A 453721-nucleotide genomic window follows, 5' to 3' on the forward strand; every position below is an offset into this window, starting at 1 on the left:
GTGTCCGACCACCAGGCCGATCTGGGCCGAGTGTGGGAACAGGTCGTGCAGGAGCTGGCGGCCAGCACGCTGTCCCCGCAGCAACGCGCCTGGATGCGCGTGACCCGTCCCATCGGCCTGCTCGACGGCACGGCCCTGCTCGCCGCCCCGTCCGACTTCGCGAAGGAAGCGATCGAACGGGCCCTGCGCGAGCCGATCACCGCAGCCCTGTCCCGCCGCCTGGGCCGAGCCGTGTCCCTGGCCGTGAAGGTCGACTCGCCGGAACCGGTCAACGGCCCCCCGACGACCCCGATCCCCGTACCCGGCGTCAAGCCGATGCCGCTGCCCACGAACGGCGTGCCGCCGGAACTGACCGTGGTCGGCGAGGAGACGGAGACCGACGAAGAGGTCGACGAGGAAGGCGACGCGCTGGCCGCCGTCACCGAGATCTGGCCGACGTTCAGCGGCGGCGCGTCACCGAGCGGAACCCCGTTCACCCGCCCGGCGAACCCGGCGTCGTCGCAAACCAGGCTCAACGAGAAGTACAACTTCGACACCTTCGTGATCGGCGCGTCGAACCGCTTCGCCCACGCAGCCGCGGTAGCGGTAGCCGAAGCCCCGGCCCGCGCCTACAACCCGCTGTTCATCTGGGGCGAGTCGGGCCTGGGCAAGACCCACCTGCTGCACGCGGTCGGCCACTACGCGCAGCGACTGTTCCCCGGCATGCGGGTGCGGTACGTGTCCACGGAAGAGTTCACGAACGACTTCATCAACTCCCTGCGCGACGACCGCAAGGTGGCGTTCCAGCGCCGCTACCGGGACATCGACGTGCTGCTGGTGGACGACATCCAGTTCCTGGAGGGCAAGGAAGGAACGCAGGAAGAGTTCTTCCACACGTTCAACACCCTGCACAACTCGAACAAGCAGATCGTCGTCTCCTCGGACCGCCCCCCGAAGCGCCTGGAGACCCTGGAAGACCGCCTGCGGACCAGGTTCGAGTGGGGCCTGATCACCGACATCCAGCCGCCGGAACTGGAAACCCGCATCGCGATCCTGCGGAAGAAGGCCGCCCAGGACCGCCTGGCGGCCCCGGCGGAGGTGCTGGAGTTCATCGCGGCGAGGATCGAACGCAACATCCGAGAGCTGGAGGGAGCACTCATCCGGGTGACGGCGTTCGCGTCCCTCAACCGCCAACCGGTGGACGTGCAGCTAGCGGAGATAGTGCTCCGCGACCTGATCCCGGACTCCCACGCACCGGAGATCACGGCCCCGACCATCATGGCCGTGACAGCGGAGTTCTTCAGCGTGAGCATCGACGACCTCTGCGGCCCCGGCAAGACGAAGGTGCTGGCCCAGGCGAGGCAGATCTCGATGTACCTGTGCCGAGAACTGACCGACCTGTCACTCCCGAAGATCGGCCAAACCTTCGGCGGCCGAGACCACACCACGGTCATGCACGCGGACAAGAAGATCCGCAAGGAAATGGCCGAACGCCGCCGCGTCTACGAGCAGGTGCAGGAACTGACCTCCCGCATCAAGCAACGAGCCCGCCACACCCCCTGACACACCACCACGCGGGCAACGCACAGCTACTGCCGTGTCACTGTCGGCTGCCCGCACACCCCCGGCTGGGCTGCGTGTCATCCCGTACCGCCTGCCCAGCGGCGAGCGACGCTTTGAGCAGTTCGACTCCAGCCGCTGAGGGGCACGACAGTTCCAGCGCATCAAGCTGAGAGCCCCACCCCACACCCGGGCGTCAGCCCCTCACACCCGGGCGCAACGCGGCACCCAGACATCCACCTCCGCACCCGGGTGCCGCGCGCCCCACGCCCGGCCGGCACCGCCACACACCCGGGCGCAACCACCACACCACCACCCCACCCCACCCCACCCGAAGATTCCCGCTGAACCCCCACCGACAACCTGTCCACAGCCCGAGAAAAGACGCCGTTCGAGGGAGATCCAGGCCACGATCACCCTGTGCAGCACCCGGGTACAACCCGGCCCACACCCGGGGATACACCCGGGGACAACTCGGCCGACCTGTGGACCGAACGGAGCACGCCGGGAGTTCTCCCCGGGTGCGCCGATCTGTCCCCGGGTGCCACCCCGTACCAGTCCACAGCCCCAACCAGCCGATCACCTGCCAAAACGGCTGTTGTCCACACTGTCCACAGCCCCTACTGCTGTTGCTGTTGTCTTCCCTTGAAGAGAAGAACAAAGAAAAAACAGGCGGGGGTCGGTCCCGGGGACAGGGCTCCGCCCCGGGTGGAACCCGGGTGTGGCCCCGAGGTGACGAAGTGCTCCCCGACGCTCTACGGTGGAGCCTCCGCGCCGAGGGTCGGAACCGTCGACAGCGATCCGGCGAGGGACGCGGCTCCCCAACCCCACCGCAACGCTTGCTGTTGTGGGTCATGCCGACTTGAGGAACTTGAGAGAGGACGCCTCATGAAGATCCGCGTCGAGCGCGACGGCCTGGCCGACGCCGTCGCCTGGGTCGCGCGCAGCCTGCCGTCCCGGCCGCCGGTGCCGGTGCTCGGTGGGGTCCTGCTCGATGCCGGGGCGGAGGACGGGTCCGGTGAGGCGCTCACCGTGTCCGGCTTCGACTACGAGGTGTCCGCCCAGTGCGGTGTCCCGGCCACGATCGCGGACGGCGGCAAGGCGCTCGTCAGTGGCCGGCTGCTGGCCGACATCACCAAGGCGCTGCCGAACCACCCGGTCGAGATCGCGGTGGACGGGGCCCGGATGACGATTAGCTGCGGGTCCGCCCGGTTCTCGCTGCCGACCATGCCGGTCGAGGACTACCCGCAGCTCCCGTCCATGCCGCAGCTCGCGGGGCAGTTGCCCGGCGAGGTGTTCGGCGAGGCCGTCTCGCAGGTCGCCGTCGCCGCCGGCAAGGACGACACGCTGCCGATGCTGACCGGGGTCCGGCTGGAGATCGGCGAGGGCAAGCTGACGCTCGTCGCGACCGACCGGTTCCGGCTGGCGATGCGGGAGTTCCCGTGGGAGCCGGACGAGTCGCTCGGCGAGGTCGCCGTGCTCGTCCCGGCCAAGACGCTCAACGACTCCGCGAAGACGCTCGGCGCGTCCGGCGCGAAGATCGAGCTGTCGCTCGCCGCGAACGACGGCCTGCTCGGCCTGTCCGGCACCGGCCGCCGCACCACCACCCGGCTGCTCGACGCCGACTTCCCGAAGTACCGCCAGCTCCTGCCGACCGAGCACTCGGCCGCCGCCGTGATCGAGGTCGACTCGCTCCTCCAGGCGATCAAGCGCGTGTCGCTGGTCGCCGAGCGCGGCACGCAGGTCCGGCTGGAGTTCGTGGACTCGGTCCTGCGGCTGTCGGCCGGCGGGGACGACGAGGGCAGCGCGGAGGAGGAGCTGCCGGTCGACTACACCGGCGAGGCCGTCACGATCGCGTTCAACCCGACCTACCTGCACGACGGCCTCCAGGCGGTGCGCACCCCCAAGGCGCACCTGTCCTTCACCACCCCGAGCCGCCCGGCGCTGCTGAAGCCGGTCGACGAGGATGGGAACGTGGCGCCGGGCTACCTCTACCTGCTCATGCCCGTGCGCCTGCCCGGCTGACCAACCACCACACCCCAGGGGAGAGAACGACCGTGCAGCTCGGACTCGTCGGCCTCGGCAAGATGGGCTTCAACATGCGCGAGCGGATCCGCCGCGCGGGTCACGAAGTGGTCGGCTACGACCGCAACCCCGAAGTGACCGACGCCGACTCGCTCGCCGACATGGTGGGCAGGCTGGACGCGCCGCGCGTGGTGTGGGTGATGGTCCCGGCCGGCGACATCACCCGGCAGACGATCACCGAGCTGGGCGACCTGCTCAGCGCGGGTGACCTCGTCATCGACGGCGGGAACTCGCGGTTCACCGACGACTCGAAGAACGCGGAAGCCTTGGACGCCAAGGGGATCGCGTACGTCGACGCCGGGGTGTCCGGTGGCGTGTGGGGCCTGGAGAACGGCTACGGGCTGATGGTCGGCGGCGACGCCGAGCACGTCGGGCGCGCCATGCCGATCTTCGACGCGCTGCGGCCGGAAGGTCCACGCGAGGAGGGCTTCGCGCACGCCGGCCGGGTCGGTGCGGGCCACTTCGCGAAGATGGTGCACAACGGCATCGAGTACGGCCTGATGCAGGCCTACGCCGAGGGCTTCGAGCTGCTGGAGGCCTCCGCGCTGGTGGAGGACGTGCCGGCGACGATCAAGGCGTGGCAGCGCGGCACGGTGGTCCGGTCCTGGCTGCTGGACCTGCTGGTCCGCGCGCTGGAGTCGGACCCGGAGCTGGACGACCTGCGCGGCCACGTGGAGGACTCGGGCGAGGGCCGGTGGACCGTCGAGGAGGCGATCAACCACGCCGTGCCGGCGCCGGTGATCTCGGCCGCGCTGTTCGCCCGGTTCGCCTCCCGGCAGGACGACTCGCCTGCCATGCGCGCGGTCGCCGCGTTGCGCAACCAGTTCGGCGGGCACGCCGTGCAGGCTGCCGGTCCCTCTTCCGGTTCCGGCTCCACGCAGAGCTGAGCGTTGTACGTCCGGCACCTGCAAGTCGCGGACTTCAGGTCGTGGGAACAGGCGGACCTGGCGTTCGAGCCGGGGGTGAGCGTGCTGGTGGGGCGCAACGGGCAGGGCAAGACGAACCTGGTCGAGGCGCTCGGCTACGTGGCCACCCTCGGTTCGCACCGGGTCGCCACGGACGCGCCGCTGATCCGGCACGGGGCGGCGCGCGCGGTGGTGCGGACCGCGGTGGTCAACGAGGGCCGCGAGCTGCTGGTGGAGCTGGAGATCACGGCGGGCAAGGCGAACCGGGCGCGGATCAACCGCGGTCCGGTGCCGCGTCCGCGCGACGTGCTGGGAATCCTGCGGACGGTGCTGTTCGCGCCGGAGGACCTGGCGCTGGTGCGGGGCGACCCGGGTGAGCGGCGGCGGTTCCTGGACGAGTTGCTGACCAGCCGGTCCCCCCGGTACGCGGGGGTGCGCGCGGACTACGAGCGGGTGCTGAAGCAGCGCGGCGCGCTGTTGAAGAGCATCCGGTCGGTGCGGTCGGCGGACGTGGGCACGCTCGACGTGTGGGACGGGCACCTCGCCCGGCACGGCGCGGAACTGCTGGCGGGCCGGCTGGACCTGGTGGCGGACATCGCGCCGCACGTCGGCCGGTCGTACGCGGAGGTGGCGCCCGAGTCGCGACCGGCTCGAATCGCGTACCGGTCGAGCCTGGGCGATGCTTTCCCGGACACGCACGACCCGGAGGTGCTGGAGGACGCGTTGCTGGCGGAGCTGCACCGACTGCGCGGGCAGGAGGTCGAGCGGGGCGTGTGCCTCGTCGGTCCGCACCGGGACGACCTCGACCTGGCGCTCGGCGACCTGCCCGCGAAGGGCTACGCCAGTCACGGAGAGTCATGGTCGTTCGCGCTCGCCCTGCGGCTCGGCGGGTACGAACTGCTGCGCGCGGACGGCGCCGAGCCGGTGCTCGTGCTGGACGACGTGTTCGCCGAACTCGACCGGGACCGGCGGCGGCAGCTCGCCAAGGTGGCGGCTGCGGCGGAGCAGGTGTTGATCACCGCGGCGGTCGCGGAGGACCTGCCCGAGGAACTCGAAGGGGCGCGGTTCGAGGTATCCCACGGGGAGGTTCGCCGTGTCTGAGGAGCTGCGCCAAACGGGTGTGAGCGGCAACACAACTGGGGACAACCCTGTGGATGGTGTGGATAACTCGGCCACCGATGGGCACATATCCACACCTGAAGTCCCACATGTGGGTGGATTGAAGGGTTCGGACCTCGCTCGCGCCGCACTGGAGGCGGCTCGGGCGTCCGCGAAGGAACGCGGTTCGCGGGTCGCCCGGAGGGGTGTGCCGGGCGCCGCGGCACGTCGCCGCCGGCGGCGGCGCTGGTCCGGCGCCGGGCCCGACGACCGCGACCCCCAGCCGCTGGGCAGGCTCGCCTCCCGGATCGCCGCGGACAGGGGGTGGACCGAGCGCCTGGCGGGCGGCCAGGTGTTCGCGCGATGGGGCAAACTGGTCGGTGAGGACGTGGCCGAGCACGCCAAACCGGTCGCGTTCAGTGACGGTGAGTTGACGGTCCAGGCCGACTCGACGGCGTGGGCCACCCAGCTCAGGCTGTTGCAGCGGGAGCTGCTCAAGCGCATCGCGGCGGGCGTCGGCCACGGGGTCGTGAAGAACTTGAAGGTGCAGGGCCCGGCGGCGCCGAGCTGGCGGTACGGCCCCAGGCACGCCCCAGGGCGCGGACCACGTGACACCTACGGGTGAGCCTCGCCAGGGCGTCAGCGGCCATCCTGTGGCGCAGTGAGCGCCCACCAGCCGATTCGCACCCCTCGAACCGCCGGCGGACCATATCCGCCTTCACTTACGGCCGTCTGTGAGCAAACCAGAGGTGTCCTTGGTGGGTTTCTGGACGTCTCGCCCAGTAGGATCGAGGGGTATAGCGTGACCGCAGCGTCGCACCCTCCGGTGGCGAGTCGCTTGACGTCCGAGGAGACACCAGGCCCGTGGCAGCCAAGAAGAATGACTACAGCGCGTCCTCGATCACCGTCCTGGAAGGTCTGGACGCGGTCCGCAAGCGGCCCGGCATGTACATCGGGTCCACCGGCGAGCGCGGACTGCACCACCTGATCCAGGAGGTCGTGGACAACTCCGTGGACGAGGCGATGGCGGGGTACGCGTCCCTCGTGGACGTGACGCTGCTGGCCAACGGCGGTGTCCGGGTCATCGACGACGGCCGGGGCATCCCGATCGACATGCACCCCGTGGAGCAGCGGCCCGCGCTCGAAGTGGTGATGACGACGCTGCACGCGGGCGGCAAGTTCGACAGCGACTCCTACGCGGTGTCCGGCGGTCTGCACGGCGTCGGCATCTCCGTGGTGAACGCGCTGTCGACGGCCGTCGACGTGGAGGTCAAGACCCAGGGTTTCACGTGGAACCAGCGCTTCGAGGGCAGCAAGCCCGCCCACAGCCTGCGCAAGGGCGAGCCCACCGAGGAGACCGGCACGACCATCACGTACTGGGCGGACCCGGACATCTTCGAGACCACCGAGTACAACATCGAGACCATCGCCCGCCGCCTCCAGGAGATGGCGTTCCTCAACAAGGGCCTGACCATCGTCCTGCGTGACGAGCGCGTGCAGGAGACGGACGAGGAGGCCGACGCCGAGGGGCACGTGGCGGCGGTGCGCGAGCGCCGGTTCCACTACCCCGGCGGCCTGGAGGACTTCGTCCGCCACATCAACCACACCCGCGAGGCCGTGCACGAGAAGGTCATCTCGTTCGAGGCCAAGGGCGAGGACCTCGAAGTCGAGGTCGCGATGCAGTGGAACACCGGCTACACGCCGTCGGTCTACACGTTCGCCAACACGATCAACACGCACGAGGGCGGCACCCACGAGGAGGGCTTCCGCGCCGCGCTGACCCGGGTGGTCAACGAGTACGCGCGCGAGAAGAAGCTGCTCAAGGAGAAGGACACCAACCTCACCGGCGACGACATCCGCGAAGGGCTCGCGGCGATCATCTCGGTGAAGCTCAAGGAACCCCAGTTCGAGGGGCAGACCAAGACCAAGCTGGGCAACAGCGAGGCCAAGTCGTTCGTGCAGAAGTCCACCAACGAGCACCTGGCCGACTGGTTCGAGCGGCACCCGAACGAGACCAGGACCATCGTCACCAAGGCGGTGTCCTCCGCGCAGGCCCGCATCGCCGCGCGCAAGGCCCGCGAGCTGGTGCGCCGCAAGGGCGCCCTGGACATCGGCGGGCTGCCCGGCAAGCTCAAGGACTGCCGCTCCACCAACCCCGAGGACTGCGAGATCTACGTCGTGGAGGGCGACTCCGCGGGCGGCTCGGCCAAGGAGGGCCGGGACTCCATGTTCCAGGCGATCCTGCCGATCCGGGGCAAGATCATCAACGTGGAGAAGGCGCGCATCGACCGCGTGCTGAAGAACAACGAGGTCCAGTCGCTGATCACGGCCTTCGGCACGGGCATCCACGAGGACTTCGACCTGACGAAGCTGCGGTACCACAAGATCGTGCTGATGGCCGACGCCGACGTGGACGGCCAGCACATCCGCACCCTGCTGCTCACCCTGCTGTTCCGCTTCATGCGCCCGCTGATCGAGCACGGCCACGTGTACCTCGCGCAGCCGCCGCTCTACAAGATCAAGTGGCTGCGCCAGGACCCGGAGTACGCCTACTCCGACCGCGAGCGCGACGGCCTGATCCAGCAGGGCCTGGCGGCCGGCAAGAAGATCGGCAAGGAAGACAACATCCAGCGCTACAAGGGCCTCGGCGAGATGAACGCCGCGGAGCTGTGGGAAACCACCATGGACCCGGCCAACCGGGTGCTGCTGCAGGTCACGATGGACGACGCGGCGACGGCCGACGAGCTGTTCAGCGTGCTGATGGGCGAGGACGTGGAAGCGCGCCGCTCGTTCATCACCCGCAACGCCAAGGGCGTCCGCTTCCTCGACGTCTGAGTCCGGACCCACCGCCCGCAGCCCGCCGCAGGAGAAGGAAAGAAGAACCGTGACCGAGACGACCCTGCCCCCGGAGGGCGACCGCACCGAGCCGCGCGACATCCAGCAGGAGATGCAGAACTCGTACATCGACTACGCGATGAGCGTGATCGTGGGACGAGCCCTGCCGGACGTGCGCGACGGCCTCAAGCCGGTCCACGTCCGCGTCCTGTACTCGATGTACGACTCCGGCTTCCGCCCGGACCGCAGCTACAACAAGTGCGCCCGCGTGGTCGGCGACGTGATGGGCAACTACCACCCGCACGGCGACTCGGCGATCTACGACGCGCTGGTCCGCCTCGCCCAGCCGTGGTCGATGCGCTACCCGCTGATCGACGGCCAGGGCAACTTCGGCTCCCAGGGCAACGACCCGGCAGCCGCGATGCGCTACTGCGTCGTGCCGGAGACCCGGGTCCGGCTGGCGGACGGCTCGACGCCGCGCATCGGCGACATCGTGCCGGGAGCGCTGCCGAACAGCGACCACCCGATCGACCTCAAGGTGCTCGACCGCAACGGCGACCCGGTGCGCGCCGACATGCTGTTCCACTCCGGCGAGCACCCGACGCTGAAGCTGCGCACCCGCAACGGGTACGAGCTGACCGGCACCCACAACCACCCGGTGCTCTGCCTGGTGAACCTGCTCGGCGTGCCGACCCTGCTGTGGAAGCTGCTGGAGGAGATCAAGCCGGGTGACCGCGTGGTCCTGCAGCGCACGCCGCAGGACGAGGCGACGACGCTGACGCCCGAGCAGCGAGGTGCGGCCCTGCTCGCCGGTGCGTTCGTGAGCGAGGGGTTCGTCTCCGAGAGCCGTGCGGGCTTCAACAACCTCGACGCGGACTACTTCGAGCTCGTGGTCGCGGCGTACGACCTCGTCGTGGGCGGGCAGCGCTACGTCTACTCCCGCACGATCAAATCCGGTTCGCTCCTGCACGAGCTGGATGTGCAGAACCTCACCGCGCTCCGGCAGAGCGTGCTCGGCACGATGGTCGGTGAGCGCAGTGCGGCCAAGCGGGTGCCCGAGTTCGTCTGGCAGGGCGGGTCCGCGGCCAAGCGGGTGTTCCTCGCTTCGCTGTTCACCGGTGACGGCTCGGCGTCGGCGCTGCCGCGCAACACCGTGCAGGTCTCGTACTCGACGCGGAGCACCCGACTCGCCCGCGAGGTGCAACAGCTCCTGCTGGAGTTCGGTGTCGTCAGCACGCTGGTGAACTACGAGAACGGCGAGGTCAAGGTCGTCATCACCAACCGGCGTGACGCCCGGCTGTTCGCCCGCAACGTCGGGTTCCTCGGCGCGAAGCAGGACAAGCTGGCGGCGATCCTGGCGGCCGTGCCGGCGCAGAGCCGGGCGATGAGCAGCGACCACGTGCCGTTCGTCGGCGACTACATCCGCGCGCACGGCGCGGCGCGGTGGACCGAGCGCGACTGGCTGCGCAGGCACAACGTCGACCGCGTGGAGCGGTGGGAGCGCGACTACGACGAGATCGCCGCGCGGATCACCGACCGCGAGGTGCTGGGCGTGGTCGAGCCCCTGGTGGACGGCCGCTTCTACTACGCGGCGGTCGAATCCGTCACGGACGCGGGCGTCCAGCCGGTGTACAGCCTGCGGGTCGACACCGACGACCACGCGTTCATCACCGACGGCTTCGTCAGCCACAACACCGAGTGCCGGCTCACGCCGCTGGCCATGCAGATGCTGGCCGACATCGAGGAAGAGACCGTCGACTTCCGCGACAACTACGACGGTCGCATCCAGGAGCCGACGGTCCTGCCGTCGCGCATCCCGAACCTGCTGATCAACGGCAGCTCCGGCATCGCGGTCGGGATGGCCACCAACATCCCGCCGCACAACCTGCGCGAGGTCGCGGCCGGGGTGGTGTGGGCGCTGGACAACCCCGAGGCGTCCGACGAGGAGACGCTCGACGCGATGATCGAGCGGATCAAGGGGCCGGACTTCCCGACGTACGGCCAGATCCTCGGCACGGCCGGCATCGAGGACGCGTACCGCACCGGGCGCGGCTCGGTGAAGATGCGCGCGGTCGTGGAGATCGACGAGGACGCCAAGGGGCGCACCATCCTGGTCGTCACCGAGCTGCCCTACCAGGTGAACCCGGACAACCTGGTGGAGAACATCGCGACGCTGGTCCGCGACCAGAAGCTCACCGGCATCGCGAACATCGCCGACGAGTCGAACCGGCGCAGCGGCATGCGCATCGTCGTCACGCTCAAGCGGGACGCGGTCGCCAAGGTGGTGCTGAACAACCTCTACAAGCACACCCAGCTCCAGTACTCGTTCGGCGTGAACATGCTGGCCCTGGTCGACGGCGTGCCGCGCACGCTGCGGCTGGACCAGATGATCCGGCACTACGTGAAGCACCAGATCGAGGTCATCGTCCGGCGCACGCGGTACCGGCTGCGCAAGGCCGAGGAGCGGGCCCACATCCTGCGCGGCCTGGTCAAGGCGCTGGACCACCTGGACGAGGTGATCGCGCTGATCCGCCGGTCGGACACGCCCGACGTGGCGCGCACCGGCCTGATGCAGCTCCTGGACGTCGACGAGATCCAGGCGAACGCGATCCTGGAGATGCAGCTCCGCCGCCTGGCGGCCCTGGAACGGCAGAAGATCATCGACCAGCTCGCCGAGATCGAGCTGGAGATCGCCGACCTCAAGGACATCCTGGAGAAGCCGGAGCGGCAGCGCGCCATCGTGCGCGAAGAGCTGATGGCGATCGTGGACAAGCACGGCGACGACCGGCGGACGCACATCGTGCCGTTCGACGGCGACGTGTCGATGGAAGACCTGATCGCGGTCGAGGACGTCGTCGTCACGATCACCCGGACGGGGTACGCGAAGCGCACCAAGACCGACCTGTACCGCTCGCAGAAGCGCGGCGGCAAGGGCGTGCAGGGCGCGCAGCTCAAGCAGGACGACATCGTGCAGCACTTCTTCGTGTGCTCCACGCACGACTGGATCCTGTTCTTCACCAACAAGGGGCGGGTGTACCGGGCCAAGGCCTACGAGCTGCCCGAGGCCAACCGCAACGCGCGCGGCCAGCACGTGGCGAACCTGCTGGCGTTCCAGCCGGACGAGGAGATCGCCCAGGTCATCCAGATCAAGAACTACGGGGTCACGCCCTACCTGGTGCTGGCCACCAAGAAGGGGCTGGTCAAGAAGTCGAAGCTGTCCGACTTCGATTCCAACCGATCGGGTGGTCTGATCGGCATCAACCTGCGGGACGACGACGAGCTGGTGGGCGCGGTGCTCTGCTCGGCGGAGGACGACCTGCTCCTGGTGTCGGCCGACGGCCAGTCCATCCGGTTCCGCGCCGGCGACGAGGCGCTGCGGCCGATGGGCCGGGCCACGTCCGGCGTGCTCGGGATGCGTTTCAACAGCGGTGACGAGCTGTTGTCGATGGGTGTGGTCCAAGAGGGTCTGTTTGTTTTGGTGGCCACCGATGGTGGGTACGCCAAGCGCACGCCGATCGAGGACTACCCCGTCCAGGGTCGCGGTGGGAAGGGTGTGCTGACGATCCAGCACGACCGGAGGCGTGGGAGGCTTGTCGGCGCGCTCATCGTCGACGTCGACGACGAGCTGTACGCGATCACCTCTTCCGGCGGGGTCATCCGGACCAGCGCCGTGGAGGTGCGCAAAGCGGGCAGGCAGACGAAGGGCGTCCGGTTGATGAACCTGGGCGAAGGGACCACTCTCATCGCGGTGGCACGCAACGCCGACGAGACCGGAGACGTCCCCAATGGTGACGGCGGGGACCAGGCGGAGCCTGCCAACTAGCGCGAACGAGAGGTTGAGGACAGCTCGTGACTTCACCCGAGAAGCCAGAGGACAAGACCACGGTGATCACCCGGCCCGGCGCCGAGGCGACACCTGAGCAGCCGAAGGCGCAGACTTCGTCGGGTGCCGACACGGCCGCCGAGCAGGAGGCGCCCGTCACGCCGCCGCCCTGGCAGCGGGTCACGAGCGACGCGCGGTACGGCGAGGCGCGGCAGGTCGGGCCGGGCGACCCGGCGCCGGAGCAGCCGACGGTGGAGGTCGGGCAGCAGCCCTCGTACCCGGCCTCCGACCCGGACACGGTGGCGGTGGCCCGGCCGGTGATCACCGGGACGGCCGCGCCGCACGGCGCGCCACCCGGCGCGGCCCGGACGTCGGTCAACCTGGGCGCCGCGAACGGGCGGCCGGCGGCGTCCGGGTCTGCCTCGCGGCGGCCCGGCCGGGGACCTCGCCGGGCGAGCCTCCAGGTCAAGCGGGTCGACCCGTGGTCGGTGCTGAAGCTGGCGCTGGTGCTGGGTGTGGCGCTGTTCTTCGTGTGGCTGGTCGCGGTGGGCGTGCTGTACGGCGTGCTGAACGGCATGGGCGTGTGGGACAAGATCAACAACACCGCCAACGACCTGTTGCAGGGCAACGAGCCGTCCGGCGACCCGTTGATCAGCGCCGGGCGCGTGTTCGGTGTCGCGGCGATCGTCGGCGCGGTCAACATCGTGCTGTTCACGGCGCTGGCCACGGTCGGCGCGTTCGTCTACAACGTGTCGGCGGACCTCGCCGGCGGGCTCGAAGTGACCTTGTCCGAACGGGAGTGACCCGGTTTGGGGCGACGACTGGGGATCGTGTACTGTTGCCGTCGTTGCCCCGAGGGCCTATAGCTCAGGCGGTTAGAGCGCTTCACTGATAATGAAGAGGTCGGAGGTTCAAGTCCTCCTAGGCCCACCGGATGTTCGCAGGATTGCAGAGGGGAAACTGCTGTGAAGAAGATCATCGCACTTGTCGCCGTCGCCGGTGCGGTCCTGTTCTTCGTCAAGCGCAGCCGCTCGGCCAAGGCCGACGCGGACCTGTGGCGCGAGGCCACCGCTCCGACCGACTGAACCCGCGAAGGGCGGATTTCTGCCGCTCCTCGCGAGGGGACGTAGCTCAATTGGCAGAGCACCGCCTTTGCAAGGCGGGGGTTAGGGGTTCGATTCCCCTCGTCTCCACGGGCTCGGGCGACCCGTGTTCGCGGAATGCGCTCACCTGGTCGCCCGTCCTCCTTGTGGGGGTGCAACCCCCACGCCCCGCCCGGCGGGCTTCGCCCCCGGACCCCCGATGTGGTGGTCCGGTTGCGTTGTCTGGTGCCGGGTGCGGTGGGTGTACGTACTTTAAGGTCCGCGCGATGCGCGGACCTTTTTCGTGCGTGGTGGTGGGGGAACGAGACTTGGGTTGGGAGGCTGGGGCCGGCCGTGGTCCCTGGGTTGTCGGGCGGGAGCACGGCCGGCCGGTTGGCTGGTGGTTAGGCGTTGGCCAGGGACGTTGACGTGTTGTGTTGTTTGCGGCCGGCGATCACTCGGTCCAGGGCCCAGGCGCCTGGGCCGGTGAAGACCAGGAGCAGGAAGACCCAGGAGTACACGGCGGCTAGTTCTCCGTGGTTCTGGATCGGCAGCAGGCCGTCCGGCTGGTGCACCACGAAGTACGCGTACGCCATCGCACCCGACGAGATGAGGGCGGCGACGCGTGTCCCCAGGCCGACGACGATCAGCGCGCCGCCGACGAGTTCGATCAGTCCCGCCGGGCCTGCCGGCCAGGACGTGATGGACACCGCACCCTTCGCACCCAGCACACCGAACAGCTTCTGTGCCCCGTGGCACACGAACAACACGCCGACGACGATCCGGAACAGCGCAAGGGCGTGATCACGACCGCGGTCTAAGACGTTCATCTTGGGTTCAGTCCTCACATCGCAGGGCGGCCTGGCAGGGTAAGGACAACCTAACCCCCATGACGTTGCGTGCCTAGGTCGTCACCCTGTCGATTAGCTGTTGGGATTCTGATTGACTTGCCACCCTATGAACCGAGCGCTGCGCAATGCCCTGCCGTCCCTGCTGGTCCTCGGCGCGCTGACCGCGTGCGGCACCGCCGACCCGACCGTCACGCCGACCGCGACGTCGCCGACCGTCGCGCGAAGCACCCCGGCCGCCACCGCGCCGGCCGGACCGCCGCCCGTGCCGGAGCCGACCGCTGATGGGACGTGTCCCTATTTGGCGTCGACGGTCGTCGCCGAGTCCAACGGACAACTGGTGCGGAATGTCCGGCTGTCCGCCGACCAGCCCGATCCCGCCTGTTTCTTCTACGCGAACGCCACTGACGTGCAGTTGTCGGTGTGGGTATTCCACGGTGACGCGAAAACGGCGAAAGCCGTGGTCGACCGGGCCACCCCGGTCGCCGAGTCCAGCCCGGCGAGCGCGCCCGAGGGGTGGGCCGGCGGGTCGCTGGCGGCCGGCGAGGGCGCGGTCTACGCGGTCGCCAAGGACGGCGACGCGGTGGTCGTGACCAGCAACCAGAAGCAGACCATCAAGGCGCGGCGGATCGCCGAGACCGTGATCGGCAACCTGGGCCTGTGAGGCTGGGACTGTGAGGCTGGGCCGGTCGAGGCCGGCCGGTGGAGAACCGCGTGCTTCGCGCCCGCCCCGGAATCCGGCGGCGGGCGCGAAGGGTGGTGCGGGCTAGCTCCGGTCGGTGACGCTCTGGTCGGCGACACGGCCGTTGCGGGCGGCTGTGTCACCGGGCACGGCGTCCGGAGTCGGCTCGACGACCTCCTCCTCGACGTCCTCCAAGTGCACTTCCTGCGGCCGGCGGGTGAGCGCCACGTAGCCGGCGACCACGCCCGCCACGAGGATGCCGAGCACCCACGGCCACTTGCGGCTCTTGGGCCGCTGCGACGCCGCGTAGTCCTTCCGGGCCTGCTTGGCGGCCTTGCGCACGTCCTTGGCGCGCGACCCGGCCTCCTTGCGGGCCCGTTCGGCGGCCTTCGCGACGTCCTTGCGGACGCCCTTGGCCTTCTTGGCGAGCCGCTTGCGCGTCTTGCGGGTCGACTTCTCGACCTCCTCGGCCTTCTCGACCAGCAGGCCCGCGCGGTCCGCGACCACACCACGCAGGTGCTCGGCCGTGACGCCCCGCTCGGCGAGCTTGCCCTCGGCCCGTTCCGCCCACGTGACCGCCGTGTCCGCGCCCGCTTGACCAGCGCGGACAGCGTTACGACGGACGGCGCGCAGACCCGTGCCGACGGCCTTGCCAACCGACTCCCCGGCTCGGGTCATGGCAGCTACCTCATCCATATCGCGCTCCACAAGCTGTCGGTCAGTCACGCTTCGGCTATACCCATCGTGCCCCTTCCCCAACCCTCCCGCCCACGGATGGCACGATGGTGGGTGTGGCAGACAGCAACGACTCGCTCGTCGGGACCAAGGTGACGGCGACCCTGCACACCTCGCAGGGCGACATCCGCATCACCCTCTTCCCCGACCACGCTCCCAAGACGGTGGCGAACTTCGTCGGTTTGGCGGAGGGGACCAAGGACTACTCCGAGGCCAACGCTCGCGGGGAGGCCACCGGTCCGTTCTACGACGGTGCGGTCTTCCACCGCGTCATCGCGGGCTTCATGCTCCAGGGCGGCGACCCGACCGGCACCGGCCGCGGCGGCCCCGGCTACAAGTTCGCCGACGAGTTCCACCCGGAACTCCAGTTCAACAAGCCCTACCTGTTGGCGATGGCGAACTCCGGGCCCAACTCGAACGGCTCGCAGTTCTTCATCACGGTCGCGCCGACCACGTGGCTGAACTTCAAGCACACCATCTTCGGCGAGGTCGCCGACCAGGACTCGATCAACGTGGTGAACACGATCGGCAACCTGCCGACCGGAGCCGGCGACCGCCCGGTCACCGACGTGGTGATCGAGAAGGTCTCGATCGAGCGCGCCTGAGAGCCCGTGAACCCGCCTGTCGCCCCCGGTGACCCGGTCGGCACGCCCACCTGCGTGCGGCACCCCGACCGGGCCACCGGGCTGCGGTGCACCCGGTGCGAACGCCCGGCGTGCCCCGAGTGCCTGCGCGACGCCTCCGTCGGCTACCAGTGCGTGGACTGCGTGTCCGAGGGCCGGCGCACCGCGCGCCGGTCCCGCACCTTCGTCGGGGCGGAGTTCTCGTCGCGCCTGGTCGTGACGCCCGTGCTGATCGCGCTGAACGTGCTGCTGTTCGCGGTGACCGCGGCGCAGGCGGGCAGCGTGGTGAGCAACGAGCGCTCGCCGTTGTTCGCGGACTTCTTCCTGTGGCCGGTCGGGATCTACCTGGGCGAGTGGTGGCGGCTGGTCACCTCGGGGTTCCTGCACTTCGGGCCCGCGCACCTGGCGCTGAACATGATCGCCCTGTACGTGCTGGGGCGTGACCTGGAACCGGTGTTCGGCAAGGTCCGGTTCCTCGCCGTCTACCTGGTGTCGCTGCTGGGCGGCGGGGTCGCGGTGTACCTGTTCGGCGGGGTGAACACACCGGTCGCGGGCGCTTCCGGCGCGGTCTACGGCCTGATGGGCGCGATGCTGGTGGCCGTGCTGCGGCTGAAGCTCAACCCGGGTTCGGCGCTGGGCGTCATCGGCTTGAACCTCGTGCTGAGCTTCACCCTGCCGGGGATCTCGCTGCTCGGGCACCTCGGCGGCCTGGTCGTCGGCGCGGCGGTGACCGCCGGCCTGGTCTACGCGCCGCCCGCCCGCCGTGACGTGTGGCAGACGGGCGCGGTGGTCGGGGCGTTCGTGCTGTTGGTCGTGATGGCGTTCGTGCGGACCGGCCAGCTCGGCTAGGGCTTCAGGGGCGCAGCGCGTGCAGGACGTCGGCCACGTCCTCCGGGTCGGTGCCCAGGTCCATCGGGGTGAGGACGAACAACTGCTCGTCCTCGCCCTGCCGCCAGTCCAGCTCCAGGGTGGCCACCTCGCGGCCCAGCCGGCGGGTGCGGACGAGTTTCACCTTCACCTGGTGCCAGGGCAGGTGGCGGGCGCCGGTGAGGGTGCGGACGGTCAGGCCGTCGCCGTCCGCGGTGAGCTTGGGGCGCACGAACGTGCTGTAGGCGGCCAGCGCCAGCAGCATCGCCGTCGCCGTGCCCAGCATGACCCTCGCGGTGGCCTCGGGGCCGAGGATCGTGGCCACGAGGGCCACCGCGGCGAGTGCCCAGGCCAGGGCGGCTACGGCCGGTTTGGGGGACCAGGAGCGGGGTGGCATCACGCGTTCGAGTGTCCCCTATGTGGACAACTGGAGGGCTCTACCGGCCCTTGTGCAATTTGGCGCAAAGTTGTCCACAGGAGTTGTCCCCATTGGGGATGAGTTACATCTCTGTGCTTCGGTGACCGAAAGGTGAACTGGGTGAACCAACGGCTAACGTGCGACGGCCCGGACGCGTGAACCGTCCGGGCCGTCCGCCACGTGGCGTAGCGCGTGGTCAGCGCCACCGCATGGTCATGAGCAACCCAATGATCATCAGGGCGAACCCGATACCGAAGTTCCAGCTCCCGAGGTCCATCATCACCGGGACCTTCTCGCCCGCGATGTAGTTGACCACCAGCCACGCCAGGCCGAGCAGCATCATGCCGAGCATCACGGCGATGTAGACCGGGTGCGACGGACCGGCCGCCTTCACCTTCACCGGGGTGCGGCGATCGGCCGGCGCCGTGTAGACGGCCTTCTTGCGGACCTTGGACTTGGGCATTCTGTCCTCGCCTGACGGGTGGATGAGCCTCCAGTGGCGCGAGTTTACGTCCACTGCTGGATGAACACGTTAACGTAACCGGGCAGGTCCCTGAAGCACCGTGTAGTTCTGGAACGTTCGGCCCGGGAGGTTTTTCGGTGAGCTACGACCCGCCCCCGCCGCGAGGCGGCCCGTCGGGCCCGCCGCCGGGACGACCGCTTCGTCCCAGGCCAGGGCCCCAACGCCCGACGCCGCCACCGCCACCGGCGCCCGAAGAGGTCACGCGGATCGCGCCGGGAGCGTGGGACGAGCCTTCGGTCCGGCCGCCCACACCACCTCAAGGACACCCCCGTTCGAGCGACCCGCGCCACGCCGAGGGCCGCCACAGCGACTCGTCCGCGCCCCGCCCCTACGCCCCGCATCGCGCTCCGGATCGCGCTCCGGATCGCACCTCGGGCGGTCGCCGCGCGCTGCCGGACGCCGGGGTCGACGCGGGCCCGGGGTTCGGCGGCCCGGATTCCTGGTCGGGCCGGCTCAGTCCTGACACGGGGCCGAACGGGTTCCGCCGTCCTGGCACCCCTGACCTGAACGGCGAGCCCGAACTGCTGACACCCGGTCGCAGGCCCCGGCCCGGACCGCCGCCACCGCTGTCGCCACCGCCGTTGGCACCGTCAGCACCGCCGTTGGCACCGCCGGCACCGTCAGCCGCGCCGGCCGACGCCACCCGCTACACGAACGCGTTCTCCGGCAGCCTCCCGCCGCCGCCCGCGTCGCCCCAGGCCGGTCCACTCCGGACCGCACGCCCGCGACCTCGACCCGTCGACCCGCCCACCGAGATCATCGAACCGGTCGAAGACGAGTACGTAGACGACTACGACGACTACGACGACGACTACGTGGACGACTACGACGACGACCCACCTCCGCCCCCGGACAGCACGGCGCGCAAAACCGTCCGCACGGTCGGCGAGCTGCTGATCACCGCGGGCCTGGTGATCCTGCTCTTCGTCGTCTACGAGGTCTACGTCACCGACCTCATCTCCGCCGGCAAGCAGGACGACGCGACCAGCGCCCTGGACGAGCAGTGGAACGCCAACACCGTCGAACCCGCCGACCCGCAGCGCGAGCTCAAGTACGACCTGATCGAGGGCCAGGCGTTCGCCAAGATGTACATCCCGGTGTTCGGCCCGGACTACAAGTTCTCCGTCGTCGAGGGCACCACCGACAAGCACCTCGAAATCGGTCCCGGCCACTACGTGAACACCGCGCTGCCCGGCAACCCCGGCAACTTCGCGGTCGCCGGGCACCGGGTCGGCAAGGGCGCGCCGTTCAACGACCTGGACCTGCTCAACTCGTGTGACGCGATCATCGTGGAGACGCAGACGCACTGGTTCGTCTACCGGATGCTGCCCAAGGCGGGCGAGGTCGCGGGCTGGGCGCAGAACGAGAAGTCGAAGAGCAAGCAGTGCGCGAAGGTGTCGCCGCTGGGCGGCTCCTACGACAAGACGGTCGGCCAGGAGATCGTGCTGCCCACGCAGGGCGAGGTCATCAACGAGGTGCCGCACTTCACCGGCGCGGCTCCCCCCGAGGCGCAGCAGGTGGCGCTGATGACGCTGACCACCTGCCACCCCCGGTTCTCCGACAAGCAGCGGCTGATCGTGCACGCGGTGCTGGACCAGGGTTATCCCAAGGCGCCGGGGTTCGTGCCCGAAGAGCTCAAGGAGCAGTGATGTACGGCTGGATCTGGCGCCACCTCCCCGGGCCGCTGCCGGTGCGCGTGATCGAGGCACTGGTGCTGGTGGCCGGGGTGGTGGCGTTGCTGATGTTCGTCGTGTTCCCGTGGGCCGAGCCGAAGCTGCCGTTCAACAACGTGACGACCGCCCAGTGACGCCCAGGGCCGGGCGAGTCGCGCGATAGGCGCTGTGCGGACCGGGCGAGCCGTCCGGCAGGCGCTCAGGGCAGGGAGACCGCCGTCATCGTCTCCCGGTCCACGACCTTGATCCGCGCACGGCCCCGCTCCTCACCCAGCGCGATCTCGTGGGCGTCGAGCCTGCGCCAGCCGTCGACCGTGGTGAACGGCACGGCGCGCTGCTCCAAGAACCGCACCACGGCGTCCGGGTCGGCGACCGGGGCACCGGGCAGCGCCGGGGCGTCCGCGAGCAGGCTGGTCACGGTCTCCAGCGCGTCGCCCTTGGTGTGGCCGATGAGCCCGATGGGGCCGCGCTTGATCCAGCCGGTGACGTAGACGCCGGTGATGGCCTGGTCGTCCAGGTCGAGCACGCGGCCCGCCTGGTGCGGCACGGTGCCCGAGGTGTGGTCGAACGGCAGGTCGGGCAGGTGCGTGGACAGGTAGCCGACCGCCCGGTACACGGCCTGGACGGGCCAGTCGGTGAACTCGCCGGTGCCCGCCACGCTGCCGTCGCCGACCAGCTTCATCCGCTCGGTGCGCAGGCCGGCGACCCTGCCGTCGGCGCCGAGCACCTCGACCGGCGCTTCCAGGAAGTGCAGGTGCAGCTTGCGCGGGCGGTCGCCGACGTCGCGGATCGCCCACTCCTGGAGCGTCTTCACGACCATCTCGACCTGCTTGTTGGACCGGATCGACGCCATGCTGGCCGCGCAGAAGTCGATGCCCTCCGGGTGCACGACCACCTCGACGTTCGGCGAGTGGTCGAGTTCGCGCAGCTCCAGCGGCGTGAACTTGGCCTGGGCCGGACCACGCCTGCCGAACACGTGCACGTCGGTGACCGGGCTGGCCGCCAGGCCCCGGTGGACGTTGTCCGGGATCTCGGTGTTGAGCAGCTCGTCGGCGGTCTTGGCGAGGATGCGGGCGACGTCCAGCGCCACGTTGCCGACGCCGAGCACGGCGACCTGCGAGGCGTCCAGCGGCCAGTCGCGCGGCACGTCGGGGTGGCCGTCGTACCAGGACACGAAGTCGGCCGCGCCGTAGGAGCCGGCCAGGTCGATGCCGGGGATGTCCAGCGGCCGGTCCCTCTCCGCCCCGGTGGAGAAGATGACGGCGTCGTAGAACTGGCGCAGGTCGTCCAGCTTCAGGTCCACGCCGTACTCGACGTTGCCGAAGAACCGGATCTCCGGCCGGTCCAGCACGCGCTGGAGGGCGGTCACGATGCCCTTGATGCGCGGGTGGTCCGGCGCGACGCCGTACCTGATCAGGCCGTACGGGGCGGGCATCCGCTCGAACAGGTCGATGCTGACGTCCGCGTCCGACTTGGTCAGGGTGTCGGCGGCGTAGATGCCCGCGGGGCCCGCGCCGACGACGGCGACGCGCAGTGGACGTGTCATACCTATAGGTTAGGAGAGCCTAAGCTCACTTCTGACGAGAGGTTGGTCACGGCTACGCTGGCGGCCATGCGCGTGCTCGTGGTCGACAACTACGACAGCTTCGTCTACAACCTCGTCCAGTACCTGGCCCAGCTCGGGGTCGAGTGCGTGGTGCGGCGCAACGACGCCGTCGACCTGGATGAGATCACCGGGGTCGGCGGTGTGCTGGTCAGCCCCGGCCCCAGCACGCCCGACAAGGCGGGCCGAAGCATGGACGTGATCCGCCGGTGCGCGGACAGCGGCGTCCCGGTGTTCGGGGTGTGCCTCGGCCACCAGGCGATCGGCGCGGTGTGGGGCGGCACCGTCGACCTCGCGCCGGAGCTGCTGCACGGCAAGACCAGCGTCGTGCACCACAGCGGGGCCGGCGTGCTGGCCGGCGTGCCCAGCCCGTTCACGGCCACCCGGTACCACTCGCTGACCGTGCTGCCGGACACCATCCCCGCCGAGTTCGAGGTCACCGGCCGCACCGAGAGCGGTGTGGTGATGGCGATGCGGCACCGGGAGCTGCCGGTCGAGGGCGTGCAGTTCCACCCGGAGTCCGTGCTCACCGAGGGCGGGCACCGGATGCTCGCCAACTGGCTCCGGGTGTGCGGCTTCGAGGTGCCCGAGAGCACCGTGGCGCAGCTTGAGAACGGCATGCGCCAGCTCGCGGCGGCGGCCGGCCAGGTCTGATCCGACCGCGACCGGGCCGACCGCGACCGGGCCGGCTGAACGAGGCCAGACCATGACGAAGGCCCCCGACTCCGGCGCGGAGTCGGGGGCCTTCGTCGTCACCGCTACCTGGTCGGCCCGGTCGACCCGATCCTGAACTCGAACACGATCACCGTGATCCGCGCGTTCTTCGCGACCGCCGCGTCCGGCTTGATCTCCGTGTCCGCGATCTTCTTGTCCTGCGCCAGGTCGTTGGTCGGCGTCTTGGACGCCACGTTCAGATCACCGGTCCACCCGAGCGAGTTCAGCTTCGCCCGCGCCTGGCTCTCGGTCATCCCGGTCAGGTCGGGCATCAGGAACTGGTTGCCCTTCGACACGCTCAGCGTGACGAAGCTGCCCTTCTCGGCACGGCCGGGGCCCGGGTTCTGCGCGACCACCTCGCCCTGGTCCTTCGGGCTGTCCACGTCCTTGATCTGCACCTTGAAGCCGTTGCCCTCCAGCGTCTCCCGCGCCCGCTGCTGGGTCTGGCCAGTCACGTCGGGAAGCTGCACGGTGTCCGGGCCCTTGCCGATGAACACGGTGATGGTGCTGCCGCGGGCCGCCTTCGTGCCGGAGCCGGGGTTCTGGTCGGCGACCTTGCCGACCAGCCTGGGGTCCTCCACCTCGACCTGCTCGGTGGACTGCTTGAACACCCACTTGTCGGTTTCGAGCTTCTTCTGCGCGTCGACCGGCGACAGGCCCTTCACGTCGGGCACCTCGACCTGCTCGGCCGCCGCGCCCACGACGAGCGTGACCTTGGTGTTGTACTTGTCGACCTCGCGGCCCGTCGGCGGGTCGGTCTCCAGGACCTTGTTGATGTCGTCGGTGGTGCACTCGATCGGCGCGCCCGGCTGGCACGGCTGCGGCGACAGGATGTACTGGAGGCCGAGCTTCTGCAGCTCGTCCTGGGCCGCCGTCGCCGTCTGCCCCTTCAGGTCCGGGACCTTCACCTTGTTCGAGTCGGCGCTGTTGCCCTTGTCGCCCAGCAGCGACGTGGTAATCCACGCGGCGAGGGCGAGGACCGCGACGCACAGCAGGACGACCAGCGTGATCATGATCGTCTTCTTGCGCCGGGCCCGCCGCTCCGCCTCTTCCTCCGCCACCGGGTCGTAGTCGTCCGGCTCCTCGCGGGACGCGGCCGGGCGGTGTCTGCCGCCGGCGGCCACCTCGGTGCGCGGCGACTGGTTGAGCACCGCCGTGCGATCCTCGGGCGTCATCACGGCGGGCGCGGACGGGCGTTGGCCGGACAGCACGCGCACCAGGTCCGCGCGCATCTCGGCGGCCGACTGGTAGCGGTTCGCCGGGCCCTTCGCCATCGCCTTCAGCACGATCGCGTCCAGCGCGGGCGTCACCTTCGGGTTCAGCGACGACGGCGGCTTCGGGTCCTCCCGCACGTGCTGGTAGGCCACCGCCACGGGCGAGTCGCCGGTGAACGGCGGCTCGCCGGTCAGCAGCTCGAACAGCACGCAGCCCGACGCGTACACGTCCGACCGGGCGTCGACGGCCTCGCCGCGCGCCTGCTCCGGCGACAGGTACTGGGCGGTGCCGATCACGGCCGCCGTCTGGGTCACCGCCGCCTGGCCGTCGTGCACGGCCCGCGCGATGCCGAAGTCCATCACCTTGACCGCGCCCGACCGGGTGATCATCACGTTCGCGGGCTTCACGTCCCGGTGCACGATCCCGTGCCGGTGGCTGAAGTCCAGCGCGGCCGACACGTCGGCCATGATCTCCATCGCGCGCTTGCCGGTCAGCGGTCCCTGCGTCTTCACGATGTCGCGCAGCGTCCGACCGTCGACGTATTCCATGACGATGTAAGGCAGCGGGCCGTACTCGGTGTTCGTCTCACCGGTGTCGTAGACGGCGACGATGGCGGGGTGGTTCAGCGCCGCGGAGTTCTGGGCCTCCCGCCGGAACCGCTCCTGGAACTGGGTGTCGCGGGCGAGGTCGGCGCGGAGCACCTTGATCGCCACGTCCCGGCCGAGCCGCACGTCGCGGCCCTTGTGGACCTCCGACATACCGCCGTAGCCGAGGGTCTCACCCAGTTCGTAGCGGTTGGAGAGCAGTCGCGGAGTGCTCATCAGTGCTTCGTCCCGCTCCTCGTCAACGGTCCTGCCATCGCTTGCGTCCGCCTTCGTACCGTTCGGTCGTCACGTCGGTACACACGTCACCGTCACCCGTGAGCCGATCGCAACCTCGCCGCTCGGGCTCAGATCCGACACCAGGCACCGCTTCTGGTCCCGCGGCGCGCCACCCTGGTCGGTGTGCACCTCGGCCTCCAGGCCGTACCCGGACAGCTTCTTCGAGACCTCGTCGGCCGGGCGGTCGACGAAGTCCGACTTCGTGATCGTGACCGTCGGTGTGCCGGGGATCCGATCGGTCGAGTCGTCCAGTGGGGAAGGGCGGGCGCTTGTGGTGCCTCGCTGGCTAGTCCCACCGGGTACCTCTTCGTCCTTGCCCATCCCGCGCAGAATGACCACGCCGAGAACCAACAGCACAGCCACCAGCACAGCGACCATAACCCACAGCACGGCCCGGTTGCGCCCCGGTGGCCGTGGCGGCGGCGGCAACGGTCCGAAAGCGCCCGTGCGCGGAGTGTTCACCTGCGGCGGCGCCGGCTGGAGGCCCGGTCGGGAGCCCGGGTGGGTCACCGGGACGCCGGGAGGGGTGAGCTGCGCCATAGGGGCGAGGGGCGCCGGCCCGACCGCCATGGCCAGTCCGGTCGGCGTGGGCAGCGGCTGCCCGGAGCGCACCGCGCCCACCGCCGCCGCGAACTCGCCGCCGTTGCGGTAGCGCTGGCGCGGGTCCTTGACCAGGGTCGCCTCGATCAGCGCGCGCGGGCCCGGCGGCACGTCCGGCGGCAGCGGCGGGGCGATGTCCCGGATGTGCATCATGGCCACGGTCACCGCGTTCTCCGACAGGAACGGCCGGTGCCCGGTGAGGCACTCGTAGCCGCACACGGCCAGCGCGTACACGTCGCTCGCGGGTTCGGCGGCGTGACCCAGGGCCTGCTCGGGCGCGATGTAGTGGGCGGTGCCCATCACCATGCCGGTGTGCGTCACCGGTGCCGCGTCCGCCGCCTTCGCGATGCCGAAGTCGGTGATCTTCACCTGGCCGGTCGGGGTGACCAGGATGTTGCCCGGCTTCACGTCCCGGTGCACCAGCCCGCGCTCGTGCGCGGCCTGCAACGCGTTGCCCGCCTGCTCCAGCAGGTCCAGCGTGCGGTCCGCGCCCAGCCTGCCGCGCGCGATGATCGCCGCCAGCGGCTCGCCCTCCACCAGCTCCATCACCAGGTACGCGGTGTCCTCCGGCCCGTCCGGCACGGACGCCGTCTCGCCGTAGTCGTGCACCGCCGCGATGCCGGGGTGGTTCAGCGACGCCGTCGTCCGCGCCTCGATGCGGAACCGGTTGAGGAACTCCGAGTCGCCGGACAGCTCCGCCTTGAGCACCTTCACCGCGACCTTGCGGTCCAGCCGGGTGTCGGCCGCCTCCCAGACCTCGCCCATGCCGCCCACCGCGATCCGCCTGCTCAGGCGGTACCGCTCGGCGAGCAACTGGCCGGAGGTCAGCATCAGCGGCTCCCGAGGTAGGCGCCGATGACCGCGCGCCCGATCGGCGCGGCGACCCGGCCGCCGGTCGCGGCCAGGCCCGCGTCACCACCGTTCTCCACGATCACCGCGATCGCGATCTCGGGCTTCTCGGCCGGCGCGAACGCCACGTACCAGGCGTGCGGCTTGGTGCTCTTGACGTCCTCGCCGTGCTCGGCGGTGCCGGTCTTCGACGCGATGGTGACGCCGGAGAGCTGGCCGCCCTTGAAGGTGTTCTTCTCCGACTCGATCATCATGTCGCGCAGCGCGCGGGCCTCGTCGGCCTCCATCGCGTCCGCGACCTCGTCGCCCTTGTCCTCGCTGATCACCTGGAGGTCGGGCGCGAGGATCTTCTGCACCAGGTGCGGGCGCATCCGCACGCCGCCGTTGGCGATGGTCGCGGCCACGACCGCGTTCTCCAGCGGCGTCACCAACACGTCCCGCTGGCCGATGCCGGTCTGGAACACCGACGGCTCGTCCGGCATCGGGCCCAGCGTGGACGTCTCGACCGCGAGCGGGATCCTCAGGTCGTCGTCGTCGAAACCGAACTTCGCCGCCGCCTTGCGCAGCTTGTCCTTGCCCAGTTCGTTGGCCAGCACCGCGAACGCGGTGTTGCACGACTTCGCCAGCGCCTCCTGGAGGGTGGCGGTCACGCCGTCGCCGCAGTTGGAGTCGTTGAAGTTGGGCAGCGGGGTCACGGTGCCCGGCAGCGTGATCACCGGCCGGCCGTCGACCTTGCTCTCCTTGGTCCGGCCGTCGGCCAGCGCGGCGGCGGCCACGATCAGCTTGAACGTCGAACCGGGCGCGTACAGCCCGGCCACCGGGCGGTTGAGCATCGGCAGGTCGCCGCCCGGCACGTTCAACTCCTTCCACGCCGCCTGCTGCTCCTCCACGTCGTGGCTGGCCAGCCGGTTCGGGTCGTAGGACGGCGTGCCCACCATGGCCAGGATCTCGCCGGTCTGCGGCCGGATCGCCACCACCGAGCCGTTGACGCCCTGGAGCTTCTCGTACGCGACCTCCTGGAGCGCCGCGTCGATGGTGAGCTGGAGGCTGCCGCCCTTCGGGTCGCGGCCGGTGATCAGGGCCGACACCCGGCGCGCGAACAGCCGGTCGTCCGAGCCGTTGAGCAGGTCGTCCTCGGTCCGCTCCAGCCCGCTCGCGCCGTACACGGTGGAGAAGTAGCCGGTCACCGGGGCGAACGCCGGGCCCGCGTACTTGCGCAGGTAGCGCAACCGGTCCGTGGTCTTCTCCACGGTCGCCAGCGGCTCGCCGCCGGCGGCGATGATCTGGCCGCGCTCGCGCGAGTACTGGTCCAGCACGACCCGCCGGTTCAGCGGGTCCTTGCGGTAGTCGTCGGCCTTGATGACCTGCACGTAGGTGGCGTTGCCGAGGAGCAGCAGCATCATCGCCATCATGGCCAGGCCGACGCGGCGGAGCGGTGTGTTCATTTGGGACGCTCCACCATGACTGTGAACTGGTCGGCGATCGCGGGCTGCTGCGGGCGCGGCTTGGGCGTCGTCTTCGGCCCGCGCGCCGCGTCCGAGATGCGCAGCAGCAGCGCCACGAGGATGTAGTTCGCCAGCAGCGACGAACCGCCGTAGGACAGGAACGGGGCGGTGATGCCGGTCATCGGGATCAGCTTGGTGACACCGCCGACGACGATGAAGATCTGGAACGCCACCGCGAACGCCAGACCGCCGCCGAGCAGCTTGCCGAACGTGTCGCGCACCGCGAGCGCGCCCCGCAGGCCGCGCATCGCGAACACGGTGTAGATCAGCAGCACCGCGCCCAGGCCGACGAAGCCCAGCTCCTCGCCGATCACGGCGGTGATGAAGTCGGTGTTGGCCTCCGGGATCTGGTCCGGCCGCCCGCCGCCCAGCCCCGCGCCGAACAGGCCTCCGGTGCCGAGGCCGAACAGCGACTGGACGATCTGGTAGCCCTTGTTGGTCGCGTCGGCGAACGGGTCCAGCCAGTTCTGCACGCGGATCTGCACGTGGCCGAACAGCTTCCACGCCACCACCGCGCCGACGCAGAACATCAGCACGCCGAGCACCACCCACGCCGCGCGTTCGGTCGCCACGTAGAGGAGTACGAGCACGATGCCGAAGAAGAGCAGCGACGAGCCCAGGTCCTTCTGGAGGACCATGATGCTCACGCCGACCGCCCACGCGGCGACCAGCGGGCCCAGGTCGCGGGCGCGCGGCAGGTCCAGGCCCAGCACGCGCCGGCCGGCCGTGGTGAACAGCTCGCGCTTGGACACCAGGAACGCCGCGAAGAACACCATCAGCAGGATCTTCGCGAACTCGCCCGGCTGGATGGAGAACGCGCCGAAGCTCAGCCAGATCTTCGCGCCGTTGATCTCCGGCGCGATGAAGCTCGGCAGCACACCCGGCAGCACCAGCGCCACCAGGCCCAGGAAGCCGAACGTGTAGCCGTAGCGGGCCAGCGTCCGGTGGTCGGACAGCACCTTCAGCGCGGTGCAGAACAGCACCAGCGCGATCGCCGTCCACAGCACCTGCTTGGGCGCGGCGGGCGACCACACGGCGTTGTTCGGCAGCTTCACGTCCGCCATCGCCAGGTCGATCCGGTGGATCATCACCAGCCCGAGGCCGTTCAGCAGCGCCACGCACGGCAGGATCACCGGGTCCGCGTACGGGGCCCACCTGCGCACCGCGAGGTGCGCCACGGACAGCAGCCCCAGGTACGCCAAGCCCAGCCACACGATGCGCATGGTCAGTTCCTGCTCCTGGTTGGCCTCCACCAGGATCAGCGCGATCGTCACCAGCAGGGCGGCGAACGCGAGCAGGGAGAGTTCGCTGCCGCGCCTGGTGGGCGGCTTCAACCCCGGCGACGTGCTGCTTGCCGCCGCGCGCGGCGCGTTGCCCGCCGCCGCGGGCGGCGCGCCCTCCGCGCCGGGGACCGGCGAACCCATGTGTCTACTGACCCTTCCGGCAATCCGTGCCCGGCTTCTGCACGGGCGAGGGCACCGGTGTGCCCTCCAGCGTGGTGGACGTCGTCGGCACCGCGGAGGTTGCCGCCGGGTCCACGGTGGTGGTCGTCGTCGGGGCCGGGCTGGTCGTCTGCTCCTTCGGGCAGAACGGCAGCGTCTGCTCGGTGCGCAGCCGGCGGATGGCCTCCCGCGCTCCCTCCAGGCCGTCCACGTCGGTGATGCCGTTGCGCACCACGTCCCTGGTGGCCACCTTCAGATCATCCACGGTGATCGGCTCGCACGCCTGCGCGCCGGGCGGGCAGGAGCCCTCCACCAACGTGTGCAGGTCGAACCCGAAGACGCTGCCGGTGACACCGCGGAACACCGACACCTGGCCGTCCGGCGCCGCGCCCACGTAGTACTGGCGCAGCACGTACCAGCGGGTGCCCAGACCGGCCGCCACCAGCAGCAGGAGCAGGAACACCACCAGCCCGAGCGCCTTGAGCCGGTTGCCGCGCGCCCGGCGCGGGTCCACCGGCGGCTGCGGCGGCTCGGCCCGCTGCGGGATCGGCCGGGGCCCCGTTATCGAACTCGCCCGCGAGGCGGGCGAGTCGGGGGGAGGCGGGTCCTCGCTGCCGTCACCGGCCGCGCCGCCCACTATCGGGGCGTCCTCCCCGAAGTCCACGTCGACCACGTCGGCGACCACGACCGTCACGTTGTCCGGCCCGCCGCCCTTGAGCGCCAGCTCGATCATCCGGTCCGCGCACGCCTGCGGGTCCGGGATGCGGATGGCCTCCTCCAGCGTCTCCTGGCTGACCACGCCGGACAGGCCGTCCGAGCACAGCAGGTAGCGGTCGCCCGGCCGGGCCTCCCGCACCATCAGCCGCGGCTCCACCTCGTGGCCGGTCAGCGCGCGGAGCAGCAGCGAGCGCTGCGGGTGCGTCGCCGCCTCCTCCTCGGTGATCCGGCCCTCGTCGATCAGCGACTGCACGAACGTGTCGTCGTGCGTGATCTGCGTGAAGGAGCCGTTGCGGGCCATGTACGCCCGCGAGTCGCCGATGTGCACCATGCCCAGCCGGGTGCCCGCGAACAGCACGGCGGTGAGCGTCGTGCCCATGCCGTCCAGGTCGGGGTCGGACTGCACCAGCTCGGAGATCGCGCCGTTGCCCGCGATCACCGCCTCGCGGAGCTGGCCGAGCAGGTCGTCGCCCGGCTCGTCGTCGTCGAGCGGGGCCAGGGCGGCGATGACCACCTTGCTGGCCACCTCGCCCGCGGCGTGGCCGCCCATGCCGTCGGCGAGCGCGAGCAGGCGTGGGCCCGCGTAGACGGAGTCCTGGTTGTTGGAACGCACCAGGCCCCGGTCGCTGCGGGCCGCGTATCGAAGAACGAGGGTCATGAGCGCAGCTCGATCACCGTTTTGCCGATTCGGATCGGGGAGCCGAGCGAGACCCGGAGTGGGGCCGTGACCTTCGCCCGGTCGAGATAGGTGCCGTTCGTGGAGCCCAGGTCCTCCACGTACCAGTCGGTTCCGCGCATGGAGAGGCGCGCGTGCCTGGTCGACGCGAAATCGTCGTCCAGCACGAGCGTCGAGTCGTCCGCGCGGCCGATCAGGATCGGCCTGCCGTCCAGGGAGATGCGGGTGCCCGCCAGCGCGCCGTGCGTGACGACGAGCTGCCGGGGCGCCTTGTTGCCCTTCGCGGCCTTCTTGGCGCCTCTACGCAGGCCCGGCGTCGGAACGCGCAGTCCCGACGCCGCGTACAGGTCGGACCGGACCACCCTCAGCGCAGCCAACACGAACAACCAGAGCAGGACGAGGAAACCCGCTCTGGTTAGCTGCATCACCAGCTCTGGCACCGGTTGTAACCGCTCCTGCCTTGAGTGCCGTCACGCCTTCGCCCGTCTCGACCGCTAGCCCTGGGTGCGGAAAACCAGTGAAGAGTGGCCGATGCGGACGACGTCGCCTTCCGCGAGCTGCCAAGTCTGCACCGGAGTGCCGTTCACCGTGGTCCCGTTTGTCGAACCGAGATCAGCGAGCATGGCACTGTGCCCGTCCCACGTGATCTCCAGGTGCCTCCTGGACACGCCGGTGTCGGGCAGCCGGAAGTCGGCCTCCTGGCCGCGACCGACCACGTTGCCGCCCTGCTTGAGGTTGTAGGTGCGGTTCGAGCCGTCGTCCAGGTGCAGCGTCGCGTTCAGCGTGCGCGGGCCCGACTGGACCGCCGGCGGGGCGTAGCCCTGCGACGGGTCCTGGTAGCCGGCCTGGCCGTAGCCCTGGTCGTAGCCGGGCTGCTGGCCGTAGCCGGGCTGCTGGCCGTAGCCCTGGTCATAGCCCTGCTGGCCGTAACCCTGGTCGTAGCCCTGCTGCTGTTGCTGGCCGTAGCCCTGGTCGTAGCCGGGCTGGCCGTAGCCGGGCTGCTGGCCGTAGCCCTGGTCGTAACCCTGCTGGCCGTAGCCCTGCTCGTAGCCCTGCTGCTGTTGCTGCCCGTAGCCCTGGTCGTAGCCGGGCTGCTGGCCGTAGTTCTGGTCGTAGCCCTGCTGCTGCTGTTGTTGGCCATAGCCCTGGTCGTAGCCCTGCTGCTGGCCGTAGCCGCCCTGCGCATAGGGGTCGTAGCCGGGCTGGCCCTGTCCTTGTCCGTAGCCGGGAGGCTGGCTCATGGATCCGTCTCCTGCAGTGCGAGGTGGTGCTGACCGTCGGCTGGCAACTTTCACGTCGGGGTCGACGGACGAGCTGGTTCGGAACTGTCCCGTGTGCAGCGCGTCGGAGCGCTCCAGGGAGACTACGACGTCACCATAGGTATCCCATCCGCTCTCTTCGAGGTGCTCCCGGATGGAGTCACCGAGAAGCTGGGTGATGCGTAGTTCATCCTGACCGTCACCGGCAAGCCGATCGTGGTCCTGGGGACCTAGCAGGACCGTGAAGTGGTTCGGCGCCAGCAGCCTGCCACCCGCGAGTTCGCGGATGTTGACCTCGGCTTCCCGGGCAAGGGCCTGCGCCACTTCCTGCGGGACCACGTTGCCGCCGAACACCCGCGCGAACGTGTTGCCGACGATGCCTTCGAGACGGCGCTCGAAGCGCTGTACGAGGCCCACGGCAACCCTCCGACTCGGTCGACTTCTGACCCCGATCGTATCCGGGGTGACGTGCCGGTACACGGGGCAATTGGTAACCCGGACGAGCGCCGTGCTAGTGTTCCTCCCGTCGCTCCGGGCGAGTGGCGGAATGGCAGACGCGCACGGTTCAGGTCCGTGTGTCCGAAAGGACGTGGGGGTTCAACTCCCCCCTCGCCCACTTCAGGGCTGATGGTTCTCTCAGCCCGCTCGAACCGGCGGTTCGAGGATCGCAGCCGAGCAGTAGTCACTGAGGCCCCGCAGCCGCGGGGCCTCAGTGCTGTTCCGGGTCTTGTCGGGTCAGTGGCCCATACCACTCGTTCGGACTAGCGGATCGGCTTCGTCGATACCTCCATTCGGTGAGCGCCGGGTCGGGTGTCGTCTCGGTCTTCGTCGGCCATGTGGTTGCGGTGTGTGATATCCGTTACGCCACTCGGGGGCGGTGTGGGGCAGGGCCGCCTGCGCTGAACGCGTCCGGCACTGCCTCGTGGGGCATCGGCGTTGCCCGAGGAGTGCCCCTGAAGACCTGTTCCGCGGTGACCGGTGCGGAAAAGCATGGAGTGCTCTTCTGCACCTCGCGTGGACGGAGACGCCATGCACATCCAGAACAGGCCGGAGCGGGAGCGGCCACCGGCGGCCGTTCCCCGGCGTGTGCGCGGGGTGGCGGTGGCGGACCGGCTGGACCCGGCCGGTGTGACGCCGGCCTCGCTGCTGGCGTTGCAACGCACGGTCGGCAACGGCGCCGTGGCGCGGATGATGGCCGGCGGACCGGTCACCACCGGGGCGCTGCCCGGCCGGCGTGCCGGGATGGGCGACGAGGTGTCCTCGGCCGGCCGGGTCCGTGCCGGGCGGCGCGGTGCGGCCACCACGGCGGACCGCATCCCGCTGCAACGGACCATCGGCGACGGCCACGACCTCGACGGCAGCCGGTTCAAGGGCAACGTGGTGCTGGAAGCCGTCTACGACAACGAATACCGACTCCGCGCGGGCGAGGCCGGCCTGCACGTCACGATCGTCCAGCAGGCCCTGGCCGACCTCGGGTACGGCGTGGATGTCGTGGGCCGGTACCTGCCGGACACGGTGGAGGCCGTGGCCTCGTTCCAGGACGCCGCGAGCCTCACGGTCACCGGCGAGGTCGACGGGGCGACGATCGAGGCGCTCGACGAAGACTTCGCCGGCCACGCCCCGGAACGGGACATCGCGACGGACCCGGATCGGTCGCTGTACGAGGGCACCCGCGTCCTCGGTCCCGATGACCGGGAGGCGTTGCGCGCCGCGTTGACCACCGAGCCGCGAACCGCGGGAGGGGAGCCGCCCGTGTTCCGCCGGACGATCGCCCAGGACGTGCCCCCGTACGAGGAACGCGTCCACGACGCGCTCGACGCGGAGATCACCTGGGCGCACCGGGACGTCGTCGAGCCCCTGCCGCCGCGCGAGCCCGCCAACCTGATGGGCGGGGACGAGATCGACCACGTGGCGGCCAGTGCCAAGAGAGCGACGGACGCCGTCTTCGGCCGCTACGCGACCGGTCCGGCGCTGGCGTTCGGCGTCAACATCCTGGACCGGTACGAGGCCGGTCACGACGCGCTGGCCGCCTCGCCCGCGGCGGCGGCGGGCGCGGTCCAGTGGCGGGTCGACAAGCTGCTCGCCACCGGGAACCTGGTCAGCCAGATCGACCACGAGCACGGCGCGGTGCAGAGCCGGTCCGAGGAGAGGGCGCTGCTCGGGCCGGTGAGGGAGCGGGTCATGCGGGACCGGTGGGACGACCTGGTGCGGATCCACCTCAACTGGCCCGGGGCGGCAGAGGGCGGGCGGATCGTCCTCCAGCGCCACCGTGGCCCGACCGCGGCGGCCAACCGGGACGTCCGCTACACGATGTTCGCCACCGTGATCCACGAGTACCTGCACACCCTCGAACACCCCGAGCACCGGGCGTACCACTCCGCCCTGCCGGAACAACGCGGCGGGGTCGCGCTCCGCGAGGGCATGACGGACTACTTCGCGAAGATGGTGTGGGACGGGCTGACCTTCGACGCCGACCTGCGTGCCGAGATCGAGGGCCGGTTCCGCGATCCCCACGACCCGACGGGCCACCCGATCCCGATGCCCGATCCTTACGACGAGTGGGAGAACGCCGGACGGGCCGTCGGGGTCATCGGGATCCGCAACGCCATGGCGGCGTACTTCGGCGGTCGCACCGACCTGGTCCGGCTGCCCTGACCTGCGCGTGCCCTGACCTGCGTGTGCTTCGACCTGCGCGGGTTCTGACCCGCGCGGGTTCTGACCTGCGTGTGCTCCGGCCTGCGCGGGTTCTGACCTGCGCGGCTTCCGATGTGCGCGGGTCTCGATGCGCGCGGCGAGGCGGGACCGCCCGAACGCCACCCCCCTGAGTCGAACGTTCGGGCGGTGGGCGCTGGAAGCAGACCCCCGTCCCGCCGTCCCGCCGCAGCCAATACCCTGCTCCGCGGATCGGGGGAAAACCTGCGGGAAACCTGCGCTCGGCGGGACACCGCTGGTCAGGACGGCTCCAGGGGTCGCCGGCTGCCGAAGGGGATGTCCGCGATGGCGGTGGAGTTCCGCGTGTTGGGCGCGGTCGAGGCGTGGATCGCCGGCCGGCCGGTCGACCTGGGGCACACCCGGCAGCGGAGCGTGCTGGCGGTGTTGCTGATCGAGGCCAACCAGAGCCTGCCGGCCGATCAGCTCCTGGACCGCGTCTGGGGAGAACGGGTGCCGCGCGGCGGCCGGGCCACGCTCTACGGGTACCTGTCCCGCCTGCGCCGGGCCCTGGACGCGACCGACGAGGTGGCCATCCTGCGCAGGCCCGGCGGGTACGAGCTGGTCGTCGACGAGGACGCGGTGGACGTGCACCGGTTCCGCCGGCTGGTCGCGGAGGCCCGTGCCGCGGACGACGACCGCGCGCCGGAGCTGTTCGCGCAGGCGTTGGGGCTGTGGCGGGGCGAGGTGTGCGCCGGCCAGTCGACCCCGTGGATCGACACCGTGCGCGCCGACCTGGAGCGGCAGCGGTTCGCCGCCGAGCTGGACCACATCGACGTGCGGCTGCGCACCGGGCGGCACACCGGGCTGTCCGCCGACCTCGCCGCGCTGGCCGCCGCGCACCCGTTGGACGAGCGGGTGGCCGGGCAGTTCATGCTGGCGCTGTACCGCAGCGGCCGGCAGGCGGACGCCTTGGAGCACTACCGCCGGCTGCGCGCCCGGCTGGCCGAGGACCTCGGCGCCGACCCCGGCCCGCCCCTCCAGCGGCTGCACCGGCGGATCCTCACCGCCGACGCCTGCCTGCCCGATCCCACGGCGGTGCCGCGGTCGCCGGCGCGGTCGCCGGTGGTGCCCCGCCAACTGCCGGCCGTGCCCAGGCTGTTCACCGGCCGCGCCACCGAGCTGGCCGAACTGGACCGCACCCTGACCGTCATCCCGACTGCCGCCGACCCGGTCGCCGCAGCCGCCGCTTCGACCACCGATGCCCTGGCCGCCGCCCCGATCGCCGCCGGCCAGTCCGCAGAAGCCGCGAGTTCCCATACTGCAAACTCCGATACCGCAACCACCGCCGGCCCGGCCGAGGTGTCCGGGCACTCGCCGGCGACGGTGGTGATCTCGGCGATCGGCGGTGCGGGCGGGGTCGGGAAGACGTGGCTCGCGTTGGCCTGGGCGAACCGCCACGTCGAGCGGTTCCCCGACGGTCAGCTATTCGTGGACCTGCGGGGGTTCAGCCCGGCCGGGCGGCCGATGGCGCCGGACGAGGCGGTGCGGGGGTTCCTCGACGCGCTCGGGGTCGATCCCGGTCGCCTGCCCGCCGAGCCGGACGCACGGGCCGCGCTGTACCGGAGCCTGGTCGCCGGCCGGCGGATGCTGATCGTGCTGGACAACGCCGCCACCGGCGAACAGGTCGCGCCGCTGCTGCCCGGCAGCGCGACCTGCACCGTGCTGGTGACCAGCCGCAGCCGGCTGCCCGCCCTGGTCGCGCGCCACGGCGCCCGGCCGCTGTCGCTGGACGTCCTCACCGACGCCGAGTCCCGCGCCCTGCTGGTGGCGTCGCTGGGCGCGAAACGCGTGGCGGCCGAGGAGCCGGCGGTGACCGAGCTGATCGCGTTGTGCGGCGGGTTCCCGCTGGCCCTCGGGCTGATCGCGGCCCGCGCGTGGGGCCGGCTGCCGCTGGGCGAGATCGTCGCCGAACTCCACGAGTTCGGCCTGGACGCGCTGGACGACAGCGACCCCGCCGCGAGCCTGCCCGCCGTCCTGTCCTGGTCCCTGTGCCGGCTCACCGAGCGGCAGCGGACCGTGTTCGCGCTGCTGGGCATCGCGCCCGGTCCCGACATCGGCCTGGCCGCCGCCGCCGACCTCACCGGCCTGTCCGCGCGGGAGACCCGCACCGCCCTGCGCGACCTGGTCGACGCCTCCCTGCTCGACCGCGCGCCCAGCGGTCGCTACGCCCTGCACGACCTGGTCCGCGCCTACGCCACCACGCACGCCCACGACCACCTGCCCGAACCGGTGCGGCGGGCGGCGCTGGAACGGGTGGTCGACTTCTACCTGCACACCGCCCACACGGCGCACCGCCTCCTGGACCCCCACGCCGCGGTGATCCTGCCGGAGCCACCCGCGCCCGGCGTGCACCCGCACCCGCTGCCCGACCAGCAGGCGGCGATGGCCTGGCTGGACGCCGAACACCCCCACCTGCTCGCCGCCCAGCACACCGCCGCCGCCCACCACCGCCACCACGCCGTCTGGCACCTCGCCTGGAACCTGACCACCTACCACCAGCGCCGGGGCCACCGCCACGACGAGGTCACCGTGTGGCAGGCCGCGCTCGAAGCCGCCGAACACCTGCCCGACCCCACCACCCGCATCCGCACCCACCGCCACCTCGGCCGCGCCCACGCCCTGCTCGACCGGCACGAGGAGGCCACCCGGCACCTGCACCAGGGGCTCGCGCTGGCCGAACACCACGACGACATCCCCCACCAGACCCTCCTCCACCACTCCCTCGCGGCGGCGTGGGACCGGTGGGGCGACGACCGCAGGGCCCTGGGCCACGCCCGGCGGGCGCTGGACCTCTGCCGCGTGCTCGGCGACTCGGTGCGGGAGGGCTACGCGCTCAACGGGGTGGGCTGGCTCGCCGCCCGCATGGGCGAGTACGACACCGGCCGGGAGCACTGCGAGGCCGCCCTCGCCCTGTTCCGGCAGCACGGCGACCGCGACGGGGAGGCGGCCACCCTGGACAGCCTGGGCTTCATCGACCACCGCACCGGCCGCCACCAGCAGGCCGTCCACCACTACGAGCAGGCGCTCACCCTGTTCCGCGCCCTCGGCGACACCTACGAGGTCGCCACCACCCTGGACAACCTCGGCCACCCGCACTCCGCGCTCGGGCAGCACGACCAGGCCCGCGCGGCGTGGGAGGAGGCGCTGGAGCTGTACCGGCGGCAAGACCGCGACACCGACGCCGAACGCCTCCGGAAGCAGCTCGACGGCCTCGACCCCGCCACCGATCCGGACGACACCCGCTGATCCCGCGGGCACGCCGTGCCTTCGCGCCGGGCCACACCGAGCCTTTCCGCCGGGGCGCCGAGCCTTCGCGCCGGGGCACACCGAGCCTTCCCGTCGGCCTTTCCGCCGGTCTGCTCCGTGTGGTCGATGGGCGGTCGGTCGTTTTCGGTCGGTGAGCGGTCGGTCCGGTGGGGGGCCGTGCGGTGGCGTGGGTCACTTCCGTGGCCGGCGCAGGCGTCCGCTGTGCACGCTGAGCACGTTTTTCGGAGGCATCAGGCCCGACATGTCACCCGGACGGCAGCATCGCCGGGCCGAACTCCTCTCTGGCGGTATCGACCGGTCACCGATCGGTCCGCGCCGTCGATCGCAGGCACCCGCTGAGCCGCGGGGTCGCGGGGTGGCCGGGTGGTAGGCCTTATGCAGAGCACGAGTCGAAACGCGGCGGCGTCCACCGCCGTGGTTGCCGAGGAGGCCCTGGCGTGAGCAGCACACCAGCACGGATCGCGATCACCGGCGACGCACGGGCGCTGTCGGCCACCGCGATCCCGGTTCCGGAACTGCCCGGCTCCGTGGAGGAGCTGGCTGCCGCCGCGGCCGTGCGCCTCGGCTGGCACGGTGTGGTGCTGCCGGAGATGGTGCTGATGGGCCGCAAGGTCATCGTCGTCGCCGAGCTGCTCGCCGACGCGCACGCCGAGCGGGTGTGCCTGGGCGCCGGCCCCGAGTCGGACCGCACCACCGTGTCCACCTGGGTGTGGCCGGAGATGGACGGCCGGGTGCCGCCGACGGCGGTGCGGATCATCGGCGTGCTGGCGGTGGCCCGGCACTGGCGGACCGCGCTCGCGTCGGCCGTGCCGTTCGCCCGGTTCGGCAACGCGGCGGCGGTGCTGCCGTCCTCGGTCGCGCTCACCCACGACTACCTGGCGAACTGCCTGCCCCGGGTGCGGCGGTACGGCGTGTCCGTGCTGCTGGCCGACGAGGAGTGCGACCTGTCGACGGATGTCGCCGGCCGCAACGAGACCGTGCCGGTGGAGGACACCGCGACCACCCGTTGGGTGAACGAGCTGGTCTACGAGCGGCTGCTGACGGCCGTGTCCTGATCTACTGTCGGTGCCATGCACCTTGTGATCGCGGGCGGGCACGGCAAGATCGCGCTGTTGGTGGCCGGGCTGTTGACCGGTCGGGGTGATTCGGTCACCGCGCTGGTGCGCAACCCCGACCACTTCGACGACGTCCGCGCGGCGGGGGCCGACCCCGTGCTGTGCGACTTGGAGCGGGCGGACGCGGCCTCCGTCGCGGCGACCCTGACCGGGGCCGACGCCGCGCTGTTCGCGGCCGGCGCCGGGCCGGGCAGCGGGCTGGGGCGCAAGGACACCGTGGACCGCGGGGCGTCGGCGTTGTTCGCCGACGGTGCGGAAGCGGCCGGGGTGTCGCGGTTCGTGCAGATCAGCACGACCGGCATCGGCCAGGTGACCGGTGACGAGGCGTTCGACGCGTACCTCGTCGCCAAGGGCGCGGCCGAGGACGACCTGCGGGAGCGGTCGTTGGACTGGACGATCCTGCGGCCGGGGCGGCTCGTCGACACGCCGGGGACCGGGCTGGTCTCGTTGGCGGAGACGACGTTGCGCGGGTCGGTGCCCCGGGCCGACGTGGCGGCCGTGGTGGTGGCGCTGCTGGACCGGCCGGGCACCGTTCGGCGCACCTACGAGCTGATCTCCGGGTCGACGCCGATCGCGGAGGCGTTCTAGCCGAGCACCCGGTCGAGGTAGTCGTTGGTGAACTTGCCGGTCGGGTCCAGTTCGGCGCGCAGCTTGCGGAAGTCCGCGAAGCGCGGGTAGGCCGGGGCCAGCGTCTCGGCGGTCAAGCTGTGCAGCTTGCCCCAGTGCGGTCGGCCGCCGACGGCGCCCGCGATCTGCTCGAACGCGTCGAAGTACTGCCGGTACGGCATCCCGAGGAACTGGTGCACGGCGACGTAAGCCGTGTCGCGGCCGTGCGCGGTGGAGAGCCAGATGTCGTCGCCCTGCGCGACCCGCACCTCCACCGGGACGATGACGCCGTGGTCCAGCCGGCCGACGGCGGCGCGCAGCTCGCGGAGCACGTCGTGCAGGGCGGCGCGCGGGACGGCGTACTCGGACTCGACGAACCGGACGCGGCGGGGCGTGACGAAGACCTTGTGCGAGACGTCCTGGTAGACGCGTTCGGAGACGAGGCTGCCGCAGACCCGGTTGAGGGCCTTCGTGGTGCGCGGGACGGCTCGGGCGATGCGGCAGACGAGGCCGAACGCGCCGTTCTCCATCACCTCGTACTCGTAGAAGTGACGGAGGCGGGACAGCGGCGCGGGCTTCTCGTCCACCCGGTTGTTGCGCTTGACGATGACGTTGTCGCTGTGCGGGAACCAGTGGAACTCGACGTGGTCCTCCACGGCGGTGAGGTGGTCGAACTCCTCCAGCACCTGGTCCAGCCGACCGGGCGTCTCCCGGGCGTGCAGCACGAACGCCGGCACGCAGCGCAGGGTCACGGTGCTGATGACGCCGAGCGCGCCCAGGCCCACGCGGGCGGCGTCGAAGAGGTCGGGGCGCTCCTCGGGCGAGCACCGGACCTGCTCGCCGTTCGCCAGGACCAGTTCCATGGCCGCGATCTGCGTGGACAGGCCGCCGAGCTTGGCCCCGGTGCCGTGGGTGCCGGTGGAGGTCGCGCCGGCAATCGTTTGCGCGTCGATGTCGCCGAGGTTCGGCAGGGCCAGGCCCAGGCCGTCGAGCAGGGCGTTCAGTTGGCGCAGGGTGGTGCCGGAGCGGACCGTGACGAGGCTGCCGGAAACCTCGGCGATGCCGGTCCACGCGTCCAGGTCGATGGCGACCTCCGGCGCGGCGGCGATGGCGGTGAACGAGTGGCCGCTGCCTCGCGGGCGCACGCCGCGCGCGGCGACCACCGCCTCGGCGATCGCGTCCGCGCTGCCCGGGTGCTCGACCCGGTGTGGAGTCGCGGACGCGGTGCGCGCCCAGTTCGTCCACGGCGTCGCCATGCCCACCTCCGGTGTGACCTGATCCACGAACCGTAGGTGAAACGGATTCACCTTTCAAGTACCGTGAGCCCATGCACCCCCGTACCCGCCTCGACGGCGCGACGAAGGAACTCGATCCTCCGTTCGCGATCGTCGACCTGGACGCGTTCGAGCACAACGCGGCCGACCTCGTGCGCCGGGCGAGCGGGAAACCGGTGCGGGTGGCGAGCAAGTCGGTGCGGGTCCGCTGGCTGCTGGACCAGGCGCTGGCGCGGCCCGGCTACGGCGGGGTGATGTGCTACTCGCTCGCCGAGGCGCTGTGGCTGTCGTCGCACGACGTGTCCGACGACCTGCTGGTCGCCTACCCGACGGTGGATCAGGAGGCGCTGCGCGCGCTGGCGTCGGACGAGCGGGCGCGGCGGCGGGTCACGATCATGGTCGACTCGGTGGAGCACCTGGACCTGGTGTCCGCCGCGGTGGGCAGCGGGCACCAGGAGATCCGGGTCTGTCTGGAACTGGACGTGTCCTGGCGGCCCGCGCCCGGTCTGCACATCGGGCCCCGCCGGTCACCGGTGCACAGTGCCCGGGATGCCCGGGTGCTGGCGGAGAGGATCGCCGCGCGGCCGGGGTTCCGGCTGGTCGGCGTGATGGCGTACGAGGGACAGATCGCCGGGCTGGGTGACGCGCCGCCCGGCAAGCCGGTGCTCGGGGCGGCGTTGCGGTGGATGCAGCGGCGGTCGGCGGCGGAACTGGTCGAGCGGCGGGGCGCGGCGATCGCGGCCGTGCGGCGGGCGGCCGACCTGGAGTTCGTCAACGGCGGCGGCACCGGGAGCGTGGAGGTGACCGCGGCCGACACCGCGGTCACCGAGGTCGCCGCCGGGTCCGGGCTGATCGGGCCGACGCTGTTCGACGGCTATCGCGGCTTCCGGCCACGGCCCGCCGTCGTGTTCGCGCTGCCGGTGGTGCGGCGGCCGAAGCGGCACGTGGCGACGCTGTTCTCCGGCGGGTACATCGCTTCGGGCCCGGTCGCCGCGGACCGGCAGCCGACGCCCTACCTGCCGGCGGGCCTGAAGCTGCTGCCGCTGGAAGGCGCGGGCGAGGTGCAGACGCCCGTGGTGGGGAAGGCCGCGGATTCGCTGGTGCTGGGTGACCGGGTGTGGCTGCGCCACGCCAAGGCCGGCGAACTCGCTGAGCGGTTCACGCACTACCACGTCGTCAAGGGGGACGTGGTAGTGCGGACCGTGCCCACGTATCGGGGTGAAGGACGCTCGTTCGGGTAGGTGGCTGGGTCAATCTCTCAGCGCGGCAGGCGGGTGGACAAGTAGCCCCTTACCAGAGCTTTTGCCTCGTCCAGGATTCGCTGGTCGCCGGCCGGATCTCTGCGGAACGCCAGGTTGAGGACGCTGTCCGCCGCCTCCACCGCGATCGAGATCGGCAGTCGCAGCTCGTCCAGCGGGATCTCGAACTTGGCCGAGATCATCTCCGCGATCCGGTCCGAGATCACGGTGTTGTTGTCCCGCCGGTCGTCCAGCAGGCGCATGTCCACGACGTCGCCGAAGTGCAGCTTGCTGAACGCGGGCACCTCGCGGTGCATGGAGACGTACACGTCGAAGATCGAGTCGACGGCGTCCCACCAGTGCTCCAGGGTCGTGGACGTGAACCGGCCGTCCACGGTGTGCATGAACTTCTCCAGGTTGCGCAAGGTCAGCGCCTGCACGACGGCCCGCTTGTCCGGGAAGAACTGGTACAGCGACCCGACCGCGACCCCGGCCCGTTCCGCGATCAGGGTTGTTGTCACCCCGTCGTAGCCGACCTCCTCGATGAGCGAGGCACAGGCTTCGAGCATCCGCTCGACGCGCTTGGCGCTGCGCTGCTGCACCGGCTGCCGGCGCAGTGGGGTCGTACTCGTCACGGCGACTCCAACTCGATGGGTTGCGGGGTTCCATAGTGCCCGCTCGCGGGCGTCTCCACTTCCGGATAAGGCGCAACACGCCTACGATCCGAATGACTTTCACGTTCTGGGAGGCTCACGTGACCTTGCCCGACGGGTTCCTCTGGGGTGTCTCGACCTCCGCCTTCCAGATCGAAGGGGCGTTCCACGAGGACGGGCGGGCGCCGTCCGTGTGGGACGGGTTCCCGGCGTTCGAAGGGCAGGACGCGTCGGTGGCGTGCGACCACTACCACCGGTACCGCGAGGACATCGCCCTGATGAGTGACCTCGGGGTGGGCGCGTACCGGTTCTCGGTGGCCTGGCCCCGGCTGGCCGACCTCGGTTTCTACGACCGCCTCGTGGACGGGTTGCTGGAGGCCGGCATCGCGCCGGTCGCGACGCTGTACCACTGGGACACGCCGGCCTCGGTGGAGGACGGGGGCGGGTGGCTCCGGCGGGACACCGCCCACCGGTTCGCCGAGTACGCGTCCGTCGTGGGAGAGCTGTTGGCCGACCGGGTCGCGATGTGGATCCCGGTCAACGAGCCCGCGATGGTGACGCTGCTCGGGTACGCGATCGGGCAGCACGCGCCGGGGAAGACGTTGCTGTACGACGCGTTGCCGGTCGCCCACCACCTGAACCTGGCGCACGGGCTGGCGGTGTCGGCGTTGCGCGCGGCCGGCGCCCGTGCGGTGGGGACCGCCAACAACCACACGCCCGCGTGGCCCGAGAGCGCCGCGGACGTCGCTGCGGCCACCGCTTATTCATCGCTGCACAACTGGCTGTTCGCCGACCCGATGCTGGTCGGGAGCTATCCGGCGGAGCTGGCCGACCGCTTGCCGATCGTGGACGGCGACCTGGCGATCGTGTCCCCGCCGCTCGACTTCTACGGGGTCAACTACTACAACCCGACCCGGCTGCGGTCGCCGTCGGAGGGCAACCCGCTGCCGTTCGAACTGGTCGACGTCGACGAGTACCCGAAGACGGAGTTCGACTGGCCCGTGGTGCCGGCCGGGTTGACCGAGATGATCGCCGCCCTGCGCGCGCGGTACCCGGGGCTGCCGCCGGTCTACGTGACCGAGAGCGGGTGCAGTTACGAAGCGCTGGACGACACCGACCGGATCGCCTACCTGGACGGGCACATCGCGGCGGCGGTCGAGGCCGGGGTGAGCGGGTACTTCGTGTGGTCGCTGATGGACAACTTCGAGTGGGACTCGGGGTACTCGCAGCGGTTCGGGCTGGTGCACGTGGACTACCCGACGCAGCGGCGCACGCCTCGTGCCTCGTTCGGGTGGTATCGGGATCGGATCCGGCGGTGACCGCTGTCGACCCGTTGGCCGAGCCCGTCGTGCCGGTCCGGCGGTCGTGGATGGGACTGCTGTTCCTGGCGAACCTCGGGTTGTGGCTGGGCATCTACGCGCCGATCCAGGTGCTGCTGCCGCAGCAGGCCGCGTTGTTGGCCGGCACGTCGAAAGAGGCGGTGTTCGGGCTGGTCACCGGGGTGGGCGCGGCGGTGGCGCTGGTCGCCAACCCGATGATCGGCGTGTCGTCGGACCGGACCACCTCGCGGTTCGGGCGACGGCACCCGTGGACGTTGGCGGGCGCCCTGGTCGGGGCGCTCGGGCTGGTCGTGCTGTCGTCGGCCTCGTCGGTGTTCGTGATGGTCGTCGGCTGGTGCCTGGTGCAGGCCGGGCTGAACGGGATGCTGGCCGCGTTGACGTCCGCCGTGCCGGACCGGGTGCCGGTGCGGCAGCGGGCCAGGGTCGGCGGGCTGGTCGGGATCAGCCAGATGCTCGGGACGGTGCTCGGCGCGGTCGTGGTGACCGTGCTGGTGTCCGGGGTGGCGGCCGGCTACCTGGCCTGCGCGCTGGTGGTGGTGCTGGGCGCGCTGGCGTTCGTGCTGCTCACGCCTGACGTGCGGTTGGCGGTGCGGCCGGGGTTCCGGTGGCGTTCGCTGTGGGTCTCACCTCGGCGGCACCCCGACTTCGCCTGGGCCTGGTGCGCGCACTTCATGATCAATCTGGGGAACGCGTTCGGGACGCTCTACCTGCTGTACTTCCTGGGCGACGTGGTGCGGCACCCCTCGCCGGAGGACGGGTTGCTGGTGCTGATGCTGCTGTACGGGGTGGCGTTGGCGGGTGGGGCCGCGTTGTTCGGGGCGTCGTCGGACCGGACCGGGCGGCGCAAGCCGTACGTGCTGGTGGCGGCCGGTGTCATGGCGTTCGCCGCGTTGGTGCTGGTGGTGTGGCCTACGTGGGAGGCGGCGCTGGTGGCGGCGCCGTTGCTGGGGCTCGGGTTCGGCGGGTACTGGGCGGTGGCGTTGGCGCTGTTGACGCAGGTGCTGCCGGCTGCTTCGGACCGGGCCAAGGACCTCGGGGTGCTGAACATCGCCAACTCGTTGCCGCAGGTGGTGGCCCCGTTGCTGACGTCCTTCGTGTTGGCGGGGTTGGGTGGGTATCGGGGGTTGTTCCTCGTGTCGGCGGTGGCGACGTTGTGCGCCGCCGGGTTGGTGGTCCGGGTTCGGTCCGTGGCGTGAGCCGTTCAGGGTGTGAGGGAGTGTGTCGGGTGCGGTTGGCGGGGCGGGTTGTGGTGGTCACCGGGGCTTCGCAGGGGATCGGTGCGGCGGCTGCGGTGACGTTCGCGCGGCGTGGGGCGGTTGTCGTGCTGGTGGCCCGCAGCGCCGAAGCGCTCGGATCGGTCGTCGAGCGGATCTCGGGTTTTGGTGGGCGTGCGGTGGCGATGCCCGCGGATCTGTCGGACGTCGAGCAGATCCGCGCGTTGGGCGAGCGGGTCCTGGCCGAGGTCGGGGTGCCTGATGTGGTGGTCAACAACGCCGGGGCCGGGCGGTGGTTGTTCCTGGACGACACCCCGGCCGCGGAGCTGGTGGGGATGACCGCGTTGCCGTTCGGCGCCGCGTTGCACCTGACCAGGGAGTTCCTGCCGGGGATGAGGGCTCGCGGGTCCGGGTGGATCGTCAACGTCAACTCGCCGGTGTCGCGGTTGCCCATCCCCGGGGCTACCGGGTACGCGGCTGCCCGGTATGCGTTGCGGGGGTTGACGGCCGCGTTGCGGTTGGACTTGCGGGGCGCGGGCATCGGGGTCAGTGAGGTGGTGCCGGGGAAGGTCAGTTCCCGGTACTTCGCCAACAATCCCGGTGCCGAGGAGCGGATTCCCGGGGTGGCCCGGCTGATCCCCACGGTGTCCCCGGAGCGGGTGGCCCGGGAGATCGTCTCGGTGGTGGAGCGGGAACGGGCCGAGCGCGTGTTCCCCTGGCAGCTCAAGGCGTTCGACTTGGTGGGGCGGGTGTTCCCGGCCGTGCCCGCCTACCTGACCTGGCGCACCGGGGTGCGCCGCTGACGGTCTCGCCCGGTCCTGCCCCGGAGTCCTGCCCCGGAAGTGGAAACGGCCTCCGATGCCTGCGCGGGAGGGGCAGGCATCGGAGGCCGGGGTGGTGCCCGCGGACCAGTGCCGGTCGGGGAGGGAAGGTGCACAGCACCGGCCCGCGGATGTCTTGGGGTGTCGCGTGTTCAGTTGTTAGCTGGCCGGCGGTCCGTTCGTCGCGGTCGGGGGTTCGCACGTCCCGGACCGCCGGCCAGTAGGCGGGTGCTCGACCTTGTCGCGTCGGGGGAACGACAGGTCGGGGCCGCCCGTCTAGTGGGCTCGGAGCACCGCTGCTCGTCTCGTCCTGGTGACCGCCTGGGTCACCGGGGCCGAGCGCAGGTGTCGAGCCGGGCGCGGGGCGAGGCCGCCCGCGACCAGGTGTTCGTACGCGGCGCGCCACACCGAGCAAGGGCTCTTCTGCTGGCGCCACCGGCCCGAGCACTCCGGGCAGTTGCCCTTCTCGTCCGGTTCGTGCGCGGCCAGCAGCGCCCGCCATCCCTCGGTCAGCCGCGGCAGCTCGGAGCGGGCCACCGACAGGAGGGACGGGGCGTCGGCCTCGTTGGCCAGTTCGGTCAGGAGGTCCAGCCTCTCCCACACCGCGTTGCGAAGAACTTGTCCGAGGATCTCGTCCACCGAAACGTCACCGTCACCTTTCCGCCTGCTCGGCGGCCTCACGTAGCGCGGCCCTGAGCTGTACGAGTTGGTCGGCCGACAGCACCGCCGTCTCACCCGGCGGGCCGACCAGGACCACGCGGCCCTGGTCGACCAGCACGGTGAGGCAGCGTTCCCGGTCGACCACGTCGCTGCAGCGAATCCGCCACCAGCGCCGTTGCCCGGTCTTGCCGCGCCATCCGGAGTCGAGGTCGGTCGACTCCCGGACGGTCGTGGGAGCAGGAGAGGAGGCCGTGGCGACGGCGCGCGTTGCCGACCCACCTGTGGTGGTCACCGCCCGCTCGATCAGGTCCACTGCCGGGTTCCTCTCCGTGCTCACTCGCTTACCGGAACTTAGATTGCGATGATTCAACCCGGATCGGGACGTCACAGCGCTGGCCGGTGTCCGTTCCACGGTAAGCGGTCAGCGGAGTTCGGCAGGGCCGATCAGCCTCGCCGATCGACACTTCCTGCGGTTGGGGGAGTGCCCCTACTCTGCCGTTGACGCCCGAAGGACTGTGAGGGGGCGCAATTGAACACCATCGGTTCGTCAAGCTCTCCTGTTACGCCAGACGTCTGGGACCAGCAGGAGATGCGGGACGCTCTTGCCCGGCGGGAGATCAGCGCGGTCTACCGGCTGCTCCGACGGCATGGCGTGTCGCAGCGCCAGATCGCGGCGCTCACGGGCCAGTCGCAGTCCGAAGTCTCGGAGATCCTCAAGGGTCGTCAGGTCATGGCCTACGACGTCCTCGCGAGGATCGCCCAGGGCTTGGGTGTCCCCAGGGGATACATGGGCCTCGCCTACGACGAGGCCACGGCAGTGCGGGTGGCCGCGACCGCGGAGGCACCCCAGTCTGAGGAGGACGAGTCGGTGAAGCGAAGGAAGTTCCTCGCGCACGCCGCCGCCATCACCGTCGGCGCGGCCGTGTTCGGTACGGACTCCGGGTCTTGGGCTTCGTCGCCCGCGCAGACTCCGGCTCCCGGTCGCATCGGCATGACCGACGTCCGACAAGTCGAAGCGGCCACGAGGGCGCTGCGCACCCTGGACTACCAGTACGGCGGCGGCTCGTGCCGCGACGCCGTGGTCGCGCAGCTCTCGTGGGGACAGCAGATGCTCGGCGCGAACGCGACCGACCTGGTGAAGGAGCGCCTCTACGTCGCCCTCGCCGACCTGCACAACCTCGCCGGGTGGACGTCGTTCGACACCGGCCTGTACGACTCGGCGCGCAACCACTTCGGGCAGGCGCTGGGGCTCGCGAAGCAGGGCCGCAAGGAAGAGCTGGTGGCGAACATCCTGTACCGGATGGGCCGCGTCTACCTGCACCAGAACGCGCCGGACGACGCGTTGAAGGTGTTCCAGCTCGGGCAGCTCGCGGCGCAGAACTCGGGCTCGGAGCTGGCGGTCGGCATCCTGTGCGCGAACGAGGCCTGGGCCTACGCGAAGATGGGCTCCGACGACCAGGCGATGAAGCTGCTCGGCCGGGCGCGGGACGAGTTCGCGCGGGCCAACATCAGCGAGGCGCCGGCGTGGGCGAAGTTCTTCGACGCGAACGACCTGTCGGCGATGATCGGCACCGTGCACACCGAACTCGCGCAGACCGTGGACGCCAAGTACACCCGGCTCGCGATCCCGGCGCTGTCCAAGGCCATCAACGGCTACGGCGAGGACATGAGCCGCAGCCGGTCGTTCAACCTCACGTCGCTGTCGATCAACCACCTGCTGGAGGGCGACATCGACCACGGCGCGCGGATCGGCCGGCAGGCGATCGACCTGTCCGAGGGCCTGAAGTCGGTCCGCACCAAGGACCGCATGAAGCCGTTGCAGTACGAGGCGGAGAAGCGCCGCAACAACCCCGACGCACGTGAACTGGCCGAGCGGGTCGCCAGGTTCACCGGCAACGACAGCGCGGCCTGACCCTGGAAGTCGGGCTGGACGGCAGGTTCACCCCCGCCGCGCTGACCGCGGTGCTGGAGCGGCTGTGTTCCCCGCTGGGCTTGACCCACCGCGACGCCCGGCTGGTGAAGTTCACCTCCAACGCCGTGTTCGAGCTGCCGGCGGACGGGGTGGTGGTGCGGATCGTCGGGTCGATGGCGTTGGGCCACCGGGCCGAGAAGGTGGTCCGGGTCGCCCGGTGGCTGGCGACGCACGACGTGCCCGCGGTGCGCCTGGTCGAGGAGTTCCCGCAGCCGCTGGCGGCGGGCGGTCACCTGGCGACGATCTGGCACACCGTGGCGTCCGACGGCCCCCCGGTCGACGGCCGTGACCTGGGCCTGCTGCTGCGCCGCATCCACGAGCTGCCCGCGCCGCCGTTCGACCTGCCGCGCTGGTCGCCGCTGGACGACGTGCGCAAGCGCATCGCGGACGCCGAGGAACTGTCCACCCCGGACCGCGAGTTCCTGGAGGAGCGGGTGGCGCTGCTGGAGACGCGGCTGACCGACCTGCCGACCGTGCTGCCGGAAGGCGTGGTGCACGGCGACGCGCACCTGGGCAACCTGATCCCGAGCCCCGCCGGGCCGGTGATCTGCGACTTCGACTCGACCAGCGTCGGACCCCGCGAGTGGGACCTGAGCACCCTGCCGGTCGGCGTGGCGAGGTTCGGCCACCCGTCCCGCTGGTACCGCCAACTGGCCCGCGTGTACGGGTTCGACGTCACCGGGTGGCCGGGTTTCGCGGTGCTGCGGGACGTGCGGGAACTCAAGCTCACCACCAGCGTGCTGCCCATCCTGCGCAGCCACCCGGACGTGCGCGGTGAGTTGCGCCGACGCCTCCAAGCCCTGCGCGACGGCGATACCACGACCCCGTGGACGCCTTACCGTTGAACTCGCGGACGTGGGGGAACGAACGGGTAACGCTCCGGCCGTGGTTTCCGACTCACGCATCGACGGGGCTGCGTGACTTGCGGTGAGGTGCGCGTGATCGGAGAGCTGGTGGGTACTCGGCTGGTGGGTACTCGGCGCTGGCGGACGAAGCGCGCGCTGAAGGCCGCGCGGATGCTCGACCAGGTCGTGGACACCCAACTGCCCCTCTTGGCGTCGTTCGACGAGGAGCGGCGCCGGCGCTCCGCCGACTACCTGGCCGAGTTGGTCACCCTCGCCCAAGACTACCGCTACTACGCCAACGGCTGGATCGACGCGAAGGAACTGGACCGCCGAGGCCACCAGACGATGGCCAAGCTGACCAAGCTCCGCGAAGACCCCACGGCGCGGCTGATCACCGACTAAGCCCGACTCGTCGCCGACTCAGGCGCGGCTGATCACCGATTAGGCGCGACTGATCACCGACTAGCCCGCTCGGCGCAGCTCACCGCACCGAACGGCCCATTCACCGACGAGCCACCATCCACTTGTCCCCCCGCGGAGTGCTTCCTGCCAGGCCACGGCGTGTCGGCCAACGCAGACTCCGGCCGGCTGTGGTGCGGTCGCCGGCCCGCTGCCCGCACTTCTGCCGGCCGTGCGGCGTTGTCGGCAGGGCGGCGTTGTCGGCCGGGCGGGCGTTGTCGGTCTCGTGCCGTTCGTTGTCGCGCTCCTTTCGGCTGTCCAGTGCTGCTATCGGACCCCCGTCCACACCCGCGCGGCGTAGTCGGCGAAGTCGATCGGGGGCCGGCCGGTCACCGTGGCCACGGTGTCGGTGGTCGGCTCGACCTTCTGCCGCGCGCCGCCCGGGTGGCCGAGTCCGGTCAGTTGTCGGTAGGCGATCACCTCCTGTTCGGTCTGCTCCTCGGGCATGCCCAGCGCCGCCTGCTGTGCCCGGTACTCGTCGGCCGAGCCGCGGAACGTCAGCCGCCGGCCCGACGCCTCGCCGATGATGTCCAAGGCCTCCCCGAAGGTCAGCCCACGCGGCCCGGTCACCTCGTAGGTCTTCCCCTCGTGGCCGGCCTCCGTCAACGCGGCCACCGCCACGGCCGCGATGTCGTCCGCGTCCACGAACCCCTGCCTCGTGTCCCCGACCGGCACCGCCAGTTCGCCGGCTTCGATCGCCGGGCGGAAGAAGCCCTCGTCGAAGTTCTGGTTGAACCAGTCCGCCCGCACGACCGTCCACTCGACGCCCGACTCCCGGACGGTCGACTCGGCGGCCAGCAGCCGTTCGTCACCCATCTCCTCGACGGCCCGGCTGGACAGCAGGACAAGCCGCCGCACACCCTGGCCGACGGCCTCCCGCACGAACGCCGGCTCGACCGGCAGCTCATGCGGCGCCATCAGGTACACACTTCGGACACCGGCCAGCGCCGGCCGCCACGTGCCCGCGTCCGACCAGTCGAACCGCACGACACCGTGCCGGGACGCGCCGCGCACGACGTGCCCGCGCGCCGCGAGCCGGGCGGCCACCCGGCGGCCCGTCGTGCCGGTGGCGCCGAGTACCAGGATCGGTTGTTCGGTCATGCTCCGATTAGAGCAGGGGGGTACGACATTTTTGCGGTGGCGATTCCCGGGTGATCGGTTATGCATCAGTTCGAGTGGGGGGAGGCGGCCATCGTCGGTCTGGAGAGCGGGGCGCTGAAGCTCGGCACGACCATCGCCACGCACGCCGCGCGGTTCTGGTTGCGGCGGCGGAGGGTCGGGTTCGAGCGCGGCGCGAGCCTCGCGGCGTTGGCGCAGGCGGAGCTGAAAGGCCCGTTGCAGCAACGGAAGTTGGAGAACCTGGTCGAGCGCATCGGCCAACAGGTGGCCGAGCAGTTGGCCCCGGTGTTGGCACAGCGGTTCGGCGGTTTGCCCGACAACGAGGCCGAGGCCGCCATCCGTGCCGTGGTCGACGTCCTAGAAGACGTCGACCTGTCCGACGAAGCGCTATTGGCCGCCGACGCCGATGCTGAGGTGCTCGCCAAACGCATCCGTGCACAATGCCCCCGACGTGCCGCTCTCCTGTCCGAAAAGGCCGAGCAGTTGCACGAACTCGCCTTGGACCAGGCCTGCCGGCACCTCGTGCAGGTGATCCGCTATCTGCCGTCTTTCCAGCCGACGGCATTGGCGGAGGTGCTGAGCCGCCTGACCGCCCAGTCCGAACAGTTGGAGTTGCTGCTCTCCCGCATTCCCACGACCACTCTCTACGCCCCGCTCGGGGTGGATCGCGACGAGGCGTTCCAGGCCGAATACCTCGGCAAGCTGGCCGCGACCCTGGACCGGCTGGAACTCCTCGGGCTCCCCGGTGACGAACAGCCGACCTTGGCGCTGACCGTGGCCTACCTGAGCCTCAGCGTGTCGGGCACGGCCGATGGCGCGCGAATCCGGCGGGGCGGCCGGGTGCAGCCCGAGAACTGGTTCGACCCGCTGGCGAAACCGGTGTCCGAGGACGCCGAGGGCGTTCCGGTGGAATCCGCGATCGGCGCGGAATCACGCGTCCTGCTGCGCGGTGACGCTGGTTCCGGTAAGACGACGCTGCTCAACTGGCTGGCGGTGCGTGCCGCGCGGGGCGAACTCGGCGGGGAGTTGGCCGATTGGAACGACTGCGTCCCATTCGTCGTTCGCCTGCGCACGTTCGCCGAAGGAGACCTGCCGAATCCGGAGGATTTCGTCTCGCAGTGCACGCCGATGATCGCCGAGGTCATGCCGGAAGGCTGGGTGCACCGGTTGTTGAAGGCCGGTCGGGCGATGTTGTTGATCGACGGCGTGGACGAGGTGCCGGCGACCCGGCGGCGGCTGGTGAAATCGTGGCTGCGGCAACTCCTGTTGACCTTTCCCGAGACCCGGATCGTCGTGACCGCCCGAACGGCCGCCGCGGACAGCCGTTGGCTGGCCGACGAGGATTTCAGCGCGGTCACCCTGGAGCCGCTGAACCCGACGAACATCCTGGACTTCGTGGCACGCTGGCACCGGGCGGCCGAGTTGTCCGGTGCGGAAGTCGCCGACGACGAGCGTCGATTGCGCGCCCAGTTGGAACGGCCCCACCTGCGACAACTCGCCGCGAGCCCGTTGCTGTGCGCGATGTTGTGCGCGTTGAACCTCTCGCACCGGTCGGAATTGCCCCGCAACCGCATGGACCTGTACGCGAAGGCATTGGCGATGCTGCTCCACCTGCGGGACGCGGAGCGGGGTATTCCGGGCCTGCTGGGTGACACGGAGAAGCGGGTGCTGCTGCGTGATCTAGCGTGGCGGCTCACGTTGGCCAACAAAGTCGAGTTCTCGACGGCGGACGCACTAGGCCACATCGCGCGCAAACTGCCGGGTATGCCGAATGTCGTGATAGAGCCCAAGCCGATCTTCGACCACCTGCTGGAACGCAGTGGGGTGTTACGGGAACCGGTTCCGGGACGAGTCGATTTCGTGCACCGCACGTTCCTGGAATACCTTGCCGCCGACGAGGCGATTCAACAGCACCACGTCGACACCTTGATCGCTCACGCGCATCTCGACACGTGGTGGGAAACCGTGGTGATGGCCTGTGGCCACGCCACCGCAAAACAGGCGAGCGAGCTGCTGACCGGCATCATGGACCGCAGCGAGAACGAGCCGGCGAAAGCCCGACACCTCAGGTTGCTGGCCGCCGCGTGCCTGGAGACTGTGCGGGACGTCGCGCCCGAGGTGAGCGCCCGGGTCGACACGATGGTCGAACGAAAACTGGTCCCGCCGCGCGGCCTGTCGGAGACCGCCTCGCTCGCCTCGATCGGCCACCGCGTACTGCGCTACCTGCCGAAAAGTCTGGACGAGCTGTCCGAGGCGAAGGCCGTCGCGACCGTCCGGGCCGCGGCCCTCACCGGCACGGTCGACGCGCTGCCGCTGCTCGCCGGGTACGCCCGCGATCCCCGGAGCACGGTGCAGATGGAATTAGGCCGGGCATGGCACTACTTCGACCCGGAGCGTTTCGCGGAGGACGTCCTGGCGAACTCGCCATTGAACAACGGCCGATTGACGATCACGTCCCGGAGATTGGTCCCCTATGCTGTGCTACTACCTTCATTGACTTCGCTCACGGTGCGCCTGGATTCGCACGAGACTATCGGCGACCTGGCGTGCTTCACCGGGGTTCCGGCGTTAGCGGAACTGCATGTGTGGGTGGACCCGAGTCGATCGCATGATCTTCAGGTGCTCGGCGAGCACCATAGCTTGACGCACTTGCGGATCATCGGCCTGGACAGTACGGGGGACCTTTCACCCATCGCCGACCTGCCCGACCTCGGACACGTCTCCCTGCTCGGGTATATGGATGACGGCCTGGCCGGTGTCGGTCTCCTAAAAAAGGTTCGTTCGGTGGACTTGCTCAGTGTGCTGAACGATTCAGGTCCGACCAATGCGCTGAGGGTTTTCGGACGGGCGACCTTCATGAACCTGTCCGGATTCACCATGGAAAGCGTCGCGCCCATCGTGCGGGTGGCCGGGTTGAAGGGTCTGGCCTTCTTCAACAACGTTCTTCTCGACTACGACCTCAGTTCGTTGGCAGCGCTCGATCTGGACATCCTACTGATCGACGGGCACATGAAGTACTCGGGGTTGTCGGAACTGGAGCCGAAGGTAGAAATATTACGCCACTGAAAGGCGTCAGGAGACCGGGGCGCGGGAGAGGACTACCGCCAGGCCGAAGGCGATGCCCATGATGGTCAGCTCGACCGCCGCCCACCCGACGATCGCCGTCGTCTTGTGCTGGGCGATGTGCGGGAGCATTCGCCAGCGGATATTGGCTCCCAGCACTGCCAATAGCGCGGCACAGACGATCTTGCCCACTAGGACAAGCCCGTAGGACGTGGTGAAAAGCGACCCAGGCAAACCGACCACCGGGTTCAGCGCCAGTTCCAGCAGCCCGTTGAACAACCCGGTCACCGACACCAGGATCAAACTAATAGTTGCCAGCTTCGAGAACTTCGGCAACGCCTCCGCGAGCAGCCCCCGGCGATGCGCCACCAGCACGATCAAAGCGCCCAACCCACCGGTCCACGCCGCCGCACCAAGAACATGCAACTCCATCGAAATCATGGAGTAGTCGTGGTACTTCCAGTTCGACGCGTGACCGGTCACCGGCAGCGGGAGCAAACCGAACATGCTGATCAAAATGCGCAATTCGGCGGGCACGGATTCGCCCTTGCGCACCGCCAGAAGGCCGATCCACAAATAGATCAAGGCGCACACCGCGCTGAACAGCAACCCCTGACCCGCGCCCACCCGCTGCACGTAGTCGACCACCGTATCGATCGTGACGGTGATATCGGGACGGGTTTCGTAAGCCCGGATCACGATCGACAGCAAAGCGGTGAGAACCCACACCGCCGCCGCGACAACCGCACCCGGACGCGCGACGCGCATGACCGGCTCGGTCAGGTTGGGCCGGCTGAATCCCAACAGCTTCGGCAGCAAACTCAACCCGACCACCGCGGTCGCGGAAAGGTCCAGCAGGGTTCTGATCAGGGGATGCGCGAACCGGACCACCGCCCCCGGCTCGGCCACGCCCACCGTTTCCGGCGTGGTCGACAGGCCCAGGCCGAGGAACACGCCGACCGCTCCGCCTGCGAGCAGTCCGCCTATCACCCAGTACCTGGTCGTGGGGGTGGTGGTCCGGTGCACGGTCATCGTCCGGCGTCCTCCTTGGCACCGCCGCGGAGCGCGAAGTACACGCCTCCGCCGAGGAGGATCACGGCCCCCGCGATCCAGACCCAGATCGGCACACCGCCGCCGCTGCCGCCGTCGTCGGACGCCGACGCCTCAGTGGTGGACACAGCCGGGGCCGGGGTGCCGTTCCCCGCCTTCGTCGTGCTGAACTTCAGCGAGCCGGTCACCGGGTGGCCGTCCGCCGACAGGATGCGGTAGCCGACGTTGTACTCGGCGGCCGGGCCCAGCGGCCGGAGCTTGAAGGTCACCGAGTTGTTCCGCACCGTCGGTTCGCCGTCGGCCTGCCAGTTGGTGTCCTCCGGGCCTTTCACGGTGATCGTGTTGAACTTGTCGCCCGCCGTGACGGGCTGGTCGAACGTCAGCGTGATCTCCGCCGGGCCCGTTTCCAACGCCTGGCCGTCTTTCGGGTCGCTGCTGATCAGCACGTTGTGCGCGAGCGCCGGACCGGCCGTGACCAGGGCCACGCCGCCCGCCACCAGGCAGGCCAGCAGCAACGAGAGTGCGCGCCTCATGCTGACGGCTTACCCGCTGCCCGCCGCGACCGCAGCACGGCGCCCGCGCCGAAGCCCAGGCCCAGCGCGCCCACGGCCAGCCCCGCGCCGCCGAGCCAGCGGGCGGTGTTGTCGGTCGTGGTCGACGTGGCGTGCCCGTCTTCGTCCTTGGCCGCCGCGTTCGTCGCCTGGCCGTGCCCGTCGCCGCCCTTCTTGGCGACCAGGTTCACCACCGGCGCGGGGCGCTCCGGCTCCTCCGCGCCCTCGGCGGGCGGCGGGGCGTTCCAGTCCACGACCTCGCCGTTGTCGTAGGTCTGCTTGGTCGGCAGGATCAGCTTGTCCGTGTTCTCCGGCAGCGGGCCGATGGACAGGTCGAACTCGTTGAACTGGTTCGGCTCGATGCGGACGCCGGGGTCGGCCGTCCACGTGACCGTCCGGACGGCCTCGGTGATCTCGCGGCCGTGGTTCTTCACCGGCGTGTCGAGCTTGGCCTTGACCGTCTCGACCTTCCAGCCCGGCGTCGGCTTGGTGCCGACCGACGCCAGCGGGTACTCGGCGGGCAGGGTCAGTTCGAGCTTCACGGTGCCGTTGTTGGGCCGCTCGTTGGGCACCCGCAGGGTGACCTTGGTGTAGCTGCCCTGCACGGCGTCCTTCGGGGTGGACGCGGTGACGTGCGCGGACGCCAGGCCTGCCGTGCCGAGCGCGAGGAACGCGGCGGTCGCGAGCACGGCGCCGCCCTTGGCGAGCGTGCGCACGCCAAAACGATTTGTCGACATGAAGTTGTCGCTCCTGATTACCAGAGGGTGTGTTGGCTGACTCGGGTGATCAGGAGTACGGGTGGGCCCCGGCGCCCGTTCACGCGCCGCAGCAGCACGGCGGTGAACGTGTCCGGTCCCGTCGGCGTCGGCGGCAGGCTCGTCCGGTGCGCGGTGGGGACGAACGCGCACCGGACCGGCACCAGGCGGGACACGGCGGTCGCCAGCGTCGCCAGCGCGCTGTCGGCACGGGCCAGCAGCAGGCCGGTGAGCAGCGCCGCCACGACGTGCGCGGCGGTCATGGCCACCGGGCTGAAGCCCAGCCCCGGCCCGTCCGCCACGTGGTGCCCCAGGTTGAGCAGCGCGTGCTGCCCGACCTGCGCCACGCCGAGCGTCGCGAGGATCGTCCACGGGCGGCGGCCCCGTTCGGCGAGCGCCGTGCCCGCGAACGCGACCAGCACGGTGAGCGGCAGCGCGGGCGCGAACTCGGTCACGTCGCCACCGCCCGCCCCGTGCGCGGCGACGCTCAGTGCGGCAGAAGTCACGGCCAGTAGAGCTGCCCGCGCGAGGCGGGACGAGGCCGGACTTCTGGTCATGCACTGAGCGTAGGAGAACTCCGCTCGAAGGTGTGAGCCGCTACCGTTGACGCAAGGTTTGCGTTAGACCGAACGGGGGTACGGGCTAGGGCGTGAAGACCCCGGAGCAGCCCGTCGAACAGCCCGTGCCCGGCGAGCCGGCAGCCGACCGCCCCGCCCGCACGGACCCGGTGGTCTTCGGTGTCGCGGCCGGCGTCACGCTCGCCTTCGTGGCGTGGGGCGTGTTCGGCACGGGCACCCTCGCCGCCGCCTCGAAGAAGGCGCTGACCTGGATCACCGGCCACCTGGGTTGGGCGTTCGTGCTGGTCGCGTCCGGTTTCGTGCTGTTCGCGCTGTGGCTCGCGGTGAGCCGCTACGGCCGGCTCCCGCTCGGCCGGGAGGGCGAGCGGCCCGAGTTCAGGACGGTGTCGTGGGTCGCGATGATGTTCAGCGCGGGCATGGGCATCGGACTGATGTTCTACGGCGTCAACGAGCCGCTGTCCCACTTCGTGAAACCACCGCCGGGCACCGTGGCGGGCGGCACCGACGAGGCGCTCCAGACCGCGATGGCCACCACGCTGTTCCACTGGACCGTGCACCCCTGGGCGATCTACGCCGTCGTCGGCCTCGCCATCGCGTACGGCAGCTTCCGGCGCGGTCGCAGCCAGTTGGTCAGCGCCGCGTTCGGCCCGCTGCTCGGCCGCCACGCCGCCGGCCCGGCCGGGCGGGCGATCGACGTGCTGGCGATCTTCGCGACCCTGTTCGGCTCGGCCGCGTCGCTCGGGCTGGGCGCGCTGCAGATCGGCAGCGGCCTCGCGGTCGCGGGCTGGAGCGTCGGCAACGCCGTGGTGGTGGGCATCATCGCGGTGCTGACGGTGGTGTTCGTGGCGTCCGCCGTGTCCGGCGTGGCCAAGGGCATCCAGTGGCTGTCGAACACGAACATGGTGCTGGCCGTGGCGCTGGCGGCGTTCGTGTTCGTGGTCGGGCCGACGGTGTTCGTGCTGAACCTCGTGCCCGCCGCGATCGGCGACTACTTCCGCGACCTGGCGGCCATGGCGGGGCGGACGGCGGCGTCCGGCGGTGACGCGACCGAGGCGTGGCTGTCCGGGTGGACGATCTTCTACTGGGCGTGGTGGATCTCGTGGACGCCGTTCGTCGGCGTGTTCATCGCCCGGATCAGCCGCGGTCGCACGATCCGGCAGTTCGTGGCGGGCGTGATCGGCGTGCCCAGCGCGGTGAGCCTGGTGTGGTTCTGCGTGTTCGGCGGCACGGCGATCTTCCTGCAACGCGGCGGAGCGGACCTCGCGGGCGCGTCCTCGCCGGAGAGCCAGCTCTTCGCGATGCTCGGCCGGCTGCCGCTCGCGGGCGTCGCCGGCGTGGTGGTGATCCTGCTGGTGTCGATCTTCTTCGTGTCCGGCGCGGACGCCGCGTCGGTGGTGATGGGCACGCTGTCGCAGCGCGGGTCCATCCGGCCGGCGAAGGGCGTCGTCGTGTTCTGGGGCGTGCTGACCGGGGCGGTCGCGGCGGTGATGCTGCTGGTGGGCGGCTCGAACGCGCTGACCGGGTTGCAGAACCTGACGATCATCGTCGCCCTGCCGTTCGCGGTGGTGATGGTCGGCCTCTGCGTGTCCCTGGTCCGCGACCTGCGCGGCGACCCGCTCTTCGACCAGCCGGCCGCCGAGCCGACGCCGTCCCCGGAAGCCACCCGGTCGCGTCGGTAGGCCGTGATCTACACGCCCAGCCGCCTCAGAAGGTCGGCTTCCAAGGCGTCCAGATCCGTGCTGACGGCGCGGTGGGCGGCCCGGCGGCGGGACGTCGGCATCCGCTCGGAAGCCCGCACCGCCGCCAGGAGCTGCGCCAGGCGGGACTCGGTGGACTCCACGTACGGGCGGTCCTCGGCGCGCAGCTCCTCCAGGGCCTGCGCGAACCCGGCGATGCGGGCGTGCAGCCTCGCGCCCCGGCCCGAGTACCGCGTCAGCTCGCCCACCGGGACGCCGAGCCGGCGCGCCCGGTAGTGGTCGTAGCGGTCGCCCAGCAGCGCCGCCGCGCGGGCCGCCAGCGGCGCGACCACGGGGATCAGCGCGGGCGCGACGACCTTGGCCACCCCGACCAGGTTCTTCGCCCTGCCCGGCGTGAAGCCCTTGCTCCGTACGCGTGCCATCGCCGCACCTCCTGACCGAACCCTAGAGGTCGGGCGGGGCCGGTGCACAAAAGATCGATTCCGGTCCATGAGGTTGCTCGTACAAGCGTCACTTCGGCGGCATACCCTTCAGCCGTGACTTCCCAGGTGCTGCTGGACGCCGGCGTGGTCACTCGTTGCCGGCGGCGGGTGCACCTCGAACACGATCCAGCCATGCGAGACGCGCCCAAGGCCGCGCCGGACCCGACCGGCCGGCTGCGCAAAGCCGACGCGACGGAACACCGGCGCGCGGTGGCGGAGACGCTGGGGCGGTTCGTCGGGTCCGAGCTGATGGAGATCCCGCCGGACGTGCCGAGCGCCGACCGGGAACGCGTCACCGCCGAGGCGATGCGGGCGGGCGTGCGCTACATCTCGGGCGCGGCGCTGCCCCGGGACCTGCGCGGCGGGCGGCGCGGCGGGATCGACCTGCTGGTCAAGAGCGACACCGGGTACGTGCCGGTGCTGGTGGTGCGGCACAAGGTCAGCGATCCGGGCGCCGGGGCGCGGACGTCGCCGCTGTCCCACCCGCTGCCCGGCGGCGCGCGGGTGGACCCGCTGCGCAAGGTGCGCCCGCAGCCGCGCGACCAGTTGCGGCTGGCCCACGCCCAGCGCCAGTTGCAGGCGGCCGGGTTCGCCGCCGCGGGCCGGGCGTACGGCGGTGTCGTCGGCATGGACGGCGACGTGGTGGTGTGGCACGACCTGGAAGCGCCCACCTGGCCCGGCGGGCGGACGGCGCTGGCCGAGTACGACTCGCGGTTCGCCGACCGGCTGGCGGTGGCGTCCGCGGCGGCGACCGGCGCGGAGCCGCTGGCCCGGCCGTCCCGGATCGTCGAGTGCCGTAGCTGCCCGTGGTGGCCGGTGTGCGAGGTGAACCTGAAGTCGTCGCGGGACGTCAGCCTGGTGGTGCGCGGCGAGGACGCGGCGGCGCTGCGCAAGGTCGGCGTGTCCACCGTGGACGACCTGGCGGCACTGGACCCGGTCGGGGAGCAGGTCACCCCGTTGGTGGGAATGCTGTACTCCGATGCGGTGATCTTGGCGCGGGCGTGGCTGCGGGACCTGTCGGTCGTGCGGCGGGTGCCGTACATGGACGTGCCGCGGGCCGACGTCGAGGTCGACGTCGACATGGAGAGCTTCGGCGACCTCGGCGCGTACATGTGGGGCTGCTGGCTGTCCGGGGCGGACGTCGGCGAGGAGCCCGGCTACCGGGCGTTCGCGACCTGGGATCCGCTGCCGTGCGACGACGAGGCGCGGTCGTTCGCCGAGTTCTGGGGCTGGCTGAGCGGGATCCGGCTGCGGGCGCGGGCGCGCGGCCTGACGTTCCGGGCGTACTGCTACAACGAGCTGGCGGAGAACCGGTGGCTGCTCGGGTCGGCGGAGCGGTTCCGGGGGCAGCCGGGCATCCCGACCGTGACGCAGGTGCGGGAGTTCATCTCGTCCGACTCGTGGGTGGACCTGTTCGGGATCGTGCAGGACCAGTTCCTGTGCGCCCACGGCAAGGGGCTGAAGACGATCGCCCCGGTGGCCGGGTTCGCGTGGCGCGACCCGGAGGCGGGCGGCGAGAACTCGATGCGCTGGTACCGCGACGCGGTGGGCATGGACAGCGCGCCGCCCGACCCGGCGCAGCGGCGGCGGCTGCTGGAGTACAACGAGGACGACGTCCGGGCCACCCACGCGCTGCGCGAGTGGATGACCTCGGACGCCATGGCCGGCCTGCCGTTCGCCGGCGACCTCTAGCCGTCCGGTCAGCTCAGCGAGGGGCCATCCGCAGCGCGCCGTCCATGCGGATCACCTCGCCGTTCAGGTAATCGTGCTCGACGATGGCCACGGCCAGCCGCGCGTACTCCTCGGGCAGCGCCAGCCGCTTCGGGAACGGCACGCCCGCCGCCAGCCCGGCCCGGAACTCCTCGGACACGGTCGCCAGCATCGGCGTGTCCACGATGCCCGGCGCGATGGTCATCACCCGCACGCCCACCGACGACAGGTCGCGCGCGGCCGGCAGCGTCATCCCCACGACCGCCGCCTTGGACGACGCGTAGGCGACCTGCCCGATCTGCCCGTCGTACGCCGCGATCGACGCCGTGTTGATCACGATGCCGCGCTGCCCGTGCTCCAGCGGCTCGGTCTTGCCCATGGCCGCCGCCGCCAGCCGCAGGACGTTGAAGGTGCCCACCAGGTTGACTTCGACGACCTTGCGGTAGAGGTCGAGCGGGTGCGGGCCGGTCTTGCCGACGGTCCGGGTGGACGGGCCGATGCCCGCGCAGTTCACCACGACGCGCAGCGGGCGGCCGGAGCCGGCGGCGGTGTCGACGGCGGCCTGCACGTCCTCTTCCGACGTCACGTCGGCGGCCAGGTAGGTCACACCGGCCACGGGTTCCGCGTCGTCCACCTTGATGTCCAGCGCGAACACCGCCGCGCCCGCGGCGGCCAGCGCCCGCGCGGTCGCGTTGCCCAGGCCGGACGCGCCACCGGTGACGATCGCCGCGGTTCCCTCGATCTTCATGCTGCACCCTCCATCGACCGGCGACTCTGCCGGAGGTGGAGGTTAACCGCCGTTCAGCTACTTGTGGTCGGAGAAGTGCAGCAGTGCGACCAACGGCACGGCGGCGAGCAGCGCCAGCCCCGCGAACAGCAGCGTGATCAGCACGAGTTCCATACCTGCACCCTGCCCTTGCGCAGGCTGGTTCCGCGTCCGCCGCCAGGGGGGTTCGGCCTACACCCGGGGGACTACCTACCTCACTCTCCGCATACAACTCGTGTTTGACCCACGGCCAACTTCGGCTGCGACCGTCTGGAATATGTTCGTCCGACGGATCGCGGTCGTGGGAACGGGTTACGTGGGCCTGACGACGGGAGCCTGCCTGGCGTCCCTCGGTCACCGGGTCGTGTGCGCCGACGTGGACGCGCTCAAGATCGCCCGGCTGCGCGCCGGGCAGGTCGACATCCTCGAACCCGGCCTGACCGAACTGGTCGACGAGGGCCAGGCGGCCGGGCGGCTGGCGTTCGTGGACGGCGCGCGGGCGGCGGTGGCGGACGCGGAAGTCGTGTTCCTGTGCCTGCCGACGCCGATGGGCGCGGGCGGGGCGGCCGACCTGTCCGCGGTCGAGTCCGTGGCCCGTGACCTGCGCGAAGTCCTCCCGTACGGGACGGTCGTGGTGTGCAAGTCGACCGTGCCGGTGGGCACCTCGACCCGGGTGGCGGACCTGCTCGGGCGCGAGGACGTCGCCGTGGTGTCCAACCCCGAGTTCCTGCGCGAGGGCAGCGCGGTGCGCGACTTCCTGCACCCGGACCGGATCGTGGTCGGCTCCGACTCGCCGCAGGCCGCCGAACGGGTCGCGGCGCTGTTCGCGAAGCTGGGCGCGCCGACCGTGCTGATGGACGCGGCCAGCGCCGAGATGGTCAAGTACGCGGCCAACTGCTTCCTCGCGATGAAGCTGTCCTACGTCAACGCCATCGCCGAGCTGTGCGAACTGGTGGGCGCGGACGTGTCGTCGGTGACCGGCGGCATGGGCTACGACCGGCGGATCGGCCAGTCGTTCCTCCAGCCGGGACCGGGCTGGGGAGGGTCGTGCCTGCCCAAGGACACGCAGGCCATGGTGCGGATCGCGGAGTCGGTCGGCGTCGACTTCACACTGGTCCGGTCGACCATCGAGACCAACCGGCGGCAGCAGCAGCGGGTCGTGGACAAGGTGCGGGACGCGGTCGGCGGGGCGCTCGCGGGCGCGCGGATCGGCATCCTCGGCCTGGCGTTCAAGGCCGGGACGAACGACCTGCGCGACTCGCCCGCGCTGGCCGTGGCCGAACTGCTGGCGTTCGAGGGGGCGGAGCTGGTCGCCCACGACCCGGAGATCCGGCAGCCGCTGGTCGGCATGACCGTGGTGGACGACCCGTACACGGCGGTGCGGGACGCCGACGCGGTGGTGCTGCTCACCGAGTGGCCCGGGTTCCGGACCCTGGACTGGGCCCGGGTGGCGGCCCTGATGAACGGCGTGATGGTGCTCGACACGCGCAACCACCTCGACGCGGACGCCCTGCACCGGGCCGGTCTGGTGCGCCACGGGCTGGGACGCAGGCAACCCGCCGCCGCGGGTTGAGCCGGTCGGCCGAGCCGGCCCCGCCAACAGGACACAATTTAGTTAGCCGGGTTAACCAAAGGCTTGTTGTCCACGTAGGTTGTCGGCGTGTTCACTACCCGCCCGGAACTCGTCGGCACCCACGGCATGGTCGCGTCCACGCACTGGCTCGCCTCCAGCGCGGGCATGGCGGTGCTGGAGGACGGCGGCAACGCGTTCGACGCCGCCGCCGCGGTCGGCTTCGTGCTGCAAGTGGTCGAACCACACCTGAACGGACCGGGCGGCGAGGTGCCGGCGGTGTTCGCGGCAGCCGGCGAAACCACGCCGCGCGTGCTGTGCGGGCAAGGCGTCGCGCCCGCCGCGGCGACCATCGGACACTTCCGCGACCTCGGCCTGGACCTGGTGCCCGGCAGCGGACTGCTGGCGGCGACCGTGCCCGGCGCGTGGGACGGCTGGCTGACCCTGCTGCGCGACTACGGGACCAAGTCGCTGCGGGACGTGCTCGGCTACGCCATCGGGTACGCGCGCGACGGCTTCCCGCTGCTGGCACGGGCGTCCGCGGCCATCGAGGCGGTCGCCGACCTGTTCCGCGAGCACTGGACGTCGTCGGCGGCGCTGTGGCTGCCGGGCGGTCAGCCGCCCCGGCCGGGCGAGCGGTTCCGCAACCCCAAGCTCGCCGACACGTGGGAGTGGCTGCTGGCGGCCGGCGAAGCCGCCGGGTCGGGCCGCGAGGCGCAGATCGAGGCCGCGCGGCGGGCGTGGTCGCAGGGCTTCGTGGCGGCGCAGGTCGAGGAGTTCTGCCGGACCCCGTACCGGGACGACTCGGGCCGCGCCCACGCGGGACTGCTGACCGGTGAGGACCTGGCCGGGTGGCAGGCGTCCTACGAGGACGCGGTGACCGTCGACTTCGGCGACTGGACGGTGGCCAAGGTCGGGGCCTGGTCGCAGGGGCCGGTGCTGTTGCAGCAGTTGCTGCTGCTGGAGGGGTTCGCGGACCGGCTGTCCTATGTGGACGGGGTGCCGACCGCCGAGACCGTGCACCTGGCGGTGGAGTGCGCGAAGCTGGCGTTCGCGGACCGGGAAGCTTGGTACGGCGACAGCGGCTCGGTGCCGTTGAAGACCTTGCTGTCGCGGGAGTATGCGCAGGTCAGGCGTGCTTTGGTGGGTGAGACGGCGTCCTTGGAGCTGCGACCTGGATCACCTGATGGGCTGAATGCGACGCTTCCCGGGCACGTATTGGGCGGCGGTTTCGTTGCCGGTAGAGAAGGTGGCGGCGGCGGGGGGCAAGGAGGCGCGATCGGCGAGCCCACGGTGTCGCGCACGGGCGCGGTCAGGGGCGACACGGTGCACGTCGACGTGGTGGACCGCTGGGGCAACCTGGTGTCGGCGACCCCGTCGGGCGGCTGGCTGCAGTCGTCGCCGACCATCCCGTCGCTCGGGTTCTGCCTGGGCAGCCGGGCGCAGATGTTCTGGCTGGAGGAGGGCCTGCCCAACTCGCTGGCCCCGGGCAAGCGGCCCCGGATCACGCTGTCGCCGTCCCTGGCGCTGCGGGACGGCCTGCCCACACTCGCCTTCGGCACCCCCGGCGGCGACCAGCAGGACCAGTGGCAGCTCGGGTTCTGGCTCGCGCACACCGTCGGCGGCCTGAACCTGCAGGAGGCCATCGACTCGCCGATGTGGCACTCCAACGCGTTCCCCAGCTCGTTCTACCCGCGTGGCTGGACACCCGGCGAGCTGGTCGTGGAGTCGCGCCTGGGTGAGGCTTCGATGGCGTCACTGCGCGACCGGGGGCACATCGTGCTGGACTCCGGGCCGTGGACGCTGGGCCGGATGTCGGCCGTGGCGCGGGACGCGTGGGACGGCCTGCTGCGCGGCGCGGCGAACCCGCGCGGGAACCAGGGCTACGCGGTCGGCCGCTGACTCGGCCGCTGACGTAGAGCGGTGGTGCCGTCGGCTCGTCAAGCGGGTGTGCCCTGCCAAGCGGTGTGCAGTGGTCAAGCGGCGTGCAGCGGTCAACGTGCAGTGGTCAAGCGGCGTGCAGCGGCGGGCTGGACGCCGGCCCGTCATGCGGTGGGGGCGGGGAGATGTGGGTTGGAACGGCCCCGGCCCGAGGGGGAGGGGGCCGGGACCGTTCCGGCTTCGTGGGGCGCGGCGGTCGGTTGTCCGCGCCGGACCACCGCTGTCACGCGGGTTCGACGACCGCCTGGAAGTCCGGGAGCCGGACGGTGCCGGCCAGGTCGTTCGTGTCGACGTAGGCGACGTCCCGCACACCGCCGACCTTGCCCAGGTCGGTGTCCAGATCCGGCGTGGCCTGCAAGTCCAGCCCGGTGGCGCTCGCGGTCCCGCCCAGGCCGAGCATGACGGCGGCGCTGCCGAGGGCGACGGCAGCCCCCGCGACGGTCTTCCTGAAGTCCATGGGGCGGAAAATTTCGTACTCGGGGGTGTCGGATCAAGCTCGCTACTACGTCCGAGTGGACTTCTTCACCCGGTGCGGTGGCGTGCGACGCCCGCAACCCCGCCGGCGTGCGACCGCAACCCCGCCGGCATACGACCGGCATACGACCGCTGACGTAGCCGGAAGGCGCGCCCGGCGGCCGATGTCCCGGCTGGTCGTGCTCCCGTACGGTCGACGGCGTGGCCTGGCTGGCGTGGGTGTGGTTCGCGGCGACGTTCGCGCCGCTGTACTGGCGTCGCCGCTACCCGATCGCGGTCATCGCGGTCACCGGGATGTCCACGTGGCTCTACTACGTGACCGGGCATTGGGGGCCGCTGATCGCCGCCCCGGCGATCGCGGTGGTGTCCCTGCGGCGGGTGCGCGTCGCCGAGCGGCGGGATCGGCAAGTGGAAGAGGAACGGCTGCGGATCGCCCGTGAGGTGCACGATGTCGTCGCTCACAGCCTCGCGATGATCAACGTCCAGGCCGGGGTCGCCGCGCACGTCGCGGACCGGCGGCCCGAGGAAGCCGTGAAGGCGCTCAAGGCCATCAAAGAGGCCTCCGGGCACGCGCTGGACGACCTGCGGGCGACCCTGGGCGTCCTGCGCACGGGCGAGGGGACCACGCCGGTCCCCTCGCTGAGCAGGCTGGACGAGCTGGTCGGCCCGGTGCCGAAGGCGCGCGTGGTGGGCGACCCGGGCGAGGTGCCGGCGCCGGTCGACGCGGCGGCCTACCGGGTGATCCAGGAGTCGCTGACCAACGCCCTGCGCTACGCCGAGGACGCCACGGCCGTCACGATCACCTTCGTCCGCACCGAGACCGCCCTGGAGCTGACCGTCCAGGACGACGGGGCGGGCACCTCCGCCCCCCAGGGCGCGGGCACCGGCCTGCGCGGGATGCGGGAACGGGTGGAAGCGCTCGGCGGCGAGCTGCGGGCGGGGCCGCGCGACGGGGGCGGGTTCGAGGTCAAGGCGGTTCTGCCGTGGGAGGTGGCGCGTGATCAGGGTGGTGCTGGCCGACGACCAGGTGCTGGTGCGGGCGGGTTTCCGGCTGCTGCTGGACACCGAGGACGGGTTCGAGGTGGTCGGCGAGGCGGGCGACGGTTCGGAGGCGCTCCTCCTGGCCCGTGAGCACCGGCCGGACGTCGTCGTGATGGACATCCGGATGCCGGGCACCGACGGGCTGGCCGGCACCCGGCGGATCTGCGCCGAGCTGCCGGACGTGAAGGTCCTCGTGCTGACGACGTTCAACGTGGACGAGTACGTGTTCGAGGCGTTGCGCGCGGGCGCGTCGGGCTTCCTGCTCAAGGACACCGACCCGGTGGAGCTGCTGCACGCCCTGCGCGTCGTGGCCCGGGGGGACGCCCTGCTCGCGCCGAGCGTGACGCGGCGGCTGATCGAGGAGTTCGCGGCCCGCCCCGAGCACCGCCGGCCCGACCCGAAGGCGCTGCGCGAGCTGACCGCGCGGGAGCGGGAGATCCTGGCGCTGGTCGCGGGCGGCCTCTCCAACGACGAGATCGCCGGGCACCTCGTCATCAGCCCGGCCACTTCCCGCACTCACGTGAGCCGCGTGATGACGAAACTGGGCGCGCGCGACCGCGCTCAACTCGTGGTGCTCGCGTACGAATCCGGTTTGGTGAGTCCTCGCAGGCCATAACCCGATCGTATGAGGAATTGTTATAGCCTTCGTAACCCACGGTATTGGTCGTATTGGTCGGCATTTTTTTCGAGCGCCCGGACAAGGGTGCATATTCCCGTCACGCACCGCGAGCATATCGTGGAGCTAATTACTCTGAGTAACCACAACGACAAGCCCCGCGTTGTTCACGCGGGGCTCGGGATGGTCCGGGAAGGTCAGGCGATAGCGCCGGGAGGCAGCTTCAGCTTGAACGGGAGCGTCGTCACGACGGCCAGATCGGAGGCCGTCCGCTTCATCAGCGTAGGCGCGTTGCGGGCACCCGGCTCCGGCAGATCGAGCAGTCGGTCGACCGCCTCGACGAGCGGGCCCTCGTAGATCCAGACCGCCTGGGCGGCCCGGGTGCTGTCTCGCACCGCAGGTAGACGGCCTGCGCGGGCCTCTGTCTCCGACCAGAACAGGATCGAGTCGATGAAGCCTCTGCGCTGCTTGAAGGCCATGATGCGATCGAGCTGCCCCTCCTCGTCCCGGAGGTGGAGGAACTGGAAACCGCTCTCGCGCAGCTCGATGACCTTGCTCAGTGCGAGATCCATGACGCACCTACCTCTGTTGTGAGGTCCCCTAGCAGGTACAGGTCTGGTGACCTGGAAAAGATCGTACGGCAAGCGCACAATCCTCCATAGGGCCTAGGTCGACGGTGATGTCTCAATGGGAGGACGATCCCGTTCGGTTTTCGATACGGACCGCAACACCCGAACGGTGCGCACGGAAAATGCGAGCGCTCCCAAAGTGACCAGGCTCACAGCCAGCCACATGTTGGTCTCCGGGTCGGTAGGGGTTTCCACTCATCACAACAGACGTCGCGCATGGCGGCTGGGTTGCCTGCCGACGCCACCACCAACCCCTGCCTCGGCAGACTTGCCGGATCGGGTGAGGGACGCGCCGGGGCCGCCGCTATCCTGGCGCCGTGGCGCGTGCATTGATCACCGGTATCACCGGACAGGACGGCCGGTATCTGGCCGAACTCCTGAACAGCAAAGGGTACGAGGTCTTCGGCCTGGTCAAGGGCCAGAACAACCCTCGGGCCGAGTTGGTGCAGCAGGAGCTGCCGTTCGTGGAGATCGTGTCCGCGGACCTCCAGGACCTGACCAGCCTGATCGCGGCCGTCGAGCAGACGCAGCCGGACGAGGTGTACAACCTCGCGGCCATCTCGTTCGTGGCGCTCAGCTTCAAGCAGGCCGAGCTGACCGCGAACGTCACCGGCCTGGGCGTGCTCCGGATGCTGGAGGCCATCCGCATGGCGGGCGGCAGCACCAACAACCCCATCCGGTTCTACCAGGCGTCCAGCTCCGAGATGTTCGGCAAGGTCCGGGAGACGCCGCAGCGCGAGACGACCCCGTTCTACCCGCGCTCGCCGTACGGCGTGGCGAAGGTCTTCGGCCACGACATCACGGTCAACTACCGCGACAGCTACGGCCTCTACGCCTGCTCCGGCATCCTGTTCAACCACGAGTCGCCCCGGCGCGGCCTGGAGTTCGTCACCCGCAAGATCACCAACGCGGTGGCGCGGATCAAGCTCGGCCTCCAGGACAGCCTGGTGCTCGGCGACCTGGAGCCCCGCCGCGACTGGGGCTTCGCCGGCGACTACGTGCAGGCCATGTGGCAGATGCTCCAGCAGGACCAGCCGGACGACTACGTCATCGCGACCGGCCAGACGCACAAGGTGCGCGACTTCGTGGCCGCCGCGTTCACCCACGCGGGCATCGAAGACTGGGAGAAGCACGTCACCCAGGACCCGCGCTTCTTCCGCCCGGCCGAGGTCGACCTGCTGGTCGGCGACGCGTCCAAGGCGCACGACGAGCTGGGCTGGAAGCCGGAGGTCGACTTCGCCGGCCTCGTCGCGATGATGGTCGACAACGACCTTGAGGTGGAGGCGCGCAAGGCCGGTCTGTCGTGATCTCGTACGCGCAGAACGGGGAGGACGTCGTGCTGGCCCGCCTGTTCCACGGGCGGACCACCGGTCGGTACGTCGACGTCGGCGCGGCCGACGCCGTCGAGGACTCGGTGACCAAGCACTTCTACGACCTGGGCTGGCGCGGGATCAACATCGAGCCGATCCCGGCTCAGGCCGAACGGCTGCGCGCGGCCAGGCCCGGCGACGTGACCCTGGCCGTCGCGCTCGGCGCCGCCACCGGCGTCGCCACGCTGCACCTGGTCGCCGACCGGTCCGGGTGGTCCACGCTCGACTCCTCACTCGCCGCGGCCTACCGGTCTGAGCTGGCGGTGGAGGAGGTCGAGGTCGAGCTGCGGACCCTCGCGGACGTCCTCGACGAGCACCCCGGACCGGTCGACTTCCTGAAGATCGACGTCGAAGGCGCCGAGCAGGTCGTCCTCGAAGGCGCGGACTGGAGCCGCCACCGGCCGCGCGTGGTCGTGGTCGAGGCCACCGAACCGGGCTCCCCGACCCCCAACCACGAGGGCTGGGAGCCGCTGATGCTGGCGGCCGGCTACCGGTGCGCGTTGTTCGACGGGCTCAACCGGTTCTACGCGGCGGCGGACGACACCGAGGCGCTGACCGTGCTGTCGTCACCCGCGAACGTGTTCGACAAGTACGTGCGGGCCGAGTTCGTCGACCAGCGCGCGGCCCGCGTGGGGGAGATCGGGTACATCCGCCGGCTGGAGAACGCCGTGCACGAGGCCCAGGAGGCCCGTGCGAAGGACGCGACCCACATCGAGGACCTGCGGGTCGCGCTGCGGGAGGCGGAGGACCGCCTGGTCAAGGCGAACCGCCGGCTGGCCGCGCTGGAGTCCCGCCTGGTCGAATTAGAGACCACCTGACCGGCGGCGAGTCGGAAGCCACCCGGACGGGCCACGCCCATCGCGTGGCCCGTCCTCGGCTCATTTCCGGTGGATGCCGAGGTCCCGGTGGACACCGCCGAGGTGCAGCCCGTCCCGGTAGATGCGGTGCACCCGCTCGCGCATCACGGCGCCGACCGCGTCCGCACCGCTGTGCGCGCGGATCGCGGCACGGGCCCGCGTGCCCATCCGCGCCCGCAGCCCCGGGCTGTCGGCGAGCCGGCGCAACCACGCGGCGGCCTGCGCGACGTCCGGCTCGGCCCAGAGCTGCCCCGGCCGGTACCAGTCGGCGAACCGGTTGTCGTACCGGTGGTCCTTCTCGGTGATCGGGCGGATGTCGTAGCCGACCGTCGCGGCGGAGCCGGGCGGCATGAAGTCGGTGTTGCCGCCGTAGCCGGTCGCGACGACCGGCTTGCCGAGCATCATCGCCTCCGCCATGCCCAGGCCGTAGCCCTCGGAACGGTGCAGCGACGCGTAGACGTCGCACGACGCGAGCAGCGAGTCCATCTCCGGCCGGCTGAGGTCGTCGGCGATGAGCGTGCCGCCGACGCTCGCCACCGCGTCCGCCAGCGCCGCCGCCATCAGCGGGAAGATGTCCAGGTCGATCGCCTTGATCACGAGGTGCGCCCTGGTGCCGCGCTCGTCCGGCGGGAACGCCCGGCGGAACGCGTCGATCACGCCCCACGGGTTCTTCCGGGCGTCGCTGGACGACGAGCTGAACGTGAACAGGACGACGAACGCGTCCTCGGCCAACCCGAACCGCGCGCGGTCCGGCGTGGCGTCGACCTCGGGGATCACGTTCGGCACCACGGTGATCGGGATGTCGGTGACGGTCCGGAACGCGTCCCCGACGAACGACGACACCACCCACAGCTCGTCCAGCCGGGGGAGCTGGACCAGGGTGTAGTCCAGGATCTCGGGCAGCTCCCACGCCCACAGCGCGATGGTGTACCGGTCGAGCGAGCTGTCCGGGATGAGCTGGAACTCGTTGAGGTTCACCATCCACAGGTCGACCGGGTAGTCCTTGCCGCCGCGCAGCTCGGACATCCCGCGGGGCACCGGGACCGTGCGGACCGGCGCGCGCGAGTTGAACTCCGTGTAGGTGAGGCCGACGTCGGTGGCGGACAACGCCAGGCCGGCCCGCCGGAACGACTCGGACAACCCGGTGGTGGCCCGCAGGTCGGCGAACAGGTTCACGCCCGGCTCCGCCGACCGCTCGACGATCCGCACATTGCTCATCGCCTGCCCGACCGGATTTCCGGATCGTTCGGCGATCTCAGGCGCGTAGGCCTCGGGCGCGGCGGACTCCAGAGCCTCCCGGTACTGACGCGCGACCGCCGGCCACGAGGCGGCCTGCGCCACCCAGTCCCGCGCGAGCTTGCCGGCCGACCGGGCGCGTTCGGGCTCGGTGACCACGTTCTCCAGCAGCGCCGCCAACCCCTCGGCCTCGGCCCGCGACCCGGTCGGCACCCGCCAGCAGAACTCCTCGTCGTAGTGCCGGTTCTGCGGCAGGTCGCTGGTGATCACCACCCGGCCCGCGCCGAACGCCCGCATCATCACCGCGCTGGTCTCGCCCGCCGTCGGCCAGCGCAGGTTCACCACCGCGTCCGTCGCGCCGATCAGGCCCTCGAAGTCGTCCTTCGCCGGGCTCAGCTCCATCCGGACGGCGTCCGCCAGCCCGTACTGGTCCAGCGCCCGCACCACGTCGGCGTGCACCTCCGGGTAGTCCACGTGCCCCGCGATCAGCAGCCGGGCGTGCGGCCACCGCCGCCGCACCTGCGCGAACGCCAGCACCACCACCAAAATCCGCTTGATCCGGTTGAACCCGCCGAACACCCCGAACACCACGTGCTCGTCGGTCCACCCGAACCGCGACCGCACGGCCGCCCGGTCGGCGTCGTCCCGGACCGGCGCGCCGGAGTTCACCACGGACACCGGCAGTCCCGGGTACCGCGCGCGCAGCCGGTCCGCCGAGTACGGGTCGTGCACGATGACGCCCCGGCTGGCGGACACCAGCCGCCGTTCCATGGTCATCGTCATGGCGTCCAGGTAGCGCGGTCCGTCCGCCTCCACCGCCGGCCACCCGTTCAGCAGCGCCGGGTCCTGCGGGTCGCCCCAGATCGGGCCGTGCGCGAACGCCACCTCGTCCCGGAACCCGCGCGTGCCGACCCCGCCGTGGTAGCCCTGGTTGAAGTCCAGCAGCGACGTGTCGTGCAGCACCACCACGCCCGGCACGGCCAGCGCCTGCCGGTAGATCCACGAGTGGACGCCCGCGTGGTTGCCCATCTGGTACACCGGCAGCCCGGTCGCCTCGGCCGGCGTCACGAGCGGGACCGGCGCGGACGCGTCCGCCGACCGGGTCACCGCCGTCACGGCCACCTCGCCGGCCAGCGGTCCGAGCAGTTCGTAGGTGTAGTCCGCGATCCCGCTGCGCTCGGGCGGCAGCGGGCTCCACATGCCGACCCGCATCGTCACGTCCACGCGAGCAGGCAGTACCGGCCGGCGCGGGCCTGGTCCGGGGCCGCCGTCGCGGGCCAGCCGTCCAGCGGGCCGCTGTCCGGGTACCGGACCTCGATCCGGGAGAACCCGGCCACCTCGGCGAGAAACCGCAGGAACGTCGGGTGCACCGGCCGCTGGGCGAACGGGTCGACGTGGAAGTCGGCCAGGCCCGGCCCGTCCGGGTTGGGCGTCTCCAGCAGCAGCACGCCGCCCGGCTTGAGCGCCTGCCCGGCCAGGTCGAAGAACCGGGACAGCGTCGCCGCGTCCCGCCGCTCGACGAACCGGAACGCCGTCACCGCGCCCAGCGAGCGCTTCGCGGTGCGCGCCAGCACGTCCAGCGGGTCCGCCTCCTCGACGGGGAACCCCAGCTCACCGCAGTGCTTCACGACGAACCGGTTGGCCGACGCCCCGGTCGCGGGCACGTCCGCCGACCGCAGCACCTCCAGCCACTCGCCCCGGCTCGGCGACACGTCCAGCACCGGCCCGTGCGCGGCCGTCACGACCGGCAGGTACGCGGCGCGCGCCGCGCGGGTCCGGTCCACCGGCCCGTCGAGCAGGTGCGCCACCGGCAGTTCCAGCGCCGCCGACCGGTCCGGCGCGACGGACACCTCCACCTGCGGCGCGGTGGCCCGTGCCTGGTCCAGGAAGAGGTCGAGCTGGGCGTGCCGCAGCCGGGTGTCCAGCGCGGCCGAGTCCAGCTCGGCGAGCCGCCGCTCGATCCGCTCCAGCCGCGCGCCGACGTCGTCGGCCGCGGTCTCCCGGTCCACCAACTGGAGCCGCAGGTCGGTCACCTCGGTGCGGATGCCGCCGATCGCCGCGTACAGCCGCTGGTTGAGGCCCGCCATGATGTTCTGGTCGGCGTTGCGCAGCTTCTCGACCTCGGCGGCCAGGTCCTCGCTCGCCGCCGCGCGCCCGCCGCCCTGGCTGAGGGCGTCGACGGCGTCGCGCACGGCGAGGTTGAAGTCGACCTGCCACTTGAGCTGCCGCTTCCACAGCAGGCGGAGCAGGAGCCTGCCGAACAGGTCCCGCGAGCGCAGCGGCAGGTTGAGGTTCCGGTGCTTCTCCAGACGGACGATGGCGTCCGCCAGGCGTGCGTGCGACATGGACCGTCCAACGAAGGCGAAGGCGAGGGGGCCGACGAGAATCGGCTGGCCCGCAGTCTAGGACAGCCGCCGCGCCGGCAGAGACCGATCGTCGCAACCGTGCGCACCGCCACCCCGACCCGAGCCGACACCGCCACCCCGACCCGGGCGACCCCGCCACCCCAGCCCAGCGACTCGCCACCGCGACCCGGCGACTCGTCACCCCAGCCCCGGCGACTCCACCGCCGCGCCCCGGGCTCCGGTCAGCGGATGGGCTTGGCCTTCAGCTCCTTCACCACGTTGTCCGCGATCACCGGGTTGAGCAGGGCCAGCGCCCCGGACACCAGGCTGCGCTCGGCGACCTCGACCACCACCGTGGACGTGTCGGCGAGCATCCTCCCGGCCGCCTCGCCGCGGTCGTCCGCCAGCCCGCCGTGGTGCATGATCGTCAGGTCGCCGAACACGCTGCCCAGGTACTTGGTGGTGCGGATGGTGAACGAGTCGCTGAGCATCCCCACCCGGTAGCCGTACGTGCCGGACCCGGTGGCGGTGTTCAGCCGCACCGGGGTCGTGAACTCGCGCGGGGCGCTGTCCCGCGTCTGGTTCGTCTTGCCGTCCGGGCGGATCAGGTACGACAGGCCGGTGGTGGTGCCGGTCCGGCCGAGCAGCGGCGGCAGGTCGGCCGCCGCCTGCCACGCCGGCCCCTCGTCCACCCGCCACTGCGCGCTGATGCCGGGCCGCAGCTCCTCGGCGATCCGGCGGGCCATCACGACGCCGCCCTCCTCGCCCCAGTGCGCGTCGACCGGCCCGTACACCGGGGTGCCGAGCCGCTCGCCCCAGTCCTTCAGGTCCTTGCGCACGTCGAGCACGTAGTCCTCGCGCGACACGGCTCCCCAGAACTCGTCCACCACCTCGCGGTGGCACTCCCGGCCGGGCAGGTCGGCCGGCAGGTTCTCCGGGTACAGCGTCGCCTTGTCCGGCGCGACCACCAGGACGAACCGCCGCCCGGACGCGGTCACCCCGTCCCGCAGGGTCCGCAGCCGCTGGACGATCTCGTCCGTGGCGAGCGCCTGCGAGCAGTGGCTGGCCAGCTCGTCACCCAGGTACAGCCAGCCGTTCGTGCCCTCCACGACGTTCGGGAACGCCACCGGCGGGCGCTTCGGCTTCGCCGGCTTGGACGTCTCGGTCGGGATCGGCGGCCCGCCGGTGTCCGACTTCGGCCGCGCGGGCGGCTCGCCGAACACGCCCCGGCTGACGGCGTCGTAGAACCCGATCGCCTGCTCGCGCAACGGCAGGTGGTCGGACGCCCACCCCTGGAGTCGCGAGATCTCCGTGATGCCGGGGAACCCGGTCAGCGCCCGGTTCTCGAACTCCCTCGGCCGCACGCCCAGCACGAACGCGACGGCGGGCAGCGTGAGGAACACGACCGCGCAGATCAGCGACAGGCGCTGGGTGGCGCCGTGCCGGGGGCGGTGCAGGGCGTGTTCGGTGGGCAGCAGCGACTCGTGCACCGGCGGCAGCACGAACTTCGCCTCGGCACGGCCCTCTTTGTGCGCGGTCATCGCCGGTCCAGCCCGACACGGGCCTGTTCGTGCGCGGTCATCGCCGGTCCAGTTCGGAGCGGGCCTCGTCGTGAGCGGTCATCGCCGGTCCAGTATGGCTTCCACCCGGCCCAGCGCGTGGCGGATCGGGCCGGCGGCGGGTCCGAGCACCCGACGCGCGGCCCGCACGAGCGGCGGCCGACGCGGCGGCGCCGTGCGGGCGAGCCAGGTGCGGTGGGCGGCGTCGAGCTGGGTCCGCAGCCACCCGGCGGCGGCGTCGAACGACCGCGTGCGCAGCAGGTGGTCCCGGGCCGCGAGCCCCCGGCGGTGGGCTTCGTCCGGGTCGTCGGCGATCTCCCGCAGGGCGCGCGCGGCGGCGTCCAGGTCGGGCTCGGCCCAGCGGGCCGCCGGCTGGTACGGCGGCCAGCCCGGACCGACCTCGGTCATGGTGTGCGGCACGGGCCAGCCGACGGCGGCGGTCACGAACTCGCTCGTGCCGCCGTAGTCCGTGGACACCACCGCGAGGCCCCGCATCATCGCCTCGGCGACGGTCAGCCCGAAGCCCTCGCTGCGGTGCAGCGACACGTAGGCGTGGCTGGTCGCGTACAGCTCGGCCAGCTCGCCCGCGCTCAGGTAGCGCTCGACCAGCGTGACGCGCGGGTCGTCGGCGGTCATCAGCCGCAGCCGCTCGGCCGCACCCGGGTGGAGATGGGCATTTGTCGACTTGATGACCAGCTTGACGTCGGTCCGGCCGGGGAACGCCCGCTGGAACGCCGTCACCACACCCCACGGGTTCTTGCGCCCCGCGGTGCTGTTGAAGTCGAACGCGAACAGGAACCCGGTGGTCTCACCCGGCCGCCGGGGCCGCTCCCGCACCAGACCGCGTTCCACCACGGGGATCGGCACGGTCTTCACCGGCACCGGCGAGTGCGGCTCGACGGCCCGGCGCACGAAGTCGCTGACCGTCCACACCTCGTCCACGAACCCGAAGTGGTGCATGGACGGCGGGAACTCCGCCAGCTCCCACGCCCACAGCCCGATCCGGTACCGGCCGTGGCCCACCTCCGGGTCGGCCTCCAGCAGCGCGCGGGTGAAGTCGCCGTTCACCGTGATCAGGCTGAGCGGGTACGTGGGCCGCCCCACCGAGTCGGGCGCGGCCACCCCGGTGCGCGCGGTGCCGAGGACGGAGTGCTCGTCCACCACCGACACGTGCGGGATGCCGGCGGCCTCCACCACGTTCAGGATGACCCGGCCCATCTCGCCGATCCCCAGCTCGGCGGTGTGGTAGCCGGCGACGTTGACGCCGAACGCCGCGGTCGGCTCCGCGACCTCGCGGGGCGGGGCGGGCAGCGCCCAGGTCGGGACGCCTTCGTGCACGCCGTGCCGGGTGCACCAGTCGCGGAAGCCGGGGTCGAGCGCGTCCAGCGGGCGGGGGAACGCGGCCCGCAGGTCGATCCGGGACTGCCACACGCCGTAGAGCAGCCGGTTCATGCCGGACGCGCGTTGGGCGGGCGTGGCCGGGGAGGTGAGCCAGTCCTTGAACGCACTGCCGTCGCCGTCGAACGCGTGCGGCGGCAGGGCTTTCGGGCGGGCGCCCAGCGGGTCCGGCTCTTTGGCGGCGCGCAACGCCTCTTTGAACACCTCGCGCATCACCGGCGTGATCGGTTCCGCGGTAATCGGTTCCGGGGTGGTCGGCTCGGCGGTGATCGGTTCGCCGGCTCCGAACGTGTCGAACCGCGAGGCGGCGGTCGTCTTCCGGGGGGCCAGGTCGTAGACGGGACGCCACTCGGGGTGTTCGGAGAGCAACACCCGGTCCTGACCCACCGCGGCCAGCCAGGGCTGCCCGGGGTCGTGCCCGGTGAAGTCGATCAGGCGGGCGGCGGCAGGCTCGCGCTCGTGCAGGTTCCAGGCGGCCACGCCGAGGCCCGGATCACGCGCCACCTCGTGCGCGAACAGCGCGGCGGCGTCGGCGGCCCAGCCTCCGGGGGTCTCGGCGAGCAGGTCGGAGCGGGTCCGGTCGGCCCAGAAGTCGAGGAACGCCTTGGCCTCCCGGCCGACCGCGACGAAGTTCTCGGTGAACCCGCCGACGTGCCGCGGTCGCCGGCCGTCGTCGGGCAGGGGGTTGAGCAGCTTCGGGACGAGGGTGAGGCCGTCGCCGAAGTCGGGCAGCGGGGCGAGGACGACGGTGTCCGGCGCGAGGTGGACGACCAGGTCGTGGGTGTCCAGCAGTCGGCGCGCGAGGAGCGGCGCGGCGGCCTGGGCGAGTTCGGCGGACGTGCCGCAGGTCGCCATCCTCAGGTACTCGTCGGCCGGCACCCCGAGATCACGCGCCGCCAACACGGTCACCGCGCCCTGTCCGGGCGCTGCGTCGGGGCGGGCCGCTGCGTTGGGGTCGGCCGCTGCGTTGGGGTCGGCCGCCTCACCCGGGTCGGCCGCCGCGTTGGTGTCGGTCACCGCGTTCGGCGGCAGGTCCCAGGTGTCCGCCACCAGGATCACGAACGAGTGGCCGGGGTGGTGCCGCAAGTAGGAGCGGGCCAGGACGCTCGCCGCGTCCGGCCCGCCACCTGCTACTACCGTGCTGCCCGCGGTCCGCCGGTCAGGCATCCGCGGGGAGTTGTTCGAGCTGGGCGAGGATGATCTCGTCGAAGTTCTTCGAGACCTCCGCCATGTCCTTGCCCGCCACCTGCACGCGGACCACGACGTCCTTCGCCACGTAGTGCGCGCGCACCGCGCCCAGGCTCTCGCCGGCCGGCGCCACCTGGAAGGCGGTCACACCCGTCGGCAGGGTGCCGGTGTACGGCTGCATCGCGTACTTCGCCTGGAGCACGCCCAGCGCGTCGCGAGCGGTCTTGGCCTCGGCCGCGCCGTTCGTCCGCACGGTCAGGATCTGCGTGTACAGCGTGCCGCCCGACACGACCGAGCCGGCGAGCCGGCAGCGCCCGCCGCCCGCCGCCAGGTAGGCCTGGTTCTCCTCCTCGGTGAGCAGCTTGCCGGACACCACGTCGGCGAAGTTCCGCACACCCGACTGGTCCTGCGCGACGCCCGGCAGCTCGGCGACCTCCAGGCCGTCCTTCGGCTTGGTCGTCGTCGTGGTCGGGGCCGTCGACTCGGTCGTCGGGCCACCGGTCTGGGCGGTCTCGCCACCGGGCCGGGAGGCGAAGAACCAGATGCCGCCGCCGATCAGGGCCAGCACCACGACGATGCCGACGATCGCCAGCCACTTCTTGCCGCCGCCGCCACCGCCCTCGTCGAACACCTCGGGGCCCTGCGCGATCCAGCTCGGCGTCTGCTCGCCGACCACGCCGAAGCCCTGGTCGTTGCCCCACGGCGGGGTGTTCACCGGCGCGCCGCCGCCCCAGCCGCCCTGCTGCGGCGGCTGCTGCTGCGGGGGGAGCTGGTTCGGCGGTGGCGCGACCGGCCGCACGTACTGCGTGCGGTCGGCGTCGGCCGGGCGCTGGCCGGTGACCACCTGGGTGGCGTCCGGGTTCGGGTGCGCCGGCGGCTGGCCGGTGTTCACGACCTGCGTGGCGTCCGGGTTCGGCTGTGACGCTTCCCACCGGAACGGCGCGCCGAACGGTCCGTTGCCCGGCTGGGCGGGCTGTTGCTGCTGCGGGCCGGCGCCCGAGGCGGAAGCCAGGAGCTCGTCACGACGCCTGCGGTACTCGTCGGCGCTGATCCGACCCTCCGCCAACGTCCTGTCCAGCTCCGCCAGGTCCTCTTGCCAGGCCATCCGCCCCTCCAAAGTCGTGCGCGGTCGCCATTGTGTCCTATGCGTCCACGCGGCTTCCCGGCATCCGGCACTTGTGATCCGGTCGTTGCCGTCGATGAGCGGACCTCATTGTGCGCGGGGCCGGTCCGGCGGTTCACCCGACCGTGCCGAACGGGCTTCGGTCAGGGCATTAGCGCTGGTCGGGAACGGGTATCGTGCCGCACCGCAGCGTCGGCCGTCCGGCGCCATCCGGCCCGGAGGGAATGTTGATCACCGAATCAGTCGCCGAGAGCCCGGCCGTGCCCGCACGGCGGGGCCTCGGCTTCCGCACGCGGTGGATCAGCCGGGAGGCCACCCTGGTCGTCTTCTTCGGGTTCGCGCTCTCCGTGGTGTTCAACCTGCCGTTGCTCCGCAACCCCAAGTCGGTGGTCGCCGGCGACCTCGGCGACCCGCTGCTGCAGACGTGGGAACTCGCGTGGCACCGCCGCTTCCTCACCGAGGGCGGCGATTTCTGGACGACGAACATGTTCTTCCCGTCGGAGGACAATTTCGCGTTCTCCGACTCCCTGCTCGGCTACTTCCCGCTGGCGTTGTTCGGCGACGGCCAGTACGCGGCGGTGCTGCGGTACAACGTCGCTTTCGTCATCGCGTTCACGCTGGCGTTCGCCGGGGCCTATTTCCTGGCGCGCCAGCTCGGCGGCAACTGGCAGGCGGCGGCGCTGGCGGGCGCGGTGTTCGCGTGGGCGCCGTGGCGGCTGCCGCACAGCAGCCACCTGAACATCCTGTCGTCCGGCGGGATCGCGCTGGCGCTGTACGCGCTGGCGCGTGGCCACGGGTACTCGTTCCGGTCCGGTGCGCGGCCCGAACCGGCCCGGCCCGGCTGGGTGGTGGCGGGGTGGCTGTTCGCGGCGTGGCAGATCACCATCGGATTCGCGACCGGCATCCCGTTCTTCTACCTGATGGCCGGGGTCGGGGTGGTGACGCTGGTCGTCGTGCTGCGGCGGCGGGCGGAATTCGGCCGGCGCGTGGTGATCGCGAACGGCGTCGGCGGGGCGATTTTCGTCGCCGTGACGCTGTTGATGGCGATTCCCTATCTCCAGGTCGTGGAACGCTACGGCTTCACGCGCGCGTGGAAGGAAATCGTCGAGCTGTCCGCGCCGCCGGCCGGGCTGGTCACGGTGTGGGACATGTCGTGGCTGTGGAACGGGTCGATCTTCGACCACGCCGCGAACGTGCCGATGCCCGCGCCGTGGGAGAAGGTGCTGTTCCCCGGGCTGGCGCTGGTCGTACTGGCGGTGCTCGGGCTGTTCGTCAGCGTGTGGTCGAAGCGGCTGCGGACGTGGCTGGCGGTGGCGGCGGTCGTGGTGACCGTGCTGGCGCTGGGCGCGGGCTTCTTCGACGGTGCGGTCACCTACCGGCCGCTGTGGGAGTTCCTGCCGGGCTGGAACTCGATGCGCGCGCCGGGCCGGCTGATCATGTGGACGGTGCTGCTGCTGTCGCTGCTCGCGGTCGGCGCGCTGACGCGGCTGGGGCTGCTGCTGGCGGAGCGCTTCCCGGCCCGCCGGCGGCTGGTCGCGGCGGCACTGCTCGTGCCCGCGGTGTTCGCGCTGCTGGAAGGCCTGCCGGTGCGCGAGTACCCGCAGGTGCCGGGCATCCCGCCGGGGCTGAAGACGGTGTTCGAGCAGGTGCGGGAGCCGATGGTGATCGTGCCGATGGACACGTTCAGCGAGTTCCGGTACCTGCTGTGGTCGACCGAGGGCTGGCCGACGATGGCCAACGGCAACTCCGGCAACTTCCCGCTGCCGTACGTGGAGCTGTTCGAGGTGACCAGGAACTTCCCCAGCTCGCACACCATCGACGTGCTGGACAAGCACGGCATCCGCGCGGTCGTGGTGATGAAGGCCACGGTGGCGGACACCCCGTGGGCCGACATCCTGACCCGGCCGACCGCCGGCTATCCGGTGACCCGGACGGAGTCGGCCGACGTGGTGCTGTTCACCATCAAGTGATCGGCGCGCTTGGATCCGGTGCCATGGCGTGGTCCGGACGTGCCAAGACGTCTACGTCGGCGGTCCATGACCCAGGTTACTGGGAGCTACGATTGAGCACGTAGAGTGGGATAGGGTCTCCGATGCCTGCTGAAGGTGGCACCGTGGTGGGGCGAGGGCGCATGGAGAGGCTGCCCAGCCCGGGGGACCGGGTTCGCGTCCCGTTCGGGTTCCACAAACTCGAAGGCGAAGTGCTGCGCACGTCCGACTTCGGCATCGGCCCCCTGGTGACGGTCGCCGTCGAGGTCGATGGGGCCGATGAGCCGGTTCGGGCGACCTATGAACTCGACGCGGTCGAGGTGGCGTCCGCTGCGTGAAGCGGCAGGGCGAAACCGCTTCCGTTGAACCTGGCGGACCGAAGCCCGATAACCCGATGCCCCGACCCTCGCGGCGACTGCGCGATCGGCGGATGTCCGAGCCCGCGGTCGCCCGGTTCGAGCCGGTCGTCCGGCTGGCTCCACGGACATCCGCCGCCTGATCGCGGTGCGGGGGGCGGCCCCGGTGTGGGGCCGCCTTTCAGCTCCTCTTGGTGAGGATGGTGGGTCCGACGATCCGTCGGGCGATGCGGCGGAGTTTGCTGCGGGGCGTGGTGGGCGCAGGTTCGGCGGGTGCGGTCCGGCCGGGGGGTGCGTCGGCGGTTGGGGCGGTCGCGGTGTCGTCTGCTGGACCGGGTGGTGCGGTGGTCGGTGCCGGTGGTGCGGCTGAAGCCGGCGAGGTGGTGGTTGCGGCAGGCGCGGCGGGTGCTGAGCTTGTGGCAGGTGCGGCAGGTGCGGCAGGTACGGCGGTTGCCGCAGGTGCCGCCGGTGCGGCAGGTGCCGCAGGTGCTGCGGGTGGCGGGCTGGGGCGGCGTTGCGGCAAGGCCGTCCGGGTCGGGGTGGTGGCGGTGGCCAGGACTCCCGACATGGGCGCGGGCTTGGTGGCGGCGCCCGGGGTGATGCCCGGCGTGGTGGTCAGCACCGGCATGGCCGCGGTGGTCAGGATGCCGGTCAAAGCGGCCTGTTTCGTGGTGGTCGAGGCGATCACCGGCGGTGCGACGGGCGGGGTGCGGAGGGTGGGTGCGTCGTTGCTCGGCTGGAACTTGCTCTGCGGGGGCTGGTCAGGCTCCTGGCTGAACGTCACGCGGTGATTTTGCCAAATCACGCTGTGTGCAGGCCCGGCAGGGGAATCAGCAGAAGATCAAACCGCACGGCCGCGTGGTGGTCGTGGTCGTCGTCGTGCGGCTGGTCGTCGTGGTCGGCCTCGTCGTCGTGGTGGTCGGCCTCGGCCTGGTGGTCGTGGTCGTCGTCACCGCTGTCGTCGTCGTGGTCGTGTCCGCGGTGGTGGTCGTGGTCGTCGGCGTCGTCGTGGAAGTCGTCGTGCCCGAGCCCGAAGTCGTCGCCGCCGTCGAAGTGACCGTCGTCGACGTGCGGCCGGGCTGGGCGGCTCCGGTCACCACCACCACGTCCGCGCCGCCCGCCGGCTGGATCGCCTGGGGCGCTTCGGCCATCGTCCCGTGGACGAACAGGGCGGAGAAGACGGCGCCGATCAAGGCGCCCACGGCGAGTCGCGCCGGACCACCCGCTGCGGTGAGCATTGACACTGACTACCGGCCTCACCCGGCAGGGTCAAATCGTTCCGAGGAGTTGGTACCGGCTCGGTACGGATGGTACCGAACCGGTGCCTTTTCTACTCCGCCGCGAGTCCCGCTCCCTACTCCGCCGCGAGTTCCGCGGTGAGGGTGATGGTCGTGCCCGCGAGCGCCTGGCTGACCGGGCAGTTCCGCTTCGCGTTCTCGGCGGCCTCGGCGAAGCCGGCGTCGTCCAGACCGGGCACGGCCGCGCGCACGGTCAGGTGGATGCCGGTGATACCGGTCCCCGGCTGGAACGTGACCTCGGCCGACGTGTCGACCCGCGTCGGCGGGGTGCCCGCCGACGCCAGGCCGTGCGAGAGCGCCATCGAGTAGCACGACGAGTGCGCCGCCGCGATCAGCTCCTCCGGGCTGGTCTTGCCGTTCGCCTCTTCGGCCCGGGACGGCCAGGACACCGCGTACGAGCCGATGCCGGACGACTCCAGCGTCACGGTGCCGCTGCCCTGGAGCAGGTTGCCTTCCCAGTGCGTGGTCGCCTTGCGGGTGGTGGCCATGTGCGAAATCTCCATGTCGACGTGGGATCCCTGACATGCGAAAAGGCCCCGGTGTACACCGAGGCCTTCTCACCGAGCGGATGACGAGACTCGAACTCGCGACCCTCACCTTGGCAAGGTGATGCGCTACCAACTGCGCTACATCCGCCTGACACGCACCACTATAGACGACCGCTCAAACCGCATTCCGATCGGGGGGTGGCGACTCCGCCAACAACCGGTCGACCTCGGACAACCGTTCCGCCGGCCACCGCCACTCCCACAGCGGGCGCACCTTCGCCACCACTTCGGCCGGCAGCCACCGGGCGACCTCGTCGCGCAACTCCCACTCGTCGAACACGTGCTCGTAGAAGCTGACCACCGACGCGTTCGACAGGAACTGCTCCGGCTGCTGGAAGCACCAGTGCGCGAACCCGTAGACCCGGCGCAGCACGTCGCCGTCGCCGTCCCGGTGCGCTTCCGCCGCGAGCTGCCACAGCTCCGACAAGAACACGTGACACGACCAGGATTCGCGCTCGACGACCGCGCTCAACTCGGGAAGAAGGGCGGAAGCCCTTGTGCGCCAATCGCCCACGCGGCAGGACACTACCCGCCGAACGGGCCGGCCCGGCGGGGCCGTCCACCACCTGACGCCTACCCGTAACCACGGCGTCACCGCCTGCTAGCAGCCGGTGGTGCGGTACCCGGAGTGGCGCCGTGCTCCGAACGGCCCACGCCGTCCGTCGGGTCTTCGGTATCGGGTCGCTATCGCTTCGGGGCGCTTCGATCCAGCTATGGCATCTTGACCTCGGACCACAGAGCAGGGCGGGAGGTGCCGGGCGGGATGGCCGGAGATGCCGATTTCGACCGGGAACTGCTCGCCAGGGTCAGGTCCGGCGACGACACCGCGTTCGGTGAACTCTTCTCCCGGCACGCGGACGCCGTCCGGCGGTTCGCCCTCCGCCACGTCCGTGAACACGCCGAGGCCGACGACCTGACCGCCGAGGCGTTCTTCCGCGTCCTCCAGGCGATCCGCCGCGGCACCGGCCCGACCGACCACGTGCGCACCTACCTGCTGACCGTCGCCCGCCGGGTGGCGTGGGAGTGGAGCGGGCGGCGGCGGGACGTGCCGGTGGAGGACGAGGAGCTGTCGCGCCGGGTCGAGCCGTTCCCGGACGTCACCGCCTCGCGCCCCGAACACGCGTTGATCTCGCGGGCGTTCACCAGCCTCCCGGAGCGCTGGCGCACCGTGCTGTGGCAGGTCGAGGTGGAGGGCGAGCGGCCCGCCGCCGTCGCGCCCAGCTTCGGCCTGAGCCCGAACGCGATGGCCGCCCTCGCCCGCCGCGCCCGCGAAGGCCTGCGGGCCGCCTACCTCCAGGCGCACCTGGCGGAGGACGTCGGGCCGCGCGCGTGCAATTCCGTCGTGGCCAAGCTCGGCACCTACACCGCGGGCGGCGTGCAGGGCGCGGAGCACCGGCGCATCCGCAAGCACCTCCAGGCCTGCTCGTCCTGCAACGCCCTGCACGCCGAACTCACCGAGGTCTGCTCGACGCTGCGGGCGCACGCCGCGAGCATCGCCGTGCCGGTGGCCGCCGCCGCCCTGTTCGGGCCGGTGGTGCTGGGCAAGGCCGCGTGGCTCACCGGAAGGGTCAAGCTGGTGCTCGCCGCCACCGCGTCCGCCGCCGCCGTGGGCCTGTTCGGGGTGCTGGCGGGCCAGTTCACCGGTGCGCCGGGGCCCGCGCTGATCCAGCCCGACCCGAACTCGCCGCACGGCAACACCGTGCTGGCGCTGCGCTCCACCGGCGCGACCGTCATCGGCACGGCGACCAGCGAGACGTCGCCGACCGCGCCGCCCGCGCGGCACGGCCACCCCACCAGGACGGAGACCCGCGCGGCCCCGCGGCCCGGCGAGACGGTCGCCCTGACGTCGTCCCCGTCGCCCGCGCCGGACGCGCCGCCCGGCGAGATCACGCCGACCGGCGAGTACCGGCTGTTCCACGACCCCTCCGGCAGCCCGGCCGGCACCACCACGACGACCGCCGAGCCGACCAAGACGGCCCTGCTGACGACCACGACCACACCGCCGATCCACACCGTCACGCCCACCACGGTGACCCTGCACCCGACGCTGTCCGGCATGGCACCCGCCTGATCACCGATCGCCACCGCCGGGTTCACCCACTGGATGCAGGGGTTTGCCGGTAGCGTTGGGGTCACGGGGTGATCACTCGACGTCTTGAGGAGACGGTGATGACGCGGCTGGTGCGCGGCGCGGACGGCCGGATGTGGACGGTGCGCAGCCAGATCGAGTGGCGCAACCCGTCGGCCGACGCCGACTTCGAGCACGACGTGAGCGGCGGCCACGGCCCGGCCGTGCTGATGCTCGCGCTGGTCATCGTGATGGCGGTGATCCTGGTCGCCTGGACGCCCGAGCAGGTCGTGGTGCCCGGCTGGCTGCTCTTCGCCCTCGTCCTGGTGTTCCTGTTCTTCCCGGTCCGGTGGGCGCTGCGGCGGCCGTGGCTGGTGGCGGCCGAGTCGAAGAAGACCGACGAGCTGCCGCCGGAGCGGTGGGTCGGCTCGGTGCGCGGGTTCCTCACCGTGCGCAACGAGGTGTCCAACGTGGCGCGCAAGATCGAGATGTACTCGCTGCCGGACCTGGACGGGCCGTTGCAGCCGGTGGACTGACCGCGTTCCGGACCTGGCTGATCGGCGTTGTCGGTCGACTCTCGGCGTTCCGCGGGTGACACTGGTCGGGTGCCGGAACTACCCGAGGTCGAGGCGCTGGCCGAGCACCTGCGCGAACACGCGGTCGGACGCGTCGTGCACCGGCTCGACGTGGCGTCGTTGCAGGTCCTGAAGACGTTCACCCCGCCGTGGACCGACCTGCAAGGCCGTCCGGTGACGGCCGCGGGCCGGTTCGGCAAGCACCTGGACCTGGACTGCGACGGGCTGCACCTGATCGTGCACCTCGCGCGGGCGGGGTGGCTGCGCTGGTCGGACACGCTGTCCGCCGCGCCGCTCAAACCCGGCAAGGGTCCGCTGGCGCTGCGCGTCCACCTCGGCCCGCCGGGGCAGGGCCCGGGGTTCGACCTGACCGAGGCGGGCACCAAGAAGGGGCTCGCGGCGTGGATCGTGACGGACCCGACGGCCGTGCCGGGGATCGCCCGGCTGGGTCCGGACGCGCTGTCGGTGTCGCGGGCGCGGCTCGGCGAGCTGTTCGCGGGGCGCACGGAGCGGCTGAAGACGGCGCTGACCGACCAGACGCTGATGGCGGGCGTCGGGAACGCGTACTCGGACGAGATCATGCACACCGCCCGGCTGTCGCCCTACGCGACCGCCGGGAAGCTGTCGGACGAGGCCCTGGACCGGCTGCACGAGGCGTTGATCGGCGTGCTGACGGACGCGGTGGCGCGGTCGGTGGGCCAGTCGGCGGCGCGGCTCAAGGGCGAGAAGCGGTCCGGTCTGCGCGTGCACGCCCGCACCGGCCTGCCGTGCCCGGTGTGCGGTGACACGGTGCGCGAGGTGTCGTTCGCGGACAAGGCGTTCCAGTACTGCCCGACCTGCCAGACCGGTGGGAAGCCGCTGGCCGACCGCCGGATGTCCCGGCTGCTCAAGTAGTTCCCCAGGCGGTCACGCGGCTCCCCGGACGATCACGACGACCAGCGTGCGCGGGCCGTGCACGCCCTCCACGCGGTCCAGTTCGATGTCGCTGGTGGCCGACGGGCCGCTGATGAACGTCAGCGGGCGGGTCGGTTCCAGACGGGCCAGGGCTTCCGGCACGGTGCCCGCGATCCGGTCCTCGCGCACCACGCACACGTGGTAGTCCGGCAGGAGGGTCAGCGCGCGCCGGCCCTGGGCCTCCCCGGCGTCCAGCACGATGGTCCCGGTCTGCGCGATCGCCACCGCGCACCCGGTGAGCACGCCGTCCGCCTCGTCCAACCGCTCCAGCGTCAGCGGCGGGTCGTCCCGCAGCCACACCACGCCCGGCACGTCCCACGGCAGGTCGGTCGGCGCGACGATCCGCTTGCCCGCCAACAGGTTCCCGAGCAGCGAGGTGAGGCCGTCCGGTGCGACGACGTGCACCTCGGCCCGGTAGTGCGCGACCCGCTCGGCCAGCAGCTCCACCGACGCGTCACCGGTCCGGCGGTAGTCGCGCGGCACGGGCGGCGTCGGCGGGCGGTCCCGCAGCGCCGAGCGGATGCCGGCGAGGATGTCCGCACGGGCGTCAGCCACGGTTCTTCCTCCACCACTCGCGGAACGACTCGCGGGCGGGCACCGGGGCGTCGCGGGACGACGTCCACGCCGCGCCGGGGCCGGGCAGCCACGAGATCCGGCCGTCCCGGGCCAGGAAACGGGCCAGGGAGCCGATCCTCTGGGCGCTCTCGTAGCGCTTCGGGGAGGCGAAGACCCACGCGGCGGCGGCCATCGCGACCGATTCGGCGGTGCGGCCCTTCGCCGCCACGACTTCCGCGCGCAGGTGCGTGAGGACTTCCGGGATGTCGATCCGCACCGGGCACACCTCGAAGCACGCCCCGCACAGCGACGAGGCGTAGGGCAGGGACGCGGCCTGCTCGTCGTGCGGGTCGCCGACGAGCTGCGGGGTGAGGATCGCGCCGATCGGGCCGGGGTAGACCGAGCCGTAGGACTTGCCGCCGGTGCGCTCGTAGACCGGGCAGACGTTCAGGCAGGCCGAGCAGCGGATGCAGCGGAGCGCCTGCCGGCCGACCGGGTCGGCGAGGGTCCTGGTGCGGCCGTTGTCCAGCAGGACGAGGTGGAACTCCTGCGGGCCGTCGCCCGGCGTGACGCCCGTCCAGACCGACGTGTAGGGGTTCATGCGCTCCGCGGTGGACGAGCGGGGCAGCAGTTGCAGGAAGACCTCCAGGTCCTGCCAGGTGGGCACGACCTTTTCGAGGCCCATCACGGTGATGAGCTTTTTGGGCAGGGTCAGGCACATCCGGCCGTTGCCCTCGGATTCCAGCACCACGACGGAGCCGGTGTCGGCCACGGCGAAGTTCGCGCCGGAGATCGCCACGTCACAGGACAGGAACTTGCGGCGCAGGTGGGCGCGGGCGGCTTCGGCGAGCACCCGGGGCTCGTCGCTCTCGGCGTCCAGGCCCGCCGTGCGGAAGATGTCGCGGATCTCGGCGCGGTTGCGGTGGATCGCGGGCACCAGGATGTGCGACGGGCGGTCGTCGCCGAGCTGCACGATCAGCTCGGCCAGGTCGGTCTCGACGGCGTGGACGCCGGCGGCTTCGAGGGCTTCGTTGAGGCCGATCTCGGCGGTGGCCATGGACTTGACCTTCACGACCTCCCGGGCGTCGCCGACGAGGTCCCGGACGATCGCGTTGGCCTCCGCGGCGTCCCGCGCCCAGTGCACCGTGCCGCCGCGCGCCGTGACCGAGGCTTCGAGCTGTTCGAGGTAGCTGTCGAGGTGGTGCAGCACCCGGTCCTTGATCGCCTCGCCGGCCAGGCGCAGCTCCTCCCAGTCGGGCAGCTCGCCGACGACCTCGGCGCGGCGGCCCCGGATCGTGGTGGTCGCGTTGCGCAGGTTGCGGCGGAGCTGGGTGTCCGCGAGGGCGGCGCGGGCCGCCTCCGGGAAGGTCGGGCTGCCGAGCCACGTCACCGGGTTGCGGGCGCCCAAGGCTCCTCCTCCGTGCTCGCCAGGATTTCCGCCAGGTGCACCGGCCGGACGCCGGCGCGCAGCCGGGACAACCCGCCACCGATGTGCATCAGGCACGAATTGTCGCTCGCGGTGAGGACTTCCGCGCCGGTGTCGAGCACGGAGCGCATCTTGTCGGCGAGCATCGCGGTGGACGTGTCCGCGTTCTTGACGGCGAACGTGCCCCCGAAACCGCAGCACTCGGCGGCTTTCGGCAGCTCGACGAGGTCCAGTCCGCGCACGGCGCGGAGCAGGCGCAACGGCTTCTCGCCGACACCCAACATGCGCAGAGAGTGACAGGTCGGATGGTAAGTCACCCGATGGGGGAAGTATGCACCCACATCGGTGACATCCAGGACGTCCACGAGGAACTCGGACAGCTCGTAAGTGCGAGGCGTGCCGGCCCCGAGCTTCGGGTGGACGTCCCGCACCATGCCCGCGCACGACCCCGAAGGAGTGACCACCGCGTCGTAGCCGTCGAACGTGTGTTGGAACCGTTTCGCCAGGCCCGTGGCGTGGTCGCGGTAGCCGGTGTTGAAGTGCAACTGCCCGCAGCAGGTCTGACCGAGCGGGAAGTCGACGCCGCACCCCAGGCGCTCCAACAGCCGGACGGTCGCGCGCGCCGTGGCCGGGTAGAGCGTGTCCGTCAGGCACGTAGCGAACAACGCGACCTTCTCCACGAGGCCCACTCTGACCGCAAATTCATCGGATGTCTACTCGATCCAGTGGATGCCCCCTTGCCCAATGACCACCGCACGGCACAGCATGGACGCCGTGGGGCACCTCCTGACCCAGCGAGCGGCGCTCGGCGTCATCGCGACCATGGCCGTGCTCGGCCTCTTCGTGATGCTGTGCCGCGCCCGCCGGGTGAGCACGTCGGTCGAGGACGCCGTGATGGACATGCTGCACCGGATGTCCAAGGCATCAGCCGACCTGCGGGAAGGACTCACCCAGGACGCGGCGGACAAGGCCACGCCCCACCTGCGCGAGATGCTGAGGTGCGTCGCGGTGGGCATCACCGACGACGACGGGACACTGCTGTCCTGGGACGGCGGGGCCAACGACCACTACGAGTTCCTGCGCCCGTACATCGAGCGGGCGATCGGCGAGTGCCACAAGGAACACGTCGAACACCGGAAGCTGGACTGCGAACTGCCGAGCCCGTGCTCCCTGCACTCGGCGGTCATCGTCCCGCTGATCGTGGAGTCCGAAGTCGCCGGGACGCTGATCGTGGTCAGCGGCGTCGCGAACAAGCGCCAGATCCGGATGGCCGAGGAGACGGCGCGGTTCGTCTCGACGCAGTTGGAGCTGGAGGTGCTGCAGAAGTCCCGGCAGGCGTTGGCGCAGGCCGAGGTGCGGGCGCTGCGGGCGCAGATCTCGCCGCACTTCGTGTACAACGCGCTGAACACGATCTCGTCCCTGATCCGGACCGATCCGTCGCACGCGCGGGAACTCCTCCAGGAATTCGCGGAGTTCACCCGGTACTCGTTCCGGACGGACGGTTTCTTCACGACCCTGGCCGACGAGCTGACCAACATCCACCGCTACCTGACCATCGAGCAGGCGCGCTACGGACCCCGGTTGAACGTGCGGCTGAAGATCGCGCCCGAAGTGCTCCAGGTCGTGCTGCCGTTCCTGGTGTTGCAGCCGTTGGTGGAGAACGCGGTGCGGCACGGTCTGGCGAAGAAGCCGGGCGGCGGCCTGCTGACGATCATCGCGGAGGACAACGGGGCCGAGGCGCTGATCTCGGTGGAGGACGACGGGGTGGGGATGGACCCGGACAGGCTGTTCGAGGACCTGAAGGACGCCCACCAGACCGGCGCGCACGTGGGCCTGGGCAACATCAACCACCGGATGAGGGCGGTCTTCGGCGACGACTACGCCCTGGTGGTGGAGACGGCGCCGGACGCGGGCATGAAGATCATCCTCAAGGTGCCCAAGTACTCGCCGGGCGTACGCACCAACCTGCCGCTGGTACCCCCTAAACTGGAAGAGACGGCAGAACAACCCGTGGTCCGCGCCTGACCGCTCAAGCCGCCCGGCCCTACGATCGCCCGCCGCGCGCTGATGATCACCCGATCGAGCGATGGGATTCCGGGCACTATCCAGGCGAAAATTTCGTTGCCGTAAACGTAAGGAAGCGGCCCCCACGGCGAAGCACTACCCGGCGGGCAGGGCTCAAGGCGCAGCCATGCCATGTCCAAGGTCGCCACCAGTGGTTCGGGTCGGAGCGGTCCGGATCGAGGCCGCCAGCGGAGTGGGTCCGCCGGTGTGATCTCCAGGTCGGTCGGGATACGCGTCAAAGCGCGCAGTGCCGGCGATGCCAGGGGTAAGGGCGTGCAGAGCCCGAGGCGTGCAGGGCCCGAAGCGCGGGGATGTCAGGCGGCGGCCACGGCCAGGACGGTCACCACCATCACCGCGCAGACGGACCAGATGATCCACATCCAGTAGATGTGCATGGAGGTCGGGCCGTCCGCGTTCTGCCGGCCTCGGTCGTCCCACCACTCGACGTAGCGTTCGAGCCACCGAATCGGGTTGAACGTCACCGCTCGATGTTAGCTCCGCCACCCCTGTCCCGGGGCGCCACGTAAGGTCGACGCATGAGCGTGACGGACAAGATCGCGGCCCGCCTGCCCAAGATCGTCACTGACCGCGCCGAGCGCGGGCCGGTGGTGGCGGCGGTTCGGTTGCATGGCGTGATCACGCCCTCGCCTGCGCCGATGGCTCGCAACACGATCAACATGCAGACCGTCGAGAGTGCCCTGACGCGGGCCTTTGATCACGACCGCCTCGTTGCCGTCGCCCTGCTGGTCAACTCGCCGGGGGGTGCGCCGACGCAGTCCGCGCTGGTCGCCGAGCGGGTTCGGGAGCTTGCCGCCAAGAAGAAGGTGCCGGTGCTCGCCTTCTGCGAGGACCTCGCCGCGTCCGGCGGCTACTGGCTGGCCTGCGCGGCCGACGAGATCTACGCCCACGGCACCTCGCTGGTCGGCTCGATCGGGGTCGTCAGCGCCGGGTTCGGGTTGAACGGGCTGCTGGAGCGCCACGGGGTCGAGCGCCGCGTCTACACCGCCGGCGAGCACAAGGTGCGCCTCGACCCGTTCCGCCCCGAGAAGCCCGAGGACGTCGAGTGGCTCAAGGGTCTCCACACCGACCTGCACGCGCAGTTCGTCGCCTGGGTGAAGGAGCGGCGCGGGTCCAAGCTGCGGGCCGACGACGACGCCTTGTTCTCCGGTGAGGTCTGGACCGGGGCCAGGGCCAGGGAACTCGGCCTGGTCGACGGCATCGGCACGCTCCGGTCCGTGGTCGCCAAGCGCTACCCGGACGCGGACATCGCCATCGCCGAGCCCCGTCGTCCGCTGCTCGCCCGGCTCGGGCTGGCAGGCGGCGCGGGCGCGAGCGCAGGCGTGGGCGCAGGTACGGGCGGTACCACCCGATCGGGCGACTTCCTGGCCGCCGCGCTCGCGACGCTGGAGGAGCGGGCGCGCTGGTCGCGATTCGGCTTGTGACCCCTGGCCTCAGGTCACGGTCGCGTCGACTCCGGGGAGCCCACGTAGACACAGGCCCGCGTAAATGGGCAAGATGCGCGGCACAGTGAGTACCCAGGACAACACCGGCCTCCTCGTTCTGGCGGTGGACGACGAGGCGCCCGGTTTGAGCGAGATCAAGTACCTGCTCGAGAGCAGCCCGCACATTCGGCGCGTGCTCACGGCCTTCGACGCCGCCGAAGCCCTGAGAATCCTCCGAGGGGATTACGACGCCGAGGTGATGGACCGCACCGGCGCGGGGCTGCCGCCGGTGGACGCCGTGTTCGCCGACATCAACATGCCCGGCCTCTCCGGCACCGACCTCGCGCGGGTGCTGGGCGCCTTCCGCGCGCCGCCCGCGCTGGTCTTCGTCACGGGTGTCGAGCACGCCGAGGCCGTGGTGGCGTTCGAGGTCGGCGCGCTGGACTTCGTGACCAAGCCGATCAACGAGGACCGCATCAACAAGGCGATCTCCCGCGTCGTCGAACGGGTGGCCGCCACGCCCGCCGTCGTGCCGGAGCCCGTCCCGCAGGAGCCGACCGACGACGAGGTCATCCCGGTCGAGTTGGGTGGCACCATCAAGCTCGTGCCCCGAGCCACCGTCCGGTACGTCGAAGCGCAGGGCGACTACGCGCGCCTGCACACCAGCGACGGCCAGAGCCACCTCGTGCGCATACCGCTCGCCCAGCTAGAGGAGCGTTGGGGCAACGCCGGTTTCGTGCGCATCCACCGCTCGTTCCTGGTCGCGCTGCCCCTGGTGACCGAGCTGCGGATGACCTCGAACGGCTATGCGGTGGTGATCGGCTCGGGTGACGGCGCGAAGGAGCTGCCGGTGAGCCGGCGGCACACGCGCGAGCTGAAGGAACGGATCGTCCGGCCCCCCAAGAGTAGCTGGGGATGAGCAAGCACTCCGGCCCGCCGGGGCAGCCGGACCAGCCGCAGCCAGGTGAGCGTGATGCCTGGCTGCCGGTGTCGGGGCGCAAGAACCGCCGCCGGCGGGTGGTGCTGGCCGACCCGCGCGGCCGGGGCCGGGTCATGCGCACGATCATCGAGCTGGAGGAGCAGACCAGCGTCGGGGAGAAGCTGATCCGCGACCTGATCAGGCAGCAGCTCAAGACGGCGTTCCTGCTCGGCGGCGGCACGCTCACCCTGCTCGCCCTGCTGCCGCTGGTGTTCTTCCTGGCGCCCGGACTGGCCGAGGTCGAGCTGGCGGGCGTGCGGCTGCCGTGGCTGCTGCTGGGCATCCTGCCGTTCCCGCTGTGCTACGGCGTGGGCTACGCGTACCGAAGACTCGCGGAGAGCCACGAGCACGACTTCGTCAGCTCGGTGGACCGGTGAGCCAGAACCTCTGGAGCCTGGGCCTGGTCGCGGTCGTCGCGGCGATCACGTTCCTGCTGGGCTACGTGGGTTCGCGGCGCGCCAACACGACGCCGGACTTCCTGGTGGCGCGGCGGGCGATCCCGGCGACCCGCAACGCGGCGGCGATCTCCGGCGAGTACCTGTCGGCCGCGTCCTTTCTCGGTGTCGCGGGCCTGGTGCTCAAGGACGGCATCGACGCACTCTGGTATCCGATCGGCTTCACCGCCGGATATCTGGCATTGATGTTGTTCGTGGCCGCGCCGTTGCGCCGGTCGGGCGCGTACACGTTGCCGGACTTCGCCGAGGCACGGCTGGGGTCCACGAACCTGCGCAGGTTCTGCACATTTTTCGTGATATGTATCGGCGTGCTGTACCTGGTGCCGCAGTTGCAATCCGCCGGCCTGACGCTGAACACGATCACCGGCCTGCCCGCGTGGCTGGGCGGCGCGCTGGTGACGGCGATCGTCGTGGTGAACGTGCTGGGCGGCGGGATGCGGGCGATCACGCTGGTCCAGGCGTTCCAGTACTGGGGCAAGCTGTTCGCGATCGCCGCGCCGACGTTCGTGCTGTTCACGGTCTTCCTGGCGAGTCCGGGCAACGGCGCGCCGGCGGTGGACGAGTCGGGCGTGCTGCGGTTCCACAAGGACGCGACGGTGACGATCGTCGACGAGGTGCGGGTCCAGGTCGTGGTGCCGATGGAGCTGTCGGCGTACGGCGAGGTGAACGGCGGGCGCGCGGACGGCGAGGTGTACTGGAGTCCCGGCACGTACACCGTCGGCGAGGGCAGCGAGCTGGTCTTCGAGAAGGGTTCGCCGGTGCCGGTGGTGGAGAACTCGCCGACGGACAACGAGCACTGGCTGAAACCGCAGACCGGTGGGCTGGGCGGCCTGTTCGAGACGTACTCGCTGATCTTCGCGACGTTCCTGGGCACGATGGGCCTGCCGCACGTGCTGGTGCGGTTCTACACGAACCCGGACGGGAAGGCGGCGCGCCGCACGGCGCTGCACGTGCTGTACCTGCTGGGGCTGTTCTACATCTTCCCGACGGTGCTGGGCGTGATCTCCCGCCAGTACCTGCCGTCGCTGCTGGTGAACGGCAAGACGGACGCGGCGGTGCTGCTGCTGCCGGGCACGATGCAGCCGAACCTGCTCGGTCAGGTGCTGGGCGCGATCGTGGCGGCGGGTGCGTTCGCGGCGTTCCTGTCCACGTCGTCGGGGCTGGTGGTGAGCGTCGCCGGGGTGGTGTCGACGGACATCCTGCCGGGGAAGGTGCGGGACTTCCGCTGGGCGACGGTGCTCACCGGCGCGGTGGCGATCGGCTTGGCGCTGCTGCTGCCCCGGTCGGACGCGTCGCTGACGGTCGCCATGTCGTTCGCGCTGGCGGCGTCGACGTTCTGCCCGCTGCTGGTGCTCGGGATCTGGTGGCGCGGGCTGACCTGGATGGGCGCGATCTGCGGGCTGGTGGTGGGCGGCGGGCTGGTGATCGGGTCGCAGGCGGTGACCGTGGTCAGCTTCCACACCGGCGGGTGGGCGCCTTCGGTGTTCTCGCAGCCCGCGCTGGTGACGGTGCCGGCGGCGTTCCTGACCATGGTCATGATCAGCAAGCTGACCAGCCGGCAGCGGCCGGAGGACGTGAACCAGATCCTGCTGCGCTTCCACGCCCCCGACCCGCTCGGGTTCATGCGGGACCGGGACGTGCAGCGGTTCGGCACGGCCGAGGAGAAGGCCCGCCTGGGTGAGCGCCGGGACGCGCCCCGGCCGTGGAGCTAGCACTCCCGACGCGTGGAGCCAGGGCTGTCGCCGCAGGTCTGTTCGTCTCAGCATTCCTACCGCTCATCGCATCACTCGACAGTTGAGCGCAAGTCCACCGTCGGGGTCTTTCAGGCGTGACCCACGTCTCCTTACGGTGCAGCGCGTATCGGAACGCACCAGGAGGGGTCACGTGGCGTTCACACCGTCGACAAGTGCGAGGAGGGGATCGTGAGCACCACCGACAACGCTTCCGAGGGCTCTTCCCCCGCCGGGGCGACCCACGACTGGGTCGAAGTGCAGGCCGCCCCCGATTTCGTGGAACTCCGGCGCAGGCTGCGCACCTTCGTGTTCCCGATGGCCGGCCTGTTCCTGGCCTGGTACCTGCTCTACGTGCTGCTCGCCGACTACGCCCACGGCTTCATGTCGACCAAGGTGATCGGCAACATCAACATCGGCCTCATCCTGGGGCTGCTCCAGTTCGTGTCGACGTTCGTGATCACGACCCTCTACGTGCGGCACGCCAACAAGCACCTCGACCCCCGTGCGGAAGCGATCCGCGAGAAGCTCGAAGGGGGCAAGGCGTGAACAGCAACGCCCTCCTCAACGTCGGCATCTTCGGCATCTTCGTCGTCGCCACCCTGTTCGTGGTGGTGCGCGCGAGCCGGAACACCAAGACCGCCGCCGACTACCTGGCGGCCGGCCGGGCGTTCACCGGGCCGCAGAACGGCATCGCGATCGCGGGCGACTACCTGTCGGCCGCGTCGTTCCTCGGCATCGCGGGCGCGATCGCGGTCAACGGCTACGACGGCTTCCTGTACTCGATCGGCTTCCTGGTCGCCTGGCTGGTGGCGTTGCTGCTGGTCGCCGAGCTGTTGCGGAACACCGGCAAGTACACGATGGGCGACGTGCTGAGCTTCCGGATGCGGCAGCGCCCGGTGCGCGCGGCGGCGGCCACGTCCACCATGGTCGTGTCGTTCTTCTACCTGCTGGCGCAGATGGCGGGCGCGGGCGGCCTGGTGGCGCTGCTACTGGGCATCACCGACGGCCGTGGCCAGGCGGCGGTGATCGCCGTGGTCGGCGCGCTGATGATCGCGTACGTGCTGATCGGCGGCATGAAGGGCACCACCTGGGTGCAGATCATCAAGGCCGTGCTGCTGATCATCGGCGCGGGCGTGATGACGCTGTGGGTGCTCGCCAAGTTCGGCCTCAACATCTCCGGGCTGCTCGGCGCGGCCGTGGACAACGCGCCGAAGGCGGGCGAGAAGCTGCTCGGCCCGGGGCTCCAGTACGGCAAGACCGCCACCACGCAGCTCGACTTCCTGTCGCTCGCGCTGGCCCTGGTGCTCGGCACCGCCGGCCTGCCGCACATCCTGATGCGCTTCTACACCGTGCCCACGGCCAAGGAGGCCCGCCGCTCGGTGGTCTGGGCGATCTGGCTGATCGGCCTGTTCTACCTGTTCACGCTGGTCCTGGGGTACGGCGCGGCGGCGCTGGTCGGCCCGGACCGGATCAACGGGGCGCCCGGCGGTGTGAACTCGGCGGCGCCGCTGCTGGCCGAGGCGCTCGGCGGGCCGCTGCTGCTGGGCCTGATCGCGGCGGTCGCGTTCGCCACGATCCTCGCCGTGGTGGCGGGGCTGACCATCACCGCGTCGGCGTCGTTCGCGCACGACATCTACGCCAACATCATCAAGAAGGGCGCGGCGGACGACAAGGACGCCGAGGTCAAGGTGGCGCGGCGGACCGCGATCGTGATCGGCGTCGTGTCGATCCTCGGCGGCATCGCGGCGAACGGGCAGAACATCGCGTTCCTGGTGGCGCTGGCGTTCGCGGTGGCGGCGTCGGCGAATCTGCCGACCATCCTGTACTCGCTGTTCTGGAAGCGCTTCAACACCGCCGGCGCGCTGTGGAGCATCTACGGCGGCCTGGCCGTGACGATCACGCTGATCGTGCTGTCGCCCGCCGTGTCCGGCAACGCGAAGGCGATGTTCCCGAACGCCGACTTCGACCTGTTCCCGCTGTCCAACCCCGGCATCGTGTCGATCCCGGTGGCGTTCGCCCTCGGCTGGCTGGGCACCGTGCTGTCGAAGGAGCACGACAAGGAGAAGTACGCCGAGATGGAGGTCCGCGCGCTCACCGGCGTGGGCGCGGAGAAGGCCGTCCCGCACTAGCGGCTGATCCGGCTGGGCCGCCTCCCGGTTTCCCGGGGGCGGCCCGGCCTTATCCCCCGCTTACCAGGCCGCATGGCAGCATTGGCCCCGTGACCGTGCCAAGCGTTGAAGTGTCCTCGGTGCCCGCCGAGCTGCCCGCCGGGAAAGTCCTGCTCGACGTGCGCGAAGCCGACGAGTGGGCGGCGGGCCACGCCCCCGGCGCGCTGCACATCCCGATGAGCGAGCTGGCGCAGCGGCTGGGCGAGCTGCCCGGCGACAGCGAGTTCTACGTGGTGTGCCGGGCGGGCGGGCGTTCCGCGCGGGTGACGCAGTACCTCAACGCCAACGGCTGGGACGCGACGAACGTGGACGGCGGCATGCAGGTGTGGGCCGCGGCCGGCCGGCCGCTGGTCGGTGAGATCGACGGCACGGAGCCGGAGGTCATCTGACATGGCGCTCCAGCCGATGCGCGTGGACTGGGTGGCGACCCCGCCACCCGGCGCGTACCCGCGCCGTCAGCTCGGAGCACCGGCCCGCCCGTACGCGGGTCCGCCGTCCTACCCCGTGCCGCCGAGGTGGGGTTTCCCGCTGCTGGCGTGGCGCTGGCCGACGTCCGTGGCGACGGACGGCCCGCCGGTCGACTCGGTGGACCAGGTCCAGCGCCTGGCCCGCACCGCGTCGCACGCCCTCGGGCTGGCCGGGCTGACGGCGCTGTGGGCGGCGGGCAGCGAGGTCTGGCGGTACGTCCTGCTGCTGCTCAGCCGGTACGGGGCGCTGTCGGCGACCACCGTGGACGTCTCGGACGCCATGGTCCGGTCCTCGTCGCTGGTCGCGGTCGTGGCCGGGGTCGCGGGGCTGCTGTTCACCCTGCTCTGGCTGCGCCGGGCGCGGAACGCGGCGGCGTCCGCCGCGGGCTACGGGCCGTCCCGCTCGGACACCGAGGTCCTGGTGGGCGTGCTGGTGCCGGGGCTGAACCTGGTGGTGCCCGGGTCGGTGGCGGCCGAGTTGGAGCACGCCGCACTGCGGCTGCCCGCGACCGCCCGGCCCAACCCGTCGCGCCTGGTGCGGTGGTGGTGGGGTTTGTGGGCGTTCACCGGGCTGTTCGTGGTTTTCACCGTCGTGTGGTCGTTCCGATCCAGTGTGCAGGCATTGGCCGACGGGGTTTTGTTCCACGCCATTTCGGATTTGCTGGCGGCGGCTGTGGCTATCCTGACGGCGGTGCTGGTCCGGCGGATCACGTCATTGCTGCTGCCGGTGTCCACGGCGGCATTGCGGCGGATGCGGGTGGTGGACGTGAAAGACGCCCCCGAGCCCGTTCTCCGCGCGGTGCGGGCCGGCGGTTCCCGGCGTTGATTCTTCTGAGGTGATCGTTCCGCTGTGACGGGAACCCCCGGCGGTGGCCGCCGGGGGTTCCGGTGTCGTTACGGCTTCGTCGTGGTCTGGCCGACGGTCGGGCTGGTGGTGACGCTGGTGCTGCTCTCGGGCTTCGTCGTGGTGCTCCACGTGGCGGGCGGTTCGGTCGCGCTGCTGCTCGGCTCGCGGTCCGGGCTGGTGGTGGTGCTGACCGGGCTGGTCGTGGTGGTGCTGACCGGGCTGGTCGTGGTGGAGCTGACCGGGCTGGTGGTGGTCGAACTGACCGGTGACTGCGTGGACGTGCTGGTGGGCGGCGGCGCGGTGGGGGACGGGTCGGCGATCGCCGTCATCGTGATGCCGCCGGTGGTCAGGACGCCGATGGCGGCGGCGGCAGCGACGATCGCGCGGCGGGACCGCAGCGCGGTGGGGAAACGCATGGGAAGTCCTCCTCGTTGGCGCACACCGGATCGGCCGGTGTTTCTCACGCTCTTCCCATGCGGCTCGACGTCGATTTGTTGCATTGGCGCTCGGGAATTCAGTTTCCCGCCCCGGAGGTGACGGTCCGCGTGCTGCTGACCGAGGACGACGGGGAGGTGGTGGTCGTCGTGGTAGTCGTGGATTCCGGTTTGGTGGTGCTCGACCGCACCGGCGGCGTGGTCGTCGTCACCGTGGACGTCGGGGTGACCGGGACGAGGGACGGGGCGCGGCCGGGATCGGACGTGGTCGGGCCGTGCGGGATCAGGAACAGGCTCACCGTGACCACCGCCAGCACCGCGGCGGCCGAGATCAGGGGCGCGAACCGGCGCAGCGTGCCGCGGCGCGGGCCGGCGGAGAGCAGCGCCGCGAACCGGCGCGGACGGGTGGCGGCGCGGGCCCGGATCGCCGGGCCGGACAGGTGCGAGTGGACCTGGTCGGCGCGTCTCGTGAGCATGCGCCGCAGCTCTTCCTCGGTGTCAGTCATGGCTCCTCCACGCGCGTTCCGGCATACCGATCGCCGACCTCAGGGCGGCCAGCCCGCGACTGACGTGGGACCGCACGGTCGGCAGCCGGCAGTTCAGGATTTCGGCGATCTCGGCGTCGGTGAGGTCCTCGTAGTAGCGCAGCACCACCGCCGCCCGCTGCTGCCGCGGCAGTTCCCGCAGCAGCCGCCACAGCCGCTCGTCGTGCTCGTCCCGAGGCCGGTCGAGGTGCTCGCCCTCGGGCAGTTCCGCGACCGTCCGGATGTGCCGGGTGCTCCACCGCCGCCGCCACGACAGGTACTCGTTGGTGACGGCCCGCCGGACGTAGGCGTACGGCGACCCGGTGGACCCGTCCAACTCGGCCCACCGCTGGTAGATCCGCACCAGCACCTCCTGGACCAGGTCCTCCGCGTCGGCCCTGCTGCCGGACAGCAGCACCGCGTACCGGACCAGGGCCAACTGGTGCTCGTGGACGAACTGGTCGAACGACGCCGTGTCGCCCAATACCGCTCTCCGCTCGTTGTCGTGCGTGCGCGCACTCACTAGACGCGGCCGACCGGCGTCCTGTTGCTCATGTGAGCGCCGCCACGTCGTCGCCTTCGAACTCCCAGACCAGCAGCAGCGGCACCCGCCGACCCCACCGCCGCAGGGCGGCCTCGGCCGAGTCGTGCTGCCCGACGAAGCCGCGACCGGTGGCGGGGTCGCGCCGGTAGATGACGGCGGCGCTGCGCTCGTCGTCCACGATTTCCATGCCCCAGGCGAAGACGAGCGTCGGGTCGGCCTCGGACACCAGGGAGAAGAGATTCGCTTCCATGCCGCCCACTGTGCGGGCGGGACATACACACTTTGAGGTGATCAACCCCGGAAATTCCACATCCGGGTTTTTCGCCGGCATACTGATGTTGTGACCTCGCAACCACCGTTCCGTCGACGCCGCCTGGGGCGGAAGCTGGCGCGGATGCGCGCCGATGCGGGCTTCACCCTGGACTCCGCGGCCCAGGCGTTGTTCAAGACCAGGTCCGCCCTCCACCGGATGGAGAAGGGCGAGACCCTGGTCGACGTGCACCTGGTCAAGTCGATGATGGATCTTTATGACCGCTTCGACCCCGACCTGATCGAGCAGACCATCAGAGCAAGGGAGAAGGGTTGGTGGACGACTTTCGGGATAGAGAATCAGGGTTACATCGACGTGGAGACCGAAGCGACCGATGTCCACGACCTGTCGCCGCTGCTCATTCCCGGCCTGCTCCAGACGGCCGGGTACATGCGCGCGATGTTCGAGGCACACCGGCTCAAGCGGACGACGCGCTGGCTGGAGAACGACATCGAGGTGAGGCGGATACGGCAACTGCGGCTCGTCGAACCGGACAATCCCTTGCGACTGCACGGGATTATCCATGAGGCCGCACTGCGGACGGTCGTGGGCAATGCGGACGTGGCGCGAGAGCAACTGCGACATCTCCGCCAGATGGTCGAGCTGCCCAATGTGACCTTGCAGGTGGTGCCCGCCGGGGCGGGAGTCCCGGATGGCATGGCCTCCGGCTTCACGCTGCTGAGCTTCTCCCAGGTGCGCGAGCCCGACGTGCTCTACATCGAGTACGCGACCGGGGCGCTGCACATCGAGGACGAGCCGGAGGCCCGAGAGGCTAGACTGATGTTCGAACACGTGGCCTCGCAGGCGCTGCACAGCGCCGAGTCGGTGGCCTTGATCGAACGGGTTCTGGCCGAGTGAAAGAGGCGATGGCTGTGTCCATTGTGGACGTTTCCGGCGCGGTGTGGCGCAAGAGCAGCCGTAGCAACGGGGCGAGCAACGCCAATTGCGTCGAGGTGGCGGTTGCCGGGCCTGCGGTGGCGGTGCGGGACTCGAAGAACCCTGCCGCCGGCATCCTGGCGTTCCCGGCGGACCGGTGGGCGTTCTTCCTGCGCGGCTTGGGTTCCTGACCTCGGGCTGCCGGCTGTTCAACTCGCGTACGCCTGATGGGTCTTGGGACCGAAGACCACGTCTGACACGTTGGACGCCATGCGGGCACTCGTCGTGGCAGTCGTGCTGTCGTTGCTGGTACCGGGGGTAGCGGACGCGCATCCGAAGCGGAAGTTCGACCTCCAGGCCCATCGGGGCGGGATCGGGCTGACGGTGGAGAGCACGTTGGCCGCGTTCGCCAAGGCGCTCGAAGTGGGCGTGACCACGCTCGAACTGGACGTCCAGATCACCAAGGACGGCCGCGAGGTCGTCACCCACGACCGCAGGACCAACCCGGCGAAGTGCGTCGACACGGCACCGGCCACCCCCGGCGACCCGGCCTTCCCGTACGCGGGCAAGTACGTGAAGGACCTGACGTTCGCGCAGGTCCGGACGTTGGACTGCGGGTCGCGCCGGTGGGCGCAGTACCCGGACCAGGAGCTGTCCCCCGGCGCGCGGATGCCGACGCTCGCCGAGGTCTTCGCGCTGGTCCGGAAGTACCGCGCGCACCACGTGAAGTTCAACATCGAGACCAAGGTCGAGGCCGCCGCCCCGCACGAGACCGCGCCCCGCGAGCAGTTCGTGGAGATCACCGCCCGGGAGATCCGCAGGTCCGGGTTCCAGCGCAACGTCACCATCCAGTCGTTCGACTGGGGCACGCTCATGCTGTGGCGCAAGGAGGAGCCGCGCCTGCCGCTGGTCGCGCTCACCCAGCCCGAGTTCCTGCGCCCCGGCTCGCCGTGGACGGGCGGGCTGGAGCTGGCGGACTTCGGCGGCAGCCTCGTGAAGGCGGTCAAGAGCTTCGGCGCGTCGGCCCTGTCCCCGGTGCACGGCAACCCGCAGAACGGCAAGGTCGGCGACCCGGACTACATCCCGTTCACCACCAAGGCCCTGGTGGACGAGGCGCACGCGCACGGCCTGAAGGTCGTGCCGTGGACGATCAACGACCCGGCGACCATGCACAAGCTCATCGACGACGGCGTGGACGGGATCATCACCGACTACCCGGACCGGCTGCGGACCGTGCTGGCCGAGCGCGGCTTCAAGCTGCCCAAGCAGTACAAGCGCCGGTAACGAGGGCCGCCGCGCAGTCCGAGCGCCGGTAACGGGGTCCGCCGCGCGGCGGATACCCGAGGCGTGGCACAGGAGACTCCCGCCGACGTCATCGAGCAGCTTCGGCAGGCGCTGCCGTTCTCCGTGCCGTCGTGGGCGGTCACCACCCTGCTCCTGTTGGCGCTGCTCGGCGCGCTCGGTTCGCTGGCGAGTAGCTGGCTGCCACTGGTTCGGCTCGGTGCAAGGCTGTTCTTCCGGCTCATCGATCGCGGTGACCGGCGGCGGGCCCGTCGCCGCGCCTTGTTCGCCGACCACGTCGAGAGCGGGCTCCGGCGGCTGGCCGAGCGGGAGGAGTGGCGGGACAGCCGCTACGCCGAGCTGGAAGCCGAGCTGGAGGTGTTCACCCCGGCGCGGTTCCTGCCGTTCCGCCGGGTCGCGCGCGGACTGCGCCGGGTGCCGTCGCTGTCCGAAGCCCTGCGGCGCAGTGACGAACGCGTCCTGCTGCTGGAAGGCGACCCCGGCGCGGGCAAGAGCGTCGCGCTGCGGCACCTCGCCCAGCGGATGGCCGCCGAGGCCATGCGCGGCCCCACCGAGCGCGGCACGATCCCGGTCTACGTCGACCTGAAGACCTTCGCGCCGACACACCCGCCGACCTCGGAGGACGTCCGCGAGTTCGTGTTCGCCTCCCTCAACCGGGCGCGGGACCGGGACGTCGAGCAGTTCCTCTCGGAGGAGTTCCCGCGCGGCTTGGAGCAGGGCACGTGGCTGTTCCTGTTCGACTCGTTCGACGAGATCCCGGCGGTGCTGGGCGCGGCCGACGCGGACGAGGCCATCGTCGCGTACGCGGACGCGATCCACGCGTTCCTGCACGCCTCCACCCGGTGCCGGGGCGTGGTGGCGAGCCGCGAGTTCCGGGGTCCGGGGCGGGCGGCGTGGCCGATGCTGCGGATCGTGCCGCTGACGGAACGGCGCAAGCACGACCTCATCCAACGGGTCGACCTGCCGCTGTCCGTGGAGCGGATGCTGGTGTACGGCCTGGCCGACGCCGACGAGGCCGTGCGGCAGTTGTCGGACAGCCCGCTGTTCCTGAGCCTGCTGTGCGAGTACGCGCGGGAAACCGGGGCGCTGCCGCCCAACGCGCACGTCGTGCTGGAGAGCTACGTCGACCACCGTCTGCGCCGGGACGTCCGACCGGACGGCGACGTCGGCCCGTCGGTGGTGCGGGAGGTCGCCGAGGAGTTGGCGTTCACCATGGCCGTGAGCGGGCTGTCGGTCGTCCGGAGCGAGGCGGTGGACGTGATCGCGGCCCGCCTCGGCCGGCCCGCCGCCGACGTGCGCCGGGCGGTGGACGCGCTGGTGTACACGAAACTCGCCCGCGCCGAGGACGGCCGGCTGACGTTCGCGCACCGCCGGATGCAGGAGTACTTCGCCACCTGCGCGGTGTTGCGGCGTCCCGACCGGGTCGACAGCCGCACCCTGCTCACCGACGGCCGGTGGCGCGAGGTGGCCGTCACCCTCTTCCAGACGCAGGAGCCGACCCGGCACGCCGGCCTGCTCGCGGAAGCGGCGGCGCTGCTGCCCGAGCGGTCGCGGCAGCGGTGGCCGCCCGGCGTGCTCTACCTGCTGAGGCTGCTCGCCGACGGCCTGGGCCGGCCGGGGCACGGGATCGCCGAGCGCGTCGGCGACCTGCTGCGCGTGGCATGGCTGGACGGGGTGCGCTACGACCGGAAGTGGGCGCTGGAGGTGGTCGCCGCGGCCGACCGGGACACCGCCGCGTGGCTGCTGAAGTTCGGGTTCGCGAGCGAGAGCGAGTGGCTGCGGCAGGAGGCGTACCGGCAGGTGCGGCGGGTGCCGGACGTGGCGGGCGAGCTGGCCGGGCAGGTGCGGCAGACGCTGCTGGACCTGAGCGTGGGCGGGCGGCTGCGCCGGGACTTCCGGTCGACGCTGAGCCGGCTGGGGCGGCTGCCGAACGCGGGTGACTTCGTGCCGCACCTGTGGCGGCTGCGGCTCGCGCCGTACGTCCACCTGCTCGGGGTCGGCGGTGTCGGCATGGTGTACCGGGGCGGTGACGGCGGGTGGGTGCTGTTCGCCGGGACGGCGGGGTTCTTCTGCTTCCGGGCCGCGTGCGCTTCGTCGTCGGTGCGGCGGACGCGGCCGGCGGTGGTGCGGTGGATGTCGCGGGTCGTCGGGGACGAGGTGGCGGCCGTCGTGCTCGGTGCGGCGGCAGGGGTCGGCTATCTGGCGCTCGCGGTGGCCTTGGTGGGCTCGCTGTGGGTGGCGCCGAGTGTGGCGGGTCTGGTGGTGGGTGCGGTCGCGGTGGGGTGCCTGGCGTTCGCGAGCTGGTCGGTGCGGGGATCGGTGACGCCGCGACCGGGTCGGAAGCTGCTGCGTGGCGCATCAGTGATGCCGGGACCGGGTCGGAAGCTGCTGCTTGAAGTGGTGCCGAGACCCGGCTGGAAGCTGCTGCTCGTGGCGGCCGTGGTCGGCGGTGCGGTGGCGGTGGACCGGTTCGTGCCGTGGAGCGGCGCGGTGGTGGGCGGGCTGCTGCTCGTGGTGCCCCTGGTGCTGTCCGCCGCCGGGTTCGCGCGCGGGTTCCGGGAAGGTGTCCGGGTGCGGCGGTTCCTGCGCGACCGGGACGTCGAAGCGGTCACGTCGAGCGAGATCGGCGGCCTGCTGCTGGGCCTGGACACCGAGGGCGCGGTGCTGCGCCTGCTGGCGGTGGTGAGCAGGCGGGACGCCCCGCTGGACGCCGGCTGGGAGGAGCTGCTCAGCCGGGTGGCCGCGTCCTGGACGTGGAGTTCGGCGGTGCTGGACGAGGTCCACGTCCTGCTGGACCGGGCCCTGCGCCGGGCCGCGCTGGAGTTCAGCCTGCCGTGAGCGGCAGTTCGCGCAGGCCCCGGATGACGAACTCGGCCCGGCGGCGCGGTTCGGCGGCGAGGCGGGCGGTGGGGAGCTTGCGGGTCAGCGCGGACAGCGCGGCCTGCACCTCGATGCGGGCCAGCGGCGCGCCCAGGCAGTAGTGGATGCCCGCGCCGAAGCCCAGGTGGGCGTTCGGGGTCCGGCTCACGTCCAGGGTGTCCGGGTCGGCGAACACCTCCGGGTCGCGGGCCGCCGCGCCCAGCAGGGCGGCGATCTTCTGCCCTGGTTCCACGTGGAACCCCGCGATCTCCACCGGGGCGGTCGCGGTGCGCTCGAAGAGCTGCAAGGGGGAGTCGTAGCGGATCAGTTCCTCGACCGCCGTGGAGAGGAGGGACTGATCCGCTACGAGGCGTTGCCACTGCTCCCGGTGGGTCATGAGGGCGTTCACGCCGTTGCCGATGACGTTCACCGTCGCCTCGTGACCGGCCATGAGCAGGAGGACCGCGGTGGCGACCAGCTCGTCCTCGGTGAGCTTCGCGCCGTCCGTGTCGGTGACGGCGACCAGGTCCGACACCAGGTCGTCGCCGGGGTTCTTGCGCCGCAGCGCCGCCAGGTCGCGCAGGTAGGCGACGAACTCGCCGGCCGCCCGCTCGGCCGCCGCCCGCAGGTCCGGCGGGAGGCCGTACTCGTACATCTTCACGATCGCGTTGGACCACGGCTGGAGCAGCGGGCGGTCCGCGGCGGGCACGCCGAGCAGTTCGGCGATGACCTCCACCGGCAGCGGCGCGGCCACGTGGGACAGCAGGTCGGCCCGCCCGTCCGCGGCGATCTCCGCGACCAGGCCGTCCACCAGCCGGTCGGCCAGGTCCGCGATCCACGGGCGCAGGCGTTCCACGTGCCCGCGGCCGAACGCCGCCGCGACCAGGCGGCGCAGCCGGGTGTGGGTGGGCGGCTCGTTCTCCAGCAGGGAGTTGCGGTGCAGGAGGTTGAAGCCGGTGAACTGCTCGACGGGTTTCGCGTCGGTCCAGAGGCGGCCCAGCGACCGGTGCCTGAGCACGGCGGAGGCCGCCGCGTGCGAGACCGCCAGGGCGATGCCCATCTCCTCGTGCCAGTGCACCTCGGCCCGCGCCCGGATCGCCGCGAAGGTCGGGTACGGATCCGCGATGAAGGCCGGATCACGCTGGTCGAAGGGGGTCACGGTGACGGACGGTAGGTCTTGAGTCCCGTTCACGTCCATTGGAGTGTGGTTGTTCTTTCAAATATTCAGGGATCTGTGACCAGAAGTAGCCGAGTTGACCCATTCGGTACTCCACCAGGAGCATTCCTCTTCGTGCCGCTTGAACTCGTCGCTCACCGTGGGGCTTCCCGCGCCCGTCCCGAACACACCTCCGCCGCGTACGAACTGGCGATCGCGGAAGGCGCGGACGGGGTGGAGTGCGACGTCCGGCTGACCAAGGACGGCGAGCTGGTGTGCGTCCACGACCGGACCATCGACCGCACCAGCGACGGGACCGGGGTGGTCAGCGAGCTGACGCTGGAGGAGTTGCGGCGGCACGACTTCGGGAGCTGGCACGGCGGGGAGCCGGCCCCGGTGCTGACGTTCGAGGAGCTGCTCGGGCTGGTGGCCGACAGCGGGGTGCGGCTGTTCGTGGAGACCAAGCACCCCGTGCGGTACCGCGGCGAGGTGGAGCGGCGGCTGGCCTCGGTGCTCGACGGGCACCGGGTGGACGCCGTGATGATGTCGTTCTCGGTGACGGCGGTCCGGCGGTTCAAGGCGTTGTCGCCCGCGACGCCCACGGTGTTGTTGTTCGGGCGCGCGTGGCCCGAGAAGCTGCCTTCGTTCGCGGACATCGCCGGGCCGGGGCTGCGGCTGCTGAAGCGGCACCAGGAACGCGGGGCCGGCAGCTACTGCTGGACGGTGGACGAGGCGGACGACATCGCGCTGTGCGTCGAGCGCGGTGTGCGGTACCTGGCGACGAACAACCCGGCGCAGACCCGCGGGGTGCTGGGGGCTAACTTGACGCCCGACCAGCCCTGAACCGGACCAGCCCGGAACCAGCCTCGACCCGGGCTGGTCCTGAACCGGGCCGGCCCTGACCCGAAGGAGGCGGCGGTGGCGAAGCGGACGGCCGTGAAGAGCAAGCCCGCCGACGGCATCAACCCGCGCCAGCCGTGCCCGTGTGGCTCCGGCAAGCGCTACAAGGCCTGCCACGGCGCCGCCGGCGGTGCGGCGGACGTCATCGTCGCCCGGCCGTTCCAGGGACTCGCGGCGGAGACGGAGCTGATCGCGCTGCGCGAGTTCGTGCCCTCCGCGACGGTCCGGCTGCCGTTGAAGGATGCCGACGCCCGCGAGGTGATCCTCGCTTCGGTGCTGCCGATGGCCGCCGCGGCGCTGGTCCGGGCCGACGGCACGGCGTTCGTCGGGCTCCAGGTGCAGACCCGGTCGGGTGACCTGAGCCGCGACCTGGCTCGGGCGGTGCAGTGGGTGCTGACCGCGGAGACCGGCGACGCGCTGCCCGTGGTGGGGCCGGACGACAACACCAACCCGGGTCGGTTGCAGGACCTGCTGGACGTCGAGGCGTCGGTGAAGCCCGAGCTGCACGCCGACTTCTCGTGGTGGATGCCGCCGGACAACGAGCCGACCGGGGACGTGGCGCTGTCGCTGGAGCGCGCCAACGCCGCGATCCTGCCCACCGAGCGGGTGGACGCGCCGGGTGTGCACGCCGCGTACTGGGTGGACGCCGGGGACAAGGCCCACCTGCGGTGGGTGCGGCCCGAGGCGGAGGAGACGCTGCTGGCCGCGTTGGCCCGGCTGTCCGTGCGCGGTGAGCTGGACCTGGGTTCGGGTTCCCGGTACGCGGGGTCCTTCCGGGCCCATGGGCTGCTGGTGCCGGTCTGGGACCTCGACCGGGAGATGCACTCCAGTGAGTGGGCCTCGCCGGCGGAGGCGTTGGGCGCGCGGCTGCTCACCGCGCTGGAGAGCCTGGACGCCGAGCCGTTGACCGAGGCCGAGCGGCGTGCCCGGGACGGGCTGCGGGGGCGGCAGATCACGCTCCGCTGAGTTGTCCACAGGCAGTTGTCCACAGGGGTTCCAGGGGTTGTCCACAGGAGGTTGTGGATAGATGTTGCTGCGGATCGCGTCCAGGGAAGAGTGGGCGCGGGCCCGGGACTCGGGCGCCATCCCGCTCGATCCGGACGGGTTCGTGCACTGCTCGGACCCAGGGACCGTGCACCTGCCGGCCAACCGGCTGTATCGCGGGCGGCACGACCTGGTGGTGCTGATGATCGACCCTGTGGGGTTGCCGGTGCTGTGGGAACCGGGGGATGGCGATGAGGCCGGGCCCTGGTTCCCGCACGTCTACGGGGCGGTGCCGGCGGATGCCGTGGTCGGGGTGCAGGAGTTCACCCCCGACGGCGATGGGGCGTTCCGGCCGTTGCCCGTGCTGTGATCCGGGTTCGTGACCCCGGTTCGTGACCTGGATTTGTGACCCCGCGATTTTGTGACCTGGATTCGTGACCCGGAGCGGGCAACCTCCGGGCCGCTTCGAGCGTGCTCCCACCGACGGCGTCCGGGGAGGTCGTCGGAAAGGGGAGCGAGGTGACCGCGGTCTTGCCGGCTGACCGGGCGCGGGTGGGGGCCGACTTCGGGGAGTTCGTCCGGATGTCGCTGCCCGGTCTGCTGCGGTACGGCCACGCGCTGACCGGCAACCCGCATGACGCGGCCGATCTCGTCCAGTCCGTCCTGGAGAAGGTCGGCGCCCGGTGGGGGTCGTTGACGCGCAGGGACGTCGAGCCGATCGCGTATGCGCGGCGGGCGATGGCCAATGCGCACATCAGCCGGTGGCGGCGGTATCGCCGGGAACACCTCGTCGCCGATCTGCCGGACGTCGTCGCCGCTTCCGGCGTGGATCGGTGGGAGCACGAGCCGTTGTGGCAGGCGTTGCGGGAGTTGCCGCCTCGGCAGCGGGCCGTGGTGGTGCTGCGGTTCTACGACGGGTTGTCGGAAGCGGAGATCGCTGCGGCGTTGGGGGTTTCCGCTGGGACGGTGAAGAGCCAGAACAGCAAGGCGATGGCTTCGTTGCGGCGGCGGTTGGGTGTTGCGGGGGCTGGGGTTCCGGAATCGACCGTGGCCGGGGCTCGGCGGCGGGTTCGGGTCGGGGTGACCGGGGTGGTTGCCGCTGTGGTGGTGGGCGGGGGTGCGTTCGGGGTTGCCGGGATGCGCGATCTCGGGTCTTCGGTGGGGGCTTTGCCCGTTCAGACGGTGACGGTGTTGCCCCAGGCGTTGGAGCCGCCTGCTTATGGCAAGTTCCGGTTGGGGATGACCGATGCCGAGGCTCGGGCTACTTCGGCGTTGGTTCTGCCTGGGCGTGAAGGTGTGTGTGTCTCGTACTCGACCTCGTCGGTCGGTGGGGATGCCGTGGTCGTTTCGCGGCGGGAGGGGGTTGTGCGGATCACCTTGCCGCCGTTGGGGTTCACGCCTGCCGGGGTGGGGGTTGGGGATTCCTTGGAGCGGGTTCGGGCGGCTTATTCGGGTGTTGTGGTGGAGGGGGGGCGTGCTGTGGTTTCCCAGGGGGAATGGCGGTATGTGTTCTTGTTGTCCGAGGGGGTTGTTTCGGTGGTTCGGATTGAGCGGGTGGTGAGTGAGTGCGAGCTTGGGTAGTGGTTCTTCTGCTGTTGGCTGGGTGTGGGGTGGGGGAGGTCGAGGGCCGGCCGCGTGGGTCGGCGGTGGTTTCGACGGTGGTGGACGATGTTCCGGTGTTGCGGCCTGCCGGGTTCGGGCGGGTGTTGTTGGGGATGACGTTGGAGCAGCTTCAGGCTTCTGGGGAGGTCGGGGCTGTGGTCGATGAGCCGGTGGCTTCTTGTCCGGTTTATTCGTTGTTGCGGGCTCGGGGGTGGGTCGGGGTGGACGGGGTGGCTGTCGAGATTCGGATCGAGGGTGGGGCCCGTACTGTGGACGGGTTGCGGTTGGGGGATTCCCGGGATCGGCTGCGGGCGGTTTATCCTGGGGTGGAGGTTAATCCTCACGGGTTTGTGGTGGGGATGGGGGATTCGCAGTACAACTTTCATTTTATGGATGCTGGGGATACGTTGACCAGTATGGGGGTTAGTCGGCCTGATCGTGGGTGCCTGGTGTGAATGGGATCGCCGGGGAGGGTCGAAGTGCTTTCAAGCGTCGCTCGCCGCTGGGCAGGCCGCCAAGGATGATCACAAAAGCAGGACTTGGGCGTCGTGCCATCCCCGTATGGCCTGGTCAAAGACCACCACACTTGTCAAGGAGGTGCAAGCGAAGAGCGTGCTTGCACCTCCTTGACAAGCGCGGTTCCCTGCGGGCAGGCCATACGGGGATGACACGCAGCCCGGCTCGGGGTGTGCGCTGACGCGCAGTTGTGCGCGTGGTGTTGCGTTTAGAGTGCGCCGCCTGCGGTGCGCGGGGCGGTTGGGTCCGTGTGTTCTTCCGTGTGCTCTCGGGTCAGGAAGGTTTCCACGTGGAAGAGGTTGCCGTCTGCTCGGTCGATTACCGCCAGCAGGGTGTTCATCTTGGCTACTTCTTCCACCTGTTCCTTGAGGAACCACTGGAGGAATTGTTCGCCCGGGTAGTCGTCCTCTTCCCTGGCCGTCTTCGCCAGGGTGACGATCTGTTCGGTGACCGTCTTCTCCTGGGCCAGTGCCAGTTCTACCGGCTCGCGGGCCGTGGTGAAGTCGTTTTTGACCTCGGCTACCCCTGGGATGGTGACCTTCAGGTCGCTGTCCATGAGGTACTGGACGATCATCATGGCGTGGTTTCGTTCTTCCAGGGCCTGCTGGTAGAAGTACGACGCCAGGCGGGGGAGGTCGTGGTGGTCGAACCACACCGCGATGGCCACGTACTGCTGGGACGCGGTGAACTCGTTGCCGACCTGGGCCTGGAGCAGGTCGTGCAGCTTCGTGGTGCGGGTGGGGAGCTTCTTGAGGTTGAGGGCCATGAGGTGACGATAACCGAGTGTTCTGTTTTGTGCATTGCAGGTAAGGCTAATGTTGGTTTGGGTTGGCTAAGCTTTGTTCGGCCGACCTCTCCTCTTTTATGCCAACGCAGCGCGATCGATCGGGCACGACATGCAGCGGGGGCCGCCTCGGCCTGAGCCCAGTTCCGAGCCGCTGATGCGCAGCACCTCTACGCCGGCGTCTTCCAGGCGGGCGTTGGTTTCCACGTTCCGTTCGTACGCGACCACCAGGCCTGGGCCTACCGCGAGGGTGTTGTTGCCGTCGTCCCACTGTTCGCGTTCCGCTGTCACGGGGTCGAGGCCGGTGTCGATCACTCGTAGCTTGGTGATGCCCATGGCGTCCGCGGCGGCGTCCAGGAACGGGGTGCGGTCCTCCACCGCCACGCCGCCGTTGCCGTCGGAGCGGACCGGGTAGGCGAAGAGGTTGTCGCGTACTGCCGGGTACATGACCACTGCGTCCTGGTCGACCATCGTGCACACCGTGTCCAGGTGCATCGTGGCGCGTTCCTGGGTGATCGGCACCGCCAGCACGGTGTGGGCCAGGCCGTCGGTGAGGGCCGAGCGCGCGAACGACTCCGCGCCGGCCGGTGTCGTGCGTTCGCCCACGCCGATCGCCAGCACGCCGGGGGCCAGCAGGAGGACGTCGCCGCCTTCCACCGGGGCCGAGTGGGCTCCGTAGGCCCTCCCGGTCTTCCGGAACCTCGGGTGGTACGCGTAGATGAGGTCCGTCAGGGCCGTCTCGCGGTCCCTTGCCGGCAGGGCGAGGGACGTGATGGCCACCCGGTCGCCCACCCAGACCGACGAGTCCCGGGTGAACAGCAGGTTGGGGAGCGGGTCCACCGCGAAGTCGATCGGGTGGTGCATCTTGCGCACCAGGGACGCTCCCTCGGCGGCCGGCAGTTCCTCGAACGTCATGCCGGTCATCAGCGCCGTCGCCAGGTGGTCCGGGCCGATCGACGACAGGTGCGACCGCAGCGCGTCCGCCAGGTCGATGCCCAGGCGTCGCTCGTTGACCGCGCTGTGGATGCCCGCGATCCGCGCCCGGTCGTCGTGCAGGGCCGCCACCAGCAGGTCCGACAGGAGCAGGACCTCCACGCCTCGGCCGCGCAGCACTTCGGCGAACGCGTCGTGCTCCTCCTGCGCCCGGTCCACCCACGGCACGCCGTCGAACAGCAACTGGTCGTTGTTGCGCGGCGTCAGGCGCTTCAGTTCGGCTCCCGGACGGTGCAGGAGCACCGTGCGCAAGGGTCCTACCTCGCTGTCCACGCGGGGGGCCGGGTTCGGTGTGCCGTCGACGGACTCCGTCTGGGTGATGTGCGCAGTCACGTAGCGAGGGTAACCCGATGGTGGCGAAACATGCAGCTCTGAGTGGCCTAGATCAGCCGAACTCGATCGTATGAACGGCTGAACGCAGTGATTTGTTAAGCACAAGATGGGTGTAAGTGGGTGAACGTTGCGTGGTCGGGTGTACTGGACCCTGGCATGATCGTGTCCTACCGGGGAGGGTTCCTTGTTGCACTTGACGGTCGACGCGCCGGGCACTGCCGCGTCCGCGACGAACATGCTGCTGGAGGAGTTGCTGCGGGCTGCGCGGGTGGATATCCGGCACGCGCCCGCGACGCTGCCGGACGGCGCCAAGAGCGGTGCCGGCATGGCGATGTCCGAGTTGCTGCTGAACGGGGCGGTGCCGGCCGCCGTGGCCGCCGCGGTCGCGTCCGTGGTCACCGCGTTCGTGCAGCGGGGCAGCGCGCGGAAGGTGGTGATCAAGTCCGGTGACGACTCGATCACCGTGCAGGGCGGGGACGCCCGGACCCAGCGGACGCTGGTGGAGGACTGGCTGAGGAAGCACGGCTCGCCGGAGGTCGAGGGCTGAGGTGGGCCGGTACGCGTTGCTGGTCGCGACCGGGGAGTACGCCGACGTCCGGCTGAGCCGGCTGCGCGCGCCGTCGCAGGACGTGGAGCGGCTCGCCGCGCTGCTGGAGGACCCGGAGGTCGGCGGGTTCGCCGGGGTTCGGGTGCTGCGGGACGCGGCCGACCACGAGATCCGCCGTGCGGTGGAGGACGTGCTCGCCTCGCGGACGCCGGACGACCTGGTGCTGCTCTACTTCTCGTGCCACGGCTTGACCACGGCCGCGCGGCGGCTGTACTTCGCGGCGGCCAACACCGTGCAGGACCGGCCCGCCGGGACCGCGATACCCCGCTCGTTCCTCAACGAGCAGTTGGAGGACTGCCGGGCCGCCGGGCGGATACTGATGCTGGACTGCTGTTTCAGCGGGGCCTACGTGGAGGGGTTCAAGGACGCGTCCTCGACGGTGCTGGAGGACGGCGGCGAGGGGTACGTGGTGCTGACCGCGTCCAACGCCTACGAGTACGCGTTCGAAGAGGACACGCTGTCGTTGGAGGCGCCTCGGGCCTCCCTGTTCACCGACGTGGTGATCGAGGGGTTGTCCAGCGGGGCAGCCGATCTCGACGGCGACGGGTGGATCGACGTCAACGAGCTGTTCTCGTACGCGTTCCGGGAGGTGCGCGGGCGGCGTCCGGACCAGACGCCGCAGTTCTTCGCGCAGTCAGCCGGGCCTCCTCTCCGGGTCGCGCGGGCCGGCGGGGTGCCGGTGGCGGTGCGGCGGTCGGCGTCCTACACGTCCGGGCAGTTGTTGGTGGCCCGCGGTTTCCGGGCGGCGGCCGAGCCGGTGTGCCGGACGTTGGGGCCGTTGGGGCGGCGGTCGGTGGTGTTCGTGGACGGGCGGCCGGTGGAACTGGCGGACGCGGCTGCGATCGCCGCCGCGTTCCAGCCCGACGATCCCCGGGACTCGTTGGGCGCTTCGTACGTGCGTGAGCTGATCTCCGAGGTGCACCTGGCCTGCGGGGATGGCGGGGCTTCGGCGGTGGCGGTGGCGTCCGGGGCCCTGTCGCGGCTCATCGAGGCCATGCGGGACGGGCACAACCCGGTCCGGCTGATGCGCGGGGTGGAGGCGGCGGCTGCTCTGGCGGACCGGCTGATCGACTCGGTGGCGGTTCCGCTGGCTCTCGGCGATGTGGAGCGGTTGGCTTGGGCTGCTTCGGGGAGCCGGTATATCGGGGGGATCGTCGACCATGTGGTCGGGATGACCGGGCCTGGTGGGGCGGTGGTGGTCGATGAGGGTATTCGGCCCGCTATCGACTACGAGATCACTTCTGGACTGCGGTTCGACCGGGGATATGTATCCGCGTTGTTCGTGACGGATGTCGGTCGGCGGGAGGCGGTGCTGGAGCACGCCCGGGTGCTGCTGTTCGCCGGGGAGTTCACGCAGCGGGCGGAGCACCTGCCGTCCCTGGCGCAGGATTCGCCCCTGTTGCTGGTGTGCGAGCGGTTGTCGGATCTCGTGCTGTCCCGTTTGTTGCGGCTTGACGGGCAGGTGGTCGTGGTGACGGCGGACAGCGGCTTGTTGTCCCGGTTGCAGGCCGTGGTGGGTGGTTCGGTGCTGGATCCGGATCTGATGATCACGGCGACGGAGCATTCGCTCGGGCGTGCGGCCAAGGTGGTGGTGTCGGAGCGGGACACCGTGGTGGCGGGAGGTTCGATGCCCGCCGGCTCCGACGTGGCGGCGTGGATCCGGGCTGGTGCGGAGGATGTCCGGCGGATCTCGCGGGCCGTGCGGGCGGTGCGCAGTGCCGCGTTCGACGGTGTGTTGCGTGGTGGCGGTGTCGGGTTGCGGGAGATCGGGTCGCGGCTCGCGGATCAGGCGGCCGGGGCTCCTGCCGAGGCGGCCGGGTGGCGGGCGCTGGCCGGTGCGCTGGCGGAGCCTTCGCGGCGGATCGCGGAGAACTCCGCCGTGGAGGTGGACGAGCTGGACCCGACGTTGATCGATTCCGCCGGCACGGCGCATGCCGTGGTGGCCGCCGCGGCGCGCACCGCCGCCCGGTTCCTGCTGGTGGCGTGATCTGCCGGCGTGCTAGCTCGTCGCGGCCGGGACGATCACGGCCACCATCACGGCGGACAGGGCGGCTTGGACCTGTTCGATGGCCTTCCTCGTCGCGTCGGCCGCCCACTCGCCTTCGGAGATGGCCTTGAGCCTGGCCTTCACCCGGTCGCGGGGCTGGTCCGCGAAGACTTTCCGGTCGAACTGCACGGCCTTGATCAACGCGCACAGGGCCGCCGTGCGGGGGTCGACCGGCTGGTCGGTCGCGATGGCGGCGGTGAGGCGTCGGCGCACCTCGGTCTCCAGGGGTGGTTCCACGCCGTCCGGGGACGGGAAGCGGGTCCTCGGGAAGACCCAGAGGATCCTGTCCTGTTCCCGGCGCAGGACGCCGGCGTCGGCCAGGCCGTCCAGGACCTGGTCGGTCAGGCCCTTGGCCAGCTTCTCCACCCAGTCCTTGGGTTTGCGCAGCCTGTCGTCGGCGATCGTGGTCAGCGCCCCGTCCAGGACCTCGTGGCCGATGGGCGCGGTGCTCAGGGCCGCCACTCGTTTGTCGACCACGTCGATCCGGCCCGCGATGGCGAGTTCCACCAGCACCGCGCCGGCCAGGCCGTAGCCCAGGGAGGGCTGGCTCAGCCGGCGCGTGCCGTCGTCGTCGTAGGCCAGCAGGGCCAGTTCGTCGGCGAGGGTCAACATGCTTCCACCATAGGCGGATCGCAGGTCAGGCGATGAACCTCGTGTCCGGGTGGCGCTTCGGGCCGTGGTCGAACGGGTGGCCGTGGCGGCGCTTCAGGTGCAGGTCGAAGAAACCCGCGAAGTAGTCGTGCTGGGCGGCCAGCGAGCGGTTCGCGTCGACCTCGCCGACCAGTTCCTCCTTCTTCCCCGGCTTGAGCAGGTTCTCCAGTTGCGGCGCGATGAACTGGAGGTCGGTGAAGCTGTAGTGCGTGGCGCGGTCGAAGTGGAGGTCGCGCTTCCAGGCCCGCTGGTTCGCCCAGAACTGCCCCCACGACGGGTCGATCCTCGGGTCGACGTGGGAGTGCTCCAGCCGCTCACCCGTCGCCGGGTCCACGAAGTCGGCGCCCACCAGCAGGAACGGGCGGTCCAGGCCGTGCTTCACGACCTCGCCCACGCCGTCGCCCTCGCCCCAGGCCATCGAGCCGTCGACGTTGACGCCCGCGTCGATCCGGCGGTCGTGGTGCATCGTCTCGCCCGCCGTGTAGCCGCCGTAGGAGTGGCCGAACATGCCGACCTTCGACAGGTCGAGCGAGCCCGCCAGGCCGCGTGGCAGCGGATCGCGCTCGGCGTCCGGATTGTCGCCCCGGTCCAGCCTGGTGAGCTGGTCCAGCACGAACCGCGAGTCGGCCACCCGGGTGTCGATCGCGGTCTTGCGGGCGGCCGGGTCGACCTGGTCGACGGTGCCCGTGACGAGGCGTCCGTCGGGGAACTCGACGGCGGCGGCCTCGTGGGTGTGCGAGATGGACGCCACCACGTAGCCCCGGCTGGCGAGGTCGTCGGTCAGACCCGCGTTGAGTTCCTTGGCCGAGCCGAAGCCGTGCGAGAACAACACCACCGGCCAGTCGCCGTGCGAGCGCTCGGCGGTGGCGTTGTCGCGGGCCTGGCGCTTGGCCGAACCCCAGTCGACCGAGCCGGGCGGCAGGTCGAGCAGGTACGGGCCGGCCGCGACCTCGTCCACCACCTTGGCGACGCCCGGCGTCATCCAGGTGGCGCGGTCGCCGTTGCGGTGCGCGGGATAGGTGACGGTGACCATCAGCTCGCGCCGGTCGGCCGGCCGCCACGGGTCCGGACGGGTGTCCACCAGGTGCAGGTCGGTGGTGCCGACCGGGTAGCGACCGCTCAGCGGCGGGGTGGTGAGCTTCGCCCCGGCGGTCTCGGCGGAGGCCGGTGGCGCGAGCAGGGTCGCGGCGACCGCGATGCCGGCGGCCAGCGCTAGCGCGCGTTTGTGCGTTGTGGACACTGGATGACGTCCCCTCGTTGGCGGATGTGCCGGGCTTATGCTGGCAAGGGTCGGTTTCCGCGCGCGTCAGCCTGCCGGCTGAGCCGGTCTACTCCGCTGGAGTGATCTCGGCGTCGTCTCGGCGTCGTCTCAGGGGCGGCGTGGTCTCAGGGCAGCCAGGAGACGTTCCCGCGCAACAACGTGTAGCCGACGAACGCCACCACGTCGAGCAGGGTGTGCGCGGCGATCAGCACCCACAGCCGGTTGGTGCGCTGCCACACCTTGCCGAACACCAGGCCCATCACGACGTTGCCGATGAACCCGCCGAAGCCCTGGTACAGGTGGTAGGAACCGCGCAGGATCGAGCTGGCCAGCAATGCCGTGTTGTCGCGCCAGCCGAGCTGCTTGAGGCGCGTGATGAGGTAGCCGACAACCAGCACTTCCTCGGCCCACGCGTTGCCTGCCGCCGCGAGGAGCAGCACGACGCCGCGCCACCACGATTCGTCCAAAGTGGACGGTTGCACGGCGAGGTTGAGGCCGAGCTGCCACGCGACCAGGTAGAACACCAGGCCGGGGATGCCGATGAGGGCCGCCAGGCCGAGGCTGCCCAGCGCGTCCGGGCCGATCCGCGTGCGGTCCAGGCCGAGTGCCTTGAGCCGGGTGCCGCCGCGCCACAGCAGGTACAGGCCGAGCCCGCCCCACGCCGCGAGCTGGACCACGCCGAGTAGCTGCGCGAGCAGGTCCAGCAGGTCGAACCTGGCCTGCGGCACGTTGATCGCGACCGACTGCTGGTTCAGCGGCTGCGGCTTGAGCAGGCTGTCCAGCAGCCGCACCAGGCTGCGCAGCCCGGACAGGCCGAGCGTGACGGCGAAGACCAGCGCGATCTCGACCTGGTAGGCGCGCCGTTCGACGTGTTCCTCGATCACCCGCGCAGGTTAGCCGCGCTGCGCGAGGAAGGGGCAGCCCATCAGCCTGCGCAGCTCGACGGCCAGCTCGTTCGGCGTCGCCACCGGCTGGGAGAACGCGATCCGCACGTCGTGGTCCTCGGCCTCGGTCTCGACCCGCAGCCGCAGACCGAGCCGGTCCACGCCGAGCGGGCGGATGTGGCCGCCGCGCAGCTCGTCCGGCAGGTGCCTGCCGAGCAGGCCGACGACGTCCCGGTGGGACAGCTCCAGGTGCCGCAGCCAGTGGTCCTCGTGCTGGTGGAACGGGTCGGGGTCGGCCTGCGCGAACAGCTCGGGGCGCAGCGACGTGGTGCCCTCGGCGTCGGCCACCACCAGTGAGGCCGGCGACAGCCGCAGCACGGACGCGCCGTGGCCCACGTCCAGCAGGCGCGGGTCGGGCCGGTGGTCGGCGACCTCCAGGCTGGCGGCGCGGGCCTGCCGCGCGTCCAGCGTGCGCAGCCAGCCGGTGATCCAGAGCAGGCCGCGCACCGGCTCCCGCAACTGCACGGCCGCGTGGTCGGCGATCTCCAGCATGGCGGTGACCTCGGCGCCGCTCGCCGCCCTGGTCAGCGGGTGCTCGTCGGGCAGCACGAGGGTGGCCTCGCCGGACGCGTGCACGTGGTGCAGCACCGGGACCACCCGGTGCTCCGTGCCGTCCGACGGCAACAGGGCCGCACGCCCGCCCCTGGCGGCGATGGTGCGCGCCCGCTCCGCCGGGTGCGGGGCAGGCGGTCGACGGTTCTGGGTCACCGCTCACCTCCAACTTAGGCGAGCCTAACTTGTAGGGGGTGTGGGGGGAAGTCCCCGATCGGTTGATCATTTCGCGGTCGCCCACGGGTTGATCGCTTCGCGCCGGCTCGCGGGGTGATCGCTTCGTGATTGCCCGCAGACGGCGGAGGGGTGGTGGCCTTAGCCTGGGCACGCCCTGGCGGAGGTGGCCGTGGTCGTGCCGAACAAGCCGTCCACCGAAGGTGCGGCGCTCGATGACCGGTGGACCCGGCACTGCCTGGAGATCGCGAGTCGACGGGCGTTCTGCTGGGTCGTCCTCGGCGTGCTCGCGTTCGGCGGGCAGTTGGCGCTGGTGCTCGTGGCCGACGTGACGTCCGAGTTGCCGGTCGTGCTGCTGGGGTTCTCGGTGGTCGTGCTGGGGTTGGCGCTGACCCGGCGGCAGCCGCCGGCCCGCGTGATGGCGGAGCACGGCTGGCAGTACGCGCGGGTGCACTGGCGCAACGGGCTGCTCGTCGTGCACGGCGACCGGCCGATCGTGCTGGACGTGAGCGCGGGGCCGCTGGCGCGCGGGCGGATCAGGCGGCACCGACGGGCGTGGCTGGTGCCGCCGGACCGCGCGGGCAACACGGTGGTCACGTTCCGCGGCGTGCCCCGGCTGTTCCCGGCGCGGGTGCGGCGGCGGTGAGCTATGTCTCGGCGTTTGGATGATCATCATTTCGGCTATCCCGGCCGGTGACGGGTATTTCTGGTTGGGTGGGAGCAGTGGTGGGCGAGGAGTGGACGAAGCGGTGCCTGACGCGCGCGGACCGGCGTGCGGTCGGGTTCATCGGGCTCGCGCTGCTGTCGGTCTTCGTCCTGTGGCTGGTGTCGGTCTGGATCGGGTCGGGCTGGGTGTTCGTGCTGACGCCGCTGTGCGTGGAGGTCGCCGTGCCGGGCCTGCGCCACTTCTTCAGCCGCCGCACGATGCGACGACTCGCCGACGGGTTCCCCTGGCACCAGGTGGCGGTGTCGTTCGTGCCGGGACGGGCGCGGGTGGGCCGGCAGGCGTACCTGGAGACCGCCGGGTCGGACCGGACGTTCCTGCGGCTGCCCGAGATGCCGGAACGGGTCCGCGAACAGGTGCGGAGCACCGGCCGGCTGTGGCTGGCCGGCCCGGACGACCGCGGCCGAACCGCCGTGCTGACCCGAGGCACGCCGTTCCTGACGCTGGGCCGCGTCGTGATCCGCTAGCTTCTGGCCGCGCCCTGACTCGCGTCGTCTTCTGCTAGCGGCCGACCGGGATGTCGTTCTGCTCCGCCCAGGCGGCCACGTCCTCCTTCCGCAAGGCGGTGGCCAGCAGGTCCGGGAACCGGTCCGGCGTGCACGCGAATGCCGGCGCGCCCAGGTCCGACAGCTTCGCCGCCAGCTCGTGGTCGTAGGCCGGGGTGCCGCTGTCCGACAGCGCCAGCAGCACCACGACCGTGACCCCGCTCTGCACCAGCTCCCGGACCCGGCGTTGCAGCTCCCGCGCCACGCCGCCCTCGTACAGGTCGCTGATCAGCACCATCACCGTGTCGGTCGGGCGGCGCACCAGCGACTGCCCGTACGCGACCGCCCGGTTGATGTCCGTGCCGCCGCCGAGTTGGGTGGCGAACAGCAGGTCGACCGGGTCCTTCAGGTCGTCGGTCAGGTCGACCACCTCGGTGTCGAAGACGACCAGCCTGGTGTCGATCGCGCGCAGCGAGGCGAGGCTCGCGCCGAGCACCGCCGAGTAGACCACCGACTCGGCCATCGACCCGGACTGGTCGACCAGCAGGATCACGTCCTTGAGCGCGGCGGCGCGGCTGCGGCGCGTGTGGCCGACCAGGTCCTGGACGACGACCGTGCGCTGGTCCGGTTGGTAGTGCCGGAGGTTGGCGCGGATCGTGCGGGACCAGTCGACGTCGGTCAGGCGCGGCCGGCTGGTGCGCTTGGAGTGGTCGATCGCGCCGTGCACGGCGGCCAGGAGGCGGTCGGCGAGCCGGCGCTCGATGTCGTCGACGACCTTGCGGACCACCGCGCGGGCCGTTTCCCTGGTGCGGGCCGGGATGGCGGAGGACAGCGAGACCAGCGTGCCGACCAGGCTGACGTCGGGCTCGACGCCGGCCAGCAGTTCGGGTTCCAGGAGGAGTTGGCGCAGCCCGAGGCGGTCGACCGCGTCCCGCTGCATGACCTGCACCACGGACGACGGGAAGTACGTGCGGATGTCGCCCAGCCACCGGTGCAGCACCGGCGACGATCCGCCGAGGCCCGCGCTCCGCTTGCCGCCCGTGTCGGGCGCGTCGGTGGGCGCGCCGCCGCCGCCGTAGAGGCCGGTGAGCGCCCCGTCGCGGCGGCGGTCGTCCTCGCCCAGCGCGCTCAGGTCGCCGGCCGCGCCGCCGAGCAGGAGCCGCCACCTGCGGAGGCGTTCGAGGTCTTCGGTCATCGCGTCTCCTCGGGCGGGCTCACGGTGTGAGTGCGCGGTGCGGGTGCGAAGTGCAGGCGCGCGGCGCGGGCGCGGGTGCGGTGCGGGTGCGCGGGCGGGGTCACGGGGCGGCTCCCGCGAGCAGGCTTCGGACGTGGGCGGCCAGTCGGGCGGCGAGGTCCTCGTCCCAGTCGGCGTTCGCGGCGGCGGTGCGGGTGGTGCCCTTGACGCGGTCGCCGAGCATCCGGCGTTCCGCCGGGCTGAACTCGGCGATCGCCCGGCGCAGCAGCGGCAGCGCGGCCTCGAAGTCCGCGGTGGTCAGGCCGGACAGCCAGTCGTCCACCACGCCGAACAGCCTCGGGTCGGCGGTGAGCAGCGCCGCCGAACCCCGCAGGAAGCCCGCCACGAACGCGGTCGCGCCGGCCGTGAGGGAGACCGCCCGGTGCAGTCTGGCCGCCACGGCGTCGGAGTCCAGCGCCCCGGTCTCCCAGAGCAGCCTGGTCGCGCGGCCGGTGGGCAGGCCGTGCGCGTCCGGCATCGCCACCAGCGACCGCAGGGCCCGCTGCCAGCTCTCCTTGTGGTCCTCGTCGGCCGCCAGGCGCACGGCGTCGTCCGCGCCGTCCACGGCGGCGATGGCGCGTTCCGCCGTGTCGTCGTCCACTCCCCGGCACGCCAGCGGCAGACCGACCGCGCCCCGCGCCAGCAGGCCGTGCAGGGCCACCCGCAGGAGTTCGGGGTCGGTGCCGCGGACCGACCCGTAGCGGACGGTCGTCGCCAGGTCCGGGAGGGCCGCCAGGAGTTCCAGGGCGTCCGTCGCCGCCGCCGCGCAGCGGTCCAGGGCGGTGCGGGACGCCGCCACGGCGGACGGGATCTCGCAGCCGACCGACCGGCTGAGCGTTTCGGCCGCGTCCACCACGCGGGTCGCGCCGGCGGCTCGGCCGGTCAGGACCTGGTCGGCGGCGGCCTCCACGGTGGTGCCGTGGCGGGCGGCGGTGGCGAGCGCCACCGCGAACTCGGGTTTCCAGTGCAACTGCCAGGCTTCCGCGAACGTGCCGAGGGTGCGGGTGGTGTCCGGCGTGCCCCAGGGAACGTCCAGGACTTCCAGGCGGCGCAGGAGTTTCGAGCGTTCGCGGTCGGTGTCCTTGCGGAGGTCCAGGCGTAGTTGCTTCGGGGTCGCGTCGAGGGGCAGGCGCAGGCGCTTGGTGAGGCGGTTCAGGTCGGCGGCGAGCGGGGACGTGGGGACGCCCTCGCCGACCTCGCCGAGGCGTTCGCCGACCACCAGCCGGTCGTGGACGAGGTCGAGCGGCACCTGGTCGCCGTTGCACAGCACGGCTTTGGCGGCCTCCATGACCTCGGACAGGCCGGGGGACGGCCGGCCGCGCAGGGCGGCGAGGGTGTCCGCGAGGCGCACGGCCTCCACGGCGCTCGCGGTGGACGCCGGGAGGTCTTCGGCGCGGAGCACGGTGCAGGCGCGGGCGAACCAGCGGGCGATCGTGTCACCCCTCGGCGCGCACTCCCACAGGTGCGCGTACCAGCCGGGCGAGTCGATGCCCGCGCCGTAGCCGGAGGCGGTGGCCAGTTTGCCGTGGCTCCACGGCACCCAGGTGCCGGAGATCTTCTTCTTCGGCAGGCCTTTCAGCAGCGCCGCGTCCGATGCGGCGGGTGGCAGCGTGCGCAGGGCGGGCACGTGCCACGCGCCGCAGACGACCGCGATCGGGCCGTCGGTGTCCTTCAGGGCCCGGCGCAGGTTCCGGCGCATCGCGGCCTCGCGGCGCAGGGTCCGGTCGTCCACCTCGTCGGCGAACTCCTCGCGCAGCGCCGTCATCGCCTCCGCGACCGCCTCCGCCAGGTCGGCCGGGTCGGTGTGGTGCTCGACCACGTCCTCCCACCAGCGTTCCGGGTCGTCGAAGCCGGCCGCCTCGGCGAGCGTGCCCAGCGGGTCCAGGGACGCCTTGCGGCCCTCGGCGGGCTCCTCGGCCAGCGACGCGGCGGCGGCCAGGTCGAAGAACCGCACCGGCACCCCACCGGCGCTCGCCCACACCAGCGCCCGCCACTCCGGGGAGAACGCCGCGAACGGCCAGAACGCCGCGCTCGCGGGCTCCGCCTCGTCGTGCAGCAGCAGCGCCACCGGCGGGACGAGGTCGGGCACGTGGCCCAGCAGCGCGTCACCCTCCGGAGGGCCCTCGATGAGGACGATCTCCGGCCGGACGCGTTCCAGCGCCGCTTCGACCATGCGGGCCGAGCCGGGGCCGTGGTGGCGGATGCCGAGCAGCGTCACGCGCCCGGGCAGGTCTTCGGCCATCAGCGGTCCTGGCACGCCCGGTAGAGGTCGCGCCACTCGGCGCGCTCCTTGACGACGGCCTCCAGGTACTCGTGCCACGCGGCGGAGTCCGAGACCCGGTCCTTGACGACCGCCCCGAGCAGGCCGGACGCCAGCTCGTCGGCGGTGATCGTGCCGTCGCCGAAGTGGCCCGCGAGCGCCATGCCGCTGGTCACCACCGAGATCGCCTCGGCGGTGGACAGGCTGCCGCTGGGCCGTTTCAACTGGGTGCGTCCGTCCACTGTGGACCCGTTGCGCAGCTCGCGGAAGATCCGCACCACCCGGCGCACCTCCTCCAGCGCGGGCGGCTCGGCGGGCAGCTCCAGGGCGCGGCCGAGCTGCGCGGCGCGGGCCGAGACGATCCGCACCTCGTCGTCCTCGCTCGCGGGCGGCGGCAGGACGACCGTGTTGAAGCGGCGGGCGAGGGCGGACGACATCTGGTTGACGCCCCGGTCGCGGTCGTTGGCGGTCGCGATCACCGTGAAGCCGGGCACCGCCTGCACCTGGAGGCCGAGTTCCGGCACCGGCAGCGTCTTCTCGGACAGGATCGTGATGAACGAGTCCTGCACCTCGGCGGGCATCCGGGTCAGCTCCTCGATGCGCGCCACCGCGCCGAGCCGCATCGCCGTCATCACCGGGCTCGGGACGATCGCCGCCTCGCTCGGGCCCTCCGCGATGAGGCGGGCGTAGTTCCAGCCGTAGCGGACGGCGTCCTCCCCGGTGCCCGCCGTGCCCTGGACGACCCGGGTCGAGTCGCCGCTCACCGCCGCCGCGATGTGCTCGGACAGCCACGACTTCGCGGTGCCCGGCACGCCCACCAGCAGCAGCGCGCGGTCCGTCACCAGGGTGCCGACGGCGATCTCCACCAGGCGGCGGTCGCCCACGTACTTGGGGGTGATCACGGTGCCGTCCGGCAGCGTGCCGCCCAGCACGTACCGGACCACCGCCTGCGGCGACATGCGCCAGCGCGGCGGGCGCGGCCGGTCGTCGGCCTTCGCCAGCGCGTCCAGCTCGGCGGCGTACTGCTGCTCCGCCGACGGGCGCAGCACGGTCTCGGTGGTCACGGTCGAGGTCCTTCCGGTCGGGTGGCGAACGCTTCGCGGAGCCGCATCCGCAGGTGGAGCACGTCGAGGTCGGTGGTGTGCTCGGGCCAGCGCTCGGTGATGCGGTCCCGCTGCGCGCCCAGCACCTCGGCGTCGCCGCGCGCGAGCAGCACGGCCGGCGGCCGGCCCGCCCGCCACCTCGGGTCGCGGGTCTGCGCGTAGCGGTCGAGCAGGGCTTCGGTGGCCTGCGGCGACCACGGGCCGGGTAGCTGCGAGCAGGCGTGGTCGAGCAGGTCGTAGTTCCAGTTCCGGGAGACCTCGGCGATGGTCCGCGCGGCCAGCTCCGGCGGCAGGGTGGCCAGCATCTCCAACTGCTCCATGCCGGTCAGCGTCCGGGTCGCCGCCACCGCCCACGGCCCGGCGTCCGCCGCCAGCCGCAGGCGCTGCGCCACGCCCCGCAGCAGGGCCGCCGCCCACGGGCCGCGTTCCAGCTCACGGGCCGCGCCCCGGTCGTCGACGCCCAGCCGGCTCGTCCAGTGGCTCGGCGGCACGCTCGCCGCCGCACCCCGCAGCCGGCCCGCCACGCCCGTCTCGGAGCCGTCGCGCAGCAGGTCGCGGGCCTCGTCCGGCTCCGGTTCGAGTTCGGTCCACAGCTCGTCGCTCTGCACGTCGAAGCCGTCGGCGGTGAGCCACAGGCCCCGGTGGAGGCGTTCGGCGGCACGGCCGGCGAGGTCGGACGCCGGCAGCGCGCGGAGCAGCCGCAGGGCCTCGTCGTGGACGCCGATCGCGCGGTCGTCCAGGGCTTGTTCGAGCAGCGGCTCGTCGGCCGGGGACAGGCCCGCTTCGAGGGCGGCGACCAGCGCCTGGCGGTCGGTGGCCCGGCGTTGCCGGGTGAACTGCTCCGCGAGGAACGCCCTGGTCGCGTCCGGCTCCGCGATCCGGGCGCGGCGCAGGGCGGTCAGCCGGGCCGTGCCGGGCAGGTCCAGCGCTTCGAGCAGGTCGACGGCCTCGGTGGCGGCCGGGTCGGTGGCCCACTTCCAGCCGGGGCGCACGGACGCCAGCCAGCGGCCACGGCCGCCGAGGACCTTCGCGACGGCCTGGCGCAGACCGGGGTGGGCGGTGGCGAGGCCGAGCAGGGCCGGCAGCTCCTTGGCGGCGGCGACCACGTTCGTGCGGGCGGCCATGCCACACCACTCGGTGAGCAGGATCTGGTCGTCCAGGGCGAGGATCTGGGCCAGCACGGCACGGGCCGGGCCGTCCGCCACGCGGTCCGCCGAGGCGGGGGCGGGCGCGAGGGGCGGTGTGTCGAGCACGGGCGGCAGTTGGGCGGCATGCGCGGCCACGCCCAGGGCGGCGCAGCGGTCCAGCAGTTCGGCCGGCGTGGTGCCCGCCCGGTGGGCGCCCAGGAGCAGCGCTTGGACGGTCTCGTCCCAGGCGGCCTTGGTGCTCGCCGCGCTACCCGACGACGCCGTCGTGCTCGCCGCGTCGGCCGAGGACGCGTCGGCGCTTGTCTCGCGGCCTGAGGGCGATGTGGTGCTCGCCGTGCCGCGTGAGAAGGCGTCGGCGTTCGCCGTGTCGCCCGTGAAGGCTTCGGTGTTCATCCCACCACCTCCGGAGCCCCGCCGGGCTCGGCGACCGCGCCCAGGCGCAACTCACGGCCGTTCCACAAGCCCCAGGCGTCGAACGGCTCACCGCCGGTGACCGCGACGGCCTGGTCCAGCGCGAGATCACTCCGCACCGGCACGCCCCGGCCCGTCACGTCCAACAGGTGCCTGGTGTCGGCGGTCAGCCGCACCCCGGCGCACCCCAGCGGGTGCAGCCGCAGCCACGGATCGGCGACCAGGTACTCCTCCAGCCCCGCCAACGCCTCCCGCCACCCGGCGGCCACGGGCACCGGCGAAGCCGGCCGTTCGGCCACCACCTCGCCCAGCGCCACCCGCCGGGGCGCGGCCCCCGGATAAGGGTGCAGCACCCCCTCCACCTCCACCCCGTGCGGCAGCAGCGGAACCGGCCGCGCGCCGCCGCCCGCGTGCCGGATCGCGGTGACCCAGCCGTGCTCCCGGCCCCACACCCACTGCCGGACGGTGCGCACCAGGCCGTCGTCCGACTCCAGCCGCAGCAGCGGCAGCCAGCGGTCCGCCCAGGCCTCGCCGGCCCGCACCTCCTCCTCGGCGACGGAGAACCCGAGCCGCCGCCGCACCACCTCCGACGGCTCGCCGGCCAGCCGCACCAGCAGGTGCATCCCGCCCAGCCGGTCGGCCGCCTCGTGCGCCCACGCCGGACCGCCCGCCGCGACCGCCGTCCGCAGCCCGTCCACAGCCGACGCCAGGCCCTTCGCCTGCGCGTCCACCATCCGCGCCCCGACCGCGTGCCACCACGCCGCGTCCCGCGCGGGCAGCCCCGCGATGCCCGACCGCGCCACGTCGGCCAGCCAGTCGCCCAGCCCGGCCACGCCGCCGCGCACCGCCTCGGCCCGGTTGCGGGCGGTCTTCTCCTTGGCGCGGGCCCGCCGCTGCGCGGCCTCCGGCGACGTGTCGACCGGCGCCGCGACCTGCTGCCGCCGGTCCAGCCACTCGGCCACCCAGTCGGGCGGCTCCGCGGGCGCCAGCGGCTCGCGCGCGTCCCGCAGTTGCAGCGCCAGCGCGTGCTTGCAGGGGAACTTCCGGGACGGGCACGAGCACTTGCTCGCCCGGTCCGCCAGGTCGACGCACACCCGGTACGGCGTCCTGCCGCTACCCGCGCACAGCCCCCACAGCGCCTCGGTGCTGCGGCCGGACCCGGTCCAGCCGGACGACCCCGCCAGCCGGGTGGCGCTGCTCGCCACCTGGCTGTCCGGGGCCAGTTCCAGAACCGATCGCACGTCCATGGTTGCCGAAGGTAGCGGCGACCACCGACAAAAAGACGATCACCCCAGGTCGGGCCCCCGGCGGGCCCAGGACCAGGCGTACTTCCGGTCCTCCGAGGCCAGCGCCGCCTCGCCCAGGTCCAGCGGGCGGAAGGTGTCGACCATGACCGCCGTCTCGTCGAAGAACTCCGCGCCCAGCGACGCCTCCACCGCGCCCGGCTGCGGGCCGTGCGTGCAGCCCGACGGGTGCAGGGACAGCGACCCGACTCCGATGCCGGAGCCCTTGCGGGCCTCGTAGTTGCCGCCGACGTAGAACATCAGCTCGTCGGAGTCGACGTTGGCGTGGTTGTACGGCACCGGGATCGCCAGCGGGTGGTAGTCGACCTTGCGCGGCATGAACGAGCACACCACGAAGTTCGGCCCCTCGAACGTCTGGTGCACGGGCGGCGGCTGGTGCACGCGGCCGGTGATCGGCTCGAAGTCGCGGATGTGGAACACCCACGGGTACAGGCAGCCGTCCCAGCCCACGACGTCGAACGGGTGGTTGGCGTAGGTGAACTTCGTCAGGCCCGCGCGGTGGCGCACGAGGACCTCCACGTCCTCGCCGTCGACCAGCAGCGGCTCCGAGGGCCCGCGGATGTCCCGTTCGCAGTACGGCGAGTGCTCCAGGAACTGGCCCTTGGCCGACAGGTACCGCTTCGGGGGCCCGATGTGACCGGTGGCCTCCAGCACGAGGATGTTCATCGGCCGGTTCGGCACCACGCGGTACGTGCACGACGTCGGCAGCACCACGTAGTCGCCCTCGCCGACCGTGAGAGCGCCGTAGATGGTCTCCACGACCCCTTCGCCGGTCTGCACGTAGAGCAGCTCGTCACCGGCGGCGTTGCGGTACAGCGGGCTGGGGGCGTTCGCGCTGACGAAGCCGATCGTCACGTCCGTGTTGCCGAACAGCCGGCGGCGGCCGGTGACCGCGTCGACGTCTCCCGACCAGGTCAGATCCTGGGTCTTGAAGGCGCGCGGCTTGAGCGGGAGGTTCGGGCTCAGCTCGCCCGTCCGGTAGTCCGCGGCGGTCTCGACGGTCTCCGCGTTCACGATCGCGGTCGGCAGGTGGCGGTGGTAGAGCAGCGCCGAATCGGCCGAAAAGCCCTCGACCCCCATCAGCTCTTCCGCGTACAGCCCGCCCTCCGGTGTGCGGAACTGCGTGTGGCGCTTTCGGGGTATCTCACCCACCTGGCGGTAGTACGCCATTCGTTCACTCCGGGCGTTCGGTAGTCGGACATCTTTGTTCATTGACCGGTACGCCACTAGCGTGTCAGCCGTGTCAAGCGCCTTCGAACTCCGTGCGCCCGGTCCACGCGGCACTCCGCCCCTGCTCGCGAGGCTCGTCGACGACGCCGCGCTGTTCCCGCCGGGCAACGCGACGATGCCCGACGCGGTACGCGGCCACCTCGACGCCCGCGTCGGGGACTGGGCGGGTGCGGTGGGACTCTTCCTGTGTCCCGCGTCACGTCTCGCCGAGCTGATCACCGAGTTGATCAAGGTGAAGCCGGTCAAGCCGATCGCCCTCTCGCTGGTCATCGACACGGGCCTGGGCGGTGTGCCCAAAGCCGTGTCGATCGTCGAATCCCGCAGCGAGCTGCTCGCGCTGCGCATGGTCGAGATGCCCGCGCCGTCCGACGTGGACGAGGTGTGGCTGGAACGCGTCTCCGAGTTCGTGCCCGAGGACGTGATCCGAGTCGTAGAGCCGCGTCGGGGCGGCTCCGAGTGGCTGGACGGCGTCCGCCGGGTCATCGAGCACGGCAGTTGGCCCAAGCTGCGCTGCGGGGGTCTCTCCAAGGAGAACTTCCCGAGCGTGGACGAGGTCGCCGACTTCCTGTCGGTGGTCTCGGGCGGCGGCGTCGCGTTCAAGGCCACGGCCGGGCTCCACCACGCCGTCCGCTACACGGACGGCGAGACCGGGTTCACCCACCACGGGTTCCTGAACCTGCTCGTGGCCACGGCGCGCGCGCTGTCCGGCGGTGACGTGCGCGAGGCGCTGTCGTCGTCGGACGCCGAGGCGCTCGCGGCCGAGGCGGGCGGGCTTACCGACCAGGGCGCGCACGCCGTGCGCGGGGTGTTCGCCTCCTACGGCTCGTGCTCCCTGGACGACCCCATCACCGACCTGGAAGAACTGGGCCTCTTGTGACCTGGATCGAAGACCCGGCGTTCACCGCCGACGAGCCCTTCGGGCCGCAGACCCTGCCTTACGGCGTGCTGCCCACCGGAATCGCCGTGCGGGTGGGCGACCAGGCGCTGCCGCTGCGGCCCATCGCGGACCACTTCGGCCGCCTGGCGGACCTGGTGTCGGCGTCGTCGCTGAACCCGCTGCTGGCCGCCGGGCGGACCGCGTGGAGCGAGCTGCGGGCCCGGCTGACGGAACTCGTGACGGCCTCCTCGGCGCCTCGTGGGGCCACCCTGGTGCCGTTGGACGGTGCGGTGCTGCCGTTCGACGTCGCGGACTACGTGGACTTCTACTCGTCGCGCAACCACGCGGAGAACGTCGGCCGCATCTTCCGCCCCGACGGCGAGCCGCTGCTGCCGAACTGGACCCACATCCCGATCGGCTACCACGGCCGGGCGGGCACGGTCGTCGTCTCCGGCACGCCCATCGTGCGCCCGCACGGGCAGCGGCGGACGTCGGACGGGCCGGTGTTCGGGCCGACCGGGCGGCTGGACATCGAGGCCGAGGTCGGCTTCGTGTGCGGCGGGCCGGTCGCGTCCCGGCTGACCCCGTCGCAGGCGGTGGACCACGTGTTCGGCGTGGCGCTGGTCAACGACTGGTCGGCGCGGGACGTCCAGGCGTGGGAGTACCAGCCGCTGGGCCCGTTCCTGGGCAAGTCGTTCGCGACGTCCGTGTCGGCCTGGGTCACGCCGCTGGAGGCGTTCGCGGTGGCCCGGGTGACCCCGCCGCCGCTGGGCAACGACGTGCTGCCCTACCTGGTCGAGGAGCGCCCGTGGGGCCTCGACATCCGGCTGGAGGTGGAGTGGAACGGCGACCTCGTGTCGAAACCGCCCTTCCGGGCAATGTCCTGGACTTTCGCGCAACAACTCGCGCACCTCTCGGCGAACGGCGCTACCGTTCGGCCAGGTGACTTGATCGCGTCGGGCACGGTGTCCGGCCCGGCCCGCGACGAGCGCGGTTCCTTCCTGGAGCTGAGCTGGGGCGGGCGGGAGCCGGTCCGGGTGGCCGGTGAGGAGCGGACGTTCCTGGAGGACGGCGACACGGTGCGCATCACCGCGACCGCCCCCGGAGAGCACGGCTCACTCGTCGGACTGGCCGAAGTGGTCGGCACGATCACTCCCGCGGACGTTTGAGAGGTAGGAATGCCGGTGGCCAGACCTGACCCGCGGACCCGGCTCCCGCTGCCCGCCGGGTCGAAGGAGAGCTCGCTGACCCTGGAGCGGGGGCTGGCCCTGCTCCAGGCGGTGGCGGACGCCGAGTCTGAGGCGCCGTCGATCAGCGAGCTGGCCGCGGCGATCGGCGCCTCCCGGGCCGCCGTCTACCGGCTCCTGGTGCCGTTGCAGTCCCGTGGGCTGGTGCGGCGCGAGGGGTCGAAGGTCCGGCTGGGGCTGGGCGTGCTGCGGCTCGCGTCGAACGTGCTGCCGCAGCTTCGGCTGGCCGCCCAGCCCGCGTTGCGGGCGTTGGCGGAACACGTCGGGGCGACCGCGCACCTGACCGTCGCGGACGGGACCGAGGCGCAGGCCGTGGCCGTGGTCGAGCCGTCCTGGACGGCGTACCACGTGGCCTACCGGGTCGGATCCCGCCATCCCGTGCACCGCGGGGCGGCGGGGAAGGCCATCGGGCTGTCGCTGGAGGGCCGGCAGTGGGTGCACTCGACCGGCGAGTTGCAGCCCGGCGCTTACGGCATCGCCTCGCCGGTGCGTGGCGTGTCCGGGTTGCGGGCCAGCGTGGGCGTGGTGGCCCTGGAGAAGCTCGACGGCGACGTCGTGGGGCCGCAGGTGGTGCGGGCGGCTCAGGAGGTCGCTGACGCCCTGCGGTGAGGGTGGATCCCGATGCCGCCCTCGTCCGGGACGACGTGCCGGCCCGGTCCGGCGATCCTCAGCCCACCACCGCCTGCCACACCGCGACCACGGCGAACACCGCGAAGATCACCCCGCTGACCCGCTGGATCAGGTGCGTCGGAATACGACCCGCGATCCTGCGCCCCACGAGCACCGCGATCCCGGCGACGGCCACCAGCGCCAGGAACGCGCCCAGCCCCACGAAAACCGGGGCGCCGTAACGGGCCGACAAAGCGGCCGTGGCGAGCTGCGACGCGTCACCCCATTCGGCGGCGAACAGGACCCCGAAAGAAGTCAGCGCGGCACGCCGAAAAGACACCGCCGGCGCCGCCGACGAAGAGGACTCCTCCTCGTCGTCCCGCGCGAAGCTCTCCTTCAACAGCAGGAACGAGCCCACGCCGAACAGCACGGCCACCACACCGGCCACCAGGCGGTCCGGCAGGAGGGTGAGCACGCCGCCGAAGGTCGCCGCCACCACGCACTGCACGGCGAACGCGGCGGTGACCCCCGCGAACACCGGCCAGGCCCGGTAGCGGGTGGTCAGGACGAGCGTGGCCACCATGGTCTTGTCCGGCAGTTCGGCCAGGAAGATGATGCCGAAGGCCGTTGCCAGGGCGATGAGTTCCGGTGCCACGAGGTACCTCCACGTCCGTGATCCCGGACGGAGGCAGCACGACCCCGACCGGGCGTGTCGCACTGCCCGGCCGGAGGTCTCGTTCGCCCGTCCGAAGACGGGTGAGGGACCGGATCCGCTCTGGGCGGACCAGTATGTCGATCACCTCGCCGGACCGCTCGGGCGTGACGCGGTCGCGGGAACTACTCCCCTCTGGCGCGTCCAGCCTAGTTCACGGGTCCGCGCGGGTCGACGTGACGCCGACCGCACCCACTGGGGGGACCTTGGTCCCGGGCCCGACGGGACCGTCGTACCTGATCGACACCCGGTCCCCCGACCTACCGTCGTGGCCGTGGACGTCCTCGACCTGGCGCGGTGGCAGTTCGGCATCACCACCGTCTACCACTTCCTGATGGTGCCGCTGACGATCGGCCTGTCGCTGCTCGTCGCCACGATGCAGACGGCCTGGGTGCGCACGGGTGACCGCAAGTACCTGGCGATGACGAAGTTCTGGGGCAAGCTGCTGCTGATCAACTTCGCCATGGGCGTGGTCACCGGCATCGTGCAGGAGTTCCAGTTCGGCATGACCTGGAGCGCGTACTCGCGGTTCGTCGGGGACGTGTTCGGCGCGCCGCTCGCGATGGAGGGCCTGGTCGCGTTCTTCGTCGAGTCGACGTTCCTCGGGCTGTGGATCTTCGGGTGGGACCGGCTGCCGCGCAAGGCGCACCTGGCGTGCGTGTGGGCGTTCTCGCTGGCGTCCATCGCGTCCGCGTACTTCATCCTGGCCGCCAACTCGTGGATGCAGCACCCGGTGGGCGTCGAGATGGTCGACGGCCGGCCGCGGCTCACCTCGATCTGGGAAGTGCTGGGCAACAACACCGTGCTGGCCGCGTTCCCGCACACGATCTTCGGCGCGTTCGCGGTGGCCGCCGCGTTCCTGGTGGGCGTCGCGGCGTGGCAGTTGTGGCGTCGCAACGCCGACGAGCCGGTGTGGCGGTCGTCGGTCAAGCTCGGCACGTGGGTCGGCGTGGTGGCGTTCGCGGGCCTGTCGGTCACCGGGGATCTCCAGAGCAAGCTGATGTTCGAGCAGCAGCCGATGAAGATGGCCGCCGCCGAAGCCCTGTGCCACACCGAGTCGCCGGCGGGGTTCTCGGTGTTCGCGGTGGGCGACGTGTCGCGGCCCGACTGCGAGAACGTCAAGAGCATCACCGTGCCCGCGCTGCTGTCGTTCCTCGCGCACGGCGACTTCACCACCGAGGTCAAGGGCGTGCAGGAGCTGGTCCCGCTGTACCAGGAGAAGTACGGCGCGAACTACCCGGTGGACGAGCGGCTGGGCGAGCTGTCGGGCCGGCCGATCGACTACGTGCCGATGCTCCCGGTCACCTACTGGGGCTTCCGGCTGATGATCGGGTTCGGCGCGATCTCGGCCGGCGTGGGCCTGCTGGTGCTGTGGCTGACCCGGGGCGGGCGGACGCCGCGCGGGACGTGGTTCAAGTGGCTCGCGCTGGGCAGCATCGCGACGCCCTTCCTGGGCAACAGCTTCGGCTGGATCTTCACCGAGATGGGACGGCAGCCGTTCGTCGTGGTGCCGAATCCGACCGGCGTCGACGGGGTGTGGATGTTCACCGCGCGGGCCGTGTCGAACTCGACGCCGGGCGAGGTGCTGACGTCGTTGGTCGCCTTGACGCTCGTCTACGGGGTGCTGGCGTGCGTCGAGGTGTTCCTGATCCGGCGGTACGTCCGCGGCGGTGTCGCGGGCGTGCTGCCGGATCCGAAACCGGACGGGCCGGCCGGGCGGCCAGGTCCGGAGCCCGGGTCGAAGTCGGACGACGACGTCCTGACGTTCGCGTACTGAGGGGGAGCCGTGGAGACGTTCTGGTTCTGCGTGATCGCCCTGCTGTGGCTGGGCTACCTGTTCCTGGAGGGGTTCGACTTCGGCGTCGGCATGCTGCTGCCGGTGCTCGGCCGTGACGAGACCGAGCGCCGGGTGCTGATCAACACGATCGGGCCGGTGTGGGACGGCAACGAGGTGTGGCTGCTGGTCGCGGCCGGCGCCACGTTCGCGGCGTTCCCGGGTTGGTACGCCTCGCTGTTCAGCTCCGTCTACCTGCCGCTGACGTTGATCCTGCTGGCGCTGATCGGGCGCGGGGTGGCGTTCGAGTACCGGGGCAAGGTGGACACGGCGCGGTGGCGGCGGGTGTGGGACGCGGTGATCGTCCTCGGGTCGTGGATCGCGCCGCTGGGTGTCGGGTTGTTGTTGACCGCCAACGTTTTCGGCCTGCCGCTGGACGCCGCCGGGGACCGCGTGGGGTCGCCGTTCGCGGCGATCAGCCTGACGACTTTGTTGGGGGCGCTGGCGATCGCCGGGTACGCGCTCGTGCACGGCGCGGTGTTCCTGTCGTTGAAGACCGAGGGCGAGGTGCGGGAACGGGCCCGTGCGCTGGCGTTGCGGGTCGCGCCGTTCGCGTTGGCGCCGTTGGTGGTCCTGCTCCTGTTGGTGCAGTTGCGGTTCGGGTCGGTGTGGACTTACGCGGCGGCGATCGGTGTGGCTCTGGCGGCGTTCGGCGCGATGGCGCGGCTGGCACTACGGCGTGAGGGGCAGGCTTTCGCTTTGATGGGTGTCGCGGTGGCTTGTGCGGTGGTGGCCCTCTTCGGTGCTCTGTACCCGAATGTTCTACCGTCCACTTTGGACCCTGCTTTTACGCTCACCATCGAGAACACTGCGTCGAGCCCGTACACGTTGACCGTGATGACGTGGGTGGCGGCGTTCGGCACGCCCGCTGTGCTGGTGTACCAGGGGTGGACGTACTGGGTGTTCCGCAAGCGCATCGGCACCCGGCACATTCCGTCGGTGCACGTTCCCTGACGGGTCGCGCGTTTCGGCCGGGTGGACCATCCACCCGGCCTTTTCGCGTGCCCGGAGGTTCTTTCACACACCCGGATGGCCGACGGGGGGACGGGACCTAGGTCCTGCCGTGGACGGGACCGTCGTACCTGAGCGGCGCCTGCTTCCGGCGCATACGGTCGTCTCGTGAACGTCCCCGGAGCCCCTTCCGCCAAGAAGCCGGGGAAGGGTCCGCTCGGCGCGCTGCCTGTCCTTTCGCCTTCGGCGCGCCGAGCGCTGACCCTGTGCGGCGGTCTGGCCGTCCTGTCGGCCGGCGCGTTGGTGTGGCAGGCCGTCGCTCTGGCGTCCGCGCTGGTGGCCGGTGGGTCGTTGTGGGCGTTGGCGTTCGCGGTGTGCGCGCGTGCCGTGCTGGCCTGGGCCACCGAGACGGTCGCGGCGCGTGCGGCGGCCGGAGCGAAAGAGGAGTTGCGCGCCGCCCTGCTCGACCGTGCGATGGGGTTGGGCCCGGCGTGGATCGTTTCGCGCGGTCCGGCGGAGCTGGCGGTGTTGGCGACCAAGGGGCTGGACGCCCTGGACGCCTATTTCACGCGTTATCTGCCCGCGCTGGTGACCACGGCGGTCGTGCCGGTGCTGGTGGGGGCGTGGATCTTCGCCACCGACCCGACCTCGGCCGTGCTGATCGCGGTGACGTTGCCGCTGATCCCGGTGTTCGCGGTGCTGATCGGGAAGTTCACGTCGGCGCGGGTCGCGGCGGCTGCTTCGGCGTTGGAACGGCTCTCCGGGCGGCTCGCGGAGCTGGTGCGCGCGTTGCCGGTGCTGACCGCGTTCGGGCGGGCGGCGGCGCAGGCGTCGGCGGTGCGGGAGGTCGGGGAGCGGTATCGCAAAGCCACCATGGGGACGCTGCGGGTGGCGTTCCTGTCGGCGTTGGTGCTGGAGATCGCGGCGTCGTTGTCCGTGGCGCTGATCGCGGTGGGCATCGGTCTGCGGCTGGTGTCCGGCGAGCTGACGTTGCTGACCGGCTTGGTCGTGTTGATCCTCGCGCCCGAGTGCTACCTGCCGCTGCGGGCGGCGGGCGCGGCGCACCACGCGTCCGAGGACGGCATGGAGGCCGTGCGGCGGGTCGCGGAGGTGCCGGAACCCGTGCCGACCGTTGGCGCGCAGACAGTTCATCGGCAGACCATTGGCGCACGAACGATTGGCCGGCTGACCATTGGCCGGCGAACCGAGGGAACCTTCGGTGGACCGATCGTCGGTCCGTCAACGATCGACGGCGAGATGGTCGGCATCGAGGTGCGCAACCTCCGCGTGCGGCGGCGCGGTCGCTACGCCCCGGACGGCGTCAGCTTCATCGTGCGGCCGGGCGAGGTGCACCGGCTCGACGCGCCCAGCGGCGCCGGCAAGTCGACCCTCTTCGACGTGCTGCTCGGGTTCGTGGAGCCGGACGGCGGCGAGGTCGTGGTGGATCGCGGGGCCGTCGCGTGGGTGCCGCAGCGTCCCGCGTTCGCCGGTCGGACCGTCGCCGACGAACTCGAACTCACCACCGGACGGGTCGATGCCGACGTGCTGGCCGAGGTCGCCGCCGACCACCTGACCCACCGCCCCATCGCGGAACTGTCCACGGGCGAACGCCAGCGGGTGGCCATCGCCCGCGCGCTCACCCGCGTGCGGGACGGGTCGACGGTCCTCCTGCTGGACGAGCCGACCGCGCACCTGGACCCGACCACCGCGGCCAAGGTCATGGCCGCCGTGCAGCGGGCCGCCGACCGGGGCGCAACCGTTCTGTTGGCCACCCATCGGGTCGTCCACCACTCCGACACCGCGGTCACCGCGGTGCCCGTAGACCACGAAGTCGGCCGGCCGTCCGCGCCACGGACGCCACGGCCGACCACCCGAATGCTGGCCGGGGCGGCGCTGGGGGTAGCCGCCTCGGCCAGCGGGGTCGCGCTGACCGCGCTGGCCGCGTACCTGATCGCGAAGGCCGCCACCCAGCCGCCGATCCTGACGCTGTCGGTGCTGGTGGTCGGGGTGAGGACGTTCGCGCTGGCGAAGGGAGTGCTCCGCTACCTGGAACGACTCGTGTCGCACGACGCGGCGTTCCGGTTCGCGGAGAACCTCCGGGTCCGCCTGTGGCGGAGCCTCCGCCCCGGCCGCGCCGAGCTGACCCGCCTGGTGGACGACGTCGACACGGTCCGGGACCTCGTGCCCCGGGTCCTCCAGCCGCCGCTGGTGGCGGCCGGGGTGAGCGCGGCGGCGGTGGTGCTGTTCGCGCTCATCTCGCCGATGGCGGGGCTGGCGCTGGGCGTGGCGGTCGCAGTGGGCGGAACGCTCGCGCCACTGGTCGCGGTGCTCGCCGAACGCCGGGCGAGCACCGTCCTGGCCCGAGGCCGGCGACAGGTGTCGGAGGACGTGCTGACCCTGCTGACCGCCGCGCCGGACCTGATCGCGTTCCGCGCGGACCGGAAGGTGCGGGCGTCGTTGGCGGCCCATGACGCCGAGTTGGCCAAGCTGGCGCGACGGCAAGCGTTTGGCACCGGCGCGGCGACCGGTGTCGTGCACCTGGCGCTGGGCATGGCGGTCGTGGTGTGCACCGCCCTGGCCACCGGCGTCGACCCGCTGCTGGCCCCCGTACTCGGACTCGTGCCGCTGGCGTTGGCGGAGGTGCTGGGTGCGCTACCGACGGCGGCCCAGCACTGGCGACCGCTGCGGGAGTCGTACGGCAGGATTGTCGAACAACCCGAGGCTCACCCGCAGGACCTGCCGACTCGCCCGCAGGATCTACCGACCGATCCGCAGGACCGCCCGACCGGCTCAAGAGCCCGCCCGACCGACGCTCAAGACCGCCTGACCGGGCCTGTGCACCGCCTGACCGGGCGCGCGCACCGCCTGACCGGGCCTGGGGATCCCCCGATTCAATCCAAGCACGAGGCACCGACAATTCCGGGCGCTCGTGCTGAGAGCGAGGTGCCGGCGGCGGGCTGGTCGGCCGCGGCGGTGGTGTTCGAGCACGTCACGGTCGGGTGGCCGGGGGCTGGGGGCCCGGTGTTGACCGATGTCAGCTATCGGATCCCGGCCGGGGCCAAGGTTGCCGTCGTGGGGCCGTCGGGGGCCGGCAAGTCGACGTTGTTCGCCTTGCTGTTGGGGTTCGTAGAGCCGTCCGCCGGGGTGGTTCGGCGGCCTGAGCGGGTGGCGTGGTGTCCGCAGGAGCCGATGTTGGTGTCGACGTCGTTGCGCGAGAACCTGCGCATCGGCGATCCGCGCGCCACCGACGCCGAGTTGCGCGACGTCCTCTCGCGGGTCGGGCTGCGCGTCGACCTGGACACCGTGGTCGGGCCGTCGTTGCTCTCCGGTGGGGAAGCGCAGCGGGTGGCGTTGGCGCGTGCCCTGCTGTTCGACGCGGACGTCCTGCTGCTGGACGAGCCGACCGCCCACCTCGACGAAGCGTCCGCCCGCGACCTGCTCGACCTGGTCGACGGGCTCGACCGGACCGTCGTGCACATCACCCACCGGCCCGACGAGGCCGCTCGCGCCGATCTCGTGGTGGAGGTGTCCCAAGGCCGGGTCGGGGTCGGGGCCTACCGTTGACGGCCGTGGACCCCGCCCTGGTGCTTGCCGCGTCGACCGAGATCACCACCGCCGCGTTGGCCGGCGACGACCCGGACGCCGTGCTGCCGCTCGTCGTGCGTCGGGCCGTCGAGTTGGCGGAGGCCGACCTCGGGCTGGCGATGGTCACCGGGGACGACGGGACGCTGACCGTCGAGGCGTCCTCCGGCGACGACGATCCGGTGGGAATCGTGTTGTCCGACCGCTCGTCCGCCGCTCGTGCCGCCCGGACCGGGATTCCGGTGGTCGCCGACGATTTCACGACAGACCCTCGTACGGCGCCGTTCGTGCCGAAGGCGTTGCGCGGGTACGGGCCGTTCGCGGTCGCGCCGTTCGGCACCAAGGAGCGGCGGATCGGCGCGCTTGCCGTGTACCGGCGGAAGGGCGCCGCGCCGTTCAGCACGGACACCGTCGACGTGCTGACGGCGTTCGCGGCGCAGGCCGGGCTGGCCGTGGTGCTCGCCGAGGGGTTCACCGCGCGGCAGCGGGTCGCCGTGTACCAGGAGCGGGAGCGGATCGCGCGCGACCTGCACGACGTGATCATCCAGCGGTTGTACGCGACCGGGGTGCAGCTCGACCTGCTCGATCGGCGGCTCAAGCTGGACGGGCGGGAGGCCAAGCGGCTCGCCGACGCCGTGGACCAGCTCGACCAGACCATGGCCGAGGTGCGGGCTACCGTCCGGGCGTTGCGCAGCGCCGATCCCGGCAAGCCCGGGGACGCGGATCTGCGGGCGTCGGTGCTGGCCGAGGCGCACACGGCGGGGGAGCTGCTGGGGTTCGAGCCCGAGGTGCGGATCGACGGTGATCTCGGGCAGGTGCCGCCCGAGTTGGCCGATCACGCCCGGGCGGCGTTGCGGGAGGCGTTGTCCAACGTGGTGCGGCACTCCGGGGCGCGGCACGTCGAGATCGGGTTGGCGAAGGACGCCGCGCGGCTGGTGCTGCGGGTCGCGGACGACGGGTGCGGGATTCCGCGCGGGGTGGCTCGGCGGGGGCTGCGGCACCTGGAGGAGCGGGCGTTGGCGGCGGGGGGCGGGTGCGAGGTGGCTTCGTCGCCGCGCACGGGCACGACGATCACGTGGCACGTGCCGTTGCGCTGACCCGCGCGGTGCCGCGGCCGGGCGAGTGCCGGCGCTGTCGGCGCATCGTCTGTCGGCAGACAGACTGTCGATAGACCTACTATCGGGACCGTCGGCGGATCCACTGTTGGTTGGTCAACTGTCGGCCGGTCTACTGTCGGTTCGCCACGTGCGCGGTCAGCGTGAGCGGCGGGCTACCCAGGCCGCGGCCTGGGTGCGGCGTTCCATGCCGAGTTTCGCGAGCACCGACGTGACGTAGTTCTTGACCGTCTTCTCCGCCAGGAAGAGCCGTTCCGCGATCTGGCGGTTCGTCATGCCCTCGCCGATCAGGTCCAGCACGCGCCGCTCCTGCTCGGTCAGCGCGTCCAGCACGTCCACCTCCGGCGGGCGGCGCATGCGGTCCAGGACACGGGCCGTCGTCTGCGAGTCGAGCAGTGAGCGGCCGGCCGCCACCTCGCGCACCGCGACCACCAGGTCCTGCCCCCGGACCTGCTTGAGCAGGTAGCCCGACGCGCCCGCCACGATCGCGCCGACCAGCGCCTCCTCGTCGTCGAACGCGGTCAGCACCAGGCACCGGACATCCAGGTCCCGCAGCCGCCGGCACAGCTCCACACCCGTCCCATCCGGCAGGCGGACGTCCACCACCGCCACATCGGGCCTGGTGGCAGTGGCGCGGACGAAGGCCTCATCCACCCCGCCCGCCTCGGCGACCACGGTGATGTCGTCCTCGTCGTCCAACAGCTCACGCAGTCCCCTGCGGACCACCTCGTGGTCGTCGACCAGCAACACGCGCACGGGCACGAACCAACCATAGGTCGAATGCCGGTACCGGCCGCACTCGGTCGCCAACACAGTGCAGGCATGCTCGTACGCGTGATCGAGGAAGCGGACCGGATCGTCGTCGGCCGACTGGTTTTGGAGCTGTGGGGTGCGCACACCGCAGTCGCCCACGGCCAAGTGTTCTTCCCGGCCAGCCTCCCCGGCTTCCTGGTGGAGCACCAGGACCAGATCGTCGGCCTCCTCACCTACGCGTCCGCCGACGGGCAACTGGAGATCGTCACCATCAACGCGCTGCGAAGAGGCAGAGGCGTCGGCAGCTCACTGGTCGACGCCGCCGTGCAGCGCGCCCGGCAGCTCGGCTTCTCCCGAGTCCGCCTGACCACGACCAACGACAACCTCGACGCGCTGCGCTTCTACCAGCGGCGCGGGTTCCGGCTCACCGCGCTGCGGCCCGACGCCGTCCGCGAGTCACGCCGGCTCAAGCCGGAGATCCCCTCCGTCGGGGAGTACGGCATCCCCATCACGGACGAGCTCGACCTGGAGCGATGGATCGCGCCGAGGTAGTTGTCCACAGGCTCTGCCCAGGTTGTCCACAGAGTTGTGCACAAGCTGTGTGACCTGACCGACAACCGTTCCACGCGCTGGACGCCGAACCCGTCACCTCCTGGGCAGCGAGCTGAACACCTCGTCCCACGCAGCGGCCACCTGACGGGCGCACGTCTCCGGCGCGACCCCGCCCACACCCGTCCCCAAACCCGGCATCGCCACCGTGCGGACCACCTCGCGCAGCGGACGCCCGTCCTCCAACCGCCCGTCCCGCCACAGCCGCAGCACGGCGCGAGCCGCGAGGTACGGGTGCACGGTGTCCGACGGCAGGTGCTCCGCGGGCCGGCGCATGGTCGGCGCGCTGATCAGCCACTCCGGCTCGACCTCGCCGGTGGGCACCACCAGCGCCTCGCCGACCGGCAACTCGCCGCCGTGCAGAGCCAGGATCGCACTGCGCACGTGCGCCTCGACGTGGGGAAAAGCGCGGGCGTACACGGCGTCGATCCCGCCGCGCATCCAACCCGAGGAATTCGCCGGGCTCACCACGGCCTCGGCCACGATGTCGAGCACCGAACCCCGGTGCACCTCGACACCGTCCCGGCCGTCGGCGACACCCGACCACGCTGTCGCGAGCGACTCGTCGACAGCGCAGAGCACCAGACGGGGAACAGCTACCGGAGCGGTGCTCTCACTCTCCGTATCGGCGGACACATCCGCAAGCATTCCAGGAGTAAGGGGTACGGCGGAACGGGGGCGGGCACCCGACGGGCGGGTGATCCTCGCCTCAACGACGATCACCGGACGCCCGACTCGTATCGTTGCGGCGTGCTCGCCTACTTCGGACCGCAGGGAACATTCACCGAGCAGGCCGCGCGCGCCTTCTCCGCCGACCCCGCGGAGGACGGCCTCGTCCCGCTCGACGGCCTCCTCCCGTTCGACACCGTGCCCGCCGCCCTGGCCGCGACCAGGAACGGCGAGACCGACGCGTCGTGCGTGCCGGTGGAGAACTCGGTGGAGGGCGCGGTGCCCGCCACGATGGACGCGCTGACCGAAGGCGACCCCCTGGTGGCGGTCGCCGAGACGGTGCTGCCGGTGCGGTTCAGCGTGCTGGCGCGCCCCGGCGTGACCGACCCGAAGACCATCGCCAGCCACCCGCACGCACTGGCCCAGGTGCGGCACTGGATCGCCGCGAACCTGCCGTCCGCGACCGCCGTCGCCACGACGTCGACCGCCGCCGCCGCACGGGCCGTGCTGGCCGGCGAGTTCGACGCGGCCGTGAGCGCACCCGTCGCCGTGCACCACTACCCGCTGGACGTGCTGGCGACCGACGTGGCCGACGTGCGCGACGCCAAGACCCGCTTCCTGCTGGTGCGCCGCCCCGGCAGGCTGCCCGCGCCGACCGGACACGACCGGACGTCCGTCGTGGTGACGGCGACCGACCAGGTGGGCGCGCTGTCCGAGCTGCTGACCGAACTCGCGCTGCGGAGGATCAACCTGACCCGCATCGAGTCGCGGCCGACCAAGGGACGGCTCGGCGAGTACCGGTTCTACATCGACCTGGACGGGCACGTCGCCGAACCGCGGGTGGGCGACGCGCTGGCGGCGCTGCGGCGACACTGCCCGGACACCCGGTTCCTGGGGTCGTACCCCAAGGCGGAGGCGGGCGGCGCGCCCGCGGGGAACGAGGAGTTCGTGGCCGCCGCCGAGTGGGTGGCGTCGGTGCGGGAAGGGCTGGGGGCGTGAAGCTGATCCTGGTGCGACACGGCGAGACCGCGTCGAACCTGAAAATGGCACTCGACTCGCTGCCACCGGGGCCGCCGCTGACCGAGGCGGGCGTGGCGCAGGCGGCGGCGCTGGCCTCGGCGTTGGAGCCGGAGTCGGTGGTCGCGGTGTACGCGAGCACCGCCTTACGAGCGCAGCAGACCGCCGCTCCGGTGGCCACCGCGTTCGGGCTCGACGTCGAGGTGCTGGACGGGGTGCAGGAGATCTTCTGCGGCGACCTGGAGGGGCGGCACGACCGGGAGGCGTTCGAGATCTTCCTGGCGACGGTGCGGTCGTGGGCGGAGGGCGACCTGGACGTGGCGATCCCCGGCGGGGAGAGCGGGCGTCAGGTGATCGACCGGTTCGTCAGGGCGGTGGACAAGGTGGCCGCCCGGCATGCAGCGGATGAGACGTTCGTGCTGGTCAGCCATGGCGGGGCGGTGCGGATGGCGGCGCTGGCGCTGGCGACGAATGTCCAGCCGGCGCTGGCCGAGGCGGGGCTGTTGCCGAACACCGGGCGGGTCGTGCTGGAGGACTCCGGTGGCGGTTGGGTGTGCACTTCGTGGACCGGGGTGGACACGATCGTCTAGCGCTGCGCGATCGTCCGGGCCCGGCGCTGCGCGGTCTTCCGGTGGCACCAGGGCGGGCTTTGGCCTCGGTCCTCGCGGTCCCGGTCTGGGGCGTCGCGAAGTGCTGGGCGTCGCGAAGTGCTGGACGTCGCCAGGTGCTGGAGGCCCAGGGCTGGGTTGTGCCGGGGTCCTCGCTGGACAGCTCCGGGGCCCGGACAGCTCCGGGGCCTGTGCGGCTCCGGGGGGCCTGTGCGGCTCCGGGGCCTGTGCGGCTCGACCTTGGTGTCCGGGGTGGGCCTGGGGTGCTGAGGGCAGGGTTGGACCGCGCCTCGGCTGCCTCGGCGGCCTGGTTTGCTCGCCGCCGCGCCTCCTCTTCGTTCACGGCAACGAACGGCGGGTCGGAAAGGTGCCCGGGATCGCCGTAGTTCACGACTTGAGGCGAAATCCGGGGTGGGTGACAACCTAATCGGCTGCCGACTGCATGTGTACTGGTCAGCCCCAGCCCAACTCGTGCAGTTTGGCGTCGTCTATCCCGAAGTGGTGCGCTATCTCATGGATAACTGTGATGGCGACTTCCTCCACCACATCATCCTCCGTGTGACAGATGTCCAGAATGGCCTCGCGGTAGATCGTCACCCGATCGGGCAGCACCCCGCCGTAGTCCGAGGTCCGCCGGGTCAGCGCGATGCCCTGGTACAACCCCAACAACCCCGGCTCCTCGGGATGTCGGTCCTCCACCAGCACCACCACGTTGTTCATCGCCGCCGCGAATTCCGGCGGGATCAGGTCCAGCGCCTCGCCGACCAGTTCCTCGAATCGCTGTCTGGTCATCTCGGCCGGCACGTGGTCACCTCGTGGGCGAAGGCTCGGTCGTCGTCGACGGTTTGTCCGCCGACGACGTGACGACCGAGGACGTGGTGGAATTGGGCGCGGAACTCGAGTGCAGGGGTGCGCCGGTCGGTTCGTCCTGTTGTACGGCGGTCGTTTGGGGCGGGTTGGCGGTTGTCAGTGGCGGGGCGTTCGGGTTCCTGATGCTGCCTTCCCACGCCGTCAGACCCGTGTTGTCCGGCGTCGGGGTGGCGCCCACCTTGCAGTTCGCCCGCTGGGAGCCGGCCGCCCAACTCTCGGCCGCCCTGTTGTCCCACGTCACGATCAGGCCCTTCGCCCGGAAGTCGATGCCGCCGCTGTACTCGGCCGCGATCCGGGCGCACTCGCCGGACATGATCTTGTCCTGCTTGTCCAGGGACGGGAAGTCGCCCGCCGGCAGCGTCACCACGCCGACGATCTCGAACGCGTGCGGCTTCACGCAGTCCACCGGGTCGGCCACGCCGCGTGCCTCGGTGATGCCCAGGCACACGCCCGGGTCGTACACGTCGGACTGGTCCTGGGTGCGGGCGGTGCCGTAGGCCGGTAGGAGGCCGCCTGCCGGGCCTGCCACCTGCAAGCCGCAGCGCACGCCCCGCTGGCCTTCCGCCCACAGGCGTTCGCCCGGGTTGAGCGGGCCGACCGTGTACTTGCCGAACGGGTCGAACTTGCCGCCCAGGTAGTCCAGCGACGGCTTCGCGCAGTGCTCCTCGCTGATCTTCTGCCACTGCTCGTCCGACGGGAACGGGGCCTGCGGGCCGTACGCCGACCCGATGTCGGCCACGCCGGTCACCTCGAACATGTGCTGGGCCGCACAGTCGACCTTCGTCACATCCGACAGGTTGCGCTTCGTCCAGTTCAGGCAGTCGCCCGCCTGGGACGCGTACACCGGGTTCACGGCCTCCGTGCCACTCTGCCCGGAAGGGCCGGCGCCGACCGGCCACGACGTGAAGGTGCTCAGGCCGAGCAGTGTGAACGCGCCGAAGAACGCGCCGAGCATGACCAGGTGGTCACCTCGGCGAAACCAGCGGGCGCTCATCGACATCTACTCCATGATGCCTGGGCCGACACCGAAACCGATCGGGCGGGTGGAGTGTGTTGCTTTTGGGACACTCGTCACCCATTTGGCGGCCGATCTCTGTACCGTCCCCGCCGGGAGTGGCTGATGACTGAGAACGACCGAAACGACCGCGACGACCGGGCCGGCGGTGGAGCCGTGCCCGGTGGACCGACACCGCCGGCGGGTGGGGGTGCGTCCCCGCCTCCGTACGTGCCGCCGTCGCCGACGCCGCAGACCCCGGCGCAGGGCGTCCAAGGGCCGAGCGCGCAGGGGCCGAACTCACCGGGGCCGGGCACGCCTCCGCAGGGCACGCCTCCGCAGGGCACGCCGCAGCCCGGTGGGCAGCCGGGCCGGTCGCCCGCACCGGGCGGACAGTCAGGGCAGCCCGGTGGACAGCCGGGACAGCCCGGTGAACAGGCTGGGCAGGCAGGCCAGGCGGGTGGCAAGCGTGGCCAGATCCGGCAGCAGCAGCCGGGTGTCACGCAGGCCCGCCCGCCGACGCTCGCCGAGCAGCGGGCGCGGGCGCAGGCCATCCAGCAGGAGCGTGAGGCCGAGCAGGCGTTCGAGGCCGAGCAGGCGCGCAAGAAGAAGCTCCGCAAGAGGCTGCTGATCGGTGGCGGTGTCGCCGTGGGCGTCGCGGGCGTGGTGGCCATCTGGTACGCCGCCTCCAGCCCGGACGACGTCGAAGCGCAGTGCACGCAGGACGGCGTGGTGGTCGAGGACCAGTACTGCGACGACGACTACGCCCGTTCCCACGGCGGGTACGTCAGCGGCGGGTTCATCTACCTCGGCGGCAGCTCCTACCGCTACCACTACGGCGGCTCCAGCGTGCCGGTCGGGCAGAAGGTCAGCGGCGGCAGCTACACCATCCCCAAGGGCGCGAACGTCGCCACCAAGTCCGGCAAGTCGATCCAGCGCGGCGGGTTCGGCGTGTCCGGCGGCAGCAAGAGCGGGGGGAGCTGAGTGCGTCGGGAGTCTTCCGCGCCCCGGCCGAACTGGCAGCGCACGGTGTCCGAGCAGGGGCTCGTGTTCGGCGCGCCGGCCAAGGCCGTCGACGGCAGCCCCCGCCCGTACTGGGACGAGTCGGCGCACTACGTCTTCGAGATGAGCGACGTCCTCTCGCTTGAGGCGGACGTCGAGCTGCTGCACAGCATGTGCCTCGAAGCGGTCGACAACGTGGTGCTCACCGAGCGGTTCCGGGACTTCGGGGTCCAGGAGTGGCTGTGGCCCGCGATCGCCGAGTCGTGGAAGCGCCGCGATCCGCACGTCTACGGGCGCTTCGACCTGCGTTACGACGGGCGCGGCCCGGCGAAGATGCTGGAGTACAACGCGGACACCCCCACGTCGCTGCTGGAGGCGTCGGTCGTCCAGTGGAACTGGAAGACCGACGTGTACCCGGACGACGACCAGTGGAACTCGATCCACGAGAAGCTGGTCGAGCGGTGGACGGAACTCCGCGACCGGCTGCCGTCCAACGAGCTGCATTTCACCTGGTCCGGGGCCGATCCGTCGGGTGAGGACCACGTCACGGTGGCCTACCTCCAGGAGACGGCCGCCGAGGCGGGCATGGACACGGTCGGCCTGGCGATCGAGGAGATCGGCTGGGACGCGTTGCTCAAGCGGTTCGTGGACCTCGAAGAGGCGCCGATGGGCACGGTCGTGAAGCTGTACCCCTGGGAGTGGGTGGTCGACGAGGAGTTCGGCCGCTTCGCGGTGGAGAGCCTGCCGGGCACGCTGTGGGTCGAGCCGCTGTGGAAGATGCTGCTCTCCAACAAGGCGCTGCTCGCCGTGCTGTGGGAGATGTACCCCGGTCACCCGAACCTCCTGCCCGCGTTCCTGGACGAGCCCGGCCTGCTCACGGAGTACGTGCGCAAGCCCCGGTTGGGTCGGGAGGGCGCGAACATCCAGATCGTGGCGCCGGGCTACGAGACGCAGACCGGCGGCGTGTACGGCAAGGAAGGCTTCGTCTACCAGTTGTTCGACCCGCTGCCCGAGTTCGACGGTTACCGGCCCGCGCTGGGCGCGTGGGTGGTCGGCGACACGGCGGCCGGGCTCGGCATCCGCGAGACGGTCGGCCTGGTGACCGACGATGGCGCGGCGTTCGTCCCGCATCGGATTGTCGAATGAATGGAGTGGCAGTGATCAGCGAACTCGCGTTGGACCCGGGCTTCGGCTCCGCGATCGGCCGGGGCGTCGGCGCGATCGCCCTGTACGCGGTCGTCGGCCTCGTGCTGATGGTCGTCGGCTTCTACGCCATCGACTGGACGACGCCCGGCAAGCTGTCGAGCCTGGTGCGGGCCGGTGCGCCGAACGCGGTGATCGTGACGTCGGCGGGTCTGGTGAGCATGGCGCTGATCGTCGTGGTGGCCATCTACAGCGCGGCGGGCAAGCTGGACGAGGGCCTGCTGTCCGCGCTGATCTTCGGTTTCGTCGGCATCGTCGTGCAGGTGCTCGCGGTGCGGCTGCTGGAGTGGGTGACCCGGTTGGACATCGGCTCGCTGATCGAGTCGGACCGGTTCGCGCCGGCCAGCGTCGTGGTGGCCAGCGCCCACGTCGCGCTCGGTCTGGTGGTCGCGGTGGCGATCTCCTGATTTGTGATTCGCGGCACACGGCCGCCTGCTCCGAATGGAGTGGGCGGCCGGTCCGCGTTGTCGGCGCGCCATTCCGGAGCCAGGCGAATAAAGGATGACGCCGAGGCAGCCGATGGCCCTCCGCCGGTGAGCGATTCGTCACGGCCGCGTAGGCTGTGCGACGCTAACCAGGTCCAGGGGGCGTTCCCCGGACGGGTGGCTGGGGGGCAGCCCGGTCGCAGCGGTTCCGCAGTGTCGGAACGAGCCAAATCGTAGTCCCACCAAGGGGAGCACGCGCAGTATGACTCTGTCGAACCAGTCTTCGGACATTTCGTCCGGGACGCGCACGGGTGTGCTGGAGTTGTCGATCGTCCTGCCGTGCCTCAACGAGGCCGAGACGCTGGAGACCTGCGTCCGCAAGGCGAAGCGCTCCCTGGAGGAATTGGGCGTCGTCGGCGAGGTGATCGTGGCCGACAACGGCTCCACCGACGGCTCGCAGGACATCGCCCGCGCCAACGGCGCCCGCGTGGTGGACGTGCCGCGTCGTGGCTACGGCGCCGCCCTGATGGCGGGCATCGAGGCCGCCAAGGGCGAGTACGTGCTGATGGCCGACGCCGACGACAGCTACGCGCTGGAGGACATCGGCGCCTTCGTCTCCTCGCTGCGCGAGGGCAACGACCTGGTGATGGGCAACCGGTTCCAGGGCGGCATCGCGCCCGGCGCCATGCCGTTCCTGCACCGCTACCTGGGCAACCCGGTGCTGTCCCGGCTGGGCAAGCTGTTCTTCCGCATCCCGGTCGGCGACTTCCACTGCGGTATGCGCGCGTTCCGCCGCGACCGGATGCTGGAACTCGGGCTGCGCACCTCCGGCATGGAGTTCGCCAGCGAGATGGTGGTGCGCTCGGCGCTCAACCACCGCAAGATCGCCGAGGTGCCGACCACGCTGCGGCCGGACGGCCGCAGCCGGGCACCGCACCTGCGCACCTGGCGGGACGGGTGGCGGCACCTGCGGTTCCTGCTCGCGTTCAGCCCGCGCTGGCTGCTCTACTACCCGTCCGTGCTGCTGCTGGGCGTCGGTCTGCTCGGTCTGCTCTGGCTGTCGTTCGGTCCGCAGGAGGTCGGCGGCGTCGGCTTCGGCCTCCAGAGCATGCTCGGGTTCGCGACCATGTTCGTGGTCGGCCTGCAAGGCGTCGGGCTGGCGGTCATCGCCCGTTCCTACGCCTCCCACCTGGGGCTGCTGCCGCCCCCTTCGGGGCGGGCCATCCTGCGGGTGGCGCGGGCGTCCCTGGAACGGGGTCTGTGGATCGGCGGACTGCTGATCCTGATCGGCGTAGGGTGCTTCGTCGGAGCGCTGCTGAGCTGGGGCGCGACCGGATTCGGGGCGCTGGACGTCGTGGACACCGTGCGCGTGCCCATCCTGGGGATGGTGTTCATCGTGTCCGGCTTCCAGATGATCAGCGTCAGCTTCACCCTGAGCCTCACCAAGATCGGCGAAGACTAGTTCCCCTCCAAAGCTTTCGCGAAGAATGGTGTTAAGTGTGGGTTACCACGAGTGGCACGCGAAACCCGGTTACTACAACGACGTCGTGAGGCACTTCCGGCCCGGCTCGCGCATTCTCGACGTGGGGTGCGGCACGGCCTGGCTCTCGGAGTTCTTCCCCGACTACGTCGGGCTGGACAACTTCCAGTCGACCGTCGACAAGGCGAAGGAACAGGGGATCGACGTCCGCCTCGCGGACTTGGAGGAAGAACTGCCGGTCGGTGACCGCGAGTTCGACGGCGTGGTGCTCAAGGACGTGTTGGAACACCTGCTCGACCCGGTGTCCTTGGTGAAGGAGGTGCACCGGGTGCTCAAGCCGGGCGGCCGGGTGTTCGCGTCCTCCCCGGACGCCCAGCGCTGGTCGTGGAACGACTACACGCACCGCCGGCCGTGGACCCGGATCTCGATGCGCCGGCTGTTCGAGGACCAGGGCTTCGACGTCAAGACGGTGTCCTACGAGTCGGTGATGCCGGGATCCAGCATCATCTCCGGCCTGCTCCCGGCCAAGCGCCGGCCCGCCCCGCTGGTGGCGGCGACGTGGCTGCCCGGCTGGCGGCGCAACGTGTGGATCCTGGCCGTGCGGCCGAACTCCTGAGCCGAGCCGCCCGCCCCGAACGCGACGCGGGAAACGCCCCGACGGCCACGGCCGTCGGGGCGTTTCCCGCGCTCCGGGCGACCGCCGTGGTCAGCCGGTCGACGTGGTGGTGGCGGCGGGGATGTCGCGGCCGGCTCTGCGGGCGTTGAGCACCATGCGCAGCACGCCGTCGCCGGACAGGAACTCGATGGCCAGCACGGCGCTGCCGATGGCGATGGCGGACGCGACGACGATGTGCTGCGCCGAGTCGTGCAGGAACGCCAGCAGCGCCCAGTGCACGACCGCCGTCCCCACCAGGCCGACGACCATCCGGGTGCTCTTCTTGGCGATGGCGAACATCAGGTGCACCCACAGCACCGCCGCCGCCGTCATCACCAGCGCCAGCGGCGCGAGCAGCGGCTTCGACTCGGCGTAGGCGGGGCCGAACGTGCCGGTCAGCAGGGCCGTGGGCACCAGCCACAGGCCGAGCGCCACGGCGAGTCCGCTCGCGGCGGTCATCGCCATCGTCTTGAGCACCAGGCTGTCCGCGCGTTCGCCGCGTTCCAGCGCCGCCGCCGCCCTCGGCAGCAGCACCATCGCCAGCGCGGACGGCGCGAACAGCGCCACCTTGCCGAGCAGCACGGCTCCCGCGTAGTGGGCGCGTTCGACCTCCGGCAGCATCGCCTGCGCCACCAGCAGGTCGACGTTGGTGAGCGACGAGAACGCCAGCAGGCCGATCATCGTCACGATGGTGCTGGGCATCGGCGGCGGCGCGACCGGCGGAACCCGCATGTCCCGCACCACCGGCGGCGCCATCACGGCCAGCCCGACCAGGGTGGCCGCGAGCATCGCGACCATGCTCCCCGACATGCCCGCGACCAGCACGAACACCGGCAGCAGGACGGGCCGCAGCGCGCCCAGCGGACCGGCCAGGGCGAACGCCACGTACCGGAACCGCTCGGTGCCCTGCGCGACGCCGGTGATCACCAGCAGCAGAGCGGTCGTCGCGACCCACACCGCGGCGAACACCACCGGCTGCGCCGCGCCGATGTTGAGCCGGTCGGCCAGCAACGGCGCCAGACCGGACAGCACGACCGCGATCGCCAGGCTGACCAGGCCCATCCGGCGACCCAGCTTGCGCAGGTAGCCGGACAGCTCGGCCGGGGTGCCGGAGGTGCGCAGCACCGCGACATCGCGCGCGGCGGCGACCTGGATGCCGTTGACGGCCATCGACACGATGGTGCCGAACGCGATCAGCGCCGAGATGGCGGCGAACTCCGGCGGCGTCACCATCCGCGCGGCGATCAGGTAGAACAGGTAGTTGCCCGCGTGGCCCGCGAAGCTGGCGACGAGGACGATCAGGCCCTCGCGGCGGGCGCCCGAACTCATCGGTTCCGGGCCATCGCGCGGTACACCTCGGCGTGCGCGTCGGCGGTGCGCTGCCAGGTGAACAGGGAGGCGCGCTTGAGGCCCGCCGCGGACAGCGACTCGCGCAGCGCCTGGTCCGAGACGACCCTGCGCACGGCGTCCGCGATGGATCGGGTGTCGTACGGGTCGATGTAGACCATGTCGTCGCCGCCGACCTCGCGCAGCACCGGCAGGTCGGAACCGATCACCGGGCAGCCGCGCACCATGGCCTCCACCACGGGCAGGCCGAAGCCCTCGAACAGGGTCGGGAACGCGAACGCGCTCGCGCCCTCGTACAGGTCGGCCAGTTCCTCGGCGGTGACCCAGCCGCGCAGCTCGACGTCGTCCTCCAGCCCGAGCCGCCGCAGCAGCGGCGTGAGCGGGTCGTCGCCGTGACTGCCGGTGACGACCAGCCTGGGGCGCTCGGCCTCCGGGATGAGCGCCCACGCCTCCAACAGCCGCGCGTGGTTCTTGTGCGGCATCCGGTTGCCGCCGGCGAGCACGTAGGGACGGCCGGTGCGCTCCCCGCGGAGCGGCGCGTCGACCGGGTCGGCGCCCAGGTAGATCATGTCGATGTCGGACCGGGGACGGCCGAGCAGCTCGACGATGTCGTCGGCGGAGGCCTCGCTGATGGTGTGGATGCGGGTCGCGGCCCGTGCGGTGGCGCGGCTGAGGAGCTGCACACCGCGGGCGCGACCGCCGGGCACCCACTCCGGGTGCTTGATCGGCAGCACGTCCAGGATCGACACCAGGGTCGGCAGCAGCTTCACCGAGGGGCCGAAGTTCGACGGGCAGTGCAGCAGGTCCGCCTTGATCCGGCGGGCCTGGACGGCCACCGCGAACGCCTCGGCCAGCGCCCAGGTCACCCGGTTCTCGCCGGACACCGGCAACGGCACGATCTCGCCGGGGAACCAGTCCGGCGGGTTCTCCGCCAGCTCCCGGTTGCCGATGCCGACGAACCGGAGGTCGTCGTGCGCGGCGGCCATGGCCGGGAACATGCCGCGCACGTAGCTTTCCGAGCCGCCCTTGCGTCCGGTGAAGAAGACCAGGTCGACGGCGATGTGGAGAGGCACGCCGCCCATGGTAGGTCCGTCACTCCCGGTTACCGTGCCGCCTCCGCCAGCCGAGCCAGGACCTGCCGGGCGGTGGCCTGCACGGTGTTGGTCCTGCTCACCCGGGCGTACCACTCGTGGGTGGTCTTGCGCAGCGGATCGCCCGCCGACACGACCTCGGCGATGGTGCCGCCGAGCTGCTCGGGCGCGGTGGACGCGGCGAGCCGGCCGTTCACCCCGTCCTCCACCAGTTCGACGGCCGCGTTGTCGTCGCCGTCGACCAGCACGGCCGGCGTGCCGGCGGCGGCCGACTCGACCACGACCAGGCCGTAGCCCTCCCGGGCGGACGGGTTGACCAGGCACGCGGCGTTGCGGATGCCGGCGTCCAGCTCCTCCTGGCCGACGAAGCCGGGGGTGCGGATCACGTCCCGCAGGCCCAGCCGGTCGATCTCGGCGAGGACGGCGTCGCGGGACGGGCCTTCGCCGAAGATGGTCGCGGTCAGGTCGGGGACCAGGGTGCGCGCGTGGGCGATCGCGGCGGGCAGCGACTCGACGCGCTTGTCCGGGATGTGCCGGCCGACGTAGACCACGTTCGGCGGCGAGCCGGCCTCCAGCACCGGCTCCACCTCGCCCACCGGGTCGATCAGGCCGGGGCTGACCAGCGCCCGCGTGCGCAGCCCGCCCGCGTGCAGCCGGCGGGCGGTGAGCTGGGAGTGGCAGGTGGACAGCGGGCTCAGCCGGGCGGCGACCCACTGGAGGGTGCTCGCGACCCGGCCGACCACCGGTCCGGAGTACTGCCGCCACTGGTCCGGCCGCCACACCTCCAGCCAGTCCGTGCCGACCGCGACCTTCGCGCCGACCAGCGCGGCGCGCACGGCCAGCAGGTTGGTGGAGGGCAGCGCCGAGACGAACACCGCGTCGTACGCGCGGCGGTTGCGGACCAGGTGGGTGAACAGGCCCTTGCCGTACTTCAGCGCCGGGCCGAGGGTGCGCGCGCCGTTCGCGTCGTACAGCTCGCGGTCGGTGCTGAGCACCTTGATCTCGATGCCGTCCAGCGTCGGGGGGTCGCCGTCCCACTGCTGCCGGGTCAGGTAGGTGACCTCGTGGCCGGCGGCGGCCCACTCCTCGGCGAACCTGCGGTACAGCCGTTCACCGCCGCCCTTCGACCAGGGGAAGAGACAGTCATAGGCGATGGCGATGCGCACTTGCGGTCCTCCAAGGCTTGGCCGCACGGGAATGCCGGCGATGGTAGCGGGTATATACGTGCGATCGGTTTCCGGCCGAGGGCTACCCTTTGCCCTCGTGATTGACCTCAAGGCGTTGCGCGAGAACCCGGAAGCCGTCCGCGCGTCACAGCGTGCGCGTGGCGAGGACGAGGCCGTGGTCGACGCGCTGCTGTCCGCCGACGAGCGGCGCCGGGCGGCGATCGCGCGGGCGGACGCGTTGCGGGGCGAGCAGAAGACGTTCGGCAAGCAGGTCGGCAAGGCTCGTGGCGAGGAGCGGGACGCGCTGCTGGCCAAGGGCAAGGAGCTGGCCGCCGAGGTCAAGGCCGCCGAGGCCGAGCAGGCGCAGGCCGAGAACGAGCTGGCCGAGCTGCACCGGGCCGTGCCGAACGTGGTGCACCCCGACGCGCCGCACGGCGGCGAGGACGACTTCGCGGTGCTCAAGCACGTGGGCGAGCCGCGCGAGTTCGACTTCGAGCCGGCGGACCACCTGGACCTGGGCACCCGGCTGGGCGGCATCGACATGGAGCGCGGCGCGAAGGTGTCGGGCTCGCGGTTCTACTTCCTGACCGGTGTGCTGGCGCAGCTCGAACTGGCGCTGCTGAACATGGCGGTCGCGCAGGCCACCCGCGCCGGGTTCACGCTGATGATCACGCCGACCCTGGTCCGCCCGGAGATCATGGCGGGCACCGGGTTCCTGGGCGCGCACGCGAGCGAGGTGTACCGGCTCAAGGACGACGACCTGTACCTGGTCGGCACGTCGGAGGTGCCGCTGGCGGGCTACCACGCGGACGAGATCCTGGACGGCGAGCGCCGGTACGCGGGCTGGTCGTCGTGCTACCGCCGCGAGGCCGGGTCGTACGGCAAGGACACCCGCGGCATCATCCGGGTCCACCAGTTCAACAAGGTGGAGATGTTCTCCTACGTCCGCCCGGAGGACGCCGAGGCCGAGCACGCGAGGCTGCTGGCCTGGGAAGAGGAGATGCTGGCCAAGATCGGGGTGCCGTACCGGGTGATCGACACCGCGGCGGGCGACCTGGGCACGAGCGCGGCCCGCAAGTTCGACTGCGAGGCGTGGATCCCGAGCCAGCGGGCGTACCGGGAGCTGACGTCGACCTCGAACTGCACCACGTTCCAGGCGCGCCGGCTGAACGTGCGGTACCGGGACGACAACGGCCGGCCGCAGACCGCCGCCACCCTCAACGGCACGCTGGCCACGACCCGCTGGATCGTCGCGATCCTGGAGAACCACCAGCGGGCGGACGGGTCGGTCGTCGTCCCGGAGGCCCTGCGGCCGTTCCTGGGGCTCGACGTGCTCACGGCCGGGTGAGTCCGCCTCCGGTACAGTGGTGCACCGACCCCCGCCCGGCGTAACCGCTGGTGACGTGGGTGACACCCATCATCCACGGGGCAGGGACAGCAGGTGGCGAACCGCATTCACCCGACCGCGATCATCGGCGCGGAGGTCGACCTCGGCGACGACAACGTGATCGGCCCGTACACGGTGATCGCCGGTCCCTGCCGGATCGGCGACGGCAACTACATCGGTCCGCACGTGAGCCTCGGCGGCCCGGCCGAGTACCTGGGCGCGGACCACCTGGCGGGCTGGGACGGCGAGACCGGCGGCCCCGGCGTGGTGATCGGCGACCGCAACCGGATCCGCGAGTTCGTCACGGTCAACCAGGGCGTGACCGAGCCGACCACGGTCGGCGACGACTGCTACCTGATGGGCCGCGCGCACGTCGCCCACGACTGCCGGCTGGACGACGGCGTGATCGTCACCAGCGCGGTGCAGATCGCGGGCCACTGCCACGTGTGGTCGGGCGCGAACCTCGGCCTCGGCACGGTCGTGCACCAGCGGGTCCGGATCGGTCCGGGCGCGATGGTCGGCATGGGCTCCGCGGTGCGCAAGGAGGTGGGCGCGTTCACCATCACGGTGGGCAACCCGGCCCGCACGACCGGCGTCAACACCATCGGCCTCCAGCGGCGCGGCTGCTCCGAGGAATCGATCGCGGCCCTCACGGGTTTCCTCACGGGGAACGACGCGGAGCCCGCCGCCGCCGACCTGCCCGAGGAACTGGCCGCCCTGCTCAAGGCGTGGGCGGACCGCGGCCCCCAGCACTGACCACGGTTTTCAGCCGAGAGAGTGAGAGCAGCACAGCATGTCGCTCAACGACCGCCTCCGTGCCGTCTTCGTCGAAGCCCTCCAGCTCGACGGCGACGTGGACGTGGCGAACCTCAAGTACCGCGACATCGACGCCTGGGACTCGGTCGGCCACATGGCGCTGGTCGCGGCGATCGAGGACGAGTTCGACGTGCAGTTCGAGACCGAGCAGGTCATCGACATGAGCAGCTTCAAGGTCGCGGGCGACATGCTGCGGGGCTTCGGCGTCGGTGAGTAGCGCCGGTGAGTAGCTTCGACGGCAAGGTCGCGGTGGTGACCGGCGGAACCCGCGGCATCGGGTTCGCCACGGCCGCCGCGCTGGCCGACGCGGGCGCGACGGTGGTGGTCACCGGGCGCGACGCGGACGTGGCCGCCGAGCGGGCCGCCGAGCTGGGGCCGCGGGTGTCCGGGGTCGCGCTGGACGTGACGGACTCGGCGGCGGTGAAGGACGTGTTCAAGGCCGTCGCGAAGGAGCACGGCCGGATCGACGTGCTGGTGGCGAGCGCGGGCGTGCTCGAAGGCGGCCTGATCGGGATGCTCACCGACGAGCACGTCGGCGTCACGCTGGCCACGAACGTCGCCGGGACCATCGCGTGCGTCCAGGCGGCGGCGCGGGCCATGATGCGCAAGCGGTCCGGGTCGATCGTGCTGCTCGGGTCCATCGTCGGCGAGCGCGGCAACGCGGGCCAGACGGTGTACGCGGCGTCCAAGGCGGCGCTGTCCGCGACCGCGAAGTCGGCGGCCAAGGAGCTGGGGCGGCACGGGATCAGGGTCAACGCGGTCGCGCCGGGCGTGATCCGGACCGATCTGATCTCATCGCAGTCGGACGAGGTGTTGGCGAAGGTCCAGGACGACACCGCGCTGGGCCGGCTGGGCACGCCCGAGGAGGTGGCCGCGGTGATCCGGTTCCTCGCGGGCGACGAGGCGTCCTTCGTCACCGGGCAGGTGCTGGGCATCGACGGAGGTCTGGTGCTGTGATGCTGCACCCCACGGCACGGCTGCGGGACGCCGCTTCGGGCGAGCTGATCGGCGGTGCCGAGCTGGCCGAACGGGTCGCGGAGACGGCCCGGTCGTTCGACCGGCTGGCGCCCGGTGTGGTGTTCCTGCGGATCGGGTGGGACCTGCCGGGCGTGCTGCGGTACCTGGGCGCGCTGGAGGCCGGGCGCGCGGTGGCGTTGCTCGATCCGGCGCAGGACCGGGCCGTGCTGGACGACCTGGTGGCGCGGTTCCGGCCGGCGGCCGTGTTCGGGGTGTCTCCCGACGAGGAGCCCGCGCCCGGCTACCGGGTCGCCGAGGGCCACGACGCCGCCTCGGAGCTGATCGCCGGCTCGGGGCAGGGCGCGGACTCGGGGCAGGGCGCTTCGGAGCACGGGTGGGTGCGTGCCGGTGCGGACGGTGTCGTGCCGCATCCCGATCTGGCCGTGCTGCTGCCCACCAGCGGGTCGACCGGGAATCCCAAGTTCGTGCGGCTGTCCCGGCAGGCGCTGCTGGCCAACGCGTCGGCCATCGCCGACGTGCTGGAGATCGGGCCGGACGAGGTCGCGCCGACCAGCCTGCCGCTGCACTACAGCTACGGCATGTCCGTGCTGAACAGCCACCTGCTGCGCGGCGCCACCGTGCTGCTGGAGGGCTCCGGCGTGGTCGCGCGGCCGTTCTGGGACGCGGTCGCCGAGTACGGCGTGACGTCGCTGGCGGGCGTGCCGTACCACTACGAGATGCTGCGGCGGCTGCGGTTCGACCCGGCCAAGTACCCGACCCTGCGGACGTTGACGCAGGCCGGCGGCAAGCTGCGCACCGAGCTGGTGGCGGAGTTCAACGACAGGATGACGGCCGTGGGCGGCCGGATGTTCGTGATGTACGGGCAGACCGAGGCGTCGCCCCGGATGGCCACCGTGCCCGCCGGGCGGCTGGCGGAGAAGCTGGGGTCGGCCGGTCCGGCGCTGCCCGGCGGCGCGTTCTCGATCCGGCTGGACGACGGCTCGGAGACGGTCGAGCCCGAGGCCGTCGGCGAAGTCCTCTACCGCGGGCCGAACGTGATGATGGGGTACGCCGAGTCCGAGGCGGAGCTGGCGTCGGGTGACGACGTCGGCGGTGTGCTGGCCACCGGCGACCTGGGGTACCTCGACGCGGACGGGTACCTGTTCCTCACCGGGCGGCTCAAGCGGATCGGCAAGGTGTTCGGCAACCGGGTCAACCTGGACGACCTGGAGCAGCTCGTGAAGGGCTTCGGCCCGGCGGCGGCCGTCGCGGCGGGCGACAAGGTCGTGGTGTGGCTGGACGGCGTCGCGCCGGACCAGTGCAAACCGGCGGCGAAGGCGCTGGCCGACGCGCTGCACCTGCACGTGACGGGCTTCGACGTGCGGCCTGCCGACGGGTTCCCGCTGCTGCCCAGCGGGAAGATCGACTACCGGTCCCTGGAGGCACAGGTATGAGCGTCTTCGCCCGACCCCAGGCAGAGCGGGAGACCGAGCTGCTGGCGTCGCTGACCGAGCTGACCGCGCACCACCGAGAGCGGTGCGCGCCGTACGACCGGATCCTGTCGTCGCTGGGCGCCCCCACGTCGTTCGACTCGGTGGCGGACCTGCCGTGGCTGCCGGTGCGGATGTTCAAGACGCACGACCTGAAGAGCATCCCGGACGACGAGGTGTTCAAGGTGCTGACGTCGTCCGGGACCACGGGCGCGGGCGCGTCGCGGATCTACCTGGACAAGGAGGCCGCCGCCGTGCAGCCCCGCCAGCTCGGGGCGACGCTGCGCGAAGTGCTCGGCGGCAAGCGGCTGCCGATGCTGATGGTGGACACGGTCAGCATCATCAAGGACCGCCGCTCGTTCTCGGCGCGCGGCGCGGGCGTGCTGGGCATGGCGAACTTCGGCCGGAGCCACGTGTACGCGCTGGACGAGCACGACCAGCCGGACGTCGCCGCGATCAAGGACTTCCTGGCCCGGCACGGCTCGGAGCCGTTCCTGATCTTCGGGTTCACCTTCATGGTGTGGCAGTACCTGTACGAGGTCGCGCGGGAGCACTCGCTGGACCTGTCGAACGGCATCCTCGTCCACTCGGGCGGGTGGAAGAAGCTGATCGACATCGCGGTGGACAACGCCGAGTTCCGGCGGCGGTTCGCCGCGGACACCGGGTTGACGAAGATCCACAACTACTACGGGATGATCGAGCAGATCGGCACCGTGTTCCTGGAGGGGCCGTCCGGGAACTCGCTGTACTGCCCCGACTTCGCCGACGTGATCATCCGCGACCCGGACACCTGGGAGGAGCAACCGGTGGGGAAGCCGGGGGTCATCGAGGTGATCTCGACGCTGCCGCGCTCGTACCCGGGTCACGTGCTGCTGACCGAGGACCTCGGGGTGGTGCACGGGATCGACGACGGCGACTGGCCGGGGAAGAGGTTCTCCGTGCTGGGACGGCTGCCGCGGGCCGAGGCTCGTGGGTGCTCGGACACGTTCTCCGGAGCGGTGGCATGAGGCGGCGGTTCCCGGCCGGCCCGGACGTGGCGGTCGATGAGTTGCTGGCGGGGTTGTCCGCGGAGCCCTCGGGCGGGCCGTTGCGGGTCGGCGATCCGCGGATCGTGGACTTCCTGGTGGCGTTCGCGCGGAAGTTGCTGGCGCCTGCCACGGCCCGGCGGTTCCCGGAATTGGCCTCGCTCGGGTTCTTCCTGCGGCGTGGTGAGATCACCAAGGTGCTTGCTGGTCCGTCTCGGGCCGGGGTGTTCCGGTTTCCCCGCGGGTTGGTGTTCCACGTGCCGCCGGCCAACGTGGACACCATTTTCGTGTATTCGTGGGCGTTGTCGGCGTTGGCCGGGAACCGGAACGTGGTGCGGATCTCGCCTCGTTCGGCCGGTGCGGCTTCGGCCGTGGTCGACGCGTTGAACGAGGCTTTGGCTACGGCCGATCCGGTGGTGGCGCAGACGCAGGTCATGGTCACCTACGACCGGGACGAGTCGGTTACGGCTGCGTTGTCGGCGGCTTGTGATCTGCGGGTCATCTGGGGTGGGGATCGGGCGGTGACCGAGGTGCGTCGGGCGCCGTTGGCTCCGCATGCGCGGGATGTCACGTTCCCGGATCGCGCTTCGTTCGCGGCTATTTCGGTGGACGGGTGGGCGGCGGCCTCGTCGTCTGTTCGGCGGGATGCTGTCGTCGGGTTCTACAACGATTCTTATTGGTTCGATCAGGCTGCGTGTGCTTCGCCTCGTGCCCTTTTCTGGGTCGGGGATGCCGCTGGGGCGGCGCGTGGGCGTGATGAGTTCCTGGCTTTGTTGAGTTCGGTCCTGGCGGCCAAGGGGCATGTGGTGGAGCCCGCGATGGCCGTGCAGAAGCGGGTTTCGGCTTATGGGGTGGCGGCGGACGGGCACGCCCGGTCCGTTCGGTTCGACGGCAATGCGGTGGCTTTGCTGGAGTTGTCTTCGGCGGCTGAGGTGCCTCGGGAGTGGTTGGGGGCCGGGACTTTTCCGTTGGCCACTTTGCCTTCGCTGGGGGCTTTCGCGTCGTTGGTGGAGCGCAAGGATCAGACGCTGTCGGTGTTCGGGTTCTCGCAGGAGGAGTTGGAGTCGTTGGCGTTCGACCTCGCCGGGCGCGGGATCGACCGCATCGTGCCGTTCGGGTCGGCGTTGACGTTCTCCCCGCTTTGGGATGGGTACGACCTGCTGGCCGAGTTCACCCGGCTGGTCACCGTCAAGGCCTGATTCCGCGTAGCACGCTGTGCTGCGCGGGGCCACACTTGGTTCGTGAAGGTCATCAGCCAGCGTGAGTTCCTCAACAACTCCGCCTCGGTCATGGACGCCGTGGAAGCAGGGGAGACTTATCACGTCACCCGCAACGGCGTGGAGATCGCCGAACTGCGCCCTCTTGCTCGCAGGCGGCGGCTGACCGCCGAGGAACTGGTCGAGCGGCATCGGAAGTTGCCGCGAGTCGATCACGCCGAATTGCGGCGTGAGGCGGACGCGTTCTTCGGCACCGAGGATCGGATCGGCGGGGTCGATCGGTCGGAGCGCGATCGTGGCTGAGCGTCATGAGGCGGGTGCGCTGGACACCAGCACCTTGGTCTGAATCGTGAAAGCGAGCGGTCGCGTTCGGTCGGGTCGAAGGCGCCGCTCGCCGCTGGGGAGGCCATCCGGGGAGAACACGAGGCCCGGTCTGTGTGCTGGCGCGGGCGGGTGGTGGGGGAGCGGGCGTGGCCGTTGCGTGTTCGTTCAGCAGTAGCCGAGTTGGGTCAGGGTGTCCACCACGATTTTGCTCGGGTGGAACTGGTCCATGCGGTTCGGCAGGCGGTACGACTCGTAGTTGTCCAGGAATTGGCGTAGTTTGTCGCCGTTCATCCCGGTCAGCAGCAGCGTCGTCCCCGGGCCGTGGCGGTCTTCCGTGCGTTCGCGGTGGATTGCGCACGGCACGCCCAGGTAGTTGCATTCCGCCTGTAGGCCGCCCGAGTCCGTCACCACGAACTTCGCCCTCGCCATGATCGGCAGGAACGCCAGGTAGCGCAGCTTCGGCTTGAGGATGAAGCGCTCGTCGTCGAACAGGTCGCCCAGGCCGTACTGCTTGATCCGGTCCTGTTCCGGAGGGCCGGCCAGGTAGAGGATCGGCATTTTCTCGCCGGCCTTGCGGAGCAGTTCCAGGGCCTCGCGGTACTTGTCGGCGCGGGAGACCAGTTCGAAGCGGTGGAGGGTGGCCAGGCCGAATTCTTCCGGTAGCGGGAAGGTGGGTTCCGCGTCGATGGCCAGGCGCATTGCGTCGATGGCCGTGTTCGCGCCGGTGTTGATCACCGCGCCGCGGGCGTTGCGGAGGTTGTGGACTTCCTTCGCCGTCGGCGCGAAGTGCAGGTCCACGATCTTCGCCGCCAGTTTCCGGTTCAGTTCCTCCGGCAGGGGGGACAGCAGGCTGCCGGACCTCGCGCCCGCCTCCACGTGCGCCACCCGGGACTTCAGGATGCGCTTGCCGATCAGCGCGCCGTACGGCGTGGTGAACGTGTCGCCGTGCACGATGACCAGCGGAGGACGGCCGTCGTCGGTCAGGATCGACCGGAGTTCCGCGCGCCTCGTCCACGCGTTGCGCAGGACCGTGGCCGCCCAGCCCGGGACCTGCGCCGGGCGTTCGATGTGGACGGCCTGCTCCTTCGGCACCAGCCAGACGGCCGGTTCCGGCAGCCTCAGGTCGGCCAGCGTCTCGGCGACGTGGTCGACGTGCTGCGCGGTGAACCAGATCTGCGGTTTCGTGCCCCGGTCGGAGATGGCGTGGAAAACCGGGGCGATCTTGATCAGTTCCGCGGTGGTGCCGAGGATGAAGGAGATCACGGCGGGCAGAATACCGGGGGGAAAACCGCGTCCTATTCCCGCGTCAGGTCCGCCACGTGCTTCGCGATCTCCAGTGATCCGGTCGCGGCCGGGGACGGTGCGTTCAGCACGTGCACCTGGCGTGGCGCGGTCTCGATCAGGAAGTCGTCCACCAGGCTGCCGTCCGCGCGCATGGCCTGGGCGCGCACGCCCGCCTCCGCGGGCGCCAGGTCGTGCTCCTGGACGGCGGGCACCAGGCGGGCCAGGCCGGCGGCGAAGCGTTTGCGGGAGAACGAGCGCCGCACCTCGTCCAGGCCGGTCCTCGCGTACTTGCGGGCCAGTTTCCAGGTGCCGGGGAACCTCGCCACCTCCAGCACGTCCCGCCCGGAGAAGTCCTGCCACCGGTAGCCCTCGCGGCGCAGCGCGAGCACCGCGTTGGGGCCGCAGTGCACGCTGCCGTCGAGCATCCGGGTCAGGTGCACGCCCAGGAACGGCAGCGTCGGGTCCGGCACCGGGTAGATCAGGCCGCGCACCAGGTCGCGGCGGCGCAGTTCGAAGTACTCGCCGCGGAACGGCACGATGGTCGCGGACGGCGTGACGCCGGCCAGCCGCGCCACCCGGTCGCTGTGCAGGCCGGCGCAGTTGACCAGCGCGTCCGCCCGGACCACGCCCCGCGGGGTCGCCACCTCGACCTTCGCGCCGCGCGTCCGGATCGCGAGCGCCGGGGTGCGCAGGCGCAGGTCGTGCTCCCGCAGGTTGCGGACGAGGGCCGCGCACACCGCCGGGAAGTCGATGATGCCGGTGCTCTCCACCCGCAGCGCCTGCACGCAGGCCACCTCGGGCTCGTAGTCCAGCGCCTCGTCGGCCGAGATCAGCTTGGCCGGCACGCCGTTCGCCTCGGCGCGCTCGGCGAGGGCGTGCAGCCTCGGCAGCTCGTCGGACGAGGTGGCCACCACGAGCTTGCCGCAGACCTCCACCGGCACGCCGTGCTCCCGCGCGAAGTCGACCATGGACCGGTTGCCCGCCACCGACATCCGCGCCTTCAGCGACCCCGGCCGGTAGTACAGCCCGGCGTGCACCACGTTGCTGTTGTGGCCGGTCTGGTGGGCGCCCCAGCGGCCTTCCTTCTCCAGGACCGTCACCCGGTCGCCGCGGGTGGCGAGTTCGTTCGCCACCGCCAAACCCACGATCCCGCCGCCGATGACCACGATGTGCCGCACGGGGCGTGAATCTACGCGGAGTTCAGCCGAGCGCGGGCAGCACTTCGGCGGCGATCTCCTCCAGCACGGTCTCGCGGCCCGCGTACACGCCGTCGTGGCGCGGCCAGTGCACGATCACGTCGGTGAAGCCCAGCTCCTCGGCCCGCCCCACGGCGTCCCGGAACGTCTCCACGCTGGTCAGCGAGTACACCGGGGCCGAGTCGAAGCTCAGGTAGCGGTCGACGCGACGGCCAGCCTCGTGCTGCGCCTCGGTGAACCTCTCCGCGAGTTCGGCGACGCCGTGCCACCACTGCTCGAAGTCCTCGGTCCGGGGACCGCCGGTGACCCAGCCCTGACCGCGCAGCGCGGCGATCCGCATCGCCTTCGGGCCGTCGGCCGCGACCAGGAACGGCATCCGCGGCCGTTGCACGCCGCCGGGCGCGCTGCGGGCGTCCACAGCGGCGAAGTGCTTGCCGTGCCACGTGGTCCGGTCCTTCCGCAGCAGCTCGTCCAGCAGCTCCACGAACTCGCCGAACCGCTCGGTGCGCTCCGCCGCCGGGAGCTGCGGCCCGCCGAGCACGTCGGTGTCGTAGCCGTCGCCGCCCGCGCCGACGCCGAGCGTGACGCGGCCGTCGGAGATGTCGTCCAGGGTGAGCAGCTCGCGGGCGAACGGCACCGGGTGGCGGAAGTCCGGGCTTGCCACGAAAGTGCCGAGCCGGATGCGTTCCGTCACCATCGCGGCGGCGGTCAGCGTCGGCACCGCGCTGAACCACGGGCCGTCGACGTGCGCGCGCCAGGCCAGGTGGTCGTAGGTCCACGCGTGGTGGAACCCGTACTCCTCGGCCGCGCGCCATTTCGGTTCGGCGAACCACCAGCGGTGCTCTGGAAGGATGACGATGCCGGTGCGCACGGACGTACGGTAACCAGGTGTTCGTCTCGCGCCCACGGCGGCACCAGGCATCATCGGTGCTGTGGAAAGACCTGGACTGGTGGCCTCGGACGTCGACGGAACCCTGCTCAGCCCCCTGCACGGGGTGACCGACCGCACGGCGGCGGCGGTGCGGCGGGTGGTGGCGGCCGGGGTGCCGTTCGTGCTCGCCACGGGCCGCCCGCCGCGCTGGGTGCCGGACATCGCCGAGGCGGCCGGGCTCGACGGGTACGCGGTGTGCGCGAACGGGGCCGTGCTCTACCACCTCGGCGAGGACCGGGTGGTGTGGCAGCGGACGCTGGACCCGGTGCTGCTGGGCGACATCATGGGCGCGCTGGACCGGCTGCTGCCGGGGGTGGCGTTCGCGGTGGAGCGGATGGGCGAGTCGGCGTTCGACGAGACCGTGCCGCAGTTCATCGCCGAGGACGCCTACCGGCACCCGTGGCCGGAAGGGCCGACGCCGAACGGCGACCGGACCGGGATGCTCGCCCGGCCGGTGGTAAAGCTGCTGGTCCGGCACCGCGAGATGACCAGCGAGGACATGGCGCTCGCGGTCGGCGAGCTGCTCGCGGGCCAGGTGGACGTGACGTTCTCCACCAGCATGGGCCTGGTCGAGCTGGCCGCGCCGGGCGTGACCAAGGCCACCGGGCTGGCGGACGTGGCCGAGCGGCTGGGCGTCGCGGCGGAGGACTGCGTGGCGTTCGGCGACATGCCCAACGACGTCGAGATGCTGGCGTGGGCGGGGCACGGCGTGGCGATGGCCAACGGCCACCCCGACGCGCGGGCGGCGGCGGACGAGGTGACCGGCCCGAACTCCGAGGACGGCGTCGCGATGGTCCTGGAACGGTGGTTCTAGCCGCCGGCGCGGTCGTCACCGAAACCTGTCCGGCCGCCGACGCGAATGTCACCAGGACTGTTCCGGCCGCCGGCGCGGTGGTCACCAGGACTTTCGTCCGCAACCCCGGCACCTGGACGTGACCGGGCGGCGATGCGCGCGTCGTCCCCGTGTGGGTGGCGGCGACAACCCTGGCCGAGTGCCACGCGTCCCTAGAGGTAGCGTGTGGCCCCGCGATGCATGGCCGAAGGCACCGTGTCGGGCGTTGTGCCGGGCATTTCGAAGGCGGAGAGACTGCTGAATGATCCCCATCACTGTCGTTGACGTGGCGGCGGCCGAGGAGCTGGTGCTCCAGGTGCTGCGCTCCGGAGCCATCGCGCAGGGCCCCATGGTCAAGCGGTTCGAGGATGAGTTCGGCAAGGTCGCCGGCGTGCCGCACGCGGTCGCCGTGAACAACGGCACGACCGCGCTGGTCGCGTCCCTCCAGGTGCTCGGCCTGAAGCCCGGCGACGAGGTGGTGACCTCGCCGTTCACCTTCGTCGCCACGCTCAACGCGATCCTGGAGGCCGGCGCCACGGCCCGGTTCGCGGACATCTCCGAGGACGACTTCAACATCGACCCGGACGCGGTGGCGCGGGCCGTCACACCGCGCACCAAGGTCCTGATGCCGGTCCACCTCTACGGGCAGATGGCGGACATGGGCCGCCTCGCCCCGCTCGCCGGGGAGCACGGCCTGGCGCTGGTCGAGGACGCGGCGCAGGCGGTCGGCGCGACGTTCGACGGCCGGCCCGCCGGCAGCTACGGGCTGGGCTGCTTCTCGCTCTACGCCACCAAGAACATCACCACCGCCGAGGGCGGCGTGATCACCACCGCCGACGACACCCTCGCGGACCGCCTGCGGGTGCTGCGCAACCAGGGCATGCGGCAGCGCTACCAGTACGAGGTGGCCGGCCACAACTACCGGATGACCGACGTGCACGCCGCGATCGGCATCCCGCAGTTGGAGCAGCTCGCCACCATCACCGAGGCGCGGCAGCGCAACGCCGAGACGCTGAACAAGGGCCTGGCCGACATCAAGGGCCTGAAGACGCCCCGGACCCTGCCCGGCCGCACCCACGTGTGGCACCAGTACACGGTGCTGATCACCGACGACGCCCCGGTGAGCCGCGACGAGGTCGCCGCGAAGCTCACCGCGAAGGGCATCGGCAACGGCATCTACTACCCGAAGACGGTCTTCGACTACGACTGCTACCGGGACGACCCGAACGTCGTCGTCTCCGACGTGCCGGTGGCCGAGAAGGTCGCCCGGCAGGCGCTGTCGCTGCCGGTGCACCCGAAGCTCACCGACGCGGACCTGGACGCCGTCGTCGCCGCCGTCCGCGAGGTGCTGGGCGCATGACCCCGAGGATCGCCCTCGTCGGCGTGGGGTCCATGGGCTCCCTGCACGCCCGCGTGACCAGCCAGAACGAGCACTGCGCGCTGACCAGGATCGTCGACCCGCGCGAAGAGGTCGGCAAGAAGGTCGCCGACACCTACGGCGCGGCGTGGACGCCCGAGATCGGCGACCTGTCCGACGTGGACGCGGTGGTGCTCGCCTCCGCCACCGAGACGCACCACGGGCTCGCGCTGGAGATCCTGAACCAGGGCAAGCCGCTGCTGGTGGAGAAGCCGGTGTGCGCCGACCTCGCGGAGACCGAGGAGGTGCTGGCGCTCGCCGCGCGGCAGGGCGTGCCGGTCATGTGCGGCCTGCTGGAGCGCTACAACCCGGCCGTGATGACCGCGCTGGAGCTGCTCACCGAGCCGGTGTACGTGTCGGCGGTCCGGCACTCGCCCTACGCGCCGCGCATCCGCACCGGCGTGGCGTGGGACCTGCTGGTGCACGACGTCGACCTGGCGATCCGCTGCATGGGCGGCGCGGAGCCGAACGGCTTCTCGGCGGGCGTCGGCCAGTTCCACCCCGACTCGGTCCCCGGCGCCGAGGACGTGGTGAACACCCTGATGAGCTTCCCGTCCGGCGCGATCGCGTCGGTGTCGGCGAGTCGGATCGGGCAGCGCAAGATCCGCACGCTGTCCATCACCGAGCTGGACCGGCTGATCGAGGTCGACCTGCTCACCCGCAACATCACCATCTACCACCACGTGTCGCAGGACGCGGCGACACCGGACGGGCGCGGCTACCGCCAGCAGGCGATCATCGAGATCCCCGAGCTGGTGACCGCGCGGGAACCGCTGGCCACCCAGCTCGACCGGTTCCTGGACCTGATCGAAGGCCGCGTCGACGCGGACGCGGAACGCGCGTCCATCCTGCCTTCGCACCGCGCGGTGGCCGCCGTGCGGGCGCAGTCGACCTCCGCTCGATGACGAGCCGTTCCTCGGCGAACGGACCGAAAGCACAGGGGAACCGATAGATGATTGCCCTGGTCGTCCTGGCCTACTGGGTGCCGGGCCTCGCCCTGGGACTCGCGTTGAGACTCCGCGGGTGGACTCTCGCGGCCATCGCGCCCGCGTTGACGTTCGGCATGGTGTCTCTCGCCGTGGTGGTGCTGCCCCGCGTCGGGATCACCTGGAACATCCTCACCGCCCTGCTCTGGGCCGCCCTGCTGGTCGGCCTCGCGGCGCTGGCGTCGTGGCTGGTCGGCCGCCGCGCGCCGAAACCCGCCGAGGACGCCGGAGCCGGCGGGGGCGCCCGAGCCGCCGAGGACGCCGGTGCCACCGGGAATGCCGGTGCCACCGCGAACGCCGAGGTCGCCGGGGACCGACCGCGTCGGCGGGACCACGTCATCGTGGGCGTCGGCGTGGCGCTGGGCATGGCGTGGGGCCTGTTCACGTACCTGCGCGGCATCGGGTCCGTGACGGCGGTCAGCCAGGACTGGGACGCGCCGTACCACGGCAGCGCCATCCGCTGGATCGCCGACCACGGCAACCTGTCGCCCGCCGACCTGGCCGTGCTGGCGAACACGCCGGGCAAGGCCGGCTACTTCTACCCGAACACGTACCACGCGCTGCTGGCGCCGGTGCTCGACACGGGCGCGCTGGACATGGCGGTGCTGCTGAACTTCGCCGCGATGATGGTGCTGCTCATGTGGCCCCTCGGGGTCGCGGCGTTCGGCCTGGCGTGGCGGCTGCCGCCGGTCGGCGTGGCGGTGGCGGCGCTGGTGTCGACGTGGTTCGGCACGTTCCCGTACGACCTGATGTGGCGCGGCCCGCTGTGGCCGTTCGTGGCGGCGGTGGCCCTGGTGCCCGCGACGCTGGCGTTGTTCCGGCCGGTGCTGGACGGCGGACGTGGCATCGGCGCGCCGGTCGCGATCGCGGTGTCCCTGGCGGGCCTCGTCGGGCTGCACACCAGCCTGGCGTTCGTGATCGCCATCTACGGCGCGATGCTGGCCCTGGCGCTGCTGTTCCGGCTGGAGAAGACGGACTGGCGGAAGTCCCGGCGGCCGATCGTGCTGACCGTCGTGCTCGGCGCGCTGTTCGCGGTGCCCGCGGTGCTGCCCGCGCTGGCCAACGTCGGCGGCATCACCGGCGCCGAGTGGCCGGTGCTGGGCACGACGTTCAGCGCGTTCAGCCAGGCCGCGCTGTTCTCCTCCAGCGACCCGCCCGCGTTCTACTGGATCGGCGTGCCGGCGCTGCTGGGCGTGCTGCTCCTGCTGTGGCGTCGCCGGGTGGTGTGGGCGGTGGCCGCGTACGCGGTGTTCGCGGCCATGTTCGTCTCGGCGGTGTCCCACATGCTGCCGTTCCTGAGCGTGCTGACCGGTCCGTTCTACAACGACGCGTGGCGCATCGCGGCACTGTTCCCGCTGGTGGGGGCCATCGCGGTGGGCGAGTTGGCGAACACCGCCGGCACCGCCGCGACCGCGTTCCTCAAGCCCCGCGTGGACCGGCCGCGGGTCGCGGTCGCGCTGCCGGTGGCGGTCGCGCTCGCGCTGGTGGCGGTGCTGGCCGTGGGCAGCGGCGGCTACCTCCGGACGAACACCCACCGCCTGTCCTGGCACATGGCCGACAGCGGCGTGGTGAGCAAGGCCGAGGTGGAGGCCTACCACTGGCTGGGCGAGCGGGTGCGGCCCGGCGAGGTGGTGGCGAACGACGTGCGCGACGGGGCGGTGTGGATGTACCCGCTGGCCGGCGTGACGCCGATGAACTGGAACTACTACGGGCCGCCGGAGAACAGCGACGTCTGGTGGCTGGAGCACAACTTCAACCGCCTGGACAGCGATCCCAAGGTGCGTGAGCTGGTGGACCGGATGAACATCCGGTACGCGATCCTCGGCGAGGGCATGGTCCAGCGGAAGGGCGAGCGCGCGCCGGGCATGACGAACCTGGGCTCGGTGCAGCACCTGCGGAAGGTCTTCCAGAACCCCGACACCGTGGTCTACGAGGTGCTGCCGGAGGGCTCCACCAGTCCCTGACGCGAAGCGCCGGGCCGGAATCGACCCGGGAGATCCTCGTATTCGCGGTCGGCGGGCGTGGCCTCGTGCGGTCGAATCCTGGCCCCTTGTGGTGGGCGTGGCATCGGCGAAAGCATCGCTTCCGCCGATGACCGTCGACGTCACTGAGGACTCGATGACGGACCGCTCGCACACCGTGGTAGCCGGGTGATCGCCCGCGATCTCGCAGCGCTGGCCGTGGCGCTGGCGACGGTCGTCCTCCCCGGTTCCGCCCTGCTCCTCGCCCTCGGTGTCCGTCGTCCGGTGTGGCTGGTCGGCCTCTCGCCGGCGGCGTCGGTGGGCGTGGCGACGCTGACCGCCGTCCTCTGCGCGCCGCTCGGCCTCGCGTACGGGCCGCTCCCGCTGGGAGTAGTGACCGCCGCGCTCCTCGCCGCCGCGGTCCCGCGATTACGCCGCGCGCGGGATTCGCCGGTCCACCGGACTCCCGCGCCGTCGCAAGCCGGGCGGATGGCCGGCCTGTTCCTCGTCCTGGGCGCGATCGCGGTCAGCGTCCGCACGTGGTGGTCCGGGCTGAGCACGCTGTCCACCGTCGGCCAAGAGCACGACATGATCACCCACTACATGGTCACCGCGTACATCCAGCGCACCGGCCGTGGCGCGCCGTGGGAGCTGATGCCCACCGACGTCCTCACCGACTCGGGCGTCGCGTTCTACCCGGCCGGCCTGCACCTGCTGATGGCCCCGGTCTCGACCCTGCTCGGCGACACCGTGATCGGCATGAACGCCGTGACGGTCGTCGTGCTCGGCTTCGGCTGGGCGACCTCCATCGCCGTCCTGGCCCACGTCGCCGCCCGCCGCGCCCGCCTCACCCCCTCGTCGGCCATGCTCGCCGCGGGCGTCGCGGCGGTGGTCGCGGTCGGGCTCTACCGGCCGGTGTTCTCGCTGATCCACGAAGGCGGGATCCTGCCCAACGCCACCACCCTCGTGCTCACCCCCGGCGTGCTCGCGGCGCTGCTCACGCTGCGCCGGAGCTGGACCGCCGCGGTGGGGGCGGGCATCGGCGCGATGGGCGCGCTCGCCGTCCACCCCAGCGCCCTGGCGTCGGTCGGCGTGAGCCTGCTCGGCTGGTGGGTCGGCGACGCCCTCACCAAGGGCGGTCCGCGCCGGATCGTCGCCGCGCTGCCGCGATTAGCCGCCGCCGGCGGGGTGGCCGTGGTCGCGGGGCTGCCGGTGCTGGCGCAGGTGTTCGGAGTGGCCGGCGGCGCGCCGAACGCGGGCGCGGACGTCGGCCCCGCGCTGTTCGGCCCGGCGCTCGGCAACGCGCTCGCGCTGGTCTACAGCGGGTACCTCCCGGGCAACCAGGGGAACGCGCAGGTCGCGGCGGCCGTGCTCACACTGCTCGGCGTGATCGCGGTGCTGGCGACCCGGCGGGCGCTGGGCGCGCTGACCGCGTGGACCGCCTGGCTGCTGGTGGAAGTGGCGTTCCTGACCAGCCCGGCACGCGGTGCGGAGTCCCTGATCACCGGTTTCTTCTACCACGCCCACCTGCGCGTCTGGTCGCACCTGTCGCTGTTCGCGCCGGTCCTCGCCGGGCTGGGCGTGGTGCTGGCGGCGTCCGGCGTGGTGCTGTGGTCCGCGCGCGCCGTCCCGGCCCTCCGCCCGTGGGCCCGGTGGACGGCGGTCGGGCTCGCCGCCGTCGCGGGCACGGCGTACCTGGCGTGGCCGGCGATCGGCTACTCTCACACGGAGACCCGCTACCTGGCGAGCCGGTACGCGCAGCCGGACTTCGTGCGGGTCGACGCCGACGACGAGCAGGCCATCGACTGGCTGGCGGTCCGGGTGCGGCCGGGGGAACGGGTGCTCAACTCGGCCAACGACGGCTCCACGTTCCTGTACGTGCGAGAGGGCGTCGCGATCGTCAACACCAGCTCGCTCGGCAACGCGAAGTCGCCCCACACCTACCGGCTGCTGAGGGACTTCAACCGCTTCCCGGACAACCCCGAGGTGCGCAAGGCGCTGCACGACCTGAACATCCGCTGGGTCTACGTGGACACCAGGGCGCCGCAGATCGGCGCGGGCTCGTCCCCGGAGAACTGGGTCGGCGGGTCCGTGTTCTCCACCGCCGCCGGCCTGCACGACCTCGACGGACTGCCCGGCCTGCGGCTCGGGTTCCGCGCCGGCAGCGTGTCGGTGTACGGGCTGGACCTCGGCTCCACCTGATTTCCGAGCCGTACACACATCTGAAAAGATCAGCCGATTCGGGCCGGGATAGCATCACGGCGGCTATCCCCCCGACTCGACTTGCCGAGGGACTTGATGAACCCCACTGCGATCCTCCGGGTGAGCACTTGATCAGCCGCGACGCGATCGCCATCGTGGTGGCGCTGCTGGTGGTCGTCCTGCCCGGTGCGTCACTGCTGTTCGCGTTCCGGGTTCGGGTCGGGCCGTGGTTCGTCGGGTTGTCGGCCGCCGCGTCGGTGGGCGTGGCGACGTTGACCGCGATGGCGTGCGCGGTCGTCGGGCTGCGCTACGGCCCGGTGACCCTCGGCTTGGTGACCGGTGTCCTGCTGGCCGTGGGCGCGTTCCGGTGGTTCCGCGGCCGGGGTGAGCGGCGCCGTAGGACGCCCGTGTCGTGGCGGGCCGGGCAGGTGCTCGGTGTGCTGCTGACGTTGGGCGCCATGGTGCTGGGCGGCATCGCCTGGTGGGGCGGACTGGGCACGCTGTCGACCGTCGGCCAGGAGCACGACCTGATCGTGCACCACATGCTGACCGCGTACATCCAGCGCAGCGGCAACGGCGCACCGTGGCAGGTGTTGCCGGCCGACGTGCTCACCGGCAGCGGAGTGGCGTTCTACCCGGCCGGCGTGCACCTGCTCGCGGGAGCCACCGGGGCGGTGATCGGCGACACCGTGGTGGCGCTGAACGCCGTCACGATCGTCGTCCTCGGCTTCGGCTGGGCGGCCTCGCTCGCCGCGCTGGCCTACGTCGCCGCCCGCCGGGGCGGCCTCGGCACGTCGTCGGCGGCGCTCGCGGGCGGGGTGGCCGCGCTGGTCGGCGCGGGCCTCTACCGACCGGTCTTCTCGCTGATGCACGAGGGCGGCATCCTCGCCAACGCCACCGCGATGGTGCTGGTGCCCGGCGTGCTGGCGGCCTTGCTCAGCGTGCCGCGCAAGGGCTGGAGCGCGGTCGTGCCGCTCGCCATCGGCTGCCTGGGCATCCTCGCGGTGCACCCCACCTCGCTGGCGTCGGTCGGGGTGAGCCTGGCCGCGTGGCTGGTCGGCGACGCCCTGGTCCGGGGCGGTTGGCGGCGGGTCTGGGGCGAACTGCCGAAGCTCGCCGCGGCGGGCGGGCTCGCGGTCGTCATCGGGCTGCCGCTGCTGCTCCAGATCCTCGGCGTCGGCGGCGGTGCGGTGGACCGGTTCGGCGCGGACATCGCGCCCCAGCCGTTCAGCCAGGTCCTGGGCAACGCGTTGGGCCTGGTCTACTCCGGCTGGGTGCCGGACAGCGCCGGCTACCCCCAGTTCGCCGCGGTCCTGATGACGCTGCTCGGCGTGGTCGCCGTCCTGCTGACCAGGCGCGGCATGGGCGCGCTGACCGCGTGGTTCGGGTGGCTGTCGATCGAGATCGCGTTCGCGACCAGCCCGACGTCCGGGCCGGAGACCCCGCTCGCCGGCCTGTTCTACAACGCCCACCTGCGGATCTGGTCGCACCTGTCGCTGTTCGTGCCGGTGCTGGCCGGTCTCGGCGTGGCGATCACGGCGGCCGGCGCGGCGCTGTGGCTGGCCAGGGTCGCGCCGGTGACCCGGGCCCGGGTCCGGTGGGTGTCGCTGGTCCTGGCGTTCCTCGCCGGCGTCGGGTACCTGTTCGGGCCCGGCGTGAAGTACGCCGAGGTGGGGGCCGAGTACCTGACCACCCGCTACGCGCAGCCGCACTTCAGCCGGGTCGGGCCGGACGACGAGGCGGCCATCGCGTGGCTCGCGGACCGGGTCCGGCCCGGTGAACGAGTGCTCAACTCGGCCAACGACGGCTCCACGTTCCTGTACGTGGAGAAGGGCATCCCGATCGTCAACGCGATGTCGCTGGGCAGTGAGCGCGCGCCGTACACGTACGAGCTGTTGAAGCGCTTCAACCAGTACCCGGAGGACGCGGAGGTGCGCAAGATGTTGCGCGACCTCAACGTGCGGTGGCTGTACGTGGACGTCGTCGCTCCCGGCATCGGTTCGGGGATCTCGCCGAACGACTGGGTGGGGCAGCCCAGCTTCGCCCTGGCGCCCGGGTTCGCCGACCTGGACGGCCTGCCCGGTCTGAGCCTGGGGTTCCGGTCCGGCACGGTGTCGGTGTACGAACTGGACCTGGACGCGGCCAGGGCGCCCTGACGGGCCCTGGGAACCCGGGGCCCCGCGCCGCTGGATACTGTGCCGCGTGAGCGATTACCCCAGCCTGAGCGTTGTCATCCCGGTGTTCAACGAGCCCGACTGGATCGGCCGCTCGGTCGGCGCGCTGCGCACCGCGCTGGAGAACGCCCGGTGGGACGCCGAGATCGTCGTCGTGGACGACGGCAGCACCGACGACACCCCGGCGCGGCTCGCCGAGCTGCCCGGTGTCACGGTGGTCACCCAGCCCAACGGCGGCCGGTTCGCGGCCCGGCTCGCGGGCATCACCGAGGCGTCCGGCGAGCTGGTGCTGATGCTGGACAGCCGCGTGATCCTGGAGCCCGGCTCGCTGGTGTTCCTGCGCGACCAGCTAGTCGCGCACCCCGAGCGCACGGTGTGGAACGGGCACATCAACACGGACAACACGGGCAACCCGTACGGCGCGTTCATGCAGGGCCTGGTGGCCGTCGGGTGGCGGCGGTACGTGGCCGACCCGCGCCTGACGTCGTTCACCGCCGAGGACTTCGACGCGTTCCCCAAGGGCACCGGCCTGTTCCTCGCGCCGCGCAAACTCCTGGCGGAGGCCGCCGGGTCGTTCTCGTCGCTGTACGACGACGTGCGGCTGGCCAGCGACGACACCCGGATGCTGCGCTGGATCGCCGAGCAGGGGCCGATCTTCATCGCGCCCGGCTTCGCCGCCGAGTACAACAGCCGCGACTCGCTGCCGAAGTTCGTGAAGCACGCGTACTTCCGGGGCAGCACCTTCGTCGACGGGTACCTCGACTCGCCCGGACCGGTGCGCAACGCGGCGTTCGCGGCCGGCGGGCTGGGCGTCCTGGGCGCCGTCCTGCTGCTGCGCAAGCCGAAGGCCGCGGTCGCGCTGGCCGCCGCCGGGTCCGTGGCGGCGGGTGCGGTGGTGCGCAAGTGCGGCGGGTCGAAGGACCAGTCGCTGGCGGTGGTCAAGCTGCTGTCGCTGTTCGCCGCGTGCTTCGGCGCGGGGGCGGTGCGCGGTTTGGCGCTGGCGCTGCGCAAGCGCCTGGGCAGGTGAGCACCGCGCCGGTGGCGGGCCGGTCCCTCGGCACGGTCGGCATCGCCACGCTGGTCGCGGCCGGTCTCGGGTATCCGCTGCTGATCGTCACCGCGCGCGTGCTGTCGCCCGCCGACGCGGAGACCTTCCTGACGTTCTGGGGCCTGGTGTTCGGCGCCGGGTCGGCGATGGCGCCGATCGAGCAGGAGGTGTCCCGCCAGGCGGCGCTGGCCGAGGTCGCGGGTAGGCGGACCGGGTTCGGCGCGGTGCAGGTCGTGGCGGTGTGCGCGGTCGGCGTGGTGCTGCTGGGGCTGGTCGTGATGCTGCCGCCGGTCAGCGAGCGGCTGTTCGGGTCTGGTGGGCCGGTCGCGGCGGTCGCGGCGGCGGGCGCCATCGGGTTCGCGTTCCAGTTCGGGCTGCGCGGGCTGCTGATGGGCCATCACCGGGTCAGGCCGTACAGCGCGCTGGTGGTGGCCGAGGCGCTGGTGCGGGCCGTGCTCTTGGGCGGGTTCGTGCTGGCCGGACTGACCGGGCTGGTGCCGCTGACGGTCGCGGTGGCGGCCGGGTCGTTCGCGTGGCTGGTGTTCGCCTGGCGCGGGCGTTCGACGCTGGACCTCAAGTCCGGGCGCGAGCCGTGGGGCGTGATTGTTCGGCGGATGTTCATCCTGGTGCTCAGCGCCGGGCTCACCGCCAGCGTGCTCACCGGCTACCCGGCGGTCGTGAAGCTGTTCAAGACCCCTGCCGACGGCGACACGCTGTCGGCGCTGTTCCTGACGTTGACGGTGGCCCGGCTGCCGCTGCTGCTGCTGTCCCCGGTGCAGGCGATGGCCGTGCCGACGGTGGTGCGGCTGTCCGTGGACGCGGACGGGCGGCGCAGGCTGCGGGCATTGCTGGCCAAGGGCGCGGCCGTGGCGGTCGGTGTGGCGGCGGTGGGCGCGGCGCTGGGCGCGTTGCTCGGGCCGTGGGCGGTGCGGCTGATCTTCGGCTCGGAGTACGTGGTCCAGCCGTGGGCCGTCGCCGGGCTGGTGTGGTCGTCCATCGTGCTGGGCGCGGTGATGCTGCTGGCGGCCGTGCTCGTGGCGCGCAAACGGGGCAACGCGGTGCTGCTGCTGTGGGCGCTGGTGGCCGCGCTGAGCGTCCTGGTGCTGTGGCTCTCGCCGGGGGAGATCGTCGTGCGGGCGGTCCTCGGGCTCGTCGTCGCGCCCACCGTGGGGCTCGCGGTCGGGGCGTGGCTGGTGCTTCGGGAACGCGCCGAAGGCACCGCGGACGAGAGTCGTTAGGCTGCTCACCGTGTCTGACTCGGTCGACCTGCGTCGAGTGCTGGTCGTTCTGCCGGCGCTGAACGAAGAACACAACATCGACAAGATCGTCGCCGAGGTGATGGCCGAACTGCCCGAGGTCGGCGTGCTGGTGGTGGACGACGGCTCCACCGACCGCACCGCCGCACGGGCGCGGGAGAGCGGCGCGCAGGTGGCGCGGCTGGCCGTGAACCTCGGCGTCGGCGGCGCCATGCGCACCGGCTTCCGGTACGCCGTGCGGCACGGGTACCAGGTCGTCGTGCAGGTCGACGCGGACGGCCAGCACAACCCGGCCGAGGTGCCCGACCTGCTGCGTGAGCTGGCGCATGCCGACCTGGTGATCGGCGCGCGGTTCGCGGGCAAGGGCGAGTACAAGGCACGCGGCCCCCGGCGGTGGGCGATGAAGGTGTTCTCGGTCGTGCTGTCCTGGCTGTCCGGCCAGAAGCTGACCGACGTGACGTCGGGCTTCAAGGCCGCCGGCCCCCGTGCGGTGGCGCTGTTCGCCCAGCACTACCCGGCGGAGTACCTCGGCGACACGCTCGAATCGCTCGTGATGGCCGTCCGCTCGGGCCTGGAGATCCGGCAGGTGCCGGTGGCCATGCGGATGCGGATGGCGGGGACGCCGAGCACGTCACCGGTCAAGTCCGCGGTCTACCTGCTGCGCGCGTGCATGGCGCTGATCTTGGCCCTGATGCGCCGCAAGCCCGTCAAGGGCTTCCCCGAAGCCGCCTAGGAGGTCGGCCACCATGCCCGAGTGGCGGTTGTTGAGCATCGTGCTCGCCGTGTTGGTGCTGGTCATCGTCGTGGAGATGATGCGGCGGCGGAAGCTGCGCGAGAAGTACGCGGCGATGTGGCTGTTCGTCGGGCTGGGCGTGGTGCTGCTCGGCGCGGTGCCCGGACTGCCGTCGTGGCTGGCCGGCCTGACCGGCGTGCAGCTCGCGGCGAACTTCCTGTTCGCGGTGGCGGCCTTGGTGCTGCTGTTCGTCGTGTTGCAGCTCAGCAGCGAGGTCGGGCACCTGGAGGAAGAGGTGCGCACGACCGTGGAGGAGATCGCCCTGCTGCGCTGCGAGCTGGAGGACGCGCGCGGTGAGCTGGGCAAGCGCCTGGCGGCGGCGGAGGACCGGCTGGAGCGGCCGGCCGCCGCTCCCTTGGCGGCTCCGGTCGTGACTCCGGGTGACCGGGCCGAACGCGCCTGAAACGCGTTTCACCGTCCTTGATCGACAAACCGGAACCGCCCGCGTCCCCTGGGGTGGGAAGTGTCACGGCGGGTCACTGCCGTACGCTCAATCGCCGTGAGCTTCGCAGGATATGACCTGATCGTGGTCGGTTCCGGCTTCTACGGCCTGACCGTCGCCGAGCGTGCCGCCAGCCAGTTGGACAAGCGCGTGCTGGTCCTGGAACGCCGTGAGCACATCGGTGGCAACGCCTACTCCGAGGCCGAGCCGGAGACCGGGATCGAGGTGCACCGCTACGGCGCGCACCTGTTCCACACGTCCAACAAGCGGGTCTGGGACTACGTCAACCAGTTCACCGAGTTCACCGGGTACCAGCACCGCGTGTTCGCCATGCACGACGGCACCGCGTACCAGTTCCCGATGGGTTTGGGCCTCATCACGCAGTTCGTCGGCCGCTACCTCAGCCCCGACGAGGCACGCGCCTGGGTGGCCGAGCACGCCGCCGAGATCGACTCGAAGGACGCGAAGAACCTGGAGGAGAAGGCCATCTCGCTGATCGGCCGCCCCCTGTACGAGGCCTTCGTCCGCGACTACACCGCGAAGCAGTGGCAGACCGACCCGAAGGAGCTGCCGGCCGCGGTCATCAGCCGGCTGCCGGTCCGCTACACGTTCGACAACCGGTACTTCAACGACACGTACGAGGGCCTCCCCAAGGACGGCTACACGGCGTGGCTGGAGAAGATGGCCGACCACCCGAACGTCGAAGTCCGGCTGAACACCGACTTCTTCGACGTCAAGGACGACCTCCCGGCGGGCACGCCGATCGTCTACACCGGCCCGGTCGACCGGTACTTCGACTACTCCGAGGGCTGGCTGGGCTGGCGCACGCTGGACTTCGAGCGCGAGGTCCTGCCGACCGGCGACTTCCAGGGCACCCCGGTGATGAACTACAACGACGCGGACGTGCCGTTCACCCGCATCCACGAGTTCCGGCACTTCCACCCGGAGCGCGACTACCCGACCGACAAGACGGTCATCGTCCGCGAGTTCTCCCGCGCCGCGGAGAAGAACGACGAGCCGTACTACCCGATCAACACCGCCGAGGACCGCGCCAAGCTGGAGCGCTACCGCGAGCTGGCCAAGCGGGAGGCGGCGGAGCGCAACGTGCTGTTCGGCGGTCGGCTGGGCACCTACAAGTACCTGGACATGCACATGGCGATCGGATCGGCGCTCACCGCGTTCGACAACAAGATCGCGCCGCACCTCACCGACGGCGCGCCGCTCGACGGCAACCTGGACTGACACCCCGGCCGGCACCGCGTCGCCGACCGCCGGCGACGCGGTATGGTCGCTGGTATCACCTGATAGCCCAGGCCGCACCACCTCGACACGGTGGTCGCCCACACCCGATTCTCGAACCGCTCCCGTTGGTTCGCCGGAGGAAAGCACGTGACCGAGCACAGCTCCAGTGGCGGCATCGACCCGAGCAAGGTGCTCCAGCGGGTGATCCTGCCCCGCGACGAGGACCCGCTGGACGTCCGTCCGCTGTACCTGGACGAGCCGGACAACGTGCACTCGCACGTGTCGTCCCGCCGTTCGGTGACCGTCCCGGCGTCGGCGAAGGTGTCGTTCGCCTCCTACTTCAACGCGTTCCCGGCCAGCTACTGGAAGCGGTGGACGGTCGTGGAGGAGGTCGTGCTGCGCATGCGGCTGCGCGGCGCGGGCCGGCTGGACGTCTACCGGTCCAAGCCGAACGGCGACCCGATCCACCTGGACGGCCGGCCGATCCGGTCGCCGAAGGGCTGGACGGTCGTCGAGTTCCGGGTCGGTCTGAAGCCGTTCGAGGACGGCGGCTGGATCTGGTTCGACGTGTTCACCGACGACCACACGCTGGAGATCGGCGAGGCCGCCTGGACCACGGACCAGGAGCTGCCGCCGCAGAAGGTCGCCATCGGCATGACGACCATGCGCCCGGTGGACGCCGTGATCGCGCTGCGCGCGCTGGGCGAGGACCCGGTCGTGCTGGACGTGGTGCAGAAGGTGTTCGTCGCGGACCAGGGCGCGGTGAAGGTCCGGGACACCGAGGGCTACGCCGAGGCGGTCAAGCTGCTCGGCGACAAGCTCGAAGTGATCGAGCAGGACAACCTGGGCGGCTCGGGCGGCTTCACGCGCGGCCTGTACGAGGCGATCGAGCACACCGACGTCGACCAGATCATGCTGATGGACGACGACATCCGGCTGGAGCCGGACGCGGTGCTGCGCTCCAACGCGTTCGCCCGCGCGGCGGCGCAGCCGGTCATCGTCGGCAGCCACATGCTCAACCTCCAGGCCCGCGCCCGCCTGCACAGCATGGGCGAGGTCGTGGACCTGGCCTCGGGCTACTGGCGGCCCGCGCCGGGCGCGGTCACCGACCACGACTTCGGCGAGGAGTCGCTGCGTGAGACCGAGGAACTGCACCTGCGCATCAACTCCACCTACAACGGCTGGTGGATGTGCCTGTTCCCGCGCGAGGTGGTGCAGCGCACCGGCTACCCGCTGCCGCTGTTCATCAAGTGGGACGACGCGGAGTACTCGCTGCGCGCGCTGGAGGCCGGCTACCCCACGGTGTCGCTGCCCGGCTCGGCGGTGTGGCACATGCCGTGGACGGACAAGAACGACGCGACGGACTGGCAGGCCTACTTCCACACCCGCAACCGGCTGGTGCTGGCGGCCCTGCACAGCCCGTACGACATCCGCTCGACGCTGCTCAAGCAGGGCTTGAAGCTGTCGCTGCGGCACCTGCTGTCGATGGAGTACTCGACGGTGGCCGTGCAGCAGAAGGCCATCGAGGACTTCCTCGCCGGCCCGTCGAAGCTGTTCGAGTCGCTGCGCACGGCGCTGCCGGAGGTCCAGGCGCTGCGCAAGACCTACTCGGACGCCCAGGTGCTGCCCTCGGCCCGCGAGTTCCCGCCGCCGACGTTCGACATGGTGCGCGCGGAGGCGATGCTGAAGCCGCCGACGAACCCGGCGACGATCGCGGCGGAGGCGGCGAAGGCGCTGGTGCACAACCTGCGCGCGCCGGAGCTGTCCACCACGAAGCGCCCGCAGATCAACGTGCCGGCGACGAACGCGCGCTGGTTCCTGCTGGGCAACCTGGACAGTGCGACGGTCTCCAACGCGGACGGCAGCGGGGTGGCGTTCCGCAAGCGTGACCCGAAGGAGTTCAAGCAGCTCATGGCGCGTGCGGTGCGCAACTACCGGCGCTTGGGCCAGGAGTGGCCTCGCTTGAAGCAGGTGTACCGGGACGCGCTGCCCGAGCTGACCTCCGTCGAGGCTTGGCGGAAGGTCTTCGAAAATAACTCGGTCTGATCAACGGACAAAGCGGTGTGGCTCCATTCCGGGCCACACCGCTTTTCTGTTTCCAGTCGAAGTGCGCCGCCACGACGTGCGGAGCGGGAGCATCACTTTCGGAAGAACTTCTCCCGCTGGCCCTGCCGCACCAGTTTGACCCATTCGACGAATGCCTTCGGGTCCTTCCGCACGGCGATGAAGTACAGCCCGAACCGGAAGAACTCCAGCATTCCCAGCTTGCGCATCCCCGGCTGGGACAGCAGGTAGCCCCGGTTGCGGTAGGTGTAGTACCGCTTCACCGGGTTCTCCGGGTCCTGCGCGTGGAACCGGCCGCCGAGCATCGGCTTGAACTCGTCCGACCCGTCCGGGTGCAGGTAGGCGACCTTCAGCGACGTCCCGAACGGCAGTCCGGTGCGCACCAGCCGGCGGTGGATCTCCACCTCGTCGCCGCGGAAGAACAGCCGGTAGTCCGGCACGCCCACCACGTCCACCGTCGACGCCCGGAACAGCGCGCCGTTGAACAGCGACGCGATACCCGGCAGGAAGTCCGCGCCCAGGTCGGACGTGCGGCGCTTCCAGGTCAGGCCGCGGCGCAGCGGGAACGCCAGCTTCTCCGGCTGCTCGATGTTGGTCACCACGGGCGAGATCGCGGCCAGCTTCCGCCGGTCCGCCTCGGCCAGCAGGACCTCCAGCACCGTCTCGTCGGCGGGCCGCCCGTCGTCGTCGGCCAGCCACAGCCAGTCCGCGCCGAGCGACAGGGCGTGCAGCATGCCCAGCGCGAAGCCGCCCGCGCCGCCCAGGTTGCGGTGCGACGCCAGGTACGTCGTGGGGATGGGGCACTGCTCGACGAGGTCGTCCACGGGCTGGTCCGGACCGTTGTCCACGACCACCAGGTGGTCCAGCGCCCTGGTCTGGGAGGCCAGCACCTTCAGCGACTGGGCCAGCAGCTCGCGCCGGTGGCGGGTCACCACGACCCCGACCACGGAGCCCTTCGGCAACGCGCTCACGGGCTACTCGCCACCGTTCCCGCTCAGCACCGGCAGCGAGCCGATCCGCGCCAGCGTGTCCGGGCTCAGGTGCTCGTACGGGTCGCGGCCCTTGTAGGCCTTCACCACCTCGCGCAGCGAGCCGTGCATCTTCACCTGGCCCTCGTCCATCCAGATGGCCGTGTTGCACAGCTCGACCAGCATGTCGTCGGAGTGGTTGGCGAACACCAGGATGCCGGACCGCTGCACCAGGTCGTTGAGCCGGTCGCGGGCCTTCTCCAGGAACGCCGCGTCGACCGCGCCGATGCCCTCGTCCAGCAGCAGGATCTCCGGGTCGATGGAGGTCACCACGCCGAGCGCCAGCCGCACCCGCATACCGGTGGAGTAGGTGCGCAGCGGCATCGACAGGTAGTCGCCCAGCTCGGTGAACTCGGCGATGTCGTCGACCCGCTTCTCCATCTCCTTGCGGCTCATGCCGAGGAACAGGCCGCGGATCATGATGTTCTCGAAGCCGGAGATCTCCGGGTCCATGCCGACGCCGAGGTCGAAGACCGGCGCCACCTTGCCCTGTATGCGGGAGCTGCCCCGGGTCGGCTCGTAGATGCCCGCGAGCAGTCTGAGCAGCGTGGACTTGCCCGCGCCGTTGTGCCCGACCAGGCCGACCCGGTCGCCGTGCCGCAGCGAGATGTTGATGTCGTGCAGCGCTTCGATGATCGGGACGCGGCCCTCGGAGCCGATCTTGCCGCCGACCTTGCCCAGCGCGAGCTTCTTCAGCGACCTCGACTTGGCGTCGAAGATCGGGAAGTCGACCGAGGCGTTCCAGACGTCGATGCTGACCATAGGTTCGGCCTCACTCAGACCCAGTAGGAGACGCGGGCACGGTAGTTGCGCAGCGCCAAGAGCGCCAGTGCCCACCCGATGACGGTGAACGAGCCCACGACCACCCAGTGGTGCCATTCCTGCTGCTGGCCGAGCAGGGGGGCGCGCACGATCTCCAGGAAGTGGTAGATCGGGTTGAACTCGGCGATCAGGATCTTCCAGCTCGCCTCGCCGTCGGTGAACTTGTTGAGCACACCCACGTGCCACACGATCGGCGTCATGAAGAACACGAGCTGGATGAAGCTGTGGATGACCGGCGGGATGTCCCGGAACCGGGTGCTGATGATGCCGAACAGCAGCGCGACCCACACGGCGTTCACCACGAGCAGCACGAACGCGGGGAGGGCGAGCAGCACCGTCCACGAGATGCCGGGGTGCAGGACCGTGTCGCCCTCCATCCGGTACTCCTCGGTGAGCGCCGGGAAGAACACGATCAGCACGACCACGTAGACCGCGAGGTTGTGGGCGAAGAACAGCACCTGACGCCACACCATGCGCAGCACGTGCACGGTCACCGGCGAGGGCAGGTGTTTGATCAGCCCCTCGTTGGCGATGAACACCTCGGTGCCCTCGGTCACCACGCCGAGGATGAAGTTCCAGACGATGAACCCGACGGTGACGTACGGCAGGAACGTGCTCAGCTCCTGGCCGAGTAGCTGCGAGTACAGCAGGCCGAGGGCGAGCGCTGTGGTACCCATGGAGATGGTGATCCAGAGGGGGCCGATCACCGACCGGCGGTAGCGCTGCTTGATGTCCTGCCAGCCGAGGTGGCCCCACAGCTCACGTTGGCGCCAAGCGTCGCGCACATCGCCGAACGCGCGCGCGAATGTGCGTGAGTCGGGTGCCGGGGGAGCGGCTGGTCGGTCGACCGTACTCGTGGGTTGCACGAGTACTGAGACTACCGGCGGCAGGTAGGTCCTCCTGCCGCCGGGCTGTCACGGTGCGGTCACTCCGGTCGCGGGAGCCCCCGACACGCCGGTGACCTTCACTATCACCTGTTCGTGGTCGTGCGTGTATCCCTCGTAACGGAAGCCGGTTCCGGTCCGCTCGGCGTACTCCGTCCAGGCCCGGTGCTCGTGCTCGCGCCAGCCGGGGAAGTTGAAGTACTCGTCGAAGACGATCACGGAGCCGTCCACCAGCCGGGGCCCGACCAGGTCGAGCACGGTCTTGGCGGACGAGTACAGGTCGCAGTCGACGTGCAGGAACGCCACCGGACCGGGGTGCTCCTCCAGGAACCCGGGCAGCGACTCGTCGAACCAGCCGACCACCAGCTCCGCGCCGGGCACGTCGGGCAGATCGTCGACGCCGAACATCCCGGCCGGGAAGCCGCTGCGCCAGTGCTCCGGCAGACCCTTGAACGAGTCGAAGCCGTAGACGTCCCGGCGCTCGCGGGCGTCGGCGATGATCTTCAGCGTGGTGCCCGCGTAGACCCCGAACTCCAGCGCCATCCCGTCCCGCTCGACCAGCGAGAGCGCGTGCTCCAGCGTGGCGTGCGGGTGCTCGAAGTGCGGCGCGGAGGTCATCTCGTCGCGCACGAACCGCGCGCTGTCCGTCGCCGCGTCCCGCTCACCGGCGAAGACGAGGTCCCGCCGGGCCCGGATCTCGAACCGGCGGAGGTCCTCGGCGGCCTGTTCGGAGTGGTGGCGCACCACTTCGCGCAGCTCGGCGACCTCGTCGTGGAGCCGGTCGAGCTGCTCGGCGTGGGCCCGGTGGTAGGGCGCGACGACCTCCTCGATCGCCCGGATCACCTTGCCGCGCAGCTTGCCGCGCGCTTCTTCGACCAATCGGCTGTGACGCACTCGGTCGAGCACGTGAGATCTCCTCTCACCCGCACCGCTGGAAGACGCGACACACGGTCGAGCACCAGCGGACCGCTGTCCAGGGGCCGTTATCCGATCGCGGGTCTCCCGTCCGCGCCCTTCACCACAGGCCCCGCCACTACAGGTACTGCCCGCCGCGCAGCGGGGGGTGGTCGGCCGACTCGCCCGACGGCCCGGCGGGCAGCGCGCGCCCGCGCATCTGCTCCAGTTGGACGCGGGCGGCCATCTGCTGGGCGAACAGGGCCGTCTGGATGCCGTGGAACAGCCCCTCCAGCCAGCCGACGAGCTGGGCCTGCGCGATCCGCAGCTCCGCGTCGGACGGCGTGCCCTCCTCGGTGAAGGGCAGCGAGAGCCGCTCCAACTCGTCCCGCAACTCGGGGGCGAGCCCGTCCTCCAACTCGTCGATGGACCGCTTGTGGATCTCCTTGAGCCGGTTGCGGCTGGCCTCGTCCAGCGGAGCGGCCCGCACCTCCTCCAGCAACTGCTTGATCATCGTGCCGATCCGCATCACCTTGGCCGGCTGCTCGACCAGATCGGTGACGTCCTGGCCGTTCTCGTCCCCGACAGGCACCCGCGCGGCCCCGACCGGCGTGCCATCCGGCCCAACCACGACAACGTGCCGCTCGTTCTCCGCTGCCTCGCTCATACGTCCATCCTGACGCGATCGGGTGGCCGCCCGCGAACCGGGTCAGGCCTGGGGCGAGCGCCGCGCGGGGCAGTCTTCGGCTGAATGGACCATCCACCCGAACTTCCACCCGCACATCCCCGCTCTTCGTCGTACCCACCTGGAAGGATGGAAACCGGGGGCTGCTCAGAACGGCGCCCGCCTAAACCTCGCGACCGACACCGGCTTCTCTACCCTTCCGACCGGCACTGACTCCCGACTGGCACTCGCACGGCAGTCACACCACCGCCTCGCGGAACCTGCGGCCCCGGCGTCCGCGCCGCCGCCCCGAGTAACGCCGCCCCGGGTAACGCCGTCCGAACCGCACCCGCCCGTGCCTGCCCACACCCCGAGCCACCAGCCTCATCCACCCGCGGAATCCGCGAAAACGCCGTGCCCGGATCACACTTCAGCGGCGACCCCTGGCCCCCTGCTGTCGCCCGTCCCGGCGTCCTCCGTACGGTGTGCGGCATGGCGTTCGACGTCGCCCGGGTCCGTGGGCTGTTCCCCGCGCTCGGCGACGGCTGGGTTCATCTGGACGCGCCGGCGGGGATGCAGGTCCCCGAACAGGTGGCCACGGCCGTCTCCACCGCGCTGCGCGCACCGGTCTCCGGGCCCGGTGGCATCTTCCCCGCTTCACAACGCGCCGAGGCCATCGTCGACGCCGCCCGGCGGGCCGTCGCGGACCTCCTCGGGGCCGACCCGGCGGGCGTCGTGCTCGGGCCGAGTTCCGCCGTCCTCCTCCAACGGCTCGCCGACGCCCTGTCCGACGGCTGGTTCCTCGGTGACGAGGTCGTGGTCTCCCGCCTCGACCACCCGTCGAACATCGCGCCCTGGCAGCGCGCCGCACAGCGCACCGGCAGCGTGGTCCGGTGGGCCGAGGTCGACATCGAGACCTGCGAGCTGCCCGCCTGGCAGTACGACGAGCTGGTGACCGACAAGTGCAAGCTGGTCGCGGTCACCGCCGCGTCCGGCTCGGTCGGCTCCCGCCCGGACCTCGCCAAGATCGCCCAGGCCGCCCGCCGCACGGAGGCCCTGGTCGTCGTGGACGCCTCCGCCGCCGCCCCGTTCGTGCCGCTGGACATCGCCTCGATGGACGCCGACGTGGTCGCCGTCTCCGCGAACGCCTGGGGCGGCCCGCCGGTCGGCGCGCTGGTCTTCCGCGACCCGTCGCGCCTGGACCTGCTGCCCTCGGTCGCGGTGGAGCCCGGCGCGCGCGGCCCCGAACGGCTCGAACTCGGCCCCCACGCCTACCCGCTGCTGGCCGGCCTGGTCGCCTCCGTGGAGTACCTGGCGGGCCTCGACGACGTCGCCGCGGGCCCGCGCCGCGAGCGCCTGCTGACGTCACTGGGGTCCGTCAAGGCGTACCAGGCGGGGCTCCTCGCTAACCTCATCAACGAACTGCGATCGCTCCGTCACGTCATGGTGATCGGCGACGCCATGCGGCGGGTGCCCGCCCTGGCGTTCACGGTGGCCGGCGTGAAGTCGACCGATGGCGTCGAGCACCTGTCCGAACGAGGCGTCTGCGCCTTCGCCGACTCGGGTCAGCACGGCGTGTTCTCGGTCCTGGGGGTGGGCGAGGTCGGCGGGGCGATCCGCGTGGGCCTCGCGCACTACACGAACGCGGTCGAAGTGGACGAACTCGTGCGGGCGGTCGCCGAGCTGGGGTAGCCGGAGGTGTGGTGGACGACGCTCTGTCCCGTGAACTGGCCGACCTCGCCGCACTGCACCGCCTCAGCCCGCTGATGTCCGAGTACCTGCCCACCACGGCGCACGAACTGCGCCCGGCGGCGCTCGCGGCCGTGGTGGACGAGGTGCTGCTCGGCTCGCGGACGGTCATCGTGGAGTGCGGCTGCGGCGCGTCGTCGGTGCTGCTGGCACGGCTGCTGGCCCGCCGGGGATTCGGCCACCTGCTGTCCGTCGAGCACGACGAGCGCACCGCCGCCTTCGTCGCGAGCCAGCTACGCCGGGAAGGCCTCGGGCACGTGGCCCGCGTCGTCCACGCGCCGCTGACACCGCACCCGGCGGCGCTCGGCAACGCCCAGTGGTACCACCCGCAGCTCGTGCACGACGAGGTGTCGACGTACGTCGAGCGGTACGGCCTGGTCGACCTGCTGCTGGTCGACGGGCCGCTGCTGGGCGACGCGCGCTACCCGGCGCTGCCGGTGTTCCGCGGGGTGCTCGCGCCGGGGGCCGCCGTGCTGGTGGACGACGCCGACCGACCCGGCGAGCAGACCGTGCTGGTGCGGTGGGCCGAGGAGTTCGCGCTGAGGTTCCGCACCACGCCGCGCACGTTCCTGGCCACCGCCACCGCGACCACGTCCACCTGACGAACCGATCCGCCAACCCGACCAGCTCGATCCGGCCGCCCGACCCGCCCGACCCGCCAGCCCGACCCGCCAGCCCGACCCGCCAGCCCGATCCGGCCGCCCGACCCGACGGCAGCCCGACAGAGCAATCCGACAAAGCAACCCGACAGAGCAGCCGGGCGTTGTGGTAGACCGAGTGGTCTAGAACTTGAGCACGAGCTTGCCGAACACGTTGCCCTCCTCCAGCGCCCGGTGCGCCTCCGCGGCCCGCTGGATCGGCAGCACCTCGTGCACGATCGGCTTGACCTGCCCCGACGCCACCAGCGGCCACAGGCGGTCGCGGACGTCGCGCACGATCCGGGCCTTGCCGTGCGGCCCGTCGACCGGTCGGGAGCGGAGGCCGGTGCCGGTGACGCTCGCGCGCTTGAACAGCAGCTTGCCGATGTTCAGCTCGCCCTTCACGCCGCCCTGCATGCCGATGATCACCAAGCGGCCGTCGTGGTTCAGCACGTCCACGTTGCGGTCCAGGTAGGCCGCGCCCATGTTGTCCAGCACGACGTCCGCCTTGCCCACCTCGGCGACGAAGTCCTGCGTCCGGTAGTTCACCGTGATGTCCGCGCCCAGCTCACGGCAGCGCGCGAGGCGCTCGTCGGAGCCCGCCGTGACGGCGACGCGTGCCCCGAGGGCCTTGGCGACCTGGATGGCGTGCGTGCCGATACCGCCCGCGCCGCCGTGCACCAGGAACGTCTCGCCTTCGGTGAGGCGCGCGAGCATGACGACGTTCGACCAGACCGTGCACGCCACCTCGGGCAGCGACGCGGCCGTCACGAGGTCGACGCCGTCCGGCACGGGCAGCAACTGCCCGGCCGGGACGACGACCCGCGAGCCGTAGCCGCCGCCGGCGAGCAGGGCGCACACCTCGTCGCCCACCCGCCAGCCGGACACGCCGTCGCCGAGCGCGGCGACCGTGCCGGAGCACTCCAGGCCCAGGACGTCCGACGCGCCGGGCGGCGGCGGGTAGTGGCCTTGGCGTTGCAGCAGGTCCGCCCGGTTGACCGCGGTGGCCGCGACGTCCAGCAGCACTTCGCCCGGACCGGGTTCGGAGTCCCGAACTTCCGTCCACTGGAGGACGTCCGGGCCGCCTGGTTCACGAATCGTGATCGCGTGCATGGTCCCTGACCGTAATCCGGTCGCACCCCCGGTGCCGCGCGGGCACCATCAGCGGGCATGGATCCCTGGCCCTATTGGCAACTCGTGCTCCGTACGCCCCGGCTGGAGTTGCGCCCGGACGACGACGCCGGGCTGCTGGAACTCGCCGAGGAGGCGCTGGCGGGCATCCACCCGCCGGAGCGGATGCCGTTCGGCGTGGAGTGGACCGACGCCCCGCGCGATCGGCTGGCGATCAACACGTTGCAGCACTACTGGTCGGTGCGCGCGACCCAGTCGCCGGAGCGGTGGACGGTGAACTTCCTGGCGCGGCTGGACGGCCGGGTGATCGGGGTGCAGACCTTGCACGCGGACTCGTTCGCCGTGACGAAAGAGGTCGGCACCGGGTCGTGGATCGGGCTGCGGCACCAGGGCCGAGGGATCGGCACGGAGATGCGGGCGGCGGTGCTGATGTTCGCGTTCGACCACCTCGGGGCGCTGGCGGCGCGGTCGAGCGCGTTCGCCGACAACCCGGCGTCGCTCGGGGTCAGCCGCAAGCTCGGGTACCGGGCGGACGGCACGTTCGTCCAGGTCCGGCGCGGGGAGGCGGCGACGCAGACCCGGCTGCTGGTGACCCGCGACGGGTTCGCCCGGCCCGACTGGGAGTTGGCCGTGACCGGCGTCACCCCGTGTCTGGAGATGCTCACGGGCTGCTAACCCGCCGAGTGACGGATTGTTTTCCGCACGTCGAGAGGTGAAGGTTCGGCATCCGAGTGAAGGGGAACTCGATCATGTCAGGTAGAACCGGGATCCGACGTGCGGCGATCCTCGCGGCGTCCGTGTCCCTCGTGCTCGTTCCCGCGCCGGTCGCCCAGGCCGGCCCCACGGGTCTGAACGGCCCGGCGCTGGCCAAGAAGCTCACCAAGAACGTCACGCTGGAAGGGGTCAACCGCCACCTGATCGCCTTCCAGCGGATCGCGGACCGCAACGGCGGCAACCGCGCGGCGGGCACGACCGGCTACGACGCCAGTGTGGAGTACGTGGCGGGCAGGCTGCGCGGTGCCGGCTTCGACGTCAGCACCCCGGAGTTCACCTACCAGGTGCAGGTCACCGACGCGGCGGTCGCGAAGGTCGGTGCGACGACGTACGAGAACATCCCGATGACGTTCTCCCCGCAGACCCCGGTCGGCGGTGTCACCGGCACGCTGCGCGCGGTGCCCGAGGACGCGACGCCCGGCTGCGAGGCGTCCGACTTCGCAGGCCAGGCCTTCGCCGGCGCGATCGCGCTGATCCGGCGCGGCGGGTGCACGTTCGACATCAAGCACCGGAACGCCGCCGCGGCCGGCGCGATCGCGGTGATCGTCGCGAACAACACGGCGGGCCCGCTGTCCGGCGTGACGCTCGGCTCGGCGGGCCTCGTCCCGACCGGCGGCGTGTCGCAGGCCGACGGCACCGCGCTGTTCGGGCAGGCCGGCCAGGCGGTCACGGTGGAGCTGCGGTTCCACCAGGAGGACCGCGTGTCGCGCAACGTCATCGCGCAGACCAGGACCGGCCGCAAGGACAACGTCGTGTTCGGCGGGGCGCACCTGGACAGCGTCCCGGCGGGCGCCGGCATCAACGACAACGGCACCGGGTCGGCCGGGCTGCTGGAGACGGCCCTCCAGCTCGGCGGGTCGCCGAAGGTCAACAACGCGGTCCGGTTCGGGTGGTGGGGCGCGGAGGAGCTGAACCTCCTCGGGTCCACCGCCTACGTCCGGTCGCTGACGTTCGAGCAGCAGCTCGACATCGCGCTGTACCTGAACTTCGACATGATCGGCTCGCCGAACGCCGGCTACTTCGTGTACGACGGCGACAACTCCGACGGTGTCGGGGCCGGCGCGGGACCGTACGGTTCGGCGCAGATCGAGAAGTCGTTCGTCGACTACCTGACCCTGGAGAAGCGGATTCCCGTCGAGGGGACCGACTTCACCGGGCGGTCGGACTACGGCGAGTTCATCCGCCAGGGAATCCCGGCGGGCGGCCTGTTCACCGGGGCCGAGGTGCTCAAGACGCCCGAGCAGGTGGCGAAGTGGGGCGGCACGGCGGGCATCGCCTACGACCCGAACTACCACGGTGTGGGGGACAACCTCGGGAACGTGGACCGTCGGGCGTTGGACCGGAACTCGGACGCGCTGGCCTGGGTCACGGCGTCCTACGCGGTCAGCACCGAGGACGTGAACGGTGTGCCGGCCCGGTCTTCGCGGGCTGCCGTGCGGTCGGCGGAGGTCCGGACGCTGCACATCGAGGACCACGACCACTCGCACGACGCGGTGGCGTAGGCGGTCGGTCCGGTAAGCGGTTCGGGTGACGGAGGGGTCGGTCCTGAGCGGACCGGCCCCTCCTCGCTGCCCGACCTCGCGGCTCCGGTTCCTCAGCCCAGGTTGTCGGTGTCGAAAGTGTTGCAGCGGGCCGGGTCGCCCGTGTCGAAGCCGAGGGTGTACCACTTCTGGCGCTGGGCCGACGAGCCGTGGGTGAACTGGGTGGTGTCGATGCGCCCGCCGCCCAGCTCCTTCTGGATGAAGTCGTCGCCGATCCGGGCCGCCGCGTCCAGCGCCGCCGCGATGTCGTCCTGCGTCACGCCGGTGATCAGGGGCTTGCCGGAGGCCGTCGGGATGGTCGTCGCGTGGTTCGCCCAGGCCCCCGCGTAGCAGTCGGCCTGCAGTTCGAGACGCACCGAGTCGGACTTGGGGCCGCTGCGCGTGCGCACCCGGTCGGACGTGCCCAGCAGGTTCTGGATGTGGTGGCCGTACTCGTGGGACAGCACGTAGCCCTCGACGAACGGGCCGCCGGTCGCGCCGAACTTCTGCCGCAGCTCCTGGAAGAAGTTCAGGTCGATGTACACCTGCGCGTCCGCCGGGCAGTAGAACGGGCCGACCGCGGAGGTGGCGTTGCCGCACCGGGTCTGGACGCCGCCGGCGAAGAAGTTCGTCTGGGCGGGCTGGTAGGTGCGGCCCGAGCGGGCGAACTGGTCGGTCCAGTAGCCCTGGATCGAGTTGATGAAGGCCACCGCGCGGCAGTCCGCGTTGCGGTTCGCGTCGGCGCCGGTCCGGCACTTCTCCTTGATCGCCTCCGAGCCGACCTGCTGGTCGCGGCCCACGTCCTGGAAGCCGGAGCCGGACGGTAGCTGGCCGCCGCCGCCGAGCTGGGAGAGCACGAAGTAGATGATCAGGCCGACGATCCCCAGGCCGCCACCGCCCAGGGCCACCCGCCCGCCCACGCCGCGGAGGTCGGAGACCTGGGATGTGTCGAGTTCGGCGTCCTCGTTGAACTGCACCGCGTGTCCTCCAACCAAGGGCCCCCACAAAGGCGGCACCACGATAGCTGGCACGGGGTACCCGCGGACGTCATCGGCGATGCGCGTCGGGCGCGGTTCCGCAGTCGCGCGGAGGCCTGGGTCCGGAGTCCGGAGTCGGGTGCCGCACCCGCGCAGAGGCCCAGGTGCGGAACCCGACGTCAAGGGTGCCGCACCTGGGTTTCTTTCCCTTGTGGAAGTGACTGATCCGGTTCGCCACGAGGTTGGCGTGGACCTCGGCCGGCGTCGCCGTGCGAGACGACGCCTGAGAACTCCGGGGTCAAACAGCGTCAAGCGCGGCAAGCGCGTCGATCACGCCGGAAGCGCCGCGCGCTCGAAACCTCGGGTGGAACCGCTCACGGTCGCGACCGGGACGATCTGTTCCATCCCGCCCGCGGGGTCGCGGCCGAACGCGGATCATCACAGCGAGGATTTCTCTGCACCGCACCACCTACCCCTTCCGGGCGTGCCGGTCGAGGGTTTCAGCTCGGGTTGCCCCGCCGGCAGGTCCACCTTCGAGGATGCGCTTGATCGGCCCGTTATTCAACCGTCCCGGGCATCCCTGAACTGGTGAAATACCGTTCATCCGGCCCGGTGGGACGGTCGTCGCGCGCGGTGAGCGGGCCGGGCGACCCGCTCACCGCGCGTGTCGTCACGCCACGGTCGTGATGCGGCCCAACGCCGGCGGCGCGGTGTTCGGGTGCGCGGTCAGGTAGCCGGTGAAGGCGTCCAGGTCGATGCCGCCGCCGGTGATGTCCGTGCCGTCGGTGAAGACGCTGAAGCCGTCACCGCCGCCCTGGAGGAACGAGTTGATCGTCACGCGGTAGCTCGCGGCCGGGTCGAGCGGCGTCCCGTTCAGCACGATGTCGGAGACCTTCGAGCCGATCGCGGCGGACGCCGACCACGTGTAGGTCAGGCCCGCGCTCGGCTGGAGGATGATCTGCCGCGGCGCGCCGTTCACGACCTGCCACTGCTGCTCCAGCGCCGCCTTGAGCTGCGCGCCGGTCAGCGTGACCGTCTGGAGGATGTTGCCGAACGGCTGCACGGTGAACGCCTCGCCGTAGGTCACCACCCCGTTGCCCTCGCCGGCCGGCGAGGACGCGTGGGTGAGGTCGGCCCGCACGCCGCCGGGGTTCATCAGCGCGAGGACCGCGCCGTTGCCCGTCGTGGCGGCGAGCTGGGAGTCGGCGATCAGGTTGCCCAGCGCGGACTCGCCCGCGCTGTTCTGCGCGCGCGGGATGTCCGACGCGATGGAGCCCACCGGGCGGTTCGCGATCGGGCCCGACTTGGACTTCGCCAGGTCGATCACGGACTGGATGGCCGGGTCGGGCGTGACGTTCCGGGTCACGACGTGGTTCTTCGCCACGGTCGCCGACCGGATCACCTCGCGGGTCCGCCGGTCGATCTTCAGGTCCACCACGGACAGCTCGCGGCCGAACGCCAGGCCCTCGATGAACGGGCGCGGGTTGCCGGCCGGGTCGGTGACCGTGCAGTTGTAGTGCTGGTGGCTGTGGCCGGAGAACACGGCGTCGATCTTCGGCGACACCTGCTCGGCGATGGTCCGGCCGGGGCCGCCGGACACCGTGCGGCAGTCGTCGGGGCCGCCGCCGGAGGTGTTGTCGCCCTGGTGGACCAGCAGCACGATGGACTTGACGCCCAGCCAGTTCAGCAGGTCGGCGTACCGGTTCGCCGCCGCGATCTCCTCGCCGAACCGCAGCTCCTTGATGCCGTTCGGGTCCACCAGGATGGGCACGTCCTTGAGCGGCATGCCGATGAAGCCGATCGGGACGCCGTCGCGGAACTCCACCCAGAACGGCGGCAGCGCGGGCAGGCCGTTCTCCGCCAGCGTCACGTTGGCGCCGAGGATCGGGAACTTCGCGCCGTCGTAGGACTCGCGGAACTGGCACCCGTCGGCGGGGTGGCAGCCACCCCGCTGCATGCGGAGGAGCTCCTGGTAGCCCTCGTCGAACTCGTGGTTGCCGGCGGCGGTGGTGTCCATGCCGACCCGGTTCAGGATCTCGACCGTCGGCTCGTCGTGGAACAGCGCGGACACGATCGGCGACGCCCCGATCAGGTCGCCCTGGCCGACGATGACGGAGTTGCGCACCTGCGCCTGGAGGTTCTTGATGTGCGTGGCGTTGTAAGCCGCGCCGCCCGCCTCCACCTGGGTGCCGTCGGACAGCGTGACCCGCCCCGACGAGCCGGACGGCGGCTCGATGTTGCCGTGCAGGTCGTTGATGCCGATCAGCCGGACGTCGACCGTGCGCAACGGCCTGTCGTCGGCCTGTGCCGGGGTTTGCGCGACGGTGACGGCCAGCCCGGCGACGGCGCTGAGCGCCAGTGCGGCCGTGGTCCGCCTGAACGAGGTCATAAGTGCGTTCCTCCCCTGACGGCGCCCCGGTAGGAGGGCGCACTACGGCGAGGGAGTTTGCCTTCCGGAGCTGACGCGCACCAGACATGCGTGTGGATCGTCCGTGAACGGAGATGTGCGGCCTAGCCTGGTGTCGTGACTGAGCAAGAGCCCCGGTGGCTTGACGACGGCGAGATGCGCGCGTGGCGGAACTACGTGGTCGGCGCCGCCATGCTGGCAGACCGCCTGCACCGCGAGCTGCAGGACCGGCACGCGCTGTCGTTGGCCGACTACGAGGTGCTCGTGCGGCTGTCCGAACAGCGTGGACTGCGCATGCGGATGTCCCAACTCGCGGAGGAGGTGGCGTCTTCCAAGAGCCGCGTCTCACACCAGGTGGCGCGGATGGAACGCGAGGGCCTGCTGCGCCGGCGGGAGTGCCCGGAGGACGGTCGGGGGGTGTTCGCGGAGCTGACCGACCTGGGGATGAAGACCCTGGAAGGCTCCGCGCCGACCCACGTGGACGGCGTGCGCGCGCACATGGTCGACCTGCTGTCGCGCGACGAGCAGGAGGTCCTGGCGAAGGTCTTCGACCGGGTCATCACCCACCTGCGGGGCCTGGACGGGTAACCTGCTGGACCTGCGACACCGGGAAGCGTGGCAGAGCGGCCGAATGCACCCGCCTTGAAAGCGGGAGACGGGCAACCGTCCGGGGGTTCAAATCCCTCCGCTTCCGCAGGCTGACCAGCAAGGACAGGGGTGGTCCACCGGCCAGTGAGCCGCCCCTGTCCTTGACCAGTCTCATTCACAGTCTCATTCGCGGGTCCACAGGAACCCACTCAGCCGGTGCGCGATGTCGTCGCGCATGGCCGCAGTGACGTGCATGTACCGTTCCGCGACCTTGGTGTTCGACCAGCCCATGAAGTCCATCACTGCCCGCTGAGGTACGCCGAGCAGTAGCAGGACTGTCGCGGCGGTGTGCCGTGCGTCGTGCAGCCGAGCGTCCCGAACCTTGGCGTCCGCCAGTAGCCGCTTCCATTCGTCGTGGTCGGCCCGAGGATCGAGCGGTTTGCCGTTGGGTTGGGTGAACATCCAGTCACCACCGTGCCAGAGATCCCCCGCAGCTTCCCGCTCCTTGTCTTGTGCCTCCTTGTGGCTCACGATCAGCTCGAAAAGCTGATCGGGCAGGCGGATGCCCCGCCGTCCTTTGCTCGACTTCACGTCGACCTCCAGGACTCCGCCGATTCGCTCCGGGCAATATCTGGCGTGCTTCACGCAGCCAACCGGGCAGGGTGGTGGACATTTCTTATGCTTCGTACAGGTGACCGGACACGACTTCGTCTTGTGGCGGGTGGCGATGCAGGCGGTCGGATCGGGGCAGCCGTGTTCGTACGTTTGCCGTTGACGTTGCTTGCTGACACGCAGAACTTTGGTGGTGGTGTTGAGCCGCGACCAGCGGAATCCAAGCGACTCGCCTTTTCTTGTACCGAGCGCCAGTGCCAGGATGAACCGCACGCCGTTGCGCCTGACGAGCGCGGCGGTCATAAGGGCTTGGATCTCCTCGGGCTCGAACGGCTCGACTTCGTCCTCTTCGAGCCGTGGTGCCTTCACGAGATCGAAAGGGTTCTCCCTGATGACCTTCCGCTTACGTGCCTCTCGCCACGCCGTTCGTGCCGTGCGGTGCACCTGGTGCACGGTTCCCGGTTTGAAGTCACCACTACGCCGCATCTTCGCGTACAGCTTTTCGAAATGCTCCGCTTCGGTTTGGTCCATCCATCGCTGACCCAGCGCTGGAATGACGTGCTTGTAAACCGCCGTCCTGTAGCCCTCAAGCGTCTTGTAGCGCACGTTTGGTGCGGCGATGTTCTCCACCCAGTGGGTCAGCCACTCGCGTACTCGCCAACGCTTCGCGCCGGCCTTGCGGATTTCTCCGCTATTCCGCTGGTTCTCCAGTTCGCGGACCTTGTCGCGAACCTCTCCCTCGTCCTTGCGCATAATGTGACGCCGGTCAGGTGTTCCGTCGTCTTTCGTGCCGACCGTGACACGGCCATGCCAGTAGCCGTCTTTGCCGTAGTAGACACTCGATGTGCCATTTGGTTGGCGCGTTGGTTTCGTGCGAGGCATATCGTGCCTCCTAGGCGGCATCCGGGCGTTGCAAGAGCTTCCGTGCGTAGGTGTCCACAGCAGACACGTGGATACGACGAAGACGTCCGATCTGTACCGACTCGATCTCGCCGTCACCGATGAGTCGGTACATGGTGGTGCGTCCGACTCCTAGCCTTTCTGCGGCTTCCTCGGTAGTCAGCAGCACCCGGTTAGAACGGACTTCAGAGGGTACTGCCTCCACTGCATCGGATGGTTGTTCGTTATCGGCAAGCAGCGCGGTCAGTTGCGCCACCAATGCAAGGATGGCTGCGGTATTTTTTGCGGTCATGCTGCACCTCCGGTGACGCGGTTGAGGGGGTAGGCGTCCCGGCCGTCCCGATGCTGGTCAGGCTGGGACGGCCGTGTTTGCCGGGACAGCTCGTCGGCTTGAGCCGTCGCATCGAACGTGTGGTGTCGCCGATCCATCTGGAGGGTATTCGCCGATTGCGCGCCTGTTCCTTTACCCACCATTCTGAGCAGCGGAGCATTTTTGCCACTTCGTGGGGACGGTAGTAAGCCGGCCCACCTGACGGATCTGTGGATCTGGGTCGGTGGCCGTGTTGTTTGCTCACTGAGGTTGCCTCCCAGGTCGGTACGTGTGCTGTGCGGGTGTGGGGTCGGGGTGTCAAACCCGCAAACCCGCCGGTTCGGGTGGGCACGGCCTGTGACCTGCGGTGATGTGGTGCGGGTTTGGGTGCGGGTCAAACCCGCAGCAAATCCGCGAGGGGGCGTTTCAAACCCGCAGGCCTGCCGGCGGGGGTGGTGTGCGGTCCGCCGCCCGGCCGCGGGCTACTGCCAGAGGTCGTGGTGGTCGTGGGTGGTTCGGTGGTCGGTGGCTTGGTCATCGGCGGTGCGGGTTTCGACCCAGAAGACGCGGGCTTTGGCGTGGGTGTCCATGGCGGAGCGGATGACGTAGTCGCCGTGCCAGCGTCCGATGTGACCGGTGAGGATGCGGCCGATGGATTTGGTGGAGGGGATGCGGCCCAGGTCGTCGGTGAGGAATGCTCCTTCCCATTGGTCTACGGGTTGGTTGTTGACGATGTCGATTTCGGCTTGTTGACGGAGGTGACGGCTGGTGATGCGGCGGTCGTGGTTGAGTTCGTGCCAGCGGGCGAGGAAGGCGACCCATTCGGCGTCTTCGTCGTCGGCTTCGCGCATGTCGGCGAGGTTGTCCAGGAATCCGTCGATGCCGTGGTGTGCAAGGAGTCCGCCGGATGCCTGCGCCCAGGTGGTGAACTGCCGCATGGTGTGACCGGAGCGGGGCGCGCCGGCTTGAATCCAGTCCATGACGAGGATGAGCAGGTGTCGCAGGACGGTGACACGGTTGGCGGGGTGTTTGAGCCAATTGTCCAGGTGGGGGATGCCGAACGCGGTTTGGTCGCGTTGGTCGGGGTGGGGGTCGTTGGGGTCGAGCCGGACCAGGACGGTGCGGGTGGCCATGTCGCCGCCCAGTCGGATGTTGTTGCCGGTGGCCATCCACAGCCTGTTGTTGGTGGCGGTGAAGCCTGCGCCGGAGGATCCGAGCATGCGGGCGGACCATTGTGGTGAGGTGAGCAGTTGGGCCAGTACGGCGGAGGCGATCACGGTGCCTTCGGCGATGTTGTCCCACAGCATGATCGGGGCGGCGCTGTGCAGGGCGCTGGTGATGGCTTTCTCCAGTTCGCTGTCGTCGCCCTTGCGCCAGACGAGGTTTTTGCAGCCGTAGATGTAGCCGAGGATTTCGGCGAGCAGGGTTTTGCCGCTGGACTGGGTGGTGGCGGAGATCAGGCCGAACGGGGTCAGGCACCCGAGGTAGGGGCGCAGGATCGGGGCGAGCAGCAGGGCGAGGTGGTTGGCGCGGTCGGCGGGCGCGACGAACGGGAAGTCGCACAGCAGCCGACCCAGTACGAAGGTTTTGGCGTCGGTGACCTGGTCGGCGGTGGGGTGGGCGGGGATGGGCGGGACGGGGGCGGCGGGGCAGTGGTAGAGGCCGGTGGCGGGGTCGTAGCCGGGGGTCTGGAGCAGGGTTCCGTCCGGGCGCAGCACGGGTGAGCCGACGATGCCGGTCAACGGCCGCACACCGGGCCAGTAGCGGGAGGACAGCACCGCCGACAACGCGGTCTTGGTGGGGCTGGCCTCCACCTCGGTCAGCTCGCCGGTTTCCTTGTCCTTCTTGAGCCGGTGGACGTAGGTGTGGTGGGCCAGCAGGAACGCCAGCCCCGACGCGGTGACCGGGTCGGCGGACACCGGCAGGGCGGCGGGTTGGGCGGCGGCGTGGTCGGCCAGAGCGGCGCCGGATATGCGGGACAGGTGCACCAACTGCCCGCCGGCGACGAAGACGTCGGGCAGCGCGCCACCGGCCACTGCGGTGGTGAGAGTGCGGATGGTGTCGGCCTCGCCGCCGATACGGATGGCCGGCCGGTCGGCGGGAACTGTCCCGTCGGCGGTGGCGACGTCGGCCGCGGTGTCCGTGTCGGTGGTGACGACGGGTTCGGCGGTGGTCATGCGACGGGCCTCCTCTCCGTGGCGCGCCGGGGTGTGTTCGGTGGTGGTCATGCGGCGTGGGGTTCGGTGGGCGTACGGGGTCGGGAGAACCCGGAGGCCAGCGCGTAACGGATCTCCCCGGCGGGCAGGCCGGCGGTAAGAGCGGCGTCGGTGAGGGCGGTCTCCACCCGGTCGCGGTCGATCCACCCTGCCTGGACCATCCCGGCGAGTCGGGTGGTGGAGCGGAACAGCTTGCGGTTGCGTCCGGTGTCGGGTTCCATGCCGGCCAGTTCGGTGCAGGCGCTGCGCAATGCGGCGGCGGCGTAGCGGGTGTTGCGGTCTCCGCCACCGCCCGTGGTGACCTCCACAGCCGGCCGTGTGTGCGCGCGTACGGCGTGTGGCGTGGTGTGGCGGTCGTGTCCGGTGCGCACGAGGTCTGCGGCCAGCCAGGCGGGCAGTGGGGCGGCGCTGAGAGCGTCGGAGGCGCGCCGGTAGGCACCGGCCGGGGTGGTGGAACCGGGCAACACGACGTAGCCGCCGTGGGCCTTGATGTCGATCTGCCAGCCCAGGCCGCTGCGCACGGTGCCGTCGTCGTGGGCCCGGCCGCTGCTGGACTTCCAGCGGCCGGGTTGGGCGGTGTAGAGCAGGTGCAGCCCGCCGGAAGGGGTCTGGGTGGACAGGGTGCCGGGGTCGACGGCGGCGTCGCGTAGGCCGGCCAGTGTGGCGTAGGTGTCGATGCCGTCGGCCGGCGGCGGCTGATCGGCGGGCCAGGGCACGCCGTTGAGCGGTTGGGCGGGTGGGGTGCCGCCGTGGGCGTCCAGGTCCACCGCCAGCAGCCCGGACGCGCCCAGGTGCACCGCCCACACTCCGCTTCGCCACCGCGCCGACCACCGCCGGATCACGGCCGGGTCGGCGGTGGCGGCCCACACCCCGTGGCACAGCGCGCCGTCCCGGCGGGCCAGGCACGGGCACTCGGTGATCGGGTGGCGTCCACCGCCCCGGCAGTCCGCGCACCCGGCGAGCGGGCGTTTGGTGCCGGGGTGCAACGGGAGCACGTGCCAGCCCTGCCGGTCGGCCAGCCACAGCGCGACCTGCGCGGCCGTGGTGGACGTGGTCGTCGTCGTGGTCATGGGCGGAGTCCTTCCGGGACGGAGCGAGCGGCAAGGGCAGCCCTGCTAGCCCCCGCGCGGGGGGTAGTGGGGCCGTGTGGGAACTGCGGATCCGGCGGGTGTGGACGCGGGTTTCGAACCCGCCGCTGCACCCAAACCCGCACCCAAACCCGCGCGGTGTGGCCGCAGGTCAGGCGCGTGTTCCCTCGCCCGATGCGGGTTTGCGGGTTTGTTTCCACCTCTGAGGGGAGGTTGGTGTTGGTCAGGGTTCGGCGGATGCTGCGGGCCAGGGACGGTGTCGTGGTCACGTCCCCGGCGCGGGTCATGCGGCTGCCCTCCTCCGGTCGTGTGCGGCGACTTCTTCGGGGGTGAGGTATTCGCGTCCCCAGCGGGTCCACTGGTCGGGGTGGACGTGGTCCCAAATGCGGGTGCATTGGTCGGGGTGGACGTAGGTCCAGATGCGGGCGGGTCCGTGGCGGTCGGTGATGGCGGGGTTGGGGTTGGTGGCGGTCCGGCCGGTGGGCAGGTAGCAGCGTTCGGAGCTGCACGGGTGGTGGATCGGGTACCGGCCGCGCCGGCTGGCTTCGCGCGTGGCGAGCCAGTCGGTGTAGAAGAACCAGCGGCGGTGTTTCGGCCCGCCTTCCAGCGCGACCAGGGGTGTGTGCGGGTCGGTGAGGTGTGGTGCGGGGGTGGTCATGCCGCTTCTCCGAGGTGGTGTCAGGCGGCGTGGCCGAGGGAGCGCGCTACGGCGTCGACCAGGAATTCGGCCGCCGGGGGCGTGACGCCGTTGCCGAGTTGCTTGACCCGCTCGCGTTTGTTGCCGGTGACGATGTAGTCGGGGGTGAACGCCATCGCGGCCTGGATCTCCGGAACGGTGAGCATCCGGAACGTGCAGTCCTCCACCAGCGGTGGCGTGTCCGACCACCCCACGAGGGACTGATGACCGGCCGTGGTCAGCGTCCGCATCGGCTCGGCGACCGGGGTGGACAGGTAGCCCGCGTCACCGCGGACGGTGTTGTGCCGCACCAGCATGTGGTGGTTGCCGTTGGCGGTGACGGTGGCCAGCGGTTCACGCACGTCGCGCGCGGTGCTGCCACCGCCGCGCAGTTCGGCGATGAACGCCAGCCCGTAGCGGTCCAGCGTGGTGAGCGTCCCGATCGGCCGGTCGGCCGGGTGCGCCGTCCCGGCGGTGGAGTAGTACGGCACCACCAGCGCGGACTCGTGCCGGGTGGTCTGCGTGCGCATCGGCACCGACGCGGGCGCGGCGGCGTTGCCGGGCCGGCCCTCGACCGGCACGATCAGCCCTTCGTTCTCCCGTGTGGTGCGGGCCCGGAACGGCATCGAGACCGGTTGGGCGTCCTCGTTCCACGTCCCGCCCGACGGGACCAGTTGCGGCACGCCGTACCGGGTCAGTCCGGCCTTGATCCGCGCGACGGTCTTGTCCGACAGCGGCTTGCGGCGGTCGCCGATGCGTTCACCCGGTGTCGTCCAGTCGATCGCGGACGCGGCGGGCAACGTATACGGCTCGACCGGCCGGCCGCAGCCCGGCGTGGTGCACACGTAGACGTACTGCGCCCGGTAGCGGCCCCACCGCGCCAGCGGCCAGGACTTCGACCGGGCCTTGAACACCTGCCGCGTCTCCACCCGGCGGTCGCACGCGGTGCACCAACCCGGCGGGCGTGGCTCCAGGTCCGGCGCCCGGTTGCCCTTGCGCCAGAACACGACGTACATCCGGTCTCTGCTCTGCGGCGCACGGGGTGCGGCGATCGCGGGGGCGTGCATGGAGTTCAGGTAGACGATGTGGTGGTCGTAGCCGTAGGAGTCCATGGCCATCAGCCACGCCTGGAACGGTGGCCACGCTGCCGCGTCGACCACGTTCTCCACGATCACGGCGTCGTATCGGTGCGCTTCGGCGAACCGGGGCACGTCCCACATCGTCGCGCGGGAGCGCTCCGCGACGTGGTCGGGCAACGGCTCGCCGAACAGGCCGGGCTCGTCCGGGCGGAGACCCTGTTTGCGGCCCTTGGCGACGCTGTGGTTGGTGCACTCCGGCGATGCCCACAGGATGTTCGTCCGCCGGTATCGACGCGGCTCCACTTGGCTGATGTCCGCACAGTCGTGTGCGCAGAACGGGAAGTTGGCCGAATGGGTCTCGATGGCCTGCGGCGAATGGTTCGCGGCCATGGCCAGTTCGACACCGGGGACTGACGTGGCACCGAGCCCGGAGCCACCGGCTCCGCAGAACAGGTCCGTAACGGTCAGCATGCTGCAACTCCAGGGATCGTGTCGCCTGTGGACGGTGGCGCGGTGCCGCGCCCACCGGGGTGGTCACGTGGGCGCGGCACCGGGCTGGTGGGGCTAGAAGTCGGTGTCGATGAACAGCGCGGTGTAGGCGGCGAGGACGCGCGCCTTGACCTCGGGGGTGGTCGTCAGGTGGTGCTGGTCGCGGGTCCAGTCCGGTCCGGCGAGTGCCGCCGCGATCGCGCGGGCGTGCTGGAGGGACAGGTGCCCGTTGGACCACACGAACTTTCCGGATGCGGTGTGCAGGACGTTGAAGTCGCCGACGAAGCCGGCATCGCCGTGCTCGTCGCGTCGGACGGTCGGGGCGACGAGCAGTCCCGGCGTGGTGGTGGTCTCCGCGACGACGGGGATGTCCCCCTTTCCGTTGGCCACGGTGGCGGTGACCAGAGCGCCGGAGGCGACCTCCGCGAGGGTCGGTTCGGTAGGGACGGTGGATGCGGACATGGCGTGGCTCCTGTCGATGGGCGGAACGATGCGACGCGGCCGGCTGCGGGTGTGGCGCACCGGGCCGGGGTGGGGCGGGTCAGCGGATGTGGATGACGGCGGTGGTGGTGTTGTCCGGTCCGTCCTCGTCCTGGGGGCCGGCGAGTGCTGCGGTGACCAGGTGGTCGGCTAGTTGCCGGGGGTGGGGGTGCTCTGCGGTGAGCGTGGCGATTTCGGGATCGGTCAGGGGCTTGTGGATGCCGTCGCTGGTGAGGATCACCAGCGGGTCGCGGGTGCTGGTGGTGGTGATGGACGCGACGGTGGCGCGGGCCAGGGTGGTGCGGACGTGGGCGTCAAGGTCCCAGGTGGAGCCGTGGTAGCCGTGGTCGCGGAGCATCTGCGCGACGGTGTGGTCGGCGGTGTGGCCGCTGAGGTTGTTCCTGGGGTCCAGGGAGTAGGCGCGGGTGTCGCCGCAGTGCGCGATGCTGGTTTCGCCGTCCGGGTAGGTCACCGCCAGCACGCCGACCGCGTTGGGTGTGGTGATGTCGGCGGTACCGGAGGACACGAGTTCGGCGGCGGCGAGCAGTCCGGCCAGTGCCCCCCGGCGTGCGCCGACGCGGGCGGCGACTTCGGCCAGCAGCGGCACCGTGGCGGCGACGGTGTCGTTGCTGCCGATGCCGTCGATCAGGGCCACGGCGGTGGTGCCGTCCGGCCCGGTGGCGGTGGCGGTGGCGTCGCACTGGTGGCTGCGTGCGCCGATGTGGGTGGCGGTGTGGACGGTGACGGTGCGCGTGGTGCTCACGATGAGATGTCTCCTGTGGACGGTGCGAACGTGGGTGTGCGGGTGTGTCACGTCGTCGTGGTGCGCTGCTACTTGGCGGCTTTGTCTGCGGCTTTGCAGGTGCGGCACCAGGTGCGGCTGGTGAACCAGGTCCACACGGCTTTGGGCTTGTCGACGGTCAGGCCGCAGACGGTGGTGGACTTGCCGTTCCACCAACTGCGGGAGGCTTCGAGGTGGATCAGGTTGTCGTCGGACACGGCCTGTTCTCCTTGGTGTGTGGGTGATTGCGCCCGCGCAGGTCCGCGCCGGCGGGTCGGATCCGGCGTGCGCGATGGTCACTGTGTGTAGCGAGATGTGGGCAAGCGGGGGTCGACGCAGCGAGCGGGATTCGGGAGCTGTCGGTGCGTGCTGCGGGGTGGCCAGGGAAGCTGTGGACAGGGACGCAGAAGGTGCTGTGGGGCCGGTTTCGGCTGGTCGCGGCCGTCCTGTGTGGATCTTCCCTGGTGTGGTTCGCTGCTGGTGGGGGCAGGGAGGCGAGGTCAGGGAAGGGGTCAGGGGAAAATCCCTGTCCGATGGTGGTTCCCTGTCCGGCTTCCCTGCCGCCGGCTGGGTGTCGCGAGCGGTGGTCAGGCGTCGTCGTCGTCGGTGTCGTCGCCCTGCTCGTTGTCACGGAGAGTGATGGCTTCGGTGATGTCGTCGGCTTTGACCAGGCTGTCGCCGTCGCTCTTGCGGATGGGCACGTGCGTGTCGCGCAGCGCGGCGGCGAAGGTCTTGGCGGTCCAGTCGCCGTAGTGGTCGGGGTTGTGGTCGATCAGGGCGCGCAGCGCGACGGCGGTGCGCATCCGTGTCTGGTCGCCCAGAGCGCGGGCGAGGTCGGTCAGGAAGTCCGGTGCGGGCTCCCGGTCGGTGTGGTCGCCGCTGCGGGCGGGGGCGTGGGCGGCGCGTAGTTCCATCGCGCGGGCGGCTACGTCGGCCAGCTCCTCGGCGTTGAGGTAGTGGCAGCGCAGCACGCCGGGTTTGGCCATGATGCCGCGCACCATCGCGGTCCCGACGTCGCCGGGGCCTTCGTCGGTGGACGGTTCCAGGTCCACCGACGAGATGCCGGCTTTGTAGGAGCCGGTGCCGAGTACGGCGTCGTTGCCCTGCTGGTCGCCGATGGCGAAGCAGGCCTTGCACGAGGTCACGGCGGTGACCTTGCGCGGCAGGGACTGCGTGGACGCCTCCGGTGTGGCGAACATGATGGTGACGGCGTACTTGCGGGCGGTGGAGACCAGTTTCATGACCACGTCGGCGGCACGTTCGCCGTAGTCCTCGTCCATGAACAGGATCTGGCACTCGTCCAGCACCACCACCCGGGGCCGCAGACGCGCGTCGCGTTCGGCGACCTTGCGGTTCACGGCGCGTTCCTTGTTCTCCCGCAACGCCTTGCCCCGCGTCTCCAGCTCGCCGTACAGCGCCTCCAGGGTGTCCAGGCACGCCTTGACGGTCTCCTTGTCCCCGCTGGTGCGCAGCGTGCGCAGCCGGGGCCGTAGCGGTTCGTAGTCGAAGTTCTCGGCGAAGACGAACACGTCCACCTCGACCAGCGGATCGAGTACCGCCCCGGCGACCAGGGTGATGTAGAGGCTGGACTTGCCCGAGCCCATCACCCCGCCCGCGACGTAGTTGCGCTGGAACAGTTGGGCCACCACCTGCTCACCGCGGATGTTGACCCCGACCGGGATCCCGGTGAAGTAGTCGGTGGGGCCGTCGCCGTCCAGCAGCGGCCACGGGTCGACAGGTCCGGACAGTGCGCCCGGGTTGGCCACCCACAGGTCCAGCACTCCGGCCTGTCCCTTCGGTTCGGAGGGCCACACCTCGGTCGGGGTGCGCACGAGGTTGTGCGCCAGCACGGTCTTGCGCTTGACGATCTCCTCCACCGGCACCCCGAGCGGCAGCACCAGTTGCATGCGCCAGCCCTTGCCGTCCATGACCGGCGGCTGCACCCACATCGGGGTGACGCTGGTGCCCCAGCCCTTCTTGAACGCCTCCTTGAGCTTGGGCAGCCCGCTGAGGTGTCGCAGCGCGGTCAGCACCGACGACTCGTCGGGGATGATGCTGCGCCCGTCCGCCGGTACCGCCTCGGTGTCCACCGCCCACATCGGCAACGTGCCGCGCGAGCGGCCGGCCGGGATGGTGCGCGCCGCCCACGACACCGCGCCGCCGACGGCCCAGACCCACCAGTAGCCGCCGACCGGGGACAGCTCGGCCACGGTGGTCCAGAACCCCACCACGTCGGTCCACCGGTCGGTCAGCGACCCCGCGCCGAGCACGGCCTGTGCCGCCGCGTAGCCCAGGACCACCACATGCACCCCGCCGACCAGCAGGATCACGCCACCCGACCAGCGCAGCACCTCGATACGGCGTTCCCGGCCGCGCTGCGCCACACCGGAGCGCCGCCGCTCCAACGTCTCCTCCAGCTCCCGCAGCACGTGGAAGTCCTCGGAGTTCCTGGCGTTGACCCGCAGGGTGGTGATGGCCTGTTCCAGGTCCAGGTGCCTGCGGCGGTTGCGCCGCTCCTCACGCCGGATCCGGGAACCCGCCACCGCGTACCCGGCGTTGCGCAGCACCCACCGACCCGCACCCCGCGCGACCGGCGCGGCCTTGCGACCGGCCACCCGGGTCCGGGCCACCACCGCGCGGGCCGCGCTCTGCGCCGCCAACCGGCGGTCCAAATCCGCGGACTCCTCCTCGGACAGGATCTCGCCCTCGACCACCGTGGCCGGCTCGATCTCCGCCGGCCCCACGTCCGGGCCGGGCACGTCCGGGCGCAGCGCGCGTACGTTGTCGGGCACGTCGTCGGGGTCCGGGGTGGGTGCGGTGGTGGTGGTCACGGGGTCACCTCCTGGCGGTCGGTCAGGGCGTCACGGACTTCGCTGGCGGTCTTGGTGGACCCGCCGAAGCGGGCCAGGATGGCGCGCGCGGACGGGCGCGCGGGCAGGTCGCCGGCGGTGATCGCGGCCTGTACGGCGGGCAGCAGCTCCGCCGCTTTCGCACTGAGCCCCGAGCCGTGTTCGCGCTGTACGATCGCGGTTTCCCCGCCCGGTGCGTCGGGTGCGGCGCGCGGCGGGTCGACCTCCCCGATGCCGGCGGCGGCGGTGGTGTCGGGCGGGGTCAGGGTGACCGGGACGATGACCCCACCCAGGATGGTCAGCGCGCCCTCGCGGGCGGCGCGGCGGTCGGCGCGGCGTTGATGGCGCACGATGACCCGCGCCAACCGGCGGTCACGGCGGGTGGAGTCGGGGCCGACGCCGTAGCGGTCGACCCACGCCGCACGCCACGCCGCTTCCACGGGGGTGTCGGTGCGGGCCGCGTGGATCGCGGCGGCGGCCCACGACAGGCGGGGGTAGCGCAGCCGTCGCCACAACGCGCGCCGCAACTGCGCACCCGAGCGGCCTTCGGCGGCGGCGTGGTCGGCGGACTGCCGCACGTGGTGCAGCAGCACCCCGAGCAGCGACATGGCCGCCAGCACCACCCCGACCACCACACCGTGATCGGTGGCGTTGTGCAGCAACTGGATCGCGGCGGCCACCCCACCCAGCACCCACATCCAGGTGGGCAGCGCCCCGACCGGCAGACCGGCCCGCCTGCGGCGGTGTGCCTCGAACGCGCACACCCACGCCCCGGACTCGACCGCCAGCGGGAACAGCCAGCCCCACCAGCCCAGGTGCAGTGTGGTGGCGGCGAAGTCCTGTTGGGACCGCCACGCGATCGTGATCGGGGAGACGATGACGGTGGCCCACAACGCCGAGAGCAGCCAGTCGGGCAGCCGGGCGGCCACCGCCCGCCGGGTGGCGCGGCGCCGGGCACGAGCGGCGTCACGTGCCTCCTGCTCCCGGCGGGCGCGCCGGTCGGCGAAGTCCGCGGCTGCCTGCACGCGGGCCTGGTCGACCTGGACCAGGGTCAGCGCGGTCTGTGCGCGGGTCTGCTCGGCAGCGGCCTGGGCCTGCACCGCCTGGGCCTGCGCGGCGGTCCGTTCGGCCCGGCGGTCGTAGAACGTGGCGGTCATCGCAGCACCCCTTTCCGGTGGAACCGGCCGTGCCGGAACCCGGCCGGTCGGGAGAACAGACGGGACAAGGCGAGCGCGGTCACCAGCGACGGCAGCCCGAGCACGAGCATCACGAGGGCCGGGTCGTCGGTCTGGGTGACCACCGCCCACTGCGCCAGGCCGATCAGCCCGGCGCAGACCAGCAGCTTCCACAGCAGCACCACGACCAGCAGGACGACCACAGCGCCCAGCACGGCCAGCAGGACCGGGACGGCACCCATCACGCCACCGCCGGGGGGACCGGGGACCGGACCGGCTTGCCCTGCCTGTGCGCGTAGGCGATCTCCTCACGGGTGGATTCCCCGATGTAGCCACCAGGCGCGATCACGAGCAGTTCGTCCGCAAGGTCGATCTTCGCCAGGTGCAGCGTGTCCAGACCGGGTTTCGGGTCGCACCCGGCCGGAAGCGACACCGGCAGCGGTCGTGTCGTGTTCACGTGCGGCATCAACACGATGCGGCCGGCGAGGGACTCTTCGACGGCGGCCACGCGCATCTGCTCCTCGAACCGCATCGACCCGCTGATGCACACGATGCGCGGCCGACCGGCGTCGGCCGGCCACGGCCTGACCGGGATGCCGTCCGTGATCCGGTGGGCCTGTTGGTCGGCGTGCTCCGCCAGGTCGTGGGCGGTTTCCCAGGCGAACGGGTCGCCGGTCTTGCGTGCGAACTCGCGCCACAGGTCGCCGAGCACGAACCACCAGTGGGCGCGGTCGTCGGCCGGTGCGGTGGGCGTGGGTCGTGCCACACCGTGGCCGATCACGGCGAGCAGGGCGCGCAGGTGGTGCGGTGTCTGGAGGTGCGCGGGTGCGGTGTCCCGCGAAATGCGGTGTGTCATCGTGGGGTCTCCACTGGTCACGTGCTGGTGGACGGGATAGGCCGGACCGGCGGCGTTCTTCTTGGCGGGAGTGGGCCGCCGGTCCGGGCGCGGTGTCGGGGTTGGTCAGCGTTCCTCGTCGGCCAGGCGGCGCGCCTCCAGCGCGGCGTCGGCGGCGCGGCAGGCCAGGCGCTGCAATTCCTCGTCGTCGGGGCGGCGGTTGGCGAAGCCGGTGATCCAGTCCGAGGTGCCCGCCGTCAGCTTCGCGGCGACCTCGGCCTGCTTCTTCTGTGACCAGGCCATGTCGATCTCTCCTTGTGTCATCGGTAGTCGTTGTGGCGAGTCCGGCCGGCGCAGGTCAGGCGGCCTGTGCGGGCCGTTGGAAGCGGGCGGGCCAGGTGTGCGATACCTGCCGGGTGGGTCGGCCGGGGCAGGCGGTGCGGTGGGTACCGCAGTGCACGCGCACCATCCGGCCGTCACCGAGGTTGGCGAGCACGGTGGTCAGACCGCAGCCCTGCTTGCACTTGTGGGCGGTGCCCACGGGGTCCGGGATGAACATGACGCGGTCTCCTCACTGGTCGGGGTCGTCGTCCGGGAAGGTCCAGCCGCCGTGGCAGGCGGTGCGGTCCAGCCACATCAGGCCACCGCCGTCACGGCCAGCGCTGCGGCGACCAGCAGCAGCGACAGCAGCAGGCAGTCCACCGCGCCGCGCACCCGCCGGAACTTGGTGGCCGCGATCACCGCCAGACGCACCGCGTCGGCCGCCTGCACCTCGGCACCGGCCGGTTGCCCGGCCAGCGTGTCCAGCAGACCCGCCGGCTCGTCGGCGAACCGCGCCAGGAACGAGAACCCGAAGTCGTCGCCCGGCCCGAACCTCGGGCGCAGCACCAGCAACAGCAACAGCACCGCCACCAGCGCCGGCACCGCCGCGCCCCACAACACGAGCCCGGCGGCGGACGGCAACGGCCTGGTGGCCAACGCCACCACACCCGCCAGCGCACCACCGAACAGCGGCAACAGCCCGGCCGCCTTGGTGTCGGCCCGCACGATCTGCGCCGCCGCGTCGGCGTGCGCCAACTCCACCCGCACCCCGACTTCCCACCGGGACGAATCCTGCGCGGTCATCAACCGTCCACCCCTTTCTGCGCAGTCTGTGTCTGGTGTGGACAATCGGGGCGGGTCACCATTTGCCGCAGTTGCTGCAACGGTCCAGAGTGGCGCTGTTTTCGAGCCCGCAGACGCCGCACTTCCACGTGAAGCCTTCGCCGCCGTTGGCCATGACGGCGGTCGTGGGTTCCGGGGCGGTTCCGATGTCGGTGGCGGTGGCGACCGGGGCCGATAGGCTGAGGGTGGTGTTGTTGTCGTGCATGAGGCTTCCTTCCGGTACGTGAGTGCTGGATGGAGACCGGTCGGGGCGGGGATCTTCTGGCGGAGGCACCCGCCCCGGCCGGGGCTAGCGAGGATCGGCCGGCGTTCCGGCCTCGTGCGCGGCGTTGTCGGCGGCGCGTTCGGCGCGGGACGGGGGCGGGGTCCAGCCGGCCCATTCGTCCTTGGCCTGGTCGACCTTGTCGGCGATCGCGGCGCGGAGCCTGTCGGTGATGCCCATGGGGATGTCCTCCAGTGCGGTAGTGGTTCGTCCGCGCTCAATGCGCGGGTCACGACGTCGGCTGTCAGGCGGCCGACTGCATCTCGGTGTGCCCGTCTGCTTCGAAGCAGGGCCAGCACTGCCCGGTGCTCGTGGGCACGACGTAGAGGGGGTCTTTGCCGCAGTTGCGGCAGAGGCGGCGGGCGAGGTTGGCCTTGGCCAGCGCGGTCCACCGGGCGGGTGTCATCGGCCGGACCGGCAGGGCGCGGTCGATCAGGTACAGCGACGCGAACGAGGTCTTGCCGGACCCGTTGTGCCGCACGTACAACACCGCCACCGGGTCCTGCCCGCCGGGCCGCAGACCCAACGCCCGTAACTGCCGGAACGTGGCGAGCTTGTCCCGGAGGGGCGCAGCCGTAGGACAGCAACGGCAACCCCTCGTGCACACCCCGCGTGTACTGCGGGCCTTCGGCCCACGGCACAGACGGGACCAGCACCCAGGGGAACCGGCGGGCCACTACGCCACCCGCTCCGCAGCCGCCCCGGCGACACGCGCCAGGTACGCGGTCAACGACCGGCCCGCCTCCTCGGCACTGTCCAGGTGCACCTTTGCCGCGTCGTACAACGCCGACCAGGCCAGGTTTCCGGGCTCGACCACGTCCTGTGCCTCCGTGTACACCGCAGCCATGGCGGAGTGCGCCTCGACCATGTCCCGGTAGTACGCCACCCAGTCGAACTCGTCATAGCCCTTGTCGTGGCAGCCCTCGTCGCTCGACCGGTGGATCACCTCACGCAGCCGGGCGTTCGCAGTGGCGAACCGCGCGTCGAAGCTCCGCAACGTCCTGCCCATCACGCGGCCTCCGTCCCGGCCTGCACGGACACGCCGGTCGGGGCGGCGTGCACGCGCAGGACCCGTACCGCGCTGCCCAGGGCGCGTTGCGCGATGCGGCGGTCCCGGCGGGCGCGGGCGGAGCCGTCCAGCACGGCCGTGGTCGTCACCGGCTGCGGCCGGCGCAGCTCGGCCAGCTCGGCGGACAGCTTCGGGTGGCTGATCAGGTGGTGGAACTCGGCGTCCAGGGCGGTCAGGACGCCGGAGGCGTCGAGCGCGGCGATGTCCTCGTCGGTCGGCTCCACCTCGGTGCCGACACTCGTGATCTCGTTGGCGTTCATCGGTCGAAACCCCTTGCGTAGGAACGGACAGGAACCGGGTGAAGCCGTTGGTTCCCGAACCCCCGCAGTGCCCGGCCGTAACCGATCGGGCGACCCGTGAAGCTCGACGGGCGTGATGCGGAGGAACGGCACCCAACGGCGGTGCGGACCAAACGAATAGCGCCGCTGACGAGCCACCCCACAGGGGTTTGCGCAGGTCAGCGACTTGGGAATCACTGGCCGGACTGAGTCTCGGCCGGTGTGCTGGGGTCACGGCACGGAAATGAATCGGCTACCCCGCCACCCTCACGTTTCACGGCCGAACATCGGGACACGGCCGCTCGGAGCGACGTGAGACGCGTTTATGAAGCCGCCGAAAGGCAGCGTTATCTCACATGGCGATTGCGCATGCAGGACATACGTCGTGCGCAATGGGCCTAGCACTAAGGCCGACCGCCTAACGCCGCGTGAGCGACGCTCCCAACCTGCTTGTCTCCGTTGTGTCCGCCGCCACATCGAGCGGCATGGCTGAAAGCTAGCAGTTGCGAGCTAACCAAGTCAACTGATTGGCCACAACTTGACACGAAGTAGGCTCCTACCTGCGGAAACGCCGTCGGCAAGGTTGCGAGGTAGCTGCTATGCTGCTGACTTGGTTGCCCAGCACACCCGGAGGTGGCATGTCAGGCCCAGGTCCCCGCGTCGCGCGCGGCGAGTCCTTGCAGCAGCAGGTAGCGCGCAACATCCGGAACCAGATCGCAGCCGGAGTGCTCCGCCATGGCCAACCGTTGCCGTCAACGCGAGACCTTGCCGAACAGTGGAATGTGAGCACATTTACAATAGATAAGGCTATGCAGATCCTTGTCACCGAAGGCTCGGTCGTAAGTAAGCCGCGTGCTGGTCGGGTCATCAATGCGCCAGATCAAGGCATCCGTCACGAAGTTAGGAGCGATACGCCGTCTGTACTGCTTATTGGTGGATTCGCGGGAAGTGGTAAGACGGAACTTGGGCGCGTGCTCGCTCGGGAAACCGGATGGCCGATGTTGGACAAAGACACGCTCACTCGCCCCGTTGTCGAGGCTGCCTTGGAAATCTTGGGTCGTTCACCCAATGATCGTGAGTCCGAAGAATACCTGAATCGCATTCGACCGCGCGAGTACGAAGCGCTAGTCAATGCGCTGACTGAGAATGTCCAGTGCGGAACGAGCGTTATAGCTACCGCACCATTCATCCGGGAATTCGGAGACCCTGTCTGGGTGAAGCGCATGGAAGCTGCATGTGCCGATATGAACGCAAAGCTCTTTATCGTCTGGGTTGCATGCGATGCGGGTACGATGCATACCTATATTCGGCATCGCGGTGCCGCGCGTGACGCGTACAAGCTTGACAACTGGGAAAGCTACGTCGACTCGATCGATATCGATTTTGAGCCGCCCGTTCGACATTTCACGGTAGATAACAGTGCATCAGGTGCACCACTTCAAGCCCAGGCGCGTGAACTGATCCGCACGGTAATTGGCGGGTGGCAGGAGGCATGAAAGATAAGACGGCAACTGTCCTCGTAAGTCACGAAGAAGACGATGCGGTAGGGCGTCGCATAATCCAGTTGATTCCTGGCGTCGAGGTAGTTGCCTACGACCCTGATGCTACGGTTTTGGATGACACGCAGCGATCGGCGGATATTCTTGTTCCATCGTACCGTGGAAGTCACCGGCCGATTCCGCTGATCACGCAGCTACCGCGATTGCGAATGGTTCAACTGCTTTCGGCCGGTGTCGATGAGTGGATCGCTTATATCCCGGCTAATGTCACCCTGGCGAGCGCTAGAGGGGCGCATGCGGGGCCAGTGTCAGAGTGGGTTATTTCGGCGATCCTGACTCAGATGCGCCAGTGGCCAGCCCTTGTTAGGTTCCAGGACTCCGAGACTTGGGCTCACCGGCTGTTCTCGGCAGATACATTGGCAGGCAAACGTGCATTGATCGTCGGCGCTGGCAGTATTGGCACAGCGGTAGCGGCGCGACTGTCCCCCTTTGGAGCACTTTCGACACTTGTTGCCCGCACGGCGCGCGATGGCGTCTACTCATGGTCAGAACTCTCGCGCCTCATCCCCGGTCACGATATCGTGGTTATCTCCGCCCCGTTGAATGACGAAACCAGAGGTTTGATGGGGCGAGCACTCTTGGCGTTGATGGATGACGGTGCGCTACTTGTAAATGTGGGACGCGGTCAGATCGTAGACACGGAAGCGCTTGTTGCGGAACTACGTTCGGGCCGCCTTAGAGCGGCTTTGGACGTAACGGACCCCGAACCGCTGCCACAGGGGCACCCACTATGGAAAGCGCCGAACGTGATTATCAGCCCGCACTCGGCCCGAACTGTGCCCGGAACTAATAGGCTCTGCTACGAGGTTGCAGCCGAACAGATTCAGGAATTCATTGCTGGACGTCGCCCGGCGAACGCGATCGAGAGGTGATGCCATGTGCGACATGGGGCAGCCTACTTGCCGGAGCGCCCCCGCTCGCGAAGCTGCGCTGACTACTTGCGGTCTTGCTCGATAAGTTGGGTCAGCAATCCGGTGATCTCGTTCATTCCCTGGTGAACCTTGGCGAACCCGTCACGAGTCTCCCGTTGGTGCTCAAGCTGCGTTTCTCGCAAGGCGTTCAGCGTTTTCGTGTGTGCGTTCAGCGCCTGGCGAAACTCCGACACATCACGGTCTGCCGCGCCCGCGAGCACGCGGGCGGCGGCGGCGTCCTGCCGCACTAGCAGCAGTTGCTGCTCCACAGCGACAAGCCGCGCTTCGATCTCCTCCAACGTGGCCACCTCCTCATGCTAGTTGGGTGCTGGTTCCGCTGACTGCCCCTGGGTCACCGCGCGGGGGCGGGGGTGTTGGGGACTCCGGAGGCAGCAGAGCGGCTGGCGTTGGCCGTTGAGAGGTCCGTAGAGCGCCTACGGGTTGGTGCAGCCAGTGTGTCCAGAGTGGACTGAACTAGTCTCAAACGTAGTCTCATCCCCCACGGTTCAGCGGTCGTTCATCGCCGTCCGGCGAGGTTCACGCGTGTGGTTTGACCTGCGGTTGGGTCGCTGACGGTCCGTGCCGTACGGCCATGCCGATACCTTGAAAGCGGGAGACGGGCAACCGTCCGGGGGTTCAAATCCCTCCGCTTCCGCTCGTCAGAGAGGTGCGGGCTGGTCCTCTGTGGACCTCCGCACCCTCTCGGTGCGGCAACGGAACCGGCCCAGTACCTGCCATGTTCGGCACAATACGAAATTCGCACGTGCCTTCTCTCCGATCACCGGTAGCCGTGCGTGGGTCTCATTCGGATTGCGTAACTATGCAAGAGCCTGGTTTTCGGTGTCCCCGTTCGAGTAGTTTCCCCGGGAATGTATTGACAGTCCCAGCTCGGCGGGCGGCTCGGGGGACGCCGGAACCGCAGCGGGTGTGGACCTCAGCAGGGGGGCATTGCCTTGTCTAGCAGTAGTGCTGTCGCGCGCCCGAAAACGGGCGCTCGGCTGGTCAGAGCGGTGACGGCGGGTGCGGTCGCGCTCGTCGTCACCCTTGGTGGCCACACCGCGTGGGCGCAGGACGGTGCGGCGCCGGCCACGGAGACCGTGACGGCGGAGCCGACTCCCACGGAGACGCCGAGCGAGACCCCGGTCGGAACGCCGACCGAGACCCCGACGGAAAGCCCGACCGGAACGCCGGCGGAGACCCCGGTGGAAAGCCCGACCGGAACGCCGGGCGAGACCCCCGTCGGAACCCCGTCCGGGACGCCGGGCGAAACCCCGTCGCACAACCCGGCCGAGACCAAGCCCGAGATCCCGGCCGACAAGCAGGCCGAGGTCCTCCGGCGGGAGGTCGAGGAGCAGGCGCCGCGGGTCGCCGACCTCCGGGTCACCGCGTCGTTCGACCGCGCCGTCTACCCGATCGACACCGACATCGCCATCCGCGTCACGGTGGAGAACGTCGGCCCGGTGGCCGCGACGGACGTCCGGCTCCGCGACATGACCAACCTGTCGCTGAAGTCCGGCCTGCTGGACCTGCGCCGCGTGCCCGGTCCCACGATCGGACCCGGCGAGCGCCGGACCTACGACCTGGTCGCCCGCCAGGGCTACTACGGCGGCAGCAACCCGGACGAGGTGTACTTCCAGGTCACCGTCGGGCAGGGGCCGCAAGAGTCGCTGGACACCGACCCGACCCCGAGCGACAACCATGCCCGGATCACCGCCCGCGTCCCGCGTGAGCTCGGCGCGGTGAACGCGGTGGTCTTCGTCGACGCCAACGGCAACGGCCAGGTGGACGCCGGCGAGGGGCAGGGCGGACTCTTCTTCAACGCCAACGGCGAGTCCGAGACCAAGCGGATCAACGGCCAGACCTCGGCCTCCGGCGAGGTGAAGTTCACCAACGTGACGACCGGCCACTACCGGCTGAACATCGGCTCGTCGGGGTCGTCGTCGAAGGTGCCCGCGCGGGGCGCCAGCGAGTTCGACGTCGTGGCCGGCCAGACCACCACCGTCCTCGTGCCGCTGGTGGCCCCCGTGTCCGAAGTGCTGGTGCCGACCGTCCAGTTCGTGAACGACCCGTTCGTGAACGTCGGCGACGAGGTGCAGATCAAGGTCACGCTGAAGAACGCCGGCTCCACGCCGCTCACCGGTGTGGTCGCGGTGTGCAACCAGAACAGCCCGACGCCGGGCCTGACGGGCACCGGCCCGGGGTGGGCGGCGCTGAACCCGGACGGTCCGGGCATCGCGCTGGCCGCCGGTGAGACCAAGTCGCTGGTCGTCACCGACGTCGTCCCCCGGGCGGCGTTCGACTACGGCAGCCTCTACGTCGGCTGCGACTTCGGCAACGACGGCCGCAACTCCGCCGGCTACCGGGGCGCCTCGGACTTCGCGGACGTCAACGGCCGGTACGGCGACGTCGCGGGCACCCTGCTGTTCGACGACGGCACCGGCGAGCGCCCGCTGACCAGGCAGCGCATCGTCGTCCTCGACCAGCGCACCGGCCTGTGGGCGGGTGAGACGACCACCGACGACAAGGGCGCGTGGCGGATCAACCGGGTGGCCGCGGGCCGCGCCAAGTTCGTGGTGCCGGGGCAGTTCAAGCCCCAGAACGGCGCGGAACTCGCGGTCGACGTCGTCGCGGGCCAGACCACGCCGGCGACGTTCCGGGTGGTGGCCGGCCCGCGGTGGGACGTGCCCGCGCACTCGCCCAAGATCGAGGTGACCGCGTCCTTCGACAAGGCCGCCTACGACGTCCGCGACGTGGTGACGGCCCGGTTCAAGATCGCCAACAACGGCACCGGCGGGCCGTACCGGGTGCACTTCGTCGAGGACCACTCCGCCACGACCCTCCAGTACGAGAGGGCGCAGTGGGGCCCGCTGACCTTCACCCACCCGAGCTACGGCGTGGAGTTGTGGCCCGGCCAGGTGCACGAGGTCGCCATCACCGGGACGATCCGCCCGTGGTCGCCGGTCGACACGGTCCGGCTGAAGGGCTCGTTCCAGTACAGCTCCCCGGGTCAGCCCGACCCCACGGCCTTCGACCTCTCGTCCAAGGTCGTCTACCAGACCGGTGACGCCGACGTCCTCGTCTACGGCGACGCCAACGACAACGGCGCGTTCGACCAGGGCGAAGCCCTGCCGGACGTCAAGCTGAGCTTCTACGGCGGCCTGCCGAGCCGGTCGTCCGACGGGCGCACCGACAGCGCCGGCCGGTTCCGGCTGGACGACGCACCCGCCGGTGTCCACCAGACGTACGTGACGACCGACGACACGGGTTGGGCCAGGCCGTTCGACTACTACGGCAAGTTCACCGTCGAGGCAGGGCAGACCACGCAGGTGGAGCTGCGCCTGGTGCGCCCGCTGTCGGACGAGCTGCACGCGGCGATCGAGTTCGACAAGGAGTCCTACGACAAGGACGAGCAGGTCCGCGTGAAGATCACGCTGACCAACGACGGCCCCGAGCTGCTGGTGAAGATGTTCTGCGCCGGCAACCTGCCCGGACCGGACACCGGTCCGGAGTGGGGACCGTTCGCCTACAACGGCCCCGGCGTCGTGCTGAAGGCCGGTGAGACGCGCGAGTTCCACGTGGTCGACACGATCCCCGCGTACGCCGCCGACCACGGTCTGATGTCGATCAACTGCGGGTTCGGCCCGACCCACGGCGACGGGTTGCCGTGGGCGAACGACCTGGCGAAGGTGACCGGCGTGACGACGACCGTCAACGGCCAGGTGGTCACCGGCAGCAAGTACCCGTACCAGGGCGTGCCGGACGTGAAGGTCGTGCTGCTGGACTACTTCACCGAGCAGCCCGTCGCGCGGGCGGTGGCCGACGGATCGGGCGCGTTCACGTTCCCGGACCTCAAGACGGGCATGTACAAGCCGGTCGTGGTGGGGCCGTGGAAGCTGGACGACGGCAAGCGCCCCTTGATCACGGCGGTGCGCGGCGAGACCCACGTGCAGAACATCCACGTGGTGCCCGGCCCGGAGGTGGCCGACCCGTGGGTGGACCCGCCGGGCGACCCGGACGCGCCCGGTGACCCGGACGCGCCGGGACAGCCCCCGGTCGCGGGCGGGCCGAACGCCGAGGGCGGCGAGCTGGCCGACACCGGCGCGAGCGTGGTCAGTCTCGGCCTGCTGGGCGGGCTCGTGCTGGTGCTCGGGTTCGTCGTGGTGATGTCGAGCCGACGCCGCACGGCGTGAGATCGGCCCGTTAGGGCGTGCACGGGGCGTGGTGCGGACGAGCACCACGCCCCGTGCTTGTGTCATGCGGCCCACACCGCGACCTGCCCCGCACAGTGTTAGCGTCGCTAACCAACTGCGCAGTGGAATCGAGGTGGCCGTGACGACGCTGGAGGTGCTCCTCGTCGTCCTCGCCGGGGTCTTCGCGGGCGGCATCAACACCGTGGTCGGGTCGGGGACGCTGGTGACGTTCCCGGTGCTGCTGGCCGTGGGCTTCCCGCCGGTGACCGCGAACGTCTCCAACAGCCTGGGGCTGGTGTCCGGCTCGTTCAGCGGCGCGATCGGCTACCGGCGCGAGCTCGTCGGGCAGGGCCCGCGGATCAAGCGGCTGCTGCCCGCGTCGATGCTGGGCGGCGTGGTCGGCGCGGTCCTGCTGATCAAGCTGCCGGAGGACGCGTTCGCCACGATCGTGCCGGTGCTGATCGCGGTCGCCCTCGTCCTGGTGATCGCCCAGCCCTGGCTCAACCGCAAGCTCGCCGAGCGCGAACGCCACGAGCACGGCGGTGCCGCGCTGTGGATCGGGGTGTTCCTCACGGGCATCTACGGCGGGTACTTCGGGGCCGCCCAGGGCGTGCTGGTGATGGGGCTGATGGGTGTGCTGATGAGCGAGCACATCCAGCGCACGAACGCCCTGAAGAACGTGCTCACCGCGTTCGTGAACCTGATCGCGGGCGTGTTGTTCATCTTCATCGCCGACGTGGCGTGGGACGCCGTGCTGGCGCTCGCGGTCGGCTCCGTGATCGGCGGCCAGCTCGGCGCGAAGGTCGGCCGCCGGCTCCCACCCGCCGTGCTGCGCGCGGTGATCGTGCTGGTGGGAGCCGTGGCCATCGTGCAGATCCTGACCCGGTGAGGAGCTAGGGCCGGAACGAGCGGGCGGCGGCCAGGAAGGCGTCGTTCTCCTCCGGCTCGCCGATGGTCACCCGCGCGCCGTCGCCGACGAACGCCCGGACGACCACCTTGTGCGCCAGGCAGTGCTCGTTGAACTCGGCCGTGCGCCCGCCCAGCGGCAGCCACACGAAGTTCGCCTGCGACACCGGCACCTCGTACCCGGCGGCCAGCAGCTCACCGCGCACCCGGCCGCGTTCGGCGACGATCGCGCGGCATCGGGCCATCAGCTCGTCCTCGGCGTCCAGCGACGCCATCGCGGCGGCCTGCGCCAGCGCGTTCACGCTGAACGGCACGTAGACCTTGCGCAGCGTCTCGGCCAGCTCCGGCGAGCCCACCGCGTACCCGACCCGCAGTCCGGCCAGCCCGTAGGCCTTCGAGAACGTCCGCAGCACCGCCACGTTGTCCCGGCCCGCCGCCCACTGCGCCTTGGCCAGCTCCACGCCGTCCGGCACGTCCGGGTCGTCCACGAACTCCTTGTACGCCTCGTCGATGACCACCAGCGTCTCCGCGGGCACCTGCTCGATGAACCGCTCGATCTCCTGCCGCCGCAACGCCGTGCCGGTCGGGTTGTTCGGGTTGCACACGAAGACCAGGCGCGTCTTCGGCGTGATCGCGGCGGCCATCGCGGCCAGGTCCAGCCCGTGGCCCCCGGTCAGCGGCACGCGGGTCTGGCCCGCGCCGACCACGGCGCTGATGATCGGGTAGGCCTCGAACGAGCGCCACGCGAACACCACCTCGTCGGCCTCGGTGCAGGTCGCCTGCACGAGCTGCTGGCACAGCGTCACGGATCCGCAGCCCACGGCTAGCTGCCCGGTGGGTATCCCGAGCTTGTCGCCCAGGCGCGCCACGAGGTCGGTGGCGGCGGTGTCGGGGTAGCGGTTCACGGCGGTGGCCGCGTCCGCGATGGCCCGCACCACGCTGGGCAGCGGTCCGGCGGACACCTCGTTGCTCGCCAGCTTGATCGCGCCGGGGATGGTTTTGCCGGGCACGTAACTGGGTAGCGCGGAGAGGTCTGCGCGGGTTCGCACGGTCATCCAAGGACTCCTTCCGGTTCTGAGCTGGACGTTAGCCGCTCAAGACCCGGATGGGGCATACCTGCCGTCTGGTTGCTCACGTTGACTGGTGTTCACCCCCACGTGGAAGGGTTGCCCCATGACTGCTACCCGCACCGAGACGCTCTCCCTCACCGACGGCCGCACCCTGCGGCTGACCGTGGCCGAGCCGGAGAACGTCGTCCGCGGCGGCCTCGTCGTGCTGCACGAGGCGCGTGGCGTGACCGACACCGTCCGCGGACTGGTGAGCGGGCTCGCCGGCGAGGGGTGGCTGGCCGTCGCGCCGCACCTCTACCACGGGGCGGAGGACGAGCCGGCGGACGCGGCGGAACGGGTCAGCGAGCTGTCCGGCGAATCCGTGCTGGCGGACACCGACGTGGCGTTCGTGTGGCTGGGACAACGCGGCGTGAGCACCGACCGGCTCGGCGTCATGGGCTTCGACCTGGGCGGATCGGTCGCGATGGTGGTTGCGGGAAGCCGAAGCATCGGCGCCGCGGTCACCGTGGGTGGCGGCGGCATCCTCGCGCCGCTGTCCGACGGGCTCCCGTCGCTGGTGGAGGTGGCCGAGGAACTCACCTGCCCGTGGCTGGGGCTCTACGGCGACGACGACGACAAGATCCCGTTCAGCGACGTGGAAAAGCTCCGCGACGCCGCCGCGGCGGCCCCGGTGGCGACCGACGTGGTCCGCTTCCGGCACACCAGCCACCGCTTCGACACGACGCCGGAGGCCAGCGCGGAGGCGTGGCAGCGGGCGTTGAACTGGTTCGACTCGCACCTTCGGTAAAAGGTTCACCTCAAGAGTCTTTACAGCGGCTTGGAACCGGACCGCCCACCCGGTACATCTAAGGGAAGCGTCCGGGAACGCCGATGCGGACGTTGCTGGGTAACGCGCGGCGCGGCTGCGGCGAAGACCGCAGTGCAGGGGGTAATGATGAGCGACGGCAACACCGTTCCACTGACACAGGCCGCACCGGTGTCCGCACCACCTCCGGTGCCGGCCGACACCTCGACCACGCAAGTGATCACGCCCGACGTGCTGGCGGGGCTGACACCGGCCGCGTCTCCGTTCGCTCCCCCGGTGGCGCCCGTGCCGACCGCGGACGCCGTGACCACCGGCGTCGTGAACGCGGGCCCGGCGCCCGACCCGTCGTCGACGCAGGTGATCACCGGGACGGCGGGCACGCCGAACTTCGCCAGCGTCGCGCAGGCCGACCTCCAGAAGGCCACCACCGCGCTGGACGCGGTGGACAAGCGGAACGTGCAGCTCGACCTGGACAAGCAGGCGGTGCGCGACCTGGTCACGCTCATCGCGCAGGCGCGGAACCTGGTCGACAACGTGCACACCAAGGCGGTCAACGACCTGGACGTCGAGCTGCAGTTCGGCAAGAACTGGGTCGGCGAGGCGATCAGCAGGCGGCTGCGCGAGGTGGCCGTGGGCAACGACGCGTCGGCGGTCAACGTGATCGGCGACTTCATGCAGGTGCTGTTCGAGGTCGAGGAGACCATCCGCGACGCGGCGCGCAACCTCGAAGAGGCCGACGACGACGCGGCGGAGGCCTTCAACTCGGCCGAGGGGGAGGTCAAGGGCCCGTGAGCGACAACAGGTACGGCGGTGGCCAGGGGCAGGGCCACGGCGGCCAAGGCCACGGCGGCCAGGGCCAGGGCCACAACGGTCAGGGCCACGGCGGCGGCTACGGTCATGGTGGTCAGGGCGGTCACGGCAGCGGTCATGGCGGCCACGGCAACGAGCCGCCGCCCAGCGACCTCGGCCAGAAGGTCGACTGGATGGCGTTCTCCCACCAGGCCCTCTACGACATGGTGCACACCGGCGTCGACCTGAAGGCGGCCGGTTCCGCGCAGGCCGACTGGGCCGCCGTGGGCAAGGCGCTCGGTGAGGTGCAGGGGCTCCTGGCGAAGGCGATCTCGCAGTCCCAGCAGGCGTGGGCGGGCGAGACCGCCGACCTGGCGCGGGAAGCGCTGGTCTCGGTGGAGAAGTGGGCGCTGAACACCAGCGACCACGCCGAGAACGTCGCCAAGTGCATCGCCGACGAGATCGAGCACGTGCAGACCGCGCGCGAGATGATGCCCGCACCGAGCCCCGCGCCGCCGGTCGTGGAGCCGGTCGCGTCGGGCGCCGGCGGGCCGGTGGTCGCGCAGCCGCAGCCGGACGTCCGCACGCCGCTGAGGACCCAGCCCGAGTTGCAGTCGCCCGCGGCGGGGCAGCGGCTGATGGTCGATGGCGCGTACGAGCGGTTCGACCCGGTGTCGGCGGACAGCCTCCGCGCCGCGACGAACCCGGCCGCGCGCACCAGCCCGTTCACCGGCTTGGACGCGGTGTCCGCGCCGGTCGTCGACAAGGTCCTCACGGCCGACGCCACGCACCGGCAGGCGGCCGAGGTGATGGCGATGTTCCAGCAGAACTCGTACGCCGTCGACCGCACCGTGCCGTCGTTCAGCCCGCCGACCAACCCGGTCGCGCCGCCCCCGCCGCCGCCCGTCGTGGTGGCGCCGCCCGGTTCCGGGCTCGGTCCCGGCACGCCGCCGGTCGGTGACGGCGGTCCGGTCGTGGTGTCCAACAACCCGAACCAGCCCGGCGACCGCGGCACCACGAACCCGCAGCAGGGCGGCCGTGGCGGCGGTGGCGCCGGTGGTGGTCGCGGCGGCTTCCTGCCCGGCCGTGGCGGCAGGCCCGTGCCGATCGGCGCGTCCGGCGGTGGCGGCGGTGGCGGCTCCGCGCCGCTGGGCACCCCCGGCTCGATCAACGGCGCCCTGGGCTCCGACGGCCGTGCGTCCGCAGCAGGCAGTGTGACCAGCCAGTTCCAGTCGCCGAAGTCGGTGACGCCGCAGTCGGGCATGATCGGCGCCGCGCCGATCGCCGCGCCACCGCCCGTCGCGGCTGCCCAGGGCGGCGGCGCGAACGAGCGCAACCGGCCCGGGTACCTGGAGGACGACGACAATGTGTTCGGCGTCGACCGCAAGGCCGCACCGCCGGTGATCGGCCTGTGACCGAACGAGTCTTCCGGCTCAGCGCACTGGAGTTCTTCCTGCTCTGGCAGGCGGTCCACCGCGACGCCCACCCGGTCCCGCTCGGCACCCGGCACTACGGACACACCCAGCAGGAACGGGCGCGGCTGGTCGAGACCGCGTCCCGCGACCTGTTCGCGCGCGGCCTGGGCACCGTGCAGCGGCCCGACGAGGAGTTGTACGGCGTCCTGCGCGGCCTGGCCGAGTTCGAGATCGGCCTGGAAGTCGTGTTCACCCGCAACGGCGAACAGGCCCGCGGCCTGGCCACCGCGGCGTGGCACGGCGCGTTCGCGGGCCGCGTCGGCGACCAGGTCCAGGTGACCGGCTTCCGCCCGACGGCGCTGGCGGCCCGGACGGTGGCCACCCTGCCGCCCGCGCCGCCCGGCAGCGGCCGTTCGGTGAACGTGCGGTGGGACGACTACCTGGCGGCGGGCGAGGCCGGCGTCGCGGAGGGCACCGAGGGCTTCCTCGACGTGCTGCGCGGGGTCGGGATGCGCGAACCCGAGGCGAACACCCTGATGCGCGCCGTGACCAGCCGCAGTGGCGGCGGCCAGGTGGGCGTGATCGCCCGCAACCGCGCCGGCTACCTGCACCCGACCGGCGCGGCGATCTCGTGGCTGGACACGGCCGAGGGCCGGTATTTGGTGCGGCGGAACGAGTCGTGGCTGGTGGTCGCGCCGACCGACGCGCAACGGCTGACATCGGCGGTGGAGGAGATCCTGGCCGGCGCGGGCCGCAATTAGCCGCGGTAGGGAAAACCTCGCGGGCGCGGGGCCGCACTCAGCGATGGTTGGGAAATCCGCGTGGGCGCGGGCCGCACCCAGCCGTGGTGGGGAAATCGTCGCTGGCGCAGGCCGCAACCAGCCGTTCCCGGTCCTGTGGTGGTCGCCGCCGGCCGGTCTTGGCCCGGTGTGTGGATGACGACTGTGGTTCCGTGCGCTCCGATGAGCTAGGAACTGGGGTATGACCGACATGCAGGCCGGCGCCGCCGCCGGCGAGGCAGAGCTGCTGTGGCGTCCGGACCCCGATCGGGTCGCGAACAGCCGCATGGCCGCGTTCCGCACCTGGCTGTCCACCGAGAAGGGCCTGGAGTTCGCCGACTACCCGGCTCTCTGGACGTGGTCGGTGACCGAGGTGGAGGCGTTCTGGGGCGCGATCGCCGAGTTCTTCGAGGTGGCGTTCCACCAGGAGCCGACGGCGGTGCTGACCGAGCGCGTGATGCCGGGGGCGGAGTGGTTCCCCGGAGCGACGCTGAACTACGCCGAGCACGCGCTCCGCCGCGACACCGACGACCTGGCGGTGATCTTCCACCGCGAGGACGGCCGGTCGTCCCAGCTCACCTACGCCGATCTGCGCCGCCGCGTCGCCGCCGTGCGCGCGGGCCTGGTGTCGCTCGGGGTGGGGCGCGGCGACCGGGTGGTGGCGCTGGCGCCGAACTCGCCGGAGGCGCTGATCGCGTTCCTGGCGACGGCGTCCCTGGGCGCGGTGTGGTCGTCGTGCTCGCCGGACTTCGGCACGCGGGCCGTCGCGGACCGGTTCACCCAGATCGAGCCGACGGTGCTCATCGCCGTGGACGGCTACCGGTACAACGGGCGCGGGTTCGACGTGCGGCCGACCGTGGAGCGGCTGCGGACGGCGATCCCGTCGCTGCGCGCCACGGTGCTGATCGACTACCTGGGCGGCACCCTGCCCGGCGTGGTCGAGTGGGACGCGCTGCTGAGGGACTTCGCGGACGCCGACCTGACCTTCGAACCGGTCCCGTTCGACCACCCGCTGTGGGTGCTGTACTCGTCGGGCACGACCGGGTTGCCGAAGGGCATCGTGCAGGGCCACGGCGGGATCGTGCTGGAGCACCTGAAGATGCTGGCGCTGCACAGCGATCTGGGGCCGGGCGACAGGTTCTTCTGGTTCACCACCACCGGCTGGATGATGTGGAACTTCCTGGTGTCCGGCCTCCTGGTGGGCACCACGATCGTGCTGTACGACGGCAGCCCGGCCCACCCGGACTTGTCGGTGCTGTGGCACCTGGCCGAACAACACCGGGTGACGTACTTCGGCACGTCCGCCCCGTACATCCAGTCGTGCCTGAAGGAAGACCTCCAACCGGCCGCCCGCTACGACCTGACGGCGCTGCGCGTGGTCGGCTCGACGGGCGCGCCCCTGACGCCCGAGGGCTTTCGTTGGATCGCCGACGCCATCGGCCGTGACGTGCAGATCGCGTCGGTGTCGGGCGGCACGGACCTGTGCACGGCGTTCGTGGCGGCGTCCCCCGACCTGCCGGTGTGGCTGGGCGAACTGTCCTGCCGAGCCCTGGGCGCAGCCATCCACGCGTACTCCCCGGCCGGTGAGCCGATGGTCGACGAGGTGGGCGAACTGGTGATCACCGAGCCGATGCCGTCGATGCCGGTCTACTTCTGGGGCGACCAGGACGGCTCACGCCTGCACGAGGCGTACTTCGACACGTTCCCGGGCGTGTGGCGGCACGGCGACTGGATCCGTGTCACGGAGCGGGGTTCGGCGGTCATCTACGGCCGCAGCGACTCGACCCTGAACCGAGGCGGCGTGCGCATGGGAACCAGCGAGTTCTACCGGGTGGTGGAAGGCCTGCCCGGCGTCGTGGACTCGCTGGTGATCGACACGTCGGGCGCGGGCCGGACAGACGGCGAACTGCTGTGCTTCCTGGTCCTGGAAGACGGCGTGACCCTGCCGGACGTAGAGCCGAGGCTGAAGTCGGAACTGCGCACGAACCTGAGCCCCCGCCACGTGCCGGACCGCTTCGTGGCGGTGGACGAGATCCCGAGGACCCTGAACGGAAAGAAGTGCGAGGTCCCGGTCAAGAAGATCCTGGCAGGCACCCCACCGGACCAGGCAGTGAGCCGAGACGCCCTACGCAACCCGGAAGCCCTGACCCCGTTCCTGACCCTGATCCCGTAGATCCACGAGACGTACACCACAAGACACCGCCCTGAACCCCTGGTGAACGCCCTCCGCACTACCTCTGACCAGCACGGACAGGGGTAGGAGGGGGGTGTTTTGCCAGCCGGCCGCCGACCTGTGTAACCTATGCGTCGTAGCCGAGGGCTCCGGGAGGCTTCGCCTAGTCTGGTCTATGGCGCCGCACTGCTAATGCGGTTTGGGTTTATCGCCCATCCCGGGTTCAAATCCCGGAGCCTCCGCAACACCTGGCTTTGGCCTGGTGACAACTGAATATCGATGCGCTCGTAGCTCAACGGATAGAGCATCTGACTACGGATCAGAAGGTTGCAGGTTCGAATCCTGCCGAGCGCGCAGGTCAGCGGCCCGGTACCAGTAGGTACCGGGCCTCTTGGTCTCAAATCGGGTCTCATTCACCCCTTTCAGGCGGACACCGGCACCCCCGCTGTACCGCCCGCGTCGTCGGGGAAGACCTCGGCCAGGCGTTCACTCCAGCGTGACGGCAACGCCTCCGCGAGCTGCCGGATGGCGGCCCGGTGTTCTTCGGTCAGGTCCGACGCGTCGTCGGCACCCTCGGTCCACAGCAGTCCACCCACCTGGCGCGCGATGCTCTCCCGGATCGCGTCCGGCACGTGCATGTACCGACCGGCCATCTGTGCCGCCGAACCAGGCGACCAGCCCATCACGTCGGCGATGACCCGGAGCGGCACGTTCAGCACCAGCAGCCCAACGCCTGTGGGATACCGATAGACCGGGGTCGTACTCCTGCTTCTGGGCCCTCGCCGTCGTTGGTATTTGCTTCCTGGGTTGGATCTCGTGGTGGTGGCGAGTGTTGAGCGGGATTATGGCCTTCTTCGGTTGGGGAGCCCTGCTTAACGCAGCGGAACGCTAATCCTGGATCGCCGAGCGATCTGCGGAGATCGGGAAGGCCGTAGTGGGCATGACAGGCATGTTTAGGGTTTCCCTTCTTCGTCAAGGCGGCCCGTGTCGGGGGCCGCGCGCCCTGTCTCCGTGTTCGCACGGCAAGGGCCAAGGGCCCGGCTTTCGCACCCTGACCCGCCGGTGGGCAGTGGCGTGCACCGTGCAGCAACCCGCCAGGGTTGCGCTCGGTACAAATCGACCGAGCACCGGACGCGGTGTGGCACAATCCAGCCTGTGGATCTCGATGAGGGCTTTTGGACCAGCCGCTCGAAAGTCGAGCGGCTGGGGCGAAATCTTCTTGCGCAAACCCCGCCGGCCGACGAGCACCTCGAACAGCTCCACGAACTACTCGGAGCATACGACGAAGCTCTTAGCTACGTCACCCAAAAGCTCGAAGATTCGCTAGGCGTCAGCACGACTTCTCGCCTGAAGAACACCGGCACCATCCTGGAAAAGCTTCTGAGGCACGGCGGTAGCTCGCTTTCCAAAATCCAGGACCTAGCGGGGGCTAGGGTAGTTGCCGAACTCGATCTGATCGAACAGGACCTGCTCGTCAAAAGAATTGAGGCGCTATTTGAAGCGGAGGGTAGAAAGCCCCCCAAAATCATTGACCGAAGGGAGAATCCTCGACAGGGTTATCGCGCAGTGCATATAGTCGTATACATTGGCAAGATACCCGTCGAAATCCAGGTACGAACAACTCTTCAGCACTGGTGGGCAAACCTATTCGAGAAGGTTGCTGATGCGATCGGGAGGGAGATCCGATATGGAGAGGTGCCCGCAGACCGTTCCGGCGGAATCTTGCCATTGGCAGCTCGCGCGTCAACCGGTCATCCCCGTCCGCTGACCGAAAACAATGCAGGACTGGCTGACTGGGTTGAAGAGCGTCTTACCATTGCCGATCGAATTGTCGATGTTGCACAGGACATGTCTGAGGCCGTTGACTGGGTTGAAAGAATGGTAACAATATCACACCACCCCGCAGAACTCAGGGAAGTCATGAGGCGGGAAGGTGCAGAGCAAAGCGCACATGAGATTCTTGAACAGACGAAAGAGGCGAAGAGTAAGTACAGGAAGATTTTTGACAAGTACAGTGAAGCCATCGACCGAGTCATCGAGCGCGAAAAGCGGAGCCGGGCAATCTACGAGAAAATTCACCAACAACTCGTTGCCGATGCCAAAGGGCGCGCGCGAACCGTAGTCGAGTCATTGAATCTCGACTTGCCACCCGAGAAGATAGAGGAAATCGTTCTAGCATTCGCAGAATCCCAGGTGGAGGCCTCTCTCCAGCAAGCCGTAGCCGATGAGCGTCCCGGAGGGTAGCCTACCTAGGTGACCTACACGCTCGTCATCTACGACCGCGCCGCCGGACGACTGCTCTCTCGGGAGCCGTTCACCCAGCGCCGGGACGCGCTGCGGGCACGCTTCAGGGCTGAGCGCAGGTACCGAGGCCAGGAAGGCAACATCGAGGTCGTCGTCCTTGCCGCTCGTACGGACGCTGACCTGGTACGCACCCACTCCCGCTACTTCTTCAGTCTGCAGGAGCTCGCCGAGCAGTCGGCTTAAGCTCGTAGTTCGACCCTGGGGACGACAGGGATCGCAGTGCGGGCAGCGGTGGAGGACCTTCTCCTCCTCGCCGATGACGACCTTCTCGATCACCGAGGCACCCAGCAGAATCTTCTTGTCCCCACAGTGCGATCACGTCGCTCGCTTGTGGTAGCTGGTGATTCGGGACCGAGCTGTCCCAGTTGTAGTGGGCCGCTGGCGCGTCGTCGTAGCCGTCATTGCTGCGGCTCGTCCGGTAGTCCCCGACGGCGAGCATCAACCACGCGCCCCGCTGTGTGTCTGTCTGCACGTTTCCCCCACGTTGATGAAACCGTCCCGCGAAGGTCATCGCGAAACCCGTGTTGCGTCAGGTCGGTCCAGGGCTTCGCCGGTGGTGGCGTGCCAGGGCCGCATCGTGACCTGCAGAGAGCATTTTGATCCGGATCGGACAGCCGAGTGCAGCTCAGGCCGGCCCGAAAAGGTAGCGCCAGCACCACCTCGGAACGGGAGCTGGCGCGATTCTGTTGGTCCGGCGCCGCCTCTAGCGTCGAGCACAGCGAGTACTCGCCAAAGCCATCACGTGACGACGTGGACGCGAGCCCCGGAGGTCGGGGGACATTGAGCCGAGGAACGGACTGGATGAGAACGAGTTTGCTACGGATTGGCGGCGTGGTTGTGGCGACCGCGTTGTTGACCGGGATCACTGTGCAGGGTGCGGTTGCTTCGTCGGAGCAGGCGGATGCCGTGCACGCCGAGCGGGAGCCTGCGGGAGTGCGGCAGGCGATGGACGAGATGGTTGCGGCCGGGGCTGCTGGGGTGGTGGTGCGGGTCAGTGATCGGCGTGGGGAGTGGGCTGGTAGTGCTGGAGTTGCGGAGTTGCGTCGGTCTGTGAAGCCGTCGGCCGACGGGCGGTTTCGGGTGGGTAGTGTTACCAAGTCGTTTGTTGCCACCGTTGTGTTGCAGTTGGTCGGTGAGGGCCGCGTCGGGTTGGACGATCCTGTCGACCGGCACCTGCCTCGGTACGGTCTCGATCGGCGGGTCACGGTTCGGATGTTGTTGCAGCACACCAGTGGTCTGTTCAACTACACCGGCGACGTCCGGCCCGATGGCACGTCGGACCCCGGGATTCCCATGTGGGGTCAGGATTACGTCGACAACATGTTCCGCACCTACCGCACCGACGAGCTGGTCCGGTTCGCGTTGGCCAAGCCCGCCCGGTTCGCGCCGGGCGCGCGGTACTCCTATTCCAACACCAACTACGCGTTGCTCGGGCTGTTGATCGAGAAGGTCACCGGCACCGGGTACGCCACCCAGGTCGAGCGGCGGATTGTGAAACCGCTCGGGTTGCGCGGCACCAGTCTGCCGGGTACTCGGACGGGGATTCCCGGGCCGCACGCCCACAGCTACTTCGGGTACCGGCACGGCGGCGAGTTGAAGGTCGTCGACGTGACCCGGATGAACCCGTCCTGGGCCGGCGCCGCCGGGGAGATGATCTCCACCACGCGGGACCTCGACACGTTCATCTCCGCGCTGCTCGGCGGCAGGCTCCTGGCCCCCTCGCTGCTGGCCGAGATGCGCAAGTGGGTGCCGACGGGCGATGGCAACCGGATCGGTCTCGGGCTCTTCCAGACCGAGTTCGGTCCGGGTTGCACGGGCCAGGGCCACACCGGGGGCACTCAGAGTGCGACGACGTACATGTACAGCACGGCAGACCGCGGCAAGCGGGTCGAGTTCTCGGTGACGCACGGCGCCATGGACTCCGGCGATCCGGCGGTGCGCACGAAGTTCAACGCGGCGTACCAGAAGCTCGCGACCGTGGCGTTGTGCGGCACGGGTCGCTGATCACGTTCCCGGACATGCGGGGTGGGGTCGATCAACTCGGGCCCCACCCCGGCTACCGTCTGTCGGTATGGCTGCCGATGGTTGGTTGACAGACATTCGCGACTCATACGACACGGTTGCGGCCAGTTATGCCGACCTGACGCGTGAGGCTCTTGGCGGGTTGCCTTATCTACGTGGGGTTCTGGCGTTGTTCGCCGACCTCGTCCGCGCCGCCGGCGGTGGGCCGGTGGCGGACGTGGGTTGCGGGCCGGGGCACATCACCGCCCACCTGCGGGAGCTGGGTGTCGACGCCTTCGGGATCGACCTTTCGCCCGGGATGATCGACTTGGCCCGGCGTGAGCACCCTGGCCCGCGGTTCGAGGTGGGGTCCATGACGGACCTGGACCTCGCCGACGCCTCGGTCGCCGGGCTGCTCGCGTTCTGGTCGGTGATCCACATCCCCGACCACGAGCTGCCCGGGGTCTTCGCGCACTTCCGGCGGGCGCTGCGGGCCGGGGGGCCACTGATGATCGGCTTCCACGAGGGCGACGCGTCCCACCTGAAGACGGAGGGCTACGGCGGCCACCCGATGAAGGTGCACGTCTACCACCGCCCGCTCGACCGGGTGGCGGCCTGGCTGCGCGATGCCGGCTTCACGGTCGAAGCCCAGGTGCTCCTCGACCCGGACGAGAAGCGCTCCGGGGGAGTCCTCTTCGCGCGCTGACCGCAGCGGTGCCTTTCCACCGCGGTCTTTCCACCGCGCCTAGTCGGGGTTCGCCAGCACCAGCCGCGGTCGGGGTTGGGGGATGAGCGGGGCCCTGGTGGCTTCCGCCTCGTAGCGCAGGCGTTCCGCGGCCAGGAAGCAGCGGTTGAGGCCGGTGCGGACGTCGAGCGCGTTGATGCCGGTCTTGATGATGTAGAAGAGGCCGATGTTGACCAGTGCGACGGCCACGACGTAGATGAACGTGTCGTGGAGCACCTCGGTGTAGATGAGTATTGCGAAAACCCACACGGTGGCGCTGTAGAAACCGATCGTCGGGCCCCATTGGCGGTAGCCGTCCAGGCCGGTGATCGTCTGGTGCTCGGGTGGCACCGTGCTGAGACCCTTCTGCCTGGCGAGTTCGAGGTACTTGGTGGCGTACCTCGAACTGAGGACGTTGGCGAACAGGACGCCGGTGTAGCCGATCGCGGTGGCGATCGGCCACCAGCGGACTTCCACCAGGTTCACCGCCAGGATCAGCCACGACGGCCAGATGGCCATTGTCCTGATCGCCAGTTCGGTCCCCACGCGCAGCGGTGCGCCGGACATCGCAATGGAGTCGGTCACCCTCGTCGTCAGACCGCTGAGGATGTTCTGGTAATAGCGGGCGCCGGCCAGTGCGAAACTCAGGCCGATGATCCGGGCGGGCAGGTTTTCCGACACCTCGCCGAGGTTGTAACCAGGTCGGCGCAGGTCGTCGATCAGCGGGATGAAGTCCGGTTTCGCGCCGATCAGGCGCAGGACTATCTGGTCGGCCGGGCCCAGCACGTCGATTCCCACGTCGCGCAGGAACCAGTAGACGCACACGGTGGCGGTGACGATGAAGTTGAGCGACGAGAGCACCGAGAAGATCAGCAGCCAGCGTGCGTGCATCGACCGGCGGGAATCCGGCAACACGCCTTGTTCTTTGCGCAGGCGGTAGATCCGGCGCCTTCTCTTCGGCTCGCGGGACGGCGGTACCAGCGTGCGCACCGTTTCCAGCACGGTGTGCCGGTCGTACGGGATCGCGTGGGCGCGGACGAGCGGGTCCTCCACCAGACCCGCCTGCGTCACGTCGAGTTCCTGCTCCAGCACCTGGCGGAGCAGGCGGTAGACGTCCGGGTGGTCCGCGGCCACCTCGAAGACCATCAGCCGGCGTTCGGGGCGTTCGTCGATGAGGTCTTCGATCAGCCGTGCGATCAGCGGCGCCTGGCCGTAGAAGCGGTCGGGAATGGTGCCGTCCCGGTTCATGCCGACGTCGCCCAGCGCGATCAGGATGCGGCCGAGTGAATACACGTCGGCTTTGGTGACGTCGTCGGCGTTGCTGCGCACTTCCGGCGCGACGAATGCCCCCTGCGTGCCCTCCGTGCCCGCCAAGGCTCCGCTGTAGAGGTAGTTCCGGCCGAAGTCGATGAACGTGACGTCGTATTCGCGACCATCCTGGCCGGGGTCGCGCCGCCGCACGATGACGTTGGTCGGGGAGAGGTCTTCATGCCGCTTCTTGCGCGCGTGCAGCTCACTGAGCGCGGTCAGCAGGGGCAGGCCGATCTTGCGGATCATGTCCAGCCGGACGTTGCCCGCCGGTGAGACGACCCGTTTCCGCCGCCAGCTCACCACCGGCGTGGCCGAATCGCCCTTGATGCGCTCGATCTCCTCCGCGAGGGTGATGCCGTCGGCGAAGTCCATCAGGATCCAGTGGCTGGTGCTGGCCCACACCTGCACCATGTGCTGGACCTGGCGGCCCTCGACGTCGAGCGAGTTGTGGTCGATCGCGTACGTCCGGGTCTTCGCCGCGATCACCGGGATGTTCGAATAGGGGAACAGCACGCATTTCAGGGCGAATCTGATGCGCCGGCCGGACGACTGCCTGGGCAGGCCGCGGAGGATGAACGACGTCGACCCGTGCCGGTGGAATTCGAACGCCGAACCCCGGACGCGGTTCCACTCCTCGGCGATCGGATCGCCGGGCGGGCACTCGTCGGCGGTCGGCGCGTAGAGGTCGAGCAGCGCCGACCGCACGGAAGCGTCGTTGATCAGCTCTCCGCACAGGCCTTCGCAGTCGTGTCCCCGCGGCCCCCGGTTTTCCGTGGTCGAGTCGGCGTGGGCGGCCTGGCTCTCGCCCTCCATCGTGATGAGGGTGATCAGCAGGACCGACAGGAATCCGTGCGTCTCGGCTTCGCGTTTGGTGTGGCCGCCGATGCGGCTCGTCTTGAACTGCCGGCACCAGCGGGACAGCGCCTTGACCGCATCGGCGCGTTGGACGCCGACGTCGAGTTGGAAGGACAGCTTGTCCAGTGGGATGGAGGACAGCAGCCGCCGCCAATGCGCGACGCCGGGGCACAGTTCGCGGATGTGACGCAGCCGCGGCGTGTCGGACGACTGGAGGTCGAGCGCCATGACGTCCTTGAAGACCTGGCGCAACGACTCCGTGTCGATCGCGCCGACGGTGACCACGTCACTCACGAGGGAGTCTCCTCACGGGGCGGGTACACCGTGAGCCTCGGCACCACCAGCGCGTCCTCGCCCTCGAACACCCGGTGGGTCAACCGGTACGCCGAACGCGCGCCGTCCAGGAGTTTGCCCCGGTCGACTTCGTGCCTTTTCACCTCGGGGGTGTCGGACAGCGGCGCCAGGTCCATGACGGCGGGATTGTCCTGCGGGTGGAACCGGCTGCGGTCCAGATAGGGCCGGTCCTCGGTGAGGTATTCCGTCGCCGACGCCAGGAAGCCGACGCCCAGGCCGGGGCGCATCTTCTCCAGGTGCCGCGCCACCAGTCGGTTCATCCACGACATCCGCGTCCGCGGCGGCGCGATGGGCCGGGTGCTCAGCGAGAGGACGTGCGTGCACCCGTCCACCACGGCGGCGCGGAACGGGTGGAAGCGCAGCACTCCGCCGTCGACCGCCCGGTTGCCCCGGAAGGTGGTCGTGCCCTTGATGGCCAAGGGCAGCCACGTGCTGGCCTGCAACGCCTCCCGCAGGTCCTCCGGAGACCGGAAATCGCTCACGTCGAGTGTTTTCAGCTCATCGACGTCGGTGACCATGATGTGCAGCCGTTGCCGGGCCGCGATGATTCCGGCGTAGTCGAGCGGTTTGCGCCGGGCGAGCACTTCCTCGAAGACGTATTCGAGGTTCATCGGCCCTTCGCGACGCAATACCCGGCGGAAGTCGAGGAACACGCCGGTGGTCAGGTCGTCGAAGTAGATGGACAACGGGAACCAGGTCCGCCTGGTGATGAAGTAGGCGCCGTTGACCGCACCGGACGAGCAGGCGTAGACGTCATCGAACGCGTCCGCGTACCCGAGGTCCTCCAGGGCGGTGAGCATCGCGCCCGAGACGACCCCGCGCAGCCCGCCTCCCTCGACCGCCAACCCGACCTTGAACCCGTCGTCCCGGGCGCCCGGCTTGCTGCCGGCGGCGCGGCGGGCCCGCAGCACCTGGCGCACCGGGTGCTCCGGCGACCAGGGCAGGTCGGCCGCCGAACGGGTCGATTCCAGCCGACGCGGTCCCAGCAGCGGAAACGCGCGTTGGAGGCGGTCATTGGGCCGTGACATGTGGCGACAACCTCTCCTAAGGATGCGGCAACGTGGCCAAGGTAGCGGATCACCCAATGGTTCGTACTCACGTTCACCGAATGGCATATCGGATCGGCCAATCTTTCCGCAATTGTGCGGACTGTCTTCAATATGGATTATCGGGGTCGTCGTCCGAGCGCTCGTGCGGCCCCGTCTTCAAGATCGGCTTCAGCCCACGATGTCAAGGAAGCTTGACATCGTGTCCGCTCTGGTTGACACTGCCGGTGTCAAGTTTGCTTTACACGAGGGCAGGGGGAGCGATGTCGTACGAGGAGAAGGGGGTGTGGGTCTACCTGGCGGTGACGCTGGTGACCTACGCGGCCTACCTGGTGCTGCTGCTCGGGCGCGGCGTTGGCGGGGCGTTGGCGGACGTCTCCTACGTGCCCCTCATGCTGTGGACCATCGGCACCTCGATCGTGCTGTCGGTGGTCGGGCGGATCGCGTTCGAGATCGCCAAGCCCAGTGACTCGCAGCGGGGTGACGTGCGGGACAGGGAGATCGACCGGCGCGGCGAGTACGTCGGGGGCCTCGTCGCGATGGTGGGCATGGTGGCGCCGTTCGCGCTGACCATGGCGGAAGTCCGGCATTTCTGGATCGCCAACGCCATGTACGCGGTGTTCACGGTGGCCGCGGTGGTCGGGGCCGCGGTCAAGCTGGTCGCCTACCGGCGGGGGTTCTGAGCGGATGGGCAAGTCGACCAGGATCACGAATTCCATCCGCGCGCTGCGGTTCGCGCGGGACGAGATGACGCAGGCCGAGTTGGCCGCCCGGGTCGGCGTGACCCGGCAGACGATCATCGCCATCGAGCAGGGGAAGTACTCGCCGTCGTTGGAGATGGCGTTCCAGATCGCCCGGGTGTTCGGTGTGCCGCTCGGGGACGTGTTCCAGTACCCGGATGACGAGGAGTCGTCGTGAAGGCGCTTGTCCATGAGCAGTACGGGATGGCGGACGACGTGTTGGCGGTCCGTGAGGTCGAGCCGCCCGAGGTGGGCGAAGGGGAGGTGCTGGTCAGGGTCCGCGCGGTGCCGGTCAGCGGGACGGATTGGCATCTAGTGCGCGGATTGCCTTATGCCGCACGGTTGGTGACCGGGTTGCGAAGACCGGCCAATCGGTACTTCGGGCTGGAGTTGGCGGGCACCGTGGAGGCCTTGGGCGGCGGGGTGGAATCGCTGGCGGTCGGCGACGAGGTGTTCGGGTGGTGTGGCGGCTCGTTCGCCGAATATGTGTCCGTGCCTGCGGGGCAATTGGCGGTCAAGCCCCGCAATGTGCCGATGGAGGTGGCCGCGGCGGGGCCTATCGCGGCATTCACGGCGTTGCAGGCGGTGCGGGATCTCGGGCGGGTCGGGCCGGGACGGAAAGTGCTGGTCTCGGGGGCGTCCGGTGGGGTCGGGACGTATGCCGTGCAGTTCGCCAAGGTGTTGGGGGCCGAGGTCACCGGGATCTGCGGGGCGGAGAAGGCGGATCTGGTGCGGTCGATCGGCGCGGACGAGGTCGTCGACTACCGGGCCGTGGCTTTCCGGGACATCGGCGAGCGGTTCGACGTCGTGATCGACATCTACGGCAATCCCGCTGTCCGGGACTGCGCGCGGGTGATGAAGAAGGGCGGCACGCTGGTGCTCGTCGGCGGCACGGGTGGTCGGCTGTTCATGGGGCTCGACCGGTGGCTGCGGGGGATGGTGGCCGCGCCGTTCCTCGGGATCAAGGCCCGTCCGCTGGTGCACAAGGACCGGCACGACGACCTGGTGACGCTGCGGGGACTCGTGGAGTCCGGCGAGGTCACCCCGGTTCTCGGGCGGACCTACGCGCTCGACCAGGTGGCCGAGGCGATCGAGGACGTGCGGGCCGGCCGGGTCCGCGGGCACGCCGTCGTCACGATCTAGGCCGGCACCCCGATGGCACGACCTAGGACAGCTCGGCCAGCACCCCGTCGGTGAACGCCGGCCACGCCTCGACCGCCCACTCGCCGAACCGGCGGTCGGTCAGCGCCACGCACGCCACGCCGGCCTCCGGGTCGAACCACAGGAACGTGCCGCTCTGCCCGAAGTGCCCGAACGTCCCGGCCGAGCTGGCCGAACCCGTCCAGTGCGGCGACTTGGCCGCCTTGATCTCGAAGCCCAGGCCCCAGTCGTTCGCCCGCTGCAAGCCGTAGCCGGGCAGCACGCCGCGCAGGCCGGGGAACACCACGGTGGTCGCCTCCGCCGCCAACGCCGCCGACACGAGCTTCGGGGCCTGCACCTCCGCCGCGAACCGGGCCAGGTCGGTCACGGTGGAGGTGGCGCCCGCCGCCGGCGAACCGTCCAGGGTGGACGACGACATGCCCAGTGGGGAGAACACCGCCTCCGCCAGGTAGTCCGCGAACGGGATGTCGGTCGCCGCCGCCACGGCGTCCGCCATCACCTCGAAGCCCGTGTTCGAGTAGATCCGCTTCGTCCCCGGCGCGGCCTGCACGTCCGCCGAGTCGAACGCCAGCCCCGACGCGTGCGCGATCAGGTGCCGCAGCGTGGCGCCCTCCGGCCCGGCCGGCTGGTCCCACTCGACCGCGCCCTCCTCCACCGCCACCAGCACCGCGTACGCGGTCAGCAGCTTGGTCACCGACGCCAGCCGGAACCGGTGGTCCACCGGCCCGAACGTGCCCGGGACGCGCCCCTCCGCGTCGATCACGGCCGTGGCCGCCGTCTCGACCGGCCAGCGGGACACCGCGCGCAGACTCTCCATGCCGCAAACTCTGCCATGTGTCCCCCCGTGAGCTGGTCGTGCTCGGCACCGCGAGCCAGGTGCCCACCCGCACCCGCAACCACAACGGCTACCTGCTGCGCTGGGACGACGAGGGCTTCCTGTTCGACCCCGGCGACGGGGCGCAACGGCAGTTGCTGCTGGCCGGCGTCGCCGCGCGGGACGTCACCCGGATCTGCCTTACCCACTTCCACGGCGACCACTGCCTCGGCGTGCCCGGCGTCGTGCAGCGCCTGTCACTCGACCGCGCCCCGCATCCCGTGCACGCCCACTACCCGGCGTCGGGCGCGCACTTCTTCGCCAGGCTGCGGCACGCCAGCTCGTTCTACGACACGGTGGACCTGCGGGAAGCGCCCGTGACGGGGCCGGGTCCGGTCGCGGCGGGGCCGTTCGGCGTCCTGGAGGCCCGCCGGCTCGACCACTCGCTGGAGACCTACGGCTACCGGCTGGTGGAACCCGACGGCCGCCGGATGATCCCCGAACGGCTGGCGGCGCGCGGCATCCACGGCCCGGCGATCCGCGAGCTGACGCCGCCGCTGCTGGACGAGGTGAGCGTGCCGCGGCCCGGTCAGCGGTTCGCGTTCGTCATGGACACGCGGCTGTGCGACGGCGTGTTCGAGCTGGCCGACGGGGCCGATCTGCTCGTCATCGAGTCGACATATCTGCACGTCGATGAACGGCTGGCGGTCGAGCACGGCCACCTGACTGCCGCGCAGGCCGCTCGGGTGGCGGCCGAGTGCGGGGTGCGCAAGCTGGTGCTCACGCACTTCTCGCAGCGCTATTCGGATCCGGGGTTGTTCTACGCGGAGGCGGCGGAGGTGTTCTCCGGGGAGATCGTGGTGGCGGCCGATCTGGACCGGATTGCGGTGCCGAAGCGGCGATCCGCCGAAGCGGGTTGACGCCTAGGCGGTCCGGTGTGGACCTTCGGCCTCCCACTGCGAGCGGATCAGGGAGTCCAGGGACGACTCTTGTGGCCGCCAGCCCAGGTTTCGGAGTTTGGCGGTGTCGGCGCGCAGTTCCCTCGTTTCGCCGGGGTGGGCCGGTTTCCGGTTGACGGTGACCGGGCGGCCCGTGACCCGGTGCACGGCCGCCAGCACGTCCGCCACGCACGTCGGGGTCGCGCCGACGTTGTAGGCCTCGTGCCTGCCCGGCTCGCACGTTTCCAGGGCCACCACGAAAGCCCGTGCGGCGTCCCGGACGTGCACGAAGTCGCGCACCGCCGTCCCGTCGCCGTAGACGTCCATCGACGGCAGCCTGCCCGCCGCCACCCCGCACGCCCTGGTGATCACCCGGGTGTCGTCCCGGTCCCCGCCGCCGGCGAGGTTGAACAGGCGCAGGGTCGCCGCCGCGACGGAACCGGACCGGGCGGTCCACGCCAGGGCGTCCTCGGCGGCTGCTTTCGAGGCCGCGTAAGGGTTCGTCGGCGTCCGCGGGTGGTCCTCGGCGAGCACGTGCGACCGGGGCGTGCCGTACACGCCCGCGGTGGACGCCAGGACGAAGCGCGGCGGTGTCGCCGCGAGCAGGCGGAGGGTGCCCGTGACATTCACGTCGTAGTAGGCGAGGGGATCGTTGAACGATTCCCGCACCCTCGCCAAGGCGGCCAAATGGATCACGCCATCGGCTGACGGGATGTCCGCCGTTCGGATGTCGCCCGTGAACGGGATCACCTCGTGGCCCGCCGCGTCGATTTGGCGGACGACGTCGCGTCCCAGGTAACCGCGGGTGCCCGTGACCAGAACGCGCATGGCCGCCATCCCAGCACGGGACCTTCCCGACCCCTGACACCAGTCCGGTCGAAATTGGCCCTAAAGGTGTTGACGTGGCCGGCCGATACAACCCAAGTGAGTTACCCCCATCCAGTCATGCACACGAGCATCGAGGGCGTACTTGCGGACTACGCCGTCCAGGAGGCCAAGCGGCAACGCTTCCTGGAGACCGCCGCGGCGATCGTCGCCGCCGCACCACCATCGCTGGACGACACGCTGTTGGGCCTCACCCTGCCGTTTCCCCAGACCAACTCCCGGCGCGCCTTCCTGACCCAGGTCGACCAGGTGCTCCGCGACGCCGCCCGATGACCTCCGGCGGTGGGCTCCACCACCGCCGCCAAGTTTCATCCGGTCGTTGCCGGACCGTGCTAGGCCGATCCCCGCGGATGCCTCTACAGTGCGTCACACCGGCGCTCGCCGGTTGTCTCGTCTGCTTCTCATAAAGCGAGTTCTCGGCGATGGATCATGTCCTTTCCGCGCTCCAAGAGCGCCTCGGCACGTTCTTCGGCGACCGGCTGGTCGTGCTCGCGGGCGGCACCCGGCTGAGTACGCGCGCCGGTGAGCTGCACCAGCTCGGCGCCCGCCACACGCTCGTGCTGTCGACGGACGACCACGCGCCGCTGCACGACTCCGAAGTCGCCCGCTGGGTGACGCTGGGCATCGCCGGCGGGTTCGTCGCGGTCGAGCAGAACCGGCTCACCAGGCTGCTCACCTCGCCCAACCGCCGCGTGCGGGAAGCCCTGGCGGACTTCGACCCGGCCGGCGAGGCGCTGGTGATCAGCACGCCGTACCTGCACACCCCCGAGTTCGCGGGCCGGCCGGTGCTCAACGCGCGCCGCCCCGAATGGGTGGAACTGGAGAACAAGACCACGATCGACGCGCTGTGGGACGAGCTGTCCGCGCCGCGCGCCCCGGCCGTGGTGCTGGACCTGGACTTCGACGGCCTGTGGGACGCCACGCTCCACCTCGACCGGGGCGCGGGCGTCGTGTGGTCCGGCGACGGGCCGGCGATCAACGGCGGCGCGAACTTCGTGCGGCGCGTCCGCGACCGGCAGGAGGCGCTGGCCGCGTTCGAGGTGCTGCGGCCCAAGTGCGACTTCGTGCGCGTCATGCCGTTCCTGGAAGGGATTCCGGTGAGCGTGCACGGCATCGTGTTCCCGGACGGCACCGCCGTGCTGCGCCCGGTCGAGATGGTCGTGCCGCGCCGCCAGGACCAGGCCCGGTTCCTGTACGCGGGCTGCGCGTCCTACTACGACCCGCCCACCCGGATCCGCGAGGAGATGCGCAACCTGGCCCGCCGGGTCGGCGAGCGGCTGCGCGAGACCGTCGACTACCGGGGCACGTTCACGCTGGACGGCATCGCCACCGCCGAGGGCTTCCTGCCCACCGAGATCAACACCCGCTACGGCGGCGCGATGGTGTGCTTCGAGGACGCGCTCCCGCAGCTCCCCTTGGCCCTGGCTCAGGTGGCCCTGGTCGCCGGGCACGACCTGGGGGTGTCGTCCATCGAGTTCGAGGAGCTGCTGGTCGCGGCGGCGGACGACTACCGGCACGGGTCGGTCGGCGCGAACGTCCGGGCGGTCAACCCGACCGAGACGGTGGAACGCCCGATCGTGTTCACCGAGTGGTCGTGCCGGTTCGCGCACGCCGACGAGGTCCCGCACGCCTCGCTGCGGCTGCGGCCCTCGCCGTTGGGCGCGCGGCTGGAACTGGACTTCGTCGCCGACCAACTGCCGCCGGGGCGTCCGGTGGTGGGGTTGACGGTGGCGGCGTTCGCGCTGGCGGACCAGGAGTGGCAGACGGCCCTGGGCCCGCTGGAGCCCGCCGTGCCGGTCGAGGACGAGGCCGCCGTGGCCCCCGTGGTGGAACTCGACGCGGTCACCGCCTGATCCGGGCGGGCGCGCCACGCCGTGATCCGGCCGGGCGCGCCACAGTTCTGATCCGGTCGGGTGCGCCACCGCCTGACCTCGCCGGGCCTGGTCACCGCCCTGGTTGGTCAGCCGTACGCGGCCTGGAAGGCGAACCGGTAGCCCATCCGCTGAGCTGTCACCGCGGGAGGCTGGTGGGCCGGGTAGCCGCCGTTGTCGTAGGCGTGCGCCAGCTCCGGGTCGCCCTGCGCGATGGTCCGCACCCACCCGTCGTCGACGCCCTCGCCCAGCAGCAGGTGCAGCGCCACGCACGCGGCCTCCACCAGCGGCTGGGGGTGGGCGCCCGCGAACGCGATGCCCTGCGCCACGTCCAGGATGTGCTTGGGCGCGACCTCGGGCACGGCGATCGCCAGCGCCATCGAGCAGGCCACCTCCGCGCCGCCCAGCGCGTCGAACACCTTCGGCGCGCCCTTGGCCACCGCGTACCGGGCCTGGGTGATCCAGTCCGGCGCGAAGCGGGGCAGTTCGCGGCGCAACGGGTTCCAGTGCCGGCGGGTGCGCCTGCCGTCGTCGGTGAAGCCCGCGCCCGCCAACGCCATCGCGGCGAGCAGGAAGATCACCCGGTCCCGGGACGCGCCGGGGACCTTGTAGTTCGCGCCCAGCTCCACCAGGAACGGCACGGCGTGGACGCTCGCCTCGGACACCGTGTCCTCGTCCAGCAGGCGTCGTTCGAGCCGGCCGCACGCGTCCGGGTCGCCTGCCGCGGTGGCGCGCAGGAGGTCGTCCACGCCCGCGCCGCGGGACAGCTCGGTCCAGGGCACCTTCTCCAGTCCGCGCAACGGATCCGGCCGTTGCCAGGCGGGTGGCAGCTCCATGCGGGGGAAGCTACGTGATGTGCGCGGCGCAACGGCGGCACGGCGCGGCGTGACTTGCCGGAGGCGTGTCGTGGCCGGTCTCGGCCTGCCGGCGCGACCTCGTACGATCACTGCGTGCGTGGACCCTCCTACAAGGTCGTCGACCTGTTCTCCGGCGCGGGCGGCATGAGCCTGGGGTTCCAAGCGCACCGGGACTTCGCCGTGGTGGGCGCGGCGGACGCGCAGGTCGGCAAGCCGTCGTCACGGCTGGGATCGTTGCGCTGCAACGGGACCTACCGGGACAACATCGGCGTCGACCCGCTCCAGGTGGACCTGGGCCGGCTCGACCCGGCGGTGCTGCGCGAGGTGTGGGGGCTCCGGCGGGGCGAGCTGGACGTGCTGGTGGCGTGCCCGCCGTGCTCGGGGTTCACCCGGATCACCGCCGCCAACCACCTGCGGGACGACCCGCGCAACTCGCTGGTCGGGCGGGTCGCCGCGTACGTGGCCGAGCTGCGGCCCCGGGTCATGCTGCTGGAGAACGCCCGCGAGCTGGTGAAGGGCAAGCAGCGGCACCACCTCGACGGGCTGGTCGACCAGCTCGTCGAACTCGGGTACGAGGTGGACGCCTCGTCGCACATGCTGTCCCGGTTCGGGCTGCCGCAGCTACGGGAGCGCGCGGTGGTGGTCGCGGTCGACGCCGGCGTGCCGCTGCGGACCATGGACGACCTGTGGGCGGGCTGGGAGGTGCGGCCGGCGGCCGTGACGGTGCGGCGGGCCATCGGCAAGCTGCCGTTCGTGGTGGCGGGCGAGTCCGACCCCGAGGACCCGATGCACGTGTCGCCGTCGTTCCGGCGGGGCCGGTCGCTGGACCGGATGCGGGCCATCCCGGCGGACGGCGGGTCGTGGGGCGACCTCGTCGGGTCGCCGGCGGAGCCGCTGCTGAACCCGGCGCAGCGCAAGATCATCGACGACGGCAAGTGGGGCTCGCACCCGGACGTCTACGGGCGGATGTGGTGGGACGAGCCGGCGCGGACCATCAAGCGCGAGTGCGGGCACGTCGGCAACGGCCGGTACGCCCATCCGGAGCAGCACCGGCTGTGCACGGTCCGGGAGATGGCGCTGCTCCAGGGGTTCCCACGGAAGTTCCGGTTCGACGTGTCGATCATCGGCAACGCCTACCGGCACCTGGGCGACGCCGTGCCGCCGTTGGTGTCGTACCAGCTCGCGGCCCTGTGCAAGTGGATCCTCTCCGGTCAGCCGCCGACGGCGAAGGACCTGTGCCTGCCGGGGACGTCGCTGCGGGTGGGCGACATCCGGCCGGTGGCGGCGGCCGATCTTGTAGCCTAGATCTCTATTCCGCAACGGTGTGGCGTCGGTTTGCGGACGCGGGTGCGACGGTCCTTGTGACGTACTCGCTCTGACCTGCGGTGATGTGTTTCGGGTTCGCGCGGTTGAGCCCTTTCGGCGACCATCGAAACGGCCATTCGGCGGTCCGCGCGGTGCGGGTTGGCCAGGTCTTGATCGTCCCATGTGGACGATACGAGCGTGTTCTACCTGATCAAGGCGGTTCTCTGCCCGTTGTTACCCCGTCGCCGTCCGGTGGGGACGCGATCGGATAGTGTTCCGCCGATTCCTGTCGATTCGGTGTCGGTGCCCGGTCCCTGCGGCCCCACCGAGTCCGACATGGTCCGCCGCCTTGAACCACACCATCGGGCTACTCGTGAGCCTCAAGGAGACACATGGCACCCCGGTTGACCCTGAAGCGCGTGGGGGCTGCGGTCCTCGGCGCCTCTCTCGTGTTGCTGTCCGCGCTCCCTGCCGCCGCCGACGCGGTCGAGGTGAAGCCGTTCCCTGGCGGTGACGTCCGGGGCATGGGTGTCTACCTCAACGACAAGGAAGACAAGCCGCTCAACGAAGGCAAGCCGCTCCACACCGAGCTGATCGGCCTCAAGATCACCGAGGAAGGCAAGGACCAGACCGCCACGGCGTACTGCGTCGAGCTGCCGACCCCGCTTGAGGACAACACGCCGCTCAAGGAGGTGCCGTGGAACGAGCACCCCAACCCGAACACGAAGTTCAAGGAAAACGCGGCCAAGGTCAACTGGATCCTGCACCACAGCTACCCGGCGCTGGACCTGGCGGCGGCGCGCACCGCGTTCGGCCTGGCGGGTGTCAAGGAAAGCTCGCTCATCGCGGGCACGCAGGCCGCGATCTGGCACTTCACCGACGAGTCCAGGCTCGACGAGAAGGACCCGACCGTCGAGGGTGATGACGTCGACGCCGACGTGCTCGCCGTCTACAAGAAGCTGACCGGGGCCGAGAACGTCGGCATCGGCGACGAGCCCAAGCCGACGCTGGGCATCGACCCCAAGGAGCTCGAAGGCAAGGCGGGCACGCTGATCGGCCCGTTCACCGTCACCACGACGGCGGACAAGGTCATCATCGAGGCCGACGTGCCGAACGGCGTCACCTTCACCGACAAGGACGGCAAGGAGCTGGACGTCGTCAAGGAGGGTGACCTCAAGGCGACCGCCGAGACCAAGGTCGGCGAGATCTTCGTCAAGGTCGACGAGGGCGTCGAGCCCGGCACGGTGGAGTTCACCGTGCACGCGACCGCCGAGCTGCACCAGGGCCGGCTGTTCGTGGCGAGCGACCGCAACCTGAAGACCCAGTCGCTGGTGATCGCCAAGCCGTCGCAGGTGTTCGCGAAGGACAAGGCCAAGGCCAAGTGGGTCGAGGGCACCACCCCGACCTCGTCGTCCTCGGCCACCGCGACGACGACCACCACCACGACGACCGCGCCGACCACGACGACGACCGAGGCTCCGCTGCCGGCCGCCGGCGGCGGTGACGACGACCTGGCTTCGACCGGTGCGTCCATCTTCGTGCCGCTGCTGATCGGCCTGGGCCTGCTCGGTGCGGGCGCGGTCGCGCTGATCATGGTTCGTCGCAAGAAGAGCGTCGCGTAGGACCGACCGACGTGGCCTAGCGCGTGGCTTGGGAGCGGCCTCCCTCGGGATATCCGAGGGAGGCCGCTCTCTTTTTGGTGGGACGGCCGGCGAGGAGAGGGGCTGGTGGTGGGGTGGCGGAGCGGGGCGTTGTCGTGGGGTGGCGGTAGCGTTTGCGGCTGGGGGCGTGAGGGTGGTTCGGGTAGCCTGCGTCTGGAGTGCGAGGGAGCACGATGAACTTCGACGAGATCAAGAACAAGGCGTCCGAGCTGCTGGAGGAGAACCACGAGAAGGTGGACCAGGGCATCGACGCTGCCGCCGACTTCGTCGCCGGCAGGTTCGGTCACGAGGAGCAGGTCAGGACGGTGGCCGAGAAGGCCAAGGACATCCTTCCGGGTGGAGAGTGAACTCGTTCAACACGGCTGACCGGGCCACCCCGGAGTCCCGTTCGCCGTCCGCGCAGATCGTGACGTGGCAGGGCTACGACGAGCCCCGGCTGGAGCAGGTCCGGTTCCTGCTGTCCGAACGCAAGCTGCGGGCGTCCGGCCGCCTGGTGACGGCGGGGCCGGACGAGCAGTACAGCGGGTCGTTCGAGGTGTCCGTCGGCGAGACCGGCGCGGTCACCCGGCTGCTGCTGCGCACGGCCACCGTGTCGGAGGAACGCCAGATCTCGGTGTCCCGCTCGTCCGAGGGCGTGTGGCTGGTCGACTCGGGCCAGGGCGCGGAACGCGCCGACTTCGACGGCGCGGTGGACGTGGACGTGCAGTTCGCGGTCCTGTTCAACGCCATCCCGATCCGCCGGTTGAACCTGCAGAACGAGCCGGGGGCGCACGAGCTGCCGGTCGTGTACGTGACCTTGCCGGACCTGTCGGTCCGCTTGGTGCGCCAGACGTACCGGACCGTGTCGGTGGGCGAGGAGCAGTCCGTGGTGTCGTTCGAGAGCGGCGACTTCCAGCAGGACATCACCGTCGACAAGACCGGCCTGGTGGTCGACTACCCCCGCATCGCCCACCGCATCTGACCACCGGTTCGGGTGATGAACCGGGCCACTTCCTCGGCTGAGCGCCTCGGCTGAGCGACAGCGTGCCCTGCGGGGGCGCGGGTATCGCGGATCGGGGGATGGTCACACCCGGACGGCGATGGCCATGCCCTGGCCCACGCCCACGCAGGCCGCCGCGATGCCGAGTCCGCCGCCGCGTGCCCGGAGGTGGCGGCACAGGTCCACCACCACGCGGGGCATGGAGGCGCCCAGCGGGTGGCCGTAGGCGATCGCGCCGCCGTGGACGTTGACCTTCTCGCGGTCGACTTCCGGCAGGTGGTGCAGGACGGACAGGGCCATGGCGGCGAAGGCCTCGTTGATCTCCCAGAGGTCGACGTCGCCGCCGGAGATCTTGAGGCGGGCCAGGAGCTTCCGGATCGCCGTGACCGGGGTCAGGGTGAAGCGCTGTGGCTCGTCCGCCGTGACCGCGCTGCCGAGCAGCTCGCCCAGCGGCGAGATGCCCAGGTCGCTCGCCACCTGCTCGCTGCCCATGAGGACCGCCGCCGCGCCGTCGTTCAGCGGGGACGAGTTGCCTGCTGTCACCGGGCCCGATTCGGAGAACGCCGAGGCCAGTTTGCCCAGTTTCTCCATCGACGTCTCCGGGCGCACGGACTCGTCGCGCCGGACGGACGAGCCGTCGCGCAGTTGGACCGGGAACGCGAAGCCGTCGTGCACACCCGCGTCCCAGGCCGCCGACGCCCGGCGGTGGGAGCGCAGGGCGTAGAAGTCCATCTGCTGCCGGGTGATGCCCAACGCCACGGCCACGTCCTCCGCCGCGCGCCCCAGCGGCACGGTCCACTCCACGCGCATCCTCGGGTTCACCAGGCGCCAGCCGAGGGCCGTCGACACCGACTCCATCCGGTCGGCGAACGGCTTCTCCGCGCGCGGCACGACGAACGGCGCCCGGGTCATGCCCTCCACGCCGCCCGCGATCAGCAGGTCCGCGTCGCCCATCGCCAACGTCCGCCCCGCCTGCACGATGGCCTCGCCACCGGACGCGCACAGGCGGTTCACGGCCACGCCGGGCACGGTCGGCGGCAGGCCCGCCAGCAGGGCCGCCATCCGGCCGATGTTGCGGTTCTCCTCGCCCGCGCCGTTGGTGTTGCCGTACAGCACGTCCTCCACCCGTGCCGGGTCCACCTGGTGTCTGCGCAGCAGTTCGGTGATCGGCAGCGCGGCCAGGTCGTCCACGCGCACCCCGGACAGCCCGCCGCGGTAGCGGCCGAACGGGGTGCGGGCGGCGTCGAGGATCAGCGGGCGGTGCATGGCCTCATCTTGTCACTGGCGGGCCGGATGTCGCGGTTCGTCACTGGCTGACGAAGAACGGCACGAACGCCGATGTCGGCCGGGTGTCCGACGAGGTGCTGAACAGCTTCACCTCGATCATGTGCGGGCCGAAGGACAACCCGCTCGTGTTCAGCGCCAGCCGGTACACCCCGGCGACGCCCGGACCGCCCAGGTTGGTCGGCACGCTCGCCACCCGGTCGCCGTCCAGCCGCACGGTGAAGCCGGCCAGTCCCGCCACGCCGGTGCCGCGCTGCCCGGACCTGCCGTCCAGGGTCAGCTCGAACACCACCCGGCCGCGCTGGATCGGCGAGCCTTCCGGCACCGGACGGCCGCCGGCGTCGAGCACCGTCCCGTTCGCCCGCGCGAGGACCGGCTCCAGGCCGTTCAGCGGCGTCTTCTCGGTGCTCGGCCGCGGCGCGGGCGGCGCGTCGGGCGCGGGCGTGAGTTCCAGGTCGACGTGCGTCGCCTGCATCCGCACGCCGGCCACGACGGTCACCGCGAGCTGGTCGCCGTCCTGGACCAGGGCCGCCGCGGGGATGTCCGCCACCACCGGGTAGCCGACCGCCGCCCGCCACGGCGCTCCGGGCACGGCGGGTCGTAGCGGCACCCGCGTGTCGCCGACGGCCACCGTGAACTCGGGGGCGGTCGGCGACGAGTCGGTGTGCAGGAGCGTCATCCGCAACTGGCCGCCGGTCACACCGCGGATCGGCGTCCCGGTGACCGGGGCGGCGTCGGGTGCGATCGCGACCCGCACCTGCGGCGGCGGCACGAACGGCGGCGCGGTGGCGGGCGCGGCGTCGAACGCCACCAGGCTGATGTTGACCCGCTGGCCGGTCGGCCCGGACACCGAGATCAGCGCGGTCGCCTCCCGCCAGCGCGGCACCGCCGGACTGGTCGCCACCACGTCGCCGTCCATCAGCACCCGCGCGCCGTCGCGGCGCAGCACCAGTTCCCAGCGGTGGCTCAGGCCCTGCTCCAGGGTCGGCACCGCGCGCGTCGGCGTGGTCGGCGTGCCCTCCGGGGTCAGCACCTCGGCGGACGTCTTGCCGGCGCTGCCCGCCACCCGCAGCCGGAGCGCGTCCGGCGGCAGGCCGTCGCCGCTCACCGTGCTCACCGGGCCGGGCACCAGGTCGACGGTCAGCTCGCCGTCCGCGCCCGGCGCGTCCGTCTCCACGACGACCCGGCCCAGGTCGTCGGCGTCCCGCAGCACGAACGGGGTCCGCGACCGCAGCGACGCCGGAGCCGACGCGCAGTTGCTGCTGATCACCAGCCGGGCGCCGTCGTCGCCTTGGCCGGGGGTGGCGCGGGCGCAGGTGTTCCTGGTCGCGAGCCGCCACCGGGCCGGGTCCGGCGCGTCCGGCTGGTCGAACGCGTCCACCAGCGCGTAGTCGCCGATCTTCGCCGTGCGCGGGGTGCCCTCGCCGCGGGCCGGCTCCGAGCGCTGCCCGAACGCGTCCACCGCCCGCACCTCCACCTGGTACGCGGCGCCGTCGTCCAGCCCGTCGAGCTGCGTCGCGGACTGGGCGATGAGCTTCGTGTGGTCGAACCGCCCGTCCCGGCCCCAGCGGACCTCGTAGCCGGCTGCCTCCTCGCCGGACCACAGCACCTGCATCCGTCTCGGCCCGGACACCACCCGCAGGTCGGCGGGCTGCTCCGGCGGCGCGCCCGGCGTCGGCACCAGCACGCCTTCGGCGGCGAACGCGGCCAACGACGTCGGCGGCGGCGTGGACGTGCTGGCCCGGGTCGCCGGATCGCCCGCTCCGGTGCTCCGCAGCACCGCCACCACTCCACCGAACAGCACCACACCAGCGGCGATGACGGCGATCCGGCGACGTTGCATGGCGTCAAGCTATGCGGCCGGGGTGATCGCGGTCACTAGGCGTTGCGCACCCGATATCTACCGCGGGCCGATGTCGAAGGTGTGTCCCCCGGTTCGGGTCTCGCCCCGTTCGTCCACCGGGAGTACCCGCACCGCCACCCGATGGCTTCCCGCGGGTGTCTCGTTCAGGTCGACCAGGAACTCGTGCCGCCCGCCCGCCGCCCCACCGGTGGGCAGCGCCGCGAGCCGCTGCCCGTCGAGATCGACCTCGATGCCCTTGACCGCCGCCACCTCCCGCTCGGTCGTGGTGAGCAGCTCCACGACGATCCGCGCCTTGCCGCCGGGCGGGAACTTGTCGGTCGGGCCCGTCTCGTGCACGACGACCACGTTCGCCGGCGGCGCTTTCACGGCCGGGTGCTCGCGCTCGGTGACTCTGGGCAGTGCCCGGCGCGTGGTCGCCTGGCCGTCGTCCACCACCAGGTGCGAGTCGTTGACCACGACCTTTCCTGCCGTCCGCAGCCGGACCGACGTGTCGCCGGTGGGCTCCGGCAGCGGGAAGTCCGCGTACACGAAGGCGGACTCGACCGCTGCCGCCCCACCGGACGGCGGCATGACCACGCCCGGCGCGGACCTCCCGCCGAACTCGACGGTGATCGGGGTGTCCCGGACGTTCGAGCCCGGCGACGCCACCGCCGCCACGACCCGCACCGAGTTGCCGCCCTCCAGCCGCTGGTTGGGCGTCGCGCCCAGCTCCACCGCGCCGCCCTGCCCGGAGCCGGGGCCCAGCGGCACCACCGACGCCGGGACCGGGCTCTCCGGCGCGCCGCCGACGCCGAACGTGTCGACCTGGGTGTGCCGGACGTTGTGGAACGCCAGCCGGGGCCGGGCGACCGTCCACGGCACCGCGACCGCCGCCGCGGCCAACGCCTCGCCGTCCCGCAGCGCTACCACCGCGTCGGGCAGGACGCGCAGCTCCCAGCGGTGCCGGACGCCGGGCGTCGGAGGTCGGGACGTGCCGCCGACCGGGACGACCCGGGAGGTGGTCGACAGGCCCGACCCGGCGTCGAAGGTCGCGCCGTACGGGGTGATGTGCAGGATCACCGAGCCCGGCGGGTAGGGCTCGGCCAGCCGTCCGATGTCGTGGAACGGCTCGGGCAGCAGCGCCACGACCAGCTCGCCGTCACCCCGCGCGGTGCTCGGCCCGTCGGTGGTGAGGACGACCCGGCCGACCGCGCCGTCGGCGGCCGGCACACCCAGCCGCAGCGGGACGTTGGACTGGAGGTCGAGCGCGTCGCAGGTGACTTCGAGGCGCTTGCCGTTGAGCGGGCGCAGGCCCAGGCACTCGTCGCCCGCGTCGAACACCCGCCAGCGGCGCGGGCTCAGCGCCTCCGGGCCGTCGAACCGGTCCAGGGGCTGGACCAGCGGGTCGGCCCACGCCTGGTCGTGGGCCAGCCTCGGCACGGCCTTGGCGACGGCGGGCTCGGAGCGGCGGCCCAGCCCGTCGACGGCCCGGACCTCGACCGTGACCTCCGCGTCGGCGTCCAGGTCGGTCAGCTCGGTCTCGGTCGCCTGCACCAGCCGCGTCCGGTCGCCCCACCGGACCTCGAACGCGCCGTACGCGACACCGCCGGTGGCCGTCCAGGTGGCGCGCAGACTCGTCCGGTCCACGCCGGTGAGAGTCAGGTCGGTCGGCCGGCTCAGCGGACTGGTGTCCGCCACGTACTCGACCCGGTGGTCCAGGAACCTGGTGAACTCGGGCGGTGGCGCCGGCGGCGCGGACTCGTTGCGCAGCACCACCACCGCGCCCGTGACCAGCGCGAGACCGCACAACCAGCCGACCAGCTTGCGACGTTCCACCCGTCGACTGTAAAAGGTGCGCGGGGGTTATGACGTGCGCGCGAGCGCGGTGTTGCCGGTCAGGCCGATGATCCGGCCGCCACGGGCCCCGAGGGCGCGCAGCGCTTCCAGCGCCTGGGGCGAGGTCAGGTCGATGGTCAGGTCGGTGCGCTCGGCGGACTGGAGGTCGTGCAGCGCCTGCCGGGCCCGGTGCCCCGCCTCGATCGTCTTGGCGAGGCCGCCGGTCGACGCCAACGAGCCGCGGGCGGCCCCGAGCCTGCCCAACGCGTCGTCGACCGCGCCCAGCAGTGCCGTCCGGTTGCCCTCGCACATCGCGCGGACCAGCTCGGGCCGACTGGCGGCGACCCGCGTGCCGTCGCCGAACGAGCCCGCCGCGAGCGCGAGGGCGAGCGGGCCGCCGTCCGCGCCGACGCTGGCCAGCACGGCGGCCAGGATGTGCGGCAGGTGGGAGATGCGGGCCACCGCCGCGTCGTGCTCCACGGCGGTGGTCGGGACGACGTGCGCCTTCGCGTCGAGGGCGAGTTCGACGACGTCGGTCAGCACGTCGAGGTCGGTGTCTTCCTCGGCGGTGACCACCCAGGCGGCGTTGCGGAACAGGTCGGCGCGGCCGGCCGCCCAGCCGGACGCCGAGGTGCCCGCCATCGGATGGCCGCCGACGTGGCGGACCAGCGGCGCGACCCGCCTGACCAGGTCGCCGACCGGCCCCTTGACGCTCACCACGTCCGTGACCCGGACCCCGTCCGGCACCTGCCGCAACACCTCCTCGACAGCGGGCAACGGCACCGCGACGACCACCAGGGCGTCCCGGTCCCGGGCCCGTGCCAGGGCGTCGGCGAGTGCCCGGACGTCGAACCCGTCCGCGCGAGCGGCTTCCGCGTCCTGCCCCGACGCGGTGGCGCCCCACACAGCCCGTCCGGCCGCGGCTGCGGCGCGCAGCACCGAGCCGCCGATCAAACCCAGTCCGACCACGCACACGTCACGCACGGGGACATCCTGCCGGCGGACACCGACAATCCCGGCAACCGGCGATCCCGGACGAATCCGGGCACCGACGATCCGGACGCCGTGCTTCCCGGCAACCCGGGACGGTGATCGGGCGTCTTCCCGGTGTGCGGGTGGAGGTGCTGTCGGGGCGGGATGCGGACGAGGTGGCTCGCCTGCTGCGCGAGCACGACCGGTCAGGGCTGGTCACGGTCGCGGTGGTGGACCGGCCGGGACTCGCCGCGGTGGTCGTCGGCACGGGCTGGGACGTGGTGGGCCCGGCCGGGCTGTTCTCCACGAGCACGACCCCGGGTGGCCGGTGGCCGCTCGGCGGCTGTTGAGCCGGATTCGCGCCGGTCTGCTCGATCGCGGTCTCGCCGACGGCCGCTGGACCTTCGACCACATCGGTTCCACGGCGGTGCCGGGGCTGCGGGCCAAGCCGTTCGTCGACGTGCAGATCAGGGTCGTGTCGCTGCCTGCTGAAGGGTCGCCGGCGGATGACGTGTTCCGGCAGGCCGGTTTCCTGCCCGCCCGCGGGTCGCGACCGGACTCGCCGGGCGTGTTCCGGGACGAGGTCCGGGAATACGGGATCGCCCCGGCGGAGGCTTATCGGAAGCGGCTCTTCGTCCGGCCCGACCCGGTCGAGCCGGCGATCGCGCACGTCCGGCTGCTCGGCTCGCCGTGGTGGGCGGAGACCGTGCGGTTCCGGGATGTGCTGCGGGCTGACCCGGCGGCGCGGCGGGCCTGCGAGGAGATGAAGTCGCGGGCGGCCGAGGCGCATTCCGGGGATGCCGATTACGACGACTACACGCGGTCCAAGTCGGTGTTCTTCGACCGGTTGCGCGGGAGGTGACGGTGCGAACCCGCCGGTGCGCCCGCACCGGCGGGTTCGTCGGATCAGCGCAGGGCGTCCAGGGCGAACGCCGTGTAGACGATGACGCCGTGTTCCATGGCCGCCTCGTCGAAGAGCACTCGGCTGGAGTGGTTCGGTTCGGCGTGGGCCAGTTCCACGCCGCGGGGGCACGCGCCCAGGAAGGCGATGGCGCCGGGCACGCGTTGCAGCACGTAGGAGAAGTCCTCCGCGCCCATCAACGGGTCCTCCATGGGCGACGCCCAGCGCGCCCCCAGGGCGGAGGTGGTCACGTCCAGGACGTGGATGCCCAATTCCCGGTCGTTCACGGTCACCGGGTAGCCGGAGGTGACCTCTACCTCGGCGGTGCAGCCATGGGCGGCGGCCACGTGTTCGCAGACCTGGTGCAGCTCCTTGTGGACGAGCGCCCTGGTCTCCTCGGAGAGGGTGCGGATGGTGCCTTTCAGCAGCGCCGTCTCCGGGATGATGTTGGTGGTGGTGCCCGCCTTGAGGTGGGCGATGGTCACCACGGCCGGCTGGTGCACGTTCACCCGGCGGGCCACCATCGTCTGCAGCGCGCCGACCATCGCGGCGGCGGCCGGGATCGGGTCCACCGCGTCGTGCGGGATGCCGCCGTGACCGCCCTTGCCCTTCACGACGACGTTGAAGGTGTCCGCCGAGGCCATCGTCGGGCCGGAGCGGGAGACCACCACGCCGGACTGCAGGGTGGACGAGATGTGCAGGGCGAACGCCTTCTCGACCGGCGGGCCGGCCGCGTCCAGCACGCCTTCGTCCAGCATGTGCTTCGCGCCGTGCATCCCCTCCTCGCCGGGCTGGAACATGAACACCACCTGGCCGGACAGCGCCTCCCGGCGGGAGGACAGCAGGCGGGCGGCGGACGCGAGCATCGCCACGTGCGTGTCGTGGCCGCACGCGTGCATCGAACCGTCGACCTCTGACGAGTACGCCAGGCCCGTCTCCTCCTGGAGCGGCAGCGCGTCCATGTCGCCGCGCAGCAGGACCGTCGGCCCCGGCCGCGCGCCGCGCAGGACGGCGACCACCGACGTGCTGGACTTCCCGGTGGTGATCTCCAGCGGGAGCCCGGCCAGCGCGTGCTGGATCGCGGCCTGCGTGGCGGGCAGGTCCAGGCCCTGTTCCGGGCGCTTGTGCACCTGCCTGCGCAGTGCCACGGTCCTGGGCTGTAGGGCACGAGCTGCCTCCACGAGCCCGGTGTACCTGGGCTCGGGTGCGGTCGTCTGTGCGTTCGGCAGAGTTGTGCTCATCCCTCGATAGTGGCATCGCGGAGCCCCCCACGCCCGGAGGCGAGCCCCCCGTGCTACCGGGTGCGCTCGGGTGGCCCTACGGTGTGCACATGGCACACCAGGAGCCGGTCAACGGCTTCGCTGTCGCGGTGGTCCGAGAGGACGGCCGCTGGCGGTGCAGCAGGATGGACAGCTCGGCGCTGTCCGAGCTCGACGCGGCCATCACGGAACTGCGCCAACTCCGCTCCACAGGTGCCGTCTTCGGGCTGTTGGCGGTGGACGACGAGTTCTTCATAGTGCTGCGCCCGGTGCCCGGCGGGGTGGCGCTGCTGCTGTCGGACGCCGCCGCCGCGCTGGACTACGACATCGCCGCGGACGTGTTGGACCTCCTCCGGGTCGACCCGCCCGACGAGGAGGACGACGAGCTGTGGCCCGAGGGCGACCTCGCGATCCTCGCCGACCTGGGGATGCCCCAGCACGAGTTGCAGGTGATCGTGGACGAGGTCGACCTGTACCCGGACGAGCAGCTCCAGATGGTCGCCCAGCGGTGCGGCTTCGGCGACGAGTTCACCAAGCTGCTGGACACCATCCAAGCGTGACCGACGAAGACCTGGTGCGGTCGGCCCTGGAGGTCGCCGGGCTGGCGGCCCGGACCGGCGACGTCCCGATCGGCGCGGTGGTCTTCGGCCCCGACGGCACGGAGCTGGCACGGGCCTGCAACGCCCGCGAGGCATCGGGCGACCCCACCGCGCACGCCGAGATCCTGGCGCTGCGGGCGGCGGCGGCCGTGTTCGGCGACGGGTGGCGGCTCGGCGGCTGCACGCTGGCGGTGACCGTGGAACCGTGCACGATGTGCGCCGGCGCGCTGGTGCTGGCGCGGGTCTCCCGGGTCGTGTTCGGCGCGTGGGAGCCGAAGACCGGGGCCGTGGGGTCGCTGTGGGACGTGGTGCGCGACCGCCGGCTCAACCACCGGCCCGAGGTGGTGGGCGGCGTGCTGGCGACCGAGTGTGCCGCGCTGCTGGAGGCGTTCTTCGCCGGGAGGTGACGCCGGACGCCGGTGTTCGGCTCGGCGGGTGGGCGTGGCGGCTCGCCCGGTCGGCCTGGCGGCTCGGCCGGCGTCGGCTTGGCCGGCGTCGGCTTGGCCGGCGTCGGCTTGGCCGGCGTCGGGCGGTGTCGGCCGTGTCGGAAATAGCCCGCATGGGGGAAGCCGTTGCTCGGCGGGCTGATCGTGCCGCTGTCACGATTGGTCGGGTGCCCGCCGAGATCGCCGAGACCGCGGACGCCGCGCTGGCAGGCGGCGTCGCGAGAGGCGACCTGGCCGCGTTCGAGATGCTGGTCCGCCGCTATTCGGGCCGGGTGTTCGGCCTCGCGTTCCGGGTGCTCCACGACCGGGCCGAGGCGGAGGACGTGACCCAGGAGGTGTTCGCCACCGCGTGGCGGCGGCTGGACTCGCTGACCGAGCCGGCGGCCGTGCGGACGTGGCTGTTCCGGGTCGCCCACCGGCAGTGCCTGGGTGTGCTGCGGCGGAAGCGGACGGACCCGGTGGGCGAACTGCCCGACTGGGGCGCCACACCGATCGGCGTCGGACCGGTGGCGCGGGATCCTTCGGCGGTGGCCGAGACCGTGGCGACGGTCGCGGCGTTGCGCCAGGCCCTGCGGCGGCTGCCGGAACCACAGCGGGCGGCGTGGCTGCTGGCCGAGGTGGACGGCTTGTCCTATGCGCAGATCGCGCTCGTGGTGGGCGCCAGCGAGGAGTCGGTGCGGGGGCGACTGGCTCGTGCCAGGGTGCGGCTGGCCGAGGTGATGAAGGTCTGGCGGTAGGACCCCGGTGCCGGATCGGGGTGGTCGTCTTGTATTGTTCTCGGCGGTGGCGTGTCCGAGCGGCCGAAGGAGCACGCCTCGAAAGCGTGTGAGGTGAAAGCCTCCGTGGGTTCAAATCCCACCGCCACCGCTCAAGACGGGGTCCGCCTGCGGAAACGCAGGTGGGCCCCGTTTCTGTTTCCCGGGTGTTCCGCCGCCGGGACGGGCACAGGCGGCACGGCGGCGGAACACGCGGACCGCCGAGGCGGTGCTTGCTTGCGCTCTGGTGTTGTCAAGGTTCACGCATCGGGGGCGCTGCCCGCCTCGTCAGGCGGGCTGCGCCCCCGTCGTGTGCGCTGTGCCCGGACCGGCGCTGGGAGGGCCACCGGTGGGCACGTCGTTGACCTTACCCTATGATCGAACACACGTTCGAGTGATCATGTTGATTCCCCCATGCGTGTTCTCCCGTGCCTCGGCGTCGGGCCTCCCGGCCTCGCCGTCCGCGCGACCTGGTCACAGTGGTCGTGAGTGGCTGGGCGGTGTCGAGGTCGGGAGGGGCCGTCGGGCCGCGTGCCGCATGCCTGGGCATGGTCAACAGTTAGTGACGGATTCTTTCGCAGTTCACTCGTTCCGGGGAGGATGCGCGGACCCGCCAACTACCGGAGGATTCCGTTGAGACCCACTCCGCTCCGCATCGGCTTAGCGGCTGCCGCCGCTTCGGCCGTGTCGCTCGCCCTGGTGACGCCCGCGACCGCCGCGCCCAGCCCGGACGCCCTGATCGCCGAGGTCTACGGCGGCGGGGGCAACTCGGGGGCGACGCTCACCCGGGACTTCGTCGAGCTGGCCAACCGGAGCACGAGCCCCGTGTCGCTCGCCGGCTGGAGCGTCCAGTACCTGCCCGCGAGCGCGAGCGCGGCCAGCCAGTGGCAGGTCACGCCGCTGACCGGGTCGGTCGAGCCGGGCACGCGGTACCTCGTGGCCGAGGCCAAGGGTGCCGCCGGCACCGTCGAGCTGCCCGCGCCGGACGCCACCGGCACGATCGCCATGTCCGCCACCGGCGGCACGGTCGCGCTGGTCGCCGCCACCACGGCGCTCACCTGCAAGACCGCCGCCGACTGCGCGGCCGACACGCGGATCCGTGACCTGGTCGGTTACGGCACCGCCACGGTCGTCCGCGAAGGCACGCCGACCGCCAACCCGAGCAACACGACGGCCGCCGCGCGTCCCGCGCTGGACGACACCGACGACAACTCCGCCGACTTCACGGTGGGCGCGCCCACGCCGGTCAACGCCGCGGGCCAGGGGCCCGGCGGTCCGGACCCGGACCCGGAGCCCGGTGACAAGCGGATCCACGACATCCAGGGCACGACCCGTGTCTCGCCGCTGCTCGGCGCGAAGGTCGGCGGCGTCCCCGGCGTCGTCACGGCCACCCGCGCCACCGGTGACCGCGGCTTCTGGTTCCAGGACACCTCCCCGGACGCCGACCCGCGCACCAGCGAGGGCCTGTTCGCCTACACGGCAGGCCTCGCGCCGACCGTCGAGCCGGGTGACGCCGTGCTGGTCAGCGGCACGGTCGCGGAGTACCGGCCGGGTGGTGACGCGGCGAGCAACGCCAACCAGACGCTCACCGAACTCACCGGTGTGACCGTCACCGTCGTGTCCAAGGGCAACGCCCTGCCGACTCCGGTCGTGCTGACGCCGCCGGACGGGTTCCTCCCGAACGCGGGCGGCGGCAGCATCGAGGCGTTGGAGCTGAACCCGGCGACCTACGGCCAGGACTACTACGAGTCCCTCGAAGGCGCGTACGTCCAGGTCGACGACGCCCGCGTGGTCGGACCCACGAACAGCTTCGGCGAGACGTGGATCACCACCAGACCCACCCAGCACCCGACCGCCCGCGGCGGCACCATCTACCTCGGCTACGACCAGCCCAACAGCGGCCGGATCAAGGTCAAGGCGGGCAGCGCCACCCCGCAGGCGAGCAACGTCGGCGACGTGTGGCGCGGCGCGACCGTGGGCAACGTCGAGTACACGAACTTCGGCGGCTACACGCTGGCCACGAAGTCCGTCGGCGAACACGTCTCCGGTGGCATCACGCCGGAGAAGACCGACGCGGCGCGTCCTTACGAGCTGTCCGTCGCCACGTACAACGTGGAGAACCTCGCCGCGACCAACCCGCAGGCGAAGTTCGACCGGCTCGCGGCGGCCGTGGTGCAGAACCTGGCGTCGCCGGACGTCGTCGTGCTGGAGGAGATCCAGGACAACAACGGCGCCACCGACGACGGCACGGTCGCGGCCGACGCGACGTACGCCAAGTTCGTGGACGCGATCGTCGCCGCCGGCGGCCCGCGCTACGAGTGGCGGCAGATCGACCCGCGGAACAAGGCCGACGGCGGTGAGCCCGGCGGCAACATCCGGGTGGCGTTCCTGTTCAACCCGGCCCGCGTGTCCTTCGTGGACCGCCCGGGTGGCGACGCGACCACGCCGGTGTCCGTGGTGAAGCGGCACGGCCGCGCGGCGCTGTCCGCGTCGCCGGGCCGCGTCGACCCCGCCAACACCGCGTGGGACAACAGCCGCAAGCCCCTGGCGGGCGAGTTCAAGTTCCGCGGCCGGACGGTGTTCGTGGTCGCGAACCACTTCAACTCCAAGGGCGGCGACCAGGCCCTGCACGGTCGCTACCAGGAGCCGAACCGCGGTTCGGAGGTCCAGCGCGGTCAGCAGGCCGCCGCGCTGCGGGCGTTCGTGGACCAGGTGAAGGCCGTCGACCGGGGCGCGAACGTGGTGCTCGCGGGCGACATCAACGACTACCAGTTCTCGCCGGCGGTCGCGACGCTGACGGCGGGCGGCGCGGTGGTGGACCTGATCTCGACGCTGCCGGAGGCGGAGCGGTACAGCTACGTCTTCGACGGCAACTCGCAGACCCTGGACCACATCCTGATCAGCGCCAACATCAACCGGTACCGGTACGACGTGGTGCACGTCAACGCCGAGTTCGCCGACCAGGCCAGCGACCACGACCCGCAGGTCGTGAAGCTGCGGCCGAGCACGGGCAACGCCCAGGCCGACCGGATGGTGTTCTTCCTGGAAGAACTCCTGGAGTGCCTGCCGAGGTAGGTGGAAACGCCGACGGCCCCGCACGGAGGAATCCGGGCGGGGCCGTTCGCCGCGGAGGATACGGGATTTGAACCCGTGAGGGGGTTAACCCAACACGATTTCCAATCGTGCGCACTAGGCCGCTATGCGAATCCTCCGCCGGAGAGCCTACCCAACGGAGTGATGGCCGACCAAAACGGCTGGTCAAGACTTCGGTTGGAGCACGAGCACCGGGGTGGCGGCGCGCAGGTCCGCAACGGCCTCGGTCGGGAGCGCGCCACCGGGCCGGCTGGAGGGACGGTGCACCTGTCGGCGGGCCGGGCGGGGCGACCGGCTACACTTGACGCGGACCTCGTGCGGCACACATCTCGCGAACCTCCCCAGGGCCGGAAGGCAGCAAGGATAAGCGGGCTCTGGTGGGTGCACGGGGTCCCCTTTTTCTGTCGGACCCCTTCGGTAGGGTCTCCCACCGTGGCGCTCGCCCTCTACCGCAAGTACCGGCCGGCCACCTTCGCGGAGGTGGTCGGGCAGGAGCACGTCACCGACCCGCTGCGCACGGCGCTCGGGGCGGGGCGGGTCAACCACGCGTACCTGTTCTCCGGGCCGCGCGGCTGCGGCAAGACGTCCTCCGCCCGCATCCTGGCGCGGTCGCTGAACTGCGTGAACGGGCCGACGCCCGATCCGTGCGGCGAGTGCAACTCGTGCGTCGGGCTCGCGCCCAACGGCGTGGGCAGCGTCGACGTGGTGGAGTTGGACGCCGCGTCGCACGGCGGCGTGGACGACGCCCGCGAGCTGCGGGACAAGGCGTTCTACGCGCCGGCGGAGTCGCGCTACCGGGTGTTCATCATCGACGAGGCGCACATGGTCACGACGCAGGGCTTCAACGCCCTGCTGAAGATCGTGGAGGAGCCGCCGGAGCACCTGATCTTCATCTTCGCGACCACCGAGCCGGACAAGGTGCTGCCCACCATCCGCTCGCGGACGCACCACTACCCGTTCCGGCTGATCCCGCCGTCGGCGATGCGGTCGCTGCTGGAGAGCAACTGCGCCGCCGAGGGCGTCGCGGTCGAGCCGTCGGTGTTCCCGCTGGTGATCCGGGCGGGCGGCGGGTCGGCGCGGGACACGCAGTCGGTGATGGACCAGCTACTGTCCGGCGCGGGCCCCGAAGGTGTGACCTACGAGCGGGCGATCTCGTTGCTCGGCGTGACGGACGTGGCGCTGATCGACGACGTGGTGGACGGTCTGGCGGCCGGCGACGGGTCGGCCGTGTTCGGCACCATCGACCGGCTGGTGGACGCGGGCCACGACCCGCGCCGGTTCGCGTCGGACCTGCTGGACCGGTTGCGGGACTTGGTGTTGCTGCACGCGGTGCCGGACGCGGCGGACCGTGGCCTGGTGTCCGCGCCGGACGACGTGGTGGCGAAGATGGTCGCGCAGCGCGCGGCGACCCGGCCGGCGACGGTCACCCGGTGGGCGGAGGTGCTGCACCAGGGTTTGACGGACATGCGCGGCTCGACCGCGGCGCGGCTGCTGCTGGAGCTGGTGGCGGCGCGGATGCTGCTGCCGTCGGCCAGTGACGCGGAGTCCGCTGTGCTGCAACGGGTCGAGCGCTTGGAGAAGTACGGGCCGCCGGCTGGTGCTGGTGGTCCGGCCGGTGGCCCTGATTCGGCTGGTGGTTCCGCTCCGGCTGGTGGTGGTTCCGCTCCGGTCCGAGGTGGCGCTGACGGCCCCGCGGGCGGGGGTGCCGCGGGCGACAGTGGTCGGACCTTCCAGCGGCCTTCGCAGCGGGCGGGCACGTCGCCTGCCGAGTCGGTTCCGCCGCAAGCGGTCCCGAGCGCGGCTCGTCCGACGGGTGAGGCCGCGCCAACTCGCCCGGCGGGCGAGCCCGCGCCGACCCGTCCGATGGGTGAGGCCGCGCCGACTCGCCCGGCGGGTGAGCCCGCGCCGACCCGTCCGGCGGGTGAGGCCGCGCCAAGCGAGTCCGCTCCGACACCGCCGCCGAGCGAGGCCGGTCCGAGCCCTGCGCCCGAGCCCGCTGCCCCCGTGAGCGAGCCGGTGCCCGACGCGCCGCCGTCTTCCGGCGCGGCCGGCACCGAAGACAGAGCGGGCGGGCCGGCCTCCGGTATCGACGTGGCCGAAGTCCGGCGGCGGTGGTCCGAGCTGCTGGGTGTGGTGCGCACGACGTCGCGCAGCACGGAGGCGATGCTCACCAACGCGACCGTCTCGGACGTCGACGGCAGCACCATCACGCTCGCCCACACGTCCGCCCCGCTGGCCCGCCGACTCGCCGAGTCGCGCAACGCCGATGCCATCGCGGCGGCGTTCGGCCAGGTCCTCGGCGGCACGTGGCAGGTGCGGTGCGTGCACGGGGAAGCCGCCGCCGCGCCCGCGCGGTCCGCTCCGCCGACCCGTCCGCAGCGGCCCGCGCCCACCCGGCCCAGCCAGGCCGCCCGCACGCCCGAGTCCACCCGGCAGGCCCCGCCGGGCCGGTCCGCGCCCGCCGACGACGTCCCGCCGCCGCCCGAGCCGCCGGAGCCCGATGAGCCCCTCCCGCCGGAGCCGGTGGACGAGGAGGAGATGCTCGCGGAGGCCGCCCGGCCGGGTGAGGCGGGTGATCAGCCCGACCCGGAGGCGGTCGTGCTCAAGCTGCTCGCGGACGAGCTGGGTGCTCGGCCGCTGAAGAGCTGATCCGCGCGGCTACCCTGGTGGCAAACCCCAACGGAGAGGAACCCGCGGTGCAACCCGGTGGGCCGAACATGCAGCAGATCCTCCAGCAGGCGCAGAAGATGCAGCAGCAACTCGCCGCCGCCCAGCAGGAGCTGGCCGAAGCCGAGGTGACCGGCACCGCGGGCGGCGGGCTGGTGACCGCCGTGGTGTCCGGCGGCGGCGAGCTGAAGAGCCTGGCCATCGACCCGAAGGTGGTCGACCCGGACGACGTCGAGACGCTGTCCGACCTGGTCGTCGCGGCCGTGCGGGACGCGAACCGCGCCGCGCAGGAGCTGGCCGCGCAGAAGATGGGCCCGCTGGCGTCCGGCATGGGCGGCCTGGACGACCTCGGTGGTCTCGGCGGGCTGCTCGGCTGATGTACGAGGGGCCCGTCCAGGACTTGATCGACGAACTCGGCAGGCTGCCGGGCGTCGGTCCCAAGAGCGCGCAGCGCATCGCCTTCCACCTGCTCGCGGCGGACCCGGCCGACATCGGCCGGCTCCAGGACGCCTTGCAGAAGGTGAAGGACGGCGTGGTGTTCTGCGAGGTGTGCGGCAACGTCTCCGCCGAGGCGACCTGCCGCATCTGCCGCGACCCGCGCCGCGACCTGACCCTGATCTGCGTGGTCGAGGAGCCGAAGGACGTGCTGGCGGTGGAGCGGACCCGCGAGTTCAAGGGCCGCTACCACGTGCTGGGCGGCGCGCTGGACCCGTTGTCCGGGGTGGGCCCCGACCAGCTCCGCATCCGGCAGCTACTGACCCGGATCGGCACCGAGGTCAACGAGATCATCATCGCCACCGACCCGAACACCGAGGGCGAGGCGACCGCGACCTACCTGGTGCGGATGCTGCGCGACTTCCCCGGCCTCACCGTGACGCGGCTGGCGTCGGGCCTGCCGATGGGCGGCGACCTGGAGTTCGCGGACGAGCTGACCCTGGGTCGTGCGCTGTCCGGCCGGCGCAGCATGTGAGGCTGATCGCGGTGGACGGGCCGTCCGGGTCGGGCAAGTCGACCTACGCGGCGTCGCTGGCGGTGGAGCTGGGCGCGACGGTGGTGCCGACCGACCACTTCGCGACCTGGACCGACCCGGTGTCGTGGTGGCCGCGCCTGGTGGCCGAGGTGCTGGAGCCGCTGTGGGCCGGGCGGGTCGCGCGGTACCGGCGCATGGACTGGTCCGAGGGTTGGCCGCGGCTGGGTGACCCGGTGACCGTGGCGCCGCCGGCGGTGTTGGTCATCGAGGGTGTGTCGGCGGCTCGGCGGTCGATCGCGGACCGGCTGGACGAGGCGGTGTGGGTCGAGCTGCCGGACGAGCGGACGCGGCTGGAACGGGCCGTGGCGCGGGACGGCGAGGGCAGCCGGGCGCACCTCGTGCGGTGGCAGGCGTTCGAGCGGGGCTGGTTCGCGGTCGACGGGACGCGGGCGCGGGCCGATCGGGTCGTCACGACGAGCTGACCCGAAGCTCAGCGGTCCAGGGCGGCCTGCACCAGGGCTGCTTCCGGCGCGCCGATGGCCGTGAACCACTCCAGGGCCGTCGACCAGTAGGCGCGGGCGGCGGCGGGGTCCTCGGTCGCGTCGCCGGCCAGGTGGGCGGCACGTGCCTGCACGAACCGCTGGCCGGTGGAGCGGCTGAGTTCCAGGGAGCGCCGCGCGAAGTCCAGGGCCTCCGCCACGTCGCCCTGGTCCAGCCGCACCCTGCCCAGCAGCGCCAGCACCTCGACCTCGGCCAGGCGCAGCCGGTAGCGCACCGCGCTGTCCAACGCCTGGCTGGCCGAGTACCTCGCCTCGTCCAGCCGGCCCGCCGCGCGGTGGGCCAGGGCCAGCCCCCGGCGGGCCGCGCAGATGCCCCACGGGTAGCCGGTCTCCTCGGCGATCCGCAGCGCCTCGGTGTGCCGCTCCACCGCCTCGCCGTACCGGCCGCTGCCGTGCAGCGCCTCACCCAGGACGTTCTTCGCGTCGCACACGCCCTTGAGGTTCCCGAGGTTGTCGGCGATGGCCAACGCCCGGGACGCCTCGGAGATCGCGTCGGCGAGCCGGCCCCTCATCACGTACGTGTGCGCCAGGCCCTCGTGCGGGATGTGCGCGAAACCCCGCGCGCTGGCCCGTTCGTACAGGTCGCCGGCCCGTTCGTAGAGTTCCGCCGCGCGTTCCGGCTGGCCCTGGAACAGGTACACCTCGGCCAGCGCCCGGTAGCTGTCGGCCTGCGTGATCCACACGCCCAGGCGGTTGCCGACGTCCAGCGAGCCCTCGAACGACGACACCGCCCGGTCCAGTTGGCCCAGTTGCAGGTAGACGCCGCCGAGGTTGAGCAGGGCGATGCCCTCCTGCTGCAACGCGCCGATGCCGCGGGTGATCACCAGCGCCCGTTCCAGGCAGTCCGCGGCCTGCTCCAGCTCGCCCAGGTCGATGTAGACGCCGCCCAGGTTGGCCAGCACGGCGGCCTCGGCGGCGGGCGCGGCGCCGGTGCGCTGCTGGATCGGGATGGCCCGCCGGAAGTAGTCCACCGCCACCCGGTGCTGGCCGATCGCCCAGTACAGGACGCCCAGCGACGACAGCATCGCCACCTCGCCCACCGGGTCGCCGATGGCCTGCGCCACGGACAGGCCGGCCTTCGCCGTCGCCAGCCACTCGACGGGCAGGCCCTGGGCGTAGAAGTAGCGGCGCAGCGCGTCGGCGAGCTGCCAGCAGTCGCTGTCCGGCTGCCGGTCCGTCGAGTGCAGCACCAGCGCGACGAGGTTCGCCCGTTCCGCGTCCAGCCACGCCAGCGCCTCCGCCGGCGTGGAGAACAGCCGGGGCGCGACGCCGGCTTCGACCGCGTCACGGGGCAGCCTCATCAGGGTCGCCTTGACGGTGTCGGTCGCGTTGTCCACCGACCGGATCGACCAGTCCAGCAACCTGCGGTGGGCCTGCGCGCTCTCCGTCGGGCCGTCCTCGAACGCCAGCCGCTCGGCCGCGTAGTCGCGCAGCAGGTCGTGGAACTGGTAGCGGCCCGGCACGTGGTTGTCCACCAGGTTCGCCGTCGCGAGGCGGTCCAGGCGCCGCCGCGCGTCCTGCGTGGTCAGGCCGCCCAGCGCCGCCGCCACGTCCGGCGTGATGTCGCCGGGAGCGAGGCTGAGCAGGCGGAACAGGGACGCCAGTTCGGGCTTCAGCGCGGTGTAGGACAGGTCGAACGCGGCGTGCACGGCCGCCCGCTCGTCGCCCTCCACGGCCAGCGCCGCCAGGCGGTTGCCCGCCCGCAGCTCCTCCACGTACGAGGCGATGGTCGTCTCCGGCCGGGACAGCAGGTTCGCCGCCGCGATCCGCAGCGCCAGCGGCAGGTGCGCGCACAGCTCGGCCAGCTCGTCGGCCGCCGACGCCTGCTCCGCCACCACGTCCTCGCCGAGCATCCCGGCCAGCAGCGCCCTGGTCTCCTCGCTGTCCAGCACGTCCAGCCGCACGTTGGACGCCGCGTGGCTGACCGCCAGCCCGCGCAGGGTGTCACGGCTGGTCACCAGCACCGCGCAGCCCGGCGAGCCCGGCAGCAGCGGCCGGATCTGCTCCGCGTTGGCCGCGTTGTCCAGCACCAGCAGCACCTGCTGGTCGGTCAGCCGGGACCGGAACATCGCCTCCTGCTCGTCCTGGTCCAGCGGCACGGACTCCGGCGGCACGCCCTGCGCCCGCAGGAACCGGGGCAGCACGTCCACCGCGTTCAGCGGCGGGCCCTGGGCGTAGCCGCGCAGGTTCACGTATAGCTGGCCGTCCGGGAAATACCGCCGCATCTTGTGCGCCGCGTGCACGGCCAGCGCCGTCTTGCCCACGCCGGGCGGCCCGGCCAGCGTCACCACCGGCACGCCCTGCGCCGTCCGCAGCAGCGCCTCGATGAGCTGGACGGCCTGCTCGCGGCCCACGAAGTCGCCGATGTCGGCGGGAAGCTGCGACGGCACCACCCGTTCCCGCCGCACCGGCGCCGCCGAGCCGAGGTCCAGCGCCGGCGCGCCGCTGAGCACCTGCTGGTGCACGCGCCGCAGCTCGTCGCCGGGGTCGATGCCCAGCTCGTCCGCCAGCAGGCCGCTGACCTTGCGGTACGCGCCGAGCGCGTCGGCCTGCCGCCCCGACCGGTACAGCGCCACCATGAGCTGCGACCACAGCCGTTCCCGCAGCGGGTGCTCGCTGGTCAGCCGGTACAGCTCGGGGATCAGCTCGGCGTGCCTGCCCAGCTCCAGGTCGACCTCGACGCGGCGCTCCTCCACGTGCAGCCGGCGCTCGCCCAGCCGGGGCACCTCGTCGCGGTGCAGCACCTCCGAGGGCACGTCGACCATCGCGGGACCGCGCCACAGGCCCAGGGCGGCGGTGAAGATCGCCGACGCCGACTCCAGCCTGCCCGCCGCCCGCTCCTGCTCGCCCTCCTCGACGAGCTGCTCGAAGCGGACCACGTCGATGGTGCGCTCGTCCACGTCGATCAGGTACGCGTCCGGCACGGTGCGGATCGGCACGGCCGGCCCCAGGACCTGCCGAAGTCTCATCACGTAGGTCTGGAGCGTGCCGCGAGCCCGCGCGGGTGGGTCGGCGCCCCAGATGTGCTCGGCCAGCTCGTCCACCGACACGCTCGACCCGGCGCGCATCAGCAGCGACACCAGCAGCGATCGCTGCCGACCTGCGCGGACCACCACCTGCTCGCCGTCGACCAGCACCTGCAACGGCCCGAGGACGCGGAACTCGACCTGTGGGCCCATCCCCGACCTCCCCTCCGCGCGCGTGCGGGTTCTGTTGTCCGTTGTACAGCGTAGGAGAGCGTTTGCCCGATGTGTCGTCGTCACGATGGGTCAGCACATGTGCGCCAGAAGTAGGAGAATGCCGATTCACGTGGCCGGATCGTGACCTGCGTTACTGCTGAAGGGTTGTGGTGACCGGTTAGGGTCGCTGACCACACCGTGAGATCCGGATTTCCACTAGGGGTGTTTGATGGCTCATTCCCGAACGGCCCGGCGCCGCTGGACGGCCGCGATCGGCCTGACCGGCGTCGCCGCGCTCGCACTGTCCGCCTGCGCGCAATCCGAACGCGGTGGCGATTCCGGTTCCGGCAAGGTCGGCGGCACTCTGACCTTCGGCGCGGCCGGTGCTCCCCGGCTGTTCGACCCGTTCTACGCCACGGACGGCGAGACCTTCCGCGTGTCCCGCCAGATGTACGAGGGCCTGGTCGGCTTCAAGGCCGGCACGGCCGAAGTCGAGCCCGCGCTGGCGACCAAGTACGAACCGACGCCGGACGGCAAGACGTGGACGTTCACACTGAAAGAAAATGTGAAATTCCACGACGGCACTCCGTTCAACGCTGAAGCGGTCTGCTTCAACTTCAACCGCTGGTACAACCAGAAGGGCAGCAGCCAGAGCGACGCCGTTTCGCAGTACTGGCTGGACAACTTCGGCGGCTTCGCGGACACCCCGGACAAGCCGTCGCTGTTCAAGTCGTGCACGGCGAAGGACCCGAAGACCGCGGTCATCGAGTTGACCAGCGCGACTTCGCAGTTCCCGTCCGTGCTGGGCTTCACGTCGTTCTCGATCTCCAGCCCCGAGGCGCTGAAGAAGTACGACGCGGACAACGTCGTGGCGGCCGGTGACAGCTTCACCTTCCCGGCGTACGCCACCGAGCACCCGACCGGCACCGGGCCGTTCAAGTTCAGCAAGTTCGACAAGGCCAACAACGTCGTGGAACTCGTCCGCAACGAGGACTACCACGGCACCAAGGCCAAGCTGGACAAGGTCGTCTTCCGGATCATCCCGGACGAGACCGCGCGCAAGCAGGCGCTCAAGGCGGGCGACATCGACGGCTACGACCTGCCGAACGCCGCGGACTGGGCCGGTCTGAAGTCCGACGGCTTCGACGTCAAGGTCCGCCCGGCGTTCAACGTGCTCTACCTGGGCATCAACCAGAAGAACAACCCCAAGCTCCAGGACCTCCGGGTCCGCCAGGCGCTGATGCACGCCATCAACCGCGACCAGCTCGTCAAGTCGCAGCTCCCCGAGGGCGCCACGGTGGCCACCCAGTTCATGCCGCCGCTGGTCAACGGCTACGACAAGGGGCTGACCGCGACGAAGTTCGACACCGAGAAGGCGAAGTCGCTGCTCGCCGAGGCGGGCGCGAGCGACCTGACGCTCAAGTTCTACTGGCCGACCGAGGTCACCCGCCCGTACATGCCGAGCCCGAAGGACCTGTACGGCGCGATCGCGTCCGACCTGGAGAAGGCCGGCATCAAGCTGGACACGGTGAGCAAGCCGTGGAACGGCGGCTACCTGACCGACGTCGACCAGGGCATCCCGGACGTCTTCCTGCTCGGCTGGACCGGTGACAACGGCACCGCGCACAACTGGGTCGGCACGTTCTTCGGCCGCACCGACAACCGGTTCAACACCGGCGCGTCGCCGTGGGGCAAGGACCTGGCGGACAAGCTGGGCGCGGCCAACGCCGAGCCGGACGAGACCAAGCGCACCGCGCTGTACCAGGAGCTGAACAAGAAGATCGTGGAGGAGTACCTGCCGGCCGTGCCGATCTCGCACTCCCCGCCGGCGCTGGTCTTCAGGAAGGAGATCCAGGGTGTGACGCCCAGCCCGTTGACCGACGAGCGATTCGGCAACGCCAGCAAGGGCTGACCACTACGGATAGAGACAACGGGGTAGCTCAATGCTCCGCTACACGATCCGACGGCTCATCCAGCTAGTCGGCGTGGTGCTGGTGCTGTCCCTGCTGCTCTTCGCGTGGCTCCGCGCTCTCCCGGGAGGACCGGTCTCGGCCCTCCTGGGAGAGCGCGCCACGCCGGAGAAGCAGGAAGCCCTCACCCGACAGCTCGGCTTGGACCAGCCGATCGTCGTGCAGTACTTCAAGTTCCTCGGCCGGGCGCTGTCCGGCGACTTCGGCGTCTCCACCGGCGTCCAGCAGGGCGACCCGGCGATGGAGATCTTCCTCCAGCGGTTCCCCGCCACCCTCGAACTCAGCTTCCTGGCGATCGTGATCGCGATCGCGCTCGGCATCCCGCTGGGCTACCTCGCGGCGAAGCGGCGCGGCGGCTGGTTCGACAACCTCAGCGTCGCCGGTTCGCTGATCGGGGTCGCGGTGCCGGTGTTCTTCCTGGCCTACGTGCTCAAGGACGTGCTGTCCGCGGCGCTGGGCCTGCCCACCGAAGGCCGCCAGGACGCCGCCCTCGGCGCGACCCGGGTGACCGGTTTCTTCGTGTTCGACGGCATCATCACGCAGGAGTGGGACGCGGCGCTCGACGCGCTGGAGCACCTGGTCCTGCCGGCGGTCGCGCTGTCGACCATCCCGTTCGCGGTGGTCTTCCGGATCACCCGCGCGGCCGTGCTCGACGTGCTCGACGAGGACTTCGTGCGCACGGCCGAGTCCAAGGGCCTCACCGCACCGGTCATCCGGCGGCGGCACGTGCTGCGCAACGCGATGCTGCCGGTGGTGACCACGATCGGCCTCCAGACCGGCGCGCTGCTCGCGGGGGCGGTGCTCACCGAGAAGGTGTTCTCGTTCGCGGGCGTCGGGCAGGCGCTCGCGATCGGGTTCGAGCGCCGTGACTACCCGGTGCTGCTGTTGCTGATCATCATGGCCACGATCGTCTACGTGGTGGTCAACCTCCTGGTCGACCTCTCGTACGCGTTCATCGACCCGCGGATCAGGACGAGGTAGCCGCGATGGTCACTCCAACCCAGAAACTCGGCCGCGGGAAGAAAGACCGCATCGACGCGCTGGCCGAGACGTCCTCGGACGCCGGGGTCAGCCTGGCCGCGAGCGCGTGGCGGCAACTGCGGCGCAGCCCGGTGTTCCTCACCGGCGCGGTCATCATCGCCCTGTTCGTGCTGGTCTCCCTGCTGTCCCCGTGGCTGGCACCGCAGGACCCGTCCGAGGCGATGCTGATCGACCAGGTCGTCAAGGCGCGCAACGAGATCCCGCCACCCCAGCCGGGCCACGTGCTCGGCGGCGACCTCCAGGGCCGGGACTTCTTCTCCCGCCTGCTGGTCGGCTCGCAGCAGACGCTGATCGTCGGCGTGCTGGCCACCCTGATCGGGCTGGCGGGCGGGCTGACGCTGGGCACGCTGGCCGGCGCGTTCGGCGGCTGGGTCGACTCGGTCGTGATGCGGGTGGTCGACGTCATGCTGTCGCTGCCCAGCCTGCTGCTGGCGTTCAGCATCAGCGCGATGTTCGCGCGCCCCAACCAGTACACCGTGATCGTGGCGGTGGCGGTGGTGCAGATCCCGGTGTTCGCCCGGCTGCTGCGCGGCTCGATGCTGGCGCAGCGGCACAGCGACCACGTGCTGGCGGCGACCGCGCTGGGCGTGAAGCCGGGCGCGATCGTGTTCCGGCACATGCTGCCCAACTCGCTCGGCCCGGTGATCGTGCAGTCCACGCTGGTGCTGGCCACGGCCATCATCGACGCGGCGGCGCTGTCGTTCCTCGGCCTGGGCAACCCGGACGACCGGATCCCGGAGTGGGGCCAGATGCTGGGCGACGTGCAGAACGTGTTCGACACGCACCCGCACCTCGCGTTCTGGCCGGCGGGCTGCATCATCGTGGTGGCGCTGGGTTTCACCCTCATGGGCGAGACCTTGCGCGAGGCCCTCGACCCCAAGAGCAGGCGGTGAGTCATGGCGTTGCTGGAAGTGCGTGACCTCACCGTGGTTTTCGAGCGCAAGGGGGAGCAGCCCTTCACCGCCGTCGACCACGTGAGCTTCGAGGTGGAGCCGGGCCAGACGGTCGGCCTGGTCGGCGAGTCCGGGTGCGGCAAGTCCGTGACGTCGCTGGCGATCATGGGTCTGCTGCCGCGGCGCGGCGCCCGCGTCTCCGGGACGGTGGACTACGAGGGCACGAACCTGCTCTCCTTGTCGGACCGGGAGATGCGCGACCGGCGTGGTCGCGACCTCGGCATGGTGTTCCAGGACCCGCTGTCCTCGCTCAACCCGGTCATCCCGATCGGGGTGCAGGTGACGGAAGTGCTGGAGCGGCACCGGGACATGTCGCGCAAGCAGGCGATGGTGGAGGCGGCGGACCTGCTGGACAAGGTCGGCATCCCCGACCCGTCCCGGCGGCTCTCCGAGTACCCGCACCAGCTCTCCGGCGGGATGCGGCAGCGCGCGCTGATCGCGATCGCGCTGGCGTGCCGGCCCCGGCTGCTCATCGCGGACGAGCCGACCACCGCGCTGGACGTGACGATCCAGGCGCAGATCCTGGCGCTGCTCAAGGAACTCGTGCAGGACCTGGGCACCGCGCTGGTGATGATCACGCACGACCTCGGCGTGGTCGCCGGGCTGTGCGACGAGGTCAACGTCCTGTACGGCGGCCGGGTGGTGGAGAAGGCGGAGCGGCACGACCTGTTCGCCGCGCCGCGCCACCCGTACACGCACGGGCTGCTGACCTCGATCCCGCGCCTGGACGCGCCGCGCGGCGAGAAGCTGTCGCCCATCAGGGGATCGGTGGCCGACAACATCCCGTGGGACCACGGGTGCGCGTTCGCGCCCCGCTGCCCGAACGCGCTGGACGTGTGCGTCGAGGTCACGCCCGCGCAGGAGGACATCGGCGGCGGCAGGCTGTTGCGCTGCCACAACCCGGTCCAGCCTCCGGTGGTCGAGGAGGTGTCGGTGTGAGCCCGCAGAGCGAGGTGCGCCCGGACAGCGGTCCGCCGGCGGCCCCGGAGTCCACTGTGGACGAACTGATGTCGGTGCACGGCATCAAGGTGCACTTCCCGATCAAGCGGGGACTCCTGCTCGACCGCACGGTCGGGCACGTGTTCGCCGTGGACGGGGTGGACCTGGGCGTCCGGCGCGGCGAGACCTACGGGCTGGTCGGCGAGTCCGGCTGCGGCAAGTCCACCCTCGGGCGGGCGATCCTGCGGCTGACCGAGCCGACCGCCGGCCGGGTGGTGTTCGACGGCACGGACCTGTCGACGCTGAAGGGCGAGTCGCTGCGCACCATGCGGCGGCGGATGCAGATGGTGTTCCAGGACCCCATGTCGTCCCTGGACCCCCGGCAGTCCGTGGAGTCGATCCTGGTCGAGGGCCTGCGGGCGCACGACCTGGACAAGGGCAAGGAGTCGACCGGCAAGCGGCTGCGCGAGCTGCTGTCGGCGGTCGGCCTGCCGTCCACGTCGCTGCGCAAGTACCCGCACGAGTTCTCCGGCGGTCAGCGGCAGCGCATCGGCATCGCCCGCGCGCTGGCGGTCGAACCGGACCTGATCATCGCCGACGAGCCGGTGTCCGCGCTGGACGTGTCGGTGCAGGCGCAGGTGGTGAACCTGCTGGAGGAGCTCCAGGACCAGTTCGGCCTCACCTACCTGGTGATCGCGCACGACCTGGCCGTGGTGCGGCACATCTCCGACCGGGTGGGCGTGATGTACCTGGGCGGCCTGGTGGAGGAGGCGACCTCGGACGACCTCTACGCCGAGCCGCTGCACCCGTACACCAGGGCGTTGCTGTCGGCGATCCCGGTGCCGGACCCGGAGGTGGAGGACCGGCGGGAGCGGATCCTGCTCAAGGGCGACCTGCCGTCGCCCGCGAACCCGCCGTCGGGCTGCCGGTTCCACACCCGGTGCCCGTGGAAGCAGGAGACGAAGTGCTCGACCGAACGGCCGGAGATGCGTGAGGTGCTGCCCGGCCACCGGGTCGCGTGCCACTGGGCGGAGGACATCCGCGCGGGCCGCATCCGGCCGCACGAGGTCGAGGCCGTGCTGGTGGAGGAGGACGGCATCTCGCCGGACATCCCGCTGGTCGGCCCGGCGTCGGTGACGGAGGCGCTCAACCCGTGAGCCCCGTGCGGGGGCGCCACCCCTCTTCAGGCGCCCCCGCACCGTGCTCAGGCCCGCCAGTCCGGCGAACGGCCGAGCAGCCCGACGAGCCGGTCGGTGAGCGAGGCGTCCTCGGGCACGTCCAGCGGCAGCCCGAACGCCGCGCCGGGGCCCCGGACGTCCGGCGTCGCGGGGTAGTGGCGGGCCATCTTGTAGGCGGCGAGCGCCAACTCGTCGTCCAGCGTGCTGTCGATGCCGAGCGCCCGGCACAGGTCCCACGAGTGCACCAGGTTGTCCACGAAGTGCGCGCCGACGAGGTTACGGCCCGGGTGCGTGCCGAAACCGGGGAACTCGGCTTCCCGGTCGAGGAACCCGGCGGCCTGGAACGACTCCGTGACCTGGTCGCTCGCGACGAGGTAGGCGACCACCAGGTCGTCGTCCGCCTGCGCGCGGGCTTCGCCGCCCCGTGCCCCGGCGTCGAACTTGAGCGACATGTCGACCTGGTGTTGCAACAGGTCCCGGACGGTCCACCCGGCGCACGGCGTGGCCAGGTCGAAGTGCGCCGGTTCGAGCTTGCCGGTCAGCCGGACGTTGACGTCGATGGCGGCGCGGTTCAGGTCCAGCAGGTCCATTGGTCCCCCTTGGAAGTTGTACGAACGATCGTACAATTAGTTTGCGAGTGGTCAAGGGGGCTAGCGTGGGCGGTGTGAAGGTCGACGGTCGGGTGGAGCGGGGCGAGCAGACGCGGCGGCAGATCTTGGTGCGGGCGGCGGAGATCGCGTCGGTGGAGGGCTTGGAGGGGCTGTCCATCGGGCGGCTCGCGACCGAGCTGGAGGTCAGCAAGAGCGGCGTGTTCGCGCACTTCGGTTCGAAGGAGGAGCTGCAGCTCGCCACCGTCCGGGCGGCGGCGAAGATCTTCTTGACGGAGGTGGTGGAACCGGCGTCGGCCGTGCCGCCGGGCTTGGCGCGCCTGGAGCTGCTGCTCACCGGGTGGCTGGACTACTCGGAGCGCCGCACGTTCCCCGGCGGGTGCTTCTTCTACGCCGTGCAGGCGGAGTTCGACGCCCGCCACGGGCGGGTGCGGGACACCGTCGCGGAGTACGGGAAGGGCTGGAACGACCTGGTCGTGGCGACCATCTCGGCCGTGCCGGACCTGGTGGTCGAGCCGGCGCAGTTGGCGTTCGAGCTGATCGCGTTCCTGGAGATGGCCAACGCCCAGTCGGTGCTCCACGACGACCCGGACGCCTACCGCCGTGCCCGGACAGCGGTCCGCGACACCCTGGACCGCGCTACCCGGCGGCCGTGACCACGACCTTGCGCTGCGCGGCCTTCACCGCCATCCCGACCGGCACGCTGATCAGCATCGCCACACCCCACGACAGCGCGATGGCGACCAGCGGGTCGTCGACGACCTGACCGCCGAAGTACCCGATCAACGCCGTGTACCCGCTCCACAGCGTGGCCCCGGCCAGCGCGACCGGCGCGAACCGCCGGCTCGGCCACCGCAGCGACCCGGCCAGCAACGCGCCCACCAGCCCGCCGCCGGGCACCCACCGCACCGCCACCAGGATCGGCTCACCGCGACTGGCCAGTTTGGACGCCGTCCACTCGACCACCGCCCGCGACCCCGGCTTGCGGCTGAACCGGCGCAGCGCCCGCATCCCCGCGCTGCGGCCGAGCGAGTAGTTGACGATGTCGGCGACGAAACACCCCACCGCCGCCACCAGGATCACCCCGGCCAACGGCAGTTCGCCGGACGCCGCCAGCACGCCGCAGCCGATCAACACGGCCTCGGTCGGGGCCAGCGGCACGGCGGCGACCACGAACAGGACCAGGAGGGCGGTCATGATCGGGGAACGCTACCGGGTTCCTGATCACTCCTGGCCGGGCGGCGTCTTCAGGAAACGTTCAGCCGGACGCCCCGTCGGCGGCACCCGGTGAACCGGCGGACCGCCCGGAACCGGTCCCGGGCGGTCACTCCGCGAAGGTCTAGCGGTGGGCCCGGTTCAGGGCCGAGACGACGGCGCGCAGCGACGCGGAGACCGTGGACGAGTCGACTCCCACGCCCCACAGCACACGGTCGCCCACGGCGCATTCCAGGTAGGCCGCCGCGCGGGCGTCGTCGCCGGAGGACATCGCGTGCTCGAAGTAGTCCAGCACGCGCACGTCGAAGCCGACCGCCGCCAGCGCGTCGACGAACGCCGCGATCGGCCCGTTGCCGGTGCCGGTGATCTCCTGCGCCTCACCGTCCACGACCACCACGGCCTTGATCGTCTCGTGGCCGCTGCCGTCGCCGGACACCTTCTGCCGCACCAGCTTCAGCGGCACGGCCCCGTCCAGGTACTCCAGCGAGAACGCGTCCCACATGTCCTTGGGCGAGATCTCGCCGCCCTGCGTGTCGGTGACCTCCTGGATGACCCGCGAGAACTCGACCTGGAGCCGGCGCGGCAGGTCCAGGTGGTGCTCGGTCTTCATCAGGTACGCCACGCCGCCCTTACCGGACTGCGAGTTGACCCGGATCACGGCCTCGTAGCTGCGGCCCACGTCCTTCGGGTCGATCGGCAGGTACGGGACCTCCCACGGGAACTCGTCCACGTGCTGCCCGGCGGCCTTGGCGGCGTCCTCCAGGGCCTCGAAGCCCTTCTTGATGGCGTCCTGGTGCGACCCGGAGAACGCGGTGAACACCAGGTCGCCGCCGTACGGGTGGCGTTCGGCGACCGGTAGCTGGTTGCAGTACTCGACGGTGCGGCGGATCTCGTCGATGTCGGAGAAGTCGATCTGCGGGTCGATGCCCTGGCTGAACAGGTTCATCGCCAGCGTGACCAGGCACACGTTGCCGGTGCGCTCGCCGTTGCCGAACAGGCAGCCCTCGATGCGGTCCGCGCCCGCCAGGTAGCCCAGCTCGGCGGCGGCCACGCCGGTGCCCCGGTCGTTGTGCGGGTGCAGCGACAGGATGATCGAGTCGCGGCGGGCCAGGTTGCGCGACATCCACTCGATCGAGTCGGCGTAGACGTTCGGCGTGGCCATCTCGACGGTCGCCGGCAGGTTGATGATCAGCGGCTTCTCGGGCGTCGGCGCGATGATCCCCGACACCGCGTCGCACACCTCCAGCGCGTAGCTCAACTCGGTGCCGGTGTACGACTCGGGGGAGTACTCGTAGCGGAAGTCCGTCTCCGGGTACTTCTTCGCCTCTTCCAGGGCGAACGCCGCCGCGTCGGTGGCGATCTTCTTGATGCCCTCGCGGTCGGACTTGAACACCACCCGGCGTTGCAGGACGGACGTCGAGTTGTAGAAGTGCACGATCGCCCGGCCGGCGCCGCGCAGCGCCTCGAAGGTGCGCTCGATCAGCTCGGGGCGGCACTGCGTGAGCACCTGGATGGTCACGTCCGGAGGGATCGCGCCGTCCTCGATGATCTCGCGGACGAAGTCGAAGTCGGTCTGCGAGGCGGCCGGGAAGCCGACCTCGATCTCCTTGTAGCCCATGCGCACCAGCAGGTCGAACATCTTGCGCTTGCGGGCGGGCGACATGGGGTCGATCAGCGCCTGGTTGCCGTCCCGCAGGTCGACCGCGCACCACAGCGGGGCCTGCGTGATCCGCTTGGTGGGCCACGTGCGGTCGGGCACGTCCACGGTCTCGACCACCTCGTGGAACGGGCGGTAGCGGTGGACGGGCATGGAGGTGCCGCGCTGCGGGTTCCACACCGGCTGGTCGGCCGGGGCGGGGCGGGCGGGGGGACGGATCCGGCTGACGCCCGAGGTGTACGCGTCCGGTGAAGTCGTCATGGCTGGGAGGCTCCTGCTGGCCGTTTCTGGATGACGACCGGCGGCAACGCTCGATCCCGCGACGGGGGGCCGGTCTGATCAGACCCCGTCACGGCGGCGAAGCAGGAGGGCACGTGCCACGCCGACAGCCTAACCGGATTTCGGCGCAGGGTGGAACCGAGCGCCCAGATGGTGGAACTTCACCCGTTCGTGTTTCGCTCGATCGTGGACCGGGCACGCCTTGTGCATGTCGAGATGGCGAACCTCAACGCGCAGCGGCAGCTTCACCGCTGCCCGAGTGATCAGCGGTGTTGGCGCTGTGTTCGCGCTCATCGAGGTGCTCTACATCCTCATGATCCTCTTCGGGGCGAACCAGGCCAACGCGTTCTTCCGCTTCATCCAGCAGCTCGCCGAGCCGCTGGCGCTGTTCTTCCCAGGCCTGTTCCAGCTTGGCAACGCCAACCTGGACGTCATCGTCAACTACGGCCTCGCGGCAGTCTTCTGGCTGGTAGTGACCGGCCTCTTGGCCCGCGTAGTAGCCAGGTAAGCCGCGACCTCGCGTCGATAGGCCGAGCCTCATTTCCCGGCGATCACACGTTCCGATCGCCGGGAAATCAGGCTTGAACTACTGCCAACCCTTTCCCCAGGTCCCTGTGAACACAATTTCGTTGAGCGGGCGACGCTCTCTCGGACGACGTTCTCGCGCCTGAAGGTCTTCGGGCAGATCGTTGACGTCCCCCAGATACCCGATCGCCACCACCACGACCGGCACCACGTCCTCCGGCAGCCCGAACGCCTCCGCCACGGCCTCCTTGCCGAACCCGCCCATCTGGTGGGTCACCAGCCCCAGGTGGACGGCCTGCAACACCAGGTTCTGCACGGCCAGCCCCAGCCCGTACTCGGTGTTCGGGATCGGCCCGCGCTCGTCACCGGTCACCCGGGCCCCGACCACCAGCACCGACGCCCGCCCCGCCCACGACTGGTTGCCGGGCCGCAGCGTGCCGTAGATCCGCTGGAAGGTCTCGTCCCCGCGATACCCCACGATGAACCGCGCGGGCTGCGTGTTGCCGTGCGAGGGAGCCCACCGGGCGGCTTCCATCAGCAGCCGGACGATCGAGGCGTCAACGGTCGCCTCCGGGTCGAACGCGCGCGGGCTCCAGCGCTGGGCGATGATCGGGTGCAGTTCCATCAGATCGCATACTGCCAAGCCGTGATGGCGTACGCCCCGAACCACGCGCTGAACACCACGACTCCCGCCAGCACGGCCACCGCCGTGGTCGTCCGCCGCCGCGCCAGCGCCAGCGCCGCCGGGATGAGCAGGGTGAACGCGGGCAGCAGCAGCCGCGCCTTGGAGTTCATCAGCCCGTTCGACCCGAGGTCCATCGCCAGCACGCCGATGCCGTACACGATCAGCGGCCACTCCAGCCCGCGCCGCACGCTCAGCACCACCAGCGCGATCGCCACGACCAGGAACCACACCGTGGCCAGCTCCAGCACCGACCGCGGGTCACCCAGCACGACCAGCGCAAATCGCCAGGTCGCCGCCCCGCCGTCGAACCGGGAGTCCCACCCGCGCTGCTGCACGGCGAACCACCCGTCCCACTGGCCGGTGCGCACCGCCACGTACCCGAGGTAGCCGAGCAGACCCAGCGGTGCGATCGCGGCGCCGATCCACGGCCGCGCGCCGTCCCGCTTCGTCACGATCGCGACCAGCGCCGCCGCGCACACCGCGAGGACCAGCGCCGCCGCCGTCGGCCGCACCAACCCCGCCGCCGCGCAGCAGAGGCCCGCGAGCACCCACCGCCGTTCGACCACGCCCACCAGCGACCACGCGGCCAGCGCGCAGAACGTCGCCTCCGAGTAGGTCATCGACAAGACGATCGCCATCGGCGACGCCGCGAACAGCACGACCAGGTACAGCCCCGCCTTGTACGAGCCGCCGAACACCCGCTGACCCAGCCGGTGCAGGCCGTACGCGCAGAACACCCCGCTGACCAGGCTCACCGTGAACGCCGCGTCGACCGCCTCGATGCCCGGCAGCCCGTCCACCCACCGCACCAGGGCCGGGTAGCCGGGGAAGAACGCCAGCGGCGTCTCGTCGGTGCGCCGCCGGAACGCGTCCGCCAGCCACGACGGCACGTTCCCGTAGCCGCCCTCGGCGATGCCCAGGAACCACTGCCCGTCCCAGGACGTGAGCGCCCGGGTGACTTCCTTGTCCCATCTGTCGGCCATCAGTCTGAGCACCAACAGTCCGACTTCCCGCACCACCAGGTAGAGCACGCCCGGCGCGAGCGCCAGGGTCACCCGGTGTCTGGCCGCGCGCGCCAGCCGCTCGCGCGCCGACGGCGCGTCCTCGGGCTCCACGTGAACGGCCTCCGCGGTGGACACGGCCATGAGGGTAGTGCCCGTCACGGTGGCCGCTGCCCACTCCCCGGTCCGGGTACTCTGCCCCCAAGCTGGGGTTTCCCGCTCACGGCATCGGCTCGGAGGGAGAGGATCTGTGGCGCTCGTCGTCCAGAAGTACGGCGGTTCCTCGGTCGAGAACGCCGAGCGGATCAAACGGGTGGCCGAGCGCATCGTCGCGACCCGCAAAGCGGGCAACGACGTCGTGGTGGCCGTCTCGGCGATGGGCGACACGACCGACGAGCTGCTCGACCTCGCCCGCCAGGTGTCCCCGGTGCCGCCCGCCCGCGAGATGGACATGCTGCTCACGGCCGGTGAGCGCATCTCGATGTCGCTGCTGGCGATGGCGATCCACTCGCTGGGCGCCCAGGCGCGCTCCTACACCGGCTCGCAGGCCGGCGTGCTCACCACGTCCGTGCACGGCAAGGCGCGCATCATCGACGTGACGCCGAGCCGCATCCAGGACGCGCTGTCCGACGGGGCCGTCGCGATCGTCGCGGGCTTCCAGGGCGTGAGCCAGGACAGCAAGGAGATCACCACGCTCGGCCGGGGCGGCACCGACACCACCGCGGTCGCGCTGGCGGCTGCCCTGAAGGCCGACGTCTGCGAGATCTACACCGATGTGGACGGCGTGTTCACCGCCGATCCGCGCATCGTGCCGAACGCCAAGCGGCTGGAGACCATCACCTACGAGGAGATGCTCGAAATGGCGGCGTGCGGGGCCAAGGTGCTCATGCTCCGCTGCGTCGAGTACGCCCGCCGCTACGGCGTTCCGGTGCACGTCCGATCTTCGTTCAGCAACAAGCCCGGGACCATCGTGTCCGGGTCAGTGGAGGACCTACCCGTGGAACAGGCGATGATCACCGGCGTCGCGCACGACCGGTCGGAGGCCAAGGTCACCGTGACCGCCGTGCCCGACCACCCCGGCGTGGCGGCGCGGATCTTCCGTGTGGTGGCCGAGGCGGAACTCGACATCGACATGGTGGTGCAGAACGTGTCGCAGGCCGTGTCCGGCCGGACCGACGTGACGTTCACGCTGTCCAAGGACGACGGCCCGCGCGCGGTGGCGGCGCTGGAGAAGGCGCGTGAGGAGATCGGCTTCGAGCAGGTCCTCTACGACGAGCACGTGGGCAAGGTGTCGCTGATCGGCGCGGGCATGCGCTCGCACCCCGGCGTGACCGCGACGTTCTGCGAGGCGCTGGCCTCCGCGGGCGTCAACATCGAGATCATCTCCACGTCGGAGATCCGGATCTCGGTGATCTGCCGTGACACGCAGTTGGACGACGCGGTGCGCGCGCTGCACGACGCGTTCGAACTCGGTGGGGACGAAGAGGCCGTGGTGTACGCGGGGAGTGGACGATGAGCGGGACGAAGCCCTGTCTGGCCCTGGTCGGCGCCACCGGCGCCGTGGGCACCGTCATGATCGACATCATCAACGGCCGCCCGTCCGTGCCGTGGGGTGAGATCCGGCTGATCGCTTCGCCGCGCTCGGCGGGAAAGAAGATCACCGTTCGGGATGCCGAACTGACCGTGATAGCGCTGTCGCCGGAGGCTTTCGACGGCGTGGACGTCGCGATGTTCGACGTGCCGGACGAGGTGTCCGCCGAGTGGGCCCCGATCGCCGCGGCGCGCGGCGCGGTCGCCGTCGACAACTCGGGCGCGTTCCGGATGGACCCGGAGGTGCCGCTGGTGGTGCCCGAGGTGAACGCGGACCGGATCTCCTCGCGCCCCAAGGGGATCATCGCGAACCCGAACTGCACGACGCTGTCCATGATGGCCGCGCTCGGGGCCCTGCACCGGGAATTCGAGCTGCGCGAACTCGTGGTGGCGTCCTACCAGGCGGCGTCGGGTGGCGGCCAGACCGCGGTCGACCGGCTCTACGGCGAGCTGGAAGCGTTGGCGGGCAAGGAAGTCGGCGTCCGCGCCGGCGACGTGCGGGAGGCCCTGGAGGCGGCCGGCCTGCCGCTGTCGGAGTCGCCGTTCCCCGCGCCGCTCGCGTACAACGTCGTGCCGTGGGCGGGGTCGCTGAAGGACGACGGCTGGACCAGCGAGGAGCTGAAGGTCCGCAACGAGTCCCGCAAGATCCTCGGCATCCCCGACCTGAAGGTGTCGGCGACCTGCGTCCGCGTCCCCGTGGTGACGACGCACTCGCTGGCCGTGCACGCGACCTTCGCCCGCGAGGTGACGGTCGAGCAGGCGCACAAGATCCTCGCCGAACAGCCGACCATCGTGCTGGTGGACGACCCGGCGGCGCTGAAGTTCCCGACCCCGGCGGACGTCGTCGGGGAGGACCCGACCTACGTCGGCCGGGTGCGCCAGGCGCTGGACTTCCCGAACACGCTGGACTTCTTCGTGTGCGGGGACAACCTCCGCAAGGGAGCGGCGCTGAACACGTACGAGATCGCGGAGGAACTGGCCGACCGGCGGTAGGTTCGCCGCCATGGCGGACGTAGTGCTCGCGGTGGACCTCGGCACGACCTCGACCAAGGTCATCGCGGTGGACCGGGACGCGGGCGTGGTGGCATCGGCGGAGCACGGCTACCCGATGCGCACCACGCCCTCCGGCGAGGCGACCCACGACCCGGTCCAGGTCTGGTCCGCCGCGCTGGAGGCGTTGCGCGAGGTCGGCGCCCTGGGGCTCCGGGTGCGCGCCCTGTCGCTGACCGGCGCGATGCACACGCTGCTGGGCCTGGACTCCGCGGGAGTCCCGGTCACGCCGTCCGTGAGCTGGGCCGACAACCGCGCGGTCGACGAGGTCAACCGCCTCCGCGGCACCCCGGACGGCGCCTTCCTGCACCGCCGGACGGGCACCCCGATCCACACCATGTCGCCGCTGGTCAAGCTGGCGTGGTTCACCGGGCGGGGCGTCACCGCCCACACCTGGTGCGGTCTCAAGGACTACGTGACCCGGCTCCTGACCGGCCACCTCGTCACCGAGCACTCGTCGGGCTCGGCGACCGGCCTGATGGACCTGCACACGCTGGCCTGGCACCCGGACGCGCTGGCGTTCGCCGGCATCACCCCCGAGGAGCTGCCACCGCTGCACGCGCCGACCGACTCGTTCCCCCTGACGTGCGACATCCCCGGCATCCCGCTCGGCACCCCCGTGGTGCTCGGCGGCGGTGACGGTCCCATGGCGAACCTCGGTGTGGGCGCGGTCGCGCCGGGCGTGGCGGCGGTGTCGCTGGGCACCAGCGGCGCGCTGCGCGTCGTCCGCGACCGGCCGGCCGTCGACCCGCTGGGCCGCGTCTTCTGCTACGCCGTCGCGGACGGCCTGTGGGTGCTGGGCGGTGCCGTCAGCAATGGCGGTGTGGTCGCGCAGTGGGCGGCCGAGACGTTCCGGACGGACGTGGAAACCCTGCTCGCGGAGGCCGCGCTGGTGCCCGCGGGCGCGGCCGGCGTGATCGCGTTGCCTTACCTGCTGGGGGAACGCGCGCCCTGGTGGGATCCGGACGCGAGGTCGGCGCTGATCGGCGTGCGCCGCGAGCACGGCCGAGCCGAGATCGCCAGGGCCTTGATCGAGGGCGTGGCGCAGCAGTTGGCCCTGGTCCTGGACGCGGTGCGCTCGGTGGCCGAGGTGCACTCGGTCCGGGTGACCGGCGGGGCGTTCCGCAGCGACCTGTGGGCGGGCGTCCTGGCGTCGGCGCTCGGCCTGGACCTGGAGCTGGCCGAGGACAGCGAGGGCTCCGGCGTCGGCGCGGGCCTGCTCGGCTGGCACGCGCTGGGCGAGCTGCCCGACCTGGCCGCCGCCGCCTCCCTGATCAAGCCGACGAAGACGATCCGCCCGGATGACGCGGCCCAACGCCTCTACGCCGCCCGCCGCCCCGCCGTGGAACGCCTCTACCAGTCACTTCACGACCTCGGCTACTGACACCGGCGGCTTGGCCGACGCGCCGAGCAGCAGCGACCCGGCCGCGATCGCCACCGCGCCCACCCCCGCGACGCAGTAGCCCCACCCCGGTGAGGAGTGGTCGATCACGAACCCGGTCAGCGGCGCGCCCAACGCCGCGCCGAGGGTGAACGCCGACCCCTGCAACCCCATCGCCTCGCCCCGCGCCGACCCCGGCGTCAGCCGCGTGATCGCCTCGCCGGTCCCCGCGATCGTCGGCGCGCAGAGGAAGTTCGTCGGCACCAGCGCGATCGCGAGCACCCAGGGCGACCACCCGAACAACCCGATCGGCACGGCCAGCACCCCCATCACGCCCATCAGCGCCCACACCGGCGGAACCCGGTGCAGACCGCCGTACACGAACCCGCCGACCAGCGACGACACGCACATGACGGCGATCAGCGCGCCCGTCCAGTCGGTCAATCCCAGCCCGCGCATGCTGGCGACCACCGCGACCTCGACCCCGGACAGCACGAACGTCGCACCGCCCGCGCTGATCAGCACGCCGACCACCCGCCCGGTCAACCACTCCCGGCGCGGCACCGGAGCGCCGTGGTCGACGTCCTCCCGCACCGGTGGGTTCACGGCGTACAGGACCAGCCCGAACACCACCATGGACACGCCGATGGCCCACATCGCGACCCGGCTGTGCCACTGCGTCGTCAGGAACACCCCGAGCGCCGGCCCCGCCATGAACGCCACCTCGACCGCCATGGAGTCCATCGCCAGCGCCGTGCGCCGGCCCGCCTCGCCGACCAGCGCGGTGGTGATCTGGCGGCCGATCTGCATGACCGGCATCACGGCGATGCCGGACACGAAGCACGTGACCAGCAGCACCGGGTACGACAGCGCCGGCGCGACGAACCAGAACACCCCCTCGGAGACGAGCGAGAGCAGGAGCATCGCGCGCAGGCCGCGGCGGTCCGTGAGGCGTCCCATCAGCGGCGCGCCGACCGCGATGCCGATGGTCGCCATCGCGCCGACCAGGCCCGCCGCGCCGTAGCCTCGTTCGAGGCTGAGCAGGACGTGCATGGTGATGGTCATGCCCGCGGCGGTCGCCGGTATCCGGGCGAACAGCATCAGGAGCATCAGGGAGGGCACCCGAGGCGTGCGCAGGACGGCGAGGTAGGGGGCGAGGTTCACCCGCCCATCTTCACTCGTCCGGGCAAGAGGTTTAACCGCTCGTTTTCTTGACTCGTTCCAGAAAACATGGTGAGGTGGTGGAGCAATGACCCCAGGACCACGTGAGCTGCTCAAGGACGCCGGGCTGCGCGTCACCGCGCCCCGGCTCGCGGTGCTGGAGTGGCTCGCCGAACACCCGCACGCGACGGCCGACCAGGTCGCCGACGGGGTGCGGGCGCGGCTGGGGACCGTGTCCACGCAGGCCGTCTACGACGTGCTGAACGCGTGCTCGCGGACCGGCCTGCTGCGCCGCATGGAGCCCGCCGGGCACCCGGCGCGGTACGAGACGCGGACCGGCGACAACCACCACCACCTCGTGTGCCGGCAGTGCGGGCGGACGGAGGACGTCGACTGCGTCCACGGAGCGGCGCCCTGCCTGGAGCCCTCCGACACGGCCGGCTTCGCCGTCGACGAGGCCGAGGTCCTGTTCTGGGGTCTGTGCCCCGACTGCCGCACCCCCAAGAAGGAGCTACCAGCGTGACCGAACCGCGTCACACCACCAACAACGCAGGCATCCCGGTCGCGAGCGACGACCACTCGCTGACCCTGGGCGCCAACGGGCCGATCCTGCTCCAGGACCACTACCTGATCGAGAAGAACGCGCAGTTCAACCGGGAGCGCGTGCCCGAGCGGGTCGTGCACGCCAAGGGTGGCGGCGCGTTCGGCCACTTCGAGACGACCGAGGACGTCAGCCGCTACACCAAGGCGGCGCTGTTCCAGCCGGGCGTGCGGACCGAGACGCTGCTGCGCTTCTCGACCGTCGCCGGCGAGCTGGGCTCGCCCGACACCTGGCGCGACCCGCGCGGCTTCGCGCTGAAGTTCTACACGACGCAGGGCAACTACGACCTCGTCGGCAACAACACGCCGGTGTTCTTCCTGCGCGACCCGATCAAGTTCCCGGACTTCATCCGCTCCCAGAAGCGCCGCGCCGACACCGGCCGCCGCGACCACGACATGCAGTGGGACTTCTGGACCCTCCAGCCGCAGACCGCGCACCAGGTGACGTGGCTGATGGGCGACCGGGGCATCCCGAGGACGTGGCGGCACCAGAACGGCTACGGCTCGCACACGTACCTGTGGGAGAACGCGGCCGGCGAGAAGTTCTGGGTCAAGTACCACTTCAAGACCGACCAGGGCATCGAGAACCTGACGTCGGCCGAGGCCGCCCGCATCGCCGGTGAGGACGCCGACGCGCACCGCGCCGACCTGTGGCACGCCATCGAGCGCGGCGAGTTCCCGTCGTGGACGCTCAAGGTCCAGGTCATGCCGTACGCGGACGCGGCGACCTACCGCTTCAACCCGTTCGACCTGACCAAGGTGTGGCCGCACGCGGACTACCCGCTGATCACGGTCGGCAAGCTGGTGCTGGACCGCAACCCGGCCGACTACTTCGCGGAGATCGAGCAGGCCGCGTTCGAGCCGACCAACCTGGTGCCGGGCATCGGCACGTCCCCGGACAAGATGCTGATCGGCCGCATCTTCGCCTACCCGGACGCCCACCGGTACCGCATCGGCGCGAACTACGCGCAGCTTCCGGTCAACCGCCCGAAGTCCCCGGTGAACTCGTACTCCAAGGACGGGGCGATGGCCTACGCCAACGCCACCGACCCGGTGTACGCGCCGAACTCCTACGGCGGCCCGCACGCCTCGGTCGCCGCGGCCGGCGAGACCACGTCGGCGTACGGCGTCGAGGACGCGGCCGTGCGCTCGGCGTACAAGCTGCACGCGGAGGACGACGATTTCGGCCAGGCCGGCACGCTGATCCGCGAGGTCATGGACGACGCCCAGCGCGAACGCCTGGTGCAGACCGTGATCGCCCACGCGGGCAACGGCGTCTCGGCCCCGGTGCTGGAGCGCGTCTTCGAGTACTGGCGCAACATCGACAAGGAGACCGGCGACAAGATCGCCGCGGCCTTCGCCGAGTAGACCCGGCTCCCACCACGGAAGGGGGAGGGGCGTTCCGGCGTCCCTTCCCCTTCGCTATGCCCCGTCGGTGTCGCGCTGCCACGGATAGCGCGGCACGACGAGGTCGAACGAGTCCACCAGCCACGTCTGCCGGGCCTCGCCCTCGGTGACGTCCGGCCGGCGCGCGGCGCGCGTCGTGGCGCGCACCCACTCCGGCGGGCCGAGGGCGGGAACCGTTGCGCCGGACGGCGCATCGCCCAGCCTCACGCGCACCCAAAATCCCTGACCACCCGCCAAGTCCACGTCACCGAGACTACGGTGGCCGGACCGGTTCGCGGGGGACTTGGGGGAACGCGATGAGCCTGGAGGAGATGGCCGCGCGCGCCGAACGGCGTGAGCGGGCGCGGTTGGCGCTCAAGCGCGAACTCGCCGGTCGGGTGGTCTCGGGGAGGGACGCCAACGGCCTGGTCGAGATCGGCGTGGACACCTCGGCGGCGGTCGTGGAGGTCGCGGTGAACGCGACGCTCGTCGGCCGCGTCGACCCCAAGGTGCTGGCGCACGCGGTGCTGGAGGCCGCGACGAACGCCCAGCGCAACGCCCGCGAACTGGTCGCCGAAAGGCGTTCCTACCACTTGGGCACGGAGTGAAGGGGGAGCGGTGTTCACAGCCGACACGGCGCGGATGCGCAAGGCGGCCAACGGTTTCCGGCAGGCGGGCGAGCAGGTCGACGCCGTCGCGAGCACGCTGGCCGGGGTGACGGTGCCGGCGGGGGCGTTCGGCTCCTCCGGTCCCGCGACCCGGTTGGCGGCGATCTTCGACGCGGCCCTGTCCCGCCGCACCGAGCGGTTGCGGCACCGGCGCGACCGGCTGTCCGACATCGCGGACCGCATCGGCCGGGACGCCGACGCGTACGACGAGTCCGACGCCGCCGGCACGGCGCACCTCAACCGGGCGGGTGCGCGGTGAGCCACCCCGAGGTCATGAAGGCCTACGAGTCCTGCCAGGAACTGGCCTCCGCCGCCAGGCAGATCGGCCAGGAGAACCCGGCGACCGCGGTGACCACCATCGACTACCGGCCGGAGGACGTCGAAGCGTTCATCACGGCCGCCCGTGCCGCGCTGGACCAGTTGGACGAGGCGATCGACCAGGAGAAGGCCGCTCTGGCCGAGCAGAGCGGGGCGTCGGAAGGCTCGGCGGCGGACGCGGCGCGCAAGGAGATCGAGGCGGATCTCGCCGAGCTGGACGAGGAACGCCGCCGGCTGGCGGCGCTGATCAGTGAAGCGGAGACGGTCGAGGGGAAGCTCGACGCCCTGGTCACCGCCGCCGCGCAGAAGATCATGGGCGTCACCGGGAGTCCGGAGGTCAGCGCCGGTGTGAAGCTGGTGCTGGAGGGCGTGCTCTTCGACAACCCCGTTGCGGTGGAGGGGATCGACGCGGCCGAGGAAATCGTCAGTCAGGCGGCCATCGCGGTCATCAAGATGTGCCTGGAGGTGCAGGACGAGGTCGACCGGATGGAGCAGGGGCTGGAGGCGATGATGGCGTCCTCGGAGCCCACCGCCGGCAGTGGTTCGGATTCCGCCAGCGCGGGTGGAGCGACGTCGGAGGGTGAGGCGTCGGAGGGCGAGGCGTCGGAGGGCGGAGCCGATTCTCCCGACACCCAGACCGGCGAGGCTCAAGCCTCCGAGCCCGGCGGCGGAGGCCAGCAAGGCCGTTGACTCCCGGACTGTTGACTCCTGGACCGTTGACTTGCGGACCGTTGACTTCCGGACCGTTCGACTGCCCAGGGCCGTCCTCGAAGCCGAGGGCGGCCCTGGTTCCGGGTCGTCGCGTCAGGCCGTCTCGGCGATTCCCTGCCGCGTGTTCGCCAGCGCCAGCCCGGTGCGCAGCGCGCCCACGGCCTCCGCGACCGCCTCCCGGAACACCCCACCCACGCCGAGGATGTTCGCGTAGCCGTGGAACAGTCCCTCGTACCGCCGCAACACCACCGGAACCCCTTGCGCAGCAAGCTTTTCCGCGAACGCCTCGCCCTCGTCCCGCAACGGGTCGAACCCGGCCGTGGCCAGGTAGGTCGGCGGCAGCCCGCTCAAGTCCTCCGCCAGCAACACGGACAGCCGCGGATCGGTGTGCGAGTCGCGGGACGGCGCGTAGTGGTCCAGGAACCAGTCCATCTTCTGGTCGGTGAGGAAGAACCCGTTGCCGAACAGCTCCCGCGACCGCCGCCGCACGGTCGCGTCCACCGCCGGGTAGAACAGCAGCAGGAACACCGGTTTCACGTCGCCCGCGTGCAGTGCCGTCACGGCCGCCAGGTTGCCGCCCGCGCTGTCGCCGCCCAACGCGATGCGCGCCGGGTCGACGCGCAGTTCCGCCGCGTGCGCCACGGCCCACTCGTAGGCGGTGCGCGCGTCGTCCGCCGCCGCCGGGAACGGGTGCTCGGGCGCGAGCCGGTAGTCCGCCGACAGCACTCGCACGCCGGCCTCCGCGGCCAGGAACCGGCACAGGTTGTCGTGGCTGTCGAGATCGCCGCTGACCCACCCCCCACCGTGGTAGAAGACCAGCAGCGGCGAGCCCTCGGGCAGCCCGTGCGGCGTGTAGAACCGCCCGGCGACGCCGTCCATGGAGACCGCGCGAACCGTCAGCCCGTCAACGATCGGCCCGGAGACGAGTGCGGTGCTCCTGGTCAACGCCGTGCGGTTGGCGGCGGGCGTGGTGGTCTGCCAGTCCTCGCCGCTGAGCTGCTGGAGTCGGAGCAGCAACTGGGCCTCGGGGTGCAGGCGCTGGCCGTCCAAGGTGATCGGGCGGCCGGCGATCAGTCTGCGCAGCGGCGCCGGCAGGCCGAACAGGAAGCGCAGGGCTCCGGCCAGGACACCGGGGGGCAGCGACTCGGCGAGCTTCGACATGAGACGCACGTTACTCGCGGGTATGTCCAGCGGCCCAGCTAGTGGACCTCCAGCTAGGTCGAGCTGGCAGGATCGTGACCATGACGGTCACGGTGGTGGGCATCGGCGGTTCGCTGCGTCCGAACTCGCAGTCCGAGCGCGCGATGCGGATCGCGCTCGCCGGCGCGGCGGAAGCGGGCGCCAAGATCATCGAGGTGACCGGGCCCGACCTGGTGCTGCCGTTCTACGACCCCGCCATCCCGGACCGCCCCGAGAACGCCCGCCGCCTGGTCGACGCCCTGCGCGCGGCGGACGGCGTCGTGCTCGTCTCACCCGGCTACCACGGCACGGTGTCCGGCCTGGTCAAGAACGCCTTGGACTACGTGGAGGACCTGCGCACCGACCCGCGCCCGTACCTGGACGGCCGGGCCGTCGGCTGCGTCGCGGCGGCGCAGGGCTGGCAGGCGTCCGTGACCACCCTGACCGCGCTCCGCTCGATCGTGCACGCCTTGCGCGGCTGGCCCACGCCGCTGGGCTCGGCGATCAACTCGCGCGAGGTCGACTTCGACCTCGAAGGCGGCTGCTCGGACCACTCGGTCGCGGACAATCTGCGCACGATCGGGCGACAGGTGGCCGAGTTCGCCGCGTCACATGCCGGTTGACGGTTCTACTGAGCGGGTAAGTCCTGTCCGGGCGGGCAAGCCCCGTCCGGCGTGAGCGGCCACACGGCCGGGTGTGGTCGGGCTCCGGCCGGGCGTCGAGCTGGGTGGACACCCCACCGGCTTCGAGGAGAGCGTTCATGCAGGTGCGCTACACGGCGGAGGCGGTCGCGGCAGGCGACGGCCGCAACGGCGTGATCCGCTCCCCGGACGGCTTCGGCTCGAACGGCAGCCGCTCGAACGGCAGCGGCGGTTTCCAACGCGCCGTCGACCCGCACCCGCACATCCCCGGCGTGGAGCAATCCGTGGCGGACGACCTGGTGGCCGAGGCCCACCGGATCTGCCCGTACTCCACCGCCACGCGCGGAAACATCGAGGTGGCCCTGACCGCCACCGTCTGAAGGAGGCGCTAGCACCATGAGCAAGTCCCCGATCACCAGCCCGCTCAGCGAGGCGGACAAGGCGTCGGTCGGCGCCGTGCTGCAGGCGACGCTGGTCGACCTGATCGACCTCTCGCTGAGCGCGAAGCAGGCGCACTGGAACGTGGTCGGCAAGAACTTCCGCAGCGTCCACCTCCAGCTCGACGAACTGGTGACGACAGCCCGCACCTACACCGACGAAGTGGCCGAGCGCGCCTCCGCGCTGGGCATCTCGCCGAACGGCAAGGCGAAGACCGTCGCCGAGTCGTCGGGGGTGCCGGAGTTCCCGGAGAACTGGCTCAAGGAGGAAGACGTGGTGGCCGCCGTCGTGGTCGCCCTCGCCAAGCTCATCGAGCGGCTGCGTGCCCGGATCGACGAGACCGACAAGTCCGACCTGGTCACCCAGGACCTGCTGATCGAGATCACGAAGCAGCTCGAACAGGCTCACTGGATGTGGCAGGCCCAGCAGTCCTGAGCCCTGCACACGGCGCGCTGCGCCCGAGAGCGGATCGTTGGCCTGCCGACCGTTCGTGTATCGACTGTTTGCCTGCCGACCGACCGGACCGTATGTGCGCCAATCATGGAGTTGTCCATGATTGGCGCACATACGTTTCTACTTCCGCATGCCAAGCCGTACCTGGTCAAAGCCGGGTCGTCACAGCGCTGTGAGAGCGCTCTCTTCCAGCTCGCGCGCCCGGTCCGCCAGCGCGGCCAGACCGCCCAACGCCTCACGGACCTGATCCTCGGCCGGCGGATCGCTCGCCATCTTGTTCTGCAGGTCGACAATCCGGCTGTTCAACGATCTGATGGCCGACGAAGCCGCCGCACCCTCGGTGAGCTGGAGCCGCAGCCGCTCGGTGACGATCTCGTCGTAGTCGAGCAGCGCGGGCGTCAGCGCCACCGCCCGGTCGGCGATGTCCGTCCAGACCCGCCCGGACGCGTCGAACAGCCCGGCTGCCTCCGGCCGTCCCACCTCGCGCAAGAACTCCGCGTACAGCGGCCGGGACGCCGAAGGGCCGGTGAACTCCACCTCCAAGCAGTCGTGCAGCCGCCGCAACGCGAAGAACAACCCCGCCGGATCGGCCCACCGCCTGATCCAGCTCTGCCTCCCGTCGCCACGCAACTGCTCCGCCAGCTTCCGCATCCCGGAGAACCCGAAGTTCACGTCGAAGTTGTTGCCCAGCACCGGCCCGGTCAGATGAGCACGGGTCGTGGCGATGGCCCCGTCGACATCCGGCTCATAACCACCCCCGACCGTGATCAGCTCGTGCTTCACCTTCTTGTCCGCCGACCACGCGGCCAGGAAATCATTTAGCGGCAGACGATTGGGGTGCACACATTCGTCATCCAGCACAACCTCGGTGCCGTCGATGCCCAGCACCCCGACCGGGTAGGCCTCCGGTCCCCACTCGCCGCTCGACCCGTGCCAGGGCAGCCGGGTCCGGTCGACGGTGCAGATCACCGGCCCGTCATCGAGAGCGGTCCGCAACGTCGCCTCGGCCTTGCGCGCCGACGTGGTGTGGTGGATTCGGTGCTCGACCCCCGCCCGCCGCAGAGCCGCCGGGATGAAGGGCTCCGGGTGGTGCCGCGCCACGATCGTCATGGTCGGGTGCGTGCCCTGGTACTCGAACACGAAGTACATGAACCCGATCCCGCCGGCCAGCCCGGCGAGCATCGCTTCACCGATCCGCCCCCGCAGCACGTTGTGCAACAGCGCGGAAGCGTGCTCCACGCCGCCACCCGTGCGCACCGGCGTGTCCGGCGCGGCGCCCAGCAGGTGGCGGCGTGCGGTGCTGTAGGTCTCGCCGGTCCGGGCCATCCGGCTCCGCACCAGGCGCTTGAACGACTTGTGCTCGGTCATCGCGTGCCTCCAGGACGGACCGGAGCGGACCCCACGCCCCGCCCGACCGTCCGGGCGCACGACAACGCCTGCGGCACACGTCCCGAGGACATCGAGATCCCCTTCGCCTCCGCGGCGCCGGTCAGCGTGGGTGACCGGTCAGGAGGTAAGGCGCGGGACGGCGCCGGAACGCCAGGCTAGAGCACCCTCCGGACGAACGCGACCTCCGCCGCCGTCTGCCGGATGGTCTCCGCGACCACCAGCGAACCGTGCCCGGCGTCGTACCGGTACACCTCGTACGCCGCGCCGCGGGCCGCCAGCCGCTCCAGGTAGTTGTCGATCTGCCGGATCGGGCAGCGCGGGTCGTTCTCCCCGGCCAGCACGAGCACCGGCGCGCGCACCGCGTCCACGTAGGTCAGCGGCGAGCACTCCCGGTACCGGTCCGGCATCTCCTCCGGCGACCCGCCGAACAACGCCCGGTCGAACGCGCGCAGCGGCTCCATCTCGTCTTCGTATGCGGCCAGATAGTCGGCGACCGGCACACCCGCGACGCCCGCCGCCCACCGCTCCGGCTGGGTGCCCAGCGCGAGCAGCGACAGGTACCCGCCCCACGACGCGCCGTTGACCACGCACTTCGCCGGGTCGGCGAACCCGGAGCCGACCGCCCAGTCGTGCACGGCGGCCACGTCCTCCAGCTCGGTCAGGCCGGGGCGGCCCTCGATGGCGTCCCGCCACTGCGAGCCGTAACCGGTTGAGCCCCGATAGTTGACGTGCACCACGGCGAACCCGGCGTCCAGCCACACCGCGCGGTAGGCGGAGAACCGGTCCTCGTCCGCCGAGTGCGGGCCGCCGTGCAGGCTGAACACCGTGGGCAGCGGGCCGTCCGGCGCGTTCGCCGGACGCGCGACCAGGGCGTGCACGTCACCGACGAACACGTCCTGGAGTTCGACCGACGGAGGAGCCTCGTGCCCCTGGGGCGCCAACAGCACCCGCTCGTCGCCGTCCACGTCGAGGACCCGCACCACACCGGGTCGCGCGGCCGAGGACCACGAGTACTCGACCGCGCCGTCCGGCCGCACGTTCGCCGAACCGACCGTCCCGTGTGGAGTGTCCAAAGCAGACAGAGTGCCGGTCTCCAGGTCGTAGCGGTGCAAGGTGTTCCGTGCCTTGAACGTGTGCACGACCAACAGCGCCGTGGCGTCCTCGTACCAGTCGGCGCTGATCTCGCCGGGCAGGTCGACGCCGATCTCGGTCTCCGTGTCGGCGGCGACGTCCCAGATCAGCAGCTCCTCCTTGCCGCGGCGTTCGTGCAGCACCAGCAGCCGGTTGTCGCCGCGCACCGGGCTGAACGCGATGGCGTCCAGGCCCTTGCCGGGGCCGTCCCATTTCTCCGCGACCTTCGTGCCGTCCGGGGTGACCACGCGGAGCGCGGTGTGCCGGTTGTCGCCGTGCTCGGAGTGCGCCAGCGCCAGCAGCGTCTCGTCCTTGGAGAGCGCGGCCACGCCGCCGTCGTTCTCGTGCGCGTAGATCACCTCGGCCGGGCCGCCGGCGCGGGACACGTAGACCGCCGTGCCGTCGTCGGTGGACGTGCCGACGGACACGATCTCGTGCCCGATCTCCAGCCCCGCCGGGTACCCGGCCGGCACACCCTCGACGGCGGGCTTGGCGTCCGCGCCCGGCTTGAACGGCTCGCTGACCCACACGCCGAACTCGTCGCCGTCGCTGTCGGCGAACCACCAGATCGTCTCGCCGTCCGGGCTGAGCGCCGCGTGGGACGTGCCGTTCGGGCGGTCGGTCACCTTGCGGTGGGTGTCGGAGCCGCGGTCCCAGGCGTAGATCTCCCAGACACCGCTGGAGTTCGACAGGTACAGGCTGCGGTCCGGCGCGTCGTCCGCCCAGCCGGGCAGGCTGACCCGGGGCGCGGTGAACCGCTCCCGCCAGCGGGCCTCGGCTTCGGGGTCGTCGAACAGCGGGTCGGGAACTTCGGCGGTCGGGTGCGTCGTCACGCCTTCGATCCTGCCGGCTGCCGGGCGGTGACCAGGTAGTAGTCCGCCAGGCCGCGCTCGGTGGCCGGGATCCAGTTCCGGTCCCACCGATCGCGGAACTCGCCGAACGCGATCCACCGGTCCAATCCCGCCCAAACGTGTGCGCCAATACTGTCTGCGCGCACATCCTCAAAACCGGCGACCCGCAGATCATCTGTAAACCGACCGATCGGATGAGCCAGATCCAACCCGGTGGCGAACGTCTCGATCAGCTCGGCCAACGCCGGCCCGGCATCGTCGTGCCTGGCGAAGAACGTGGTCACGGCCAGCCGCCCACCGGGTGCCAGCACCCGCGCGCTCTCCCGCGCGAACCCCGCCAAGTCCTCGAAGTGCTGAGCCGCCTCGACGGACAGCAAGCGGTCGAAGGAGTCGTCGGCAAACGGGATGTCCGACGCCGAGCCCAGGACGAACTCGACCCGCTCGTCCCGATTCACCGCGCGGGCCCGGTCGACCTGTTCGGAAATCAGGTCGATGCCCCGCAACAGCTCCGGTTCGCGCCGCAGCACCAGCCGGGCTCCCACCCCCTGCCCGCACCCGACTTCGAGCACCCGCTGCCCCGCGATGTCCAATGCGTCGAGCACAACGTCGTACAGCGCCTCTTGCGAGGCGATCCGCTGCTCGACGGTGAGTTCTCCGTCCAGTGGGATGCCGTCCCAGTAGCCGAAGTTGATGAAACCGCCGGCGAAGATCGACATGGTTCCGAGGTCACCGGTTCCGTAGGTCCGCCGGCGGAGTTCGGTGCGCTCTAAATCATCTGCCATCCCACGATCGTTCCCGATCTTGTGGGTGGCCGAGTCGACTAGTCGAGTTCTTCGGCGAAGATCCGGTCCATCTTCCGCGATGCCTTGGCGAGCGCGTTGGCGGCGAGCCCGACCAGCGCCAGGGCCACTCCTGTCACGACGCCCGCGGTGGGGGAGACGAGGAAGGCGACAAGGCCGGCTGGTCCGAGCACGACCTGGGTCCAGACGACGAGGCGGATCCAACTCCCGGAGGTGGGCTTGATCGCGGAGATGATGCTCATGACTGGCTCTCCCTGGCTGGAAGCGTCTTGACCGACGTTGTCTCGCTTTCGCGTGGGTCTCGCCTCTCGTTACGTTCCGTGAGTTGAATGGTCAACCTTCACTCAATCGGTGTAACACAACGTGACATTCGCTCGTACTCGTAACACGCTATGTCATGACTCGACTACTCGACCGAAAGTTCACTCCATCGTGCGACCTAGTGCGCTGGTGTTAGCTGCGAGCGACGGACCGGCGAATGTGTCCTTGACCGATTCGGTTACCGACCGTTCCGGCGCGGCCTCGTAGTGCGGATACAGCAGGTCGAAGCTCTATGTGAGCAAACGGTCTGTCATCAAATGATTGCGGAACGCATTGTCAAGACGTTCTGTAGTCAAACGATTGGGTGACAGATGGTTCTGCTAAGGTCCGCCACCCCTACAGGCGAGGAGCACCGCATGCCCGCGAAGACCCGAGAGCCCTTCTTCCACCGCTTGGTGATGGAACGCCCGGACATCGCCGTGTGCCGCACGGCCGCGCTGTTCGCCCGCGCGGCGGAACTCCAGGCGCGGGCGAACAGGTTGGGCGTGGGCCACCACCTGGTCCTCAGGATGCTCGCGGTCGTGGGCCCGTGCTCCCAGCAGACGCTCAGCGAAGAACTCCGCATCGATCGCAGCGTCATGGTCGGCATCGCCGAAGAGCTGCAGAAGGCGCGCTACGTCAGCCGCGAACGCAACCCCGAGGACCGCCGCGCGTACCGGATCAGCCTCACAGAGGCAGGCGAGTCGGCGCTCTTCCGCGCCCAGGGCAGCGTGCCCAAGTTCCTCAACGACGTGTTCGCGCCCCTGACGCAGGCCGAACGCGACCAGTTCACCCAACTCCTCGTGAAGATCCTCGAAATCGACTGATCGGATGCCGCCGGCGGCCGGACGGCCGGGCCACAGTGGGACGACGAACCCAGACCCGAGCCGCGACCGAGAGGCCCCCGTGAGACTGACCCGCCTAGTCGCCGTCCTGCCCGCCTTGGCCGTTCTCGCCGCCTGCACCACCACCCCCGACGCGCAGCCCCCGACCGGCGTCACCACCCCGCCGATCACCCCGCCACAGACCCCGCCGCCGACTACGCCGCCCGCCGCCCCGCCACAGACCACGACGCCCCCAGCCGCGACAGCGAAAACGTGCACCGTCCCGGACGTGGTGGGCATGGTCCACCAGACCGCGCAGGACACCATGCAAGCCGCCGGCCTCTACCGACTGCGCGAAGAAGACGCGACCGGCCAGGGCCGCCTACTGGTGGCGGACCGCAACTGGACCACCACCGCGCAGAGCGTGCGGGCCGGCGACGTGGTCGACTGCACCACCGAGATCCTGTTGTCCGCCAAGAAAACCGGCGAATGACAGTGTCGGAAACGGAAGAACCCCCGGCGGCGATGGATGGAGTAGGCGCCGGACGAGGACTCCTCGGCAGCGCCGCTGTGCCATGACCGCAGGTCGGACCTCGGTCGCCGTTGGTCCCGTCGGCATGATCGGCTGATGGGAACCCGTCCGGACGCTGGAGGTTCGACCCATGAAGGACCACGCCGACAACACCACGACCATCGCCCGCCAAGAGGTGACCATCGAGTGCACCGACGCCCTCGGCAGGCGCCGCGAACTCGCCGTGTCCGCAACCGCGTCGGGCCTGAGCTTCCGCACCCCACCCGGCGAGTCCGCCTCGCTCGACTGGTTCGAGGTCGACCAACTGCACCGCGCACTGGCCGAGCTGCGCCAGAACACGCCGGCGAACGGCTGACCAAAGACCGTTGACGGACAGACGACTCAGGGCCCCACAGAGGAAGTCTCTGTGGGGCCCTGAGCTGCGTCGGGGTGACAGGATTTGAACCTGCGACCTCTTCGTCCCGAACGAAGCGCGCTACCAAACTGCGCCACACCCCGGCTTGGGATCGAACGAGGAGAACTCTACCTGACGTTCCCGCCCACTCCGAACCGGGTATCCGTTTCCGCCCCCGACCCGCTCTGACCTGCGTCGACCGGACGGGGTACGAGGGTCAGCAGGCTTGCCTCGGGTGGGCACGCGAAGCGGACCGGGGCGTAGGGCGACGTGCCGAGGCCGGCCGAGACGTTCAGCCACATGTGCGCGCCCCACCGGGACACGCCGCGGGCCCGTGAGCGGTCCAGTTCGCAGTTGGTCACGAGGGCCCCGTAGCCCGGCACGCGCAGTTGGCCGCCGTGCGTGTGGCCGGCCAGGACCAGGTCGTAGCCGTCCGCGGCGAACGGGTCCAGGACGCGTGGTTCCGGGGAGTGCGTGACGCCCAGGCGCAGGGCGGCGGGCGGCACCTCGCCGGCGATGTCCTGGTAGCGGTCGCGTTTCAGGTGGGGGTCGTCCAAGCCGGCTGCGAAGATCGTCTGGCCGGAGACGGTGAAGGTCTCGCGCACGTGGGTCAGGTCGAGCCAGCCGCGCTCGATCATCGCCGCGCGCAGGTCCCGCCACGGCAGCGTGATGCCGTGGATGCGCTTGGTCTTCGCCGACGGCAGCAGGTATCGCGCCGGGTTCTTCGGGCGGGGCGCGTAGTAGTCGTTGCTGCCGAACACGAACACGCCGGGACGGTTCAGCAGCGGCCCCAGTGCCCGGACCACGGCGGGCACGGCCTGCTTGTGCGCCAGGTTGTCGCCGGTGTTCACGACTAGGTCCGGTTCGAGTTCGTCGAGCGCCGCCACCCACCGCTGCTTGGACTTCTGGCCGGGCAGCATGTGCAGGTCCGAGATGTGCAGCACGCGCAACGGCGCGGAGCCGGGCGCGAGCACCGGCACGGTCGCCTGGCGCAGCGTCCAGTGCCTGCGCTCGATGCCCGCCGCGTAGGCGAGTGCGGCGGTGCCGAGGGCGGTCGTGGCGAGCAGGGTGCGGCCGAACGTGTTCACACACCCGAGGGTAGGGGGTTGACCGGTTCGGGGCGCAGCGCGGTGCCCGGTAACGTTTGCCCACATGGCGGAGCTGAAGGCGCGGTTGCAGGCGGATCTGACGGCGGCGATCAAGAACCGGGAGACGGTCCGGGCGGGCGCGCTGCGCATGACGCTGGCCGCGATCACCACCGAGGAGGTCTCCGGCAAGACCGCGCGCGAACTCGCCGACGACGAGGTGCTGAAGGTCATCACCCGCGAGGTGAAGAAGCGCCGGGAGGCGTCGGAGGCCTTCGCGGGCGCGGGGCGTGCCGAGCAGGCCGAGCTGGAGCAGGCCGAGTCGAAGGTGCTGGAGGCGTACCTGCCCAAGCAGCTTGACGACGCCGAGCTGGGCGCGCTGGTGGACGCGGCCGTCGCCGAGGTCGCCGGGCAGCTCGGCGAGCAGCCCGGCCAGCGGCAGATGGGCCAGGTCATGAAGCTGGTCAACGCCAAGGTCGCGGGCCGCGCCGAGGGTGGCCGGGTGGCGGCGGCCGTGAAGGCGAAGCTGGCTTGAGCCGGCGCCGACCGGTGCCGCGGACCGGTCGGCGCTCGCCGGCTCCGCACCTCCCCGGGTGCCGTGAGCCGGCTGTCAGCGGGTGGGTTCGGTGGGCAGCGTGATCTGCGGCGGTTCGGTCGGGTGTCCGGTGCCCGGTGGCGGTTCGCCCGGCGGCTGAGCCGGTGTCGTCGTGTCGGTCGGCTGTGGCGGCGGCACGTAGCCGGTCGAGACGAGCAGGGTCACGACGGTGCCGCGCAGCGCGCTGCCCCGTGGCGTCTGGCTGACCACGGTTCCCTTGGGCTGCTCGGAGTTCCGGTTCGAGGTGGTCACCTTGTAACCGGCTTCCTCCAGGATCCTGGTGGCGTCGTTGATGTTCTTGCCGACCACCTCGGGGATCTGGATCTCCTTGCCCCCCTTGCGATAACGCTCCTCCACCCCCGGCAGGTCGCGGTTCGGCAGACCCTCGTGGACCTTCACCATGGTGCCGAACCACGTTTTCGCCGGCACGGTGCCGCCGTAGATGTCGCCTTCGCCGCAGAGCCTGGGCGGCCCGCTCTTGACGCAGATGCCGCGGGGAGTGGTGCCGTCGTTGAACGTCTGGACGGACGCCGCGAAGTCCATCGTCGCGCCGATGAACGCGGCCGACTTGTACTCCTCGGTGGTGCCCGTCTTGCCGATCATCGGCCTCGCCCAGTGGGCGTCGCGCGCCGCCGCCGCTGCCGTGCCCTGGCCCTGGTCGTCCTTGCTCAGGCCGACCGCCAGGCCGTTCGCCAACCCCTCGGCGACCACCTGCTCGCACGGCGCCTCGTTCACCGGCACGGGCTTCCCGTTGCGGTCCAACACCTTCGCGATCGGGGACGGCGGGCACCACACGCCACCGCTGATGATGGTCGCCGCCACGTTCGCCAGTTCCAGGGTGCTGACCGGCGCGGGGCTCAGGGTGAAGGACGCGTTGCCGCCGTTGGCCTTGTAGTACTCGGTCTGCGACATGCGCAGCGCCTTCTCCTTGGCCTTCGAGTCCGGGCGGATGCCGGCGATGTTCGTCGCCATCGTCTCGCGCATCCCCAGGCGGGAAGCCATGTCCACCACCGGGTCCATGCCGAGCTGCTCTTCGAGGATCACGAAGCCGGTGTTGGGCGACGTCTGCAACGCGGTCTGCAACGACATCTGCGACGGGTAGTTGGAGGTCGCGTTTCCCAAGCAGTACCAATGGGTGCCGGGTTCGCCGGTCGACGGGCACCGCGCGGCGCCGCCCTTGAACACCCGTGACACGTGGGAGTTCGGCGTGGACATCGTGTTGTCGATGCCCATGCCCTTCTCCAGCGCCGCCGCCGCCGTGAACACCTTGTAGACGCTGCCCGCGCCGAACTTGTTCTCCACACCCGAAGGGAGGTCGTACGTGGTCTGGAACTCGTCCGCCTTCAGGCCGTAGTCGCGGTTCGCGACCAGCGCCACGACCTCGTGCTTCTCCTTGCCGGGCCGGACGATCGCCATCGTGTTCGCGATCCCGTCGGTGGTCTTCGCGACCTCCGCCTCGGCCGCTTCCTTGGCCTGCCGGGTGATGGTGCGGTCCAACGTGGTCTGGATCGTGTAGCCGCCGTTCTTGATCTGCTCCAGGCTGAAACCGTTGCGCTCCAAGTAGGTCACGACGTACGAGCAGAAGAAGCCGTTCTCCGGTCCCGCGCCGATGCAGCCGTTCGGTGGCGTGCGGACCGGGTTCGCCAAGCCCAGCGGCTCCTTCTTCGCGGCCTCGGCGGCGTCGCGCGACAGCTTGTCGTTCTCCACCATCTTGTCGATCACCTGGTTGCGCCGCTCCAGGGCCTTCTCCGGGAACGCCTCCGGGTTGAGCGCCGACGGGCTGTTGACCATCCCGGCGAGCATCGCCGCCTGCGGCACGGTCAACGCGTCCGGCGTGGTGTTGAAGTACGCCTGGGACGCCGCCGCGATGCCGTAGATCGTCGAGCCGAACGGCACCACGTTGAGGTAGCGGGCGAGGATTTCCTCCTTGCCCAGCTTGCGTTCGAGTTGCAAGGAGATGCGCGCTTCACGGGCTTTTCGAGCGATTGTCTGCTCTTGCGCTTTCTGCTGCTCGGCCTGGTTGTTCCGCGCCACGACGTGGACGAGATAGTTCTTCACGTATTGCTGGGTGAGCGTGGAGGCACCCTGCGTCACCGCGCCGCTGAACTGGTTGGTCAGCCCCGCGCGGATCGTGCTCCGCCAGTCGACGCCCTCGTGTTCGTAGAAGCGCCGATCTTCGACGGAGACGAGCGCCGCCTTCATCGTCGGGGAGATCTTCTCCGGCGGGACGAGCACCCGGTACTGGTCGTACAGGTAGGCGATCGGCGTGCCGTCCTTGTCCGTGATCGTGGAGATCAACGGGGGGTCGGTGGTCACCAGATCCGCCGAGATGCTGTCGACCGTGTCGCTGGCTCTGTTCGACACCAACCCCAGCGAACCGATCACAGGGAACATCATGCCTGCCAGCAACACGCCGGCTAGCAGACACAGGCCGAGCAGTTTCAGCACGCCGTTCCTGGCTCGCATGCAGGTCAGCGTACGCGGCACCTGATCGGGTGATCGGCATCGCGCAACCTTCATTACTCAGGATGAGTACTCGTACTCAAGACAGGTAACAGGTGGGCAACCCAGGGTTGGACGTGGAACCAGAAGGCTCTACAGTCCGTCACTGTCCAAGACAGCAGCCGACGGCACGACCACTCGATGTGGGGAGCCTACGGCATCCGCGGCAGGGGTGTGGCGGATTTAAAAGAGTCTGGGCACTGTGTGAACCGAGGTGGGGGTTATGCAGCAGGGGGATTGGCGGATCAAGGCCTCGTGCCGTGATGAGGAGCCGGACCAGCTCTTCGTCCGCGGTGCGGAGCAGCGCAAGGCCAAGGTGGTGTGCCTGGGTTGCCCGGTGCGCACCGAGTGCCTTGCCGAGGCACTGGACAACCGGATCGAGTTCGGGGTCTGGGGCGGGATGACGGAACGGGAGCGCCGGGCACTGCTGCGGCGCCGCCCGGACGTCACGTCCTGGCACGAGCTCCTGGACACCGCGCGTCAGGAGCACCACGAGGAGAAGGTCGGGTAGTCACTCGCCCGCGAGTCGCCGGCCGATCTCGTGCAGACCGTCCAGGTCGTGCACGTCGGTCGGGAGCGCGGGCACCCCGACGAGGGGCACACCGGGATGTGCGCGGGTGAACCGTGCGAGCAGTCGCTTTTCCCGATCGGCGACGGCTACGCGGTCCGCGTGCACCCGGAGCACTGCCGCGGCCAACGGAGCGTCCCCCGAGCGCTCCAACCGGTCCGCTGCCGCGAGCGCGCCCGGTGCGGGCAGGGAGGCCAGCACCGGGTGCGTACGATTGGCGACCAAACCATTGATCGGCATACGTTCTGCCGACAGACGGTCTACGAAGTAACTGGCTTCGCGCAGCGCGTCCGGCTCGGCCGCCGCGATCACCAGGAACCCCGTTCCGGGTGACCGCAGCAGCTCGTACGTCGCCTGGGCGCGCTGGCGGAAGCCGCCGAACATGCTGTCGAACGCCTGTACGAACGTGGACGCGTCCTGCAGGAGCTGACCGCCCACGATGGTCGACACGGCCTTGGTGAACAGCCCGAAGCCCGCGCCGACGATCTTGCGGAGGCCCCGCCCGCCGGCCCGCGCGGGCGCGGACAGCATCCGGATCAGCTTGCCGTCCAGCACGGTCGACAGCCGCTGCGGCGCGTCCAGGAAGTCCAGCGCGCTGCGACTCGGCGGCGTGTCCACCACGATCAGGTCCCACTCGCCCTGCGCGACGAGCTGCCCCAGCTTCTCCATCGCCATGTACTCCTGCGTGCCGGAGAACGACGTGGAAATCGTCTGGTAGAAGGGGTTCTGGAGGATCTGCTCGGCCCGGTCCCGCCCCGCGTGCTGCCACACCATGTCGTCGAACGTGCGACGCATGTCCAGCATCATCGCGTGCAGCTCGCCCTCGGGCTCGAAGCCGTCGACCGTCACCTGGCGCGGGTGGTTGTCCAGCTCGCGCAGGCCGAGCGACTGCGCCAGCCGGCGCGCCGGGTCGATGGTCAGCACGACCGCCCGGCGGCCCCGCTCGGCGGCCCGCACGGCCAGCGCGGCGGCCGTCGTCGTCTTGCCCACGCCGCCCGAGCCGCAGCAGACCAACACCCGCGTCTCAGGGTTGTCGAGCAGATGATCTATGTCCAGACGGTTCATCGCACACCTCGCCCGACCAGCACCTCGGCCAGCTCGTACAACGCGGCCACGTCCACCCCGTCGGTCAGCTCGGGCAGCTCCACGGTCGGCAGGTCGGCCTCCGCGAGCAGACCCTTGGCCTGCTCCTCCATCCGCACCCGGGCCGCGTGCTCCACGGCCTGGTCGACCAACCCGGCCAGCACCTCGTCGTCCACGTCCAGACCGGCGGCCTCCAGCCCGACGCGCAGCCGCGCGGCGTCCACCCGCCCGGACGCGGCGGGCCCGAGCGACCGCGCGGGCAGCCGGAGCGGGTTGACCCGGTTGACGAACACCGCGCCCGGCCGCAGGTCGGCGGCGTCCAGCTCGGCGACCGCGTCCAGCGTCTCGCGCACCGGCATCTCCTCCAGCAGCGCCACCAGGTGCACGGCGGTGTCGCCGGAGTGCAGGAGCTTGACCACGCCGTCGCTCTGGCCCTTGATCGGCCCGACCTTCGCCAGGTCCGCCATCGCGCGGGTCACGTCCAGGAACCGCACCACGCGCCCGGTCGGCGGGGCGTCCAGCACCACGGCGTCGTACTCGTGCCGACCGGTCTTGCCCGCGCGCCGGACGCACTCCTTGACCTTGCCGGTGAGCAGCACGTCCCGCAGACCCGGCGCGAGCGTGGTGGCGAACTCGATCGCACCCATCCGGCGCAGGGTCCGCCCGGCGAAACCCAGGTTGTAGAACATGTCCAGGTACTCCAGGAGCGCCGCCTCCGGGTCCACGGCCAGCGCCCGCACCTCGCCGCCGCCGGGCGCTGACGCGATGCGCTCCTCCGAGTACGGCAGCGGCGCGCGGTCGAAGAGCTGCGCGATGCCCTGCCGGTTCTCCACCTCGACCAGCAGCACCCGCCGCCCGCCGGTCGCCAGTGCGAGGGCCAGCGCGGCGGCCACGGTCGTCTTGCCGGTGCCGCCCTTGCCGGTGACCACGTGCAGCCGGGCGCGGGACAGTTCGTCGGTCCAGCCGTTCACCAGGTCAGCCTATGCGCGAGTGGCTGAGACCCGCCGAACACGGTCAGTCCATCATCGTGACGAAGACCACCGCGATAGCGGTCGCGGCGACGATGCCCCAAGCCGCCACCGGCGGCAGCAAGTACGCGATGAGCACCGCCACGACGCCCACGACGGCCAGTCCGACCAGGGCGGCCCGCCAGACGTCGGCCTGGCGGGCGTGCTTGCGGTCACGTGCCTGCGCCATGCCGACGAGCACCATGATGAGCCCGCCCAGGATGAACGAGCCCGCCGCGACGATCCGCCACGTTTCCACGTGATCAAAGTAGCGTCGAACCGCGTGGTTGGGCAGGGTCCACCCACACCAGGCTGGTGCGGACGTCGTCGCCCTCTTCGAAGTACCGCAACGCGCTCTCCGGGCTCGCGGTGAGCATCCTCAGGTCGCCGGTCGTGGAGGCCACTTCGGCGTGGTCCTCGAAGGCCATGCCCCAGGCCGCGACCCAGTCGTCCTCGTCGTCCGTCTGTACGACGGCAAACAGTTGGGGCGCCAACCGCGCCACGTCGATGCCGGTCATCCGTCCTCGTCCTCCCTGGTTTCGACGTGGCCCTCGACCACCACGTATCCCCTTGCCTCGGCCCAGCCCAAGGCCTGCCAGCCGACGTCGAGGAGCACGATGCCCAGCTCGCGGGCCCACTGCTCGATCGGCTCGGTGTAGTCCGTGGTGCTCCGCCCGCCGGACTCGTCCAGCACCCGCGCGATGAATCGCTTGCACTCGTCGAGCGCTCGCCCGGCGCCCGCCGCCATCTCCAACTCGTCGCGATCCATCCCCGCCCCGTCCCCGGATTGCCCCGATGCTGTGAGGACCCTAACATCTGCACTGTTCACGTCCTCGATGTTCAGTCGGGTGATGTCCCGCAATGGAATATGACGCAGAGTGAGAAGGTTGAGCTGAATGGCGGATGGCACTACTCGGGGCAAGCGCAGGCTGGCCCGCTTCATCAAGCAGCTCCAGGACAAGTCCGGGCTCACCGCCGAGGAGATCGCCCGCCGCACGCGGGTGTCCCGGCCGACGGTCACCCGGCTGCTCCAGGGCACGCACCTCGCCCGCTGGCCGTCCGTGTCGGTGATCCTGGACGAGCTGGGAGCGCCGCCCGAGCTGAAGACCTTCCTGCTCCAGATGTGGGAAGTCGCGGACGTCGACAACGCGCTGGTCGAGCACGCCATGGCGTTGCCGATCAAGTACCGGCGGTTCCGGATGGACGAGCTGGAGGCCTACGGAGAGCGCTCTCTCGATACCACCTACATCCACGGCCTGCTCCAGACCGCTGCCTACGCCGAGGCGCTCGCTTACGCCTCCCACCGGTTGATCATCGGCGACACCTGGGACGAAACGGCTGCGGCCGAACGGTTGACCCGCCAACAGTTGCTGACCCGCGAGTCGCCGTTCGCGCTCCACGCGCTGATCGACGAGGCGGCACTGCGTCGGATCGTCGGCGGTCCACAGGTCATGCGTGAGCAGTTGGACCACCTGGTGAAGGCCGCCGCGCTGCCCAACGTGACGATCCAGGTGCTGCCGTTCGGCGTCGGCGCCTACGGACCGCTGCTGAGCGCGTTGGTCCTGCTGGACTTCCCGGAAGCGGATGCCCCCTGTGCGGCCTATACCGAGGAAATCTCGGGTCTTGCGATGCTGGAGGAGCAGCACGAAGTGGAACCGCTGGACGGGATCTGGCGGGACGCGGTCGCAATCGCGCTCGCTCCCGACCAGTCCGTCGAGTTCATCAGGGCGGTCCGGGACACACTAGGAGACTCATGATCGAACAGACATGGCGGAAGAGCAGCCGGAGTTCGACCGCGGCGCAGTGCGTCGAGTTGGCCGTGACGGACGCGGTGACCGGCGTGCGGGACACCAAGAACCGCGACGGCGGGACGTTGGTCTTCAAGGCGCGGGCGTTCCGCGCCTTCGTGGCCGACGTGAAGTCCGCTCGCTGAACAGGCCGATCCGGCTGGTCGGCGACGAGGGGGCGTCCCGCCCGGGGCGTCCCCTCTTCCGGTGCCCGGGGAACTCGCGGCGGGCGCTGAAGCCGATCCGCGGGTGCCGCCGCGCGGAGTGCGGCTAGGCTGCCCCGCATGCAGAAGTGGGAGTACTCCACCGTCCCGCTGTTGATCCACGCCACCAAGGCGATCCTGGACCAATGGGGCGAGGACGGCTGGGAGCTGGTCACCGTCCTGCCGAACCCGAGCGGTGAGCAGCACGTCGCCTACCTGAAGCGGCCCAAGGCATGAGCTGGACGTCCCGCCTGGCCGAACTCGGCGTGGAACTGCCGCCGGTCGCCGCGCCCGTCGCGGCCTACGTGCCCGCCGTGCGGGCCGGGAACCTGGTGTACACGTCCGGGCAACTGCCGTTCGTCTCGGGCTCGCTCGCGGCCACCGGCAAGGTCGGCGGCGACGTCAGCCCCGAGGAGGCCCAGGCGCACGCCCGGACCTGCGCGCTCAACGCGCTGGCCGCGATCCACGACCTGGTGGGCGTCGACGCGATCGTCCGGGTCGTGAAGCTGACCGGCTACGTGGCGTCCGCCGAGGGGTTCACCGGGCAGCCGGCCGTGGTCAACGGCGCTTCCGAGCTGCTGGGCGAGGTCTTCGGTGACGCGGGCAGGCACGCGCGGGCGGCGGTCGGCGTGGCCGAGTTGCCGCTGGGCGCGCCGGTCGAGGTGGACCTGATCGTCGAAATCGGGGAGTGAGATGTCCGACACCCTGCATGAGCTGTTGCTGCGGTTGGCCGGCCGGCTGCCGGACGACGTGCTGTGGCGGTTCCGCGACTGGGCCGCCACGGACGGGATCGTGGTGCTCGCGCGGGCGCTGCCCCGTACCTTGCTGCACGACCGGATCGGGTTGACCTATCACGAGCAACGTCTGCTCGCAGACGGTCTGATGCCCCACGGTGCGGATCTTTCCGCCATCAGTTCTGTCAAGGGACTGGACGAGGAGCCCGATCCCGGTTACACATTCACCCCGGAATCACCCGAACGGGTGTCGATGGGAGATTCCGCGACCGTAGTGCTCGGCGCGACCCTGCGCGGTCGCCTCGGGGTCGGCGAAGTCCGGTCCACGTGGCGGCACGGCGAGGGCGAGGCCAGGAAGGTCATCCTGGTCGCGGCCACGTCCGGGCACGCCCGGCTGGCAGGCGAACTCCAGCGGGTGCTGCGGGCGCTCGGCGAGCACGACCCGTGCGTGGAGGTCCTGCCCGCCGGACTGGACCTGCCGCCCTACCACCGGGCGGCGTTGGCGGCATCGGAGCTGGTGTGCACCGGCGCCGAGGCCGACGGGCACCTGGTGCCCGTCTAGAGCTCGTCGCTGCCGCGCGGGCCGGAAGGAGAGCAGGCGTGACGAACGACGGAGTGGGGCTTCCCGTCCGTTTACACGACCTCCTGTTGGCGTTGGCCGGACGGGTCGACGACGACGCGCTGACCCAGGCCCGGGAGCTGCTGGCGGTCGCCGAACTCGACCGCGCGGTCGAGCTGCTGGTGGGCTGCCTGCTGGCCGGGCGCATCCCCGTGTCGGTGGACGAGCGCCGGGAGATCGGCTGGCTGCTGGGCGAAGTGCGGTCCGACCGATCGTTGGCAGACAGACTGTTTGCCGTCGAACAGGTTCCGGTGCCGCGCCACCGGTTCACCGTCGAGTCCGACCCGGCCGACGGGCTGGCCGAGGTGCTGGGCAGGACGGCCTCCGTGCTGCCGGACGTGCGTTCGGTGCGCGCGACCTGGCGCTCCAGCCCGGCCGGCGCGACGCCCGGTCCGTTGCCGCAGCGGGTGGTCCTGGTGGACATCGGTCCGGCCGGCTTCGCGCCCGCGACCGCCTACCGGGTGGACACCGTGCTGCGGAAGGCAGGTATCCGCGCGGCGGTCGAGGTGCTGACCGTCGGGACGCCGTTGGGCGAGTACCACGCGGCGGCGGTGACGACGGCCCGTGAAGTGTTCTTCCAGACGGTGTCGGCGCCGGACGGCCCACCGGACGCCGGGGCCTGGTTCGACGGCGAGGTCCGGGACGAGGCACCGGTGGTCGAGCCGGAACCGGTGCCGTTGGAACCCGAAGCCGGCTCCAAGTCCCGTCGTGCGCGCGTCGACCCGTTCGAGGGGGCGCAGCCCTTCCCACCGAAGCCGGTGAAGCGCCTGCCGGTCCGGGAGTCCGTGGCGGAGGAACCCGACACGTCGGGCGTCGGGCCGCTGTCCGATGACTTCGCCCGCGAGGACTTCCCCCGCGAGGACACCCACCGCGAGGACAGCCACCATTCGCGTGCCGAGGACGCGCCGCGAGCCGACGATCACGCGCGCCCCGAGGGCCCGCAGCGGTCCCGCGACAAGTTCCACCGTTCGGCTGATGATTCCCACCGTTCGGGTGACGACTCGTCGCGGAACGACTCGCACCACTCGCTGGACGAGGCGCAGCGGGACGACTCGCCCCACGTCCGGAACGGCACGCCTCCGTCCCCGGTCGAGGAGCCGCTGTCCCGGTCCGAGGTGACGACCGAGCTGGGTCCGGACGACCTGGCCGCGTTGCAGGCCGCGTTGGCGGAAGGCCAGGCTCCGGCCGCGGTGCAGCTCCCGCCGACCGTGGACGCGAAGCTCAGCGACCGCGAGCGGGCCCTGTTGCAGCAGTTGCACGAGGAACTGGCGCAGCGGGAACAGCAGTCCTGGCCCGGCGGTCCCGAGTTCGTGAACGGCGTGCCCAAGCCGAACAACGGCAAGTACCCCGGCTGAGCGCTCCGTCTCGGCTTCAATGATCGGCGAACCCACTGGACACCCGCGGGAAAGCGGGCGTCCAGTGGGCTGTTCGCGGTGTGTTGTTCGTCACACGGCGGCGGGGATGGCGACGCGCCTCAGGATTCGGCTTTGCGGCGGGCCTGGTCGATGACGCGTTGCAGGTGCAGGCCGCGGTGGACGTCGCACCGGTGGGTTGTGGTGCCGCTGTCGACCATGGCCACGAAGTCGTCCAACAGGTTCGTGTAGCACTGCTGCGCGGACGTGTCGCGGTCGGCCAGGGCGCGGTAGCCGTGTTCGCCGTAGACGCTCACCTCGGCGATGCCGGGGTTCAGCGGCACGTTCATGGTCATCGACGCGCTGCTGGTCGCGCCGCCTTCATGGGCGAACACCAGTTGCCACAGCCCGGTTTCCGAGCGGTGGGCGGCGAGCACGTCGGTGATCCGGCCGAGCGCCGCGTCGAGCAGGTCGAACGCGTGCGGGCCGACGTCGTCCAGTGGACCGCGGTCGTGGCGCCAGGGCGAGTGGGAGAACGGGCCGCCCAGGAGCGCGCCGGTCAGCCAGCGGGCGTTGCCGCCGACCCAGCCGCCGGTGTGGCGGAGCTGCGCCAACTGCTCCTCGGTTTCGGGGGCGAACCTCCTGGTGAGCACGACCAGGGACGCCACGCCGGACCGGTCGACCGCTTCCGCCAGGCGTTCCGCGTCGTCCACAGTGGACGCGATGGGCTTCTCCAGGATGAGGTGCCTGCCCTGCTGCGCGGCCTTGATCGCGATCTCGGCCTGGACCTCCGGCGGCACGGCGAACGCGACTGCGTCCACAGTGGACAGCAGCTCGTCGGGGTCGCGGGCGACGGTGGCGCCGTAGGGGTGGGCCAGTTCGGCAGCGGCCTCGGGGCGGCGGGCCCAGATGGTCGTGAGCCTCGTGCCGGGGTGGTCGGCCAGACCTGGCGCGTGCACCAGTTGTGCCCACGGTCCGGCTCCGATGAGTCCTACGCGTAGCTGTTCGTCCACGATCCCATGCTGTCACCGGCCGCCGAGGTAGGCCGCCGCAGGGACGAAGATTCGCCCGCCGTTGTCGAAGCCGAGTTCCACGCCGTCCGGCCGGCGGACGACCTCCGGGGTGTGGTCCCAGCCCGGCGGGATCTCGACCACGTGCCCGTAGTCCTCGGTCCGGCCCAGCCACACCTGGTAGTCGGGCGCGCCGATCAGGCTCTCCGACTTCTTCACCCAGACGCCGGGGGTGCCCGGGTCCGCGCTGATCGTCTCGTTCGTCGGCAGGAAGATGATCGTCGCGAAGATGGTTGTCATACCGATGCCCACGATCGCGCCCAGGACGAACAGCAGCACTTTGACGAGGCAGCCTCTTGTCGCGGTGTCCACGGCGGATGATCCTCGTCGTAGGCTCGGGATCGTGCGTGAACTTCCCGAGGAATTGGTACTGCCGCCGGGCATGGTGCCCGATGAGGCACCCGAGGTCCCGGTGACCCCGCGAGACGCCGCGACCGTCATGCTCGTGCGTGACGGGGACGCGGGTCTGGAGGTGTTCCTCCAACGACGTGTGCTGGGGATGGCGTTCGCGGGCGGGATGACCGTCTTCCCCGGCGGTGGCGTCGACCCGCGTGACGCCGACACGTCCGTCGCGTGGACCGGGCCGACGCCGGCGTGGTGGGCCGAGCGGTTCGCGTGTCCGCCGGAGTTGGCGCGGGCGCTGGTGTGCGCGGCGGTGCGGGAGACGTTCGAGGAGTCCGGGGTGTTGTTGGCCGGGCCGTCCGCCGATTCGGTCGTGGTCGACACCTCGCCGTACACGGACGCCCGCAAGGCCTTGGTCGCGCGTGAGGTGTCGCTGGCGCAGTTCCTCGCCGACGAGGGGCTGGTGCTGCGCGCGGACCTGCTGCGGCCGTGGGCCAACTGGGTCACGCCCGCCGAGGAGCCCCGCCGGTACGACACGCGGTTCTTCGTCGCCGTGCTGCCGAGCGGTCAGCGGGCCGACGGGTGGACCACGGAAGCGTCGGACGCGGTGTGGCAGTCGCCGGCGGGCGCGCTGGAGGATTGGCGGGAGGGGCGGCGGCTGCTGATGCCGCCCACGTGGGTCACGTTGTCGGAGTTGGGCGAGTTCTCGGGGGTTGCGGACGTGCTGGCGGGGTCGCGCGAGGTGGCGAAGATCATTCCGAAGGTGGTGCGCGAGGGCGGCGTCGTGCGGGTGGTCGTGCCGTGAGCCCGGCGTACGGAGAGCTGCGCGAGGTCACGCCGTTCGCGTCGGTGGTGCTCGCGGAGAACCCCTCGGTGATGACGTTGGAAGGGACGAACACCTGGCTGCTGCGCGCGCCGGGGTCGTCGTCCTGCGCGGTGGTCGATCCGGGGCCGTTGGATCGCGCGCACCTGGCGCGGGTCGCCGCGTTCGGGCCGGTGGACGTCGTGCTGCTGACGCACGGGCACCCGGACCACTCGGAGGGCGCGGCGGAGTTCGGCGTCCTGGTCGGCGCTCCGGTGCGGGCGTTCGACCCGAGGTTCCAGCTCGGGTCGGAAGGGCTGGCCGGCGGGGACGTCGTGGAGGCGGGCGGGCTGGAGATCCGGGTGCTCGCGACGCCGGGGCACACCGACGACTCGCTGTGCTTCCTGGTGGAGGACGCGGTGCTGACCGGTGACACCGTGCTCGGGCGCGGCACCACCGTGTTGGACGGGAAGCTGCGGGACTACCTGGAGTCGTTGAAGATCCTCGCCGACCTGCCGCCGGGCACCACGGTGCTGCCGGGGCACGGGCCGGAGTTGCCCGACATCGGGTCTGTCGCGCGTGCTTACCTGACGCACCGCGAGCTGCGGCTCGCGCAGGTGCGGGCGGCGGTCGCGGAACTCGGCGGCTCGCCGACCGCGCGGCAGGTCGTGGAGGTGGTCTACGCGGACGTGGACCCGTCACTGTGGCAGGCGGCCGAGTGGTCCGTGCGGTCGCAACTGGAGTACCTAGCTGATTCCTGACGGGTTGTCGATCACGTAGCGCCAGCCCGCGGGGCCTTTGCGCGCGACGTCGACGGCGGTGCCGCGCTCGTCGCCGAGCTGCCAGTCGACGATGAGCAGGGCCAGGTCGCCGTTGGTGAGGATCTTGCGCGGGGTGACCCGCATGGTGGCGTTCAGCGCGAGGTGCCCGGCCAGGGCGGGTGGTTGTGCGCCGGGCTCGTAGAGGGCGGCCGGATCGCCTTCGTTGAACAGCTTCGCGAAGAGGACGGGGAGTTCTTCGGGGGATGCGGCGGGCATGGGGCGACGGTAGGAGAGTGCTGCGTGACCAACCAAACGGTGAGTGACTACCTGGCGGTCGACCGGCCGGATGTCGGGTGTCCGGTGGAGATCACGTTGCACGCGTTGCGCGGGCGGTGGACCACGTTGGTGGTGCGGGAACTGTTGGACGGCTCGCGGAGTTATGGCGAGCTGGCCGGGGTGTTGGCGTTGTCGGACAAGGTGCTCGCCGACCGGCTCGCGCACCTGGTCGCGTGCGGGGTGGTGGAGCGGGTGCGGACGGCGGGGTGGCCCTCGCGGGTCCGCTACTCGCTGACCCCGCGTGGGCAGGCGCTGCGCGGGGTGCTGGCGGCGATGTGGGAGTGGGGCTCGGCCTGAGCCGGGCCGGGCGAAGAGGTGGGAGTCGGGTCCGGCTCGGACCGGGTTTCGGCGGTCAGGTGGGATTCGGGCTTGGCGTCCCCGGCAGCGGGCGGAGGGTGCGGGCGTCCTGCGGAGGGGTGTGCGGGTTCAGGCGACGGTGCGCAGGGGTACCACGAGGTACTTCAGCTCGATACCGTCTTCACCGGGCTGCGAGGTCAGGACGGTGGAGCGGAGGCCGTCCTGGATGCGGAGTTCGACCCGGCGTCCGCTGAACGCCTTCAGCGCGTCCGCCAGGTACCTCGCCTGGAACGTCTTGGTCACGCGGTTGCCTTCGATGGTCGCCTTGACCGACTCCTCGGACTCGCCGGTCTGCGGGTCGCTGCCGCGCACCCTCAGCTCGCTGTCCTCGATCTGGAGCGTCACGGAGCCGTGCGGCCCCGAGTAGGGCGTCGCTCTGCGTACCGCCCCGGCCAGGGCGTCCGCCTCCACCACCACGGTGCTGTCGATGATTGCCTCCAGCAGTTTGCGGGCTCGGTCGTCGGGAAACGGAGCGGCCAGGAGGGTCGTGCTCACACTGCCGCCCGGCCACGAGAGGGCGACGCGGTCTTCGTCCGCGTGGATGGTCACGACAGTGTGCTGTGGGAGACGCGCGACGTCAGCCATTAGTGCGGCCGGAGCGAGGACGTTCAGGGAACCTTCAGGCGACCACGGGACGGTCGCGTACGCCATCCGGTAGCGGTCCGTGGCGATCAACTCCAAACGGCCGCCGATGTCGAGCATCCGGACGCCGGTGAAGACCGGCAGGGCGTCGTCCTTCGACGTCGCGCTCGCGACCGGGGTCAGCGCGGCGGCCAGCGCCTCGGACGGTATCGCGCCCACCGCGGGCGGCAGCTCCGGCACGCCGGGGTGCGACGCCAGGTCGAGCAGGGGCAGGGCGAACCGGGCCGTGCCGGTGCGGACGGCCAGCCGGGAGCCCTCCACGACCAGGCGGACCTGCGGGTCGTCGAGGCCGCGCAGGGTGTCGGCCAGAGGTTTGGCGGGGACCACGACCTCGCCGTCCGTGTGCACGGTGGCCGGGCGGATTAACCGCACGGCGTGCTCGCGGTCGCTGCCCGCCAGCTCGACCCCGGCCGCGCCGGCGCGCAGCACGAGGCCGGCCAGCACGGGGTCGAACACCCTGGTCGGGAGGAGGCGGGACACCTCGGTGGCGGCGGCGGCCAGGTCGGCGGTGGTGGCAGTCAGGTCCATGAGCGGGACGTTAGACCCGACCACCGACAATTTCGGGGACTGTGCTGGTCAGGGCGTTGTCAGCGCGAGACCAGCGGGACCGTGCCGGTCAGCGGCGCGGTCAGCGCGAGACCAGCGCCACCTCGTCCTGGCTGGGCAGCGGGATGCCGGCCGCGACCGTCCGGCGGAACACCCACACCAGCGCCGCGATCGCCAGGCCCGCGACAGCGGCGGCCACGAACGCCGTCGACGTGCCGTGCCGCTCGACCAGCAGGCCGCTGAAGAACTGGCCCAGCGCCAAGCCGACGGTCACCGCGGTGATCACCCAGCCGAACGCCTCGGTCGCCGTCCCGGCCGGCGCCACCTGCTCGATGGCGGCCGAGTGCGAGGTGGCCTGCGGCGTGATCAGCGTGCCGACGACCAGCAGCGCGGCGCCGAGCCCGATGAGCGTCGTCGGGATCGCCAGCAGCAGCGACAGCAGCGCGAACCCGCCCAGCAGCACCGGCAGGCGCAGGTGCATGGCCTTGGGGAACGGCTTCATCGCGTACAGCACGCCGAACAGCACCGAGCTGACCGACCACAGGCTCAGCAGCAGCCCGCCCAGGCCGACGTGACCGGCGTCGGCGGCGGCGGCCGGGACCGCGACCTCGATGAAGCCGATCGTCACGCCGAAGCCCAGCGCGGCCAGCGCGACCGTGCGCATGCCCGGCGACGCGAGCGCGCCCAGCAGGCTGCGGTGCGTCTGCTCCGGCTGCACGCCCCGGACCGTCCGGTTGAGCGCGAACCACAGCGCGCCGACGATCATCGAGCCCGCGCCGAGCACCACGCCGGTGCCCGCCCACGGGGCCGCGACCAGCAGACCCGCCAGGCCGGGGCCGAGGATGAAGAAGACCTCCATGCTGATCGCCTCGTAGGCGTAGCCGGCGAGGCGGACCGAGCCGGGCGGCACCATGCGCGACCAGAGGGCACGGGAGGCGGAGCCCACCATCGGCTCGCTGAGACCCACCGCGAACGCCAGCGGGACCAGCACCGGCAGTGCGGCCTGCGCCTCGACGGCGACCACGGCGAGCGTGACGAACACCGCGAACAGCGACACCGCGCCGAGCAGCGGGCGGGTCGGGCCGAGGCGGTCCATCAGCCTGCCCTGCACGATCGAGCCCACCGCGACACCGATCAGCGACGACGCCGACACCAGACCGGCCGCGGCGAACGAGCCCGTCTCGCGCTGCACGTAGAGCAGCAGCGACAGGCCGACCATGGCGATGGGCAGCCGGGCGAGCAGCGACGCGACCACGGGGCCGCGCATGCCGGGGGTGGTCAGGGCGGCGCGGTAGTCGGAGAGGCGGGCGGAGTGGGACATGCGTACCAGTATGCCGGACAGTGGTACGCGCGTACCAGTGTTTTACCGGTGCCGTCCATCACCTGGACGCTGTGTTGCGATTCGGTCACAACAATGGGATGACCGGGTGAAACCAGGCAACGAAAGCGCTGTACAGAAGGTCCTTGAGAGTGAACGGGCTTGAGTTGCGGGGTAGGTGGCGTGCGATCGTGGGAAGTACCACCGCCGACTCGTTTCCATCGAGGTCAGGCGGGGTAGCCAAACCTCCTTCCGGCGCCAGAGGGTCGGGGCCTGCAGGCGTCGGAGGTGTGGGAAGGCGCGGTCTGTCGGGGGATGGGCTGCGCGACAACAAGACCGGTGCGCCGCGTCGGGGGCGGCGCCCGGTCTTGTTGGAGGTTTGGAGCAGGTCCCGCCCGCCCGATGGGCTTCACGCGGCGGGTGCCACGCGAGGCCGCGTCGGTAGGTCGAGACTCATTTCCCGACGATCACGCTTTTCGATCGTCGGGAAATCAGGCTCGAACTGCCGACTCCCAGGCGGCCGAGCCGCCGTCTGCGGAGCAGCGGCAATGTCACCGGGCCCTGCGGGCTAGGCGTTCTGGGTCCAGGATCAGGACGCTCTTGCCCTCCAGGCGTAGCCAGCCTCGGTGGGCGAAGTCGGCCAGGGCCTTGTTCACCGTTTCCCGCGACGCGCCCACGAACTGGGCGATCTCCTCCTGCGTCAGGTCGTGCGTGACCCGCAGGAGGCCGGCCTCCTGGCTGCCGAAGCGCTGTGCGAGCTGCAACAGCGCCTTGGCGACGCGGCCGGGCACGTCGGTGAAGATCAGGTCGGCCAGCATGGAGTTCGTCCGGCGCAGCCTGCGGGCCAGCGCCCGGAGTAGCTGCTCCGCGATCTCCGGCCGGTTGGTGATCCACTGCCGCAGCGCGGGGCGGTCCATGCTCACCGCGCGCACCTCGGTCACCGTGGTCGCGGTGGACGTGCGCGGACCGGGGTCGAAGATCGACAGCTCGCCGAACATGTCGGAGGGCCCGAAGATCCCCAACAGGTTCTCGCGCCCGTCCGGCGATTTGCGGCCGATCTTCACCTTGCCCGACTGGATGATGTACAGCCGGTCGCCCGGTTCGCCTTCCGCGAAGATCACGTGGCCACGCGGGAATTCAACGGACTCCAGCGTCTGCGCCAGTGCCTCCGCTGCCGCCGGTTCAACCCCCTGGAAAATGCCCGCGCGGGCCAGGGTCTCGTCCACCTCGTCCCTCCTGTCGAGACGCGACGGCTGGTCGAGCGCGTTCCGCCTTCTGGCGGATCAGCGCCTTGCCGTCGATCACTGAGTGCAGTCTAAGCGCTGTGTCTGGGATTGCCTTTCGGCGCGCCGTCGACCCAGCCCCGGACAGCCCGATAAGGCCCACCGGGGGTGACCCCGTGGGCCTCGCCGGTCCTTGCCCCGCTAGCGGCGGGTGCGCCGCTGACGCAGGTTCCTGGCACGACCACCCAGCCTGCGCAGCCGGAACAGCTCCAGCGCGCGGCCGATGCCGTGCCCGTAGAGCGCCCTGACCTCGTCGGGGCGCGCCGACTCCAGGAACTCCTCGACCTCGTCCTCCTGAACGGCGACGTGGCGGAGACGAGCTTCAACGCGCTCCATGAAGAGCGCGAAGAACATGATCACGATCGGAACGGCGATGACGAACCAGGCAGTCATGATGGCTCCGATCCTTGCGCATGCCTCGCGGGCGCGCATCCGAGGGGGTCACTCCGGCGTGTCGGGACTCGTCTTGTATGAGGGGACGTACACCGCCACTCCCGGTTGCGTCCCACTACTTCACATACCCCCAACAGCCCAGCCTCACTCGCCCAGCCCGCCGTCTGCGAGGCAGCGGCCATCACGCACTAACCTGGCTGACATGGCGGCTCGCAGCACGGTGAAAAAGCCGGAGACTCCGCTCGGCCTCACCAGGCGGGCGCGGCGGATGGTTCGAATCCTCCAGTTGGGTTACCCCGACGCCCACTGCGAGTTGGACTTCACCACGCCGCTGGAGCTGTTGGTCGCGGTCGTCCTGTCCGCGCAGACCACCGACGTCCGGGTCAACCAGGTCACGCCCGCCCTGTTCCAGCGGTACCGCAAGGCGGCCGACTACGCGTCCGCCGACCGCACCGAGCTGGAAGAGCTGATCCGCTCCACCGGCTTCTACCGGAACAAGGCCACGTCCCTGATCGGCCTCGGCTCGGCCCTGGTCGAGCGGTTCGGCGGTGAGGTGCCCGGCAAGCTCACGGATCTCGTCACGCTGCCCGGCGTCGGGCGGAAGACCGCGAACGTCGTGCTCGGGGACGCTTTCGGTGTGCCGGGCATCACCGTCGACACCCACTTCGGCCGGCTGGTCCGCCGCTGGGGCTGGACCGAGGAGGAGGACCCGGTCAAGGTCGAGCACGCGGTCGGGGCGCTGGTCGAGCGCCGGGACTGGACGCTGCTCTCGCACCGCACGATCTTCCACGGCCGCCGCGTCTGCCACGCCCGCACGCCGGCCTGCGGCGCGTGCCTGCTGGCTCCGCAGTGCCCGTCCTACGGCATCGGGCAGGTCGACCCGGTGAAGGCGGAGAAGCTGGTCAAGGGCGAGGAGGCCCCGCACCTGATCGCGTTGGCCGAACGCGTGCGGGCGGGGGAGAAGCTGGCGTGAGCCGGAGAGCGCGGTGGGCGGTCGTCGTCCTGGTGCTGGCGGTGGCCGGGGTGGTGGCGTTGTGGCCGCGCACGCCGTCCGACGCGCCGCCGCCGGAGGACCGTCCGAACGCCCAGACCGGTCCGCCGAAGGACATGCTGCTGCTGCGCAACCAGGCCGCCCTGCGGCCGTGTCCGCGTGGCGAGGGCGGTCCGGCGGTGTTGCGGGACGTCCAGGTCACGTGCCTGGGTGACGGCGAGCGGGTGACGGCGGCCTCGGCGCTGCCCGGCCGGGCGCTGGTGAACTTCTGGGCGACCTGGTGCGTTCCCTGTCAAGAGGAACTGAAGGTGCTGGACGCGTACGCCCAGCAGCCGGGCGCGGTCCCGGTGCTGGCGGTGCTGGTGGACAGCAAGGAGGCGGACGGGCTGGAGCTGTTGGCGAAACTCGGGGTGCACCTGCCGGCCGTGTTCAGCGAGCCGGACGAGGTGCGCAAGGCCGTGCGCACGCCGCCGCGGCTGCCGGTGAGCTACCTGGTGGGCGCGGACGGCTCGCTGACCGAGATCACCAAACCCAGCGTGCTGACCAGCGTGGAGCAGGTGCGCGAGGTGGTCGGATGAGCGCGCTGGTAAGCCCGGAGGACGTCCCCGAGTGGATGAGCGGGCTGGTCAAGGCCACCGCCGAGATCGACGCCCGCACGTTCACCAGGGTCTCCCCGCCGCCGGACGGCTCGGGTCGGCAGGCGGCCGTGCTGATGTTGTTCGGCGAGGGCGTCAACGGGCCCGACGTGCTGCTCTTAAGGCGCTCGGACACCCTCGGGTCGCATCCGGGGCAGGTCGCGTTCCCCGGCGGTGCGGCGGACCCGACCGACGACGGGCCGGTGGACACGGCACTGCGCGAGGCGTTCGAGGAGACCGGCGTGCTGCGCGAGGGCGTCCGCCCGGTGGCGACGCTGCCCAAGCTGTACGTCCCGGTGTCCAAGTTCGTCGTCACGCCGGTGCTCGCGCACTGGGACGAGCCGTCGCCGGTCGCGCCCGTGGACCCGGCCGAGACGGCCGCCGTGGCGCGCGTGCCGATCGCGCACCTCGCGGACCCGGCCAACAGGTTCCGGGTCACCCACCCGTCGGGGTTCACCGGCCCCGCGTTCTCCGCGCCTGGCATGTTGGTGTGGGGCTTCACCGCGGGCCTGCTCGCCGGGCTGCTCTCGCTGGGCGGGTGGGAACGCCCGTGGGATGCGACCGACGTGCGCGACCTTGAGCTAGCGTTGCGCGCTACGTGACGGAGGGTTGGGCGGCGTGAACTGGGTAGACCTGCTGGTGCTGGCGCTGGCGGCCTTCGCCGCGGTCTCGGGCGCACGGCAGGGCATGGTCGTGGCGCTGCCCGCCTTCGTGGGGGTGCTGATCGGGCTGGTGCTGGGCACCCAGCTCGCGCCGCTGGTGGTCGGCCAGTTCGAGAACGTCGTGACCAAGGTCGTGTTCGCGGTCGGGATCGTGGTGCTCCTGGTCGCGCTGGGCGAGACGCTGGGCGTCTACGTCGGGCGGATCATCAAGCCGCGGGTGAACTCCAGCCCGCTGCGCGGCGCGGACAACGCGCTGGGCGCGATCGTGCAGGGCGCCGTGGTGTTCGTGGTGGCGTGGATGATCGCGCTGCCGCTGACCATGGTGGCCGGGCTGCCGTCGCTGGCGAAGGCGCTGAACCAGTCGGTGATCCTGTCGACGGTCGACGAGACCATGCCGCAGGCGGCCCGCACGCTCTCGCAGGACCTGCAGAACCTGTTCGACGTGTCGGGGTTCCCGGCGGCGATGGACCCGTTCAACCGGACGCCGCTGAAGGAGGTCGGCCCGCCGGACCCGGCGCTGTCGGCGAACCCGGTGGTGCAGAAGCTGCGGCCGTCGGTGCTGAAGGTGCGTGGACGCGCGCCGTCGTGCTCGCGGGCGCTGGAGGGCACCGGCTTCGTCGTCTCGCCCGAGCGGGTGATGACGAACGCGCACGTCGTCGCCGGGACCACCGAGGTGACGGTCGAGGTCGGGCGCGGCCAGTTCGACGCGACCGTGGTGCTCTACGACGCCCAGACCGACATCGCGATCCTCGCCGTGCCGGACCTCGAAGCGACGCCGTTGACGTTCCGGACGGACGAGATCCAGCAGGGCGAGGACGGGATCGTCCTCGGGTACCCGCTGGACGGGCCGTATACGGCGTCCGAGGCGCGGGTGCGGGAACGTATCCGGATGCTGCGCGGGCCGGACATCTACGACGCGCAGACCGTGACGCGGGACGTCTACACGGTGCGGGCGAAGGTGCGCAGCGGCAACTCCGGTGGGCCGTTGGTCGACCCGCAGGGGCGGGTGATGGGCGTCGTGTTCGGGGCGGCCGTGGACGACCAGGAGACCGGCTTCGTGCTGACCGCGCAGGAAGTGGCGGACGAGGTGGCGAAGGCGCCCACGCTGGTGCGGCGGGCTTCGACCCAAACCTGCGCGTCCTGATCACACAATCTCCACACCGGACTGCTTGCCTGTGTCCGTGGACGCGATCAGGTACATGGACACGGTGGCGCAGCACGGATCCGCTCGTGCGTACAAGTCCCGGCTGCTGGCCGCGCTGGACGTGCGGCGCCGGCACACCGTGCTGGATGTCGGGTGCGGACCGGGGACGGACCTGCTCGACCTCGCGGAGACCGGGGCGGAGTGGGTGATCGGGGTGGACGCCGATCCGCTCATGGTCGCCGAGGCCCGGCGGCGGACCGAGGAGTACCCGGCCGTCGCGGTGCACCTGGGTGACGCCCGGGCGTTGCCCGTGGCGGACGCGATGATCGACCGGGCCCGGGTGGACCGGGTGCTGCACTACGTCGCCGACCCGGAGGCGGTGTTCGCCGAGTTGCGGCGGGTCGTCCGGGCGGACGGGATCGTGGTGGTCGCCCAACCCGACTGGGACACGATCACGGTCGACCCGGGCGACGTGCGGGTCAACCGGGCCGTGCGGGAGTTCGTCTGCGACCACGTGGTGCGCGACGCGACCGTCGGGCGGCGGGTGGCGCGGCTGGCCGAGGCAGCCGGGTTCGACGTGGAGCCGCAGGTCACCACGCCGGTGATCCGGGACTTCCCGGCCGCCGACGAGGTGCTGGGGCTCAGCCGCAACGCCGAGCGGGCCGTGCGGGCCGGTCAGCTAGCCGGGGACCGGGCCGCCGAGTGGCTGCGGGAGCTGCGGTCCGGGCCGTTCCTGGCCACGTTCATGCTGTTCACCGCTGTGCTGCGGCCAGGAACTCGGTGATGATCCGGCTCGTGGTGTGCGGCGTCTCCTGATGCGGGAAGTGCCCCACCTCGGGGAGGCGGCGGTACTGCGAGCCAGGCCCCGCCCATCGTCCCGAGTCGGCCGCGGTGGACTCCAGCATCACCGGGTCCAGGGCTCCGTGCACCTGGAGCACCGGCACGTCCAGGCGGCGGTCGACGGCCTCGGCGAACCGGCGGCCGTCGCCGCGAAGCTGTGAGCGCACCGCCCAGCGGTGGTACTCCAGGGCCGAGTGCGCGACGCCCGGCACCAGCATCGCCTCGCGGTTGCGGCGCACGACCTCGTCGAACTCCGGCGAGACGGTCCACTTCGGACCGCTCCACGCGGTGAGCATGCGTGCCACGGCCGCGCCGTCGTCGGCGGTCAGCTTGCGTTCGGGGAACACCGGAAGCTGGAAGCGGAACACGTACGCGCTGGCCCGTCCCTGGCCGCGAGGGCGCTGTCGGATCGCCCGGCGGAGGGCCAGCGGGTGCGGTGCGGACACGGCGGTGACCGAGTCGACCACGCGCGGGTGCATGGCGGCGACCGTCCACGCCAGCAGCCCGCCCCAGGCGTGCCCGACGATGTGCGCGCGGGACGCGCCGAGGGCCTTCACCAGGCCCGCGACGTCACCCGCCAGCGTGAAGCCGTCGTAGCCGCGCGGGGGTTTGTCCGAGTCGCCGTAACCGCGCAGGTCGACCGCCACCGCCCGGTACCCGGCCTCGGCGAGCGCCACCACCTGGTGCCGCCAGGTCCACCAGAACTCGGGGAAACCGTGCAGCAGGAGCACGAGCGGGCCGTCGCCCAGTTCGGCCACGTGCAGGCGGATGCCGTTCGCGGACACGTCCTTGTGGGCCCAGGGTCCGGCGACCCGGGCGGTGGACGGGTCCGGCAGCCGCACGGCGCGGCTCAGGACCCGTCGCCGCGGTGTCGGAGCGCCGCGACGGTGTCCCTGGCCGAGTCGATCGTCCGCTGGGGCGCGCGCAGCTTCTTCACCTTGCGGTAGCCCAGGAACGCGAACCCGACCGCGGTCAGCAGCATGAGCCCGAACACGATCAGGAACGCCGACCAGCGCGGCAGCCACACGTCCAGCAGCTCGGCGCCGAAGAAGAAAAAGAAGAACGAGCTGAACAGCAGCACGGTGAGCGCCACGATGAAGTAGACGCTGCCCTTGACGCCCTTCTTCACCTCGCCGGCGATCTCCGACTTGGCCAGCTCGACCTCAGCCCTGACCAACGTGGACAGGTGCGCGGTCGCGTCGCGGACCAAGCCCCCGACGGACGTTTCCTCCGCGATCTTCGCCGCGCTCTCCGCGGTCAACGGGATCGACGGAACAGGTGGCAGTCCGCTGCCGTTGGTGTTCTCCCGAGCGCTGGTCACGCTGCTCATCGTGCCATGCACGTTCGAGCGAGGCCGTTCGACTGGCGGTATCAGGTCTCTTCGTCCGCGCGCTGGTGGACCCGGCTGCGCCGGATCAACAACACCGCCGCGAGCAGCGAGGCCGTCATCGACGCCAGCAGCACGGCCGCTTTCGCCTGTTCGGCGGCCTGCCCGTCCAACGCCAGGTCGGAGATCAGCAGGCTGACGGTGAACCCGACGCCGCCGAGCATCGCGACCGCCACGATGTCCCGCGGTCCCGCGCCGCTCGGCCACACCGCCGCCTTCAGCAACACGGCCAGCGCCGACGCGCCGACGATCCCGACCAGCTTGCCCACCACGAGTCCGAGGATGACCCCGAGCGCCAGCCTGTCCCCGAACAGCGACCCGAGCACCTCCCCGTTCACCGGCACCCCGGCCGCGAACAGCGCGAACACCGGCACCGCCACCCCGGCCGACCAGGGCTGCAACCGGTGCTCCAGGCGCAACGCGGGCGCTTCGTGCTCGTAGTGGTCCTTGCGCACGCGGGTCAGCAGGGCCAGCGCGACGCCCGCGATGGTGGCGTGGATGCCCGCCGCGTGCACCGCGGCCCAGGTGCCGAGCGCGATCGGCACGTACAACCACGGCGTCGTGACCCGCCGGTGCTGGAGGAACGCGTACAGCCCGAGCAGGGCGACGGCCACGAGCGCCGCCAGGACGTCGAACTGCGCCGTGAACAGCACCGCGATGAGGACGATCGCGCCCAGGTCGTCCACCACGGCGAGGCTGAGCAGGAACACCCGCAGGCTGCTCGGCAGGCCGGACGCCGTGATCGCCAGGACACCCAGCGCGAACGCGATGTCCGTCGCCACCGGGATGGCCCACGCCCGTTCGATGCCCGGCTCGCCCCATCCGACGCCCAACGCGACCAGAGCGGGCACGACCATGCCGCCGACGGCCGCCACCACGGGCAGGATCGCGGCCTTGAAGTTGTTCAGCTCGCCGATCACCAGCTCGCGCTTGAGCTCCAGCCCGGCGACGAAGAAGAAGACGGCGAGCAGGCCGTCCTTGGCCCAGTCGCCGACGCTGAGGTCGAGGTGCAGCGACGCGGGTCCGACCCGGAAGTCCCGCAACGCCGTGTAGGTCTCGCCGAACGGCGAATTCACCCAGATCAGCGCCACCGCGGTGGCCGCGAGCAGCACCATGCCACCGACGGTCTCGGTGCGCAGGTAACGGGCGAATTCCGCGACGGCCTGACGCTTGCTGCTCAAGGTGTGACTCCCGGTGGGTCGGCTACGACAACATCCTCGTGCCGACCAGACTTCCCGGCTCACCTTGTCGGAATGCTAACGCACGCGGGTGCCACTCCGGAGAGTGGCACCCGCGCTGACGTGCTCAGTCCTCCGCGGAGCCCGACTTCAGGCCGCTGGAGATGAGGTCCATCACGGACGAGTCCGCGAGCGTCGTGACGTCGCCGATCTGCCGGTTCTCCGCCACGTCCCGCAGCAGCCGCCGCATGATCTTGCCCGAGCGGGTCTTCGGCAGCTCCGGCACGACCAGGATCTGGCGCGGCTTCGCGATCGGGCCGATCTCCTTGGCCACGTGGTCGCGCAGCGCCTTGATCGCCTCCGCGCCGTCGGAGCCCGCGGCCACCCCGCCGCGCAGGATGACGAAGGCGACGATGCCCTGGCCGGTGGTCGGGTCGGTCGCGCCGACGACCGCCGCCTCCGCCACGGTCGGGTGCGACACCAGCGCCGACTCGACCTCGGTGGTGGAGATCCGGTGGCCGGACACGTTCATCACGTCGTCCACCCGGCCGAGCAGCCAGATGTCGCCGTCGTCGTCGTACTTGGCCCCGTCGCCGGCGAAGTAGTAGCCCTGCTCGCCGAACCGCGACCAGTACGTGTCGCGGTAGCGCGCCTCGTCGCCCCAGATGCCGCGCAGCATCGACGGCCACGGCTCGTCCAGCACCAGGTAGCCGCCACCGCCGGGCGGCACCTCGTTGCCCTGGTCGTCCACGACCTTCGCGCCGATGCCGGGCAGCGGGCGCTGCGCCGAGCCGGGCTTGGTGGACGTCGCACCGGGCAGCGGCGAGATCATGATCGCGCCGGTCTCGGTCTGCCACCAGGTGTCCACGATGGGTGCCTGGCCCGCGCCGACGTGCTCCCGGTACCAGATCCACGCCTCGGGGTTGATCGGCTCGCCGACGCTGCCCAGCACGCGCAGGCTGGAGAGGTCGTACTTGGCGGGGATGTCCGCGCCCCACTTCATGAAGGTGCGGATCAGCGTGGGCGCGGTGTAGTAGATCGACACGCCGTACTTCTGCACGATCTCCCAGTGCCGGCCCTCGTGCGGGGTGTTCGGCGTGCCCTCGTAGACGACCTGCGTGACGCGGTTGGACAGCGGGCCGTACACGATGTAGCTGTGGCCGGTGACCCAGCCGATGTCGGCGGTGCACCAGTACACGTCGGTGTCCGGCTTGAGGTCGAACACGTTGTAGTGCGTGTACGAGACCTGGGTCAGGAAACCGCCGGACGTGTGCAGGATGCCCTTCGGGTTCCCCGTCGTGCCGGACGTGTAGAGGATGAACAGCGGGTGCTCGGAGTCGAACGCCTCCGGGGTGTGCTGGTCGGACTGCCTGTCCACCAGGTCGTCCCACCAGAGGTCGCGGCCTTCGGTCCACTCGACGTCGGTGTTCGTGCGCTTCACGACCAGCACGTGCTCGATGCTCGCGGCGTTGGCCACGGCCTCGTCCACGGCGGGCTTGAGGGCCGCCGGCTTGCCGCGCCGGTACTGGCCGTCGGTGGTGATGACGAGCTTGGCCTGGGAGTCCTCGATGCGGGTGCGCAGGGCTTCGGCGGAGAAGCCGCCGAACACGACGCTGTGCAGCGCGCCGAGCCGGGCGCAGGCGAGCATGGAGAAGATCGCCTCGGGCACCATCGGCATGTAGATGGCGACCCGGTCCTCGGCGCCGACACCCAGTTCGACCAGGGCGTTCGCCGTCTTGGAGACCTCGCGCTGGAGTTCGGCGTAGGTGATGGCGCGGCTGTCGCCGGGCTCGCCCTCCCAGTGGATGGCGACCTGGTCGCCGTGGCCGGACTCGACGTGCCGGTCGACGCAGTTGTAGGCGACGTTGAGCTTGCCGCCGACGAACCACTGGGCGAACGGCGCGTTCGACCAGTCCAGGACCCGGGTCCACTTGGTGTCCCACGCCAGCCGCTCGGCCTGCTTCGCCCAGAACGCCTCGCGGTCGGCACTCGCCTCCTCGTACAGCGCCGAGGTCGCGTTGGCCTGAGCGGCGAACTCCTCGCTCGGCGGGAACGTCCGGTTCTCGGTGAGCAGGTTGTCCAGGGCCGGTCCCTGGGCGTGCGGCTGGGTCATGGTGGGAGGACCTCCTCCAATCCGTGGGGTGCGCACTGCGACGGTAGTGCGGTTCAGCTCACTGCGCACCAAAAGGTTCAGACCAATTTCGAACGGGTTCGAAACACGTGGGTAACTGTGTAACCCGGCTCGGGGCCCGCTGACCATGGTGATCCCGCTGAATGACACAACCCGTGCGACCAAAGGCCCTATTCGTGACCAGGCTCACGCCGTGAGCGCGGCCTTCGCGGCCGGCCACTCGGCGGCGGTCATCGAGTAGACGACCGTGTCGCGCAGCGTTCCGTCCGGTCGGACGCGGTGCGCGCGCAGCACGCCCTCGCGCGTCGCGCCGAGCCGTTCGATCGCACGCTGTGACCGCTCGTTGCGGGCGTCGGTGTGCCAGCCGACGCGGTGCGCCCCGAGGACTTCGAACGCCCGGGTGAGCAGGAGGAGCTTGGCGGCGCGGTTGAGCGCGGTGCGCTGCCAGCGCGCGCCGATCCAGGTGTGACCGATGTAGAGGCCGCGGTGCCCGGGGTCGATCTCGTAGTACGACGTGGTGCCCGCGACCTCGCCCGTGACCGGGTCGAGCTGCGCCCATGCCCGGCGGGTCGGGTCGGCGAGCGTGTTCTCGACCATGGTGCGGGCCTCGGACAGGGTCTGCGGCTGCCGGACGCCCAGCCACGTCCAGATGTCCGGGTCCTTGCCCGCGGCGAGCAGGCCTTCGGCGTGGTCGACGCTGAGCGGTTCGAGGCGGACGTGCCCGCCGATGAGGATGGGACGGTCGTACCAGGTCATGCGGGCGACGTTAGGTGGCGTAGTGGCTCTTCTGAATGGCCAATTCCGAGTTGTTTGAGATAGCCACTTACCGGCGGGTAGTGTGCTGCGGCGTGACCGATCCGCTTGCCCCGCTGCTGGACCTGCCCGGTGTGGCCGACGCCGTCCAGTCCGCCCGTGACGCCGTGTTCCAGGTGCACCGGCACCGGGTGAACCTGCGTGGCTGGGCCACCACCGCCGCCGAGGCCTCGGTGCGGGCCGCGCGGGCGTCGGCGGCCCTGGACGGCGGGCCGACGGAGATCCCGGAGGACGGGTCGGTGTCCGATCCGGTGCTGGCGGGGTCGCTGCGGGTGGCCGAGGCGCTGGGCGTGGTCTTCCCGACCTGGCAGCGGGCCCCGTTGCAGGCGCTGGCGCGGCTGCACGTGCTGGCCGGCGCGGACCTGGGCGCGGAGCCGGGACGACCGCGGGTGGCGCCGGGCATCTCCGAGCGGCTGGGCCTGCTGGCCGGGCTGGTGACCGGCGGGACGTCCGTGCCCGGACCGCTGCTGGTGGCCGTGGTGCACGGCGAGCTGATGTCGCTGGCCCCGTTCCCCACCGCGAACGGCGTGGTGGCGCGGGCGGCGTCCCGGCTGGCGTCCATCGCGACCGGGCTCGACCCCAAGTCGCTGGGCGTGCCCGAGGTGTCGTGCCTGCGGCGGCAGAACGACTACAGCGCCGCGCTGCACGGCTTCTCCACCGGGGAGCCCGAGGGCGTGGCGAAGTGGATCCTGTTCTGGTGCGAGGCGTTGCAGGCGGGCGCCCGCGAGGCGCGGAGCATCGCGGACGCCGCCGGCTAGAGCAGTTCCTTCAACGTCGTCGCGGCGCGCTCCGCCTCCTCGAACGTGTTGTACAGCGGCGCGAAACCGAACCGGAGCACGTCCGGCGGGCGGTGGTCGCCGATGACCCGGCGCTCGACCAGCCGCCGCATGAGGGTGGCCGCGTCCGGGTGGCGCAGCGAGACCTGGTGGCCGCGCCACTCGTCGTCCGGGGTGATCACCTCGATGCCGGGCAGGTCCGCCACCAGGTCGCGGAAGTGCGCGGTGAGCGCCAGGCCCTTGGCGCGGACGTCCCGCAGGTCGACCTGGTCCCAGACGTCCAGCGCCGCGTCCAGGGCCAGCATGGAGATGATGTCCGGCGTGCCCGCGCGGGCCCGTGACACGCCGGGGTCGGGCGTGTAGTCGGGGCTCATCGCGAACGGGGCCTGGTGGCCGGTCCACCCGGTCAGGGGCTGGTGGAACCGGGGTTGGGCGTCGGTCGGGACGTAGAGGAACGCGGGGGAGCCGGGGCCGCCGTTGAGGAACTTGTACGTGCAGCCGACGGCGAGGTCCACGTTCAGCCTGTCCAGCTCGATCGGCAGGACGCCTGCGCTGTGGCAGAGGTCCCAGACGACCTGCGCGCCCACCGCGTGGACCTGCTCGGTCAGCTTCGCCATGTCCAGCAGGCGGCCGGTCCGGTAGTCGACGTGGTTGAGCAGCACGACGGCCGTCGTGCCGTCCAGGTCCAGGTGGTCCGGGTCGGCCGGGCGCAGGGCCAGGCCGGTCAGCTCGGCCACCGACCGGGCGATGTAACCGTCGGTGGGGAACGTGCCCGCGTCCACCACGATCTCCGCGCGACCGGTGCCGCGGACCGCCGCCATCAGGGCCTTGAACAGGTTCACGCTGGTCGAGTCGGCCACGACCACCTGGCCGGGCGCCGCCCCGACCAGCCTGCCGATCCGGTCGCCGACCCGTTCCGGGGCCTCCCACCAGCCCTCGGACCAACTGCGGATCAGCCGCCTGCCCCACTGTCGGGTGACGACGTCGTGGACGCGTTCGGCCACGTTCTTCGGCGGCGCGCCCAGCGAGTTGCCGTCCAGGTAGACGACGTCGTCGTCCAGGTCGAACAGGTCGCGGATGTGGGCCAACGGGTCCGGGTGCGCCTTCGGGGTCACACGTAGCTCCTTGCCGTCCACAGCTCCGGGAAGACGGAGCGCTGCGTGCGCTTCTCCAGCCACGCGACCCCGGCCGAGCCGCCGGTGCCGACCTTCGCGCCCATCGAACGACGGGTGGCGAGCAGGTGGTCGTAGCGCCAGCGGGCGAACTCCTCCGCGATGTCGGTCAGCGCTTCACCGAGTTCCAGCAGGTCACGGGAGCCTTCGCGGTAGATGTCCGTCCACACCCGCTCGACCTCGGTGCTCGGCTCGTACGGCTCGGCGACGTCGCGGTCGAGCACGTCGGCGGGGATCGGGAGGCCTCGGCGGTGCAGGGCGGCGAGCACGTCGTCGTACAGGCTCGGCTCGTGGAGCAGGGCCTCCAGGGCGTCGTGCTGGCCGGGCACGGCGCGGTGCGGGACCAGCATGGACCGGGACTTCTCGCCGAGCAGGAACTCCACCTCGCGGTAGCGGCCGGACTGGAAGCCGGAGCCCTCGCCGAGTGCGTCGCGGAACGAGTTGAACTCGGCCGGGGTCATCCGGGCGATCGGCCGCCATGCCGCGTTCAGGGCCTGCATGTGCAAGTCGCTGCGCTTCAGGGTGCGGACGGCGGCGCGCAGGTCGTCGGCGCGCAGCTCCTGCTGGGCTTGACGCCATTCGAAGCACAGCAGGCCGAAGTACAGCTCCATGACCTGCGTGATCACCAGGAACGACATCTCGCGCGGGTCCTGGGACCACTGCTGCTGCAACGAGTGCAGCACGGAGGCGTGCACGTAGTCCTCGTAGGGCGTCGTGCCGCCGAAGTCCAGTTTGGGTGCGACCGGGCAGTCCATGACTTCTATCATGGTCGCGGTTTCGGGTGATCTGAATGGGCGTCGGCGGGTGATCGAGGTGGAACTTCTTGTGGTCATAAATCGAATCGGCGGATAGCTTTCGGTTCGTGAGCGTAGAGCTGGACGGCGTGGACTGGGCCCTGCTGGAGGCGTTGCAGGAGGACGCGCGGCTGTCGTACAACGAGCTGGCGCGGCGGGTGCACGTGTCGCCGCCGACCGTGGCGCAGCGGGTGCGACGGCTGGAGAACGCCGGGGTGATCACCGGGTACCGGGCGGCCGTCGACCCCACGGCGGTGGGGCGGTCCGTGGTCGCCCTGGTGCGGATGAAGTGCTACGGGCCCCGGTGCATCACCGTGCACCCGGAGCTGCTGGACGACTGCCCCGAGGTGGTGGAGGTGGTGCGGCTGACCGGGGACATCTGTTCCGTGGTCAAGGTGGTGACCACGTCGATCACCGAGCTGGAACGGCTGCTGGTGCGGCTGGCCGGGTACGGGGAGACGTCGTCGGCGATGGTGCTGTCGACGCCTATCCCGTGGCGCCCGGTGCTAGCCGGGTGAGCGCGTGCCGGACGTGGCCCTGGGACGCGTCCAGCGCCTCGGCGGCCCGGGTGGCCGGCACGTCGGCGAGCAGGTGCACCAGCGCCACCTTCAGGTCGCCGCCCGCGGCGGCCAGGGCGGTCGTGCACTCGACCTCGGCCAGCCCCGTCGCCTCGCGCAGGATGCGGACCGTGCGGCCACGCAGCTTGGCGTTGGTGGCGCGCATGGACACCATCAGGTTCGAGTAGGTGCGGCCCAGGCGGACCATCACGGCCGTCGAGAAGGCCGTGAGCACCAGCTTCTGGGACGTGCCCGCCTTCATCCGGGTCGAGCCCGCGATCGCCTCCGGGCCGGTGTCGACCGCGATCAGCACGTCCACCTCGACCGGGGGCGCGGTCGGGTTGTTCGACACCAGGACGGTGCGGGCGCCCATCGAGCGGGCCTGTTCCAGCGCGGCGACCACGAACGGCGTGCGGCCCGAGGCGGTCAGACCGAGCACGACATCGCCCGCCGCGGCGTGCAGGCGGATCTGCGCGGCGCCGCCGGCGGCTTCGTCCTCCACGTCCTCCACGGCCTTGACCAGGGCTTCCGACCCGCCCGCGTGGTGGGCGAGGAACCAGTCCGGCGGCGCGTTGAAGGTCGGCGGCAGCTCGGCGGCGTCCAGCGTGGCCAGCCGGCCGGACGTGCCCGCGCCCACGTAGTGCACCCGGTTGCCCGCGCGCAGCGCGCCCACCGCCAGGTCGGCGGCCCGCGCCAGCTCCGGCAGCACGGCCGCGACGGCGTCGGGCACCTGCCGGTCCTCGGTGTTGATCAGCCGCAGCACGTCCAGCGTGGACAGCCGGTCGATGTCCTCGGTCCGGGGGTTGCGGGCCTCCGTGGGCGACTCGACCCGGACCGCGACATCGTGCCGGGGCGGCGTCATTTACCGGCCTCCCGACGGCGCCGGCCGTCCGGCCGCGCGCCGAGGCGGTGGCCGGACACCGCGTCGTAGGTGGCTTCGAGGGCGGTCTTGGCGCTCTCCACGTGCCTCTGCGCGACGCCGATGAACAGGCAGTCGATGACGGTGAGCTGCGCGATCCGGCTGGCCATCGCGCCGGAGCGGAACGTGGTCTCGCGCGCGGCGGTGGTCAGCACGTGATCGGCGACCTCGCTGATCGGTGAGCGCGGGAAGTTCGTCAGCGCCACCGTGGTCGCGCCGTGGTCCTTGGCCACCCGCAGCGCCTCCACCGTCTCGGAGGTGGAGCCGGTGTGCGAGATGCCCACGGCGACGTCGGCGGCGGTGAGGACGGCGGCCGAGGTGAGCGCGATGTGGGTGTCGTTCCAAGCGAAGCAGGTTCGCCCGATGCGGTGAAGTTTCTGCTGGAGGTCGAAGGCGACGAACGCGCTCGCGCCGAAGCCGTAGACGTCCACCCGCCGCGCGCCCGCGACCGCTTCGACGACCTGCTGGAGCGTTTCGACGTTGAGCTGCTCGGCGGTCTCCTCGACCGCGCGGGCGTCGGCGAACGCCACCTTGCCGACGACCTGGCGCAGGTCGTCGCCCGGCCCGATGTCGCCACCCAGGTCCCGGTCGGTGCGCGCGGCCGTGCGGGCGGTGTCGGCGGCCAGCGCGATGCGCAGCTCCGGGTAGCCGCCGACGCCGATGGCCTTGCAGAACCGGGTCACCGTGGTCTCGCTGGTGCCGGCGGCCTCGGCGACCTCGGTGATGCTGCGGTGGGCGACGGTCGCCGGGCTGTCCAGCACGACCTTGGCGACCCGTTGCTCCGCACGGGCGAGGCCGGGCAGGAGGGACCGGATCTTGACGAGGGGGCTGGCGTCGGAGCTGTCGGTGGACACGTGGGAAACTTACTAACCGTCCAACGGAAAATCAACGCGTCGGGCCTGGATGTCACCCCAACCGTGGTCGAATCCCACCTGGTGGCCTCAGGTATTCGGCCAAAAGCTCACTACCGGGTGACCGAATGCCACCCTTCGGCGCGCAACGCCGCCGGATCGCGCTCCGCGTCGACCAGCACGCCGCGGGCGTCGGAGACGCGCACGGCGTCGACGTGGACACCGCGCCCGCCGTGCCCGTTTCCCGGCACGTACAGCCAGCGGTAGTTGGTCGCCGACTCCGTGACGAGGTCCACGCGTTCCCAGCGGCGTTCGCCGTAACCGGTCAACGTCTTCAGGTCGCGCCAGCCGGCCCCGTCGTTACCGGCCTGCACGACGACCTTGTCGCCCGGGTCCAGGTCGACGAAGACGCTGAACTCCAGCCGCTGGCGCTCGGTGCGCCGCGCCAGGTCCTTCGTGGTGAGCGTGCCGCCGGCGGCGACCGGCGCCCACGCGGTCGGGCCGCCCCTGGGCTGCACCTTCAGCGCCCGCGCCAGCCCGTTCGCGACGGCGCGGCGGGCGGGGTTGATCGATCCCCAGTCCCGGCTCGGGTGGACCCGGTTGGTGAGCAGGATGGCGATCGAGTCGGACAGCGGGTCGAGCACCAGCGCGGTGCCCGTGTAGCCGGTGTGGCCGGCGGTCCTCGGGGACGTCAGCGCGCCCATGTACCAGCGCTGGTCCAGCTCGAAGCCGAGGCCGTGCGAGTTGCCGGGGAAGCCCTGGTTGAAGTCGGTCAGCATCAGCTCGACCGTCTCCGGCCGCAGGATGCGCCGGTCGCGGTAGCTGCCGCCGTTGAGGATGGTCTGGCCGAGGACGGCGAGGTCGCTCGCGGTGGAGAAGACGCCGGCGTGACCCGAGACCCCGCCCAGCGACCAGGCGTTCTCGTCGTGCACCTCGCCCCGGATCATGCCGCGCGCGCCCTGGAACTCGGTCGCGGCGATCCGGTGGAGCTTGCTCTTCGGCGGGTTGTAGCCGGTGTCGGCGAGGCGCAGCGGGTCGGTGATGCCCTCGCGGACCAGCACGTCCAGCGGCTTGCCGGTGAGCCGTCGGGCGAGGACGCCGAGCGTGATCAGGTTGAGGTCGGAGTAGGCGTAGGCGGTGCCCGGCGGGCTCTTCGGGGCGACGTCCAGCACGGCTTTGATCCGGGACGGGATGTCCGGGTAGTGCGACCAGAGCGGCAGCCACGGCTCCAGGCCGGAGGTGTGGGTGAGGAGCTGGCGGACGGTGATCGCGGCTTTGCCGTTGACGCCGAACTCCGGCAGGTAGCGGGCGACGGGAGCGTCCAGGTCGAGGGCGCCGCGCTCCTGTTCGCGCATGACGACGATCGACGTGAACAGCTTCGAGACCGACGCCAGGTCGAAGATCGTGTCCTGGCGCATCGGGACTCGTTGATCAGCGGGCAGCTCGGTGCCCGCGGCGTCGGCGTAGCGGACCGCCCACCCGGTCGCGGCGTGGTTGGTGATCACGCCGTCGTGGGCGAGCAGGGTGACCGCGCCCGCGAACAACGGGTGGCCCGTCGCGTCCGGCACGGTGTGGCGGCGCACTTGGTCGAGTGCGGCGTCGATCGGCCCGGTGTCGAGTCCCACGCGCTCCGGTGTACCCGATCTCAGCACGTCGTCCGCCCAGCCACGGCGAGGCAGGTCGAACCTGCCGCGGTGCCGGTCGTGCCGCGCTGTGTCGGTGTCGGTGTCCGCGTCGACCTCGGTTCGTGCGGTGTCGTCGGGTGCCGGGGCGGCCCAGGCGGGGCCGGCGGTGGCGGCAGGGGCGGTGACGAGGCCGGCGGCGGCGAGCAGGGCGGTGACGGTCAGGGCGGTGGCGGTCAGCAGGGTGCGCACGGTCACTCCCTCACCGGTAGCCCAGGTAGCGGCGGCGGAGGCGGTCGAAGTCGGCCAGCTCCTGGCTCCAGGCCGCGACCACCTCGTCGGCCCCCGCGCCCGCGTCGACCATCCGGCGCAGCCGGTCCGAGCCGGTGAGCTTGTCGATCCAGAAGTCCGGCCGCCACCCGAACACCTGCGGGTAGCGCGCCCGCGCCGTCACGATCATCGCCACGGCCGCCCGGATCGCGTCGAATTCACCGGGTCGGGTGACATGCAGGGCCACCCCACCACAGGCCTGGCCGGTGAACTTGCCGAACGTCGGCGTGAAATGAGCCTCCCGGAACCGCACGCCCGGCAGCCCCAGCGCGTTCAGCTCCTCCGCCCACCGCCAGTCGACGCCCGGCGCGCCCACCGTCTCGAACGGTCGGGTGGTGCCCCGCCCCTCGGAGAGCACCGTCCCCTCGAACAGGCACGTGCCCGGATACACCAGCGCCGTGTCACGCGTCGGCATGTTCGGGCTCGGCGGAACCCAGGGCAGACCCGTGTCCAGGTCGCCGCGCCGCCAGCCCTGCGCCCACACCGTGCGCAGGGCCACCCGTCCGCCGTCCGACGGCAGGAACTCGCCGTTGAACAGCGCCGCCAGCTCGCCGACCGTCATGCCGTGCTGCTGCACGATCGGTTTCCGCCCGACACCGGTCGCATAGGCCGGGTCGAGCTGCGGACCGCGCGCGCCGCCACCGATCGGGTTCGGCCGGTCGAGCACCAGGAACTCGGCCTCGGCCGCGGCGGCGGCCTGCATCGCCGTGTACATGGTCCAGATGTAGGTGTAGAAGCGCGCGCCCACGTCCGCGATGTCGAACACCACCGTGTCGACGCCCGCTTTGGCGAACATGCCCGCGAGCTTCGCGGCGTTCGCGCCATAGGCGTCGTAGACCGGGACGCCCGTGCGCGGGTCCAGGTAGTCGCCCTCCGACCCACCCGCCTGGGCCGTGCCGCGGAACCCGTGCTCGGGCCCGAACGCCGCCTTCGGCACACGCCCGGCCGCCACCATCGAGTCCACGATGTGCGTCTGGTCCCGTAAGACGCCGGTCGGGTTCGTCACCACGCCGACCTTGCGGCCGTGGAGCAGCCGCCACCCGCCGGCCGCCGCGATCTCCGCCCCGGTGGCGAGCTTCCGATCGCCTCGCGCCGCCGGCGTGACCGTGAGGGTCGGCACGGCCAGCGCCGTGCCGACGAGCAGTTGCCTGCGTCCGACGCCCCGGCGGGCCACCGCGGTCACCAGGTCACCCCGTGGCCGAACGGGTACGGGGTCGGGCCGGGCACCGCGACCGGCAGCTTGCCCTGGGGCTGCGCCTCGCCGGTGATCACCTTGGCCACCGACTCCATCGAGCCCACACCGGACGAGTACGTCGCCAACCAGTTCGGCGCGGCCGTGTGCGCCACGTCGTAAGGGTTCTGCACGGCCACCGCGACCACCGGCTTGCCGGTCTCCAGCAGCCTCGTCAGCAGGGCCTGCTGGGCGGGCTGCCCGGACAGCGCGTTGGTCAGCACGACCACCAGGTCCGCGGCCCCGGCGCCCTGCACGGCCGCCGCGATCCGCGCCTCGTCGGGCGCGCTGCCGGTGGGCAGAGCGGTGCCGTCGAGCAGACCCGCGAGTGTTCGCGTGGACGTCTCGCCCCAACCGGTGACCAGCGCGGCGGTCGGCTTCGTCCGCAACGGGAGGGCCTGGTTCCGCACGACGGTGACCGTGCGATCGGTGATCGCCCTGGCGGCGGCCGTGTTCTCCGGGGTGCCGACGCTGGAGTCGACCTTGCCCTCGTCCACGTGAGGACTGGTCAGCATGCCCCGCAGGAACTTCATCCGCAGCACGCGGAGCACGCTCTGGTCGATCCGCTGCTCGGTCAGCTCACCACTGCGCACGGCGGCCACCACGCTGTCGATCGCGAGCCCGAGGTCGACCGGCATCAGCAGTTGGTCGACGCCCGCCTTCAGCGCCAGCACCGGGATCTCGGCGTCCGGGTGCAACTGCCGGACGCCCGCCATGGCCAGCGAGTCGGTGATCACCACGCCGTCGTAGCCCAGTTCCTTCCGCAGCAGGTCCAGGACGGGTTTGGACAGCGTCGCGGGCTCGCCGGACGGGTCGATCCGCGGCATCCGGATGTGCGCGGTCATGATCGAGTCGATGCCGGCGGCGATGGCGGCCCGGAACGGCGGGGCGTCGACCTCGCGCCACTGCTCCACGCTCCGGTCGACCCGCGGCAGCGTGGTGTGGCTGTCCTCGTCCGTGTCGCCGTGGCCGGGGAAGTGCTTGGCGGCGGCCGAGACGGCCGTGTGGGACAGGAAGCGCTGCTGGTAGCCGCGGACCTGGGCGGCGGTCAGCTCGGCGGCCAGTGGCGGGTCGCTGGAGTAGGAGCGGACGCCGATCACCGGGTTGGCCGGGTTGGAGTTGACGTCCGCGTCCGGCGCGAAGTTCTGGTTGATGCCCATCGCCCGCAGCTCCCGGGCGGTGATGGCGGCGGCCTGCTCGGCGTCCTGCGTGCTGCGGCCCGCGCCGAGCGCCATGTTGCCGGGGAACTGGGTGGCGGGCGCGCCGATCCGGGTCACCAGGCCCATCTCCTGGTCGGTGGACACGGCCAGCGGGATGCGGCTCGCGCGCTGGAGGCCGTTGGACAGGGCGGCGATCTGGCGCGGGGTGTCGATGTTGTCGCGGGTGGAGTTGTTGAAGTAGATGACGCCGCCGGGCTGGTACTTGGAGACCACCTCGGCCGGGGTGCCGACGCCGAAGTCGCGCTGGTTGCCGGGGTGGACCTCGTCCGCGGCCTGGCCGTTGACGTAGGTCACGAAGAGCTGGCCCACCTTCTGCTCCAGGGGCATGCCCCGGACCAGCGCGGTGATCGCCTGCTGCGGAGGCGGGTGCTCAGGCGCGGCGGTGGCGGGCGGCACGGCGAAGGACGCCGCGACCACGGCTGCGGCGACGAGCGGACGGAGCACGGTGTCCTCCTCACTTGGCAATCTCCCACCACTTGGTGGACCTATTCGGCAAGTTACCCACGTCACAGGGACGGGTCAACGGGTTGCGTTGTGTAGGCATTGTGCGGAGGAGCACCGACAATCCCTGGTTCGCGCCGGTCACCCGATCGGGCGGTCCTGCTCAGGGTCCTCGCCGGGAGAGGGCGTCGCATGAAACAGGCCGTGCCCCCCAGCGAGTGGGGGGCACGGCCAGCAGCGCGGACTTTCGAGTTACCAAGCGTGCAACTCGTGTCGTAAACCTGGACTCGGCGTCCGGCGTCCCAGTACGCAGTCCCTAGACGACAAGCCTCCCGCGGCGTGCTGCGCGTGGGTGCTCGAAGCCCGCGCACGGAGCTCTGTCGGGGTGAACGGTGCTTCTCTTCCGCTCCGTCCCTGGCCAACCCGAGGTCCGCACTTCCTTTGTAGTGCGTGGGAGCGGCGACAGCAAGGGCTCGATGGGGTGCACCGGTCAAGCGACCGTCAGTAGCGGAAGTCCTTGTGTGACACCGTTTTCGATGTGTTCGCCGCCGCTGTACCGCTGACCGGGGCACGGCGGCGGGTGAATCAGCTCCGACGGCGCCGACGCAGGCCGTACCAGGCGACCCCGGCGGCCGTCGCCGCGCCCAGCCCGATCGCGGTGACCGCCACCGCCGTGCCCGACGGACGGGGGATCCGGGCCCGCAGCGACACCGGGTCGGAGAACGTCAGCACCGGCCAGCCGCGCTGGGCGGCGATCTTGCGCAGCGCGCGGTCCGGGTTGACGACCGTGGGGTGCCCGACGGCCTCCAGCAGCGGCAGGTCGGTGATCGAGTCGGAGTACGCGTAGCAGTTGGTCAGGTCGTAGTCGTGCTCGTCGGCGAGCTGCTTGGCCGCGACGGCCTTGTTCTCGCCCGCGCAGTAGAAGTCCACCTCACCGGAGTAGCGGCCCTCCGAGACGACCATTCGGGTGCCCACGCTGTGCGTCGCGCCGACCATGGTCGAGATGGGCGCGACCAGCTCCTCGCCGGACGCGGAGACCACGACCACGTCGTGGCCCTCGGTCTTGTGGTCGGTGATGAGCTGCGTGGCCTCCTTGTAGACCAAAGGATCCACGATGTCGTGCAGGGTCTCGTCGACGATCGAGCGCACCTGCTCGACGTCCCAGCCCTCGCACAGCGCGGTGATGTGCGAGCGCATCCGGTCCATCTGGTCGGCGTCCGCGCCGGCCAGCATGAAGACGAACTGCGCATAGGCGCTCTTGAGCACCGCACGCCGGTTGATCAAGCCTTCTTGGAAGAAGGGCCTGCTGAACGCCAGCGTGCTCGACTTGGCGATGACCGTCTTGTCCAGGTCGAAGAACGCGGCGACTCGGTTGCCTTCGGTGGCGTGCTCGGTCACCGGTCCAGCTTAAGGGCGGCCCGGACGGGCCGGAGGGCGGCCGTCATTCGCAGCTTTACGAACTCACAGTGATGCGGTCTACCGAATTTTCCGTGTCCCTCTAACGGAAGACACGCATGACCCTGGCCCGTGGGGATACAGTAGACGGGTCCGGCTCGACCGGACAGGTTCAGTCCGACCCCCCGGGACTGAACCAATGACGACCCCCGTCCCTCCCCCCTGGCGGGGGTCGTCCCATGTCCGGGGTCGGTTTCGAAAAACTATCCCCGATACCCACCCCTGTCTTGCCCCCATCGCCGGGCCCTCGCGCGCCATCTTCCGCGCCCGGCCCTGCCTCCTCGGGGAACCGCCGATTCGCGGCTTCGAGTTGTCCACAGGCTCAAAGTTGTCCACAACTCGATCAATCACGGTTGTGGCGTTGCTCACCACTCGGGAACGTGGGTGCCACCCAACGTGAACTTTCGAGGAGGAGCGGTGAACCGACTGCTGGCCATGGTGGCCGAGACCCACCTGCTGGACGAGGTGCTGAACGCCGCGGCCGTCGCCGGCTGCGAGGTGGAACGAGTCCCCGACGTGCCCGCCCTGCGCGCCCGCTGGCACACCGCCCCGGCGGTGGTCCTGGACGCCGGAGCTGCGGCATCGTGCGTCCACGAAGCCCTGCCCCGCCGGCCGGGCGTGCTGCTGGTCGCCACCGGTCCGCCGGGTCCGGAGACCTGGCCGGCGGCGGTGGAACTGGGCGTGGCCCAGGTGATCGAACTGCCGGCCGCCCGGTCCACCCTCCAGGAGGCCCTGTCGGACCTCGTGGAGAGCCCGCCCGGCGACGGCCGGGTGCTGTCCGTGCTGGGCGGGTGCGGCGGCGCGGGCGCCTCCGTCCTGGCGGCGGCCGTGGGCCAGGCGGTCCTGACGACCGGCGGCCGGGGCCTGCTGGTCGACTGCGATCCGCTGGGCGGCGGCCTGGACCTGGCGCTCGGCGCGGAGCACGAGGCGGGCAAGCGCTGGCCGGACCTGAACCTGACCGGCGGCCGGGTGCCGGTGTCCGAGCTCCGGGCCGCCCTGCCGTCCCGTACCAAGGGCCAAGGGCGGCTGACCTTCCTGTCCTGTGCCCGGAACGGCCCGGACCCGACCCCTCAGGCGGTAGCGGCGGTGGTCGACGCGGGCAGGCGCGCGGGGGAGACCGTGATCTGCGACGTGCCACGGCAGCTCACTCCGGCCGCCGGCGCCGCCCTGGACCGCTCGGACCTGGCGGTCCTGGTCGTGCCCGCCAGGCTGCGGGCGTGCGCGGCGGCCAGACGAGTAGCCGATCAGGTGACAGATCGGGGCATCACCGTGCACGCCGTAGTACGAGGCCCCACGACCACCGGCATCCACGCCCGCCAAGCGGCGAAGGCCGTAGGCGTTCCCCTGCTGACCACGATGCGCCCCGAACGCCGTTTGGGGGCCGCCTTGGACCACGGCCGCTTCCCGGTTCACGGTCCCCTGGCGGCAACCGCCCGGCAGGTCCTGGCGGTGCTTCACGCCCAAAACCGCTTGGCCCTGAAGGCACTTCACCCGAAAGAGACAAGCCATGGGTGACGTGAACGTGCAACTTCGTCGTTGCCCACGGCCACGGTGCGAAATTGTCTCCCACCGGAAAACGCTTGCGGCCAAAGGCGCTTCGCGGTGGGGAGGCGCGCCGTGATCGAATTGGTGGAGCGGGTGCGCCAGCGCTTGGCGGACGGGAGCATCGACCTCACCACGGCGTCCGTCGCGGCGGTCGTGCGGAGCGAAGCCGGTGGGGTGGTCTGCCAGGAAGACCTCCAGCGGGCGTTGACCTTGTTGCAGCAGGAGTTCGACGGCGCGGGCCTGCTTGAGCCGTTGTTGCGCGACCCCGCCAACACCGATGTCCTGGTCACCGGCCCGGACCAGGTGTGGGTCGACGGCACCGAGGGCCTGAGGCGCACCGATGTCGTGTTCGCCGACGAACTCGCCGTCCGCCGCCTCGCGCAGCGGCTCGCGGTCGAAGCGGGTCGGCGGTTGGACGACGCGATGCCCTACGTCGACGGCTGGCTGCCGGGCTCCGTGCGCCTGCATGCCGTCCTGCCGCCGATCGTCCCGTCGACGTGCCTGTCCCTGCGCATCCTCCGGCCCACCGCGCACGACATGACGGCGCTGGAGTTGTGCGAGACGTTCGACCGGGCGACGGCCCGGCTCCTGCGGGCCATCGTGCGGGCCAGGCTGGCGTTCCTGGTGGTCGGGGGCACGGGCTCGGGCAAGACGACCCTGCTCGCCGCCCTCCTCGGCTGTGTGCCGCACGACCAGCGCGTGGTCTGCGTGGAGGACGCGGGCGAACTCCAGCCCGACCATCCGCAGTTCGTCCGCCTGATCGCACGCGGCGCGAACGTCGAAGGCGTCGGCCGGATCACGGTCCGGGACCTGGTTCGGCAAGCCCTCCGCATGCGGCCGGACCGGATCGTCGTCGGCGAGGTGCGGGGTGCGGAGGTGGTCGATCTGCTCACCGCGTTCAACACCGGCCACGACGGCGGCGCGGGCACGTTGCACGCCAACTCGCCCGCCGAGGTGCCTGCCCGGCTCGAAGCCCTGGCGGCGTTGGGCGGGTTGGACCGGCGTGCGCTGCACAGCCAACTGGCCGCCGCCGTCAAAGTGGTGCTGCACATGCGGCGCGGGGAGGGCAGCGGTCGCTACCTCGCCGAGATCGGTGTGTTCGAACGACGGCACGACACCCTGCTGGTCCGGACGGCGTGGCGGCGGGACGGCGGGTGGCAGCCGGCGGGCGAGGCCCTGAAGGGCCTGATCGCCGCCGCCTCGGCAGGTGGGCCAAGCGTTGCCTCGCCGGGTGCGGCTCTGGCGGGTGGACCAGGCGTTGCCTCGCCGGGTGCGACGGGTGCGGCTCTGGCGGGTGGGTCAGGCGCCGCTTCGGCAGGTGGGCCATGAGCCTTCTCCTGCTGGCGGCGGCTCTGCTGGCCCTGCCGCCCTCGGTGGTCAAGCGGCTGAAAGCGTTGCAGGGCAGGCAACGCCGACGGCTTCACCTACGCCGTCCCCATCAACTGACCGTCATCCTGCTGGGGGCCGCACTCGGACTGACATTCGGTGTCGGCGGGTCGATCGCCGGCGCGTTGACCGCCATGACGGTGTGGCATGCCCGCAGAGACCGGAGAAAGGAGCGAGACCACCTCGCCGCCACCACCGCGATCACCGAAGGCCTCTCGGCGTTCGTCGCCGAACTGCGTGCCGGCGCGCACCCGGCGCAGGCGGCGGTCAGCGCGGCCCAGGACGCGGAGCCGCCGGCCACGGAGGTTCTCCAGACCATCGCGGCGACGTCGGCGCGGGGCGGCAACGTCGAGACAGCCCTGGCCCACACCGACGCCCGTCACCTGGCGCGGGCCTGGCGGCTGTCCAGCGAGCACGGCGTGCCGCTGGCGGAAGTCCTGGAGGAGGTCCGGCAGGACCTGAGACAGCGCACCAGGTTCGCCCACCAGTTCCACGCCCGCATGGCGGGTCCGCGAGCCAGTGCGGCGGTGCTGGCGGCGTTGCCGGTGTTCGGTGTGCTGCTGGGCGAGCTGACCGGCTCGGGGCCGTTGGACGTGCTGACCTCCACCGCGGTCGGCCAAGTCCTGCTGGTCGTGGGCGCCGTGCTGATCTGCGCGGGCCTGCGCTGGAGCGCCCACCTCACGAGGCGGGTGACCGCATGAGCCTGCTCCTGCTGGCGGCGGCCCTCTTGGTCTACCCGCCACGGCGACCGGTGATCGACCGGCTGTACGCAGCCCGGGAACGTCCGCCCGAAACCAAGCCGCCTCCGCCGGACCCGTTCGCGCTCCCGGCGGCCTGGGACCTGCTGGCCGCCACCCTCCGCGCCGGCCTGCCGGTGGCGACGGCGGTCCGGGCGGTGCTGGCCGGTGTCCCGCCGGGACCGGCTGAGCACCTGCGCAAAGTCGGCGACCTGCTGGCTTTGGGCGCGGACACGCAGACGGCGTGGACGGCTGCCCTGAACCACCCCGACACCGCGCCGCTGGCTCGTGCCGCCCGACGCAGCGCGAGATCCGGAGCGGCTCTGGCGGGGGCGGTGGCCGACTTGGCGGCGGACCTCCGCTCACACCTCGCCGACCAGTCGGAGTCCCGTGCGCAGCGGGCGGCCGTGTTGGTGGCCGGACCGCTGGCGCTGTGCTTCCTGCCCGCGTTCCTGTGCCTGGGCGTCCTGCCCGTCGTGATCGGGTTGGCCGGACAGGTCAGCGCGGGCTGGTGACAACTATCCACAATGGACTGAAAGGGGAGAACATCATGAACGACAAAGGAATGACGACCGCCGAGTACGCCATCGGCACCTTGGCGGCGGCCGGACTCGCGACCGTGCTGCTGGTCATGCTCGGCGGCGACTGGGTGTCGGAACTGCTGCGAGGACTTCTCCAACGAGCCCTCGCGGTGGACACGTGACCACCGGCGACCCGCCGGATGCCCAGGCAGCGAAGGAAGATCGGCCCGGCCGCGTGTTGTCCAGAGGTGGGGACCGCGGTGCGGTGACGGTCGAGGCGGCCTTGGCTATCTGCGGGGTGCTCGCCTTCGTCGTGCTCGGGGCCGAGGTGATTCTGACGGTGGTCGGTCAGCTCCGGTGCACGGACGCCGCTCGGGAAGCCGCTCGGCTGGTCGCGCGCGGGGACTCGGCGCGGGCTCCGGCGGCGGTGGCGGCGATCGCTCCGGCGGGCGCCGAACTGGTTGTCCACCGGGACGGTGACACGGCGCGGGTCGAGGTCGCCGCTCGGCGGGGCTTGGTCGACCTCCGGGCGCGGGCCTACGCCGTGCTTGAGCCGGGCGTCGCCGACGCGGGACAGGCGCCCGCTGCCGCCGAGCGGCGTATTGCCGTCGAGGGTCGGCCGCCCGCTGCCGCTGATCGGCGTGTTGCCGTCGAGGGTCGGCCGGTCGCTGGCGTCGAGCGGCGTGTTGCCGATGAGGGATGACCGTGGAGCGGCGACGGTCGTGGCCGTCGCGGTGGTGGGTGTGCTGTGTTCGCTGGTCGTGTTCGGGGTTCGGCTCGGGGAGGTGGTGATCGCCCGGCATCGGGCCGCGGCGACCGCTGATCTCGCGGCGGTTGCGGCGGCGGGGTGGTTGGTCGGCGGGAGTCAGGAGGCTTGTGGTCGGGCCGCTTGGGTCGCCGGGCGGATGGGTGGGGAGTTGGTGGCTTGTGACGTGTCCGGGTGGGAGGTGGTGGTCGAGGTGAGTGGTCCCGGTTCGGTGTTCGGTGCGCCCAGCGCGCGTGCTCGGGCCGGCGCGGGTGAAGGGTGAAAGGTGTTCGCCTCTGGGTTCCGCGACGAACGGTCACCTGTCGGCGGTGAGCGGACTCACATGCCCGCTGGTTGCGGCTTCGTCGTCGGTCAACGGGAACTACGGCGTTCTGTCGGCCGTCCGGCGGACAGGCGTTCGCCGTTCCGTACCTACCAGTTGTCGACTGGTGGGTTACCAGGAGTCCGTGTCATGGCGTTAGTTCAAGTAGCGGCACCGACGCGGTGTCGAAAACCCGACACGGTGTCGTGGGCTTTCCAGGAGGCGAACTTAGATGGAGTGGTCGGATAGCTGGCGCGGGGCCTTCCGCATCGAGCTGCGCGCAGAGGCGGTCAACCTCGCGTGGCACGGGTGGCCTGTGCTGCCGGGCACCTATCCGGCGGGTGCGCAGTGGGCCGGGCGTGAAGGCGTCGAGCAGGACGGTCCGGTTCCGGTGCACCTTGACTGGCAGGAGCGCATCGGCACCAAGGCGGAGCAGGTCGCCACCTGGTGGGCGGGGCACTCCTACAGCATCCTGCTGGCCACCGGGCACGGTGTGGATGCCGTCGAGGTCGGGGCCGACCTCGGGCGGCGGGCCGCGGTGGCGCTGCGGGCGACCGGGGCTCCGGTGCCGATCGCGGCGACGCCGTCGGGCCGCTGGATGTTCCTGGTCGCGGGCGGGCTGGAGCTGCGTGCCGACTGGGCCGCCGACCACGACATCCGCCACTACGGCCAGGGCGAGTACGTCCCGCTGCCGCCGACGCCCGTCCAGCACGGCGTCGTGCACTGGCGGGTCAAGCCGCAGATCTGTGCGTGGCAGCTACCCCGGCCCGGCGTCGTGCAGGACGCGCTGACCGAGGCCGTGCTCGCCCCCGCCGACTACGGCCTGCTCACGGCCGAGCGCTCCTGACCCCGCCCGCACCGCCGCCTGCCCCATGATCGCCGCCCGCACCCCGACCGGAGTCGCCAGCAGTGCGACCGCTGGCGTCACCGATGGCGCGACCGCTGGTTTCGCCGCCGGAGTCCGCCGTAGTGCCGCTGCCGGTGGAATGGCGGCGGGTGCGCCCGCGGTCTTCGGCTGGGGCGGTGCCGCTGCCGGAGGCGGTGGTGGTCTCCTCGGCGGGGTCGGCGGCAGGGGTCGAAGCCGCACCACCTACTTGGCCGTGCCGGACGTCGTGGGTCCTCTCCCCGACAACCCCGAGCACGACGTCCAGCACGGCCACCCCGCCCGCCTTGTCCAGCGGATCGTTGCCGTTGCCGCACTTCGGCGACTGCACGCAGGACGGGCATCCGGCCGGGCACGTGCACGACGCGATGGCTTCCCTCGTCGCGGCCAACCAAGGGATCACCGCGGCGAAACCGCGGTCGGCGAAACCGGCACCTCCCGGATGACCGTCGTGCACGAACACCGTCGCCTCACCGGTGTCCTGGTGCAGCGCGGTCGAAACGCCGCCGATGTCCCAGCGGTCGCAGGTCGCGAACAGGGGGAGTAAGCCGATCGCCGCGTGTTCGGCGGCGTGCAGTGCGCCGGGGACGCGCGCCGGAGCCAGACCGGCGCCCCCCGGCGCACTGCCCAGCAGGTCCGCGCTGACCGTGTACCACACCGCCCTGGTCCGCAGGGTCTGCGCCGGCAGGTCCAGCGGCACCGAGTCGATCACCTGGCCGGACGGCAGTTTCCGCAGGTAACCCACTACCTGTGAGGTCACTTCCACCTCGCCCAGGCACACCGTCACGCCGTCGAAGACGCGTTCCTCCACGGTCCTCACCACGGTGATGTCCTTGGTGTCGCGAGCGGTGGTCGACCAGTCCGGGCGTTCCGCGTGCACCAAGGCGATGCCGCTTTCCAGGTCCAGGCGGTCCACCACGTACGACTCGCCCTGGTGCAGGTACACCGCGCCGTCGTGCACCGTCCAGCAGGCCGCGCCCGGGTCGACGGTGCCGAGCATCCGGCCCGAGTCACCCTCCACCACGACGACCTGCTCGCCGCCCGAGCCCCGGATGTCCACGTCGGCGTGCGGCCGGTCGTGGGACGTCCAGTACCAGCCGTTCGGCCTGCGGCGCAGCACCTTCCGGGCCACCAGGTCGGCCAGGACGGCCGACGCCTGCTCGCCGCCGAACTCGTCCAGCGAGTCCTCGGTCAGCGGCAGTTCGGCCGCCGCGCACGCCAACTGCGGCTCCAGCACGTACGGGTTCGTCGGGTCCAGGACCGTCGCCTCGACCGGTTTGTCCAGCACCGCCGACGGGTTGTGCACCAGGTACGTGTCCAACGGGTCGTCGCGGGCCACGAAGACCACCAGGGCGTCCGAGTCGCCGGTCCGCCCGGCCCGGCCCGCCTGCTGCCAGAACGACGCCAGCGTCCCCGGGAAACCGGCCACGACCACGGCGTCCAGCCCCACGATGTCGACGCCCAGCTCCAGTGCGTTGGTCGTCGCCACGCCCAGCAGGTCGCCGCTCGACACGGCCCGTTCCAACGCCCGCCGCTCCTCCGGCAGGTACCCGCCGCGATAGGCCGCGACCCGCGTCGCCAGCTCCGGGTCGACCTCCGACAGCGCCCGCCGCGCGCCGAGCGCCGTCAGCTCCGCGCCCACCCGCGACCGCACGAACGCCAGCGACCGCGCGCCCTCCACCACCAGGTCCGCCAGGATTCGCGCCGTCTCCGCGCCCGCCGACCGGCGCACGGGCGCGCCGTTCTCGCCTTCCAGCTCCTTCAACAGCGGCGGCTCCCACAGCGCCACCGTCCGCCCGGCGCGGGGCGAGCCGTCCTCCGTCACCGCCTCGCACGGCACGCCCACCAGGCGGGACGCCGAAGCCGCCGGGTCAGCCACGGTCGCCGACGCCAGCACGAACACCGGGTCCGCCCCGTACCGCCGCGCCACCCGCCGCAGCCGCCGCATCAGCAGCGCCACGTGCGACCCGAACACCCCCCGGTACGAGTGGCACTCGTCGATCACCACGTACGACAGCCGCCGGAAGAACCTGATCCACCTCGCGTGGTTCGGCAGCACGCCCCGGTGCAGCATGTCCGGGTTGGTGAACACCCAGTTCGCGTGCGCCCGCACCCAGTCCCGCTCGGCCATCGGGGTGTCGCCGTCGAACGACGCCGCCCGCACCCCCGCCACACCCAGCTCCGCCACCGAGCGCAACTGGTCCGCACCCAGCGCCTTGGTGGGGGACAGGTACAGAGCTGTTGCTTTCGGATCGTTGTGAACAGCGCTGAGCACCGGCAATTGGTATGCCAGCGACTTGCCCGACGCGGTGCCCGTCGCCACCACCACGTGCCGGCCCGCCCACGCGTGCTCCGCCGCCTGCGCCTGGTGCCGCCACGGCACGGGCACACCGCGTTCCACCAGCGCGGACACCACTTCCGCCGCCGCCCAGGACGGCCACTCGGTGGTGCTCGCGAGGCGTTGCGGCAGGTCCGCGCGGTGCGTCAGCGGCGATTCGCCGGCCGGGACTCCGGCGAGGACCCGGTCCAGCAGTCGACGTCCCTGGTTCGCCACAAGGCGCAGCTTCGCACACCCCACCGACATCACGGTTGCTTCCTGCGCGGATAACGGTGTGTGCACGGATCGGGACGCCTTGTCGCGTACTTGCGGCCTATGAATAGACTCCGCCGCTATCGCATCCAATGAGGGATGCGTCACGTTGTGTCGGGGCGGACCGTCGTGTGAGCAAGGCCGGTCCCGGCGTAGCGCGATGCACCCGCCGTTGGGCTTGGAAAACTCACCAGGAGGACGGATGTCCCGGCAATTCCTCGCGGAGGGCCTAGAGCTCTCCGGAGGTGACCAAGGCCTCGTGGCCGTGGTCGCCGTGGTCGCCCTGGCTGCCCTCGCTGTCGGCTATGTGCTGCTCCGGGAGGTCCTGGCTGCCGGCCAGGGCACCTCGAAGATGCAGGACATCGCGAAGGCGGTTCAAGAGGGCGCAGCGGCCTACCTCAACCGGCAGTTCCGAACGCTCGGCATTTTCGTCGTCATCGTGTTCGTGCTGCTGTTCCTGCTGCCTGCGGAAGACATCACGGAACGCATCGGCAGGTCGCTGTTCTTCATCGTCGGAGCGGTGTTCTCCGCTGCCATCGGCTACCTCGGGATGTGGCTGTCCACCCGCGCGAACGTGCGCGTGGCGGCGGCGGCCAACGAGGCGGGCGGCCGGGAGAAGGCCATGCGGATCGCCTTCCGCACCGGTGGTGTGGTGGGCATGTTCACCGTCGGCCTGGGCCTGTTCGGCGCGGCCCTGGTCGTGCTGGTGTACACCGGCCAGGCCCCGAAGGTGCTGGAGGGCTTCGGCTTCGGCGCGGCGCTGCTCGCGATGTTCATGCGGGTCGGCGGCGGCATCTTCACCAAGGCCGCCGACGTCGGCGCGGACCTGGTCGGCAAGGTCGAGCAGGGCATCCCCGAGGACGACCCGCGCAACGCGGCGACCATCGCGGACAACGTCGGCGACAACGTGGGCGACTGCGCCGGCATGGCGGCCGACCTGTTCGAGTCCTACGCGGTCACGCTGGTCGCGTCGCTGATCCTCGGCACGGCCGCGTTCGGCGCGAAGGGCCTGCTGTTCCCGCTGATCGTCCCGGCGATCGGGGTGCTCACGGCGGTCATCGGCGTCTACATCACCAGCGCCCGGACCGGTGAGAACGGCCTCTCGGCGATCAACCGCTCGTTCTACATATCGGCGGTCATCTCCGCCGTCCTGTGCACCGTGGCGGCGTTCGTCTTCCTGCCCAGCACGTTCGGCGCGCTGGAGGGTGTCGAGGACCCGGCGGTCAGCTCCGCGCCGGGCAACCCGGCCATGATCGCCGCCATCGCGGTGATCATCGGCATCGTGCTGGCGGGCGTCATCCTGTGGCTGACCGGCTACTTCACCGGCACCGAGCACAAGCCCGTCAAGGAGGTCGGCAAGACCTCGCTGACCGGCGCGGCGACGGTGATCCTGTCCGGCATCTCGGTCGGCTTCGAGTCGGCGGTGTACACGGCGCTGGTCATCGGCGCCGCGGTCTACGGCGCGTTCCTGCTGTCCGGCACGCTGGTCGTGGCGCTGTTCGCGGTGGCGCTGGCCGGCTGCGGCCTGCTGACCACGGTCGGCGTGATCGTCGCCATGGACACCTTCGGCCCGGTCTCGGACAACGCGCAGGGCATCGCCGAGATGTCCGGCGACGTGGACGGCGAGGGCGCGCGCATCCTCACCGAGCTGGACGCGGTGGGCAACACCACCAAGGCGATCACCAAGGGCATCGCGATCGCGACCGCCGTGCTGGCCGCCACCGCCCTGTTCGGCTCCTACCAGGACGCCATCAAACAGGCGCTGGCCGGCATGAAGGACGCCGTCGGCGACCTCCCGGTGTCGTTCAGCAACATCGTGTTCTCGCCGAACGTGCTGGTCGGCATCACGGTCGGCGCGGCGGTCGTGTTCATGTTCTCCGGGTTGGCCGTCAACGCGGTCACGCGGGCCGCCGGCGCGATCGTGTTCGAGGTGCGCCGCCAGTTCCGCGAGAACCCCGGCATCATGGACGGCTCGGTCAAGCCCGAGTACGGCCGGGTCGTGGACATCTGCACCAAGGACTCGCTGCGCGAGCTGGCCACCCCCGGCCTGCTCGCGGTGATGGCGCCGATCGCGGTCGGCTTCGGCCTCGGGCTCGGTCCGCTGGCGGGCTACCTGGCGGGCGCCATCGCCACCGGCACCCTGATGGCCGTGTTCCTGGCCAACTCCGGCGGCGCGTGGGACAACGCCAAGAAGCTGGTGGAGGACGGCAACCACGGCGGCAAGGGCTCCGACGCCCACGCGGCCACGGTCATCGGCGACACCGTCGGCGACCCGTTCAAGGACACCGCCGGCCCCGCGATCAACCCGCTGATCAAGGTGATGAACCTGGTGTCGGTGCTGATCGCGCCGGCCATCGTGACCTTCTCGGTCGGCGCGAGCGCCTCGGCGGGCGTGCGGTACACGATCGCCCTGGTCGCGGTGGCGGTCATCGTCGTGGCGGTGGTCGTGTCGAAGCGGCGCGGCACCGCCATCGCGGACTCGCCGGCGGAGACGCCGGTGGCCAACGGGACCGTGTGACCGGCTGATCGTCACCGACGGCGGGCGTCCCTCCTCGACCGGGAGGGGCGCCCGCCTCGGCGTGTGGAGGTGTGCCGGCATGGGCACACTGTGGGTTCCGGAATTTTCGAAGGAGAGTCCGTGATGAGGATCCGCCTTGCCGTCGTGGCCGCCGCCGTGGCGGTGGCCGCCGGGTGTGGGTCAGGCGGCGACGACCCCGGCCCGTCGACGTCGGCCGCGGCCGGTGACCCCGTGGGCTACATGGACAAGGTGTGCTCGGCGGCCTCGTCGTTCGTGTCCGTGCCCAAGACGCCGCCCAAGCTGGACGCGAACGACCCCGCGAAGCTCAAGGCCGACATGAGCGCCTACATGGGGCAGTTGGCGGACGCGTTCAACAAGACGTCCACGCAGTTGCGGGAGGTCGGTCCGTCACCGGTCGCGGGCGGTGACGAGCAGGTGGCGAAGATGGCCACGACGTTCGGCGACATCGCCAAGTCGTTCGGCGACGCCAAGGCCGCCGTCGACCAGGCGGACGCGAACGACCCCGTGGGCGGTCTCCAAGCCGCCGGTGAGGCCATTTCGCGGCTGGACCAGTTCGTGGAGCCGCTGAAGCAGCTAGAGGCCACCCCGGAGCTGAGGGACGCCGCGGAGAAGGCCCCTGCCTGCCAGTCCCTCCGCACGCTCCGCCCGTCCGAGTCGGCCACCCCCACGTCGTAGTAGGTTCGCCGGCGTCAGCTCGGACGAATGAGGGGAACCTCGTGAAGCATCGCATCGCACTGGCCGGCGTGTTCGCGGCCGTGCTCGTGACGGCCGCCTGTTCCGGCTCGGCGGGATCCTCGGGGACGTCCTCGGCAGCGCCCACGAGCACGACCACCTCGGCCGCGGCGTCCGCCGACCCGGTCAAGTGGGCCGGGACGTTCTGCGCCGGCATCTCGCCGACCATCGAGGGCGTGCTGGAGCTGTTGCAGGTCATGCTCGGCGGCGAGACCGACCCGGCGGCGCAGAAGCAGGCGCTGCTCGACTACGCCACGAAGTCCGGCACGTCGATGGCCGAGGCCGGCGCCAAGCTGGAGGACCTGGGCGCGCCGTCGCCCGACACGCAGGCGCTGCACGACGAACTGGTGAAGTTCTTCACCGATTCGGGCAAGTCGCTGAACACGGCGAGCGAGGAACTGGCCAAGCTCGACCCGAACGACCCGGAGTTCGCCACCAAGCTGGAGCAGCTCGGCGGCGACGAGGCCGACCCGAGCAAGCTCCAGGAGCAGATCAAGAAGCTCCAGGACGACCCGAAGCTGGGCGCCGCCTTCAAGGAGGCTCCCGAGTGCGTCGCCATGAGCGAGAAGCTGAAGGGCCTGGGCGGCTGATCCCGGGCTGAGCGGTCTCCGGCCGGACAAGATCGCCCGGTCGGAGACTGGTCGTTCTCGAACGTGTGTTCTACGCTCCGGGGTCGTGGGGCAACTGTCCTTCTTTTCGGCCGAGGCGCGCCCGCCCTGTGTCGCCGACCTGGCCGGGCTGCTGTGCGGGCCCGGTCGGGCGGTGGGTTTCGCGCGCGGTCGGGCGGCGCGGATCTCCGTGCACCTGGACGAGCGGTGGCGGGGGCTGGCGCTGGTCGCCGCCCTGGCCGAACGAGGCGTGCAGGCACGTCTCGCGGTGGTCGAACGGCCCGCCGAGCCGGCCGACCCGCTCGTCGACCGGCACCAGGAGGACACCCCGGCCGACATCCCGGCCGCCGCGGACGACGACTTCGCGGTGGACGAGGAGCCCGATGAGACCGCGCCCGATGGAGTGGTGTTCGGCCGCGGAGGCGCCGGGGCCGAGCCGGTCGAGCGGGCCGAGCCCGACGAGACCGCGTCCGACCTGGGGAAAGCCGAGGCGGACGAGCCCGGCGGGGCCGGCGGGCCGGGCCGGCGGGCTACCCTGCCGGTGGTCGGTGGCGAGCTGGAGGTCGCGACGGCCTTCCGCACCGACCTGACCGGGCTGGCCAACCAGTGGCTCGCCGGAGATGGCAAAGTGGTGCCGCCCGACTTCACGTTGCACGGTGGCGTGCTGCGGCTGTGGGCGCTGGCGTCCGGCCGGTGGGCCGAGTCCGGGTACGTGCTCGGACTGGACCCGTCGTCGCCCGCCACGCACGAGCCGCTGCAAAAGGCGTTGGCCGCTTCCGGATTGCCGGCCACACTGCTCAAGACCGGCGGACCTGCGCTCCGAGTGGTGGGCAGGCGGCGGTTGGAGCGGCTGGCCGAACTGGTCGGGCGTGCTCCGCGTGGGGTCGTCGAACGGACCTGGCCGGCCGCGTAGCGGTCCTCCTTACGGGCGATCAGGCACAGTTGTGTCACCCTGTCCCGACCAGGGCTGCCCATGCGGCGACAAAGGACAGTGCACACTGGCGGGTCGGGACACAGTGTTCGGAGAGAGCGGGACGGCGTGGCTGGATCGACACGGGCGAGGAAGACCAACGGGGGATCAGCGAGCGGCAACCGGCGGTTGGTGATCGTCGAGTCGCCCGCGAAGGCGCGGAAAATCGCGTCCTACCTCGGGAACGACTTCGTCGTGGAGTCATCCAAGGGGCACATCCGCGACCTGCCCAGGGGCGCGGCGGACGTGCCCGCCAAGTACAAGGGGCAGCCGTGGGCCCGGCTGGGCGTCGACGTCGACCACGACTTCGAGCCCCTCTACGTCGTCACGCCGGACAAGAAGGCGACCGTCGCGGAGCTGAAAGAGCTGCTCAAGGACGTCGACGAGCTGTACCTGGCGACAGACGGCGACCGGGAGGGCGAGGCCATCGCCTGGCACCTCCTGGACACCCTCAAGCCCAAGGTGCCGGTCCGCCGGATGGTGTTCCACGAGATCACCGAGCCCGCGATCCTCGCCGCCGCCGCGAACCCGCGTGACCTGGACCAGGACCTGGTCGACGCGCAGGAGACCCGGCGCATCCTGGACCGGCTCTACGGCTACGAGGTCAGCCCCGTGCTGTGGAAGAAGGTCATGCCGAAGCTCTCGGCGGGCCGCGTGCAGTCGGTGGCGACCCGGATCGTGGTCGAGCGCGAGCGGGAGCGGATGAAGTTCGTCTCCGCCTCGTACTGGGACGTCTCGGCGACCATGGACGCCGGCGCGGAGGCCTCGCCCCGCACGTTCGGCGCCCGGCTGGTGGCGGTGGACGGCACGCGGCTGGCCACCGGGCGCGACTTCGAGTCGACCGGCCGGCTGAAGGAGGGCGCGGAGGTCCGCGTCCTGGACGAGGCGCAGGCACGGGCGATCGCCGCGGGCCTGGCGGACGCCACCATGACGGTCTCCTCGGTGGAGGAGAAGCCGTACACCCGCAAGCCGTACGCGCCGTTCATGACGTCGACCCTCCAGCAGGAGGCGGGCCGCAAGCTGCGGTTCTCGGCCGACCGGACGATGCGCACCGCGCAGAAGCTGTACGAGAACGGCTACATCACCTACATGCGCACCGACAGCACCACGCTGTCGACGACGGCGATCACCGCGGCCCGTGCGCAGGCCACCGAGCTGTACGGCGCGCAGTACGTGGCGAAGGAGCCCCGCCAGTACAACCGGAAGGTCAAGAACGCCCAGGAGGCGCACGAGGCCATCCGCCCCGCCGGCGAGGTGTTCCGCACCCCCGGCGAGGTGGCGCGGGAGCTGGAGTCCGACGAGTTCAAGCTGTACGAGCTGATCTGGCAGCGCACCATCGCGTCCCAGATGGCCGACGCGCGCGGCAACACCACCAGCGTGCGGATCTCCGGCACTACGACGGACGGCGACAATGTCACCTTCGCCGCATCCGGCCGCACGATCACCTTCGCGGGCTTCCTGAAGGCGTACGTGGAGACGGTCGACTCGGAGGCGGGCGGCGAGTCCGACGACGCCGAGTCGCGGCTGCCGCAGCTCGTGAAGGACCAGTCGCTGACCGCGGCCGAGCTGTCCGCCGACGGGCACTCGACGTCCCCGCCGCCGCGCTTCACCGAGGCCAGCCTGATCAAGACGATGGAGGAGTTGGGCATCGGCCGCCCGTCCACCTACGCCTCGATCATCAGCACCGTCCAGGACCGCGGCTACGTGTGGAAGAAGGGGTCCGCGCTGGTCCCGTCCTGGGTGGCGTTCGCGGTGGTGGGCCTGCTGGAGCGGCACTTCGGCCGGCTGGTGGACTACGACTTCACCGCCGCGCTGGAGGACGAGCTGGACGGCATCGCCGCCGGCCGCCAGGAGCGCACCACGTGGCTGTCCGGGTTCTACTTCGGCGGCAACGTCGGCCCCGAGTCGTCGGTGGGCCGCTCGGGCGGGCTGAAGAAGCTCGTCGGGTCGAGCGTCGAGCAGATCGACGCCCGCGAGGTGAACTCGATCCCGCTGTTCGTGGACCTGGAGGGCCGCACGGTCGTGGTGCGGGTCGGCCGCTACGGGCCGTACCTGGAGCGCGAGGTCGAGGGCCCGGACGGCGAGCAGACGTCGCAGCGCGCGAACCTGCCGGACGACCTGCCGCCGGACGAGCTGAACCGCGCGGTCGCGGAGAAGCTGTTCGCGACCCCGCAGGAGGGCCGTTCGCTCGGCACGGACCCGGTCACCGGCAACGAGATCGTCGCCAAGGAAGGCCGGTTCGGGCCGTACGTGACCGAAGTCCTGCCGGAGGCTCCGGAGGGCACCAAGAAGGCCCCGAAGCCGCGCACCGGGTCGCTGTTCAAGACCATGTCGCTGGACACGGTGACGCTGGACGACGCGCTGCGGCTGCTCTCGCTGCCGCGCGTGGTGGGCAAGGACCCGGAGACCGGCGCGGAGATCACGGCGCAGAACGGCCGGTACGGGCCGTACCTGAAGAAGGGCACCGACTCGCGGTCGCTGACCAGCGAGGACCAGCTTTTCACGGTGACCCTGGACGAGGCGCTGAAGATCTACGCCGAGCCGAAGAAGCGGGGCCGGGCCGCCGCCGCGCCGCCGTTGAAGGAGCTGGGCGCGGACCCGGTGTCCGGCAAGCCGATGGTGGTGAAGGAGGGCCGGTTCGGGCCTTACGTCACCGACGGCGAGATGAACGCGTCGCTGCGCAAGTCGGACAGCGTCGAGGGGCTGACGGACGAGCGGGCGGCCGAGCTGCTGGCGGAGAAGCGCGCCAAGGGCCCGGTGACGAAGAAGAAGGCCCCGGTGCGCAAGAAAGCCCCGGCCAAGTCCAAGAGCTAGCGGGATGATGTGGCGGTGGACGACTTCGGCCCGGACGGCACGCAGGCACCACCGCCACCTCGCCTGTTCCCGGACCCGCTCGCGGGTCTGGTGACGGGTGGTGCAACACCGCCCCCGGCGTTCCCGGACGCGTTGACCGGCCTGGTGACGGGCGGGCAGCCGGTTCGACCGGCGGCCGGGTCGCCGGTCGACGTGCCCGCTCCGATCGACCCGCAGGTCTACGCCGAGCCGCCGCGCCGAGCGGTGGCCCGGCGGGCTCCCCGACGGCCGCACGGCCCGCTCCAGCCCGCGCAGGCACCTCTTCCCCACCCGCAGCCGACCCGGTTCACGCAGCCCGTGCCGTTCGCCATGCGCCAGATCGAGCCTGCGCGGCAACAGCCCGCCCAGGAACGGAAGAGCGGGAAAGGCGGACTGGCCGGGTGCCTCTTGGTGCTGGCCGTGCTGAGCGGGCTGCTGTTCAACGTGCTGCGGGAGATCGTCGGAGCGGTCGCGGAGCTGTTCAGGTGACGGAGTGACCGTCGGCGATGGTGGGATCCGGTCATCCGGCCGTTTCCTCCCGGCTACCCTGATTGCCTGCACGAACGGCGGGGGTGAGCACCATCCAAGAAGGCGGCACAGCGGCCTCGACCAGCCACCGGATTCGCAGTGTGTTGGCGATCCGGCCGTTCCGCAGGCTTTGGGGTGTCACCTATCTGTGCAGTGTTGGTGACTGGCTGTCACTGTTGGCCCTGACCGGCCTGGTGTCGAAGCTCACCCAGAGCTACCAGTGGGAGAGCTTCGCGCTCAGCCTGGTGGTGCTGACCCAGCTACTGCCGGGCATCCTGTTCGCGCCGCTCGGCGGCGTGCTGGCGGACCGGTTCGACCGGCGCAAGATCATGGTGGTCTGCGACCTGCTGCGCGGCGGGCTGTTCATCTCCATCGCCCTGGTCGGCACGGCCTGGTGGCTGTTCATCGCGAACTTCCTGGTCGGCTGCTGCGCGATGCTGTGGATCCCGGCCAAGGACTCGGCGGTGCCGAACCTGCTGCGCCGCCCCGACCAGGTGGAGACGGCCAACCAGCTCGGCCTGGTGATGACCTACGGCCTCTCGGTGATCAGCGGCGCGGGCCTGTACTCGCTGATCTCCGGCATCCCCGGCTACCTGCACCTGCAGAGCACGGACATCGAGTTCCGGATCGCCACCATCGCCGTCATGGTCAACGGCGCGCTGTACGTGACGTCGGCGATCCTGGTCGCGCTGCGCATCCCCGAGCTGTCCGGCCGGGCCTCCACCGTCCGGCGGGACAAGGGCGAGCGCGAGGGCTTCTTCGCGATGCTGCGCGCCGGGCTGCGGTTCGCCGGCCGCACGCCGCTGGTGCGCGGTCTGGTGATCGGCATGATCGGGGCGTTCGCGGCGGCGGGCGCGGTGATCGGCACCGCCAAGCTGTACGCGCTGTCGCTGCTGGGCGGCGACTCGACCTTCGGCCTGCTGTTCGTGGCGGTGTTCGCGGGTCTGGCGGTCGGCATGGCGATCGCGCCCCGGATGGCCCGCCGGCTGACCTACGAGCGGCTGTTCGGCGCCACGATCGTGCTGGCGGGCCTGAGCCTGATGCTGGTGGCGTTCGCGCCGCACCTGTGGATCGCGCTGGTCGCGGTGGCGCTGGTCGGCGGGTGCGCCGGGATGGCGTTCCTGACCGGTCTGACCATCGTCGGGTCCAAGGTCGAGGACGCCATGCGCGGCCGGACCGTCGCGCTGCTCCAGTCGCTGCTGAAGATCGTGCTGTTCGCGGCGTCCGGCGCGGCCCCGCTGCTGGTGAGCCTGATCCAGCAGCGGACGATCACCCTGTTCGGGCACCCGATGCAGGTGGACGGGACGCGGCCGGTGCTGTTCGGCGCGGCGGTGATCGCGGCGCTGCTCGGCCTGATCGCCTACCGGCAGATGGACGACCGCCGGGCCGAGCCGATCCTGTCCGACCTGCTGGCCGCGCTGCGCGGCCGGTCGCGGCGGGGCAGCGGCGTGCTGATCGCGGTCGAGGGCGAGAGCCGGATCGACACGGCGGCCCAGGCGCGGCGGCTCGCCGCGGAGCTGCGGTCCGCCGGGCACCGGGTGCTGCTGGCGTCCGACCCCGACCTGGACGAGCAGCGGCTGCGCAACCTGCTGTCCACCGCCGACCTGGCGGGCGTGCGGGCGCACGCGCTGGTGGCCGCGGCGGTGCGGGCCGACGTGGTGGAACGCGAGGTGCGGCCCGCGCTGGACAACGGGTCGCTGGTGGTGATGGAGCGGTACGTGGACAGCCCGCTGGCGCACTTCAGCGCGGTGGGCAGCGTCGAGCCCCGGGAGATGGAAGGCCTGGTCGACTGGGCCACCGGGCGGCTGCGGCCGGACGTGACCGTGCTGCTGGACCGGACGCCGGTCGAGTCCGCCGGCCCGCTGGACCCGGTGGAGCACCACTGGCGGGTGCAGCGGCTGCTGACCGAAATGGCGTCGGCCGATCCCGAGCGGTACGTGGTCGTGGACGCCGACGGCACGGTGGACGAGGTGGCCGAGCGGGTGCGGTCCGCGGTGCTGCCGCTGGTGTCGCGGTCCGCGGTCCGGCCGGTGGTCGAGAGCTCGTGACGGCTCGGTAGGTTGGACGATCGTGGTCACCAGGGGTGTGTGGAGCGAGGTCGTCGGCCAGCCCGACGCGGTCGGGGTGCTCAGCGCTGCCGCCGAGGCCGCCGCGTCCCTGGTGGCCGGCGGGTCGCCCCCGCCCGGCGCGATGACGCACGCCTGGCTGTTCACCGGTCCTCCCGGCTCCGGCCGGTCCGGGGCCGCGCGGGCGTTCGCGGCGGCCTTGCAGTGCGTCGCCACGGACGACCGGCCCGGCTGCGGCGCGTGCGCGGGGTGCCACACGGCGCTGGCCGGCACGCACGCCGACGTGCGGCTGGTCGCGCCCGAGGGCCTGTCCATCTCGGTCGCCGAGATGCGGTCGCTGGTGCAGGTGTCGGCGCGGCGGCCCACCTCCGGGCGGTGGCAAGTCGTGATCATCGCGGACGCCGACCGGTTGACCGAGGGCGCGGCGAACGCCCTGCTCAAGGCGGTGGAGGAGCCGCCGGCGCGGACCGTGTTCCTGCTCTGCGCGCCGTCCGACCACCCCGACGACGTGTCGGTGACCATCCGGTCGCGGTGCCGGATCGTGTCGCTGGGCACGCCTCGCGTGGCCTCGATCGCGTCGGCGCTGGCCGAGGAGGGCGTCGCGCCGGACGTGGCCTCGTGGGCGGCTTCGGTGTGCGGTGGCCACGTGGGCCGCGCGCGGCGGCTGGCGACCGAGGAGTCGGTGCGGGCGCGGCGGGAGGCCGTGCTGCGGATCCCGCTGGCGCTGCGTCGCCCGGCGGACATCTTCACCTGCGCGGACAGCCTGGTGCAGGCGGCCGAGGCGGACGCGTTGACCGCGAACGAGACCCGCGACGAGGCCGAGCGGCACGCGTTGGAGACGGCCATGGGCGCCGGCGGCACCGGCAAGGGCACCGCCGCGGCGACCCGGGGCGCGAAGGGCGCGCTGAAGGACCTGGAGAAGCGGCAGAAGTCGAGGACCACCCGGACCCAGCGGGACTCGCTGGACCAGGCGCTGGTGGACTTGGCGGCGTTCTACCGGGACGTGCTGGTGACGGCGTCCGGCGCTGAGGCGGTGCTGAACCACCCCGACCGCGCCGAGGACGCCCGGACCGCCGCCGGGTCGTGGACGCCGGAGTCGACGCTGCGGCGGCTGGAGGCCGTGCTGGCGTGTCGGGACGCGCTGGAGCTGAACGTGAAGCCGCGCATCGCCGTGGAAGCCATGCTCACCACGCTCCAGCGCGGCTGATCCGCGCTCAGTCCGCTTCGGGCGATGGGGCGGTGACCGGCTTGAGGGGCCGCCGCCGCGTGGGCATCGCCGCCACCACGATCACCCCGGCCAGCAGCAGCGCGGTGCCCGTCCAGAAGATCGGGATCGTCTTGTAGGCGGCGTTCGTGTACGCCAGCGGGGTGTCGCTCCTGGGCGGGGCGGCCTGCCCGCCGCCACCGGGCGGCGTCTGGGCCGGCGCGCACACCACCCCGCCGTTCGGGGCAGCCGCGCGGACGATCTGCTCACCCAGGGACACCTGTGCCAGCGCCGACGGCAGGTTCGGCAGACCGAGGGCATCGGTCGGCAACAACTGGAGGTCGAGCAGTCGCGCGGTCGCCCCGAGCATGAACCCCTTGATCACGGGGCCGCCCTGCTGGAGCGGGCCGTCCAGGACCATGGACTTCTCGTTGAGCTGCGCGATCTGGAGCCGCAGCACCCCGATGTCGAGCTTGCGCTCGCCGAGCCCGCCGACCACCGGCAGCTTCAGGTCACCGGCCAGTGGGAGGCCGATCGGCACGTCCAGCTTCGGGTTGGCGGCGTCCAGCGTGCCGAGTTCCTGGCCGCCCTGGCTCACCTTGAGGATCGGCGCGGTGTAGGTGACCTGTGACGTGCTCTCCTCACCGGTGGCGAGCGCGGTGAGCGTCGGCTGGCTGACCACGTCGATCCGGATCTCCATCGGCGTGCCCGCGAGCAGCCGGACGCTCGCCGCCTGGAGGGTGGACGTGGACTTCACGGCCTTGTTCGCGCTGCCGGGCAGGTCCACGAGTTCGACCGTCGAGCGGGCGCTGAGCGTGTCCGGGAGGCTGAGCAGCGAGCCCTGCGCGCCGGTGTCGGGTGAGCCGGAGAGCAAGCCGCCGAGCTGGCTGAGCGGGCCGGCGAGGCCCTTCAGGCCGTCGATCAGCGACTGCTTGGCGGTCGCGTCGAGCTTGGGCGTGTCCTGGGTGAGCATGCCGGTCAGGTCGGTCGCGCCGGGCAGCGTCGGGATGGCGTTCAGCACGGACAGGCTCGCGACGGACGTCCTGGCGTCGGCGAGGGGCTGCACGCACGGGCCGAGCTCGTCGTCCCAGCGGGCGTGCACGCTGCCGTTGAGCAGACCGACCTTGAGCAGCGCGTCGAGCGGCGTCGGCGGCGGGTTCAGCCCGCCCGTGACCGGTGCGGCGTTGTCCGGGGAGGCCGTCTGCACGAGGGTTCCCGGCGTCTGCGGCGCCCGTCCCTGGACGGCGAAGCCGAGCGGCGAGGCCTGCGCGACGGCCCGCTCGTAGCTGAGGAACGCCTCGGTGTTCGCCTGGGCGCTGGCCAGCCCGACGCCGATCTCGGCGGCCGACTGCTTCGGCAGCGTCTCCCCGAACCCGGGCAGTATCGTGTTCGTGGGCGTCGAGTCCGGCGCCAGCCGGACCACCGCCAGCCCGGTGCCCGCGTCCCCGACCGCGTGCGTGACCAGCTCCGGCCCGGCGGACACCGGCGGCTGGTTCGGATCCCGCGGACCCGGCACCGGGGTCGTCGTGGGCTGGGCCAACGCGGGAGCGGCACACAGCGCGACCAGCACGGCGGCGACAGGCAGGGCCAACAGGCGCATCTGGTCGTACCTCCCACGGCAGCGGCGTCAGGTGCGGCGCACGCGTGAGCGGCGTCACTGTCGACCTTAACGACCAGACCCCCGGATGGGTGACGGTAGATGTCTGGGCTATAGTTGTCGCGTCTCGCCGCCTTAGCTCAGTCGGCCAGAGCGGCTCACTCGTAATGAGCAGGTCATCGGTTCGATTCCGATAGGCGGCTCAGGTGGGACAAGGCCAGGTCAGTGCTGCTGACCTGGCCTTTTTCTTGGGCGCCGGCACAAACCCGCGCCGCTCACGCGGTCCTGAGGACCCGGGTGGCCACGTCGCCGTACCGCCGGGCCAGTTCCGCGTCCGCCTCGGCCGGCGCGCCGACGACCGCGAACGCGTGCAGGACGTCGTCGTCGATAGCGGCGGTCATGTCGTCCCACCGCTGACGGCGGGACAGGTGGTGCAGTTCGTCGTGCAGATCGCCCCAGCCGTGCAGGTCCAGCACCTTCCGGTAGGCCGGGGTGGAGCCGTAGAACGCGATCTGCCGCTTCACCTCCGCGACTTCGCGCTCGTCGCGGGCGACCAGTGACGGGCCGCTGATCTCCAAGCCGGCCAGCGTCTTCCCGGCCTTCGCCCGGCCTCTCGCCAACGCCGGCAACGTCACCTCCCGCAGGTACTTCGCGGTGGTGAAGTTGTGGCACAGGAACCCGTCCGCGACCTCGCCCGCGACCTCCGTCATCAGCTCGCCCACGCCGGCCAGCCAGACCTTGGGCGGGCCGTGCGGGTTGGGGCCGGGGTCGAAGAACGGGGTCATCAGGGTGTGCGTGGAGAACTCGCCGCGGAACTTGAGGCGTTCGCCGGTGGCCCAGCTCTGCCAGATCGCCTTGAGCGCCAGCACGAACTCGCGCATCCGGGCGGCGGGTCGGGACCAGGGCATGCCGAAGCGCTTGGTGATGTGCTGCTCGACCTGCGAGCCGAGGCCCAGGTTGAAGCGGCCCTCGGAGACCAGTTGCAGGTCGTTGGCCTGCACGGCGGTGCTCATCGGGTTCCGGGCGAAGGCCACCGCGATGGCCGTGCCCAGTTCGATCCCGGTGTGGCCCGCGACCCGCGCCAGGCCGAGGAACGGGTCGTGCCGGGTCTCCGCCAGCCAGAAACCCGCGCAGCCGTCGGCTTCGGCCTGCCGTGCGGCGTCCACGACGGTGCGCGGGTCGTACGAGATGTCCAGGCGGTCGACCTTCACGGGGTGAAACTACTTCCCGCGAGGGCTCAGGCGCGGTGGGGGCGCAGGGTCCAGACGACGACCATCTCGGCCGTCGTGACGCCGTCGGCGTTGGTGACGGTCACGGTGACCGGGAACTCCGGGCGGGTGCCCCCGTCGAGTTCCGCCACCACCTCGTCGGCGGGGCGGCCCAGCACGGCCTCGGCCCGCAGCGCGCCGAGCGACAGCTTCTTGTAGGTGATCTCCGACCGCGCGACGAGCGGCGTGGCCTTGGCCATGTGCGGGGCGAAGGCGGCCATCGCCACCGCGCCCGACGCGGTCTCGCCGAGACCGAAGATCATGGCTGCGTGCGGGCCCGACACGTGGTTGTGGGTCGCGGGGTTGTCCGGCAGGTCGGCCACCACCCGGTCGCCGGTGACCTCGGCGAACTCGACTCCGCTGGTCTTCACCCACGGCACGGCCTGCTTCATCGCGTCGGCGACGAACGAGTAGTCAGCGCTCATGGCACGGATGTTACCGGCCGGTAGCCATGAGACGCGAGTCACCGGTTATTTCATTTGCCAAGAGTCTTCTCGGGAGTCATGCTTGTACCCAACAACTAGTTGGATGATGCAAGCAACGGAGTGTCCCATGGCGACGCCGGTGAGTGACGAAGTGCGCGAGGCGCAGCTCGCCAAGGCCGAACGGATCGGCACGGCGCTGGTGCGGCTCAACAAGATGCACGCCTGCGTCGCCGCGCACACGAGCAAGACCGGGCTGGACAAGGCCTCGTTCGTGCTGCTCGCGAGCCTGAGCCACCTGGGGCCCGCCCGGTCGAGCGCGCTCGCCGAAGCGGTCTTCTCGGACCCTTCCACGGTCAGCCGCCAGGTCGCGACGCTGGTCAAGCAGGGGTGGGTCGAGCGCCGGGCGGATCCCGACGACGGCCGGGCCAGCGTGCTGGCCGTGACGGACGCGGGGATGCGCCTGCTGGCGGAGCGCCGGTCGACGCGCAACCGGTCCATCGCCCGGATGCTCGCCGAGTGGTCCGAGGAGGACCTGGCGACGTTCATCGACTACTTCGAGCGCTTCGTGGGCGACTACGAACGGGCGCTACCGGATTTCATCGCTGAGAGCGGACTGGGGCCGCGCTCAGAAGGGGAGAAGTGATGTCGGAGACGACAACCCGAGCCGACGCGCCGCCACCCGGCGCCGCGTTGCTCACCCATCGGCAGATCCTCACGATCCTGTCGGGACTGCTGCTGGGGATGTTCCTCGCCGCGCTGGACCAGATGATCGTGGCCACGGCCATGAAGACCATCGCGGACGAGCTCAACGGCCAGACGCTTCAGGCGTGGGCGACCACGGCGTACCTGATCACGGCCACCATCTCGACCCCGCTTTACGGCAAGCTGTCGGACATCTACGGCCGCAAGCCGATGTACCTCACCGCGATCTCGCTGTTCCTGGCGGGCTCCCTGCTCTCGGGCATCGCGAACACGATGTACGAGCTCGCCGCGTTCCGCGCGGTGCAGGGCCTGGGCGCCGGCGGTCTGATGTCGCTGGCCATGGCGATCCTCGCGGACATCACGTCGCCGCGGGAGCGCAGCCGCTACACCGGCTACTTCATGGCCGTGTTCGGCGTCTCCAGCGTCGCGGGCCCGGTCGTCGGCGGCCTGTTCGCCGGCCTGGAGAGCTTCCTGGGCACGGCCGGCTGGCGCTGGGTGTTCCTGATCAACGTGCCGATCGCGCTGGTCGCGCTGGTCGTGGTCGGGAAGGTGCTGAACATCCCGCACAAGCGGGTCCACCACCGCATCGACTACGCGGGCGCGGCGCTGCTCACCATCGGCCTGGTGCCGCTGCTGATCGTGGCCGAGCAGGGCCGCGAGTGGGGCTGGGCCTCCGGCACCGCGTTCGCCATGTACGTCCTGGGCGTGCTGGGCCTGACCGGGTTCGTGTTCGTCGAGAAGCGGATGGGCGACGAGGCGCTGCTGCCGCTGCGGCTGTTCCGCCGGCAGACGTTCTCGCTGGGCAACACGGTCAACTTCCTGCTCGGCATCGGCATGTTCGGCGGCATGGTCTCGCTGCCGCTGTACCTCCAGATCGTGAAGGGCTACAGCGCCACCGAGTCCGGCCTGATGATGCTGCCGCTCACGCTCGGCATCATCGCCGCCGCCGGCGGCAGCGGCAGCTTCACCGCCAAGACCGGCCGGTACAAGGTGTTCCCGGTGGTCGGGTTCGGCCTGATGGCGGTCACGCTGTTCGTGTTCAGCACGATCGGCACGGACACGCCGGTCTGGCAGCCGCTGGCGCTGATGTTCTTCCTGGGCGCCGGGCTGGGCCTGTGCATGCAGACGCTGCTGGTGGCCATCCAGAACGACGCGGAGCCGCGCGACATGGGCGTCGCGACCTCCTCGGCCACGTTCTTCCGGCAGATCGGCGGCACGGTCGGCACCGCGGTCTTCCTGTCGATCCTGTTCAGCACGGTCGGCGACAAGATCGGCAACGCGCTGAGCACGGCGTCCGGCAACCCGGAGTTCCTGGCCGCCCTGGGCCGTCCGGAGAACCAGCAGTTCGCCGCCTCGCTGAAGGACGGCGGCACCGGGATGAGCCTGGACAACACCGAGTTCCTCAACACCCTGGACCCGGTGCTGGCACGGCCGTTCCTGGACGGCTTCTCCGGCTCGATCGACCTGGTGTTCCTGGTCGGCGCGCTGGTGACGGTGGTCGGGTTCGCGTTCGTGTGGTTCCTGCGCGAGGTGCCGCTGTCCAGCCGGTCCGGCCTGGAGCGGGTGAACGACGAGGACGAGGCCGCGCAGGCCCCGGTCGCCATCCACTGAGTCACCCGACCGAATGAAAAAGCGGGCCACCCGTCGGGGGGTGGCCCGCTTTTTCGCGTCAGGCGCTCAGTGGTCCTCGCCGCGCGCCACGGCGTCCTTCAGACGCTGGTAGGACCGGATGATCTCGGCCTCCGCGTCGGCCCGGCCGACCCAGGTCGCGCCCTCCACGCTCTTGCCCGGCTCCAGGTCCTTGTACACCTCGAAGAAGTGCTGGATCTCCAGCCGGTAGAACTCGTTGAGGTGGTGGATGTCGCGCAGGTGCTCCGAGCGCGGGTCCTCGGCGGGCACGCAGAGCAGCTTGTCGTCGCCGCCCTTCTCGTCGGTCATGCGGAACATGCCGATGGCGCGCGAGCGGATCAGGCAGCCCGGGAACGTCGGCTCCTGGACCAGGACCAGCGCGTCCAGCGGATCGCCGTCCTCACCCAGTGTGTCGTCGACGAAGCCGTAGTCGGCCGGGTACTGAGTGGCCGTGAACAGGGTGCGGTCCAGGCGGATGCGCCCCGTCTTGTGGTCCATCTCGTACTTGTTGCGGACCCCCTTGGGGATCTCGATGGTGACGTCGAACTCCACTGCGCGGTCCTCGCTCGTCCTTGACGTTCGTTACGGCACTAGTGTGGACCACGAGCTGTCGTCAACCCTCATTCATGTGCCTGGTGACGGGTGTGACATTGCCCGTAATCAACTGCGGAGGACTGCGTGCGCGACGAGCCATCGTGGCCGACCGTCGACGGCGACGAGGTGCCCCAGGAGCCGCCGACCGTGCAGGTCGACCGCCCGCGTCCGGCGGATCCGCCGACCATGCGCATCCCCGTACCGCCGCCCGCGAAGCCTCGCCCGGGGAGTCCGTCGCCCGCTGCACGGCCTTCGTCGGGCGATGCTGAACCGATCACGGATCGTGAGAGGCCTTCGACGCCCGCCGAAGCGCCCTCCGGCCGGCCGACCTCCGACGGAGCCTCCGCCGAGAGCGCGGCACCGGGTGAAGCCGGGCGGGCGCGTCCGGAGCGGGTGGCTCCCGCCGGTGGGCGTGCCGAAGAGGGAACGCGCGCCAACGGAGCGGACGAGGTCGTCGAGCCGGTCGAAGCGCCCCGGCGGAAGCGGCCATTGCTGCTGATCGGGGCGTTGGCGATGGTCGTCGTGCTGGCGGGTGGGGCGGTGGTCACGTGGCAGGCGGGCTGGCTGGACGCCCCGCCCGTCCCGACCACGGCCGCGCCGCCGCCGCCCGCACCGGTCTCCCTGGCCCTGAAGGGCGTGGGCGCCGACGCGCCCGTGCCGACCGCCGCGGGCATCGGCTCGGTGCTGGTCAAACCGGCCGGGAACGCCCTGCTCGGCACGCTGACCGGGTCCGTGGTGGACCCGGCGACCGGCGCGGTGCTGTGGAAGCAGGGCGAGACGACCCCGCTGACGCCCGCGTCGACGGTGAAGATCCTGGTCGCGGCGGCGGCGCTGCTCAGCCTGGACCACACCGCGCAGCTCTCGACCAAGGTGGTGCGGGGCGACCAGCCGGGCACCGTCGTGCTGGTCGGCGGCGGCGACCCGACGCTGTCCTCGCTGCCCGCCGACCGCACCACGGTCTACCCCGGCGCGGCGACGCTGGACGACCTCGCGTCCCAGGTCTCCGCGAACGGCCCGGTGACCCGGGTGCTGTTCGACACGAGCCGGTACCGGGGCGACGGCATGGCCCCCGGCTGGGCCCCGGCGGACGTGCCCGAGGGCTACGTCGCGCCGATCGGGCCGCTGATGGTCGACGGCGGGCGGCAGGACCCGACCAGGATGGACAACCCGCGCTCGTCGTCGCCCGCCGACACGGCGGCCTCCGCGCTGGCCGCGCGGCTGGGCGCGTCGTCGGTCGGCCAGGGCGCCGCGCCGGCCGGGGCCCAGGTGCTGGGCGAGGTCAAGTCCGTGCCGGTGGACCAGTTGGTCGAGAACATGATGCAGATCTCGGACAACGTGCTGGCCGAGACGATCGCCCGCGAGGTGGCGCTGGCCAGGGGCCTGGAGCCGACGTTCGCCGGCGCGGTGCAGGCCGTGCGGGCGGTGCTGACCGAGCACGGGTTCGACCTGACCGGCGCGGAGGTCGTCGACGCGTCCGGCCTGTCGGTGAACGACAAGGTGCCCGCGCGGCTGCTGACCGACATCCTCGTGGCGGCGGCCAAGCCCGACGCCTCCGACGCGCGGACCGCCGAGCTGCGTCCGCTGCTGACCGCGCTGCCGGTGGCGGGCGGGAGCGGGACGCTCGCCGGGCGGTACGTCCAGGCGGGCGCCGCGGGCAAGGGCTGGGTGCGGGCCAAGACCGGGACGCTGACCAGGGTGAACTCGCTGGCCGGCGTGGTGGTGGACGTCGACGGCCGGCTGCTGGTGTTCGCCTTCATGTCGCTGAGCCAGTCGGACGACACGAAGGCGGTGCGCGGCGCCTTGGACGAGCTGGCCGCCGCGCTCCGAACCTGCGGCTGCGGCTGACCGACCCGGCGCGGGTGTGTTGCCGGGCGTGCCGCCGCAGGTAGCGTCAGGAGGGTGAGCGCCTCTACGCAGGACCACCGCGCGGCGGGCAGCGACCCCGTCGACTGGGAGCTGGCCGTGGCCACCGCCGCCCGGCTCGTCCGGCCGGGGCCCGTGGTGCCCAGAGCGGAGGCGGACGTCGCGGTCTGGCGGCTGCGCGAGCAGGCCATCGACGCCGAGGTGCACGTCCGGCAGCTCACCGGGCTGGGGCACGGGCTGCCGCTGAAGGCGGGCGAGGTCGTGGACCGGCCCGGCTGGGTCCGGGCGGCCGTCCAGGGTCTCGCCGCGCTGACCGAAGGGGCGCTGCCCAAGCAGTCCGGCGTGTTGAGCGGGGTGCTCGCGGGCACCGCCGGGGTGCAGGCCGGCGTGGTCGTCGCGTTCCTGAGCGCCCGCGTGCTGGGCCAGTACGACCCGTTCTCCGACGACGGGCGGCTGTTGCTGGTCGCGCCCAACATCGTCGGCGCGCAACGGGCGCTGGACGTCCCCGGCGCGGACTTCAGCATGTGGGTCTGCCTGCACGAAGGCACCCACCGGCTCCAGTTCACCGCCGTGCCGTGGCTCGGCGGGCACTTCTCCGGCCTGGTGTCCACGCTGCTCGGCACGATGGACGACGGCGTCGCGCCCAGGCTGCGCGACCTGCCCAGGCGGCTGCGTGAAGCGGGCGGGTTCGTGGACCTGCTGCAGAGCCCCGCCCAGCGCGACGTGCTGGACCGGCTGATCGCCCTGTCCACGCTGCTCGAAGGGCACGCCGACCACGTGATGGACGCGGTCGGCCCCGACGTCGTGCCGTCCGTGGCGGTCATCCGGGAGAGGTTCACCGCGCGCCGCAAGGGCGGCGGGGTGCTCGACCGGCTCCTGCGGACCGTGCTGGGCGTCGAGGCGAAGGTCCGGCAGTACGCGGAGGGCGCGGCCTTCACCCGGCACGTGGTCGGCCAGGTCGGCATGTCCGGGTTCAACACCGTGTGGACCAGCGCCGACACGCTGCCCACCCGCGCCGAGATCGCCGACCCCGCTGCCTGGCTGCGCCGCGTCGCACCGTGAACGGACCGCTGGCCGAGGTTCGCACGGCCGTGAAGCGGTTCCTCGCGGAGCACCGGCCGGAGCGGGTCGCGGTCGCCGTGTCGGGTGGCGCGGACTCGCTCGCCCTCGCCGCCGTCACGGCCGGACTCGCGCCCGGGTCGACCGCGGTGATCGTGGACCACGGGTTGCAGCAGGACTCCGCCGAGGTCGCCGCCGAAGCCGCGCGCACGTGCGCCGGGCTCGGCCTGGAAGCGGAAGTCCGAAGGGTCGTCGTGGCCGGCCGGGGAGGGCCCGAGGCCGCCGCCAGACGGGCCCGGTACGCGGCGCTGAGACCCGAGCGGGGCGTGGTGCTGCTCGGCCACACCCGCGACGACCAGGCCGAGACCGTGCTGCTCGGCCTGGGCCGCGGCTCCGGTCCGCGCAGCATCGCCGGGATGCGGCCCTACGACCCGCCGTGGGGACGACCGCTGCTCGGCGTGTCGCGGGAGACGACCAACGCCGCGTGCGCCGAGCTGGACCTCCGGCCGTGGATCGACCCGCACAACTCCGACCCCGCCTACACCCGCGTCCGGCTGCGCGCCGAGGTGTTGCCGCTGCTGGAGGACGTCCTGCGGCACGGCGTGGCCGACGCGCTGGCCCGCACCGCCGCGCAGCTCCGCGAGGACTGCGACGCGCTGGACGCGCTGGCCGAGGCGTTCCAGGGCGACCGGCAGGCCGTCGGCGACCTCGAACGCCTGCCGCCGGCCCTCCGCCGACGTGTTCTTCGTCTCTGGCTGCTCGGCGCGGGGGTGCCCGAGTTGTCCGACTCGCACCTCCGCCGCGTGGACGCGCTGGTCGGCGGGTGGCACGGGCAGGGCGGGGTCTGGCTGCCCGGCGGCTTTGTGGCACGCCGCCTGCATGGCAGGCTGCGGGTGGAACCGGTTCAGTCATGACAATAAGGGGATCGTCCGTGTACGACGGCGACATCGCCTCCGTGCTCATCACCGAGCAGGAAATCAGCGACAAGGTCACGGAGCTGGCCAACAAGGTCGCGGCCGACTACCCGGCCGACGGCGGGTCCGACCTCGTCTTGATCACCGTGCTCAAGGGCGCGGTGATGTTCATGACCGATCTGGCCAGGGCGCTGCCGGTGCCCGTGCAGCTTGAGTTCATGGCGGTCAGCTCTTACGGCTCATCCACCTCGTCATCCGGCGTGGTGCGCATCATGAAGGACCTGGACCGCGACATCGTGGACCGGGACGTGATCATCGTCGAGGACATCATCGACTCCGGTCTGACGCTGTCCTGGCTGCTCAAGAACCTGGCGTCGCGCAAGCCGCGCTCGCTGGAGGTGTGCTCGCTGCTGCGCAAGCCGGACGCGGTCAAGGTCGACGTGCCGGTGAAGTACGTGGGCTTCGAGATCCCCAACGAGTTCGTCGTCGGCTACGGCCTGGACTACGCCGAGCGGTACCGGGACCTGCCCTACATCGGCTCGCTGGACCCGAAGGTCTACTCAAGCTGAGAGAGGGGGCGCCCCGGTCGGACGCCCCCTCCTCCAGTCGAGCGGTCAGCAGTTCGGCCGGCACCGCCGCTGCGAGATGGCGTCCAGCAGCACGGCCTTGATGTCGGCGGGCTGCAACGCCTGGTAGGACTTGCCGCCGGTCGCGTCGGCCATCTGCTTGAGCGCCGCCATGTCGGCGTCCGGCCCCAGCCCGACCATGAACAGCGGCACCGGCCGCGCCGGGTCGGCCTCCTTGCGCAGCAGCTCCAGCAGCTCGGCGAGCTTGATGGTGGAGATGTCGTCGTTGCTGCCGTCGGTCATGATCGTGACCGAGTTGATCAGGTTCGGGTTGAACGTCTGCTGCGCGTACCGGAACGAGGCCAGCACGGTGTCGTTCAGCGAGGTGCCGCCGCCGACCATGGCCGGCACCGAGCCCGCGCCCTTTTCGAGCTGCGTGCGGCGCGGCGCGCCCCCGATCGGCTCGCCCAGCGGTCCGGTCGGCACCAGCTCGACGTAGCCCTTCGGCTTCTTGTTCGTGGAGAACGCCCAGAGCCCGATCTCCGAGGTGTCCGGCAGCATCGACAGGGCGGTCAGGGCCGCCTCCTTGGCCGCCACGACCCGCGTCAGCTCGCTGCCCTGCATCTTCTCGGCCATCGAGCCGGAGACGTCCAGCACGGCCAGGATGCGGGTGTCCAGGCTCACCGCGCCCCACGTGCGCAGCAGCTCCGACACCTGGTCCGGGGACGGCGTCGCGACGATGGTCACGTCGTCGCCGCGCACGCCGTCCTGCTCGTTCGTCCAGCCCTGCGGAGCCTTGCCGTCGGCGGTGCGGAAGCCCGCCTCGGCGAACCGCTGGGCGGTCCGGCCGGTGCGCAGGGCCTGCTCGAAGCCCTCGGCGGCCTGCGCGGTGCCGGCCGACTCGCCGCTGCGGCCGACCCGCACCACCGGGAAGTCGAAGCCGACCGTGCCCTCCTTCGGGTAGGACGCCACGACCCGGCGTGACCCGGCGGCCCGGTTGGCGGCCAGCACGGACTGCTCGGACGCGGTGAACACGGGCGCGTTGTCGGTGCCCTGCACGACCTTGCCGAACGCGTCCCGCACGGACGGCTGGGCGGTGCGCCCGATCCGCATCAGCGCGCTGATCAGCTCCGGCTTGGGGGTGCCGTCCGGGTTGCCCAGTTGCGCGCGGACGACCGCGAGCGTGGCCAGGCCCTCGGTGGACGTGGTGGGGTCGCTCAGCGTCACGGTGACCCGCGGGTCCACCACCTTCGCCCAGGTCACCGGCGTGACGGGCCAGCCGAGGTCGGTCATCGCCCGTTCGGAGCCGGCGATCACCAGCGGTGACGAGGCCAGCGAGCCGCGGATCTCCAGGCGGGGCGCGTCGACGCCCTGGTCGCCGGCCTGCCGCTGGGTCTCGGCGGCCCACATGGACGAGTCCGGGATCCACAGCGCGGGCGGGTTGATCTGCGCGGTGGGCAGTTCGTGGGACACGTCGGCCGCGCCGCGCGCCTCGATCTGCACCTGCACGCACTTGCCGTCGACGATGGGCTGGCCGGCCTGGTAGTCGTCGGCCGCGCCGCGCACCACCTCCTCGGCCGCCGGGGTGACCGCGACCTTCAGCGGGAGGGTGCCCTTGCACTCCGGGCCGCTGGTGGCCTGGAGCGCGACGACGGTGACGCCGCCGGCGGCGAGGACGCCGACCAGCGCGCCGATCGGGAGTGCGATCCGGCGTGCGCGGCCGGGAGGACGCTCGGTGCGAGCTGACATACCGTGAGTACCTTTGGTTGGTGTTCACCCTTCCGGGTGGGCGTCGAACACTCGGTAGCTGCCGAGGATGACACGGGTCGCTCAGGTGACAAGCACTCGTGTGCTACGTCACTTGAGCGGGTCTCACTTCGCGACTACCTGTTGGTAACGTCGTGCCCCTGGTAACTGTTACGGCGATTTCCGCCACCCGGTTCATGATCTTTTGCCTCGTCGGTGAACCCTTCTGACCTGCGCACCGTGTTCGCGGTCACCACGGGGAACACTTGACGGGTCTCGCCCGTTGGTCGGACAAGACGTGACAGCCCCGCACGCGGAGCACTCCGCCCGTGCCTCGGGCGGTAGGCTGGTCGGACGGGTCGTGCCCGTCCGCGCCCGTCACCAAGTCAGGGAGGGTCGAGGCCGCCCGCCGGCCGTAAGTGAATGGACCGCAAGCGCCTGCTTCGCAACCCGCTGCTGTGGATCGTGGCGGTGTTGCTGCTCTACTACGCCTTCACCGTGCTCTTCGACGACGCTCGGGGCTACACCCCGGTCAAGACGTCCCAGGCACTGCAGCAAGTCCGGGACGGCAAGGTCAAAGAAGCGACGATCGAGGACAAGGAGCAGCGCCTCAAACTGACCCTCAACGACGGGGTGACCTTCGAAGGTCACAACCGGTTGATCACGCAGTTCCCGGCGAGCTCCACCGACGAGGTCTTCACCATCCTCGACCAGGCGGGCAACAAGCCGACCGTCGAGACCAAGGTCAGCCAGGACTCGTTCCTGATGCAGATGCTGCTGTACCTGGTCCCGCTCGGCCTGCTGTTGCTGCTGCTGATGTGGATGATGAACAACGCCCAGGGCGGCGGGAACCGCGTCCTGAACTTCGGCAAGTCCAAGGCCAAGCAGTTGTCCAAGGACATGCCGAAGACGACGTTCGCGGACGTCGCCGGCGCCGAGGAGGCCGTCGAGGAGCTGGAGGAGATCAAGGACTTCCTCCAGAACCCCGGCCGCTACCAGGCCCTGGGCGCGAAGATCCCGAAGGGCGTCCTGCTCTACGGCCCGCCCGGCACCGGCAAGACGCTGCTCGCCAGGGCGGTCGCCGGCGAGGCCGGGGTGCCGTTCTACTCGATCTCCGGCTCGGACTTCGTCGAGATGTTCGTCGGTGTCGGCGCCTCCCGCGTGCGCGACCTGTTCGAACAGGCCAAGCAGAACGCGCCGTGCATCATCTTCGTGGACGAGATCGACGCGGTCGGCCGCCATCGCGGCGCGGGCCTCGGCGGCGGCCACGACGAGCGCGAGCAGACGCTGAACCAGCTCCTCGTGGAGATGGACGGCTTCGACTCGCGCGGCGGGATCATCCTGATCGCGGCGACCAACCGGCCCGACATCCTGGACCCGGCGCTGCTGCGCCCCGGCCGGTTCGACCGGCAGATCCCGGTGTCCGCGCCCGACCTCAAGGGTCGCAAGCAGATCCTCCGCGTCCACTCCAAGGGCAAGCCGCTGCACCCGGACGCGGACCTGGACGGCCTGGCCAAGCGCACCGTGGGCTTCTCCGGCGCGGACCTCGCGAACGTCATCAACGAGGCCGCCCTGCTCACCGCCCGCAAGAACGGCACCGTCATCACCAGCGTCGAGCTGGAGGAGTCGGTGGACCGCGTGATCGGCGGTCCGGCCCGCAAGAGCCGGATCATCTCCGAGAAGGAGAAGAAGATCACCGCCTACCACGAGGCCGGGCACGCCCTGGCCGCGTGGGCGATGCCGGACATCGACCCGGTCTACAAGGTCACCATCCTCGCCCGCGGCCGGACCGGCGGTCACACGCTGTCCGTGCCCGAGGAGGACAAGGACCTGATGACCAGGTCCGAGATGATCGCCCGGCTGGTGTTCGCGCTGGGTGGGCGCTCCGCCGAGGAGCTGGTCTTCCACGAGCCGACCACCGGCGCGTCCAACGACATCGAGCAGGCGACCAAGATCGCCCGCGCGATGGTCACCGAGTACGGCATGTCCGCCCGGCTCGGGGCCGTCAAGTACGGCCAGGAGCAGGGCGAGCCCTTCCTCGGGCGCACGGCGGGCCGGCAGGCCGACTACTCGCTGGAAGTCGCGCACGAGATCGACGAGGAGGTGCGCGAACTCATCGAGGCCGCGCACACCGAGGCGTACGAGGTGCTCAACACCTACCGGGACGTGCTCGACTCGCTGACGCTGGAGCTGATCGAGAAGGAGACCCTGCACCAGAAGGACCTGGAGCGGGTCTTCGCCGGTGTCGAGAAGCGGCCGCGGATCACGAAGTTCAACGACTTCGGCAACCGCACGCCGTCCGACAAGCCGCCGGTCAAGACCCCGGCGGAGCTGGCGAAGGAACGCGGCGAGCCGTGGCCGCCCGCCATCGAGGACACCCTGGACCAGGAGCTGCCGCCGGCGCAGGACCCGGTGCCCGCGCCGCCGCCCGCCGTCCCGAACGGCAACGGCGCGCCGTTGCAGCCGCAGCACCCGTCGTCCGGCCCGCCGAACTACGGCGCGCCGCCCGGCTGGACGCCGGCGACCGTGCCCGGCGGGGGGCAGCCGCCCCCGTGGCAGCCGGAGCACACCGACGCCGAGGCGGGGAAGCGCTCGTTCGACACTGATCCGGACAACCGCACGTGACCGAGATCGACCAGACCGGCCTCCCCGCGAACGGGGGGGCCGGTTCCACGAGGCGGACGTTCGACCAGCGGCGGGCCGAGGCCGCGGTGCGCGAGCTGCTGCTCGCGTGCGGTGAGGACCCGGAGCGGGAAGGCCTCCGGGACACCCCGGCCCGGGTCGCGCGGGCGTACCGGGAGCTGTTCGCCGGCCTGTACGCGGATCCCGACTCGGTGCTGGCGAAGACCTTCGACGAGAGCCACGAGGAGCTCGTCCTGGTCACCGACATCCCGATGTTCTCGTTCTGCGAGCACCACCTGCTGCCGTTCCACGGGGTCGCGCACGTCGGGTACATCCCGAACGAGCACGGCCGGGTCACCGGCCTGTCCAAGCTGGCCCGGCTGGTGGACCTGTACGCGAAGCGGCCACAGGTGCAGGAGCGCCTGACGTCGCAGGTCGCGGACGCCCTGGTGCGCCGGCTGGAGCCGCGCGGCGTGATCGTCGTGGTGGAGGCCGAGCACCTGTGCATGGGGATGCGCGGCGTCCGCAAGCCCGGCTCGCGGACCACGACGTCCGCCGTGCGCGGGCTGCTGCGCTCGTCGGCGTCCACCCGGGCGGAGGCCATCGAGCTGATCAAGGGACGCACGCGGTGAGCTTGCCTCGGCCGGGGCATTGCGTGGTGCTGGGCGTCCTGAACGTCACCCCGGACTCGTTCTCCGACGGCGGCCGGTACCTGGGCCGGTCCGACGCGGTCGAGCACGGGGTGGCGATGTTCCGCCGCGGGGCGGACCTGATCGACGTGGGCGGCGAGTCGACCCGTCCGGGCGCGTCGCGGGTCGACCCCGCGGTGGAGGCGGCCCGCGTCGCCCCGGTGATCCGCGAGCTGGTCGCCCGGGGTGTGCCGGTGTCGGTGGACACCATGCGGGCCGAGGTCGCCGTCGCCGCCCTGGAGGCGGGCGCGTCCATCGTGAACGACGTGTCCGGCGGGTTGGCGGACCCGGAGATGGCGTCCGTGGTGGCGTCCGCCGGGGTGCCTTACGTGCTGATGCACTGGCGTGGGCACAGCCGTGAGATGGATCAGCTCGCCGTGTACGACGACGTGGTGCACGACGTGCGGGACGAACTGCGCGCGCGGGTCGATGTCGCTCTCGCGGCCGGGGTCTCCGCCGACAACATCGTCCTGGATCCCGGTCTGGGGTTCGCCAAGAACGCCTCGCACAACTGGCAGCTCCTGAACCGGCTGGACGAGCTGATGGAGCTGGGCTTCCCGGTGCTGGTGGGAGCGTCCCGCAAACGTTTCCTCGGCACTCTGCTGGGCGACCGCGCGCCGGACGGCCGCGAGGACGCCACCGCCGCCGTGTCCGCTTTGGCGGCCTTCGTCGGGGCGTGGGGCGTGCGGGTGCACGACGTGGACAAATCGCTGGACGCCGTGGCCGTGGCGCGTGCGTGGAGGGCTGGACGTGGCTGACCGGATCTCGTTGCGCGGCCTGCGGGTGCGCGGTTTCCACGGCGTCTTCGAGCACGAGCGGCGGGACGGCCAGGACTTCCTGGTCGACGTCACGGCGTGGCTGGACCTGTCGCGCGCGGCGGCCACCGACGACCTGCGGGAGACGCTGCACTACGGCGAGCTGGCCGAACGCGCGGCGGCGGTCGTGGCCGGCGAGCCGTACGACCTGATCGAGACCGTGGCGGGGAAGATCGCGGACGAGGTGATGACCGACCTGCGCGTGCGGGCGACCGAGGTGACGGTGCACAAGCCGTCCGCGCCCATCCCGCTGACGTTCGCGGACGTGGCGGTCACCGTGAGGCGCACCCGTGACTAGGGCGGTGCTGTCGATCGGCTCGAACCTGGGTGATCGGCTGGGGCATCTCCGGTCGGCGGTCGCCGGGTTCGCCGACGTGCTGGTCGCGGTGTCGCCGGTGTACGAGACCGCGCCGTGGGGCGTGACCGACCAGGACGACTTCCTGAACGCCGTGCTGATCGTGTCCGGCGCGCTCGGCCCGTGGGACTGGTTGCGGCGGGGTCAGGAGCTGGAGAACGCGTCGGGCCGCGTCCGGACGCTGCGGTGGGGGCCCCGGACGCTGGACGTCGACGTGGTGACCGTGGACGGGGTGACGTCCGACGATCCTTCGCTGCTGCTGCCGCACCCCGGTGCGTTCGAGCGGGCGACCGTGCTGGTGCCGTGGCTGGACGTGGAGCCGGACGCCGTGCTGCCGGGTCACGGGAGGGTGGCGGACCTGGTGGCGGGGCTCGACGTGGGCGGGGTCGAGCGGCGGGACGACCTGGTGCTGGAACCTCACCGGTTCGAGTGACGACAGCGGCCGACTTTCAAAGTAGTTTCAAAGTCATGGCCGCCCCACTGGAAGTCCCGTTCTCCGAACTGATCAACAAGCCCAAGGACACCTTGGCGAAGTTGAAGCAGACCCCGGACGGTCGCCTGCGCCTGCGCCGGCGCGACGCCGAGGACCTGATGCTCACCACCGTGTCGCGGGCGGCGAACCGCGGCGCGGCCGAGTCGGTGGCGAGCCGCCTGCTGGCCGCGATGCTCGTGCGCGACGCCCACGCACGAGGCGCGGCGGCCGAGGCGGTGCGGGAGATCTTCCCGTGGGTCCGGTACCTGTCCGAGGAGGGCGTCCACGAGTTCGTGGCCGAGCTGGTGGACACCCTGAACGCCACCGCGGACCTGGACACTGACGAGCCGGTGCAGGTGGTCGTCATAGCGTGGAAGAACACCGCCGACATCCTCGCCGACCCGGTGCTGCTCGCGCACCTCCAGCAGGATCACTACGGCGACTTCGGCCCCGTGCCGATGCCGGCGGTGGAGGAATGACCCCTAGGCGCGTTGACCGGGTGGCTCCGCCACCGCGTTCGGAGGACTGGGATGTGATCTTCGCGGACAACGACGCCGCGAAGGGCTGGGAGGAGTTGTGCCGACAGTCCGCCGCGAACACCTTCGAAGCCTGGCACCGGTTGCGCACCGACCCGGCGCCACGGCTGAACACCAGGCGTCAGCACAGACTCCGGAACACCCTCGCGCACGGCACTCGGGCGGGCCGCCAGTTGCCCCAGTACCAGATCGAGGTGACGGGCAGCGGGCGGGTCTGGTACCTGCTGGACGCGGAGAACCGGACGGTGTGGGTCGTCCTGGCCGGCACCGGGCATCCCAAGGAGACCGAGTGATCCCAAGGCGACCGACCAGAGGTCGGGATCGGACTGCGGCGGCCGGTGGGCGGGGTTAGCGTCGGCGCGGGAGGTCGGTGATGAGCAACGCGGTCACGTACGACGCCGCGCGGCGGCGGATCATCAGCCTGGTCACCAACGGCGATCCGGCGGCCGAGGTCGAGGCGTGTCCGGGGTGGACGGTCAAGGACGTGGTCGCGCACCTCGCCGGTGGGTTGGGGGATTTCGTCAACCGCGATCTCGACGGGGTGGAGACCGGCGAGTGGGGTGAGCGGCAGGTCCGGCAGCGTCGCGATCGGACGTTGGGCGACCTGTTGGTCGAGTGGGAGCGGAACTTCCAGATCGCCGAAGGGGTGTTCGACTCGCCGATGGGCGCGGTGCTGATCGCCGAGATCATCGAGCACGAGCACGACATCCGCACCGCGCTCGGGCGGGCCGGCGAGCGGGACAACGTCGCGGTGCGGGCGGCGTTGACGCGGCCGTTGCAGGAGGTGGACAAGCGTTTGCGGGAGGGGCATCTGCCCGCGTTGCGGATCACGTTGGAGCACGGCGACCGGATCCTCGGCGAGGGCGAGCCTGCGGTGACGCTGCGCACGTCGTCGTTCGAGCTGCTGCGGGTCGTGGGCGGTCGGCGGAGTGAGGGGCAGATCCGGTCGTTGGACTGGGACGCCGACCCGACGCGGTGGTTGAGCGCCGTCCAACTGTTCGGCACGCGGGAGACCGCGCTGGTCGAATGACACCATGGGGAGCGTGAGGTTCACCAAGCCCCGTGATCTGCTCGCGGCCGGACTCATCGCGGGACTGCTCGCGCACCTGCTGCTCCGGCTCGCCTACGACACGTTGCCCCCGCTGCCCACGTTCGCCGGGTTCACGCTGCTCGTCATCGCGTTGGTCAACCTGATCCTGGGTTTCTCGCTGCGCGCGCGCATCCGGCGCAAACCCGGTACCGAGCCCGTCCAGCCGCTGACCGCCGCCCGAGCCGTCGCGCTGGCCAAGGCCTCGTCGCTGCTCGGCGCGATCATGGCGGGCGCGTGGGCGGGAGTGTTGATCTACTTGCTGCCGGTGCGCGGCGAGTTCGAGGCCGCCGACCACGACATGGTCAGCGCGATCGTCGGATTCGTCTGCGCCGCCGCGTTGATCGGCGCGGCGCTGTGGCTGGAGCACTGCTGCAAGACGCCAAAAGATTCCCGTCAGGACGGTTGAATACCGACGCGGAGGTCTCAATCGGGTAACTGACCGGTACGGTAGGGCGCATGACCGGGCGAGGCACGTCGCAGGACGACGAGCAGCAAGATCACGGTCGTGGCTCCGGGCGACTACTGCTGGTAGCAGCATTGGCGCTCGCGTTGGGTGCCGCGGCGGTGCTGGTGCTGAGCGACAACGCCCGCTGGCTGAGGCTGGCCGTCGTCGCGGCGCTGTGGGCCGCGCTGGTCGGAGCCTTCCTCGCCGCCCGCTACCGGCGCCAGATCAACGACCGCGAGGACGAGGTCGCCGACCTCCAGTCGGTGTACGAGCTGGAGCTGGAGCGCGAGGTCGCCGCACGTCGCGAGTACGAGCTGGAGATCGAGGCCGAGACCCGCAAGCGGGTGCAGGAAGAGGCGAAGGACGACCTGGAGGCGCTGCGCGGCGAGCTGCGCGCCCTGCGGGAGAACCTGGAGGCCCTGCTCGGCGGCGAGGTCCTGGTCGAACGGGTGGCGCTGCGCGCCGAGTCGACCCGGATGCGCTCGCTGTCCGACCAGTCCCGGCTGATGGCGCTGAGTGACCAGCGGATCATCACCGCTGGCCCCGCCAAGACGACGGTGAAGAAGGCCGTCGACAAGCCCTCGGCGGACCGGACGGAACTCATCGAACGGGTCGCGCACGACACCACGCGCAAAGACCAGGTTCGGCGTCCCGAACCCGTTCGCCCAGACCTCGGCCGCCCAGATCCGGGCCGCCCAGACCACGGTCGCCCGGATCTCGGCCGCCCGGACCACGGCCGCCCGGACCCAGCCCGTCGCGACCCGGCCCAGCCGGCCCGCCGCGAACCGGCCCGCGCGAGCCAGCAGCGTCCCGCCGTGGTGGTCCGACCAGGCGCCCCGGACCCGACCGAACGCGTCAATCGCGCAGACGTCGCCGCCCGCCTGAACCCGCCGACCCCGGCCGGCCGCACCCCGGAGCCGACGCGCCGCGTCGAGCCCGTGCGCGAGTCGGCAGGAGCCGGCGCCGCTTCCGCACCACGCAACGCGGAAGCCCGCCACCCCGAAGCCGCCCGACTCGACGTCTCACCCGACCCTCGCCCCCAGTCCGCTCCCGCCGGTTCTGCCCACGCCGGCTCCGGACACGCCGGCGCGGGAAACGCCGGGTCCGCGCACGGCAAGACATCGCGACCGGACGCTTCCCGCGCGGAGTCGTCCCGGGTAAACGGATCACGTGCGGCGGCGGAGCGGAAATCCGAGCCGTCCAGGACCGAGCACACGATTCAGCGGCGCAGCCGTATCGCCGAGCGGACGGAGATGATCAGCCGCGACGCGCTCGCCGCCGACCAGGCCGCCCGTCAGGCACCACCCGCCGACCCGCCCGCCCGCCGCGTGTCGCCCGCTGAACAGACCGGTGGCTACCGCCCGGTGTCGGCGAGCGAGGCCGGTGGTCATCGCGCGGCGTCCGGCGCGAACGGGACGGGCACACATCACCCGGTGTCGGCCGCGAACGGAACGGGCACACACCGCCCGGTATCGGCCGCGAACGAGACGGGCACGCACCACCCGGTGTCGGAGTCGGGGCGGGCGGAGCAGGGGGGCGGTGGTCATCGGGCCGCCGAGCAGAGTGGGTACCTGCCGGTGTCGGCTGAGCCTGCCAAGCGGTCCTCCACCGAGTTGTCCACCGGGCGTCGGGCCGCTGACGAAAGTGGTGGTCGGCGGCGGGCCGAGGATCGTCGGGATGGCCGGTCCGCCGGTCGGCGCAGTGCGCCCGAGCCCGCCGAGCCTGCCGGGGCCCATGCCGACGGCAAGTCCGTCAGCGAGTTGTTGGCCGCGTTCGGCGGGGGCGAGTCCCCGCGTCGTCGTCGGCGGCGTGGTGAGGACTGAGCTACTTGTCGATGTCGCCGACCACCACGGCGAACGAACCCAGCACGGTCGGCAGGTCGTCCACCCTGGTTCCCGGCAGCAACGCCGACAGCGCCTGCACGTTGTTGAACGACGGCGTCCGCAGCTTGAGCCGCCAAGGCGTCTTCTCGCCCCGGGACGCCAAGTGCACCCCGGACGTCCCCAGCGGCGCCTCGACCCGGGTGTACACCGAGCCCTCGGGCGCTTTGACGGCCTTGGGCAGCCGCAGGTTCACCGGTCCGCCCGGGAGTTGGTCCAGGCTCTGCCCGACCAGCCGGACGGACTGCCGCACCTCGTCCACCATGCACGACACGCGGGCCGCCGCGTCGCCGTCCGTGCGCACCACCGGGGTCACGTCCAGGTTCCGGTAGCCGGGCAGCGGGTCGTCGCGGCGCAGGTCGAGGTCCACTCCGGACGCCCGGCCGATCGGTCCGGTCACGCCGAACGCCAGCGCCGCATCCCTTGACAGCACACCGATCCCGGCCAGCCCGTCGGGCACGTCACCGATGTCCACTGTGGACAACGCGGCGCGGACGCGGTCGGTCCAGCCGGCCGGGACGTCCTCGCGCAGGCCGCCGATCCGGTTGAACATGAAGTGGATCCGCCCGCCGGACGCCTCCTCCAGCACCGCCTGGACGGCCTCGCGGCCCCGTGCGGCGGACCGGCCGGTGAGCGGGGTCAGGAAGACCAGGTGGGCCATGATCCGGTTCAGCTCGCACAGCACCACCCGCAGCACCTGGGCGCGGGGTGGGACGTCCATGCCGGTCATGAGTTCGACGGCCAGCGCGACGGCCAGCTCGTTGCAGAACGCCGCCAGCCAGTCGTGGCGGTTGGCCAACGTCAGCACCTGGCGGTAGTCGCGGACCTCGAACAGCTTCTCCGCGCCCCGGTGCAGGTGGCCGACGAGGGGTTCGGCGGCGGTGATGACCTCGTCGTCGCGGACGGTCAGGCGCAGCCGGTACGCGCCGTGCGCCGACGGGTGCAGCGGGCCGAGGTCCACCACCCGGTCCACGCCCAGGTGGCGCGCCCCGGCCCCGACGCCAACGGTGATCTCCACCGGCCCATGCTCGCACGCCACCCGGCGCCGGCTGCCGACAGCGGGCCCTCCTGCGGTCGGCGGTGTCGATCGCAGGACAGTCGGCGTTGCCGGGCCGCTCCTCGGTCAGTCGGCCGTGACGGCGAACAGGAAGCAGCCGTGGGAGACGCTGCGCACCTGCACCTCCACGACGTCGGGATCGTTCAGCATCCCCTCGATCCGCTCGGTCAGCTCGTCCGGCTGGGCGATCCCACCGCCGTGGATGCGGCCGTCGGCGTCGTAGGCGCGCAGGGCGCGGTGGTTGTGGCGTAGTGCCTCGGGCAGTTCGTGCAGCTCATCGGGACCGTCGCAGGGCAGCATGTGGATGAACACCGGACCGAGTTCCGCGTACGGGCCGCGCCCGGCGTGCGGGGTGTGGCGGAACAGCACGAGCGGCTCGCCGACGCCCGCCTTGCGCAGGCAGCACCGCAGGGGCGCGCCGGGCGACTCGTCCCGCAACTCGTGGAACTCGTCCGTCCCGGCCAGCTTCCGCGCCCGTTCCAGCACGTCCGCGGGCAATGCGTGAATCCTCATGCCGTCCAGCCTCATCACCGGAGCCGTGCGGAGCCGGCGGTCTTCGGACGTGGCGGCTCACCACACCGGGCGGATGCCGCCCGAGTCGGCGCGGCCCAGGTACGTGCTCAGGCCGGCGCGCAGCGTCTCGAACTCGGCCGGGCCGACGATCCGCGCGAACTCCTCGTCCAGCTCCGCCCACAGCCGGTCGGCGAGCCGCAGGTAGTCGCGCCCCTTGGCGGTCAGGGCGAGGGACTGGGCGCGGCGGTCGGTCGGGTGGGGTGTGCGGCGCACGTAGGACCAGTCGACCAGTTCCGCCACGGTCTTGGTCGCCGCCTGCTTCGACACGCCGAGGTGCGCGGCCAGGTCCACGGCGGTGGGGTGCGGGTGGGCGGCGAGGTAGCGGAAGACGAAGCCGTGGGCCGGGCGGAGGGGTTCCAGGCGGTGTTCGGCCAGGTGTTCGTGGAAGCGGTCGGTCATCGCGCGGAAGGTTCTGGCCAGCAGCATCGACACGGGTTCCACAGTCGCCTAGTCTGCAACTAGACAACCTGGTTGACTAGTGGGGAGAGTCCGCATGTTCGAACGGAACGGGTTCGTGTTCCGGCCGCTGGCCGTGCCGTCCAAGGGGTCGACGCAGATCGCGCTGTGGACGGTCGACGTGCCGGCGGGCGCGATCGGGGAGAAGCACCAGGTCGACAAGGAGGAGGTGTTCCACGTCCTCGACGGGCACGTCACCATCCACGGCGCCGACGCCGGGCCGGGGGACACGGTCGTCGTGCCGCCGTTCACCGAGTTCGAGCTGTCCGGCGGGCCGGCCAAGGTCCTGGTGGCCACGTCGGTCGGGATCACCGGGCGGGTCGGGGACGTGACCATCACCCCGCCCTGGTCGCTCTGAGACCGCCGAGCCTGGACCGGTCGGAACTGCCAGGCGGTGGCCAGAGGGCTGCCGAGCGGAGGCGCGGTCAGGGCTGCCAGGGCGGGAGCGGGGGGAGCAGGGCGGACACCGGGATGCCGACGCCGTGCAGCAGCCACCCGAACGAGCCCAGACCGCCGACCGCCCGCAGCTCGGCGACCCGGGACGCCCGAGCGGCCGACTCCAGCCACGCCATCCCGCTGCCCTCGGCGGTCGTGACCAGGTCCAACGCCGTCAGCGCGGCCCGTTGCGACACGAGCACCCAGTCACCGCCGGCCGCGTCGGCGCACGCGTCCAGCGCCACGTGCGCGGTCAGGTCGCAGGAGCCGTCGAACACCGGCGGTACCACGCGGCCGTCGCGGTAGGCGGTGAACGTCCCCGAGCGGTACCGGCCCGCCGCCCGGTCGGCCCGCAGGTGTCCGTAGTCGACGGCCAGCGCCGCGCCGCGCACCCTGGACACCGCGTCCGCCCAGGCCGCGTCCCGGGGCGCGCCGATCTCCGCGTGCCAACCCGGCTCCAGCGGCCACCAGCGGGCCAGCCACGGGTCGTCGTGCGGGCCCACGACCAGCGGGCACGGGATGGCGTCGAGCCACTCGTGGCCGATCAGCAGGCCTTCGACCCGGCTCGGGAGGGCGTCCGTCCAGCGGACGCCGGGCAGCGACCTCGCGGGCCCCACGTCCACGGCCGTCACGCGCAGGCGGCGGGCCAGGGAGCCGGACGCCAGCGAGCGGACGGCTTCCGACAGCTCTCCGCCGCCCGCGCCGACGTCGACGAAGTCCAGGCGGACCGGCCGACCCAGCGCGAAGTCCACCCGATCGAGCAACGTGAGTAGCGCTTCGGCCAGCTCAGGGCCGATCAACGGCGCGGTCCGGAAGTGGTCGGCGGGGATCTCGCCCCGGCTGAAGAAGCCTTCCGGGCCGTAGAGCGCGCCGCGCCACGCCGCTTCCGAGCCCCGCATCGGTCAAGTGTCCCTTTAAGGTTGCTCACTGTGACCGCCACCCCTGCCCGCAAGCGCTCGAACCAGCGCCGCTGGACCGTCCTGCTGCCGGTCGTCAGCCTGATCGGGCTAGGCGTCTGCGGCCTGGTGCTGCTCGCCCTGGGCACCAGCAAGATCGGCGCGGGCCCCATCCTGGTCGGCGCGGTGGCGGCGCTGGCGCCGGTCGCGGTGGTGCTGGGCGCGTTCCTGTGGGTGGACCGGTGGGAGCCGGAGCCCGCGAAGATCCTGCTGCTGGCGTTCGCCTGGGGCGCGTGCGGCGCGACCATCACCTCGCTGGTGTTCAACCAGACCGCGCACGTGCTCGGCGAGCTGATCAACAACGGCGACGGCTCGACGTTCGCCGCCGTCGTGGGCGCGCCGATCGTGGAGGAGGCGACCAAGGCGGCGTTCGTGATCGTGCTGTTCCTGCGCCGCCGCGAGGAGTTCGACGGCGTGGTGGACGGCATCGTCTACGCGGGCGTGACCGCCGCCGGGTTCGCCTACACCGAGAACATCTACTACTTCGCGCGGGTGTTCGTGGACAGCGGGCTCGGCGACCTGAGCAGCGGGGTGGTGGCGCTGTTCATCCTGCGTGGCGTGCTGTCGCCGTTCGCGCACCCGCTGTTCACGGCGATGACCGGCATCGGGATCGGCATCGCGTCCATGACCGCGAGCCGGCGGGTCCGGATGGTCGCGCCGGTCCTCGGGTACCTGGGCGCGGCCGGGCTGCACTCGCTGTGGAACTTCTCCACCACGGTGGGCACCGGGTCGACGTTCATCAACCTGTACTTCCTGATCATGGTGCCGGTGTTCGCGGGCATGGTGTGGCTGGTGGTCTGGCAGCGCCGCCGCGAGCAGCGGATCGTCGCCGGGCAGTTGCCGGCGATGGCCGTGCAGCGGTGGATCGCGACCAGCGAGGTCACGCTGCTGGCGTCGTTGCAGGGGCGGCGGCGGTGGCGGCGGGCCGTGCGGCGCAAGGTCGGCGACCAGGCCGCGCGGGCCGTGGCCGAGTACCAGGTGGCCGCGACCGAACTGGCGTTCCTGCGGCACCGGATCGCGCTGGGCACCGCCGGGGCGGGGTCGGACGAACGTCACGCCGTGCTGCTGGAAACCCTGCTCACCGCACGTCAGGCCGCGGTCGACGCACCGGGCGCGCTCAAGGCCGCGGGTGGTGTTCGTCGCAGTTGACGGCTGTCCCGGCGGGCGCGGGATTACGCTCGCGGCCGTCGTCCGGTACCCCGCCTCGGGACTGGAACGCCACTGAAGGAGTACGTCGCATGGACGCGACCCCCCGCCCCGCGCGGCTGGCTGTCGGAGTGATCTCGGCGGGCCGGGTGGGCTCGGTGCTGGGCGCCGCCCTGACCAGGGCGGGCCACGTCGTCAGCGCGGTGTCCGCGGTGTCGCGGGACTCGCTGCGGCGGGCGGAGGAGCTGCTGCCGGACGTGCCGGTGCTGTCGCCGCCGGAGGTCGCCGCCGCGGCCGACCTCGTGGTGCTGGCCGTGCCGGACGACGAGCTGGCCGGGCTGGTGCGCGGGCTGGTCGCCACCGGATCGCTGCGGGCCGGGCAGATCGTCGTGCACACCAGTGGCGCGCAGGGGATCGAGGTGCTCGCGCCGGCGGCCGGCGTCGGGGCGCTGTGCGTCGCGCTGCACCCGGTGATGACCTTCACCGGGCGCCCCGAGGACGTCGAGCGGATGACCGCCTGCTCGGTGGGCGTGACCGCCGCCGACGGCGACGAGATCGCCTGGAACGTCGGCGAGGCGCTGGTCGTGGAGATGTCCGCGGAGCCGGTGCGCATCCCGGAGGCCGCCCGCCCGCTGTACCACGCCGCTCTCGCCCACGGGGCGAACCACCTGATCACGCTGGTCGCGGACTGCGCGGACCTGCTGCGCGAGGCCGGGATACCGGACGCCGAGCGGATGCTCGGGCCGCTGCTGTCGGCCGCCTTGGACAACGTGCTGCGGCACGGCGACCGGGCGCTGACCGGGCCGGTGGCGCGCGGCGACGCCGGCACCGTGGCCAAGCACCTGCGTGTGCTGGCGTCCGAGGCGCCTGACACCCTTGCCGCGTACCGGGTTCTCGCGCGCCGCACCGTCGACCGCGCGCAGGCCGCCGGGCTGCTCAAGCCGGAACCGGCCACCGACGTCCGCACCACTCTCGACGAGGACCGATGACCAAGCCGCTCACCAAAGACGACTACGTGCCCGACGACGTCACGGTGCACCGTGACCCGGACCGGCTGCGGCGGGTGGTCCGCGCGCTGCGCGCCGCGGGTCGCAACATCGCGCTCGTGCCCACGATGGGCGCGCTGCACGCGGGTCACCGGCAACTGATCCGTGAAGCGCACGTCATGCAGAACACCGTGGTGGTGGTGTCGATCTTCGTGAACCCCACGCAGTTCGGGCCCTCCGAGGACTTCTCGAAGTACCCGCGGACCTTCGAGTCCGATGTGGACATCTGCCGCGATGAGCGGGTCGGCCTGGTGTTCGCGCCGTCGGCGGAGGACATGTACCTGCCGGGGTCTTCGGTGACCGTGTCGGCAGGGGCGTTGGGGGACGAGTTGGAAGGGGCTTCCCGGCCGGGGCACTTCACCGGGGTGCTGACCGTGGTGTCGAAGCTGTTCAACGTCGTGCAGCCGACGTACGCGGTGTTCGGGGAGAAGGATTACCAGCAGTTGACGCTGATCCACCGGATGGCCCGGGACCTGAACTTCCCGGTCGACGTGGTGGGCGTGCCCACCGTCCGCGAGGCGGACGGGTTGGCGCTGTCGTCGCGCAACCGGTACCTGTCGGAGGAGGAGCGGGCCGCCGCCACGGCGTTGTCCGCGGCGTTGGTGGCCGGCGCGCACGTGAGCGGGCAGGGGGCGGCGGCGGTGCTGGGGGCGGCTTCCGCGACACTGGCCGCCGAGCCCGGGGTCGAGGTCGACTACCTGGAGCTGCGCGCGCCCGACCTGGGCCCCGCACCCGTGAACGGCGACGCCCGGCTGCTGGTCGCCGCGCGGGTGGGCGCCACCCGACTGATCGACAACGCGGCCGTGCTGCTCGGCACGGGCGACGAGTGAGGGGAACCGCGATGTTCCGCACCATGCTCAAGTCGAAGATCCACCGGGCCACGGTGACCCAGGCCGACCTGCACTACGTCGGGTCGGTGACGGTGGACCTCGACCTGATGGAGAGCGCCGACCTGCTCGCGGGCGAGCAGGTCGCGATCGTGGACGTGACCAACGGGGCCCGGTTGGAGACCTACGTCATCCCGGGTGAGCGCGGGTCGGGCGTGATCGGGATCAACGGGGCTGCCGCACACCTCGTCAAGCCCGGTGACCTGGTCATCCTCATCGCCTACGGGCTGATGTCGGATGCCGAGGCCCGGTCGTACGAGCCGCGGATCGTGTTCGTGGACGCGGAGAACAAGGTGGTGGAGCTCGGGGGTGACCCCGCGCACGCGCCGGTCGGGTCCGGGCTGGTGAGCGGGGCTGTCGTGGAGCCCGCGGAACCGGTGTCGGAGACGGTCTCGGAGACCGAGGACGCCACGGCGTTGGACGCGTTGATCCAGGCCGAGAACTGACCGTCGGGGCGTGCGGTCCCGCAGGGCTGATTCGGGTTTAGAGAGGGAGAGCCGTGCTGCTCGCCGTCGATGTCGGTAACACGAACATCGTTCTCGGTCTGTACGACGGGACCGGGGACAAGGCTGCGCTGGTGCGTGACTGGCGGATGCGCACCGATGCGCGGATGACCGCGGACGAACTCGCGTTGACCATGCGCGGGTTGCTGGGCGAGTACGCGGACAAGATCACCGGCATCTCGGCGTTGTCCACCGTGCCCGCGGTGTTGCGGGAGCTTCGGGTGATGTTGGGGCGGTACTACTCCACGGTGCCGAAGGTGCTGGTGGAGCCCGGTGTGCGGACCGGGGTGCCGTTGCTGGTGGACAACCCCAAGGAGGTCGGGTCGGACCGGGTGATCAACACCTTGGCGGCGCACCACCTGTACAGCACGGCTTGTGTGGTGGTGGACTTCGGCACGTCCACGAACCTGGATGTCATCTCGGCCAAGGGGGAGTTCCTGGGCGGGGCGCTGGCTCCCGGGATCGAGATTTCCGTGGACGCGTTGGCCGCCCGGGCTGCCCAGTTGCGGAAGGTGGAGCTGGTCCGGCCCCGGTCGGTGATCGGGAAGAACACCGTCGAGTGTCTGCAATCCGGGATCGTGTATGGGTTTGTGGGGCAGGTTGACGGGCTGGTGCGGCGGATCGTGGACGAGTTGCAGGTCACTGAGCCCGGGGCGGTGACGGTGATCGCCACGGGCGGGTTGGCTCCGTTGGTGGTCGCCGAGTCGGCCACGATTCAGGCTCATGTGCCGGATTTGACGTTGTTGGGGTTGCGGCTGGTGTTTGAGCGCAACATGCGGTGATTGTGGGGGTTGCTCGACTTCTGCCTTGGTGTTGGTGCCTGAGGTGGTGTGGGGTGCCTGAGGTTGGCCTCAAGTTGGCCTCAGGTTGAGTGGTCTGGATTGTCGTACTGCTGTGGTTGGGTGTTTGTCGGGGGCGCTCGGTTTGAGGGGACCTCTGCGGAGCGTGCTCGTCTGCGGTTTCGGGTTGTTTGCTGGGGTGGGTGCCTCGGTCTGCGTGGTGTCGAAGTCGTTCGAGCGTCGCTCGCCCTGGATCGGGACGAAGAGCGTTCAAGCGTCCTCGCCGGACTGGGGACGAAGAGCGCGCTCGCCGCTGGGCTGGCCGCCAAGGATGATCACAAAAGCAGGACTCGGGCGTCGTGTCATCCCCGTATGGCCCAATGCCGCTAAGTTAGGGTCTGTTGCGGTAGAATTCTGTTGTGGCGCGGGTTGGCAGGAAAAAGAAGTCCGGTAAGGATGTCGCGGGTGTGCGGTTGGTCGACCGGATTTCCCTGGGGGTGCTTGCCGAGGTTGTTCCGCGTGATGTGATCGAGGACGTGTTGGTCGAAACGGGGAAACGGGAGCAGCGGACACGGTTGTTACCGGCGCATGTGATGGTGCGTTTCTGTCAGGCGATGTGTCTGTTCCCGGAGGACGACTACGAGGAGGTCATGCGGAAACTCGTCGGTTCGTTGAAATCCATGGCGTCCTGGCGGGACGACTGGCACGTCCCCTCGACATCGGCGATCACCCAGGCCCGACAGAGACTCGGGTCGGAGCCACTGCGACTGTTGTTCGAGAGCGTGGCCGCCCCGGTCGCGGAACCCGGCACGCGGGGGGCGTGGCTGGGATCGCGTCGGCTCATGGCCGTGGACGGTTTCATGCTGGACGTCCCCGACACACCGGGGAATGTCGCGGAGTTCGGCAAGAGCGGCAACGAGTCCAAGGCGAGCGGGTTTCCCCAGGTGCTGGTGGTGGCGTTGGCGGAATGCGGTTCCCACGCGATCGTCGACGCCATCGTCGCCGGATACCGCGGGAACGAGAAGGCCCTGGCCGATGTCCTGGCCCGGTCGGCGGAACCGGGCACGGTCGTCACCGCCGACCGGAACTTCTACAGCTACGCCCTGTGGGGCCGGTACGTCGACACCGGTGCCGACCTGCTGTGGAGGATCGGCTCCGGCGTCACCCTGCCCGTGCTCGAATGGCTGCCCGACGGCTCCTACACCTCGCTCCTGATCAACCCCGCCGTCCAGGCCGCACAAAGAACGAAGCTCATCGAGAACGCCCGCGCCGGACGCGACGTCGACCCCGGACACGGATTCCCCGTCCGGGTGGTCGAATACGACGTGCCCGACCGCGAGGGCAACGGCAGCGGCGAACTGATCTGCCTGGCCACCACCATCACCGAACCGGCCGAGGCCACCGCCGCCGAGCTGGCCTGGGCCTACCACCAACGCTGGGAGATCGAGTCCGCGTTCGACGAGATCAAAACCCACCAACGCGGCCCGGCCAGAGTGCTGCGGTCGAAATCCCCCGACATGGTCCGCCAGGAAATCTGGGCACTGCTGCTCACCCACCACGCCATCCGAACACTGATGTGCCGGGCCGCCGACGAAGCCGACATAGACCCCGACCGCCTGTCCTTCATCCGCGCCTTCAGAACCATCCGCCGCCAGGTCGTCGCCCAGGCGGACTTTTCCCCCTGACCACCGAAGAACCGCACTCCGCGACACCCACCACGAAATCCTCCGAAAACGCACCACCGGACGACGACACCGCACCTGCCCACGAGTCGTCAAACGCGGACGACACAACTCCTACCGAGTCAAAAAACCCGGCGACCACACCACGACACACGACGGACCAGCCACCATCCAACTCCGCTCACCAGTCTTAACTTAGCGGCATTGCCGTATGGCCTGGTCAAAGACCACCACCCTTGTCCAGGGAGCGCAAGCGAAAAGCGTGCTTGCACTCCCTGGACAAGCGCGGTTCCCTGCGGGCAGGCCATACGGGGATGACACGCAGCCCACCTGGGGGTGTGCGCGGCTGCGCGCGCCGACTGCTTTCAACCGCGCAGCGCGCCGTCGCTTGAGGTGCGAGGGAGGCGTGGAATGCTTGCTGTGTCTGGCGGAAGTGTGAGGGGGCTAGGCGCGGATTGTGCGTTTTGCCTCGGTGACGATGGGGAGGTCGAACTCGCCCTTGGACGTCTCCGGGTTGGCGTGTAGGTAGGCCAGTGCTCGTTGTTGCAGTTCTTCCCGTTCTTCCTTGGGGATGACCAGGGTGTGCGAGTGCGTGCTGATCGTCGCCACCAGGGACTCCGCCGTCCTGCGGTGGGTGTGGGGGAAGCTTTGGGTCCTCGGGTCCTTGAACAGGTTGTGGTCGTCCGGGATGGTGCCGCCGGCTACGTTGTGCTTGCTCGCGCTGGACTTGGTGATCCTGTCGAACTCGGCTACCCACCGGACGCTCGTGTCGCTGTCGTTCCACAGGACCGCCAGGACTCCGCCTGGGCGCAGCACCCTGGCGATCTCGGGCATGGCCTTCGTCGGGTCGAACCAGTGGAACGCCTGGCCCACGACTACCGCGTCCATCGTCGCGTCGGGCACCGGGATGCGTTCCGCTGTTCCCGGTAGGGCTCGTACGCCGCCGTGTCTGCGGACCAGTTCCGACAGCATCGACTCGTCCGGTTCCACGGCCGTCACGTGGTGGCCTTGTGCGACGAGTCCGCCGGTGAGTTTGCCGGTGCCGGCGCCCAGGTCCAGTACTCGGTGGCAGCCCGGCCCGAGTGGTTCCAGCGCCCACCGGATGGCGGCTGCCGGGTAGTCCGGGCGGTGTTCCGCGTAGGCGGAGGCGTGGGCTCCGAAGGAGTTCGCTCGGCGAGCACTCAGGTCATCACTCGTCACCGGTCCCACCATAGTGAGAACCGGTTCGATTACCCGAGGGGTTCTTCCGTACGCTTCCCCCCGTGAGCGAGCAGCCTGCGAACCCTTCCGTGACCAGTGACGACGATCTGCCCGAGCAGCTCCGCGTGCGCCGGGAGAAGCGGGTGCGGCTGCTGGAGCGCGGGGTCGATCCCTATCCGGTCGAAGTGCCTCGCACGCACACGTTGCGTGAGGTCCGGGAAGCTCATCAGGGGCTCGAACCCGATGTGTCGACCGGGGAAGTGGTCGGTGTCACCGGACGGGTGATGTTCATCCGCAACACCGGCAAGTTGTGCTTCGCCACGCTGCGCGAAGGGGACGGCACGGAACTGCAGGCCATGCTGAGCCTGAACGGGGTCGGCGAGGGGGCGCTGTCGGAATGGAAGTCCGACGTCGACTTGGGCGACCACGTATTCGTGCGCGGCGAGGTCATCACCTCCCGACGTGGTGAACTGTCCGTGCTGGCGCAGGAGTGGCGGTTGGCCGCCAAGGCCCTTCGGCCGCTGCCGGTCGCCCACAAGGAACTCGCCGAGGAAACCCGCATTCGGCAGCGGTACGTGGATCTGATCGTCCGGGAGCAGGCGCGCGACACCGTGCGCAACCGGGCCGCCGTCGTGCGGTCCCTGCGGGAGTCGTTCCACCGGCGCGGATTCATCGAAGTCGAGACCCCGATGTTGCAGACGTTGCAGGGTGGGGCGTCGGCTCGGCCGTTCGTGACCCACTCCAACGCGCTGGACATCGACCTGTTCCTGCGGATCGCTCCCGAGCTGTACCTCAAGCGGTGTGTGGTGGGGGGTATCGAGAAGGTCTTCGAGATCAACCGCAACTTCCGCAACGAAGGCATGGACTCGTCCCATTCGCCCGAGTTCTCCATGCTGGAGTACTACGAGGCGTACGCCACCTACGAGACGAACGCCGTGCTCACCCGCGAGCTGGTGCAGGAGGCCGCGCTCGCGGTCGCCGGGTCGCACGTCGTCACGCTGGCCGACGGCGAGGAGTACGACCTCGGCGGCGAGTGGACGACGCTGGGCATGTACGAGTCGCTGTCCGAGGCCGTCGGTGAAGAGGTCACGCCCGACACCGGCGCGGAGCACCTGCGCAAGCTCGCGGACAAGACCGGGATGGAGACCGACCCGAAGCTCGGCCACGGCAAGCTCGTGGAGGAGCTGTGGGAGCACCTGGTCGGCGGACGGCTGCACGCGCCCACGTTTGTCCGGGATTTCCCCGTCGAGACCTCCCCGCTGACCCGCCAGCACCGCAGCCGGCCCGGCGTGGCCGAAAAGTGGGACCTGTACGTGCGCGGATTCGAGTTGGGCACCGGTTACTCGGAACTGGTGGACCCCGTGGTGGAGCGGGAGCGGCTGGAAGCCCAGGCCCGGTTGAGTGCCGCCGGTGACGTCGAGGCCATGCCGGTGGACGAAGACTTTCTGCGATCGCTGGAGTACGGAATGCCACCGAGCGGTGGTGTGGGAATGGGCATCGACCGACTGCTGATGGCCATCACCGGTCTCGGTATCCGGGAGACGATCCTGTTCCCCCTCGTGCGACCTGAATGAAGTAACTTCTCGGACTCCGGTCTGCGCATTGCGGTACTTGTGCGCTAACCTGCAGTCGACAATGCTTTGGTCGCGGTCGGGGAACAACCGCGCATTCGGAGTCCAGGAGGATACGCATGGCGCAGAAGGTCACCGTGACCCTGGTCGATGACCTGGACGGCGGGAAGGCAGAGGAGACGGTCGGCTTCGGTTTGGACGGTGTGTCCTACGAGATCGACCTTTCTTCGAGCAATGCGGGCAGGCTCCGCGACGCACTCGCCGACTTCGTCGCCAGCGCTCGCAAGGCGGGGGGCCGCAAGCGCGGCCCGGGTCGCCCGGCCGGTGTGAAGGCGGCACGTCCCGCATCGGCCGATCGCGAGCAGAACCAGGCGATTCGGGAGTGGGCCCGCAAGCAGGGGATGAAGGTGTCCGATCGAGGACGCATCCCTGCCGAGGTGCTGGAGGCCTACCACCAGCAGGGCTGACCGGATCAGTGATTACGTGGTGTACGCCACGGCAATTACGTCAATCGACGAAGGGGCGCCGGCCGAAACCGGCGCCCCTTCGTTGTCCGGTGCTCGTGCTGCTGATTCGGTTCCACCTCGTCGGTTGTTTTATCGAACCGGCCGGTACGCCGCGCGTACTCCGGGAGTGATCTCGGGATCGGTCGTGCCGACCGTTCGGGGGATCTTTGTGGGCCGCCGGATGGTGATGTTCATAACGACGTGTTTCGGTAGGTATCGTTCCGGTGCGCACGGTGAGCCGAACGGTCTACGGGCGGCGGTCCGGACGCCGGTTTGTCCGTTCAGCAGACGCGCGGACAGGTGACGCAGGCTTCCGCGTCGGGCAGTGCGAAGTGGAAGCAGCAGCTTTCCCGGCGACGGGTCCAACCGGTTTCCGTGGCGCGCAGCGTCGACGCCGACGTGAACGGGTCGAGCTTGGCCGGCAGGAGCAGCGCCGAGTCGGCCACGCCCGCCGCCTCCGCGCCGCGGAGCTGGCCGGCGGTCCAGGCGGCGCTGTCGAGGGCGTCCGTGGCCGCCGCCCATAGCTGCCGCCTGCCCAGTCGCACGGTCGGGCCGAACGAACTGACGAACCGGGTCGCGTGGGCGGCGAACCTGGCCCTGAGCAGCGCGGCCAGGGCGTGCTCGTCGGCGACGACGGTGGCTGCGGGGTGGTCGCGCTCCGGGTCGTCGGGCAGGCACGCGAACTCGTCGGCGAGCAGCGCCAGGCCGACGATGTGCGGTCGGTCCTCGGTCGCGATGCGGACCGCCACGTCGGAGGGCCGCAGTGCCGGGACGCGGCGGGCGAGGTGGAACAGGGTGCCGCCGAGGAGCCCGATCGCGCTGAGGTACCAGCTCATGACGTAGCCGCCGGTGGTCCGGTCGGGCGCGTCGCCGTAGTGCTCGCGCAGCCAGTCGCCGAGCCTCGCGCGCCACGCGTCGAACCTGGCGGGCTCGGCCATCAGGGTCTCGGCGACGACCCAGCCGGTGCCCGTCGTGTCGCCTGGAAGGCTGAACTTGAACTCACACCATTGGGTGAGGGCATCCGCCCGGGTGACCGACCCGGCGATCGGGGTGCGCGCGTCGCGTGCCGGTGCCGTCGCCGGTACGGTCATGTCAGAAGGTCCTCGCGTCGGTTCGGATGAGGCTTGCCTAACCTTATATAGCCTCACCTGGGTCGGCGATGTGCGGTGACACCGGTCACGCCGTGTGTCGCCGGGCGGCGGGTGTGTTCGCGCTCAGCGGACATCGCCCGATCCGTGGAATCTGCCAGGCAGATCACGCGTTGGTACCGATGTCAGAGATCCCCGAAGGTGACTGCACGCGAACGGGAACTGAGAGTGTCGGGGCTGACGACTACAGTGGTCCCACGGTGCCGCGCTCTCCACGGTATGCCCGTGGTGAGCCCGAGGACCGCCGGCGCAGCAGTCAGGGAGTGCGAATGTTCGAAAGGTTCACCGACCGCGCGAGGCGGGTGGTTGTCCTGGCCCAGGAAGAGGCCAGGATGCTCAACCACAACTACATCGGCACCGAGCACATCCTCCTGGGCTTGATCCACGAGGGTGAGGGTGTCGCCGCCAAGGCGCTGGAGTCGTTGGGGATCGCGCTGGAGGGCGTCCGCCAGCAGGTCGAGGAGATCATCGGCCAGGGGCAGCAGGCCCCGTCCGGCCACATCCCCTTCACCCCGCGTGCGAAGAAGGTGCTCGAGCTGTCGCTGCGCGAAGCGCTGCAGCTCGGCCACAACTACATCGGCACGGAGCACATCCTGCTCGGCCTGATCCGCGAGGGCGAAGGCGTCGCCGCGCAGGTCCTGGTCAAGCTGGGCGCGGACCTCAACCGCGTCCGCCAGCAGGTGCTCCAACTGCTGTCCGGCTACTCCGGGGGCAAGGAGCCCGCCGAGTCCGGCGGCCGCGGTGAGGGCACGCCCTCCTCGTCCCTGGTGCTCGACCAGTTCGGGCGCAACCTGACCGCCAGCGCGCGGGAGGGCAAGCTCGACCCGGTGATCGGGCGCACCAAGGAGATCGAGCGGGTCATGCAGGTGCTGTCCCGCCGCACCAAGAACAACCCGGTCCTCATCGGCGAGCCCGGCGTCGGCAAGACCGCCGTCGTCGAAGGCCTGGCGCAGATGGTCGTCAAGGGCGAGGTGCCCGAGACGCTCAAGGACAAGCAGCTCTACACCCTCGACCTGGGCTCGCTGGTGGCGGGCTCGCGTTACCGCGGTGACTTCGAGGAGCGCCTGAAGAAGGTGCTCAAGGAGATCCGCACCCGCGGCGACATCATCCTGTTCATCGACGAGATCCACACCCTGGTGGGTGCGGGCGCGGCCGAGGGCGCGATCGACGCGGCCTCGATCCTGAAGCCCATGCTGGCCCGCGGCGAGCTGCAGACCATCGGCGCGACGACCCTCGACGAGTACCGCAAGTACGTCGAGAAAGACCCCGCCCTGGAGCGCCGGTTCCAGCCGATCCAGGTCGGCGAGCCGTCGCTGGAGCACACGATCGAGATCCTGAAGGGTCTGCGCGACCGGTACGAGGCGCACCACCGCGTCTCGATCACCGACTCGGCGCTGGTCGCCGCCGCCACGCTGGCCGACCGGTACATCAACGACCGGTTCCTGCCGGACAAGGCCATCGACCTGATCGACGAGGCGGGCGCGCGGATGCGCATCCGCCGGATGACCGCTCCGCCGGACCTGCGCGAGTTCGACGAGAAGATCGCCGACGTGCGGCGCGAGAAGGAGTCCGCGATCGACGCGCAGGACTTCGAGCGGGCCGCGAAGCTGCGTGACTCCGAGAAGCAGCTCCTGGGCCAGAAGGCCGAGCGGGAGAAGCAGTGGAAGGACGGCGACCTCGACGTCGTCGCCGAGGTGGACGACGAGCAGATCGCCGAAGTGCTGGCGAACTGGACCGGCATCCCGGTGTTCAAGCTCACCGAGGAGGAGACCACGCGTCTGCTCCGCATGGAGGACGAGCTGCACAAGCGGATCATCGGCCAGGTCGACGCGGTGAAGGCCGTGTCGCAGGCGATCCGCCGCACCCGTGCCGGCCTGAAGGACCCGAAGCGCCCGTCCGGGTCGTTCATCTTCGCCGGCCCGTCCGGTGTCGGCAAGACGGAGCTGTCGAAGGCCCTGGCGAACTTCCTGTTCGGCGAGGACGACGCGCTCATCCAGATCGACATGGGCGAGTTCCACGACCGGTACACCGCGTCGCGGCTGTTCGGCGCGCCTCCCGGGTACGTCGGCTACGAAGAGGGCGGCCAGCTCACCGAGAAGGTGCGCCGCAAGCCGTTCTCGGTGGTGCTGTTCGACGAGATCGAGAAGGCGCACCAGGAGGTGTACAACACGCTGCTCCAGGTGCTGGAGGACGGCCGCCTGACCGATGGCCAGGGCCGGACGGTGGACTTCAAGAACACCGTCATCATCTTCACGTCCAACCTGGGCACGTCGGACATCTCCAAGGCCGTGGGCCTGGGCTTCACGTCCGGGCAGGACACCGCGTCGAACTACGAGCGGATGAAGAACAAGGTCAACGACGAGCTGAAGAAGCACTTCCGCCCGGAGTTCCTCAACCGCATCGACGACATCATCGTGTTCCACCAGCTCACGCAGGACGAGATCATCAAGATGGTGGACCTGATGATCGCCCGCGTCGAGACGCAGTTGAAGAACAAGGACATGGCGATCGAGCTGACCGACCGCGCGAAGAAGCTGCTCGCCAAGCGCGGCTTCGACCCGGTGCTCGGCGCCCGTCCGCTGCGCCGGACCATCCAGCGCGAGATCGAGGACCAGCTATCGGAGAAGATCCTGTTCGGCGAGATCCAGCCGGGCCAGATCATCCTCACCGACGTCGACGGCTGGGACGGCGAGTCGGAGGCGGACGACAAGGCCCACTTCGTCTTCCGGGGCGAAGCGAAGCCGCTGAACGTGCCCGACGCGCCCCCGGTCGACCTGGCCGCCTCGTCCGGTGGCGACACCGGCGACTCGGACGCGGAGTCGGCCTGACGGTCGCGGTCTGAGGGTCGCGGACTCGATGGCCACGGTCTGACGGTGTAGTTCGGCGCAAGCGCCCCCTGGGAACGTCCAGGGGGCGCTTTCGGCTCAGTGCAAGGTCCCGGCCGTGGTGCGGAGGTCGGTGGTCCGGGCGATCGTCGTGCGGATGATCAGGTCCAGCGCCCGGGTCGCGGTCGGGGTGTCGAGGCTCGGCAGGTCCGAGTGGCCCTGCTCCGGTGTGTATGGCACGTGCACGAAGCCCGCCCGAAGCGCGGTGAACTCGGTCGCCACCAAGTGCATCAACCCGTAGAACACGTGGTTGCAGACGAACGTCCCCGCCGTGTGCGACACGGCCGCCGGGATGTCGGCCTCGCCGAGCGCCGACACGCAGGCCTTCACCGGCAGGTTGGTGAAGTACGCCGCCGGACCGCCCTCGACCACCGGGGCGTCGATCGGCTGGTGGCCCGCGTTGTCCGGGATTCGCGCGTCGTCGAGGTTGATCGCCACGCGTTCCGGGGTCACCGCCGCACGCCCACCCGCCTGACCGACGCAAATCACCACATCGGGTGAGTGAGCGACCACCAAGGAGTGCAGAACCGCCAGCGAAGCCCCGAACTCGCACGGCAGCTCGGCCGTCACCAACTCATAGCCCGACGGGGTGACCCCGCGGACCGCGTCCCAGGACGGATTGGTGTCCTCGCCCCCGAACGGCTCGAAGCCCGTCAGCAGAACTCTCACTCGGGCAGACTAGATGTCGTGGTCGACATCGAGGAACGCCGCCCGAGAAGCCGGGCCACGACGTTCCTGCTGGTGATCGCCGCCACAGCGTTCGTCGTGGCCGCCGCGTTCCGCCTGCTGGGCATCGACGGGACGCGGCACATGGTCGCCACCACCGCCCTCGTCCCCTACGTCACGGCGGCCGGCGTGCTGCTCGGCGCGGTGGCCCTGCTGTTGCGGCGCTGGCTGGTCGGCACCGTGACGTTGCTGATCGCCCTGGTGCTGGTGGCGGCGGTCGCGCCGCGGGCGTTCCCGGACTCGCGGCCGGTCGGCGTGGGGCAGCAGGTCCGGGTCATGGCGGCGAACCTGATGCTGGGCCGGGCCGACGCCGAGGCCGTTGTCGACGCGGTGCGGGCGCACGAGGTCGACGTGCTGGCCGTCCAGGAGCTCACGGCGGCGATGATCGGCGAGTTCGACCGCGCGGGTCTGGGCGAGGTGTTGCCCTATCGGGTCTTCCTCGCCGCGCCCGGCGGTGCCGGGTCCGGTATCGCGTCCCGGCATCCGCTCACCGCCCGCGACCTCGCCGCGCCGAGCACGTTGCGCCAGGCGGGCGCGCTCGTCGACCTGCCCGGCGAGGACGTGGAGATCGTGTCCGTGCACCCGCTGCCCCCGACGTCCCCGGACGGCCCGGAACGCTGGCAGCGGGACATGGCGGGCCTCCCGGAACGCGACCTGAACGGCCCGTTCCGGGTCCTCGCGGGTGACTTCAACGCCACGCTCGACCACGTCGGCCTGCGCCGGCTGCTCAACCAGGGCTACGAGGACGCCGCCGACCAGGTCGGCGCGGGCCTGGAACCGACGTGGCCGGCCGGCGGGGTGTGGCCGCCGCCGGTCGTCATCGACCACATCCTGGTGGACAACCGGTGCCCGGTGGACACCTTCCAGGTGATCGACCTCCCCGGCTCGGACCACCGCGCGATCGTCACCCAGTTCGTCGTGCCAACCCGGTGAGCGCCGCCAGCGCGCCCATCCGCAGCGACACCCCGCGCCCGTGCCGCACGTCCGGCTCACGCGGGTTGATCCTGATCAGCGCCCCGGACGCGGCACTGGCCAGCTCCGCCTGCCGCCGCACGGTCGGCACCGCCAGCCCCGCGCCGAGTTCGAGCACCACGAGGTCCCGCGCGCCCCGCCGCCACGCGGTCAGCTCGTGCAGCGCCCGCTGACTCGGTCCGGGCACCCACGACCAGTCGCCGAACATGAGGATGTTGGGCCGCGCCAGGCCGCCGCAGTGGCGGCACGCGGGCAGTGGCGAGGCGGCCCGCATGGTCTCCGGGTCGACGTCCACCGCGACGTCGTCGGCGGGCCAGACGTCGTCCGTGCACGGCTCCACGCACTGGAGGTGGTGGATCGACCCGTGCACCTCGGCGACGTCCGCGAACCCGGCGCGCTGGAACTGCCCGTCGACGTTCGACGTGAACACCCGCGCGCCCCAGGACCGCAGCACGTCGAAACCCGCGTGCGGACGGGTGCGCCGGTAGAGGTCGAGCCGGTGGCCGTAGAAGCCCCACGCCAGGGACGGGTCCTCCACGAAGTGCACGGGGTCGGCCAGTTCGGCGAACCGCAGCCCCAGCCGGGCGTACGGCGGGTACGCCTGCCAGAACCCGTGGTCGCCCCGGAAGTCCGGCAGCCCGGAGTCGACACCCATCCCGGCGCCCGCGCACACCAGCACCGCGCCCGCGCCCGAGATCAACTCGGCGGCGCGGTCGAGCCCTGAGTGGTCGAGCCCTGAGTGGTCGAGCCCTGAGTGGTCGAGCCCTGAGTGGTCGAGCCCTGAGTGGTCGAGCCCTGAGTGGTCGAGCCCGGCACCGTCAAGCCCGACGTGGCCAGGGTCGGCGCGGTCGAGTCCCGCGCGGTCGGGCTTCGGGTGATCGGGGTCGGCGGGCGCGTCGGGGCGCTCGGTCGGTTCGGTGACCGGCTCAGTCACGCTTCGCTTCGGAGCTGAGCACGACCTCGAACTCCAGCAGGTCCGACCCGGTGCCCACGGGCCGCGCCCGCTCGCCCGAGTGCGCCTCGCGCGCCCCGCTGCCCAGCCAGTTCCGGAAGTCCTCGTCGGTCTCCCAGTGGGTGACCACGAAGTACCGCTCGTCACCCGCGACCGGCCGCAGTAGCTGGAAGCCGAGGAACCCGGCCGCCGAGTCCACCGCCCCGAGCCGCGCGGCGAACCGCTTCTCCAGCTCCGGCCCGGAACCGTCGGGAACGTGGATCGCGTTGATCTTCACAACCGCCATGCCACCGACGTTAGCAGGGCACGGCGGTGTCGTGGCCCGCCGCGATTCCCGGCTAGCGGCGCAGGGTGCCCGGCCACAGGTACTCGTCCGAAGGCAGCTCGTCGCCCCGGAACCACGCCGCGAAGAAGCCGTCCAAGTCCTGCCCCGACACCTCCTCCACGTGCGCCTCGAACTCGGGCCACGAAGCGTTCCCGTCCCGGTGCCGGGAGGTCCAGGACTGCAAGACCTTGTCGAACGACTCGTCGCCGATCTGGCGGCGCAGTGCGTGCACCGCGAGTTGGCCCTTGTCGTACACGCCGCGGAACTCGTTGCCCCGGCCCATGTCGTAGAGCTTGCGGTTCCAGTAGCCCGTCGAGTCGTCGGTCCGGCCGACCTCCGAGCGGTACCGGTCGTCGAGGTTGACGCCTTCCTTCCCCTCGGCCCACAGCCACTGCGCGTAGCTCGCGAAGCACTCGTTGAGGCAGATGTCGGCCCACGACCGCAGCGACACCGAGTCGCCGAACCACTGGTGCGCGTTCTCGTGCACGACGGTCTCCAGGTCGGCCCACCCCGCGTAGATGGGGCGGGTCTGGGTCTCCAGGGAGAAGCCGATGTTGTCGGACAGGAAGATGCCGCCCGCCGACTGGAACGGGTAGGGGCCGAACTTCGCGGACAGGAACGCCAGGACCTCCGGCAGGCGGCGCTGGTCCTCGCGGGCGCCCAGCGCGCCGGGCGCGTAGGCGTCCACCACGGGCGTGCCGTCGGGCAGGGTCGACCGGTCGATCGTCCACTTGTCGATCGCCACGGTGGCCAGGTAGGTCGCCATCGGCTGCGCCGCGTGCCACCGGAACGTGGTCCACCCGTCGGCCTGCGTGGAGCCCTCCTCCACCCCGTTGGACACCACCGACCAGCCGTCCGGCACGCGGGCCGCGAGCTTGAACGTCGCCTTGTCGCGCGGGGTGTCGTTGGCCGGGAACCAGGTGGTCGCCGAGTGCGGCTCGCCCGCCGCGAACGCCCCGCCGCCCGCCGACACCTGCCAGCCGCTGCGGCCCAGCGCCCGGTCCTCGAACAGGGTCGGCTCGCCGCCGTAGGTCACCGACACGGTGAACCGCTGGTCCTTGCGCAGCGGCTGCGCGGGCGTGACCACCAGCTCGTGCTCGCCCTCCTGGCTGAACGAGGCCTTCTCGTCGCCGATGGCCACCTCGGACACCTTCAGCTCGTACAGGTCCAGGTTGAACCGGCTCAGGTCGGCCGTCGCGACCCCGGTGATCAGCGCCTTCCCGTCCAGCTTGCGGGTGGCGGGGTCATAGCTGATGGCCACGTCGTAGCCGCTGACGTCGTAGCCGGTGTTGCCGTCCTGCGGGTAGTACGGGTCGCCCGCGCCGTCGCCGCCCTCGGCGTCCACCACCGGGGGAGTGCTGCCGGTGGTCGCGGGCACGGCCCGCGGCGTCGGCTCGGGCGAGCCGGGCATCTTGGCGACCAGCACCCCGGCGACCACCAGCACGAGGGCGGCGACGAGCAGGTAGGGGCGGGCCTTGGAGCTGATTGCCATGTCGACATGATGCACGTATGAGCGTTGCGGAGTTCGGGGGATCCGGCCAGGGGATCCTCCTGCTGCACGGCCTGATGAGCCGCGCCACCACCTGGTGGACGGTCGCGCAGTGGCTCCGGCCCTACGGCCGCGTCGTGGCGGCGGACGCCCGTGGCCACGGCCGCAACCCGCGGCGCGGGCCGTACCGGACCGAGGACTTCGTCGCCGACGCCGCCGAGGTGATCGAACGGCTCGACCTCGGGCCCGCCGTGGTGATCGGGCACTCGATGGGCGGCCTGCACGCGTGGGCGCTCGCCGCGACCCGGCCGGACCTGGTGAAAGCCGTCGTGGCGGAGGACGTCGTGCCGGACAACCGGGGCCGGTCGGTGGATGAGTGGAAGTGGTACTTCGAGGCGTGGCCGGTGTTCCGGTCGCTCGCCCACGTCCGCTCCGTGGTCCCGGTGCCGCGGGTCGAGGAGATGTTCGAGGAGCGCGCCGACGGCTACCACCTGATCGCGCGGCTGGAAGACCTGTACGAGATCGCGGCCGAGTGGGGCGAGCGGTCCTACTGGGACTTCGTGGACGCGATCCGGTGCCCGACGCTGACCGTCGAGGCGGGCCGGGGCGGGCTGCGTCCGGGCGCGATGGCGGAGGTCGCGCGCCGCACCGGCGGGCAGCACCTGCTGGTGCCCGAGTCCGGCCACGTCGTGCACGACGAGGCCCCGGAGGTCTACCGGGGCGCGGTGGAGGCCTTCCTGAGCGGGTCGATCCCCCCGGTCTGAGTGTCCACGATGGACACTTCGCGGACCTTGGCGCGGATCGGCTCCACCGGGTGCAGCGCGGTGAACGCCCGCGTGATCCGCTCGTCGTCCACGCCGTGCAGCAGCGTGCAGTGCGGCACCCAGTTGCCCGGCAGGTAGTACGCGTTGGGGTTCTTCACCCGCCCCGCCAGCACGTCGTGGATCGCCGAGTGCACGGCCAGCAGCTCGCTGTCCACGACCGCGCCGAGCTGGAGCACGTTCTCCGTGGTGGCGAAGACGCCCAGGGTGTGCAGCCACAGGTCGGGCAGCCACAGCCGGGACAGGTCCTCGCGCAGCTCGGCCCGCACCTTCGGCCCGATGGTGCCCGCGACGGCGTAGGTCAGGTGCGGCGGGTGCTCGAAGGTCGCGCCGACCTTCCGCCACAGGTCGCGGACCTTCGCGTCCGCCTCGTCGTCGAAGAACACCACCAGCGCGTGCACGTCAGTGCTCTCCCGGCAGCGCGAACAGCCCGGCGGCGGTCTGCTCGACCAGCCCGTCCACCAGCAGCGAGTGCAGGCACCGGTCCCGCTGCCCGGCGTCCGACCACACCGCGTCCAGCTTGGCCTTCCCGACCGGCTCCGCGGTGCCGCGCAGCACGTCGAGCAGCAGCCCGCGCACCTGCCGGTCGGTGCCCGCGAACTTCTGCACCGCCTTGGCCGGGCCGTCGTAGGCGGGCCGCCCGTTCCGCTGCCACGCGCAGGTGTCGATCACCGGGCAGTCCGCGCACCGGGGCGTGCGGGCGGTGCAGACCAGCGCGCCGAGTTCCATCAACGCGGCCGAGTACACGGCGGCGTTCTCCGGCGGGAGCAGCACTTCGACGTCGTTCAGGTCCTTGGTGGTGGACGGCGGCCCGGCGTCACCGGCTCCGTGCACGGCCCGCGCCACGACCCGGCGCACGTTCGTGTCCACCACCGGGCAGCTCCGGCCGTACGCGAACGCCGCCACCGCGCGGGCCGTGTACGCGCCGATCCCCGGCAGCGCCAGCAGCGTGTCGACGTCGTCGGGCACCACGTCACCGTGGTCGGCGGCGATCGCCTGGGCGGCGGCGTGCAGCCGCAGCGCGCGCCGGGGGTAGCCGAGCTTGCCCCAGGCGCGGAGGACCTCGCCCTGGCCGGCGGCGGCCATGGCGGACGGCGTGGGCCAGCGCGCCAGCCACTCGTGCCAGATCGGCTCGACCCGGGCGACCGGCGTCTGCTGGAGCATGATCTCGCTGACCAGCACGCCCCAGGCCGTGCACTCGGGCCGCCGCCAGGGCAGATCGCGGGCGGTGTCGGCGAACCAGTCGAGGAGGGTCTGCGCGTCGAGGCTCATAGCGCGGGCCAGTGTTCCAGAACGGCCACCCGCGGGTGGCCGGAATCCGGCGTCGCCCGGCGCGGTGGCCGGCCGCTCAGACGACCTCGGTCAGCTCGCCGGTGTGGACGTTGTAGACGAACCCGCGGACGTTGTCCCGGTACGGCACGAAGGGGCTGTGCCGGAGGCGGTTCATCGAGTTGCGGACGCTGTCCTTGACCTCGCGGAACGCCTCCACGGACCAGGTCGGGCGCATGCCGGCGTCCTGTTCCAGCTCGTCCTTGAACTCGTCCTCGGTCACCAGCTCCAGCCCGCAGTTGGTGTGGTGCACCAGCAGCACCTCGCGGGTGCCGAGCTTGCGCTGGCTCAGCGCCAGCGACCGGATCATGTCGTCGGTGACGACGCCGCCCGCGTTGCGCAGCACGTGCGCCTCCCCCTGGCGGAGGCCGAAGATCTCGAACACCCTGATGCGGGAGTCCATACAGGTCAGGATCGCCACCTGCATCGAGGGCTTCGGCGAAGAGCGGTCGCCGGGCACGGCGTTGCCCAGCTCGGCGTTGCGTTCCAGCAGCACGTCGATCGACGTCATGGCCCACCTCCCTTGTTCCCCCGGATTGGAACCCGAGTGCCGGATGCCGGCAAGTGGATCGGGCCGGAATCACGTTCACCACATCGAGTTACGTGCGGTTACCGCGCTATCCGCGTTCACTTGATTACCTTCGGTCAGGTGACCGAGCCCACTGGCCCGCTCCCGCCGTCGGTGTACCGGCGGCGCCGTGCGCTGGCGATCGGCGGTTCCGTGGTGGCCCTCGTGCTCGCCGTGTGGCTGGTGGGCGCGCTGACCGGGCGGGGCGATCCGGCTCCCGTCGTCCCGGTCGCCGCGGGCGCCTCCAGCCCGCCGCCGCAGGCCGACCGACCGTTCGTCGCGTCGTCCTCGTCCACGGCGTCGCCGGCTCCCACGTCGCCCGTCCCGTCGCCGTCCGCCGAGCCGTCGCCCTCGCCGACGCCGCCCTCATCGACACCGCCCACGCCGACGACACCGCCCGGCCCACCGCCGCCGTGCGAGGACGACCGGCTCAGCGTGCGGGCCGAGGTGGAGAGCCCGTCCTACCCGGCGGGCCGGCCGGTCGGGCTGAAGATCCTGGTGGGGAGCACCGGGCAGTTGCCGTGCGCGAAGGAGATCGGCCGGGCGGTGCGGGAACTCGTGGTGACCACGCCGGACGGCGGCACGCGCCTGTGGTCGAGCAACGACTGCTTCGACACCGACGGGTCCGAGGTCCGGGTCATGCAGCCCGGCGAGCTGTTCGAGTACCGCCTGACGTGGCTGGGCAGCACGTCGGAGCCGGGCTGCGCGAAGCACACCCGGCTGGGTCCGGGTGACTACCTGCTCTTCGCCCGGGTGGCCGGGAAGACGAGCGACCCGGTGGTGTTCCGGATGACCTGACACCCCGGCCACCCCCCCGGCGTCACGGGCCGAACCAGCGCTCCTCCACCGCGCCGCGCGGCGAGGCGGCCGTGGTGCCGATCACCAGCTCCGTCGCCAGCAGCACCGACCGGGGCCGGGTGCGCTCCGCCGAGTCCAGCAGCAGCTTGCCCGCTGCCCGGCCCTTCTCCAGCACGGGTTGGCGCACGGTCGTGAGCCCGGCCTGCTCGGCTTCCCGGATGCCGTCGAACCCGGTCACCGTCAGGTCGTGCGGCACGGTGAGCCCGCGCTTGCGCGCCTCGGCCAGCGCGCCCAGGGCCAGGATGTCCGACGTGCAGACCAGCGCCGTGATCTGCGGGTCGCGGTCCAGCACCTGGGCCGCCGCCGACGCGCCGGAGGTGATGTTGTGGTCGAACCGCTCCACCACCGGCACCCCGGCCCAGTCCACGCCGGCCTCGGTGAACGCCTCGGCCAGCCCCGCCAGCCGGGACCGCTGCACGTGGAAGTGCGCGGACCGCTGGCGCTCCGGGGTCACGTAGCCGTCGTTGCGATCGCGGGCGAGCCGCATGCACACCACGCCGATCCGCCGGTGCCCGAGCGCGATGAGGTGCTTGGCCAGCGAGTTCATCGCGGCCTGGTCGTCGATTCCCACCCGATCGACGTTCCCCAGGTCCGGCTGGTCGCACACCACCGTCGGCACCGGCCGCTCCAGCACCGCCGCCAGGTGCGGGTCGTCGTCGGGCACCGAGTACACGACGAACCCGTCGACGCCGGCGCGGTGCACCGCCGCCACGTCCTCGCGCTCGGGGTTCGCCGGCACCAGCAGCAGCCCGGTCCCGGCGTCCTCGCACGCCAGCGCCAAGCCCTCCAGGAACCCGATCGCCGCCGGGTCGCGGAACGCGTAGGACAGGTTCTCGGTGAGCAGCAGCCCCACCGCACCCGCCTTCCGCGTGCGCAGCGACCGCGCCACCGGGTCGGGCCCCGGGTAGCCGAGTCGTCTCGCTGTCTCCAACACCCGGCGTCGCAGCTCCGGTGAGAGCTGGTCGGGACGGTTGTACGCGTTGGACACCGTTGTCCGGGAAACACCCAGCTCCGCCGCCAGTGAGGCCAGCGTCGCGGGGCGTCGCACATGCATCGACCGCGCCATGAAGTGACCGTAACGGTTCAGAACCAATTACAGAAGTGGGGGTGACCGGCGTCCCTGCACTTGGTCATCGGCGCAGGTAGGACTGCGTTACCTGGCGGGAACATGGTCCAGACCAATTAGGCGGGTGGTGGCGGCGCGGAAGACTCCCGGACGACCAGCTTCGGGCGGAACACCCGCATGTAGTTGCCCGCCGGCCGCTTGCGCCGATCGGGGTCCAGCCGGTGCACCAACTCGTCCACGGCCGCCGCCGCCATCTCCTCGATCGGCTGGGCCAGCGTGGTCAGCGACGGCGAGCAGTAGGACGCGAGCGGGATGTCGTCGAAGCCGACCACCGACAGGTCGCGGGGCACCGACAGCCCCCGCCGGTGCGCTTCCCGCAACACGCCGATCGCCATGTGGTCGGACGAGCAGATCACCGCCGTCGGCCGCACGGTGTCCAGCAGCGCGGCCGTCGCCGCCGCACCGCCCTCCGGCCCGAACGGCGCGTGCGCCACGAACTCCGCGTCGGCGGGCAGCCCGTCCTCCTCCAGCGCCGCCGACCAGCCCGCCCGCTTCAACCGCGACGGCAGCGACCGCGCCGGCCCCGACACGAAGCCGATCCGCCGGTGCCCGAGTTCCACCAGGTGCCGGGTCGCCGCGTAGCCGGCGTGCTGCTCGTCGACGGTCACGTCCGGCACGTCCAGCGAGGGGGTCGCCCCGTTCAGGAACACCATGTGCACGCCGTCGGCGAGCAGCTTGGCGTAGTAGCTGGGACGCGGCGCCTGCCCGAGCGGCACTTCGACGTTGGTGATCTCCGGCGACACGAACACCATGCCCTCGACACCCCGCGCGAGGAGCATCCGGACGTACTCCTCCTCACCCATGGCGGCCGACCCGGTGGCACGGGTGTTGCACAGCAGCGACGAGTACCCGAGCCGGGCGGCCCGCACCTCCAGCGCCTCGGCGAACGCGGGGAACACCGGGTTGGACAACTCGGGCACGAGCAGCCCGATCACCCCGGTCCGCTGCAAGGCCCCCAACCCGCGCGGCGTGTACGGCATCTCCGCGAGCACCGCCAGCACGCGCTGGCGGGTCTCCTCGTTGACACCCGCTCGGCGGTTGAGCACCCGGCTGACCGTGGAGATGCTCACCCCGGCTGCCCTGGCGATCTCGGACAGTCCGGACACCGTGCCTCCTAGCGTGACGATCGTGGGACGACGTGCAGCCTGCCGGGCGTGGCAAGTTTTTGCAACGCCCACTGCTCCATCGCCCGGCAGACCGGCTCCGTTACGGCTTGGTTACGTCAAGCCCCTTGACCCGACACTGGTCGGAGGTATGAAATCCGCGTCAGCAATTTCGCAAGTTCTTGCAACACCCTCATCGCGATGAGGCCGGCAGGAGGGACGACAGCAACGATGCGACGTACCAGCCTCATGACCGCCGTGGCAGCCGGCATGACCGGCGCCCTAGTCCTCACCGCGTGCGGCGGCGGTGGCGGCGGCGCGGCGACCGACAGCGGCGAAGTCACCTTCTGGGACACCAGCGGCCCGAACGAGAGCCCGGTGTTCAGCAAGATCGCGCAGGAGTGCGCCACCAAGGGCGGATTCAAGGTCAACACCGAGGTGGTCGCCTTCGACCAGGCTCTGAACAACTACAAGACCGCCGCGCAGGGCGGCCAGGGCCCCGACGTGTTCCGCGCCGAAGTCGCCTGGGTGCCCCAACTGGCGAAGCTCGGCTACCTCGTGGACCTGACCGACACCGACCTGGGCAAGGACACCGGCGACTACCTGGCCACCCCGCTCGGCTCGACCAAGTACGAGGGCAGGTCCTACGGCGTCCCGCAGGTGACCGACTCGCTGGCGCTGTTCTACAACAAGAAGAAGCTCGCCGACGCGGGCGTGGCACCCCCGAAGACGTGGGACGAGGTCAAGACGGCCGCCACGAAACTGGGCGGCGAGAAGACCATCTTCATCAACAACGACGCCTACTACGCCCTGCCGTTCATCTACGGCGCGGGCGGCGACCTCGTGGACGCGTCGGCGAAGAAGATCGTCGTCAACTCCCCGGAAAACGTGAAGGCCCTCGAAACCGCAAAGGGCCTGCTAGACACGAAGTCAGCCTCCACCGCCCTCGACCCGGCGAACTCCTACAACAACATGCAGGCGGCGTTCTCCGGCGGCGAAGTGGCAATGGTGATCAACGGCCCGTGGTCGGTAGGGGACTACCTCAAGGGCACGGCGTTCGCGGACAAGACGAACCTGGGCATCGCCCCCGTGCCGGGCGAGTCGGCGGGCAAGGGCTCGGCCCCGGTAGGCGGCCACGACTACGTCATCCGCCAGGGCACCAAGGCGAAGGACTCGTCGACCAAGCTCATCGCCTGCCTGAGCAGCACAGAGTCACAAGTCAGGATCGCGAAGGAACTGGGCCTCCTCCCCACCCGGAAGTCGGCCTACGACAACGCGGACGTCAAGGCGAACGAAATCGTCTCAGCCTTCCAACCAGTAGCAACCAACGCCCACGCCCGCCCCTGGATCCCAGAGGGCGGCCAACTGTTCGACCCGCTGAAGATCGCCTACGCCGACGTACTGGCGGGGAAGAAGGACGCGAAGACGGCCCTGGACGAGGTCGCAAAGGCCTACAAGGACCAGGTAGTCACCGACTACACCATCGACTGACTACAACCCACCCACACACACCGCGCCAGCCCAGCCGCACCCAGACCCCCCGCACCAGACCGCCGCACCCGCACCAGCCGCGCGCAGCGCACACCCCCGGTTGGGCTGCGTGTCATCCCCGTATGGCCTGCCCGCAGGGAACCGCGCTTGTCCAGGGAGTGCAAGCACGCTTTTCGCTTGCGCTCCCTGGACAAGGGTGGTGGTCTTTGACCAGGCCATACGGGGATGACACGACGCCCGAGTCCTGCTTTTGTGATCATCCTTGGCGGCCAGCCCAGCGGCGAGCGCGCTCTTCGTCACGAGCCAGCGATCCACGCCCCAACCCACGCCCCAACCCACGCCCAACCCCGTGGACAAGCGAACGCAGGCGTCCCCCCGACCTGGGCACCCCTGCGTGCATCCAACCAAAGGACCACGACAAAACCGGCCGTCCAAGCCAGCCCTGTGGACAACCCCTCAGACTCTGTGGACAACCCAGCACCCACCCCACAAGGAGGCGACAGTGCGCAGGTTCCTGACCCGACACTGGTACGCGTACGCGATGGTGCTGCCAGTGGTGGTGGTCATCGCCGTGCTGGTGCTGTACCCCTTGGCCCAAGGCGTCTTCTTCACCTTCACCGACATCAACGAAGGCAACATCGCCAACCCGATCCTGAACCGCCCCGCCACCTACACAAGCGTAGGCCTGACCAACTACCTGAACGTCCTCTCCGGCGACCCGAGCTTCGGCGCGTTCTGGTCCACCCTGCTCCGCACCCTGATCTGGACGTTCGGCTGCGTGCTCTGCCACTACACGATCGGCCTGGGCCTGGCGATGCTCCTCAACCGGCAGGTGAAGGCCCGAGCCCTCTACCGGGTGCTGCTGATCCTCCCCTGGGCGGTCCCGGCGTTCATCAGCGCGTTCGCCTGGAAGTACATGTTCAACGCCCAGTACGGGATCATCAACCAGTTCCTCCGCGCCCTGGGCCTGCCGGACCCGATCTGGCTGGGCCAGTCCGACTGGGCCCTGGTGGCGGTGATCATCGTCAACGTCTGGCTGGGCGTGCCGTTCATGATGGTGGCCCTCCTGGGCGGCCTCCAAGCCATCCCCGGCGACCTCTACGAGGCGGCCGAGATGGACGGGGCGAGCGCGTGGCAGCGGTTCCGGCACGTCACGCTGCCCGGCCTCCAGTCCGTGTCCAGCACGGTGGTGCTGCTGGGCATCATCTGGACGTTCAACATGTTCGCCGTGATCTACCTGATCACCGGCCCCAACCCGAACACCCGCATCCTGGTGACCTACGCGTTCGAGCGGTTCTTCTCCGGCGCGTCCCGCGACTACGCGGTCGCGTCGACCTACGGCGTGCTGATCCTGTCCGTCCTGCTCGTGTTCGCGAGCGTCTACCGGCGGGCCCTGCGCAGGCAAGGCGAGGTGTGGTGATGACGGTCGAAGCCGTTTCCCTCAAGGTGGCCCAACCCCGGCGTCCGCTCAAGCGCAGCGAACGCTCCACAGCCGCGAGCGTCGCCCTGCACGCCGCGCTGATCGGCGCGTCGCTGATCGCGGTGTTCCCGGTGTTCTGGGTGCTGGTGACGTCGTTCAAGCCGGACGCGCGGGCCGTGGAGACGACGCCGAAGCTGGTCAACGAGTCCAGTGTGGACAACTACGTGCGCATCCTGTCCGGGGACAAGGGGAACTTCCTGGCGTGGTTCGGCAACTCGATCCTCATCGCCCTGATGACGACGGTGATCGCGGTCTTCCTGTCGGCGACCACGGGCTACGCGGCGTCGCGGTTCCGGTTCCCCGGCAAGCGCTCGCTGATGCTGTCGTTCCTCGTGGTGCAGATGTTCCCGTTCGCGGTGCTGATCGTGCCGCTGTACAACATCCTGCTGTCCCTCGGCCTGCAAGGGACCGGCTTCGGCCTGGTGCTGGTGTACTGCACGACCGCCGTGCCGTTCTGCACGTACATGCTGAAGGGCTACTTCGACACCATCCCGACGGACATCGACGAGGCCGGCCGGGTCGACGGCCTGTCGCCGTTCGGGGTGTTCTGGCGGCTGGTCATGCCGCTCGCCCGGCCGGGCCTGGCGGTCACCGCGTTCTACGCCTTCCTGACCGCCTGGGGCGAGGTGGCGTTCGCGTCGGCGTTCCTGTCGGCGGCGGACGAGTCGAAGACGCTCGCCGTCGGCCTGCAGGTGTTCGTGCAGCAGAACCGGACCGAGTGGGGTCACCTGGCCGCCGCGTCGATCCTGGTCGCCATCCCGGCGATCGTCGTGTTCTACCTGGTGCAGCGGTTCCTGGTGACGGGCCTGTCGTCGGGCGCGGTGAAGGGCTGACGGCCGAAAAGTAGACCAATGCACCTGTTCCCGTAAGCGCTTGCAATCCATAACGTTGCGCCAAAGCTTGGCTGGTGAAAGGTGCGTTCCATGGCTGAGGTCGCCTACGTCAAAGCGTCGCGGGTCTTCTCCGGCAGCCCGCCGGTCCGCGCGGTCGACGAACTGTCGCTCGACGTCTCCGACGGCGAGTTCCTGGTGCTCGTCGGGCCGTCGGGGTCGGGCAAGTCGACCGCCCTGCGGATGCTCGCCGGCCTGGAGGACGTGGACGAGGGCGCCATCCGGATCGGCGGCAAGGACGTCACCAACGTGCCGCCGAAGGGTCGGGACATCGCCATGGTGTTCCAGTCCTACGCCCTCTACCCGCACATGACGGTCGCCGAGAACATGGGCTTCGCGCTCAAGCTGCGCGGCGTCAACAAGGCCGAGATCAAGCAGAAGGTCGCCGAGGCGGCCAAGATGCTCGACCTGACCAAGTACCTGGACCGCAAGCCGAAGGCGCTGTCCGGCGGCCAGCGCCAGCGGGTCGCGATGGGCCGCGCGATCGTCCGCGAGCCCTCCGTCTTCCTGATGGACGAGCCGCTGTCCAACCTGGACGCCAAGCTCCGCGTCGAGACCCGCGCGAACATCGCGGCCCTCCAGCAGCGCCTGGGCACCACCACCATCTACGTGACGCACGACCAGGTGGAGGCCATGACCATGGGCCACCGGGTCGCCGTGCTGAAGGACGGCCTGCTCCAGCAGTGCGACACCCCGCGCGCCCTGTACGACAAGCCGGGCAACGCGTTCGTCGCCGGGTTCATGGGCTCGCCCGCCATGAACCTCAAGACCGTCCCGCTGACCGCCGAGGGCGCGAAGCTCGACGGCATCGTGGTCCCGCTGGAGCGCCGCGCGCTGGACGCCGCCGCCGCCGAGGGCCTCGCCGAGGTCACGTTCGGCATCCGGCCGGAGTCGCTGGCGCTGGTCGGCTCGCAGGGTCCGGGCATGGAGATGGTCGTCGAACTGGTCGAGGAGCTGGGCGCGGACGCGCTCGTGCACGGCGCGGTGCGGATCGGCGCCGCGTCGGAGCGGTTCGTGGTCCGCGTGGACGGCCGCACGCCGCCGGCCCTGGGCCAGACCGTGAAGGTCGCGGTCCGGGACGCCACCGAGGTCCACCTGTTCCACCCGGAGTCGGGCGCCCGCCTGACCGGCTGACACGTGCCCGCCTGAGGGCCACCTCCCCCGGCCGGAGGTGGCCCTCAGGCGTGTCCCGGACCCCGTGAAAAGACCAGAAACACCCGGTCGGTGGACATCCAGGTGGCGGAACGTTCTAAACTGAACTCGACAACGGTTTCCATTGCCGATGAATCAGCCTGTCGAGGAGCACCACCATGACCGTCCGTAACGCGATGCTCGGCGCGGTGGCCGCCGTGACCGCCGTCGCCCTCACCGCCTGCGGCGGCACCCCGGCCACCACCACGGCCAACGGCAAGATCAAGGTCGTCGCCTCCACGAACGTGTGGGGCAGCGTCGTGAAGGCCGTCGGCGGCGACGAGGTCGAGGTCACCGCCATCATCAGCGACCCGTCCGGCGACCCGCACTCCTACAACAGCAAGCCGTCCGACGTGGCCGCCGTGAAGGACGCCAAGCTGGTCATCTTCAACGGCGGCGGCTACGACGACTTCTTCGCCACCCTGCTGACCGCGGAGACCGAGGGCGCGAAGAAGATCGAGACGTTCCCGCTGTCCGGCAAGGCCTCCGACCACGCGGAGCCCGAGACCGGCGCCGAGCCGCACGACCACGCGGTCAACGAGCACGTCTGGTACGACCTGGAGACCGTGCGCAAGGTCGCCGACCAGGCCGCCGCCGACCTGTCCGAGATCGCGCCGGACAAGCAGGACGCCTTCCGGGCCAACGCCGCCGACTTCGGGCAGAAGGTCGATGACCTGCGCAAGCGCATCGAGGGCGTGGGCAAGGGCAAGAAGGTGCTGGAGACCGAGGCCGTCGCGCACTACCTGCTGGACGCCGCCGGCGTGGAGAACGCGACGCCCGACACGTTCAGCGAGGCCGTGGAGGGCGAGACGGACATCCCCGCCGCCGCGCTGGCCGAGGTCACCCGACTGGTGGAACAGAAGCAGGTCACGGCGGTCGTGAACAACGTCCAGACCGAGAACACCGCGGTCAAGCAGGTCGTGGAGAAGGCCGGCCAGACCGGCGTGCCCGTCGTCGAGGTCACCGAGACGTTGCCGGAGGGCGTGACGGGTTACCTTGATTGGATGACGAAGCAGGTCGACGCGCTGGCGGGGGCACTGCGCGGATGACCGCACAGGTGACGGACACGTCCGTGCGCGGCGCGGTGGCGTTGCGCGGGGCCCGGCTGTCCTATGGCGACCGCGTGCTGTGGGACGGGCTGGACCTGGACGTCGCGCCGGGCGAGTTCGTGGCCGTGCTCGGGCCCAACGGGTCGGGCAAGACCAGCCTCATGCGGGTGCTGCTCGGCCTCCAGCCGCTGTCCGGCGGCACGGTGCACGTCGCGGGCGGCAACCGGCGCATCGGGTACATCCCGCAGCAGCGCGCGGTCGACGCGTCGCTCACGCTGCGTGGCCGCGACTTGGTCGGGTTCGGCCTGGACGGGCACACCTGGGGCCTGGGCTGGCGCGGTCGCAAGGAGCGGCGCGCCAGGGTGGACGAGGCGCTGGCCTCGGTCGGCGCGACCCGGTACGCGGACGAGCCGGTCGGCCTGCTGTCCGGCGGCGAGCAGCAGCGGCTGCGGGTGGCGCAGGCCCTGGTCGGCGACCCCGAGGTGCTGCTCTGCGACGAGCCGCTGCTGTCGCTCGACCTCGCGCACCAGCGGGTGGTCAGCGACCTGATCGACCGGCGGCGCCGGGAGGCCGGCACCGCCGTGCTGTTCGTGACCCACGAGATCAACCCGGTCCTGCCGCTGGTCGACCGGGTGCTGTACCTGGTGGAGGGCCGGTTCCGGGTCGGCACGCCGGCCGAGGTGATGACCTCGGCGACGCTGTCCGAGCTGTACCGCACGAACGTCGAGGTGGTCCGGGTGCGCGACCAGATCCACGTGGTCGGCGCGCAGCACGTGTGCGAGGACGAACCGCACCACGTGGCGGATGAGGACTGATGGAGAACTTCTTCGACCTGCCGCTGACCTTCGAGCTGCTCGGGTACGGCTTCGTCCAGCAGATGCTGATCGCGGGCGCGGTGCTCGGCGTGGTGGCCGGCTTGCTCGGCCCGCTGGTGGTCACCCGCAAGATGGCGTTCGCGGTGCACGGCACGTCCGAGCTGGCGTTCACCGGCGGCGCGGCGGCCCTGCTGGTGGGCGTCGGCGTCGGCTACGGCGCGCTGGCCGGTTCCGTGGTGGCGGCGCTGCTGCTGGGCCTGCTGTCGCGGCGCGACTCGGACCGGGACTCGGTGATCGGCGCGATCCTGGCGTTCGGGCTCGGTCTCGGCGTGCTGTTCCTGTACCTCTACAAAGGACGGTCGGCGAACAAGTTCGGCCTGCTCACCGGGCAGATCGTCAGCGTCGGCTCGACCGACCTGTGGCTGCTGATCGGCTCGTCGGTCGCCGTGCTCGCGGTCCTCGCGTTCATCTACCGGCCGTTGCACTTCGCCTCGGTGGACGCCGCCGTGGCCACGGCCCGGGGCGTCCCGGTCCGCACGCTCGCGGTGGTCTTCGCCGTGCTGGTCGGGATCGCGACGGCGTTGAGCGTGCAGATCGTCGGCGCGCTGCTCGTCTTGTCGCTGATGATCACCCCCGCCGCCGCGGCGGGCCGGGTCACGGCGTCGCCGGTCAAGGCGACCGTGCTGGCCGTGGTGTTCGCCGAAGCGGCCGTGCTGCTCGGCATCCTGCTGTCGCTCGCGCCGGGCGTGCCGGTGAGCGCGTTCGTCACGGCGGTCTCTTTCCTGATATACCTCGTATGCCGAGCTTTCGGCGGCTCCCGGTCCCGCGCGGAGGCCTGATCCGGGGTGTCCACTGGGTGGGACGGTCCTCCAGTGGCGGAACGGGCTGCCCGCGTCCGGGCTTGCGCAGGTCAGCGCCCGCACACGGGCTGACCTGGGTGGCGTAATCGTCGCGTAACGAGCCGTTCGCGGTCGGTGACCCAGACTGTGCCGCATGAGCAGCGCCCCGGAACGGCGTCTGCGCGCCGACCGGGCGCGGCAGGCGGCCGACGTGATCCGCCGGCAGGTCGTGCGCCGGGCCTTCCCGGCCGGCGTCCTCCCCGACGAGCGGTTCCTCGCCGCCGAGTTCTCGGCGTCCCGCAACACCATCCGCGAGGCGCTGGACCTGCTGCGTGAAGAGGGCCTGATCGAACGCGTGCCCGGAGTGGGGACCGTGGTGGTGACCGAGAAGTACCCGCACGGCCTCACCCGGCTGATGGGTCTGGCGGAGACCCTGCACGAGCACGGCGAGGTCGCCAACGACATCCGCGCGGCCGGGCCGATCAAACCGCCTTCCTCGGTGGCGCAACGGCTTCGGCTCGCCGACGGCGAGCAGGTCGTCTACGTCGAGCGGCTGCGCCGGCTCAACGGCCTGCCGCTGTCGCTGGACCTGACCTACCTGGCGATGGACGTCGGCCGTCCGCTGCTGGACGAGGACCTCCGCAACCGCGACATCTTCTCGCTGATCGAGCAGACCTCCGGGCAGCGCCTCGGCGCCGCCGCCATGACCCTGGAAGCCGTCAACGCCGACCTGCACTCGTCCGCCGTGCTGGAAGTGCCCAGGGGCGCGGCGCTGCTGGTGGTGGAGCGGCTGAGCCACTTCGCCGACGGCCGCCCGGTGGACCTGGAGTTCATCCGGATGCGCGGCGACCGCCTGACCATGAGCACCGTATTGGATCGCTGCGACCCCGTCGCGGCAGGCTCGGGCGCCTGAAGTCGGCCCGGAGAAAAGGGAGCGCGAAGTGGCTCTGGTGAACAACCGCGTCGACGTGCCGGTGACCATCGACGAATCGCTCTGCATCGACGGGTGCAGGCTGTGCGTGGACATGTGCCCGCTCGACTCGCTGGCCATCCACCCGGAGACCGACAAGGCCTACATGCACGTGGACGAGTGCTGGTACTGCGGCCCGTGCGCGGCCCGCTGCCCCACCGGCGCGGTCGAGATCAACATGCCCTACCTGCTGCGGTGAGAGGACTCCTGGTGATGCGCAAGCTCCTGGCCGCGGCGCTGGCCGCGGTGGCCGTCGCGGCGTGCGGCACGGGCGAGGCGTCGAGCGACGCCGTGTCCGTCGTGATCGGGTACCAGTCCAAGACGATCAACACGGTGACCGCCGGCACCCTGTTGCGGGAACTGGGCTTCTTCGAGCGGCGGCTGGCCGAGCTGGGCCGCGCGACCGGCCGCAAGTACGAGGTCACCTGGCAGGACTACGACACCGGGGCGCCGATCACCGCGCAGATGATCGCCGGCAAGATCGATATCGGGTCGATGGGCGACTACCCGCTGCTGATCAACGGTTCCCGCACGCGGAAGCAGGGCGACGAGGGCACCCGGATGGTGTCGGTCACCGGCTACAACCCGCGCGGCGCGCTCAACATGGTGGTGGTGCGGCCGGACTCGCCGGCGAAGACGCTCGCCGACCTCAAGGGCCGCAGGGTGTCCGCCAGCGTCGGGTCCGCCGGGCACGGCACGCTGGTCCGGGCGTTGGGCGACATCGGCGTGACGGTGGAGAACCAGCAGCCGTCGGTCGGCGCGTCGGCGTTGCAGGGTGGTGGAGTCGAGGCGCTGTCGCAGTTCGTGGCGTGGCCGGGGCAACTGGTGTTCGACAAGCAGGCCAAACTGCTCTACGACGGCGCGGCGCTGAACTTCCCGACGCTGCACGGGGTCGTGGTGCGCAAGCCGTTCGCGACCGCGCGGCCCGAAGTGCTGGCGGAGTTCCTGCGGGCGCAGCAGGACGCGACGAAGTACCTGCACGAGAAGCCGTTGGAGGCCGCGAAATCGGTCGCCCGCTCGACCGGCCTGCCGCCCGAGGTGGTCTACCTCTACAACGGCCCGAACGGGATCGCGACGTTCGACCTGTCGCTGAAGCCGGTGCTGCGCAAGGCGTTGCAGGACGACGTCCCGTTCCTCGCGTCGATCGGCAACATCGAGGAACTCGACGTCGGGAAGTTCATCGACGACGGTCCGCTCAAGGCCGCCGTCGGCGGCGGCACGGACGACCTCGTCAACCCGGCGCGCATCACGGGCGTCGACAAGGCCTGTGGTGTCGAGGTCTCCGACCCCGCGACGGCCGGCGAGGTGTGGTTCGACGGCGAGGAGGCCACGCACCCGGCGGCGACGCCGGACTGCCTGCTCAAGCAGATCAAGCAGGCGGGCCGGAAGGTGCGGGTGGCGTACGTGCCGGACGCCGGGACCGGCACGCGGTGGTTCGCCGAGCACGCCCACTGGGTGCGTGAGGGCGACAGGCTCCTGCCGTTCACGACGGAGGCGGCGGCGGCGGAGCGCGGCGTGGTGCTGACCTACGAGCAGGCGCTGGCAGGCGTGTGATGTCGGGGCGGTGGGTGCTGCGGGCGGTGTCGCTCGCGGCGGGATTGCTGCTGTGGCAGGTGTTGACGGCCACCGGCGCGCGGGTGTGGCTGCGGTTCGACCAGTTGCCGACCGTGGTGGAGGTGGCGGAACGGTTCGCGCGGCAGGTGCTCCTGCCGGAGTACTACGAGGACCTGGCGAGCAGCTTGGCGCGGATCGGGACAGGGTTCCTGCTGGCGGCCGTGCTCGGCACGGCGCTCGGTGTCGCGGTGGCGCGGTCGCGGCTGCTGGGCGACCTCGTGCAGCCGCTGCTGGAAGTGGTGCGGCCCATCCCGGCCATCGCGCTGGTGCCCATCGCGATCCTGCTGTTCCCGACCGACGAGCAGGGCATCGTGTTCATCACGTTCGTGGCCGCGTTCTTCCCGATCCTGGTCAGCACGCGGCACGCGGTGCGGGCGTTGCCGACCATCTGGGAGGACGCGATCCGCACCATGGGCGGCAGCCGGTGGCAGGTGCTGGTGAAGGTCGTGCTGCCGGGCACGCTGCCCGGCGTGTTCGGCGGGTTGTCGGTGGGGATGGGGGTGTCGTGGATCTGCGTCATCTCCGCCGAGATGATCTCCGGGCAGTTCGGCGTCGGCTACCGGACGTGGCAGGCGTACACGGTGGTGGACTACCCCGGCGTGATCGTCGGCATGATCACCATCGGCCTGCTGGGCTGGCTGACGTCCTCGGCCGTGGAGCTGCTCGGCCGCCGCGCCACCCGCTGGCTGCCCCGGGAGGCGCGGGCATGAGCGTGCGGATCGAGGGGCTGACCGTGGGGTACGGGCGGTCGTCGGTGTTGCGGGACTTGGACTTGACGATCTCGGACGGCGAGATCCTGGTCGTGGCCGGTCCGTCCGGGTGCGGCAAGTCGACCCTGCTGCGCGCGGTCGCCGGTCTGCTGCCGATCGTGTCGGGGCAGGTGCTGGTGGACGGCGTGCCGGTGCGCGGCACTTCGCGGGACCGGGCGCTGGTGTTCCAGGACGACGGGCTGTTGCCGTGGCGCAGCGCGTTGCGGAACGTCGAGCTGCCGCTGGCGTTGCAAGGAGTGTCCAAAGTGGAGCGACGCGAACGTGCGCGTGGCTGGCTGGACCGGGTCGGGCTGGCCGCGTTCGAGCGGTACCTGCCGCGTGAGCTGTCCGGCGGGATGCGCCAGCGCGTGCAGCTCGCGAGGACGTTGGCCCAGGGGCCCAGGCTGGTGTTGATGGACGAGCCGTTCGGCGCGCTGGACGCCCGGACGCGCGGGGCGATGCAGGAGTTGGTGGTCGAGGTGTTGCGGGAGACCGGGACTACGACGATCTTCGTCACGCACGACGTGGACGAGGCCGTGCTGCTGGGCGACCGGGTGGTGGTGCTCGGCGCCGGCGAGGTCGACGTGCGGCGCGAGGCGATCCTGGCGGCGGTGCAGGGCTGATGGAGATCCCCCCTGCCGCGCAACGGGTTGCGCTGTCCTGTGACGTGCTGGTGATCGGCGGCGGCACGGCCGGGTCGATGGCCGCCATCACCGCCGCCGAGCACGGGCGATCGGTGCTGTTGCTGGAGAAGGCCCACGTGCGGCACTCCGGCGCGCTGGCGATGGGCATGGACGGTGTCAACAACGCCGTCATACCGGGGAAAGCGTCGCCGACCGACTACGTCGCCGAGATCACCCGCGCCAACGACGGCATCGTGGACCAGCGCACCGTGATGCAGACCGCGACCCGCGGCTACGACATGGTGCGCCGGCTGGAGCGGTACGGCGTGAAGTTCGAGAAGGACGCGGCGGGGGAGTACCACGTCCGCCAGGTGCACCGGTCCGGCTCGTACGTCCTGCCGATGCCCGAAGGCAAGGACGTGAAGAAGGTGCTGTACCGGGTGATGCGGGAACGCTCGATGCGCGCCCGCATCCGGATCGAGAACCGGGTCATGCCGGTGCGCGTGCTGGTGTCGGGCGGACGGGCCGTCGGCGCGGTCGGCTTCAACACCCGCACCGGGGAGTTCGTGACGGTGTCGGCGGGCGCGGTGGTCCTCGCGACCGGCGCGTGCGGCCGGCTCGGACTGCCCGCCAGCGGCTACCTCTACGGCACGTACGAGAACCCGACCAACGCCGGCGACGGCTACTCGATGGCCTACCACGCCGGGGCCGAGCTGTCCGGCATCGAGTGCTTCCAGGTCAACCCGCTGATCAAGGACTACAACGGGCCGGCGTGCGCGTACGTCGGCAACCCCTTCGGGGCGTACCAGGTCAACGCGCTCGGTGAGCGGTTCGTGGACTGCGACTACTGGTCCGGGCAGATGATGGCGGAGGTGGCGGCGGAGATCGCGTCCGACCGCGGACCGGTGTACCTGCGCACCACGCACCTGCCCGAGGAATCCGTCGCGGCGCTGGAGAACATCCTGCACACCACGGAACGGCCCACGCGCGGGACGTTCCACAGTGGACGCGGGCACGACTACCGGACGCACGACGTCGAGATGCACATCTCCGAGATCGGTCTGTGCGGCGGGCATTCCGCGTCCGGCGTGTGGGTGGACGAGAACGGCCGCACCACCGTCCCCGGTCTGTACGCGGCCGGCGACCTCGCCTGCGTGCCGCACAACTACATGCTGGGCGCGTTCGTGTTCGGTGACCTCGCGGGGGCCGACGCGGCTGCTTCCCTGGTGCCGCCGGGGGATTTGCCCGAGGAGCAGATCCTCGACGCGCACGAGCTGATCTACCGGCCGTTGCGGAACCCGGACGGGCCGCCGCAGCCGCAGGTCGAGTACAAGTTGCGGCGGTTCGTGAACGACTACGTGGCGCCGCCCAAGTCCGGGACCAGGCTGGAGCTGGCGCTGGAGGCGTTCGTGCGGATGACGTCCGAGATCGCGGCGATGGGCGCGCGGACGCCGCACGAGCTGATGCGGTGCGCGGAGGTGACGTTCATCCGGGACTGCGCGGAGCTGGCCGCGCACGCGTCCCTGACCCGCACCGAGAGCCGGTGGGGGCACTACCACGACCGGGTGGACCTGCCGACCCGTGACGACGCGGAGTGGTTCTACCACTTGAACCTGCGGAAGACCGCGGGTGGGACGGAGTTCGTCAAGCGGCCGGTGGCGCCGTACCTGGTGCCGGTGGAGGGGTTCGTGCCGCCCGCCGGGGAGGTCGAGGTGCTGTCCGGGCGTCCGGTGTCGGTGGTGGCGGTGGAGGACGCCGCGGTGCGCCGTTCGGTCGGGGTCGAGTCGGGGCGGCTGCTGGAGTTGCTCGCGTTGACCGACGAGCTGCCCGACCTGGCGACCATCGGTCCTTACCTGGCCGATCCGGATGCCGCCGTGCGGCGGGCGGCGGTCGCGCTGCTGACCGAGGCCGTGCCGTTCGGGTTCGAGTTCGCGCTGGTGCGGGCGATGGCGGACGAGGACGCGGAGGTGCGTGCGGCGGCCGGGGCCGGGCTGCGTGAGCTGGTGGAGGTCGTGCCGGCGAGCGAGGAGCTGCGGGAGGCCTTGGAGCTGTCGCCGTCGCGGGCGGTGGCCTTGGAGGTGCTGTGGGCGCTGAAGATCGGGCGGGAGACGATCTACGCCGAGGCTTTGGACGACCCTTCGGTGGCTGTCCGGTCGGCGGCGGTGCGTGGTCTGGTGGCTCTGCGGTCGGCGGACGTGCTGGCGGGTGCGGCGTCCGACGTGGAGCGCGAGCTGCGGGTGCTGGTGGCGAAGGGGCTGGGTGGCCTGCGGGCCCGGCCGGAGGTGCTGGTCTCGCTGGCCGGCGACCCCGATCCGCTGGTCCGGGCGGCGGCGTTGGAGGCCGGGGCCGGGTTCGACGCGCTGTGCGCGCCGGCTCTGGCGGCGCTGGCCGACCCGGCCTGGCAGGTGCGGGTGGGTGCGGTGTGGGCGGTCGGCGTGCCTGAGCCGGTGGTTTCGTGCCTGAAGGACGACAATCTGGACGTTAGAAAGGCGGCCGTGCGGGTACTCACGCAGTGGGTCGCTCGGCCCGAGGTCAAGGATGCGCTGGAACGGGCGCTCGATGACTCGGATGCTGATGTGCGCGCTTACGCGCGCCAGGCCCTCCGCGCGGACGGAGGGCGGTAGCCGCACGCCCCGGCCGCTGCCTCGACTGCGGTCTCAGCCTCAGCCTAGGTCTCAGTCTCGGTCTTGGTTTCGGTGCTCTCGGCCTTGCCTCCGCCTGTCGTGTCGGCTTTGGCGGCGGTCTCGGCCGCTGCTCCTGCCGCTGCCTGGGCCCTTACCTCGGCGGGCTTGCGCGGGCGTACCCCGATGCGGAGCGCCCCCGGTTCGTAGCCAAGCACGGGGGTGCGACAGTTCGGGGTGGTCGGCGCTGAGAGTGGCCTCAGGCGGAGCGGGTCACTTCGGGTTCGTCCATCCTCGGGGTCGGCAGGCGGCGGGTGTGGAGGTCGATACCGGCGGCCACGCGGACCTGGTTGCGGCCGTTCTCCTTCGCCGTGTAGAGGGCCGCGTCGGCGCTGTGCTGGGCCGCCATCAGGCTGTCGCCGTTGTCCGGGACCACGGCCACGCCGATGGACGCCGAGATCGCCCGCACTTCCGGGCCGTCCTCGGTCAGCGGCAGGTTGCGGCCACGGAGGGTCACCGTGTTGCGGTGCTTGTCGGTGGTCACGACCGACATCTCGCCGATCGCCTCGCGGACCCGTTCGGCGATCGCCGTGCCCTGCGCGACGCCCGTGTCGGCGAGCACCACCACGAACTCCTCGCCGCCGTCGCGGCCGGCCACGTCGCCCGGCCGGAGCTTCTCCCGCAGGATGCGGCCCACCTCGGCCAGCACGGCGTTGCCCGCCGGGTGGCCCCAGGTGTCGTTGATGCGCTTGAAGTGGTCCAGGTCGATCGCCAGCACGGTCACCGGCTGGCCATCGTGCTTGCACCGCTCGGTCAGCCTGCCCGCGTGCTCGCTCAGCCCGTTGGTGTTGAACAGGCCCGTGCGGTAGTCGGTGTGGGCGTCCTTGGTCAACTGGAGGTGCGCCTTGTGCTGCTCGGCGACCAGCCGCTCCAGGTGCGCCTGGCGTTCCGACGCGCGGTGCAGCAGGGCGTTCACCAGGATCACCGGCACGGCCAGCAGCAGCGGCGCGACCCAGTGGGTGGCGACCAGCATGCCCAGCATCGCGCCGACGCCCAGCGTCGTCATCTCCAGCATGTTGTCGTTGCGGGAGCCGAGCGAGTCCACGAACCTCGTCTGCGGGTTGACGATCTTCAGGGCCACCGTCATCAGCAGCACCTGGACGAACCAGTACAGCGCGGCGACCAGCACCAGCACGCCGAGCAGGGCCAGGTCCGTCAAGACCCGGCCCGAGGCCGCGAGCGAGAATCCCGCCAGTTGGACCGCCGCGCCGGCGAGCACGGTGCTCGCCACGATGTGGGCGGAAGTGAACACGAACCGGTACGGCTGCCGCCGGGCGATCGGCCACAGCACGATCCGCAGCCAGACCACGACCAGCACGGCCATACCCGGCGGCAGCACGATCGCCGCCGCGAAAGTCCAGACCGACGTCAGGTCGAAGTACGGACCTGCGGATTCGTCGCGTCTCGATTCCTCGGCCCGGCGCACGATCGTGAGGTGGACCGTGACGGCCAGCACGAGCGCCGCGAACCGAAGCCAATCCGTGCCCCCGGCGGAACTGAGCGTAGTCAGCAGCCAAATGGCGGCAATTGCCACCGCCAGTTCGACGGAAAGGATGTACGCGATGGCGGTACGGCGCAGCGACCAAAGGTCCCAGTTGCGCGTCGGACGCCCTCTGACTGTCGCGGACGGCTCGTGGTCAGGCAAACTGTTCTTCACCACGTCCCCCCTACACTCATGCCGCCGCCGCGCGGCCACTCGCCGGCCCAGCGACGGCCACCCGGCCCCCCTCGGTACCCAAGTCGCGCGTAGAGGAGCGTCTACCATGCGTAACCGCGAGTGGTGACCCCATCGCTCTCCTTGAGCCCAGTCCGGAAATTTCACCGTACGTGCGTGTGTTCTCGCGGAGCGCACACGAACGTCTCGTCATGAGAATCGCCGCACATGATGAGTCTGTTTCATGTGGCCACCGTGTTCGGGTCGGACCTGGCCCGCGCCCGGTTCCAGGCTACGGTCGCCTGCCCCGCCAGGAGCAGACCGATGGCGCCCGCGCCCGCGAGTGTCGCGGTCACCGAGCCGATCGCGTGCGCGACCACACCAGCCAACGCCATGCCGCCACCCTGACTCGACCGCAGCGCCGTGCGTGCGATGCCGTAAGCCCGTCCACGGTAGGCGTCCGGCAGGATCCGCATCCACGCCGACCGCGCCGGCGTGTGGTACGCGCCCGCCATGCCGGCCAGCACGAGCAGCGCGATGGTCCAGGTCAGGTTGGGGTTCAGCGCGAACATGACCAGCGGTGCCAACGACAGTATGGCCAGCGGCCCGATCAGCTTCTCGCGTTTCGCCGGATCCCGCACGAGGCGGAACAGCACGGCGACGCCCAGCACGTTCGCGGCCGGCTCGATGGCCAGGATCAGGCCCACCGCCCACACCGCGTCCAGGCTCGCGGCGAGGGGCACGGCGAGCCCTTCGGGCACCATCGCGATGCCGGCCAAAAGGCGCATACCCATAAGAGAGCGCAACCGCGGCTCAGTGACGAGCAACGCGAAAGCTCCTTTGCCGGCTTCGGGATCCCGAAGTGACCGGCCCAGCGGGTCGGCGGCCGGCCGGAACCGCACCGAGGTCTGCACCATGACCGCTACCAGCACGAACGAGGCCGCGTTGATCGCCAGCGCCACGTTCGGCCCGGCCGTCGTCACCAGGAAGCCCGCCGCGGCGAGTCCAGCCATCTGGGCGACGTCCACGGACGTCCCGAACAACGCCACGCCGTCGTCGTAGCGCTTCTCCGGCAGCACGGACGGGAGGCTCGCCTCCTGCGCGGCCAGGAAGGGGGAGGCGATCATCAGCACGACGACCAGCAGGACTATCATGATCCACAACGGCACGCCGGGCAGCGCCATCAGGCCCACCAGGGCGGCTTGGAGCCAGGCGCAGCAGATCATCACCGTGCGTCGCGGGAACCGGTCGGCGATCCAGCCCAGCAGCGGGCCGGACACCAGGGACGGCAGCAGGGTCAGCGACCACGTGAGGGCGGTCCAGGCGGGGGACTTCGTCTGCTCGAACACCAGGAGTGACAGCGCCACGGCCGCGAGCTGATCACCCACCGTGGACACCGTCGAGCCGATCCACATGCCGCGGAACTCGCGGTTGCCCACGAGCGCGCGGATGGTCCCCCCGGAAGTCACCACTCCTCCAGGTTCGTCGGCCCCGATGAGTGAGTCACGTTACCCCCACCCGAAGTAACAATTATCTCGGTTAGCACGGTAGAAGCTGCCGGTTCTGCAATCTCTGTCCTACCACAGTGTGTACCCGAACGGACCAGATCAGTTACATAAAGTAGTTACAATGGCGAAAAGTCTGCCACTTATTCTTGACAGTTGACCGTAGGTGACCCGGCGTGAGCAAAGCTCGCCTACCCAGGGTCAGGGCGACCTCCATTGGTCGTCGCACCGCTGGTCCGACCGGTCCAGCGTGTTCGTGCGGGCCGCCGAGCCGGGTGCCGGAACCCGTTCGGTTATTGTTGCCGCGGCCGGCTTGTCGATCATCAGAACTGGTAGTACAAGAACGGGCTGAACGTTCCGCTGGCGACCAGGATCGCCGCATACCCCACGCCCACGGTCATCAGGGACACCCTAGCGGCTACCGCGATCCGATCCCGAGAGGACTCCAGGTAGGGGCCCGACACGGGGTGGCCGGGCATTACGACAATCACCAGCGCGACCACCAGGAGCAGAATCCGCTGATTGGTCGCCGCCGCCGCGACGGCTTCTCCGAGGCCGCCGAAATCGGGCATCAACAGATGTCCGAGGATTGTGAACGCGTCGCCCAGATCCGCCGCCCGGAAGAACACCCAGCCGATTACCACGAGCAGCATGGTGAGCGCGCGGCGGGCAATGCGGGCGCGGGTGGCGACCGGTGCGGAATCCCAGCCGAAACGGCGCTCCAGGACCAGCAGCGCGCCGTGGAACAAACCCCACACCAGGAACGTCCAGTTCGCCCCGTGCCAGAAACCGGTGAGCACGAAAACGATCGCGAGGTTGCGGTAGGTGCGCAGCACGCCGGCCCGGTTCCCGCCCAGTGGGATGTAGACGTAGTCCCGGAACCAGCGGGACAGCGACATGTGCCAGCGCCGCCAGAACTCGGTGATGGTCACGGAGGAGTACGGGCGGGCGAAGTTCTCCGGGAGCCGGAAGCCCAGCATCCGGCCCAGGCCGATCGCCATGTCGGAGTAGCCGGAGAAGTCGAAGTACAGTTGCAGCGTGTAGCCGATGGCGCCCAGCCAGGCGACCGCGAAGGTCATCTTGTCGTCCGGCGTGGCGAAGCAGGCGTCCACCAGCGGGGCCAGCGAGTCGGCGATGATCACCTTCTTGCACAGCCCCAGGGCGAACCGCGGGAAGCCCGCCGCGATGTCGTCCCAGCGGTGCAGGCGGGGCTGCGGGAGCTGGTCGGCGATCTCCCGGAACCGGACGATCGGGCCGGCCACGAGCTGCGGGAACATCGCGATGTAGGTGACGAACGCGACCGGCTCCTTGAGCGCGGGCCGTTCGCCCCGGTAGACGTCCACCACGTACGAGATGTGGTGGAACGTGTAGAACGAGATGCCGATCGGCAGCGCCAGGTGCACGACGGGCAGGTCCGCGCCGATCAGCGAGGCGATGTCGTGTAGCTGCTCGGTGGCGAACCCGAGGTACTTCCAGACCAGCAGGACGCCGAGGTTGACGCAGATCGCGCCGATCAGGACGAGCTTGCGGTCGCCGGGGGAGCCGGGCTCCAGGCGGCGGCCGGCCAGGTAGTTCAGCACCATCGCGCCGAGCAGCAGCAACGTCGTGCCGCCCGCGCCGGTGAAGTAGAAGAGGAGGCTGGCGACCGCCACCACGCCGTTGCGCCAGCCCCGGGGTGCGACAAGGACGGTCGCGAGCACGACCGGCAGGAAGAACCACAGGAAGAGTGGCGTGGCGAAGGACATCGCCGGGAACTTTATCCGGCGGCCGACGTCAAGGTTGCCGATCGGGTGACAAAACGCCCAGCGTCACACCCCCGCCCGTCCCCCGCCGGGCCCGGCGAGTCGCGGCTTCGTGTCGCGAGTCGAGCTGCCGGGCCGGCGAGTCGCGGATTCGGCATCCGCGAGCCGGGTGTTCGGGTGTCCGTCAGAGCCGGGTGTTCGGGGCTCGGGCGTCGTGCGTTCGGGGGTCGGAGGTCGGGCGATCGGGCGGTCAGGGTTGGGCGGTCAGGGTTGGGCGATGTCGAGCCGCCGCCTGCGGGCCACCTCGGCGAGCACCACGCCGGCCGCGACCGAGGCGTTGAGCGACTCCACGCCCGCCGCCATCGGGATCGACACGGTCTGGTCGCACGTCTCCCGCACCAGCCGCGACAGACCGCGCCCCTCCGACCCCACGACCACCACCAGCGGCCCGGTCGCCAGCTCCAAGCCGTCGACGTCCACGGTGCCGTCCGCGTCCAGGCCCACGACCATCAGGCCCGCGTCGGCCCACTCGCGTAGCTGCCGGGTCAGGTTCGTGGCCACCGCGATCGGCATCCGCGCCGCCGTGCCCGCGCTGGTCCGCCACGCCACGGCGGTGATACCCGCCGAACGCCGCTGCGGCAGCACGACGCCGTGCGCCCCGAACGCCGCCGCCGAGCGCACGACCGCGCCGAGGTTGCGCGGGTCGGTCACGCCGTCCAGCGCTACCAGCAACGGCGGCGACCCGGACCCGCGGGCGATCTTGAGCAGGTCGCGCGGCTCGGCGTACTCGAACGGCGGGACCTGGAGGCCCAGGCCCTGGTGCATCGCGCCGCCGGTGATCCGGTCCAGTTCGCCGCGCTGCACCTCCAGCACGGAGATGCCCCGGTCGGCGGCGAGCTGCACGGCCTCGGCGACCCGGTCGTCCGCGTCGATGCCCAGCGCCACGTACAGCGCGGTCGCCGGGATGCCCGCGCGCAGGCACTCCACGACCGGGTTGCGGCCCGCGACGGTCTCCGGGCCGTTCTCGGCGGCCTTGCGGCGCTGCGTGCGGGTCTGTTCGGCCTTCGCGGTCGCCTGCGCCCGCCGGTACGCCGGGTGGTTGGGCCGGTCCGCCGCCTTGGGCGTCGGTCCCTTGCCCTGCAAGCCCTTCGACTTCTGCCCGCCGGAACCGACGACCGCGCCCTTCTTGGAGCCGGGGTTGCGCATCGCGCCCCGGCGCTTGGAGTTCCCTGCCACGAGGTCAGTCGTCCTTCAGTGTCCACAGCGGACCGTCGGGGGTGTCCTCGACGGCGATCCCGGCAAGGAGCAGGTGGTCGCGCAGCGCGTCCGCCCTGGCGAAGTCCTTGTCCTTGCGGGCTTTCACGCGCTCTTCGAGCACGTGTTCGACCAAAGTGGCCAGTGCCTGCCTGCCGCTCGACCCACCGGCCGACGTGTCGCTCCACCGAAGCGGGTCCACGCCGAGCACGGCGGTCATCGCGCGCACCGACTCGGCCGCCGTCCGCGCGCCGAGGTCGTCGGCCGCCTCCAGCGCCGTGTTGCCCTCCCGGACCCGCTTGTGGATCGCGGCCAGCGCGCCCGGCGTGCCCATGTCGTCGTCCATCGACGTCACGAACGCCGCCGACAGCTCGCCCTGGTCGCCGACGGTCCCGGTGCGCTCGGCCACGCGCCGCACGAACGACTCGATGCGCCGGTACGCCGACACCGACTCGTCCAGCGCCTCCTGGGAGAACTCGACGGTCGACCGGTAGTGCGGCCCCACCAGGTAGTAGCGCAGCTCCGGCGCGCGGACCTGCTCCAGCAGGGTCGGGATGGCGACCGTGTTGCCCAGCGACTTGGACATCTTCTCGCCGCTGAGCGTGACCCAGGCGTTGTGCAGCCAGTACCGCGCGAACCCGTCGCCCGCCGCGCGGGACTGCGCCTGCTCGTTCTCGTGGTGCGGGAAGATCAGGTCGATGCCGCCGCCGTGGATGTCGAACGTGCCGCCCAGGTAGGCGGTGGCCATCGCGGAGCACTCCAGGTGCCAGCCGGGCCGGCCCGGACCCCACGGCGTCGGCCAGGACGGCTCGCCGGGCTTCGCGGCCTTCCACAGCGTGAAGTCGCGCGGGTCGCGCTTGCCCTGTGCCGCCGACTCGCCCTGGTGCACCTCTTCGAGCTTCTGGCCGGACAGCGCGCCGTACTCGGGGAACGAGGTGACGGCGAAGTACACGTCGCCCTGCGCGGCGTAGGCGTGGCCGCGGTCGACGAGCCGCTGCATCAGCTCGACCATCTGCGTCACGTGGCCGGTCGCGCGCGGGGCGTAGGACGGGGGCAGGCAGCCCAGGGCCGTGTACGCGTCCTCGAACGCCCGCTCGTGCGCGTAGGCCCACTCCCACCACGGACGGCCGTGCTCGGCGGCCTTGGTGAGGATCTTGTCGTCGATGTCGGTGACGTTGCGCACCAGCCGGACGTCCTCGTACGTGCGCGCCAGCCACCGGTGCAGCACGTCGAAGTTCAGCCCGCTGCGCACGTGGCCGATGTGCGGAACGCCCTGCACGGTCGCCCCACACACGTAGATCGACGCCGTTCCGGAGACCTGCGGGACGAACTCCCGCATGGACCGGCTCGCGGTGTCGTACAAGTGGAGGCTCACGGGAAGATGGTACGGGCGTTGACCACAGGGGGTTGAATCGACCGCCCTGTTGTGCTTATGCCGGATGCCTATGCCACGTGCTTGCGGAGCACCTGGAGCAGGGCGTCCGGCCGCTGCGCGGTCTCCAGCGGCGGCACGATCTCGACCCGGCAGCCGACCGCCGCCGCGCCGCCGTCGGCCTCCTCGCTGTCGCCGATCATCAGCGCCTCCTCCGGCAGCACGCCCAGCCGGTCGCAGGCCACCCGGAAGATCTTCGGGTCCGGCTTGATGGAGCCGACCTCGAACGACAGGACGAACTCGTCCACCCGGTCCCCGACGCCGTGACGAGCGAAAACCGTGCGGATGTCCCACGCGATGTTGCTCACCACGGCGGTCGGCAGCCCGGTCGCGAGAGCGGCGGCGGTGTCCGGGTAGGGCTGCCAGAACGGCGGGCTGCACAGCTTGCCGTAGAAGTCGGCGGCATCCTCGGCGCCCGCGGCGGTGAGGGCCTTCAGGTGCAACTCGCGGTGCAGGTCGCCGTCGAGGTCGCGGCGTTCCCACTCGGCCGGGTCGATGTCCAGTCCCTCCGCCACGCCGACCGGTGCGGTCAGCGCGCGCATGAGGTCGGCGTGCTCGTCCAGCGACTCGTGTTCGAGCCGGAACAGCGTGCCGGAGAAGTCGAAGAGGACGGCGCGGATCGTCACCCCCGCACGCTACGTGGTCTGGACCTCTCGACTGAAGGCTTCAGCCGGCGCAGCGACGCACGCCACACTCACACACTCCCGTTTCCGGCGACCTTCGTAGGAGTCAGGCGCAGCACCACGCGGACCCTGTCCGGGGGCTCCTCGGCGTACGGCTCGCCGGTGTACTTGAGCGACAACGCGTTGACCAGGGCCCGGTCGACGTCCTCGGCGATGGTGACGGTGCCGCGGATCTCGACGTAGGTCTCGGGGGTCTCGTGGTCCCACACGCTGACGCTCGCCCGGGGGTCGCGGCTCAGGTTGCGCGCCTTCCGGCGGTCGCGGAGCGTGGAGAAGAGCAGGTCGTCGCCGTCCCTCGTGATCCACATGACGGAGCTGTGCGGGCTGCCCTCCGGGTTGAGCGTGGAGATCGTGGCGTAGTTCCTGCCGTCCACGAGGGCGCGCGTCGCCGCGTTGAGTGTGATCGCCATGCCGCTCAGGCTAGTGGGACGACCAGCGCGGTGGCGATCGCGGCGATGCCCTCGCCGCGTCCGGTGAGGCCGAGGCCGTCCGTGGTGGTTCCACTGACCGAGACGGGGCCGCCGACGGCCGCCGAGAGGACCCGCTGGGCCTCGTCCCGGCGCTTGCCGATCTTGGGGGCGTTGCCGATCACCTGCACGGCCGCGTTGCCCACCTGGAGGCCCGCGTCGGCGAGCAGCCGGCGCACCTCGGCGAGGAACTCCACCCCGTGCTTGCCGGACCACCGCGGGTCGCCGGTGCCGAACACCGCGCCCAGGTCGCCCAGGCCGGCGGCGGACAGCAGGGCGTCGCACAGCGCGTGCGCGGCGACGTCGCCGTCCGAGTGCCCGTCGCAGCCGGCCACGCCCTCCCAGAACAGGCCGGCGAGCCAGCAGTCGCGACCTTCCCGCACCTGGTGGACGTCGGAGCCGATGCCGACCCTCACGCGTGGCCTCCCGCGAGCAGTGCCTCCGCGACCGCCAGGTCGAACGGGGTGGTGATCTTCATGGCGTCCTGGTGGCCGGGAACCGTGGCGACCCGCACACCGAGGCGTTCCACGAGGCCGGCGTCGTCGGTCGCGTGCCCGCCCGCCTGGTGCGCGCGCAGCAGCACGCGGGCGTCGAAGCCTTGAGGGGTCTGGACCACTCGCAGCGCGGAGCGGTCCGGGGTCGAGACGACCAGGCCGGCCGCGTCCACCTCCTTCACGGTGTCCGCCACCGGCAGCACCGGGATGACCGCCGGGTGGCCCGCCGCGACCGCGTCGACCACGGCTTTCACCACGTGCGGCGGCGTGAAGGCACGGGCCGCGTCGTGCACCAGGACGATCGTCGTGTCCGGGAACTCGCGCAGCGCGTACTCCAGCGCCAACCGGACCGAGTCGGAACGCTCGGCGCCTCCCGCGAGCACGCGCACCGCCCCGCCGGCTGGGGCCAACGGGGCGGTGACGGTGTTCACAACGTCCACATCGGACGGGGGCGCGGCAATCACCACGTGCCGCACGCAGCCCGCCTCGAACAGGCCGCGCACCGCACGTGTCAACAGCGGGACGCCGTCGACCGGCACGAGCGCCTTGGGCATGCCATAACCCAGCCGCTCACCCCGGCCCGCCGCGGGCACGAGCGCGACCACACCCATGTTCGCGGATCTCTGCGTGCGGATGTCGAGGGTCAGGACGCGGTGGCGAGAACCTCGTCGAGGAGGACCTCCGCCTTGTCCTCGTCGGTGCCCTCGGCGAGCGCCAATTCGCTAACCAGTATCTGTCGAGCCTTCGCCAGCATCCGCTTCTCACCTGCGGACAGTCCGCGATCCTTCTCACGCCGCCAGAGGTCGCGCACCACTTCGGCCACCTTGTTCACGTCACCGGACGCGAGCTTCTCCAGGTTGGCCTTGTACCGCCGGGACCAGTTGGTCGGCTCCTCGGTGTGAGGAGCACGCAAGACCTCGAAGACCTTGTCGAGACCCTCCTGGCCGACGACGTCACGCACACCGACGATCTCGGCGTTGTCGGCGGGGACGCGAACCGTGAGGTCACCCTGGGCGACCTTGAGGACGAGGTACTTCTTCTCCTCGCCCTTGATCACACGGGTCTCGATTGCTTCGATGAGAGCGGCACCGTGGTGCGGGTAGACGACGGTCTCTCCGACCTTGAAAACCATGTGTCCTCTGCCCCTTTCGCTAACCCCATCCTAACACGTCGAGCAATCCCCTCTTCGGCGTCCGGAGATCAGTTCGCGCAGGTCAGGACTGCGTGGGGGGTTGACAAACCATCCGGTCGCGTGCAACGGCGCTGGTGGATCGCGCTCCACTGTGGACGACGCGATCGACTGTGGGGCACCACATGAGGTGGGACATCCGGCACCCGGTTAGGCTCCTGGACTGGTGGTCGACCGGCGCTACTACCGGGTCCGGCCCGCTTAGCCAGCACACCGGAAGGATCCGAGCAGCCGTGGGTCGCGCAGAGCAGAAGTCCCCAGCGCCTCGCCGCCTGGCCGTCGTGGCCGCAGTCGCGGCGGGCGTCGCCCTCGCCGCCGCGGGCTGCAGCGCAGGTCAGGTCACGCAGACCGACACCCAGGTCGCCGCGGTGAACGGCGCGAGCGGCACCGTCGGCCCCATCGCGGTCCGGGACGCCCAGCTCCTGTTCCCGGTCGCCCACGGGTACTACCAGGAGGGCGAGGACGCCCCCGTGGTCGTGGTGATCGCGAACAACGGCACGCAGCGCGACAAGCTGCTCTCCGTGACCAGCGACATCAGCGCCGAGGCGGAGATCTCCGGCGACGCGGAGCTGGAGCCGGGCACGGCCGTCGTGGCCGGCGCGGACCAGGACGACGCGGGCAGCCACAGCACCACCTCGAAGCCCTCGTCGGTGTCCCCGACGTCCGGCTCCCCGACGCCGCCCGCGGCCGGCACCACCACGACCGGCACCGTGACCTCGGGCACGACGCCCGGCACCACCACGGCGGGCGCCACGACGACCGGCACCACGGCAGGCGGTTCGGTGACCGGGACCACCGCGTCGTCCGCGACTTCCGGCAGTTCGGCGACCTCGTCCTCGCGCCCCTCGTCCTCGGTGGCGCCCACGAAGCCGGGCGAGGTCCGGATCGTCCTCAAGGGCCTGACCAAGGACCTGCGCCCCGGCCAGACCCTGAAGGTGACCTTCCTGTTCGAGCAGGCCGGCCCGCTCACGCTGGAGGTGCCGATCGGCGCCACACCGGAGCCGCGCAAGGAAGGCTCCTCCGAGCACTGACCCCGGGCGCCGACCCGCGGATCGACCGCCGAGAACCCGTCACCCGCCCGGCGCGGTGGCGGGTTCTCCGCTGTCCGGGGTCGTGCGGGAATGTCGGGGGTGGTCGTTAGCCTGCGGTGGTGAAGAACGGGCGGGCGGCGAAGGCGACGACGACCTACCGGTGCGCCGAGTGCGGCCACGAGGTCTCCAAGTGGGTCGGGCGCTGCCCGGAGTGCCAGGCCTGGGGCACCGTCGAGGAGCGCGGCGTGAGCCGGGCCACGCGGATCGTCGCGGGCGCGCCCAGCTCGCCGGCGCGGCCGATCGGCGAGGTGGACGTCGAGTCGGCGCGGGCGCGGCGGACCGGGGTCGCCGAGCTGGACCGGGTGCTGGGCGGCGGGCTGGTGCCCGGCGCGGTCGTGCTGCTCGCCGGGGAACCGGGGGTGGGCAAGTCGACGCTGCTGCTCGAAGTCGCCTACCAGTGGGCGGTGAAGGGCGCGGTGCCCTCGCTGTACATCACGGGTGAGGAGTCGGCCGGGCAGGTGCGGCTGCGGGCCGAGCGGACCGGGAACATCCACGGGATGATGTACCTCGCCGCCGAGAGCGACCTGGCGGCGGTGTTCGGGCACGTCGAGGCGGTGCGGCCGGGTGTGCTGATCGTCGACTCGGTGCAGACCATGTCGTCGCCCGAGGTGGACGGGACGCCGGGCGGCGTGACGCAGGTCCGCGCGGTGACCGCGAGCCTGGTGTCGCTGGCCAAGGAGCGCGGGCTGCCGATCGTGCTGGTGGGGCACGTCACCAAGGACGGGTCGGTGGCCGGGCCGCGGGTGCTGGAGCACCTGGTGGACGTGGTGCTCCAGTTCGAGGGCGACCGGCACTCCAGCCTGCGGCTGGTGCGGGGCATCAAGAACCGGTACGGGCCGGCGGACGAGGTGGGCTGCTTCGAGCTGCGCGACGACGGGATCGTGGGCGTGGCGGACCCGTCGGGGCTGTTCCTCAACCGGCGCGAGCAGGACGTGACCGGCACGGCGGTGACGGTGGTCGTGGAGGGCAAGCGGCCGATGCTGGGCGAGGTGCAGGCGCTGGTGGCGCCGACCAACCTGCCCTCGCCGCGCCGGGCGGTCAGCGGGCTGGACTCGGCGCGGGTCGCGATGGCGCTCGCGGTGCTGGAGAAGCGCGGGCGGATGTCGTTGCACAACAAGGACGTCTTCACCGCGACGGTCGGCGGGATGCGGCTGGTGGAGCCCGCGGTGGACCTGGCGGTGGCGCTGGCGGTGGCCTCGGCGGCGACCGACCAGCCTCTGCCGCACGACCTGGTGGTGGTCGGCGAGGTCGGGCTGTCGGGTGAGCTGCGGCGGGTGAACGGGGTCGGCCGGCGGCTCACCGAGGCCGCCCGGCTGGGCTACACCAAGGCGTTGGTGCCGCCGGACGCCGGTCCGCTGCCGCCGGAGACCCGCGCGCTGGTGGCACACGACCTGATGGAGGCGTTGCAGCTCCTCAAGCTGAAGAAGTGAACCCCACCGGGCGTTGATCCGAACAGGTGTTCGAGTTGTCCACCGCTGTGGACAACCCTGTGGACAGGTCCGGGGCCTTGCCGCGACGGGTGTCGCGGCAAGGCCCCGGAGACCGCCGTCGGGCTACCTCGCCAGTAGCTGGGCGCAGCGGATCAGGCCCAGGTGGCTGTAGGCCTGCGGGTGGTTGCCCAGGGAACGCTCCGCGATCGGGTCGTACTCCTCGGGCAGCAGGCCGGTGGGGCCGGCGGCGTCGACCATCTGCGTGAACAGCTCCTCCGCCTCCGTCCGGCGCCCGGTGAGCAGGTAGGCCTCGATCATCCACGCCGCGCACAGGTGGAAGCCGCCCTCGTCGCCGGGCAGGCCGTCGTCGCGGCGGTACCGGTAGACGGTGGAGCCCGAGCGCAGTTCCGCCTCGATCGCGGTCACGGTGGCCTGGAAGCGGTCGTCGGCCGGGTCGATCAGGCCGGACAGCCCCACGTGCAGGGACGCCGCGTCCAGGTCGTGCCCGTCGTACGCCGTGGTGAACGACTGCGCTTCCTCGCTCCACCCGTGCTTGAGCACGTCGTTCGCGATGGTGTCGCGCAGCACCGGCCACGACGGGTCGATGTCGCGGCCGTACGCCTCGCCCAGCGACACCGCCCGGTCCAGCGTCACCCAGCACATGACCTTCGAGTACACGTGGTGCCGGGGCGCGTGGCGCTCCTCCCAGATGCCGTGGTCGGGCTCGTGCCAGCGGCGGGCGACCGCCTCGGCCATCGCCTGCACCATCAGCCAGTCCTGGTCGGTCAGCGCGCCGCGGGCCGCCGCCAACTGCCCGACCAGGTCCACCACCGGGCCGAACACGTCGAGCTGAACCTGCTGGTTGGCGAGGTTGCCGACGCGCACGGGCCGTGAGCCCGCGTACCCCGGCAGGGTGTCGATGACCGCCTCGGCGCCCAGCATGGTGCCCTGCAACGTGTACAGCGGGTGCAGCCGCTCCGGGCCGGGCAGCGTGGCCAGCACGCCGTGCACCCAGCCCAGGTACGCCTCGGCCTCGCCCAGCGACCCCACCGACACCAGCGCCTGCGCGGTCAGCGCCGCGTCGCGCAGCCAGCAGTACCGGTAGTCCCAGTTGCGGATGCCGCCCAGCTCCTCGGGCAGCGACGTGGTGGCCGCCGCCATGATCGCGCCGGTGTCGTGGTGCACCAGGCCCTTCAGGGTCAGGGCCGAGCGCAGCACCAGTTCCGACTCGACCGGCGGTAGCTTGAGGGTCGCCGCCCAGTCCGACCAGAACGCGCCCGCGCGGGCCCGCCGCTCCGCCTCGCCCAGCGTGGCCTCGGACAGGTCGTCCGTGCCGCACCGCAGCTCCAGCAGGATCGGGGCGCCCTCCCGGGGCCGCACGACGGCCGTCGCGGTCTCCTGGAGGCCGTCGGAGGTGATCTCCCAGTCCACGCCCGGCGAGCGCAGCACCATCGGGTCCGACGTGCCGACGACCCGCAGGCCGTCCCGCTCGCGCAGCAGCCGCACCGGCACCTGGCCGAACTCCGGGCGCGGCGCGAACGTGATCACCGCGTTGGTCGAGCCGGAGACGCGCCGCACCAGGTCGGTGCGGTGCGAGGCCAGGTCGTGGTCCAGGTAGTCCGTGACCAGCAGCCGGGACCAGCGGGTCTCCACGATCATCGTGCCCGGCACGTACCGCTGGCCCAGCGGCAGCGAGCCGTGCTCCGGCTTGATCGAGAAGTGGCCCGCCGCGGGGCCGCCGAGCAGGTCGGCGAACACCGCCGCCGAGTCCGGTTCCGGGTGGCACAGCCAGTTCAGCCGGGCGTCCGGGGTCAGCAGCGCCACGGACCGCTCGTTGGCCAGCATGGTCAGCCGCTCGATCGGCACCGCCTGGTCGCCGTGCAGCCACGCCCGGCGCTCCTCCAGCAGGAACGCCAGCACGGTGGCCACGTCGACGGTGTCCTCGATGTGGTACCCGGCCAGCGTCTCGCCGTCGCCGACCTTGATGCCCACGTCCGGGCCGGTGAGCCGGGCGAACGCCTTCTCGTCGGTGACGTCGTCGCCGACGAACACCGCGGCCGTCGCCGACACGCGGTGCCGCAGGACGTCCAGGGCGTGGCCCTTGTCCGTCTGCACCACGGCCAGCTCGACCACGGCCTTGCCCTCGGTCACCTCCACGCCGTCCCAGGTGCACGGGCCGGTGCGCACGGCGGCCAGAACCCGCTCCCCCACGGAGGGTTCCGCACGCCGCACGTGCACCGCGATGCTCGCGGGTTTGACCTCCAGGCCGACGCCCTCGTGGCCGTTGACGATTCCTTCCAGCTCGGCTTCCAGCCGGCGGTGCAGGGCCCGCGCGTCGGTGTCCAGCGCGTGCACGAAGCCGACGTCGAACTCCGATCCGTGCGAGCCGACCAGGTGTACCTCGGACGGCAGTCGGGACAGTGTCGCCAGGTCCCGCAACGCGCGCCCGGAGATCACCGCCGTCGTGGTCTCGTGCAGCCCGGCCAGGGAGCGCAGCGCGCCCACCGACTCGGGCAGCGGGCGGGCGTCCTCAGGGTTGGCCACGATCGGAGCCAGTGTCCCGTCGTAGTCGCAGGCGACCAGCAGGCGCGGTGTACGCGCAAGCTGCACGATCGCACGGCGAAGTTCGGCGGGGAGGGCCTCGGCGGTCAACGCCCCTCCTCAAAGCTCGGTGGGACAGGTCGGGTGCGTGGTCTGAACCGATTCGGAATGTCACCGGTCAGACTGCGGTCTGCGTACCCAAGGCGTCAAGGAACGAACGAGCCCAGCGGTCGACGTCATGCGTGAGGACTTGGCGGCGCAGCGCGCGCATCCTACGGCGGCCTTCCGCCGGATCGAGCGTGAGGGCGGCTTCCAGCGCGTTCTTCACGCCGTCGAGGTCGTGCGGGTTGACCAGGAAGGCGCTCGTCAGCTCGGCCGCCGCGCCCGCGAACTCGGACAGCACCAGCGCGCCACCGAGGTCGTAGCGGCAGGCCACGTACTCCTTGCAGACCAGGTTCATGCCGTCCCGGACCGGCGTGACCACCATGACGTCGGCGGCGGTCATGAACGCGGTCAGCTCGCGGCGGTCCACCGACTGGTGCAGGTAGTGCACGACCGGGTGGCCGACGGTGGAGAACTCGCCGTTGATCCGGCCGACGGCCTGCTCGATCTCGCCGCGCATCTGCTGGTAGTGGTCGACCCGCTCGCGGCTCGGCGTCGCGAGCTGGATCATGGTCACCTCGCCCGGGTCGACCCGGCCGTCGGCGAGCAGCTCGTGCAGCGCGCGCAACCGGACGTCGATGCCCTTGGTGTAGTCGAGGCGGTCGACGCCGAGCAGGATCTTCTTCGGCCGGCCGAGGTCTTCGCGGATCTGCTTCGCGTGCTGCTGGACCTCCTTGTTGCGGGCCAGCGCGTCCAGCCCGGCGGAGTCGATCGAGATGGGGAACGCGCCCACCCGCACCGTGCGGTCGCCGACCTGCACCACACCCGGCCGGGTGCGCACGCCGACCGCGCCCCGGCTGGGCTCCAGGCCGATCAGGCGGCGGGCCAGCCACAGGAAGTTCTGCGCGCCGCCGGGCCGGTGGAAGCCCACCAGGTCCGCGCCGAGCAGGCCGCGGATGATCTCCGTGCGCCACGGGAGCTGCATGAACAGCTCCACCGGCGGGAACGGGATGTGCAGGAAGAAGCCGATCCGCAGGTCCGGCCGCAGCTCGCGGAGCATGGCCGGGACCAGTTGCAACTGGTAGTCCTGCACCCACACGGTGGCGCCCTGCGCGGCGACCTTCGCCGTCACGTCGGCGAACCGCTGGTTCACCCGGACGTAGGCGTTCCACCAGCGGCGGTGGAATGCGGGCGGCGCCACCACGTCGTGGTAGAGCGGCCACAGCGTGCCGTTGGAGAAGCCCTCGTAGTAGTCGCGCACCTCGGCGGAGCTGAGCGACACCGGGTGTAGCTGAAGGCCGTCCTCCTCGAACGCCTCGACGTCGGCGTCCGCCACGCCGGGCCAGCCGATCCACGCGCCGCTGTGCGCGCGCAGGAACGGCTCCAGCGCGCTGACCAGGCCGCCGGGGCTGTGCTTCCAGCGACGGGTGCCGTCGTCCAGACGTTCCAGGTCGACCGGCAGGCGGTTCGCCACGACCAGGAAGTCCGCGCCGTTCTCGCCGATGCTCACCGGGTAACGCCTCCTAGGAGATTCGTCTCGCCCGCCCCCGAGGTTAACGGGAACGCTCGTTCCGGATGCCCTTCCGTCGTCCCCGTCACACCGGGTTCGACCAGGTTGGACGTAGGTCACGTCCGTCCGGACGCCTAGTCGACCCGGCGCCTGGCCGGGCGCGGTGGGCCGGACAACCAGGACCCGGCCAACTTCCGCTCCAGTCTGCCCAACCCGGTGCGCACCGGCCGGCCGAGGAACTCGCCCAGCACCACCCCGCTGGCCAGCGCCAACGCCGTGCCGGCGGCCAGCACCAGGGTCGACAGGCCGGCCGCGTCGCCGTCGATGGTGAGCTGGTAAAGACCGTGGTAGGTGGTCCAACCGGGGAGCAGCGGCACCATCCCGGCCACCGCGACCACGAGCGGTGGCGTCCGGAGGCGCCGGGAGATGACCGCGCCGCCGAAACCCACGACCGTGGCGGCGACCGCGGCGCGGGTGATGGCGTTCGTGCCGGTGAGCGCCAGCAGACCGTAGGTGGCGGTGCCGACGGCCCCGGCCGCCGCCGCGATCGGCAGGGCGCGTGGCGTGGCGTAGGCGGCCAGCGCGAAGAACGCCGAGGTCGCCGCGCCCGCCGCGAACTGCATCGGCACGTCGGAGATCAGCGGCGGCAACGGGTCGGCGATCGACGTCCGGACCCCGAACTGCACACCCGCCCGCAGGGTGAGCGCGATGCCCGCGATCAGGCCCGCCGTGAGCAGGACGATCTCCACGCTGCGGCCGGCGGCCGTGACGTTGTAGCCGGTGATCGCGTCCTGGACGGTGCCGACCAGCGACAACCCGGACAGCAGGACCACGATCCCGGTCGCGATCAACAGCGACGGGCGGACGCTGGGCAGCAGGTTCGTCGCGTACATCGCCAGGGCGGTGGCGGACGCCAGCGCGCCGCCGACCACCTGCTGGAAGAAGAACGGCAGCGCACGCCGGTTGAGCACCCGGCCGACCCGGTCGATGACGGTCGTCACCAAGGCCGCCGCGAGCGCCAGCAGCGGGCCGCCGCCGACCAGGAACGCCACCGAGCCCGCCATCCCCGCCCACGCGGCCGTGGCGACCCAGCGCGGGTACGGGTGCGGTCGCTTGCTGATCCGGTCCAGCTCGGCGTACGCGTCCGGGGCCTTGACCTGGTCGGAGGTGATCCGGCGGATCAGATCCTCGACCGCCGCGAGCCGCGTGTAGTCCAGCCCGCGCGAGCGGACCACGCGGAGCGAGGTGATCGGGGCGGCTTCGGTGCCCCGGTGGCACGAGACGGTGATCGAGGTGTAGGTCACGTCGACCTCCGTGCGCGGCAACCCGTAGGCCTCTGCGACGGCCATCACAGTCGCCGTGACGTCCGCCGCACCGGCGCCACTGGCGAGCTGAACCTCACCCACCCGCAACGCGAGGTCGAGCACGAGGTGGACGGTCGAGTCGTCCGGAAGGGACGGTCCCTCGACCGGTTGCCACAGGCCAGGAGTGGTCCTGGGGTCGCGGTACCGCCTGCGCCGCAGCCGCACGGGCGTCCTCCTCGTGGTTCGGGGACCTGCGCCACGCCGACGGTGTCACATTCGTCGCTGTGTCCTGCGCCACCCCTCACAGGGGTACCCACCACGGGTGAGACGATCACCGTGCGTTCAGCACTGTTGATACCGCTGGCCAGCGGTTTTAGGTCCTCGCTGGGCCGCTCGGTCGGGCTGCCTGCCTCCGGACGGACCAATGACGACGCACCCTGAGCAGACCGTTCGCCGCAGGTGGCACCGACAGCGGGCGCTTACGATGTTCCCGGCCTTTCCGCCGCGCCGGTGTAGCTCAATTGGCAGAGCACTCGCCTTGTAAGCGAAAGGTTAGGGGTTCGAGTCCCCTCACCGGCTCTGTATTGGATGGCCCGACTCCGTCGGGCGGCTCGGCCGCCTGGGAGTCGGCGGCTCGCGGGGCGTCCCTCGTCGATCGGAAAGCGTGATCGACGAGGGACGCGCCACGAACCACCGACGCGGCCTCGCGGGGCGAGGCGGTCAAAAGCCGGCGAGTCGCGTTGAAGGCTGGCGGGGAGCGTTGAAGGCCGGCGGGGAGCGTTGAAGGCCGGCGGGGAGCGTTGAAGGTTGGCGGGGCGAGTCGAAGGTCGGAGAGGCGCGTCGAAGGTTGGCGGGTCCGGGTGATCTGGGACTTACGACCCGTGTTGGTGAGTCGTCTGGGAGGCGGCTGCCCAGGTTCTGGGGATTCGGATGGTGAAGGTGGTCGCGCCCGGGTGGCTTTCCAGGGTGATGGTGCCGCCGTGGGCTGCTACCAGGGAGTGCGCCACTGCCAGGCCCAGGCCGCTGCCGCCTCGGTCTCGGGTGCGGGAGTTGTCGACCCGGTAGAAGCGGTCGAAGATCCTGTGTTGGTCGGCGGTGGGGATGCCTGGGCCGCTGTCGCTCACGCGGACCACGGCGTGGCCCTGTTCCACGGTTGCGGACAGGGAGATGGCGGTGCCCGGTGGGGTGTGGATCGCTGCGTTCGCCAGTAGGTTGTCGACTACTTGGCGTAGTCGCATCGGGTCGAAACGTAGTCGTACCGGGTCCGGGTCGGGTGTCGTCACGGTCAGCGGGTGGTCCGGGCGGGCTGCTTGGAAGGCGTCCGCTGACTCTCGGACCAGTTCCGCCAGGTCGCCGTCGGCCGGTCGCAGTGGTGTTTCCGACTCGGCCGAGTCGAGGCGCGCCAGTAGCAGCAGGTCGTCCAGCAGCACGCTCATCCGGGCCGCCTCCGAGCGCAGCTTCTCCAGGTGCGCCTCGCGTTCTTCCGGCGCGTTCGCCGCCGCGTAGCGGAACAGGTCGGCGTAACCGCGGATCGACGTCAGCGGGGTGCGCAGCTCGTGTGAGGCGTCCGCGATGAACCGGCGCAGCCGCTGCTCGGCCACCGTCCGCGCGGCGAGCGACGAGTCGATGTGCTCCAGCATCGTGTTGAACGCGGTGCGCAGCTCCTCGACCTCCACGCCGCCGTTGCCGCCTTCCGCGCGCACCGCCAGCCGGGCCGAGTCGGTCAGGTCGTGTGACGTGATGTCCTGCGCGGTCTTCGCCATGTCGCTCAGCGGTTGGAGCCCGCGGCGCAGCACCGCCCGGCCGATCACCACGAACGCGATCAGCGCCAGCACGAACGTCGCCACCACCACCATCACCAACTGCCGCACGGTGGTGGTGATGTCGGTCATCGGCGCGGCGCTGACCAGCACGACCCCGCCGCCCACCGGGCAGCCGCGCAGCCGGTAGGTGCCGGCGCCCTTCAGGTACGCGGTGCGGAACACCGGCTCGTCGCCGGTCACCTCCTGCGCCACCTCGGCCAGCTCGCGGGCGTCCGGCGGCAGGTCGGCGGGCGGTCGGAGGGTGGCCTGCCCGTCCCGGACCTCGTACACCGCGGCGAACCAGCCGTACACCGACCGGTGCAGCTCGCCGTACCTCTTGATGTCCTTTTCCAGCTCGATCTGCGACAAGAGCATCTGGTCGTCAAGCTTGCCCGCGAGGTAGTCCTCCATGCTGTTGACCATCACGGTGGCGACCACCGCGAACACGCCCAGCGCCAGGCCGCCCAGGCCGAGCGCCAGTCGCGTGCCCAGGCGCAATCGTTGGCGGCCGAACGCTTTGCTCCACAACGATCTGAGGGTCGACGGATTCGATCGTCTGGGTTCCGATGGTTTGCCGGGCGACGAGTCGGATCGTCTGGGGAGCGATCGTCTGGAGGGCGATGGACTTGTTCGCCTGAAGGGCGATCGTCTGGTGGAAGACGATTTCGACGGTGTGGGCCCAGATTGTTCGGTGGTCATCAGTCGGGGGCCTTGCGCAGCACGTAGCCGACGCCGCGCACGGTGTGGATCAGCGGCTCGTGGCCGTCGTCCAGCTTGCGCCGCAGGTGTGAGACGACCAGTTCGACCACGTTCGACCGGCCGCCGAAGTCGTACTCCCACACGTGGTCGAGGATCTGGGCCTTGGTCAGCACGGCGGGCGAGCGGCGCATCAGGTAGCGCAGCAGCTCGTACTCGGTGGGCGTGAGGGTGACCAGCCGCCCGCCCCGGCGCACCTCGCGGGTGTCCTCGTCCATCGCCAGGTCGGACACCTTCAGCACGGACCGCTTCCACTGCGGCCCGGTGCTGCGCCGCAGCACGGCCCGCAGCCGCGCCATCAGCTCCTCCACCGAGAACGGCTTCACCAGGTAGTCGTCGCCGCCCCTGGTCAGGCCGGCGACCCGGTCCGCGGTGCCGTCGCGGGCGGTCAGGAACACCACCGGCACCATCGCGCCGGACGAGCGCAGCCGGTCCAGCACGGTGAACCCGTCCAGGTCGGGCAGCATCAGGTCGAGCACCACGATGTCCGGGTGGAACTCGGCGGCGGTCTCCAGCGCGGCCTCCCCGCTCCCCGCCGTCGCGGCCTGCCAGCCCTCGTACCGGGCGACCGTCGCGACCAGGTCCGCGATGTGGGGCTCGTCGTCCACGACGAGCAGTCGAACCGCATTGGCCTTGTCCACGTGCTCATGGTGCGGCACCGCCGACCGGCGGGCTAACCCGACCGCCGCGGCCGGCTTGATCTACAGGAAGTCGACAGGTAGGCGACAGGACTCGCACAGCTCACGTCCGCAGGCTCGAAGGCGGACCCCACCCGAACAGGAGTGCCGCTTGTGACCACCGTCCGGCTGCCGGCACCGGCGACGCGCCCCGACTCCGTCAGTCCGAAGGTGGTGGCCCGCACCGGCCTGTACGCCGTGCTGGTCGCGAACGCGGTCGTGGTGACCGTGCTGTTCGTGCAAGCGGGCCTGTCGGCAAACGCCTTGATCCTCGTCGGCCGGCTGGCGGGGCTCTACGGGGCGCTGCTGATGGCGTTCCAGCTACTCCTGGTGGCCCGGCTGCCGTGGTTCGACCGCAGGCTGGGCATGGACCGGCTGACGTCGTGGCACCGGTGGGTCGGGTTCTCGCTGCTGTGGATGTTGTCGGCGCACGCGGTGTTCATCACCTTCGGGTACGCCGGACTCGCGTCGCTGCCACCGGTCGACGAGCTGGTGTCGCTGGCCACCACCGTGCAGGGCGTGCTGCGGGCCATCGTCGCGCTGGTGCTGGTCCTCCTGGTGGGTGCGGTGTCCGCGCGGTTCGCGCGGCGGCGGATGGCTTACGAGACCTGGCATTTCGTCCACCTGTACAGCTACCTCGCGGTGGTGCTGGCGTTCTCGCACCAGATCGGCGTCGGGACGACGTTCACCGCGTCCCCGGTGGCGACCGCTTACTGGTGGGGTGTCTGGGGATTCGCGCTCGGGTCGGTGTTCGCCGGACGGCTCGTGCTGCCGTTGTGGCGGAACTTGCGGCACCGGCTGCGCGTCGCCGCCGTCGTGCCCGAGTCCGACGACGTCGTGTCGATCTACATCACCGGCCGCGACCTGCACAGGCTGCCCGCGCGGGCGGGCCAGTTCTTCCTGTGGCGCTTCCTGACCCGGGACCGGTGGTGGCAGGCCAACCCGTTCTCGCTGTCCGCCGCTCCCGACGGGCGTCACCTCCGGTTGACCGCCAAGGCTCTGGGCGCGGGCAGCGCGTCGCTGAAGGCGTTGCGGCCGGGCACCCGGGTGTTCGCCGAAGGGCCGTACGGGGCGTTCACCACCCTGCACCGGACGCGGCCCGACACGTTGCTGGTCGCCGGAGGTGTCGGCATCACGCCGGTGCGGGCGCTGCTGGAGGAGCTGCGCGGGCACGTCGTGGTGATCTACCGGGTGAGCCGGCCGCAGGACGCCGTTCTGCTGCACGAGATGCGCGGCCTGGCGCGCGCCCGCGGCGCCGTGCTGCACGTGGTGACCGGCCCGTCGAACGCCCGCACGCCGTACGGCCCGCCGCTCGGCCCGCACGCGATCTCCCGCGCGGTGCCCGATGTCCGCGACCGGGACGTGTTCGTCTGCGGGCCGCCCGGCATGACCAGCGCCGTGTTGCGGAGCATGCGGGAACTGGGCGTGCCGAAGCAGCAGGTGCACGCCGAACGTTTCAGCCTGGCGAGTTGAGGGGGAGCCGTGAAGAGAGCAGTCCCGATCCTGCTGCTGACCGTCGCGGGCCTGATCCCGCTGTGGCGCTTCGAAGCCCGGCCCGAAACGGTCGCCGCGCCGGAAGCGCCGGCCGCCGTCCCCGGCGCGCCCACGCCCGGTACTGCCGCGCCGGAGTCTGTCGGCACACAGACTGTCTCCGGATCGCTGATCCGCACCAGCCACGGCGACGTGCAGGTGCAGGTGACCTTCGACGGCGACCGGATCATCGCCGTGAAGATGGTCAAGCAGCCCAACAGCGCGCCTACCCGCCGAGCTGTGCCGGCGCTCGTCCAGGAGACGTTGACCGCGCAGAGCGCCGACGTGGACACGGTTTCCGGCGCTACCGCGACCAGCGAGGCGTACGTGCGGTCGCTCCAGGCCGCGATCGACGCGAAGAACTGAGACGCGAAGAACTGAGACGCGGAGGGCTGGGATGCGCCGGGTCGAGCACATCATGGGTCTGCCGATCTCGGTGGACCTGAGGGACGGGGACACCGCCGCCGTGGACCGGGCGTTCGAGTGGCTGCGCGAAGCGGACGCGCGGTTCAGCCCGTTCCGCGCGGACAGCGAGGTGTCGCGGCTGGACCGGGACGAACTCGCCCCGACCGCGCTCAGCCCGGAGCTGGTCCACGTGCTGGACCTGTGCGAGCACTACCGGCTGGCGACCGGCGGCGCGTTCCAGGTGCGGCTGCCCGGTCGCCGGCTGGACCCGTGCGCGGTCGTCAAGGGCTGGGCCGTGCAGCGGGCGGCGGACCTGCTGGCAGTCGGCGGCGCGGCGCGGTTCGTGGTGAACGCGGGCGGTGACGTCGTGGCGTCCGGCGGGCCGTGGCGGGTCGGCGTGCGGCATCCCCTGGTGGCGGACCGGTTCTGCGTGGTGCTGGACGTGACCGACGGGGCGGTCGCGACCTCGGCCCGGTACGAGCGAGGCGACCACATCGTCGACGGCCGGACCGGCGCGCCCGTGACGGAGCTGTTGAGCATGACCGTGTACGCGCCTTCGCTGACCGTCGCCGACGCGACCGCCACGGCGGCGTTCGCGATGGGGTCGGAGGGCATCGCCTGGGCGGCGGCGCAGGACGGGTGCGAGGTCTACGCGGTGGACGCGGCCGAACGCGTGTACCGGACCCCGGGCCTGCCCGTCGCGGTGTGAACTGCCCTGGGAGTCGCGGTGAGAACCGCCCTAGAGGGTCGCGGTGTGAACCGCCCTCGGAGCCGCCGTGTGAACTGCCCTGCCCTCCGCGGCGTGAACCGCCCTGGGAGTCGCGGTGAGAACCGCCCTCGGACTGCTGAAGACCGGCGTCGGGCCGGTCCACCCGTGCAGGGCTTCGAGAGTGCGGAAGCGCATGGCCCGCACCACTTCCCGGAACCGGAGGTCGTCGTCGGCCGGGAACGTCTCGGCGGCTTCCGCCAGCCTGCCGAGGTTCGCCAGCACGGCACCCCGGTGGCCGCGCAGCTCGGTCTCGTCGATCCACCACGCCCACGGCGGCGCGGTGTCGTCGTCTTCGAGAACCGCTTGAGCCCGGTCCAGCGCGTGCAGGGCTGCCGCGGCACGGCGCATCCGGGAGTGCGCGCGGGCTCGGCGCAGGGCGAACATCGCGCGGACCCTGGGTGAGGTCGTGGTCGATTCCCCTTGTGCGGCGAGGTCGAGCGCTTCCGCGAAGCGGCCGACGTGGGTCCGCTGCATGGCCATGTTGAGCAGGGTCAGCGTCTCGATGCCGCGGTTGCCCGCGTGACGCGCTAAGGCGAGCGCCGCCAGGTTGTGGGCGTGCGCCTCGGCTTGGCGCTCCTCCTCGAACAGGATCCAGCCGACCACCTCGGCCAGTTCCGCCAGCGCGTCGGCGTTCGCCGTGGTGACCGGCGGCGCGGCGCGGAACGCTCGCACGGCCAGCATCCCGAGGTCACGGGTGTCGGAGCGGCCGTCGAGGTCGATGAGCAGCCGGGTCACGGCCCGCACGCCCGCCGGCACGCTACCCGCCGAACCGGGACAGCCGCAGGCCGGACAGCAGCAGGTGCAGGCCGTGCTCGAAGCGGGCGTCGGAGTCCGCCACCAGGTCCGCGTGGGCACGGGCGGCCAGCGGGAAGCGGCCCGGGTCGGCGGCCGGTGGCGCGGTGGCCTGCTCCTCCGCGGTGAAGCCCTGGACGTACGAGTAGACGGTCGTGATGCCGCGTGCCGCGTCCCGCACGGAGAAGCCCGCGTCGCACAGGGTCCGCAGCGCGAGTTCGAGCGGGCGTCCGGACACGTGGGCCAGGTACGCGCCGGACAGCACGCGGGGGCCGTCGCGGTAGGCGAGCATCGTGTCGCGCAGGCGGCGGGCGGTCTCGGCGGTCCACTCCACCCACGACTCGCCGCGCCGCGGGGCCTCCAGGCCGTCGAACGCGTCGCCGACGATCGCCGCCGCCATCCCGTCCAGCAGCTCGGCCTTGTTCCTCACGTGCCAGTAGAGCGCCGGGGCCTGCACGTCCAGCTCCACGGCGAGCCGGCGCAGCGTCAGCCCGTCCAGCCCGACCTCGTTGAGCAGCCCGAGCGCCGCCCGCACGATCGTCTCCCGTCCCAAACCCACGGATCCGATGGTGCCCTATCCCTTCACACTGTTAAGGAGATGGGCCGCGCGTGATGGCACACCTGCGCTCTGCTACCGTTCCGGCCACGGGTTTTCCCGCTCTGCGCAGGTCAGCCGGGCTCCGCGCTCGGGGCGTGCCCCGGCGTCGACCGCGTGGAGAGCCGGCTTCGGTCGCACGAATTCGGGAGCGTGCGGCCGAGGCCGGCTGTGAACCCGGCCCCTACTCGTAACGCGAGTAGTCGAATTCCGCGCCGACCACCGAGTGCCCGAGGTCCCTGCCCAGCCGGGTCAGCAGGTCCACCAGTTCCAGCCCGGCCAGCCAGTCCCGGGGCAGCGCCGCGGTCCCGTGCAGGGCGCCCAGGATGTTGCCGGTCAACGCCGCGGTGGCGTCGCTCCCGCCGGAGTGGTTCGCCGCCGCCCGCAGCGCGTCCACGAACTCCGACCGCCGCGGGAACACCAGCACCGTGTGCACGGCGATCGCCAGCGCCTCCGGCCCGGTCCACCCGCTGCCCAGCCGGTCCACCCGCACCGTGTCGAACCCCAGCGCGCGGTGCTCCTCGGCGAACACCACGGCCCGGTTCAACGCGTTCGCGGTGTACGGGTCGTCCCGCAGCACCCGACCGATGACCTGGTCCACCGCTTCCCGCAACGGCCGCCCGCGGACCGCGATCAGGTGGATCAGCAGCGCGAACGCCCCGCCGGACACCCAGCCGCCCGTCCCGCCGTGGGTGAGCGCGGCGAACCGGCACCCGAGGTCGTAGGCGATGTCCGCGGTCGGCGCGAAGCCGGCGGGTGCGGTCCTCGTCACACCGTTGCACCCGGACGACTCGTTGTGCGGCTCCTCGGGGGTCGGCGCGTGCTCGGCCGCGAGCGCCCGCAGGCAGGTGAGGCCGGGCGATCGGCTGGAGTACAGCCGCTCGTCGCCGACCAGCCCGGCCGCGCCCACGTCGGGAGCGGCCACCTGCTGGGTCGTCAACCAGCGCCGATAGCTCTCCCACACCGTGTCCACCGGTTCCCACTCGCCGGTGTTGCGGCCACGCACCCAGGCCCGCAGGTAGCCGTCGGCGGTGAACAGGGTCAACTGGGTGTCGTCCGTGACCAGAGCGGGACGCGGCGGTTCCAGAACACCCTCCGGCCCGTGGTCTCGTTGGATATCCGTCCACCCCAAGTACTGGACGGGCGCGCCAAGGGCATCGCCCAGTGCGCCGCCCAACAGGCAGGCGGCGCCACGGTCGACCACGCTCATCGGTTCGCGCGGCACTTGCCCTCCTGCACTGCGTCGTCCGGGGCCAAAACCCTAGCCGTCGCGGGGGCGTCCGGTCATGGGAGCCGACTAGTTGAGCAAGCAACATTTACTGACAGGTATCCACCGGCGCGGCCGGCGCACCTGATCCAGTGACCGAACGGAACTGACCGGGGCACGTACCGAGGCGGGGGAGGGGCATGGCCGACCGGACCAGAAGCGGGCTGGAGTTCGGTGTGCTCGGGCCGTTGCAGGTGCTCGCCGACGGCCGCCAGCTCGTCATCGGCCGCAAGGGCATGCGGGGCCTGCTCGCGATGCTCGTCCTGGAAGCGAACCGGGTCGTGCCGATCGATGAGATCGTCGACAGTCTGTGGGCCGACGATCCGCCGGCCACGGCGCGGACCATCGTGCACGGCTACGTGTCGCGGCTGCGGCGGATGCTGGAGCAGGCCGACCCGGCCGGTTCCGCGCGCATCCTGACCACGCCGCCGGGCTACCAGCTCGCGGTGGACCCGTGGCGGCTGGACTTCCACCGGGCGCGCCAGCTCGTGTCCAGCGCACGGGGCAAGCCCGCGCCGATCCGGGCGCAGCTCCTGCGCGAGTCGCTGGGCCTGTGGCGGGGGCAGGTGCTGGCGGACGTGCCGGGCGAGCCGGTCACGACCGACCTGGAGGAACTTCGGCTCGCCGCACTCGAAGAACGGGTCGAGGCGGAGTTGGAGCTGGGCCGGCACCTGGAGCTGGTGGGCGAGCTGCGGCAGCTCGTGGGCGAGTTCCCGTTCCGGGAGCGGCTGGTCGGGCACATCATGCGGGCGCTCTACCGGTCGGGGCAGCGGGCCGACGCGCTGGAGGCCTACCAGCGGTTCCACCGGCGGGTGGTGGACGAGCTGGGCATCGACCCCGGCCCGGAGCTGCGGGTGCTGCACGAGCAGGTGCTGCGGGACGACCCGGCGCTGAGTTCGCCGGGGCCGAGCGAGCCGGCGGCGCTGGTGCCGCCCCGGCCGGGGGTGGTGGTGCCGGCGCAGTTGCCGGCGGCGGCCAGCGGCTTCATCGGGCGGGACGAGGAACTGGCCTGGCTGGACCGGCTGTGCGACACCCGCGACCGCACCGCGACGACCATCGCGGTGGTCAACGGGGCGCCGGGGATCGGCAAGAGCGAGCTGGCCGTGACGTGGGGGCACCGGCGCGCGGAGCAGTTCCCGGACGGCCTGCTGTTCGCCTCGCTGAACGGCTTCGCGCCGGACCGCGAGCCGGTGGGGCCGGCCGAGGTGCTGGCGCGGTTCCTGCTGGCGCTGGGCGTGCCGTCCGACGGGGTGCCGCGCGACCTGGACGACCGGGTGGGCCTGTACCGGTCGGTGCTGGCCAAGCGGCGGGTGCTGGTCGTGCTGGACGACGCGTGGGATCCGGAGCAGGTGCGGCTGCTGCTGCCGCCCGGCGCGGGGTCGGTGGTGCTGGTGACCTCGCGGCGGCGGCTGGAGTCGCTGGTGGTGTCGAACGGCGCGCGGATGCTGACGCTGGACACGTTGCGGGAGGACGAGTCCGTGCGGCTGGTCGACGAGGTCGTCGGCAAACCGCTGTCCGAGCAGGAACCCGTCGCCATGCGGATGCTGGTGGAGCTGTGCGGGAACCTGCCGCTGGCCCTGCGGATCGCGGCGGCGAAACTGGTGTTCAGTCCGGAGTGGACGGTCGAGGCGCTGGTGGCGCAGCTTTCCGACGACGACGCGCGGCTGCGCACCCTGGACCTGGCCGACACCGGCGTCGGCGTGGCGAGAGCGCTTGCGGTGTCCTACCGCAACCTCCCGCCGGAACTGGCGGAGACGTTTCGGGCGGCAGGTCTGGTACCGGGCCGATGGGTGAGCCCGCACGCGATCGCGGCCCTGTGCCAGACCGACCTGGGCACCGCGGCGAGCCGATTAGCGGACCTGGCGGACGCGCACCTGCTGGTGGAGCAGTGGCGCGGCGGGTTCGTGCTGCACGACCTGGTCCGCCTGTACGCCCGCGAGGTGCTGGGCGACGAGGAGCCCGAACGCCGGAAGCCGGCCCTGCGCAGGCTGATGGACCACTACCTGGCGGCGTGCGACCACGCGCGCCGGCTCATCCGGCCGGTGTCGGACGGCGTGGACTTCGCGGCGGCCGAACCCACCGTGCCGCGCCCGGCGACCTCGGGGCAGGCGCTCTCCTGGTTCGACAAGGAGTGGCCCAACCTCATCGCCCTGGTGCACGCGGGCGCGGAAGCCGGCCTGCACCAAGAGGTCTGGCAGCTCGTGCGGCTCGTGCACACGTACTGCGTGGCGCGGCTGGTCAGCCGGGAGTGGCACGCGATCGCCGAGTTCGGCCTCGCGTCCGCCCGGGTCAGCGGCGACCTGCGCGGCGAGATGCTGGTGCTGCACGCGATGCACGCCATCAAGGTCTGGACCGGCGGCACGCGCGGCACGCTGCCGGACGCCGAGCGGGCGCACCGGATCGCCGAGGAACTCGGCGAGCCCCGTTACCTGGTCATGACGTTGGACCAGTTGGCGTGCGCGCTGTCCGCCGAAGGGCGCAACGAGGAGGCGCTGAGCTACTACCGCGAGGCCGTGGAGGTGGCCCGGCGGGACGGTGACGCGCTCGGCGAGGCGACCGTGCTGAACAACCTGGCGCAGGTGGAACAACGCCTCGGCCAGCTCGAAACGGCGGCACAGCACCAGTTCCAGGCCATGGAGGTGCACCACCGCAACGGCGACGAGCGGGCCTACGTGCTGGCGGTGAACAACCTGGCCGAGCTGTACGCGGAACTGGGCCTGCTGGCGGAGGCCGAGGAGAACGCGCGGCAGGGCGTGGAGCTGGCGCGGGGCGGCTCGATGCAGTTCGAGGAGGCGTTCGGCCGCCAGGTGCTCGGCTCGGTGCTCGCGAAACGCGGGGAAACCGTTGCGGCGCAAGCGGAGCTGGCCGAGTCCAGACGGCTGTTCGAGCGCCTCGGCGCACCGCGGGCGATGTTGGTCCGAACGGCCCTTGAAGCCTTGACCACCGAGGTTTAGCGGGTGTTTAGCACCCCATCGGGGATTCGTGGGAACTTGGTGACGCGCGCTGATCAAGCTGATGCGGATCGGCGTGCCGGGTGGCTCTTGGAGGGGGATGCCAGGGGGGAAAGCCACCCACCGTCAGCCGGGCCGGCATTCGGGGGAGAGTGCCGGCCCGGTTGACCTGTCTTCTGCCCGGACAGCTCGGCCGTGCGATCAGGGCCGACCGGCTGTTGTCGATCAGAACCGGGCGGGCTGGCTGTCGGTCGACGCGGCGGCTTGGCCGCGACCAGGGCTGTGCAGGGCAGGCGACCGCGCGAGGCGGCCTGCCCGGTGACGACCGGCCGGCTAGCTGTCGGCGCAGACCGGCAGCAGCTCGGGCCGCTTCGGCGCCAGCCCGTCGCCCATGGACTCGCCGCGCAGTTGCCGCGCGATCCACGGCACGACGTGCTCGCGCGCCCACCTCAGGTCGTGCCGCCGCTGGGTCATCCAGTCCTCGTTGTCCAACGGCGGCCACGGCGTGCTCCAGTCCTCCTCGGGCTTGAAGCCCAGGACCTGCGCCGTGCGCAGCGCCACCCGCCGGTGCCCGGCGGGCGACAGGTGCAGCCGGTCCTCGCTCCACGCCCGGCGGTCCTGCAGCACGGACATCGACCACAGGTCGACCACCCGGCAGTGGTAGCGGTCGGCGACCGACCACAGGTGGCTGTTGTAGATCGCGATCTTCCCGCGCAGCGACCGCAGGAACGGCGTGTGCTTCGGGTCGAAGCCGGTGAAGATCACCACCTCGCTGCCCGCCGCGCGCAGCTCCGCGACCGCGATCTCGTACACCTCGGCCAGCGCGTCGGCGTCCGAGCCGGGCACCAGCAGGTCGTTGCCGCCCCCGCAGAACGTCACCAGCTTCGGCTTCAGCGCCACCGCCAGCGGGATCTGCTCGTCGATGATCTCCTGGAGCGTCTTTCCCCGGATGGCGAAGTTGGCGTATCGGAAACCCCGTTGCCGGGTCGAGATCATCGCCGCCAGCCGGTCCGCCCACCCCAGGTACGTGCCGTTCGGGCCGGGATCGTCCATGCCCTCGGTAAAGCTGTCCCCCACCGCGACGAAGCTGTCGAACTCGTCCACCCGCGTACCTCCCCTCGCGCGCGGCACCCCCGTGACCGCGCGAAACACCGCGCGAAACACCGCGCAAGACAGGATGCCTCCCGAGGTCGGCCCGACGCCACCGGCAATTCGGAACGGCGTTACCCGAGCGTCACTCAATGGTGGGGTCCGGTGTCCGCATTACGCGGTTCGTCACGCTCCCGGGCTTAACCTGCCAGCCGTGCCGCGTCCGCCTCTCCCGCTGCTCTCCCTCGGCGCCCTCGCCGTGCTGACCGGGCTGGTCGCGGGGGTCGCGCTGAACCGGCACCAGCCGCCGGAACCCCCTCCCGAGCAGCGGATAGGCACCTCGCCCGAGCCCACCCGGCAGTCCGGCGGCGACGGTCCGCCGATGGAGCACCGGGGCGGTGCCACGCCGGTGACGACGATCAGTCGCCAGACTGTCCACCCCACGACGACGACTACCGTCGAGGCACAGACGATTGCAACACAGATCACGTCGACCACGACGGGCCCGTCGCTGCCCTCCGTGGCCGTGCCGAAACCATCCGTCAGCGTCCCGGACCTCGGCGCCATCACCGTGGGCGGAACCCTCACGACGACGTCGGGCGCGTGACGCCGCCGTGAGGGGGCCCGCTGTTCCAGCGGCGCCGCCGCCGAACATCCGCCGGAACAGCGGGGTCCTCGGGCCGGTGCGGGGGAGGGCCGCCGCCGAACACCTCCCGCGCACCGGGGTCCGGCTAGCCCCCGGCCGCCAGGTCCAGGGGCTCGTACGCGGTGCGCAGCCGCAGCTCCGCGCCCGGAGCCGCGCCGAGCGCGTCCAGCCCGAGCAGCGCCGCGCCCACCACCGGCGGGAGGTCGACCACGCGGACCCGGGCCAGCGGGGCGAGGTCGCGCAGCCGGTCCCGCACCAGGTCGACCACGACGCCGTTCGTGCCGGTCAGCACGCCGCCGCCGAGCACGACGTCCACCTGCTCGTCCAGCAGCGCCAGCCGCCGCAGCGACACCGACGCCAGCAGGGTGACCTCCTCGACCAGCCGGTCGACCACCTCGCGGGCCACCGCGTCACCGGTCGCCGCCACCTCGAACAGCAAGGGGCACAACACGTGCGGGTCGAACTGGACCTCCTCGAAGTGCAGCCGCTCGACCGCCTCGGCCATGGTCCGCGTGCCGTAGTGGGCGATCAGCGCGGGCAGCAGCGCGGTCGGCTCGCCCCGCCCGTCCTCCGCCCGCACGGCCAGCCACAGCGCCTCACCGCCGATGTGCCCGCCACCGCCCCAGTCGCCGGAAATCCTGCCCAGCGCCGGGAAGCGGTGCGTGCGGCCGTCCCGCGCCACGGCGACGCAGTTGATGCCCGCGCCGCACACCACGGCCACGCCGATGCCGTCCGACGTGCCCGCGCGCAGCAGGGCGAACGTGTCGTTGCCGACGACGGTCGTCGCCGACCACCCGCGCTGCTCGATCGCGGCCCGCAGGTCCTCTTCCTCCTGCGGCAGGTCCGCGCCCGCGAGGTAGGCGGCGGTGTGCGTGGCGATCGGCTCGTCGGCGGGCAGCCCGGCCTGGCGGGCCGCCGTGCGGGCGAGCCCCTCGAACACCTCCAGGCTGCGCGCCAGGCCGACGTTCTGCGGTGAGGCCCCCGGGCCGCGGACCTGCGCCAGCACCCGCCCCTCCACGTCGACCAGCGCCACCGCAGTCTTGCTGTTCCCGCCGTCGATGGCGAGCACCCGGTCGGTCATCGAGCCCCCCGGCCCTTCGCCCACGGCAGGAAGTCGCGGTTGCGCGCCACCAGCTCGTCGGCCAGCTCCTCGGCGATCGCGTGCTGCCCGACCAGCGGGTGCGCCAGCAACGCGTCCGCCACCCGGTCCCGCCCGCCCCGCACGGCGGCTTCCAGCGCGAGGTGCTCGTACGCGGTGACGTGCGCGATGAGACCGGAGATCGTGGGCTCCAGCGGCTCGACCGGCAGTGCCTGCGCGCCTTGGTTGGTGACCACCGCGGGCGCCTCGATGACGGCGTCCTCGGGCAGGAACGGCAGGGTGCGACCGTTGCGCACGTTCACCACGTGCTGCTCCGCGCCCGTGCCGCCGGTCAGCGCGTGCACGAGCTGCACGGCCGCCTCGGAGTAGTACGCGCCGCCGCGCTGGGACAGCACCTCGGGCTTGGTGACCACGTTGACATCGCGGTAGAGGCCGAGCAGTTCCTTTTCCACGTTGGCAACGATTTCCGCACGTGGCGGATCGCTCTTCTGCTGCCTGACAACGTCGTCGTGGTGGTAGAAGTACTTCAGGTAGTACGACGGGACCATGCCCAGCCTGCGCATGAGCCCCGCCGGAACCCCGATGTGCTCGGCGAGCGCCTCCCCGTGGTGTTCGAGGAGTTCCGGCAGCCGGTCCACGCCGTTCACGAAGACGCCGCGCTCCCAGGTGAGGTGGTTGAGGCCGACGTGCTCCAGCCGCACCGCCTCCGGCTCCACCCCGAGCAGCGCGGAAGTCCAGCGCTGGAACGTGATCGCGACGTTGCACAGCCCGACGGCGCGGTGCCCGGCCTGCAGCAGCGCCCGCGTCACGATCCCGACCGGGTTGGTGAAGTTGACGATCCAGGTGTCGTCACCGGCGATCTTCCGCACCCGGTCGGCGATGTCCAACACCACGGGGACGGTCCGCATCGCTTTCGCGAGCCCGCCCGCGCCCGTCGTCTCCTGCCCGACGCAGTCGCAGACCAGGGGGAACGTCTCGTCCTGGGCCCGCGCCCGCTGCCCGCCGACGCGGAGCTGGAGCAGCACGGCGGACGCGCCGTCGACGCCTTCCTCCAGGTTCGTCGTGGTGCGGACGACGGCGTGGTGACCCGCGTGCTCCAGCAGGCGCCGGGAGAACGCGCCGACCACGTCCAGCCGCTGCTCGTCCGGGTCCACCAGCACGATCTCGTCCACCGCGAGACTGGTCCGCCTGCCCGCGATCCCGTCGACCAACTCGGGCGTGTAGGTCGATCCGCCCCCGACAACGGTGAGCTTCATCCCTTGACTCCAGTGAAAGTGATGCCCTTGACGAACGAGCGCTGGGCGAAGATGAACAGCACCACGGCGGGAATCATGATCAGCAGCGTCACGGCCATCGCCAGGTTCCACTGGACGTGGTGCATGCCCTTGAACGACGACAGGGCCAGCGAGAGGGTCCACTGGTCCGGCTTCTCGCCGGTGTAGAGCAGTGGGCCGAAGTAGTCGTTCCAGGTGTACAGGAAGCAGAACAGCGCGGTGGCCGCGATGCCCGGCCGGGCCATCGGCACGATGATCCGCACCATGGCCTGGAACTCCGTGCAGCCGTCCACCCTGGCGGCGTCCACATAGGACTGCGGGATGGTCAGGATGAACTGCCGCAGCAGGAAGATGCTGAACGCGTCGAACAGGAAGTACGGCGCGATGAGCGGCCACAGGGTGCCGGTCAGGCCGAGGCTGGACCACGTGTCGTACAGCGGCACGGCCACCACCTGCGGCGGCAGCATCATCGCGCCCACCACGAGCAGGAAGACCGCGTTGCGGCCACGCCACTTCAGCTTCGCCAGCGCGTACGCCACCGGGATGGACGACAGGAGCATCCCGGCCGTGGCCAGCAGCGAGTACAGCAGGCTGTTGCCGAGGTACTTGAGCAGCGGGGCCTTCTCGAAGACCTCCACGAAGTTGCCCCAGTGCCACTCGCGCGGCCACAGGTCCTTGGTGAACGCCTGGG

General features: G+C 71.1%; 427 protein-coding genes, 12 tRNA genes, 1 other RNA gene and 2 pseudogenes (1 of these 442 cut by a window edge). 250 read left to right on the forward strand and 192 right to left on the reverse strand.

What is annotated here, in order from left to right:
- The 11 genes and pseudogenes from dnaA (at position 1) to ACQPZF_RS00055 (ending at position 13478) form a co-directional block, all read left to right on the forward strand.
- Positions 1-1542 (forward strand): chromosomal replication initiator protein DnaA, encoded by a 1542-nt coding sequence (dnaA, locus tag ACQPZF_RS00005; protein ID WP_433266914.1) that lies wholly within the window; start codon positions 1-3, stop codon positions 1540-1542.
- An 885-nt stretch (positions 1543-2427) separates the two neighbouring features.
- Positions 2428-3564, forward strand: a complete 1137-nt coding sequence (gene dnaN / locus ACQPZF_RS00010; protein ID WP_433266915.1) for a DNA polymerase III subunit beta — start codon at positions 2428-2430, stop codon at positions 3562-3564.
- A 32-nt stretch (positions 3565-3596) separates the two neighbouring features.
- A complete protein-coding gene (gene gnd / locus ACQPZF_RS00015) occupies positions 3597-4511 on the forward strand; it encodes a phosphogluconate dehydrogenase (NAD(+)-dependent, decarboxylating) (protein ID WP_433266917.1) in 915 nt (304 codons plus the stop codon).
- A 3-nt stretch (positions 4512-4514) separates the two neighbouring features.
- The gene (gene recF, locus ACQPZF_RS00020) at positions 4515-5630 is read left to right on the forward strand and encodes a DNA replication/repair protein RecF (protein WP_433266918.1); all 1116 of its coding nucleotides are present in this window, start codon (positions 4515-4517) and stop codon (positions 5628-5630) included.
- Positions 5631-5748: 118 nt separating this feature from the next.
- Positions 5749-6252 carry a DUF721 domain-containing protein gene (locus ACQPZF_RS00025; RefSeq protein ID WP_433274966.1) on the forward strand — a complete coding sequence of 168 codons (504 nt, stop codon included), beginning with the start codon at positions 5749-5751 and terminating at the stop codon, positions 6250-6252.
- A 239-nt stretch (positions 6253-6491) separates the two neighbouring features.
- A complete protein-coding gene (gyrB, locus tag ACQPZF_RS00030; RefSeq protein WP_433266920.1) occupies positions 6492-8462 on the forward strand; it encodes a DNA topoisomerase (ATP-hydrolyzing) subunit B in 1971 nt (656 codons plus the stop codon).
- 49 nt (positions 8463-8511) lie between these two features.
- On the forward strand, positions 8512-12285 hold the full coding sequence (gene gyrA, locus ACQPZF_RS00035; RefSeq protein ID WP_433266921.1) for an intein-containing DNA gyrase subunit A: 3774 nt from the start codon (positions 8512-8514) through the stop codon (positions 12283-12285).
- 26 nt (positions 12286-12311) lie between these two features.
- Positions 12312-13088 carry a DUF3566 domain-containing protein gene (locus ACQPZF_RS00040; RefSeq protein ID WP_433266922.1) on the forward strand — a complete coding sequence of 259 codons (777 nt, stop codon included), beginning with the start codon at positions 12312-12314 and terminating at the stop codon, positions 13086-13088.
- 53 nt (positions 13089-13141) lie between these two features.
- A tRNA-Ile gene (locus ACQPZF_RS00045) sits at positions 13142-13215 on the forward strand.
- 35 nt (positions 13216-13250) lie between these two features.
- Positions 13251-13367: pseudogene (locus tag ACQPZF_RS00050) on the forward strand (DLW-39 family protein); the annotation flags it as partial.
- A gap of 38 nt (positions 13368-13405) precedes the next feature.
- Positions 13406-13478 (forward strand) — tRNA-Ala (locus ACQPZF_RS00055).
- 293 nt (positions 13479-13771) lie between these two features.
- Here ACQPZF_RS00055 and ACQPZF_RS00060 read toward each other — a convergent pair.
- Positions 13772-14197 carry a DoxX family protein gene (locus ACQPZF_RS00060; RefSeq protein ID WP_433266923.1) on the reverse strand — a complete coding sequence of 142 codons (426 nt, stop codon included), beginning with the start codon at positions 14195-14197 and terminating at the stop codon, positions 13772-13774.
- Positions 14198-14324: 127 nt separating this feature from the next.
- Between ACQPZF_RS00060 and ACQPZF_RS00065 the strand changes: the two genes are divergently transcribed.
- Positions 14325-14879, forward strand: a complete 555-nt coding sequence (locus ACQPZF_RS00065) for a DUF2020 domain-containing protein (RefSeq protein ID WP_433266925.1) — start codon at positions 14325-14327, stop codon at positions 14877-14879.
- Between the two features lie 102 nt (positions 14880-14981).
- Here ACQPZF_RS00065 and ACQPZF_RS00070 read toward each other — a convergent pair whose 3' ends face one another.
- Positions 14982-15593: a hypothetical protein gene (locus tag ACQPZF_RS00070; RefSeq protein ID WP_433266927.1), complete on the reverse strand. Its 612-nt coding sequence runs from the start codon at positions 15591-15593 to the stop codon at positions 14982-14984.
- Between the two features lie 86 nt (positions 15594-15679).
- On the opposite strand from ACQPZF_RS00070, the gene ACQPZF_RS00075 reads away from it, so the two are divergent.
- Both ACQPZF_RS00075 and ACQPZF_RS00080 read left to right on the forward strand, forming a co-directional pair.
- On the forward strand, positions 15680-16237 hold the full coding sequence (locus ACQPZF_RS00075; RefSeq protein ID WP_433266929.1) for a peptidylprolyl isomerase: 558 nt from the start codon (positions 15680-15682) through the stop codon (positions 16235-16237).
- A gap of 6 nt (positions 16238-16243) precedes the next feature.
- Positions 16244-17104: a rhomboid family intramembrane serine protease gene (locus tag ACQPZF_RS00080; protein WP_433266931.1), complete on the forward strand. Its 861-nt coding sequence runs from the start codon at positions 16244-16246 to the stop codon at positions 17102-17104.
- 4 nt (positions 17105-17108) lie between these two features.
- Here the strand turns inward: ACQPZF_RS00080 and ACQPZF_RS00085 are convergent, their stop codons facing one another.
- Both ACQPZF_RS00085 and crgA read right to left on the reverse strand, forming a co-directional pair.
- Positions 17109-17519, reverse strand: coding sequence for a PH domain-containing protein (locus ACQPZF_RS00085; protein ID WP_433274968.1), 411 nt, complete (start codon positions 17517-17519; stop codon positions 17109-17111).
- Between the two features lie 217 nt (positions 17520-17736).
- Positions 17737-18003, reverse strand: coding sequence for a cell division protein CrgA (gene crgA, locus ACQPZF_RS00090; protein WP_433266933.1), 267 nt, complete (start codon positions 18001-18003; stop codon positions 17737-17739).
- 662 nt (positions 18004-18665) lie between these two features.
- On the opposite strand from crgA, the gene ACQPZF_RS00095 reads away from it, so the two are divergent.
- Positions 18666-19712 (forward strand): class E sortase, encoded by a 1047-nt coding sequence (locus ACQPZF_RS00095; RefSeq protein WP_433266935.1) that lies wholly within the window; start codon positions 18666-18668, stop codon positions 19710-19712.
- The gene (locus ACQPZF_RS00100) at positions 19712-19870 is read left to right on the forward strand and encodes a hypothetical protein (RefSeq protein WP_433266937.1); all 159 of its coding nucleotides are present in this window, start codon (positions 19712-19714) and stop codon (positions 19868-19870) included. Before ACQPZF_RS00095 ends, ACQPZF_RS00100 begins: the two co-directional genes overlap by 1 nt.
- A gap of 65 nt (positions 19871-19935) precedes the next feature.
- Here ACQPZF_RS00100 and ACQPZF_RS00105 read toward each other — a convergent pair whose 3' ends face one another.
- Positions 19936-21282: an FAD-dependent oxidoreductase gene (locus ACQPZF_RS00105; protein WP_433266939.1), complete on the reverse strand. Its 1347-nt coding sequence runs from the start codon at positions 21280-21282 to the stop codon at positions 19936-19938.
- A gap of 66 nt (positions 21283-21348) precedes the next feature.
- Here ACQPZF_RS00105 and ACQPZF_RS00110 point away from each other — a divergent pair, with 66 nt between their 5' ends.
- The gene (locus ACQPZF_RS00110; RefSeq protein WP_433266941.1) at positions 21349-21993 is read left to right on the forward strand and encodes an aminodeoxychorismate/anthranilate synthase component II; all 645 of its coding nucleotides are present in this window, start codon (positions 21349-21351) and stop codon (positions 21991-21993) included.
- Positions 21994-22097: 104 nt separating this feature from the next.
- Here ACQPZF_RS00110 and pknB read toward each other — a convergent pair whose 3' ends face one another.
- The 7 genes from pknB to ACQPZF_RS00145 all read right to left on the reverse strand — a co-directional run bounded on the left by pknB (position 22098) and on the right by ACQPZF_RS00145 (position 31614).
- Positions 22098-24089 (reverse strand): Stk1 family PASTA domain-containing Ser/Thr kinase, encoded by a 1992-nt coding sequence (gene pknB, locus ACQPZF_RS00115; protein ID WP_433266942.1) that lies wholly within the window; start codon positions 24087-24089, stop codon positions 22098-22100.
- Between the two features lie 69 nt (positions 24090-24158).
- Complete coding sequence (locus ACQPZF_RS00120) at positions 24159-25580, reverse strand: serine/threonine-protein kinase (RefSeq protein ID WP_433266944.1); 1422 nt, start codon at positions 25578-25580, stop codon at positions 24159-24161.
- Positions 25580-27043, reverse strand: a complete 1464-nt coding sequence (locus ACQPZF_RS00125; RefSeq protein ID WP_433266946.1) for a peptidoglycan D,D-transpeptidase FtsI family protein — start codon at positions 27041-27043, stop codon at positions 25580-25582. The genes ACQPZF_RS00120 and ACQPZF_RS00125 overlap by 1 nt, the downstream gene beginning before the upstream one ends.
- Positions 27040-28527 (reverse strand): FtsW/RodA/SpoVE family cell cycle protein, encoded by a 1488-nt coding sequence (locus ACQPZF_RS00130; protein WP_433266948.1) that lies wholly within the window; start codon positions 28525-28527, stop codon positions 27040-27042. Before ACQPZF_RS00130 ends, ACQPZF_RS00125 begins: the two co-directional genes overlap by 4 nt.
- Before the next feature lie 4 nt (positions 28528-28531).
- Complete coding sequence (locus ACQPZF_RS00135) at positions 28532-29920, reverse strand: PP2C family protein-serine/threonine phosphatase (protein WP_433266950.1); 1389 nt, start codon at positions 29918-29920, stop codon at positions 28532-28534.
- Positions 29917-30378, reverse strand: coding sequence for an FHA domain-containing protein FhaB/FipA (locus tag ACQPZF_RS00140; RefSeq protein ID WP_433266952.1), 462 nt, complete (start codon positions 30376-30378; stop codon positions 29917-29919). The genes ACQPZF_RS00135 and ACQPZF_RS00140 overlap by 4 nt, the downstream gene beginning before the upstream one ends.
- A gap of 54 nt (positions 30379-30432) precedes the next feature.
- Positions 30433-31614, reverse strand: coding sequence for a DUF3662 and FHA domain-containing protein (locus ACQPZF_RS00145; protein WP_433266955.1), 1182 nt, complete (start codon positions 31612-31614; stop codon positions 30433-30435).
- Positions 31615-31730: 116 nt separating this feature from the next.
- Here ACQPZF_RS00145 and ACQPZF_RS00150 point away from each other — a divergent pair.
- The 5 genes from ACQPZF_RS00150 (at position 31731) to ACQPZF_RS00170 (ending at position 38879) form a co-directional block, all read left to right on the forward strand.
- Positions 31731-31813, forward strand: a tRNA-Leu gene (locus tag ACQPZF_RS00150).
- 413 nt (positions 31814-32226) lie between these two features.
- Positions 32227-33852 carry a peptidoglycan-binding domain-containing protein gene (locus tag ACQPZF_RS00155; RefSeq protein WP_433266957.1) on the forward strand — a complete coding sequence of 542 codons (1626 nt, stop codon included), beginning with the start codon at positions 32227-32229 and terminating at the stop codon, positions 33850-33852.
- Positions 33853-34194: 342 nt separating this feature from the next.
- Positions 34195-37155: an AfsR/SARP family transcriptional regulator gene (locus ACQPZF_RS00160; RefSeq protein WP_433266959.1), complete on the forward strand. Its 2961-nt coding sequence runs from the start codon at positions 34195-34197 to the stop codon at positions 37153-37155.
- Positions 37156-37613: 458 nt separating this feature from the next.
- On the forward strand, positions 37614-38231 hold the full coding sequence (locus tag ACQPZF_RS00165) for a hypothetical protein (protein WP_433266961.1): 618 nt from the start codon (positions 37614-37616) through the stop codon (positions 38229-38231).
- 15 nt (positions 38232-38246) lie between these two features.
- Positions 38247-38879, forward strand: coding sequence for an NAD(P)-binding oxidoreductase (locus ACQPZF_RS00170; protein ID WP_433266963.1), 633 nt, complete (start codon positions 38247-38249; stop codon positions 38877-38879).
- Here ACQPZF_RS00170 and ACQPZF_RS00175 read toward each other — a convergent pair.
- On the reverse strand, positions 38876-40153 hold the full coding sequence (locus ACQPZF_RS00175) for a D-arabinono-1,4-lactone oxidase (RefSeq protein ID WP_433274970.1): 1278 nt from the start codon (positions 40151-40153) through the stop codon (positions 38876-38878). The two genes, ACQPZF_RS00170 and ACQPZF_RS00175, sit on opposite strands and share 4 nt — an antisense overlap.
- A gap of 71 nt (positions 40154-40224) precedes the next feature.
- Here ACQPZF_RS00175 and ACQPZF_RS00180 point away from each other — a divergent pair, with 71 nt between their 5' ends.
- Positions 40225-41412 (forward strand): amino acid deaminase/aldolase, encoded by a 1188-nt coding sequence (locus ACQPZF_RS00180; RefSeq protein ID WP_433266965.1) that lies wholly within the window; start codon positions 40225-40227, stop codon positions 41410-41412.
- A gap of 17 nt (positions 41413-41429) precedes the next feature.
- Here ACQPZF_RS00180 and ACQPZF_RS00185 read toward each other — a convergent pair whose 3' ends face one another.
- On the reverse strand, positions 41430-42044 hold the full coding sequence (locus tag ACQPZF_RS00185) for a TetR family transcriptional regulator (RefSeq protein ID WP_433266967.1): 615 nt from the start codon (positions 42042-42044) through the stop codon (positions 41430-41432).
- Positions 42045-42136: 92 nt separating this feature from the next.
- Here ACQPZF_RS00185 and ACQPZF_RS00190 point away from each other — a divergent pair, with 92 nt between their 5' ends.
- Genes ACQPZF_RS00190 through ACQPZF_RS00200 form a run of 3 tightly spaced genes read left to right on the forward strand, consistent with a single transcriptional unit; the run spans position 42137 to position 45419 of the window.
- Positions 42137-43381 (forward strand): family 1 glycosylhydrolase, encoded by a 1245-nt coding sequence (locus ACQPZF_RS00190; RefSeq protein ID WP_433266969.1) that lies wholly within the window; start codon positions 42137-42139, stop codon positions 43379-43381.
- Positions 43382-43431: 50 nt separating this feature from the next.
- A complete protein-coding gene (locus ACQPZF_RS00195) occupies positions 43432-44598 on the forward strand; it encodes an MFS transporter (protein WP_433274972.1) in 1167 nt (388 codons plus the stop codon).
- 29 nt (positions 44599-44627) lie between these two features.
- Complete coding sequence (locus ACQPZF_RS00200) at positions 44628-45419, forward strand: SDR family NAD(P)-dependent oxidoreductase (RefSeq protein ID WP_433266971.1); 792 nt, start codon at positions 44628-44630, stop codon at positions 45417-45419.
- A 294-nt stretch (positions 45420-45713) separates the two neighbouring features.
- Here the strand turns inward: ACQPZF_RS00200 and ACQPZF_RS00205 are convergent, their stop codons facing one another.
- Together ACQPZF_RS00205 and ACQPZF_RS00210 are read right to left on the reverse strand one after the other, a co-directional pair.
- Positions 45714-46076: a hypothetical protein gene (locus ACQPZF_RS00205; protein WP_433266973.1), complete on the reverse strand. Its 363-nt coding sequence runs from the start codon at positions 46074-46076 to the stop codon at positions 45714-45716.
- 13 nt (positions 46077-46089) lie between these two features.
- A complete protein-coding gene (locus tag ACQPZF_RS00210; RefSeq protein WP_433266975.1) occupies positions 46090-46434 on the reverse strand; it encodes a hypothetical protein in 345 nt (114 codons plus the stop codon).
- Between the two features lie 252 nt (positions 46435-46686).
- Between ACQPZF_RS00210 and ACQPZF_RS00215 the strand changes: the two genes are divergently transcribed.
- From ACQPZF_RS00215 to ACQPZF_RS00225, 3 genes are all read left to right on the forward strand, one after another.
- A complete protein-coding gene (locus tag ACQPZF_RS00215) occupies positions 46687-48009 on the forward strand; it encodes a helix-turn-helix domain-containing protein (protein ID WP_433266977.1) in 1323 nt (440 codons plus the stop codon).
- 14 nt (positions 48010-48023) lie between these two features.
- A complete protein-coding gene (locus ACQPZF_RS00220) occupies positions 48024-48914 on the forward strand; it encodes an aminoglycoside phosphotransferase family protein (protein ID WP_433274974.1) in 891 nt (296 codons plus the stop codon).
- A 93-nt stretch (positions 48915-49007) separates the two neighbouring features.
- The gene (locus tag ACQPZF_RS00225; RefSeq protein WP_433266979.1) at positions 49008-49316 is read left to right on the forward strand and encodes a hypothetical protein; all 309 of its coding nucleotides are present in this window, start codon (positions 49008-49010) and stop codon (positions 49314-49316) included.
- Between the two features lie 324 nt (positions 49317-49640).
- Here ACQPZF_RS00225 and ACQPZF_RS00230 read toward each other — a convergent pair whose 3' ends face one another.
- Positions 49641-50474: an NAD(P)H-binding protein gene (locus ACQPZF_RS00230; RefSeq protein ID WP_433266980.1), complete on the reverse strand. Its 834-nt coding sequence runs from the start codon at positions 50472-50474 to the stop codon at positions 49641-49643.
- Positions 50475-50534: 60 nt separating this feature from the next.
- On the opposite strand from ACQPZF_RS00230, the gene ACQPZF_RS00235 reads away from it, so the two are divergent.
- Entirely contained in the window at positions 50535-53558 is a 3024-nt protein-coding gene (locus tag ACQPZF_RS00235; RefSeq protein ID WP_433266982.1) for an NACHT domain-containing protein, read from the forward strand.
- Between the two features lie 6 nt (positions 53559-53564).
- Here the strand turns inward: ACQPZF_RS00235 and ACQPZF_RS00240 are convergent, their stop codons facing one another.
- The 4 genes from ACQPZF_RS00240 to ACQPZF_RS00255 are packed head-to-tail and all read right to left on the reverse strand — an operon-like array spanning position 53565 to position 56468.
- Positions 53565-54587, reverse strand: coding sequence for a copper resistance D family protein (locus tag ACQPZF_RS00240; RefSeq protein ID WP_433266984.1), 1023 nt, complete (start codon positions 54585-54587; stop codon positions 53565-53567).
- Positions 54584-55138, reverse strand: a complete 555-nt coding sequence (locus ACQPZF_RS00245) for a copper resistance CopC family protein (RefSeq protein ID WP_433266986.1) — start codon at positions 55136-55138, stop codon at positions 54584-54586. The genes ACQPZF_RS00240 and ACQPZF_RS00245 overlap by 4 nt, the downstream gene beginning before the upstream one ends.
- Positions 55135-55893, reverse strand: coding sequence for a YcnI family copper-binding membrane protein (locus ACQPZF_RS00250; RefSeq protein WP_433266988.1), 759 nt, complete (start codon positions 55891-55893; stop codon positions 55135-55137). Before ACQPZF_RS00250 ends, ACQPZF_RS00245 begins: the two co-directional genes overlap by 4 nt.
- Before the next feature lie 17 nt (positions 55894-55910).
- A complete protein-coding gene (locus tag ACQPZF_RS00255; protein WP_433266990.1) occupies positions 55911-56468 on the reverse strand; it encodes a hypothetical protein in 558 nt (185 codons plus the stop codon).
- Positions 56469-56560: 92 nt separating this feature from the next.
- On the opposite strand from ACQPZF_RS00255, the gene ACQPZF_RS00260 reads away from it, so the two are divergent.
- On the forward strand, positions 56561-58168 hold the full coding sequence (locus ACQPZF_RS00260) for a BCCT family transporter (RefSeq protein ID WP_433266992.1): 1608 nt from the start codon (positions 56561-56563) through the stop codon (positions 58166-58168).
- Positions 58169-58176: 8 nt separating this feature from the next.
- Here ACQPZF_RS00260 and ACQPZF_RS00265 read toward each other — a convergent pair whose 3' ends face one another.
- Complete coding sequence (locus ACQPZF_RS00265) at positions 58177-58608, reverse strand: DUF6474 family protein (protein WP_433266994.1); 432 nt, start codon at positions 58606-58608, stop codon at positions 58177-58179.
- A gap of 114 nt (positions 58609-58722) precedes the next feature.
- Between ACQPZF_RS00265 and ACQPZF_RS00270 the strand changes: the two genes are divergently transcribed.
- Positions 58723-60360 carry a TM0106 family RecB-like putative nuclease gene (locus ACQPZF_RS00270; RefSeq protein ID WP_433266996.1) on the forward strand — a complete coding sequence of 546 codons (1638 nt, stop codon included), beginning with the start codon at positions 58723-58725 and terminating at the stop codon, positions 60358-60360.
- Positions 60361-60373: 13 nt separating this feature from the next.
- Here the strand turns inward: ACQPZF_RS00270 and ACQPZF_RS00275 are convergent, their stop codons facing one another.
- Positions 60374-61126: an SDR family NAD(P)-dependent oxidoreductase gene (locus ACQPZF_RS00275; RefSeq protein ID WP_433266998.1), complete on the reverse strand. Its 753-nt coding sequence runs from the start codon at positions 61124-61126 to the stop codon at positions 60374-60376.
- Between the two features lie 295 nt (positions 61127-61421).
- Between ACQPZF_RS00275 and ACQPZF_RS00280 the strand changes: the two genes are divergently transcribed.
- Together ACQPZF_RS00280 and ACQPZF_RS00285 are read left to right on the forward strand one after the other, a co-directional pair.
- On the forward strand, positions 61422-62717 hold the full coding sequence (locus ACQPZF_RS00280) for a UDP-glucose dehydrogenase family protein (protein ID WP_433267001.1): 1296 nt from the start codon (positions 61422-61424) through the stop codon (positions 62715-62717).
- Positions 62718-62804: 87 nt separating this feature from the next.
- Positions 62805-64616: a gamma-glutamyltransferase family protein gene (locus ACQPZF_RS00285; RefSeq protein WP_433267003.1), complete on the forward strand. Its 1812-nt coding sequence runs from the start codon at positions 62805-62807 to the stop codon at positions 64614-64616.
- Between the two features lie 262 nt (positions 64617-64878).
- On the opposite strand, the gene ACQPZF_RS00290 is transcribed toward ACQPZF_RS00285, so the two are convergent.
- A complete protein-coding gene (locus tag ACQPZF_RS00290) occupies positions 64879-65112 on the reverse strand; it encodes a hypothetical protein (protein WP_433267005.1) in 234 nt (77 codons plus the stop codon).
- Positions 65113-65330: 218 nt separating this feature from the next.
- Here ACQPZF_RS00290 and ACQPZF_RS00295 point away from each other — a divergent pair, with 218 nt between their 5' ends.
- Positions 65331-66260 carry a sensor histidine kinase gene (locus ACQPZF_RS00295; protein ID WP_433267008.1) on the forward strand — a complete coding sequence of 310 codons (930 nt, stop codon included), beginning with the start codon at positions 65331-65333 and terminating at the stop codon, positions 66258-66260.
- Entirely contained in the window at positions 66142-66786 is a 645-nt protein-coding gene (locus tag ACQPZF_RS00300) for a response regulator (protein ID WP_433274976.1), read from the forward strand. Before ACQPZF_RS00295 ends, ACQPZF_RS00300 begins: the two co-directional genes overlap by 119 nt.
- Before the next feature lie 197 nt (positions 66787-66983).
- On the opposite strand, the gene ACQPZF_RS00305 is transcribed toward ACQPZF_RS00300, so the two are convergent.
- Positions 66984-67358: a hypothetical protein gene (locus tag ACQPZF_RS00305; RefSeq protein ID WP_433267010.1), complete on the reverse strand. Its 375-nt coding sequence runs from the start codon at positions 67356-67358 to the stop codon at positions 66984-66986.
- Positions 67359-67732: 374 nt separating this feature from the next.
- Between ACQPZF_RS00305 and gmd the strand changes: the two genes are divergently transcribed.
- Positions 67733-68722: a GDP-mannose 4,6-dehydratase gene (gmd, locus tag ACQPZF_RS00310; protein ID WP_433267012.1), complete on the forward strand. Its 990-nt coding sequence runs from the start codon at positions 67733-67735 to the stop codon at positions 68720-68722.
- Positions 68719-69603 carry an FkbM family methyltransferase gene (locus ACQPZF_RS00315; RefSeq protein WP_433267014.1) on the forward strand — a complete coding sequence of 295 codons (885 nt, stop codon included), beginning with the start codon at positions 68719-68721 and terminating at the stop codon, positions 69601-69603. The genes gmd and ACQPZF_RS00315 overlap by 4 nt, the downstream gene beginning before the upstream one ends.
- 60 nt (positions 69604-69663) lie before the next feature.
- Here ACQPZF_RS00315 and ACQPZF_RS00320 read toward each other — a convergent pair whose 3' ends face one another.
- From ACQPZF_RS00320 to ACQPZF_RS00340, 5 genes are all read right to left on the reverse strand, one after another.
- Positions 69664-72090 carry a glycosyltransferase family 4 protein gene (locus ACQPZF_RS00320; protein WP_433274978.1) on the reverse strand — a complete coding sequence of 809 codons (2427 nt, stop codon included), beginning with the start codon at positions 72088-72090 and terminating at the stop codon, positions 69664-69666.
- A gap of 2 nt (positions 72091-72092) precedes the next feature.
- Positions 72093-73223, reverse strand: coding sequence for a hypothetical protein (locus tag ACQPZF_RS00325; protein ID WP_433267016.1), 1131 nt, complete (start codon positions 73221-73223; stop codon positions 72093-72095).
- A gap of 242 nt (positions 73224-73465) precedes the next feature.
- Complete coding sequence (locus tag ACQPZF_RS00330; protein WP_433267018.1) at positions 73466-74764, reverse strand: alginate O-acetyltransferase AlgX-related protein; 1299 nt, start codon at positions 74762-74764, stop codon at positions 73466-73468.
- Between the two features lie 78 nt (positions 74765-74842).
- A complete protein-coding gene (locus tag ACQPZF_RS00335) occupies positions 74843-77347 on the reverse strand; it encodes a glycosyltransferase (RefSeq protein ID WP_433267020.1) in 2505 nt (834 codons plus the stop codon).
- Entirely contained in the window at positions 77340-78473 is a 1134-nt protein-coding gene (locus tag ACQPZF_RS00340) for a hypothetical protein (protein ID WP_433267022.1), read from the reverse strand. Before ACQPZF_RS00340 ends, ACQPZF_RS00335 begins: the two co-directional genes overlap by 8 nt.
- A gap of 245 nt (positions 78474-78718) precedes the next feature.
- Between ACQPZF_RS00340 and ACQPZF_RS00345 the strand changes: the two genes are divergently transcribed.
- The 3 genes from ACQPZF_RS00345 (at position 78719) to ACQPZF_RS00355 (ending at position 81626) form a co-directional block, all read left to right on the forward strand.
- On the forward strand, positions 78719-80461 hold the full coding sequence (locus ACQPZF_RS00345; protein ID WP_433267024.1) for a hypothetical protein: 1743 nt from the start codon (positions 78719-78721) through the stop codon (positions 80459-80461).
- Positions 80462-80622: 161 nt separating this feature from the next.
- Complete coding sequence (locus ACQPZF_RS00350) at positions 80623-80817, forward strand: hypothetical protein (RefSeq protein WP_433267026.1); 195 nt, start codon at positions 80623-80625, stop codon at positions 80815-80817.
- Between the two features lie 566 nt (positions 80818-81383).
- Positions 81384-81626, forward strand: a complete 243-nt coding sequence (locus ACQPZF_RS00355; protein ID WP_433267028.1) for a hypothetical protein — start codon at positions 81384-81386, stop codon at positions 81624-81626.
- Between the two features lie 39 nt (positions 81627-81665).
- On the opposite strand, the gene ACQPZF_RS00360 is transcribed toward ACQPZF_RS00355, so the two are convergent.
- From ACQPZF_RS00360 to ACQPZF_RS00375, 4 genes are all read right to left on the reverse strand, one after another.
- The gene (locus ACQPZF_RS00360; RefSeq protein ID WP_433267029.1) at positions 81666-82073 is read right to left on the reverse strand and encodes a hypothetical protein; all 408 of its coding nucleotides are present in this window, start codon (positions 82071-82073) and stop codon (positions 81666-81668) included.
- Positions 82074-82189: 116 nt separating this feature from the next.
- Positions 82190-82621: an OsmC family protein gene (locus tag ACQPZF_RS00365; RefSeq protein WP_433274980.1), complete on the reverse strand. Its 432-nt coding sequence runs from the start codon at positions 82619-82621 to the stop codon at positions 82190-82192.
- A gap of 75 nt (positions 82622-82696) precedes the next feature.
- A tRNA-Gly gene (locus tag ACQPZF_RS00370) sits at positions 82697-82769 on the reverse strand.
- 27 nt (positions 82770-82796) lie between these two features.
- Positions 82797-83276 carry a DUF7674 family protein gene (locus ACQPZF_RS00375; protein WP_433267031.1) on the reverse strand — a complete coding sequence of 160 codons (480 nt, stop codon included), beginning with the start codon at positions 83274-83276 and terminating at the stop codon, positions 82797-82799.
- A 168-nt stretch (positions 83277-83444) separates the two neighbouring features.
- Between ACQPZF_RS00375 and ACQPZF_RS00380 the strand changes: the two genes are divergently transcribed.
- The 3 genes from ACQPZF_RS00380 (at position 83445) to ACQPZF_RS00390 (ending at position 86218) form a co-directional block, all read left to right on the forward strand.
- Positions 83445-84752, forward strand: coding sequence for a sigma-70 family RNA polymerase sigma factor (locus ACQPZF_RS00380; protein WP_433267033.1), 1308 nt, complete (start codon positions 83445-83447; stop codon positions 84750-84752).
- Positions 84753-84850: 98 nt separating this feature from the next.
- A complete protein-coding gene (locus tag ACQPZF_RS00385) occupies positions 84851-85285 on the forward strand; it encodes a DUF983 domain-containing protein (protein ID WP_433267035.1) in 435 nt (144 codons plus the stop codon).
- Between the two features lie 69 nt (positions 85286-85354).
- The gene (locus tag ACQPZF_RS00390) at positions 85355-86218 is read left to right on the forward strand and encodes a DNA-formamidopyrimidine glycosylase family protein (RefSeq protein ID WP_433267037.1); all 864 of its coding nucleotides are present in this window, start codon (positions 85355-85357) and stop codon (positions 86216-86218) included.
- 12 nt (positions 86219-86230) lie between these two features.
- Here ACQPZF_RS00390 and ACQPZF_RS00395 read toward each other — a convergent pair whose 3' ends face one another.
- From ACQPZF_RS00395 to ACQPZF_RS00405, 3 genes are read right to left on the reverse strand one after another with little or no spacing between them, the layout of a single operon-like run.
- Positions 86231-86833 carry a LutC/YkgG family protein gene (locus ACQPZF_RS00395; protein ID WP_433267039.1) on the reverse strand — a complete coding sequence of 201 codons (603 nt, stop codon included), beginning with the start codon at positions 86831-86833 and terminating at the stop codon, positions 86231-86233.
- A complete protein-coding gene (locus ACQPZF_RS00400; RefSeq protein WP_433267041.1) occupies positions 86826-88241 on the reverse strand; it encodes a LutB/LldF family L-lactate oxidation iron-sulfur protein in 1416 nt (471 codons plus the stop codon). The genes ACQPZF_RS00395 and ACQPZF_RS00400 overlap by 8 nt, the downstream gene beginning before the upstream one ends.
- Positions 88220-88939 carry a (Fe-S)-binding protein gene (locus ACQPZF_RS00405; protein ID WP_433267043.1) on the reverse strand — a complete coding sequence of 240 codons (720 nt, stop codon included), beginning with the start codon at positions 88937-88939 and terminating at the stop codon, positions 88220-88222. Before ACQPZF_RS00405 ends, ACQPZF_RS00400 begins: the two co-directional genes overlap by 22 nt.
- Before the next feature lie 85 nt (positions 88940-89024).
- Between ACQPZF_RS00405 and ACQPZF_RS00410 the strand changes: the two genes are divergently transcribed.
- Positions 89025-90284: a sensor histidine kinase gene (locus tag ACQPZF_RS00410; protein ID WP_433274982.1), complete on the forward strand. Its 1260-nt coding sequence runs from the start codon at positions 89025-89027 to the stop codon at positions 90282-90284.
- Positions 90285-90637: 353 nt separating this feature from the next.
- Here the strand turns inward: ACQPZF_RS00410 and ACQPZF_RS00415 are convergent, their stop codons facing one another.
- Positions 90638-90805: a hypothetical protein gene (locus ACQPZF_RS00415; RefSeq protein WP_433267045.1), complete on the reverse strand. Its 168-nt coding sequence runs from the start codon at positions 90803-90805 to the stop codon at positions 90638-90640.
- Between the two features lie 54 nt (positions 90806-90859).
- On the opposite strand from ACQPZF_RS00415, the gene ACQPZF_RS00420 reads away from it, so the two are divergent.
- The 9 genes from ACQPZF_RS00420 (at position 90860) to ACQPZF_RS00460 (ending at position 98951) form a co-directional block, all read left to right on the forward strand.
- The gene (locus tag ACQPZF_RS00420) at positions 90860-91765 is read left to right on the forward strand and encodes a S49 family peptidase (RefSeq protein WP_433267047.1); all 906 of its coding nucleotides are present in this window, start codon (positions 90860-90862) and stop codon (positions 91763-91765) included.
- A 64-nt stretch (positions 91766-91829) separates the two neighbouring features.
- Positions 91830-92684, forward strand: coding sequence for a LytR/AlgR family response regulator transcription factor (locus ACQPZF_RS00425; protein WP_433267049.1), 855 nt, complete (start codon positions 91830-91832; stop codon positions 92682-92684).
- The gene (locus ACQPZF_RS00430; RefSeq protein ID WP_433267051.1) at positions 92681-93121 is read left to right on the forward strand and encodes a hypothetical protein; all 441 of its coding nucleotides are present in this window, start codon (positions 92681-92683) and stop codon (positions 93119-93121) included. Before ACQPZF_RS00425 ends, ACQPZF_RS00430 begins: the two co-directional genes overlap by 4 nt.
- A complete protein-coding gene (locus ACQPZF_RS00435) occupies positions 93118-94911 on the forward strand; it encodes a cation acetate symporter (RefSeq protein WP_433267053.1) in 1794 nt (597 codons plus the stop codon). Before ACQPZF_RS00430 ends, ACQPZF_RS00435 begins: the two co-directional genes overlap by 4 nt.
- Before the next feature lie 210 nt (positions 94912-95121).
- Positions 95122-95478, forward strand: coding sequence for a DUF485 domain-containing protein (locus tag ACQPZF_RS00440; RefSeq protein ID WP_433267055.1), 357 nt, complete (start codon positions 95122-95124; stop codon positions 95476-95478).
- A complete protein-coding gene (locus tag ACQPZF_RS00445; protein ID WP_433267057.1) occupies positions 95475-97061 on the forward strand; it encodes a solute symporter family protein in 1587 nt (528 codons plus the stop codon). Before ACQPZF_RS00440 ends, ACQPZF_RS00445 begins: the two co-directional genes overlap by 4 nt.
- Before the next feature lie 80 nt (positions 97062-97141).
- Positions 97142-97489 (forward strand): rhodanese-like domain-containing protein, encoded by a 348-nt coding sequence (locus tag ACQPZF_RS00450; RefSeq protein WP_433274984.1) that lies wholly within the window; start codon positions 97142-97144, stop codon positions 97487-97489.
- Position 97490: 1 nt separating this feature from the next.
- Complete coding sequence (locus tag ACQPZF_RS00455; protein WP_433267058.1) at positions 97491-98393, forward strand: DUF4328 domain-containing protein; 903 nt, start codon at positions 97491-97493, stop codon at positions 98391-98393.
- Positions 98394-98417: 24 nt separating this feature from the next.
- Positions 98418-98951 carry a hypothetical protein gene (locus ACQPZF_RS00460; RefSeq protein WP_433267060.1) on the forward strand — a complete coding sequence of 178 codons (534 nt, stop codon included), beginning with the start codon at positions 98418-98420 and terminating at the stop codon, positions 98949-98951.
- On the opposite strand, the gene ACQPZF_RS00465 is transcribed toward ACQPZF_RS00460, so the two are convergent.
- The 3 genes from ACQPZF_RS00465 to ACQPZF_RS00475 are packed head-to-tail and all read right to left on the reverse strand — an operon-like array spanning position 98929 to position 100166.
- Positions 98929-99354, reverse strand: a complete 426-nt coding sequence (locus tag ACQPZF_RS00465; RefSeq protein WP_433267062.1) for a hypothetical protein — start codon at positions 99352-99354, stop codon at positions 98929-98931. The genes ACQPZF_RS00460 and ACQPZF_RS00465 overlap by 23 nt on opposite strands.
- Positions 99347-99895 carry an RNA polymerase sigma factor gene (locus tag ACQPZF_RS00470; protein WP_433267064.1) on the reverse strand — a complete coding sequence of 183 codons (549 nt, stop codon included), beginning with the start codon at positions 99893-99895 and terminating at the stop codon, positions 99347-99349. Before ACQPZF_RS00470 ends, ACQPZF_RS00465 begins: the two co-directional genes overlap by 8 nt.
- 28 nt (positions 99896-99923) lie before the next feature.
- Positions 99924-100166 carry a hypothetical protein gene (locus ACQPZF_RS00475; protein ID WP_433267066.1) on the reverse strand — a complete coding sequence of 81 codons (243 nt, stop codon included), beginning with the start codon at positions 100164-100166 and terminating at the stop codon, positions 99924-99926.
- Between the two features lie 90 nt (positions 100167-100256).
- Here ACQPZF_RS00475 and ACQPZF_RS00480 point away from each other — a divergent pair, with 90 nt between their 5' ends.
- From ACQPZF_RS00480 to ACQPZF_RS00495, 4 genes are all read left to right on the forward strand, one after another.
- Entirely contained in the window at positions 100257-101084 is an 828-nt protein-coding gene (locus ACQPZF_RS00480; protein WP_433267068.1) for a helix-turn-helix domain-containing protein, read from the forward strand.
- A gap of 8 nt (positions 101085-101092) precedes the next feature.
- A complete protein-coding gene (locus ACQPZF_RS00485) occupies positions 101093-101293 on the forward strand; it encodes a DUF397 domain-containing protein (RefSeq protein WP_433267070.1) in 201 nt (66 codons plus the stop codon).
- A gap of 79 nt (positions 101294-101372) precedes the next feature.
- Positions 101373-102386, forward strand: coding sequence for a glycerophosphodiester phosphodiesterase (locus ACQPZF_RS00490; protein WP_433267072.1), 1014 nt, complete (start codon positions 101373-101375; stop codon positions 102384-102386).
- Between the two features lie 63 nt (positions 102387-102449).
- Positions 102450-105242 carry an NACHT domain-containing protein gene (locus tag ACQPZF_RS00495; protein ID WP_433267073.1) on the forward strand — a complete coding sequence of 931 codons (2793 nt, stop codon included), beginning with the start codon at positions 102450-102452 and terminating at the stop codon, positions 105240-105242.
- Here ACQPZF_RS00495 and ACQPZF_RS00500 read toward each other — a convergent pair.
- Positions 105229-106461: a cytochrome P450 gene (locus ACQPZF_RS00500; RefSeq protein ID WP_433267075.1), complete on the reverse strand. Its 1233-nt coding sequence runs from the start codon at positions 106459-106461 to the stop codon at positions 105229-105231. The genes ACQPZF_RS00495 and ACQPZF_RS00500 overlap by 14 nt on opposite strands.
- Before the next feature lie 93 nt (positions 106462-106554).
- Here ACQPZF_RS00500 and ACQPZF_RS00505 point away from each other — a divergent pair, with 93 nt between their 5' ends.
- The 4 genes and pseudogenes from ACQPZF_RS00505 to ACQPZF_RS00520 all read left to right on the forward strand — a co-directional run.
- Positions 106555-107262 (forward strand): glycerophosphodiester phosphodiesterase, encoded by a 708-nt coding sequence (locus tag ACQPZF_RS00505; protein WP_433267077.1) that lies wholly within the window; start codon positions 106555-106557, stop codon positions 107260-107262.
- A gap of 75 nt (positions 107263-107337) precedes the next feature.
- Positions 107338-108285: a DUF5926 family protein gene (locus tag ACQPZF_RS00510; RefSeq protein WP_433267079.1), complete on the forward strand. Its 948-nt coding sequence runs from the start codon at positions 107338-107340 to the stop codon at positions 108283-108285.
- Between the two features lie 61 nt (positions 108286-108346).
- Positions 108347-108673 (forward strand): DUF952 domain-containing protein, encoded by a 327-nt coding sequence (locus ACQPZF_RS00515; protein WP_433267081.1) that lies wholly within the window; start codon positions 108347-108349, stop codon positions 108671-108673.
- A gap of 149 nt (positions 108674-108822) precedes the next feature.
- Positions 108823-109323 (forward strand): annotated as a pseudogene (locus tag ACQPZF_RS00520) (SigE family RNA polymerase sigma factor); the annotation flags it as partial.
- 1306 nt (positions 109324-110629) lie between these two features.
- Here ACQPZF_RS00520 and ACQPZF_RS00525 read toward each other — a convergent pair.
- Together ACQPZF_RS00525 and ACQPZF_RS00530 are read right to left on the reverse strand one after the other, a co-directional pair.
- The gene (locus tag ACQPZF_RS00525) at positions 110630-111187 is read right to left on the reverse strand and encodes a ferritin (protein ID WP_433267083.1); all 558 of its coding nucleotides are present in this window, start codon (positions 111185-111187) and stop codon (positions 110630-110632) included.
- A 96-nt stretch (positions 111188-111283) separates the two neighbouring features.
- A complete protein-coding gene (locus ACQPZF_RS00530) occupies positions 111284-112531 on the reverse strand; it encodes an arginine deiminase (RefSeq protein WP_433267085.1) in 1248 nt (415 codons plus the stop codon).
- Positions 112532-112715: 184 nt separating this feature from the next.
- Here ACQPZF_RS00530 and ACQPZF_RS00535 point away from each other — a divergent pair, with 184 nt between their 5' ends.
- Complete coding sequence (locus ACQPZF_RS00535) at positions 112716-113078, forward strand: hypothetical protein (protein ID WP_433267087.1); 363 nt, start codon at positions 112716-112718, stop codon at positions 113076-113078.
- Between the two features lies 1 nt (position 113079).
- Entirely contained in the window at positions 113080-115125 is a 2046-nt protein-coding gene (locus ACQPZF_RS00540) for a caspase, EACC1-associated type (RefSeq protein ID WP_433267089.1), read from the forward strand.
- Positions 115126-115137: 12 nt separating this feature from the next.
- Here ACQPZF_RS00540 and ACQPZF_RS00545 read toward each other — a convergent pair whose 3' ends face one another.
- The 4 genes from ACQPZF_RS00545 to ACQPZF_RS00560 form a co-directional block, all read right to left on the reverse strand.
- Positions 115138-115797, reverse strand: a complete 660-nt coding sequence (locus tag ACQPZF_RS00545) for a GOLPH3/VPS74 family protein (protein ID WP_433267091.1) — start codon at positions 115795-115797, stop codon at positions 115138-115140.
- A 25-nt stretch (positions 115798-115822) separates the two neighbouring features.
- On the reverse strand, positions 115823-117076 hold the full coding sequence (locus tag ACQPZF_RS00550) for an alpha/beta hydrolase family protein (protein ID WP_433267093.1): 1254 nt from the start codon (positions 117074-117076) through the stop codon (positions 115823-115825).
- 146 nt (positions 117077-117222) lie between these two features.
- A complete protein-coding gene (locus tag ACQPZF_RS00555) occupies positions 117223-117981 on the reverse strand; it encodes a CPBP family intramembrane glutamic endopeptidase (protein ID WP_433267095.1) in 759 nt (252 codons plus the stop codon).
- A gap of 9 nt (positions 117982-117990) precedes the next feature.
- Complete coding sequence (locus tag ACQPZF_RS00560) at positions 117991-118749, reverse strand: DUF2470 domain-containing protein (protein WP_433267097.1); 759 nt, start codon at positions 118747-118749, stop codon at positions 117991-117993.
- Positions 118750-118939: 190 nt separating this feature from the next.
- Here ACQPZF_RS00560 and ACQPZF_RS00565 point away from each other — a divergent pair, with 190 nt between their 5' ends.
- Together ACQPZF_RS00565 and ACQPZF_RS00570 are read left to right on the forward strand one after the other, a co-directional pair.
- Complete coding sequence (locus ACQPZF_RS00565; RefSeq protein ID WP_433267099.1) at positions 118940-119413, forward strand: hypothetical protein; 474 nt, start codon at positions 118940-118942, stop codon at positions 119411-119413.
- 68 nt (positions 119414-119481) lie between these two features.
- Positions 119482-119958 (forward strand): hypothetical protein, encoded by a 477-nt coding sequence (locus ACQPZF_RS00570; RefSeq protein WP_433267101.1) that lies wholly within the window; start codon positions 119482-119484, stop codon positions 119956-119958.
- 34 nt (positions 119959-119992) lie between these two features.
- Here the strand turns inward: ACQPZF_RS00570 and ACQPZF_RS00575 are convergent, their stop codons facing one another.
- The 6 genes from ACQPZF_RS00575 to ACQPZF_RS00600 all read right to left on the reverse strand — a co-directional run bounded on the left by ACQPZF_RS00575 (position 119993) and on the right by ACQPZF_RS00600 (position 128606).
- A complete protein-coding gene (locus ACQPZF_RS00575; RefSeq protein ID WP_433267103.1) occupies positions 119993-121171 on the reverse strand; it encodes a VWA domain-containing protein in 1179 nt (392 codons plus the stop codon).
- 100 nt (positions 121172-121271) lie between these two features.
- Positions 121272-123488 carry a DUF5682 family protein gene (locus ACQPZF_RS00580; RefSeq protein ID WP_433267105.1) on the reverse strand — a complete coding sequence of 739 codons (2217 nt, stop codon included), beginning with the start codon at positions 123486-123488 and terminating at the stop codon, positions 121272-121274.
- Positions 123452-124534, reverse strand: coding sequence for an ATP-binding protein (locus tag ACQPZF_RS00585; RefSeq protein ID WP_433267106.1), 1083 nt, complete (start codon positions 124532-124534; stop codon positions 123452-123454). The genes ACQPZF_RS00580 and ACQPZF_RS00585 overlap by 37 nt, the downstream gene beginning before the upstream one ends.
- The gene (locus ACQPZF_RS00590; RefSeq protein ID WP_433267108.1) at positions 124531-126114 is read right to left on the reverse strand and encodes a DUF5691 domain-containing protein; all 1584 of its coding nucleotides are present in this window, start codon (positions 126112-126114) and stop codon (positions 124531-124533) included. The genes ACQPZF_RS00585 and ACQPZF_RS00590 overlap by 4 nt, the downstream gene beginning before the upstream one ends.
- The gene (locus ACQPZF_RS00595) at positions 126111-127379 is read right to left on the reverse strand and encodes an SWIM zinc finger family protein (RefSeq protein ID WP_433267110.1); all 1269 of its coding nucleotides are present in this window, start codon (positions 127377-127379) and stop codon (positions 126111-126113) included. The genes ACQPZF_RS00590 and ACQPZF_RS00595 overlap by 4 nt, the downstream gene beginning before the upstream one ends.
- Before the next feature lie 39 nt (positions 127380-127418).
- The gene (locus ACQPZF_RS00600) at positions 127419-128606 is read right to left on the reverse strand and encodes a homogentisate 1,2-dioxygenase (protein ID WP_433267112.1); all 1188 of its coding nucleotides are present in this window, start codon (positions 128604-128606) and stop codon (positions 127419-127421) included.
- 70 nt (positions 128607-128676) lie between these two features.
- Here ACQPZF_RS00600 and ACQPZF_RS00605 point away from each other — a divergent pair, with 70 nt between their 5' ends.
- From ACQPZF_RS00605 to ACQPZF_RS00615, 3 genes are read left to right on the forward strand one after another with little or no spacing between them, the layout of a single operon-like run.
- Positions 128677-129543 (forward strand): hypothetical protein, encoded by an 867-nt coding sequence (locus tag ACQPZF_RS00605; protein WP_433267114.1) that lies wholly within the window; start codon positions 128677-128679, stop codon positions 129541-129543.
- Positions 129540-130712 (forward strand): fumarylacetoacetate hydrolase family protein, encoded by a 1173-nt coding sequence (locus tag ACQPZF_RS00610; protein ID WP_433267117.1) that lies wholly within the window; start codon positions 129540-129542, stop codon positions 130710-130712. Before ACQPZF_RS00605 ends, ACQPZF_RS00610 begins: the two co-directional genes overlap by 4 nt.
- A gap of 9 nt (positions 130713-130721) precedes the next feature.
- A complete protein-coding gene (locus ACQPZF_RS00615; RefSeq protein ID WP_433267119.1) occupies positions 130722-131399 on the forward strand; it encodes an IclR family transcriptional regulator in 678 nt (225 codons plus the stop codon).
- 58 nt (positions 131400-131457) lie between these two features.
- On the opposite strand, the gene ACQPZF_RS00620 is transcribed toward ACQPZF_RS00615, so the two are convergent.
- A complete protein-coding gene (locus ACQPZF_RS00620) occupies positions 131458-132054 on the reverse strand; it encodes a TMEM165/GDT1 family protein (protein WP_433267121.1) in 597 nt (198 codons plus the stop codon).
- A 331-nt stretch (positions 132055-132385) separates the two neighbouring features.
- Between ACQPZF_RS00620 and ACQPZF_RS00625 the strand changes: the two genes are divergently transcribed.
- The 4 genes from ACQPZF_RS00625 (at position 132386) to ACQPZF_RS00640 (ending at position 139575) form a co-directional block, all read left to right on the forward strand.
- On the forward strand, positions 132386-133888 hold the full coding sequence (locus tag ACQPZF_RS00625; RefSeq protein ID WP_433267123.1) for a cytochrome ubiquinol oxidase subunit I: 1503 nt from the start codon (positions 132386-132388) through the stop codon (positions 133886-133888).
- A gap of 9 nt (positions 133889-133897) precedes the next feature.
- Entirely contained in the window at positions 133898-134899 is a 1002-nt protein-coding gene (gene cydB / locus ACQPZF_RS00630; protein WP_433267125.1) for a cytochrome d ubiquinol oxidase subunit II, read from the forward strand.
- A 165-nt stretch (positions 134900-135064) separates the two neighbouring features.
- Positions 135065-138460 carry a thiol reductant ABC exporter subunit CydD gene (gene cydD, locus ACQPZF_RS00635; protein WP_433267127.1) on the forward strand — a complete coding sequence of 1132 codons (3396 nt, stop codon included), beginning with the start codon at positions 135065-135067 and terminating at the stop codon, positions 138458-138460.
- 5 nt (positions 138461-138465) lie between these two features.
- On the forward strand, positions 138466-139575 hold the full coding sequence (locus ACQPZF_RS00640) for a GAF domain-containing sensor histidine kinase (protein WP_433267129.1): 1110 nt from the start codon (positions 138466-138468) through the stop codon (positions 139573-139575).
- A 156-nt stretch (positions 139576-139731) separates the two neighbouring features.
- Here the strand turns inward: ACQPZF_RS00640 and ACQPZF_RS00645 are convergent, their stop codons facing one another.
- Positions 139732-140355 carry a response regulator gene (locus tag ACQPZF_RS00645; RefSeq protein ID WP_433267131.1) on the reverse strand — a complete coding sequence of 208 codons (624 nt, stop codon included), beginning with the start codon at positions 140353-140355 and terminating at the stop codon, positions 139732-139734.
- A 60-nt stretch (positions 140356-140415) separates the two neighbouring features.
- Here ACQPZF_RS00645 and ACQPZF_RS00650 point away from each other — a divergent pair, with 60 nt between their 5' ends.
- Positions 140416-140898, forward strand: coding sequence for a GNAT family N-acetyltransferase (locus ACQPZF_RS00650; RefSeq protein WP_433267133.1), 483 nt, complete (start codon positions 140416-140418; stop codon positions 140896-140898).
- A 93-nt stretch (positions 140899-140991) separates the two neighbouring features.
- Here ACQPZF_RS00650 and ACQPZF_RS00655 read toward each other — a convergent pair whose 3' ends face one another.
- A complete protein-coding gene (locus ACQPZF_RS00655) occupies positions 140992-141603 on the reverse strand; it encodes a macro domain-containing protein (protein WP_433267135.1) in 612 nt (203 codons plus the stop codon).
- Between the two features lie 102 nt (positions 141604-141705).
- Between ACQPZF_RS00655 and pheA the strand changes: the two genes are divergently transcribed.
- Together pheA and ACQPZF_RS00665 are read left to right on the forward strand one after the other, a co-directional pair.
- Positions 141706-142623 carry a prephenate dehydratase gene (gene pheA, locus ACQPZF_RS00660; protein WP_433267137.1) on the forward strand — a complete coding sequence of 306 codons (918 nt, stop codon included), beginning with the start codon at positions 141706-141708 and terminating at the stop codon, positions 142621-142623.
- Positions 142620-143231, forward strand: coding sequence for a histidine phosphatase family protein (locus ACQPZF_RS00665; protein ID WP_433267139.1), 612 nt, complete (start codon positions 142620-142622; stop codon positions 143229-143231). The genes pheA and ACQPZF_RS00665 overlap by 4 nt, the downstream gene beginning before the upstream one ends.
- Before the next feature lie 471 nt (positions 143232-143702).
- On the opposite strand, the gene ACQPZF_RS00670 is transcribed toward ACQPZF_RS00665, so the two are convergent.
- Both ACQPZF_RS00670 and ACQPZF_RS00675 read right to left on the reverse strand, forming a co-directional pair.
- The gene (locus ACQPZF_RS00670; protein WP_433267141.1) at positions 143703-144053 is read right to left on the reverse strand and encodes a metallopeptidase family protein; all 351 of its coding nucleotides are present in this window, start codon (positions 144051-144053) and stop codon (positions 143703-143705) included.
- Between the two features lie 4 nt (positions 144054-144057).
- Entirely contained in the window at positions 144058-145119 is a 1062-nt protein-coding gene (locus tag ACQPZF_RS00675) for a septum formation family protein (RefSeq protein ID WP_433267143.1), read from the reverse strand.
- 120 nt (positions 145120-145239) lie between these two features.
- On the opposite strand from ACQPZF_RS00675, the gene ACQPZF_RS00680 reads away from it, so the two are divergent.
- From ACQPZF_RS00680 to ACQPZF_RS00700, 5 genes are all read left to right on the forward strand, one after another.
- Complete coding sequence (locus ACQPZF_RS00680; RefSeq protein WP_433267145.1) at positions 145240-146097, forward strand: hypothetical protein; 858 nt, start codon at positions 145240-145242, stop codon at positions 146095-146097.
- Positions 146098-147261 (forward strand): glutathionylspermidine synthase family protein, encoded by a 1164-nt coding sequence (locus ACQPZF_RS00685; RefSeq protein WP_433267147.1) that lies wholly within the window; start codon positions 146098-146100, stop codon positions 147259-147261. It begins immediately after the preceding gene.
- 11 nt (positions 147262-147272) lie between these two features.
- Complete coding sequence (locus ACQPZF_RS00690) at positions 147273-147725, forward strand: DUF350 domain-containing protein (protein WP_433267149.1); 453 nt, start codon at positions 147273-147275, stop codon at positions 147723-147725.
- 280 nt (positions 147726-148005) lie between these two features.
- Positions 148006-149205: a glycosyltransferase family 2 protein gene (locus ACQPZF_RS00695; RefSeq protein WP_433267151.1), complete on the forward strand. Its 1200-nt coding sequence runs from the start codon at positions 148006-148008 to the stop codon at positions 149203-149205.
- A gap of 37 nt (positions 149206-149242) precedes the next feature.
- Positions 149243-149839 (forward strand): class I SAM-dependent methyltransferase, encoded by a 597-nt coding sequence (locus ACQPZF_RS00700; protein ID WP_433267153.1) that lies wholly within the window; start codon positions 149243-149245, stop codon positions 149837-149839.
- Positions 149840-149929: 90 nt separating this feature from the next.
- Here ACQPZF_RS00700 and ACQPZF_RS00705 read toward each other — a convergent pair whose 3' ends face one another.
- From ACQPZF_RS00705 to ACQPZF_RS00715, 3 genes are read right to left on the reverse strand one after another with little or no spacing between them, the layout of a single operon-like run.
- Positions 149930-151207, reverse strand: a complete 1278-nt coding sequence (locus ACQPZF_RS00705) for a hypothetical protein (RefSeq protein ID WP_433267155.1) — start codon at positions 151205-151207, stop codon at positions 149930-149932.
- On the reverse strand, positions 151204-152298 hold the full coding sequence (locus ACQPZF_RS00710; RefSeq protein ID WP_433267157.1) for a glycosyltransferase family 4 protein: 1095 nt from the start codon (positions 152296-152298) through the stop codon (positions 151204-151206). The genes ACQPZF_RS00705 and ACQPZF_RS00710 overlap by 4 nt, the downstream gene beginning before the upstream one ends.
- A gap of 29 nt (positions 152299-152327) precedes the next feature.
- A complete protein-coding gene (locus ACQPZF_RS00715) occupies positions 152328-153482 on the reverse strand; it encodes a glycosyltransferase family 4 protein (protein WP_433267159.1) in 1155 nt (384 codons plus the stop codon).
- A gap of 97 nt (positions 153483-153579) precedes the next feature.
- Here ACQPZF_RS00715 and serS point away from each other — a divergent pair, with 97 nt between their 5' ends.
- The 8 genes from serS (at position 153580) to ACQPZF_RS00755 (ending at position 160677) form a co-directional block, all read left to right on the forward strand.
- Positions 153580-154830, forward strand: a complete 1251-nt coding sequence (gene serS / locus ACQPZF_RS00720; RefSeq protein ID WP_433267161.1) for a serine--tRNA ligase — start codon at positions 153580-153582, stop codon at positions 154828-154830.
- A gap of 93 nt (positions 154831-154923) precedes the next feature.
- Positions 154924-155625 (forward strand): UDP-N-acetylglucosamine acyltransferase, encoded by a 702-nt coding sequence (locus ACQPZF_RS00725; protein WP_433267163.1) that lies wholly within the window; start codon positions 154924-154926, stop codon positions 155623-155625.
- Positions 155626-155662: 37 nt separating this feature from the next.
- Positions 155663-155902: an acyl carrier protein gene (locus tag ACQPZF_RS00730; RefSeq protein ID WP_433267166.1), complete on the forward strand. Its 240-nt coding sequence runs from the start codon at positions 155663-155665 to the stop codon at positions 155900-155902.
- 5 nt (positions 155903-155907) lie between these two features.
- Positions 155908-156642, forward strand: a complete 735-nt coding sequence (locus ACQPZF_RS00735; RefSeq protein WP_433267168.1) for an SDR family NAD(P)-dependent oxidoreductase — start codon at positions 155908-155910, stop codon at positions 156640-156642.
- Entirely contained in the window at positions 156642-158096 is a 1455-nt protein-coding gene (locus ACQPZF_RS00740) for an AMP-binding protein (RefSeq protein ID WP_433267170.1), read from the forward strand. The genes ACQPZF_RS00735 and ACQPZF_RS00740 overlap by 1 nt, the downstream gene beginning before the upstream one ends.
- Positions 158093-159139: an acyl-protein synthetase gene (locus ACQPZF_RS00745; protein ID WP_433267173.1), complete on the forward strand. Its 1047-nt coding sequence runs from the start codon at positions 158093-158095 to the stop codon at positions 159137-159139. The genes ACQPZF_RS00740 and ACQPZF_RS00745 overlap by 4 nt, the downstream gene beginning before the upstream one ends.
- Positions 159136-160356: an acyl-CoA reductase gene (locus tag ACQPZF_RS00750; RefSeq protein WP_433267175.1), complete on the forward strand. Its 1221-nt coding sequence runs from the start codon at positions 159136-159138 to the stop codon at positions 160354-160356. The genes ACQPZF_RS00745 and ACQPZF_RS00750 overlap by 4 nt, the downstream gene beginning before the upstream one ends.
- A 42-nt stretch (positions 160357-160398) precedes the next feature.
- Positions 160399-160677 (forward strand): type II toxin-antitoxin system Phd/YefM family antitoxin, encoded by a 279-nt coding sequence (locus tag ACQPZF_RS00755; protein ID WP_433267177.1) that lies wholly within the window; start codon positions 160399-160401, stop codon positions 160675-160677.
- Between the two features lie 186 nt (positions 160678-160863).
- Here the strand turns inward: ACQPZF_RS00755 and ACQPZF_RS00760 are convergent, their stop codons facing one another.
- Genes ACQPZF_RS00760 through ACQPZF_RS00770 form a run of 3 tightly spaced genes read right to left on the reverse strand, consistent with a single transcriptional unit; the run spans position 160864 to position 164049 of the window.
- Positions 160864-161961, reverse strand: a complete 1098-nt coding sequence (locus ACQPZF_RS00760) for a UDP-N-acetylglucosamine 2-epimerase (protein ID WP_433267179.1) — start codon at positions 161959-161961, stop codon at positions 160864-160866.
- Between the two features lie 32 nt (positions 161962-161993).
- Entirely contained in the window at positions 161994-163160 is a 1167-nt protein-coding gene (gene lhgO / locus ACQPZF_RS00765) for an L-2-hydroxyglutarate oxidase (RefSeq protein ID WP_433267181.1), read from the reverse strand.
- 22 nt (positions 163161-163182) lie between these two features.
- Complete coding sequence (locus tag ACQPZF_RS00770; RefSeq protein WP_433267183.1) at positions 163183-164049, reverse strand: LLM class flavin-dependent oxidoreductase; 867 nt, start codon at positions 164047-164049, stop codon at positions 163183-163185.
- Positions 164050-164110: 61 nt separating this feature from the next.
- Here ACQPZF_RS00770 and ACQPZF_RS00775 point away from each other — a divergent pair, with 61 nt between their 5' ends.
- From ACQPZF_RS00775 to ACQPZF_RS00830, 12 genes are all read left to right on the forward strand, one after another.
- The gene (locus ACQPZF_RS00775; protein ID WP_433267185.1) at positions 164111-164923 is read left to right on the forward strand and encodes an HAD family hydrolase; all 813 of its coding nucleotides are present in this window, start codon (positions 164111-164113) and stop codon (positions 164921-164923) included.
- A gap of 280 nt (positions 164924-165203) precedes the next feature.
- Positions 165204-166301, forward strand: coding sequence for a DegT/DnrJ/EryC1/StrS family aminotransferase (locus ACQPZF_RS00780; RefSeq protein WP_433267187.1), 1098 nt, complete (start codon positions 165204-165206; stop codon positions 166299-166301).
- Positions 166298-167263, forward strand: a complete 966-nt coding sequence (locus ACQPZF_RS00785) for a Gfo/Idh/MocA family protein (RefSeq protein WP_433267189.1) — start codon at positions 166298-166300, stop codon at positions 167261-167263. The genes ACQPZF_RS00780 and ACQPZF_RS00785 overlap by 4 nt, the downstream gene beginning before the upstream one ends.
- 47 nt (positions 167264-167310) lie before the next feature.
- The gene (locus ACQPZF_RS00790; RefSeq protein ID WP_433267191.1) at positions 167311-169308 is read left to right on the forward strand and encodes a DUF6541 family protein; all 1998 of its coding nucleotides are present in this window, start codon (positions 167311-167313) and stop codon (positions 169306-169308) included.
- Positions 169309-169494: 186 nt separating this feature from the next.
- Positions 169495-171507, forward strand: coding sequence for a DUF6541 family protein (locus tag ACQPZF_RS00795; RefSeq protein ID WP_433267193.1), 2013 nt, complete (start codon positions 169495-169497; stop codon positions 171505-171507).
- A 128-nt stretch (positions 171508-171635) separates the two neighbouring features.
- Positions 171636-173663 (forward strand): DUF6541 family protein, encoded by a 2028-nt coding sequence (locus ACQPZF_RS00800; RefSeq protein ID WP_433267195.1) that lies wholly within the window; start codon positions 171636-171638, stop codon positions 173661-173663.
- A gap of 46 nt (positions 173664-173709) precedes the next feature.
- On the forward strand, positions 173710-174708 hold the full coding sequence (locus ACQPZF_RS00805; RefSeq protein WP_433267197.1) for a glycosyltransferase family 2 protein: 999 nt from the start codon (positions 173710-173712) through the stop codon (positions 174706-174708).
- Positions 174705-175967, forward strand: a complete 1263-nt coding sequence (locus ACQPZF_RS00810) for a hypothetical protein (protein ID WP_433267199.1) — start codon at positions 174705-174707, stop codon at positions 175965-175967. The genes ACQPZF_RS00805 and ACQPZF_RS00810 overlap by 4 nt, the downstream gene beginning before the upstream one ends.
- A 10-nt stretch (positions 175968-175977) precedes the next feature.
- The gene (locus ACQPZF_RS00815; RefSeq protein WP_433267201.1) at positions 175978-176718 is read left to right on the forward strand and encodes a glycosyltransferase family 2 protein; all 741 of its coding nucleotides are present in this window, start codon (positions 175978-175980) and stop codon (positions 176716-176718) included.
- Between the two features lie 13 nt (positions 176719-176731).
- Entirely contained in the window at positions 176732-177181 is a 450-nt protein-coding gene (locus ACQPZF_RS00820; protein ID WP_433267203.1) for a DUF2304 domain-containing protein, read from the forward strand.
- A 96-nt stretch (positions 177182-177277) separates the two neighbouring features.
- Entirely contained in the window at positions 177278-178462 is a 1185-nt protein-coding gene (gene glf, locus ACQPZF_RS00825; RefSeq protein WP_433267205.1) for a UDP-galactopyranose mutase, read from the forward strand.
- Positions 178463-178609: 147 nt separating this feature from the next.
- Entirely contained in the window at positions 178610-180508 is a 1899-nt protein-coding gene (locus ACQPZF_RS00830) for a glycosyltransferase (protein WP_433267207.1), read from the forward strand.
- Positions 180509-180600: 92 nt separating this feature from the next.
- Here ACQPZF_RS00830 and glfT1 read toward each other — a convergent pair whose 3' ends face one another.
- From glfT1 to ACQPZF_RS00855, 5 genes are all read right to left on the reverse strand, one after another.
- Positions 180601-181497 carry a galactofuranosyltransferase GlfT1 gene (gene glfT1 / locus ACQPZF_RS00835; RefSeq protein WP_433267209.1) on the reverse strand — a complete coding sequence of 299 codons (897 nt, stop codon included), beginning with the start codon at positions 181495-181497 and terminating at the stop codon, positions 180601-180603.
- Between the two features lie 3 nt (positions 181498-181500).
- Complete coding sequence (gene wzt / locus ACQPZF_RS00840; protein ID WP_433267211.1) at positions 181501-182316, reverse strand: galactan export ABC transporter ATP-binding subunit Wzt/RfbE; 816 nt, start codon at positions 182314-182316, stop codon at positions 181501-181503.
- A 14-nt stretch (positions 182317-182330) separates the two neighbouring features.
- Positions 182331-183242, reverse strand: a complete 912-nt coding sequence (wzm, locus tag ACQPZF_RS00845; protein WP_433267213.1) for a galactan export ABC transporter permease subunit Wzm/RfbD — start codon at positions 183240-183242, stop codon at positions 182331-182333.
- A gap of 48 nt (positions 183243-183290) precedes the next feature.
- Positions 183291-184166 carry a class I SAM-dependent methyltransferase gene (locus tag ACQPZF_RS00850; protein WP_433267215.1) on the reverse strand — a complete coding sequence of 292 codons (876 nt, stop codon included), beginning with the start codon at positions 184164-184166 and terminating at the stop codon, positions 183291-183293.
- A 127-nt stretch (positions 184167-184293) separates the two neighbouring features.
- Positions 184294-184821, reverse strand: coding sequence for a bacterial proteasome activator family protein (locus tag ACQPZF_RS00855; RefSeq protein WP_433267217.1), 528 nt, complete (start codon positions 184819-184821; stop codon positions 184294-184296).
- 489 nt (positions 184822-185310) lie between these two features.
- Between ACQPZF_RS00855 and ACQPZF_RS00860 the strand changes: the two genes are divergently transcribed.
- Positions 185311-186510, forward strand: a complete 1200-nt coding sequence (locus ACQPZF_RS00860; RefSeq protein ID WP_433267219.1) for a cysteine desulfurase-like protein — start codon at positions 185311-185313, stop codon at positions 186508-186510.
- Positions 186511-186521: 11 nt separating this feature from the next.
- Positions 186522-187169: a class I SAM-dependent methyltransferase gene (locus ACQPZF_RS00865; protein ID WP_433267221.1), complete on the forward strand. Its 648-nt coding sequence runs from the start codon at positions 186522-186524 to the stop codon at positions 187167-187169.
- A gap of 180 nt (positions 187170-187349) precedes the next feature.
- Here ACQPZF_RS00865 and ACQPZF_RS00870 read toward each other — a convergent pair whose 3' ends face one another.
- Positions 187350-188318: an NAD(P)H-quinone oxidoreductase gene (locus ACQPZF_RS00870; RefSeq protein ID WP_433267223.1), complete on the reverse strand. Its 969-nt coding sequence runs from the start codon at positions 188316-188318 to the stop codon at positions 187350-187352.
- Positions 188319-188375: 57 nt separating this feature from the next.
- Here ACQPZF_RS00870 and ACQPZF_RS00875 point away from each other — a divergent pair, with 57 nt between their 5' ends.
- Both ACQPZF_RS00875 and ACQPZF_RS00880 read left to right on the forward strand, forming a co-directional pair.
- Entirely contained in the window at positions 188376-189011 is a 636-nt protein-coding gene (locus ACQPZF_RS00875) for a GNAT family N-acetyltransferase (protein ID WP_433267225.1), read from the forward strand.
- 74 nt (positions 189012-189085) lie between these two features.
- Positions 189086-190612 (forward strand): M28 family metallopeptidase, encoded by a 1527-nt coding sequence (locus ACQPZF_RS00880; RefSeq protein ID WP_433267227.1) that lies wholly within the window; start codon positions 189086-189088, stop codon positions 190610-190612.
- A 92-nt stretch (positions 190613-190704) separates the two neighbouring features.
- On the opposite strand, the gene ypfJ is transcribed toward ACQPZF_RS00880, so the two are convergent.
- The gene (ypfJ, locus tag ACQPZF_RS00885; RefSeq protein WP_433267229.1) at positions 190705-191607 is read right to left on the reverse strand and encodes a KPN_02809 family neutral zinc metallopeptidase; all 903 of its coding nucleotides are present in this window, start codon (positions 191605-191607) and stop codon (positions 190705-190707) included.
- A 670-nt stretch (positions 191608-192277) separates the two neighbouring features.
- Complete coding sequence (locus tag ACQPZF_RS00890; RefSeq protein WP_433267231.1) at positions 192278-193996, reverse strand: bifunctional metallophosphatase/5'-nucleotidase; 1719 nt, start codon at positions 193994-193996, stop codon at positions 192278-192280.
- 174 nt (positions 193997-194170) lie between these two features.
- On the opposite strand from ACQPZF_RS00890, the gene ACQPZF_RS00895 reads away from it, so the two are divergent.
- Both ACQPZF_RS00895 and ACQPZF_RS00900 read left to right on the forward strand, forming a co-directional pair.
- The gene (locus ACQPZF_RS00895; RefSeq protein ID WP_433274986.1) at positions 194171-194602 is read left to right on the forward strand and encodes a MarR family winged helix-turn-helix transcriptional regulator; all 432 of its coding nucleotides are present in this window, start codon (positions 194171-194173) and stop codon (positions 194600-194602) included.
- A 21-nt stretch (positions 194603-194623) separates the two neighbouring features.
- Positions 194624-194708, forward strand: a tRNA-Ser gene (locus ACQPZF_RS00900).
- A gap of 77 nt (positions 194709-194785) precedes the next feature.
- On the opposite strand, the gene ACQPZF_RS00905 is transcribed toward ACQPZF_RS00900, so the two are convergent.
- The 21 genes from ACQPZF_RS00905 to ACQPZF_RS01005 form a co-directional block, all read right to left on the reverse strand.
- Positions 194786-196096: a tyrosine-type recombinase/integrase gene (locus tag ACQPZF_RS00905; protein WP_433267233.1), complete on the reverse strand. Its 1311-nt coding sequence runs from the start codon at positions 196094-196096 to the stop codon at positions 194786-194788.
- A gap of 10 nt (positions 196097-196106) precedes the next feature.
- Positions 196107-196406 (reverse strand): helix-turn-helix domain-containing protein, encoded by a 300-nt coding sequence (locus ACQPZF_RS00910; RefSeq protein ID WP_433267235.1) that lies wholly within the window; start codon positions 196404-196406, stop codon positions 196107-196109.
- A gap of 500 nt (positions 196407-196906) precedes the next feature.
- The gene (locus ACQPZF_RS00915; RefSeq protein WP_433267237.1) at positions 196907-198601 is read right to left on the reverse strand and encodes a hypothetical protein; all 1695 of its coding nucleotides are present in this window, start codon (positions 198599-198601) and stop codon (positions 196907-196909) included.
- A gap of 47 nt (positions 198602-198648) precedes the next feature.
- A complete protein-coding gene (locus ACQPZF_RS00920) occupies positions 198649-199710 on the reverse strand; it encodes a bifunctional DNA primase/polymerase (RefSeq protein WP_433267239.1) in 1062 nt (353 codons plus the stop codon).
- A 301-nt stretch (positions 199711-200011) separates the two neighbouring features.
- The gene (locus tag ACQPZF_RS00925) at positions 200012-200386 is read right to left on the reverse strand and encodes a hypothetical protein (RefSeq protein ID WP_433267241.1); all 375 of its coding nucleotides are present in this window, start codon (positions 200384-200386) and stop codon (positions 200012-200014) included.
- A gap of 20 nt (positions 200387-200406) precedes the next feature.
- Positions 200407-201954: a DNA cytosine methyltransferase gene (locus tag ACQPZF_RS00930; protein WP_433267243.1), complete on the reverse strand. Its 1548-nt coding sequence runs from the start codon at positions 201952-201954 to the stop codon at positions 200407-200409.
- A gap of 93 nt (positions 201955-202047) precedes the next feature.
- Positions 202048-202434 carry a hypothetical protein gene (locus ACQPZF_RS00935; RefSeq protein WP_433267245.1) on the reverse strand — a complete coding sequence of 129 codons (387 nt, stop codon included), beginning with the start codon at positions 202432-202434 and terminating at the stop codon, positions 202048-202050.
- A gap of 79 nt (positions 202435-202513) precedes the next feature.
- Complete coding sequence (locus tag ACQPZF_RS00940; protein ID WP_433267247.1) at positions 202514-203215, reverse strand: PP2C family protein-serine/threonine phosphatase; 702 nt, start codon at positions 203213-203215, stop codon at positions 202514-202516.
- Positions 203216-203283: 68 nt separating this feature from the next.
- Positions 203284-203451 carry a hypothetical protein gene (locus tag ACQPZF_RS00945; protein ID WP_433267249.1) on the reverse strand — a complete coding sequence of 56 codons (168 nt, stop codon included), beginning with the start codon at positions 203449-203451 and terminating at the stop codon, positions 203284-203286.
- Between the two features lie 369 nt (positions 203452-203820).
- Complete coding sequence (locus ACQPZF_RS00950; RefSeq protein WP_433267251.1) at positions 203821-206064, reverse strand: zonular occludens toxin domain-containing protein; 2244 nt, start codon at positions 206062-206064, stop codon at positions 203821-203823.
- Positions 206061-207239 carry a hypothetical protein gene (locus tag ACQPZF_RS00955; protein WP_433267253.1) on the reverse strand — a complete coding sequence of 393 codons (1179 nt, stop codon included), beginning with the start codon at positions 207237-207239 and terminating at the stop codon, positions 206061-206063. The genes ACQPZF_RS00950 and ACQPZF_RS00955 overlap by 4 nt, the downstream gene beginning before the upstream one ends.
- Positions 207236-207499 (reverse strand): hypothetical protein, encoded by a 264-nt coding sequence (locus ACQPZF_RS00960; RefSeq protein WP_433267255.1) that lies wholly within the window; start codon positions 207497-207499, stop codon positions 207236-207238. The genes ACQPZF_RS00955 and ACQPZF_RS00960 overlap by 4 nt, the downstream gene beginning before the upstream one ends.
- Positions 207499-208113: a hypothetical protein gene (locus ACQPZF_RS00965; protein WP_433267257.1), complete on the reverse strand. Its 615-nt coding sequence runs from the start codon at positions 208111-208113 to the stop codon at positions 207499-207501. Before ACQPZF_RS00965 ends, ACQPZF_RS00960 begins: the two co-directional genes overlap by 1 nt.
- A 105-nt stretch (positions 208114-208218) precedes the next feature.
- A complete protein-coding gene (locus ACQPZF_RS00970; RefSeq protein ID WP_433267259.1) occupies positions 208219-208395 on the reverse strand; it encodes a hypothetical protein in 177 nt (58 codons plus the stop codon).
- A gap of 55 nt (positions 208396-208450) precedes the next feature.
- Complete coding sequence (locus tag ACQPZF_RS00975; protein ID WP_433267261.1) at positions 208451-208651, reverse strand: hypothetical protein; 201 nt, start codon at positions 208649-208651, stop codon at positions 208451-208453.
- 77 nt (positions 208652-208728) lie between these two features.
- On the reverse strand, positions 208729-209217 hold the full coding sequence (locus ACQPZF_RS00980; protein ID WP_433267263.1) for a Pycsar system effector family protein: 489 nt from the start codon (positions 209215-209217) through the stop codon (positions 208729-208731).
- A gap of 55 nt (positions 209218-209272) precedes the next feature.
- Positions 209273-209461, reverse strand: coding sequence for a hypothetical protein (locus tag ACQPZF_RS00985; RefSeq protein WP_433267265.1), 189 nt, complete (start codon positions 209459-209461; stop codon positions 209273-209275).
- 84 nt (positions 209462-209545) lie between these two features.
- Positions 209546-209698 carry a hypothetical protein gene (locus ACQPZF_RS00990; RefSeq protein WP_433267266.1) on the reverse strand — a complete coding sequence of 51 codons (153 nt, stop codon included), beginning with the start codon at positions 209696-209698 and terminating at the stop codon, positions 209546-209548.
- Between the two features lie 64 nt (positions 209699-209762).
- On the reverse strand, positions 209763-210125 hold the full coding sequence (locus tag ACQPZF_RS00995; protein ID WP_433267268.1) for an RRQRL motif-containing zinc-binding protein: 363 nt from the start codon (positions 210123-210125) through the stop codon (positions 209763-209765).
- Positions 210126-210194: 69 nt separating this feature from the next.
- On the reverse strand, positions 210195-210527 hold the full coding sequence (locus tag ACQPZF_RS01000) for a hypothetical protein (protein ID WP_433267270.1): 333 nt from the start codon (positions 210525-210527) through the stop codon (positions 210195-210197).
- Positions 210527-210847 (reverse strand): hypothetical protein, encoded by a 321-nt coding sequence (locus ACQPZF_RS01005; protein ID WP_433267272.1) that lies wholly within the window; start codon positions 210845-210847, stop codon positions 210527-210529. The genes ACQPZF_RS01000 and ACQPZF_RS01005 overlap by 1 nt, the downstream gene beginning before the upstream one ends.
- Positions 210848-211503: 656 nt before the next feature.
- Here ACQPZF_RS01005 and ACQPZF_RS01010 point away from each other — a divergent pair.
- A complete protein-coding gene (locus tag ACQPZF_RS01010) occupies positions 211504-212361 on the forward strand; it encodes a GntR family transcriptional regulator (RefSeq protein ID WP_433274988.1) in 858 nt (285 codons plus the stop codon).
- Positions 212346-213296, forward strand: a complete 951-nt coding sequence (locus tag ACQPZF_RS01015) for a 2-hydroxyacid dehydrogenase (RefSeq protein ID WP_433267274.1) — start codon at positions 212346-212348, stop codon at positions 213294-213296. The genes ACQPZF_RS01010 and ACQPZF_RS01015 overlap by 16 nt, the downstream gene beginning before the upstream one ends.
- Before the next feature lie 62 nt (positions 213297-213358).
- Here ACQPZF_RS01015 and ACQPZF_RS01020 read toward each other — a convergent pair whose 3' ends face one another.
- On the reverse strand, positions 213359-213643 hold the full coding sequence (locus tag ACQPZF_RS01020; RefSeq protein ID WP_433267276.1) for a hypothetical protein: 285 nt from the start codon (positions 213641-213643) through the stop codon (positions 213359-213361).
- 702 nt (positions 213644-214345) lie between these two features.
- Between ACQPZF_RS01020 and ACQPZF_RS01025 the strand changes: the two genes are divergently transcribed.
- Together ACQPZF_RS01025 and ACQPZF_RS01030 are read left to right on the forward strand one after the other, a co-directional pair.
- The gene (locus ACQPZF_RS01025; protein ID WP_433267278.1) at positions 214346-217525 is read left to right on the forward strand and encodes a hypothetical protein; all 3180 of its coding nucleotides are present in this window, start codon (positions 214346-214348) and stop codon (positions 217523-217525) included.
- Between the two features lie 139 nt (positions 217526-217664).
- On the forward strand, positions 217665-218414 hold the full coding sequence (locus ACQPZF_RS01030; RefSeq protein WP_433267280.1) for a sulfite exporter TauE/SafE family protein: 750 nt from the start codon (positions 217665-217667) through the stop codon (positions 218412-218414).
- Between the two features lie 4 nt (positions 218415-218418).
- On the opposite strand, the gene hisC is transcribed toward ACQPZF_RS01030, so the two are convergent.
- Positions 218419-219486: a histidinol-phosphate transaminase gene (gene hisC / locus ACQPZF_RS01035; RefSeq protein ID WP_433267282.1), complete on the reverse strand. Its 1068-nt coding sequence runs from the start codon at positions 219484-219486 to the stop codon at positions 218419-218421.
- Positions 219487-219604: 118 nt separating this feature from the next.
- Here hisC and ACQPZF_RS01040 point away from each other — a divergent pair, with 118 nt between their 5' ends.
- The 7 genes from ACQPZF_RS01040 to ACQPZF_RS01070 all read left to right on the forward strand — a co-directional run bounded on the left by ACQPZF_RS01040 (position 219605) and on the right by ACQPZF_RS01070 (position 225816).
- Positions 219605-220288, forward strand: coding sequence for a dienelactone hydrolase family protein (locus tag ACQPZF_RS01040; protein ID WP_433267284.1), 684 nt, complete (start codon positions 219605-219607; stop codon positions 220286-220288).
- A 147-nt stretch (positions 220289-220435) separates the two neighbouring features.
- Positions 220436-221098 (forward strand): hypothetical protein, encoded by a 663-nt coding sequence (locus tag ACQPZF_RS01045; RefSeq protein ID WP_433267285.1) that lies wholly within the window; start codon positions 220436-220438, stop codon positions 221096-221098.
- On the forward strand, positions 221095-222510 hold the full coding sequence (locus ACQPZF_RS01050; RefSeq protein ID WP_433267287.1) for a hypothetical protein: 1416 nt from the start codon (positions 221095-221097) through the stop codon (positions 222508-222510). The genes ACQPZF_RS01045 and ACQPZF_RS01050 overlap by 4 nt, the downstream gene beginning before the upstream one ends.
- A complete protein-coding gene (locus tag ACQPZF_RS01055; RefSeq protein ID WP_433267289.1) occupies positions 222507-223271 on the forward strand; it encodes an ESX secretion-associated protein EspG in 765 nt (254 codons plus the stop codon). The genes ACQPZF_RS01050 and ACQPZF_RS01055 overlap by 4 nt, the downstream gene beginning before the upstream one ends.
- Before the next feature lie 220 nt (positions 223272-223491).
- A complete protein-coding gene (locus tag ACQPZF_RS01060; RefSeq protein ID WP_433267291.1) occupies positions 223492-225462 on the forward strand; it encodes an acetoacetate--CoA ligase in 1971 nt (656 codons plus the stop codon).
- Positions 225463-225614: 152 nt separating this feature from the next.
- Positions 225615-225704 (forward strand) — tRNA-Ser (locus tag ACQPZF_RS01065).
- 39 nt (positions 225705-225743) lie between these two features.
- Positions 225744-225816: transfer RNA gene (locus ACQPZF_RS01070), tRNA-Arg, on the forward strand.
- 68 nt (positions 225817-225884) lie between these two features.
- On the opposite strand, the gene ACQPZF_RS01075 is transcribed toward ACQPZF_RS01070, so the two are convergent.
- Complete coding sequence (locus ACQPZF_RS01075; RefSeq protein ID WP_433267293.1) at positions 225885-226172, reverse strand: hypothetical protein; 288 nt, start codon at positions 226170-226172, stop codon at positions 225885-225887.
- 445 nt (positions 226173-226617) lie between these two features.
- Here ACQPZF_RS01075 and ACQPZF_RS01080 point away from each other — a divergent pair, with 445 nt between their 5' ends.
- The 4 genes from ACQPZF_RS01080 (at position 226618) to ACQPZF_RS01095 (ending at position 230473) form a co-directional block, all read left to right on the forward strand.
- Complete coding sequence (locus ACQPZF_RS01080) at positions 226618-227706, forward strand: RelA/SpoT domain-containing protein (protein WP_433267295.1); 1089 nt, start codon at positions 226618-226620, stop codon at positions 227704-227706.
- A 9-nt stretch (positions 227707-227715) separates the two neighbouring features.
- Positions 227716-227949, forward strand: a complete 234-nt coding sequence (locus ACQPZF_RS01085) for a hypothetical protein (protein ID WP_433267297.1) — start codon at positions 227716-227718, stop codon at positions 227947-227949.
- Positions 227950-228567: 618 nt separating this feature from the next.
- Complete coding sequence (locus tag ACQPZF_RS01090; RefSeq protein WP_433267299.1) at positions 228568-229770, forward strand: serine hydrolase domain-containing protein; 1203 nt, start codon at positions 228568-228570, stop codon at positions 229768-229770.
- Between the two features lie 67 nt (positions 229771-229837).
- Positions 229838-230473, forward strand: coding sequence for a class I SAM-dependent DNA methyltransferase (locus ACQPZF_RS01095; RefSeq protein WP_433267301.1), 636 nt, complete (start codon positions 229838-229840; stop codon positions 230471-230473).
- 39 nt (positions 230474-230512) lie between these two features.
- Here the strand turns inward: ACQPZF_RS01095 and ACQPZF_RS01100 are convergent, their stop codons facing one another.
- Both ACQPZF_RS01100 and ACQPZF_RS01105 read right to left on the reverse strand, forming a co-directional pair.
- A complete protein-coding gene (locus ACQPZF_RS01100; RefSeq protein ID WP_433267303.1) occupies positions 230513-232951 on the reverse strand; it encodes a protein kinase domain-containing protein in 2439 nt (812 codons plus the stop codon).
- Complete coding sequence (locus ACQPZF_RS01105) at positions 232948-234039, reverse strand: patatin-like phospholipase family protein (protein ID WP_433267305.1); 1092 nt, start codon at positions 234037-234039, stop codon at positions 232948-232950. The genes ACQPZF_RS01100 and ACQPZF_RS01105 overlap by 4 nt, the downstream gene beginning before the upstream one ends.
- 281 nt (positions 234040-234320) lie before the next feature.
- Between ACQPZF_RS01105 and ACQPZF_RS01110 the strand changes: the two genes are divergently transcribed.
- Genes ACQPZF_RS01110 through ACQPZF_RS01120 form a run of 3 tightly spaced genes read left to right on the forward strand, consistent with a single transcriptional unit; the run spans position 234321 to position 235940 of the window.
- Positions 234321-234740, forward strand: a complete 420-nt coding sequence (locus ACQPZF_RS01110) for a hypothetical protein (protein WP_433267307.1) — start codon at positions 234321-234323, stop codon at positions 234738-234740.
- Positions 234741-234744: 4 nt separating this feature from the next.
- Complete coding sequence (locus ACQPZF_RS01115; protein WP_433267309.1) at positions 234745-234975, forward strand: helix-turn-helix transcriptional regulator; 231 nt, start codon at positions 234745-234747, stop codon at positions 234973-234975.
- Positions 234972-235940 carry an NAD(P)-dependent alcohol dehydrogenase gene (locus ACQPZF_RS01120; RefSeq protein WP_433267311.1) on the forward strand — a complete coding sequence of 323 codons (969 nt, stop codon included), beginning with the start codon at positions 234972-234974 and terminating at the stop codon, positions 235938-235940. The genes ACQPZF_RS01115 and ACQPZF_RS01120 overlap by 4 nt, the downstream gene beginning before the upstream one ends.
- Positions 235941-235962: 22 nt before the next feature.
- Here ACQPZF_RS01120 and ACQPZF_RS01125 read toward each other — a convergent pair whose 3' ends face one another.
- On the reverse strand, positions 235963-236775 hold the full coding sequence (locus ACQPZF_RS01125; protein ID WP_433267313.1) for a serine hydrolase domain-containing protein: 813 nt from the start codon (positions 236773-236775) through the stop codon (positions 235963-235965).
- Between the two features lie 17 nt (positions 236776-236792).
- Between ACQPZF_RS01125 and ACQPZF_RS01130 the strand changes: the two genes are divergently transcribed.
- Complete coding sequence (locus tag ACQPZF_RS01130; protein ID WP_433267315.1) at positions 236793-237692, forward strand: ribonuclease Z; 900 nt, start codon at positions 236793-236795, stop codon at positions 237690-237692.
- Positions 237693-237695: 3 nt separating this feature from the next.
- Here ACQPZF_RS01130 and ACQPZF_RS01135 read toward each other — a convergent pair whose 3' ends face one another.
- Positions 237696-238538, reverse strand: a complete 843-nt coding sequence (locus tag ACQPZF_RS01135; protein ID WP_433267317.1) for an NAD-dependent epimerase/dehydratase family protein — start codon at positions 238536-238538, stop codon at positions 237696-237698.
- A gap of 117 nt (positions 238539-238655) precedes the next feature.
- On the opposite strand from ACQPZF_RS01135, the gene ACQPZF_RS01140 reads away from it, so the two are divergent.
- Together ACQPZF_RS01140 and ACQPZF_RS01145 are read left to right on the forward strand one after the other, a co-directional pair.
- Positions 238656-238868: a hypothetical protein gene (locus ACQPZF_RS01140; RefSeq protein WP_433267318.1), complete on the forward strand. Its 213-nt coding sequence runs from the start codon at positions 238656-238658 to the stop codon at positions 238866-238868.
- A 149-nt stretch (positions 238869-239017) separates the two neighbouring features.
- Positions 239018-240448, forward strand: a complete 1431-nt coding sequence (locus tag ACQPZF_RS01145; protein WP_433267319.1) for a hypothetical protein — start codon at positions 239018-239020, stop codon at positions 240446-240448.
- A 107-nt stretch (positions 240449-240555) separates the two neighbouring features.
- On the opposite strand, the gene ACQPZF_RS01150 is transcribed toward ACQPZF_RS01145, so the two are convergent.
- Positions 240556-241302, reverse strand: a complete 747-nt coding sequence (locus ACQPZF_RS01150) for a hypothetical protein (RefSeq protein ID WP_433267321.1) — start codon at positions 241300-241302, stop codon at positions 240556-240558.
- 114 nt (positions 241303-241416) lie between these two features.
- On the opposite strand from ACQPZF_RS01150, the gene ACQPZF_RS01155 reads away from it, so the two are divergent.
- From ACQPZF_RS01155 to ACQPZF_RS01170, 4 genes are all read left to right on the forward strand, one after another.
- Positions 241417-242628 (forward strand): DNA cytosine methyltransferase, encoded by a 1212-nt coding sequence (locus ACQPZF_RS01155; RefSeq protein ID WP_433267323.1) that lies wholly within the window; start codon positions 241417-241419, stop codon positions 242626-242628.
- 392 nt (positions 242629-243020) lie between these two features.
- Positions 243021-244250, forward strand: a complete 1230-nt coding sequence (locus ACQPZF_RS01160) for a thioester domain-containing protein (protein WP_433267326.1) — start codon at positions 243021-243023, stop codon at positions 244248-244250.
- Positions 244251-244462: 212 nt separating this feature from the next.
- Positions 244463-244636, forward strand: coding sequence for an antitoxin (locus ACQPZF_RS01165; RefSeq protein ID WP_433267328.1), 174 nt, complete (start codon positions 244463-244465; stop codon positions 244634-244636).
- Positions 244633-245250, forward strand: coding sequence for a putative glycolipid-binding domain-containing protein (locus ACQPZF_RS01170; RefSeq protein WP_433267330.1), 618 nt, complete (start codon positions 244633-244635; stop codon positions 245248-245250). The genes ACQPZF_RS01165 and ACQPZF_RS01170 overlap by 4 nt, the downstream gene beginning before the upstream one ends.
- Positions 245251-245352: 102 nt before the next feature.
- Here ACQPZF_RS01170 and ACQPZF_RS01175 read toward each other — a convergent pair whose 3' ends face one another.
- Genes ACQPZF_RS01175 through ACQPZF_RS01190 form a run of 4 tightly spaced genes read right to left on the reverse strand, consistent with a single transcriptional unit; the run spans position 245353 to position 251215 of the window.
- Positions 245353-246534, reverse strand: coding sequence for a thiolase family protein (locus ACQPZF_RS01175; RefSeq protein ID WP_433267332.1), 1182 nt, complete (start codon positions 246532-246534; stop codon positions 245353-245355).
- Between the two features lie 40 nt (positions 246535-246574).
- The gene (locus tag ACQPZF_RS01180; protein ID WP_433267333.1) at positions 246575-248395 is read right to left on the reverse strand and encodes a fibronectin type III domain-containing protein; all 1821 of its coding nucleotides are present in this window, start codon (positions 248393-248395) and stop codon (positions 246575-246577) included.
- Positions 248396-248452: 57 nt separating this feature from the next.
- The gene (locus ACQPZF_RS01185) at positions 248453-250231 is read right to left on the reverse strand and encodes a fibronectin type III domain-containing protein (RefSeq protein ID WP_433267335.1); all 1779 of its coding nucleotides are present in this window, start codon (positions 250229-250231) and stop codon (positions 248453-248455) included.
- A gap of 27 nt (positions 250232-250258) precedes the next feature.
- Positions 250259-251215, reverse strand: coding sequence for a prephenate dehydrogenase (locus ACQPZF_RS01190; RefSeq protein ID WP_433267337.1), 957 nt, complete (start codon positions 251213-251215; stop codon positions 250259-250261).
- 104 nt (positions 251216-251319) lie between these two features.
- Here ACQPZF_RS01190 and ACQPZF_RS01195 point away from each other — a divergent pair, with 104 nt between their 5' ends.
- A complete protein-coding gene (locus tag ACQPZF_RS01195; RefSeq protein ID WP_433267339.1) occupies positions 251320-251553 on the forward strand; it encodes a hypothetical protein in 234 nt (77 codons plus the stop codon).
- Complete coding sequence (locus ACQPZF_RS01200; RefSeq protein WP_433267341.1) at positions 251532-252065, forward strand: GrpB family protein; 534 nt, start codon at positions 251532-251534, stop codon at positions 252063-252065. Before ACQPZF_RS01195 ends, ACQPZF_RS01200 begins: the two co-directional genes overlap by 22 nt.
- A gap of 44 nt (positions 252066-252109) precedes the next feature.
- Here the strand turns inward: ACQPZF_RS01200 and ACQPZF_RS01205 are convergent, their stop codons facing one another.
- Positions 252110-253345, reverse strand: a complete 1236-nt coding sequence (locus ACQPZF_RS01205) for a M20 metallopeptidase family protein (protein ID WP_433267343.1) — start codon at positions 253343-253345, stop codon at positions 252110-252112.
- A gap of 89 nt (positions 253346-253434) precedes the next feature.
- On the opposite strand from ACQPZF_RS01205, the gene ACQPZF_RS01210 reads away from it, so the two are divergent.
- From ACQPZF_RS01210 to ACQPZF_RS01230, 5 genes are all read left to right on the forward strand, one after another.
- The gene (locus tag ACQPZF_RS01210; RefSeq protein WP_433267345.1) at positions 253435-253923 is read left to right on the forward strand and encodes a tRNA adenosine deaminase-associated protein; all 489 of its coding nucleotides are present in this window, start codon (positions 253435-253437) and stop codon (positions 253921-253923) included.
- A complete protein-coding gene (locus tag ACQPZF_RS01215; protein ID WP_433267347.1) occupies positions 253920-254369 on the forward strand; it encodes a nucleoside deaminase in 450 nt (149 codons plus the stop codon). The genes ACQPZF_RS01210 and ACQPZF_RS01215 overlap by 4 nt, the downstream gene beginning before the upstream one ends.
- A 206-nt stretch (positions 254370-254575) precedes the next feature.
- Positions 254576-255145 (forward strand): RNA polymerase sigma factor, encoded by a 570-nt coding sequence (locus tag ACQPZF_RS01220; RefSeq protein ID WP_433267349.1) that lies wholly within the window; start codon positions 254576-254578, stop codon positions 255143-255145.
- A gap of 45 nt (positions 255146-255190) precedes the next feature.
- Positions 255191-255275 (forward strand) — tRNA-Ser (locus ACQPZF_RS01225).
- Positions 255276-255796: 521 nt separating this feature from the next.
- Positions 255797-258238: an endonuclease/exonuclease/phosphatase family protein gene (locus ACQPZF_RS01230; RefSeq protein ID WP_433267351.1), complete on the forward strand. Its 2442-nt coding sequence runs from the start codon at positions 255797-255799 to the stop codon at positions 258236-258238.
- A gap of 52 nt (positions 258239-258290) precedes the next feature.
- Here the strand turns inward: ACQPZF_RS01230 and ACQPZF_RS01235 are convergent.
- Positions 258291-258375: transfer RNA gene (locus ACQPZF_RS01235), tRNA-Ser, on the reverse strand.
- Positions 258376-258561: 186 nt separating this feature from the next.
- Here ACQPZF_RS01235 and ffs point away from each other — a divergent pair.
- The 5 genes from ffs (at position 258562) to ACQPZF_RS01260 (ending at position 262375) form a co-directional block, all read left to right on the forward strand.
- An RNA gene (gene ffs / locus ACQPZF_RS01240) (signal recognition particle sRNA small type) lies at positions 258562-258656 on the forward strand.
- Positions 258657-258688: 32 nt separating this feature from the next.
- Complete coding sequence (locus ACQPZF_RS01245) at positions 258689-260905, forward strand: DNA polymerase III subunit gamma and tau (protein WP_433267353.1); 2217 nt, start codon at positions 258689-258691, stop codon at positions 260903-260905.
- A gap of 68 nt (positions 260906-260973) precedes the next feature.
- On the forward strand, positions 260974-261300 hold the full coding sequence (locus ACQPZF_RS01250; protein WP_433274383.1) for a YbaB/EbfC family nucleoid-associated protein: 327 nt from the start codon (positions 260974-260976) through the stop codon (positions 261298-261300).
- Positions 261300-261893 (forward strand): recombination mediator RecR, encoded by a 594-nt coding sequence (recR, locus tag ACQPZF_RS01255; protein ID WP_433267355.1) that lies wholly within the window; start codon positions 261300-261302, stop codon positions 261891-261893. The genes ACQPZF_RS01250 and recR overlap by 1 nt, the downstream gene beginning before the upstream one ends.
- The gene (locus ACQPZF_RS01260) at positions 261890-262375 is read left to right on the forward strand and encodes a uridine kinase family protein (RefSeq protein ID WP_433267357.1); all 486 of its coding nucleotides are present in this window, start codon (positions 261890-261892) and stop codon (positions 262373-262375) included. Before recR ends, ACQPZF_RS01260 begins: the two co-directional genes overlap by 4 nt.
- 8 nt (positions 262376-262383) lie before the next feature.
- Here ACQPZF_RS01260 and ACQPZF_RS01265 read toward each other — a convergent pair whose 3' ends face one another.
- The gene (locus tag ACQPZF_RS01265) at positions 262384-265632 is read right to left on the reverse strand and encodes a BTAD domain-containing putative transcriptional regulator (RefSeq protein ID WP_433267359.1); all 3249 of its coding nucleotides are present in this window, start codon (positions 265630-265632) and stop codon (positions 262384-262386) included.
- A gap of 229 nt (positions 265633-265861) precedes the next feature.
- Between ACQPZF_RS01265 and ACQPZF_RS01270 the strand changes: the two genes are divergently transcribed.
- The 5 genes from ACQPZF_RS01270 (at position 265862) to ACQPZF_RS01290 (ending at position 271692) form a co-directional block, all read left to right on the forward strand.
- Entirely contained in the window at positions 265862-267544 is a 1683-nt protein-coding gene (locus tag ACQPZF_RS01270) for an ABC transporter substrate-binding protein (protein ID WP_433267361.1), read from the forward strand.
- A 31-nt stretch (positions 267545-267575) separates the two neighbouring features.
- The gene (locus tag ACQPZF_RS01275; RefSeq protein ID WP_433267363.1) at positions 267576-268583 is read left to right on the forward strand and encodes an ABC transporter permease; all 1008 of its coding nucleotides are present in this window, start codon (positions 267576-267578) and stop codon (positions 268581-268583) included.
- A gap of 5 nt (positions 268584-268588) precedes the next feature.
- Positions 268589-269536 carry an ABC transporter permease gene (locus tag ACQPZF_RS01280; RefSeq protein ID WP_433267365.1) on the forward strand — a complete coding sequence of 316 codons (948 nt, stop codon included), beginning with the start codon at positions 268589-268591 and terminating at the stop codon, positions 269534-269536.
- Between the two features lie 3 nt (positions 269537-269539).
- Complete coding sequence (locus ACQPZF_RS01285) at positions 269540-270535, forward strand: ABC transporter ATP-binding protein (RefSeq protein ID WP_433267367.1); 996 nt, start codon at positions 269540-269542, stop codon at positions 270533-270535.
- Between the two features lie 68 nt (positions 270536-270603).
- Complete coding sequence (locus ACQPZF_RS01290; protein ID WP_433274385.1) at positions 270604-271692, forward strand: ABC transporter ATP-binding protein; 1089 nt, start codon at positions 270604-270606, stop codon at positions 271690-271692.
- Positions 271693-271739: 47 nt separating this feature from the next.
- Here ACQPZF_RS01290 and ACQPZF_RS01295 read toward each other — a convergent pair whose 3' ends face one another.
- The gene (locus ACQPZF_RS01295) at positions 271740-272303 is read right to left on the reverse strand and encodes a TIGR03086 family metal-binding protein (protein WP_433267369.1); all 564 of its coding nucleotides are present in this window, start codon (positions 272301-272303) and stop codon (positions 271740-271742) included.
- A gap of 74 nt (positions 272304-272377) precedes the next feature.
- Between ACQPZF_RS01295 and ACQPZF_RS01300 the strand changes: the two genes are divergently transcribed.
- On the forward strand, positions 272378-272977 hold the full coding sequence (locus ACQPZF_RS01300; protein ID WP_433267371.1) for a TetR/AcrR family transcriptional regulator: 600 nt from the start codon (positions 272378-272380) through the stop codon (positions 272975-272977).
- On the opposite strand, the gene ACQPZF_RS01305 is transcribed toward ACQPZF_RS01300, so the two are convergent.
- Both ACQPZF_RS01305 and leuA read right to left on the reverse strand, forming a co-directional pair.
- A complete protein-coding gene (locus ACQPZF_RS01305) occupies positions 272961-273518 on the reverse strand; it encodes a DedA family protein (RefSeq protein ID WP_433267373.1) in 558 nt (185 codons plus the stop codon). The two genes, ACQPZF_RS01300 and ACQPZF_RS01305, sit on opposite strands and share 17 nt — an antisense overlap.
- Before the next feature lie 142 nt (positions 273519-273660).
- The gene (gene leuA, locus ACQPZF_RS01310) at positions 273661-275454 is read right to left on the reverse strand and encodes a 2-isopropylmalate synthase (protein WP_433267375.1); all 1794 of its coding nucleotides are present in this window, start codon (positions 275452-275454) and stop codon (positions 273661-273663) included.
- A 226-nt stretch (positions 275455-275680) separates the two neighbouring features.
- On the opposite strand from leuA, the gene ACQPZF_RS01315 reads away from it, so the two are divergent.
- The gene (locus ACQPZF_RS01315) at positions 275681-275980 is read left to right on the forward strand and encodes a hypothetical protein (RefSeq protein ID WP_184695377.1); all 300 of its coding nucleotides are present in this window, start codon (positions 275681-275683) and stop codon (positions 275978-275980) included.
- A 78-nt stretch (positions 275981-276058) separates the two neighbouring features.
- On the opposite strand, the gene ACQPZF_RS01320 is transcribed toward ACQPZF_RS01315, so the two are convergent.
- Positions 276059-276622, reverse strand: coding sequence for a nitroreductase family protein (locus ACQPZF_RS01320; RefSeq protein ID WP_433267377.1), 564 nt, complete (start codon positions 276620-276622; stop codon positions 276059-276061).
- Positions 276622-277827, reverse strand: a complete 1206-nt coding sequence (locus ACQPZF_RS01325) for a hypothetical protein (protein ID WP_433274386.1) — start codon at positions 277825-277827, stop codon at positions 276622-276624. Before ACQPZF_RS01325 ends, ACQPZF_RS01320 begins: the two co-directional genes overlap by 1 nt.
- Positions 277828-277933: 106 nt before the next feature.
- On the opposite strand from ACQPZF_RS01325, the gene ACQPZF_RS01330 reads away from it, so the two are divergent.
- The 3 genes from ACQPZF_RS01330 to ACQPZF_RS01340 are packed head-to-tail and all read left to right on the forward strand — an operon-like array spanning position 277934 to position 281707.
- Positions 277934-279199: an aspartate kinase gene (locus tag ACQPZF_RS01330; RefSeq protein ID WP_433267379.1), complete on the forward strand. Its 1266-nt coding sequence runs from the start codon at positions 277934-277936 to the stop codon at positions 279197-279199.
- Positions 279196-280266: an aspartate-semialdehyde dehydrogenase gene (locus tag ACQPZF_RS01335; RefSeq protein WP_433267381.1), complete on the forward strand. Its 1071-nt coding sequence runs from the start codon at positions 279196-279198 to the stop codon at positions 280264-280266. Before ACQPZF_RS01330 ends, ACQPZF_RS01335 begins: the two co-directional genes overlap by 4 nt.
- Before the next feature lie 10 nt (positions 280267-280276).
- Complete coding sequence (locus ACQPZF_RS01340) at positions 280277-281707, forward strand: gluconokinase (RefSeq protein ID WP_433267384.1); 1431 nt, start codon at positions 280277-280279, stop codon at positions 281705-281707.
- Here the strand turns inward: ACQPZF_RS01340 and ACQPZF_RS01345 are convergent.
- Positions 281684-282868, reverse strand: a complete 1185-nt coding sequence (locus ACQPZF_RS01345; RefSeq protein WP_433267385.1) for an MFS transporter — start codon at positions 282866-282868, stop codon at positions 281684-281686. The two genes, ACQPZF_RS01340 and ACQPZF_RS01345, sit on opposite strands and share 24 nt — an antisense overlap.
- 85 nt (positions 282869-282953) lie before the next feature.
- Between ACQPZF_RS01345 and ACQPZF_RS01350 the strand changes: the two genes are divergently transcribed.
- Positions 282954-283388 (forward strand): Fur family transcriptional regulator, encoded by a 435-nt coding sequence (locus ACQPZF_RS01350; protein WP_433267387.1) that lies wholly within the window; start codon positions 282954-282956, stop codon positions 283386-283388.
- Entirely contained in the window at positions 283385-284833 is a 1449-nt protein-coding gene (locus ACQPZF_RS01355; protein WP_433267389.1) for a catalase, read from the forward strand. The genes ACQPZF_RS01350 and ACQPZF_RS01355 overlap by 4 nt, the downstream gene beginning before the upstream one ends.
- Before the next feature lie 54 nt (positions 284834-284887).
- Here the strand turns inward: ACQPZF_RS01355 and ACQPZF_RS01360 are convergent, their stop codons facing one another.
- Complete coding sequence (locus ACQPZF_RS01360) at positions 284888-285085, reverse strand: hypothetical protein (protein WP_433267391.1); 198 nt, start codon at positions 285083-285085, stop codon at positions 284888-284890.
- 83 nt (positions 285086-285168) lie between these two features.
- Here ACQPZF_RS01360 and ACQPZF_RS01365 point away from each other — a divergent pair, with 83 nt between their 5' ends.
- From ACQPZF_RS01365 to ACQPZF_RS01375, 3 genes are read left to right on the forward strand one after another with little or no spacing between them, the layout of a single operon-like run.
- Positions 285169-285459 (forward strand): YbaB/EbfC family nucleoid-associated protein, encoded by a 291-nt coding sequence (locus ACQPZF_RS01365; protein ID WP_433267393.1) that lies wholly within the window; start codon positions 285169-285171, stop codon positions 285457-285459.
- Positions 285460-285469: 10 nt separating this feature from the next.
- Positions 285470-285778, forward strand: coding sequence for a type VII secretion target (locus ACQPZF_RS01370; protein WP_433267396.1), 309 nt, complete (start codon positions 285470-285472; stop codon positions 285776-285778).
- The gene (locus ACQPZF_RS01375; RefSeq protein ID WP_433267399.1) at positions 285775-286527 is read left to right on the forward strand and encodes a hypothetical protein; all 753 of its coding nucleotides are present in this window, start codon (positions 285775-285777) and stop codon (positions 286525-286527) included. Before ACQPZF_RS01370 ends, ACQPZF_RS01375 begins: the two co-directional genes overlap by 4 nt.
- Before the next feature lie 114 nt (positions 286528-286641).
- Here the strand turns inward: ACQPZF_RS01375 and ACQPZF_RS01380 are convergent, their stop codons facing one another.
- Positions 286642-287709, reverse strand: a complete 1068-nt coding sequence (locus tag ACQPZF_RS01380; RefSeq protein WP_433267401.1) for an alpha/beta hydrolase — start codon at positions 287707-287709, stop codon at positions 286642-286644.
- An 80-nt stretch (positions 287710-287789) separates the two neighbouring features.
- Here ACQPZF_RS01380 and ACQPZF_RS01385 point away from each other — a divergent pair, with 80 nt between their 5' ends.
- The 3 genes from ACQPZF_RS01385 (at position 287790) to ACQPZF_RS01395 (ending at position 289241) form a co-directional block, all read left to right on the forward strand.
- Positions 287790-288350: an NADPH-dependent FMN reductase gene (locus ACQPZF_RS01385; protein ID WP_433267403.1), complete on the forward strand. Its 561-nt coding sequence runs from the start codon at positions 287790-287792 to the stop codon at positions 288348-288350.
- 137 nt (positions 288351-288487) lie between these two features.
- Positions 288488-288748 (forward strand): hypothetical protein, encoded by a 261-nt coding sequence (locus ACQPZF_RS01390; RefSeq protein WP_433267405.1) that lies wholly within the window; start codon positions 288488-288490, stop codon positions 288746-288748.
- Positions 288749-288764: 16 nt separating this feature from the next.
- Positions 288765-289241 carry a Dps family protein gene (locus ACQPZF_RS01395; RefSeq protein ID WP_433267407.1) on the forward strand — a complete coding sequence of 159 codons (477 nt, stop codon included), beginning with the start codon at positions 288765-288767 and terminating at the stop codon, positions 289239-289241.
- Positions 289242-289421: 180 nt separating this feature from the next.
- On the opposite strand, the gene ACQPZF_RS01400 is transcribed toward ACQPZF_RS01395, so the two are convergent.
- From ACQPZF_RS01400 to ACQPZF_RS01415, 4 genes are all read right to left on the reverse strand, one after another.
- Positions 289422-290627, reverse strand: a complete 1206-nt coding sequence (locus ACQPZF_RS01400) for a BtrH N-terminal domain-containing protein (RefSeq protein WP_433267409.1) — start codon at positions 290625-290627, stop codon at positions 289422-289424.
- Positions 290628-290803: 176 nt separating this feature from the next.
- Positions 290804-292612, reverse strand: a complete 1809-nt coding sequence (locus ACQPZF_RS01405) for a S9 family peptidase (protein ID WP_433267411.1) — start codon at positions 292610-292612, stop codon at positions 290804-290806.
- Positions 292609-293412: a class I SAM-dependent methyltransferase gene (locus ACQPZF_RS01410; protein ID WP_433267413.1), complete on the reverse strand. Its 804-nt coding sequence runs from the start codon at positions 293410-293412 to the stop codon at positions 292609-292611. The genes ACQPZF_RS01405 and ACQPZF_RS01410 overlap by 4 nt, the downstream gene beginning before the upstream one ends.
- A gap of 38 nt (positions 293413-293450) precedes the next feature.
- The gene (locus tag ACQPZF_RS01415) at positions 293451-293672 is read right to left on the reverse strand and encodes a hypothetical protein (protein WP_433267415.1); all 222 of its coding nucleotides are present in this window, start codon (positions 293670-293672) and stop codon (positions 293451-293453) included.
- 435 nt (positions 293673-294107) lie between these two features.
- Here ACQPZF_RS01415 and ACQPZF_RS01420 point away from each other — a divergent pair, with 435 nt between their 5' ends.
- The 3 genes from ACQPZF_RS01420 (at position 294108) to ACQPZF_RS01430 (ending at position 295441) form a co-directional block, all read left to right on the forward strand.
- Positions 294108-294557, forward strand: coding sequence for a MarR family winged helix-turn-helix transcriptional regulator (locus ACQPZF_RS01420; RefSeq protein WP_433267417.1), 450 nt, complete (start codon positions 294108-294110; stop codon positions 294555-294557).
- Positions 294558-294636: 79 nt separating this feature from the next.
- Positions 294637-295047, forward strand: a complete 411-nt coding sequence (locus ACQPZF_RS01425; RefSeq protein ID WP_433267418.1) for a PASTA domain-containing protein — start codon at positions 294637-294639, stop codon at positions 295045-295047.
- A gap of 169 nt (positions 295048-295216) precedes the next feature.
- A complete protein-coding gene (locus ACQPZF_RS01430) occupies positions 295217-295441 on the forward strand; it encodes a hypothetical protein (protein WP_433267421.1) in 225 nt (74 codons plus the stop codon).
- Positions 295442-295510: 69 nt separating this feature from the next.
- Here the strand turns inward: ACQPZF_RS01430 and ACQPZF_RS01435 are convergent.
- Together ACQPZF_RS01435 and ACQPZF_RS01440 are read right to left on the reverse strand one after the other, a co-directional pair.
- A tRNA-Pro gene (locus ACQPZF_RS01435) sits at positions 295511-295584 on the reverse strand.
- A gap of 24 nt (positions 295585-295608) precedes the next feature.
- Entirely contained in the window at positions 295609-296568 is a 960-nt protein-coding gene (locus tag ACQPZF_RS01440; RefSeq protein WP_433267424.1) for a metallophosphoesterase, read from the reverse strand.
- Between the two features lie 64 nt (positions 296569-296632).
- Between ACQPZF_RS01440 and ACQPZF_RS01445 the strand changes: the two genes are divergently transcribed.
- A complete protein-coding gene (locus ACQPZF_RS01445; protein WP_433267426.1) occupies positions 296633-297100 on the forward strand; it encodes a GatB/YqeY domain-containing protein in 468 nt (155 codons plus the stop codon).
- 75 nt (positions 297101-297175) lie between these two features.
- On the opposite strand, the gene ACQPZF_RS01450 is transcribed toward ACQPZF_RS01445, so the two are convergent.
- Complete coding sequence (locus ACQPZF_RS01450; RefSeq protein ID WP_433267428.1) at positions 297176-299626, reverse strand: transglycosylase domain-containing protein; 2451 nt, start codon at positions 299624-299626, stop codon at positions 297176-297178.
- A 259-nt stretch (positions 299627-299885) separates the two neighbouring features.
- Between ACQPZF_RS01450 and ACQPZF_RS01455 the strand changes: the two genes are divergently transcribed.
- A complete protein-coding gene (locus ACQPZF_RS01455) occupies positions 299886-300173 on the forward strand; it encodes a WhiB family transcriptional regulator (protein ID WP_204842743.1) in 288 nt (95 codons plus the stop codon).
- Here ACQPZF_RS01455 and ACQPZF_RS01460 read toward each other — a convergent pair whose 3' ends face one another.
- The 5 genes from ACQPZF_RS01460 to ACQPZF_RS01480 are packed head-to-tail and all read right to left on the reverse strand — an operon-like array spanning position 300174 to position 303089.
- Positions 300174-301295, reverse strand: coding sequence for an ArsA family ATPase (locus tag ACQPZF_RS01460; RefSeq protein WP_433267431.1), 1122 nt, complete (start codon positions 301293-301295; stop codon positions 300174-300176).
- Complete coding sequence (locus tag ACQPZF_RS01465; RefSeq protein WP_433267433.1) at positions 301292-302284, reverse strand: ArsA-related P-loop ATPase; 993 nt, start codon at positions 302282-302284, stop codon at positions 301292-301294. Before ACQPZF_RS01465 ends, ACQPZF_RS01460 begins: the two co-directional genes overlap by 4 nt.
- Before the next feature lie 43 nt (positions 302285-302327).
- On the reverse strand, positions 302328-302579 hold the full coding sequence (locus tag ACQPZF_RS01470; protein WP_433267435.1) for a hypothetical protein: 252 nt from the start codon (positions 302577-302579) through the stop codon (positions 302328-302330).
- Positions 302580-302583: 4 nt separating this feature from the next.
- Positions 302584-302838: a hypothetical protein gene (locus ACQPZF_RS01475; RefSeq protein WP_433267436.1), complete on the reverse strand. Its 255-nt coding sequence runs from the start codon at positions 302836-302838 to the stop codon at positions 302584-302586.
- The gene (locus tag ACQPZF_RS01480) at positions 302835-303089 is read right to left on the reverse strand and encodes a hypothetical protein (RefSeq protein WP_433267438.1); all 255 of its coding nucleotides are present in this window, start codon (positions 303087-303089) and stop codon (positions 302835-302837) included. The genes ACQPZF_RS01475 and ACQPZF_RS01480 overlap by 4 nt, the downstream gene beginning before the upstream one ends.
- A 127-nt stretch (positions 303090-303216) precedes the next feature.
- Between ACQPZF_RS01480 and ACQPZF_RS01485 the strand changes: the two genes are divergently transcribed.
- The 6 genes from ACQPZF_RS01485 (at position 303217) to ACQPZF_RS01510 (ending at position 307018) form a co-directional block, all read left to right on the forward strand.
- The gene (locus ACQPZF_RS01485; protein WP_433267440.1) at positions 303217-304077 is read left to right on the forward strand and encodes a helix-turn-helix domain-containing protein; all 861 of its coding nucleotides are present in this window, start codon (positions 303217-303219) and stop codon (positions 304075-304077) included.
- Complete coding sequence (locus tag ACQPZF_RS01490; RefSeq protein WP_433267442.1) at positions 304074-304253, forward strand: DUF397 domain-containing protein; 180 nt, start codon at positions 304074-304076, stop codon at positions 304251-304253. Before ACQPZF_RS01485 ends, ACQPZF_RS01490 begins: the two co-directional genes overlap by 4 nt.
- Before the next feature lie 138 nt (positions 304254-304391).
- Positions 304392-304547 carry a hypothetical protein gene (locus ACQPZF_RS01495; protein WP_360788697.1) on the forward strand — a complete coding sequence of 52 codons (156 nt, stop codon included), beginning with the start codon at positions 304392-304394 and terminating at the stop codon, positions 304545-304547.
- Entirely contained in the window at positions 304544-305002 is a 459-nt protein-coding gene (locus ACQPZF_RS01500) for a RidA family protein (protein WP_433267445.1), read from the forward strand. Before ACQPZF_RS01495 ends, ACQPZF_RS01500 begins: the two co-directional genes overlap by 4 nt.
- 1 nt (position 305003) lies before the next feature.
- Entirely contained in the window at positions 305004-305606 is a 603-nt protein-coding gene (locus tag ACQPZF_RS01505; protein ID WP_433267447.1) for a hypothetical protein, read from the forward strand.
- A gap of 38 nt (positions 305607-305644) precedes the next feature.
- Complete coding sequence (locus ACQPZF_RS01510; RefSeq protein ID WP_433267449.1) at positions 305645-307018, forward strand: hypothetical protein; 1374 nt, start codon at positions 305645-305647, stop codon at positions 307016-307018.
- A 119-nt stretch (positions 307019-307137) separates the two neighbouring features.
- Here the strand turns inward: ACQPZF_RS01510 and ACQPZF_RS01515 are convergent, their stop codons facing one another.
- Both ACQPZF_RS01515 and ACQPZF_RS01520 read right to left on the reverse strand, forming a co-directional pair.
- The gene (locus ACQPZF_RS01515) at positions 307138-308028 is read right to left on the reverse strand and encodes a Gfo/Idh/MocA family protein (protein WP_433267451.1); all 891 of its coding nucleotides are present in this window, start codon (positions 308026-308028) and stop codon (positions 307138-307140) included.
- 12 nt (positions 308029-308040) lie between these two features.
- Entirely contained in the window at positions 308041-308397 is a 357-nt protein-coding gene (locus ACQPZF_RS01520) for a hypothetical protein (RefSeq protein WP_433267453.1), read from the reverse strand.
- A 70-nt stretch (positions 308398-308467) separates the two neighbouring features.
- Here ACQPZF_RS01520 and ACQPZF_RS01525 point away from each other — a divergent pair, with 70 nt between their 5' ends.
- Positions 308468-309232, forward strand: coding sequence for an NUDIX hydrolase (locus ACQPZF_RS01525; RefSeq protein ID WP_433274388.1), 765 nt, complete (start codon positions 308468-308470; stop codon positions 309230-309232).
- On the forward strand, positions 309229-309990 hold the full coding sequence (locus ACQPZF_RS01530) for an MBL fold metallo-hydrolase (RefSeq protein ID WP_433267455.1): 762 nt from the start codon (positions 309229-309231) through the stop codon (positions 309988-309990). Before ACQPZF_RS01525 ends, ACQPZF_RS01530 begins: the two co-directional genes overlap by 4 nt.
- Here ACQPZF_RS01530 and ACQPZF_RS01535 read toward each other — a convergent pair.
- Positions 309976-310266, reverse strand: a complete 291-nt coding sequence (locus tag ACQPZF_RS01535) for a hypothetical protein (RefSeq protein ID WP_433267457.1) — start codon at positions 310264-310266, stop codon at positions 309976-309978. The genes ACQPZF_RS01530 and ACQPZF_RS01535 overlap by 15 nt on opposite strands.
- Positions 310267-310290: 24 nt before the next feature.
- Between ACQPZF_RS01535 and ACQPZF_RS01540 the strand changes: the two genes are divergently transcribed.
- Positions 310291-310623 carry a winged helix-turn-helix transcriptional regulator gene (locus ACQPZF_RS01540; protein ID WP_433267459.1) on the forward strand — a complete coding sequence of 111 codons (333 nt, stop codon included), beginning with the start codon at positions 310291-310293 and terminating at the stop codon, positions 310621-310623.
- 129 nt (positions 310624-310752) lie between these two features.
- Here ACQPZF_RS01540 and dnaN (ACQPZF_RS01545) read toward each other — a convergent pair whose 3' ends face one another.
- The 4 genes from dnaN (ACQPZF_RS01545) to ACQPZF_RS01560 form a co-directional block, all read right to left on the reverse strand.
- Positions 310753-311853: a DNA polymerase III subunit beta gene (dnaN, locus tag ACQPZF_RS01545; protein WP_433267461.1), complete on the reverse strand. Its 1101-nt coding sequence runs from the start codon at positions 311851-311853 to the stop codon at positions 310753-310755.
- Between the two features lie 100 nt (positions 311854-311953).
- Positions 311954-313192 carry an MFS transporter gene (locus ACQPZF_RS01550; protein ID WP_433267463.1) on the reverse strand — a complete coding sequence of 413 codons (1239 nt, stop codon included), beginning with the start codon at positions 313190-313192 and terminating at the stop codon, positions 311954-311956.
- Positions 313193-313740: 548 nt separating this feature from the next.
- On the reverse strand, positions 313741-314415 hold the full coding sequence (locus ACQPZF_RS01555; protein ID WP_015097742.1) for a Crp/Fnr family transcriptional regulator: 675 nt from the start codon (positions 314413-314415) through the stop codon (positions 313741-313743).
- A 198-nt stretch (positions 314416-314613) separates the two neighbouring features.
- Entirely contained in the window at positions 314614-314865 is a 252-nt protein-coding gene (locus tag ACQPZF_RS01560) for a hypothetical protein (protein WP_015097743.1), read from the reverse strand.
- 202 nt (positions 314866-315067) lie between these two features.
- Between ACQPZF_RS01560 and nth the strand changes: the two genes are divergently transcribed.
- The 5 genes from nth to ACQPZF_RS01585 are packed head-to-tail and all read left to right on the forward strand — an operon-like array spanning position 315068 to position 319081.
- A complete protein-coding gene (nth, locus tag ACQPZF_RS01565; RefSeq protein ID WP_433267466.1) occupies positions 315068-315838 on the forward strand; it encodes an endonuclease III in 771 nt (256 codons plus the stop codon).
- On the forward strand, positions 315835-316434 hold the full coding sequence (locus tag ACQPZF_RS01570) for a TlpA family protein disulfide reductase (RefSeq protein WP_433267467.1): 600 nt from the start codon (positions 315835-315837) through the stop codon (positions 316432-316434). Before nth ends, ACQPZF_RS01570 begins: the two co-directional genes overlap by 4 nt.
- Complete coding sequence (locus tag ACQPZF_RS01575) at positions 316431-317093, forward strand: NUDIX hydrolase (RefSeq protein WP_433267469.1); 663 nt, start codon at positions 316431-316433, stop codon at positions 317091-317093. Before ACQPZF_RS01570 ends, ACQPZF_RS01575 begins: the two co-directional genes overlap by 4 nt.
- A gap of 16 nt (positions 317094-317109) precedes the next feature.
- Complete coding sequence (locus tag ACQPZF_RS01580) at positions 317110-318297, forward strand: MarP family serine protease (protein ID WP_433267471.1); 1188 nt, start codon at positions 317110-317112, stop codon at positions 318295-318297.
- A 37-nt stretch (positions 318298-318334) separates the two neighbouring features.
- Positions 318335-319081, forward strand: a complete 747-nt coding sequence (locus ACQPZF_RS01585; RefSeq protein ID WP_433267473.1) for a methyltransferase domain-containing protein — start codon at positions 318335-318337, stop codon at positions 319079-319081.
- Here the strand turns inward: ACQPZF_RS01585 and ACQPZF_RS01590 are convergent.
- The 5 genes from ACQPZF_RS01590 to ACQPZF_RS01610 all read right to left on the reverse strand — a co-directional run bounded on the left by ACQPZF_RS01590 (position 319050) and on the right by ACQPZF_RS01610 (position 324589).
- Complete coding sequence (locus ACQPZF_RS01590) at positions 319050-319979, reverse strand: alpha/beta fold hydrolase (protein ID WP_433267475.1); 930 nt, start codon at positions 319977-319979, stop codon at positions 319050-319052. The two genes, ACQPZF_RS01585 and ACQPZF_RS01590, sit on opposite strands and share 32 nt — an antisense overlap.
- Positions 319980-319987: 8 nt before the next feature.
- Positions 319988-320467: a phage holin family protein gene (locus ACQPZF_RS01595; protein ID WP_433267477.1), complete on the reverse strand. Its 480-nt coding sequence runs from the start codon at positions 320465-320467 to the stop codon at positions 319988-319990.
- Positions 320468-320508: 41 nt separating this feature from the next.
- Entirely contained in the window at positions 320509-321705 is a 1197-nt protein-coding gene (gene nhaA / locus ACQPZF_RS01600; RefSeq protein ID WP_433267479.1) for a Na+/H+ antiporter NhaA, read from the reverse strand.
- Positions 321706-321829: 124 nt separating this feature from the next.
- On the reverse strand, positions 321830-323815 hold the full coding sequence (gene acs / locus ACQPZF_RS01605; RefSeq protein WP_433267481.1) for an acetate--CoA ligase: 1986 nt from the start codon (positions 323813-323815) through the stop codon (positions 321830-321832).
- A gap of 204 nt (positions 323816-324019) precedes the next feature.
- Positions 324020-324589 (reverse strand): GNAT family N-acetyltransferase, encoded by a 570-nt coding sequence (locus ACQPZF_RS01610; RefSeq protein WP_433267483.1) that lies wholly within the window; start codon positions 324587-324589, stop codon positions 324020-324022.
- A gap of 92 nt (positions 324590-324681) precedes the next feature.
- Here ACQPZF_RS01610 and ACQPZF_RS01615 point away from each other — a divergent pair, with 92 nt between their 5' ends.
- Complete coding sequence (locus ACQPZF_RS01615) at positions 324682-325404, forward strand: oxidoreductase (protein ID WP_433267485.1); 723 nt, start codon at positions 324682-324684, stop codon at positions 325402-325404.
- On the opposite strand, the gene kynU is transcribed toward ACQPZF_RS01615, so the two are convergent.
- Positions 325401-326537 (reverse strand): kynureninase, encoded by a 1137-nt coding sequence (kynU, locus tag ACQPZF_RS01620; protein ID WP_433267487.1) that lies wholly within the window; start codon positions 326535-326537, stop codon positions 325401-325403. The two genes, ACQPZF_RS01615 and kynU, sit on opposite strands and share 4 nt — an antisense overlap.
- Positions 326534-327349, reverse strand: coding sequence for a tryptophan 2,3-dioxygenase (locus ACQPZF_RS01625; RefSeq protein WP_433267489.1), 816 nt, complete (start codon positions 327347-327349; stop codon positions 326534-326536). Before ACQPZF_RS01625 ends, kynU begins: the two co-directional genes overlap by 4 nt.
- A 107-nt stretch (positions 327350-327456) precedes the next feature.
- Here ACQPZF_RS01625 and ACQPZF_RS01630 point away from each other — a divergent pair, with 107 nt between their 5' ends.
- Entirely contained in the window at positions 327457-327906 is a 450-nt protein-coding gene (locus tag ACQPZF_RS01630; protein ID WP_433267491.1) for an Lrp/AsnC family transcriptional regulator, read from the forward strand.
- Here the strand turns inward: ACQPZF_RS01630 and ACQPZF_RS01635 are convergent.
- From ACQPZF_RS01635 to ACQPZF_RS01660, 6 genes are all read right to left on the reverse strand, one after another.
- Positions 327875-328807 (reverse strand): N-acetylmuramic acid 6-phosphate etherase, encoded by a 933-nt coding sequence (locus ACQPZF_RS01635; RefSeq protein ID WP_433267493.1) that lies wholly within the window; start codon positions 328805-328807, stop codon positions 327875-327877. The genes ACQPZF_RS01630 and ACQPZF_RS01635 overlap by 32 nt on opposite strands.
- The gene (locus ACQPZF_RS01640) at positions 328804-329718 is read right to left on the reverse strand and encodes a MurR/RpiR family transcriptional regulator (RefSeq protein WP_433267495.1); all 915 of its coding nucleotides are present in this window, start codon (positions 329716-329718) and stop codon (positions 328804-328806) included. Before ACQPZF_RS01640 ends, ACQPZF_RS01635 begins: the two co-directional genes overlap by 4 nt.
- Positions 329719-329828: 110 nt before the next feature.
- On the reverse strand, positions 329829-331589 hold the full coding sequence (locus tag ACQPZF_RS01645) for a serine hydrolase domain-containing protein (protein ID WP_433267497.1): 1761 nt from the start codon (positions 331587-331589) through the stop codon (positions 329829-329831).
- Between the two features lie 10 nt (positions 331590-331599).
- Positions 331600-332850, reverse strand: coding sequence for an exo-beta-N-acetylmuramidase NamZ family protein (locus tag ACQPZF_RS01650; protein ID WP_433267499.1), 1251 nt, complete (start codon positions 332848-332850; stop codon positions 331600-331602).
- Positions 332847-334562: a glycoside hydrolase family 3 protein gene (locus ACQPZF_RS01655; RefSeq protein WP_433267501.1), complete on the reverse strand. Its 1716-nt coding sequence runs from the start codon at positions 334560-334562 to the stop codon at positions 332847-332849. Before ACQPZF_RS01655 ends, ACQPZF_RS01650 begins: the two co-directional genes overlap by 4 nt.
- Before the next feature lie 582 nt (positions 334563-335144).
- A complete protein-coding gene (locus ACQPZF_RS01660; protein WP_433267503.1) occupies positions 335145-335957 on the reverse strand; it encodes an HAD-IB family hydrolase in 813 nt (270 codons plus the stop codon).
- A 474-nt stretch (positions 335958-336431) separates the two neighbouring features.
- Here ACQPZF_RS01660 and ssd point away from each other — a divergent pair, with 474 nt between their 5' ends.
- The 8 genes from ssd (at position 336432) to ACQPZF_RS01700 (ending at position 342117) form a co-directional block, all read left to right on the forward strand.
- Complete coding sequence (gene ssd, locus ACQPZF_RS01665; RefSeq protein ID WP_433267505.1) at positions 336432-337529, forward strand: septum site-determining protein Ssd; 1098 nt, start codon at positions 336432-336434, stop codon at positions 337527-337529.
- A 102-nt stretch (positions 337530-337631) separates the two neighbouring features.
- Positions 337632-338888 carry a TadA family conjugal transfer-associated ATPase gene (locus ACQPZF_RS01670; protein ID WP_433267507.1) on the forward strand — a complete coding sequence of 419 codons (1257 nt, stop codon included), beginning with the start codon at positions 337632-337634 and terminating at the stop codon, positions 338886-338888.
- Positions 338885-339646, forward strand: coding sequence for a type II secretion system F family protein (locus tag ACQPZF_RS01675; protein ID WP_433267509.1), 762 nt, complete (start codon positions 338885-338887; stop codon positions 339644-339646). The genes ACQPZF_RS01670 and ACQPZF_RS01675 overlap by 4 nt, the downstream gene beginning before the upstream one ends.
- Complete coding sequence (locus ACQPZF_RS01680) at positions 339643-340197, forward strand: type II secretion system F family protein (RefSeq protein WP_433267511.1); 555 nt, start codon at positions 339643-339645, stop codon at positions 340195-340197. Before ACQPZF_RS01675 ends, ACQPZF_RS01680 begins: the two co-directional genes overlap by 4 nt.
- Before the next feature lie 35 nt (positions 340198-340232).
- Positions 340233-340385 carry a DUF4244 domain-containing protein gene (locus ACQPZF_RS01685; RefSeq protein WP_433267513.1) on the forward strand — a complete coding sequence of 51 codons (153 nt, stop codon included), beginning with the start codon at positions 340233-340235 and terminating at the stop codon, positions 340383-340385.
- Positions 340382-340906, forward strand: a complete 525-nt coding sequence (locus ACQPZF_RS01690) for a TadE family type IV pilus minor pilin (protein ID WP_433267515.1) — start codon at positions 340382-340384, stop codon at positions 340904-340906. Before ACQPZF_RS01685 ends, ACQPZF_RS01690 begins: the two co-directional genes overlap by 4 nt.
- Entirely contained in the window at positions 340896-341231 is a 336-nt protein-coding gene (locus tag ACQPZF_RS01695) for an Rv3654c family TadE-like protein (RefSeq protein ID WP_433267517.1), read from the forward strand. The genes ACQPZF_RS01690 and ACQPZF_RS01695 overlap by 11 nt, the downstream gene beginning before the upstream one ends.
- A gap of 271 nt (positions 341232-341502) precedes the next feature.
- Complete coding sequence (locus ACQPZF_RS01700) at positions 341503-342117, forward strand: bifunctional DNA primase/polymerase (protein WP_433267519.1); 615 nt, start codon at positions 341503-341505, stop codon at positions 342115-342117.
- On the opposite strand, the gene ACQPZF_RS01705 is transcribed toward ACQPZF_RS01700, so the two are convergent.
- Positions 342098-344737 (reverse strand): DEAD/DEAH box helicase, encoded by a 2640-nt coding sequence (locus tag ACQPZF_RS01705; RefSeq protein WP_433274390.1) that lies wholly within the window; start codon positions 344735-344737, stop codon positions 342098-342100. The two genes, ACQPZF_RS01700 and ACQPZF_RS01705, sit on opposite strands and share 20 nt — an antisense overlap.
- A gap of 208 nt (positions 344738-344945) precedes the next feature.
- On the opposite strand from ACQPZF_RS01705, the gene ACQPZF_RS01710 reads away from it, so the two are divergent.
- The 8 genes from ACQPZF_RS01710 to ACQPZF_RS01745 all read left to right on the forward strand — a co-directional run bounded on the left by ACQPZF_RS01710 (position 344946) and on the right by ACQPZF_RS01745 (position 356225).
- Entirely contained in the window at positions 344946-347261 is a 2316-nt protein-coding gene (locus ACQPZF_RS01710) for a sodium-translocating pyrophosphatase (protein ID WP_433267521.1), read from the forward strand.
- Between the two features lie 123 nt (positions 347262-347384).
- The gene (locus ACQPZF_RS01715; RefSeq protein WP_433267522.1) at positions 347385-347957 is read left to right on the forward strand and encodes a hypothetical protein; all 573 of its coding nucleotides are present in this window, start codon (positions 347385-347387) and stop codon (positions 347955-347957) included.
- 41 nt (positions 347958-347998) lie between these two features.
- Positions 347999-348604: a hypothetical protein gene (locus tag ACQPZF_RS01720; protein WP_433267524.1), complete on the forward strand. Its 606-nt coding sequence runs from the start codon at positions 347999-348001 to the stop codon at positions 348602-348604.
- Positions 348605-348689: 85 nt separating this feature from the next.
- Positions 348690-349535: a hypothetical protein gene (locus ACQPZF_RS01725; RefSeq protein ID WP_433267526.1), complete on the forward strand. Its 846-nt coding sequence runs from the start codon at positions 348690-348692 to the stop codon at positions 349533-349535.
- A 126-nt stretch (positions 349536-349661) separates the two neighbouring features.
- Entirely contained in the window at positions 349662-352406 is a 2745-nt protein-coding gene (gene topA / locus ACQPZF_RS01730) for a type I DNA topoisomerase (protein WP_433267528.1), read from the forward strand.
- A gap of 15 nt (positions 352407-352421) precedes the next feature.
- On the forward strand, positions 352422-352913 hold the full coding sequence (locus ACQPZF_RS01735) for a hypothetical protein (RefSeq protein ID WP_433267530.1): 492 nt from the start codon (positions 352422-352424) through the stop codon (positions 352911-352913).
- An 83-nt stretch (positions 352914-352996) separates the two neighbouring features.
- The gene (locus ACQPZF_RS01740) at positions 352997-355000 is read left to right on the forward strand and encodes a bifunctional MFS transporter/dTMP kinase (protein ID WP_433267532.1); all 2004 of its coding nucleotides are present in this window, start codon (positions 352997-352999) and stop codon (positions 354998-355000) included.
- Positions 355001-355019: 19 nt separating this feature from the next.
- Positions 355020-356225, forward strand: coding sequence for a DNA polymerase III subunit delta' (locus ACQPZF_RS01745; protein WP_433274392.1), 1206 nt, complete (start codon positions 355020-355022; stop codon positions 356223-356225).
- A gap of 7 nt (positions 356226-356232) precedes the next feature.
- Here ACQPZF_RS01745 and ACQPZF_RS01750 read toward each other — a convergent pair whose 3' ends face one another.
- Entirely contained in the window at positions 356233-357822 is a 1590-nt protein-coding gene (locus tag ACQPZF_RS01750; protein ID WP_433267534.1) for a hypothetical protein, read from the reverse strand.
- A 126-nt stretch (positions 357823-357948) separates the two neighbouring features.
- On the opposite strand from ACQPZF_RS01750, the gene ACQPZF_RS01755 reads away from it, so the two are divergent.
- Positions 357949-358022: transfer RNA gene (locus ACQPZF_RS01755), tRNA-Thr, on the forward strand.
- 72 nt (positions 358023-358094) lie between these two features.
- Here ACQPZF_RS01755 and ACQPZF_RS01760 read toward each other — a convergent pair.
- Positions 358095-359030, reverse strand: coding sequence for a TIGR03617 family F420-dependent LLM class oxidoreductase (locus ACQPZF_RS01760; RefSeq protein ID WP_433267536.1), 936 nt, complete (start codon positions 359028-359030; stop codon positions 358095-358097).
- A 26-nt stretch (positions 359031-359056) separates the two neighbouring features.
- The gene (locus ACQPZF_RS01765) at positions 359057-359512 is read right to left on the reverse strand and encodes a DUF4442 domain-containing protein (RefSeq protein ID WP_433267538.1); all 456 of its coding nucleotides are present in this window, start codon (positions 359510-359512) and stop codon (positions 359057-359059) included.
- A 127-nt stretch (positions 359513-359639) separates the two neighbouring features.
- Here ACQPZF_RS01765 and ACQPZF_RS01770 point away from each other — a divergent pair, with 127 nt between their 5' ends.
- Both ACQPZF_RS01770 and ACQPZF_RS01775 read left to right on the forward strand, forming a co-directional pair.
- Positions 359640-360155, forward strand: coding sequence for a MarR family winged helix-turn-helix transcriptional regulator (locus ACQPZF_RS01770; protein ID WP_433267540.1), 516 nt, complete (start codon positions 359640-359642; stop codon positions 360153-360155).
- Positions 360155-361825 (forward strand): MDR family MFS transporter, encoded by a 1671-nt coding sequence (locus tag ACQPZF_RS01775; RefSeq protein ID WP_433267541.1) that lies wholly within the window; start codon positions 360155-360157, stop codon positions 361823-361825. The genes ACQPZF_RS01770 and ACQPZF_RS01775 overlap by 1 nt, the downstream gene beginning before the upstream one ends.
- 66 nt (positions 361826-361891) lie before the next feature.
- On the opposite strand, the gene ACQPZF_RS01780 is transcribed toward ACQPZF_RS01775, so the two are convergent.
- The gene (locus ACQPZF_RS01780) at positions 361892-362395 is read right to left on the reverse strand and encodes an inorganic diphosphatase (protein WP_433267543.1); all 504 of its coding nucleotides are present in this window, start codon (positions 362393-362395) and stop codon (positions 361892-361894) included.
- A gap of 435 nt (positions 362396-362830) precedes the next feature.
- Here ACQPZF_RS01780 and dacB point away from each other — a divergent pair, with 435 nt between their 5' ends.
- The 4 genes from dacB to hpt are packed head-to-tail and all read left to right on the forward strand — an operon-like array spanning position 362831 to position 366842.
- Complete coding sequence (dacB, locus tag ACQPZF_RS01785; protein WP_433267545.1) at positions 362831-364282, forward strand: D-alanyl-D-alanine carboxypeptidase/D-alanyl-D-alanine endopeptidase; 1452 nt, start codon at positions 362831-362833, stop codon at positions 364280-364282.
- A gap of 54 nt (positions 364283-364336) precedes the next feature.
- Positions 364337-365362, forward strand: a complete 1026-nt coding sequence (locus tag ACQPZF_RS01790; RefSeq protein WP_433267547.1) for a zinc-dependent metalloprotease — start codon at positions 364337-364339, stop codon at positions 365360-365362.
- Entirely contained in the window at positions 365359-366273 is a 915-nt protein-coding gene (gene tilS, locus ACQPZF_RS01795) for a tRNA lysidine(34) synthetase TilS (RefSeq protein WP_433267549.1), read from the forward strand. Before ACQPZF_RS01790 ends, tilS begins: the two co-directional genes overlap by 4 nt.
- A gap of 17 nt (positions 366274-366290) precedes the next feature.
- Complete coding sequence (gene hpt, locus ACQPZF_RS01800; RefSeq protein WP_433267551.1) at positions 366291-366842, forward strand: hypoxanthine phosphoribosyltransferase; 552 nt, start codon at positions 366291-366293, stop codon at positions 366840-366842.
- Between the two features lie 45 nt (positions 366843-366887).
- On the opposite strand, the gene ACQPZF_RS01805 is transcribed toward hpt, so the two are convergent.
- Positions 366888-368588, reverse strand: coding sequence for a substrate-binding domain-containing protein (locus tag ACQPZF_RS01805; protein WP_433267553.1), 1701 nt, complete (start codon positions 368586-368588; stop codon positions 366888-366890).
- 420 nt (positions 368589-369008) lie between these two features.
- Here ACQPZF_RS01805 and ftsH point away from each other — a divergent pair, with 420 nt between their 5' ends.
- The 10 genes from ftsH to ACQPZF_RS01855 all read left to right on the forward strand — a co-directional run bounded on the left by ftsH (position 369009) and on the right by ACQPZF_RS01855 (position 377432).
- Complete coding sequence (gene ftsH, locus ACQPZF_RS01810; RefSeq protein WP_433267555.1) at positions 369009-371210, forward strand: ATP-dependent zinc metalloprotease FtsH; 2202 nt, start codon at positions 369009-369011, stop codon at positions 371208-371210.
- Between the two features lie 5 nt (positions 371211-371215).
- Positions 371216-371839 (forward strand): GTP cyclohydrolase I FolE, encoded by a 624-nt coding sequence (gene folE, locus ACQPZF_RS01815; RefSeq protein ID WP_433274394.1) that lies wholly within the window; start codon positions 371216-371218, stop codon positions 371837-371839.
- On the forward strand, positions 371836-372654 hold the full coding sequence (folP, locus tag ACQPZF_RS01820) for a dihydropteroate synthase (protein ID WP_433267557.1): 819 nt from the start codon (positions 371836-371838) through the stop codon (positions 372652-372654). The genes folE and folP overlap by 4 nt, the downstream gene beginning before the upstream one ends.
- Positions 372647-373009: a dihydroneopterin aldolase gene (gene folB, locus ACQPZF_RS01825; RefSeq protein ID WP_433267559.1), complete on the forward strand. Its 363-nt coding sequence runs from the start codon at positions 372647-372649 to the stop codon at positions 373007-373009. Before folP ends, folB begins: the two co-directional genes overlap by 8 nt.
- Positions 373002-373499, forward strand: coding sequence for a 2-amino-4-hydroxy-6-hydroxymethyldihydropteridine diphosphokinase (gene folK, locus ACQPZF_RS01830; protein ID WP_433267561.1), 498 nt, complete (start codon positions 373002-373004; stop codon positions 373497-373499). Before folB ends, folK begins: the two co-directional genes overlap by 8 nt.
- A 35-nt stretch (positions 373500-373534) precedes the next feature.
- Entirely contained in the window at positions 373535-374017 is a 483-nt protein-coding gene (locus ACQPZF_RS01835; protein ID WP_433267563.1) for a hypothetical protein, read from the forward strand.
- Positions 374018-374070: 53 nt separating this feature from the next.
- A complete protein-coding gene (locus ACQPZF_RS01840) occupies positions 374071-374367 on the forward strand; it encodes a hypothetical protein (protein WP_433267564.1) in 297 nt (98 codons plus the stop codon).
- Between the two features lie 80 nt (positions 374368-374447).
- Positions 374448-375104 carry a maleylpyruvate isomerase family mycothiol-dependent enzyme gene (locus tag ACQPZF_RS01845; RefSeq protein ID WP_433267566.1) on the forward strand — a complete coding sequence of 219 codons (657 nt, stop codon included), beginning with the start codon at positions 374448-374450 and terminating at the stop codon, positions 375102-375104.
- A 4-nt stretch (positions 375105-375108) separates the two neighbouring features.
- Complete coding sequence (locus ACQPZF_RS01850) at positions 375109-375570, forward strand: DUF3180 domain-containing protein (RefSeq protein WP_433267567.1); 462 nt, start codon at positions 375109-375111, stop codon at positions 375568-375570.
- A 50-nt stretch (positions 375571-375620) separates the two neighbouring features.
- Positions 375621-377432, forward strand: coding sequence for a DUF6779 domain-containing protein (locus ACQPZF_RS01855; protein ID WP_433267569.1), 1812 nt, complete (start codon positions 375621-375623; stop codon positions 377430-377432).
- A 1-nt stretch (position 377433) separates the two neighbouring features.
- Here the strand turns inward: ACQPZF_RS01855 and ACQPZF_RS01860 are convergent, their stop codons facing one another.
- From ACQPZF_RS01860 to ACQPZF_RS01870, 3 genes are all read right to left on the reverse strand, one after another.
- A complete protein-coding gene (locus tag ACQPZF_RS01860) occupies positions 377434-378507 on the reverse strand; it encodes an NADH-quinone oxidoreductase subunit D (RefSeq protein WP_433267571.1) in 1074 nt (357 codons plus the stop codon).
- A gap of 105 nt (positions 378508-378612) precedes the next feature.
- On the reverse strand, positions 378613-379059 hold the full coding sequence (locus tag ACQPZF_RS01865; RefSeq protein WP_433267573.1) for a DUF1203 domain-containing protein: 447 nt from the start codon (positions 379057-379059) through the stop codon (positions 378613-378615).
- A gap of 57 nt (positions 379060-379116) precedes the next feature.
- Complete coding sequence (locus ACQPZF_RS01870; RefSeq protein ID WP_433267575.1) at positions 379117-379560, reverse strand: MarR family winged helix-turn-helix transcriptional regulator; 444 nt, start codon at positions 379558-379560, stop codon at positions 379117-379119.
- A 52-nt stretch (positions 379561-379612) separates the two neighbouring features.
- On the opposite strand from ACQPZF_RS01870, the gene ACQPZF_RS01875 reads away from it, so the two are divergent.
- The gene (locus tag ACQPZF_RS01875) at positions 379613-379933 is read left to right on the forward strand and encodes a cupin domain-containing protein (RefSeq protein WP_433267577.1); all 321 of its coding nucleotides are present in this window, start codon (positions 379613-379615) and stop codon (positions 379931-379933) included.
- 67 nt (positions 379934-380000) lie between these two features.
- On the opposite strand, the gene ACQPZF_RS01880 is transcribed toward ACQPZF_RS01875, so the two are convergent.
- Positions 380001-380909 (reverse strand): SAM-dependent methyltransferase, encoded by a 909-nt coding sequence (locus ACQPZF_RS01880; RefSeq protein WP_433267579.1) that lies wholly within the window; start codon positions 380907-380909, stop codon positions 380001-380003.
- A 30-nt stretch (positions 380910-380939) separates the two neighbouring features.
- On the opposite strand from ACQPZF_RS01880, the gene ACQPZF_RS01885 reads away from it, so the two are divergent.
- The 6 genes from ACQPZF_RS01885 (at position 380940) to ACQPZF_RS01910 (ending at position 387012) form a co-directional block, all read left to right on the forward strand.
- Positions 380940-382115, forward strand: a complete 1176-nt coding sequence (locus ACQPZF_RS01885; RefSeq protein ID WP_433267581.1) for a PrsW family intramembrane metalloprotease — start codon at positions 380940-380942, stop codon at positions 382113-382115.
- 89 nt (positions 382116-382204) lie between these two features.
- Positions 382205-383101: a Rossmann-like and DUF2520 domain-containing protein gene (locus ACQPZF_RS01890; protein ID WP_433267583.1), complete on the forward strand. Its 897-nt coding sequence runs from the start codon at positions 382205-382207 to the stop codon at positions 383099-383101.
- The gene (gene panC, locus ACQPZF_RS01895; protein WP_433267585.1) at positions 383098-383988 is read left to right on the forward strand and encodes a pantoate--beta-alanine ligase; all 891 of its coding nucleotides are present in this window, start codon (positions 383098-383100) and stop codon (positions 383986-383988) included. The genes ACQPZF_RS01890 and panC overlap by 4 nt, the downstream gene beginning before the upstream one ends.
- An 11-nt stretch (positions 383989-383999) precedes the next feature.
- Complete coding sequence (gene panD / locus ACQPZF_RS01900; RefSeq protein WP_433267587.1) at positions 384000-384491, forward strand: aspartate 1-decarboxylase; 492 nt, start codon at positions 384000-384002, stop codon at positions 384489-384491.
- A gap of 53 nt (positions 384492-384544) precedes the next feature.
- Positions 384545-385330 carry a type III pantothenate kinase gene (locus tag ACQPZF_RS01905; RefSeq protein WP_433267589.1) on the forward strand — a complete coding sequence of 262 codons (786 nt, stop codon included), beginning with the start codon at positions 384545-384547 and terminating at the stop codon, positions 385328-385330.
- 416 nt (positions 385331-385746) lie between these two features.
- Positions 385747-387012, forward strand: a complete 1266-nt coding sequence (locus ACQPZF_RS01910) for an IS4 family transposase (RefSeq protein WP_433267590.1) — start codon at positions 385747-385749, stop codon at positions 387010-387012.
- A gap of 441 nt (positions 387013-387453) precedes the next feature.
- Here ACQPZF_RS01910 and ACQPZF_RS01915 read toward each other — a convergent pair whose 3' ends face one another.
- Positions 387454-388221 carry a class I SAM-dependent methyltransferase gene (locus tag ACQPZF_RS01915; RefSeq protein ID WP_433267592.1) on the reverse strand — a complete coding sequence of 256 codons (768 nt, stop codon included), beginning with the start codon at positions 388219-388221 and terminating at the stop codon, positions 387454-387456.
- Positions 388222-388271: 50 nt separating this feature from the next.
- Here ACQPZF_RS01915 and lysS point away from each other — a divergent pair, with 50 nt between their 5' ends.
- Together lysS and ACQPZF_RS01925 are read left to right on the forward strand one after the other, a co-directional pair.
- The gene (lysS, locus tag ACQPZF_RS01920; RefSeq protein WP_433267594.1) at positions 388272-389783 is read left to right on the forward strand and encodes a lysine--tRNA ligase; all 1512 of its coding nucleotides are present in this window, start codon (positions 388272-388274) and stop codon (positions 389781-389783) included.
- 116 nt (positions 389784-389899) lie between these two features.
- Complete coding sequence (locus ACQPZF_RS01925) at positions 389900-390247, forward strand: histone-like nucleoid-structuring protein Lsr2 (protein WP_204842672.1); 348 nt, start codon at positions 389900-389902, stop codon at positions 390245-390247.
- A 320-nt stretch (positions 390248-390567) separates the two neighbouring features.
- Here ACQPZF_RS01925 and ACQPZF_RS01930 read toward each other — a convergent pair whose 3' ends face one another.
- Positions 390568-391377 (reverse strand): (2Fe-2S)-binding protein, encoded by an 810-nt coding sequence (locus ACQPZF_RS01930; protein WP_433267597.1) that lies wholly within the window; start codon positions 391375-391377, stop codon positions 390568-390570.
- Positions 391378-391703: 326 nt separating this feature from the next.
- On the opposite strand from ACQPZF_RS01930, the gene ACQPZF_RS01935 reads away from it, so the two are divergent.
- Positions 391704-394262, forward strand: coding sequence for an ATP-dependent Clp protease ATP-binding subunit (locus ACQPZF_RS01935; RefSeq protein WP_433267598.1), 2559 nt, complete (start codon positions 391704-391706; stop codon positions 394260-394262).
- A 96-nt stretch (positions 394263-394358) separates the two neighbouring features.
- Here the strand turns inward: ACQPZF_RS01935 and pcp are convergent, their stop codons facing one another.
- Positions 394359-394988, reverse strand: a complete 630-nt coding sequence (gene pcp, locus ACQPZF_RS01940; RefSeq protein ID WP_433267600.1) for a pyroglutamyl-peptidase I — start codon at positions 394986-394988, stop codon at positions 394359-394361.
- An 18-nt stretch (positions 394989-395006) separates the two neighbouring features.
- On the opposite strand from pcp, the gene ACQPZF_RS01945 reads away from it, so the two are divergent.
- Positions 395007-395978: an endonuclease/exonuclease/phosphatase family protein gene (locus tag ACQPZF_RS01945; RefSeq protein WP_433267602.1), complete on the forward strand. Its 972-nt coding sequence runs from the start codon at positions 395007-395009 to the stop codon at positions 395976-395978.
- Here ACQPZF_RS01945 and ACQPZF_RS01950 read toward each other — a convergent pair.
- From ACQPZF_RS01950 to ACQPZF_RS01960, 3 genes are all read right to left on the reverse strand, one after another.
- A complete protein-coding gene (locus ACQPZF_RS01950; protein WP_433274396.1) occupies positions 395950-396717 on the reverse strand; it encodes an SIR2 family NAD-dependent protein deacylase in 768 nt (255 codons plus the stop codon). The two genes, ACQPZF_RS01945 and ACQPZF_RS01950, sit on opposite strands and share 29 nt — an antisense overlap.
- 226 nt (positions 396718-396943) lie before the next feature.
- Positions 396944-397255 (reverse strand): antibiotic biosynthesis monooxygenase family protein, encoded by a 312-nt coding sequence (locus tag ACQPZF_RS01955; RefSeq protein ID WP_433267604.1) that lies wholly within the window; start codon positions 397253-397255, stop codon positions 396944-396946.
- A gap of 52 nt (positions 397256-397307) precedes the next feature.
- Positions 397308-398786 carry a M1 family metallopeptidase gene (locus tag ACQPZF_RS01960; RefSeq protein WP_433267606.1) on the reverse strand — a complete coding sequence of 493 codons (1479 nt, stop codon included), beginning with the start codon at positions 398784-398786 and terminating at the stop codon, positions 397308-397310.
- Positions 398787-398803: 17 nt separating this feature from the next.
- On the opposite strand from ACQPZF_RS01960, the gene ACQPZF_RS01965 reads away from it, so the two are divergent.
- Positions 398804-399547 carry an alpha/beta fold hydrolase gene (locus ACQPZF_RS01965; RefSeq protein WP_433267608.1) on the forward strand — a complete coding sequence of 248 codons (744 nt, stop codon included), beginning with the start codon at positions 398804-398806 and terminating at the stop codon, positions 399545-399547.
- Here ACQPZF_RS01965 and ACQPZF_RS01970 read toward each other — a convergent pair.
- From ACQPZF_RS01970 to ACQPZF_RS01980, 3 genes are all read right to left on the reverse strand, one after another.
- Positions 399496-400005: a 2'-5' RNA ligase family protein gene (locus ACQPZF_RS01970; protein WP_433267610.1), complete on the reverse strand. Its 510-nt coding sequence runs from the start codon at positions 400003-400005 to the stop codon at positions 399496-399498. The genes ACQPZF_RS01965 and ACQPZF_RS01970 overlap by 52 nt on opposite strands.
- Position 400006: 1 nt before the next feature.
- Entirely contained in the window at positions 400007-400876 is an 870-nt protein-coding gene (locus tag ACQPZF_RS01975) for an A/G-specific adenine glycosylase (protein ID WP_433267612.1), read from the reverse strand.
- Between the two features lie 76 nt (positions 400877-400952).
- Positions 400953-401444, reverse strand: a complete 492-nt coding sequence (locus ACQPZF_RS01980) for a beta-class carbonic anhydrase (protein WP_433267614.1) — start codon at positions 401442-401444, stop codon at positions 400953-400955.
- A gap of 138 nt (positions 401445-401582) precedes the next feature.
- Between ACQPZF_RS01980 and ACQPZF_RS01985 the strand changes: the two genes are divergently transcribed.
- On the forward strand, positions 401583-402299 hold the full coding sequence (locus ACQPZF_RS01985; RefSeq protein ID WP_433267615.1) for a hypothetical protein: 717 nt from the start codon (positions 401583-401585) through the stop codon (positions 402297-402299).
- A 22-nt stretch (positions 402300-402321) separates the two neighbouring features.
- Here ACQPZF_RS01985 and ACQPZF_RS01990 read toward each other — a convergent pair whose 3' ends face one another.
- Both ACQPZF_RS01990 and ACQPZF_RS01995 read right to left on the reverse strand, forming a co-directional pair.
- Positions 402322-403425, reverse strand: coding sequence for a LacI family DNA-binding transcriptional regulator (locus ACQPZF_RS01990; RefSeq protein ID WP_433267618.1), 1104 nt, complete (start codon positions 403423-403425; stop codon positions 402322-402324).
- A gap of 116 nt (positions 403426-403541) precedes the next feature.
- Positions 403542-404591: a LacI family DNA-binding transcriptional regulator gene (locus ACQPZF_RS01995; RefSeq protein WP_433267620.1), complete on the reverse strand. Its 1050-nt coding sequence runs from the start codon at positions 404589-404591 to the stop codon at positions 403542-403544.
- Positions 404592-404819: 228 nt separating this feature from the next.
- On the opposite strand from ACQPZF_RS01995, the gene ACQPZF_RS02000 reads away from it, so the two are divergent.
- The 13 genes from ACQPZF_RS02000 (at position 404820) to ACQPZF_RS02060 (ending at position 418923) form a co-directional block, all read left to right on the forward strand.
- The gene (locus ACQPZF_RS02000; protein WP_433267622.1) at positions 404820-406079 is read left to right on the forward strand and encodes an extracellular solute-binding protein; all 1260 of its coding nucleotides are present in this window, start codon (positions 404820-404822) and stop codon (positions 406077-406079) included.
- Positions 406080-406581: 502 nt separating this feature from the next.
- Positions 406582-407499: a carbohydrate ABC transporter permease gene (locus tag ACQPZF_RS02005; RefSeq protein WP_433267624.1), complete on the forward strand. Its 918-nt coding sequence runs from the start codon at positions 406582-406584 to the stop codon at positions 407497-407499.
- Entirely contained in the window at positions 407499-408392 is an 894-nt protein-coding gene (locus tag ACQPZF_RS02010; protein WP_433267625.1) for a sugar ABC transporter permease, read from the forward strand. Before ACQPZF_RS02005 ends, ACQPZF_RS02010 begins: the two co-directional genes overlap by 1 nt.
- Positions 408393-408482: 90 nt before the next feature.
- Positions 408483-409583, forward strand: a complete 1101-nt coding sequence (locus ACQPZF_RS02015; protein WP_433267628.1) for an ABC transporter ATP-binding protein — start codon at positions 408483-408485, stop codon at positions 409581-409583.
- Positions 409584-409759: 176 nt separating this feature from the next.
- Positions 409760-410689 carry a metal ABC transporter solute-binding protein, Zn/Mn family gene (locus tag ACQPZF_RS02020; protein WP_433267630.1) on the forward strand — a complete coding sequence of 310 codons (930 nt, stop codon included), beginning with the start codon at positions 409760-409762 and terminating at the stop codon, positions 410687-410689.
- Positions 410686-411504: a metal ABC transporter ATP-binding protein gene (locus tag ACQPZF_RS02025; protein WP_433267632.1), complete on the forward strand. Its 819-nt coding sequence runs from the start codon at positions 410686-410688 to the stop codon at positions 411502-411504. The genes ACQPZF_RS02020 and ACQPZF_RS02025 overlap by 4 nt, the downstream gene beginning before the upstream one ends.
- Positions 411504-412343, forward strand: a complete 840-nt coding sequence (locus tag ACQPZF_RS02030; protein WP_433267634.1) for a metal ABC transporter permease — start codon at positions 411504-411506, stop codon at positions 412341-412343. Before ACQPZF_RS02025 ends, ACQPZF_RS02030 begins: the two co-directional genes overlap by 1 nt.
- Before the next feature lie 154 nt (positions 412344-412497).
- Positions 412498-413256 carry a GntR family transcriptional regulator gene (locus ACQPZF_RS02035; protein ID WP_433267636.1) on the forward strand — a complete coding sequence of 253 codons (759 nt, stop codon included), beginning with the start codon at positions 412498-412500 and terminating at the stop codon, positions 413254-413256.
- 28 nt (positions 413257-413284) lie between these two features.
- Complete coding sequence (locus ACQPZF_RS02040) at positions 413285-413512, forward strand: indolepyruvate ferredoxin oxidoreductase subunit alpha (RefSeq protein ID WP_433267638.1); 228 nt, start codon at positions 413285-413287, stop codon at positions 413510-413512.
- Between the two features lie 14 nt (positions 413513-413526).
- Positions 413527-414867 (forward strand): ABC transporter substrate-binding protein, encoded by a 1341-nt coding sequence (locus ACQPZF_RS02045; protein ID WP_433267640.1) that lies wholly within the window; start codon positions 413527-413529, stop codon positions 414865-414867.
- Entirely contained in the window at positions 414867-415637 is a 771-nt protein-coding gene (locus tag ACQPZF_RS02050; RefSeq protein ID WP_433267642.1) for an ABC transporter permease, read from the forward strand. The genes ACQPZF_RS02045 and ACQPZF_RS02050 overlap by 1 nt, the downstream gene beginning before the upstream one ends.
- Positions 415634-416299 (forward strand): ABC transporter ATP-binding protein, encoded by a 666-nt coding sequence (locus ACQPZF_RS02055; RefSeq protein WP_433267643.1) that lies wholly within the window; start codon positions 415634-415636, stop codon positions 416297-416299. Before ACQPZF_RS02050 ends, ACQPZF_RS02055 begins: the two co-directional genes overlap by 4 nt.
- Entirely contained in the window at positions 416299-418923 is a 2625-nt protein-coding gene (locus ACQPZF_RS02060) for a fumarate reductase/succinate dehydrogenase flavoprotein subunit (protein WP_433267645.1), read from the forward strand. The genes ACQPZF_RS02055 and ACQPZF_RS02060 overlap by 1 nt, the downstream gene beginning before the upstream one ends.
- 256 nt (positions 418924-419179) lie before the next feature.
- Here ACQPZF_RS02060 and ACQPZF_RS02065 read toward each other — a convergent pair whose 3' ends face one another.
- The 10 genes from ACQPZF_RS02065 to ACQPZF_RS02110 all read right to left on the reverse strand — a co-directional run bounded on the left by ACQPZF_RS02065 (position 419180) and on the right by ACQPZF_RS02110 (position 429343).
- The gene (locus ACQPZF_RS02065; protein ID WP_433267647.1) at positions 419180-420436 is read right to left on the reverse strand and encodes a GGDEF domain-containing protein; all 1257 of its coding nucleotides are present in this window, start codon (positions 420434-420436) and stop codon (positions 419180-419182) included.
- Positions 420437-420876: 440 nt separating this feature from the next.
- Entirely contained in the window at positions 420877-422103 is a 1227-nt protein-coding gene (locus tag ACQPZF_RS02070) for an MFS transporter (protein WP_433267649.1), read from the reverse strand.
- Between the two features lie 359 nt (positions 422104-422462).
- Positions 422463-423884 carry an MBOAT family O-acyltransferase gene (locus ACQPZF_RS02075; RefSeq protein ID WP_433267651.1) on the reverse strand — a complete coding sequence of 474 codons (1422 nt, stop codon included), beginning with the start codon at positions 423882-423884 and terminating at the stop codon, positions 422463-422465.
- A gap of 261 nt (positions 423885-424145) precedes the next feature.
- Positions 424146-425117, reverse strand: a complete 972-nt coding sequence (rlmB, locus tag ACQPZF_RS02080; protein ID WP_433267653.1) for a 23S rRNA (guanosine(2251)-2'-O)-methyltransferase RlmB — start codon at positions 425115-425117, stop codon at positions 424146-424148.
- A gap of 4 nt (positions 425118-425121) precedes the next feature.
- Entirely contained in the window at positions 425122-426510 is a 1389-nt protein-coding gene (cysS, locus tag ACQPZF_RS02085) for a cysteine--tRNA ligase (protein WP_433267655.1), read from the reverse strand.
- A gap of 68 nt (positions 426511-426578) precedes the next feature.
- Complete coding sequence (locus tag ACQPZF_RS02090) at positions 426579-427193, reverse strand: HAD family hydrolase (RefSeq protein WP_433267657.1); 615 nt, start codon at positions 427191-427193, stop codon at positions 426579-426581.
- A gap of 68 nt (positions 427194-427261) precedes the next feature.
- A complete protein-coding gene (locus ACQPZF_RS02095; protein WP_433267659.1) occupies positions 427262-427660 on the reverse strand; it encodes a PPOX class F420-dependent oxidoreductase in 399 nt (132 codons plus the stop codon).
- 5 nt (positions 427661-427665) lie between these two features.
- Positions 427666-428133 (reverse strand): 2-C-methyl-D-erythritol 2,4-cyclodiphosphate synthase, encoded by a 468-nt coding sequence (gene ispF / locus ACQPZF_RS02100; protein ID WP_433267661.1) that lies wholly within the window; start codon positions 428131-428133, stop codon positions 427666-427668.
- On the reverse strand, positions 428130-428822 hold the full coding sequence (gene ispD / locus ACQPZF_RS02105) for a 2-C-methyl-D-erythritol 4-phosphate cytidylyltransferase (RefSeq protein ID WP_433267663.1): 693 nt from the start codon (positions 428820-428822) through the stop codon (positions 428130-428132). Before ispD ends, ispF begins: the two co-directional genes overlap by 4 nt.
- A 32-nt stretch (positions 428823-428854) precedes the next feature.
- On the reverse strand, positions 428855-429343 hold the full coding sequence (locus ACQPZF_RS02110) for a CarD family transcriptional regulator (protein WP_012782996.1): 489 nt from the start codon (positions 429341-429343) through the stop codon (positions 428855-428857).
- Between the two features lie 290 nt (positions 429344-429633).
- Between ACQPZF_RS02110 and ACQPZF_RS02115 the strand changes: the two genes are divergently transcribed.
- Together ACQPZF_RS02115 and radA are read left to right on the forward strand one after the other, a co-directional pair.
- Entirely contained in the window at positions 429634-430431 is a 798-nt protein-coding gene (locus ACQPZF_RS02115; protein WP_433267665.1) for a hypothetical protein, read from the forward strand.
- Between the two features lie 116 nt (positions 430432-430547).
- Positions 430548-431921: a DNA repair protein RadA gene (radA, locus tag ACQPZF_RS02120; RefSeq protein WP_433267666.1), complete on the forward strand. Its 1374-nt coding sequence runs from the start codon at positions 430548-430550 to the stop codon at positions 431919-431921.
- 123 nt (positions 431922-432044) lie between these two features.
- On the opposite strand, the gene otsB is transcribed toward radA, so the two are convergent.
- The 3 genes from otsB to ACQPZF_RS02135 form a co-directional block, all read right to left on the reverse strand.
- The gene (otsB, locus tag ACQPZF_RS02125) at positions 432045-434573 is read right to left on the reverse strand and encodes a trehalose-phosphatase (RefSeq protein WP_433267668.1); all 2529 of its coding nucleotides are present in this window, start codon (positions 434571-434573) and stop codon (positions 432045-432047) included.
- A 67-nt stretch (positions 434574-434640) separates the two neighbouring features.
- Entirely contained in the window at positions 434641-436074 is a 1434-nt protein-coding gene (locus tag ACQPZF_RS02130) for an alpha,alpha-trehalose-phosphate synthase (UDP-forming) (protein ID WP_433267670.1), read from the reverse strand.
- 134 nt (positions 436075-436208) lie between these two features.
- Positions 436209-437603, reverse strand: a complete 1395-nt coding sequence (locus ACQPZF_RS02135) for a threonine/serine ThrE exporter family protein (protein WP_433267672.1) — start codon at positions 437601-437603, stop codon at positions 436209-436211.
- 281 nt (positions 437604-437884) lie between these two features.
- On the opposite strand from ACQPZF_RS02135, the gene ACQPZF_RS02140 reads away from it, so the two are divergent.
- Positions 437885-437957: transfer RNA gene (locus ACQPZF_RS02140), tRNA-Thr, on the forward strand.
- A 293-nt stretch (positions 437958-438250) separates the two neighbouring features.
- Here the strand turns inward: ACQPZF_RS02140 and ACQPZF_RS02145 are convergent.
- Together ACQPZF_RS02145 and ACQPZF_RS02150 are read right to left on the reverse strand one after the other, a co-directional pair.
- The gene (locus ACQPZF_RS02145; RefSeq protein WP_433267674.1) at positions 438251-439708 is read right to left on the reverse strand and encodes a sensor histidine kinase; all 1458 of its coding nucleotides are present in this window, start codon (positions 439706-439708) and stop codon (positions 438251-438253) included.
- Between the two features lie 170 nt (positions 439709-439878).
- Positions 439879-440577 carry a response regulator transcription factor gene (locus tag ACQPZF_RS02150; protein ID WP_433267676.1) on the reverse strand — a complete coding sequence of 233 codons (699 nt, stop codon included), beginning with the start codon at positions 440575-440577 and terminating at the stop codon, positions 439879-439881.
- Between the two features lie 150 nt (positions 440578-440727).
- Here ACQPZF_RS02150 and ACQPZF_RS02155 point away from each other — a divergent pair, with 150 nt between their 5' ends.
- From ACQPZF_RS02155 to ACQPZF_RS02165, 3 genes are read left to right on the forward strand one after another with little or no spacing between them, the layout of a single operon-like run.
- Positions 440728-442086: a ferredoxin reductase family protein gene (locus ACQPZF_RS02155; RefSeq protein WP_433267677.1), complete on the forward strand. Its 1359-nt coding sequence runs from the start codon at positions 440728-440730 to the stop codon at positions 442084-442086.
- A gap of 9 nt (positions 442087-442095) precedes the next feature.
- Complete coding sequence (locus ACQPZF_RS02160) at positions 442096-442509, forward strand: FMN-binding protein (protein WP_433267679.1); 414 nt, start codon at positions 442096-442098, stop codon at positions 442507-442509.
- A gap of 31 nt (positions 442510-442540) precedes the next feature.
- Positions 442541-443257 (forward strand): FAD:protein FMN transferase, encoded by a 717-nt coding sequence (locus ACQPZF_RS02165; protein ID WP_433267681.1) that lies wholly within the window; start codon positions 442541-442543, stop codon positions 443255-443257.
- 30 nt (positions 443258-443287) lie between these two features.
- On the opposite strand, the gene ACQPZF_RS02170 is transcribed toward ACQPZF_RS02165, so the two are convergent.
- From ACQPZF_RS02170 to ACQPZF_RS02180, 3 genes are all read right to left on the reverse strand, one after another.
- On the reverse strand, positions 443288-444061 hold the full coding sequence (locus tag ACQPZF_RS02170; protein ID WP_433267683.1) for a hypothetical protein: 774 nt from the start codon (positions 444059-444061) through the stop codon (positions 443288-443290).
- 13 nt (positions 444062-444074) lie between these two features.
- A complete protein-coding gene (locus ACQPZF_RS02175; protein WP_433267685.1) occupies positions 444075-444668 on the reverse strand; it encodes a TetR/AcrR family transcriptional regulator C-terminal domain-containing protein in 594 nt (197 codons plus the stop codon).
- 220 nt (positions 444669-444888) lie between these two features.
- Positions 444889-445929, reverse strand: a complete 1041-nt coding sequence (locus ACQPZF_RS02180; protein ID WP_433267687.1) for an ADP-ribosylglycohydrolase family protein — start codon at positions 445927-445929, stop codon at positions 444889-444891.
- A 182-nt stretch (positions 445930-446111) separates the two neighbouring features.
- On the opposite strand from ACQPZF_RS02180, the gene ACQPZF_RS02185 reads away from it, so the two are divergent.
- Positions 446112-448925: a BTAD domain-containing putative transcriptional regulator gene (locus tag ACQPZF_RS02185; protein ID WP_433267689.1), complete on the forward strand. Its 2814-nt coding sequence runs from the start codon at positions 446112-446114 to the stop codon at positions 448923-448925.
- Positions 448926-449255: 330 nt separating this feature from the next.
- On the opposite strand, the gene ACQPZF_RS02190 is transcribed toward ACQPZF_RS02185, so the two are convergent.
- A complete protein-coding gene (locus ACQPZF_RS02190) occupies positions 449256-450026 on the reverse strand; it encodes an SGNH/GDSL hydrolase family protein (protein ID WP_433267690.1) in 771 nt (256 codons plus the stop codon).
- Between the two features lie 199 nt (positions 450027-450225).
- Here ACQPZF_RS02190 and ACQPZF_RS02195 point away from each other — a divergent pair, with 199 nt between their 5' ends.
- A complete protein-coding gene (locus tag ACQPZF_RS02195) occupies positions 450226-450618 on the forward strand; it encodes a hypothetical protein (RefSeq protein ID WP_433267692.1) in 393 nt (130 codons plus the stop codon).
- A gap of 124 nt (positions 450619-450742) precedes the next feature.
- Here the strand turns inward: ACQPZF_RS02195 and ACQPZF_RS02200 are convergent, their stop codons facing one another.
- The 3 genes in view from ACQPZF_RS02200 to ACQPZF_RS02210 are tightly spaced (each overlapping or abutting the next) and all read right to left on the reverse strand, a layout consistent with a single transcriptional unit that may run on beyond the window.
- Entirely contained in the window at positions 450743-451738 is a 996-nt protein-coding gene (locus tag ACQPZF_RS02200) for an N-acetylglucosamine kinase (protein WP_433267694.1), read from the reverse strand.
- Positions 451735-453012 carry a 6-phospho-beta-glucosidase gene (locus ACQPZF_RS02205; RefSeq protein ID WP_433267696.1) on the reverse strand — a complete coding sequence of 426 codons (1278 nt, stop codon included), beginning with the start codon at positions 453010-453012 and terminating at the stop codon, positions 451735-451737. Before ACQPZF_RS02205 ends, ACQPZF_RS02200 begins: the two co-directional genes overlap by 4 nt.
- Positions 453009-453721, reverse strand: partial view of a carbohydrate ABC transporter permease gene (locus ACQPZF_RS02210; protein ID WP_433267697.1) — the 3' portion only. Its footprint extends 172 nt past the window's final position; 713 of the gene's 885 nt are visible here — the last part of the coding sequence; its start codon lies off the right edge, out of view; the stop codon is at positions 453009-453011. The genes ACQPZF_RS02205 and ACQPZF_RS02210 overlap by 4 nt, the downstream gene beginning before the upstream one ends.

The organism is Actinosynnema sp. CS-041913 (assembly GCF_050942485.1).
Taxonomy (GTDB): domain Bacteria; phylum Actinomycetota; class Actinomycetes; order Mycobacteriales; family Pseudonocardiaceae; genus Actinosynnema.

What these genes read in the sequence shown, in the direction of transcription:
- dnaN (WP_433266915.1), top strand. Translation starts at nt 2,428, where the DNA reads ATGAAGATCCGCGTCGAGCGCGACGGCCTGGCCGACGCCGTCGCCTGG.
- ACQPZF_RS00060 (WP_433266923.1), bottom strand. Translation starts at nt 14,197, where the DNA reads ATGAACGTCTTAGACCGCGGTCGTGATCACGCCCTTGCGCTGTTCCGG.
- ACQPZF_RS00065 (WP_433266925.1), top strand. Translation starts at nt 14,325, where the DNA reads ATGAACCGAGCGCTGCGCAATGCCCTGCCGTCCCTGCTGGTCCTCGGC.
- ACQPZF_RS00070 (WP_433266927.1), bottom strand. Translation starts at nt 15,593, where the DNA reads ATGGATGAGGTAGCTGCCATGACCCGAGCCGGGGAGTCGGTTGGCAAG.
- ACQPZF_RS00075 (WP_433266929.1), top strand. Translation starts at nt 15,680, where the DNA reads ATGGTGGGTGTGGCAGACAGCAACGACTCGCTCGTCGGGACCAAGGTG.
- ACQPZF_RS00085 (WP_433274968.1), bottom strand. Translation starts at nt 17,519, where the DNA reads ATGCCACCCCGCTCCTGGTCCCCCAAACCGGCCGTAGCCGCCCTGGCC.
- crgA (WP_433266933.1), bottom strand. Translation starts at nt 18,003, where the DNA reads ATGCCCAAGTCCAAGGTCCGCAAGAAGGCCGTCTACACGGCGCCGGCC.
- ACQPZF_RS00100 (WP_433266937.1), top strand. Translation starts at nt 19,712, where the DNA reads ATGTACGGCTGGATCTGGCGCCACCTCCCCGGGCCGCTGCCGGTGCGC.
- ACQPZF_RS00105 (WP_433266939.1), bottom strand. Translation starts at nt 21,282, where the DNA reads ATGACACGTCCACTGCGCGTCGCCGTCGTCGGCGCGGGCCCCGCGGGC.
- ACQPZF_RS00110 (WP_433266941.1), top strand. Translation starts at nt 21,349, where the DNA reads ATGCGCGTGCTCGTGGTCGACAACTACGACAGCTTCGTCTACAACCTC.
- pknB (WP_433266942.1), bottom strand. Translation starts at nt 24,089, where the DNA reads ATGAGCACTCCGCGACTGCTCTCCAACCGCTACGAACTGGGTGAGACC.
- ACQPZF_RS00120 (WP_433266944.1), bottom strand. Translation starts at nt 25,580, where the DNA reads ATGCTGACCTCCGGCCAGTTGCTCGCCGAGCGGTACCGCCTGAGCAGG.
- ACQPZF_RS00125 (WP_433266946.1), bottom strand. Translation starts at nt 27,043, where the DNA reads ATGAACACACCGCTCCGCCGCGTCGGCCTGGCCATGATGGCGATGATG.
- ACQPZF_RS00130 (WP_433266948.1), bottom strand. Translation starts at nt 28,527, where the DNA reads ATGGGTTCGCCGGTCCCCGGCGCGGAGGGCGCGCCGCCCGCGGCGGCG.
- ACQPZF_RS00135 (WP_433266950.1), bottom strand. Translation starts at nt 29,920, where the DNA reads ATGACCCTCGTTCTTCGATACGCGGCCCGCAGCGACCGGGGCCTGGTG.
- ACQPZF_RS00155 (WP_433266957.1), top strand. Translation starts at nt 32,227, where the DNA reads ATGCACATCCAGAACAGGCCGGAGCGGGAGCGGCCACCGGCGGCCGTT.
- ACQPZF_RS00160 (WP_433266959.1), top strand. Translation starts at nt 34,195, where the DNA reads ATGGCGGTGGAGTTCCGCGTGTTGGGCGCGGTCGAGGCGTGGATCGCC.
- ACQPZF_RS00170 (WP_433266963.1), top strand. Translation starts at nt 38,247, where the DNA reads ATGCACCTTGTGATCGCGGGCGGGCACGGCAAGATCGCGCTGTTGGTG.
- ACQPZF_RS00175 (WP_433274970.1), bottom strand. Translation starts at nt 40,153, where the DNA reads ATGGCGACGCCGTGGACGAACTGGGCGCGCACCGCGTCCGCGACTCCA.
- ACQPZF_RS00180 (WP_433266965.1), top strand. Translation starts at nt 40,225, where the DNA reads ATGCACCCCCGTACCCGCCTCGACGGCGCGACGAAGGAACTCGATCCT.
- ACQPZF_RS00190 (WP_433266969.1), top strand. Translation starts at nt 42,137, where the DNA reads ATGACTTTCACGTTCTGGGAGGCTCACGTGACCTTGCCCGACGGGTTC.
- ACQPZF_RS00195 (WP_433274972.1), top strand. Translation starts at nt 43,432, where the DNA reads ATGGGACTGCTGTTCCTGGCGAACCTCGGGTTGTGGCTGGGCATCTAC.
- ACQPZF_RS00215 (WP_433266977.1), top strand. Translation starts at nt 46,687, where the DNA reads ATGCGGGACGCTCTTGCCCGGCGGGAGATCAGCGCGGTCTACCGGCTG.
- ACQPZF_RS00230 (WP_433266980.1), bottom strand. Translation starts at nt 50,474, where the DNA reads ATGACCGAACAACCGATCCTGGTACTCGGCGCCACCGGCACGACGGGC.
- ACQPZF_RS00235 (WP_433266982.1), top strand. Translation starts at nt 50,535, where the DNA reads ATGCATCAGTTCGAGTGGGGGGAGGCGGCCATCGTCGGTCTGGAGAGC.
- ACQPZF_RS00240 (WP_433266984.1), bottom strand. Translation starts at nt 54,587, where the DNA reads ATGACCGTGCACCGGACCACCACCCCCACGACCAGGTACTGGGTGATA.
- ACQPZF_RS00245 (WP_433266986.1), bottom strand. Translation starts at nt 55,138, where the DNA reads ATGAGGCGCGCACTCTCGTTGCTGCTGGCCTGCCTGGTGGCGGGCGGC.
- ACQPZF_RS00250 (WP_433266988.1), bottom strand. Translation starts at nt 55,893, where the DNA reads ATGTCGACAAATCGTTTTGGCGTGCGCACGCTCGCCAAGGGCGGCGCC.
- ACQPZF_RS00255 (WP_433266990.1), bottom strand. Translation starts at nt 56,468, where the DNA reads ATGACCAGAAGTCCGGCCTCGTCCCGCCTCGCGCGGGCAGCTCTACTG.
- ACQPZF_RS00265 (WP_433266994.1), bottom strand. Translation starts at nt 58,608, where the DNA reads ATGGCACGCGTACGGAGCAAGGGCTTCACGCCGGGCAGGGCGAAGAAC.
- ACQPZF_RS00275 (WP_433266998.1), bottom strand. Translation starts at nt 61,126, where the DNA reads ATGAAGATCGAGGGAACCGCGGCGATCGTCACCGGTGGCGCGTCCGGC.
- ACQPZF_RS00280 (WP_433267001.1), top strand. Translation starts at nt 61,422, where the DNA reads ATGTTCGTCCGACGGATCGCGGTCGTGGGAACGGGTTACGTGGGCCTG.
- ACQPZF_RS00290 (WP_433267005.1), bottom strand. Translation starts at nt 65,112, where the DNA reads ATGGACTTCAGGAAGACCGTCGCGGGGGCTGCCGTCGCCCTCGGCAGC.
- ACQPZF_RS00305 (WP_433267010.1), bottom strand. Translation starts at nt 67,358, where the DNA reads ATGGATCTCGCACTGAGCAAGGTCATCGAGCTGCGCGAGAGCGGTTTC.
- ACQPZF_RS00320 (WP_433274978.1), bottom strand. Translation starts at nt 72,090, where the DNA reads ATGCGGGTCGGCATGTGGAGCCCGCTGCCGCCCGAGCGCAGCGGGATC.
- ACQPZF_RS00325 (WP_433267016.1), bottom strand. Translation starts at nt 73,223, where the DNA reads ATGTCGCACGCACGCCTGGCGGACGCCATCGTCCGTCTGGAGAAGCAC.
- ACQPZF_RS00330 (WP_433267018.1), bottom strand. Translation starts at nt 74,764, where the DNA reads ATGACCGCGCACAAAGAGGGCCGTGCCGAGGCGAAGTTCGTGCTGCCG.
- ACQPZF_RS00335 (WP_433267020.1), bottom strand. Translation starts at nt 77,347, where the DNA reads ATGCCTGACCGGCGGACCGCGGGCAGCACGGTAGTAGCAGGTGGCGGG.
- ACQPZF_RS00340 (WP_433267022.1), bottom strand. Translation starts at nt 78,473, where the DNA reads ATGGCCTGGCAAGAGGACCTGGCGGAGCTGGACAGGACGTTGGCGGAG.
- ACQPZF_RS00350 (WP_433267026.1), top strand. Translation starts at nt 80,623, where the DNA reads ATGGAGAGGCTGCCCAGCCCGGGGGACCGGGTTCGCGTCCCGTTCGGG.
- ACQPZF_RS00360 (WP_433267029.1), bottom strand. Translation starts at nt 82,073, where the DNA reads ATGCTCACCGCAGCGGGTGGTCCGGCGCGACTCGCCGTGGGCGCCTTG.
- ACQPZF_RS00365 (WP_433274980.1), bottom strand. Translation starts at nt 82,621, where the DNA reads ATGGCCACCACCCGCAAGGCGACCACGCACTGGGAAGGCAACCTGCTC.
- ACQPZF_RS00380 (WP_433267033.1), top strand. Translation starts at nt 83,445, where the DNA reads ATGGCCGGAGATGCCGATTTCGACCGGGAACTGCTCGCCAGGGTCAGG.
- ACQPZF_RS00385 (WP_433267035.1), top strand. Translation starts at nt 84,851, where the DNA reads ATGACGCGGCTGGTGCGCGGCGCGGACGGCCGGATGTGGACGGTGCGC.
- ACQPZF_RS00410 (WP_433274982.1), top strand. Translation starts at nt 89,025, where the DNA reads ATGGACGCCGTGGGGCACCTCCTGACCCAGCGAGCGGCGCTCGGCGTC.
- ACQPZF_RS00420 (WP_433267047.1), top strand. Translation starts at nt 90,860, where the DNA reads ATGAGCGTGACGGACAAGATCGCGGCCCGCCTGCCCAAGATCGTCACT.
- ACQPZF_RS00425 (WP_433267049.1), top strand. Translation starts at nt 91,830, where the DNA reads ATGGGCAAGATGCGCGGCACAGTGAGTACCCAGGACAACACCGGCCTC.
- ACQPZF_RS00430 (WP_433267051.1), top strand. Translation starts at nt 92,681, where the DNA reads ATGAGCAAGCACTCCGGCCCGCCGGGGCAGCCGGACCAGCCGCAGCCA.
- ACQPZF_RS00455 (WP_433267058.1), top strand. Translation starts at nt 97,491, where the DNA reads ATGGCGCTCCAGCCGATGCGCGTGGACTGGGTGGCGACCCCGCCACCC.
- ACQPZF_RS00465 (WP_433267062.1), bottom strand. Translation starts at nt 99,354, where the DNA reads ATGACTGACACCGAGGAAGAGCTGCGGCGCATGCTCACGAGACGCGCC.
- ACQPZF_RS00475 (WP_433267066.1), bottom strand. Translation starts at nt 100,166, where the DNA reads ATGGAAGCGAATCTCTTCTCCCTGGTGTCCGAGGCCGACCCGACGCTC.
- ACQPZF_RS00485 (WP_433267070.1), top strand. Translation starts at nt 101,093, where the DNA reads ATGGCTGTGTCCATTGTGGACGTTTCCGGCGCGGTGTGGCGCAAGAGC.
- ACQPZF_RS00490 (WP_433267072.1), top strand. Translation starts at nt 101,373, where the DNA reads ATGCGGGCACTCGTCGTGGCAGTCGTGCTGTCGTTGCTGGTACCGGGG.
- ACQPZF_RS00500 (WP_433267075.1), bottom strand. Translation starts at nt 106,461, where the DNA reads ATGGACGTGAACGGGACTCAAGACCTACCGTCCGTCACCGTGACCCCC.
- ACQPZF_RS00515 (WP_433267081.1), top strand. Translation starts at nt 108,347, where the DNA reads ATGTTGCTGCGGATCGCGTCCAGGGAAGAGTGGGCGCGGGCCCGGGAC.
- ACQPZF_RS00525 (WP_433267083.1), bottom strand. Translation starts at nt 111,187, where the DNA reads ATGGCCCTCAACCTCAAGAAGCTCCCCACCCGCACCACGAAGCTGCAC.
- ACQPZF_RS00545 (WP_433267091.1), bottom strand. Translation starts at nt 115,797, where the DNA reads ATGTTGACCCTCGCCGACGAACTGGCCCTGCTGGCCTACGACGACGAC.
- ACQPZF_RS00575 (WP_433267103.1), bottom strand. Translation starts at nt 121,171, where the DNA reads ATGACCGAAGACCTCGAACGCCTCCGCAGGTGGCGGCTCCTGCTCGGC.
- ACQPZF_RS00590 (WP_433267108.1), bottom strand. Translation starts at nt 126,114, where the DNA reads ATGAACACCGAAGCCTTCACGGGCGACACGGCGAACGCCGACGCCTTC.
- ACQPZF_RS00595 (WP_433267110.1), bottom strand. Translation starts at nt 127,379, where the DNA reads ATGGACGTGCGATCGGTTCTGGAACTGGCCCCGGACAGCCAGGTGGCG.
- ACQPZF_RS00600 (WP_433267112.1), bottom strand. Translation starts at nt 128,606, where the DNA reads ATGGCGTACTACCGCCAGGTGGGTGAGATACCCCGAAAGCGCCACACG.
- ACQPZF_RS00615 (WP_433267119.1), top strand. Translation starts at nt 130,722, where the DNA reads ATGCCGGTGGCCAGACCTGACCCGCGGACCCGGCTCCCGCTGCCCGCC.
- ACQPZF_RS00650 (WP_433267133.1), top strand. Translation starts at nt 140,416, where the DNA reads ATGCTCGTACGCGTGATCGAGGAAGCGGACCGGATCGTCGTCGGCCGA.
- ACQPZF_RS00655 (WP_433267135.1), bottom strand. Translation starts at nt 141,603, where the DNA reads ATGCTTGCGGATGTGTCCGCCGATACGGAGAGTGAGAGCACCGCTCCG.
- ACQPZF_RS00675 (WP_433267143.1), bottom strand. Translation starts at nt 145,119, where the DNA reads ATGTCGATGAGCGCCCGCTGGTTTCGCCGAGGTGACCACCTGGTCATG.
- ACQPZF_RS00680 (WP_433267145.1), top strand. Translation starts at nt 145,240, where the DNA reads ATGACTGAGAACGACCGAAACGACCGCGACGACCGGGCCGGCGGTGGA.
- ACQPZF_RS00695 (WP_433267151.1), top strand. Translation starts at nt 148,006, where the DNA reads ATGACTCTGTCGAACCAGTCTTCGGACATTTCGTCCGGGACGCGCACG.
- ACQPZF_RS00705 (WP_433267155.1), bottom strand. Translation starts at nt 151,207, where the DNA reads ATGAGTTCGGGCGCCCGCCGCGAGGGCCTGATCGTCCTCGTCGCCAGC.
- ACQPZF_RS00730 (WP_433267166.1), top strand. Translation starts at nt 155,663, where the DNA reads ATGTCGCTCAACGACCGCCTCCGTGCCGTCTTCGTCGAAGCCCTCCAG.
- ACQPZF_RS00740 (WP_433267170.1), top strand. Translation starts at nt 156,642, where the DNA reads ATGCTGCACCCCACGGCACGGCTGCGGGACGCCGCTTCGGGCGAGCTG.
- ACQPZF_RS00745 (WP_433267173.1), top strand. Translation starts at nt 158,093, where the DNA reads ATGAGCGTCTTCGCCCGACCCCAGGCAGAGCGGGAGACCGAGCTGCTG.
- ACQPZF_RS00750 (WP_433267175.1), top strand. Translation starts at nt 159,136, where the DNA reads ATGAGGCGGCGGTTCCCGGCCGGCCCGGACGTGGCGGTCGATGAGTTG.
- ACQPZF_RS00780 (WP_433267187.1), top strand. Translation starts at nt 165,204, where the DNA reads ATGATCCCCATCACTGTCGTTGACGTGGCGGCGGCCGAGGAGCTGGTG.
- ACQPZF_RS00785 (WP_433267189.1), top strand. Translation starts at nt 166,298, where the DNA reads ATGACCCCGAGGATCGCCCTCGTCGGCGTGGGGTCCATGGGCTCCCTG.
- ACQPZF_RS00790 (WP_433267191.1), top strand. Translation starts at nt 167,311, where the DNA reads ATGATTGCCCTGGTCGTCCTGGCCTACTGGGTGCCGGGCCTCGCCCTG.
- ACQPZF_RS00820 (WP_433267203.1), top strand. Translation starts at nt 176,732, where the DNA reads ATGCCCGAGTGGCGGTTGTTGAGCATCGTGCTCGCCGTGTTGGTGCTG.
- wzt (WP_433267211.1), bottom strand. Translation starts at nt 182,316, where the DNA reads ATGGTCAGCATCGACGTCTGGAACGCCTCGGTCGACTTCCCGATCTTC.
- ACQPZF_RS00855 (WP_433267217.1), bottom strand. Translation starts at nt 184,821, where the DNA reads ATGAGCGAGGCAGCGGAGAACGAGCGGCACGTTGTCGTGGTTGGGCCG.
- ACQPZF_RS00860 (WP_433267219.1), top strand. Translation starts at nt 185,311, where the DNA reads ATGGCGTTCGACGTCGCCCGGGTCCGTGGGCTGTTCCCCGCGCTCGGC.
- ACQPZF_RS00870 (WP_433267223.1), bottom strand. Translation starts at nt 188,318, where the DNA reads ATGCACGCGATCACGATTCGTGAACCAGGCGGCCCGGACGTCCTCCAG.
- ACQPZF_RS00875 (WP_433267225.1), top strand. Translation starts at nt 188,376, where the DNA reads ATGGATCCCTGGCCCTATTGGCAACTCGTGCTCCGTACGCCCCGGCTG.
- ACQPZF_RS00880 (WP_433267227.1), top strand. Translation starts at nt 189,086, where the DNA reads ATGTCAGGTAGAACCGGGATCCGACGTGCGGCGATCCTCGCGGCGTCC.
- ACQPZF_RS00890 (WP_433267231.1), bottom strand. Translation starts at nt 193,996, where the DNA reads ATGACCTCGTTCAGGCGGACCACGGCCGCACTGGCGCTCAGCGCCGTC.
- ACQPZF_RS00895 (WP_433274986.1), top strand. Translation starts at nt 194,171, where the DNA reads ATGCGCGCGTGGCGGAACTACGTGGTCGGCGCCGCCATGCTGGCAGAC.
- ACQPZF_RS00905 (WP_433267233.1), bottom strand. Translation starts at nt 196,096, where the DNA reads ATGCCTCGCACGAAACCAACGCGCCAACCAAATGGCACATCGAGTGTC.
- ACQPZF_RS00910 (WP_433267235.1), bottom strand. Translation starts at nt 196,406, where the DNA reads ATGACCGCAAAAAATACCGCAGCCATCCTTGCATTGGTGGCGCAACTG.
- ACQPZF_RS00915 (WP_433267237.1), bottom strand. Translation starts at nt 198,601, where the DNA reads ATGACCACCGCCGAACCCGTCGTCACCACCGACACGGACACCGCGGCC.
- ACQPZF_RS00920 (WP_433267239.1), bottom strand. Translation starts at nt 199,710, where the DNA reads ATGACCACGACGACGACCACGTCCACCACGGCCGCGCAGGTCGCGCTG.
- ACQPZF_RS00925 (WP_433267241.1), bottom strand. Translation starts at nt 200,386, where the DNA reads ATGACCACCCCCGCACCACACCTCACCGACCCGCACACACCCCTGGTC.
- ACQPZF_RS00930 (WP_433267243.1), bottom strand. Translation starts at nt 201,954, where the DNA reads ATGCTGACCGTTACGGACCTGTTCTGCGGAGCCGGTGGCTCCGGGCTC.
- ACQPZF_RS00935 (WP_433267245.1), bottom strand. Translation starts at nt 202,434, where the DNA reads ATGTCCGCATCCACCGTCCCTACCGAACCGACCCTCGCGGAGGTCGCC.
- ACQPZF_RS00955 (WP_433267253.1), bottom strand. Translation starts at nt 207,239, where the DNA reads ATGACCGCCACGTTCTACGACCGCCGGGCCGAACGGACCGCCGCGCAG.
- ACQPZF_RS00960 (WP_433267255.1), bottom strand. Translation starts at nt 207,499, where the DNA reads ATGGGTGCCGTCCCGGTCCTGCTGGCCGTGCTGGGCGCTGTGGTCGTC.
- ACQPZF_RS00965 (WP_433267257.1), bottom strand. Translation starts at nt 208,113, where the DNA reads ATGACACACCGCATTTCGCGGGACACCGCACCCGCGCACCTCCAGACA.
- ACQPZF_RS00970 (WP_433267259.1), bottom strand. Translation starts at nt 208,395, where the DNA reads ATGGCCTGGTCACAGAAGAAGCAGGCCGAGGTCGCCGCGAAGCTGACG.
- ACQPZF_RS00975 (WP_433267261.1), bottom strand. Translation starts at nt 208,651, where the DNA reads ATGTTCATCCCGGACCCCGTGGGCACCGCCCACAAGTGCAAGCAGGGC.
- ACQPZF_RS00980 (WP_433267263.1), bottom strand. Translation starts at nt 209,217, where the DNA reads ATGACCGCGCAGGATTCGTCCCGGTGGGAAGTCGGGGTGCGGGTGGAG.
- ACQPZF_RS00985 (WP_433267265.1), bottom strand. Translation starts at nt 209,461, where the DNA reads ATGCACGACAACAACACCACCCTCAGCCTATCGGCCCCGGTCGCCACC.
- ACQPZF_RS00990 (WP_433267266.1), bottom strand. Translation starts at nt 209,698, where the DNA reads ATGGGCATCACCGACAGGCTCCGCGCCGCGATCGCCGACAAGGTCGAC.
- ACQPZF_RS01000 (WP_433267270.1), bottom strand. Translation starts at nt 210,527, where the DNA reads ATGGGCAGGACGTTGCGGAGCTTCGACGCGCGGTTCGCCACTGCGAAC.
- ACQPZF_RS01005 (WP_433267272.1), bottom strand. Translation starts at nt 210,847, where the DNA reads ATGAACGCCAACGAGATCACGAGTGTCGGCACCGAGGTGGAGCCGACC.
- ACQPZF_RS01010 (WP_433274988.1), top strand. Translation starts at nt 211,504, where the DNA reads ATGTCAGGCCCAGGTCCCCGCGTCGCGCGCGGCGAGTCCTTGCAGCAG.
- hisC (WP_433267282.1), bottom strand. Translation starts at nt 219,486, where the DNA reads ATGACCGTGCGAACCCGCGCAGACCTCTCCGCGCTACCCAGTTACGTG.
- ACQPZF_RS01040 (WP_433267284.1), top strand. Translation starts at nt 219,605, where the DNA reads ATGACTGCTACCCGCACCGAGACGCTCTCCCTCACCGACGGCCGCACC.
- ACQPZF_RS01045 (WP_433267285.1), top strand. Translation starts at nt 220,436, where the DNA reads ATGAGCGACGGCAACACCGTTCCACTGACACAGGCCGCACCGGTGTCC.
- ACQPZF_RS01060 (WP_433267291.1), top strand. Translation starts at nt 223,492, where the DNA reads ATGACCGACATGCAGGCCGGCGCCGCCGCCGGCGAGGCAGAGCTGCTG.
- ACQPZF_RS01090 (WP_433267299.1), top strand. Translation starts at nt 228,568, where the DNA reads ATGAGAACGAGTTTGCTACGGATTGGCGGCGTGGTTGTGGCGACCGCG.
- ACQPZF_RS01095 (WP_433267301.1), top strand. Translation starts at nt 229,838, where the DNA reads ATGGCTGCCGATGGTTGGTTGACAGACATTCGCGACTCATACGACACG.
- ACQPZF_RS01105 (WP_433267305.1), bottom strand. Translation starts at nt 234,039, where the DNA reads ATGTCACGGCCCAATGACCGCCTCCAACGCGCGTTTCCGCTGCTGGGA.
- ACQPZF_RS01110 (WP_433267307.1), top strand. Translation starts at nt 234,321, where the DNA reads ATGTCGTACGAGGAGAAGGGGGTGTGGGTCTACCTGGCGGTGACGCTG.
- ACQPZF_RS01115 (WP_433267309.1), top strand. Translation starts at nt 234,745, where the DNA reads ATGGGCAAGTCGACCAGGATCACGAATTCCATCCGCGCGCTGCGGTTC.
- ACQPZF_RS01125 (WP_433267313.1), bottom strand. Translation starts at nt 236,775, where the DNA reads ATGGAGAGTCTGCGCGCGGTGTCCCGCTGGCCGGTCGAGACGGCGGCC.
- ACQPZF_RS01135 (WP_433267317.1), bottom strand. Translation starts at nt 238,538, where the DNA reads ATGCGCGTTCTGGTCACGGGCACCCGCGGTTACCTGGGACGCGACGTC.
- ACQPZF_RS01140 (WP_433267318.1), top strand. Translation starts at nt 238,656, where the DNA reads ATGCACACGAGCATCGAGGGCGTACTTGCGGACTACGCCGTCCAGGAG.
- ACQPZF_RS01145 (WP_433267319.1), top strand. Translation starts at nt 239,018, where the DNA reads ATGGATCATGTCCTTTCCGCGCTCCAAGAGCGCCTCGGCACGTTCTTC.
- ACQPZF_RS01150 (WP_433267321.1), bottom strand. Translation starts at nt 241,302, where the DNA reads ATGGAGCTGCCACCCGCCTGGCAACGGCCGGATCCGTTGCGCGGACTG.
- ACQPZF_RS01160 (WP_433267326.1), top strand. Translation starts at nt 243,021, where the DNA reads ATGGCACCCCGGTTGACCCTGAAGCGCGTGGGGGCTGCGGTCCTCGGC.
- ACQPZF_RS01165 (WP_433267328.1), top strand. Translation starts at nt 244,463, where the DNA reads ATGAACTTCGACGAGATCAAGAACAAGGCGTCCGAGCTGCTGGAGGAG.
- ACQPZF_RS01175 (WP_433267332.1), bottom strand. Translation starts at nt 246,534, where the DNA reads ATGCACCGCCCGCTGATCCTCGACGCCGCCCGCACCCCGTTCGGCCGC.
- ACQPZF_RS01180 (WP_433267333.1), bottom strand. Translation starts at nt 248,395, where the DNA reads ATGCAACGTCGCCGGATCGCCGTCATCGCCGCTGGTGTGGTGCTGTTC.
- ACQPZF_RS01205 (WP_433267343.1), bottom strand. Translation starts at nt 253,345, where the DNA reads ATGAGCACAACTCTGCCGAACGCACAGACGACCGCACCCGAGCCCAGG.
- ACQPZF_RS01210 (WP_433267345.1), top strand. Translation starts at nt 253,435, where the DNA reads ATGGCACACCAGGAGCCGGTCAACGGCTTCGCTGTCGCGGTGGTCCGA.
- ACQPZF_RS01250 (WP_433274383.1), top strand. Translation starts at nt 260,974, where the DNA reads ATGCAGCAGATCCTCCAGCAGGCGCAGAAGATGCAGCAGCAACTCGCC.
- recR (WP_433267355.1), top strand. Translation starts at nt 261,300, where the DNA reads ATGTACGAGGGGCCCGTCCAGGACTTGATCGACGAACTCGGCAGGCTG.
- ACQPZF_RS01265 (WP_433267359.1), bottom strand. Translation starts at nt 265,632, where the DNA reads ATGGGCCCACAGGTCGAGTTCCGCGTCCTCGGGCCGTTGCAGGTGCTG.
- ACQPZF_RS01270 (WP_433267361.1), top strand. Translation starts at nt 265,862, where the DNA reads ATGGCTCATTCCCGAACGGCCCGGCGCCGCTGGACGGCCGCGATCGGC.
- ACQPZF_RS01275 (WP_433267363.1), top strand. Translation starts at nt 267,576, where the DNA reads ATGCTCCGCTACACGATCCGACGGCTCATCCAGCTAGTCGGCGTGGTG.
- ACQPZF_RS01280 (WP_433267365.1), top strand. Translation starts at nt 268,589, where the DNA reads ATGGTCACTCCAACCCAGAAACTCGGCCGCGGGAAGAAAGACCGCATC.
- ACQPZF_RS01285 (WP_433267367.1), top strand. Translation starts at nt 269,540, where the DNA reads ATGGCGTTGCTGGAAGTGCGTGACCTCACCGTGGTTTTCGAGCGCAAG.
- ACQPZF_RS01290 (WP_433274385.1), top strand. Translation starts at nt 270,604, where the DNA reads ATGTCGGTGCACGGCATCAAGGTGCACTTCCCGATCAAGCGGGGACTC.
- ACQPZF_RS01295 (WP_433267369.1), bottom strand. Translation starts at nt 272,303, where the DNA reads ATGGACCTGCTGGACCTGAACCGCGCCGCCATCGACGTCAACGTCCGG.
- ACQPZF_RS01305 (WP_433267373.1), bottom strand. Translation starts at nt 273,518, where the DNA reads ATGACCGCCCTCCTGGTCCTGTTCGTGGTCGCCGCCGTGCCGCTGGCC.
- leuA (WP_433267375.1), bottom strand. Translation starts at nt 275,454, where the DNA reads ATGACGACTTCACCGGACGCGTACACCTCGGGCGTCAGCCGGATCCGT.
- ACQPZF_RS01315 (WP_184695377.1), top strand. Translation starts at nt 275,681, where the DNA reads ATGTCGAGATGGCGAACCTCAACGCGCAGCGGCAGCTTCACCGCTGCC.
- ACQPZF_RS01320 (WP_433267377.1), bottom strand. Translation starts at nt 276,622, where the DNA reads ATGGAACTGCACCCGATCATCGCCCAGCGCTGGAGCCCGCGCGCGTTC.
- ACQPZF_RS01325 (WP_433274386.1), bottom strand. Translation starts at nt 277,827, where the DNA reads ATGGCCGTGTCCACCGCGGAGGCCGTTCACGTGGAGCCCGAGGACGCG.
- ACQPZF_RS01335 (WP_433267381.1), top strand. Translation starts at nt 279,196, where the DNA reads ATGAGCGGGACGAAGCCCTGTCTGGCCCTGGTCGGCGCCACCGGCGCC.
- ACQPZF_RS01340 (WP_433267384.1), top strand. Translation starts at nt 280,277, where the DNA reads ATGGCGGACGTAGTGCTCGCGGTGGACCTCGGCACGACCTCGACCAAG.
- ACQPZF_RS01350 (WP_433267387.1), top strand. Translation starts at nt 282,954, where the DNA reads ATGACCCCAGGACCACGTGAGCTGCTCAAGGACGCCGGGCTGCGCGTC.
- ACQPZF_RS01365 (WP_433267393.1), top strand. Translation starts at nt 285,169, where the DNA reads ATGAGCCTGGAGGAGATGGCCGCGCGCGCCGAACGGCGTGAGCGGGCG.
- ACQPZF_RS01380 (WP_433267401.1), bottom strand. Translation starts at nt 287,709, where the DNA reads ATGTCGAAGCTCGCCGAGTCGCTGCCCCCCGGTGTCCTGGCCGGAGCC.
- ACQPZF_RS01385 (WP_433267403.1), top strand. Translation starts at nt 287,790, where the DNA reads ATGACGGTCACGGTGGTGGGCATCGGCGGTTCGCTGCGTCCGAACTCG.
- ACQPZF_RS01390 (WP_433267405.1), top strand. Translation starts at nt 288,488, where the DNA reads ATGCAGGTGCGCTACACGGCGGAGGCGGTCGCGGCAGGCGACGGCCGC.
- ACQPZF_RS01395 (WP_433267407.1), top strand. Translation starts at nt 288,765, where the DNA reads ATGAGCAAGTCCCCGATCACCAGCCCGCTCAGCGAGGCGGACAAGGCG.
- ACQPZF_RS01400 (WP_433267409.1), bottom strand. Translation starts at nt 290,627, where the DNA reads ATGACCGAGCACAAGTCGTTCAAGCGCCTGGTGCGGAGCCGGATGGCC.
- ACQPZF_RS01410 (WP_433267413.1), bottom strand. Translation starts at nt 293,412, where the DNA reads ATGGCAGATGATTTAGAGCGCACCGAACTCCGCCGGCGGACCTACGGA.
- ACQPZF_RS01415 (WP_433267415.1), bottom strand. Translation starts at nt 293,672, where the DNA reads ATGAGCATCATCTCCGCGATCAAGCCCACCTCCGGGAGTTGGATCCGC.
- ACQPZF_RS01420 (WP_433267417.1), top strand. Translation starts at nt 294,108, where the DNA reads ATGCCCGCGAAGACCCGAGAGCCCTTCTTCCACCGCTTGGTGATGGAA.
- ACQPZF_RS01430 (WP_433267421.1), top strand. Translation starts at nt 295,217, where the DNA reads ATGAAGGACCACGCCGACAACACCACGACCATCGCCCGCCAAGAGGTG.
- ACQPZF_RS01445 (WP_433267426.1), top strand. Translation starts at nt 296,633, where the DNA reads ATGGCGGAGCTGAAGGCGCGGTTGCAGGCGGATCTGACGGCGGCGATC.
- ACQPZF_RS01450 (WP_433267428.1), bottom strand. Translation starts at nt 299,626, where the DNA reads ATGCGAGCCAGGAACGGCGTGCTGAAACTGCTCGGCCTGTGTCTGCTA.
- ACQPZF_RS01455 (WP_204842743.1), top strand. Translation starts at nt 299,886, where the DNA reads ATGCAGCAGGGGGATTGGCGGATCAAGGCCTCGTGCCGTGATGAGGAG.
- ACQPZF_RS01460 (WP_433267431.1), bottom strand. Translation starts at nt 301,295, where the DNA reads ATGAACCGTCTGGACATAGATCATCTGCTCGACAACCCTGAGACGCGG.
- ACQPZF_RS01475 (WP_433267436.1), bottom strand. Translation starts at nt 302,838, where the DNA reads ATGACCGGCATCGACGTGGCGCGGTTGGCGCCCCAACTGTTTGCCGTC.
- ACQPZF_RS01480 (WP_433267438.1), bottom strand. Translation starts at nt 303,089, where the DNA reads ATGGATCGCGACGAGTTGGAGATGGCGGCGGGCGCCGGGCGAGCGCTC.
- ACQPZF_RS01485 (WP_433267440.1), top strand. Translation starts at nt 303,217, where the DNA reads ATGGCGGATGGCACTACTCGGGGCAAGCGCAGGCTGGCCCGCTTCATC.
- ACQPZF_RS01490 (WP_433267442.1), top strand. Translation starts at nt 304,074, where the DNA reads ATGATCGAACAGACATGGCGGAAGAGCAGCCGGAGTTCGACCGCGGCG.
- ACQPZF_RS01495 (WP_360788697.1), top strand. Translation starts at nt 304,392, where the DNA reads ATGCAGAAGTGGGAGTACTCCACCGTCCCGCTGTTGATCCACGCCACC.
- ACQPZF_RS01500 (WP_433267445.1), top strand. Translation starts at nt 304,544, where the DNA reads ATGAGCTGGACGTCCCGCCTGGCCGAACTCGGCGTGGAACTGCCGCCG.
- ACQPZF_RS01505 (WP_433267447.1), top strand. Translation starts at nt 305,004, where the DNA reads ATGTCCGACACCCTGCATGAGCTGTTGCTGCGGTTGGCCGGCCGGCTG.
- ACQPZF_RS01525 (WP_433274388.1), top strand. Translation starts at nt 308,468, where the DNA reads ATGGTGCCCGATGAGGCACCCGAGGTCCCGGTGACCCCGCGAGACGCC.
- ACQPZF_RS01535 (WP_433267457.1), bottom strand. Translation starts at nt 310,266, where the DNA reads ATGCCCGCCGCATCCCCCGAAGAACTCCCCGTCCTCTTCGCGAAGCTG.
- dnaN (WP_433267461.1), bottom strand. Translation starts at nt 311,853, where the DNA reads ATGGACCTGACTGCCACCACCGCCGACCTGGCCGCCGCCGCCACCGAG.
- ACQPZF_RS01550 (WP_433267463.1), bottom strand. Translation starts at nt 313,192, where the DNA reads ATGTCCCACTCCGCCCGCCTCTCCGACTACCGCGCCGCCCTGACCACC.
- ACQPZF_RS01560 (WP_015097743.1), bottom strand. Translation starts at nt 314,865, where the DNA reads ATGACTGCCTGGTTCGTCATCGCCGTTCCGATCGTGATCATGTTCTTC.
- nth (WP_433267466.1), top strand. Translation starts at nt 315,068, where the DNA reads ATGGCGGCTCGCAGCACGGTGAAAAAGCCGGAGACTCCGCTCGGCCTC.
- ACQPZF_RS01575 (WP_433267469.1), top strand. Translation starts at nt 316,431, where the DNA reads ATGAGCGCGCTGGTAAGCCCGGAGGACGTCCCCGAGTGGATGAGCGGG.
- ACQPZF_RS01595 (WP_433267477.1), bottom strand. Translation starts at nt 320,467, where the DNA reads ATGAGCAGCGTGACCAGCGCTCGGGAGAACACCAACGGCAGCGGACTG.
- acs (WP_433267481.1), bottom strand. Translation starts at nt 323,815, where the DNA reads ATGACCCAGCCGCACGCCCAGGGACCGGCCCTGGACAACCTGCTCACC.
- ACQPZF_RS01610 (WP_433267483.1), bottom strand. Translation starts at nt 324,589, where the DNA reads ATGACCTGGTACGACCGTCCCATCCTCATCGGCGGGCACGTCCGCCTC.
- ACQPZF_RS01625 (WP_433267489.1), bottom strand. Translation starts at nt 327,349, where the DNA reads ATGGACTGCCCGGTCGCACCCAAACTGGACTTCGGCGGCACGACGCCC.
- ACQPZF_RS01635 (WP_433267493.1), bottom strand. Translation starts at nt 328,807, where the DNA reads ATGACGCCGCCCCGGCACGATGTCGCGGTCCGGGTCGAGTCGCCCACG.
- ACQPZF_RS01675 (WP_433267509.1), top strand. Translation starts at nt 338,885, where the DNA reads ATGAGCCTTCTCCTGCTGGCGGCGGCTCTGCTGGCCCTGCCGCCCTCG.
- ACQPZF_RS01680 (WP_433267511.1), top strand. Translation starts at nt 339,643, where the DNA reads ATGAGCCTGCTCCTGCTGGCGGCGGCCCTCTTGGTCTACCCGCCACGG.
- ACQPZF_RS01685 (WP_433267513.1), top strand. Translation starts at nt 340,233, where the DNA reads ATGAACGACAAAGGAATGACGACCGCCGAGTACGCCATCGGCACCTTG.
- ACQPZF_RS01695 (WP_433267517.1), top strand. Translation starts at nt 340,896, where the DNA reads ATGAGGGATGACCGTGGAGCGGCGACGGTCGTGGCCGTCGCGGTGGTG.
- ACQPZF_RS01700 (WP_433267519.1), top strand. Translation starts at nt 341,503, where the DNA reads ATGGAGTGGTCGGATAGCTGGCGCGGGGCCTTCCGCATCGAGCTGCGC.
- ACQPZF_RS01705 (WP_433274390.1), bottom strand. Translation starts at nt 344,737, where the DNA reads ATGTCGGTGGGGTGTGCGAAGCTGCGCCTTGTGGCGAACCAGGGACGT.
- ACQPZF_RS01710 (WP_433267521.1), top strand. Translation starts at nt 344,946, where the DNA reads ATGTCCCGGCAATTCCTCGCGGAGGGCCTAGAGCTCTCCGGAGGTGAC.
- ACQPZF_RS01715 (WP_433267522.1), top strand. Translation starts at nt 347,385, where the DNA reads ATGAGGATCCGCCTTGCCGTCGTGGCCGCCGCCGTGGCGGTGGCCGCC.
- ACQPZF_RS01750 (WP_433267534.1), bottom strand. Translation starts at nt 357,822, where the DNA reads ATGCGCCTGTTGGCCCTGCCTGTCGCCGCCGTGCTGGTCGCGCTGTGT.
- ACQPZF_RS01765 (WP_433267538.1), bottom strand. Translation starts at nt 359,512, where the DNA reads ATGAGCGCTGACTACTCGTTCGTCGCCGACGCGATGAAGCAGGCCGTG.
- ACQPZF_RS01770 (WP_433267540.1), top strand. Translation starts at nt 359,640, where the DNA reads ATGGCGACGCCGGTGAGTGACGAAGTGCGCGAGGCGCAGCTCGCCAAG.
- ACQPZF_RS01775 (WP_433267541.1), top strand. Translation starts at nt 360,155, where the DNA reads ATGTCGGAGACGACAACCCGAGCCGACGCGCCGCCACCCGGCGCCGCG.
- ACQPZF_RS01805 (WP_433267553.1), bottom strand. Translation starts at nt 368,588, where the DNA reads ATGTCAGCTCGCACCGAGCGTCCTCCCGGCCGCGCACGCCGGATCGCA.
- ftsH (WP_433267555.1), top strand. Translation starts at nt 369,009, where the DNA reads ATGGACCGCAAGCGCCTGCTTCGCAACCCGCTGCTGTGGATCGTGGCG.
- ACQPZF_RS01835 (WP_433267563.1), top strand. Translation starts at nt 373,535, where the DNA reads ATGGCCGCCCCACTGGAAGTCCCGTTCTCCGAACTGATCAACAAGCCC.
- ACQPZF_RS01845 (WP_433267566.1), top strand. Translation starts at nt 374,448, where the DNA reads ATGAGCAACGCGGTCACGTACGACGCCGCGCGGCGGCGGATCATCAGC.
- ACQPZF_RS01850 (WP_433267567.1), top strand. Translation starts at nt 375,109, where the DNA reads ATGGGGAGCGTGAGGTTCACCAAGCCCCGTGATCTGCTCGCGGCCGGA.
- ACQPZF_RS01855 (WP_433267569.1), top strand. Translation starts at nt 375,621, where the DNA reads ATGACCGGGCGAGGCACGTCGCAGGACGACGAGCAGCAAGATCACGGT.
- ACQPZF_RS01865 (WP_433267573.1), bottom strand. Translation starts at nt 379,059, where the DNA reads ATGAGGATTCACGCATTGCCCGCGGACGTGCTGGAACGGGCGCGGAAG.
- ACQPZF_RS01875 (WP_433267577.1), top strand. Translation starts at nt 379,613, where the DNA reads ATGTTCGAACGGAACGGGTTCGTGTTCCGGCCGCTGGCCGTGCCGTCC.
- ACQPZF_RS01880 (WP_433267579.1), bottom strand. Translation starts at nt 380,909, where the DNA reads ATGCGGGGCTCGGAAGCGGCGTGGCGCGGCGCGCTCTACGGCCCGGAA.
- ACQPZF_RS01890 (WP_433267583.1), top strand. Translation starts at nt 382,205, where the DNA reads ATGGACGCGACCCCCCGCCCCGCGCGGCTGGCTGTCGGAGTGATCTCG.
- panC (WP_433267585.1), top strand. Translation starts at nt 383,098, where the DNA reads ATGACCAAGCCGCTCACCAAAGACGACTACGTGCCCGACGACGTCACG.
- panD (WP_433267587.1), top strand. Translation starts at nt 384,000, where the DNA reads ATGTTCCGCACCATGCTCAAGTCGAAGATCCACCGGGCCACGGTGACC.
- ACQPZF_RS01915 (WP_433267592.1), bottom strand. Translation starts at nt 388,221, where the DNA reads ATGGTGGGACCGGTGACGAGTGATGACCTGAGTGCTCGCCGAGCGAAC.
- ACQPZF_RS01925 (WP_204842672.1), top strand. Translation starts at nt 389,900, where the DNA reads ATGGCGCAGAAGGTCACCGTGACCCTGGTCGATGACCTGGACGGCGGG.
- ACQPZF_RS01930 (WP_433267597.1), bottom strand. Translation starts at nt 391,377, where the DNA reads ATGACCGTACCGGCGACGGCACCGGCACGCGACGCGCGCACCCCGATC.
- ACQPZF_RS01935 (WP_433267598.1), top strand. Translation starts at nt 391,704, where the DNA reads ATGTTCGAAAGGTTCACCGACCGCGCGAGGCGGGTGGTTGTCCTGGCC.
- ACQPZF_RS01955 (WP_433267604.1), bottom strand. Translation starts at nt 397,255, where the DNA reads ATGGCGGTTGTGAAGATCAACGCGATCCACGTTCCCGACGGTTCCGGG.
- ACQPZF_RS01960 (WP_433267606.1), bottom strand. Translation starts at nt 398,786, where the DNA reads ATGGCAATCAGCTCCAAGGCCCGCCCCTACCTGCTCGTCGCCGCCCTC.
- ACQPZF_RS01965 (WP_433267608.1), top strand. Translation starts at nt 398,804, where the DNA reads ATGAGCGTTGCGGAGTTCGGGGGATCCGGCCAGGGGATCCTCCTGCTG.
- ACQPZF_RS01975 (WP_433267612.1), bottom strand. Translation starts at nt 400,876, where the DNA reads ATGAGCCTCGACGCGCAGACCCTCCTCGACTGGTTCGCCGACACCGCC.
- ACQPZF_RS01980 (WP_433267614.1), bottom strand. Translation starts at nt 401,444, where the DNA reads ATGACGTCGATCGACGTGCTGCTGGAACGCAACGCCGAGCTGGGCAAC.
- ACQPZF_RS01990 (WP_433267618.1), bottom strand. Translation starts at nt 403,425, where the DNA reads ATGGCGCGGTCGATGCATGTGCGACGCCCCGCGACGCTGGCCTCACTG.
- ACQPZF_RS02000 (WP_433267622.1), top strand. Translation starts at nt 404,820, where the DNA reads ATGCGACGTACCAGCCTCATGACCGCCGTGGCAGCCGGCATGACCGGC.
- ACQPZF_RS02010 (WP_433267625.1), top strand. Translation starts at nt 407,499, where the DNA reads ATGACGGTCGAAGCCGTTTCCCTCAAGGTGGCCCAACCCCGGCGTCCG.
- ACQPZF_RS02015 (WP_433267628.1), top strand. Translation starts at nt 408,483, where the DNA reads ATGGCTGAGGTCGCCTACGTCAAAGCGTCGCGGGTCTTCTCCGGCAGC.
- ACQPZF_RS02020 (WP_433267630.1), top strand. Translation starts at nt 409,760, where the DNA reads ATGACCGTCCGTAACGCGATGCTCGGCGCGGTGGCCGCCGTGACCGCC.
- ACQPZF_RS02025 (WP_433267632.1), top strand. Translation starts at nt 410,686, where the DNA reads ATGACCGCACAGGTGACGGACACGTCCGTGCGCGGCGCGGTGGCGTTG.
- ACQPZF_RS02030 (WP_433267634.1), top strand. Translation starts at nt 411,504, where the DNA reads ATGGAGAACTTCTTCGACCTGCCGCTGACCTTCGAGCTGCTCGGGTAC.
- ACQPZF_RS02035 (WP_433267636.1), top strand. Translation starts at nt 412,498, where the DNA reads ATGAGCAGCGCCCCGGAACGGCGTCTGCGCGCCGACCGGGCGCGGCAG.
- ACQPZF_RS02045 (WP_433267640.1), top strand. Translation starts at nt 413,527, where the DNA reads ATGCGCAAGCTCCTGGCCGCGGCGCTGGCCGCGGTGGCCGTCGCGGCG.
- ACQPZF_RS02050 (WP_433267642.1), top strand. Translation starts at nt 414,867, where the DNA reads ATGTCGGGGCGGTGGGTGCTGCGGGCGGTGTCGCTCGCGGCGGGATTG.
- ACQPZF_RS02055 (WP_433267643.1), top strand. Translation starts at nt 415,634, where the DNA reads ATGAGCGTGCGGATCGAGGGGCTGACCGTGGGGTACGGGCGGTCGTCG.
- ACQPZF_RS02060 (WP_433267645.1), top strand. Translation starts at nt 416,299, where the DNA reads ATGGAGATCCCCCCTGCCGCGCAACGGGTTGCGCTGTCCTGTGACGTG.
- ACQPZF_RS02075 (WP_433267651.1), bottom strand. Translation starts at nt 423,884, where the DNA reads ATGTCCTTCGCCACGCCACTCTTCCTGTGGTTCTTCCTGCCGGTCGTG.
- ACQPZF_RS02095 (WP_433267659.1), bottom strand. Translation starts at nt 427,660, where the DNA reads ATGGCGATCACACTCAACGCGGCGACGCGCGCCCTCGTGGACGGCAGG.
- ispD (WP_433267663.1), bottom strand. Translation starts at nt 428,822, where the DNA reads ATGGGTGTGGTCGCGCTCGTGCCCGCGGCGGGCCGGGGTGAGCGGCTG.
- ACQPZF_RS02110 (WP_012782996.1), bottom strand. Translation starts at nt 429,343, where the DNA reads ATGGTTTTCAAGGTCGGAGAGACCGTCGTCTACCCGCACCACGGTGCC.
- ACQPZF_RS02165 (WP_433267681.1), top strand. Translation starts at nt 442,541, where the DNA reads ATGCGCCGGGTCGAGCACATCATGGGTCTGCCGATCTCGGTGGACCTG.
- ACQPZF_RS02185 (WP_433267689.1), top strand. Translation starts at nt 446,112, where the DNA reads ATGGCCGACCGGACCAGAAGCGGGCTGGAGTTCGGTGTGCTCGGGCCG.
- ACQPZF_RS02200 (WP_433267694.1), bottom strand. Translation starts at nt 451,738, where the DNA reads ATGACCGACCGGGTGCTCGCCATCGACGGCGGGAACAGCAAGACTGCG.
- ACQPZF_RS02205 (WP_433267696.1), bottom strand. Translation starts at nt 453,012, where the DNA reads ATGAAGCTCACCGTTGTCGGGGGCGGATCGACCTACACGCCCGAGTTG.